Annotated in this window: 363 protein-coding genes, 5 tRNA genes, 1 rRNA gene, 8 pseudogenes and 1 riboswitch (2 of these 378 only partly in view); of the genes and pseudogenes, 207 read left to right on the forward strand and 170 right to left on the reverse strand. The window is 63.5% G+C overall.

The features are described from left to right. Window positions 1–421, forward strand: partial view of an AI-2E family transporter gene (locus ACMCNM_RS10855; RefSeq protein WP_027596563.1) — the end only. It extends 644 nt beyond the left edge of the window; only the last 421 of its 1065 coding nucleotides appear in the window; the start codon falls outside the window, past its left edge; it ends in the stop codon at window positions 419–421. A 128-nt stretch (window positions 422–549) separates the two neighbouring features. Here ACMCNM_RS10855 and ACMCNM_RS10860 read toward each other — a convergent pair whose 3' ends face one another. From ACMCNM_RS10860 to ACMCNM_RS10870, 3 genes are all read right to left on the reverse strand, one after another. Then, window positions 550–1005 (reverse strand): REP-associated tyrosine transposase, encoded by a 456-nt coding sequence (locus tag ACMCNM_RS10860; protein ID WP_412764329.1) that lies wholly within the window; start codon window positions 1003–1005, stop codon window positions 550–552. A 152-nt stretch (window positions 1006–1157) separates the two neighbouring features. Further along, window positions 1158–1985 (reverse strand): phosphonoacetaldehyde hydrolase, encoded by an 828-nt coding sequence (phnX, locus tag ACMCNM_RS10865; RefSeq protein ID WP_027596561.1) that lies wholly within the window; start codon window positions 1983–1985, stop codon window positions 1158–1160. 34 nt (window positions 1986–2019) lie between these two features. Beyond that, a complete protein-coding gene (locus ACMCNM_RS10870) occupies window positions 2020–3126 on the reverse strand; it encodes a 2-aminoethylphosphonate--pyruvate transaminase (protein ID WP_339551386.1) in 1107 nt (368 codons plus the stop codon). Between the two features lie 134 nt (window positions 3127–3260). Between ACMCNM_RS10870 and ACMCNM_RS10875 the strand changes: the two genes are divergently transcribed. The 9 genes from ACMCNM_RS10875 (at window position 3261) to ACMCNM_RS10915 (ending at window position 20082) form a co-directional block, all read left to right on the forward strand. Then, entirely contained in the window at window positions 3261–4124 is an 864-nt protein-coding gene (locus tag ACMCNM_RS10875) for a LysR substrate-binding domain-containing protein (RefSeq protein WP_412764330.1), read from the forward strand. 64 nt (window positions 4125–4188) lie between these two features. After that, window positions 4189–5223 (forward strand): AraC family transcriptional regulator, encoded by a 1035-nt coding sequence (locus tag ACMCNM_RS10880; protein WP_339551383.1) that lies wholly within the window; start codon window positions 4189–4191, stop codon window positions 5221–5223. A 72-nt stretch (window positions 5224–5295) separates the two neighbouring features. Then, window positions 5296–9768 (forward strand): NEL-type E3 ubiquitin ligase domain-containing protein, encoded by a 4473-nt coding sequence (locus ACMCNM_RS10885; RefSeq protein WP_412764331.1) that lies wholly within the window; start codon window positions 5296–5298, stop codon window positions 9766–9768. Between the two features lie 112 nt (window positions 9769–9880). Continuing rightward, window positions 9881–14437: an NEL-type E3 ubiquitin ligase domain-containing protein gene (locus tag ACMCNM_RS10890; RefSeq protein ID WP_412764332.1), complete on the forward strand. Its 4557-nt coding sequence runs from the start codon at window positions 9881–9883 to the stop codon at window positions 14435–14437. Between the two features lie 89 nt (window positions 14438–14526). After that, the gene (locus ACMCNM_RS10895; protein ID WP_412764333.1) at window positions 14527–16173 is read left to right on the forward strand and encodes an acyl-CoA synthetase; all 1647 of its coding nucleotides are present in this window, start codon (window positions 14527–14529) and stop codon (window positions 16171–16173) included. A 12-nt stretch (window positions 16174–16185) separates the two neighbouring features. Continuing rightward, a complete protein-coding gene (locus ACMCNM_RS10900) occupies window positions 16186–16953 on the forward strand; it encodes an SDR family NAD(P)-dependent oxidoreductase (protein WP_412764334.1) in 768 nt (255 codons plus the stop codon). 12 nt (window positions 16954–16965) lie between these two features. Next, window positions 16966–18159, forward strand: coding sequence for an acetyl-CoA C-acyltransferase (locus tag ACMCNM_RS10905; protein ID WP_412764335.1), 1194 nt, complete (start codon window positions 16966–16968; stop codon window positions 18157–18159). A gap of 8 nt (window positions 18160–18167) precedes the next feature. Then, window positions 18168–19295, forward strand: a complete 1128-nt coding sequence (locus tag ACMCNM_RS10910) for an acyl-CoA dehydrogenase (RefSeq protein WP_027596554.1) — start codon at window positions 18168–18170, stop codon at window positions 19293–19295. A gap of 13 nt (window positions 19296–19308) precedes the next feature. Further along, the gene (locus ACMCNM_RS10915) at window positions 19309–20082 is read left to right on the forward strand and encodes an enoyl-CoA hydratase (RefSeq protein ID WP_275750115.1); all 774 of its coding nucleotides are present in this window, start codon (window positions 19309–19311) and stop codon (window positions 20080–20082) included. Window positions 20083–20379: 297 nt separating this feature from the next. Here ACMCNM_RS10915 and ACMCNM_RS10920 read toward each other — a convergent pair whose 3' ends face one another. Continuing rightward, window positions 20380–20613, reverse strand: coding sequence for a hypothetical protein (locus ACMCNM_RS10920; protein ID WP_186703838.1), 234 nt, complete (start codon window positions 20611–20613; stop codon window positions 20380–20382). Between ACMCNM_RS10920 and ACMCNM_RS10925 the strand changes: the two genes are divergently transcribed. The 4 genes from ACMCNM_RS10925 (at window position 20606) to ACMCNM_RS10940 (ending at window position 22576) form a co-directional block, all read left to right on the forward strand. Then, complete coding sequence (locus ACMCNM_RS10925; protein WP_027596552.1) at window positions 20606–21010, forward strand: TraR/DksA family transcriptional regulator; 405 nt, start codon at window positions 20606–20608, stop codon at window positions 21008–21010. The two genes, ACMCNM_RS10920 and ACMCNM_RS10925, sit on opposite strands and share 8 nt — an antisense overlap. A gap of 181 nt (window positions 21011–21191) precedes the next feature. Continuing rightward, window positions 21192–21386, forward strand: a complete 195-nt coding sequence (locus ACMCNM_RS10930; RefSeq protein ID WP_186682183.1) for a hypothetical protein — start codon at window positions 21192–21194, stop codon at window positions 21384–21386. Window positions 21387–21896: 510 nt separating this feature from the next. Continuing rightward, a complete protein-coding gene (locus tag ACMCNM_RS10935; RefSeq protein WP_027596550.1) occupies window positions 21897–22367 on the forward strand; it encodes a hypothetical protein in 471 nt (156 codons plus the stop codon). Continuing rightward, window positions 22364–22576, forward strand: coding sequence for a hypothetical protein (locus ACMCNM_RS10940; protein ID WP_027596549.1), 213 nt, complete (start codon window positions 22364–22366; stop codon window positions 22574–22576). Before ACMCNM_RS10935 ends, ACMCNM_RS10940 begins: the two co-directional genes overlap by 4 nt. 12 nt (window positions 22577–22588) lie before the next feature. On the opposite strand, the gene ACMCNM_RS10945 is transcribed toward ACMCNM_RS10940, so the two are convergent. The 7 genes from ACMCNM_RS10945 to ACMCNM_RS10975 form a co-directional block, all read right to left on the reverse strand. Beyond that, window positions 22589–22954 (reverse strand): Na+/H+ antiporter subunit G, encoded by a 366-nt coding sequence (locus tag ACMCNM_RS10945; RefSeq protein WP_186682180.1) that lies wholly within the window; start codon window positions 22952–22954, stop codon window positions 22589–22591. Beyond that, entirely contained in the window at window positions 22951–23229 is a 279-nt protein-coding gene (locus ACMCNM_RS10950; protein WP_003259015.1) for a K+/H+ antiporter subunit F, read from the reverse strand. The genes ACMCNM_RS10945 and ACMCNM_RS10950 overlap by 4 nt, the downstream gene beginning before the upstream one ends. Beyond that, the gene (locus ACMCNM_RS10955) at window positions 23226–23714 is read right to left on the reverse strand and encodes a Na+/H+ antiporter subunit E (protein ID WP_027596547.1); all 489 of its coding nucleotides are present in this window, start codon (window positions 23712–23714) and stop codon (window positions 23226–23228) included. Before ACMCNM_RS10955 ends, ACMCNM_RS10950 begins: the two co-directional genes overlap by 4 nt. Next, window positions 23711–25390 carry a monovalent cation/H+ antiporter subunit D gene (locus ACMCNM_RS10960; RefSeq protein ID WP_412764336.1) on the reverse strand — a complete coding sequence of 560 codons (1680 nt, stop codon included), beginning with the start codon at window positions 25388–25390 and terminating at the stop codon, window positions 23711–23713. The genes ACMCNM_RS10955 and ACMCNM_RS10960 overlap by 4 nt, the downstream gene beginning before the upstream one ends. Further along, window positions 25387–25731 (reverse strand): Na+/H+ antiporter subunit C, encoded by a 345-nt coding sequence (locus tag ACMCNM_RS10965; protein ID WP_003250128.1) that lies wholly within the window; start codon window positions 25729–25731, stop codon window positions 25387–25389. The genes ACMCNM_RS10960 and ACMCNM_RS10965 overlap by 4 nt, the downstream gene beginning before the upstream one ends. After that, window positions 25731–28646 (reverse strand): monovalent cation/H+ antiporter subunit A, encoded by a 2916-nt coding sequence (locus ACMCNM_RS10970; RefSeq protein WP_027596545.1) that lies wholly within the window; start codon window positions 28644–28646, stop codon window positions 25731–25733. Before ACMCNM_RS10970 ends, ACMCNM_RS10965 begins: the two co-directional genes overlap by 1 nt. Window positions 28647–28796: 150 nt before the next feature. Then, a complete protein-coding gene (locus ACMCNM_RS10975; protein ID WP_412764337.1) occupies window positions 28797–29747 on the reverse strand; it encodes a DMT family transporter in 951 nt (316 codons plus the stop codon). An 83-nt stretch (window positions 29748–29830) separates the two neighbouring features. Here ACMCNM_RS10975 and ACMCNM_RS10980 point away from each other — a divergent pair, with 83 nt between their 5' ends. Further along, the gene (locus ACMCNM_RS10980) at window positions 29831–30394 is read left to right on the forward strand and encodes a helix-turn-helix domain-containing protein (RefSeq protein ID WP_412764338.1); all 564 of its coding nucleotides are present in this window, start codon (window positions 29831–29833) and stop codon (window positions 30392–30394) included. Window positions 30395–30419: 25 nt separating this feature from the next. On the opposite strand, the gene ACMCNM_RS10985 is transcribed toward ACMCNM_RS10980, so the two are convergent. Next, on the reverse strand, window positions 30420–30968 hold the full coding sequence (locus ACMCNM_RS10985; protein ID WP_186682175.1) for a cysteine hydrolase family protein: 549 nt from the start codon (window positions 30966–30968) through the stop codon (window positions 30420–30422). Window positions 30969–31050: 82 nt separating this feature from the next. Here ACMCNM_RS10985 and ACMCNM_RS10990 point away from each other — a divergent pair, with 82 nt between their 5' ends. Next, the gene (locus ACMCNM_RS10990; RefSeq protein WP_085274186.1) at window positions 31051–32034 is read left to right on the forward strand and encodes a GlxA family transcriptional regulator; all 984 of its coding nucleotides are present in this window, start codon (window positions 31051–31053) and stop codon (window positions 32032–32034) included. A gap of 107 nt (window positions 32035–32141) precedes the next feature. After that, on the forward strand, window positions 32142–32504 hold the full coding sequence (locus ACMCNM_RS10995; RefSeq protein WP_027596540.1) for an antibiotic biosynthesis monooxygenase: 363 nt from the start codon (window positions 32142–32144) through the stop codon (window positions 32502–32504). Here ACMCNM_RS10995 and ACMCNM_RS11000 read toward each other — a convergent pair. Both ACMCNM_RS11000 and ACMCNM_RS11005 read right to left on the reverse strand, forming a co-directional pair. Continuing rightward, window positions 32501–33271: an alpha/beta hydrolase family protein gene (locus tag ACMCNM_RS11000; protein WP_412764339.1), complete on the reverse strand. Its 771-nt coding sequence runs from the start codon at window positions 33269–33271 to the stop codon at window positions 32501–32503. The two genes, ACMCNM_RS10995 and ACMCNM_RS11000, sit on opposite strands and share 4 nt — an antisense overlap. Next, on the reverse strand, window positions 33255–34367 hold the full coding sequence (locus ACMCNM_RS11005; RefSeq protein WP_186703834.1) for a DUF3182 family protein: 1113 nt from the start codon (window positions 34365–34367) through the stop codon (window positions 33255–33257). Before ACMCNM_RS11005 ends, ACMCNM_RS11000 begins: the two co-directional genes overlap by 17 nt. Window positions 34368–34594: 227 nt before the next feature. Between ACMCNM_RS11005 and ACMCNM_RS11010 the strand changes: the two genes are divergently transcribed. Beyond that, complete coding sequence (locus ACMCNM_RS11010) at window positions 34595–36403, forward strand: aminopeptidase P family protein (protein ID WP_412764340.1); 1809 nt, start codon at window positions 34595–34597, stop codon at window positions 36401–36403. 59 nt (window positions 36404–36462) lie between these two features. Here the strand turns inward: ACMCNM_RS11010 and ACMCNM_RS11015 are convergent, their stop codons facing one another. Then, the gene (locus ACMCNM_RS11015; RefSeq protein ID WP_027596536.1) at window positions 36463–36744 is read right to left on the reverse strand and encodes a hypothetical protein; all 282 of its coding nucleotides are present in this window, start codon (window positions 36742–36744) and stop codon (window positions 36463–36465) included. 190 nt (window positions 36745–36934) lie between these two features. Then, window positions 36935–37822 (reverse strand): threonine/homoserine exporter RhtA, encoded by an 888-nt coding sequence (gene rhtA / locus ACMCNM_RS11020; RefSeq protein WP_412764341.1) that lies wholly within the window; start codon window positions 37820–37822, stop codon window positions 36935–36937. A 501-nt stretch (window positions 37823–38323) separates the two neighbouring features. Between rhtA and rrf the strand changes: the two genes are divergently transcribed. Together rrf and ACMCNM_RS11030 are read left to right on the forward strand one after the other, a co-directional pair. Continuing rightward, window positions 38324–38439 (forward strand): 5S ribosomal RNA (rrf, locus tag ACMCNM_RS11025). Between the two features lie 155 nt (window positions 38440–38594). Then, complete coding sequence (locus ACMCNM_RS11030; RefSeq protein WP_412764342.1) at window positions 38595–40409, forward strand: ABC transporter ATP-binding protein/permease; 1815 nt, start codon at window positions 38595–38597, stop codon at window positions 40407–40409. Window positions 40410–40441: 32 nt separating this feature from the next. Here ACMCNM_RS11030 and ACMCNM_RS11035 read toward each other — a convergent pair whose 3' ends face one another. Continuing rightward, a complete protein-coding gene (locus tag ACMCNM_RS11035) occupies window positions 40442–41146 on the reverse strand; it encodes an SOS response-associated peptidase family protein (RefSeq protein ID WP_412764343.1) in 705 nt (234 codons plus the stop codon). 100 nt (window positions 41147–41246) lie between these two features. Here ACMCNM_RS11035 and ACMCNM_RS11040 point away from each other — a divergent pair, with 100 nt between their 5' ends. Further along, window positions 41247–41675 carry a LexA family protein gene (locus tag ACMCNM_RS11040; protein WP_027593988.1) on the forward strand — a complete coding sequence of 143 codons (429 nt, stop codon included), beginning with the start codon at window positions 41247–41249 and terminating at the stop codon, window positions 41673–41675. Window positions 41676–41682: 7 nt separating this feature from the next. Here ACMCNM_RS11040 and ACMCNM_RS11045 read toward each other — a convergent pair whose 3' ends face one another. Then, the gene (locus tag ACMCNM_RS11045) at window positions 41683–42885 is read right to left on the reverse strand and encodes an MFS transporter (protein ID WP_186683136.1); all 1203 of its coding nucleotides are present in this window, start codon (window positions 42883–42885) and stop codon (window positions 41683–41685) included. Between the two features lie 135 nt (window positions 42886–43020). Here ACMCNM_RS11045 and umuC point away from each other — a divergent pair, with 135 nt between their 5' ends. Then, the gene (gene umuC / locus ACMCNM_RS11050; protein ID WP_027593986.1) at window positions 43021–44295 is read left to right on the forward strand and encodes a Y-family DNA polymerase; all 1275 of its coding nucleotides are present in this window, start codon (window positions 43021–43023) and stop codon (window positions 44293–44295) included. A gap of 113 nt (window positions 44296–44408) precedes the next feature. On the opposite strand, the gene ACMCNM_RS11055 is transcribed toward umuC, so the two are convergent. After that, entirely contained in the window at window positions 44409–45692 is a 1284-nt protein-coding gene (locus ACMCNM_RS11055) for an arsenic transporter (RefSeq protein ID WP_027593985.1), read from the reverse strand. Between the two features lie 240 nt (window positions 45693–45932). Between ACMCNM_RS11055 and ACMCNM_RS11060 the strand changes: the two genes are divergently transcribed. The 5 genes from ACMCNM_RS11060 (at window position 45933) to ACMCNM_RS11080 (ending at window position 51108) form a co-directional block, all read left to right on the forward strand. Next, window positions 45933–48173 carry a TonB-dependent siderophore receptor gene (locus ACMCNM_RS11060; protein WP_412764344.1) on the forward strand — a complete coding sequence of 747 codons (2241 nt, stop codon included), beginning with the start codon at window positions 45933–45935 and terminating at the stop codon, window positions 48171–48173. 174 nt (window positions 48174–48347) lie between these two features. Then, on the forward strand, window positions 48348–48635 hold the full coding sequence (locus ACMCNM_RS11065) for an iron transporter (RefSeq protein WP_412764345.1): 288 nt from the start codon (window positions 48348–48350) through the stop codon (window positions 48633–48635). Then, the gene (locus ACMCNM_RS11070; protein WP_412764346.1) at window positions 48632–50152 is read left to right on the forward strand and encodes a PepSY-associated TM helix domain-containing protein; all 1521 of its coding nucleotides are present in this window, start codon (window positions 48632–48634) and stop codon (window positions 50150–50152) included. Before ACMCNM_RS11065 ends, ACMCNM_RS11070 begins: the two co-directional genes overlap by 4 nt. Next, entirely contained in the window at window positions 50149–50481 is a 333-nt protein-coding gene (locus tag ACMCNM_RS11075; protein ID WP_186683130.1) for a DUF3325 domain-containing protein, read from the forward strand. Before ACMCNM_RS11070 ends, ACMCNM_RS11075 begins: the two co-directional genes overlap by 4 nt. An 87-nt stretch (window positions 50482–50568) precedes the next feature. Continuing rightward, window positions 50569–51108 carry a histidine phosphatase family protein gene (locus ACMCNM_RS11080; protein WP_085273221.1) on the forward strand — a complete coding sequence of 180 codons (540 nt, stop codon included), beginning with the start codon at window positions 50569–50571 and terminating at the stop codon, window positions 51106–51108. A gap of 12 nt (window positions 51109–51120) precedes the next feature. On the opposite strand, the gene ACMCNM_RS11085 is transcribed toward ACMCNM_RS11080, so the two are convergent. Together ACMCNM_RS11085 and ACMCNM_RS11090 are read right to left on the reverse strand one after the other, a co-directional pair. Beyond that, on the reverse strand, window positions 51121–51906 hold the full coding sequence (locus tag ACMCNM_RS11085) for a sulfite exporter TauE/SafE family protein (protein WP_027593979.1): 786 nt from the start codon (window positions 51904–51906) through the stop codon (window positions 51121–51123). A 121-nt stretch (window positions 51907–52027) separates the two neighbouring features. After that, window positions 52028–52633, reverse strand: coding sequence for a helix-turn-helix domain-containing protein (locus ACMCNM_RS11090; protein ID WP_033694146.1), 606 nt, complete (start codon window positions 52631–52633; stop codon window positions 52028–52030). A 115-nt stretch (window positions 52634–52748) separates the two neighbouring features. On the opposite strand from ACMCNM_RS11090, the gene ACMCNM_RS11095 reads away from it, so the two are divergent. The 3 genes from ACMCNM_RS11095 (at window position 52749) to ACMCNM_RS11105 (ending at window position 55507) form a co-directional block, all read left to right on the forward strand. Beyond that, the gene (locus ACMCNM_RS11095) at window positions 52749–53885 is read left to right on the forward strand and encodes an NAD(P)/FAD-dependent oxidoreductase (RefSeq protein ID WP_412764347.1); all 1137 of its coding nucleotides are present in this window, start codon (window positions 52749–52751) and stop codon (window positions 53883–53885) included. A gap of 12 nt (window positions 53886–53897) precedes the next feature. Beyond that, window positions 53898–54275, forward strand: coding sequence for a RidA family protein (locus tag ACMCNM_RS11100; RefSeq protein ID WP_027593976.1), 378 nt, complete (start codon window positions 53898–53900; stop codon window positions 54273–54275). A 167-nt stretch (window positions 54276–54442) separates the two neighbouring features. Next, window positions 54443–55507, forward strand: coding sequence for a hypothetical protein (locus ACMCNM_RS11105; protein ID WP_412764348.1), 1065 nt, complete (start codon window positions 54443–54445; stop codon window positions 55505–55507). Window positions 55508–55583: 76 nt separating this feature from the next. Here the strand turns inward: ACMCNM_RS11105 and mcpA are convergent, their stop codons facing one another. Together mcpA and ACMCNM_RS11115 are read right to left on the reverse strand one after the other, a co-directional pair. Continuing rightward, the gene (gene mcpA, locus ACMCNM_RS11110) at window positions 55584–57470 is read right to left on the reverse strand and encodes a methyl-accepting chemotaxis protein McpA (RefSeq protein WP_027593974.1); all 1887 of its coding nucleotides are present in this window, start codon (window positions 57468–57470) and stop codon (window positions 55584–55586) included. Window positions 57471–57611: 141 nt separating this feature from the next. Beyond that, on the reverse strand, window positions 57612–58490 hold the full coding sequence (locus ACMCNM_RS11115) for a LysR family transcriptional regulator (protein WP_099453457.1): 879 nt from the start codon (window positions 58488–58490) through the stop codon (window positions 57612–57614). A 102-nt stretch (window positions 58491–58592) separates the two neighbouring features. Between ACMCNM_RS11115 and ACMCNM_RS11120 the strand changes: the two genes are divergently transcribed. After that, the gene (locus ACMCNM_RS11120; protein ID WP_027593972.1) at window positions 58593–59021 is read left to right on the forward strand and encodes a PACE efflux transporter; all 429 of its coding nucleotides are present in this window, start codon (window positions 58593–58595) and stop codon (window positions 59019–59021) included. 63 nt (window positions 59022–59084) lie between these two features. Here the strand turns inward: ACMCNM_RS11120 and ACMCNM_RS11125 are convergent, their stop codons facing one another. The 5 genes from ACMCNM_RS11125 to ACMCNM_RS11145 all read right to left on the reverse strand — a co-directional run bounded on the left by ACMCNM_RS11125 (window position 59085) and on the right by ACMCNM_RS11145 (window position 63655). Continuing rightward, entirely contained in the window at window positions 59085–60149 is a 1065-nt protein-coding gene (locus tag ACMCNM_RS11125; RefSeq protein WP_412764349.1) for a hypothetical protein, read from the reverse strand. A gap of 188 nt (window positions 60150–60337) precedes the next feature. Beyond that, window positions 60338–61018, reverse strand: a complete 681-nt coding sequence (locus tag ACMCNM_RS11130) for a GntR family transcriptional regulator (protein ID WP_027593970.1) — start codon at window positions 61016–61018, stop codon at window positions 60338–60340. Window positions 61019–61033: 15 nt separating this feature from the next. Beyond that, window positions 61034–61738, reverse strand: coding sequence for a FadR/GntR family transcriptional regulator (locus tag ACMCNM_RS11135; protein WP_099453459.1), 705 nt, complete (start codon window positions 61736–61738; stop codon window positions 61034–61036). Window positions 61739–61782: 44 nt separating this feature from the next. After that, window positions 61783–63093, reverse strand: coding sequence for a C4-dicarboxylate transporter DctA (locus ACMCNM_RS11140; RefSeq protein ID WP_027593968.1), 1311 nt, complete (start codon window positions 63091–63093; stop codon window positions 61783–61785). A 247-nt stretch (window positions 63094–63340) separates the two neighbouring features. Continuing rightward, the gene (locus ACMCNM_RS11145; protein ID WP_186683120.1) at window positions 63341–63655 is read right to left on the reverse strand and encodes a helix-turn-helix domain-containing protein; all 315 of its coding nucleotides are present in this window, start codon (window positions 63653–63655) and stop codon (window positions 63341–63343) included. Window positions 63656–63819: 164 nt separating this feature from the next. Between ACMCNM_RS11145 and ACMCNM_RS11150 the strand changes: the two are divergent. The 3 genes and pseudogenes from ACMCNM_RS11150 to ACMCNM_RS11160 all read left to right on the forward strand — a co-directional run. Then, window positions 63820–64251: pseudogene (locus tag ACMCNM_RS11150) on the forward strand (PAS domain-containing protein); the annotation flags it as partial. 126 nt (window positions 64252–64377) lie between these two features. Beyond that, window positions 64378–65487 carry a methyl-accepting chemotaxis protein gene (locus ACMCNM_RS11155; RefSeq protein WP_371097562.1) on the forward strand — a complete coding sequence of 370 codons (1110 nt, stop codon included), beginning with the start codon at window positions 64378–64380 and terminating at the stop codon, window positions 65485–65487. A 12-nt stretch (window positions 65488–65499) separates the two neighbouring features. Continuing rightward, on the forward strand, window positions 65500–67194 hold the full coding sequence (locus ACMCNM_RS11160; RefSeq protein WP_186683118.1) for a putative bifunctional diguanylate cyclase/phosphodiesterase: 1695 nt from the start codon (window positions 65500–65502) through the stop codon (window positions 67192–67194). A 69-nt stretch (window positions 67195–67263) separates the two neighbouring features. On the opposite strand, the gene ACMCNM_RS11165 is transcribed toward ACMCNM_RS11160, so the two are convergent. Together ACMCNM_RS11165 and ACMCNM_RS11170 are read right to left on the reverse strand one after the other, a co-directional pair. Beyond that, entirely contained in the window at window positions 67264–72090 is a 4827-nt protein-coding gene (locus ACMCNM_RS11165; protein WP_412764350.1) for a dermonecrotic toxin domain-containing protein, read from the reverse strand. Window positions 72091–72165: 75 nt separating this feature from the next. Further along, the gene (locus ACMCNM_RS11170) at window positions 72166–73953 is read right to left on the reverse strand and encodes a sigma-54-dependent Fis family transcriptional regulator (protein ID WP_412764351.1); all 1788 of its coding nucleotides are present in this window, start codon (window positions 73951–73953) and stop codon (window positions 72166–72168) included. Window positions 73954–74176: 223 nt separating this feature from the next. On the opposite strand from ACMCNM_RS11170, the gene ACMCNM_RS11175 reads away from it, so the two are divergent. Genes ACMCNM_RS11175 through ACMCNM_RS11200 form a run of 6 tightly spaced genes read left to right on the forward strand, consistent with a single transcriptional unit; the run spans window position 74177 to window position 80094 of the window. Then, on the forward strand, window positions 74177–75271 hold the full coding sequence (locus tag ACMCNM_RS11175; RefSeq protein WP_412764352.1) for an ABC transporter ATP-binding protein: 1095 nt from the start codon (window positions 74177–74179) through the stop codon (window positions 75269–75271). Then, window positions 75271–76368, forward strand: a complete 1098-nt coding sequence (locus tag ACMCNM_RS11180; RefSeq protein ID WP_186683110.1) for an ABC transporter ATP-binding protein — start codon at window positions 75271–75273, stop codon at window positions 76366–76368. Before ACMCNM_RS11175 ends, ACMCNM_RS11180 begins: the two co-directional genes overlap by 1 nt. Continuing rightward, on the forward strand, window positions 76365–77228 hold the full coding sequence (locus ACMCNM_RS11185) for a carbohydrate ABC transporter permease (RefSeq protein ID WP_099453466.1): 864 nt from the start codon (window positions 76365–76367) through the stop codon (window positions 77226–77228). The genes ACMCNM_RS11180 and ACMCNM_RS11185 overlap by 4 nt, the downstream gene beginning before the upstream one ends. A 3-nt stretch (window positions 77229–77231) precedes the next feature. After that, complete coding sequence (locus ACMCNM_RS11190; protein ID WP_412764353.1) at window positions 77232–78032, forward strand: carbohydrate ABC transporter permease; 801 nt, start codon at window positions 77232–77234, stop codon at window positions 78030–78032. A gap of 12 nt (window positions 78033–78044) precedes the next feature. Continuing rightward, window positions 78045–78317, forward strand: a complete 273-nt coding sequence (locus ACMCNM_RS11195; protein WP_186704199.1) for a DUF2160 domain-containing protein — start codon at window positions 78045–78047, stop codon at window positions 78315–78317. A 37-nt stretch (window positions 78318–78354) separates the two neighbouring features. Continuing rightward, window positions 78355–80094: an ABC transporter substrate-binding protein gene (locus ACMCNM_RS11200; protein WP_027593958.1), complete on the forward strand. Its 1740-nt coding sequence runs from the start codon at window positions 78355–78357 to the stop codon at window positions 80092–80094. Window positions 80095–80202: 108 nt separating this feature from the next. Here ACMCNM_RS11200 and folD read toward each other — a convergent pair whose 3' ends face one another. Continuing rightward, on the reverse strand, window positions 80203–81057 hold the full coding sequence (gene folD / locus ACMCNM_RS11205; protein ID WP_027593957.1) for a bifunctional methylenetetrahydrofolate dehydrogenase/methenyltetrahydrofolate cyclohydrolase FolD: 855 nt from the start codon (window positions 81055–81057) through the stop codon (window positions 80203–80205). Window positions 81058–81327: 270 nt separating this feature from the next. Here folD and ACMCNM_RS11210 point away from each other — a divergent pair. The 11 genes from ACMCNM_RS11210 to ACMCNM_RS11260 all read left to right on the forward strand — a co-directional run bounded on the left by ACMCNM_RS11210 (window position 81328) and on the right by ACMCNM_RS11260 (window position 91004). Further along, window positions 81328–81404: transfer RNA gene (locus ACMCNM_RS11210), tRNA-Arg, on the forward strand. A gap of 40 nt (window positions 81405–81444) precedes the next feature. After that, window positions 81445–81520, forward strand: a tRNA-His gene (locus ACMCNM_RS11215). A gap of 52 nt (window positions 81521–81572) precedes the next feature. Then, a tRNA-Leu gene (locus ACMCNM_RS11220) sits at window positions 81573–81657 on the forward strand. A 36-nt stretch (window positions 81658–81693) separates the two neighbouring features. Beyond that, window positions 81694–81769, forward strand: a tRNA-His gene (locus ACMCNM_RS11225). 207 nt (window positions 81770–81976) lie between these two features. After that, window positions 81977–82276 carry a DUF6388 family protein gene (locus ACMCNM_RS11230; RefSeq protein WP_099453469.1) on the forward strand — a complete coding sequence of 100 codons (300 nt, stop codon included), beginning with the start codon at window positions 81977–81979 and terminating at the stop codon, window positions 82274–82276. Between the two features lie 247 nt (window positions 82277–82523). Next, window positions 82524–83837, forward strand: a complete 1314-nt coding sequence (gene tig / locus ACMCNM_RS11235) for a trigger factor (protein WP_085273229.1) — start codon at window positions 82524–82526, stop codon at window positions 83835–83837. Between the two features lie 91 nt (window positions 83838–83928). Continuing rightward, window positions 83929–84570, forward strand: a complete 642-nt coding sequence (gene clpP, locus ACMCNM_RS11240; protein ID WP_027593952.1) for an ATP-dependent Clp endopeptidase proteolytic subunit ClpP — start codon at window positions 83929–83931, stop codon at window positions 84568–84570. Window positions 84571–84678: 108 nt separating this feature from the next. Next, window positions 84679–85962: an ATP-dependent Clp protease ATP-binding subunit ClpX gene (clpX, locus tag ACMCNM_RS11245; RefSeq protein WP_033699106.1), complete on the forward strand. Its 1284-nt coding sequence runs from the start codon at window positions 84679–84681 to the stop codon at window positions 85960–85962. Window positions 85963–86128: 166 nt separating this feature from the next. Further along, window positions 86129–88525, forward strand: a complete 2397-nt coding sequence (gene lon / locus ACMCNM_RS11250; RefSeq protein WP_412764354.1) for an endopeptidase La — start codon at window positions 86129–86131, stop codon at window positions 88523–88525. Window positions 88526–88677: 152 nt separating this feature from the next. Beyond that, window positions 88678–88950 carry an HU family DNA-binding protein gene (locus ACMCNM_RS11255; RefSeq protein ID WP_027593949.1) on the forward strand — a complete coding sequence of 91 codons (273 nt, stop codon included), beginning with the start codon at window positions 88678–88680 and terminating at the stop codon, window positions 88948–88950. A gap of 182 nt (window positions 88951–89132) precedes the next feature. Further along, on the forward strand, window positions 89133–91004 hold the full coding sequence (locus ACMCNM_RS11260) for a SurA N-terminal domain-containing protein (protein ID WP_186679025.1): 1872 nt from the start codon (window positions 89133–89135) through the stop codon (window positions 91002–91004). A 189-nt stretch (window positions 91005–91193) separates the two neighbouring features. On the opposite strand, the gene ACMCNM_RS11265 is transcribed toward ACMCNM_RS11260, so the two are convergent. Next, the gene (locus ACMCNM_RS11265) at window positions 91194–92234 is read right to left on the reverse strand and encodes a patatin-like phospholipase family protein (protein ID WP_099453473.1); all 1041 of its coding nucleotides are present in this window, start codon (window positions 92232–92234) and stop codon (window positions 91194–91196) included. A gap of 162 nt (window positions 92235–92396) precedes the next feature. Between ACMCNM_RS11265 and ACMCNM_RS11270 the strand changes: the two genes are divergently transcribed. The 3 genes from ACMCNM_RS11270 to ACMCNM_RS11280 all read left to right on the forward strand — a co-directional run bounded on the left by ACMCNM_RS11270 (window position 92397) and on the right by ACMCNM_RS11280 (window position 94372). Next, window positions 92397–92675, forward strand: a complete 279-nt coding sequence (locus tag ACMCNM_RS11270) for a hypothetical protein (RefSeq protein WP_027593946.1) — start codon at window positions 92397–92399, stop codon at window positions 92673–92675. A 14-nt stretch (window positions 92676–92689) separates the two neighbouring features. Further along, window positions 92690–93457 (forward strand): CHAD domain-containing protein, encoded by a 768-nt coding sequence (locus ACMCNM_RS11275; RefSeq protein ID WP_412764355.1) that lies wholly within the window; start codon window positions 92690–92692, stop codon window positions 93455–93457. Window positions 93458–93574: 117 nt separating this feature from the next. Beyond that, window positions 93575–94372 carry an acyl-CoA thioesterase gene (locus ACMCNM_RS11280; RefSeq protein WP_412764356.1) on the forward strand — a complete coding sequence of 266 codons (798 nt, stop codon included), beginning with the start codon at window positions 93575–93577 and terminating at the stop codon, window positions 94370–94372. Between the two features lie 16 nt (window positions 94373–94388). Here the strand turns inward: ACMCNM_RS11280 and ACMCNM_RS11285 are convergent, their stop codons facing one another. The 3 genes from ACMCNM_RS11285 to ACMCNM_RS11295 form a co-directional block, all read right to left on the reverse strand. After that, window positions 94389–94757 carry an Mpo1-like protein gene (locus ACMCNM_RS11285; protein ID WP_027593943.1) on the reverse strand — a complete coding sequence of 123 codons (369 nt, stop codon included), beginning with the start codon at window positions 94755–94757 and terminating at the stop codon, window positions 94389–94391. Window positions 94758–94845: 88 nt separating this feature from the next. Next, window positions 94846–96324, reverse strand: coding sequence for a methyl-accepting chemotaxis protein (locus tag ACMCNM_RS11290; RefSeq protein ID WP_412764357.1), 1479 nt, complete (start codon window positions 96322–96324; stop codon window positions 94846–94848). 274 nt (window positions 96325–96598) lie between these two features. After that, entirely contained in the window at window positions 96599–97396 is a 798-nt protein-coding gene (locus tag ACMCNM_RS11295) for a TatD family hydrolase (protein WP_412764358.1), read from the reverse strand. A gap of 158 nt (window positions 97397–97554) precedes the next feature. Between ACMCNM_RS11295 and ACMCNM_RS11300 the strand changes: the two genes are divergently transcribed. From ACMCNM_RS11300 to greB, 4 genes are all read left to right on the forward strand, one after another. Next, on the forward strand, window positions 97555–98961 hold the full coding sequence (locus ACMCNM_RS11300) for a transglycosylase SLT domain-containing protein (protein WP_412764359.1): 1407 nt from the start codon (window positions 97555–97557) through the stop codon (window positions 98959–98961). Window positions 98962–99073: 112 nt separating this feature from the next. Then, a complete protein-coding gene (locus ACMCNM_RS11305; protein ID WP_027593939.1) occupies window positions 99074–99511 on the forward strand; it encodes a DoxX family protein in 438 nt (145 codons plus the stop codon). A gap of 208 nt (window positions 99512–99719) precedes the next feature. Further along, window positions 99720–100037, forward strand: a complete 318-nt coding sequence (locus tag ACMCNM_RS11310; protein WP_027593938.1) for a hypothetical protein — start codon at window positions 99720–99722, stop codon at window positions 100035–100037. A gap of 11 nt (window positions 100038–100048) precedes the next feature. Further along, window positions 100049–100519: a transcription elongation factor GreB gene (gene greB / locus ACMCNM_RS11315; protein ID WP_099429931.1), complete on the forward strand. Its 471-nt coding sequence runs from the start codon at window positions 100049–100051 to the stop codon at window positions 100517–100519. A gap of 115 nt (window positions 100520–100634) precedes the next feature. Here greB and ACMCNM_RS11320 read toward each other — a convergent pair whose 3' ends face one another. Together ACMCNM_RS11320 and ACMCNM_RS11325 are read right to left on the reverse strand one after the other, a co-directional pair. Then, entirely contained in the window at window positions 100635–103142 is a 2508-nt protein-coding gene (locus ACMCNM_RS11320; protein ID WP_339548706.1) for an ABC transporter permease, read from the reverse strand. Between the two features lie 4 nt (window positions 103143–103146). Next, window positions 103147–103830: an ABC transporter ATP-binding protein gene (locus tag ACMCNM_RS11325; RefSeq protein WP_412764360.1), complete on the reverse strand. Its 684-nt coding sequence runs from the start codon at window positions 103828–103830 to the stop codon at window positions 103147–103149. Between the two features lie 10 nt (window positions 103831–103840). On the opposite strand from ACMCNM_RS11325, the gene ACMCNM_RS11330 reads away from it, so the two are divergent. The 3 genes from ACMCNM_RS11330 to ACMCNM_RS11340 all read left to right on the forward strand — a co-directional run bounded on the left by ACMCNM_RS11330 (window position 103841) and on the right by ACMCNM_RS11340 (window position 105883). Next, a complete protein-coding gene (locus ACMCNM_RS11330; RefSeq protein ID WP_027593934.1) occupies window positions 103841–104446 on the forward strand; it encodes an arylesterase in 606 nt (201 codons plus the stop codon). 58 nt (window positions 104447–104504) lie between these two features. Beyond that, window positions 104505–104786 (forward strand): hypothetical protein, encoded by a 282-nt coding sequence (locus tag ACMCNM_RS11335; RefSeq protein ID WP_186678979.1) that lies wholly within the window; start codon window positions 104505–104507, stop codon window positions 104784–104786. Between the two features lie 119 nt (window positions 104787–104905). Then, window positions 104906–105883 (forward strand): L,D-transpeptidase family protein, encoded by a 978-nt coding sequence (locus ACMCNM_RS11340; protein WP_186678978.1) that lies wholly within the window; start codon window positions 104906–104908, stop codon window positions 105881–105883. 123 nt (window positions 105884–106006) lie between these two features. Here the strand turns inward: ACMCNM_RS11340 and oprI are convergent, their stop codons facing one another. Then, window positions 106007–106258 (reverse strand): outer membrane lipoprotei OprI, encoded by a 252-nt coding sequence (gene oprI / locus ACMCNM_RS11345; protein ID WP_003259780.1) that lies wholly within the window; start codon window positions 106256–106258, stop codon window positions 106007–106009. 505 nt (window positions 106259–106763) lie between these two features. On the opposite strand from oprI, the gene ACMCNM_RS11350 reads away from it, so the two are divergent. Then, window positions 106764–107045, forward strand: coding sequence for a GNAT family N-acetyltransferase (locus ACMCNM_RS11350; RefSeq protein ID WP_025338432.1), 282 nt, complete (start codon window positions 106764–106766; stop codon window positions 107043–107045). 38 nt (window positions 107046–107083) lie between these two features. Here ACMCNM_RS11350 and ACMCNM_RS11355 read toward each other — a convergent pair whose 3' ends face one another. Next, window positions 107084–108160: a 3-deoxy-7-phosphoheptulonate synthase gene (locus ACMCNM_RS11355; protein ID WP_027593931.1), complete on the reverse strand. Its 1077-nt coding sequence runs from the start codon at window positions 108158–108160 to the stop codon at window positions 107084–107086. 233 nt (window positions 108161–108393) lie between these two features. Between ACMCNM_RS11355 and ACMCNM_RS11360 the strand changes: the two genes are divergently transcribed. The 3 genes from ACMCNM_RS11360 to cysB all read left to right on the forward strand — a co-directional run bounded on the left by ACMCNM_RS11360 (window position 108394) and on the right by cysB (window position 111048). Continuing rightward, window positions 108394–109341 carry a putative 2-dehydropantoate 2-reductase gene (locus tag ACMCNM_RS11360; RefSeq protein WP_412764361.1) on the forward strand — a complete coding sequence of 316 codons (948 nt, stop codon included), beginning with the start codon at window positions 108394–108396 and terminating at the stop codon, window positions 109339–109341. Window positions 109342–109446: 105 nt separating this feature from the next. Further along, a complete protein-coding gene (locus ACMCNM_RS11365; RefSeq protein ID WP_027593929.1) occupies window positions 109447–109944 on the forward strand; it encodes a universal stress protein in 498 nt (165 codons plus the stop codon). 129 nt (window positions 109945–110073) lie between these two features. Then, window positions 110074–111048 (forward strand): HTH-type transcriptional regulator CysB, encoded by a 975-nt coding sequence (gene cysB / locus ACMCNM_RS11370; RefSeq protein ID WP_176507456.1) that lies wholly within the window; start codon window positions 110074–110076, stop codon window positions 111046–111048. A gap of 55 nt (window positions 111049–111103) precedes the next feature. Here the strand turns inward: cysB and ACMCNM_RS11375 are convergent, their stop codons facing one another. The 5 genes from ACMCNM_RS11375 to ACMCNM_RS11395 all read right to left on the reverse strand — a co-directional run bounded on the left by ACMCNM_RS11375 (window position 111104) and on the right by ACMCNM_RS11395 (window position 116565). Further along, entirely contained in the window at window positions 111104–111838 is a 735-nt protein-coding gene (locus tag ACMCNM_RS11375) for a phosphoadenylyl-sulfate reductase (RefSeq protein ID WP_186678962.1), read from the reverse strand. A 105-nt stretch (window positions 111839–111943) separates the two neighbouring features. Then, window positions 111944–113287: an aminodeoxychorismate synthase component I gene (gene pabB, locus ACMCNM_RS11380; RefSeq protein WP_412764362.1), complete on the reverse strand. Its 1344-nt coding sequence runs from the start codon at window positions 113285–113287 to the stop codon at window positions 111944–111946. 220 nt (window positions 113288–113507) lie between these two features. Continuing rightward, a complete protein-coding gene (locus ACMCNM_RS11385) occupies window positions 113508–114488 on the reverse strand; it encodes an alpha-L-glutamate ligase-like protein (protein ID WP_027593925.1) in 981 nt (326 codons plus the stop codon). Then, a complete protein-coding gene (locus ACMCNM_RS11390; RefSeq protein ID WP_027593924.1) occupies window positions 114488–116023 on the reverse strand; it encodes an inactive transglutaminase family protein in 1536 nt (511 codons plus the stop codon). The genes ACMCNM_RS11385 and ACMCNM_RS11390 overlap by 1 nt, the downstream gene beginning before the upstream one ends. Before the next feature lie 5 nt (window positions 116024–116028). Continuing rightward, complete coding sequence (locus ACMCNM_RS11395) at window positions 116029–116565, reverse strand: ATP-dependent zinc protease (protein WP_027593923.1); 537 nt, start codon at window positions 116563–116565, stop codon at window positions 116029–116031. Between the two features lie 293 nt (window positions 116566–116858). On the opposite strand from ACMCNM_RS11395, the gene ACMCNM_RS11400 reads away from it, so the two are divergent. From ACMCNM_RS11400 to prpD, 6 genes are all read left to right on the forward strand, one after another. Beyond that, complete coding sequence (locus tag ACMCNM_RS11400; protein WP_027593922.1) at window positions 116859–117575, forward strand: GntR family transcriptional regulator; 717 nt, start codon at window positions 116859–116861, stop codon at window positions 117573–117575. Further along, the gene (prpB, locus tag ACMCNM_RS11405; RefSeq protein ID WP_027593921.1) at window positions 117572–118462 is read left to right on the forward strand and encodes a methylisocitrate lyase; all 891 of its coding nucleotides are present in this window, start codon (window positions 117572–117574) and stop codon (window positions 118460–118462) included. The genes ACMCNM_RS11400 and prpB overlap by 4 nt, the downstream gene beginning before the upstream one ends. Window positions 118463–118636: 174 nt before the next feature. Then, window positions 118637–119764 carry a 2-methylcitrate synthase gene (prpC, locus tag ACMCNM_RS11410; protein ID WP_186678954.1) on the forward strand — a complete coding sequence of 376 codons (1128 nt, stop codon included), beginning with the start codon at window positions 118637–118639 and terminating at the stop codon, window positions 119762–119764. A 161-nt stretch (window positions 119765–119925) separates the two neighbouring features. Continuing rightward, complete coding sequence (gene acnD, locus ACMCNM_RS11415) at window positions 119926–122514, forward strand: Fe/S-dependent 2-methylisocitrate dehydratase AcnD (RefSeq protein WP_085273352.1); 2589 nt, start codon at window positions 119926–119928, stop codon at window positions 122512–122514. A gap of 149 nt (window positions 122515–122663) precedes the next feature. Beyond that, entirely contained in the window at window positions 122664–123854 is a 1191-nt protein-coding gene (gene prpF / locus ACMCNM_RS11420; RefSeq protein WP_412764363.1) for a 2-methylaconitate cis-trans isomerase PrpF, read from the forward strand. Between the two features lie 140 nt (window positions 123855–123994). Next, window positions 123995–125479: a 2-methylcitrate dehydratase gene (prpD, locus tag ACMCNM_RS11425; protein WP_186678940.1), complete on the forward strand. Its 1485-nt coding sequence runs from the start codon at window positions 123995–123997 to the stop codon at window positions 125477–125479. Between the two features lie 208 nt (window positions 125480–125687). Here prpD and acnB read toward each other — a convergent pair whose 3' ends face one another. After that, window positions 125688–128297: a bifunctional aconitate hydratase 2/2-methylisocitrate dehydratase gene (acnB, locus tag ACMCNM_RS11430; RefSeq protein ID WP_186679057.1), complete on the reverse strand. Its 2610-nt coding sequence runs from the start codon at window positions 128295–128297 to the stop codon at window positions 125688–125690. 404 nt (window positions 128298–128701) lie between these two features. On the opposite strand from acnB, the gene ACMCNM_RS11435 reads away from it, so the two are divergent. Further along, window positions 128702–129181: a DUF1289 domain-containing protein gene (locus tag ACMCNM_RS11435; protein WP_172960418.1), complete on the forward strand. Its 480-nt coding sequence runs from the start codon at window positions 128702–128704 to the stop codon at window positions 129179–129181. A 103-nt stretch (window positions 129182–129284) separates the two neighbouring features. Here ACMCNM_RS11435 and queD read toward each other — a convergent pair whose 3' ends face one another. Continuing rightward, window positions 129285–129641 carry a 6-carboxytetrahydropterin synthase QueD gene (gene queD, locus ACMCNM_RS11440; RefSeq protein WP_033699061.1) on the reverse strand — a complete coding sequence of 119 codons (357 nt, stop codon included), beginning with the start codon at window positions 129639–129641 and terminating at the stop codon, window positions 129285–129287. Window positions 129642–129775: 134 nt separating this feature from the next. On the opposite strand from queD, the gene ACMCNM_RS11445 reads away from it, so the two are divergent. From ACMCNM_RS11445 to ACMCNM_RS11465, 5 genes are all read left to right on the forward strand, one after another. After that, window positions 129776–130084, forward strand: a complete 309-nt coding sequence (locus ACMCNM_RS11445; RefSeq protein WP_099429918.1) for a PepSY domain-containing protein — start codon at window positions 129776–129778, stop codon at window positions 130082–130084. After that, window positions 130084–130398, forward strand: coding sequence for a PepSY domain-containing protein (locus ACMCNM_RS11450; RefSeq protein WP_186678922.1), 315 nt, complete (start codon window positions 130084–130086; stop codon window positions 130396–130398). The genes ACMCNM_RS11445 and ACMCNM_RS11450 overlap by 1 nt, the downstream gene beginning before the upstream one ends. After that, window positions 130399–131067, forward strand: coding sequence for a response regulator transcription factor (locus tag ACMCNM_RS11455; protein ID WP_027593911.1), 669 nt, complete (start codon window positions 130399–130401; stop codon window positions 131065–131067). It abuts the gene before it with no gap. Then, on the forward strand, window positions 131064–132383 hold the full coding sequence (locus tag ACMCNM_RS11460; RefSeq protein WP_186703370.1) for an ATP-binding protein: 1320 nt from the start codon (window positions 131064–131066) through the stop codon (window positions 132381–132383). Before ACMCNM_RS11455 ends, ACMCNM_RS11460 begins: the two co-directional genes overlap by 4 nt. Window positions 132384–132667: 284 nt before the next feature. Further along, window positions 132668–133825: an HPP family protein gene (locus tag ACMCNM_RS11465; RefSeq protein WP_412764364.1), complete on the forward strand. Its 1158-nt coding sequence runs from the start codon at window positions 132668–132670 to the stop codon at window positions 133823–133825. Here the strand turns inward: ACMCNM_RS11465 and ACMCNM_RS11470 are convergent. Next, on the reverse strand, window positions 133799–134665 hold the full coding sequence (locus tag ACMCNM_RS11470; RefSeq protein ID WP_085273236.1) for a LysR family transcriptional regulator: 867 nt from the start codon (window positions 134663–134665) through the stop codon (window positions 133799–133801). The genes ACMCNM_RS11465 and ACMCNM_RS11470 overlap by 27 nt on opposite strands. A 181-nt stretch (window positions 134666–134846) precedes the next feature. Between ACMCNM_RS11470 and ACMCNM_RS11475 the strand changes: the two genes are divergently transcribed. Then, complete coding sequence (locus ACMCNM_RS11475; protein ID WP_412764365.1) at window positions 134847–136736, forward strand: propionyl-CoA synthetase; 1890 nt, start codon at window positions 134847–134849, stop codon at window positions 136734–136736. Between the two features lie 109 nt (window positions 136737–136845). On the opposite strand, the gene zapE is transcribed toward ACMCNM_RS11475, so the two are convergent. Together zapE and ACMCNM_RS11485 are read right to left on the reverse strand one after the other, a co-directional pair. Beyond that, on the reverse strand, window positions 136846–137931 hold the full coding sequence (gene zapE / locus ACMCNM_RS11480) for a cell division protein ZapE (RefSeq protein WP_412764366.1): 1086 nt from the start codon (window positions 137929–137931) through the stop codon (window positions 136846–136848). Between the two features lie 117 nt (window positions 137932–138048). Beyond that, the gene (locus ACMCNM_RS11485) at window positions 138049–138291 is read right to left on the reverse strand and encodes a hypothetical protein (RefSeq protein ID WP_027593905.1); all 243 of its coding nucleotides are present in this window, start codon (window positions 138289–138291) and stop codon (window positions 138049–138051) included. Window positions 138292–138560: 269 nt separating this feature from the next. Between ACMCNM_RS11485 and ACMCNM_RS11490 the strand changes: the two genes are divergently transcribed. Beyond that, window positions 138561–138635, forward strand: a tRNA-Gln gene (locus ACMCNM_RS11490). A gap of 245 nt (window positions 138636–138880) precedes the next feature. On the opposite strand, the gene ACMCNM_RS11495 is transcribed toward ACMCNM_RS11490, so the two are convergent. The 3 genes from ACMCNM_RS11495 to ACMCNM_RS11505 are packed head-to-tail and all read right to left on the reverse strand — an operon-like array spanning window position 138881 to window position 144008. Further along, window positions 138881–141268: a hybrid sensor histidine kinase/response regulator gene (locus ACMCNM_RS11495; protein WP_099453496.1), complete on the reverse strand. Its 2388-nt coding sequence runs from the start codon at window positions 141266–141268 to the stop codon at window positions 138881–138883. A 13-nt stretch (window positions 141269–141281) separates the two neighbouring features. Then, complete coding sequence (locus ACMCNM_RS11500; protein ID WP_027593903.1) at window positions 141282–141743, reverse strand: response regulator; 462 nt, start codon at window positions 141741–141743, stop codon at window positions 141282–141284. Window positions 141744–141758: 15 nt separating this feature from the next. Next, entirely contained in the window at window positions 141759–144008 is a 2250-nt protein-coding gene (locus ACMCNM_RS11505; protein WP_027593902.1) for an ATP-binding protein, read from the reverse strand. A 307-nt stretch (window positions 144009–144315) separates the two neighbouring features. On the opposite strand from ACMCNM_RS11505, the gene ACMCNM_RS11510 reads away from it, so the two are divergent. The 7 genes from ACMCNM_RS11510 (at window position 144316) to ACMCNM_RS11540 (ending at window position 150655) form a co-directional block, all read left to right on the forward strand. After that, window positions 144316–144843: a spore coat U domain-containing protein gene (locus tag ACMCNM_RS11510; protein ID WP_027593901.1), complete on the forward strand. Its 528-nt coding sequence runs from the start codon at window positions 144316–144318 to the stop codon at window positions 144841–144843. Between the two features lie 29 nt (window positions 144844–144872). Then, window positions 144873–145409 carry a spore coat U domain-containing protein gene (locus ACMCNM_RS11515; protein WP_027593900.1) on the forward strand — a complete coding sequence of 179 codons (537 nt, stop codon included), beginning with the start codon at window positions 144873–144875 and terminating at the stop codon, window positions 145407–145409. An 18-nt stretch (window positions 145410–145427) separates the two neighbouring features. Next, window positions 145428–145961, forward strand: a complete 534-nt coding sequence (locus ACMCNM_RS11520) for a spore coat U domain-containing protein (protein ID WP_186678894.1) — start codon at window positions 145428–145430, stop codon at window positions 145959–145961. A gap of 3 nt (window positions 145962–145964) precedes the next feature. Then, window positions 145965–146468, forward strand: coding sequence for a spore coat U domain-containing protein (locus ACMCNM_RS11525; protein WP_027593898.1), 504 nt, complete (start codon window positions 145965–145967; stop codon window positions 146466–146468). Window positions 146469–146507: 39 nt separating this feature from the next. Next, window positions 146508–147284, forward strand: coding sequence for a molecular chaperone (locus tag ACMCNM_RS11530; RefSeq protein WP_099429910.1), 777 nt, complete (start codon window positions 146508–146510; stop codon window positions 147282–147284). A gap of 162 nt (window positions 147285–147446) precedes the next feature. After that, window positions 147447–149690, forward strand: a complete 2244-nt coding sequence (locus tag ACMCNM_RS11535; protein ID WP_412765915.1) for a fimbria/pilus outer membrane usher protein — start codon at window positions 147447–147449, stop codon at window positions 149688–149690. Then, window positions 149687–150655 carry a spore coat protein U domain-containing protein gene (locus ACMCNM_RS11540; RefSeq protein ID WP_412764367.1) on the forward strand — a complete coding sequence of 323 codons (969 nt, stop codon included), beginning with the start codon at window positions 149687–149689 and terminating at the stop codon, window positions 150653–150655. Before ACMCNM_RS11535 ends, ACMCNM_RS11540 begins: the two co-directional genes overlap by 4 nt. Window positions 150656–150708: 53 nt before the next feature. Here the strand turns inward: ACMCNM_RS11540 and ACMCNM_RS11545 are convergent, their stop codons facing one another. Further along, on the reverse strand, window positions 150709–151857 hold the full coding sequence (locus ACMCNM_RS11545; RefSeq protein WP_412764368.1) for a M14-type cytosolic carboxypeptidase: 1149 nt from the start codon (window positions 151855–151857) through the stop codon (window positions 150709–150711). A 209-nt stretch (window positions 151858–152066) separates the two neighbouring features. Here ACMCNM_RS11545 and ACMCNM_RS11550 point away from each other — a divergent pair, with 209 nt between their 5' ends. After that, window positions 152067–153032, forward strand: coding sequence for an ABC transporter substrate-binding protein (locus ACMCNM_RS11550; RefSeq protein ID WP_099429906.1), 966 nt, complete (start codon window positions 152067–152069; stop codon window positions 153030–153032). A gap of 133 nt (window positions 153033–153165) precedes the next feature. Here ACMCNM_RS11550 and ACMCNM_RS11555 read toward each other — a convergent pair whose 3' ends face one another. Both ACMCNM_RS11555 and ACMCNM_RS11560 read right to left on the reverse strand, forming a co-directional pair. Then, on the reverse strand, window positions 153166–153408 hold the full coding sequence (locus ACMCNM_RS11555) for a hypothetical protein (RefSeq protein WP_186703363.1): 243 nt from the start codon (window positions 153406–153408) through the stop codon (window positions 153166–153168). Then, a complete protein-coding gene (locus ACMCNM_RS11560) occupies window positions 153401–154183 on the reverse strand; it encodes a VacJ family lipoprotein (protein ID WP_412764369.1) in 783 nt (260 codons plus the stop codon). Before ACMCNM_RS11560 ends, ACMCNM_RS11555 begins: the two co-directional genes overlap by 8 nt. 168 nt (window positions 154184–154351) lie before the next feature. On the opposite strand from ACMCNM_RS11560, the gene ACMCNM_RS11565 reads away from it, so the two are divergent. Further along, window positions 154352–155065 (forward strand): response regulator, encoded by a 714-nt coding sequence (locus tag ACMCNM_RS11565; protein ID WP_186703362.1) that lies wholly within the window; start codon window positions 154352–154354, stop codon window positions 155063–155065. Further along, window positions 155062–156417 carry an ATP-binding protein gene (locus tag ACMCNM_RS11570; RefSeq protein ID WP_412764370.1) on the forward strand — a complete coding sequence of 452 codons (1356 nt, stop codon included), beginning with the start codon at window positions 155062–155064 and terminating at the stop codon, window positions 156415–156417. Before ACMCNM_RS11565 ends, ACMCNM_RS11570 begins: the two co-directional genes overlap by 4 nt. Window positions 156418–156431: 14 nt before the next feature. Here ACMCNM_RS11570 and ACMCNM_RS11575 read toward each other — a convergent pair whose 3' ends face one another. The 3 genes from ACMCNM_RS11575 to dkgB all read right to left on the reverse strand — a co-directional run bounded on the left by ACMCNM_RS11575 (window position 156432) and on the right by dkgB (window position 159360). Beyond that, window positions 156432–156896: a DUF1348 family protein gene (locus ACMCNM_RS11575; RefSeq protein WP_412764371.1), complete on the reverse strand. Its 465-nt coding sequence runs from the start codon at window positions 156894–156896 to the stop codon at window positions 156432–156434. Window positions 156897–157225: 329 nt separating this feature from the next. After that, a complete protein-coding gene (locus ACMCNM_RS11580; RefSeq protein WP_027593887.1) occupies window positions 157226–158407 on the reverse strand; it encodes an MFS transporter in 1182 nt (393 codons plus the stop codon). Between the two features lie 149 nt (window positions 158408–158556). Then, the gene (gene dkgB / locus ACMCNM_RS11585) at window positions 158557–159360 is read right to left on the reverse strand and encodes a 2,5-didehydrogluconate reductase DkgB (RefSeq protein ID WP_412764372.1); all 804 of its coding nucleotides are present in this window, start codon (window positions 159358–159360) and stop codon (window positions 158557–158559) included. Between the two features lie 288 nt (window positions 159361–159648). Between dkgB and ACMCNM_RS11590 the strand changes: the two genes are divergently transcribed. The 3 genes from ACMCNM_RS11590 (at window position 159649) to ACMCNM_RS11600 (ending at window position 174512) form a co-directional block, all read left to right on the forward strand. Next, entirely contained in the window at window positions 159649–165093 is a 5445-nt protein-coding gene (locus ACMCNM_RS11590; protein WP_412764373.1) for a dermonecrotic toxin domain-containing protein, read from the forward strand. Window positions 165094–165156: 63 nt separating this feature from the next. After that, a complete protein-coding gene (locus ACMCNM_RS11595; RefSeq protein WP_412764374.1) occupies window positions 165157–169206 on the forward strand; it encodes a dermonecrotic toxin domain-containing protein in 4050 nt (1349 codons plus the stop codon). Between the two features lie 89 nt (window positions 169207–169295). Continuing rightward, window positions 169296–174512, forward strand: a complete 5217-nt coding sequence (locus tag ACMCNM_RS11600) for an NEL-type E3 ubiquitin ligase domain-containing protein (RefSeq protein WP_412764375.1) — start codon at window positions 169296–169298, stop codon at window positions 174510–174512. A 58-nt stretch (window positions 174513–174570) separates the two neighbouring features. On the opposite strand, the gene ACMCNM_RS11605 is transcribed toward ACMCNM_RS11600, so the two are convergent. Both ACMCNM_RS11605 and ACMCNM_RS11610 read right to left on the reverse strand, forming a co-directional pair. Further along, window positions 174571–175065 (reverse strand): DUF934 domain-containing protein, encoded by a 495-nt coding sequence (locus ACMCNM_RS11605; RefSeq protein ID WP_099453512.1) that lies wholly within the window; start codon window positions 175063–175065, stop codon window positions 174571–174573. Next, a complete protein-coding gene (locus tag ACMCNM_RS11610) occupies window positions 175049–176701 on the reverse strand; it encodes a nitrite/sulfite reductase (RefSeq protein WP_186678856.1) in 1653 nt (550 codons plus the stop codon). The genes ACMCNM_RS11605 and ACMCNM_RS11610 overlap by 17 nt, the downstream gene beginning before the upstream one ends. Before the next feature lie 215 nt (window positions 176702–176916). Here ACMCNM_RS11610 and ACMCNM_RS11615 point away from each other — a divergent pair, with 215 nt between their 5' ends. Continuing rightward, entirely contained in the window at window positions 176917–177993 is a 1077-nt protein-coding gene (locus ACMCNM_RS11615; RefSeq protein WP_099429896.1) for an ABC transporter substrate-binding protein, read from the forward strand. A gap of 74 nt (window positions 177994–178067) precedes the next feature. After that, window positions 178068–182804 (forward strand): hypothetical protein, encoded by a 4737-nt coding sequence (locus tag ACMCNM_RS11620; RefSeq protein ID WP_412764376.1) that lies wholly within the window; start codon window positions 178068–178070, stop codon window positions 182802–182804. Between the two features lie 288 nt (window positions 182805–183092). Here the strand turns inward: ACMCNM_RS11620 and ACMCNM_RS11625 are convergent, their stop codons facing one another. After that, window positions 183093–183311 carry a DUF2970 domain-containing protein gene (locus ACMCNM_RS11625; protein WP_099453514.1) on the reverse strand — a complete coding sequence of 73 codons (219 nt, stop codon included), beginning with the start codon at window positions 183309–183311 and terminating at the stop codon, window positions 183093–183095. A gap of 164 nt (window positions 183312–183475) precedes the next feature. Further along, window positions 183476–187183 (reverse strand): methionine synthase, encoded by a 3708-nt coding sequence (gene metH / locus ACMCNM_RS11630; RefSeq protein ID WP_412764377.1) that lies wholly within the window; start codon window positions 187181–187183, stop codon window positions 183476–183478. Between the two features lie 136 nt (window positions 187184–187319). Here metH and ACMCNM_RS11635 point away from each other — a divergent pair, with 136 nt between their 5' ends. The 5 genes from ACMCNM_RS11635 to ACMCNM_RS11655 all read left to right on the forward strand — a co-directional run bounded on the left by ACMCNM_RS11635 (window position 187320) and on the right by ACMCNM_RS11655 (window position 192836). Further along, window positions 187320–189659 (forward strand): fatty acid cis/trans isomerase, encoded by a 2340-nt coding sequence (locus ACMCNM_RS11635; RefSeq protein WP_412764378.1) that lies wholly within the window; start codon window positions 187320–187322, stop codon window positions 189657–189659. Window positions 189660–189850: 191 nt separating this feature from the next. Beyond that, window positions 189851–190885 (forward strand): acyltransferase family protein, encoded by a 1035-nt coding sequence (locus ACMCNM_RS11640; protein WP_412764379.1) that lies wholly within the window; start codon window positions 189851–189853, stop codon window positions 190883–190885. Between the two features lie 58 nt (window positions 190886–190943). Next, window positions 190944–191528: a Fe-S biogenesis protein NfuA gene (gene nfuA / locus ACMCNM_RS11645; RefSeq protein ID WP_012271640.1), complete on the forward strand. Its 585-nt coding sequence runs from the start codon at window positions 190944–190946 to the stop codon at window positions 191526–191528. 214 nt (window positions 191529–191742) lie between these two features. Next, window positions 191743–192351: an SCO family protein gene (locus ACMCNM_RS11650; protein WP_027593876.1), complete on the forward strand. Its 609-nt coding sequence runs from the start codon at window positions 191743–191745 to the stop codon at window positions 192349–192351. Further along, window positions 192351–192836 (forward strand): copper chaperone PCu(A)C, encoded by a 486-nt coding sequence (locus ACMCNM_RS11655; protein ID WP_412764380.1) that lies wholly within the window; start codon window positions 192351–192353, stop codon window positions 192834–192836. The genes ACMCNM_RS11650 and ACMCNM_RS11655 overlap by 1 nt, the downstream gene beginning before the upstream one ends. 35 nt (window positions 192837–192871) lie before the next feature. Here the strand turns inward: ACMCNM_RS11655 and ACMCNM_RS11660 are convergent, their stop codons facing one another. The 8 genes from ACMCNM_RS11660 to ACMCNM_RS11695 form a co-directional block, all read right to left on the reverse strand. Next, entirely contained in the window at window positions 192872–193099 is a 228-nt protein-coding gene (locus ACMCNM_RS11660) for a hypothetical protein (protein WP_027593874.1), read from the reverse strand. A gap of 76 nt (window positions 193100–193175) precedes the next feature. Next, entirely contained in the window at window positions 193176–194009 is an 834-nt protein-coding gene (locus ACMCNM_RS11665; RefSeq protein WP_186678825.1) for an AraC family transcriptional regulator, read from the reverse strand. Then, window positions 194006–194320, reverse strand: a complete 315-nt coding sequence (locus tag ACMCNM_RS11670) for an AzlD domain-containing protein (protein WP_099429890.1) — start codon at window positions 194318–194320, stop codon at window positions 194006–194008. The genes ACMCNM_RS11665 and ACMCNM_RS11670 overlap by 4 nt, the downstream gene beginning before the upstream one ends. Beyond that, on the reverse strand, window positions 194317–195018 hold the full coding sequence (locus ACMCNM_RS11675) for an AzlC family ABC transporter permease (RefSeq protein ID WP_027593871.1): 702 nt from the start codon (window positions 195016–195018) through the stop codon (window positions 194317–194319). The genes ACMCNM_RS11670 and ACMCNM_RS11675 overlap by 4 nt, the downstream gene beginning before the upstream one ends. A 90-nt stretch (window positions 195019–195108) precedes the next feature. Continuing rightward, complete coding sequence (locus ACMCNM_RS11680) at window positions 195109–195804, reverse strand: sel1 repeat family protein (RefSeq protein WP_085273252.1); 696 nt, start codon at window positions 195802–195804, stop codon at window positions 195109–195111. A 156-nt stretch (window positions 195805–195960) separates the two neighbouring features. Continuing rightward, the gene (locus tag ACMCNM_RS11685) at window positions 195961–197055 is read right to left on the reverse strand and encodes a hypothetical protein (protein WP_027593869.1); all 1095 of its coding nucleotides are present in this window, start codon (window positions 197053–197055) and stop codon (window positions 195961–195963) included. Window positions 197056–197080: 25 nt separating this feature from the next. Next, complete coding sequence (locus ACMCNM_RS11690) at window positions 197081–197707, reverse strand: LysE family transporter (RefSeq protein WP_186678823.1); 627 nt, start codon at window positions 197705–197707, stop codon at window positions 197081–197083. A 2-nt stretch (window positions 197708–197709) separates the two neighbouring features. Then, window positions 197710–198486 carry a YqcI/YcgG family protein gene (locus ACMCNM_RS11695; RefSeq protein WP_412764381.1) on the reverse strand — a complete coding sequence of 259 codons (777 nt, stop codon included), beginning with the start codon at window positions 198484–198486 and terminating at the stop codon, window positions 197710–197712. 160 nt (window positions 198487–198646) lie between these two features. On the opposite strand from ACMCNM_RS11695, the gene ACMCNM_RS11700 reads away from it, so the two are divergent. After that, window positions 198647–199567, forward strand: coding sequence for a LysR substrate-binding domain-containing protein (locus ACMCNM_RS11700; protein WP_027593866.1), 921 nt, complete (start codon window positions 198647–198649; stop codon window positions 199565–199567). Here the strand turns inward: ACMCNM_RS11700 and ACMCNM_RS11705 are convergent. Then, window positions 199552–200457: a LysR family transcriptional regulator gene (locus ACMCNM_RS11705; protein ID WP_412764382.1), complete on the reverse strand. Its 906-nt coding sequence runs from the start codon at window positions 200455–200457 to the stop codon at window positions 199552–199554. The two genes, ACMCNM_RS11700 and ACMCNM_RS11705, sit on opposite strands and share 16 nt — an antisense overlap. A gap of 119 nt (window positions 200458–200576) precedes the next feature. On the opposite strand from ACMCNM_RS11705, the gene ACMCNM_RS11710 reads away from it, so the two are divergent. The 7 genes and pseudogenes from ACMCNM_RS11710 to ACMCNM_RS11740 all read left to right on the forward strand — a co-directional run bounded on the left by ACMCNM_RS11710 (window position 200577) and on the right by ACMCNM_RS11740 (window position 211818). Beyond that, window positions 200577–201767 carry an MFS transporter gene (locus tag ACMCNM_RS11710; RefSeq protein ID WP_412764383.1) on the forward strand — a complete coding sequence of 397 codons (1191 nt, stop codon included), beginning with the start codon at window positions 200577–200579 and terminating at the stop codon, window positions 201765–201767. A 223-nt stretch (window positions 201768–201990) separates the two neighbouring features. Beyond that, the gene (locus ACMCNM_RS11715; RefSeq protein ID WP_412764384.1) at window positions 201991–204351 is read left to right on the forward strand and encodes a DNA polymerase II; all 2361 of its coding nucleotides are present in this window, start codon (window positions 201991–201993) and stop codon (window positions 204349–204351) included. Between the two features lie 80 nt (window positions 204352–204431). Then, entirely contained in the window at window positions 204432–208964 is a 4533-nt protein-coding gene (locus tag ACMCNM_RS11720; RefSeq protein ID WP_412764385.1) for an NEL-type E3 ubiquitin ligase domain-containing protein, read from the forward strand. Window positions 208965–209192: 228 nt separating this feature from the next. Further along, window positions 209193–209753 (forward strand): DUF4174 domain-containing protein, encoded by a 561-nt coding sequence (locus ACMCNM_RS11725; RefSeq protein ID WP_186678798.1) that lies wholly within the window; start codon window positions 209193–209195, stop codon window positions 209751–209753. 33 nt (window positions 209754–209786) lie between these two features. After that, window positions 209787–210188, forward strand: a pseudogene (locus ACMCNM_RS11730) (calcium sensor EFh); the annotation flags it as partial. 114 nt (window positions 210189–210302) lie between these two features. Continuing rightward, complete coding sequence (locus ACMCNM_RS11735) at window positions 210303–211139, forward strand: DUF692 domain-containing protein (protein WP_412764386.1); 837 nt, start codon at window positions 210303–210305, stop codon at window positions 211137–211139. Next, window positions 211120–211818 (forward strand): DUF2063 domain-containing protein, encoded by a 699-nt coding sequence (locus ACMCNM_RS11740; protein WP_186678793.1) that lies wholly within the window; start codon window positions 211120–211122, stop codon window positions 211816–211818. Before ACMCNM_RS11735 ends, ACMCNM_RS11740 begins: the two co-directional genes overlap by 20 nt. 53 nt (window positions 211819–211871) lie before the next feature. Here ACMCNM_RS11740 and ACMCNM_RS11745 read toward each other — a convergent pair whose 3' ends face one another. From ACMCNM_RS11745 to ACMCNM_RS11755, 3 genes are all read right to left on the reverse strand, one after another. Then, a complete protein-coding gene (locus tag ACMCNM_RS11745; RefSeq protein ID WP_412764387.1) occupies window positions 211872–212381 on the reverse strand; it encodes a DoxX family protein in 510 nt (169 codons plus the stop codon). A gap of 166 nt (window positions 212382–212547) precedes the next feature. Then, window positions 212548–213834, reverse strand: coding sequence for a sensor histidine kinase (locus ACMCNM_RS11750; RefSeq protein ID WP_412764388.1), 1287 nt, complete (start codon window positions 213832–213834; stop codon window positions 212548–212550). Continuing rightward, window positions 213831–214571 (reverse strand): response regulator, encoded by a 741-nt coding sequence (locus tag ACMCNM_RS11755; protein ID WP_412764389.1) that lies wholly within the window; start codon window positions 214569–214571, stop codon window positions 213831–213833. Before ACMCNM_RS11755 ends, ACMCNM_RS11750 begins: the two co-directional genes overlap by 4 nt. A 219-nt stretch (window positions 214572–214790) precedes the next feature. On the opposite strand from ACMCNM_RS11755, the gene ACMCNM_RS11760 reads away from it, so the two are divergent. Beyond that, window positions 214791–215066, forward strand: coding sequence for a DUF2790 domain-containing protein (locus ACMCNM_RS11760; RefSeq protein ID WP_099453530.1), 276 nt, complete (start codon window positions 214791–214793; stop codon window positions 215064–215066). 10 nt (window positions 215067–215076) lie between these two features. Further along, window positions 215077–215592 carry a thioredoxin family protein gene (locus ACMCNM_RS11765; RefSeq protein ID WP_186679034.1) on the forward strand — a complete coding sequence of 172 codons (516 nt, stop codon included), beginning with the start codon at window positions 215077–215079 and terminating at the stop codon, window positions 215590–215592. Window positions 215593–215676: 84 nt separating this feature from the next. Here the strand turns inward: ACMCNM_RS11765 and ACMCNM_RS11770 are convergent, their stop codons facing one another. Then, a complete protein-coding gene (locus tag ACMCNM_RS11770; protein ID WP_412764390.1) occupies window positions 215677–216525 on the reverse strand; it encodes a shikimate dehydrogenase in 849 nt (282 codons plus the stop codon). Continuing rightward, on the reverse strand, window positions 216522–216971 hold the full coding sequence (aroQ, locus tag ACMCNM_RS11775; RefSeq protein WP_027593852.1) for a type II 3-dehydroquinate dehydratase: 450 nt from the start codon (window positions 216969–216971) through the stop codon (window positions 216522–216524). Before aroQ ends, ACMCNM_RS11770 begins: the two co-directional genes overlap by 4 nt. Window positions 216972–217195: 224 nt before the next feature. On the opposite strand from aroQ, the gene ACMCNM_RS11780 reads away from it, so the two are divergent. From ACMCNM_RS11780 to ACMCNM_RS11790, 3 genes are all read left to right on the forward strand, one after another. Further along, on the forward strand, window positions 217196–218443 hold the full coding sequence (locus ACMCNM_RS11780) for a TolC family protein (RefSeq protein ID WP_412764391.1): 1248 nt from the start codon (window positions 217196–217198) through the stop codon (window positions 218441–218443). Window positions 218444–218601: 158 nt separating this feature from the next. Then, the gene (locus ACMCNM_RS11785; protein ID WP_412764392.1) at window positions 218602–219801 is read left to right on the forward strand and encodes an efflux RND transporter periplasmic adaptor subunit; all 1200 of its coding nucleotides are present in this window, start codon (window positions 218602–218604) and stop codon (window positions 219799–219801) included. 16 nt (window positions 219802–219817) lie between these two features. After that, on the forward strand, window positions 219818–222964 hold the full coding sequence (locus tag ACMCNM_RS11790) for a CusA/CzcA family heavy metal efflux RND transporter (RefSeq protein ID WP_412764393.1): 3147 nt from the start codon (window positions 219818–219820) through the stop codon (window positions 222962–222964). Window positions 222965–223094: 130 nt separating this feature from the next. Here the strand turns inward: ACMCNM_RS11790 and ACMCNM_RS11795 are convergent, their stop codons facing one another. From ACMCNM_RS11795 to ACMCNM_RS11825, 7 genes are all read right to left on the reverse strand, one after another. Beyond that, window positions 223095–224432, reverse strand: coding sequence for an MFS transporter (locus ACMCNM_RS11795; RefSeq protein ID WP_412764394.1), 1338 nt, complete (start codon window positions 224430–224432; stop codon window positions 223095–223097). 148 nt (window positions 224433–224580) lie between these two features. Beyond that, on the reverse strand, window positions 224581–225351 hold the full coding sequence (locus ACMCNM_RS11800) for a hypothetical protein (protein WP_412764395.1): 771 nt from the start codon (window positions 225349–225351) through the stop codon (window positions 224581–224583). A gap of 117 nt (window positions 225352–225468) precedes the next feature. Further along, window positions 225469–227619 carry a TonB-dependent receptor gene (locus ACMCNM_RS11805; RefSeq protein WP_412764396.1) on the reverse strand — a complete coding sequence of 717 codons (2151 nt, stop codon included), beginning with the start codon at window positions 227617–227619 and terminating at the stop codon, window positions 225469–225471. A 66-nt stretch (window positions 227620–227685) separates the two neighbouring features. Further along, the gene (locus ACMCNM_RS11810) at window positions 227686–228093 is read right to left on the reverse strand and encodes a DUF2946 family protein (RefSeq protein WP_085273260.1); all 408 of its coding nucleotides are present in this window, start codon (window positions 228091–228093) and stop codon (window positions 227686–227688) included. Between the two features lie 81 nt (window positions 228094–228174). Beyond that, on the reverse strand, window positions 228175–228951 hold the full coding sequence (locus ACMCNM_RS11815) for a ParA family protein (protein WP_085273261.1): 777 nt from the start codon (window positions 228949–228951) through the stop codon (window positions 228175–228177). 128 nt (window positions 228952–229079) lie between these two features. Further along, window positions 229080–230663 carry a diguanylate cyclase gene (locus ACMCNM_RS11820; RefSeq protein WP_412764397.1) on the reverse strand — a complete coding sequence of 528 codons (1584 nt, stop codon included), beginning with the start codon at window positions 230661–230663 and terminating at the stop codon, window positions 229080–229082. 87 nt (window positions 230664–230750) lie between these two features. Continuing rightward, window positions 230751–231230 carry a hypothetical protein gene (locus ACMCNM_RS11825; RefSeq protein WP_412764398.1) on the reverse strand — a complete coding sequence of 160 codons (480 nt, stop codon included), beginning with the start codon at window positions 231228–231230 and terminating at the stop codon, window positions 230751–230753. Window positions 231231–231358: 128 nt separating this feature from the next. On the opposite strand from ACMCNM_RS11825, the gene ACMCNM_RS11830 reads away from it, so the two are divergent. Further along, the gene (locus tag ACMCNM_RS11830; protein WP_412764399.1) at window positions 231359–231856 is read left to right on the forward strand and encodes a GNAT family N-acetyltransferase; all 498 of its coding nucleotides are present in this window, start codon (window positions 231359–231361) and stop codon (window positions 231854–231856) included. Window positions 231857–231988: 132 nt separating this feature from the next. Beyond that, entirely contained in the window at window positions 231989–232312 is a 324-nt protein-coding gene (locus ACMCNM_RS11835; protein ID WP_412764400.1) for a hypothetical protein, read from the forward strand. A 65-nt stretch (window positions 232313–232377) separates the two neighbouring features. Here the strand turns inward: ACMCNM_RS11835 and ACMCNM_RS11840 are convergent, their stop codons facing one another. The 6 genes from ACMCNM_RS11840 to ACMCNM_RS11865 form a co-directional block, all read right to left on the reverse strand. Beyond that, window positions 232378–233715, reverse strand: a complete 1338-nt coding sequence (locus ACMCNM_RS11840; protein ID WP_186678771.1) for an OprD family porin — start codon at window positions 233713–233715, stop codon at window positions 232378–232380. After that, the gene (locus ACMCNM_RS11845; RefSeq protein WP_186678769.1) at window positions 233712–234146 is read right to left on the reverse strand and encodes a pseudoazurin; all 435 of its coding nucleotides are present in this window, start codon (window positions 234144–234146) and stop codon (window positions 233712–233714) included. The genes ACMCNM_RS11840 and ACMCNM_RS11845 overlap by 4 nt, the downstream gene beginning before the upstream one ends. Window positions 234147–234163: 17 nt before the next feature. Then, the gene (locus tag ACMCNM_RS11850) at window positions 234164–234943 is read right to left on the reverse strand and encodes an ABC transporter ATP-binding protein (protein ID WP_412765916.1); all 780 of its coding nucleotides are present in this window, start codon (window positions 234941–234943) and stop codon (window positions 234164–234166) included. Window positions 234944–234948: 5 nt separating this feature from the next. Then, entirely contained in the window at window positions 234949–235965 is a 1017-nt protein-coding gene (locus ACMCNM_RS11855) for a FecCD family ABC transporter permease (protein WP_027593836.1), read from the reverse strand. After that, a complete protein-coding gene (locus tag ACMCNM_RS11860; protein WP_275750403.1) occupies window positions 235965–236975 on the reverse strand; it encodes an ABC transporter substrate-binding protein in 1011 nt (336 codons plus the stop codon). The genes ACMCNM_RS11855 and ACMCNM_RS11860 overlap by 1 nt, the downstream gene beginning before the upstream one ends. 126 nt (window positions 236976–237101) lie before the next feature. Next, window positions 237102–237301, reverse strand: a riboswitch (cobalamin riboswitch). Window positions 237302–237329: 28 nt separating this feature from the next. Continuing rightward, window positions 237330–238496: a DUF1624 domain-containing protein gene (locus ACMCNM_RS11865; protein ID WP_186678765.1), complete on the reverse strand. Its 1167-nt coding sequence runs from the start codon at window positions 238494–238496 to the stop codon at window positions 237330–237332. 202 nt (window positions 238497–238698) lie between these two features. Here ACMCNM_RS11865 and ACMCNM_RS11870 point away from each other — a divergent pair, with 202 nt between their 5' ends. Next, a complete protein-coding gene (locus ACMCNM_RS11870; protein ID WP_099453547.1) occupies window positions 238699–239445 on the forward strand; it encodes an outer membrane beta-barrel protein in 747 nt (248 codons plus the stop codon). 127 nt (window positions 239446–239572) lie between these two features. On the opposite strand, the gene ACMCNM_RS11875 is transcribed toward ACMCNM_RS11870, so the two are convergent. The 3 genes from ACMCNM_RS11875 to lpxO form a co-directional block, all read right to left on the reverse strand. After that, complete coding sequence (locus ACMCNM_RS11875) at window positions 239573–240142, reverse strand: N-acetyltransferase family protein (RefSeq protein WP_412764401.1); 570 nt, start codon at window positions 240140–240142, stop codon at window positions 239573–239575. A 78-nt stretch (window positions 240143–240220) separates the two neighbouring features. Continuing rightward, a complete protein-coding gene (locus tag ACMCNM_RS11880) occupies window positions 240221–240565 on the reverse strand; it encodes a carboxymuconolactone decarboxylase family protein (RefSeq protein ID WP_013973174.1) in 345 nt (114 codons plus the stop codon). A gap of 97 nt (window positions 240566–240662) precedes the next feature. Then, window positions 240663–241562, reverse strand: coding sequence for a lipid A hydroxylase LpxO (gene lpxO / locus ACMCNM_RS11885; protein ID WP_027593830.1), 900 nt, complete (start codon window positions 241560–241562; stop codon window positions 240663–240665). Window positions 241563–241719: 157 nt separating this feature from the next. On the opposite strand from lpxO, the gene thpR reads away from it, so the two are divergent. Further along, window positions 241720–242265: an RNA 2',3'-cyclic phosphodiesterase gene (thpR, locus tag ACMCNM_RS11890; protein WP_085273273.1), complete on the forward strand. Its 546-nt coding sequence runs from the start codon at window positions 241720–241722 to the stop codon at window positions 242263–242265. A 13-nt stretch (window positions 242266–242278) separates the two neighbouring features. Here the strand turns inward: thpR and ACMCNM_RS11895 are convergent, their stop codons facing one another. The 4 genes from ACMCNM_RS11895 to ACMCNM_RS11910 all read right to left on the reverse strand — a co-directional run bounded on the left by ACMCNM_RS11895 (window position 242279) and on the right by ACMCNM_RS11910 (window position 247580). Next, window positions 242279–244714: a TonB-dependent siderophore receptor gene (locus ACMCNM_RS11895; protein WP_412764402.1), complete on the reverse strand. Its 2436-nt coding sequence runs from the start codon at window positions 244712–244714 to the stop codon at window positions 242279–242281. A 94-nt stretch (window positions 244715–244808) separates the two neighbouring features. Next, window positions 244809–245783, reverse strand: coding sequence for a FecR domain-containing protein (locus ACMCNM_RS11900; RefSeq protein ID WP_412764403.1), 975 nt, complete (start codon window positions 245781–245783; stop codon window positions 244809–244811). After that, complete coding sequence (locus tag ACMCNM_RS11905) at window positions 245780–246286, reverse strand: sigma-70 family RNA polymerase sigma factor (protein WP_027593826.1); 507 nt, start codon at window positions 246284–246286, stop codon at window positions 245780–245782. The genes ACMCNM_RS11900 and ACMCNM_RS11905 overlap by 4 nt, the downstream gene beginning before the upstream one ends. Before the next feature lie 388 nt (window positions 246287–246674). Next, window positions 246675–247580 (reverse strand): AraC family transcriptional regulator, encoded by a 906-nt coding sequence (locus ACMCNM_RS11910; protein ID WP_085273275.1) that lies wholly within the window; start codon window positions 247578–247580, stop codon window positions 246675–246677. Window positions 247581–247760: 180 nt separating this feature from the next. Here ACMCNM_RS11910 and calA point away from each other — a divergent pair, with 180 nt between their 5' ends. Beyond that, window positions 247761–248813, forward strand: a complete 1053-nt coding sequence (gene calA, locus ACMCNM_RS11915; RefSeq protein ID WP_186678760.1) for a vanillin reductase — start codon at window positions 247761–247763, stop codon at window positions 248811–248813. 64 nt (window positions 248814–248877) lie between these two features. On the opposite strand, the gene ACMCNM_RS11920 is transcribed toward calA, so the two are convergent. Then, a complete protein-coding gene (locus ACMCNM_RS11920; RefSeq protein ID WP_186678759.1) occupies window positions 248878–250194 on the reverse strand; it encodes a hypothetical protein in 1317 nt (438 codons plus the stop codon). Window positions 250195–250397: 203 nt separating this feature from the next. On the opposite strand from ACMCNM_RS11920, the gene ACMCNM_RS11925 reads away from it, so the two are divergent. Next, window positions 250398–251597, forward strand: coding sequence for a sugar transporter (locus tag ACMCNM_RS11925; protein WP_027593822.1), 1200 nt, complete (start codon window positions 250398–250400; stop codon window positions 251595–251597). A 125-nt stretch (window positions 251598–251722) separates the two neighbouring features. On the opposite strand, the gene ACMCNM_RS11930 is transcribed toward ACMCNM_RS11925, so the two are convergent. Genes ACMCNM_RS11930 through ACMCNM_RS11940 form a run of 3 tightly spaced genes read right to left on the reverse strand, consistent with a single transcriptional unit; the run spans window position 251723 to window position 254151 of the window. Next, window positions 251723–252298 (reverse strand): LysE family translocator, encoded by a 576-nt coding sequence (locus ACMCNM_RS11930; RefSeq protein WP_412764404.1) that lies wholly within the window; start codon window positions 252296–252298, stop codon window positions 251723–251725. Window positions 252299–252348: 50 nt separating this feature from the next. Continuing rightward, window positions 252349–253179, reverse strand: a complete 831-nt coding sequence (locus ACMCNM_RS11935; protein ID WP_412764405.1) for an AraC family ligand binding domain-containing protein — start codon at window positions 253177–253179, stop codon at window positions 252349–252351. A gap of 48 nt (window positions 253180–253227) precedes the next feature. Then, window positions 253228–254151, reverse strand: a complete 924-nt coding sequence (locus ACMCNM_RS11940; RefSeq protein ID WP_085273278.1) for a LysR family transcriptional regulator — start codon at window positions 254149–254151, stop codon at window positions 253228–253230. Between the two features lie 103 nt (window positions 254152–254254). Here ACMCNM_RS11940 and ACMCNM_RS11945 point away from each other — a divergent pair, with 103 nt between their 5' ends. Then, a complete protein-coding gene (locus ACMCNM_RS11945) occupies window positions 254255–254908 on the forward strand; it encodes an oxygen-insensitive NAD(P)H-dependent nitroreductase NfsB (RefSeq protein ID WP_027593818.1) in 654 nt (217 codons plus the stop codon). Window positions 254909–255047: 139 nt separating this feature from the next. Here ACMCNM_RS11945 and ACMCNM_RS11950 read toward each other — a convergent pair whose 3' ends face one another. Together ACMCNM_RS11950 and ACMCNM_RS11955 are read right to left on the reverse strand one after the other, a co-directional pair. After that, a complete protein-coding gene (locus ACMCNM_RS11950) occupies window positions 255048–256202 on the reverse strand; it encodes a cysteine desulfurase family protein (protein WP_412764406.1) in 1155 nt (384 codons plus the stop codon). A 185-nt stretch (window positions 256203–256387) separates the two neighbouring features. Continuing rightward, window positions 256388–257314, reverse strand: coding sequence for a LysR family transcriptional regulator (locus tag ACMCNM_RS11955; RefSeq protein WP_085273280.1), 927 nt, complete (start codon window positions 257312–257314; stop codon window positions 256388–256390). 140 nt (window positions 257315–257454) lie between these two features. Between ACMCNM_RS11955 and ACMCNM_RS11960 the strand changes: the two genes are divergently transcribed. The 3 genes from ACMCNM_RS11960 to ACMCNM_RS11970 all read left to right on the forward strand — a co-directional run bounded on the left by ACMCNM_RS11960 (window position 257455) and on the right by ACMCNM_RS11970 (window position 260590). Next, complete coding sequence (locus tag ACMCNM_RS11960; protein WP_085273281.1) at window positions 257455–258684, forward strand: acyl-CoA dehydrogenase; 1230 nt, start codon at window positions 257455–257457, stop codon at window positions 258682–258684. Window positions 258685–258801: 117 nt separating this feature from the next. Next, a complete protein-coding gene (locus tag ACMCNM_RS11965) occupies window positions 258802–260205 on the forward strand; it encodes a PAAR domain-containing protein (protein WP_412764407.1) in 1404 nt (467 codons plus the stop codon). Further along, on the forward strand, window positions 260195–260590 hold the full coding sequence (locus ACMCNM_RS11970; RefSeq protein ID WP_412764408.1) for a hypothetical protein: 396 nt from the start codon (window positions 260195–260197) through the stop codon (window positions 260588–260590). The genes ACMCNM_RS11965 and ACMCNM_RS11970 overlap by 11 nt, the downstream gene beginning before the upstream one ends. 75 nt (window positions 260591–260665) lie before the next feature. Here ACMCNM_RS11970 and ACMCNM_RS11975 read toward each other — a convergent pair whose 3' ends face one another. The 7 genes from ACMCNM_RS11975 to ribBA all read right to left on the reverse strand — a co-directional run bounded on the left by ACMCNM_RS11975 (window position 260666) and on the right by ribBA (window position 268698). Next, entirely contained in the window at window positions 260666–261730 is a 1065-nt protein-coding gene (locus tag ACMCNM_RS11975; protein WP_186703336.1) for a TerC family protein, read from the reverse strand. A 169-nt stretch (window positions 261731–261899) separates the two neighbouring features. Beyond that, on the reverse strand, window positions 261900–263207 hold the full coding sequence (locus ACMCNM_RS11980) for a substrate-binding domain-containing protein (RefSeq protein WP_412764409.1): 1308 nt from the start codon (window positions 263205–263207) through the stop codon (window positions 261900–261902). A 162-nt stretch (window positions 263208–263369) separates the two neighbouring features. Then, window positions 263370–264518 (reverse strand): ABC transporter ATP-binding protein, encoded by a 1149-nt coding sequence (locus tag ACMCNM_RS11985; RefSeq protein WP_412764410.1) that lies wholly within the window; start codon window positions 264516–264518, stop codon window positions 263370–263372. A gap of 19 nt (window positions 264519–264537) precedes the next feature. Next, window positions 264538–265347 carry an ABC transporter permease gene (locus tag ACMCNM_RS11990; protein WP_027593811.1) on the reverse strand — a complete coding sequence of 270 codons (810 nt, stop codon included), beginning with the start codon at window positions 265345–265347 and terminating at the stop codon, window positions 264538–264540. A 6-nt stretch (window positions 265348–265353) separates the two neighbouring features. After that, window positions 265354–266271 carry an ABC transporter permease gene (locus ACMCNM_RS11995; RefSeq protein ID WP_412764411.1) on the reverse strand — a complete coding sequence of 306 codons (918 nt, stop codon included), beginning with the start codon at window positions 266269–266271 and terminating at the stop codon, window positions 265354–265356. Beyond that, window positions 266268–267293, reverse strand: a complete 1026-nt coding sequence (locus ACMCNM_RS12000; RefSeq protein WP_099429850.1) for a polyamine ABC transporter substrate-binding protein — start codon at window positions 267291–267293, stop codon at window positions 266268–266270. Before ACMCNM_RS12000 ends, ACMCNM_RS11995 begins: the two co-directional genes overlap by 4 nt. Window positions 267294–267576: 283 nt before the next feature. Then, window positions 267577–268698 carry a bifunctional 3,4-dihydroxy-2-butanone-4-phosphate synthase/GTP cyclohydrolase II gene (gene ribBA, locus ACMCNM_RS12005; protein WP_085273282.1) on the reverse strand — a complete coding sequence of 374 codons (1122 nt, stop codon included), beginning with the start codon at window positions 268696–268698 and terminating at the stop codon, window positions 267577–267579. 78 nt (window positions 268699–268776) lie between these two features. Here ribBA and ACMCNM_RS12010 point away from each other — a divergent pair, with 78 nt between their 5' ends. Beyond that, window positions 268777–269070 carry a DUF1330 domain-containing protein gene (locus ACMCNM_RS12010; protein WP_099429848.1) on the forward strand — a complete coding sequence of 98 codons (294 nt, stop codon included), beginning with the start codon at window positions 268777–268779 and terminating at the stop codon, window positions 269068–269070. 22 nt (window positions 269071–269092) lie between these two features. On the opposite strand, the pseudogene ACMCNM_RS12015 reads toward ACMCNM_RS12010, so the two are convergent. Both ACMCNM_RS12015 and ACMCNM_RS12020 read right to left on the reverse strand, forming a co-directional pair. Next, a pseudogene (locus ACMCNM_RS12015) lies at window positions 269093–269209 on the reverse strand (quercetin 2,3-dioxygenase); the annotation flags it as partial. A gap of 82 nt (window positions 269210–269291) precedes the next feature. Next, window positions 269292–270311: an alpha/beta hydrolase gene (locus ACMCNM_RS12020; protein ID WP_412764412.1), complete on the reverse strand. Its 1020-nt coding sequence runs from the start codon at window positions 270309–270311 to the stop codon at window positions 269292–269294. A 146-nt stretch (window positions 270312–270457) separates the two neighbouring features. Between ACMCNM_RS12020 and ACMCNM_RS12025 the strand changes: the two genes are divergently transcribed. Together ACMCNM_RS12025 and ACMCNM_RS12030 are read left to right on the forward strand one after the other, a co-directional pair. Next, a complete protein-coding gene (locus tag ACMCNM_RS12025) occupies window positions 270458–271342 on the forward strand; it encodes a LysR family transcriptional regulator (RefSeq protein ID WP_027593802.1) in 885 nt (294 codons plus the stop codon). A 121-nt stretch (window positions 271343–271463) separates the two neighbouring features. Then, window positions 271464–272228 carry a hypothetical protein gene (locus ACMCNM_RS12030; RefSeq protein ID WP_412764413.1) on the forward strand — a complete coding sequence of 255 codons (765 nt, stop codon included), beginning with the start codon at window positions 271464–271466 and terminating at the stop codon, window positions 272226–272228. 32 nt (window positions 272229–272260) lie between these two features. Here ACMCNM_RS12030 and ACMCNM_RS12035 read toward each other — a convergent pair whose 3' ends face one another. Then, window positions 272261–272884, reverse strand: a complete 624-nt coding sequence (locus tag ACMCNM_RS12035; RefSeq protein WP_186703331.1) for a glutathione S-transferase family protein — start codon at window positions 272882–272884, stop codon at window positions 272261–272263. Window positions 272885–273061: 177 nt separating this feature from the next. On the opposite strand from ACMCNM_RS12035, the gene ACMCNM_RS12040 reads away from it, so the two are divergent. Next, window positions 273062–275488 (forward strand): TonB-dependent siderophore receptor, encoded by a 2427-nt coding sequence (locus tag ACMCNM_RS12040; protein WP_412764414.1) that lies wholly within the window; start codon window positions 273062–273064, stop codon window positions 275486–275488. A gap of 172 nt (window positions 275489–275660) precedes the next feature. Continuing rightward, window positions 275661–276395, forward strand: coding sequence for a hypothetical protein (locus ACMCNM_RS12045; RefSeq protein ID WP_412764415.1), 735 nt, complete (start codon window positions 275661–275663; stop codon window positions 276393–276395). Between the two features lie 108 nt (window positions 276396–276503). On the opposite strand, the gene ACMCNM_RS12050 is transcribed toward ACMCNM_RS12045, so the two are convergent. The 4 genes from ACMCNM_RS12050 to ACMCNM_RS12065 all read right to left on the reverse strand — a co-directional run bounded on the left by ACMCNM_RS12050 (window position 276504) and on the right by ACMCNM_RS12065 (window position 280696). After that, window positions 276504–276992, reverse strand: a complete 489-nt coding sequence (locus ACMCNM_RS12050) for an REP-associated tyrosine transposase (RefSeq protein ID WP_085273289.1) — start codon at window positions 276990–276992, stop codon at window positions 276504–276506. 216 nt (window positions 276993–277208) lie between these two features. Continuing rightward, window positions 277209–277751: a WYL domain-containing protein gene (locus ACMCNM_RS12055; RefSeq protein ID WP_412765917.1), complete on the reverse strand. Its 543-nt coding sequence runs from the start codon at window positions 277749–277751 to the stop codon at window positions 277209–277211. Between the two features lie 98 nt (window positions 277752–277849). Then, window positions 277850–278758 (reverse strand): LysR family transcriptional regulator, encoded by a 909-nt coding sequence (locus ACMCNM_RS12060; protein ID WP_412764416.1) that lies wholly within the window; start codon window positions 278756–278758, stop codon window positions 277850–277852. A 513-nt stretch (window positions 278759–279271) separates the two neighbouring features. Next, window positions 279272–280696 carry a PLP-dependent aminotransferase family protein gene (locus tag ACMCNM_RS12065; protein WP_412764417.1) on the reverse strand — a complete coding sequence of 475 codons (1425 nt, stop codon included), beginning with the start codon at window positions 280694–280696 and terminating at the stop codon, window positions 279272–279274. A 327-nt stretch (window positions 280697–281023) separates the two neighbouring features. Between ACMCNM_RS12065 and ACMCNM_RS12070 the strand changes: the two genes are divergently transcribed. Both ACMCNM_RS12070 and tam read left to right on the forward strand, forming a co-directional pair. After that, entirely contained in the window at window positions 281024–282433 is a 1410-nt protein-coding gene (locus tag ACMCNM_RS12070; RefSeq protein WP_027593792.1) for an amino acid permease, read from the forward strand. Window positions 282434–282722: 289 nt separating this feature from the next. Continuing rightward, window positions 282723–283499 carry a trans-aconitate 2-methyltransferase gene (gene tam, locus ACMCNM_RS12075; RefSeq protein WP_412764418.1) on the forward strand — a complete coding sequence of 259 codons (777 nt, stop codon included), beginning with the start codon at window positions 282723–282725 and terminating at the stop codon, window positions 283497–283499. On the opposite strand, the gene ACMCNM_RS12080 is transcribed toward tam, so the two are convergent. Both ACMCNM_RS12080 and ACMCNM_RS12085 read right to left on the reverse strand, forming a co-directional pair. Continuing rightward, a complete protein-coding gene (locus ACMCNM_RS12080) occupies window positions 283489–283860 on the reverse strand; it encodes a DUF2784 domain-containing protein (RefSeq protein WP_412764419.1) in 372 nt (123 codons plus the stop codon). The two genes, tam and ACMCNM_RS12080, sit on opposite strands and share 11 nt — an antisense overlap. 159 nt (window positions 283861–284019) lie before the next feature. Further along, the gene (locus ACMCNM_RS12085; RefSeq protein ID WP_085273296.1) at window positions 284020–284889 is read right to left on the reverse strand and encodes a LysR substrate-binding domain-containing protein; all 870 of its coding nucleotides are present in this window, start codon (window positions 284887–284889) and stop codon (window positions 284020–284022) included. A gap of 244 nt (window positions 284890–285133) precedes the next feature. Between ACMCNM_RS12085 and ACMCNM_RS12090 the strand changes: the two genes are divergently transcribed. The 5 genes from ACMCNM_RS12090 (at window position 285134) to ACMCNM_RS12110 (ending at window position 291356) form a co-directional block, all read left to right on the forward strand. After that, entirely contained in the window at window positions 285134–286450 is a 1317-nt protein-coding gene (locus ACMCNM_RS12090; RefSeq protein WP_412764420.1) for an MFS transporter, read from the forward strand. Between the two features lie 14 nt (window positions 286451–286464). Then, window positions 286465–287856 carry an FAD-dependent oxidoreductase gene (locus tag ACMCNM_RS12095; protein WP_412764421.1) on the forward strand — a complete coding sequence of 464 codons (1392 nt, stop codon included), beginning with the start codon at window positions 286465–286467 and terminating at the stop codon, window positions 287854–287856. 94 nt (window positions 287857–287950) lie between these two features. Further along, window positions 287951–288661: a YebC/PmpR family DNA-binding transcriptional regulator gene (locus ACMCNM_RS12100; protein ID WP_186678697.1), complete on the forward strand. Its 711-nt coding sequence runs from the start codon at window positions 287951–287953 to the stop codon at window positions 288659–288661. Window positions 288662–288799: 138 nt separating this feature from the next. Beyond that, a complete protein-coding gene (locus ACMCNM_RS12105) occupies window positions 288800–289744 on the forward strand; it encodes a LysR family transcriptional regulator (RefSeq protein ID WP_412764422.1) in 945 nt (314 codons plus the stop codon). Window positions 289745–289943: 199 nt separating this feature from the next. After that, entirely contained in the window at window positions 289944–291356 is a 1413-nt protein-coding gene (locus tag ACMCNM_RS12110) for a DOPA decarboxylase (RefSeq protein WP_412764423.1), read from the forward strand. Window positions 291357–291477: 121 nt separating this feature from the next. Here the strand turns inward: ACMCNM_RS12110 and ACMCNM_RS12115 are convergent, their stop codons facing one another. Next, window positions 291478–292851, reverse strand: a complete 1374-nt coding sequence (locus ACMCNM_RS12115) for an MFS transporter (protein WP_027593782.1) — start codon at window positions 292849–292851, stop codon at window positions 291478–291480. 466 nt (window positions 292852–293317) lie between these two features. On the opposite strand from ACMCNM_RS12115, the gene quiC reads away from it, so the two are divergent. Continuing rightward, window positions 293318–295225, forward strand: a complete 1908-nt coding sequence (quiC, locus tag ACMCNM_RS12120; protein WP_027593781.1) for a 3-dehydroshikimate dehydratase QuiC — start codon at window positions 293318–293320, stop codon at window positions 295223–295225. Window positions 295226–295388: 163 nt separating this feature from the next. Here the strand turns inward: quiC and ACMCNM_RS12125 are convergent, their stop codons facing one another. Continuing rightward, window positions 295389–296057, reverse strand: coding sequence for a class I SAM-dependent methyltransferase (locus ACMCNM_RS12125; protein WP_099429832.1), 669 nt, complete (start codon window positions 296055–296057; stop codon window positions 295389–295391). 148 nt (window positions 296058–296205) lie between these two features. Between ACMCNM_RS12125 and ACMCNM_RS12130 the strand changes: the two genes are divergently transcribed. The 3 genes from ACMCNM_RS12130 (at window position 296206) to ACMCNM_RS12140 (ending at window position 300214) form a co-directional block, all read left to right on the forward strand. Then, window positions 296206–296718 (forward strand): sigma-70 family RNA polymerase sigma factor, encoded by a 513-nt coding sequence (locus ACMCNM_RS12130; RefSeq protein WP_265967422.1) that lies wholly within the window; start codon window positions 296206–296208, stop codon window positions 296716–296718. After that, window positions 296719–297696, forward strand: coding sequence for a FecR domain-containing protein (locus tag ACMCNM_RS12135; RefSeq protein ID WP_274887336.1), 978 nt, complete (start codon window positions 296719–296721; stop codon window positions 297694–297696). Between the two features lie 100 nt (window positions 297697–297796). Continuing rightward, the gene (locus ACMCNM_RS12140) at window positions 297797–300214 is read left to right on the forward strand and encodes a TonB-dependent siderophore receptor (RefSeq protein WP_412764424.1); all 2418 of its coding nucleotides are present in this window, start codon (window positions 297797–297799) and stop codon (window positions 300212–300214) included. Between the two features lie 22 nt (window positions 300215–300236). On the opposite strand, the gene ACMCNM_RS12145 is transcribed toward ACMCNM_RS12140, so the two are convergent. Next, window positions 300237–301049, reverse strand: coding sequence for a helix-turn-helix domain-containing protein (locus ACMCNM_RS12145; RefSeq protein ID WP_412765918.1), 813 nt, complete (start codon window positions 301047–301049; stop codon window positions 300237–300239). 110 nt (window positions 301050–301159) lie between these two features. Between ACMCNM_RS12145 and ACMCNM_RS12150 the strand changes: the two genes are divergently transcribed. Together ACMCNM_RS12150 and ACMCNM_RS12155 are read left to right on the forward strand one after the other, a co-directional pair. Next, window positions 301160–301492, forward strand: a complete 333-nt coding sequence (locus ACMCNM_RS12150) for a DUF2834 domain-containing protein (RefSeq protein WP_412764425.1) — start codon at window positions 301160–301162, stop codon at window positions 301490–301492. Then, window positions 301492–301602: pseudogene (locus ACMCNM_RS12155) on the forward strand (MAPEG family protein); the annotation flags it as partial. The gene ACMCNM_RS12150 and the pseudogene ACMCNM_RS12155, both read left to right, overlap by 1 nt. A 39-nt stretch (window positions 301603–301641) precedes the next feature. Here the strand turns inward: ACMCNM_RS12155 and ACMCNM_RS12160 are convergent. The 3 genes from ACMCNM_RS12160 to ACMCNM_RS12170 are packed head-to-tail and all read right to left on the reverse strand — an operon-like array spanning window position 301642 to window position 306055. Next, entirely contained in the window at window positions 301642–302970 is a 1329-nt protein-coding gene (locus ACMCNM_RS12160; protein ID WP_027593774.1) for a TolC family outer membrane protein, read from the reverse strand. Between the two features lies 1 nt (window position 302971). Further along, window positions 302972–304312 (reverse strand): HlyD family type I secretion periplasmic adaptor subunit, encoded by a 1341-nt coding sequence (locus tag ACMCNM_RS12165; protein ID WP_085273305.1) that lies wholly within the window; start codon window positions 304310–304312, stop codon window positions 302972–302974. Window positions 304313–304318: 6 nt separating this feature from the next. After that, complete coding sequence (locus ACMCNM_RS12170) at window positions 304319–306055, reverse strand: type I secretion system permease/ATPase (protein WP_085273306.1); 1737 nt, start codon at window positions 306053–306055, stop codon at window positions 304319–304321. Window positions 306056–306510: 455 nt separating this feature from the next. Between ACMCNM_RS12170 and ACMCNM_RS12175 the strand changes: the two genes are divergently transcribed. After that, complete coding sequence (locus tag ACMCNM_RS12175; protein ID WP_412764426.1) at window positions 306511–317337, forward strand: peroxidase family protein; 10827 nt, start codon at window positions 306511–306513, stop codon at window positions 317335–317337. Between the two features lie 171 nt (window positions 317338–317508). Here ACMCNM_RS12175 and ACMCNM_RS12180 read toward each other — a convergent pair whose 3' ends face one another. From ACMCNM_RS12180 to ACMCNM_RS12235, 12 genes are all read right to left on the reverse strand, one after another. Continuing rightward, window positions 317509–317805: a chorismate mutase gene (locus ACMCNM_RS12180; protein WP_186678668.1), complete on the reverse strand. Its 297-nt coding sequence runs from the start codon at window positions 317803–317805 to the stop codon at window positions 317509–317511. 57 nt (window positions 317806–317862) lie between these two features. Continuing rightward, on the reverse strand, window positions 317863–318648 hold the full coding sequence (locus tag ACMCNM_RS12185) for an ABC transporter ATP-binding protein (protein ID WP_412764427.1): 786 nt from the start codon (window positions 318646–318648) through the stop codon (window positions 317863–317865). Window positions 318649–318659: 11 nt separating this feature from the next. After that, window positions 318660–319415: an ABC transporter permease gene (locus tag ACMCNM_RS12190; RefSeq protein ID WP_339548369.1), complete on the reverse strand. Its 756-nt coding sequence runs from the start codon at window positions 319413–319415 to the stop codon at window positions 318660–318662. Window positions 319416–319425: 10 nt separating this feature from the next. After that, complete coding sequence (locus tag ACMCNM_RS12195; RefSeq protein ID WP_186703323.1) at window positions 319426–320178, reverse strand: ABC transporter permease; 753 nt, start codon at window positions 320176–320178, stop codon at window positions 319426–319428. A 360-nt stretch (window positions 320179–320538) separates the two neighbouring features. Next, on the reverse strand, window positions 320539–322986 hold the full coding sequence (locus ACMCNM_RS12200; protein ID WP_412764428.1) for a TonB-dependent receptor plug domain-containing protein: 2448 nt from the start codon (window positions 322984–322986) through the stop codon (window positions 320539–320541). Between the two features lie 150 nt (window positions 322987–323136). Further along, the gene (locus ACMCNM_RS12205; protein ID WP_412764429.1) at window positions 323137–325380 is read right to left on the reverse strand and encodes a TonB-dependent receptor; all 2244 of its coding nucleotides are present in this window, start codon (window positions 325378–325380) and stop codon (window positions 323137–323139) included. A gap of 303 nt (window positions 325381–325683) precedes the next feature. Continuing rightward, window positions 325684–326742, reverse strand: a complete 1059-nt coding sequence (locus ACMCNM_RS12210) for an ABC transporter substrate-binding protein (protein WP_027593764.1) — start codon at window positions 326740–326742, stop codon at window positions 325684–325686. Then, a complete protein-coding gene (locus ACMCNM_RS12215; RefSeq protein ID WP_412764430.1) occupies window positions 326739–327803 on the reverse strand; it encodes an ABC transporter substrate-binding protein in 1065 nt (354 codons plus the stop codon). The genes ACMCNM_RS12210 and ACMCNM_RS12215 overlap by 4 nt, the downstream gene beginning before the upstream one ends. A gap of 18 nt (window positions 327804–327821) precedes the next feature. Next, window positions 327822–328973: an LLM class flavin-dependent oxidoreductase gene (locus tag ACMCNM_RS12220; RefSeq protein WP_274887359.1), complete on the reverse strand. Its 1152-nt coding sequence runs from the start codon at window positions 328971–328973 to the stop codon at window positions 327822–327824. A gap of 497 nt (window positions 328974–329470) precedes the next feature. After that, complete coding sequence (locus tag ACMCNM_RS12225; protein ID WP_412764431.1) at window positions 329471–331330, reverse strand: ABC transporter ATP-binding protein; 1860 nt, start codon at window positions 331328–331330, stop codon at window positions 329471–329473. Then, on the reverse strand, window positions 331323–333098 hold the full coding sequence (locus tag ACMCNM_RS12230) for an ABC transporter ATP-binding protein (RefSeq protein ID WP_412764432.1): 1776 nt from the start codon (window positions 333096–333098) through the stop codon (window positions 331323–331325). Before ACMCNM_RS12230 ends, ACMCNM_RS12225 begins: the two co-directional genes overlap by 8 nt. 133 nt (window positions 333099–333231) lie before the next feature. After that, the gene (locus ACMCNM_RS12235) at window positions 333232–334464 is read right to left on the reverse strand and encodes an acyl-CoA dehydrogenase family protein (protein ID WP_412764433.1); all 1233 of its coding nucleotides are present in this window, start codon (window positions 334462–334464) and stop codon (window positions 333232–333234) included. 378 nt (window positions 334465–334842) lie between these two features. On the opposite strand from ACMCNM_RS12235, the gene ACMCNM_RS12240 reads away from it, so the two are divergent. The 9 genes from ACMCNM_RS12240 (at window position 334843) to ACMCNM_RS12280 (ending at window position 344669) form a co-directional block, all read left to right on the forward strand. Beyond that, on the forward strand, window positions 334843–335898 hold the full coding sequence (locus ACMCNM_RS12240) for an ABC transporter substrate-binding protein (RefSeq protein WP_412764434.1): 1056 nt from the start codon (window positions 334843–334845) through the stop codon (window positions 335896–335898). A 27-nt stretch (window positions 335899–335925) separates the two neighbouring features. After that, on the forward strand, window positions 335926–336657 hold the full coding sequence (locus tag ACMCNM_RS12245; protein ID WP_412764435.1) for a class II aldolase/adducin family protein: 732 nt from the start codon (window positions 335926–335928) through the stop codon (window positions 336655–336657). Window positions 336658–336831: 174 nt separating this feature from the next. After that, window positions 336832–338019 carry an LLM class flavin-dependent oxidoreductase gene (locus ACMCNM_RS12250; RefSeq protein ID WP_412764436.1) on the forward strand — a complete coding sequence of 396 codons (1188 nt, stop codon included), beginning with the start codon at window positions 336832–336834 and terminating at the stop codon, window positions 338017–338019. 10 nt (window positions 338020–338029) lie between these two features. Further along, on the forward strand, window positions 338030–339604 hold the full coding sequence (locus ACMCNM_RS12255) for an ABC transporter substrate-binding protein (protein WP_412764437.1): 1575 nt from the start codon (window positions 338030–338032) through the stop codon (window positions 339602–339604). Next, window positions 339597–340676 (forward strand): ABC transporter permease, encoded by a 1080-nt coding sequence (locus ACMCNM_RS12260; RefSeq protein ID WP_412764438.1) that lies wholly within the window; start codon window positions 339597–339599, stop codon window positions 340674–340676. The genes ACMCNM_RS12255 and ACMCNM_RS12260 overlap by 8 nt, the downstream gene beginning before the upstream one ends. Further along, on the forward strand, window positions 340669–341496 hold the full coding sequence (locus tag ACMCNM_RS12265; protein WP_274887366.1) for an ABC transporter permease: 828 nt from the start codon (window positions 340669–340671) through the stop codon (window positions 341494–341496). Before ACMCNM_RS12260 ends, ACMCNM_RS12265 begins: the two co-directional genes overlap by 8 nt. Next, entirely contained in the window at window positions 341493–343277 is a 1785-nt protein-coding gene (locus ACMCNM_RS12270; protein ID WP_412764439.1) for a dipeptide ABC transporter ATP-binding protein, read from the forward strand. Before ACMCNM_RS12265 ends, ACMCNM_RS12270 begins: the two co-directional genes overlap by 4 nt. 307 nt (window positions 343278–343584) lie before the next feature. After that, entirely contained in the window at window positions 343585–343854 is a 270-nt protein-coding gene (locus ACMCNM_RS12275; RefSeq protein WP_412764440.1) for a DUF3077 domain-containing protein, read from the forward strand. A 395-nt stretch (window positions 343855–344249) separates the two neighbouring features. Next, on the forward strand, window positions 344250–344669 hold the full coding sequence (locus tag ACMCNM_RS12280) for a hypothetical protein (protein WP_412764441.1): 420 nt from the start codon (window positions 344250–344252) through the stop codon (window positions 344667–344669). Window positions 344670–344874: 205 nt separating this feature from the next. On the opposite strand, the gene ACMCNM_RS12285 is transcribed toward ACMCNM_RS12280, so the two are convergent. From ACMCNM_RS12285 to ACMCNM_RS12335, 11 genes are all read right to left on the reverse strand, one after another. After that, a complete protein-coding gene (locus tag ACMCNM_RS12285; RefSeq protein WP_050580787.1) occupies window positions 344875–345339 on the reverse strand; it encodes a MarR family winged helix-turn-helix transcriptional regulator in 465 nt (154 codons plus the stop codon). A 119-nt stretch (window positions 345340–345458) separates the two neighbouring features. Then, window positions 345459–347312, reverse strand: a complete 1854-nt coding sequence (locus tag ACMCNM_RS12290; RefSeq protein ID WP_265968264.1) for an ABC transporter ATP-binding protein — start codon at window positions 347310–347312, stop codon at window positions 345459–345461. A 127-nt stretch (window positions 347313–347439) separates the two neighbouring features. Further along, window positions 347440–348705, reverse strand: a complete 1266-nt coding sequence (locus ACMCNM_RS12295) for an MFS transporter (RefSeq protein WP_412764442.1) — start codon at window positions 348703–348705, stop codon at window positions 347440–347442. A gap of 33 nt (window positions 348706–348738) precedes the next feature. After that, window positions 348739–349800 (reverse strand): sugar phosphate isomerase/epimerase family protein, encoded by a 1062-nt coding sequence (locus tag ACMCNM_RS12300; RefSeq protein WP_027596376.1) that lies wholly within the window; start codon window positions 349798–349800, stop codon window positions 348739–348741. 113 nt (window positions 349801–349913) lie between these two features. Then, a complete protein-coding gene (locus ACMCNM_RS12305) occupies window positions 349914–351419 on the reverse strand; it encodes a PLP-dependent aminotransferase family protein (RefSeq protein WP_412764443.1) in 1506 nt (501 codons plus the stop codon). 83 nt (window positions 351420–351502) lie between these two features. Continuing rightward, on the reverse strand, window positions 351503–353092 hold the full coding sequence (locus ACMCNM_RS12310; protein ID WP_412764444.1) for a sigma 54-interacting transcriptional regulator: 1590 nt from the start codon (window positions 353090–353092) through the stop codon (window positions 351503–351505). Between the two features lie 12 nt (window positions 353093–353104). Next, window positions 353105–353878 (reverse strand): SDR family NAD(P)-dependent oxidoreductase, encoded by a 774-nt coding sequence (locus ACMCNM_RS12315; RefSeq protein ID WP_412764445.1) that lies wholly within the window; start codon window positions 353876–353878, stop codon window positions 353105–353107. 61 nt (window positions 353879–353939) lie between these two features. Then, entirely contained in the window at window positions 353940–355124 is a 1185-nt protein-coding gene (locus tag ACMCNM_RS12320; protein WP_412764446.1) for an acetyl-CoA C-acyltransferase, read from the reverse strand. Window positions 355125–355158: 34 nt separating this feature from the next. Further along, window positions 355159–357252 carry a 3-hydroxyacyl-CoA dehydrogenase NAD-binding domain-containing protein gene (locus tag ACMCNM_RS12325; RefSeq protein ID WP_412764447.1) on the reverse strand — a complete coding sequence of 698 codons (2094 nt, stop codon included), beginning with the start codon at window positions 357250–357252 and terminating at the stop codon, window positions 355159–355161. A gap of 113 nt (window positions 357253–357365) precedes the next feature. Next, window positions 357366–359153, reverse strand: a complete 1788-nt coding sequence (locus tag ACMCNM_RS12330; protein ID WP_412764448.1) for an acyl-CoA dehydrogenase C-terminal domain-containing protein — start codon at window positions 359151–359153, stop codon at window positions 357366–357368. 112 nt (window positions 359154–359265) lie between these two features. Further along, complete coding sequence (locus ACMCNM_RS12335; protein ID WP_412764449.1) at window positions 359266–361923, reverse strand: LuxR C-terminal-related transcriptional regulator; 2658 nt, start codon at window positions 361921–361923, stop codon at window positions 359266–359268. Window positions 361924–362238: 315 nt separating this feature from the next. Here ACMCNM_RS12335 and ACMCNM_RS12340 point away from each other — a divergent pair, with 315 nt between their 5' ends. The 12 genes and pseudogenes from ACMCNM_RS12340 to ACMCNM_RS12395 all read left to right on the forward strand — a co-directional run. Continuing rightward, window positions 362239–363288: a phosphotransferase family protein gene (locus ACMCNM_RS12340; RefSeq protein ID WP_412764450.1), complete on the forward strand. Its 1050-nt coding sequence runs from the start codon at window positions 362239–362241 to the stop codon at window positions 363286–363288. After that, window positions 363285–363650 (forward strand): DUF6285 domain-containing protein, encoded by a 366-nt coding sequence (locus ACMCNM_RS12345; RefSeq protein ID WP_027596385.1) that lies wholly within the window; start codon window positions 363285–363287, stop codon window positions 363648–363650. The genes ACMCNM_RS12340 and ACMCNM_RS12345 overlap by 4 nt, the downstream gene beginning before the upstream one ends. Further along, window positions 363643–364353 (forward strand): histidine phosphatase family protein, encoded by a 711-nt coding sequence (locus tag ACMCNM_RS12350; RefSeq protein ID WP_412764451.1) that lies wholly within the window; start codon window positions 363643–363645, stop codon window positions 364351–364353. The genes ACMCNM_RS12345 and ACMCNM_RS12350 overlap by 8 nt, the downstream gene beginning before the upstream one ends. 27 nt (window positions 364354–364380) lie before the next feature. After that, window positions 364381–365559 carry an acyl-CoA dehydrogenase family protein gene (locus ACMCNM_RS12355; RefSeq protein ID WP_412764452.1) on the forward strand — a complete coding sequence of 393 codons (1179 nt, stop codon included), beginning with the start codon at window positions 364381–364383 and terminating at the stop codon, window positions 365557–365559. A gap of 199 nt (window positions 365560–365758) precedes the next feature. Next, on the forward strand, window positions 365759–366739 hold the full coding sequence (locus ACMCNM_RS12360) for a quinone oxidoreductase family protein (RefSeq protein ID WP_099429635.1): 981 nt from the start codon (window positions 365759–365761) through the stop codon (window positions 366737–366739). A 10-nt stretch (window positions 366740–366749) separates the two neighbouring features. Beyond that, window positions 366750–367598: a TauD/TfdA dioxygenase family protein gene (locus ACMCNM_RS12365; RefSeq protein WP_412764453.1), complete on the forward strand. Its 849-nt coding sequence runs from the start codon at window positions 366750–366752 to the stop codon at window positions 367596–367598. Window positions 367599–367627: 29 nt separating this feature from the next. Next, window positions 367628–368680: a 3-keto-5-aminohexanoate cleavage protein gene (locus tag ACMCNM_RS12370; RefSeq protein WP_027596390.1), complete on the forward strand. Its 1053-nt coding sequence runs from the start codon at window positions 367628–367630 to the stop codon at window positions 368678–368680. A 221-nt stretch (window positions 368681–368901) separates the two neighbouring features. Continuing rightward, window positions 368902–370236 (forward strand): MFS transporter, encoded by a 1335-nt coding sequence (locus ACMCNM_RS12375; RefSeq protein ID WP_412764454.1) that lies wholly within the window; start codon window positions 368902–368904, stop codon window positions 370234–370236. Continuing rightward, window positions 370233–370895, forward strand: coding sequence for a DsbA family oxidoreductase (locus ACMCNM_RS12380; RefSeq protein ID WP_412764455.1), 663 nt, complete (start codon window positions 370233–370235; stop codon window positions 370893–370895). The genes ACMCNM_RS12375 and ACMCNM_RS12380 overlap by 4 nt, the downstream gene beginning before the upstream one ends. Further along, window positions 370892–371218 (forward strand): Rieske (2Fe-2S) protein, encoded by a 327-nt coding sequence (locus ACMCNM_RS12385; RefSeq protein ID WP_099429632.1) that lies wholly within the window; start codon window positions 370892–370894, stop codon window positions 371216–371218. The genes ACMCNM_RS12380 and ACMCNM_RS12385 overlap by 4 nt, the downstream gene beginning before the upstream one ends. After that, window positions 371215–371685, forward strand: a pseudogene (locus ACMCNM_RS12390) (putative sulfate exporter family transporter); the annotation flags it as partial. The gene ACMCNM_RS12385 and the pseudogene ACMCNM_RS12390, both read left to right, overlap by 4 nt. A 185-nt stretch (window positions 371686–371870) precedes the next feature. Continuing rightward, a pseudogene (locus ACMCNM_RS12395) lies at window positions 371871–372410 on the forward strand (YeiH family protein); the annotation flags it as partial. Between the two features lie 10 nt (window positions 372411–372420). Here ACMCNM_RS12395 and ACMCNM_RS12400 read toward each other — a convergent pair. After that, window positions 372421–373476, reverse strand: a complete 1056-nt coding sequence (locus ACMCNM_RS12400; RefSeq protein WP_412764456.1) for an AraC family transcriptional regulator — start codon at window positions 373474–373476, stop codon at window positions 372421–372423. 258 nt (window positions 373477–373734) lie between these two features. Between ACMCNM_RS12400 and ACMCNM_RS12405 the strand changes: the two genes are divergently transcribed. The 7 genes from ACMCNM_RS12405 (at window position 373735) to ACMCNM_RS12435 (ending at window position 383708) form a co-directional block, all read left to right on the forward strand. Next, on the forward strand, window positions 373735–374301 hold the full coding sequence (locus ACMCNM_RS12405; protein WP_412764457.1) for an RBBP9/YdeN family alpha/beta hydrolase: 567 nt from the start codon (window positions 373735–373737) through the stop codon (window positions 374299–374301). A gap of 31 nt (window positions 374302–374332) precedes the next feature. Next, window positions 374333–376198, forward strand: coding sequence for a DUF1302 domain-containing protein (locus ACMCNM_RS12410; RefSeq protein WP_412764458.1), 1866 nt, complete (start codon window positions 374333–374335; stop codon window positions 376196–376198). A 32-nt stretch (window positions 376199–376230) separates the two neighbouring features. Further along, a complete protein-coding gene (locus tag ACMCNM_RS12415; protein ID WP_099453819.1) occupies window positions 376231–377589 on the forward strand; it encodes a DUF1329 domain-containing protein in 1359 nt (452 codons plus the stop codon). Window positions 377590–377653: 64 nt separating this feature from the next. Beyond that, on the forward strand, window positions 377654–378730 hold the full coding sequence (locus ACMCNM_RS12420; protein WP_412764459.1) for a WD40/YVTN/BNR-like repeat-containing protein: 1077 nt from the start codon (window positions 377654–377656) through the stop codon (window positions 378728–378730). 29 nt (window positions 378731–378759) lie between these two features. Beyond that, complete coding sequence (locus ACMCNM_RS12425) at window positions 378760–381285, forward strand: efflux RND transporter permease subunit (protein WP_412764460.1); 2526 nt, start codon at window positions 378760–378762, stop codon at window positions 381283–381285. 45 nt (window positions 381286–381330) lie between these two features. Further along, on the forward strand, window positions 381331–382974 hold the full coding sequence (locus ACMCNM_RS12430) for a fatty acid--CoA ligase (RefSeq protein WP_412764461.1): 1644 nt from the start codon (window positions 381331–381333) through the stop codon (window positions 382972–382974). Between the two features lie 191 nt (window positions 382975–383165). Beyond that, window positions 383166–383708 carry an AAA family ATPase gene (locus tag ACMCNM_RS12435; RefSeq protein WP_186683095.1) on the forward strand — a complete coding sequence of 181 codons (543 nt, stop codon included), beginning with the start codon at window positions 383166–383168 and terminating at the stop codon, window positions 383706–383708. On the opposite strand, the gene ACMCNM_RS12440 is transcribed toward ACMCNM_RS12435, so the two are convergent. Continuing rightward, entirely contained in the window at window positions 383694–384281 is a 588-nt protein-coding gene (locus ACMCNM_RS12440; protein ID WP_225935660.1) for a hypothetical protein, read from the reverse strand. The genes ACMCNM_RS12435 and ACMCNM_RS12440 overlap by 15 nt on opposite strands. A 118-nt stretch (window positions 384282–384399) precedes the next feature. Here ACMCNM_RS12440 and ACMCNM_RS12445 point away from each other — a divergent pair, with 118 nt between their 5' ends. The 8 genes from ACMCNM_RS12445 to ACMCNM_RS12480 all read left to right on the forward strand — a co-directional run bounded on the left by ACMCNM_RS12445 (window position 384400) and on the right by ACMCNM_RS12480 (window position 392530). Beyond that, window positions 384400–384864 (forward strand): Lrp/AsnC family transcriptional regulator, encoded by a 465-nt coding sequence (locus ACMCNM_RS12445; RefSeq protein ID WP_081717555.1) that lies wholly within the window; start codon window positions 384400–384402, stop codon window positions 384862–384864. A 174-nt stretch (window positions 384865–385038) separates the two neighbouring features. Continuing rightward, window positions 385039–385890 (forward strand): STAS domain-containing protein, encoded by an 852-nt coding sequence (locus ACMCNM_RS12450; protein WP_186703388.1) that lies wholly within the window; start codon window positions 385039–385041, stop codon window positions 385888–385890. A 4-nt stretch (window positions 385891–385894) separates the two neighbouring features. Continuing rightward, complete coding sequence (locus ACMCNM_RS12455; RefSeq protein WP_027596405.1) at window positions 385895–386257, forward strand: STAS domain-containing protein; 363 nt, start codon at window positions 385895–385897, stop codon at window positions 386255–386257. Beyond that, window positions 386254–386658: an anti-sigma regulatory factor gene (locus ACMCNM_RS12460; protein WP_027596406.1), complete on the forward strand. Its 405-nt coding sequence runs from the start codon at window positions 386254–386256 to the stop codon at window positions 386656–386658. Before ACMCNM_RS12455 ends, ACMCNM_RS12460 begins: the two co-directional genes overlap by 4 nt. Continuing rightward, window positions 386649–387662 (forward strand): ATP-binding protein, encoded by a 1014-nt coding sequence (locus ACMCNM_RS12465; RefSeq protein ID WP_412764462.1) that lies wholly within the window; start codon window positions 386649–386651, stop codon window positions 387660–387662. Before ACMCNM_RS12460 ends, ACMCNM_RS12465 begins: the two co-directional genes overlap by 10 nt. Then, window positions 387655–388521 (forward strand): sensor histidine kinase, encoded by an 867-nt coding sequence (locus ACMCNM_RS12470; protein ID WP_275750972.1) that lies wholly within the window; start codon window positions 387655–387657, stop codon window positions 388519–388521. Before ACMCNM_RS12465 ends, ACMCNM_RS12470 begins: the two co-directional genes overlap by 8 nt. Further along, window positions 388511–390448, forward strand: a complete 1938-nt coding sequence (locus ACMCNM_RS12475) for a response regulator (RefSeq protein WP_412764463.1) — start codon at window positions 388511–388513, stop codon at window positions 390446–390448. The genes ACMCNM_RS12470 and ACMCNM_RS12475 overlap by 11 nt, the downstream gene beginning before the upstream one ends. A 531-nt stretch (window positions 390449–390979) precedes the next feature. Then, the gene (locus ACMCNM_RS12480) at window positions 390980–392530 is read left to right on the forward strand and encodes a sensor histidine kinase (protein ID WP_412764464.1); all 1551 of its coding nucleotides are present in this window, start codon (window positions 390980–390982) and stop codon (window positions 392528–392530) included. Between the two features lie 36 nt (window positions 392531–392566). Here ACMCNM_RS12480 and ACMCNM_RS12485 read toward each other — a convergent pair whose 3' ends face one another. Further along, a complete protein-coding gene (locus ACMCNM_RS12485) occupies window positions 392567–392872 on the reverse strand; it encodes a hypothetical protein (protein ID WP_186683089.1) in 306 nt (101 codons plus the stop codon). Between the two features lie 232 nt (window positions 392873–393104). On the opposite strand from ACMCNM_RS12485, the gene ACMCNM_RS12490 reads away from it, so the two are divergent. Then, window positions 393105–393338 carry a hypothetical protein gene (locus tag ACMCNM_RS12490; RefSeq protein WP_186703479.1) on the forward strand — a complete coding sequence of 78 codons (234 nt, stop codon included), beginning with the start codon at window positions 393105–393107 and terminating at the stop codon, window positions 393336–393338. Window positions 393339–393387: 49 nt separating this feature from the next. Here the strand turns inward: ACMCNM_RS12490 and ACMCNM_RS12495 are convergent, their stop codons facing one another. From ACMCNM_RS12495 to ACMCNM_RS12515, 5 genes are all read right to left on the reverse strand, one after another. Beyond that, a complete protein-coding gene (locus tag ACMCNM_RS12495; protein ID WP_412764465.1) occupies window positions 393388–394896 on the reverse strand; it encodes a TolC family protein in 1509 nt (502 codons plus the stop codon). Window positions 394897–394934: 38 nt separating this feature from the next. Further along, window positions 394935–409247, reverse strand: coding sequence for a VCBS domain-containing protein (locus tag ACMCNM_RS12500; RefSeq protein WP_412764466.1), 14313 nt, complete (start codon window positions 409245–409247; stop codon window positions 394935–394937). 95 nt (window positions 409248–409342) lie between these two features. Further along, complete coding sequence (locus ACMCNM_RS12505) at window positions 409343–411433, reverse strand: HlyD family efflux transporter periplasmic adaptor subunit (RefSeq protein WP_412765919.1); 2091 nt, start codon at window positions 411431–411433, stop codon at window positions 409343–409345. Beyond that, complete coding sequence (locus tag ACMCNM_RS12510; RefSeq protein ID WP_412764467.1) at window positions 411433–412779, reverse strand: efflux RND transporter periplasmic adaptor subunit; 1347 nt, start codon at window positions 412777–412779, stop codon at window positions 411433–411435. Before ACMCNM_RS12510 ends, ACMCNM_RS12505 begins: the two co-directional genes overlap by 1 nt. Then, the gene (locus ACMCNM_RS12515; protein ID WP_186704139.1) at window positions 412766–413527 is read right to left on the reverse strand and encodes an efflux RND transporter periplasmic adaptor subunit; all 762 of its coding nucleotides are present in this window, start codon (window positions 413525–413527) and stop codon (window positions 412766–412768) included. Before ACMCNM_RS12515 ends, ACMCNM_RS12510 begins: the two co-directional genes overlap by 14 nt. Window positions 413528–413918: 391 nt before the next feature. Between ACMCNM_RS12515 and ACMCNM_RS12520 the strand changes: the two are divergent. The 12 genes and pseudogenes from ACMCNM_RS12520 to ACMCNM_RS12575 all read left to right on the forward strand — a co-directional run. After that, window positions 413919–414821: pseudogene (locus ACMCNM_RS12520) on the forward strand (AI-2E family transporter); the annotation flags it as partial. A gap of 53 nt (window positions 414822–414874) precedes the next feature. Beyond that, window positions 414875–417190, forward strand: a complete 2316-nt coding sequence (locus ACMCNM_RS12525) for a tetratricopeptide repeat protein (protein ID WP_412764468.1) — start codon at window positions 414875–414877, stop codon at window positions 417188–417190. A gap of 116 nt (window positions 417191–417306) precedes the next feature. After that, on the forward strand, window positions 417307–418281 hold the full coding sequence (locus ACMCNM_RS12530; RefSeq protein WP_186704137.1) for an AAA family ATPase: 975 nt from the start codon (window positions 417307–417309) through the stop codon (window positions 418279–418281). Between the two features lie 11 nt (window positions 418282–418292). Further along, a complete protein-coding gene (locus tag ACMCNM_RS12535; RefSeq protein ID WP_412764469.1) occupies window positions 418293–419240 on the forward strand; it encodes a DUF58 domain-containing protein in 948 nt (315 codons plus the stop codon). Continuing rightward, on the forward strand, window positions 419237–419737 hold the full coding sequence (locus ACMCNM_RS12540; RefSeq protein WP_186704135.1) for a DUF4381 domain-containing protein: 501 nt from the start codon (window positions 419237–419239) through the stop codon (window positions 419735–419737). Before ACMCNM_RS12535 ends, ACMCNM_RS12540 begins: the two co-directional genes overlap by 4 nt. Further along, a complete protein-coding gene (locus tag ACMCNM_RS12545; protein WP_412764470.1) occupies window positions 419724–420725 on the forward strand; it encodes a vWA domain-containing protein in 1002 nt (333 codons plus the stop codon). The genes ACMCNM_RS12540 and ACMCNM_RS12545 overlap by 14 nt, the downstream gene beginning before the upstream one ends. Beyond that, window positions 420722–422263, forward strand: coding sequence for a VWA domain-containing protein (locus tag ACMCNM_RS12550; RefSeq protein WP_412764471.1), 1542 nt, complete (start codon window positions 420722–420724; stop codon window positions 422261–422263). The genes ACMCNM_RS12545 and ACMCNM_RS12550 overlap by 4 nt, the downstream gene beginning before the upstream one ends. Further along, window positions 422260–423558 (forward strand): hypothetical protein, encoded by a 1299-nt coding sequence (locus ACMCNM_RS12555; protein ID WP_412764472.1) that lies wholly within the window; start codon window positions 422260–422262, stop codon window positions 423556–423558. Before ACMCNM_RS12550 ends, ACMCNM_RS12555 begins: the two co-directional genes overlap by 4 nt. A 29-nt stretch (window positions 423559–423587) precedes the next feature. Further along, complete coding sequence (locus tag ACMCNM_RS12560) at window positions 423588–424592, forward strand: HAD family hydrolase (protein ID WP_412764473.1); 1005 nt, start codon at window positions 423588–423590, stop codon at window positions 424590–424592. 105 nt (window positions 424593–424697) lie between these two features. Further along, window positions 424698–426266, forward strand: coding sequence for an arylsulfatase (locus ACMCNM_RS12565; RefSeq protein WP_186704130.1), 1569 nt, complete (start codon window positions 424698–424700; stop codon window positions 426264–426266). A 93-nt stretch (window positions 426267–426359) separates the two neighbouring features. Beyond that, window positions 426360–428888, forward strand: a complete 2529-nt coding sequence (locus tag ACMCNM_RS12570; protein ID WP_412764474.1) for a fused MFS/spermidine synthase — start codon at window positions 426360–426362, stop codon at window positions 428886–428888. 54 nt (window positions 428889–428942) lie between these two features. Next, entirely contained in the window at window positions 428943–430571 is a 1629-nt protein-coding gene (locus ACMCNM_RS12575) for a mechanosensitive ion channel family protein (protein ID WP_412764475.1), read from the forward strand. A gap of 18 nt (window positions 430572–430589) precedes the next feature. Here the strand turns inward: ACMCNM_RS12575 and ACMCNM_RS12580 are convergent, their stop codons facing one another. The 4 genes and pseudogenes from ACMCNM_RS12580 to aspT all read right to left on the reverse strand — a co-directional run bounded on the left by ACMCNM_RS12580 (window position 430590) and on the right by aspT (window position 435596). After that, window positions 430590–431603 (reverse strand): AraC family transcriptional regulator ligand-binding domain-containing protein, encoded by a 1014-nt coding sequence (locus ACMCNM_RS12580; RefSeq protein ID WP_412764476.1) that lies wholly within the window; start codon window positions 431601–431603, stop codon window positions 430590–430592. 77 nt (window positions 431604–431680) lie between these two features. Continuing rightward, a complete protein-coding gene (locus ACMCNM_RS12585; protein WP_186704126.1) occupies window positions 431681–432349 on the reverse strand; it encodes a DUF3313 domain-containing protein in 669 nt (222 codons plus the stop codon). Between the two features lie 50 nt (window positions 432350–432399). Beyond that, window positions 432400–433653 (reverse strand): OmpP1/FadL family transporter, encoded by a 1254-nt coding sequence (locus ACMCNM_RS12590; RefSeq protein ID WP_186704143.1) that lies wholly within the window; start codon window positions 433651–433653, stop codon window positions 432400–432402. 261 nt (window positions 433654–433914) lie between these two features. After that, window positions 433915–435596, reverse strand: a pseudogene (aspT, locus tag ACMCNM_RS12595) (aspartate-alanine antiporter). Between the two features lie 206 nt (window positions 435597–435802). Between aspT and ACMCNM_RS12600 the strand changes: the two are divergent. Genes ACMCNM_RS12600 through ACMCNM_RS12615 form a run of 4 tightly spaced genes read left to right on the forward strand, consistent with a single transcriptional unit; the run spans window position 435803 to window position 439218 of the window. After that, window positions 435803–436399 (forward strand): paraquat-inducible protein A, encoded by a 597-nt coding sequence (locus ACMCNM_RS12600; RefSeq protein ID WP_186704124.1) that lies wholly within the window; start codon window positions 435803–435805, stop codon window positions 436397–436399. Further along, window positions 436396–437040 (forward strand): paraquat-inducible protein A, encoded by a 645-nt coding sequence (locus ACMCNM_RS12605; RefSeq protein ID WP_099453829.1) that lies wholly within the window; start codon window positions 436396–436398, stop codon window positions 437038–437040. The genes ACMCNM_RS12600 and ACMCNM_RS12605 overlap by 4 nt, the downstream gene beginning before the upstream one ends. Beyond that, complete coding sequence (locus ACMCNM_RS12610; RefSeq protein WP_412764477.1) at window positions 437024–438664, forward strand: intermembrane transport protein PqiB; 1641 nt, start codon at window positions 437024–437026, stop codon at window positions 438662–438664. The genes ACMCNM_RS12605 and ACMCNM_RS12610 overlap by 17 nt, the downstream gene beginning before the upstream one ends. Window positions 438665–438687: 23 nt before the next feature. Continuing rightward, on the forward strand, window positions 438688–439218 hold the full coding sequence (locus ACMCNM_RS12615) for a membrane integrity-associated transporter subunit PqiC (RefSeq protein ID WP_274887863.1): 531 nt from the start codon (window positions 438688–438690) through the stop codon (window positions 439216–439218). 148 nt (window positions 439219–439366) lie between these two features. On the opposite strand, the gene ACMCNM_RS12620 is transcribed toward ACMCNM_RS12615, so the two are convergent. The 4 genes from ACMCNM_RS12620 to ACMCNM_RS12635 are packed head-to-tail and all read right to left on the reverse strand — an operon-like array spanning window position 439367 to window position 441725. Then, a complete protein-coding gene (locus tag ACMCNM_RS12620) occupies window positions 439367–439834 on the reverse strand; it encodes a DoxX family protein (protein WP_412764478.1) in 468 nt (155 codons plus the stop codon). A 10-nt stretch (window positions 439835–439844) separates the two neighbouring features. Further along, on the reverse strand, window positions 439845–440600 hold the full coding sequence (locus tag ACMCNM_RS12625; protein ID WP_412764479.1) for a DNA-binding domain-containing protein: 756 nt from the start codon (window positions 440598–440600) through the stop codon (window positions 439845–439847). Further along, on the reverse strand, window positions 440597–441430 hold the full coding sequence (locus ACMCNM_RS12630; protein ID WP_412764480.1) for a DUF692 domain-containing protein: 834 nt from the start codon (window positions 441428–441430) through the stop codon (window positions 440597–440599). The genes ACMCNM_RS12625 and ACMCNM_RS12630 overlap by 4 nt, the downstream gene beginning before the upstream one ends. A gap of 16 nt (window positions 441431–441446) precedes the next feature. Next, entirely contained in the window at window positions 441447–441725 is a 279-nt protein-coding gene (locus ACMCNM_RS12635) for a DUF2282 domain-containing protein (protein WP_027596420.1), read from the reverse strand. Window positions 441726–441892: 167 nt separating this feature from the next. On the opposite strand from ACMCNM_RS12635, the gene ACMCNM_RS12640 reads away from it, so the two are divergent. Continuing rightward, window positions 441893–442480 carry a sigma-70 family RNA polymerase sigma factor gene (locus ACMCNM_RS12640; RefSeq protein ID WP_027596421.1) on the forward strand — a complete coding sequence of 196 codons (588 nt, stop codon included), beginning with the start codon at window positions 441893–441895 and terminating at the stop codon, window positions 442478–442480. Next, window positions 442467–443108 (forward strand): DUF1109 domain-containing protein, encoded by a 642-nt coding sequence (locus tag ACMCNM_RS12645; protein WP_412764481.1) that lies wholly within the window; start codon window positions 442467–442469, stop codon window positions 443106–443108. The genes ACMCNM_RS12640 and ACMCNM_RS12645 overlap by 14 nt, the downstream gene beginning before the upstream one ends. Window positions 443109–443273: 165 nt before the next feature. Here the strand turns inward: ACMCNM_RS12645 and ACMCNM_RS12650 are convergent, their stop codons facing one another. Beyond that, window positions 443274–443765: a DUF1543 domain-containing protein gene (locus ACMCNM_RS12650; protein WP_412764482.1), complete on the reverse strand. Its 492-nt coding sequence runs from the start codon at window positions 443763–443765 to the stop codon at window positions 443274–443276. A 135-nt stretch (window positions 443766–443900) separates the two neighbouring features. Here ACMCNM_RS12650 and ACMCNM_RS12655 point away from each other — a divergent pair, with 135 nt between their 5' ends. From ACMCNM_RS12655 to ACMCNM_RS12700, 10 genes are all read left to right on the forward strand, one after another. Then, entirely contained in the window at window positions 443901–444578 is a 678-nt protein-coding gene (locus ACMCNM_RS12655; protein WP_412764483.1) for a thermostable hemolysin, read from the forward strand. Continuing rightward, window positions 444568–446031: an AMP-binding protein gene (locus tag ACMCNM_RS12660; protein WP_412764484.1), complete on the forward strand. Its 1464-nt coding sequence runs from the start codon at window positions 444568–444570 to the stop codon at window positions 446029–446031. The genes ACMCNM_RS12655 and ACMCNM_RS12660 overlap by 11 nt, the downstream gene beginning before the upstream one ends. A gap of 8 nt (window positions 446032–446039) precedes the next feature. After that, complete coding sequence (locus tag ACMCNM_RS12665; RefSeq protein ID WP_412764485.1) at window positions 446040–446729, forward strand: TenA family transcriptional regulator; 690 nt, start codon at window positions 446040–446042, stop codon at window positions 446727–446729. Further along, window positions 446716–447522 carry an SDR family oxidoreductase gene (locus ACMCNM_RS12670; RefSeq protein ID WP_099453841.1) on the forward strand — a complete coding sequence of 269 codons (807 nt, stop codon included), beginning with the start codon at window positions 446716–446718 and terminating at the stop codon, window positions 447520–447522. Before ACMCNM_RS12665 ends, ACMCNM_RS12670 begins: the two co-directional genes overlap by 14 nt. Then, complete coding sequence (locus ACMCNM_RS12675) at window positions 447519–448160, forward strand: tetratricopeptide repeat protein (RefSeq protein ID WP_412764486.1); 642 nt, start codon at window positions 447519–447521, stop codon at window positions 448158–448160. The genes ACMCNM_RS12670 and ACMCNM_RS12675 overlap by 4 nt, the downstream gene beginning before the upstream one ends. Window positions 448161–448162: 2 nt before the next feature. Next, window positions 448163–448825, forward strand: coding sequence for a response regulator (locus ACMCNM_RS12680; protein ID WP_186704116.1), 663 nt, complete (start codon window positions 448163–448165; stop codon window positions 448823–448825). Further along, on the forward strand, window positions 448822–450186 hold the full coding sequence (locus tag ACMCNM_RS12685) for an ATP-binding protein (RefSeq protein ID WP_186683045.1): 1365 nt from the start codon (window positions 448822–448824) through the stop codon (window positions 450184–450186). Before ACMCNM_RS12680 ends, ACMCNM_RS12685 begins: the two co-directional genes overlap by 4 nt. A gap of 215 nt (window positions 450187–450401) precedes the next feature. Beyond that, window positions 450402–451589: a porin gene (locus tag ACMCNM_RS12690; protein WP_027596431.1), complete on the forward strand. Its 1188-nt coding sequence runs from the start codon at window positions 450402–450404 to the stop codon at window positions 451587–451589. Window positions 451590–452040: 451 nt separating this feature from the next. After that, window positions 452041–453204 (forward strand): nitric oxide-sensing protein NosP, encoded by a 1164-nt coding sequence (gene nosP, locus ACMCNM_RS12695; protein ID WP_412764487.1) that lies wholly within the window; start codon window positions 452041–452043, stop codon window positions 453202–453204. Beyond that, window positions 453134–455437, forward strand: coding sequence for a NahK/ErcS family hybrid sensor histidine kinase/response regulator (locus ACMCNM_RS12700; protein ID WP_412764488.1), 2304 nt, complete (start codon window positions 453134–453136; stop codon window positions 455435–455437). Before nosP ends, ACMCNM_RS12700 begins: the two co-directional genes overlap by 71 nt. Here ACMCNM_RS12700 and ACMCNM_RS12705 read toward each other — a convergent pair. The 6 genes from ACMCNM_RS12705 to ACMCNM_RS12730 form a co-directional block, all read right to left on the reverse strand. Next, window positions 455434–456099 (reverse strand): response regulator, encoded by a 666-nt coding sequence (locus tag ACMCNM_RS12705; protein ID WP_027596434.1) that lies wholly within the window; start codon window positions 456097–456099, stop codon window positions 455434–455436. The two genes, ACMCNM_RS12700 and ACMCNM_RS12705, sit on opposite strands and share 4 nt — an antisense overlap. A gap of 57 nt (window positions 456100–456156) precedes the next feature. Next, entirely contained in the window at window positions 456157–456717 is a 561-nt protein-coding gene (locus ACMCNM_RS12710; protein ID WP_412764489.1) for a PQQ-dependent catabolism-associated CXXCW motif protein, read from the reverse strand. A 240-nt stretch (window positions 456718–456957) separates the two neighbouring features. Further along, window positions 456958–457749: an ABC transporter permease gene (locus ACMCNM_RS12715; protein WP_412764490.1), complete on the reverse strand. Its 792-nt coding sequence runs from the start codon at window positions 457747–457749 to the stop codon at window positions 456958–456960. Further along, window positions 457749–458495, reverse strand: a complete 747-nt coding sequence (locus tag ACMCNM_RS12720; RefSeq protein WP_186683039.1) for an ABC transporter ATP-binding protein — start codon at window positions 458493–458495, stop codon at window positions 457749–457751. Before ACMCNM_RS12720 ends, ACMCNM_RS12715 begins: the two co-directional genes overlap by 1 nt. Next, window positions 458492–459481 carry a YVTN family beta-propeller repeat protein gene (locus tag ACMCNM_RS12725; protein ID WP_186683037.1) on the reverse strand — a complete coding sequence of 330 codons (990 nt, stop codon included), beginning with the start codon at window positions 459479–459481 and terminating at the stop codon, window positions 458492–458494. The genes ACMCNM_RS12720 and ACMCNM_RS12725 overlap by 4 nt, the downstream gene beginning before the upstream one ends. A 30-nt stretch (window positions 459482–459511) precedes the next feature. Then, a complete protein-coding gene (locus ACMCNM_RS12730) occupies window positions 459512–460699 on the reverse strand; it encodes an ABC transporter substrate-binding protein (RefSeq protein WP_085273804.1) in 1188 nt (395 codons plus the stop codon). A 164-nt stretch (window positions 460700–460863) separates the two neighbouring features. On the opposite strand from ACMCNM_RS12730, the gene ACMCNM_RS12735 reads away from it, so the two are divergent. Further along, window positions 460864–461373 carry the start of a histidine kinase gene (locus ACMCNM_RS12735; RefSeq protein ID WP_412764491.1) on the forward strand. It continues 765 nt past the right edge of the window, so the window shows 510 of its 1275 coding nt (coding positions 1–510); the start codon lies at window positions 460864–460866; the stop codon falls past the right edge of the window.

A 461373-nucleotide genomic window follows, 5' to 3' on the forward strand; every position in this document is an offset into this window, starting at 1 on the left:
CGTGTTGGTTGCCATTACCCAGGGCGCGCTTGGCGGCTTCATATTCTGGGTGCTGGATATCCCCAGTGCGTTGGTGTGGGCGGTGATGATGGCGTTTCTGTCGCTGCTGCCAGCGGTGGGGGCGGGGATCGTGTGGGCGCCGGTGGCGGCGTACTTTCTGTTGAGCGGGGCGATTCTGCCGGGGGTGATCCTCACGGCGTTCGGGGTGCTGGTGATCGGCCTGGTGGACAACGTGCTGCGCCCGATTCTGGTGGGCAAGGACACGCGCATGCCGGATTACCTGATTCTGGTGTCCACATTGGGTGGGTTGGCGGTGTTCGGGCTCAACGGGTTTGTGATCGGGCCATTGATCGCCGCATTGTTCGTGTCGAGCTGGGCCATTTTTGTCGCCACCAAGCCGCAGGTGCAGTTGCCGCAGTAGGGCTGCTTTGCAGCCCATCGCCGGCAAGCCGGCTCCCACAGGTGCGGCGCTAACCTTGGCGTCTGCACAGATCCTGTGGGAGGCGGCTTGCCGGCGATGAGGCCTGAACAGGCTGCAACTTGGGTTGATTACAGCCAGATCGCATCCCAGTGTGAGTAACCCCCAATTCGCTCTACCAAACCCGCCCGCTTAGGGTTCAAGACGATGTAACGTGCCACTGCCTGCACATTCTCCTCCCTTCGCAAGGCTCGATCATGAAAGCCTTTCTGCCAGAGCCGCCCACTGCGTCCTTGCAGTCTGTTGATCGCCAGCGTGCTACGAGACTTCACCCGGCGCATCAGGGTTTTCAGGCTCACCGGCCCCAGCTCAACCAGCCAATGAAAATGCTCAGGCATCACCACCCATGCCAGAGATTGAGCTGCGCCTTCGTCCTGCGCCTGGCGCAACTGAGCGACCAGCAAGCGGGCAGACTGAAGCTCATTCAGAAGCGGGGCTCTGTGTAGCGTTGTGCTGGTTAATAGGTATAACCGGTTGGGCTCTGAAAACCGACCGAGTCTCAATTGGCTAGAGCGAGGACTGTCCATGTTGCCTACTCCTGATGGTTTGCTCATCAGGCTAGTGACAGTGGGCTGTTGGTGCAGGCTGAATTGAGACCCAGTATTTCAAATTTAATGGACGCCGCTCCCATCGCCGGCAAGCCGGCGATGGGCTGCAAGGCAGCCCCGTCTGGGTCGGGTCAGGATGCCTGCGGCATCTCGCCCTTGGCCAGGCGCCGGTTGATGTCGGCAATCACTTCGGGCAGCTCATTGATGGTGTCGATCAGGTAGTGCGGGCGGGAGCTGGCGAACAGCGCGTGAATGCGCGTGCGCTCGCGCTCCAGTTTCTCGGCACTCAACGCGCGGTAGCCTTCCCAGGTCAGCCCCAGGGCGTTGCCGGAGCACACCAGTGCCACCGTCCACATGCCGGCACGGCGGCCTTCGAGGATGCCCGGTACGGTGTCATCGACCTTCACGCAGGCGGCCACGTCATCGATGCCCAGGGCAATCACGTTGGCCAGGGCCTGGGCCGGCCAGGGGCGGCCGTTCGGGGTTTCGTCGGTGGCCACCACATGGTCGGCGACATAGCCGTTTTGGGCGGCAAGTTCCACCACTTTATCCATCACCACCTTCGGGTAGCCCGAGCACGAGCCGATCTTCAGGCCGTCCTGGCGCAGGCCGGTGAGGGTGTCCAGGGCGCCGGGGATAAGCGCCGAGTGCACGGCGATCTTCTCGATCTGCAGCGGCATGAAGCGGTTGTAGATGGCCGTGACGTCATCGTCAGTGGGTGTGCGGCCGAACACCTTGCGGTAGCGTTCGGCGATTTCCGGCACGTTACACAGGGTGCGGATGTGGTCCCACTTGCCCATGCCCATCGGGCCTCGGGCTTCTTCGATGGACACCTGGACGTCGAACTCGGCAAAGGCTTCGACGAAGATCTGGGTGGGGGCGAACGAGCCGAAGTCGACCACGGTGCCGGCCCAGTCGAGGATGGCGGCTTGCAGCTGGGTAGGGTTGCTGTAGTTCATGTGCGCTATTTCCTGAATTGGGGTGGGCAAAGGGTCAGATGTCCAGCACTTCCATTTCCCGCAGCACCTCGGCCACGGCGTTGACCGCAGCCTGCATGCCCTCCGGCCCGACCACGCCGATGCAGCCGACGCGGAAGGTCTCGACCTGGGTCAGCTTGCCGGGGTAGAGGATGAAGCCCTTGGCCTTGACCCGCTCGTAGAAGTCTTTGAACTGGTAGCGGGCATCGTTTGGGGCATGGAAGGTGACGATGATCGGCGCCTGGATATCGGCCGGCAGGAAACTGCGCAGGCCGAGGGCGGCCATGCCGTCGAGCAGGGCCTTGCAGTTGTCGGCGTAGCGCTGGTGGCGCGCGGGCAGGCCGCCTTCTTCGTTGTACTGCTGCAGCGCTTCATGCAGCGCCGCGACCACGTGGGTAGGTGGGGTGAAGCGCCACTGGCCGGTCTTGGCCATGTAGGCGTGCTGGTCATGCAGGTCCATGGCCAGCGAGTGGGCATTGCCTTCGGCAGCGGCCAGGGCGGTTTTTTCGGCGAAGACGAAGCCCATCCCCGGCACGCCTTCCAGGCACTTGCCCGAGGCCGCGATCAGTGCGTCGAAGGGGACCTCGCGGGCATCGATCGGCAGTGCGCCGAACGAGCTCATGGCGTCGATTATCAGGCGCTTGCCGTGGCGTTTGATCACCTGGGCGATCTCGGCCAGTGGGTTGAGGATGCCGGTGCTGGTTTCGCAGTGGATCAACGCCACGTGGGTGACGGCTGGGTCGGCGGCCAGCAGGCGGTCGACATCGGCGGCGGTGGTCGGTTGGTCTTCGGCGGTTTCGAAGGTGCTGTAGGTGCGGCCCAGCACCTTGCAGATTTTCGCCAGGCGTTGCCCATAGGCGCCGTTGATCAGCACCAGCACCTTGCCATTGCGGGGTACCAAGGTGCCGATGGCGGCTTCCACGGCGAAGGTACCGCTGCCTTGCAGGGGGACGCAGTGGTGGCTGACGCTGCCGTCGATGATCGCCAGCAGTTGCTCGCAGACGCTGGCGGTGAGTTGGTTGAAGTCGTTGTCCCAGGAGCCCCAGTCCACCAGCATGGCTTGGCGGGTGCGCAGCGACGTGGTCAGGGGGCCGGGGGTCAGCAGGATGGGTGCGTTGCTCATTCCGTGGTTCCTCACAAGCGGCGGGTGGTCAGCCGAAAAATCTGGCGCTGAAACTACGGGGGCTAGGTTGCAATTGGCTAAGCTATCAATCAAATTGTTTGTTGTTATGCCAGCCATAAGTCAGGCCGATAGACATGAACCTGTTCCAGCTCCGCGCTTTCGATGCCGTCGCCCGTGAGGGCAGCTTCACCCGTGCCGCCGCGCGGCTGTTCATCAGCCAGCCGGCCGTGACTGGGCACGTCAAGGCGCTGGAGGAGCACTACCAGATCACCCTGCTCAGGCGCACGGCGCGGCGGGTGGAGCTGACCGAGGAGGGCACGCGGCTGGCGGCCATCACCCGGGCCATGTTCGGCCTGGCCGAAGAAGCCCAGGCGATGCTCGAAGCTAACCGGCAGTTGCTGACGGGGCGCCTGGAGGTGGCGGCGGACGGCCCGCACCGCGTGATGCCGATGCTCGCCCAATTGCGCGAGCGCTACCCGGGCATCACCGTCAACCTGCGCTTGGGCAATGCCCAGGAAACCTTGGCCGCGCTGTTGTCCGAGCACGCCGATGTCGCGGTGCTGACCGAAATCGAACCGCGCAAGGGCTTGTACCTGCAAAGCCTGTGCGAGTCGCGGCTGTGCGCGCTGCTACCGTTGGGCCATGCGTGGGCGAACGGTGAAGGCGACTTGCCGTTGACCGCGCTGAATCAGCAGATCATGGTGCTGCGCGAGCCCAGTTCGACCACCCGCCGTACGTTCGACAAGGCCTGTGCCGCTGCCGGGGTGCAGCCTCGTGTGCTGCTGGAGCTCGACAGCCGTGAAGCGGTGACCGAGGCGGTGGCGTCGGAACTGGGGGTTGGCGTGGTGTCGTCGACCGAGGTGGCCCATGACCCGCGCGTGGTGGCGCGGCCGCTGGCGGGAGACGGCCTGGTCAATCAACACATGATCGGCTGCCTGGAGCGGCGCCGCGAACTGCGGTTGATCCAGGCGTTTCTGGGGTTGGCGGCCAACCTGTGAGGCGACGCTGGCGTTTTTCCTGCCCCGGCCTAAGATGGCCGGCATAGACCCACCTGGATGGCCGATGAGCGATAAAGACACCATCTCCATGCAACTGGTGCGTGAAGCCCTGTTGCAGACCTGCCCGGCCGGGCAGCCCGATGTCGGCGTGCTGCAGCGTGCCGGCATCGACCCGACGCAGCTCGAGTTGCCCCAGGCACGCGTCTCTGCCGATGCCTATGCGCGGCTGTGGCGGCTGCTGGCGCGCCGCTGCAACGACGAGTTTTTCGCCATGGACCCACGCGGGCTGCCGGTGGGCAGCCTGGCGTTTCTGACGCGTGCGGCCATGGCGCAGCCTACGCTCGGGGCTGGCCTTGAAATTGCCATGGGGTTTCTGTCGCTGATGCTCGAAGACTTGCAGCCAAGCCTGGTGCGCCAGCAAAGCCTGGCCGAAATCGTCATCAACGAGCCGCGTGAGCAACCGCGCCGGGCCTTTACTTATTTTACCTTCTGGATGATCGTGCACGGCGTCGCGTGTTGGCTGGCGGGGCGGCGCATTCCGATCCTGGCCATCGACCTGCGCTGCGCCGAGCCGCCGTTTTGTGACGATTACCGGGTAATGTTCTCGGAGAACCTGCAGTTCGAACGCCCGCGATCGCGCATCATCATTGCGGCCGACTGCCTGGACCTGCCGCTTAAGCGCACACCGCAGGAATTGCAGCGTTTTCTGGCCGAGGCGCCGGGCAATATCCTGGTCAAGTACCGCGACCCGGCCAGCCTGGCCCGGCGCATCCGTGGCCAACTGCTGGCCCTTGACCCGGCGCAATGGCCGGATGCCGAAAGCCTTGCCCACGACTTGTGCCTGTCTGGCGCGACCCTGCGGCGTCGCTTGGCCGACGAGGGCCAGACTTATCAGCGGCTCAAGGACAGCGCCCGCCGTGAGTTGGCCATCGCCTGGCTGGCGCAAACGGAGCCGGCCCTGGGCGAGATCGCCGAGCGGCTGGGGTTTGCCGACAGCAGTTCGTTCTACAAGGCCTTTCGCAAATGGTTTGGTTGTAATCCGGGGCACTACCGGGCGCTGATCCAGGCAGAAGGCCTTGGCGGAGCGCGGGGCGATTGAAGCGTTTCCAGCTGATGGGAAGGGCATGCAGGCACAAGCATGTACGGCCCATCGCCTACCACTGGAACCGCCATGCCCACGCCAACTGCCACTCAGCAATTGCCTGCCGTGCAAGCGAAGCTGTCGACTGCAACGGATGACTTCATCAAGGGCCAGTTACCCGACTGGCTAAAGCGCGCCACACCCTCGCAGATCAATGCGCTGCGCAGCCTTTTCAGTGAGCACAAGAAAAGCCAGCAGTTACTGCACGACGCAATCGGTGGCTTGCCCCCGCTGCGGCAATTTGCCGAAACGCATTTTCAAACGCTGCTGCCGGACACCTTGCCCCCAGGTGTGCGATTGGCAGATTTGTTTTGGATCAAAGTGACCAACGCAGCCCAGCCGGATTTGAACAGGTTTGCCTACCCCCGCAAGTACACCTACGAACCCGCGTTGGCCCGCCTGATGCAGGGCTTGCAAACCGGCGCTGATTTTCTGTTGAGCAAGGGCCTTGGCTTTGAAGGGAGCACCTCCCTGCTGGTGGAGGCCGATGACGCGTTTATTGACCGCTGTCGGCAACTGGACGTGGGCAGGCGCTATCAGGATGAACTAGACCAGGTCTATAACCCGCAAAACCTGAACCTGCTGGCCGCGGACAAACGCAACGGCTTTAGCCTGGCTGTCGAGCTTGCTGCGCTAAAAGGGCACCTCACCGCGTGGGAGCATGCAGCCCTGCGTGATGTTGCGGCGTTTTCCCCGAATACCTATGGGCAGCCCAAACCTCACTTTGTCAGCACGCTCGAGATGCTCGGGCAGACACTTTCCAATACCTTGCTGATTGAGCTACGTACACCCGCCAACGTCAGCCAGGGCGTGCTGCTGTACCTGCCTGGCGATTCGCATAACGCCTTGCGCCGCTACGTGTCGATGGCCGAGATGCAGCAGACGCTTGCCGTCGAGTTGCAGCAAGCGGGCTTTCGACAGGCGTTGGCGCAGCAAGTGAGCCTGAAGCAGCGTCCTGGGTTTATGCAGACCCTCAGCTTGCGCTTGCAGGACACGCAGCCGGACCTGTCGCTGACACAGGGTGAAATGGTCGAGGACGCCTTTCTGACGTTGGCCAGGCTGCAGGTGCTACAGGCGAAGGCCGATGCCCGGTTGCTGCTGGTGCCCACCGTCGACGTCGACAAAGCGGCAACCGAGCATAGCTTGCAGATGTGGAAGGCGCTGGGCATCGGCGTGGTCAACTTGGCCGGGCTGTTCGTGCCAGCAGTGGGGGCGTTGCTGTTGGGGCAACTGGTGGTACAGACCTTGTCCGAGGTGTTCGAGGGCGTCAGGGATTGGTCGCGGGGCCATCAGCATGAGGCGCTGCAGCATTTTCTCAGCGTCGCCGAAGTGGTGGCGCTCACCGGCGCGACGGTCGCCGGGGTGGCGGTGGTGCGCAGTGTGTTCGTTGACAAGCTCGAACCCGTCGCCTTGGGCACGCAGCAGGTGCGGCTGTGGAACAACGACCTGGCCCCTTATGAAACAACCCCTGAAGACCGAGGCCTGCAGCCTGATGGCCTGTATGGCGCGGGCAAGCGCCGCTGGCTGCGTTTGCAGGCCCGTTATTACGAAGTGCATCGCCCTGTGGCCAACGGCTCTTGGCGCTTGCGCCATCCGCTGGACGACAGTGCCTATGGGCCGGCGCTGGTGCACAACGGCGAGCGCGGCTGGCGCTTGCAGCTCGACCAGCCACTGGCGTGGGACGACAGCGCCCGCATGCTCGATTGCCTGTGGCCACAGGATCCGCCCGTCGACAGGCAGACGGCCGAGCAGATCCTGAAGGTGGCCGGTATCGACCAGGATGAATTACGCGGTGTGCTGGTGGAGAACCGTGCGGCCCCCATCACCCTCGCCGACACGCTGCGCCGTTTTGCTGCGGACGCACGCATCGAGGCTTTCGTCCGCCACTTAGGCAACGAAACGCACCTGCCCCGCGATGAAGAGCTGCTGACTTGGCTAAGCGCGCAGCGTGAAGTCGCAGGCCCTTCGGCTGGCCTGCGCGACAGGTTGCTGCTACAGCTGCCGGCCATGCGCTGGCGGGCGTTCGAACATTTGGCCTACGCCCCGCGCTCCGCCGCCTCAGTGGCCGGCCTGGTGTTGCGCGAGTTCCCAGGATTGCCGAAGGGTTACATCCCTGAGGTGCTGAAAGATTGCAGTGCAGTCGAATACGCCATTGCCCGTCGCGAGCAGCGGTTACCACTGCCACTGGCCAGCAAAGCGCGAGCGCTGCTGCGCGCCGCACGCCTGACCCGAGCCATCGAAGGTTTCTACCTGGCCAGTGCCAGTTGCAGCGAAACCGATGAGCTTGCCGTCGCCTTGCTGCGCAAGCTGCCAGCGTGGCCCGCTGGCCTCGCGCTGGAGGTGCGCGAGGCGACGCCGCAGGGTCGGCTGGTGGCCAGCTTTGTTCCCGAGGGCCAGGGAACGGCGCGTGTTCAGTTGGTTCGCATCAATCGGTATTTCCAGCTGTACGATGCGCAAGGGCAAGCCCTGCCACAGCCCCACCCGGTGCCTGCCACGGTTTTCGAAGCCCTGGTCGCGGCCTTGTCGCCAGCCCAATTGCAAGCACTCGGCATTGAAGGGGATGACCCGGCCCTGGCCTTGAGAGAAAAGCTGCGAGCACAGTTGCCAGCCTCACACCAGGATTGTGTGGCACTGCTTGGATGGACGCCGCAACAGCGCTGGTTCAATCCGGGCCAGCGCCTGGCCGATGGCCGCGTGGGCTATTTGCTCAGCGGCCGGGGTGCGGTGGTACAGACACCGCGGCAAACCTTGCTCACCGGCTTGCGCCGGCTTTTCCCGGGCTTGGACGACAACCAGCTGAGCCAGGAACTGGAGCACCTGCTGCAGGGTGAGGACATGCCGTTTGCACGGCTGGCAGGTTTGCAGGATGACCATGAGCAATTGAATCGGGCGGTCAACCGTTGGGTATCCGCAGAGTTCAGCAACAGCAGGCGGGCCAGTCGGCAGTTGATCGCCGATCGGGTGCTCCGTGCCTGGCGTGGACAAGGGGAGCGCTTGTCACTGGGCTTCGGCGAACAGGCCAGCCTGCCGGCACTGCCGGGGCATGTGCAATTTCGCTTCGTGACGTCGCTGGTCATTAACGACACCGCCATCAGTAGTGTGCCGAGTGACTTTCTGCACAGCTTCACCCAGGTGAACTACCTGAACCTCAGTGGTAACCGGTTGTTGAGTATTCCGCCCGGGCTCAGCTACCTGCCCCAGTTACGCACACTGCGGCTGGCGCGCAATTTGATCCGCCTGAATGCATCGGCTGTCGAGACACTTGCCGGGCTGTCCGAACTGTCACGGCTGGACCTGAGCTACAACCCGCTGGGGGCGCTGCACTTGCGCTTCAATCGGCTGCAGCAACTGATGCACTTGAACCTGCGACATTGCCGGCTCGGCATCTGGCCGCAGTACATCGAGCTGTGCCAGAACCTGCAAGTGGTCGACCTGCGTGACAACCAGCTCAGCGCGGTGGCCGATGAAACACTGCAGATGCCGCAAGCCTTCCGGCAGGTGTTTCTGGTGGAGCGCAACCGCTTGAGCAACCGCCAAGTCATGGCCCTTTACGCCCCCGAAACGATACCCGAGGTGCTGGAGGCCACTGTGGACCCCGCGTACGTGCGCGACTTATGGCTTCAGGCCTCGCCTGAGCCACTGCAGGACGAGCGAGCCTTGGCATGGGCAGCCATGGCCATGCATCGCAACAGCGACGCTTTCGTTCAATTGCTGGGGCAATTGAAACATGCCTCTGATTATGAGCTGGCACGCCCGCACATAGCCGGGCAGGTGTGGGCGCTGCTGGAGGAGATGCGCCTCAATGACACGCTGCGCAATGCAGTATTCGAGCAGGCTGTCGACTCGCCGTCTGGCGAGAGACGGGCAGTGGATGTGTTCACACGGATGCAACTGCACAGCTTGCAGGTGCGCGCTCAGGCAAATGCCCATCGTCTCGAGCGGGTCAATGAGCATATCGGTTTGGGGCTCAGCCTGTTCCGTTTGGACTTCCTGAGCCTGTTTGCACGGCAGACGGCCGCTCAAGTGAATGAGGCACGGGAAAACGCCCGGCTGGCTGACCCTGCGTTAATGGGCTTGGCCGATGTCGATGTCCGGGACATCGACTTGCTCTATCGCGTCAGGCTGAGGGAGGCCCTGAGCCTGCCTGGCCAACCCCAAACCCTGCGTAATGCCGAGGCGCTGGGTGTCAGTGAGGCGTCGATAGAGGATGCCAGGCAACGTATCGAACGGGTGGGCGATATCGAGACGTTTGCCGAAGACTTGAGCCAACGCGGCTTCTGGCAGCGCTACTTGCGTAGCCAGCACGCGGAAGATTTTCTCGCCTTGGAGCATGCTCATGGTGAGCGGGTCCGCCGGTTTCATGCCGAGCAGCCAGACGCACCTGCGCCAGTGCGTGCGCAGGCCTTGGAGAACCTGGAGATCGAGCATGAGTCTGCCATGCAGCGTCACAGCGTGGCACTGACGCGCTTCGAGTTGAGGACCAGCCTGGCCCGCCAGGGCTGACGCGAGTTGCGCTATCAACCCTTGAACCTGCCTGCAGGGGCGGTTTTCCGGGTTCAGGCAGGCGGTGGTGGGCCGCAGAGTTAGCGGCTCATCCACCACTGTGATCGACACCATGACCGATACGACCCCAGACCTCCCACGGCAACAGGCAACCGACGCGTTCATCGCGCAAACGCTGCCTGATTGGCTGAAAAACGCTGATCACGAACAGTTGCTGGCCCTGCGCAGCAGCTTTGATGAGCACATGCAGAGCCAACAGAAGATTCAGCAGACGTTTGCCCGGCTGCGGCCGATCGACACGTTCGCCACCGCGTTGCTGGAAGAGCGGTTGCGCGTCGCCATGGCAGTGGATATCGCGCTGGCCAAGGCGCAATGGCGAGAGCAGCGTTTCAAGAAAGTCAACGATCTGCCAGCCCAGCAGTTCGAACCCTACTTCGTGCGCCTGCCGGCATTGCAGAGACTTATGCAGAACTTCAAGGCCGGTGAGTCGTTTTATCCAGATACTGGGCTGGTGTACCCATACGATTCTGCGACGGGCGAGGCGGAGGAAGTGTTGACCACCTCGGGTGAGATGCTGGTCGAGACCTGTCGAGCGCTGGATATTGGCAAGCAGTACCAGGAGCACCTCGACACGCTGCTTGATGGCGACTGTATGGCCCTGATTGCCGATGACAAGCGCTTGCAGCTAGTCCTGGCTATCGAAATCGCGACGTTGAAAGCGCAGTTGCCGGACGATGACTTGGCGATGCTGCGGCGGATCGTGCAAGGCAAGCCGCCGACTCATGCTCGCAGCAACCGCGCCTATGTAGGCGCGTTGACTGTGCTGGATTGCCGAGTAGAGGGTGCCATGGCATTCGAGCGGCTGGATGTGGCCCCGTTGTACGGCTCAAAGTCTTCCCGCGTCGTGACGGGTGTCATCTTGTATCTGCCAGACGATCATGAGCAGTCGCTGCGTGCCTATGGCACGTGGCGCGAGGCTAGCCTGGACCTTGGCAGGCGTTTGCGTGAGCCCGGCTATCAGCGGGCATTTAGCCAGCGCATCGCGTTAGCCGACCGCCCTGAATACCTCAATACCTTGGGCAAGCGTCTGGCCGATGCGCACACCGATGCCCAGTGTGCTTGCGAGGAGATCCATGAGGCGCTGTTCGCGACCTTGGCTGCACAGCAGGTGCAGCGGATCCGTGACAATGCACGGTTTATCGCGGTGCCCACTGCCCAGGTCGATGCCCGCGTCAGTGCACAACGCTTGCGAACGCTGGAGGCGATAGGCATGGGCCTGCTCAACCTGGCCGGCCTGTTCGTACCCGTGATCGGTGAGGTGCTGGCGGCCGACATGATTGGCCAAACGCTGAAGGATGTGTGTGAGGGGGTCGAGGACTGGCATCAAGGGCATCGCCATGAAGCCATCGAGCACCTGCTGGGCGTCGCCGAAACGGTGGTGGTCAGCGCTGCCTTGGTTGGCGGCACTGCCGTGGTCGCCCGAGGCTTCACCCGCAGCGCGCAGGTCGATCAATTGCTGCCGATACTCAACGATGGGGGAGCGCCGCGGCTATGGGACGGGGATATCAGCCATTATGAGGACAAGGCGCCGCCCACCGACCTGCTGGCGCTGGAGAACGGTTTGCTCGCCAAAGGGGAAGGGCGCTGGTGGCGTAACGGCGATACCTACTACCAGGTCAGGCCCGTGCTTGGCCGCAGTGGCTGGCAACTCTGTCACCCGCAACGCCAGGCAAGCTTCGGCCCTATACTCGAGTTTAACGGCGAGCGCAGCTGGCGCTTGCCGAGCGAGCGACCACTGACGTGGCAAGGGGAAGGCCTGCTGTTGGGTCGCCTTTGGCCGCCAGCGGCAGCGCTGAGCGAGCAACGTATCGGGCAGATCCTCAAGGTGGCCGATGTCGACCAGGAGCATCTGCGCGGGCTGTTGGTGGAGGCACGGCCGTTACCGGTGGCATTGCGTGACACGGTCGAACGGTTCGCCGTGGAGGCGAGAATCGAGGCGTTCTTCACGCAATTGGCCGAAGGTCAGCCGGCAGACGCCCCGCTGTGGCAGTGGTGCATGGACAGCTTGCGCATCGAGACGTTGTCATTGGAAGAGCAGCGCCTGGAACTGCTGGATAGAGCGGCAGAGCTCAGGGAGCAACTGCTGGAGCATCTCTCGCGCCAATACCTGGCGACAGACCCTTTGTTGCAGTTGATCCAGAGGGACTTCAGCGGTCTGCCCGACGCCTATGCGCTCGATGTGCTCAGGTCGGCAACTGACACCGAGCGCGCGTGGATGCTCAGGGAAGACCGCATCCCCTTACCTGTTGCCGAAAGGGCCCGTGAGCATTTGCAAATGGCGCGGCTGACGCGCATGCGTGAAGGCCTTTACCTCAAAGGCAGTTATCACCCCGATACGGTCAAACTGGTGTTTGCGCTGTTGCGCCAGCAGGCCAACCTGAGCGGGGCGGTCGACCTGGAATTGCGTGAAGGCTCAGATGTCGGTCGGTTGTTGGCGCAGTTGCACCCGGGCAAGAGCTCGGCATATGTCAGCACCGTGCTGGTGAAGCGCCCAGGTGGCTTCAAGTGCTATGACGCGCAGGGGCGTGAACGGGATATCCACCTGCGCGACCCTGTCGATATCGCCGACGTGTTGGCCAGGCACCTGGCCCCTCGTGATCTTGCTCGCCTGACCTGGGACGGCAGCCAGGCCCCTGAGCAAATCCGCAATGCGCTGCGTAGCTGGCTACCTCGCGAGCGTCAGGCGCAGGCCGAACTCATAGGGTTGCGCGACATCAAACCTGGGCGCAGTCCTTTGCGAAGGCTTGCCGATGGGCGCATCGGGTACCTGCTCAATGGGCGTGATGAACTGCCTGATTCGCTCCGGCAAGACCTGGTCGGCGCGGTGGGGGATTTGTTCCCGTCTTTCCGCACACTGGAAGTGGACCGCTACGTGTCGGTATTGCTCGAATCGCCGGAGACCGCCTATGCCGCGATGATCCGGCTATATAGGGAATATATGGGAATGGACCGGGCTCTGCATGCCTGGGTGTTGGACGTGCCGCCCGGCAACGTGCGTGGCGCGCGTCATCATGTGGCCAGCATGTTGCGCCGCAGTTGGCGTCTGGAAGGGCTGCGCATCGATGCCCAAGGCGCGAGTCGGGAGTATCGGCGCTTGAGCCTGGTCGGGATTGAGGTCGGGAGCTTGCCCACATTGCCTGTCGGCACGCAGTTCGGGCATGTCACCGACCTGAGTTTGATCGGCCTGCGCCTGCAGACGCTACCCCAAGGTTTTCTGCGCTGCTTCAGGGGGCTGCGATTACTCAACCTCAGCAACAATGCCCTGACTACGCTGCCAGCGGAGACCGCCGAGTTGAACCAGTTGACCAGCCTGCGTGTGTCACACAACCGCATCCGCATGACCGAGGCGTTAGCGACCAGCCTGAGCGAGTTGTCGCAGTTGGACACGCTGGACCTGAGCTTCAACCGCTTGGGCGGCGTCAGCCTGCAATTGGGTGATTTGGCACACCTCAGGGTGCTGAACGTGCGGCGGACCAACCTGCAGACCGTACCCGTCGGGCTTGAGCGTTGTGTACAGCTGGAGTCGGCCAACCTGCGTGACAACCACATCGCCCACGTGCGGCAAAGCCTGTTCGCCATGCCCTTGCAGCGTCGTCGCGCGGTATTGCTGGAGAACAACCCGCTGGCACTGGCCGAGCGTGAACGTTTTCATGCCGTCAACCCATTGCCGGCCCTACCACCTGAGCCTGCCGAGAACTTTGCGCAAGCCCGGGCGCAATGGCTGGAGCAGTTGGATGGGCCCGCCAGGGCTGGCCGTGAACTGCAATGGGATGCATTGCAGGCCCTCGATGAAAGCTCTGAGTTTTTCAGTTTGCTGAGGGCGTTGACCCTGACCAGCGACTTCCGGCGCGAACCACAGGACCTGGCGCGCCGGGTATGGACGGTGATCGCGGCGGCCAGCGAGGATGCTGCCCTGCGTGATGAACTGTTTGAAACGGCCTCTTCACGTGGCTGTGTGGACAGCGTGATCTCGTGTTTCAGTGCGCAGGAGGTGGGGGTGATGGTGGCGCAGGCGATGCGCGCCGAAGGGGAACCAGCACAGCAAAGCGCCTTGCTTGAACTGGCCACAGGCTTGTTCCGACTGGATCAAGTCGAGGCACAGGCACGCTTGGACATCGAGCGACGCGTGGCGCTGGAGGAGGACAGGTTGCGCAGCGCCGGGTTGGCCGAGGGTGATGCGGCACAGCGCGCCCGTGACAGCGTGGATGAGATTGAGGTCAGCTTGGCTTACCGCATTGGCCTGGCGCGTGTGTTGAACCTGCCGGGTCAGCCAAAAACCATGCAGTTCGAGGCACTGGGCGGCGTCAACCAGCAGCAGCTCGACAGTGCCGCGGCTTCAGTGCGCTGGGCGGAAAGTACCGATGCACTGGTGAATTACATCAGTGATCGGGATTTCTGGGTCAAATACCTGCGTGCACGCCATGACGATGAGTTCGTCCAGATCAGACAACCGTTCGATGAGCAAATGGAGGCAGAAAGCCCGCTGGACGAGGCGCGTGGGAGGCAGATTCAGCATGCATACGATGAGGCTGAACGGCGGCTGATCTTGCGCCTGACGCGCAAGGCCTTGAGCGAACAGCCCTCAGGCCAAACCGCTCATCACGATTGAGCAATTAGGCCATTGCCGAGCGGCAGGTGTAGCGACACCATCGTCAGATAACGGGTGCACTCCAACAATAAAAAGCCAGGAGTCTGATGATGCGTAACTACGCCGAGGCCGCTCGTGCTTTCGACCATGCCCAGGCCGCCGCTGATGCCCTGCAGGGCGATCTGTCTGCGCTCAACGCCTGCGTCGAATGCTGCGACCGCCATGTGGGCAGCGACAAGCTCGCCCTGCTGTGGGTGAACCGCGACGGCGAAAGCCAGCCGTTCACATTCGATACGCTGTGCGAGCAGGCCGCGCGTTTTGCCAACGTGCTCAAGGCGCAGGGTGTAAAAGCGGGAGACCGCGTTGCCGGCCTGATGCCGCGTACTCCACAGCTGCTGGTGACCATCCTTGCCACGTGGCGCCTGGGTGCTGTCTATCAGCCGCTGTTTACTGCGTTCGGGCCCAAGGCCATCGAGCATCGACTGGAGCAGTCCGGGGCCAAGGTGGTGGTCACCGACAGCCAGAACCGCGCCAAGCTGGATGAGGTGCACGGTTGCCCGACGATCATCAGTGTGCACGCCCGCGCCGGCGAGCTGGACTTCCAGCAGAGCCTGGACGGCGCCGCTGAGCACTGCCCGCCGGTCATGCGCACGGGCGATGACCCTTTCCTGTTGATGTTCACTTCCGGCACCACTGGCCCGGCTAAACCCCTCGAAGTGCCGCTGCGCGCGATCGTCGCCTTCCAGGGTTACATGCGCGACGCCATCGACCTGCGGCCGGAAGACAACTTCTGGAACCTGGCCGACCCGGGCTGGGCCTATGGGCTTTACTACGCCGTCACCGGCCCGCTGGCGCTGGGCCATGCCACGACGTTCTACGATGGCCCGTTCAGCGTGGAAAGCTGCGCGCGGATCATCGACCAGTTTGGCATCACCAACCTGGCCGGCTCGCCGACCGCGTACCGCCTGTTGATCGCGGCAGGCAGCGAATTTTCGGCACCGATCAAAGGCCGCCTGCGGGTGGTCAGCAGCGCCGGCGAGCCGCTCAACCCAGAGGTGATCCGCTGGTTCGCCGACGAGCTTGGGGTAACCATCCACGACCATTATGGGCAGACCGAACTGGGCATGGTGTTGTGCAATCACCATGGCCTGGAGCACCCGGTGCACCTGGGGTCTGCCGGCTTCGCCATCCCCGGGCACCGCATCGTGGTGCTGGACGAGCAGGGCGCGGAGCTGCCGCCTGGCCAGCCCGGCATCCTGGCCGTGGACCGCGAGCAGTCGCCGTTGTGCTGGTTTGGTGGCTACCACGGCGTGCCGACCAAAGCCTTCGTCGGCAAGTATTACCTCAGCGGCGACACGGTCGAACTCAATGCCGATGGCAGCATCAGCTTTGTGGGCCGCAGCGACGACGTGATCACCACCTCCGGCTACCGGGTTGGCCCTTTCGACGTGGAGAGCGCGCTGATCGAGCACCCGGCGGTGGTCGAGGCGGCGGTGGTCGGCAAGCCCGACCCTGAACGCACCGAGCTGATCAAAGCGTTCGTCGTCCTGGCCAAAGGCGTGGAGGGCACCCCCGAGCTGGAAGAAACCCTGCGCCAGCACGTGCGCAAGCGCTTGTACGCCCACGCCTACCCCCGCGAAATCGAATTCGTCAGCGAGCTGCCCAAGACCCCGAGCGGCAAGCTGCAACGCTTCATCCTGCGCAACCAGGAAATCGCCAAACAACAGGCCCAACTGGCCGCTCACGCCAGTGCCTAAAGGAACGACACCATGCAAATAGCCAACAAACACTTTATCGTCAGTGGCGCCGCATCCGGGCTGGGTGCCGCCACCGCACAGATGCTGATCGAGGCCGGTGCCAAGGTCATGCTGGTCGACCTCAATGCTCAGGCGGTCGAAGCCAAGGCGCGTGAACTGGGCGACAACGCCCGCTTTTCGGTCGCCGACATCAGCGACGAGCAGGCCGCCAAGGCTGCGGTCGACGCCGCCGTCAGCGCTTTTGGCAGCCTGCATGGGCTGGTCAACTGCGCCGGTATCGTCGGCGCCGAGAAAGTCCTGGGCAAACAAGGCCCGCATGGCCTGGCCAGTTTCGCCAAGGTCATCAACGTCAACCTGATTGGCAGCTTCAACCTGCTGCGCTTGACTGCAGCAGCGATGGCCGAGGGGCCGGCGGATGAGAGTGGCGAGCGCGGGGTGATCATCAATACCGCCTCTATCGCTGCTTATGACGGGCAGATCGGCCAAGCTGCGTACGCGGCATCCAAGGGTGCCATCGCCAGCCTCACCCTGCCAACGGCCCGTGAGCTGGCGCGTTTCGGCATCCGCGTGATGACCATCGCCCCGGGCATTTTCGAAACCCCGATGATGGCCGGCATGACCCAGGAAGTGCGTGACTCGCTGGCCGCCGGGGTGCCGTTCCCGCCGCGCCTGGGCCGCCCTCAGGAATACGCTGCACTGGCCCGCCACATCATCGAGAACAGCATGCTCAACGGCGAGGTGATCCGCCTCGACGGCGCGCTGCGCATGGCTGCCAAGTAAGGAGTAATGAACATGACCCTCGCCAACGACCCGATTGTCATCGTCAGCGCCGTGCGCACGCCCATGGGCGGCCTGCAGGGCGACCTCAAGAGCCTCACCGCACCGCAGCTGGGGGCCGTGGCGATCCGCGCCGCCGTCGAGCGCGCCGGCATCGAGGCCACCAGCGTCGAACAGGTACTGTTCGGTTGCGTGCTGCCGGCAGGCCTGGGCCAGGCCCCCGCGCGCCAGGCAGCGCTGGGCGCCGGCTTGGACAAACACACCACCTGCACCACCTTGAACAAGATGTGTGGTTCGGGCATGCAGGCCGCGATCATGGCCCATGACCTGCTGCTGGCCGGCAGCGCCGATGTGGTGGTGGCGGGTGGCATGGAGAGCATGACCAACGCGCCCTACCTGCTCGAAAAGGCCCGGGGTGGCTACCGCATGGGCCATGGCAAGATCATCGACCATATGTTCATGGATGGCCTCGAAGACGCCTACGACAAGGGCCGTTTGATGGGCACTTTCGCCGAGGATTGCGCCCAGGCTGGCGCTTTCAGCCGCGAAGCCCAGGATGCCTTTGCCATCAGCTCGCTGACCCGTGCTCAGGACGCGATCAAGCAGGGCCGTTTTAGCGCCGAGATCGTTCCAGTGGAAGTCACTGAGGGCAAGGAAAAACGCGTCATCAAGGATGACGAGCAGCCGCCCAAGGCGCGCCTGGACAAGATCCCGCAGCTTAAACCGGCCTTCCGTGAAGGCGGTACGGTGACGGCCGCCAACGCCAGCTCGATTTCCGACGGCGCTGCTGCGCTGGTGCTGATGCGCCGCAGCGAAGCCGAAAAGCGCGGTTTGAAACCTTTGGCCGTGATCCATGGCCACGCCGCTTTTGCCGATGCGCCCGCGCTGTTCCCCACCGCGCCGATCGGGGCCATCGACAAACTGATGAAGCGCACCGGCTGGAACCTGGCCGAGGTGGACCTGTTCGAGATCAACGAAGCGTTTGCCGTGGTGACCCTGGCGGCCATGAAACACCTCGACCTGCCACACGACAAGGTCAATATCCATGGCGGTGCCTGCGCCTTGGGCCACCCGATCGGCGCCTCAGGCGCGCGCATTCTGGTGACCTTGCTGTCGGCCCTGCGCCAGAACAACCTGCGCCGCGGCGTGGCGGCCATCTGCATCGGCGGTGGCGAGGCCACGGCCATGGCCGTCGAATGCCTGTATTGAGGTGAACCATGTTGGTAACTGACGAGCAACAACAGATCGCCGACGCCGTGCGTGACTTTGCCCAGGAGCGCCTGCGGCCGTTTGCTGAGCAATGGGATAAGGCCCACCGCTTCCCGCGGGAAGCCATCGACGAGATGGCCGCCCTGGGCCTGTTCGGCATGCTGGTGCCGGAGCAGTACGGCGGCAGTGACACAGGGTATGTGGCGTACGCCATGGCCCTGGAAGAAATCGCCGCAGGCGATGGTGCCTGTTCGACCATCATGAGCGTGCACAACTCGGTGGGTTGCGTGCCCATCCTGAAATTCGGCACCGAGCAGCAGAAGCAGCAGTTTCTGGCGCCGCTGGCCAGCGGCGCGATGATCGGCGCCTTCGCGCTCACCGAGCCCCAGGCCGGCTCCGATGCCAGCAGCCTGAAGACCCGCGCACGCCTGGACGGCGACCACTACGTGCTCAACGGCAGCAAGCAGTTCATCACCTCCGGGCAAAACGCCGGCGTGGTCATCGTTTTCGCGGTCACCGACCCAGAGGCGGGCAAGCGTGGCATCACGGCGTTTATCGTGCCGACCGATTCGCCGGGCTACCAGGTTGCCAGGGTCGAAGACAAACTCGGCCAGCATGCCTCGGACACCTGCCAGATTGTTTTCGACAATGTGCGGGTGCCGGTCGCCAATCGCCTGGGTGAAGAGGGGCAGGGCTACAAGATCGCCCTGGCCAACCTTGAAGGGGGCCGTATTGGCATTGCGTCGCAGTCGGTCGGCATGGCTCGGGCAGCGTTCGAGGTGGCCCGCGACTATGCCAAGGAGCGGCAGAGCTTCGGCAAGCCGTTGATCGAGCACCAGGCCGTGGCCTTCCGCCTGGCCGACATGGCAACGCGCATTGCCGTGGCCAGGCAGATGGTGCTGCACGCCGCGGCCTTGCGTGATGCCGGGCGGCCGGCTTTGACGGAGGCGTCGATGGCCAAGCTGTTTGCCTCGGAAATGGCCGAAAAGGTCTGCTCGGACGCCTTGCAGACCCTGGGCGGTTATGGCTATCTGAGTGACTTCCCGCTGGAGCGGATCTACCGCGACGTTCGGGTCTGCCAGATTTACGAAGGCACCAGCGACATTCAGCGCATGGTCATTGCGCGCAATCTTTGAAGGAGCAGTCTGCATGGCATTCGAAACCATCCTGTTGGACATCCACGGCAAGGTCGGCCTGATCACCCTCAACCGGCCGCAGGCGCTCAATGCGCTCAATGCGCAGATCGTCGGCGAGATCAACCAGGCCCTGGACCAGCTCGAGCGTGACCCGAACATCGGCTGCGTGGTGCTGACCGGCTCGGCCAAGGCCTTTGCCGCAGGTGCCGATATCAAGGAAATGGCCGACCTCCAATACCCTCAGATCTACGTCGACGACCTGTTCAGTGACGCAGACCGAATTGCCAATCGGCGCAAACCGATCATTGCGGCGGTGTCCGGGTTTGCCCTGGGCGGCGGGTGTGAGCTGGCGATGATGTGCGACTTCATTCTGGCAGCGGACAATGCCCGGTTCGGCCAGCCTGAGATCAACCTTGGGGTGTTGCCGGGCATGGGCGGCACCCAGCGGCTGACCCGCGCGGTGGGCAAGGCCAAGGCCATGGAACTGTGCCTGACAGGGCGCTTGATGGGCGCCGAGGAGGCTGAACGTGCGGGGCTGGTGGCGCGCGTGGTGCCGCAGGCTGAGCTGGTCGAAGAAGCCTTGAAGGTGGCGGCGACCATCGCCAGCAAGTCGATCCCGGTGAGCATGATGGTCAAGGAAAGTGTCAACCGGGCCTTTGAAGTGACCCTGAGTGAGGGGGTGCGTTTCGAGCGTCGGGTGTTCCATGCGGCCTTTGCCACGCAAGACCAGAAGGAAGGCATGAGCGCTTTTATCGCCAAGCGCGAGGCACAGTTCAAGGATCGTTGATCCCGCCTGTAGGGTATGGCGTGAGGTGGGTGGCGTCTGGGAGATCGAGCGCCGCCCGCGCGGCGCATCGCGAGCAACGCTCGCTCCTACGTTTGTTTAGGGCCAGTGACGCCTGTGCCAGCGCGCACGACCGCCTTGTTTGTACGGCTCAGTGTTGAGGCGTGCACCAAGGGGACGCGCGCCAATGCCCCAGAAATAATTGGCCCGAAACAAACGTAGGAGCGAGCGTTGCTCGCGATGCGCCGCGCGGGCGGCGCTCGATCTCATGGGCTATGCATAACCCAAGGCAGGCGCCCATCAGCCCAGACGCGCCTGTACCGCCTGCCACCCGAGCACCGACCAGCGGATTCTGGTCAATCGAATCAAATTCGCCTCCGATTGCAGTTGCTCCACGCGACGTGGCGCCTTAGACTGCCGCCCCCTGTAAAAGAGTGCCGGTTGGCGCTTGAAGAATTCCGCTGCTGATGCACTGGCGTCGGCGGCACCCGAATCGCCCAAATGCACATTTTTCATAGAGAAATCGATGACCAAGGAACAGTTGCTGGCCATGTCGGCCGATGACTACATGAACGCTGATCAGCTCGCCTTCTTCACTGGCCTGCTGCAGTCGATGAAAGTCGAAACCCATGAGCGCATCGAGTTGAGCCGTGCCACCATCGAGGGCCTGGACACTCCGTCGGACCCTGCTGACGTGGCTTCGGTAGAAGAAGAGCGTAGCTGGTTGGTCAATGCCATCGACCGCGACCAGCGTTTGCTGCCACAGCTTGAAATGGCGCTGGACCGTATCGCTGACGAGAGCTTCGGCTGGTGCGATGACAGTGGTGAGCCGATTGGCCTGAAGCGTTTGCTGATCAGCCCGACCACCAAGTACTGCATCGAAGCCCAGGAACGCCACGAGCAGCTCGACCGCCACCAGCGCCAGGTCTGATCGCGCGCAGTGCGTGAAGCCCCACGGAGCAATCCCTGGGGCTTTTTGCGTTTGTGCGTGATATGCCCGGATTTGTTGCCTGTGGCGTAACACTGCTGTACCGAGATGCGCTGTTTCCTCCGTGCAGGCAGGCGTATCATGGCTTTATCGTTAGGGTGCTAATTAAATTCCGGAGGGGATGATGAATAGCCGTGTCGATGTAGCCGTGATGATTGGCTCGGGGGTACCTGCCACCCTGCAGGCGCTGGGCAAGCGTATTTGTTGGGTGGTGCTGGTCAATGGCGAGCGCCGTGGTACGGCGTTCGCCACCCGTGACGAGGCGCTGGAATGCCAGTCGGCCTGGATGCAGCAACTCAAAAAAGGCCTGGCCGCCTGACGGCCGTCATTGTTCCAGATGGCGGGCCAGCTCACACGCGTCCTGATGCCGGCAGCGAAACCCCTTGACCCTGCCCGTGGCGCTTTCGGTGACATGAAAGAAGCGGACACCTGCGGGTATGACAACGTAGCGTGGCGCTGCATGAGTGCTGGCGATGTAAGAAATGTTCTTTGCCTCTCGACGGATTTCGGTGTTTTCGTGCATATTCCTTCCCCAGTAATGCGCTGATGGATTTCAGAGCCCGTTCTGTCGAGCGCTCTGCAACTACCTATCGCATCTTTTCTGGCGGGTTTGTTGTCAGGCATTACGCTTCCCACGTGGGGAATTTGCCGAAAACCTGCACTTAGGCCATATCTGGCAAGCCAGAGTAAAGATTCCTGCAGGCTACAGTGCCAGCGGATACAGACATCAGCGCATCGCTTTATTACTCTTTTCGCCTATCGATATGTAATGGCCGTGCCTCACTGAGCGTGTGTGGGGGCGGGATGTAACCGATTGAGGATCACTTCATTGGCAGTCAGCACACTTGATACTCACGCCTTGTTCGCCTTGGGCGATTTGCGCGGTAAATTGGCCCAGCTGTTCCAGGGCCGCTTTGTTTATGTCACCGAACAAAGTCCTGAAGGCCTGTACATGGCCGAAATCGACACCGAAAGCGCATTGGTGGTCGATGACAAACAGCGTCTGGAGCTGAAGGTTGGCGATCACTTCCGCGCTGCGGTATTGCCCAGCCGCGAGGGTGGCAAGCTGGAAATGCGCTTTCGAGACATCAAGTTCAACGTCTACGGTGTTGGCGACTACGCCTTTGTTTCCGTGCCTGAAGGCGAGGGCGTCGTGTTGCGCGAAGGCAATGGCGTGATGCTGGTCTTTGCCGCGCAACAGCAAGTGCAGGAAGGGCTGGGTAAGCTGCTCAAGGCAGTGACTGGCAAAGTCGCGAAGTGGCGCAAGGGTGAGCTGACCACATTCAAGGCCAGTGAATGACCGAGCGCGACAACGCGCCTGTGTCGCGTGCAGAGTTTCATCACCAGCACCAGGCGGATGCGCTGGCGCAAGCCGAACGGCTGTTGGCCCAGCGTGAAGCGCTGCAAGGCGCTTGGCTGAACTGGGTGGCAGGCGAGCTCTATCGACTCAGCCCGCCACCGTATGCCGCCATGGTACGGCGTGAGTTGCAGCGCCTCAGCCAGGGGTGAGGCTGCAACCGGTCAATGGCCACGGTCGCTGCCGCTACTGACTTCTTCAGGTACCGCCTCTTTGGACATCCGCTTGCGAAACAGCGCAGCCCTGGCCAGCAAGAGCGTGGTTACCGGCACCGTGATCGACAACAGGATCGGGATCAGCCAGGCGTGCAGAACGGGCCCTTCTTTAAGCCACGAAAAGTAGATGATCGAGGCCAGGGCAACACACCATGCGCCAATGGTGGAGGCTAGAGCGGGTGGGTGCATGCGCTGAAAGTAATCCTTCATGCGCACCAGGCCCACGGCACCGATCAGGGCGAACAGGCTGCCGATCAGCAGCAGCGCAGCGGTGACCAGTTCAAGCCAGAAGGGCAGTTGTAGCGCTTCGGTCATTCGATCACCTCACCACGTAGCAGGAACTTGGCCAGGGCGAACGAGCCGACAAAGCCGAACAGTGCAATCAGCAGGGCACCTTCGAAGTAGGTGTCGCTGGCATAACGGATCCCTAGCACCAGCATCGTCAGCATGGCCAGGATGTACAGGTAGTCCAGTGCCAGCACCCGGTCCTGGGCGGATGGGCCGCGGAACAACCGGATCAGTGCCAGGGCCATGGCCAGGGCAAAGATGAACAGGCTGGCGAGTACAGCGTTGGCGAGCAGGCCTGTCATTGGAAAATCTCCATCAGCGGGCGTTCGTAGGTGTGCTTGAAATGCTCGATGAAGGCGGCTTCATCCTCAAGGTCGAACACATGCAGCAACAGCACGCTGCGGTCCAGCGCCAGTTCGGACCAGACCGTGCCAGGTACCACCGTGGTGATCATTGACAGGGCAGCCAAGCCATGGGCATCGCGCAAGGCCAGCGGAATGTGCACGAATGCCGAGCGCGGCGGCTGCTTGCCCGCACGCAGAACGCCACGGGCCACCAGCAGGTTGGACACGATCACATCCAGGCCGACCCGGCCAATCAACTTGGCAATCACCCAAGGCCGCTGCACATGGGCGTGCTGAGGGCGTAGGGGGGCCATCAACAGTGGCGCAAAAATGCCGAGGATGGCACCCAGCAGCAGGTTGCCGGCGCTGACGGACAGGTTCAGCAGCAACCACAGGCCGAATAGCGAGACCGACAGCAGTGGGGCGGGAAACAGGCGTTTCATGGCAACACCTCCACGTCGAGGGAGGTCGGGCCGGGAATGGGCCGAGCGGCCATCACCGCTTTGATGTAGGTTTCGGGTGCCTGCAGGCTGGCCGCTGTGTCCTGGGTGTAGCGCAGCAGCGGCTCGGCCTTGAGGCTGAGGATGATGCACAGGCCCAGCAGGATGACGATCGGCAGGCATTCATAACGACGCAGCAGCGGCGAGGGGCGCTCTTCGGGCTTCCAGAAACGCTGGATGCCCACGCGGCCGAAGGCGATCAACGACGCCATGCCGGACAGCACCAGCAGTGCCACCAGGCCCCAACCTGCCGCTGTCAGCGGTTGCTCCGGCGCTATACCCAGCCCCAACGGGTTGAACAGCGCGTTGATCAGGTTGAGTTTGCCGACGAAGCCCGACAGTGGTGGCATGCCGATGATCAGCAGCGCGCAGGCGATGAAGCTTAGGCCGAGGAAGGCCATGGTCCAGGGGATGATCTGGCCGATCACCACCTTTTGTTCGTCATCGAGGTTGATGCCCTTGGGTGGGTGCAGCGACTCCAGGGGCGAAGGCATGGCATCTTCTTCGTCATCCAGCGGCGCTTCATTGGCTGAACGCGAGCGCTCGACCAGTTCGGCGAGCAGGAACAACGCGCACAACGCCAGGGTCGAGTTGACCAGGTAGAACAAGGCCGCACCCGTTAACGCCGGCTGAGCAAAGCCAACGGCCGCGAGCAGGGTGCCGGCGGACACCAGGATGCTTAGGGCAGCCATGCGTTCCAGGCGCTGTGCGGCCAGTATCGAGACCGCGGCCACAGCCAGTGTGACCAGCCCCCCGTACACCAGCCACTCGTCGCCAAACTGCGCGGAGGCGCCGGCCTGCCCGGAGAAGAGCAGCGTCCACAGGCGCAGCACGGCATACAGGCCGACCTTGGTCATGATCGCGAACAGCGCGGCAACCGGTGCGCTGGCCGAAGCGTAGGCCGGCACCAGCCAGAAATTCAGCGGCCAGATACCGGCCTTGGCCAGAAACGCCATGGCGAGGATTGCGGCGCCCGCATGCAGCAGGCCTCGGTCGGCCTCTGGCACCAGCGGGATCTTCAGCGCAAGGTCGGCCATGTTCAGGGTGCCTGTCACGCCATAGAGCATCGCCGCGCCCACCAGGAACAACGACGAAGCGAACAGGTTGATGGCGATATAGTGCAGGCCCGCCTTGACCCTGGCACGCCCCGAGCCATGCAGCAGCAAACCGTAGGATGCGGCCAGCAGCACCTCGAAGAACACGAACAGGTTGAACAGGTCGGCGGTCAGGAAGGCACCGTACAGCCCCATCAGCTGGATTTGGAACAGCGCGTGGAAGCTGGCGCCGGCACTGTCCCAACGGGCCCGGGCAAACAACAGGGCGCTGAAGCCGATGATGCCGGTCAGGGTCAGCAGCAAGGCAGACAGGTGGTCCACCACCAGCACGATGCCAAACGGTGCAGGCCAGTTGCCCGGCAGGTAGACACCGATCGATTCGGCTTGACCCTGGGTACGGACCCACAGCAGCAGGCTGACCGCGATGGCCAGGCCCGCGAAGGTCGACAGCAGGTTAAGCCGCGCCTTGATGCGCCGGTGTTTCTCGCCCAACAACAGCATGATCGCCGCCGTGATGAGGGGCAGCAGGATGGGCGCGACGATCAGTTGACTCATACCACTCATTCGTCACGCTCCCGGCCATCGACGTGGTCGGTACCGGTCAAGCCGCGCGAGGCCAGCAGCACGACCAGAAACAGCGCGGTCATGGCGAAGCTGATGACAATGGCAGTCAGCACCAACGCCTGCGGGAGCGGGTCGGTGTAGTGCAGCAAGTCTTGAGTGACGCCGTCCTTGATGATCGGTTCCTTGCCGATGAACAGGCTGCCCATGCTGAAGATGAACAGGTTGACCCCGTACGACAACAGGCACAGGCCCATGATCACCTGGTAGGTCCGTGGGCGCAGGATCAACCACACCCCGGAGGCGGCCAGTACACCGATGGCGACTGCAATGACTTCTTCCATCAGGCGGCTCCTGCTTGGCTGGATTTCGACGGGTTGCCCGGGCGGTAGGCGCGCACCGATTGGTGCGCCAGGGCAGTGAGGATCAGCAGGGTCGAGCCGACCACCACGGTGTACACGCCGACGTCGAAGAACAGCGCGCTGGCCACATGCACATCACCCAGCACAGGCAGGTGCAAGTGGGCGGTGTGCGTGGTCAGGAAGGGGTAGCCGAGCAGCATGGCGCCTACCCCGGTCAGGGTCGCGCAGAGCAGGCCGGTGCCCATCCAGCGCAGTGGGCGTAGGCTCATCTGCGCTTCGACCCACTGGGTACCGGCGACCATGTACTGCAGGATGAACGCCACCGACATCACCAGGCCTGCGACAAAGCCGCCGCCCGGCTGGTTGTGGCCGCGCATGAACAGGTACATCGATACCAGCAGGGCGATCGGCAGCAACAGCCGCACCAGCACCGCGGGCACCATCATGAAGCCCAGCGCGGTGTCCGTAGCGTGGCGCGGGTTGATCAGGTCAGTGACCACGTCGGGCGCCAGCTGGCGTTGCTGGGCGGGCAGCTGCATGCTCTCTTTGGGTGGGCGGAAGCGTCGCAGCAGGGCGAATACGGTCAGGGCCACGGCGACCAGCACGGTGATTTCACCGAGGGTGTCGAAGCCACGGAAATCGACCAGCATCACATTGACCACATTGGTGCCGCCGCCCTGGGGCAGGGCGCGGCTCAGGTAGAACGAAGAAATGTCGTTGGGGGTCGGCCGGGTCAGCATGGCATAGGACAGAACCGCCATGCCGCCGCCCACCAGCACTGCCAGCAACAGGTCGCGCAGGCGACGCATGCGGGCGCGCTCCAGGCTGCCGGGCAGCGGCGAAACGCCCTCGATACGGCGCGGCAGCCAGCGCAGGCCGAGCAGGATCAGCACGGTGGTGACCACTTCCACAACCAGTTGAGTCAGGGCCAGGTCGGGTGCCGAGAACCAGACGAAGGTGATGCAGGTCATCAGGCCGCAGACACTGACCATGATCAAGGCGGCCAGGCGGTGATACTTGGCTTGGTAGGCGGCGCCGATGGCGCAGGCGATGGCGATCAGCCAGAGTGCGACGAATACACCGGAGCCCGGGATTTTCGGGCGCTCGCCCCAGGTCAGGCCGCTGTAGAGCATGGGTGTGAGGCCGGCCAGAAACGCCGCCAGCACCAGCATGAACAGCTGCGATTGCAGACGGCGCGTGGTCAGCAGGTTTTCGATTCGCCGGGCCAACAGCATCAGGTGGACTTGGCCATGCTCGAACAGACGTTTGCCATTGAAGCGCTCGATCAGCGGTGGGTAAGGGAAGCGCCCCAGGCGCAACTGCTTGCGCAGCAGCAGGTACAGCACGATCCCGCCGCTCATGGCGATCAGGCTCATGATCAAGGGTGCATTCCAGCCGTGCCAGATGGCCAGGCTGTATTCCGGTAACGTACCGCCCACCACCGGCAGGGCTGCCGCCGCCAGCAGCGGGCCTACTGACTGCGCGGGAAAAATACCGACCACCAGGCAGGTGAGCACCAGCAACTCGACCGGCGCACGCATCCAGCGCGGCGGTTCGTGGGGGGTATGGGGCAGGTCTTGGGCGGGTGGCCCGAAGAACACATCGACCGTGAAGCGCAGGGCGTAGGCCACGCTGAATGTACCGGCCAGGGTGGCGATTACCGGCAGGGCGGTTTCGACCCAGGCGGTGGAGCTGATGAATACCGTTTCGGCGAAGAACATCTCTTTGGACAGGAAACCGTTCATCAGCGGCACGCCGGCCATCGAAGCGCTGGCTACCATGGCCAGGGTCGCAGTGTAGGGCACCAGGCGGATCAGGCCGCTAAGCCGTCGGATATCGCGTGTGCCGCTCTCGTGGTCGATGATGCCGGCGGCCATGAACAACGAGGCCTTGAAGGTGGCATGGTTGAGAATATGGAACACCGCGGCGACCGCTGCCAGCGGGCTGTTGAGGCCCAGCAACAGGGTGATCAGGCCCAGGTGGCTGATGGTGGAGTAGGCCAGCAGGCCCTTGAGGTCGTTCTGGAACATCGCGGCGAAGGCGCCGAGCAGCAACGTGATGGCGCCGGCGCCGCCGACGATCCAGAACCACTCCTCGCTGCCTGACAGCACAGGCCAAAGCCGCGCCAGCAGGAACACCCCGGCCTTGACCATGGTTGCCGAATGCAGATAGGCGGAGACCGGCGTAGGTGCTGCCATCGCGTGGGGCAGCCAGAACTGGAAGGGGAACTGCGCACTCTTGCTCAAGGCGCCAATCAGGATCAAAGGCAGCAGCACCGGGTACAGTGCGTGCTGGCGGATGAGGTCGCCGGCAGCCAGGACCTTGTCCAGGTCGTAGCTGCCGACCACATGGCCCAGTAGTAGCGCCCCGACCAGCAAGCACAGGCCGCCGGCACCGGTGACCATCAGCGCCATGTAGGCGCCGCGGCGGGCGTCGGCGCGGTGGTGCCAATAGCCGATCAGCAGGAACGAGAACAGGCTGGTCAGCTCCCAGAAGAACACCAGCTGGATCAGGTTACCGGAGATCACCAGGCCCAGCATGGCGCCCATGAACGCGAGGAAGAAGGCGAAGAAGCGCGGTACCGGATCCTGCGGCGACATGTAGTAGCGGGCGTACAGCGACACCAGTGTGCCGATGCCCAGTACCAGCAGCGAGAACAGCCAGGCGAAGCCGTCCATGCGCAATACAAGGTTCAACCCCAGGCTGGGCAGCCAGAGGAATTCCTCGCGAATCACGCCACCGTGGGCAACTTGAGGGTACAGCAGTGCTACCTGGACCGTACCGACCAAGGCGACAAGCCCGGCGAGTATGGACTCGGCGTTTCGTGCGTTGTGCGGCAGCACGGCTGCCAGGCAACTGCCCACGAACGGCAGAAGCAATAGCACTATCAAGGACATAGCGTTCTATTCTGGAGAGGTTTGCCAAGGATCATACGTGCCGAGCAGTTGATCACCAACACGCAAGCTGTCGCAGAATCGTACAAATACGGTGTTACAAGGTATTTTTTTATAACAGTTTTTTACAAAGCATAGCTGGAGTTGGCCGGTTTACAGGCCTGTTTGGTGCTCGGCTTCATCCTGCGCCTCGCGCGTTGTGGCGCTTTCGCGGGGGCGGCGCACCTTCAGTTCACTGAACACCACGGCGATCACGATCAGCAGCCCGCCAATCAACGCCACACCGGGCAGACGCTCGCCGGCGATGCGCCCAACGATCCCGGCCCACACAGGCTCGCCCGCATAGATCAGCGTGGCGCGGGTGGGTGAAACCGACTTTTGTGCCCAGTTCATGGCCAGCTGGATCACTGCGCTCATGGCGCCGAGCCCCACCGCACTCATCACCAACAGCCAGGAAAAGTCCGGTAGGCGCTCCTGGGTCGGCACGATCATCAGGAATGACAGCAACGACGCGGTGGCCAGCTGCACCACGGTCACGCGGCGCACATCGACCTGGCCGGCATAGCGGCTGATCAGGATGATCTCGCCGGCGATGGCGATGGCGCTTACCAGGGTCACCATCTCGCCTTCGCTGAAGTGCAAGCTGCCGCCTTCCGGCCCTGCCAGCAGCATCAGGCCAAGGAATGCCAGGCAGATGCCGAGGCTTGGCATCAGGCCGGGGCGACGGCCAAGCACCAGCCATTGCAACAACGGCACGAAGGGCACATACAGCGCGGTGATGAATGCGGACTGGCTGCTGCTGATGGTTTGCAGGCCCATGGTCTGCAAGCCGTAGCCGAGCATGATCGAGACGCCGATCAGTACGCCCGCCTTGAGTTCGGTAAAGGTCAGCCCCGACAGCGCGCGCGCCGAGATCGCGCCAACGAACAACGCCGCCGCAGCAAAGCGCAGGCCGACGAAGAACATCGGGCCGCTGACCGTCATCACGTTATGCACCAGCAAGAAGGTGCCACCCCACAGCATGGTGATGAATACCAGCATCAGTTCGGCTTTGCTCAGGCGCAAAGAAACGCGTGTATAGGGCTTGCAGGTGGGTTGGTTCATGGTCTTGCGCACTCGGAGGGGGCGGCGCACAATCTGCGCCAAGTGGGCAGTATACTGCGCAGTCACGATCAGCGAGCAATACAGTGCACAAAAATTCCACGCACCGGGCATCGGTGTTACAGCATGTTAGCCTCAACGTACGCAGCCTGCGTCACGCAGCGGGTATGAGCCAGTCTGCCTTGGCCGAGCGTTCTGGCGTCAGCCGACGAATGCTGGTGGCGATCGAGGCGGGTGAGAAGAATGTCAGCCTTACTACGCTCGATTTGATCGCCGAGGCCTTGGGGGTGGCGTTCAGTACGTTGATCCAGGCGCCCGAGCGGCGCGACCCCAGCCGCATCGACGAACTGGCCTGGGCCGGTGAGCATCCGCAAAGCAAGGCAGTGCTGCTGGGTAGCAGCATCGCCCGGCGTGAGGTCGAACTCTGGGAGTGGACCCTGGCACCGGGCGAGTGCTATGTCAGCGAGGCCGATGCCGATGGCTGGAGCGAGCAGATCTATGTGGCCGAAGGGCAGCTCACATTAGTCATCGAGCAGGCCGAGTATTGCCTGCAGGTTGGCCAGTTTCATGTCTTCCCCAGCAACTGCCGCTACGCCTACCGCAACGATGGCGCCGTGGCGGTGCGCTTTGTGCGAAATGTGGTGATCTGACACTCGCTTTAAAGGCAAGGCGCGATCATTTGCCGAGCAGCTCATCGGTCTTCACCACCTTGGCGTAGGCAAACGCCAGGGCCGCCATTGCCGAGTCGTGTACATGGGCCGCCGGCACCTGTTTGCCATCGAACTCCAGCGGCAAGGTGGCGCAGGCGTCGTGAGCCACAGTCACGTCATAGCCATAATCGGCGGCGGCGCGGGTCGCTGCATCGATGCACATGTGGCTCATGCTGCCGACGATGGTCAGTGCCTCGATCCCTTGCTGGTCCAGCGTGTGCTTGAGGTCGGTACCGAGAAACGCATTGACCTTGTGCTTGAGCACCACCGGCTCGCCCGCCTTGGGTTGCACCTTGGCGTGGATGGCCGCGCCGGGGGAGCCCGGTGCGAAGAACGGCGCATCGGCACTTTCGAACTCATGCCGCACATGCACCACCAGGTCGCCCCGCTCACGCGCGGCTGCCAACAGCCGGGCGGCGTTGTCGGCTGCCTGGTCTGCGCCGTCGAGGGCCCATTTGCCACCGGGGAAATAGTCGTTCTGGATGTCGATGATGATCAGTGCTTGCTTGCTCATGTTGCCTCCTGCGGCAGTGGTCGTTGGATGACGATAGTTATAGGCTGTGCGCTTCGACCTGAGGATTGGCACGACCGACACAATGAGGGCAAAAACTGACAACCCTGCGCGCCTGGACATCGGCCTGCTGCTTTATCCAGGGGCGCAGCGTGCGGCCGTGCATGGCCTGACCGACCTGTTCACGGTGGCCAACCGAGTTGCCGCCGAGTTGGGCGCTGTCGAGCTGCCGCAGATCCGCGTCAGCCACTGGCAGGTCGATGAAGCGGGGTTGTTGCAGTGGGTTGAGGATAGTGGCTCTGAGGCGGCCACGGCGCTGAGGGTGATGATCATTCCGCCAAGCCTGGACTCGGCGCCACACGCTGAGCTGCTTGCGCGCCATCGCCTGCCCTTGAATCAGCTCCATGGGCGCGGCACGGTGCTGGCGTCGGTGTGCATCGGCGTGTTTTTCATCGCGGCCAGTGGGCTGCTCGACGGGCGCCCGGCCTGTACCCATTGGAACTATGTGCAAGCGCTTGCACAGCGTTTTCCCCTGGTGCGGGTGGAGGCGAACCAGCCGCTGCTGGACGACGGTGACATCATGACGTCGGCCGGGCTGATGGCCTGGACCGAGCTGGGCTTGCGCCTGCTGGAGCGGTTTATGGGGGCGACGGTGGCGCGCGAGACGGCTCGCTACCTGGCTGTCGAGCCCGTGGCGGCGCCGTTGCCGGGGGCATTGTTCAACCCCCGCCTGGACCATGGCGATGAGGCAGTGCTCAAAGTGCAGCACTGGTTACAGGGCAATGGTGGACAGGATGCCGACCTGGCCGCCATGGCCGCTTGTGCAGGCCTTGAGGAGCGGACCTTTCTGCGGCGCTTTCGGGCTGCCACCGGTTTACGCCCGACCGAGTATTGCCAGCAAGTACGGGTTGGGCGCGCCTGTCGGTTGCTGGAATTTACCCGGCGCAATGTCGAACAAATCGCCTGGGGTGTGGGTTATCAGGACCCCGGCGCTTTTCGCAAAGTGTTTCAGCGCATCACCGGTTTGACGCCCAGTGAATATCGACGACGCTTTGCGGTTTCAGGTTGAACCAGCGACCGCTCGTGCGGCAGCAAAAAACACTTGACCTTGACTTAACTTGAGGTTTTACCCTGCTCACCATCACGCCATTGGCGTCCGGAGCAAGGAGACTTTTCATGACGGCAACGCCTCATTCTCTGTGGTTTACCCAGATGATCGAATACGAAGTGCCTGCGCTGCAGCAAGTGGCGTTGGCCCAGGCCCTGGTGGTGCGCAGCGAAGCGTTGGCCGCAGGTTGTGAGGGCTTGCAGGGCGTGAGCATCCAGGCCAGTGACGATGGCAGCCGGGTTCTCCAGTACCTGCAGTGGCAATCGCGCCAGGCATGGGCGGCGGCCGCCGACCATTTCGTTGAAGAACCCTTTCTCGACCTGCTGTGCCAGCATCAGGCGCGGGGCGTCAACTTCGCGGCCTACCAGACATTGCGCAGCCTGGTCCGCAATGCCGACGGTGGCCTGCACTGCCAGGTCGGTGAGCCTTAGGCATACCAGGGCGCGTAGTGTGGGTAGCGGTCCAGGCGTGCGCCAATGACCATCTCGCTGACCCATGACGTGAGGATCGAGCTGTAGGCTTTCTGGCTTGCTTCGCTGGACAAAGCGTGGTCGGCACCGTCGACGATGCGGTGGGTCAGCGAATGGGCGCTGATGAATGCCGAGCGGTAGCTCATCAGTGTGCTGTGGGGTACATAGTCATCATGCTCGGACTCCACCAGTAACACATCGCCGCCGAATTCGGCGCACGCGGCCAGTGCGCGATTGTCCGCCGGGCCAAGCTGGCGCTGGCGGTAGGCGTTCAGCCGCTGCCGATCAAGGGTTTGCTTGGGGGTGTCCCACTCATCGTCCCAGTACAGGGCAGGCACCCGCATTGCCAGCCACCGTACTGGGCGCAACCGCGTCAACAGGGTGGCCAGGTAACCGCCATAGCTGCTGCCAATGATGGCGATGGAATTGCTGTCCACGCTGGGGTGACTGACCAGGCGGTCGTAGGCTGCCAGCAGGTCGTTGAGGTTCTGTTCGCGGCTGACGGTCAGGCGTTGGCTTTCGGTCTTTTCGTGCCCGCGCAAGTCGAAGGTCATGCACACGCACCCCAGCCCGGTAATGTGTCGGGCGCGGGCCAGGTCGCGTTGCTGGCTACCGCCCCAGCCGTGGACGAAGAGTATGCCGGGCATCTTGCTGCCAGGGCTGACCAGGGTGCCGACGATGCTGTCATTCTCGACGTGCAGCTCAATGGTCTCACTCTGAATGCTCATGTTCGCGAATCCGCGCAAATTTGCTGAGTTGTCCGAGTTCACTGTCGATTCCTTGGTAGAAGAGCGTGGCGTCAGTGGGCAGGTCGGGCGTGCCGAACACTTCATGGGTCGAAGCACGCACCCGCTGCAGTGTCGGCTCAGCAGCGAAGGCCTGCAGGGCCAGCAGTTCTGCACTGCTGGCACCGCCCAGACGCCAGGATTGTTCAAGCACGCCGCTGCGTACATGGCCTTGGGCGTTGGTGCCGCGGGCAATGTCGTAGTTACGTCTTGACGCCACGAAGCCTGGGAAGTGCTGCTCCGCGGCACGTTCGTAGACCATGGCCTGGTTGATCGCCAGGCGCAGGTGGTCTTCCAACGGCAGCTGTAGCAACGCCTGGTAGTCACCGCGCACCACGAGTAGATCAGAGCCGCCATAGACCTCTGTGCCTTGGTGGTCGTGCGTCAGTTGCTGAGTGCCGTGGTAGCTACAGGTCAGGCCGGCGACACGCACTTGGCCAACACTGAAGGTCTGCACCTCGCTCAGGTCTTCTTCGAGCACTAACCCCCAGACGGCCAGGTCTTGGTCGTCCATGTCGGCCAGTAACGGCTCCAGCGCATCCAGTGTGTCGATGACCTGCTGCCCCCGCCCGGCACAGGCCAGTACTGGCTTGATCCGTAGCGGGCCATCAAGCAGGAGCAAGCGTGCGGCATTGCGAGCGTCGGCCTTGCTGAATACGGTATAGCCACGCAACAGCGCATCACTGGCCTGAAGGGCGAAGGCGTCGGTCCAGCCTGGGGGGAAGCTGGCGGCGGCCGGCAGCGGGTGGGAAATCGCCTTGGTCGCCATATAAGGAAAAGCGACCAGCCCGCCGAACAGGTCCTGTTCGGTGCGGATACCCAAGGCTGCCTGGCGCTGCGGGTCGATCAGCGTTTCGGTCGGCAGGTAGTAGTAGCGGTCGCTGGGCGTGGAGGGCGGGTCGAGATACACGTGTGCGCAACCCAACAGTTGCGCCAGGCCATCGGCAAGCTTGAGGTGTACAGCATGTTCATGGTCAGGCGTGTGCTGGCGGGTGTCGAGCAGCACAACGGCGGTTTTCGCGTCACCGGCAGCGGGCATAGGGGTTGGCCTGTCTGCAATGAATGTACTTGGTGTGAAGCCGGCGCTTTTGGGAAGTTCAGCAGGATGTGATCGGTGGTCCTGGTTCTGCTGTAGGAAATGTCCTGATTGCTGAGGGCGTGATGGGCAATGCATGCCGCAGGCCGGTCGCAGTGATTGCAGGGTAGGGGTGGCTGTACCATTATCGATGGTCTGAAATCAGTAGAGATGTTTTCGCAGGAGTGCGCATGAACGTTCAGACCACGATAGAGCAAGCTGTGCCGGAGCGCCTGGCGCGGGTGCGTCAGGCCATGGCCGCAGAGGGGGTCGATGCGCTGCTGGTGCCCTCGGCCGACCCTCATCTTTCCGAGTACCTGCCTGGTTTCTGGCAGGGGCGTCAATGGCTGTCCGGTTTCCAAGGGTCGGTCGGCACGCTGGTGGTCACGGCGGGGTTTGCCGGGCTCTGGGTTGACAGCCGCTATTGGGAGCAGGCCGAGCACGAGCTGGCAGGCAGCGGCATCGAGTTGATGAAGCTGCTGCCAGGCAAGCCGGGCGCGCTGGAATGGCTGGGTGAGCATGTCGAGCCACAGGGTGTCGTGGCAGTGGACGGTGCTGTCATGGCCTTGGCGTCGGCGCGTTTGCTGAGCGAGCGTCTGAAGGCCCGGGATGTGCGGCTGGTCACGGACAAGGACGTGCTTGGCAAGGTTTGGGAGGGGCGCCCGTCGCTGCCGAGCAACCCGGTCTACCAACACTTGCCGCCGCATGCCTCGCAGAACCGGGCAGACAAACTCGCTCAGTTGCGTGAGACCTTGAAGGCCAAGGGCGCTGACTGGCATTTCATCGCCACCCTGGATGATATCGCCTGGCTCTTCAATCTGCGTGGCAGCGATGTGTCCTACAACCCAGTCTTTGTTTCCTTTGCCCTGATCAGTCAGCAGCAGGCGACGGTGTTCGTGGGCCAGGACAAGGTCGATGAGCATCTGCGCCAAGTGTTGGCGGTTGATGGCATTGAGGTGCGTGACTATGCCGAAATCGGTAAGGCCCTGGGCGCCGTGCCTTCAGGCAGTCGCCTGTTGCTCGACCCGGCGCGGGTCACCTGCGGTTTGCTGGAAAACCTGGCCTCAGGCGTTGAGCTGGTCGAGGGGGTCAACCCCACCACGCTGAGCAAGTCGTGCAAGGGTGAGGATGATCTTGTGCATATTCGCCGGGCCATGGAGCAGGACGGCGCCGCCTTGTGCGAGTTTTTCGCCTGGTTCGAGGCGTCTCTGGGCCATGAGGTCATTACCGAGCTGACGGTCGATGAGCGATTGAGCGCCGCCCGTGCTCGCCGTCCAGACTTCGTGTCGTTGAGTTTCTCGACCATTGCCGCCTTTAATGGCAATGGTGCGATGCCTCATTACCGCGCCACCGAGCAATCGCATGCCATCATCGAAGGTGACGGTTTGCTGCTGATCGATTCCGGGGGGCAGTACCTGGGGGGGACTACCGACATTACCCGGATGGTGCCGGTGGGTAACCCTACGCTTGAGCAGAAGCAGGATTGCACGCGTGTGCTCAAGGGCATGATTGCGCTATCGCGCGCCACCTTCCCCCGCGGGATCCTCTCGCCGCTGCTCGATGCCATTGCCCGGGCACCGATCTGGGCCGATCAGGTGGACTATGGCCACGGTACCGGCCATGGCGTGGGTTACTTCATGAACGTCCACGAAGGGCCGCAGGTGATTGCCTATCAGGCGGCGCCTACGCCACAGACGGCCATGCAGGCGGGCATGATCAGTTCGATCGAGCCGGGTACTTACCGGCCGCGTGAGTGGGGCGTACGCATTGAGAACCTGGTGGTTAGCCGGGAAGCGGGCAAGAGTGTGTTCGGCGATTTCCTGAACTTCGAGACCTTGACGCTGTGCCCGATCGACACGCGCTGCCTGTTGCCCGAGCTGCTTGCCAAGGAAGAGTTGGCGTGGCTGAACCGTTACCACGCGACGGTGCATGAGCGTCTTGCGCCGCTGTTGAAGGGCGAGGCCCTGGCATGGCTGCAGGCGCGTACCGCGCCGCTGTGATGGCAAATAAACAAGGGGCAGCGCTCGCGCTGCCCTTTGAACTCAATGCCTGGTGGTCATCACTTGCAGATGACGATCATGCTGCGGCTGGTATAGCCAGCTGGATTGATACCGAACAGGTAATCGCCTTGCTCTTCGTCGGTATCGCCGGAGCGAGCAATGACTTTGTAACCGCGGGTGCTGCAGGAGGTGGCGGCCTTGCTGTAGCAGTTATCCCACGATGAGGAGAGGCCGGAGCAATTGATATGCAGGCCTTTCTTCCCCTTTTTGACCTCAGTCTTGGCCGTGGCGGCACATCCAGCAATAGCCAAAATGGCCAGAATGAGCAAAATACGTTTCATTCCCTTCCTTAAATGCAGGGCGGATCATTTGTCGGGCCCTGTCGTTGTCGCTGCTGTCTTCCTGAAAATCCCCAGCGTCCGTCTTCGGTCCACCAGATCGCGTAAAGTGATTGATTCTGTGTGACAGCTTAATCAGCGAGACGGGCCGCTACAATCACTAATCCCGTCTTAAATGAAAATAGTTCTCATATCAGTCGGCGGCGACGGGTGGGGTTGGCGTCTGGCGCATCGACAACGTGGTGCCTACCGACGCGACGATGATGGCGAGAATCGCGAGCCATTGGGTGGTGCTCAGCACCTCGCCGAGGAACAGAAGGCCTGAAAGTGTGCCAAACGCCGGCTCGATGCTCATCAAGGTGCCGAACGTTCGCGCAGGCATGCGGGTCAGGGCAACCATTTCCAGGCTATAGGGCAGGGCGGTGGACAGTATCGCGACACCCAGTGCCATCGGGATGACCGCTGGGGTGAGCAGTGCGCTGCCGGCATGAATTACCCCGATGGGGGCAACGAACAGGGCGGCGACCACGACGCCGAGGGCGGCGCTCTGGATGCCGTGCTCGGCACCGGCGCGTTGCCCGAACAGAATATAAAGCGCCCAGCACACCCCTGCACCCAAGGCATACGCAGCGCCTACCGGGTCCAAAGCCTGGCCGCCATCGCCTGCGGGCAGCAACAGTAGAAGCCCGGCGATCGCCATCGCGATCCAGAGAAAGTCGATAGGGCGGCGCGAGGAGAAGATCGCCACCGCCAGTGGCCCCGTGAACTCCAGTGCCACGGCGATACCGATAGGTACTGTTTGTAGCGCCATATAGAAGAGGAAGTTCATGCCCCCAAGTGCCATGCCATAGATGATGACATTGCGCAGAGTGGTGGCGGTCATGCGGACGCGCCATGGGCGTAATATGAGCAGCATGATGATGCTGGCGAAGATCAGGCGCAGGGCTGTGGTGCCTTGGGCGCCGATGATGGGGAACATGCTTTTGGCCAGTGAGGCACCGGACTGAATGGATGCCATGGCGATCAGCAGCAGGCCGATAGGGAAGAGAGTAGCGGCCAGGCTGCGGGGTTGGGTGTTCATCTCTGCGCGGCGATCCTTGGGCGGGTAGGGGTGTGCACTATAGTGCGCACTTACGTGGGCAGAGGGCAAGATGTCACGCTTTTGAAATTAAAGGTTGACGGGGTTTCGAATCCGCTTATAATGCGCCCCACTTCCAGCGTGATTGGTACGAGAAACTCCTTGAGTATCAACGAGTTAATCGATACAATCAGTGTTGTAAGGGCTTCGATCGAAAGATCGTCAGCGGTTGAAAAGGTGGTTGACAGCGCTTCTAAACGCTGTATGATTCGCCTCCCGCTACGAGAGATCGCAGCGAGCCAAGTGTTTGAAGCTAAACGAGTTTCTCGCAGGCGTTGAGCTAACCAATACTAATTGCCCGTGAGGCTTGACCATATAACACCCAAGCAATTTGCTAGCGCAGATTGCGGTGGTGAAGACGAAACAACCGAAAGTTCGTAACCACATATATCGCATATCCGAATTCGCTGGGCTGTCCATCTGGACATTCTGGCTACAGAATTTCTTGACGACCATAGAGCATTGGAACCACCTGATCCCATCCCGAACTCAGTAGTGAAACGATGCATCGCCGATGGTAGTGTGGGGTTTCCCCATGTGAGAGTAGGTCATCGTCAAGATTCATTTCGCAAAACCCCTATCTGCGCGAGCAGGTAGGGGTTTTGTCTTTTCCGGCCGTCAACACTGGCCGTGATGATGAAACATGCGTCATCCATGCCTGATAAAACCTGAGGTAATGCTACCCTCGCGGAAATACTCAGCATGGATACCCATCATGGAAATGAACTGGCACCAGGCCTTGCAAGAGAGCTTGAGCTGGCTGGCAATCGCCTCGTTCATCACCCTGGTCTGCTTCACCGCAGCGGCGACACTCGCAGTGCGCTTCACACGCTGGGGCAGCCAATTCTGGCAGCTCGCCGGGTCTTATTTCAGCTTCAGGCGCAGCTGGCGGCCGCTGTTGGTGTTTGCCCTGTTATTGGTGATGACACTGTTCTCGGTGCGCTTGAACGTGCTGTTTTCGTTCTGGTACAACGGTTTCTACAGCGCCCTGCAAGGCCTGGATCAGAGCGCCTTCTGGTACCTGCTAGGCGTATTTGCGGTGCTCGCCACCATCCACGTGCTGCGCTCGCTGTTCACGTTCTACGTGACCCAGGCCTTCAGCATTCACTGGCGAGTCTGGCTCACCAAGCGCCTGACGCGCGACTGGATGCACGGCGATGCTTACTACCGCGGCCAGTTCCTCGCCGAGCCCGTAGACAACCCCGACCAGCGTATCGAGCTGGACGTCAATGCTTTCGTCACCAACTCCGTGTCGCTTGCCCTGGGCGCAGTCAGTGCGCTGGTGTCGTTGGTGGCATTCACGGGCATCCTCTGGGGCTTGTCGGCACCGCTGGCAGTGGCCGGGTTCGAGGTCCCACGGGCGATGGTCTTTGCCGTGTACCTGTACGTGATCGTTGCCACTTGGATTGCCTTTCGCCTTGGGCGCCCGTTGATTCGTCTGAACTTCCTCAACGAGAAACTCACCGCTAACTTCCGTTACGCGCTGATGCGCCTGCGTGAAAATGCCGAGAACATCGCCTTCTATCAAGGCGCACAGGTAGAGCGGGGCACATTGTTGGGCCGCTTTGGCGCATTGATTGTCAACGCTTGGGCATTGGTCTTCCGAAACTTGAAGTTCAGCGGCTTCAACCTGGGTATCAGCCAGGTTGCCGTGGTGTTTCCCTTCATTCTTCAGGCGCCGCGTTTCTTCAGTGGCGCTATCAAGCTTGGCGACGTAATGCAGACCTCACAGGCCTTTGGCCAGGTGCAGGATTCGTTGTCGTTCTTCCGCGAATCCTACGACGCATTCGCCCAGTACCGCGCCACCCTCGATCGTTTGACAGGCTTTCTCGATGCCAATGAACAGGCCAGTTCGCTGCCGCGCGTCACTACCGAGGAACAGGCGCATGCCCTGGATATTGCCGGTTTGCAGGTATTGCGCCCCGATGGCCATCCCCTAATTGCCGGCCTCAATCTGAGTCTGCGCGCTGGCCAGGCGCTGTTGATCAAAGGGCCTTCAGGGAGTGGTAAAACCACCTTGTTGCGTGCACTGGCTGGGCTCTGGCCTTACGCTGAGGGTGAGGTCAGGCGCCCCGTGGGGCACCGGGCGTTGTTCCTGTCTCAGCGCCCGTACCTGCCGCTAGGCGACCTGCGCACCGTTATCGCCTACCCATCGGCCAGCGCAGCCGAGCATGAAGTGCGCATGCAGCAAGCCCTGCGCCAGGTCAACCTGGCCCACCTTGTCGAACGCCTGGACGTCAGTTGCGACTGGTCGCACATCCTCTCGGTGGGTGAGCAACAGCGCTTGGCGTTTGCCCGGGTGCTGTTCAACCAGCCCCAAGTAGTGTTTCTCGACGAGTCCACCTCGGCCATGGACGAAGGGCTGGAGCATACGTTGTATGGGCTACTGCGCAGCGAGATGCCGCAGGCCCTGTTGGTGAGTGTTGGCCACCGCAGTACGTTGGCGGCGTTCCACACACATCGGCTCGAGGTGGATGGGCATGGGGGCTGGTCGGTCATGGAGCAGCAACCGGCGCACGTTCCGGTTTAGCGGAGGGGTAGGAGGGTAATGACAGCGCAGCGTCAGGGTTGATGCTCGGCATCCTGCATCACGATCAACTCGGCCCCGTCGTTGCGCACATTTCCGACAGCCTTGCTCACCGGGAACCACTCGAACGCCTCGACCGGCAGGCACCGCTCTCGTGCCAGGCGCTCGGCCTCCTCGGCGGGTACGTCAGCGTCAATCCACATGCGCGCATCCGCCGGCTCAAGCACCAGAGGCCGGCGGTCATGGATGTCGACCATGCCCTCGTCACTGGCGGCGGTGATGATCACGAAGCCATCGCCTTCGTTAGGCGCCATCCCCGTGTGCACTTCGGCCAACGCGGCCATGAACATCGGTGCCTGGCTTTTCAGGCGGATGTAGTACGGCTGCTTGCGTTTGGCGTCATGCGGGTCGGCCACCCATTCGTACCAACCATCCGCCATCACCAACGCCCGCCCCTGCGGCCACAGGGCTTTGAAAAACTTGCCCGTGGTAACCGTCTCTACCCGGGCATTGATTGGGGCGGGGCGTTTGCCGGTGGCCCAGAACGGTGCCCAGCCCCAGTGGCAGGGGTCGACGCGCAGCCCGTCCTCGGCACGGTGCAGGATCAGCACCCGGCTGCCGGGGGCGACGTTGTAGCGACCGATCGGCAGGTTGTCATAGCCGCTGATCACGTCCTGTTCGGCGTTCAGTTCACGCAGGTAATCGGCCAAGCCTTGAGACTGGGCGAAGCGTCCACACATGGCATGTACCCCCACTTGTCGAAATGTCCTACGCCGAAATTGACCTGATGCTCGGTAGATCGATACTGTATCTATATACAGTTAAATTCAAGGCCGTGCCATGACTTCCATCCTGGGTCCCATCACCTGCGGTAGCGGTGCTGTTTCGCGTTATCTGTTCCGCATCCCCGCTGGCTTTCCGTCGCCGGCGGCGGACCACATGGAGCAGCCCATCTCGCTCGATGAACTGTTCAACCTGCGTGCCCCGCATATGTATCTGGTCAGGATAGACGGCGACAGCATGCAGGGCGCCGGGATCTTCGACGGCGACCTGGTGCTGGTCGACCGCTCTCTCGAAGCGCGGCATGGCCAGATCGTGATCGCAGCGGTCAATGGCGAACCGCTGTGCAAGCGGCTGCATAAGGTGGGTGGGCAGGTGGTGCTGCGCTCGGAGAACCCGCGTTACCCCCCACGTTACATCCTTGAAGGCGATGAGTTGACGATCTGGGGTGTAGTGACCTTCAGCGTGCGCAGCCACGATCCGAAATAGCGGCCGTTCAGCGCAGCAAGCCAACCCCAGTCAGGGTAATCCCAGCGAACACTGCGCCCAGCAGAAAGGTGGCCTGGAACCCGACCCCATCCCACATCAGCCCGGCCACCACGCTGGCGACCAGCAGCGCAACGCCGGTCAGCAGGTGGAACAGGCCGAACGCGGTACCGCGCAGGTTGGCCGGGGCGCTGTCGGCGATCAGCGCGGCAAAGACGCCTTGGGTGAAACCCAGGTGCAGCCCCCAGGCCACTACCCCCAGCGCCAGCCCGGCCCAGCCGGGCCAAAACGCCAGCATCACGTCAGCCAGCAGCAGTAGCCCCAGCCCTGCCATCAATACACCACGGCGGCCAAGCCTGTCCGACAGCACTCCGGCGGGGTAGGCCGACAGCGAATAGGCCAAGGCCATTACCACCAGAACCGCCGGTGCCCATAACGCGGCCAGGCCCATGTCCTGGGCGCGCAGCAACAAAAAGGCCTCACTGAAGCGTGCCAAGGTAAACACCATGGCCAATGCGATCAGTCGCCAGTAGCCGGCGCCAAGCCGCCTCAGTTGGTGCAGGGCCAGCGGCGAACGTACCGGTCGCGACGTGGCCGTGGCCTCGGGCTCGTGCACGAACACCACAAGCGTGCCGACCGCCACAAGCGCAGGGATCACCGCCACCCAGAACACCGTCTGGAAATGACTGGCCGTGAGCCACATCAGCAAGATCGCCAGCAACGGCCCAAGGAAGGCGCCGACAGTGTCCAGTGCCTGGCGCAGGCCGAAGGCGGCGCCGCGCAATTCGGGGGGCGTCACGTCGGCCACCAATGCATCCCGCGGCGCCCCGCGGATGCCCTTGCCGATACGGTCGACAAAGCGTGCCGCGATCAACCAGTCTAGGCCCGAAGCCAAGGGGAACACGGGCTTGGTCAGCGCGCCCAGGCCGTAGCCCACGACCGTAAGTAGCTTGCGCTTGCCCAGCCGGTCGCTCAGTGCGCCGGAAAACACCTTGGTGATCGATGCGGTCGCCTCGGCGATGCCTTCGATAAAGCCGACCGCCACCACCGAGGTGCCGAGCACGGTCACCATGTAAAGCGGCAGCAGGGCGTGGATCATCTCCGAGGAAATGTCCATGAACATCGACACGAAGCCCAGCGCCCAGACACTGCGCGGGATCTTTGGCAGGCCCTTGGCGGCAATCGTATGGCCGGTTTTTTCGGTGGTGCGCATTGGCCGTCTCGCGGGGGTTGCTACGTTCAGAACTGTAGGAGCCAGCGCGCAGGATGCAAATCGGATGAATGGAGGAGGCGATAGCGCGCTTATAAGGTGTACTGTATAAATATACAGTCAACGTAAGCCTTCCAGATGAACCCACAGCCCGTTTATGCCCTGATCGACTGCAACAGTTTCTACGCCAGCTGCGAGCGCGTGTTCCGCCCCGATCTGCTGCGCACGCCCATCGTCGTGCTCAGCAACAACGATGGGTGCATCATCGCCCGCAGTGCCGAGGCCAAGCAGTGGGTGAAGATGGGCCAGCCGTATTACCAGGTGAAGGACCTGTTGCGCCGCCATGGCGTGGTGGCTTTTTCATCCAACTATGCGTTGTACGGTGACATGAGCCAGCGGGTGATGGCGGTAATCGAAGGCATGGTCCCGGCACTGGAGGTGTATTCCATCGACGAAGCCTTCGCCGACCTGACCGGCGTACCCGGAGACCTCGACTACCTGGGCCGCTGCATACGCGAGCGGGTGCTCAAGCACACCGGCATCCCCGTCGGCGTCGGCATCGCGGGTACCAAGACCCTGGCCAAGCTGGCCAACCACGCGGCCAAACGCTGGGCCGTTCACAGCGGTGGGGTGGTCGACCTGCGCATCGGGTCGCAGGGTGAGTGGGTGCTGAAAAAGTGCGACGTGTCCGAGGTCTGGGGCATCGGCAAACGCCTCACCGCGCACCTGCAGGGCATGGGAATCCGCTCCGCCTGGGACTTGTCACGCGCCGATCCAGGCCTGCTGCGCAAGACCTTCAGCGTGGTGGTGGAAAAGACCGCCCGCGAACTGGCGGGCACGCCGTGCCTGCAACTGCAGGACATCGACCCGCCACGCCAGGAAATCTGTTGCAGCCGCATGTTCGGCAAGCGCCTGACCGAGCTGGCACCCATCAAGGAAGCCGTGGCCACCTACGTGATGCGCGCCTCGGAGAAGTTGCGTAGCCAGCGCTCCCTGGCGAGCAAGATGCGCGTCAGCATCCGTACCGGTATGTTCAACCCGGACGAGGCCAAGTACGCCAACGGCGTGGTGGTGCAGTTGCCGTATCCGACAGATGACGTGCGGCTGCTCACACGCATGGCCCTGGAGGCGGTGGGGCGTATCTATCGGCAGGGCTTTCGCTACAGCAAGGCAGAAGTGTTGTTGCTGGAGCTGTGCCAGCGTGGGCAATTCACCGGCGACTTGTTTGCCCCGTCGCAGACGGTACAGGCGGAGCGGGTAATGGGTGTGATCGACGGTGTCAACGCACGTTGGGGCAGGGGCACGCTACGCAGTGCAGCGGTACCGGCGGCAGCGGAATGGGCAATGCGGCGCGAGTTGATGAGCGCAGGCTTCACGACGCAGATGGCCGGGTTATGGCGGGTTAATCGCTGAGCACGGATTACAACGTACCTCCTGTAGGAGCGGGTTCACCCGCGAACCAGGGCGTAGCCCTGGCCAGGCACCCTGTCCAAATTATCGCAGGTCAACCCCATAGGCCTGGGCGCCTAGATACTCAACCGCACCGCCAAAGCCGCCAATGTCACCAGCAACACCGGCACCGTCAGCAACACCCCGACCTTGAAGTAATACCCCCAGCCGATGCTGACCCCTTTGCGCGCCAGCACATGCAGCCACAGCAGCGTGGCCAGGCTGCCAATCGGGGTGATCTTTGGCCCCAGGTCACAGCCAATGACGTTGGCGTAGATCATCGCTTCGCGCACCACGCCTTGGGCCTCGCTGGCATGGATCGACAGCGCACCGATCAGCACGCTGGGCAGGTTGTTCATCACCGACGACAACAGCGCGGCAATCAGCCCGGTACCGAGCGAAGCCGCCCATACCCCATGGCCGGCCAGCCAGTTCAGCACGCTGCCCAGCGAGTCGGTCAGGCCGGCATTGCGCAACCCGTAGACCACCAGGTACATCCCCAGCGAAAACACCACGATCTGCCACGGTGCTTCGCGCAGTACGCGGCGTGTGGAAATCACGTGACCACGGGCAGCGACCGCGAACAGTACGGCCGCGCAGGCCGCGGCCACGGCACTGACCGGAATACCCAACGGCTCGAGCACGAACAGGCTGGCCAGCAGCGCCAGCAGCACCACCCAACCGACACGAAACGTTGCGCGATCGCGGATGGCCATGGCTGGCAGCTTGAGCTCATCGGTGGCATAGCGCAGCGGGATGTCGCGGCCAAAGTAAACCCTCAGCACCAACAAGGTGGCTGCCACGGCCACCAGGTTCACCGGCACCATGACCGAGGCATAGGCGTTGAAACCCAGGCCGAAATAGTCCGCCGAGACAATGTTTACCAGGTTCGACACCACCAGTGGCAGGCTCGCAGTGTCGGCGATAAAGCCCGCACCCATTACGAAGGCCAGGGTGGCGGCTGGCGAGAAGCGCAGCGCCAGCAGCATCGACATGACGATGGGGGTAAGGATCAACGCCGCGCCGTCATTGGCGAACAGCGCCGAAACAGCGGCGCCCAGCAGCACCATGAAGGCGAACAGGCGGCGCCCGTCACCTCCCGCCCACCGCGCCACGTGCAGCGCCGCCCACTCGAAGAAGCCAGCTTCGTCCAGCAGCAGGCTGATGATGATGAGGGCGATGAACGTCGCCGTGGCGTTCCAGATGATGGCCCAGACCGTGGGGATGTCGTGCAGCGACACCACCCCGCACACCAGCGCGAGCACGGCGCCCAAGGTGGCGCTCCAGCCGACGCCCAGGCCTTTGGGCTGCCAGATAACCAGGGTCAGGGTGAACAGGAAAATCAACGCGGCTGGGAGCATGAACACAAGGTCTCGAAGGGCCAAAGAAGCCGCCACAGAGTAGGGCAAGCACGGGCGTTTCCGCAAAGTTCCGTTACAAACATGTAAGTTTCGTAAATAAGATTTAAACTCATTTGAGAATAACTATATTTACCACCCCTGTTGGCCTCCACTTTGTCGTTGCGAGGCCGGTGGGCGAGGGCTCGCCGGCTTCCTGGCAGGGATGTGCCTTTTCGCTCATGAATCGCAGGAGATGTACCGATGCAATCCAGACCTTCACCCAACAGCCTGGCCCTGGCGTTCGTTGCGTTGGCCTCGCCGGCCATGGTCGCGACTGCCGCCCAGGCCGACGAGCAGCGCGCCGGTGAAGTGCTGGAGGTGCCTGCTGCGCAAAGCGCGCTGGTCATTCAGGACACCCTGGTCACCGCCGAACGCGAAGCGCGGCAGGCACTGGGTTCGTCGATCATCACCGAAGAGGACATCAAGCGTCATCCCCCGGCCAATGACCTGTCCGAACTGATCCGCCGCGAACCTGGGGTCAACCTGACCGGCAACAGTGCCAGCGGTGCGCGCGGCAACAACCGGCAGATCGACCTGCGTGGCATGGGGCCGGAAAACACTTTGATCCTCATCGACGGCAAGCCTTCGAGCGCGCGCAATGCAGTGCGCTATGGCTGGAACGGCGACCGCGATACCCGTGGCGAAACCAACTGGGTGCCGGCCGAAGCGGTCGAGCGCATCGAGATCCTGCGGGGGCCGGCGGCGGCGCGTTACGGCTCTGGCGCCATGGGCGGGGTGGTCAACATCATCACCAAGCGCCCGACCGATGAGCTCAAAGGCAGCGTCAGCCTGTACACGCAGATGCCCGAAGACAGCGCCGAGGGGGCCAGCCGTCGTACCAACTTCAACTTGGGGGGCGGCCTCACCGAAAACTTGGGTTTCCGCCTATACGGTGGCCTGGCCAAGACCGACGCCGACGACCTGGACATCAACGCCAGCCATGCCAACAGTGCGCTGTCGGCCGGCCGCGAAGGCGTGCGCAACAAAGACATCAACGGGATGCTGAGCTGGAAACTCAACGACGAGCACCGCTTTGAAACCAGCGCCGGCTACAGCCGACAAGGCAACATTTATGCTGGCGACACCATGAACAGCAACGGCGGCAGCAATGTCGATCTGATCTCCAGCCTGTATGGCCACGAGACCAACGTGATGCAGCGCAACACCTACGACCTGACCCACCTGGGCGATTTCGCCTGGGGCACCAGCAAGACCACGCTGGCCTACGAGTACGTGCGCAACTGGCGCCTCAACGAAGGCCTGGCCGGGGGCCCGGAAGGCGCGATCAACGACAGCGGCGCCGCCATGTCGCGGCTGCGCAATACTCGTCTGAGCAGCGAAGTTAACCTGCCATTCGCCATGGGCAGCACCGAGCATGTACTGACCCTGGGTGGCGAATACCTGTACGAGTCGCTCAACGATCAGGGCTCGTTCCGCCCGCAGAGTTTTGACCCCAGTGGCGGTGGCGACGACGCGATCAGCGGCTTCGACCGCAGCAACTCGAAGATGACCGCCAAGAGCTACGCGCTGTTCGTCGAAGACAACATCATTGTCGGCGACACCACCGTCACCCCAGGCCTGCGCTTTGACCACCACGAGACCTTCGGCGATAACTTCAGCCCCAGCCTTAACCTGTCGCACAAGCTGACCGAGGCGCTGTCGGTCAAGGGCGGTATCGCCCGCGCCTACAAGGTGCCGAACCTGTACCAGTCCAACCCCAACTACCTGCTCTACAGCCGTGGTAACGGTTGCAGCGTGCAGCAGACCAACTCGGGTGGTTGCTACCTACAGGGCAACGCCGACCTCAAGCCTGAGATCAGCGTCAACAAAGAGATCGGCCTGTTGTACGACCGTGGCACTTGGCGCACCAGTGCGACCTACTTCCGCAACGATTACAAGAACAAGATCATCGGCGACACCGATGTGCTCTACACCATCAACAGCGGCCGCCGCGTGACGCAGTGGGAGAACGCCGGCGAAGCGCGCGTGGAAGGGATCGAGGGCAACTTCTTCATCGAGCTGAGCCCGACCCTGGACTGGAACACCAACCTGACCTGGATGCTCGACAATGACAACCGCGAGACGGGCGAGCCGCTGTCTGTGATCCCGGAGTACACGGTCAATACCACCCTCGATTGGCGCGCCACCGACAAACTGTCGTTCCAGGTGGCAGGCACTTACTTCGGCAAACAGAAGTCGCCGACCTACAACTACCGCACCCAGGAAAGCTACGACCAGGAGGCGCAGCAGGATGTCGAAGCCTACGGCCTGGTGGACGTGAGCACAGGGTACAAGTTCAACGCCAACTATGACGTGCGGGTGGGGGTGAACAACGTGTTCGATAAGCAGATCCTGCGCGGTGGCAATGCCAGCAGCTCGGGGGCCAACACATACAACCAGCCGGGTCGGGCGGTGTTTGCTTCGTTGAATATCACCTTCTGATCCCGGGGCCGCAGTGCGGCCCAATCCCCCTGTAGGAGCAGCCTTGTGCTGCGAAGAGGCCGGTATTAGCAGCGAAGACTCTCGGGCTATCACCGGCCTCTTCGCAGCACAAGGCTGCTCCTACAGGGCGATAGGGTTGCGCAGCACCCACCCAAGACCCTCGAGGAGCTTCCGATGATCCAAGCCCCCGCCTGGCTGCAGATCTTCTCCCGCAGCACCGCGGCGTTGCTGGGCGGTTACGCGTTCAGCTACGCCGCCAGTGCCTGCCTGGCCCGGTTGCTGCCGCTGTCGTCCGCCGACGCGGTCATTGTCGCGACCCTGCCAGCCTTCATCTTCTACACCGGCGCAATCCTCTGGGCCTTTGCCAGCCGTGATGCCCTGCGCGCCTGGGCGCCGCTGGTGCTTGCTGCACCGCTGGCACTGATCGGCTTCTGGCCGCAGGCACTGAGGTGGCTGGCATGAAGAATACCTTCACTCAATCGATGGCCTGGTTGCACACCTGGGCCGGGCTGATTTTCGGCTGGCTGCTGTTTGCCATCTTCGTCACCGGCACCCTGGCGGTGTTCGACAAGGAGCTCGATCACTGGATGCAGCCGGAGGTCCCGGCAACCGAGGTGTCCCAGGCCGACGCCGCGCGGCGGGCCGTTGCCTATCTGCAAGCCCACGAACCGAAGGCCGGCAACTGGGGCATCAGCCTGCCCACCGAGCGTTCGCCCGGGTTGCGGGTATCAACCGGCGAGCGTCGCCATGGCGGTGGCGTGCAGCTCGACCCGCGTACCGGCGAGGCCATCGAGGTGCGTGACAGTATTGGCGGCAACTTCTTTTTCCGCTTCCATTTCACCCTCGACTTGCCGCGCAACTGGGGCATCTTCGTGGTCGGTGCGCTGGCGTTGGTGATGCTGGCGGCACTGGTCACGGGCATCGTGATCCACAAGAAGATCTTCAAAGAGTTCTTCACCTTCCGGCCCAACAAGGGCCAGCGCTCATGGCTGGACTTTCACAATGCCAGCGCCGTGCTGTTGCTGCCGTTCCACCTGATGATCACCTACACCGGGTTGGTGATCTTCATGCTCATCTACATCCCGGCAGGGGTTGATGCATTGTTCGAAGGCAACAGTCGCGCGTATTTCCAGGCGCAGGGCAATGCCCGCCTGGAGCAGCCACGGCAACTGGCCAGGCAGCCGGGCGAGCTGGTCGATGTGGCGCCGTTGCTGGCCCAGGCTGAGGCGCGGCTGGGGCCGATTGGCGGTTTGAACATCCGCAACCCCAACACCGCAGGCGCGCGTATTGAAATCCGCCCTGAGCTAGGCAACCGGATCGCCCTCGCCAAAGGCCAGGCGATGGTCTTCGATGGCGTCAGCGGCGAGCTGCTTAGCGATGTGCCTGAGTGGCGTGCGGCCCCGCTGACCCAGCGGGTGATGGTCGGTTTGCACTTTGCCCAGTTCGGCGGCTACCCGATGCGTTGGCTGTACTTCATTTGCGGGGTGGTCAGTTGCGTAATGATCGCCAGTGGGCTGGTGCTGTTCTGCGTCAAGCGTGGGCGCAAATATACCAGCGCCACGGCGCAGCCTTCGGCGCGGCGCTGGTACCGGGTAGCCGAAGTGTGCAATGTCGGCTTCGTCAGCGGGTTGTTACTGGCCTGCGTGGCCCTGCTGTGGGCCAGCCGCTTGTTGCCGGTTGAGCTCGTGCAACGGGAAAGCTGGGAGGTGCGCGCGTTCTTTGGCACGTGGCTGCTGGCGCTGCTGCACGCGGGGGTGAGGCCGGCACGGCGCGCCTGGGTCGAGCAATTGCTGTTGGTGGCGCTGCTGTGCATCAGCTTGGCCGCGTTGGGTGGCATGGCTGATGCGATGCGCCTGGGTGTGGTGGCGTGTGCGATGGTGTTGGGCGTGTTGCTGGGGCTGGTGGCTTGGCGGGTACGTCAGGCTGCGTCGGCGCCGCAGAAGACCAGGGCAGGGCGAAGCGTGGAGGCGGGCGCATGATGATGTGGGTTACAGGCGGTATGTTGTTTGCCTACGTCGGGATGCTCGGGTTGTGCCAGGGCTTGGAGCGGCATTACAAGCATGTTTGGAATCGGCCCTGCCCACGTGGCCTACGCCTGGGGTTGCGAGGGGCAGGGTGGCTGGCGCTGCTGGTCAGCCTGCTGCTGTGCGCCCAGGCCTGGGGTTGGGCCATGGGGCCGGTGGCGTGGTTCGGGGCGCTGTCGCTGGCAGGGATGCTGCTGGTGATGCTATTGCCCTACTGGCCGCGGCTGGCCGTCGGCTTGTCGGCGGCAGTGCCGGTGTGGGGTGTGATGTTGCTGCTGGCTTGATCTGCACAGGCCAGGCGCATTTCGTCGCGCAAAAAAAGTGACGGCATGCTAAACCATCCGCTCCCGCCTGCCATGAAGAGAGCACCGGTGAAAGCCGTTCGCCTGACCCTCGTTTGCCATGCCCTGACCCACGCGCAGAAGACCGGCTGCCTGCCCCGGCCGGAGGACGGCATCCTGGCGCTTGAGCAACCGCCCGTGTCAGCTGGACCTGCCGTGCAGGTGCTGAGTGCGCCGGAGCGGCGGGCCTGCGAGACGGCGGCATTTTTATCGGCGCAAGCACGGGTCGAACCGGCATTGGCGGATTGCGACCTGGGGTGTTGGCAAGGCTTGTCGCTCAAGCAGTTGCAGGCAGCTCATCCACAGGCGTTGTCCGAATGGCTGGAAAACCCCGACAGCACACCGCATGGCGGCGAATCGTTCGCCCAGCTGTGCCAGCGCGTGGCGGTTTGGCTGGCGGCGTTCGACACGCCGGGTGAATGGCTGGCGGTGACTCACCCCATGGTCATCCGCGCCGTACTGGTCCAGCTATTGGGGTGTCCGATGAGCGCCCATCAGCGCATTGATGTGCTGCCGCTATCGCGCCTTGAACTCAGCTTCGCCGGGCAGTGGCGTCTGCGTCTGGGTTGATAGCGGTGGCAATCAGAAGGCCAGTTTGTAGCCGATCAGCAACAGCATCGCGGCCAGGCACGGGCGCAGCACGCGGTCGGAAATCCGCCCGGTAAGGTGGCTGCCCATGTAGATACCCGGCAACGAACCGAGCAGCAGGTAACCCAACAGCGACCAGTCCATGTTGCCCATGCCGGCGTGGCCCAGGCCCGCAACCAAGGTCAGCGGTACCGCGTGGGCGATTTCGGTGCCGACCAGGCGGCGGGTCACCAGGAACGGGTAAAGCAGGAACAAGGCCACGGTGCCCAATGCGCCAGCGCCGATGGAAGTCAGGGTGACCATGACGCCCAGCACGACGCCGGTGAGCACGGTCAGCGTGTTCAGGCTGCGGTCGCTGAGGTGATAGTGGTCACCGGCATGACGGCTGGCGAATGCCTGCAGGCGCGATTTGAACAGAATGGCCAGTGCGGTGAGGATCAACACCACGGCCAGGCCTTGTTTGATGATGGCGTTGAGCGCCGAGGTGTCGGTATGCAGGGTGCTGAGGAACCACAGGGTGAGTGCGGCGGCGGGCACGCTGCCCAGGCTCAGCAGGCCGGTGATTTTCCAGTCGATGTTCTTGTTGCGGGCATGCACCCAGACGCCACTGGCCTTGGTGATGGCGGCATAGAGCAGGTCGGTGCCGACAGCAGTGGCCGGGTTGATGCCAAACCACAAAAGAATAGGGGTCATCAGCGAGCCGCCACCTACGCCGGTCATACCGACGATGAAACCCACGACCAGCCCGGCAAGGGTGAAACCGAAAGAACCTACATCCATACGCTACTCGACTGCCCAACTTTGCCCGTTATCGGATGGAAGCCAGCATATAGAATTTTTAATAGCCAAATAGACTAGTTCGTTATTAGGTTATAACTGCGTGTTGCCTGTACGGCGCCGCTCAGCGGTCCGTCATGACCACCATCACCTGCGCATCACCGCCGTCTTCGCTTTCCGACAGGTAGATATGCCCCACCTGGCTATTGAAGTAGGCCGTCTCTTGCGGGCCGATGCTGACGGCTTCACCCGTCTCGAACTCGATGCGCACACGCCCGCTGAGCACCAGTGCGAACTCTTGGCCTGGGTGGCGGATAAAGTCGTCGAACTGCCCGCGCTCGCGGGCGATGATGCGGGCATAGGCGGGTGTCATGCGCCGCTCGGGGAATGCACCGGCGATCGGGTGGTAGTCGTAGGTACCCGTCGCGTAGCCTGCCACCGCGGCCAGTGAGTCCACCACCACGGTGACCGGCACCGGCGTATCGGCCGTGCCGCTGGCACGGAACAGCTGCGCGATATCGACATTCAGCGCGCGGGCAGCGGCGGCCAGTTTTTCGTAACTCACCGAGACCTGGGCAAGCTCCATTTTCGACAAGGTCGACACCGGCACGCCGCTGGCTTCGGACAATTGCTTTAGGGTCAACTGGCGCGCCTTGCGCACTTGGCGCAGGCGCCTGCCGACGGCGGCGCGGTCTAGCAAGGGCAGTGCATCGGGACGGTCATCGGGCATTCGGGGCACTCGGCATACGGCGTTGGTCGGGCATATTACCTTGGACACTTGCGCAGTTCTAAATTCTCATATATTAGAATTCTCATAAATGATAATTATCGAAGCAGGAGCGTGCATGACCCCGATCTACGACACCCTGATCATCGGCGCAGGCATTGCCGGCGCCTCCTTGGGTTATCGCCTGGCTGGCCAGCGACGGGTGCTGCTGCTCGAGCGCGAGTCACAGCCGGGCTATCACTCGACCGGGCGCTCGGCTGCCATGTTCATGGAGGCCTACGGCACGCCGCAGATTCAGGCGCTGACCCGTGCCAGCCGAGCGTTCTACGAAGCGCCGCCCGCAGGCTTCTGCGAACACCCTTTGCTTGAGCCGCGCGGCTGCCTCTATGTCGCCAGCCATGAACAACAGCAACTGCTCGAACAGACCCATGCGCAGAACCTGGCCAATGGCACCGAAGTCAGCCTGCTCGACCGCGACGCGGCGCTGGCGCTGGTGCCGAGCCTGCGGCCCGAGGTCGTGGCCGGCGCGGTGCTGGAGCCAGGCGCCATGGACTTGGACGTACACGCGCTGCACCAAGGGTTTTTGCGCGGCTATCGGGCTGCCGGGGGTGAACTGCGCTGCAACGCGGAATTGGCCAAGGCCCGCTTGCTCGATGGCGTGTGGCAGGTGGAATTGAGCGATGGCAGCTGTGTCCAGGCTCATCAACTGGTCAATGCGGCAGGTGCCTGGGCCGACCACGTCGCCGAGCAATGCGGCGTGGCGCCCATCGGCCTGCAGCCGTGCCGCCGCAGCGCGTTTACTTTCCCCGGCCCCGCCGAGCAGGACTTCGCCCGCTGGCCAGCGGTGATTGGCGTCGACGAGAGCTTCTATTTCAAGCCCGACGCCGGGCAACTGCTCGGCTCGCCCGCCAACGCCGACCCGGTCGAACCTCAAGATGCCGCGCCCGAAGAGCTCGATGTGGCGGTGGGCATCTACAACATCGAAGCCATGACCACGCTGACTATCCGCCGCCCAAGCCACAGTTGGGCCGGTTTGCGTTCGTTTGTTGCCGATGGCGACCTGGTGATTGGTTTCGATTCGCGCATGCCTGCGTTTTTCTGGCTGGCGGCGCAAGGTGGCTATGGCATCCAGTCGGCCGCAGGTGCTTCGCGCCTGGCAGCTGACCTGCTGCTCGGCCAGCCGCTGTGCCCTAGCCTTGTCAGCCAGGGGGTGGCGCCTGAACGCCTGTCCCCGGCACGTTTCCAGCAACCGTGAAAGGAGCTTTCCATGAGCAATGATATCCAGCGTTTTCCCAGCAGCCTGCCATTTCCGTTTTCCCGTGGGGTAAAAGCCGGCGGCTTTCTGTTTCTGTCTGGCCAAGTGCCGATGAGTGCCGGCGGCGAAGTGGTACGGGGTGACATCCAGACCCAGACCCGAGCGGCCTGCGAACGCATCGCCGAGAGCCTGGAGGCGTGCGGGGCACGCTTCGATCAAGTGGTGAAAGCCACGGTGTGGCTGTCGGACATGAGCCACTTCGCCGGCTTCAACGAGGTTTACAAGGAATTCTTCGGCGCCGCCTTGCCGGTTCGTTCGACGGTGGCCTCGGCGTTGGCGCTGGGGGTGGATGTAGAGATCGAGGTGCAGGCGTTTATCGGCCAAGCGTAACCGTTCACTGACCCAGCAGGAAATTGTAGGCGCAGCCTTGTGCTGCGTAAGGGGCCGGATGCCCATGGCATTGCTGTGGTGCTGCTGGCCTCTTCGCAGCACAAGGCTGCTCCTACAGGGGTTCTTTGCCGCAGTGACGCACAACAACAATAAAACCAGAGGTTCACATGCAAGAGCAGCTGAAAATCGCCGGGGCCTTCGTTGGCGTGATCGTGGGGGCGGGCTTTGCTTCGGGGCGGGAACTGTTGTTGTTCTTTGTCGATTTCGGGGTGTGGGGGCTGGTCGGCGCGCTGGTCAGTGCCGCCTTGTTCACCTTCCTCGGCATGGCCCTGGCGGGCTTGGGCAACCGGCTGCGGGCCACATCGCACAAGGATGTGATACAGGCCATCTGTGGCCGTCACCTGGGCCTGTTCGTCGACTGGCTGATCACCTTCTTCATGTTCGCCGTCACCGTGGTCATGCTGGCCGGTGGGGGTGCACTGCTGGAGCAGCAGTTCGGCATCCCGGCGTTGACCGGCAGCGTACTGATGACGGTCGTGGTGGTGGGCATCGTGTGCCTGGACGTGCGCAAGGTGATCCTGGCCATCGGCGCGATCACCCCGTTGTTGATCCTGGTGGCGTCGGCGATTGCACTGTACGCAGTGTTTACCCGCGAGCAGAGCTTTGCCGACCTCGATCACCTGGCGAGCCAGCAGCAGGCCGGTACCCGTCATTGGCTGTTGGGCGCGTTCTTGTATGTGTCCTACAACATCGTTGCCGGTGCGCCGATCCTGGCCATTCTGGGGGGCTCGGCCAAGGGCGAGAAGACTGCGGTGTGGGGCGGGTTGCTGGGCGGTGCAGCGCTCGGTGGCCTGATGTTGGTGATGAGCGCCGGGCTGTTGTCGCGCCTGGACAGCGTTGCCGATCTGCCGATGCCGATGCTGTCGATTGCCAATGAGGTGTCGCCGCTGTTGGGGCTGGTGATGTGCCTGATCATTTTCGGCATGATCGTGAACACGGCGGTGGGCACTATGTTCTCGTTCCTTTCGCGGCTGTTGCCGCCTGGCACGGCGACGTTTCGCTGGGGCTCGGTGGTGACCGGGGTGGTGGCGTTTGGCTGTAGCCTAGTGGGGTTCATCAGCCTGGTGGGCGAGGTGTATCCGCTGTTTGGCTACCTGGGGTTTGTGCTGATGGCGGCGGTGTTGCTGGCCTGGGTGCGGCGAGGCAAGGCGGTAAAAGCGGTGGTGGTGTAGCGGGGTTGCAGCGCAGCCCATTCGCGGGCAAGCCCGCTCCCACAGAGGGGAGAGGGCTTGCTGGCGAACGTGACACTTAGATTCTGAAGCTGCCCACCAGCTGCTTCAATCGGCCAGCCTGTTGGGCCAACTGATCGCAGTGCAGCAGTGTCTCGTTCAGGTTCTCGACGCCTTGCTGGTTGAGGGCGTTGATCTGGGTGATGTCCAGGTTGAGGCTCTCGACCACGGCAGTCTGCTCTTCAGTGGCAGTGGCCACCGACTGGTTCATGCCATCGATCTCGCCAATGCGCTGAGTCACGCTGGCCAGGCGCACACCGGCCTGGTTGGCCACCTGCACGGTCTGTTCGCTGGAGACCTGGCTGGTGTTCATGGTGTGCACCGCCTCGCGCGAGCCCACTTGCAGGCTGGTGATCATGCGATGGATCTCTTCGGCCGACTCCTGGGTGCGGTGCGCCAGGTTGCGCACCTCGTCGGCGACCACGGCGAAGCCACGGCCGGCTTCACCGGCACGCGCGGCTTCGATGGCGGCGTTGAGCGCCAGCAGGTTGGTCTGCTGGGAAATGCCTTTGATCACATCGAGAATCTTGCCGATTTCGTCGGTGCTGGCGTTGAGCGTTTCAATCTGCGCGCACGATTCGCTGATGCGCTGCGACAGGGCGGTCATGGCACTGATCGCTTCCTCGACCACTTCGCGGCCACCGTGGGCCTGCTCGCTGGCGCCGCTGGCATGCTGCGAGGCGTCGGCGGCGTTGCGCGCGATCTCTTGGGTAGCAGCGCCCAGCTCGTTGATGGCTGCCGCCACACTGTTGGTGCGCATGCTCTGCTCTTCGGAGCCGGTGATCGAGGCGTTGGAGGCGTTGACCACCTTTTCCGACAGGTCATGCACCAGTCGCGTGGCCGACGACACTTCACTGATCGAGGCATGGATGCGTTCAACGAACCGGTTGAACGACATCGCCAGTTCGCCGAACTCGTCCTTGTTCTGCACGGCCAGGCGGCGGGTGAGGTCACCTTCACCTTCAGCGATGTCGCGCATGGCACGGCCCATGGTGGTCAGCGGTTGCATCAGCACCGGGATCAACAAGCCCAGCAGGCCGGCGATGGCGGCCACGGCGATGAGCATGGCGATGATCGCCGAGGTGCGGAATTGGCTAAGGGCGGCGTAGGCCTTGTCCTTGTCGATCGACAGGCCGATGTACCACTGGGCCGACGGCAGGCCGTTGACCGGGGCAAAGGAGATCAGGCGGTCCTGGCCATTGAGGGTGACATCCTGCATGCCCGAGGCGACGCGCAGGCCACTGCCGGGGTAGATGTCCTTGAGGTTTTTCATCACCTGGTCTTTGTCCGGGCTGACGATGACCTGGCCATTGCTGTCAGCAAGGAAGGCATGGCCGATGCCGCCGAAATCGACCGAGTTGATGATTTCTACCAAGGTGTCGAGGGTCACGTCGCCGCCGACCACACCGATCAGTTCACCGTTGCCTTTGCCCTTCACGGGGGTGGCAATGGTGACCATCAAGCCGCCGACGGCGCCTTGGTAAGGTGCGGTCAAAACGGTCTGCCCGGCGCTTGCCGCGGTGCTGTACCACGGGCGTTGGCGGGGGTCGTAACCGGCGGGCATCTGCGCGTCTGGGCGCTGGGTGAATGCACCGTTGGCCTGGCCCAAGTAGGTGAACAGGAAATTACGCGTATAGGACGGTTGCTCGACCAGGCCGTTCAGGGTATCACCGGCGCCTTGCTGGCCAATGTCCTGGGCCAGGTTTTCCAGCACCAGGATGCGCCCGCTCATCCAGTTCTGCACGCTGCTGGCAGTCAGTGCGCCGGATTGCTGCACCGAGGACTCGATATTCTGGCGAATGGTGTTGCGTTGCAGGTAGTCGTTGTAGAGGGTGAACAGGGCAAAAGCCAGGACCACGACGCCGCACGCGCTGAGCAGGATCTTGTGGCGAAATTTCAGGTTCATGTTTCGAGACCTTGAGCCAATCAGGGGGGAGGGCACAGCGCACTCATGACGCGCTGCGCCCTGTCGTCTGGCTATCGGCTTGAGGGGTAAAAAATTGAAACACTTAGCGAAATTTCTTTAGGCCGTTTCGACGAACGGCATTCAGCGTTTACACAGCTGTTCGATCAACAGCCGCGCCGCCTGGCGCAGCGGGTGCTGCTTGCGCCACAGGATGTGCACGGGCAACTGCAGTTCATTACGGGTATTGCGAAAATCCAGCCGCACCAGCCGCCCGGCCGCCAGCAGCGGTGCAATGCGCGAAAGCGGCAAGTCACCCCAGCCCAGGCCGGCCTCGACCATCTGCAGGGCGACGTCGAAGCTGTCGGTGGACCAGTGCGTGGCACCGATCAGGGCGCGCGGGTCGGTCAGCGGCAAGTCGCGGCTGCGCACCAGGATCTGGCGCACATTGATCAGGTCTTCAAGGTAGTGAATGCGTGCGTCGAGCAGCGCCGGGTGGGTGGGTGACAGGGTAGCCACCAGCGACTCCATGCCGATGTACTGAAAGCCGCGACGGGCATCGACCTGCAGGCCGGCGAAGGCTACGCAGAGGTCGGCGCGGCCACTGTCGAGCAGGTGCAGGGCTTCTTCCTGGGGGGCGCTGAGCAGCGCGATGTCCAGCAGCGGGTAGCGCTCACCGAGCTGGGCGATGGCGCTTAACAGCGGGCGATGATCGACGTCGGGGACCACCGCGATGGTCAGGCTGCTCTCAAGCCCCTGGGATAACTCCAGGGCATGCACCTGCAGCAGCCCGAGTTGTTCGGCGATCAACCTGGCGTGGGGTTCCAGAGCCAAGGCCTGGGCCGTCGCCCGCACTTCGCGCGGGCCGCGTTCGAACAGGCTGTAGCCAAGCTCTGCCTCAAGGTTGCCGATGGCCATGCTCACGGCCGACGGCACCCGGTGCAGGGCGCGTGCGGCAGCGGAGAACGAACCGCGGTCGAGCACGGCGAGAAACAGTTGAATGTTGTCGCTGGAAAAGTTCATGGCAGCCTCCTGTCAGTTGATCTGACAGCTGCTGACTTTTACTGTCAAGAAGATTGAAGCATTCTCGCCACCATCGTTTTTTGACTTTGGAGGTAAACCCAGGTGCAGGGGCTCAAACGCAAACTGGTCTATGTGACTTTCTATGAACTGATCGGGTTGTGCATGTCCACCCTCGGGCTGGCGTATCTGTCAGACACCCAGGCTTCCCACACCGGGCCATTGGCCGTGATGATCACCACCATCGCGATGCTCTGGAACTTGATTTACAACACCCTGTTCGAGCGCTGGGAGGCCCGCCAGGCCAAACGCGGGCGCAGCGTGGCCCGGCGCGTGGCGCATGCCATCGGTTTTCAACTGACGTTGGTGGTGTACCTGATTCCGCTGATTGCCTGGTGGCTGGACATGAGCCTGGTCGAGGCGTTTCTGGTGGACCTGGCGTTCATCATCCTGGTGCCGTGCTACACCTTTGCCTACAACTGGGCATTCGACAGGCTCTTCGGCTTGCCCACCTCGGCGCTGGCCACTGCCTGACAGGTTGCTGAAACGCCCCTTGTGAGCAGCCTTGTGCTGCGAAGAGGCCTGCACAAGCAACCCCTAAGGTGGCAGGCGTATCAACAAAGGCGCCTGCCGCTGTTCCGCCTGCGGCGCTATCGGCTGCTCCACCGGCCGCGGCGCACTGGCCAGCAAACTGTCCTCGACCTGCCCCGACAGGTAATACACCCCCGCCATCGCCCCGCTCTGGCGGTTCTCCATCAACTCCTGCCATTCCTGGTTCAGCGCCACGTTGAGGATCACCCGCAACTGTTCGACCATCTGCGGTTGTTCACGGCCGTGGGTGATCATGCCGTACCCGGTTGCCGCCACCGAGATCATCGCCCCAGCCACCTTGCCCACCGCAGAGGCCACGGCACTGGCGATGCCGCGTGGGGCCAGGGTGGCGCCGAGCTTCTCGCTGGCGCGGGTGGCCACCGACGACAGGCCCACGTCGGTCTGCCCCGGGCCTTTGCTGGCTTGTTGGTGCAAATGCTCACGCATGGCTTGCCAGGCCGGTTGTTGGTCCAGCGACTTGGCCCGCAGCAGTTGGTAGAGGCTGGCATTGCGTGCAGCGGGCGGGCCCAGAGCGATGGCAGGTATCCGGTTGAGGCGCTGGCTGAATTGCTCAGCCGGTGCGTTGTAGCGGGCGATGATGCCAGGCAGTTGCTGGCCGAACAGTTGCACGTACAGTTCACAGGCGCGGTCGCGAATACCCTCGGGGTTGATCTGCTCGGCCACGGGCTCGATCACCCGTTCGTGGTACTGCTCCTGCAGGTATAGCGCCAGGCGTTTTTCTGCAGGCTCACGGCCCTCGCCACTGTCGAGCTTGTACCAGGCGACCTTGAGGGTCAGCCATTGTTGGGTCCAGTAGCCGGTGAACCAGGGGATGAAGTCGCTCTCGGTGCGTTGCTGCACCTGCTCCTTCCACACCCGCATCGAGCGGCGGGCGTAGTCGTTGGCCGACCCGGCGGCACCGACTGAGGCCTCGATCAGGTCCTGGTCGATGCGCTGCCAGGCAGCGGGGGTGAGCACGGCGGGCGGTGGCGGGGCAGGCGGGCGCTTGCTCGCACAGCCGCCGAGGGCCAGCAACAGGCACAGTAGCAGTAAGGGGATACGCGAGCTCACGCGGCCGCCTCCCTGGGTAGAGGCTGGGGTGGTTTCTCGAGTATAGAGAGAAGGCTGCCAGTAGGAGCGGCCTTGCGTCGCGAAAGGGCTGCGAAGCAGCCCCAGGATTTCAGCCTCACCGAAACATTGCAGGGGGCCGCTTTGCAGCCCATTCGCGACGCAAGGCCGCTCCTACAACGACAAAAAACTCAGCCCAGGTCGAGCTTGTCTTGCAGCCGGTCCAGGTGCTCGTGCATCAACGCCAACGCTGCGGGGGCATCACCTGCCTCGACCGCATCGATGATCGCCGCATGTTCTTCCCAGGCACAGTGGTCGCAGCAGGGCGACTCATAGCGGGCGATGATCAGCGAGGTCATCGGCACCAAACCGTTGAGAAACCGCGCCAGCGGGGCGTTGGCGGCAACCTGCGCGAGCTTCAGGTGAAACTCGCCGCCCAGGCGGATGGCCGCGCAGCGCTCACCGTTTTCGTGGTGTTGGCGCTCCCGCTCGACCAGCAGGCGCAGCTGGCGGATCTGCGCCGGCCGGGCGCGTTGCGCGGCGAGGGTGATCAAGGTGGTTTCGGCCAGGCGCCTGGCACTGAGCACCTGGCGCGCCTGGTCGGGGTCGGGTGCGGCCAGGTGCGCGGTGTGGCTGGGGCGCTGAACCACCACCTGTTGGTCCGACAGGCGGCCGAGCACCCGGCGTATCACCGTGCGGCTGACACCAAAGGCATGGCCCAAGGCCTGCTCGGGCAGCAGCGCACCTGGCGGCAAGCGCTGTTCAAGGATTGCGTCGAACAGCCGTGGGTAGATCTGGTCGGCCGACAGGCGAGTTTCGCCGGCGGCGAGCAAGGCAGGCAGGCGGGGGGCGGCGTGGGCGCAGGCGGTCATGGTCGCTCTCCTGGGTCAAGGGCGGGGGTGTTCGTCCGGGATGTTGAGTTGGATGCCCATGCGCTGGCCTTCGGCAAGGATGTGCTGGCGCATCTGGGCGCTGGCCTCGGCGCTGTTGCGTTCGCGGATGGCGCGCACCACGGCATCGTTTTCCTTCAGCCGTGCGGCCAGGTGTTCGGGCGAGTTGCGCAGCATGTCGGCGCTCTGCTTGAGGGCGTTGCTGGTCTGCTGCACCACGCTCTGGAAGATCGGATTGGTGGTCAGGGCGAACAGCGCCTCATGCAAGGCGATGTAAGCTTTGACCCCGGCTTCGCTGTCATCGGCCTCCAGCGCTTCGCGCATGTCCATCAGCGTCAGGCGCAATTGGCCGATGTCGTGGCTGTTGGCCGATTGCGCGACCAGGCCGACGATGAAGGGCTCGAGGGTGTAGCGCAGCTCCAGTACATCGGCCAGGCTGGCCGACGCGCTGGTGTCGATGCCCGGCTCCTGCAGGGCAGCATCGGCATCCAGCACCAGCACGCCTTTACCGGGCAGCGCGCGCACCAGGCCCAGGGTTTCCAGCACGGTGACGGCTTCGCGCAGGCTGGGGCGGCTGATGCCCAGTTGTTCGGCCAATTCGCGCTGGCCAGGCAGCATATCGCCGGAGCGCCACTGGCCTCGGGCCAGGGCTTGGCGGAGTTTTTCCACCACTGAGTTGACGACGGTCGATGAGCTGATCACGGTTCGCTCCTGGAAGGGCCGGCGTCATCGCCGGCCGCGTTCGATCAGAATTCCTGTTGATGGATGTTGGGCTGCTTGCGGGGCGTGTGGGCAAAACCGGGTTTGCCAGCGAGTACGTTCTGCGCGCGCTCCAGGTCGATGTCCTTCTCCCAGCGCGCGATGGCCACGGTGGCCACGCAGTTGCCGATCAGGTTGGTCAGTGCCCGGCCGATGCCCATGAACCAGTCCACCGCCAGCACCAGCACCAAGCCCACCACCGGAATCGCCGGCACGGCGGTCAAGGTGGCGGCGAGGATCACCAGCGCCGAGCCTGGGATGCCATGAGCGCCCTTGGAAGTCACCAGCGAGACCAGCAGGATGGTCAACAGGTCGGTCATCTCCAGTGGCGTGCCGGTGGCGTTGGCGATGAACACGATGGCCAGGGTCAGGTAGATGGAGAAACCGTCGAGGTTGAACGAGTAGCCGGTCGGGATCACCAGGCCGACGGTGGAGGTACCGATGCCCAGGTGCTCGAGCTTGCGCATGATCTGCGGCAGTACGGCGTCGGAAGAGGCGGTGCCGAGGACGATGGTCAGCTCTTCACGCAGGTATTTGATCAGGGGCAGCAGTTTCAGCCCCGACAGGCGCATGACGGTACCGAGGACAATCAGCACGAAGCCGGCGCAGGTCAGGTAGAACAGTGCCACCAGGCCACCCAGGTGCTGCAGCGACTCGAGGCCATATTTGCTGGTGGTGAAGGCGATTGCGCCGAACACACCAATGGGCGCCAGGCGCACGATCATGCCCATGATACGGAAGATCACGTGGCTAAGTTCGTTGATCAGACGCGAAATACCTGCCGCCGAGTCGCCCACCAGGTTCAGCGCGCTGCCGAACAGCACCGAGAACAGCAGCACCTGCAGGATGTTGTTGTCAGCAAAGGCGCCGATCACCGACGTCGGGATCAGGTCCATGAAGAAGGCGGTGGCACCATGGATGTGCTGGCCGCGCTCGGCCAAGCTGCTGGCGTCGGCGCTGGACAACTGGTCCAGGTGGATGTTGGCACCGCTGCCAATGCCGCTGGTGAAGGCGAACACCAGGCCGATCACTAAGGCGATGGTGGTCAGTACTTCGAAGTAGATGACTGATTTCAGGCCGATCCGCCCAACCTTTTTCAAGTCGCCAGCACCGGAGATACCGCTGACCACCACACAGAAGACGATCAAGCCGATGAGCATCTTGATCAGCTTGATAAAGCCGTCACCGAGGGGTTTGAGTTGCAGGGAGACTTCGGGGAAGCTGAGGCCGCAGGCAATGCCGAGGGCAAGGCCCAGCACGACTTGCAGGAAGATCGAACGCGAGCACCATTTGAGCATGGGAGTGATCTCTGGTCGGTGTCCTTGCTTCGATGCCGCGAGGGTCAAAGAGCGCAGGACTTAATTATTGTGGTCTTACCGGTTTGTTCAGCGCGAGGCCATAAAAGCGCGAAAAATCCTACATTGCAAGTGATTTTGGCCTTACCGGTCTGACCAGTTGTGGGGCAATTGGCCCTGCCAGGCTCTAATTCGGTGCATGCCATTTATCGGGGCTGAACAGCGCCCCCAGGTAAACCGATGAATCAGGTCAGGGCTTGGCCAACGCCTGGTCCACTGCTGCAATCAGCTTGCCAAGATCTTTGGGCGGGGCGTTGTGGATGACACCGAACAGATAGGCGCGCTGCTCCTCTTCGTCGTCCGGTTCGGCGAAGAAGTCCTTGGGTTTGATACCCAGTACGCCTGCGAAGGCCATGAGCGCGTCGACGCTGGGGGTATAGGCGCCGGTCTCGAAACGGCTGATGGTCTTGGGGTCGAAGCCGGTTCGCTCGGCGAATTGTGCCTGGGTCAGACCCGCCAGCTTGCGGTAGCGGCGCAGGGCAAAACCCAGAGCTGATCTCGTCATCACTTAATTCCCATTTAGAATCAAGAACTTAACGATATCTATCCGCATGGCGCAACGCCATGATCGATCACCTTTATTTGATTTATGTGATGAATTTCGTAGAATTCGCGGCTTGACCGGACAGTCATCGTCGAGTTTCCAGTGTCATTCGGCCTCATGCCGGTATGGCTGGAAGCGCATGTGCACATTGGAGCGGATCGCTGCGTATCGGTTCCGATGGTCGTCGATGGGCAGGGTGCCGGTTCGTCAGTGAATGGAGTCTCATCGTGCGTCTCAATCTCCCGGTAACCCCGGTCGAGCAACGTTTCCCCTCGGGTCAGCGGCTGATTTCCGCCACCGACACCGCCAGCCACATTACCTACTGCAACCCCGAATTTGCCGCCATCAGCGGTTACAGCGAGGCCGAGCTGATCGGCAGCCCGCACAACCTGGTGCGCCACCCCGACATGCCGCCAGCGGTGTACGCATTGATGTGGCGCTACCTCAAAGCCGGCAAAAGCTGGATGGGCATCGTCAAGAACCGCTGCCGCAATGGCGACTTCTACTGGGTCAATGCCTACGTCACGCCGATCCTGGAAGACGGCCGGGTGATCGGCTACGAATCGGTACGGGTCTGCCCGACTCGCGAACAAGTCAGCCGTGCCGAGGCCCTGTATGCGCGACTGCGCCAGGGCCAGGCGCCGCTGTCGTACGGCCGCCGCCTGGCGTTGCTGGGCCAGGCCATGGCCTTGCCGCTGCTGGGTGGGGTGTTGGCGGTGAGCGCCAACCAGTTCTGGCCAGGCTGGCCCGGGCAGGGCCTAACCCTTGCGTTGTTCGCGGCCTATGGCCTGTGGATGCGCAACGACTTGGGCCGCCAGTTGCGGCGGGTCATCCAGGGCGCCGAAGGCACCTTCGCCGACCCCACCGCGGCGTTGACCTACAGCGACCTGCCGGGCGCCGCCGGGCAACTGCAGCTAATTTTGATTGGTGAAGAGGCGCGCCTGAAAACCGCGTTGACCCGGCTCAGCGACCTGGCCACGCAGATGGCAGTAGCCGCGCACGATGCTGGGCGTCTGTCGCGCGGTACCGAAACGGCCCTGCTGGAGCAGCGCGCCGAAACCGACCTGAGCGCAACCGCGATGGCCGAGATGACCGCCTCGATCGGCGAGGTGGTCAACCATGTGCAACTCACCGCCGCCGAGGCGCATACCGCGCACCTGCTGGCCGAGCAGGGCAGCCGCGTGGCCGATGCCAGCGGCACGGCGATCCGCGCCCTGGCCGGCACCGTGGACCAGATCAACCAGGCGGTCACCCACCTGGCTGGTCAGACCGGCGCCATCGCCGAGGCGACGGGGATGATCCGGGGCATTGCCGAGCAAACCAACCTGCTGGCGCTCAATGCCGCTATCGAGGCCGCCCGTGCCGGTGAGCAGGGCCGTGGCTTTGCCGTGGTGGCCGACGAGGTGCGGGCGTTGGCCGACAAGACCCGGCAGTCGACGTTGCATATCCAGGCCATTATCGATGGCCTGCGCAGCGGTGCCGAAGAAGCCGTGGCCATTGCCAGCCAAGGCATTCAGGGCGCCGAGCAGGGCGTTGCCCAGGTGCAGGAGGCCCAACAGGCACTGCACGGTATTCGTGAAGCGGTGCAACGCATCAGCGGCATGAGCCAGCAGATGGCCACAGCCTCGCAGCAGCAGTCTGCCGTGGCTGAAGAGGTGTCGCGGCAGATCAACGGTGTGGCGGGCATTGCCCAGCACAGCGCCCATAGCGCCAACGCTGCCGCCTCGCGCGGTGCCGAGCTGGAAGAGGTGTGCGCCGGATTGCGCGCCCTCGTGGAGCGCTTCAACCGTTAGGGCAGGATGCTTATGGACGATAACTATCGCGCGGCCGTGGACGCGGCCGCGATCTTTTCCGAAACCGACCTGCGTGGCTGCATCACTTACGTCAACCAGCAGTTTTGCAGCATCTCCGGTTACAGCCGCGACGAACTGCTGGGCGCCAACCACCGCATTCTGAATTCCGGCCTGCACGAGCCGGAATTCTTCCTCGGCATGTGGCGGGCGCTAACGGCGGGCAAGGTGTGGAAGGGCGAGATCTGCAACCGCGCCAAGGACGGTTCGTTGTACTGGGTCGACAGCACCATGGTGCCACTGGTCGACCCGCTGACCGGCAAGGTGCGCAAGTATGTGTCGATCCGCTTCGACGTCACCGAGAAGCGCCAATTGCTGCACACCTTGCAATGGCGGGTGGGGCACGATGTGCTGACCGGGCTGCCCAACCGCGCCTACCTGTCCGACCTGCTCAACCAGGCACTGGCGTTCTCGCGCCGTGAAGACATCCCGCTGGCGGTGTGCATGCTCGACCTGGATGGCTTCAAGGCGGTCAACGATGGCTACGGGCATGCCACTGGCGACCTGTTGCTGGTCGAAGTGGCGCAGCGCTTGAAGGGCATCTTGCGCGGGGGGGATGCCGTGGCCCGGTTGTCGGGTGACGAGTTTGTGCTGATCCTGCGCAATGTCAGCGACGACCGCCAGTTGCATGCGGCCCTGTGCCGGGTGCTGCGGGCGCTGGCGGCCACCTATGTGGTGCGCGAGCACACCCTCTCGTTGAGCGCCAGTATTGGCGTCACGCTGTACCCGCTCGACGATGAGGACGCCGATACCCTGGTGCGTCACGCCGACCAGGCCATGTATGTGGCCAAGCAGCGTGGGCGCAACCGTTACCACGTGTTCGATGTGTCCCAGGAGCAGGAACTCAAGGCCACCCACCAGACCGTGACACGGGTGCGTCGGGCACTGCGCAATCGCGAGCTGTGCCTGTACTACCAGCCCAAGGTCAACCTGCGCAGCGGTGAGGTGCTGGGTTTCGAGGCGTTGCTGCGCTGGCAACGGCCGGGCCGTGGCCTGGTGCCGCCGGGCGAGTTCCTGCCGTTGGTGGAACAGACCGACCTGATCATCGAAATTGGCGAATGGGTGATCCACCAGGCGCTGAGCCAGTTGCAGACCTGGCAAGGGCAGGGGCAGCCGTGGTCGGTGAGTGTCAACATTGCTGCGCGGCATTTGCAGCGCAGTGATTTCGTCGAACGCCTGGAACAGTTGCTGGCGGAGCACCCCGGGGTTGACCCGGCCCGGCTGGACCTGGAAATCGTCGAGTCGGTGGCCATCGACAACCTGCAGCATGTCAGCCGTTGCCTGGATGCCTGCCGGGCCTTGGGCGTGCGCTTTTCGCTGGACGATTTCGGCACCGGCTATTCGTCGCTGAGCTACCTCAAGCGCTTGCCGACCCAGACCATCAAGATCGACAAGTCGTTCGTGCGTGACATCCTCCATGACCAGGATGACCTGGCCCTGACCGGGGCGGTGATCGGGCTGGCGCGTGCGTTTGGCCGCGAGGTAGTTGCCGAAGGCCTGGAGAGTGTCGAGCATGGGCGGGTGCTGATGGCACTGGGTTGCGAGCTGGCGCAGGGGTATTTCATCGCCAGGCCGATGCCCGCGAGTGAAGTGCTGGCCTGGGCGCAGGGGTATCGGCAGCCTGAGCAATGGCGCAGCGTTAAAGGCTGAAGTCCAAGCGCTTGCAGCCGAATCGGCTGCGGGCGACACGCCCTGCAGGGGCCTGCCACCCGCTGTACGTCAGGCGGCCTGGAACAGAGCCTGGGTCAACTGCCGGTAGAGCTGGTCTCGCGCCTGCTGGCGGGTGCTGAGCAGCAGGCGGCCAGCCAGCGCGTAAAGCTCATCCTCGCCACTGTAGCGCCCCGACACCAGGTCGATGCGCTGCAAGGTGCCCTCCACCCGCCATGCCAGCCCCGGTACGGTGTGGGTCTCGCGCTCCAGCGCGGTGATGAACGCCAATGGAACAGCGGGCCCGCGGTAGGCACCGGGCGCGGTGGTGGGTTCACTCAACTCGGTGTAGTACTCCGAAGCAGCCTCCCAGTCACGTGCGAGCGTTTCGAATGGCTCAGGCCGTAGCCGCCGAACCCAGGCGCGCCAGAAGGGTTGCTCACTCGCCCAGCGTGCCAGGAAGGCAGCATCCGCCTCATTTTCGACTGCCAGGGCCAGGCGTTGCAGGGTGGCCTCGCTCAGTTGCGCCAGGTAGCCAAAGGCGATCTGCCCAGGTTGTTCGGGCAGGCCCAGGCGTTCGCGCAGGGCGATGCGTGCGACCAGGGCGATTTCAATTTCGTCGGGCGGTGTTTGTGGGTCGCTCAGGTGTGCATCGCTCAAATCGTCTTCCGCCACCAGGGCTGGTGCGGCCTGGCGTTCGCTGTCGTTTTGCGCATCGCTCAAGGCCTGCCGGCGTGCCCGGCGAGCGTTGTACAGGGCGCCTATGCGTTCATCCAGGCGGCCCTGGCGGGCCAGGCCAGTGGCGACGGACACAGCGACCGCTTCGTCGGTGGCGCCGGGGTGCGCGGCAGCCACGCTACGCCACACCGACACCTGCGTTTCGACCCGCTGGAACAGCAGGCTGGCCTGGTCCACGCAGGCCTCGGCTGCGTCGTTGATCTCGGTGAGTACTTGCTCACGCAGCTCGGCGAGGCCCCAGCCCGCGTCACCGACGTCTTCGCGGGTGAGCGTGCGCAGTACATGCACGATGCGCTCACGCGTGCGCACCGGGTTAGCCAGGTACTCCGGCGTTTGCGCCATGCGTTCGGTCAGGCGGTACACGGGCGCCCACTCAGCGTCTTCGGCATTGGCCTCGCGGTGTGCCTCAAGCTCGGGGGGCAATTCGATCACCCAGGCCTCGTCCTCCAGGGCTTCCATGTCCGGGATGGCCGTCAGCCCTGCGCCGAACAGGCTGCGTTGGGCCTGCTCACTGAAGGGGTTGTCGTCGAAGTCGTAATAGGTGCCTTCATCCCCGCTACGTATCGCTTCAGCGAACGCCGTGTCGTGCAATTCGGGTGCATCGACCAACCGGTTGCCACTGAGGTCGAGCGAGCGCAGCACGAGTGGGCGTTGATTCATCAAGCCTGGCAGGCCTTCGGGCCATTGGGTGATACCGGCGCGGTCGAGGTCTAGGGTTTGCAGGTGCTGCCAGCCGGTCACGTCGGGTGCCAACTGCAGTGGGTTTTCCCCTAGGCGCAGCGAGTGCAGCTGGTTGAGGCGGCCCAGCGCCGCGCGGCTTTCTGCGGTGAGGGTGATTTCGCACGAGCCCAGGCTCAATTCGGCCAGCGCGGGCCAGCCTTGCAACGCCTCGAAGTGTTCGGTTTGCAGTGCGAGCCTGTTCAAGTCGGCCCTCAGCGCGTACAGGTGCTGCAACTGGCCGAGTCGCTGCAGAGCGGCGACCGGCAGGCTCTCCAGGCCGCCAGAGAGGTTGAGCCGCTGCAGGCGGGGCAGGCGCGTCAGTAGATCGATATTGTGTGCCTCCTGCAAAGCCACGACGTTGCACTGCAGGTCCAGGGTTTCCAGTTCCGCCATCTGGGCCAGGGCGCCGGGCAGCAAACGCAGCCTGTTGCTGGCCAGGTCCAGGTTACGCACGCCAGGGAAGGCCTGCAGGAAGCCATCGAGGTTGATCGCTTCGCCATGGGGTGAGTCGACGACCGTCAGCCACCGGACGTGCTCCAGGCGCGTGGGTAAGGTCGGCAATGCGCCCAGGTCCTGGGCTTCCAGTGCCAGTTCCAGCTGATCGGCCTCCACGCCTTCCCTGCGCCAGGCCTGGCGTATGCGCCGTGCGGCCTCCGTCCGCGCAGCGGTGCGTTGTTCGAGGGTGTCCATCGCCAGGCCTTCTGTGTCATTTACCCAGCCATCCAGTGTGGTGTTCAGGCGCTGGTACTCTTCGCGCAACTGTTCGAGCAGCCGGGTGAAGGCGCCTGGGCTTTCACCGGCCTCCAGGCGCAAGCGCTGGCGCAGCCACTCGCGGTCACCGGGGTGGCGGCTGGGGTACAGCGTGTCGAACAGCTCGTCGTCATTCAGCCAGCCCCGGCCACGGCCGCTGAGGGGGTAGCCGACACGGCCGCCCGGCGCGAGCCGTGTGGGCCGCCGATACAGGGTGCGCACAGGCGCCATACCTAATTGCTTGGCGGCGTACGTGCGGTTGCCGGAGGCCTGTTCGAACAGGGCGTCACGCAAGGGCTGCGGGTCATGTATCTGCAAGCCAAGGGCGATGCGCTCGCTGTCAGGCAGGGCGTTGAGAATGGCCTGGTAGAGCGTCGTGTGGCCGGCCAGCGGTTGGCCGTGTTCGTCGTAGGGTTGGTAGCCCCGATCATCGCGCACCACGGTTTTGCCGGCTCGTCCCTGGGCGTCAGTGCCCTGCAGTCGTGGGCCTTGCAGGTTGCCCTCTCGCAATTCGAGGTACACCTCGCCCGTCCAACCCGCTAGCCGTCGCAGAAAACCCACGGCCAGGGCATCACGGTCCTGCACCGGGCCGCTGTGCTGATAGAAGCGCAGCAGGGCGCGGTCGAGGCGTGCTTCGTGCTGGTAGGCGCGGGCTGTTTCGGCTACCGAGAGCGGCAATCGGCCCCTTCGTTGGCCAAGGGCCAAATCCTTGGTACGGGTGTTGGCAAGGATCTCGGCCTTGGCTCTGCGGCTAAGGGACGGGAAGTCCCGGCCAAGCAGCAAGGTGGCGGCGTCGGTGCTGGCTGCCGAGGGGGTATCGGTGGCGCCCAGTGCTTGCAAACAGTCGAGCAGCAGGGCGGGGGCGGCTTCCTGATCGACCACCACGCGGCGCACGGCTGCTTCGCTGAAACCACTGCAATGCAGTGCGCGCAGCAGGGTTTCATCACTCACCGCCGGGCCGCTGTTGGCGATGCGCCGCAGCAGTTTGGCCGCGTCCCACGCCAAGGGCTGTTCGTGCTCCAGCAACCACGGCACCTGGCCATTGCCGAGCAGGCGAGGGGCGCGTTGATGGCCTTTCGCGTGCGCCAGCTGCCAGCGACTGTCGGGGGCTTTTTCCAGCGGCATGGCCTTGCCCTCCAAGTTGATCCACGGTTGGCCCTGCCAGTGGTGCAAGCCATCCGCTCCAGGGGTGCCTGGCGGCCAGGGCGCCTCGCGGGTGAAGGGGCGCAGGTCGCCGTGCCACAGGCGCTGGCCTGTTCTGCCGGGGAGGCGTGTCCAGTTTTCAAGGGGGCCTGCCAGCTGGACCGCGCTGTGCACGGCACCCAGTGCCGCAACCTGCAGCAGGCTATTGAGCACACCGAACAGGTGGCTGATGGCGGCCTCGGTTTCGCCTTCGTTCAGCGCATGGACGCCTTCGAGGAACTCGCCCACGATTTGCGCCCCGCCGACCACCAGCATCACCTCGCCCAAGGCAGGTACGAAGAAGCTGGCCACATTCAGTACAGTCAGCCCCACACCCAGCCAACCGAGCAGCCGGGCAGTTTGCGCCGCCGCGTCGAACTGCGCCGTGGGCACAGCCAGTGTCACGGCATCTGCCAAGGTGGTTTGCACCTGGTTGCTGGCCCTGGCGGTGAAGCATTCGCCGGGCCACGGCGTGAAGTCCAGTGGTAGGCGGGCGTTCTTGTCCAGGGTTTCTTGCCACAGGTCGTGGGGCGAGGGGAACAGCCGGTTGATCCAGTTGAATGACTCACCTTTCTCCAGTGTAGGCGGGGTCGGGTACAGCGCTGCGTAGGGGTAGCGCGGGTAGAGTATGTGCCGCAAGCGGGCGGCGAAGGCGGGTTGCTGCGCGTGGCTGACAAAGCGTTTGAAATACACACGAAAAGGCTCCTCCCATAGCCGCTTCGTGAGTGCTGTGCCGACGGCCTGCAAGGACGAGTACTGGTGCAGGGCGCCTTGGGTGTCCCCGGGCAGGTAAAGCAGGCACGGTTCGGTCTGCCCGTGTGGCTCGAGTCGCAGCAGCAGGGCGCCACTCAGCGGGAAACCGAGCAGGCTCAGGTAGCCACATTGCAGGCGCCTCGCCCCGCCGAGCGTCTGTACCTCGCGCGCGCCAGCAAGCGCGGCCTCGCCCAAGGCTTCGCCGCGGCTGTCGATGTGCCCTTGCAGCTGCGCTGATAACAATTCGGCCGCGAAGGCGGCGCGGTCCTGCTCACCCAGCAACGCGCGAAAATCAGCAGTGTCGACGTGCTCGCGCAGGTGGTCCAGGTAGCGCTGGCCAAGGTCGAGGCGCCGTACGCCTTTCACGAATCGCACGGTGTCGAGCTGTTCCAGTTCAGGCGCATCCTGATTGGCATAGAGGCGTACCGGCGTGTCCGCTTGCAGGTTCTGCAGGGCGGCTTCCAGCCAGGATCGACTGCGCAGGTGGCCCGTGGTGCGCTCGGTCAACACGGTGGTATCGAGTGGAGGCAGCGACACGCCGGGGTACCAGTGTGCGAGCGCGTCCTTCAACAGCGGTCGGCAGAACGCCTCTACCGATTGCAGCGGGGCAAGGGCCTTCTGCAGTGCACGTGTGGCGCGGTGGCTGTGCAGCAAGTGGGTTTTCAGGGCCTCGCGCTGATGCGGGGAAGTCTGGCGAAGCCAGCCGGGCAGGCGCTGTTGAATCAGGCCTACGTGATGGGGGTGCAAATGGCTCATGGGCTGCTCCTGACAGGTTGGAGCAGCGAGGGTAATGACCCGCATTAGCCCGGCTTCAGTATGCTGATAGCACCTTCAGCGCCCACCCTGCAGGTGGGCGGGTTCGAGCCCCTGTTCACGCAAGCGTTTGTACAGGGTGGTGCGGCTGATGCCGAGCAGGCGTGCCAGCGATGAGATATTGCCGCCGCAGCTGTGCAGCAGGTTGGCCAGGTCCGTGGCAGGGGCGGGTGGCGGGCAAGCGCGAGGTGTGCCGGCCTGGGCAAGGAAACACGCTGAAAAGTGTTCGGTGCCGATGGGCTGGCTGCCAGCGAGGGCCAGCGCCACCTGCACTACGCTGTTGAGCTGGCGCAGGTTACCTGGCCAGGGGTGGTGCAACAGCAGGTCGAGTATGTGCGGGGGCAGTTGCCGGGGTTGCCCGGGGGCGAGGTGCCGGGCGTGCACCTGCTCAATCAGCGCGCGTCGATCACTGCGTTCGCGCAAGGCGGGCAACACCAGGGTCAACCCGGCCACGCGGTAGTAGAGGTCCTCGCGAAACTGCCCGTTGCGCACGGCTTCGGCCAGGTCGCGGTTGCTGGCCGAAACCACGCGGATGTCCACGGTCACCGGCTCACCGCTGCCCAATGGCTGAATGCTGCGCGATTGCAGCACACGCAGCAGCCGGGCTTGGGTCGGCAGCGGCATGTCGCCGATTTCGTCGAGAAACAAGATGCCGTGGTCGGCCTTGCGGATCAGCCCGGAGTTGCCCTTGTGGTGGGCGCCGGTAAAGGCCCCTTTGTCATAGCCGAACAGCTCCGACTCGACCAGCTCGGCGGGGATCGCCGCGCAGTTGACTGCAATCAGCGGCTGCCCGGCGCGGCGGCTGGCGCGGTGCAGGGCCTCGACGAAGACTTCCTTGCCAACCCCGGTTTCGCCTTGGATCAACACCGGAATGTCTTTTTCCAGTAACAGGCTGGCCTGGGCCAGGGCGTTGTCCATACGTGGGTCGACAGGGCCAGGGGCCGGGCGCTTGGGGCTGTGGCGCGGCGCTTGCCACTGGCAGTGAAAGCGGTGGCGCCCGGCGGCCTGCAAGGCGAAGGGTTGTTGCGGCGGCTGGGCTAGCAACTGCTGCAACGGGACTTGGAACAGTTGCTCGAGGTTTTGCCGCAGCGGGTTGTCGCCGAGCAGGCTGTCGGCCCGGTGATTGGCCGCAATGACCTGGCCGCGCTCATCGAACACCAACAAGCCCGCCCAGGGGCTGTCGAGGTTGTCGGAGGCGCTGTTGAACAGCAGTTGGGCGTGGTGGTCGGCATGCTGCGCCAGTATCAAACGGTTCTCCAGGCTCTGGCCCATCATCCGTACCAGGCCGAGCGTCTGGCTGGCGGGCAAGTATCCGTCGCTGGCCACATCGAGTGCGCCGACCAGTTGCCGCTCGCCATCGAACACCGGCGCCGCAGCGCTGCACAGGTAGCGGTTCTGGCGCAGGAAGTGTTCATCCTGGCCCACATGAATTGCCTCGGCGCAGACCAGCGCCGTGCCGAGTGCGTTGGTGCCCACACCGCGCTCGTGCCAGTGCGCGCCGGCACTGAAGCCGTGGCGCTGGCGCGGGTCGACGAAGCGCCGCGAACCCCAGCTGTCGAGCAGGCAGCCACCGGCGTCGGCCAGCATCACCAGGTAGCTGGCGTTGCCCAGCAGGTGTGCGTACTGCGGCAGCACCTCATCGCGTGTCAGGCGCAGCAGGGCCTGGCGGCGCTCCAGCAGGGCGCTCAGTTCGGCCGGCGGCAGGCAATTGAAATCGGGTGGGCTTTGCGGTTGCAGGCCGTGGTCGCGACAACGCGCCCAGGATGCCTGGATCAGTTGGGCATGCGGCGAAGCGGATGCGGCCATGGGCCTGTCCTGTGTGATTGTTGTTATCAGCCGACCGCTGTTCAGTGTTGTCCACCGTTGTTCATTGTCAAACCTTCGCGTGTTCAGTTGTGCAGCGAATGTGTTCAGCTGTGAACAGGCCATGGCTGACCTTGCGCGGTGAAGGCGCGAGGCAGAGCGTTCAGGCCGGGCTGGCACGAAACTCGCTCTGCCCAGCGGACAACAATCCTAAAAAGGCCACGCCATGTCCTTGGTGCTGGAGCAGGTCAGCCGCAGTGTCGATAACCAGGCCTGCATCGTCGATGCGTCCCTGCGTTTCGAGCCGGGTTCGTTCAACGTTTTGCTCGGCCGCACCCTGGCCGGCAAGACCAGCCTGATGCGCCTGATGGCCGGGCTCGACCGCCCGGACCTAGGCCGTGTGCTGCTGGACGGCAACGATGTCACCGGGGTGCCGGTGCGCCTGCGTAACGTATCGATGGTGTATCAGCAGTTCATCAACTACCCGACCTTGAGCGTGTACGAAAACATCGCCTCGCCCCTGCGCCAGGCGCGCCTGGCCGAAGCGGAAATTCGCCGGCGGGTGCAGGAAACCGCCGAGATGCTGCGCATCGAAGCCTACCTGCAGCGGTTGCCGCTGGAGCTGTCCGGCGGCCAGCAGCAACGCACGGCGATGGCCCGGGCGCTGGTCAAGGACGCCTCGCTGATCCTGTTCGATGAGCCCTTGGTCAACCTCGATTACAAGCTGCGTGAAGGCCTGCGCCAGGAGCTGCGGGCATTGTTTGCGGCGCGTAATTGCATTGCCGTGTACGCCACCACCGAACCCAACGAAGCGCTGGCGCTGGGCGGCACCACGACGATCCTGCATGAGGGGCGCATCGTGCAGAGCGGCCCGACCGCTGTGGTCTATCAGCAACCCAGCAGCGTGCTGGCCGCCGAGCTGTTTTCCGAGCCGCCGATCAACCTGGTGCCTGGGCGCATCGCCGGCAACGAGGTGAGCCTGGCGCAGGCGGTACACTTTGCCCGCAATGCCGACCTGCAGCGCCTGGACGATGGTAACTACCGCTTTGGCGTGCGGCCCAGCCACATCACCCTGGTGCCGACCCATGATGATGACCTGGAGCTGGCGGTGCTGGTGGAGCTGGCCGAGATCAGTGGCTCGGAAACCTTCCTCCACGTGCGCAATGAACACTGGCGGATGACCCTGCACCTGCCGGGTGTGCACGAGTACCAGGTGGACACCCCGATCCGCGTGTTCATCCCCACGCACAAGCTGTTTGTCTTCGACGCTGCCGGAGCCTTGGTGCAGGCTCCAGGCGTGCGTCAGGCGAGGAGTCGCTGATGGCCGAGATCCGCCTGCGCCAGCTGGCGCACAGTTACAGCCGTCAACCGACCTCGGAGGCGGACTACGCCCTGCACGCGCTGGAGCATGTGTGGGAGCAAGGCGGCGCCTATGCCTTGCTCGGGCCTTCCGGGTGCGGCAAGTCGACCTTGCTCAATATCATTTCGGGGCTGCTTACGCCCTCCCATGGCGACGTGCTGTTCGACGGCAAGCCCGTGAACGCGCTGTCGCCGCAGGCGCGCAACATCGCCCAGGTGTTTCAGTTTCCGGTGGTGTACGACACCATGACGGTGTTCGACAACCTGGCCTTCCCCCTGCGAAACCAGGGCGTGGACGAGGGCAGGGTGCGTGCCCGGGTCGAAGAGATCGCCGAGGTACTCGACCTGTCCGCTGTGCTGAAAAAGAAGGCGCGCAACCTCAGCGCCGACGAGAAGCAGAAGGTTTCGATGGGCCGTGGCCTGGTGCGCGATGACGTGTCTGCGATCCTCTTCGACGAGCCGTTGACGGTGATCGACCCGCACCTGAAGTGGAAGCTGCGGCGCAAGCTCAAACAGATCCATGAGCAGTTCAACATCACCATGATCTACGTCACCCACGACCAGTTGGAGGCTTCGACCTTCGCTGACAAGATCGCGGTGATGCACGGCGGGCGCATCGTCCAGTTCGGCACCCCGCGCGAGTTGTTCGAGCGCCCGCGGCACACCTTTGTCGGCTACTTCATTGGCAGCCCCGGCATGAACTTCATCGACGTGCGTGCCGAGGCCGATGGCGTCAGCTTTGATGGCTTGCACCTGACGCTGCCCGAGGGCCTGCGCGAACGCATGGCGGCAACCGCCGGCGGGCGCCTGCAAGTGGGCATCCGGCCGGAGTTCGTGCAGCTTTGGGACGGCCCGCTCGACAACGCGTTTGCCGTGCAGGTGCTGGATATCGAAGACCTGGGCACCTACCGCATCGTCACCTTCCAGCTCGGCAGCGCCACGCTCAAGGCGCGCCTGGGCGAGGATCGCCCGCTGCCGGCGGGGCAGGCCTGGGTCACCCTGCCGAGCCAGTGGCTGATGCTGTATGTCGACGATGTACTGCTGGAGGCCGGACCATGAACAAGGTGCGCAACAACAAGGCGTGGTGGCTGGTACTGCCGGTGTTCGTGCTGGTGGCGTTCAGCGCCGTGGTGCCGATGATGACCGTGGTCAACTATTCGGTGCAGGACATCTTCGACCAGTCCAACCGCTATTTCGTCGGTGCCGACTGGTACCGCCAGGTGTTGCGCGACCCGGCCTTGCACGATGCCTTGCTGCGCCAGTTCATCTATTCCGGTTGCGTGCTGTTGATCGAAATTCCACTGGGCATCGCCATCGCCCTGACAATGCCGACCAAGGGGCGCATGGCCTCGGTCTGCCTGATCGTGATGGCTATTCCGCTGCTCATTCCCTGGAACGTGGTCGGCACCATCTGGCAAATCTTCGGCCGCGCCGACATCGGCCTGCTCGGTGCCACGCTGGCCAAGCTTGGGGTCAACTATAACTATGCCGGCGACCCGTTCGATGCTTGGCTCACGGTGCTGGTGATGGACGTCTGGCACTGGACGTCGCTGGTGGCGCTGCTGTGTTATTCGGGCCTGCGCGCCATCCCGGATGTCTATTACCAGGCTGCCCGCATCGACCGAGCTTCGGCCTGGGCAGTGTTCCGCCATATCCAGCTGCCAAAGCTGAAGAACGTGCTGCTGATTGCAGTGATGCTGCGTTTCATGGACAGCTTCATGATCTACACCGAGCCGTTCGTGCTGACCGGTGGTGGGCCTGGCAACGCCACCACCTTCCTCAGCCAGACCCTCACGCGCATGGCGGTAGGGCAGTTCGACCTGGGGCCGGCCGCGGCGTTTTCGCTGGTGTACTTCCTGATCATCCTGCTGGTGTCGTGGCTGTTCTATACCGCCATGACGCACGCCGACAAGGACTAGGCCATGAGCGCGCGCAAAGCAGTGCCACTGTTGCTGTACTTCTTCTTCCTGCTGGTGCCGATCTACTGGCTGCTGAACATGTCGTTCAAGAGCAACACCGAAATCCTTGGCGGCCTGACCCTGTGGCCGCAGGCATTCACGCTGGACAACTACCGGGTGATCTTTACCGATGCGAGCTGGTACAGCGGCTATATCAACTCGCTGTACTACGTGTGCCTGAACACAATCATTTCGTTGGCGGTGGCGTTGCCGGCGGCCTATGCCTTCTCGCGCTATCGCTTCCTGGGTGACCGCCATCTGTTTTTCTGGTTGTTGACCAACCGCATGGCACCGCCGGCGGTGTTCCTGCTGCCGTTTTTCCAGCTGTATTCCTCGATTGGCCTGTTCGACACGCACATTGCCGTGGCGCTGGCCCACTGCCTGTTCAACGTGCCGCTGGCGGTGTGGATTCTTGAAGGCTTCATGTCGGGGGTGCCGATAGAGATCGACGAAACGGCCTACATCGACGGGTACAGCTTCCCGCGCTTCTTCGTGAAGATCTTCATCCCGCTGATCGGCTCCGGCATCGGTGTGACGGCGTTTTTCTGCTTCATGTTTTCCTGGGTCGAACTGCTGCTGGCGCGCACCCTGACTTCGGTGAACGCCAAACCTATCGCAGCGGTGATGACCCGAACCGTGTCCGCTTCGGGGATCGACTGGGGCGTGCTGGCGGCGGCCGGGGTGTTGACCATCCTGCCCGGCATGCTGGTGATCTGGTTTGTCCGTAACCATGTCGCCAAGGGCTTTGCCCTCGGCCGAGTGTGAGGAGGGGAGCACATGGAATGGATGGCCTGGACCCTGCCCACGGCGCTGTTCTTCGCGGCCGTCGGCGTGCTGCTGTTGTGCATGACCCTGCTTGAACTGCGCCGCCCCTGCGTGGAGCGGCGCGGCTTCCTGCCGATCGTCACCAGCCGTGGCGACCGGTTGTTCATCGGCCTGCTGGCCAGCGCCTACCTGCACTTGCTGGTAGTCGGGGTCAGCGACTGGCCTTTGTGGGTGGCCTCGCTGCTGTCGCTGGGCTGGCTCGTGGTGGTGTTGCGCTGGGGCTGAGCGACGGCTCCGGGAATAACTCAATCGGGAGATCACAATGTTCCACAACAATCACAAACGGCGACATTTGACCCTGGCCGCGTTGCTGGTGCTGGCCAGCGTGCACGGGATGGCGTGGGCCGACCAGTACGAGGACGCGGCGAACAAGTGGATCGGCAGTGAGTTCAAACCGTCGACCCTGACCCCAGAGCAGCAGTTGGCCGAACTCAAGTGGTTCATCAAGGCTGCCGAACCGTTTCGTGGGATGAAGATCAACGTGGTGTCGGAAACCATCACCACCCATGAATACGAGTCCAAGGTGCTGGCCAAGGCATTCAGCGAGATCACCGGCATCCAGCTGACCCACGACCTGCTGCAGGAAGGCGACGTGGTGGAGAAGCTGCAGACGCAGATGCAGTCGGACAAGAACATCTATGACGGCTGGGTCAACGATTCGGACCTGATCGGCACGCACTTTCGTTATGGCAAGGTCGAGTCGATCACCGACCTGATGGCCAACGAGGGCAAGGCCTACACCTCGCCGACGCTGGACTTGAAAGACTTCATCGGCATCTCCTTCACCACCGCCCCGGATGGCAAGGTCTACCAACTGCCTGACCAGCAGTTCGCCAACCTTTACTGGTTCCGTGCCGACTGGTTCGAGCGGCCTGAGCTAAAAGCCAAATTCAAGGAAAAGTACGGTTATGAACTGGGCGTACCGGTGAACTGGTCGGCCTACGAGGACATCGCCCAATTCTTCACCGAAGACGTCAAGGAAATCGACGGCAAGCGCGTGTACGGCCACATGGACTACGGCAAGAAAGACCCCTCGCTGGGGTGGCGCTTCACCGATGCCTGGTTCTCGATGGCCGGTGGTGGCGACAAAGGCCTGCCCAATGGTTTGCCAGTGGACGAGTGGGGGATTCGCGTCGAGGACTGCCACCCGGTGGGCTCGAGCGTTACCCGAGGCGGTGACACAAACGGCCCCGCGGCGGTCTATGCGACGCAGAAGTACGTGGACTGGATGCGTGCCTACGCGCCCAAGGAAGCCCAGGGCATGACCTTCTCTGAGGCGGGCCCGGTGCCGGCCCAAGGCAACATTGCCCAGCAGATCTTCTGGTACACGGCTTTTACCGCCGACATGACCAAACCCGGCTTGCCGGTGGTCAATGCCGACGGCACGCCGAAGTGGCGCATGGCGCCGTCGCCGAAAGGGCCGTATTGGGAGGAGGGGATGAAGTTGGGCTATCAGGACACGGGGTCGTGGACCTTCTTCAAATCCACCCCGGAGAAGCAACGCCTGGCCGCCTGGTTGTATGCGCAGTTCGTAACCTCCAAGACCGTTTCGCTGAAAAAGACCATCGTCGGCCTGACGCCGATTCGTGAGTCGGACATCAACTCCCAGGCCATGACGGACCTGGCGCCCAAGCTGGGTGGGTTGGTGGAGTTCTACCGCAGCCCGGCGCGGGTGCAATGGACGCCCACCGGCACCAACGTGCCTGACTACCCGCGGCTGGCGCAGTTGTGGTGGAGCCATATCGCCGAAGTGGCCAGTGGCGAAAAGACCCCGCAGGAGGCGCTGGATGGCCTGGCCCGCGATCAGGACCGCATGATGGAACGGCTGCAGCGTTCCAACGCACAGGCGACCTGTGCACCGAAGCTCAATCCGGAAAAGGATGCCCAGTATTGGTATGACCAGCCGGGTGCGCCGAAGCCGAAGCTGGCCAACGAGAAGCCCAAGGGCGAGACGGTGAGCTACACCGAGTTGCTGAAGTCGTGGGAGGCAGCGCGCAAGTAATCGGCTGATGACCGCGTTGCCCCGCGAAGAGGCCGGTGCAGCAAGCCGAAAACCTTCAGGCAAAAAAAACGGCACCTGCAGAAGGTGCCGTTTTTATTTCACGCCTTGTTACTTATGCAGCTCTTCTGCCGCATACAGCGTGTTTTCCAGCAAGCACGCCCGGGTCATCGGCCCGACACCACCGGGCACCGGGGTGATCCAGCCCGCGCGCGGCAGGGCGGTCTCGTAGACCACATCGCCGACCAGCTTGCCGTCTTCCTGGCGGTTGATGCCCACGTCGATGACGATGGCGCCTTCCTTGACCCACTCACCCTTGACCAGCCCCGGCTTGCCGGCGGCCACGACCACCAAGTCGGCACGGCCAACGTGGCCGGCCAGGTCCTTGGTGAAGCGGTGGCAGACAGTGACGGTGCAGCCTGCCAGCAGCAGTTCCATGGCCATGGGGCGGCCGACGATGTTGGACGCGCCGACGATCACTGCGTTCATGCCGTACAGGTCCTGACCGGTGCTTTCGAGCAGGGTCATGATACCTTTGGGCGTGCACGGGCGCAGCAGCGGGATGCGCTGGGCCAGGCGACCGATGTTGTAAGGGTGGAAGCCATCGACATCCTTGTCCGGACGAATACGCTCGAGCAGCAGCGAGGCGTCCAGGTGCGCGGGCAGCGGCAGCTGCAGCAGGATACCGTCGACAGCCGGGTCATCATTGAGGCGGTCGATCAGGTCGGTCAGGGTTTGCTGCGTGGTTTCGCTGGGCAGGTCGAACGCCTGGGAAATGAAGCCGACCTCTTCACAGTCCTTGCGTTTGTGCGAGACATAGACTTGGGAGGCGGGGTCGGTGCCGACCAGGATCACAGCCAGGCCTGGGGTGCGCAGGCCTTGCTGGCGACGCTCCACGACACGTTGAGCGATCTGCTGGCGCAGGCTGGCGGCGATCGCCTTGCCATCGATTAGGTGTGCAGTCATAGACGCGTGATTAACCATCGAGAAGGAAACAATAAAGAGGGCACATTCTCGCACGACACGGCCCGAGGGCAAAGGCGGGTGGTCGGGCAAATCCCCTAACCCCTTAAATAATTTAAATTTTTTTGAGAAAGATGTTGACGACCCTGCGCCTCGACTATAACATTCGCCGCACTTGTCGGGCACTGCCTAGCACTGGTTGGCAAAGTCGGGCAGAATGAATGGTTTAGCGGTTCTCTGCTAAAGCATCGTTCGGTTAGGCTGATCGCTTATGCGCCCGTAGCTCAGCTGGATAGAGCATCCGCCTTCTAAGCGGATGGTCGCAGGTTCGAGTCCTGCCGGGTGCGCCATCAGGCAGCTTAGGCAAGCAAGTAGATGTACCGCAATATGGTGGGCGTAGCTCAGTTGGTAGAGCGCCGGATTGTGATTCCGGTTGTCGTGGGTTCGATTCCCATCGTCCACCCCATATTTTACAAAGGCGCCTTGATAGTATCTGGCGCCTTTGTTTTAAGCGTTACGCGGACGTGGTGAAATTGGTAGACACACTGGATTTAGGTTCCAGCGGCGCAAGCTGTAAGAGTTCGAGTCTCTTCGTCCGCACCATGCTTCTGTAAGGTTGTACCGCAACACCGCAATATGGTGGGCGTAGCTCAGTTGGTAGAGCGCCGGATTGTGATTCCGGTTGTCGTGGGTTCGATTCCCATCGTCCACCCCATATTTTTTCAAAGGCGCCTTGATCGTAAGATCGGGCGCCTTTGTTTTTTTTGTGTTGCGAAAAAGCCGCTGATTGCGGCTTTTTTTGTGGGTTTTTGGGGTGAAGTGTTCAATTTGGGCCTTGCAATCCTCTGGTGACACCCCAATAAAAGCTGATAGATTTCAGCCGGTTGAAACACCGGCCAAGAGGTCGGCAGAGGATAACCCCATGATTGCAAAAGAAGCCCGTCAGGCCCTGGCGCTGCAGCGCTTCGCCGAAGCCAATCCGCAACTGCTCGAAGAAATCCGCGAGTTGGATGCGCGTGAGCAAGCTCAGCAGATTGAGTGGGCGTTCGAAGATGCGGCGCAGGAGCAGGGCATCGAGCCTTGGGAGCTGGCGCTGCAACTGATCGCCGAAAGCCCTGAGCAACTGCAGGCCATGCGCCTGGAGACCCATCGCGAGGTCGCTGAGGCGCTGGGCATGGCGTGGGAAGAGTACTGCCAGTTCAACGAGATCGACCCTCAATAAAGGAAGCGATTTCGTAGGCTGCAGTTGTTTGACAAGTTATTACGGTTGCGCGTCGCCAAAGGCGCTACGCAGCCTCAATTGAAAGGGGCTCGGCGGTAAGCCGTGCGGGCCTTGCAAGTTAATCGACCGGCGTGGTTTCCCGTCGTCCCGAGTGGGGTGACTTCTGCTGCGCGACTCACTAGAATGCTTGCCCTTGATTCTGGAGTCGGGCTAACGCCGGCTAACGTCTGTGCAACGAGGAATATCCATGCAAGTTTCTGTTGAAAACACTTCCGCTCTCGAGCGCCGCATGACCATCGCCGTCCCGGCCGAGCGCGTCGAGACCGAAGTCAACAAGCGTCTGCAACAGACTGCCCGTCGTGCCAAGGTTGCAGGCTTCCGTCCTGGCAAGGTACCGATGAGCGTGATTCGTCAGCGTTTCGAAGCTGACGCCCGTCAGGAAGTGTTCGGTGATCTGGTCCAGTCTTCGTTCTACGAAGCCGTGGTCGAGCAGAAGCTGAACCCGGCCGGCGCTCCAGCCGTCGAGCCGAAGTCCTTCGAAAAGGGCAAGGACCTGGAATTTGTCGCAATCTTCGAAGTGTTCCCAGAGTTCACCGTTGCTGGCCTGGAGTCGATCAACGTCGAGCGCCTGAGCGCCGAAGTGGCTGATGCCGACCTGGACAACATGCTGGAAGTCCTGCGCAAGCAGAACACCCGCTTCGAAGAAGTTGATCGCGCCGCGCAGAACGACGACCAGGTCAACATCGACTTCGTCGGCAAGGTCGACGGTGAAGTGTTCGCTGGCGGTTCGGCCAAGGGCACCCAACTGGTTCTGGGCTCCGGCCGCATGATCCCAGGCTTCGAAGAAGGCCTGGTTGGCGCCAAGGCTGGCGAAGAGCGCGTTGTCAACGTGACCTTCCCAGAGGACTATCAGAACCTGGACCTGGCCGGCAAGGCCGCTGAGTTCACCATCACTGTCAACAGCGTTTCGGCCCCTGCGCTGCCTGAGCTGAACGAAGCCTTCTTCGCTCAGTTCGGTATCAAGGAATCGACCCTGGAAGGCTTCCGCGCCGAAGTTCGCAAGAACATGGAGCGTGAACTGCGTCAGGCAATCAAGGCCAAGGTCAAGAACCAAGTCATGGACGGTCTGCTGGCTGCCAACCCGATCGAAGTGCCAAAAGCCCTGCTGGAAAACGAAGTCAACCGTCTGCGCGTGCAGGCTGTTCAGCAGTTCGGTGGCAACATCAAGCCTGAGCAACTGCCAGCTGAGCTGTTCGAAGAGCAAGCCAAGCGCCGTGTGGTCCTGGGCCTGATCGTCGCTGAAGTGGTCAAGCAGTTCGAACTGAAGCCAGACGAAGGCAAGGTTCGCGAAATGATCGAAGAAATGGCTTCGGCTTACCAAGAGCCTGAGCAGGTCATCTCCTGGTACTACAAGAACGACCAGCAACTGAACGAAGTCCGTTCGGTTGTGCTGGAAGAACAAGTTGTAGATACTGTTCTGCAGAAAGCGACTGTGACCGACAAGTCGGTCTCGTACGAAGAAGCCGTAAAACCAGCCCAGGCACCTGCCGAAGCCGAGTAATACGCTACTCTCGTAGGAAACCCCCACAAGCCAGCCTTCGCGCTGGCTTGTGCGTATTCAAGCCATGACTATTTGGGAGTGAGCGCAGGACATGTCCCGCAATTCTTATATTCAGCAGAGCTCTGACATCCAGGCCGCAGGCGGCCTGGTCCCGATGGTTATCGAGCAGTCCGCCCGTGGCGAACGCGCTTACGACATCTACTCGCGCCTGTTGAAGGAGCGTGTGATTTTCCTGGTTGGCCCGGTAGAGGATTACATGGCCAACCTCGTCGTTGCGCAGATGCTGTTCCTCGAAGCGGAAAACCCGGACAAGGATATCCATCTGTACATCAACTCGCCCGGTGGCTCGGTCACCGCTGGCATGTCGATCTACGACACCATGCAGTTCATCAAGCCGGATGTTTCGACCATCTGCATCGGCCAGGCCTGCAGCATGGGTGCGTTCCTGCTGACTGCCGGTGCCAAAGGCAAGCGTCACTGCCTGCCGAACTCGCGCGTGATGATTCACCAGCCGCTGGGCGGCTTCCAGGGCCAGGCTACCGATATCGAGATCCATGCCCAGGAAATCCTCAATATCAAGGCGCGTCTGAACGAGCTGCTGGCCTACCACACTGGCCAGGATCTGGAGACCATCAAGCGCGACACCGAGCGTGACAACTTCATGAGCGCCTCGCGCGCGGCCGAGTACGGCCTGATCGACTCGGTATACGACAAGCGGCAACTGGCCTCCTGATCCCAGGGGCCAGAGCAGGTGGGTGCCGAAAGCGCCTACCTGCGGACTTGAAAAAGCCCGCAATTGCCTTCATCTTGTGTTGCAAGCCTACCGGATTGGATCGATCGAATGACTGACACCCGTAACGGCGAGGACAGCGGCAAATTGCTCTATTGCTCCTTCTGCGGCAAAAGCCAGCACGAAGTGCGCAAATTGATTGCCGGGCCCTCGGTATTTATCTGCGACGAGTGCGTCGACCTGTGCAACGACATCATCCGTGAGGAGGTGCAGGAAGCCCAGGCCGAGAGCAGCGCGCACAAATTGCCTTCGCCGAAAGAAATCAGCGGCATCCTGGACCAGTACGTGATTGGTCAGGAGCGCGCTAAGAAGGTGCTGGCCGTAGCGGTATACAACCACTACAAGCGCCTTAACCAGCGTGACAAGAAGGGCGACGAAGTCGAACTCGGCAAGAGTAACATCCTGCTCATCGGGCCTACTGGCTCGGGCAAGACCCTGCTCGCCGAAACCCTTGCACGCCTGTTGAACGTACCGTTCACCATTGCCGATGCCACCACCCTGACCGAAGCCGGTTATGTGGGTGAGGACGTCGAGAACATCATTCAGAAACTGCTGCAGAAGTGCGACTACGACGTGGAAAAGGCCCAGATGGGCATTGTCTACATCGACGAAATCGACAAGATTTCGCGCAAGTCGGATAACCCGTCCATCACCCGTGACGTCTCGGGCGAAGGCGTGCAGCAGGCGCTGTTGAAGCTGATCGAAGGCACCGTTGCTTCGGTTCCACCGCAAGGTGGGCGCAAGCACCCGCAACAGGAATTCCTGCAGGTTGATACCCGCAACATCCTGTTCATTTGCGGTGGCGCGTTCTCTGGCCTGGAAAAGGTCATCCAGAACCGCTCCACCAAGGGTGGCATCGGCTTCAGTGCAGAAGTACGTAGCAAGGAAGAAGGCAAGAAAGTTGGCGAGTCCTTGCGTGAAGTCGAGCCGGACGATCTGGTCAAGTTTGGCCTGATCCCAGAGTTCGTTGGCCGTTTGCCAGTACTGGCGACGCTCGATGAGCTGGACGAGGCTGCGTTGATGCAGATCCTCACCGAGCCGAAAAACGCACTGACCAAGCAGTATGCCAAGCTGTTCGAGATGGAAAGCGTCGACCTCGAGTTCCGCAGCGATGCGCTCAAGGCCGTTGCTCGCAAGGCTCTGGAGCGCAAGACGGGCGCCCGTGGCCTGCGTTCCATCCTCGAAGGCGTGCTGCTCGACACCATGTACGAGATTCCTTCGCAGAAGGATGTCAGCAAGGTGGTGATCGATGAGAGCGTCATCGAAGGGACTTCGCAGCCGCTGATGATCTACGAGAACAGCGAGCCGCAAGCCAAGGCCGCACCCGACGCCTGATTCAGGTGATGCTTGGGTGATGGTTGCAAGCAAGAAAGGGGCCTACGGGCCCCTTTCTGCTTTTCCTGCGCAAGCGCTTGTAATTTCCCAAGCGTGCCCCCACATTAGGTCCAAGCATCATTTCCACCGGTTTCCGGCCATCAAGGCCGCTGTTAGAGGCGAAATCATGAAGACCACCCTCGACTTGCCTCTTTTGCCATTGCGCGATGTCGTTGTTTACCCGCACATGGTCATCCCGCTGTTTGTGGGGCGCGAAAAATCCATTGAAGCCCTAGAGGCCGCGATGACGGGCGAGAAGCAGATTCTGCTGCTGGCCCAGAAAAACCCAGCCGATGACGATCCAGGCGAAGATGCCTTGTACCGCGTCGGCACCGTTGCCACCGTACTGCAATTGCTGAAGCTGCCTGATGGCACCGTCAAGGTGCTGGTAGAGGGCGAGCAGCGTGGCGCGGTAGAGCGCTTCACGGACGTGGAAGGGCACATCCGTGCCGAAGTCTCCCTGATCGACGAAGTCGACGCCGCCGAGCGCGAGTCGGAGGTCTTCGTGCGCACGTTGCTGTCGCAGTTCGAGCAGTACGTGCAGCTGGGCAAAAAAGTCCCTGCTGAAGTGCTGTCCTCGTTGAACAGCATCGAAGAGCCTGGGCGCCTGGTCGATACCATGGCCGCGCACATGGCGCTGAAAATCGAGCAGAAGCAGGAAATCCTCGAGATTGTCGACCTGGCGACCCGCGTCGAGCACGTGTTGGCGTTGCTGGATGCCGAGATCGACCTGTTGCAGGTCGAGAAGCGCATCCGTGGTCGGGTCAAGAAGCAGATGGAGCGCAGCCAGCGCGAGTACTACCTGAATGAGCAGATGAAGGCCATTCAGAAAGAGCTCGGCGATGGCGACGAAGGCCACAACGAAGTCGAAGAGCTGAAAAAGCGCATCGAAGCCGCTGGCCTGCCCAAAGATGCCCTGACCAAGGCCCAGGCCGAGCTGAACAAGCTCAAGCAGATGTCGCCGATGTCGGCCGAGGCTACGGTGGTTCGCTCCTACCTTGACTGGCTCGTGCAGGTGCCGTGGAAGGCCCAGAGCAAGGTGCGCCTGGACCTGACCAAGGCCGAGGAAATCCTCGATGCCGACCACTATGGCCTGGAAGAGGTCAAGGAACGCATTCTCGAATACCTTGCCGTGCAAAAGCGCGTCAAGAAAATCCGCGGCCCGGTGCTGTGCCTGGTCGGCCCGCCTGGCGTCGGTAAAACCTCGCTGGCCGAGTCGATTGCCGCTGCTACCAACCGCAAGTTCGTGCGCATGGCCCTCGGCGGTGTGCGTGACGAGGCCGAGATTCGTGGCCACCGTCGTACCTACATTGGCTCCATGCCAGGTCGTCTGATCCAGAAGATGACCAAGGTTGGCGTGCGTAACCCGCTGTTCCTGCTCGACGAAATCGACAAGATGGGCAGTGACATGCGTGGCGACCCTGCCTCGGCGCTGCTCGAAGTGCTCGACCCTGAGCAGAACCACAACTTCAACGACCACTACCTGGAAGTCGACTACGACCTCTCGGACGTGATGTTCCTGTGCACCTCCAACTCGATGAACATCCCGCCAGCGCTGCTGGACCGGATGGAGGTCATCCGTCTGCCTGGCTATACCGAAGACGAGAAGATCAACATCGCAGTCAAGTACCTGGTGCCCAAGCAGGTCAAAGCCAACGGCTTGAAGAAGGAAGAGCTCGAGGTCGATATCTCGGCGATCCGCGACATTATCCGCTACTACACCCGCGAAGCCGGTGTGCGGGGCCTGGAGCGGCAAATTGCCAAGGTCTGCCGCAAGGTGGTCAAGGAACATACCGGCCAGAAGCAGGTCAAGGTCAAGGTGTCCAGCGAGCAGCTCGAGCACCTGCTGGGCGTGCGCAAGTTCCGCTACGGCCTCGCCGAGCAGCAGGACCAGATCGGCCAGGTGACCGGCCTGGCATGGACCCAAGTGGGCGGCGAGTTGCTGACCATCGAGGCCGTGGTCATCCCTGGCAAGGGCCAGCTGATCAAGACCGGTTCCCTGGGCGATGTCATGGTCGAGTCGATCACTGCCGCGCAGACCGTGGTACGCAGCCGCGCCCGCAGCCTGGGCATCGCAGCCGACTTCCACGAGAAGCACGATGTGCACATCCACATGCCTGAAGGTGCTACGCCGAAGGATGGCCCGAGTGCCGGTGTTGGCATGTGCACCGCGCTGGTGTCGGCGCTGACGCAGATTCCGGTGCGTGCCGATGTGGCCATGACCGGCGAGATCACCCTGCGTGGCCAGGTGCTGGCCATTGGTGGGTTGAAGGAAAAACTGCTGGCGGCACACCGTGGTGGTATCAAGACGGTGATCATTCCCGAGGAGAATGTTCGCGATTTGAAGGAGATTCCGGAAAATATCAAACAGGATCTTCAGATCAAACCGGTCAAATGGATTGACGAAGTCCTGCAAATTGCGCTGCAATACGCCCCGGAGCCCTTGCCAGATGTGGCTCCGGAGATTGTCGCGAAGGAAGAGAAGCGCGACAGCGACGCGAAGGAAAGAATCAGCACGCATTAGTAGTTTTTGGCTGGGGGGCTTTCCTTGACAGTTTTTTCGGGGCCTTGCTATAAAGCGGCACGCTATTGTTATCAGGCCACCCAGCACTCGTTTGATACGCTTTTCATTACATACTTAGAAACAAACTCAATAGAGAAATAAGGGGACTTAGAGTGAACAAGTCGGAACTGATTGACGCTATCGCTGCATCGGCTGACATTTCCAAAGCTACCGCAGGTAAGGCTCTGGACGCTGTGATCGACTCCGTAACGGGTGCCCTGAAAGCAGGCGACGACGTCGTTCTGGTTGGCTTCGGCACCTTCTCGGTCAAGGAGCGCGCCGAGCGCACCGGCCGCAACCCGCAAACCGGCAACGCCATCAAAATCGCTGCTGCCAAGGTTCCAGGTTTCAAGGCTGGCAAAGGCCTGAAAGACGCCGTCAACTAAGTCGTCTCTTTCAGCCGGGCCCGGCTTCGCCAGGTCCGAGCACGTTAAGGCGGGTCGCAAACGTTCCCGCCTGACACGTTTGCTAAGAAAAGGCGCATCCTCGGATGCGCCTTTCTTTTATCAGGATTCTACCCACGCTCCGCGGTTGTCGACGCAGTGGTACAGCCGTTTCTGGGGGACGCATGCTGCAAAATATCAGGGACAATTCACAAGGTTGGATTGCCAAGACCATCATCGGCCTAATCGTCGTGTTGATGGCGTTGACCGGCTTCGAGGCCATTTTCCAAGCTGCCAGCCATAGCCAGGACGCCGCCAAGGTGAACGGCCAGACCATCAGCCAGAACGAGCTGAGCCAAGCGGCCGACATGCAGCGCCGCCAGCTGATGCAACAGCTGGGCAAGGATTTCGACCCTGCACTGCTGGATGACAAGCTGCTGCGTGATGAGGCGCTCAAAGGCCTGATCACCCGCAAGCTGTTGTTGCAAGGTGCTGAAGATGCCAAGTTCGCCTTCTCCGAGGCCGCGCTGGATCAAGTGATCCTGCAAACCCCGGAATTCCAGGTTGACGGCAAGTTCAACGCCGATCGTTTCGACCAGGTCATTCGCCAGATGGGCTACGGCCGCCTGCAATTCCGCGACATGCTCGCCGAAGAAATGCTCATTGGCCAATTGCGTACCGGCCTTGCCGGCAGCAGTTTCGTCACTGACAAGCAGGTCGAGGCGTTTGCACGCCTTGAGAAGCAGACCCGTGATTTCGCCTCCCTGACCTTCAAGGCCGACCCGGCCGCGGTCAAGGTCAGCGAAGAAGAGGTCAAGGCGCACTACGAGAAGCACGCCAAGGAATTCATGTCGCCCGACCAGGTGGTCATCGATTACATCGAGCTGAAAAAGTCGGTGTTCTTCGACCAGGTCAAGGTCAGCGACGACGAACTCAAGGCCCAGTACGAGAAAGAAATCGCCAACCTCGCCGAGCAGCGCCATGCCGCGCACATTCTCATCGAGGTCAACGACAAGGTCACCGACGCCCAGGCCAAGGCCCGTGCCGAAGAGATCGAGCAGCGCCTGGCCAAGGGTGAAAACTTCGCCGCACTGGCCAAGGAGTTCTCCCAGGACCCAGGTTCGGCCAACAGCGGTGGTGACCTTGGCTTCGCCGGCCCGGGCGTGTACGACCCAGCCTTCGAAGATGCCTTGTACAAGCTGAAGGATGGCCAGGTATCGGCCCCGGTTCGCACCGAGTTCGGTTACCACCTGATCAAGCTGCTGGGTGTCGAGGCGCCGGAAGTACCGAGCTTTGCCAGCCTGAAAGACAAGCTCACCCGTGACCTGAAGATCCCGCTGGTGGAACAGCGCTACGTCGACGCCAGCAAGCAGTTGCAGGATGCCGCGTACGAGGCGTCTGACCTGGCTCAGCCGGCACAGGACCTGAACCTGAAGGTGCACACCTCCGCAGCCTTCGGCCGTGAGGGTGGCGAAGGTATCACCGCCAACCGTGCGGTAGTCCAGGCGGCGTTCTCGGAAGAAGTGCTGGAAGAGGGTGCCAACAGCACTGCCATCGAGCTCGATCCGGAAACCACCGTGGTGCTGCGCGTCAAGGAGCACCGCAAGCCAGAACAACTGCCGCTGGAAGCCGTGGCCAAGAACATCAGCGAACACCTGGCCAAGGAGAAGGCGACTGCCGAGCTTAAGACCAAGGCGGACAAGCTGATTGCCGGCCTGCGTGATGGTTCTGTTGCCGCTGGCAGCGTCCATGAAGGGCAGGGCTGGAAAGCCTACGAGGCGGTGACCCGCGGTGAGGAGGGTATCGACCCGGCCGAACTGCAGGCCGTGTTCCGCCTTGGCAAGCCGCAAGCCAAGGACAAGCCGGTATACAGCAGCGTGGTCCTGGGCGATGGTAGCCTGGTTGTCTTGCAGCTCAAAGGTGTCAACGAAGGCGCCGCCGCCACCGACGAAGAGAAACAGCAGATTCGCCGCTACCTCGCGTCACGTGCCGGCCAGCAAGACTTTGCGGCTTACCGCAAGCAGCTCGAAGCCAATGCTGATATCACCCGTTACTGAGTGATCACTGCATGACAAGACAGGCCGCGTAATGCGGCCTGTCTTGTTTCTGGCCTTTTGTAGGAGCGGCCTTGCGTCGCGAAAGGGTTGCGTAGCAGCCCCAGCAGTCTATGCGGCGACGCTGAGATCCAGGGGCTGCTGCGCAGCCCTTTCGCGACGCAAGGCCGCTCCTACACACACCACAGCCTCCTAGCGCTTCACCCCTTCGTAGTTGTCCAGCGTGTCCCGCGCAATCTCCCGCCCCAGGGCGATCAGCTCGGGTGCCTTGTAGAACTCGAAGAACCGGCACACCCGCTTCGGTACGTTGATCAACACATCTGGCGGGTAACCGGCGATCTTGTACTGCGCCAACGACGTCTGCATCACCTCGAAGCTCTGGTTGATCAGGTCCAGCAGCGAAGCCGGCCCCACGTTGTCGATGATGAACGAGCCGGTGGCCGACTTGGGTGCGCCTTCGTGCTCGGGCGCGGCCGCGGGCTGCTGGCCTTCCGGGTCGGCGACATCCGCCAGCCATGGGCTGGGTGGCGCCAGGCCTTCGGCAACGATTTCCTGTTCGATACGTATCAGTTCTTCCGCCGGCTTGCGCCGGAACGGCAGGCGCGAACCCAGTGAGCTAAGCAGCGAATCGAAGCGCATCTTGAAGGCTGCCGGGCGTTCGATCACCGGCAACTGGTACTGCTTCTGGTTGGTGGCGTTGAGGTTGACCGCAATGATCAGGTCGCAATGGCTGGACACCACCGGCACGATCGGCAGCGGGTTGAGAATGCCGCCATCGACCAGCATGCGGTTACCCTGCATCACGGGGGTGAACAGGCTGGGGATCGCCGCCGAAGCGCGCATGGCCTGGTGCAGGCAACCTTCCTGAAACCAGATCTCCTGCTGGTGGGTGAGGTCGGTGGCCACGGCGGTGTAGGGAATGCGCAACTGTTCGATGTTGATGTCGCCGACGATTTTGCGGATTTGTCCGAAAACCTTGTCACCGCGGATCGCACCGAGGCGAAAGCTGACGTCGACCAGGCGCAGTACATCCAGATAGTCGAGGCTTTCGATCCAGTTGCGATACTCATCGAGTTTGCCGGCGGCGTAGATGCCGCCAATTACCGCCCCCATGGAGCAGCCGGCAACGCAGGCAATGTCGTAGCCACGCCGCTCTATTTCCTCGATCACTCCGATGTGTGCATACCCTCGTGCACCCCCCGACCCCAACACCAGCGCCACGCGTTTACTCATGATTTTCCCTCAGCCTGTGCAACCATGGTTTAACAATGCACCCATTGCTGCCTGTGCTTCAATGTAGACCGCGCTGATCTACGCTAAGCAAAGCCCACCCGCGGGCACTTTTTGCTTGCCCATGCGTCGAACAGCCACTCTTTTGACTTTGAGGAATTACCGATGAAAGCCTGGATCTGCCTTCCACTGATTGCCCTGGCCCTTGCTGGCTGTGCGGGCAAGACGGCCTACCGTGACAGCTGCGCGACCCAGCTGGATGCCGCCTGGAAGGAGCTCGACCTGGCGAAGGCCGAAGGGTTTGCCGGTACTGTCAGTTATTCGAAGGCGTTGTCGCTGCTGACGGGGGCCAAGACCCAGCAGCAGTTCGAAGGTTTTGAAGGGTGCACCAAGAAGGCCGAGAAGGCGCGTTTCTACATTCGTGAGTCGCGCGCTGGCCGCTGACCGAGGAGCGTCCCATGTCTGCCATGCTCGATCATGTCATTTCACAAATCCTGGCCTTGCAAGTGCGCCTGCTGGCCTGCCGCGAGCGGCTTGCCGCGGATACCGACAGCGAGGCACTGCACGACCTGCGCATCGCTGTACGGCGCTTGCGCAGCCTGCTGCGGCCGCTGCGGGGGTTGCCGGGTGTCGAACAGCTGGAGGCCGCTGCCAAGTCCCTGGGCACATTGACGACGCCGTTGCGTGACCGTGAGGTGCTGGCGGCCGAGCTGGTCGGGCGAGGCTTGGTCGAGGTCGGGCAGCGGCGGCTGGCAGGGCGGGGCAAGGCCTTTGCCAGTGTCGCTGGCAGCCCGCAACTGACCCGTCTGCTGGCGATCGTGGATGCGTTTCCGTTGTTCCTGCGTGCGGCGGATCGCGAGGGCCTGACGGATGCGCTGGAAAAACGCGTCGACAAACGCTTGGTTCAGCAATGGCGCAAGCTGCGCAAGGCACTGGCAGACCCGGCCCACGATCGGCATCGGCTGCGGCTGTTGATCAAGCGTGCACGCTACGGTGATGAGGCCTATCCGCAACTCGAGCATGCCGGAAAAAAACTGCAGCGCCTACTGAAAAAGGCCCAGGGTGACCTGGGCACTTGGCATGACCGCCTGCAATGGTTGCTGCAAGCGCGCGAGCACGCCGACCTGGCGCCGTGCAAGATCGACTGGGAGCAAGAGCTGCATGAGGCGGAGCGTCAATCCGACCTCACGTTGGAGGCTTTGCAGGTGGCGTTGAAGCAGCGATAGCCCGGCATATGACCGATTTAGGGCCTGATCGGTGCAGGCGGGCTGGTTAGTATGTTTCGATGCAGGGCGCGTGCACTACGTGCCCCCAGATCGATACGCTGCAGGAGCCTACGTGCGATGAACTTCACTGAACTGCTCGACGCCGTGCGAGCGAATGCTGAATCGGTAACCGTCCCCCCGACCTGGGCCCAGGGCCGCGCGGCCTTCGGCGGGTTGATGGCCGCCATGGTCTATGAAGCAATGCGCCTGAAGCTGACCGATGACCGCCCTGTGCGTTCCTTGGCCATCAGCTTCGTGGCGCCCGCGGCGGCGGATGTACCGATTCGTTTCGAGGTCGACGTGCTGCGTGAAGGCAAGGCTGTCACTACCTTGCTTGGCCGAGCGGTGCAGGAAGGGCAGGTGGTGACGCTGGTACAGGGTAATTTCGGTGCAGGCCGCCCCTCGGTGGTCGACATCCCGGCGCAACCGGCGTTTGCCATGAACCCGCTGGAGCAAGCCGCCCCAGAACTCCCTTACATCAAAGGCGTGACCCCGGAATTCATGCGCCATGTAGCCCTTCGCTGGGCGGTGGGCGGGCTGCCATTCAGTGGCAACGATTCGCGGCAGATGGGCGGCTGGGTACGCTTGCGCGACATCGCCGACGAAGCGTTGAACGTGTCTCACCTGCTGGCTTTGGTAGATGCTTGGCCACCGAGCCTGTTGCCGCACCTGAAACAGCCGGCAGCCGGCAGTACGCTGACCTGGACCATCGAATTCATCCAGCCCACGCCGACGCTGTCGACACTGGACTGGTGCCGCTATTGCGTCGAGACCGAATACGCACGTGATGGTTATGGGCATGCCGCCGCCGCGCTCTGGTCGGCTGAGGGCGAGTTACTGGCGCTAAGCCGTCAAACGGTTACGGTTTTCGCCTAGAGGTCCGCTTCAGCCTTTAGTGGCGATGCTTGTGCCGTTCGCGCCAAGCCCGCCACCAGGCCCCGCTCAATACAAAGCGCGGAAAAGTGATGAACTGTTCGGTCAGCAGGCGCTGTACGGCGTCCTTGCGGTTGGCGAACGGCTCGGGTTGTTGGGCTTCCAGTCGATGCCCGTGACGTTGCAGGCCCAGGCCAGCGATCAGAGAAATGATGCCAACGGCAAGCTGACCCAAGTCCAGGGCAAAAAGGCCGGACAACACCAGCAGCACGCCGAGAATGAACAGAGGTACGGCAATCAGGTGCAGCGCCAGGTTGGTCGGGTGGCGATGATTGTGGTGATAGCCACGCCATTGCCAGGCGGGCAGATTGGGCAGGCGTTTGCTCATGGGTATTTCCTCTCGGTCATGCCCAAAGCTTAGTGCGGCCCCCGGGAGGGGGCCAATCGAGCCTGGCTATCGTGACACGCTAAGGTGACTATAGCTTGAGCTGGCCTATGGCCTTGTTCAGTTCGCCAGCCAAAGTCGCTAATTCGTTGCTGGTGGTGGCCGAGCCGACGGTCTGTTGCACGGTGTGTTCGGTGACATCACGGATGCTCACCACCGCCCGGTTCATTTCTTCGGCCACCTGGCTTTGCTCTTCGGCAGCTACGGCGATTTGGGTATTGCTTTCGCGCATCTGCGCCACTGCACCGGTAATCTCGGCCAGCGCTTCACCGGCTGCCTGGGCCTGTTTAACGCAATCGTCGGCCTTGTACGAGCTTTCCTGCATGAACTCCACCGCATCGCGGGTGCCGGACTGAAGCGCGGAGACCATGGTGGTGATCTCGTCGGTCGAGGTCTGCACGCGTTTGGCCAGGTTGCGTACTTCATCGGCGACCACCGCGAAGCCGCGGCCCAGGTCACCCGCGCGTGCTGCTTCGATGGCGGCGTTCAGTGCCAGCAGGTTGGTTTGCTCGGCAATGCTGTGGATCACCCCCACCACGCCGTTGATCTTCTGGCTGTCCTCGGCCAGTTGGCGGATCATCTCGGCGGTCTGCTGCACGCCGCTGGACAACCCTGCGATCGAATCCTGTACGCGGCTAACCACTTCCTGGCCGCTGCCGGCGAGCGTATCGGCCGTCTGCGACAGGTCGCGGGTAGCGCCGGCATGCTGGGCAATGTGGTGCACCGTGGCCGACATCTCGTTGATGGCCGTGGCGGCCTGGTCGGTTTCGCTTTGCTGGCCGAGCATGCCGTGGCGCACGTCGTTCATGCTAGACGCCAGGCGCGCTGCACCGGCGTCGAGTTGCGCGGCGGTGAGGGCCACGGTGCTGACCACACGGTGGTAGGTCGACTGCATGGCATTGAAAGCCCCCGCCATCTGGCCGACTTCGTCGCCACATGCCAGCGGCACCCGTGCCGACAGGTCGCCGGTCTTCTCCACGTGCAGCATGACGTCTTTGAGGGTGTTGAGTTGGCTGAGCAGGAAGCGGATAAGCAACTGCGAAGCACCGAGCATAGCCAGCATCAGGATCAGTACGCACACGGCGTAGTTGGTGAAGCGTTCGAAGAACACCTGGCGCACGCTTGGCGACTGGGCCAGTACGGCAACCTGCTGGTCGCCGTGTTGCAGCACCTGGGCGCCGCGCAGCGGGTTGTCGCCCAGCAGCCACGCGGCGGGCAGGTCGACCCAGCCCTGGGCGTTGCGCAGGGCTTCGATCGGTTCGCCAGCAAAACTTGGCGTCTGGCCCGGCAACCAGGTGATGACATTGGCTTGCCGGGGCAGCGCTTGCCCGGCAGGCCAGGCGGACAACAGCTGGGCTTGTGCCGCAGCTTGCGCCTGGGCCGCGTCGGCGCGGGCGCGTTGCTCCAGGTGCACGGCGTAGAGCACCAGCAACAAGGTCGTGACAAAGGCCACCGCGTTGACGGCCCAGAACTTGTACTTCAGGGAAACATTGCTAAGCCAGGCACCCATGGGCAGGTCTTCTCTGAGTTGAGCGAAAACAATATTGGCAAGGTGCCATCATTGTGCCTGCACCCGACAGAGGCATTCTTGATATGTATCAAGAAAAAACAGGGCAGGGCTAATACCAGTCAGTTAAGCTTCATCCGCCTTAATTGGGGCTGCTGTGCAGCCCATCGCAGGCAAGCCAGCTCCTACAGGTGAGCGAGATTCTCAAGAAATACGCTACATCTGTAGGAGCTGGCTTGCCTGCGATGGGCCGCGCAGCGGCCCCCCTGGGGCCAGCTTAGGCTAGCCGAAAGAATGCCCGTGCAGCCGCCGTCGTATGGGCTGCCGTGTGCTCCACGGGCTCGCCCCGGTGCAACGCCACTTCCCTCAGCACCTCCGGTAGAAACGCCGGTTCGTTACGGCCGTTTTTAGGCTTGGGCTTCAGGCTGCGCGGCAGCAGGTAGGGCGCATCGCTCTCGAGCATCAGGCGGCCTTCCGGGATGTTGCCGACCAGGGGATGCAGGTGCGTTCCGCGGCGTTCATCGCAGATCCAGCCGGTTATGCCGATGTGCAGGTCCATGTCCAGATAAGCGAACAATGCTTGACGCTCGCCGGTAAAACAGTGCACCACGGCACCGCTCAGGTGGTCGCGGTAGCCCTTGAGGATGGCCAGTAAGCGCTCGCTGGCATCACGTTCGTGCAGAAACACCGGCAAGCCCAGTTCGGCAGCCAGCGCCAGTTGAGCTTCCAAGGCCTTTTCCTGCAGCGGGCGAGGGGAGAAGTCGCGGTTGAAGTCCAAGCCGCATTCGCCCACTGCCCGTACCCGCTGCTCATTCAGCAATTGGCGCAGCTGACGCTCGCTGTTGGCATCCCAGGATTTGGCATCGTGAGGGTGCACGCCAGCGGTGGCGAACAGGTGTTCAGCGCTTGCATCCAGCTGCTGGCACAGCTCCAGCGCCTGCTCGCTGACCGCCAGGCTGGTGCCCGTCAGGACCATTTGCGCCACGCCTGCCTCGATGGCGCGCTCAACGATGGCCGCCTGTTGGTCGTGGAAACTGCTGTTGGTCAGGTTGACGCCGATATCGATCAGTTGCATGGTGCTCTCTCGTGCCGCGGGGCGGCCAGCATAGCAAAATCCGCGTTTCTCGGAAAAAACCAAGAACTTCATGCTGTTGCCGTGGTCTTCTGCCGTCATTTATCCCGAAGCGGCGATGCCACATGAACGCCGCCCACCGACCTCGGACACGCTTTCGCATGCTGCGATACATGCTGACCTTCTTGCTGATGCTTGGGCTGACCACTGCCGGTGCTGCCCACGCACGCCTGCCAGGGCCGCAGCAAAATATCCCGCCCAGCAAGCTGCGTGACCTGCAGCAGATCCGTAGCAGCAAGGTGCTGCGGGTGTTGGTTAATCAAAGCCGCAACAGCTCTGGCGAGGTCAAGGGCGAGCCGGTCGGCATCGAATACTATCGCCTGCGCGCGCTTGAGCATTACCTGAATGCCCGGGCTGGCGATGGGCAGCAGATTCAGTTGAAACTCATCCCCCGCGCCAAAGAGCAGTTGCTGGGCGCCCTGCAGCGCGGCGAAGGGGACCTGGCTGCCCCAGGCGAACTGCTCGACCCGGTGGTGGTACGGGGCGTCAGCAGTAGCGCGCCGGTGCTCGACCAAGTGCCGCTGTTGCTGGTCGGGCGCAAAGGCGAGCGCAGTTTCAGCCATGTCGAACAGTTGTCGGGGCGTACGGTCGCCTTGACCAGTGCCAGTGCCGCTGGGCCTTTGATCCAGCAGGTAAACCAGCAATTGGCCTTGCGCAAGCGTGCGCCGATCAAGGTGGAGTGGGTCGACTCGACCCTGGCGGTGGAAGACGTGCTGGAAATGGTCCAGGCCGGTATCTATCACCTGACGGTGGTCGAACGCCCGATTGCCCTGCGTTGGGCCAGGGTGATGCCGCGTCTGCGCCTGGACAGCCGTGTGCACCTGGGGGCGCCGCAAGCCATGCGCTGGTACGTGGGGCGCGACGCGCCACAGCTACTGGCCAGCGTCGATCGCTTTCTGCAGGGTTACCGCGCACCGGATAACCAGGATGCCGCGTTCGAGCGCATCTACCGTCGCCAGTACCGCGTACACAACCCCTTGGCGAGCAAGGATCGGCAGCGGCTGAGTGCAGTGCGTGCGGTGCTGCAGAAGCATGGCGAGGCGCAGCAGATCGACTGGCTCAACCTGGCCGCCCTGGCCTTCAAGGAATCGACACTCAACCCATCGGCCCGCGGCACGGGCGGCGCCCATGGCCTGATGCAGATTACCCCGTCGGCCGCGCAACGGGTCGGGGTGAGCAATACCGCCACGGTCGATGGCAACGTCCAAGCCAGTGCCCGCTACCTGGCGCTGATCCGGCGCAAGTTCTTTGCCAGTGCCCAGATCAACGAGCGAGAGCGCATGGCGTTTGTGCTGGCGGCCTATAACCTGGGGCCTGAACGGGTCCAGGCGATGCGTGCCGAAGCCCGCCGTCGCGGGCTCAACGGCAACCAGTGGTTCTTCCAGACCGAGCGCATTGCAATGGAGCAGGTGGGCATGGGGCCAGTCAACTTCGTCAACAGTGTCAACAAGTACTTCCTGGCGTTCAACCGTGAGCGTGCTGTTCTGGAGCGAGTAGCCAAGCGCTGACAAATCGATTTTGTCGATTGTTATGTTGGGGTTTTTGCGATTTTCATATTCATTGAATTGATTATGATGGCGCCATTCCAACACAACTTCCCGGATTCAAGGACGCCACAACATGAACACCACCTCCCTCAACGCAGTGATCGCAACCCGTGCAGGCGCTGGCCTCAGCGTGATCCGTATCCTGGTCGGCATCATCTTCATGGCGCATGGCGCGCAGAAGCTGTTCGGCCTGTTTGGCGGCTATGGCCTGGAGGGCACCGGCCAGTGGATGGAAAGCATCGGGCTGGCACCGGGTTACCTGATGGCCTTGCTGTCTGGCAGCGCCGAGTTCTTCGGCGGCCTGGCCCTGGTGATCGGCTTGTTGGCGCGGCCAGCGGCCCTGGCGCTGACGGTGACCCTGGTGGTGGCGATCTTCTCGGTGCACATCGGCAACGGCCTGTTCATGTCCAACAATGGTTATGAATTCGCCCTGGCGCTGCTGGCCGGCACCTTGGCGGTGATGATTGAAGGTGCAGGTCGCTTCTCCCTCGACCGCCTGATCGCCCGCTGACAGGCCCCGGGCCTCAAGCTGCATCGTGCAGCTTGAGGCTTGAATCTTTGCGCTTCTAGCTCTAGCATACCGCCTGCGCCGATTTAAACAGCTACTTGCGGGGCGCAGGAGAGGCCCCCTCCGGGTCATCCGAAATACCGCTAAAGCGCTGGTTCGGTGACGCCTCCCACCGCTGCCCAGCGGGATTCGCGAGGCGGAGAGAAGCACCATGAGTTGCCCACGTAGCCCACGTACCAGTGTCTGTTTGAGCCCGTTGCCTGCAAACGAGGCCTCCCGCACACCGCGCATCCTGCTCGGTGGCCAGCATCAGCCTACCCTTTTGCGTCATCTCGAAGGCCTTTCACGTCGCAAGGGCCAGGCGCGTGCCTTTCTTATCCAGTTCACCGAAACCTGCTGCCATCTCGCGCAGTACGGCAACGACCGTTTCGACTTGGCGGTCATTCAGGCCCCGGCCTCTGCCGAGGCCGCCGAAGTCATTGGCCATCTCACCCGCATCGCTCGTCAAGGCCTGATCACCCGCCGTTGAGGAGAACGCTGTTGAGCACCAACATCATCACCACCGAAGGCCATGAGGCCCTGAAAAAAGAGCTGGATCACCTGTGGCGTGTCTACCGTCCCGAGATCACCCAGAAGGTGACCTGGGCGGCATCGCTGGGTGATCGCAGCGAGAATGCCGATTACCAGTACAACAAGAAGCTGTTGCGCGAGATCGATCGCCGGGTCCGGTACCTGCGCAAGCGCCTTGAAGATGTAAAGGTTGTGGCGTATTCGCCAGAGCAGGAAGGGAAGGTGTTTTTTGGTGCCTGGGTCGAGATCGAGAACGACGAGGGCGAGACCAAGAAGTTTCGCATTGTCGGGTATGACGAGATCTATGGGCGTAACGACTACATCTCGATCGACTCACCCATGGCCCGTGCCTTGCTCAAAAAGGAGGAGGGCGACGAGGTGGTGGTGCAGACCCCGACCGGCGACGCGGCCTGGTACGTCAACAGCATCAGCTACGTGTAGGAACGGCCCTAGGGGTATAACGCGGTCGGTGTGGGAGCGGCCTTGTGCCGCGATGGGGCGCAGAGCGGCCCCAGCATTCTTGAGTGAACAGCATTACGCTCCTGTAGCGGTTTTTTCACCCCTCCCGCAACACCGTCAACGGGCTGGCATTGAGCGCCCGCCGCGTGCCGAGCACCCCAGCACCCCCCACCAGCACTGCCCCTGCCAGCGGTAGCACAAGCAGCCACGGGTGCGGGTTCCATTGCAGGTCGAAGGCATAGCGGTACAGCACCAGCGTGATCAACTCGCAACCCAGTGCAGCCAGCAACCCGCTGGCTGCGCCCAGCAGGCCAAACTCGATACGTCTTGCCTTGACCAGCAATGGGCGTGCCGCGCCCAGTGCCCGCAGCAGGGCGCCTTGGCGAATGCGTTCGTCCAGTGTTGCCTGCAAGCCGGCGAACAGCACCGCCAAGCCTGCCGCCAAGACGAACAGCAGCACGTACTCGACCGCCAGGGTGACCTGGGCAAGGATACTGCGCAGCTGATCCAGCAGCGCGTCAACCTGCAGGATGGTCACCGCCGGGAAAGCCCGTGACAGCGCGACCACATCCAGGTCATGGCCTGGGGCCAGATAGAAGCTGGTGAGGTAAGTCGTGGGCAACCCCTGCAGCGTGCCAGGCTGGAAGATCATGTAGAAGTTCGGCTGGAAGCTGTCCCAGTGCACGCTACGCAGGCTGCTGACCCGGGCCTGGCGTTGCTGGCCCCCGATGTCGAAGGTCAGCAGGTCACCCAGTTGCAGCTTCAGGCTCGTGGCCAGTTCGGCCTCCACCGATACGCCCGGTATCTCATCGCCCGACGGCAGTGCCTGCCACCATTCGCCTGCCGTCAGTGCATTGCCATTGGGCAATTCGGCGGCCCACGTCAGGCTGAGGTCGCGTTGCACGGCGCGCTCGCCTGCGGAGTCCTTGCTGACGATCTGCTGCACCGGTTGCTGGTTGATCTGGATCAGACGGCCGGGCGTTACCGGGTACAGCGGTGCCGAGGCTGCATTGACCTGCTGCAGCTGTTGAGCGAAGGGCTCACGATCATCCGGCAGGATGTTCAGGGCAAAGTGGTTGGGGGCATCCTTGGGCAATTGTGCCTGCCAGGTGTCGAGCAGCTCGGCACGCAGCAATGCGACCAGTGCCATGGCCAGCAGAATCAGGCCAAAAGCCAGGGCCTGGCCAGCGGCAGCCAACGGATGGCGCAACAATTGTCCGAGCCCAAGGCGCCAGGCCAGCGGGGCACCGACCAACAGTTGGCGCAAGCTGCGCAGGCCCAGTAGCAGCAGGCCGCCGAGCACCACCGCCGCGACCAGGCCACCGCCCAGCAGTGCGAAGGTCAGCAGCAGGTCTAGGCTCAGGCGCCACATGATCAGGCCCAGGGCCAATAAGGCGGCGCCATACACCAGCCAACTGCTGGGTGGCACTGGCAGCAGGTCACGGCGCAGCACGCGCAGCGGGGGGACCTGGCCGAGGGCGGCGATGGGCGGCAGGGCGAAGCCAGCCAGGGCGACCAGCCCGGTGCCGATGCCGGCCAGCGCGGGTACGACACCGCCAGGCGGAACCACGCTCGGCAGCAGGCCGTGCAGCAGCCGGAACAGGCCCAGTTGTGCCAGCCAGCCGAGCAGGGCGCCTGCCACGGCAGCTACCAGGCCAAGCATGGCCAGCTGCACACAGTACAGGCCCAGGGCCTGCCGACGGGAAAGGCCCAGGCAGCGAAGCAGCGCACTGGCATCCAGGCGCCGGGCGGCGTAGCGGCTGGCCGACATGGCCACGGCGACGCCGGCCAGCAATACCGCCACCAGGCTTGCCATGTTCAAGTAGCGCTCCGCTTTGCTCAGGGCGCCCCCGATCTGGCGGTTGCCATCGCGGGTGTCGAGCAGGCGCTGGTTGGCCGCGAGGTCTTTCTCCACGGCCTGGCGGTACTGGGCCAGCGCTTCGACGTCGCCGCGCCACAGGTCGCGGTAGGACACCCGGCTGCCCGGCTGGATCACCCCGGTCGCGGCCAGGTCCGCCAGGTTCATCATTACCCGCGGGGTCAGGCTATAGAAGTTGTTGGCGCGGTCCGGCTCGTAGGTCAGTACGCGGCTCATGCGCAGGGTTTTCATGCCCACGTCGATGCTGTCACCGATCGCGAGCCCCAGCGCGGCCAGCAGCCTTGGTTCGACCCATGCCTCCCCAGGCGCCGGGCCACCCCCGGGGGTTTCCTCGGCATAGGGGGCGGCGGCACTGCGGACTTGCCCGCGCAGGGGGTAGGCGCCGTCGGCGGCCTTGACGCTAGACAGCTGGATGCCGCTGTCACCGCCCACCACGCTGGTGAACTCGACCACTTGGGCGTGGCGCAAGCCGAGGGCCTTGCCTGCGCTGATCTGTTCGTCCCGGGCAGGTGCGCTGCCTTGCAGCACCAGGTCGGCACCGAGGAATTCGCTGGCACGTAATTGCATGGCGCCGTTGAGGCGGGCACCGAAGTAACCAATCGCCGTACTGGCCGCAACGGCCACCAGCAGGGCAAAGAACAGCACGCGCACTTCGCTGGCGCGGATGTCGCGTAGCAACTGGCGCAACGCCAGGCCGCACAATCGGGAGAAGGGCATGCTGGTCATGGGCTCAGACCTCTACCGGGGCCACCAGGCGGCCGGCGTCCAGGCGGATAAGGCGCCGGCAGCGTTTGGCCAGGCGTTCGTCATGGGTGACCAGTACCAAGGTGGTGCCGCGCTCCTTGTTCAATTCGAACAGCAGGTCGCTGATGCGCTCGCCGGTGTGGCTGTCGAGGTTGCCGGTGGGCTCGTCGGCGAACAGCACGGCAGGTTGTGCCGCGAAAGCGCGGGCAATTGCTACCCGTTGTTGCTCGCCACCGGACAGCTGGCGCGGCGTGTGGCTCAGGCGCTTGCCCAGGCCAACCCGTTCGAGCAAGGTGCGCGCGTGTTCGCGGGCATCACGGCGGCCGTCCAACTCCAGGGGTAGCATGACGTTCTCCAAGGCGTTGAGGCTGTCCAGCAACTGGAATGACTGGAATACGAAGCCGACATGCTCGGCGCGCACACGGGCGCGCTGGTCTTCGTCCAGTGGGCCCAGGTCATGGCCGGCGAGGATGACCTTGCCGGCGCTGGGCTGGTCGAGGCCGGCGAGCAAGCCGAGCAACGTCGACTTGCCAGAACCCGAAGCACCGACGATGGCCAGGCTGTCGCCTTGGGCGAGATCGAGGGAGAGGGCGTGGAGGATGGTCAGATCGCCTTCCGCGCTGGGGACCACTTTGCTAAGGTTCTGCGCAACGAGAATGCTGGGGCCCATGGAGAATCCAATGCGAATGTGGTGGTTGAGTGCCGGTCTGGCCTTGTGTTGCCTTGCCCAGAGCGCCACGGCGGGAACGGTGCTGGTGGTTGGCGATAGTATCAGCGCCGGTTTTGGCCTGGATAGCCGCCAGGGGTGGGTCTCTTTGTTGCAGACCCGGCTCAAGGACGAAGGTTTCGATGATCAGGTGGTCAACGCGTCGATCAGCGGCGACACCAGTGCAGGAGGCCAGGCGCGGCTGCCGGCGCTGCTTGCAGCGCACAAGCCGGCGGTGGTGGTGCTGGAGCTGGGTGGCAATGACGGGCTGCGCGGGCAGCCGCCGCAGCAATTGCAACAAAATCTTGCTTCGATGATCGAGAGCGCTCGGCAAGCAGGTGCCAAGGTGCTGCTGTTGGGGATGCGCCTGCCGCCCAACTATGGTGTGCGTTACACCACGGCGTTTGCCCAGGTGTATGAACAGTTGGCTGCGGAAAAACAGGTGCCGTTGGTGCCGTTTTTCCTGGAGGGTGTGGGCGGTGTGCCGGCGCTGATGCAAGCTGATGGCATCCATCCTGCGCAAGGTGCCCAGCAGCGCCTGCTGGAAAATGCCTGGCCGGCGATAAAACCCTTGCTGTGACGCTTTAAACGGGGCCGGCTTTCGGCTAAGGTTGCGCCCCCCGTTTCGAGAGCCCCCGATGCCGCGCCCTGCCTGGTCCCTTTATGCCTACCAACTGATCGAGCCTGACGAACAGCTCGACCTGTTTGCCTGCCAGGAAATCCGCGTCCACTTGGCGGCCCGCCAGCTTGAGCTGGGCGTGCCGGTCGACCGTACCTTGTGCGGCAGTTTGCTGCCCGCGCAGCCGCGCTGGTCCGGCGTGCAACGGTCGATCTACCGCGATGACCGCCTGTGCGCACTCTGCCGCGCCATTCTCGACGCCCAGCGGCGCGGCATGCGCCCGGTGTGGCCGCAGCTTTGATGCCAAACCTGACACACCTTTCATCATCTGAAACGCTTGCGTGACGCCAATGCCTCCCGCTTGCATCGGTGCGGGTGTACAATCGATTCTCTTGACCCACCTTTCGAAGGATTTACCGGATGTTGCCGCGCTTTCCTGCCGTCACCCGTAGCCTGTCCCTGGCCGCCCTGCTGGTAGCGGGCCCCGCTGCTGCGCTGGAGCTGCCATTGCCACCCCCCGGTGAAGACATTGTCGGCCAGGTGCAGGTGATCAAGGCAAAGTACGAAGACACCTTCGCCGACATCGGCACTGCCAACGACCTTGGCTACCTGGAAATGATCGCCGCCAACCCGGGCGTCGACCCTTGGTTGCCGGGTGCCGGTACCGAAATTATCCTGCCGACCCGCTATGTGCTGCCGCCGGGGCCGCGCGAAGGCGTCGTCATCAACCTGGCCGAGTACCGTCTGTACTACTACCCGAAAGGGCAGAGCGTGGTGTACACCTTCCCGCTGGGCATTGGTCGTGAAGGTTGGGGGTCGCCGATCGCCAACACCAAGATCACCGCCAAGACCCCGAACCCGACCTGGACCCCGCCCGCTTCGATTCGCGCCGAGCACGCCGCCGACGGCGACATCCTGCCGACCGTGGTGCCTGCCGGGCCGGACAATCCGCTGGGCCCGTTCAAGTTCACCCTGGGTGTACCGGGTTACCTGATTCATGGTTCGAACAAGAAGTTTGGCATCGGCATGCGCACCAGCCACGGTTGCTTCCGCATGCTCAACAACAACGTGGTCGAGCTGTCGAAGATGGTGCCGGTAGGTACTCCGGTGCGCATCATCAACGAGCCTTACAAGTTCGGTATCAGTGCTGGCAAGGTCTACCTCGAAGCGCACACTCCGCTGGACGATCAAGGTAATCCGTCGGTGGTGGATAAGCACACTGCGGTTATCAATGCATTGCTCAAGCGTGAAGACCTGGCGAACAACCTGCGGATGAACTGGGACATGGTGCGTGACGTGGTTGCCGCTGAAGATGGCATGCCCGTCGAAATTGCCGTGCCGGTCGATAATCAGGGCGCGGCGCCGATGGTTTCGAGCATCCCGCCTGAACTGCAGTAAGCGTTCGCGACCTGCCCAGGGCCTGCCTTAGTGCAGGCCTTTTCGTTTGTGCACTGCGTGTTGCGCGGCAATAAAAAAGCCGACCCACAAGTGGGTCGGCTTCATAACAATCCGTGAGGACTATTACTTGCGGCTGGCTTTGTCCAGCATACGCAGAGCGCGCTCATTGGCTTCGTCAGCGGTTTGCTGAGCCTTCTGAGCGGCTGCCAGTGCGTCGTCAGCCTTACGGTAGGCTTCGTCTGCACGAGCTTGAGCGCGAGCTGCTGCGTCTTCAGTCGCAGTCAGACGAGCTTCGGTTTCTTTGGATACGCTGCTGCAACCGGTAGCCAGAACTGCGGCCAGAGCCAGAGCAGAGAATTTCAGAACGTTGTTCATCGTGTTCCCCTTCAAGGACTTTCTATTAAAGAGCCATCTCTCGGAAAAGAGAAACTGGCCGGCGTACATAGTACCCATTACTTGTAGTAAGTAAACTGACTGAGCGCAAGAACTGCAAAAAAAATGTTGCTCCAGGTCACGCCGACAAGATTTGCGACGCGTTTGTGAAAAAAACGTACAGGGGCCGCAACCGTCTGTACTACGGGAACTTTTTTGTTGAACTAACGGTGACTTTGTCTGTCGTTCAGCGTCTTAAGCCCTACAACATCCGGCTGCTGTTGGCGTAACGGGAAGAGTCCATTAGCGACGTTTTTTGCCGTTTTTAACCATTGCCACCTTGAGCAATCCTGCTTGCCGCGCCTACTATCTTGTGAATGCCCGAGGGTAGAACGATTGCAATCGTCCTGTGGTCCAAGGGGCAACAGGTGGCGTAGAGGATTCTGTGCCGGATAAACCACCATCGGTTAAGGTATGGGTCTGCCGAGAAGACCTGCGAGGAGTAGTGATGAGCGAAGCGCTGACCATCCACCATGACCAGGCCGGTCATCAGTTCGAGACCAACGTGGACGGTCATCGTGCCTATCTGACGTACATGGATCTGGGCAAGCAGACGCTGGACATCTATCGCACCTTCGTGCCTAACGCCCTGCGCGGGCGTGGCATTGCCGCAGCGCTGACCGAGCGGGCCCTGGAGTATGCCGAGCAGATGGGGTACACGGTGATTCCGTCGTGCTCTTATGTAGAACGCTACATGGAACGCCAGCAGCGTCACTCGAGCAAAGTCTGAACCTATAAAAAAAGGGCCGCTTAGCGGCCCTTTTTTTGTCAGCCGCGCTGGCGCTGCGGCAGTACATCCTTGAGCTTGGCGTGCATGCTGCGCAAGGTCTTCTCAGTCGCAGCCCAGTCAATGCAGGCGTCGGTCACCGAAACACCGTATTGCAGTTCGTTCAGGTCTTTCGGAATCGACTGGCAGCCCCAGTTCAGGTGGCTCTCGACCATCAGGCCGATGATCGACTGGTTACCTTCGAGGATTTGGTTGGCGACGTTTTCCATCACCAGTGGCTGCAGGGCCGGGTCCTTGTTGGAGTTGGCGTGGCTGCAGTCGACCATGATGTTGGCCTTGATCTTGGCCTTGGCCAGGTCCTGTTCGCACAAGGCGACGCTGACCGAGTCATAATTGGGCTTGCCATTGCCGCCGCGCAGCACCACGTGACCGTAAGGGTTGCCCTTGGTGGTGACGATGGAGACGCCGCCTTCCTGGTTGATGCCAAGGAAGCGGTGCGGTTTGGACACTGACTGCAGGGCGTTGATCGCAACGGTCAGGCCGCCATCGGTGCCGTTCTTGAAGCCGACCGCCGAAGACAGGCCCGAGGCCATTTCGCGGTGGGTCTGGGATTCGGTGGTGCGGGCGCCGATGGCCGACCAGCTGATCAGGTCCTGCAGGTACTGCGGGGAGATCGGGTCGAGCGCTTCGGTAGCGGTCGGCAGGCCCATTTCAGCCAGGTCCAGCAGCAGTTGGCGGCCGATGTGCAGGCCGTCCTGGATCTTGAACGAGTCATCCAGGTACGGATCGTTGATCAGGCCTTTCCAGCCTACGGTGGTGCGCGGCTTCTCGAAGTACACGCGCATGACCAGATAGAGGGTGTCGGACACTTCCGCAGCCAATACCTTCAGGCGTTCGGCGTACTCGTGGGCAGCCTTGATGTCGTGGATGGAGCAGGGGCCGACCACGACGAACAGGCGATGGTCCTTGCCGTCGAGAATATCGCGCACCACTTGGCGGCCGGCAGTCACGGTCTGCAGGGCCGTGGCGCTGAGGGGGATTTCCTTCTTGAGCTGATCGGGCGTGATCAGGGTCTCGTTGGAGGCAACGTTTAAGTCGTCGATCGGTAAATCAGCCATCGTGTTACTCGTCAGGTCACGGGTGCCGGCCGCCAGCAATCCCCGTGCGGCCCAGCAGCAAGAATGTTCGCAGCGGGGAGCCGAACCTTAGCGCGTTACAGGTGGCGCGACAATGGGCTTTGGCCTGTCAGGGCAGGGATTTTCCCGTGCTGGCGGCGCTGTTGTGCGATTGGGGTGCCCAGCGGGCCGGAACGGGTGTAAAAAAGCGCACTGACATTTACCTGGAGATCGGCATGCATCCGCGCAAACCACGTATTGGGATCATCGGCAGTGGTGCCATTGGCGGCTTTTATGGGTTGATGCTGGCGCGGGCCGGTTTCGACGTGCACTTCCTGCTGCGCAGCGAATACCAGGTGGTGCGCGACCAGGGGCTGGTGCTTGAAAGTGCCGTGCATGGCCCGTTGCAGATGCAGGTTCAGGCGTATGCCAATGTTGCCGACATGCCGCAATGCGACTGGCTGCTGGTGGGTGCCAAGGCCACCAGCAACCACCAGCTGGCGCCGCTGATCGTGCAGGCCGCTGCACCTGACGCACGCGTGGTGCTGCTGCAGAATGGCCTGGGTGTGGAGGAGCAACTGCGCCCGGCATTGCGCGACGACATGCACCTGCTCGGCGGCCTGTGCTTCATTTGCGTCAATCGCCAGGCCCCGGGTGTGATCCGCCATCAGGCGCTGGGTGCGGTCAACCTGGGCTATCACAGTGGGCCGGCAAGCGAGGGTGGTGCTGCGCTGGTCAAGGAGGGGGCAGGGCTGTTCCAGGCGGCGGGTATCGATTCGCAGGCCATGGACAACCTGAGCCAGGCCCGTTGGCAGAAGCTGGTGTGGAACGTGCCGTATAACGGGCTTTCGGTGTTGCTCGGCGCCAGCACCACGCCGCTGATGGCCGACCCGCATAGCCGGGCGCTGATCCAGGCGTTGATGGACGAGGTGGTGCAAGGCGCTGCAGCGTGTGGCCATGAGCTGCCCGAGGGGTATGCCGAGCATCTGTTCCAGGTCACCGAACGGATGCCCGACTACTGGCCAAGCATGTACCACGACCATGCCCAGCAGCGCCCGCTGGAGCTTCAGGCCATTTATGGCGAGCCGCTGGCGCGCGCACGGGCGGCGGGCTGCAGCTTGCCGCGCATGGAGATGCTGTACCAGGCGCTGTCGTTCATCAGCCGCGATACACGCCCCATCTGACGCCTCCTGCGGCCCGCGCCAGCAGCACGCCGGACGGCAAAGCGTGCGTGCGGCGCGCTGCTAAGCTGAAACTTGCTCTGCCGCAGCGGCAGTCGAGGAGGTCGAATGATCCGCTCCATGCTGTACGCCACCGACCTCGGTGTCTACGCCCCTTTTGTCATGCAGCACGCCCTGGCATTGGCGCGCACGTTCAATGCGGAGTTGTATGTGATTCACGCCGTGGAGCCCATGGGCCAGTTCGCCGAGTCGCTGCTGCAAAGCTATCTCGATGAGCAGACGCTTGACCAGTTGCACAGCCAGGGCGTCAACACGGTCATGGCCAATATCGAACAGCGCGTGCTGGAAAATTTTCGCGATGAACTGGGCGAGGAGGCGGACCTTGCGGTCATCAAGGCGGTGCGTGTGCGCCAGGGTGACCCTGCCCAGGTCATACTCGACCAGGCGCAGCGCTTGAGCGTCGATTTGCTGATTTTCGGAAGCCACAGTGCCGGTGCGGGCGTTGATGTGCCGCTGGGGCGAACGGCGGTGCGGTTGCTGCAGTTGTCGCCTGTGCCGGTGTATATGGTGCCGCTTGCACAGCACCTGGGACGTAGGAAAACGTGAAGCTGGCTGTAGGCTATTACTGGGGCGCGTGTAACAAAATAGTTCTAGATTTATTTCCAGAACCACTAATATAGTTATATATCGTCGCTGCCTGCTGCCGCTGACTCACCGCTGAACCGAGGGAAACCTATGAAGCTTCAACAACTGCGCTACATCTGGGAAGTGGCGCACCACGACCTCAACGTCTCCGCGACGGCGCAGAGCCTGTATACCTCCCAGCCAGGTATCAGCAAGCAGATCCGTTTGCTCGAAGATGAGCTGGGCGTTGAAGTCTTTGCCCGCAGCGGCAAGCACCTGACCCGCGTCACGCCGGCAGGTGAGCGCATCATCAATACCGCTGGCGAAATCCTGCGCAAGGTCGAGAGCATCAAGCAGATCGCCCAGGAATTCTCCAACGAGAAGAAGGGCACCCTGTCCATCGCCACCACCCACACCCAGGCCCGCTACGCGCTGCCGCCGGTGATCAGCAGCTTCATCAAGCAGTACCCGGAAGTGGCCCTGCACATGCACCAGGGCTCGCCGATGCAAATTGCCGAGATGGCCGCTGATGGCACTGTCGACTTCGCCATCGCCACCGAGGCGCTGGAGTTGTTCGGCGACCTGATCATGATGCCGTGCTACAAGTGGAACCGCTGCGTGGTGGTTCCGCAGGGGCACCCGCTGGCCAAGCTGCCGAAGCTGACCCTGGAAGCCGTTGCCGAATACCCGATCGTCACTTACGTCTTCGGGTTTACCGGCCGTTCCAAGCTGGACGAAGCCTTTAACCATCGCGGCCTGACGCCGAAAGTGGTGTTCACCGCCGCCGACGCCGACGTGATCAAGACATACGTGCGCCTTGGGCTGGGTGTGGGCATCGTGGCCAAGATGGCCGTTGACACCAAGCTCGACAGCGACCTGGTGGCCCTGGATGCCAGCGAACTGTTCGAGGCCAGCATCACCAAGATCGGCTTCCGCCGTGGCACTTTCCTGCGCGGCTTCATGTGCGACTTCATCGAGAAGTTCGCCCCGCACCTGACCCGCGAAGTGATGGCCAAAGCCATCCAGTGCCATAACAAGCAAGAGCTTGAAGAGCTGTTCGAAGGCGTCGAGCTGCCGGTGCACTAAGCCGTTCGAGCATGAAAAAACCGGCCCAGTGGGCCGGTTTTTCTTTACCTGTCGATTAGCCCTTGCTGATCAGGTTGCCGGCGTGCAGGCCGCATTCCTTCTGGGTCGACTCTTCCCACCACCAGCGGCCCTCGCGCTCGTGCTGGTTCGGCAGCACCGGGCGTGTGCACGGTTCGCAGCCAATGCTGATGAAGCCGCGCTCGTGCAGGCTGTTGTAGGGCAGCTCGAGCATGCGGATGTAGCCCCACACTTCTTCGCTGCTCATCTGTGCCAGCGGGTTGAACTTGTACAGGGTGCGCTCGGGGGTAGAGAAGGCGCTGTCGATCTCCAGTGCCGCCACCTGGCTACGCGTGCCAGGGCTCTGGTCGCGTCGCTGGCCGGTGGCCCAGGCGCTTACCGTGGCCAGTTTGCGGCGCAGGGGTTCGATCTTGCGGATGCCGCAGCACTCGCCGTGGCCGTCCTTGTAGAAGCTGAACAGGCCCTTTTCCTTGACGAACGGATCGAGCTTGCTGCGATCCGGGCTGAGGATTTCGATCGGCAAGTCATAGTGCTCACGGACCTGGTCGATGAAGCGGTAGGTCTCCGGGTGCAGGCGGCCAGTGTCGAGGCTGAAGACCTTGACCTGTTTGTTCAGCTTCCAGGCCATGTCGACCAGCACCACATCCTCGGCGCCGCTGAAGGAGATCCACAAGTCGTCGCCGAAATGCTCGAAGGCGAGTTTCAGGATGTCTTGTGGTGACTTGTTGGCATAGGTCGCGGCGAGGGCGGCGACGTCGAAGGGTTGGCTCATCAGGCGGTTTCCATCTTGGCTGTGGCGCTGTGCGCTCGTAATGAGGTGATGGTAACAAAAAAATGCTGGGTTAGACGCCTGGCATAAAGGCCTTGTGGCACCGAATCAGAGCTGTTGCAAGGTCTCCATCAGCACCCGCACCTTGGCAATCGATTCTTCGTATTCCGACGCCCAGTCGGAGTCCGCCACCACTGCGCCGCCGCCCCAGCAACTGGCTTGGCCGTCCTTGATCAGCACACTGCGGATGGCGATGGAGCTGTCCATCTCGCCGCGCACATCCACGTACAGCAACGAGCCGCAATACAGTGCACGGCGGCTGGGCTCCAGTTCGTCGATGATCTGCATGGCGCGGATCTTCGGCGCCCCGGTGATCGAGCCGCCGGGGAAGCTGTCGCCGATCAGGTCGAGTGGGTCCTTGTCGGTGGCCAATTGCCCGGTGATGCTGCTGACCAGGTGGTGAACGTTGGGGTAGCTTTCCAGGCTGAACAACTCGGGCACCTTGACCGAGCCGATCTGGCAGGTACGGCCCAGGTCGTTGCGCAGCAGGTCGACGATCATCAGGTTTTCCGAGCGGTCTTTGGGGCTGTTCAGCAGCTCTTCGGCGTTGCGGGTGTCCTGGTCGGGGTTGCTAGAGCGTGGCCGGGTACCCTTGATCGGGCGAGTCTCGACCAGCCCTTGGCTGACGCAAATGAACCGCTCCGGCGAGAAGCTCAGCAGTGCGCTGCCATCGGCCAGTTGCTGGTAACCGGAGAATGGCGTCGGGCACGCTTTGCGCAGCGCCTGATAGGCGCGCCACGGGTCGCCCTGGCACGGTGCGCGGAAGCGTTGTGTCAGGTTGATCTGGTAGCAATCGCCGGCCTGAATGTAGCGTTGCACCTGGTCGAACGCTGCTTGGTAGTGCTCGGGCTTCAAGTCGCCGGTCATATTGGCCAGCAGGTGGAAATCGCCAGTTGCAGCACAATCGGGGGCTTCGAACAGGGCAATCAGGCGCTCGCGCTCAGCGCTTGCCAGGCTCGGGTGGAACACCAGCTGGCTGGTTGCCAGCGTGTGGTCGGTCACCAATGCCCAGCGGTAAAGGCCAAGTTGTGCATCGGGCAGGCCGAGATCATCGACGGCCAGGCTGGGCAGGTTTTCCAGGCGCCGGCCGAAGTCGTAGCTGAGGTAGCCGATCAGGCCGCCGGCAAACGGCAGTTCCACCCCAACCGGCAAGTCGGCGTGGCCCAGTTGCGCCAGCCCTGCGCGCAGCCGTTGCAGGAAGGCGCGGCCGTCCTCGTCTGCGTAGGCTTGTAGGTGTTGCACGGGCCAGGCGCTGAGCAAGTCGAAGCGGCCGCGTTCGGCACCGGGGCGGGCACTGTCGAGCAGAATCGCGCCGGGCGCCTGGCGCAGGCGGGCGAAATAGGCGGCAGGGTCAGGCTGGTAGGGCAGGGGGTGGAGCGTACAGGTCGGCATCAGTGTGGACGGCGATGTAAAAGCGAGGAGGGCGATTGTAGACCTGTGTAGGAAATGCGCCTAGCGCTGGAACGACATTCAAACGTTGTGTTGAAGCCGAGGGCTGCTTTGCAGCCCATTCGCGGGTCAAGCCCGCTCCCACAATACGGTGTTGCGCTCAAGCTGTGGGAGCGGGCTTGCCCCGCGAATGGCTCGCGAAGCGGGCCCCGTCGTTACTGACTCAGCGCGGATGCACGTGCCCGAACAGCCCTTGCGAGACACGAACGCGCTGTTCGGCATCCTCGGTCACACCGTCCTTGGCCAGCGCCTCGATGTGCGCCTCGATGGCGTGGGTGCGCTGGGTCAGCCCGCAGTCGTTGGCAATCTGGATGTTCAGGCCTGGGCGGGCGTTGAGTTCCAGAATCAGTGGGCCCTTTTCCTGGTCCAGCACCATGTCCACACCGATGTAGCCCAGGCCGCACAGCTCGTAGCAGCCAGCCGCAAGCTTCATGAAGCCGTCCCAGTTCGGCAGTTGCACGCCGTCCACGGCGTTGGTGGTGTCCGGGTGCTTGCTGATGATGTTGTTCAGCCAGGTGCCGCGCAGGGTCACCCCCGTGGCCAGGTCGACACCTACGCCGATGGCGCCCTGGTGCAGGTTGGCCTTGCCGCCGGACTGGCGGGTCGGCAGGCGCAGCATGGCCATGACCGGGTAGCCCATCAGCACGATGATGCGGATGTCCGGCACGCCTTCGTAGCTGATGCTCTTGAAGATCTGGTCCGGCGTGACCCGGTACTCGATCAGCGCCCGGTCGCGGTGACCACCCAGCGAGTACAGGCCGGTAAGGATGCTCGAGATCTGGTGCTCGATTTCCTCGTGGCTGATGATCTTGCCCGACACCGTGCGGTAGCGGTCCTCGAAGCGGTCGGCGATCACCAGGATGCCGTCACCGCCGGCGCCTTGCGCCGGTTTGATGACGAAGTCACTGCGCCCGCCGATGATTTCATCGAGCTTCTCGATCTCTTTCTCGGTCTCGATGACGCCGTACATTTCCGGCACATGAATGCCGGCCGCGAGCGCGCGCTCTTTGGTGATGATTTTGTCGTCGACGATCGGGTACAGGTGGCGCTTGTTGTACTTCAGGACATAGTCCGCGTTGCGCCGGTTGATACCCATGATGCCCCGGGCCTCCAGGGCTTTCCAGGTCTTGATCAGTCCGAACATCAGGCATCAGCCTTCTTCAGGAACGCCTTGAAGCGAACGAGCTCGGTCAGGCGGTAGCCGCGGTAGCGACCCATCGCCAGCATGAAGCCCACCAGAATCAGCAGCACCGCCGGGAAGGTGAAGACGAAGTACACCAGCTCCGGCACCATCATCAGCAGGTGCGCGACGGACGCTGCGAACAGGGTGCCGATGGCCACTTTCATGGCATGGCCACCGCCGCGCTCTTCCCAGGTGATCGACAGGCGTTCGATGGTCATGGTCAGGATCACCATCGGGAACAGCGCCACCGACAACCCGCGCTCCAGGCCCAGCTTGTGGCTGAACAGGCTGATGGCGGCGATCAGCACCACCACGAAGGTCAGCACCACCGACAGGCGTGGCAGCATCTGCAGCTTGAGGTGTTCGAGGTACGAGCGCAGTGACAGGCCCAGCGCCGTGATCACCGTGAACAACACGATCCCGAAGCCCAGTTGGGTTTCGCGGAAGGCCAGGGCGATCAGGACCGGGGTGAAGGTACCCAGGGTCTGCAGGCCGATCAGGTTGCGCAGCACCAGGATCACCAGCACGCCGATTGGGATCATCACCATGATCATGAAGGTCTGCTGGGTCTGCAGCGGCAGGCCGTACAGCGAGTACTCGAGGAAGTCGGCGTCGGTGTTCTCGTCGGTCAGCTTGGCCAGGCGGATGGCATTCATCTCGCTGTTGTTCATGCTGAAGGTGACGTTGGCTTTCTTGCCGCCATCGACGGTGATCAGGTTGTCATCACCGGTCCACCACAGCAGGCGGTCGTTGGGCAGGCCCTGCTCGCCGGTGTCCGGGTTAAAGTACAGCCAGTCGTTGCCGTTGAAGCTGCGCAGCCACAGCTCTGGGGTCTGCGGGGTGTCGGCGACCAGGCGGATGGTGTGGACCTTTTCCATCGGCACGTGGGCGATGGACAACAGCAGGTCGATGACCTGGGCCTTCTTCATGGCCGAGGTGTCGCCGGCCAGCAGCAGCTTGACGTTGTCGTCGTTGAGGTTGTTGACCCGCTTGATGGTCTCGCTGACGAAGGTTTCGACGTCGGCCGAATGCTGGCGGATAGGCGCCATCAGGGCTTCGGCAGCGATCTTCTCGGGGCCGTCGACTGCCAGGCTGTCACGGAAGGTCGGGCCCTTGATGGTGGTCTTTTCGTTGCTGTAGCGCTTGGTCAGCACCAGGCGGTAGTAGAGCGTCTGGTTGCCGCTGGCGCGGCGTGCCGACCAGGTCACCTTGCGGTTGCCGTCGGCACGGTTGACGCTCACCCCATAGTTGTTGGAGATGAAGCTCTCGTTGAGGCTGACGTAGTCGCGGTTCAGTGGCGGCACGAACATCTGCACCTTGACCGGGTCCTTGGTGCTGGCCACGAACTCGACCTTGGCGTCGATATTCCACAGGTCGTCGGTTTCGTCTTCGGTCACCGGGATGCCGAGGAAGAAGATCTGATAAGCGGTGACCGCCACGCCCAGCAGCACCAGGACGGTGATCAGGACTTTCAGATGGAGGGTAAGAGAGCGCATCGGGATTACTCTGCTTTAGGAGCGTCGGTGGCACAGGCAGGTTTGCCGGCCGCGTATTTAAGGCTTGGGTCGACCAGCGCGTCGAAGTGCTTGAGCGCCTCGGAGCCGATCAGCAGCGGGAACTGGAACGCGCTGCGGTCGGTGAGGTTGACTTCGATGGTGCGCAGGGCCTGGCCCATGCAGATTTCGAGTTCGATGACCGGGCGCGCGGTGTAGGCCTTGCCCGATTCGGCATCGTAGTCGCCTGCCCGTCGCTTGATCTTGCTGACGCGCGCGAGGGGGCGTTCGATCGGGTGCGAATGGGCGGCATCGATGGCCAGGTAGAAACGCACCCAGCTCTCGCCGTTGCGCTTGAAGCGCTTGATGTCGCGGGCGCTGAGCGAGGCGGTCTTGGCACCGGTGTCGAGCTTGGCGGCCACTTCCAGGTCCAGGTCGCCCAGCTTTGCGTATTCGTTGAGACCGTACACGGTCTTGCCCGCCGCTTGGCCGATGGCCGGCAGCAGGGTGAGGCATAGCAGCAATAAAACGGGTGTAAGTCTCATAATCCTGGCGCGGTACTGTGCAGGGTTCGGGGCAAGGCGACTGGCAACGACTGCGCAAGCTTCCTCGTTCATCTGTCAACAACATGAATAGATGACAGACACGCTATCCATACTCCGTCGGAGGCGCGGCATTCTATCACGCCGACGTCTTGACGCCAGCGCGTCGCGATCTGACAGCAGCGGGGCAGGGTTAGTTCGTTATTAGACGATTGTCGACAATGTTCATTTTGTCTTTGACTGATCGCGCTGAATTAGCTAATTTCTGGCCATGTGATTATCAGGGTGTCGACAATATGCTGGACCTATCCACTCCCAGCCCAGCGTTGGCGGACGAAACGGAAACCTTGTCCGAAAACGTCTTTCGGCGCATCCAAGCGGCCATCGTCAAGGGCGACATCGCCCCGGGCAGCAAAATTTCCGAGCCGGAGCTGGCGCGGACCTACGGTATCAGCCGCGGGCCGCTGCGCGAGGCCATCCACCGCCTCGAAGGCCAGCGCCTGCTGGTGCGCGTGCCGCATGTCGGGGCGCGGGTGGTGTCGCTCAACCATGCCGAGCTGATCGAGTTGTACGAAATCCGCGAATCGCTTGAGGGCATGGCCTGCCGCCTGGCCGCTGAGCGCATGAGCCAGGCCGATATCGACGAACTGCGCCGGGTGCTCGACACCCATGAGCGCGATGCGGCGTTCCAGGCGGGTGTCGGCTACTACCAGCAGGAAGGTGACTACGACTTCCACTACCGGATCATCCAGGGCAGCGGCAACCAGACCCTGGTCAAGATGCTGTGTGGCGAGCTGTACCAGCTGGTGCGCATGTACCGCATCCAGTTCTCCGCCACGCCCAATCGGCCACGCCAGGCGTTTGCCGAACACCACCGGATTCTCGATGCCATCGCCGACCGTGACGGTGAACTGGCCGAACTCCTGATGCGCCGCCACATCGGCGCGTCCAAACGCAACATCGAGCGTCACTACCTGGACGCCAACGACAATAGCCCACGAGGTGATTCATGACTGTGAAGAGCACGCCCGGCCAACGTTTCCGCGACGCGGTTGCCGCCGAACATCCCTTGCAGGTAGTCGGCGCCATCAACGCCAACCATGCCCTGCTGGCCAAGCGCGCCGGCTTCAAGGCCATCTACTTGTCCGGTGGCGGCGTGGCTGCAGGCTCCCTGGGCCTGCCGGACCTGGGTATCAGCGGCCTGGACGATGTGCTCACCGATGTGCGCCGCATCACCGACGTCTGCGACGTGCCGCTGCTGGTGGATGTCGACACCGGTTTCGGTGCCTCGGCGTTCAACGTGGCGCGTACCGTGCGCTCGATGAGCAAGTTCGGCGCAGCCGCCATCCACATCGAAGACCAGGTTGGCGCCAAGCGTTGTGGCCACCGCCCGAACAAGGAAATCGTCACCCAGCAGGAAATGGTCGACCGTATCAAGGCCGCCGTCGATGCCCGTACCGATGACAGCTTCGTGATCATGGCGCGCACCGATGCCCTGGCCGTCGAAGGCTTGAATGCTGCGTTGGACCGTGCCGCAGCCTGCGTCGAGGCCGGCGCCGACATGATCTTCCCGGAGGCCATTACCGAGCTTTCGATGTACAAAACCTTCGCTGACCGTGTGCAAGCGCCGATCCTGGCCAACATCACTGAATTCGGCGCCACCCCGCTGTACACCACCGAAGAGCTGGCGTCGGTCGACGTGTCGCTGGTGCTGTACCCGCTGTCGGCGTTCCGCGCCATGAACAAGGCGGCCGAGAATGTCTACACGGCGCTGCGTCGTGACGGCACCCAGAAGAATGTGGTCGACACCATGCAGACCCGCATGGAGCTCTACGATGCCATTGGTTACCACGCCTTCGAGCAGAGCCTCGATGCGTTGTTTGCCCAGAAGAAAGGTTGAGTGATTGCCTGTGCTGACCCTTTCGCGGGACAAGCCCGCTCCCACAGGGGTGGCACAGGTCCAAGGCATGGCGCTGTACCTGTAGGAGCGGGCTTGCCCCGCGAAGAGGCCGGTACAGGCAAACCGAATTAGCCAGCAAGAAATCCATAACAAATTCAAGAAAGGAGAAACACCATGGCCGAAGCAAAAGTACTCAGTGGCGCAGGCCTGCGTGGCCAGGTGGCCGGCCAGACCGCACTGTCGACCGTTGGCCAGGCCGGTGCCGGCCTGACCTACCGTGGCTACGACGTCCGTGACCTGGCGGCCGGTGCTGAATTCGAAGAAGTGGCCTACCTGTTGCTGTACGGCGAGCTGCCGACCCAGGCCGAGCTGGCTGACTACAAGCACAAGCTGAAGGGCCTGCGTGACCTGCCGCAAGCCCTCAAGGAAGTGCTCGAACGCATCCCGCGCGACGCCCACCCGATGGACGTGATGCGCACCGGCTGCTCAGTGTTGGGCACCCTAGAGCCCGAACTCACCTTCGAAGCCCAGCACGATAAGACCGACCGCCTACTGGCGCTGTTCCCGGCCGTAATGTGCTACTGGTACCGCTTCACCCACCATGGCGTGCGCATCGACTGCACCAGCGATGAAGACACCCTCGGCGGGCATTTCCTGCACCTGCTGCACGGCAAGAAGCCGAGCGAGTTGCATGTCAAGGTGATGAACGTGTCGCTGATCCTCTACGCGGAGCACGAATTCAACGCCTCGACCTTCACCGCACGCGTCTGCGCTTCGACCCTGTCCGACCTGTACTCCTGCGTCACCGCCGCCATCGGCTCGCTGCGTGGCCCGCTGCACGGCGGTGCCAACGAAGCGGCGATGGAGCTGATCGAACGCTTCCAGAGCCCGCAGGACGCCACGGCCGAGCTGCTCAAGATGCTGGAGCGCAAGGACAAGATCATGGGCTTTGGCCATGCCATCTACAAAGAGTCCGACCCACGCAACGAGGTGATCAAGGGCTGGTCGAAGCAACTGGCTGACGAGGTCGGTGACAAGGTCCTGTACCCAGTGTCCGAAGCCATCGACAAGACCATGTGGGAGCAGAAACGCCTGTTCCCTAACGCCGACTTCTACCATGCGTCGGCGTACCACTTCATGGGCATTCCGACCAAGCTGTTCACCCCGATCTTCGTCTGCTCGCGCCTGACCGGCTGGGCGGCGCACGTGTTCGAACAGCGTGCCAACAACCGCATCATCCGCCCGAGCGCCGAGTATGTCGGCGTCGAACAGCGCCAGTTCGTGCCGATCGAGCAGCGCTGAATAGATCTAGAGAGGCAACCCGTTCCCTTGTGGGAGCGGGCTTGCCCGCGAAGGCGTCAGACCGGGCAACCGATGTGCACCTGCTGACGCCTTCGCGGGCAAGCCCGCTCCCACAGGGACGGAGCAACCTTCCGAATCCTGTGACCGAGCCTGATTCCATGATGAACACCGCATTCCGCAAGCACCTGCCAGGCACCGACCTGGACTACTTCGATGCCCGCGCGGCAGTCGAGGCTATCAAGCCCGGCGCCTACGACGGGTTGCCCTACACCTCGCGCGTGCTCGCCGAAAACCTGGTGCGCCGCTGCGACCCCGCCACCCTCGACGCCTCGCTCAGCCAACTGATCGAGCGCAAGCGCGACCTCGACTTCCCGTGGTTCCCGGCGCGCGTGGTGTGCCACGACATCCTCGGCCAAACCGCTCTGGTCGACCTGGCCGGCCTGCGTGACGCCATTGCCGACAAGGGCGGCGACCCGGCCCAGGTCAACCCGGTGGTGCCGGTGCAGTTGATCGTCGACCACTCCCTGGCGGTCGAATGCGGTGGTTTCGACCCACAGGCGTTCGAGAAAAACCGTGCCATCGAAGACCGCCGTAACGAAGACCGTTTCCACTTCATCAACTGGACCAAGAAGGCGTTCAAGAACGTCGACGTGATCCAGCCGGGCAACGGCATCATGCACCAGATCAACCTGGAGAAGATGTCGCCGGTGATCCACAGTGACCGCGGCGTGGCCTACCCGGACACCTGCGTTGGCACCGACAGCCACACCCCGCATGTCGACGCCCTGGGCGTGATCGCCATTGGTGTCGGCGGCCTGGAAGCCGAGAACGTGATGCTTGGCCGTGCCTCGTGGATGCGCCTGCCGGAAATCGTCGGCGTCGAGCTGACCGGCAAGCTGGCGCCGAACATCACCGCCACCGACCTGGTGCTGGCCCTGACCGAGTTCCTGCGTAAACAGAAAGTCGTCGGCGCCTACCTGGAGTTCCATGGCGAGGGTGCCCGTGCCCTGACCCTGGGCGACCGCGCGACCATCTCCAACATGGCACCTGAATACGGCGCCACTGCGGCGATGTTCGCCATCGACCAGCAGACCATCGACTACCTCAAGCTGACCGGCCGCGAAGAGCAGCAGGTCAAGCTGGTGGAAACCTACGCCAAGGCCACCGGCCTGTGGGCCGACAGCCTGGCCGGCGCCGTCTACGAGCGTACCCTGAGCTTCGACCTGTCGAGCGTGGTGCGCAACATGGCCGGCCCGTCCAACCCGCATGCCCGCGTGGCCACCAGCGACCTGGCGGCCAAGGGCATCGCCGGGGCTTGGGAAGACGTCCCGGGGCAAATGCCGGACGGCGCGGTCATCATCGCCGCCATCACCAGTTGCACCAACACCAGCAACCCGCGCAACGTGATCGCTGCGGGCCTTTTAGCGCGCAATGCCAACAAGCTGGGCCTGGCGCGCAAGCCCTGGGTCAAATCCTCGCTGGCGCCAGGCTCCAAGGCTGTGCAGCTGTACCTGGAAGAAGCGGGGCTTGAGAAAGAGCTGGAGCACCTGGGCTTTGGCATCGTCGCTTTCGCCTGCACCACCTGCAACGGCATGTCCGGTGCGTTGGACCCGGTGATCCAGCAAGAGATCGTCGAGCGTGACCTGTATGCCACTGCGGTGTTGTCGGGTAACCGCAACTTTGACGGGCGCATCCACCCTTACGCCAAGCAGGCGTTCCTGGCCTCGCCGCCGCTGGTGGTGGCCTACGCCATCGCCGGGACCATCCGGTTCGACATCGAGAAGGACGTGCTGGGCGTGGTTGACGGCAAGGAAATCCGCCTCAAGGATATCTGGCCGAGCGATGAAGAAATCGACGCCGTGGTGCGTGCCTCGGTCAAGCCGGAGCAGTTCCGCAAGGTCTACATTCCGATGTTCGCCATTGAGGAAGACCGTGGGCCGAAGGTGGCGCCGCTGTACGCGTGGCGCCCGATGAGCACCTATATCCGCCGTCCGCCGTACTGGGAAGGTGCCCTGGCCGGTGAGCGCACCCTGCGTGGCATGCGCCCGCTGGCGGTGCTGCCGGACAACATCACCACCGATCACCTGTCACCGTCCAACGCCATCATGATGGACAGCGCGGCGGGTGAGTACTTGGCGAAAATGGGCCTGCCGGAGGAGGACTTCAACTCCTACGCCACCCACCGTGGCGACCACCTGACCGCCCAGCGCGCCACGTTCGCCAACCCCAAGCTGTTCAACGAAATGGTGCGTAAGGACGACGGCAGCGTGAAGCAGGGCTCGTTGGCGCGCATCGAGCCGGAAGGCAAGGTGACCCGCATGTGGGAAGCGATCGAGACCTACATGGAGCGCAAGCAGCCGCTGATCATCGTCGCCGGTGCCGACTATGGCCAGGGCTCGTCCCGTGACTGGGCGGCCAAGGGGGTGCGCCTGGCGGGTGTCGAGGCGATCGTGGCCGAAGGCTTTGAGCGCATTCACCGCACCAACCTGGTGGGCATGGGCGTGCTGCCGCTGGAGTTCAAGCCGGGTACGGACCGCAACACCCTGGGTCTGGATGGCAGTGAGACCTATGATGTGCTCGGTGAGCGCAAGCCGCGTGCAACGCTGACGCTGGTGGTTACCCGTCGCAATGGCGAGCGGGTCGAGGTGCCGGTGACCTGCCGGCTGGACACCGCCGAGGAAGTGTCGATCTACGAGGCCGGCGGGGTGCTGCAGCGCTTTGCCCAAGACTTCCTCGAAGCTTCTGCTTGAGTGTTTGGGGCTGCTTTGCAGCCCATCGCCGGCAAGCCGGCTCCTACAGGGATAGCGCTTTGCGCCGTAGCTGTAGGAGCTGGCTTGCCGGCGATGGGCCGCGCAGCGGACCTAAGGGTTATTGCATTTTCAGACAGGACAGCACAGCAATGGCACACGCACCACAAATCAAGATCCCCGCCACCTACATCCGTGGCGGTACCAGCAAAGGCGTATTCTTCCGCCTGGACGACCTCCCCGAGCAGGCGCAGATCCCAGGCCCAGCCCGCGATGCGCTGCTGTTACGGGTCATCGGCAGCCCCGACCCCTACGGCAAGCAGATCGATGGCATGGGCGGCGCCACCTCGAGCACCAGTAAAACGGTGATCCTCTCGCGCAGCATCAAGCCCGAACACGACGTCGACTATCTGTTTGGCCAGGTCAGCATCGACAAGGCCTTCGTCGACTGGAGCGGTAACTGCGGCAATCTGTCTGCCGCAGTCGGTTCCTTCGCCATCAGCAGCGGCCTGGTCGACCCGGTGCGGGTGCCGCGTGACGGCATCGCGACCGTGCGCATCTGGCAGGCCAATATCGGCAAGACCATCATCGCCCACGTGCCGATCACCGAAGGTGAAGTGCAGGAAACCGGGGATTTCGAACTCGATGGCGTGACCTTCCCGGCGGCCGAGGTTCAGCTGGAGTTCCTGGACCCAGCTGCCGACGAAGAGGGCGCAGGTGGGTCGATGTTCCCAACCGGCAACCTGATAGATGACCTGGAAGTGCCAGGGGTGGGCACGTTCAAGGCAACCCTGATCAATGCGGGTATCCCGACCATCTTCGTCAATGCCAGCGATATCGGCTACACCGGCACTGAGCTGCAGGACGCGATCAACGGTGACCCGCAAGCGCTGCTGCGCTTCGAGACAATCCGTGCCTATGGCGCCGTGCGCATGGGGCTGATCGAGCATGTCGACCAGGCGGCCGGGCGTCAGCACACGCCGAAAGTGGCCTTCGTCGCGCCACCGAGCACCTACACTGCGTCCAGTGGCAAGGTGGTTGCGGCGGCTGACATCGACCTGCTGGTGCGTGCGTTGTCCATGGGCAAGCTGCACCACGCGATGATGGGCACTGCTGCGGTCGCCATCGGTACCGCTGCCGCCATCCCAGGCACGCTGGTCAACCTCGCCGCCGGCGGGCGCGAGCGCAGTGCCGTACGGTTCGGTCACCCTTCCGGCACCCTGCGGGTTGGCGCCGAAGCGCGTCAGGTGAGGGGCGAATGGACGGTGACCAAGGCAATCATGAGCCGCAGTGCTCGCGTGCTGATGGAAGGCTGGGTGAGGGTGCCTGGCGATAGCTTCTGACGCACCACTGGCGCTCGGCGTTCGATGACTGGGGCCGCTTCGCGGCTCATCGCCGGCAAGCCGGCTCCCACTCCGAACCTGTGGGAGCCGGCTTGCCGGCGATGGGCTGCCAGGCAGCCCCACAATCACAGGAGCTGCAAATGAGCGCCAACGTGGACCTTAACCAGCGCCCGGACTACGACCGGGTGCTGCAAACCCTCGCCGATTACGTCCTCACCTACCGGGTCGAATCCCTGGAGGCACTGGACACTGCGCGCAACTGCCTGATGGACACCCTGGGCTGCGGCCTGCTGGCCCTGCGCTTCCCCGAGTGCACCAAACACCTCGGCCCGCTGGTGGAAGGCACGGTGGTGCCGAATGGCGCCCGTGTGCCCGGCACCGCCTACCGCCTCGATCCGGTCAAAGCCGCCTGGGACATTGGCTGCATCGTGCGCTGGCTGGACTACAACGACACCTGGCTGGCCGCCGAGTGGGCGCACCCTTCGGACAACCTCGGCGGCATTTTGGCCGTGGCCGATCACCTGTCGCAAAAACACGTAGCAAAGGGTGAAAGCCCACTGCTGATGCGCGAAGTGCTCGAAGCCATGGTCATGGCGCACGAGATCCAGGGCGTGTTGGCGCTGGAGAATTCGTTCAATCGTGTGGGCCTAGACCACGTGATCCTGGTCAAAGTGGCCTCCACGGCCGTCTGCGCCAAGCTGATGGGGGCCAACCGCGAGCAACTGCTGTCGGCGTTGTCGCATGCCTTTGTCGATGGCCAGGCGCTGCGTACCTACCGCCATGCACCCAACGCAGGCTCGCGCAAGTCCTGGGCTGCCGGCGATGCGTCCAGCCGGGGCGTGCGCCTGGCCGATATCGCGCTGCGTGGCGAGATGGGTGTGCCTGGCGTGCTCACGGCGCCGCAATGGGGTTTCTATGACGTCTCATTCAGTCATACCAACAAGGACCTGGCGCTCAAGCCCTCTGCTCAGCAGGAGTTGCGCCTTCCGCAGCCCTTGGCCAGCTATGTGATGGAGAACGTGCTGTTCAAAGTCAGTTTTCCGGCCGAGTTCCACGCCCAGACGGCCTGTGAAGCCGCCGTGCTGCTGCACCCGCAGGTGCGCAATCGCCTGCATGAGGTGGACCGTATTGTCATTACCACGCAGGAGTCGGCCATTCGCATCATCTCCAAGGTCGGCTCACTGGCCAATGCCGCTGACCGTGATCACTGCCTGCAGTACATGGTGGCGGTGCCGCTGATTTTTGGGCATCTGGTGGCCGAGCATTACGAGGATGTCTTCCACGCCGCCCACCCGAGTATCGACCGCCTGCGCGACAAGATGGAGGTGGTCGAGGACCCGCGCTTCACCCGTGAATACCTGGAGGCTGACAAGCGCTCGATCGCCAACGGCTTGCAGGTGTTTTTCAAGGATGGCAGCAGCACCGAGCAGGTCGTGGTGGAGTACCCGGTCGGGCACAGGCGTCGGCGCGGGGAGGGCATACCGTTGCTGGAGTCGAAGTTCAGGGAGAACCTGGCGACGCGGTTTGCGCGGCAGCGGTGTGAGGCGATTTTCGAGCTGTGCGAGGATCAGCAAAAGCTGGAGGCGACGGCGGTGCACAGGTTTGTGGATTTGTTCGTGATGTGAGGTTGCCAGTGCGCTCCTCTTCGCGGGGCAAGCCCGCTCCTACAGGGGCCGAGCAAACCTTGACTGCCCCCAGAAAATTGGATGGGTGTCCAACTTCTTGGGGACAGTCCAAACCCGTGGGAGCGGGCTTGCCCCGGGGAGAGGCCTGAAAGGGCAATAAAAAACCCCAGCATTTCTGCTGGGGTTTTTTCTTACAGCTTACTGCTGATTACGCCTGAACAACCGGGATTTTGGCGTTGGCCGCAGCCTCGCGGAACTCGGCGATCTGGTCGAAGCTCAGGTAGCGGTAGACGTCGGCAGCCATGCTGTCGATGTCTTTCGCGTACTGCATGTACTCTTCGACGGTCGGCAGTTTGCCGATGATCGAAGCGACAGCAGCCAGCTCGGCCGATGCCAGGTACACGTTGGTCGCGTCGCCCAGACGGTTCGGGAAGTTACGGGTCGAGGTGGAAACCACGGTCGAACCGGTCTGCACACGTGCCTGGTTACCCATGCACAGCGAGCAGCCTGGCATTTCCATGCGCGCACCGGCCTTGCCGTAGATGCCGTAGTAGCCTTCTTCGGTCAGCTGGTGAGCGTCCATCTTGGTTGGCGGGGCCAGCCACAGACGGGTCGGAATACCACCCTTGACCTTCTCCAGCAGCTTGCCGGCTGCGCGGAAGTGGCCGATGTTGGTCATGCACGAACCGATGAACACTTCGTCGATCTTCTCGCCCTGTACCGAAGACAGCAGGCGGGCATCGTCCGGGTCGTTCGGCGCGCAGAGCACAGGCTCTTTGACGTCGGCCAGGTCGATTTCGATGATTTCGGCGTATTCGGCATCGGCGTCGGCCGACAGCAGCTCAGGCTTGGCCAGCCAGGCTTCCATGGCCTGGGCGCGACGCTCCAGGGTGCGGGCATCGCCGTAGCCTTCGCCGATCATCCAGCGCAGCAGGGTGATGTTGGAAGTCAGGTACTCGGCGATGGCCTTTTCTGGCAGCTTGATGGTGCAACCGGCAGCCGAACGTTCAGCCGAGGCGTCGGACAGTTCGAACGCTTGCTCGACGGTCAGTTCGTCCAGGCCTTCGATTTCCAGGATGCGGCCGGAGAAGGCGTTTTTCTTGCCCTTCTTCTCGACGGTCAGCAGGCCCTTCTGGATGGCGTAGTAAGGGATGGCATGCACCAGGTCACGCAGGGTGATGCCAGGTTGCAGCTTGCCCTTGAAACGCACCAGGATCGACTCTGGCATGTCCAGCGGCATGACGCCGGTGGCGGCGGCGAAGGCCACCAGGCCGGAACCGGCCGGGAACGAGATGCCGATCGGGAAGCGGGTGTGCGAGTCACCACCGGTACCGACGGTGTCAGGCATCAGCATGCGGTTCAGCCAGCTGTGGATGATGCCGTCGCCAGGGCGCAGCGACACGCCGCCACGGGTGCGGATGAAGTCTGGCAGGGTGTGGTGGGTGGTGACGTCGATCGGCTTCGGATAGGCCGCAGTGTGGCAGAACGACTGCATGACCAGGTCAGCGGAGAAGCCCAGGCACGCCAGGTCTTTCAGCTCGTCGCGGGTCATCGGGCCAGTGGTGTCCTGGGAACCGACGGTGGTCATCTTCGGCTCGCAGTAGGCACCTGGGCGCACGCCCTGGCCTTCTGGCAGGCCGCACGCACGGCCGACCATCTTCTGCGCCAGGGTGAAGCCCTTGGTCGAAGCGGCAGGCTGCTCCGGTTTCTTGAACAGGTCGACAGGGCCCAGGCCCAGCTCGGCGCGGGCTTTATCGGTCAGGCCACGGCCTACGATCAGCGGGATACGGCCACCCGCGCGGACTTCGTCCAGCAGCACTTCGGTTTTCAGCTCGAAGTTGGTGACCAGTTCGTCGCTGCCGTGACGGCGCACTTCACCTTTGAACGGGTAGACGTCGATGACGTCGCCCATGGCCAGGTTGGTGCAGTCGAACTCGATTGGCAGGGCGCCGGCGTCTTCCATGGTGTTGTAGAAGATCGGGGCGATCTTGGTGCCGAAGCAGAAGCCACCGGCGCGCTTGTTCGGCACGTACGGAATGTCGTCACCGAAGAACCACAGCACCGAGTTGGTGGCGGATTTACGCGACGAACCGGTACCGACCACGTCACCCACGTAGGCAACTGGGAAGCCTTTGGCCTTGACCGCTTCGATCTGGGCCAGAGGGCCGACCGACCCTGGCTGCTGTGGCTCAATGCCGTCACGGGCCATTTTCAGCATGGCCAGGGCGTGCAGCGGGATGTCAGGGCGCGACCAGGCGTCCGGGGCAGGGGACAGGTCGTCGGTGTTGGTTTCGCCAGGCACCTTGAACACGGTCAGGGTGTACTTGTCGGCGATGGCCGGACGCGAGGTGAACCACTCGCCGGCAGCCCAGGACTCAAGCACGGCCTTGGCGTGGACGTTGCCCGCCTTGGCTTTTTCGGCCACGTCGTGGAAGGCATCGAACATCAGCAGGGTGTGCTTGAGCTTTTCGGCCGCGACGGCGCCCAGTTCGGCGTCATCCAGCAGCGCGACCAGCGTTTCGATGTTGTAGCCGCCCTGCATGGTGCCCAACAGCTCGGTCGCGAGCTTGCGGTCGACCAGCGGGGATTTTGCTTCGCCCTTGGCCACGGCGGACAGGAAAGCAGCCTTGACGTAGGCAGCTTCGTCTACCCCTGGCGGTACACGGTTGGTGAGCAGGTCTACGAGGAAGGCTTCTTCGCCGGCCGGCGGGTTTTTCAGCAGCTCGACCAGGCCTGCAGTTTGTTCGGCGTTCAGCGGCTGGGGCACGATACCCAGGGCGGCACGCTCTTCGATGTGTTTGCGGTAGGCTTCAAGCACAGTTATTACCCTCATCAGTGGTCCCTAAAGGGAGTCCGGGACGCTCATCCAGCATTCCCTGCACCCATGCGCAATGACGGCTTCTTGGGCCGCCCAGCCAGGGTCGCAGAGAATCCTTACAGAAGCTGCTTTCAAAGTTTTACGCCTGCAGAACGGGGAGCTGATGAGGGCTGGCACGGGCATGCGAGGGTGCATGGCCCGGGCCAACGCCGTTCTACCGGATTAACTGTGCTCGTGACGCTTTGAAAACAGCTTCCAACGGACATTGTTGCCTTGAAAAGGCCGGATGATTCTACGGCAAAAAAAGCCTGAAGGTAAGGCGGCGAAGATGACTTTAACGAGTGACCCTGGTTAGACAAAGGGCTAACATGGGCCCGTGTTCCACCGCCAAGCCGTTGTTTTTCATGTCCAACAAGTCCATCAAGACCCCTTGCGTCGGCCTGTGCTCCACGGTGTACGGAGACACCGTATGCCGTGGCTGCAAGCGTTTTCACCATGAAGTGATCAACTGGAACGGCTACGACGATGCGCAGAAGCGCGCCGTGTGGCTGCGTCTGGAGCAATTGCTGGTGCAGGTGATGATGGCCAAGCTGGAAGTCTTCGACAAAAGCCTGCTGCGCCTGCAATTGGAGCAGCGCTCCATCCGCTTTGTGGAGCAACAGTCGGAATACTGCTGGGCCTACCAGTTGATCGCCCGTGGGGCACGGATGATCCGAGACCTGGAGGCTTACGGCATGGTATTGCTGCCGGAGTTTCGAGGCTGGGAACTGCCGCAGTTGCGCGACGCCATCGACCGCGAGTTCTTTCTGCTGTCCGAGGCGCATTACCAGCGCTATATCGCACCGAGCTTCTTGCGCGATGCCCTGGAGAATGGGCAGGGCTGAAATTTCACTGGCCTCTTCGCGGGGCAAGCCCGCTCCCACAGGATGCTGCGTATTAACTGTGGGAGCGGGCTTGCCCCGCGAAGAGGCCGGAAAACTTCTCGGCTCAGTCGCCGGTATATTCACACCCGCTGGTGCAGGTCTCGTGAATGCGCACCTTCGACAGTTCTGGCAGCAATGGTTTGACCTGCTCCCAGATCCACTTGGCGATCACTTCGCTGGTGGGGTTTTCAAGGCCTGGAATGTCATTCAGGTAGTTGTGGTCCAGCTGTTCGTAGATCGGCTTGAAGATCGCCTTGATCTCGGAAAAATCACGAATCCACCCGGTGTGCGGGTCAAGCGGGCCGGTCAGGTGCAGGCCGACCTTGAACGAGTGACCATGCAGGCGACCACACTTGTGCCCGGCAGGGACGTGCGGCAGGCGGTGGGCCGATTCGAATGTGAACTCTTTGAAAATTTCCACGCTGTCAGAACTCTGTATGAATCAAGAATGCGCGCAGTTTATCATGGCGCCAGCTGTTTTCAGGTTGAATTAAGGACCGCTGGGTAATCTTAACCCCGTAGACAACTTGAACATCTCTCAGGAGAGAAGACACGATGAAAACCTTGACTGCCCTGTTCACCGCCGCCGCCCTTACCCTGGGCGCCAATGCCGCTTTCGCCAAGGACGTTCAGCCTGACGAAGTGGTCAAACTGGTCAACGCCAAGACCATCAAGTCGCTGGATGAGCTGAAAGCCACCGCCATGGCCAAGCACCCAGGCGCCACGGTCAAAGACTCGGAACTTGAAGACGAATACGGCCGCTACATCTACAAGGTCGAGCTGCGCGACGCACAGAACGTCGAGTGGGACGTCGACCTGGATGCCAAGACCGGTGAAGTACTCAAGGACGCGCGAGATAACTGATGATCCCCTTACCGCGGCCGGCGCGATACCTCGCGCTTTCGCTGCTGGCTGTCTGCTCCCTGGCGGCTGCCCGTGACCTGGATCAGGACGAGGCCCTGGCGCTGCGCCAGAAGGGCGTCATCCTGCCGCTCGAGCAGCTGCTGGAAACCGCCCTGGGGCGTCACCCCGGGGCGCGTTTGCTGGAGGCCGAGCTGGAAGAAGACGACGATCGCTACGAATACGAAGTCGAGTTGCTGACTGCCGAAGGTGTGGTCCGCGAAATCAAGCTAGACGCCAGTACCGGTGCCCTGCTCAAAGACGAGGAAGACGACTGAATGCGCCTGTTGCTTGTCGAGGACAATGTCCCGCTGGCCGATGAACTGATCGCCGGCCTGCAGCGCCAGGGCTACGCCGTGGACTGGCTGGCCGATGGCCGCGATGCGGTGTACCAGGGCCAGAGCGAACCCTACGACCTGATTATCCTGGACCTCGGCTTGCCAGGCTTGCCGGGGCTCGACGTGCTCGCCCAGTGGCGTGCCGCTGGCCTGGCCACGCCAGTGCTGGTGCTGACCGCCCGCGGCTCCTGGGCCGAGCGCATCGAAGGCCTCAAGGCCGGTGCCGACGACTACCTGAGCAAACCCTTCCACCCCGAAGAGTTGCAGTTGCGCATCCAGGCGTTACTGCGCCGTGCCCGTGGCCTGGCCAACCAGCCCACCTTGGAAGCCGCCGGCCTGCACCTGGATGAAAGCCGGCAGTGCGTGAGCCGTGACGGTGTCGATATCCAGCTGACCGCTGCCGAGTTTCGGCTGCTGCGTTATTTCATGCTGCATCCGCAGCAGATCCTGTCCAAGAGCCATCTGGCCGAGCACCTTTACGATGGCGAGACGGAGCGCGATTCCAACGTCCTTGAAGTGCACGTCAACCACCTGCGCCGCAAGTTGGGCCGCAGTGTGATCGAGACGCGCCGCGGGCAAGGCTATATCTACGCCGGGAGCGTTGCGTGAAGTCGATTCAGGCGCGGTTGAGCCTGGGTTTGGTGGCCGTGCTGGTGGTGGTGGGTGTGGTGCTGGCGCAACTCACCCTGTGGCTGTTCGAGGCGGGCCTGCAGCGCTACCTGGAAAACGGCTTGCGCAAGGAAAGCGAGAACCTGCTGGTGGCCCTGGTGCGGGGGCCTTCAGGTTTGCAGCTGGACGAGCGGCGCATTTCTGCGGCCTATCAGCGGCCGTTTTCCGGGTATTACTTTCGCATCGATTTTGACAACGGTACCTGGCGCTCGCGTTCGCTGTGGGACCTGGACATGCCCAAGCCCGCCGCTCCTGGGCTTTCCGATAGCCACGAGCTGGGCCCAGAGGGGCAGCAATTGCTGGCGCTGCGTGCTGACTATCGCCGCCTAGGCCAGGACATCTCGATCAGTGTGGCGCAGGATTACTCACCGGTGCGTGAAGGCTTCCGGCGCATGCAGCAGATCGGCCTGGGCATGGGGCTGGTGGCGTTGATACTGGTGCTGGTGCTCCAGCGCGTCACGGTTAAGCGCTCATTGCGCCCGCTGGAGCGTGCCCGCCAGCAGATCGCCCAGTTGCAACAAGGGCAGCGCTCGCAACTGGATGCCGAAGTGCCTGTCGAGCTGGCGCCGCTGGTGGGGCAGATCAACCACTTGCTGAGCCACACCGAAGACAGCCTGCGGCGCTCGCGCAATGCCTTGGGCAACCTTGGCCATGCGCTGAAGACGCCGTTGGCGGTCTTGCTGAGCCTGGCGTCCAGCGCGCGTTTGGAGGGCCTGCCGGACGTGCGCGAGCAAATGCGCGCGCAGCTTGAGCACATTCAGCAGCGCCTGGCACGCGAACTCAACCGCGCTCGCCTGGCGGGTGACGCCTTGCCCGGTGCCCAGTTCGATTGCGATGCCGAATTGCCGGGGTTGTTGAGCACCTTGGGCATGATCCACGGTGAAGGCCTGTTGCTTGAGCGGGACGTACCGCCTGGGCTGCTGTTGCCGTGGGACCGCGAGGACGTTCTGGAGTTATTAGGCAACCTGCTGGACAACGCTTGCAAATGGGCAGACTGCGAAGTACGCCTGGGCATTGCACCGAGCGACGGCGGTTACCGGCTGTGGGTCGACGATGATGGCCCAGGTATTCCAGAAAGCCAGCGCCTGCAGGTGCTGGAGCGGGGCTCGCGGCTGGATGAGCAGGTCGATGGGCATGGCCTTGGGCTGGGCATCGTGCGCGATATCGTCGAGGCTTGGGGCGGGCAACTGGCGTTGCTTCAGAGCCCGTTGGGCGGGTTGCGGGTGAGCATCGACTTGCCGCGCAGGGCTAGATAATGCCGGGGCCGCTTCGCGCCCCTTTCGCGACGCAAGGCCGCGCTCACAGCATTGCCGCAGCGGGCCTGTGAGCAGATCACCACTGCAAAAAAATTGCAGTACAGGCGCATTTTTTTGAATTGGCCCTCGCCAATCCCACCCGGCACAATCCCCGCACGAAACTTCCCAGTTTCCATCTCTCCACGGACGGAGCCCCTTGCGCTATTGCTCTGGCAATACAGGGCCCAGGCCAGCTTGGCTGGGCTTTCTTTTTAACCAGAAAAACTACGATTTCGATTATTCACATGCCTGCTTCGCGTTCCGAAAGTCGTCTGCAGCGGCTGTTGCCCGCACCCCTGAATATCCCCCCCAAAGAATGGCTGCGCGCTGCTATCGGCGCCTTGCTTGGCTTGTTCTTGGCCGGCTGGCTGACCAGCATGGCCTATGGCCCTGGCATCGCTTTGCACCTTCTGGGCCCTTTGGCCGCTTCGGCAGTGTTGGTATTTGCCGTGCATTCCGGCCCTTTGGCCCAGCCCTGGCCCGTGCTGGGCAGTTACGCCCTGGCGGGCGCCGTCGGCCTGGCCATGCGCCAGGGTTTCGGGCCTGAGCTTTGGGTGGCTGCTACTGCCCTGGCGCTCTCGGTACTGGTGATGTGCCTGTTGCGCTGCCTGCACCCACCGGGCGGCGGTGTGGCGGTCAGTGCGGTGCTGGCCGACCCGGGCCTGACCGCGTTAGGGGATCACCTGCTGGAGCCGGTGCTGCTCAATGCGCTGATTCTGGTGGCAGTGGCGGTGGTCTACAACCGCCTGACTGGCGTGCGTTACCCCAAAGGCACGGCCCCACGCAAAGAGCTGCATCACACCCACGACCCGCTGCCCAGCGAGCGTGTCGGGGTCAGCGGCGCCGACCTGGACCAGGCCCTTGAAGAGCTGGGCGAGTTCGTCGATGTCACCCGGGACGAACTGGAGCGCATCATCCTCGCCACCGAACAGCATGCCTTGCAGCGCAGCCTGGGCGGTATCACAGCAGCCTCCGTGATGTCGCGCGATGTGCAGTTCGCGTCACCGGACACCACCCTGGAGCAGGCGTGGAAGCTGCTGGCCAGCCACCACCTGAAAACCCTGCCGGTGCTCCAGCATGGCAAGCTGGTCGGCATCGTCAGCTTAAGTGACCTGGTAGGGCCGGCCATGCAGCGTGGGCGGTTCCGCTGGCGCGGCCTGTTCGGGCGCAAGGCAGTGCGCATGGAGCAGGTGATGAGCCGGCGGGTGGTCAGTGTCAGCAGCCAGCACCCGCTGGAGCGCCTGCTGCCTTTGCTGTGTGAACAAGGGCTGCACTGTCTGCCGGTGCTCGACAACGGCCAACTGGTCGGGGTGGTCACCCAGACCGACCTTATCGCCGGCCTCAAGCGCCAATTACTGAGCGCCGCCGGCAGTGCCTCAGATAACCGGGTCCCAGCGCTGTGACCAATCGCTGGCGCCGGCAGCCACCAGCTGGCGGAGTATCGCGAAGGCCTGTTGCAGCGCTTCGCTGTCGCGCTTGCGCGGGTACACCAGAAACGTCGGGTAGGTGAACTCTGGCGCCTGCGGCACGCGCTCGAACACGCCGCTGTCCAGGTAAGCCTGCACCACGCGGGTACGGAAGTAGCCACTGCCGCCCTGGTCGAGGATGAACTGCAGGGCCAGCGGCCCGAGGTTGAAACTCAGTGCCGGGCGCGCGCAGTCGGGCAGGGCGGCGTCGTGCTGGCGGCGGAACGCCTCGCCCCAGTCGATATAGATGTACGGGTCAGGCTGATCGACCCGGCGCACGCGGATCAGCTTCTCTTCCATCAACTGCTCAACTTGCAGGCCTGGCCCGTAGGTCGGCTGATAGACCAGCGCGGCGTCCAGCAGGCCCATTTCGACCTTGCGCAGCAGCGATTCGCCGTCGCTCACTTCGCTGCGGATGGCATGGCTGGGCAGTTCGCGGTGCAGCGCACTGACCCAGTCGAGCATCATCGGGTTGCCCAGGCTCACTTCGCCGCCCACATGCAGTACCTGCTGGCAACCTTCGGGCAGCGGCAGGTCGCGGCGCGCCGCTTCCCAGGTCTGCACCAGCTGGTTGGCATAGCTGACGAAGGCCTCACCATCGCTGGTCAGGCTGGCGCCGTTGCGGCTGCGCACGAACAACTGGCAGCCCAATTGCTGCTCAAGGCGCTGGACCCGCGCCGTGATCGCCGTTTGTGACACGAACAGGCGTTCGGCGGCGGCGACCAGGCTGCCGCAGCGCACGATTTCCAGAAAGGTACGGGCCTGATCGATGTCCATGGGCTGCTCGGTGGCTAAAAGGGGCGGCCTATTCTAGAGGCTTTGCACCGTTATGGGGCGTATTCGTGTTATCTGCAAATTTGCAGGTCGGTTGTGACTTTAGTCCCATGGCGCGCCCGGCGTGGCGGTCCATACTCAAGTTTCGCCCTTCTATAACAACAAGTACCGGGTTCCCTTCGACATGAGCTATCAGCACAGCTACGCCCACTCCATCGCCGACCCTGCCGCGTTCTGGGCCGAGCAAGCCGCGCACCTGGCCTGGCACCGCAAGCCTTCCCTGACCTTGCAGGAAAACCCTGACGGCACCCACCGCTGGTTTGCTGACGGCCGCCTGAACAGCTGCCACCTGGCACTCGACCATCAGATCGAACAAGGCCGTGGCGAGCAGTTGGCGCTGATCTACGACTCGCCGGTGACCGGTACTCAACAGACGTATACCTACCGACAGCTACGCGACGAGGTGGCACGCCTGGCCGGTTTGCTGCGCGAATTGGGGGTTGGCAAGGGCGATGGGGTGATCATCTACATGCCCATGGTGCCGCAGGCGGCCATGGCCATGCTGGCGTGCGCGCGGATAGGCGCGGTGCATTCGGTGGTGTTCGGCGGTTTTGCCGCCAACGAGCTGGCCTTGCGCATCGATGATGCCCGGCCCACGTTGCTGCTGACGGCGTCCTGTGGCCTGGAGTTCGACCGGGTAATCGAATACAAGCCGCTGGTCGATCGTGCCCTGCAATTGGCCCGTCACCAGCCGCGCAACGTGCTGGTCCTGCAACGCCCCCAGGCCACCGCCCAGTTGCAGCCAGGCCGCGACCTGGACTGGCAGCAGGCATTGGCAACGGCCGAGCCGGTGGCCCCTGTCGAGCTGGACGCCGGTGACCCGCTGTACATCATGTACACCTCCGGCACCACCGGAAAGCCCAAGGGCATCGTGCGTGAAAACGGCGGCAACGCGGTTGCGCTGTGCTATGCCATGCGCCACATCTACGGCATGCAGGCGGGCGATGTGTGGTGGGGTATTTCTGACGTGGGTTGGGTGGTGGGCCATTCGCTGATCGTCTACGGGCCGTTGATGAGTGGCTGCACCACGGTGTTCTACGAAGGCAAGCCGATCCGCACCCCGGACGCCTCCGCCTACTGGCGCGTGGTCGAGCAATACAAGGTCAACGCGTTATTTTGCGCGCCGACCGCCATGCGGGCCATCCGCAAGGAAGACCCAGACGGTGAGCTGATCAAAGGACACGACCTGAGCTCGCTGCGCCAGTTGTTCCTGGCGGGGGAAAAACTCGATTCAAGCACCCACGAATGGCTGGAGCGGGTCACTGGCAAACCTGTGCACGACCATTGGTGGCAAACCGAGACCGGCTGGCCGGTCACCGCGCCCTGCGTTGGGCTGGAGGGCAGCGCGGCGCGTGCAGGGTCGAGCAATCGCGCAGTGCCGGGTTACCACGTGCGTGTATTGGACGATGACGGCCATGTGCTGGGGCCGAACCACCAGGGGTCGATCGTAATCGCGCTGCCGTTGCCGCCTGGGTGCAGCCAGACGCTGTGGGGCGATCACGAGCGCTACCTGCAAGCGTACCTGCGCACCTACCCGGGCTACTACCACACGGGCGATGGCGGCTACTTGGACGATGACGGCTTCGTCTACATCATGGGGCGCACGGACGACGTGATCAACGTCTCTGGGCATCGCCTGTCCACCGGTGAAATGGAGGACCTGGTGGCGCGTCACCCGGCCGTGGCCGAGTGCGCGGTGATCGGCGTGCATGACGATATCAAGGGTCAGGTGCCGCTGGCGCTGGTGGTGCTGAAAGATGGCGAGGGCATTGCCGAATCGCAGTTGCTGGTGGACCTGGTCGGCAGTGTGCGCGAAGAAATCGGTGCGCTGGCGTGTTTCAACCGGGTGCGGTTGGTCAAGCGGCTGCCCAAGACCCGGTCGGGGAAAATTTTGCGCGCGGTGCTGCGCAAGATCGCCGATGGGCAGGACTATGTGCCGCCGTCGACCTTGGATGATCCGGCGGTGTTAGGGGAGATCGAGGCGGTGTTGGCGGACCTGCCACGGGCGGGTTGATTCGGTGGTATTGATGGCCCATTCGCGGGGCAAGCCCGCTCCCACAGGAAGCCCCCGGCTTTCAGGTTCGGTGACATGCCGGTGGGGCTTGCCCCGCGAATGCGCCAGTTCAGCCAATAAAGTACTCAGGTCCCACCTGATGCAACTGCCCCAAGCGGCTGCGGGTGCGCATCAGGTCGGCAATCGCTCCGCCCAGGCTTTCGTTCAGCGGCCGCCGCCCGATCACTGTCACCTGCTTGTCCTGGTCATACAGCACATCCACCAGGTTGACGAACCGCTGCTGTGCTGCCAGCGAACATTCAGACAGGTCGTCCAGCCCATCGATCACCCACGCATCGTACTGCGCCGCCAGTGCCAGGTAATCGATCACCGCGGTAGGCTGTTCGCACAGGTCGTCGAAGGCGAACATCACCTGCCGGTCGTTACTGGCCAGCACGCGCAGGCTGCGTTTATTGATGTCCAATGTGGCCGGCTGCGCGTCCGGTACGTTCACCGTCTGGCGTTGCTCGGCAGTGCCGGGCCACACATAGTGCCCCTGGGTAAAACGCTGATGCTCGCGGTTGGCCGGCAGGCTGCGAAAGTCGGTGTCGCCACCGACTTCCAGCACCTGCATGCGCCCGTTGATCAGGCGGATCACCGGCAGGAAGCGTTCGTGGTATAGCGGATTGGGCAGCAGGCCTTCAGGTGCATAGTTCGACGTTACCAACAGGAAAACCCCACGCTCGAACAGCGCGGTGAACAGCCGAGTGAGCAGCATGGCATCGCCGATGTCATGCACATGGAACTCGTCGAAGCACAACACCCGGCACTGGCCAATCAGCTCGTCCAAGGTAGCGCCCAGTGCATCGTCCAGCGCGCGGTGGCGGTGCATGCCCTGGTGCAGGCGGGCAAAAAAATCATGGAAGTGCAGGCGTCGTTTGGCCTCTACCGGCACAGCCTGGAAAAACCCGTCGAGCAGCCAGCTTTTGCCGCGGCCGACCGAGCCATGCAGGTACAGGCTGCACGGTTGCCCGTGTTCCAGCTGCGCCAGTTGCTCGGCCATGCTGTGGATGACCCGGCGTTGGCCGTCACTGAGCTGGTAGCCACGGCTGCACGCCTTGTCTTCGAACCAGGCCAGCAATTCGCTTTCAGGGGCAGTGTTGGCGCGCAGGCGCTGGCCGAGCTGACGCAGCGGGGTAGGGATCCAGGCAGGCAAATCGATAGCTCCTTGGTCGATGGCAGTGCAGGGCGCAGCTTGCGCGACGGTCGCCATTTTGACCAATAGAGAAAGCAGTGGGCAATGATCGCCTGACGAGATAGGTCGAGCGCCCGCTTAGGCTTTGCGCTCCAGCTGGCGCTCGATCATGTACTTCACCGTCAAGCGACGCTCCTTGAGGTGGCGCAGGTCCTCGTCGACGAAGTTGCCGGCCGAGATCGATTCGGCGGCCAGCACCTGGTTGTCGATGTCCATGTACTCGTCCAGCAGGCGGTCGAGGGCTTTGTCTTGCTGGCGACGTTGCTGGACGATTTCCCGCGGGTAGTGCAGGTCTTGGTAAAGGTCGTGTGAGACAGGCATGGATACCTCCTTGGTCAATGAATGCGCCTATCTGATTGGAAAGGTGAAATGCGAATGTGTTGAAGCCATGCAGGCGGAAAGCGACGGATGGTTGCCGGGATGGGGTATTGGCAGAGGGAAGGAACTAACTTGCTGTTTTAAAGCATTTTTTTTACATCAGGGGGTTCACAGGCCGAAAGAATGTTGTTAAAGTGCCGCGCATTCCAAGACAACAACCCAGTTGTCACTCAGTTGGAATTGTCAGAGCAGCGTTTGCTGCATCTCGATACAGGGGCGTCGCCAAGCGGTAAGGCAGCAGGTTTTGATCCTGCCATGCGTTGGTTCGAATCCAGCCGCCCCTGCCATTTTCTGATTCAACTTATTATGTCTTCCCGGTGCTTAGCCAGATAAGCGCTGGGTTTTGTCGTTTCTGTTCTTAAGTCCCGCCATGCCCGCCAAACTGTAGGAGCAGCCTTGTGCTGCGAAGAGGCCGGCAGCCGCAGCGGACATTCCCTGACGGTCACTGGCCTCTTCGCAGCACAAGGCTGCTCCTACAGTTGGCGTGCGTACAGCAGGTACAGCTGGCGAGCATACAACAGGTGCTGTAAAGCTACGCCGAGACCCGCAGCAATTCACTCAGCACCCGCGCCAATTCTTCGGCCTGCACTGGCTTTTGAATCACCAGGCTACCGGGCAGCTCCAACCCTTCCAGCTCCGCATACCCCGTCAGAAACACCACCGGTAAACGCGGGTGTCGCTCGCGCGCTGCCAGGGCCAACTGCGCGCCATTGAATTCGGGCATGGCGAAATCGGTCAGCAGCAGGTCGATGCCGTCGTCGAGCAATGCCAGTGCCTGTTCGCCGCTGTGTGCCTGGCGCACCTGATAGCCGTACTGGCGCAGCACATCGCCGAGCATGTCGCGTACCAGGTGGTCGTCATCCACCAGCAAGACAGTGTGGTTTTGGCCACTGTCACCGATCGGCTGGGAAACCTCTGGCACCACAGGCTCGCTCTGCGCTTCACCCTTGACCGCCGGCAGGTACACCGCTACTTGGGTGCCGCGCCCGGGCACGGTGTCAATGCGCACGCCGCCACCCGACTGCTTGGCGAAGCCAAACACCTGGGCCAGGCCAAGCCCCGAACCCTTGCCGATGTCCTTGGTGGTGAAAAACGGCTCGAACACTTTGGCCAGCACATCTTCGCTCATGCCGCAGCCGGTATCGCGGATGCTCAGCATCACGTACTCGCCAGGGTCCGGGTCTTCCGGGCGCTGGGGGCGGGCCTCGATGTGTGTGTTGCGGGTGTAGAGGGTCAGTTGGCCGCCGTCGGGCATGGCGTCGCGGGCATTGATCGCCAGGTTGAGGATGATCATCTCGGTCTGGGTCGGGTCGGTCAGTGCTTGCCACAGGTGCGGGTCCAGGTCCAGGCGCACCGACACGTTACCGCCCAGGGTTCGGCGCAGCAGTTCTTCAAGGCCGGCCAGTGTCCGGTTCAGGTTCAGCGGCACGGGCTCCAGGCGCTGGCGCCGGGAGAAGGCCAGCAACTGCGAGGTCAGCTTGGCACCGCGTTCGCCTGCTTCACGGATGTGTGTGAGGCGGGTACGTGCTTTGTCCAGGTCGGCCTTGTTGAGGTCCCGTTCAAGGAAGCTGGCACCGGTGAGGATCACCGTCAGCAGGTTGTTGAAGTCGTGCGCCACACCCGCGGTCAACTGGCCGACCGCTTCCAGACGCTGCATCTGTTGCAGCGCAGCCTCGATACGCTCGCGTTCGGTGATTTGTTCACGCAGGCGGGTGTTGGCCTCGGCCAGCCCCAGGGCGGACTCGCGCTCGCTGGTGATGTCGCGGGCCACCACGTACAGCAGGGTGTCTTCGGGTACCACCACCCAAGACAGCCAGCGTTGCTGGCCGCCGGCATGCAGGATGCGGCCGACAAAGCGCGCGCTGGTGCGGCCGTGGGCGAGGGCGGCCAGCTCCGTGAGGAAAAGCTCCTGATCGGACTCGGGCAGCAGGTGCAACAGTGACGTTTGGCTCAGGCGTTCGCGCGAAAGGCCCAGGCTGGCTTCCCAGGCTGGGTTGAGGGCGACCGGAGTGAGGTCTTTGTTCAGCACCGCCAACAAGTCTTGCGACAGCTCCCAGGCGCGGTCGCGTTCACGGGTACGGCGCTCGACCCGTTCGCCAAGCATCTCGTTCAGTTGCTTGAGGGCGAGGGTGGCCTGGCGTTGGGTGTGAATGTCCTGCAGCACGCCAGAAAAGCGCACGCACTGGTCATCGACGAACTGGCTCTGGCCGCTGCTGAGCAGCCAGCGGGGTTCCAGGCCGTGGGGTTGCGCGATGCGGAACTCGACCCGGTAGTGGCCGCCGCTCTCGGGGCGCATGGCATGCTCCACGGCGTCGCGGACCATGGCCAGGTCTTCGGGGTAGATACCCGCGAAGAACACGTCCAGGGTCATTTCGGTACTGGTGGGCAGCCCGAACAAGGTCTTGCAGCGGTCGTCCCACAGCAGCAGGCCTTCCTGTGGGCGCAGGTCCCAGGTGCCCATGCCGGCGGCGTCGATGGCGATGCGGGCGCGCGCCTCGACATCCGCCAGCGCTTCTTCGGCGCGGCGCCGACGCTGGCGTTCCTGCACTTCGGTCAATGCCCGGCGCACGGCCTTTGGCAGCAGCGGCAGGTTTTTTTTCAGTACATAGTCGGTGGCACCCAGGCGGATCATCTCCACCGCGTGCTCTTCGCCGTAGATGCCGGAGAGGAAGATGAACGGGGTGTCTGGCGCCAGGCGCTGGGCGATGGCCAGCACGTCGGTACCGGACGAGCCGGGCAGCACACAGTCGCAAAGGATCAGGTCGTAGTGGCTCTCACGCAGGGCGTGTTCGACGCCGACATGATCGAACACCAACTGCGACTGAACGTGCAGCCCGCTGCGCTCCAGGCGCAGCAGGGTCAGCTCGGCGTCCATCGAGCTGTCTTCGACCATCAAGAGTTTCAGCGGCGTTGGCAGCATGTTCGCGTTGGCCTCAGTTGCTGCCGCGGCGGTTTAGGCGCAGCGAGCCGGGTGGCGGTTCGTTGAGCACGGCCCAGAACACCCCGAGGTCGGAGATGGCGGCGACGAATTCCTTGAATTCCACGGGCTTGACCACGTAGGCATTGACCCCCAGTTCGTAGGCGCGCAACAGGTCGGGCTCCTCCCGCGACGACGTTAGCATCACGGTCGGGATGCTGCGCAGGTCAGGGGTGGTGCGAACTTCCTTGAGCACTTCCAGGCCATCGACTTTGGGCAGTTTCAGGTCCAGCAGCAGCACGGCGGGGTTGCCACCGTCGCGTTCGGCATAGGCATTGCGGCGCAACAGGTAGTCGAGCGCATCGGCGCCGTCACGCAGCACGATGACTTCGTTGGCCAACTGGCTGCGCTCCAACGCCAGCAGCGTCAGCTCCAGGTCCCGGGGGTTGTCTTCTACCAGCAGGATAGGTTTGAGCATGATGGTACAGGGGCCTCATGTAGTCGCGGCGGGGCGCGGGAGGGTGAAATGGAAACTGGCGCCCTGGTCGATCTGGCCTTCGGCCCAGACACGGCCGTCATGGCGCTCAATGATGCGGCGTACGCTTGCCAGGCCTATCCCGGTGCCTTCGAAGTCTTCCATGCGGTGCAGGCGCTGGAACACGCCGAACAGCTTGTTGGCGTAGGCCATGTCGAAGCCTACGCCGTTATCGCGGATGCACACCTCGACCTCGTCTGGGTGCTCCTGGGCGCGGATCTCGATGCGCGCAGGGTCGCGACCGCGGGTGTATTTGATGGCGTTGCCAATCAGGTTTTGCAGCGCCAGGTTGATGAACGCCGGGTCAGCGATCACCTTGGGCAGGGGAGCGATGTCCCAGACAATTTCGCGGCCCTGGTAGTCCGGTGCCAGCTCGGCGCGTATGGCGTCGACCAGGGCATTGAGGTCGACATCCGACAGGCGCAGGGCCGAGCGGCCCATTTGCGAGAAATTCAGTAGGTTGTCTACCAGGCTGCCAGCGAATTGCGCGGCTTCGCCAATGTGCTGCAGAAAACGCCGGCCACGCTCGCTAAGGCCCTGGCCTTCGATTTCGCCGAGCAACTCGGTGTACCCCGCAATGTGCCGCAAGGGCGCACGCAGGTCGTGGGACACGCTGTAGGAAAAGGCTTCGAGTTCTTTGTTCGAGCGGCGCAGTTCGCCGGCCAGTTGTGCCAGCTCTTCGGCCTTGCGCAGGACGATGCCCAGCACGGCAGTACGCAGCTCCACCACGCCTTCGACGATCAACGGGTCCCAGGCTTGGCAAAAGCCGCGTACTTCTTCCTGCCAGCGTTCAAAGCTGTGGCGTGGGTCAAGCTGGCCTTGCGGCCCGACCTGTTTGCTTGGCTGCCCGGCCCAGTTGACCGTGCGCACCTGCTCGGGGCGGAACCACAGCAGGTAGTGCGAGTGGATTTGAGAGATGGCCACTGCCAGCACACCGCCGACATGGTCTGCCAGTTCAGGCAGCTCGTCGATGTCGCGGCGTACGTTGTCGCTGTGGAAGACCGTGTCTTCACCGCGCTGGGCCAACCAGTGCACCAGCGCCGTGACTTGCGCCTGCGGTGGCGTCTTGCCGATCAGGTCGCAACGGTCGGCGGAGATCACTGCGGCGCCGCTGGCACCGGCAAACTCCAGCAGCACATCGGGCAGGTCGCGCAGGCCCTCACTGACGCTGTCGTGATCGGCCATCGACGAGATCATCCGCACGATGTGCTGGCGCAGGTCGAGCAGGGTACGCGTGCTGGCGTGGGATTCACGCGACTCGATCTGCAGCGACAACACGCTGGCCAGCAGCTCACAGGCGGTACGGGTACGCAGGTCCACCGGGCGTGGCTGGTCATGGTGGCAGGACACCAGCCCCCACAGTTGCCCGTCGACCACGATCGACAGCGACATCGAGGCCAGCGTGCCCATGTTGCGCATGTACTGCAGGTGCACCGGCGACACGCTGCGCAGCGCGGCGAAACTCATGTCCAGCGCCTTGCCGGTGCGCGGGTTGGCGGCGGGTACCAGTTTGGAGGGCTGGTAGTTGGCGTCTTCGATCACGCGGATGCGGTTGACCCGATACAGTTCGCGCGCCTGGCGCGGGATGTCCGAGGCGGGGAAGCACAGGCCCAGGTAGCTGGGGTAGCCGGGGTCGGCCACCTCGGCCAGCACCTGGCCGTTGCCTTCGCTGTCGAACCGGTACGCCTTGACCCGGCCGAACCCGGTGATGCGCTTGAGCTGTTCCACCGACTGCTGCAGCAGGTCTTCAAGGCTGGCGGCCATGTGCAGGTTGCCGACGAAGCTGCGCACCAGTGGGTAGTAATCACCTTGCTCAGCCAGGTCGGCCGGCAAGCGCACGGGCTCGAACTCGACGATCAGCACCTGGTCGTGACGGTGGGCCAGCACGCGCAGCTTGTCGCGCCAGGGTGCACCCGGGCGCAGGCACACGTCGCCGATATGAAACGGAAAGGCCTCGTCGTCGGGCAGGCGTGCAAGGTGCGCGCGCATATCGAAGCCGTCACCGACCAGCTCGGCCAAGGCGCAGCCCAGCAGCTCCCTGGCGGGCAGGCCTAGCCAGTGCTCGGCGTTTTCGCTGGCCTGGAGGATGTGCAGGTCGGCCTCGTCCAGCACCAGCAGAAACCCGTGGGGCTGGATGCTGCCCGGCACCTGGATCGGCTCCTGGGCACAGCGCTCTACGGCCTCGGCGAGGGGGTTGTCTGCAGTTATCAATGAAAACGCTCCTGTCATGCCCGCCCATGCAGCGGTCACGTGTCTGGTGCAGGACGATGGTTGACATGCACCGTACCAGAATGTCGGCTGATTTGCCGGCTCATGGCCATTGGAGGCACTGTGCGACGAGGGGTTCGGTGGCATTGAAGATTTTTTCGCGGTGGCCGCGAACGCCCGCTATCGCTTTATCGCTAATACAAAAAAATGGCTTGAAGCCATCACTGCTATTCCACCCCGCTGCTACGCTCCAATGGGTACACAGCTTCAATGCAAAGCGTCAGCACACAGCGATAAGGATTATAAAGTGACGGAACGCTTTTTGGCCGCGTTGTTTGGCCTGTTGTTGAGCGGCAGTGCCGTAGCGACGGACTTTCTCGTTGAAGTGCGGGTCCTGGTGCAGCGGGGCTGCATGCTGGTCAACCAGACGCGAGATGCCGGGGCACAAGCGTTGGGCCTGATCGACCTGGGCAGTGCCGCGCGGCTCGATGGCCCAGGCGCGCCCTTGAGCGGTGTACTGCACAGCCAGCGGCCGCCACGCTTGGAATGCAACCCCGACACGCCCTATCAGGTGCGGGTCGATGGCGGCCAGCACGGTGGCGCAGGTGAGCTGCGCTTTCTGGCCAACGACGACGGCAAGGCCCGGCCTATTCCTTATCGCTTGTATCGCGACCCCGCCTGGCGCGAGCCGTTGGCGGTCGATGTCGCGCACTCGGCGCGGGTGCCGAGCAGCGGTTCGATCGAACTCCCGCTCTATGCCCGCATCGACAAACTGGCCTGGGTACCACAGGCAGGCCTGTATGGCGACCTGCTCAAGATCACGGTCACCTGGTAAGGATGCCCCCTGCACAAGGACGCGACGCCATGAACCGCACCTCGATCCTGCTGCTTACCCTCGGCCCGCTGCTGTTGCCCGGTGGCGCGGCCCATGGCACCACCACCGGGTTCATCCAGGCGCGGCTGGTGATCAGTGCGGCCTGCCAGATCAGCAGCGGCACCGACCAGCCTGCAACCCTGGGCAACCCAGGCCTGATGGACTTCGGTGAACGTGGCCCGAACTGGGACCAGCCACTGCGCAGCCGGGTCGACGAAGTGGCCGGCGAGGGCCGCTTGCAGATCAGTTGCACGCCCGAGGTCAGGGCCTTCAACGTGCGGATCAACGGCGGCCTGAATGGCAATGACGGCGTACGGCGCCTGAGCAACGGCCGTGAACTGATCCCTTATCAACTGGCGGTGGACCCGGGTGGCAACAGCCGCTACGGCATCGGCCAGGCCCGCGCCTTCACCATCAGCAGCACCCAGCAGATACCGATTCCGATCTACGGCGTGGTAGTGGCGCAACCGCGCGCCCTGCCTGCCGGGCTGTACCGCGACACCCTGAGAGTGACCCTGGACTGGTAACCACGCAAGGAGACTCCGATGCGCACGAACCTCACCCACTGCATCCTCGCCGGCCTCGGTTTGGCCTTGGCTTCCCAGGCCCAGGCCGCCACGGTGACCGGTAACATCACCTCGACGCTGACACTGATCGCGGCCTGCCAGGTCAATGGCAGTTCCGCGAGCTCAGGGTTGAACTTCGGTACCCTCAACTTCGGCACCCAGGATGCCCTGTTCGGTACTGCCAACGCCCAGGTGCTTGGCGGCACGGGTAGCGCCTTGAGCATCCTGTGTTCGGCGGGCAGCATCCCGGCGATCCGCGTGCGCGCCGGTAGCCACGATGGCCAGTCCAGCGGCGGCACGCGTGCGCTCGCCGATGGCGCCGGCAACTTCGTGCCCTACGACTTCTACACCGATACCGGGCGCACCCAGATACTGGCCATTGACGGCACCATCACCTTGCCGACCAGTACCGGCGTGGCCCAGACCGTCAACCTGTATGGTCAGGCACGCGGCAAGGCAGGCCTGCCAGCGGGGGTGTACACCGACACGGTGGCCGTCGAGCTGACCTTCTGAGCCATGCGCGGTTGGCTGGCAAGTGGCATCACGGGTATCGGTGTGCTGCTGGCCACGCCCCTGGGGGCGGTGCCCACCAGCACGTTCCAGGTGAATGCGCAGATCGTCGCCGGTTGCCTGGTGGTCGGTGGCGTGAGCAACTACGGGACGCTCGACTTCGGCACCCAGTCGGCGCTGGCCAGCGGCACCCTGAGCACCTCACTGGGGGGCGCCAGCGTGACGTTTCAGTGCACACCCGGGGTAACCCTGAACATGAGCCTGGACGGCGGCCAGAACAACGCCAGTGGCACACGCAACCTCAAGCGTACGGGCGGCACGCAGGTGTTGGCCTACCAGTTGTACCGCGACGCGGCGTACAGCCAAGCCTTCGGCATTGGCCAGAGCGTGGCGGTCAGTTACACCGACCCCACGTCAATCAAATTGCCGGTGTACGGCAGAACCCAGTTGACCGGCACGCTGCCGGCAGGGACCTACACCGATGTAGTGCAAGTGACGGTGACCTGGTGAAACGGCCAGCACCCATGACAGCAGTCTAAGGAGAGTGGCATGTGGGCAGGCGCGAAGTGGGCGCGTGGTTTGATCGGGTTATCGCTGCTGGCAAGCCTGCCGGCGGGGGCAGCCACCTCGGTGCTGATCTGGCCGATTGACCCGGTGCTGGAGGCTGACCAGAAGGCCGGCGCACTGTGGCTGGAAAACCGCGGCACTGCGCCGGCGAACCTGCAGGTGCGGGTGTTCGCCTGGCGCCAGGGTGATTACCAAGAGCAGTTTCAGGCACAGCGCGACATCATTGGCAGCCCGCCCGTGGCCAATATCGCCCCGGGGCAAAAGCAGTTGATCCGCCTGACCCGCACCGGCAGTTCGCCCGCCGGCCAAGAGCAGGCCTATCGCATCATCATCGACGAAATCCCCCCAGCAGTCCCGGCAGACAACGCCAGTCAGGGCGCTACGGCCGCGATCCGCCTGCAGATGCGTTATTCGGTGCCGCTGTTCGTCTACGGCGAAGGGTTGTGGGGCAAGGCCGACCCTGAAGGCAAACGTAATGCCGAAGGGGTGGGCAAGCCGCAACTGAGCTGGCACGCAGTGACCGTGCAGGGCAAACCCTACGTCGAGCTGCGCAACACCGGCCCGGTGCATGCGCGCCTGACCGATGTGGTGGTGCAGCAAGGCAGCCAGAGCAAACCGCTGGCCGAAGGCCTGCTGGGCTATGTATTGCCCGGTGCCAGCATGCGTTGGCCGGCGCCGCTGGCGCCGAGCGCCGGCAGTGTGCTGAAAGGGCGGGTCAATGGCCAGAACGTGGCGGATGCCATCCGCCAAGGTCAATGAGCCAGCGGCTGAATGAAGGGCAGGGGCCAGGGAGGACCCGGCAATGGTCGGAAACCGTGTGTGAAATGGCTGTCGGCGACGCCGCGCCACTGGTGCCTGGGGCTGGCCCTGTTCGGCCCCTGCCTGGCACTGGCCGACGACCTGCCGCCACCGCCCACGGAGATGTCCGCCATCGCCGACGCCACGCTGTACCTCGACCTGCTGGTGAACCAGATGCCCAGGGCTGAACTGGTGCCCGTGCAGCAACGGGCCGGGCAACTGTTCCTGGGCAGTGATGTGCTGCGCACGGCCGGTATCAGCCTGCCAGGCGACCCCCAGGGCGAAGTGGCACTGGATGCTGTGCCAGGTCTGCACGCCGACTACGACAGCCAGAGCCAGCGCCTGCTACTGCAGGTGCCGCCGGCCTGGCTGCCGGACCAACAGGTAGGCGATCGCAACCTGTACCCGGCCAGCGATGCGCGCAGCAGTTTCGGCGCCTTGTTCAACTACGACCTGTACCTGAATGACACCGATGAGGGTGGCACCTACCTGGCAGCCTGGAACGAACTGCGCCTGTTCGACAGCTGGGGGACGTTCTCCAGTACCGGCCAGTGGCGCCAGTCATTCAATGGCGCCCAGGCCGACCAGTCGCGCCAGGGCTTCCTGCGTTACGACAGCACCTGGCGCTTCACCGATGAACAACGGCTGCTCAGCTACGAAGCCGGTGATTTCGTCACCGGTGCCTTGCCTTGGACCAGCGCGGTGCGGGTCGGCGGCCTGCAACTGTCGCGCGATTTCGCGGCTCGTCCGGACTTGGTGACCTACCCGCTGCCCGCATTCGCCGGAGAGGCGGCGGTACCGACTTCGCTGGACCTGTTCATCAACGGCTACAAGTCCAGCACCACCGAGCTGCAGCCCGGCCCGTACACCCTGACCAACGTGCCGTTCATCAACGGTGCAGGTGAGGCGGTGGTGGTAACCACCGACGCCCTCGGCCGGCAGGTGTCGACCACGCTGCCGTTCTATGTCACCAGCAGCCTGCTGCAAAAGGGCCTGTCGGACTTCTCGGTAGCTGCCGGTAGCCTGCGCCGCGATTATGCCGTGCGCGATTTCAGTTACGGCCCAGGGGTCGCCTCGGGGAGCTTGCGCTACGGCCTTAGCGACAGCTTTAACCTGGAGAGCCACCTCGAAACCGCCGAGTCACTGGTGCTGGGCGGCTTGGGTGGCAACATGCGCCTGGGCAACTTCGGGGTGCTGAATGCGGCCTTGGCACAGAGCCAGTTCGACGGCGAGAAAGGCCATCAGGTCGCCCTCGGTTACCAGTACAACAGCCAGCGCATCGGCTTCAGCTACCAGCGCCTGCAGCGCCATGGCGACTACGCCGACCTGTCGCGGGTCGACAGCCCGGACATGCAGTTGAGCCAACGTAGCGAGCAGGTCACCGTCAGCCTCAACCTCAATGAATATGGCAGCCTCGGCGCTGGCTATTTCGACGTACGCGCCGCAGACGCTTCGCGCACGCGCCTGATCAACCTGAGCTGGAGCAAGCCGCTGTGGGGCAACAGCAGCATCTACCTGTCGGCCAACCGCGAAATCGGTGACAGCCAGTGGGCTGTGCAGGCGCAATTGGTCATGCCGTTCGACCTTAACGGTACCCTGGCGTTAAGCGCAGAACGCAGCAAGGAAGGCGAGGACTTGCAGCGGGTCAACTACAGCCGGGCGGTGCCGGTGGGCGGCGGCGTCGGGTACAACCTGGGGTATGCCACCGGTGGCAACCGCGATGCCTATCGCCAGGCCGATGTCACCTGGCGCCTGCAGTCGGTGCAGTTGCAGGCCGGTGTATACGGCAGCAGTGGCGAGATGACCCGATGGGCAGACGCCAGCGGCTCGTTGGTTTGGATGGACGCCGGGGTGTTCGCCGCCAACCGCATCGACGACGCCTTCGTGGTGGTCAGCACCAACGGCTACGCCGATGTGCCGGTGCGCTACGAGAACCAGCAGATCGGCCGCACCGACAGCAGCGGCCATTTGCTGGTGCCGTACAGCAGCGGTTACTACCGGGGCAAATATGAGATCGACCCGATGGACCTGCCGCCCGACATCCTGGCACCCGAAGTGGAGCAGCGTGTGGCGGTGCGTCGTGGCAGCGGCTACTTGCTGGAGTTCCCGCTCAGGCGCGTGCTGGCGGCGAGTATCGAGTTGGTGGACGCTAACCAGCAGGTGATCAAGCTCGGCAGCCGAGTGACCCACGAGGAAAGCGGCAGCCAGGCGGTGGTTGGCTGGGATGGGTTGGTCTACCTGGAAAACCTCTCGCCGCACAATCGCCTGCAGGTGGCGCTGGAGGGCGGAGGGCAGTGCCAAGTCGAATTCGACCTGCCTGAAGGCGCAGGTTCTGTTCCCTTGATCGGCCCATTGGTGTGCCGATGAAGGCCTGGCAGCGAGGGTTGTGGGCGTGCGCGTTGCTGCTGCCGGCAGGTGCGGCGTGGGCCAAGTGCGCGTCGGTGCCAACCTCGCCCGCAGCGTTTGGCACCGTCAGTTCGACCCTGGTACGCAGCACGGTACAGACCGTCTTCAGCAGCAATTCGGGGTTGCAGTGCAACGGCTCGGTGCTCAGTGTGCTCGGCAGTGGCGATACCTTCAAAGCGACCATTCTGCCGGCTACCGGAGGTTTGGTCGGCCCCACCGGTGACGTCATCCCCTACACGCTGTATGCCGACAGCAGCACCAACTACCCGATCACCCGTGGTGTGGCCTTCGATTTTGCCCGCAACGGCATTCTTGACCTGCTCGGGTTGCTCAACGGTACACCCAAGGCGGTGCCGATCTACATGCGCACGCAGCTCAACAGTAACGTCGCGGCGGGGCTTTACCAGGAGACGCTGAGCGTCAACTGGGCCTGGAACTACTGCGATGGGATTGGCATTGGCGGTTTGTGCATCGGCCGAGATAACAGTTCCGGCACTCAGTTTCTCACGGTCAGCCTGACGGTGAGCAACGACTGCCAGATCACCACACCCACCATCAGTTTCGGCAGTGCGCCGGTGGTGTCGGGGTTTGCCACGGTGAACCAAGGCGTGAGCCTGTCATGTACCAAAGGCACCAGCTACACGGTGGGGCTGGATGACGGGCAGAACGTGTCGGGTGGGCGGCGCAGGATGAAGTCGGCGGCAAACAACTACCTGGCCTACGATATCTTCAAGAGCGGCAGTACAGTGCGCTGGGGCTCGGTCACCGGTGCCCGGCGTTCGAGCAGTGATGCCGATATCAACCCAGGTGTGGGTACGGGGACAGGCAGCCAGGTGTTCAACTATAACGCCAAGGTGTACACCGACCAGGCCACACCGCCGGCGGCGAGCTACACCGACAGTGTGACGCTGGACGTGCAGTTTTAGCGTTCTACTGAACCTGCCTCTTCGCGGGCAAGCCCGCGAAGGCGCCTTGAAGGTCAACGCAGATCGTCAGCCATCTTCAGCAATGTCTCCAACACTGCCCCTGCCAGTGCCTTCGACCGCGCCCCTGACCACCCGGTAACGGCATTGGGTGCATCGTCATGGTCCTTGAAGGGCATCTCCAGCGTCAGTGACAGGCAGTCATGAGCCATGCCCACCGCATTGCACGCCAGCGTGGTATTGGCTTGCCCAGGCTCATCACGTGTATAGCCATGCACGGTCTGGAAGTCCGGGGTCACGCTGCACAGCGTGCTCCGGAACTGCTCCTCCAGCTTAGCCAGGCGTGGTGTGTAACCGGGGTTGCCCTCGCACGCCGCAGTGAACACATGGGGGATTTCTTCATCCCCGTGCACATCGATGAACGCATCCACCCCGTACTGCTTCATCTGCGCCTGGGCAAAGAACACCTCAGGGCTGAACTCGACACTGGCGTCCTGCCAAGCACGGTTGAGGTCCTTGCCCTTGAAGTTGGTGCGCAGATGCCCGAGGAAGGCGCCGTCCGGGTTCATGTTGGGGATCAGGTACAGGTCGGCTTTTGCCAGCAGTTGCTGCACCTGGCCATCGTTGGCTTGCAGGCGGTCGATCACGCCCTCCATGAACCACTCGGCCATGTGCTCGCCCGGGTGTTGCTGGGCAATCAACCACAGCTTGCGCTTGCCGGCTGCGCCGTCGCCCGCACGCAGCAAGGGGATATCGCGCCCTTGCACACTGCGGCCGCTGGCCAGCAGTTCGACACCGGGGATCTGCTTGGCGCGCTCGATCAGTTGGTTGTGGCGCGCGCGCGGGTAGGGCTCGAAGTAGGCGAACCAGATCTGTTCCTGCTCGGCAGTCACTTCGAATGACAATGCCTTGCCATCGAACTGGCTGGGTACGCGAAACCAGGTCTGCTGGTCGTAGGAGGCCACGGCGTTGTACCCGGCCCAGGCATTCTTGTAGGAGGATTCGGAGGCGTTATCCAGGCTGAAGCGATGGACCTGGCCCGGCGTCAACCCGCTGACCTTGAAGTGGAACCACTGGAAGTGGCCGCTGTGGGTGTCCGGCCGGATGGCCAGGTGGACCTTGGCAGGGTTGCTGGCATCCAGTACCTGGATGTTGCCGGAATCGAAATCGCAGTCGATCTGCAGGGGGGACAGCGTCACGGTCATCGCCGGGCTCCTTGACGGGCTTTGTTGTGGGGTTACTGTACACCGGTTGCGCGCTTGAGTGATGCAGGTGGCCTGTTGCTTCAGGTGTCGAGGGCTCGACAGTCACTGGTTTGTGCTTTGTTTTGCATATTAGGTTATCGCTAAAATCACTTTCATTTATTAATTGGCTGCCGTTAGAGTCCAGGTTCCCTACCTGCAAGGAGCCGCGGATGTCCATCCGATCCCACCTTCTGATGATTGCCGCCAGCGCATTGCTGGCGACCCAAGCCTTCGCAACCGAACGCCTGACCCTGCGCATTGGTGACCAGAAAGGCAACATGCGTGCACAGCTGGAAGCCGCCGGTGCCTTGCGCGACCTGCCCTACGACATTCAGTGGGCCGAGTTTCCCGCCGCTGCGCCCTTGGCCGAGGCGCTGAATGCTGGGGCGATCGATGCCGGCATCATCGGCGATGCACCGTTGCTGTTCGTGCTCGCCTCCGGGGCGCCGGTGAAGGCGATCGCCGTCGACAAGTCCGACCCTTACGGCACGGCATTGTTGGTGAACCCCGACGCGCCCTTCAACAGCGCCGCCGACCTCAAGGGCAAGCGCATCGCCACGGGCCGCGGGTCGATTGGCCATCACCTGGCGCTCAAGGCGCTGGACCAGGCTGGCCTGTCGGAAAAGGACGTCGAGTTTCGCTTTCTCGGCCCGGTCGATGCCAAGATTGCCTTGGCCAATGGCGCGGTGGACGCCTGGTCGACCTGGGAGCCCTACACCGCGCTGTCCGAGTTGAGCGGGCAGGGCAGGGTGCTGGTCAATGGCCGTGGCCTGTCCAGCGGCAACAGCTTCCTCGCAGCCACCGACAGCGCGCTGGAGGATGCGCCACGCCGGGCCGCACTGCAGGACTACCTGGCACGCCTGGCCGGCGCCCAGGTCTGGGCGTATCAGCACCTGGACAGCTATTCGAAAACCCTCGCGGCGATCATCGGCTTCCCTGAAGAGGCCGCGCGTCTGCAGTTTGAGCGCCGCCAATTGCGCTGGCAGGCCATCGACGCCACCACCATTGCCGAACAACAGGAAACCGCCGACTTCTATAAAGCCCACGGCCTGATGAGCCAACGGCTGGATGTGGCACCGACCTTCGCCAGCGGCTTCAGCGTGCCCGCAGCCGATGCACTGGCGGCTCAACGCTAACCCTGTGGCGGGCTTGCCTGCGAGAGGCCACGGCAGTTACAGGGTTTCTCCTTAGTCGAAGGCGATGACCGACGAACAGATGGCGCCTTTGCTGCTTGCCGCAGTCAGCAAGATGACGCTCTGAATCGCCTCATCAGGATGGCTCGCGCTCCAGGCTTTGCCGGGCCACCCACTTCAGCAGCGTTGCGATGGGCACGCGGCGGTGCACTTCGTGACGCTGCTGTGCAGCAGTGCCGTCGCCCGTGCGCTCGCGATAACGGCTCAGAATCAGATGCTGGCCATCCTCGGAGACCCGCGCCTCGAGCTCGTGCAGCACCTGCTGGCGAGTGTCGCGCTGCAGGCGCCTGAACAACACCACCGGTTGGGGATCATTCATCGGTGGGTACCCCCGTACAGCTCGCCGGCCGTTTGCCAGGCGCGCCTGCCTTGCCTTCGGCTACCCGCTCGGCACGCTGTTGGGCGGTGTAGTCACGCACGGCCAGGTAGTAATCAGGCAGGATGCGCAACGTGTCGGTAACCGGCAGCGCTTCGGCGCGGCCATCCACCACACTGCCTGCCATGGCCACATCGCCCAGGGTGTCGACCGTGTCGCTGTTGTCGCCGAACGGGTCGACCGCCAAGCTCAGCACGCTGCCGGTCGCATCGCGCAGGTTGTGGGTGCCCAGCAGCGGTAGCTCTACGATCGGGCCATCGGCGATGCTCCACACGCCGAAGGTTTGGCCAAAGTCCGACGTGTGTCGGGGTAGCCCCATCTTTCCGGACACATCGATCAAGCCGGCGACGCCCAGGGTCGTGTTGAACATGAAGCGCGTGAGGCTGGTCATCGCCCGTTCGCCGTTGCCTTGTAACAGGTCGTTGACCAAGACCTTGGGTTCGCCGAAGTTGGCGGCGAAGTTGTGCACGCCCTGCCGGGTGAAATCAGGCAATGCGCTATAGCCACGGGCGACCGGTGCCAGCAGGTAATCGTCGACACTGCGGTTGAAGGCGAACACGGCGCGGTTGGCGGGCTCGGCGGGGTCGCTGAGCTGATAGGCCACTGGGCCACAGGCACTGGCAGGTGGCCGCTGGCTGCAGCCGCCGGCAGCGAGCAATGACAAGGCCAATAGCGCATGGCGGGCTGAAAACCAGGCAGTGGGGGTAGCGGTGGGCATGGGCACATTCCTGACAAGAACTGGCGCCGATGGTGTGGCCGGTTGATTGCCTGGGAATGTCTGGATTATTGCCCGGCTGACACTTTGTTTCCGGGTTGAAATATATGACGGCAGCCCTGGGATGGCCGTAAAGTAAGTCTTTACTCCCTCTGTTCGCGGTGCCCCGGTGTGAGCCATTTGCTGATTGTCGACGATGATGTCGAAGTACTCGACCTGCTGCAGAAGTTTCTCCGCCAGCACGGCTACGAGGTCGATGTGGCCAGTGATGGCCAAGGCCTTTGGCAGGTACTCGAACGGCGCGTGCCGGACTTGGTCATTCTGGATGTCATGCTGCCGGGCGACAGTGGCCTGGTGCTGTGCCAGCGCTTGCAGGCTGAGTACAAGGTAGCGGTGATCATGCTCACCGCCATGGGCGAACTGAGCGACCGTGTGGTGGGCTTGGAGCTGGGCGCGGACGACTACCTGACCAAGCCGTTCGCCGCTCGCGAGTTGCTGGCCCGGGTGCGGGCGGTACTGCGCCGGGCAGGCGAGAGTCCGGGCAGTCCAGTGCCTGCCTCGTCGCGTGCCGTACTCGAATTCTCTGGCTGGCAGCTGGACGTGCTGCGACGTGAGTTGCGCTCGCCGGAGGGGGTCATGATCCCCTTGTCCAACGGCGAATTCGAGCTGCTGCTGGTATTCGCCGAGCACCCCAGGCGCGTGCTCAGCCGCCAGCAACTGCTGGACCTGGCGCGTGGCGAAGCGCACGAGGCCTATGACCGCAGCATCGACGTGCAGGTGAGCCGGCTGCGGCGCAAGCTTGAGAGCGACGGCGACAGCGAACCGTTGATCCGCACCTTGCGCAACGTTGGCTACCTGTTCACCGCCAGCGTGACCAAGCGATGAGGATGCTGGCCTGGGCGCGCAGGGCCCTGCCACGGCCACGCGTCACCATTGCCCGCTGGATCGCGCTCACTACCCTGGCGGCCATGCTCAGCCTGCTGCTGCTCAAGTGGCTGTTCGGTGTACTGCTCAGCGTGTGGGCGCAGCCGCCGTTGCTGGAAAGCGGCTTGATCGAGAAGGTTGCTACCGTCGCCCGCATGGTCGACGCCGCGCCTGTGGCGCAGCGGCCGACCTTGGCCAGCGCCGCAGGTGATGTGTCGTACAGCGTGCAATGGCTACTGCAGCGTGACGAGGCCGGTTTGCCAGCCCTGGTAGATAACGAATTTCACCAAGGTGCGCCGACATTGCGCGCACTCCTGGCGCGCCCGGACGCGCAGATCGAGGTTTACGGGCCGTCCGACTTGCCCGAGCAGGCGCAACCGCGTGGCTATGCGCTTCTGATTGAGCTGTCAGACAAGTCCTGGCTGCTCTATCGCGCCACCGACCGCAGCTGGGGGCTGGATGAACTGCCGCGCAACCTGATCATTGTGGCGCTGATGATCGTCTCCAGCCTGGCGCTCGCGCTATTTGCCACACGCTACCTGGCCCGCCCTCTGGAGCGCTTCGCCGAGGGTGCGCGGCGCTTTGGCAAGGACTTCAACGCCCCACCGATCCCAGTGGTCGGCCCTTACGACCTGCGCCAGGCCATTTTGGCTTTCAACGCCACCCAGGCCCAGCTCAAGCATTTTCTCGACGACCGCACGCAGATGCTCGCGGCGATTTCCCATGACCTGCGCGCCCCGTTGACACGCATGCGCCTGCGCGCCGAGTTCATCGAAGAGGGCGAACTGCAGGCCAAGTTGTTCAAGGACGTGGACGAGATGCAGGCGATGGTCGACGCCGCGCTGCAGTTTTTCCGCGATGATGCACGGCTGGAACCGGCCACGGCGTTCGACCTGGGCGAGCTGTTGTCGACCGTGGTCGACGACTTCAAGGATGCGGGGGTGGACATCGACCTCAGCGGGCCGCGCCGGTGGGTCTATGTGGGCCGCCCGATTGGTATCAAGCGGGTGATGGTCAACCTGATCGAAAATGCGGTGAAGTACGGCACCGAGCCGACGGTGCAGTTGGCGATCACTGACGAGCAGATCATCATCCGCGTTCTTGACCGAGGCCCGGGCATCCCAGAGCACTTGCAAGCATGCGTTTTCGAGCCCTTCTACCGCATCGAAGGCTCACGCAACAAGGACACCGGCGGGGTCGGACTGGGCTTGCCGGCGGCGCGCGCCATCGTCCTCGAACAGGGCGGTAGCGTGACCCTGAGCAACCGCCAGGGCGGTGGGCTCGAGGTCAGGGTCACGCTGCCTGTCGGCTGACCCACCGGTGGCGATCAGAGGCCCAGGTCACTGAGCCCGGGGTGATCGTCCGGGCGCCGCCCCAGGGACCAATGGAACTTGCGATCCGCCTCGGCAATAGGGTGCTCGTTGATACTCGAATGGCGGTTCTGCATCAGGCCATCCTCGGCAAATTCCCAGTTCTCATTGCCATAGGCACGGAACCACTGGCCGCTGTCATCGTGGTACTCGTAGGCGTAGCGCACGGCAATGCGGTTGCCGGTGAAGGCCCACAGCTCCTTGATCAGGCGATACTCCAGTTCATGGTTCCACTTGCGTGTAAGAAAGGCCTCCACCTCGGCCCGACCACGAGGGAACTCGACACGGTTACGCCACACGGTATCGGGCGTGTAGGCCAACGCCACCTTGGCGGCGTCGCGGCTGTTCCACCCGTCTTCGGCAAGACGGACCTTTTCGATGGCGGTTTCGCGGGTGAAAGGGGGCAGCGGTGGGCGGGGCATCGTAGGCACTCCTCGGGTGGTTTATAGCTAGGAGCGTAGTCATCGAGGGCGGTACAGGGAATCGGCGTGCCCGGCACTTCATAATTGCGGGCGGCGGAATAATGTTGGGATGCGGAGGTCGCAAGTGAGTCCCTGACTCTGTGGGAGCAGCTGTCTTGTGGTGCTTGTTCCGGCCTCTTCGCGGGCAAGTCGGACCGCCGCACCGCCGGACCGCCGCTCCCACCCGAACTGTGTAGCCTCCAAGTCTAGCGCCGCACCTGTGGGAGCCGGCTCCCACGGGGCCCTGCTAAATCAATGAAACATCCTCTCTAGGGGAGGTTCTCAGGCGTTCAGGCTGCGCCGTCCAACGCTGTGCCCGTCGCCTTCGCGCGCCCGCCGAGCCATACCAAAAGCAGCCCCGCAGCCGCCAGCAGCCCACCAGCCATCGGTACCGCCGCGTAGCCCAGGTTCAGGCTGATCACCCCACCTCCCAGCGCAGCGCCCACGGCATTGCCAAGGTTGAACGCGCCGACGTTGATCGAAGAGGCCAGCCCTGGGGCCTCGGCGGCGGCGGTCATGACTCGCATCTGCAGTGGCGGCACCACGGCGAAGGTGAACACACCCCACACCAGCAGCGCGAGGGCGGCGCCCAGGTGGCTGCCCAGCACCAGTGGCATCAGCAGCATGATCACCGCCAACGCACCCAGGAAGATCCGTGCCGCGCCATCCAGTGACCAATCGGCCAGTCGTCCGCCGAGGCTGTTGCCCAAGGTGAAGCCCACGCCGATCAGGACCAGCCCGAGGGTGACGAAGCTGTCCGAGGCACCGGTCAGTTCGGCCAGTACCGGCGCCACGTAGGTGTACAGGGTGAACATGGCGCCGGCACCCAGCACGGTGGTGGCCATGGCCAGCAGCACGCTGGGGCGGGCAATCACGGCCAGTTCCTTGCGCACATGGGGCACGCTGCCGCGTTCGCCCTTGGGCAGGGCGTACCACAGCGCGGCCATGGCCAGCAGGCCGAGTACCGCCGTGCCGGCAAACGCCATGCGCCAGCCGACCTGCTGGCCGACCCAAGTGGCGGCAGGCACGCCGCCGATGTTGGCGATGGTCAGGCCCATGAACATGGTCGCCACGGCGCTGGCCTGTTTGTCTTTGGGCACCACGCTGGCAGCAACCACGGCGCCCAGGCCGAAGAAGGCCCCGTGGTTGAGGCTGGTGACCAGTCGGGAGGCCAGCAGCGTGTAGTAGTCCGGCGAAAGTGCCGACAACAGGTTGCCCAGGGTGAAGATGGCCATCAGCGACATCAGCGCGGCGCGCTTGCCGAAGCGGCTGAACAGCAAGGTCATGATCGGTGCGCCGACCATCACGCCGATGGCGTAGGCGGTGATCAGCATGCCCGCGCTGGGGATGCTTGCATCGACGCCTTGGGCGATCACGGGCAACAGGCCCATGGGGGTGAATTCGGTGGTGCCGATGCCGAAAGCGCCGATGGCCAGGGCGAACAGGACCCGTTTGGGAGAAAGCGTGCTCATCGAGCGCTCCGGATGGGATGAAGGGGGGGGGTAGGAGCAGCCTTGTGCTGCGAAGAGGCCCGTAAACACAGCGAAGATTCATGCTGTGTTCACCGGCCTCTTCGCAGCACAAGGCTGCTCCTACAGTGCAAGCTGCAGCGGCGGGGTGATCAGTCCCAGGCTGGCGCCAGGCTATCTGGGCTGACTTCACGCCCGTTGCGTTCGAGCGTGGCGATGCGCGCCATGTCGTCGGCGTCCAGGCGCAGTTCGCGGGCGAGCAGGTTGCTGGCCAGGTTTTCGCGTTTGGTCGACGACGGGATCACCGCATAGCCCAATTGCAGGGCCCAGGCCAGGGCCACTTGCGCGACGGTGGCTTTGTGCTTGGCAGCGATCTCAGCCAGCACTGGGTCTTTCAGGACCTTGCCATAGGCCAGGGTCATGTAGGAGGTGACGGTGATGCCCTGATCCTGCAGGAACGCGGCCAGCTTGGCATTTTGCAGGTAAGGGCTGAGCTCGATCTGGTTGGTGACGATTTCGCCCTCGCCAACCACCGCAATGGCCTGCTGGGTCAGGTCGATGTTGAAGTTGGACACACCGATCTGGCGGGTCAGGCCCTGCGCCTTGGCCTCAGCCAGGGCTGCCATGTACTCGGGCAGCTCGACGCCATTGCCCGGTGCCGGCCAGTGGATCAGCAACAGGTCGACATGGTCGGTGCGCAGCTTGGTCAGGCTCTCGCGCAGGCTGGGGACCAGCTTGTCGGCGGCGTAGTTGTCGACCCAGATCTTGGTGGTGATGAACAGCTCGCTGCGCGGCACGCCGCTTTCGGCGATGGCTTGGCCCACCTCGGCTTCGTTCTTGTAGATCTGTGCGGTGTCGATGACGCGGTAGCCCAGCGCCAGGGCCGACTTGACCGAGTCGATGACGGCCTGGCCGGTGAGGCGGAAGGTGCCCAGGCCGAAAGAGGGAATGCTCATGATCTTGCTCCTGATGAGGCTACGTGAACCGAACGGTGCTTGCGTTGGTTGTTCAGGTGAGGGAGCAGTGTGCGGCTTCTCCAGAAGGTGATAAAGCCGTCGTCACTCCAAAGTACTTTGCGTCTGGAGCAAGAATTGGCGCTTGTGGATAAACGCACCGAGAGGTAATGACGCTGCGATGCGCGCTCTGCGCAATCGCTTTTCAATGGCAAGCAGGTAGTCATCTACCACCGCCGCCTGCCGCGCAGCTGATGTGATCGAGCCCCAATTCAAGTGGAGCGCTCGATCATGCCGATGGCAACCCATAGCGACGACCTGCTGGACGAGTTGATCGCCAGCCGCCTTCCCAACTGGCTGGCCAGTGCCACACCGGAGCGTCTGAGGGCACTGAACCTGTGCCTGAGCCAGCAAATGGACGTTCAGCAGCAGCTACAGGGTCTTTACCAAGGGACTACTGGGCTCGATGATTTTGCCGCCCCCTTGTTGCAGCAGGCCCTGCACGACCAGCAGTTGCAGCTGGACGTGAGCAAGGCGCAGATTCAGTTGAAAGTCGTGCTCCCTGCACCCTTGGCAAAACTGCTGGGCAAGCCGCAAGTGCGGTTTTTCAAGCATTCGTTGCTTGAGGCCGCACTGCACAACTTCAGTGCGGGTGAGGCAGCTTCTCAGGACGGCGCGACATTGCTCGATGAAAACGCCAGCCCGCTTGCGTTTGCGCCCGTGGCATTCGCTGAGCTTTGTCGCACGCTCGATGTGGGCAAGCAGTACCAGGACTACCTCAAGGCCCGCTATCAAGCCCCGTTAGAGGAGGGGCGCCGTGTTAACCGAATAGTCGAAGAGGGCCACCGGGCAGCGTTGGAGGCGGCAGTGCGGCTGTCGGCCTTGAAGGGGGAGATCAATGAGCGAGGCTATCAGCTGTTTCTACCGCTCATGTCATCTGTGCCCTCCGAGGGCAGTGATTCAGCGGTGTTGATCCCCAAGGCCCTGCGGCTGCTCGGCAAGCAGATTCGTGGGGCCATGGCCTTCGAAGTGCGGCAAGGCGGGCGGGCAACTGCCCCCCTGGAGGGCGTAATTTGCTGGATCCCAGGTGACGAGCAGGGGGCACTTACCTGGTATGGCAACTGGGACACGTTGTTCAGTAGCCTGGGTGAGCTGTTCCGGCTACCCGGCTATGAGCCGTTTTTCCAGCGGTTCATTGGCCAGCGCGACCGAATGGCATTCACCCAGGCGTTGAGCAAAGCAAAAGCAGCGCGTGCTGCCCACCTGCCTGCCAAACTCGACGGCCGTTATGAAGCTATCGAGCTGCCGCTGTTCGAGCACATGCGTAAGGTGCAGCTCGACACGCTGCTCGATGATGCCAGGGTCTTGGCGGTACCCACGGCAGATCAGGACAGCAACGAGCGCAACGCGCGCCTGCACTTCTACCTTGATGCAGGCTTGTCCGTGCTTGGGCTAGCGAGCCTGTTCGTGCCTTGGTTGGGCTTGCCCTTGCTGGCCATTGCGGCGGTCGAGGTGGTCTCGGGGGTGTACGAGGGCTATGTCGATTGGCAACTGGGTGACCGGCAGGGAGCGCTGGAGCACCTGTTGGGCGTTGCCGAAAATATCGCCTTGGTTGGGGTAGGGGTAGGCGTCGGCGTGATTGCTGGGCGTGTGCTCAAAAGCGCCGGCCTGGTGCGCCGGTTGGTGCCCGTGCGGTTGACTGAGGGGCAGGTAAGCCTGGTACACCCCGAACTGCCGGGTTACGAAGTGCTGGACGACACGTTGGCGGTGGGTGAGCGAGGCGGCGAGGCAGGGCAAGAGCGACTTCGCACCCACACTGGCACCTACAGGGTCGCTGAGGATCCGTTGACACGGCAGCTGTGCATCTTGCACCCCACGCGCCTGCACGCCTACGCGCCGTTGCTGGAGCACAATGGTGCCGGCGGCTGGCGCCATGCGCTTGAAGCTGTGCAACAGTGGCAGGATGCAGCGCAGATGTTCAGGCGTTTGGGTAGCGCGTTGAGTGATGTATCCGATGCCACGGCAAACGATGTGCTGCACATCACCGGTTTTGATCAAGCACGCATGCGCCGTCTGCATGCGCAGAATGCGCCAGCCCCCGCACAACTGCTCGATGCCCTGCAACGCTACCAACTGCATCAACGTGAGCCAGGGCTGCATGGCGCAGCATTCGAGCAAAGGTGGCAGGCGGAGCAGCCTTTGGCGTCCCCGGAGGCACGTATGCTTCGGGGGGCTTTCCCTGGGCTAAGCGTGCGGGGTGCGCAGGAGATCGTCGCCAATGCCGAGCCAAGCCTGGTGCAGCGCATGGTCACTCAGCGGAAGGTGCCCATGGCGCTGGCTGGCACTGCCCGCTGGTACCTGCGCGATGCGCGAGTGGACCGCGCCTGCGCGGGCTTGTGGCAAGCATCGGCTATTAACGCCGATACCGAGCGGTTGGCCCTTGGGCTGATCGAAGGCTGGGCGCCTTGGCCTGAGGGCGAAAGGGTGGAGATACGCCATGCGACTCAAGAGGGTGAGTTGATCGCCTGGGCAGGGGCGAATAAAGCAGGTCAGGCTCGTATCATTGTCCGAGATAGCGACCGCTACCAAGCTTACGCCAACGATGGGACACAGCTGACCAACGGTGTACAGGGTGAGAGCCTGTTCGAAGCGTTGCTGAAACAGTTGGATACGGGGCAGCGAAGTGTGCTGGGCCAGGCTGGGCAATCGGCCGCACAGTTGACTGATGGCCTGAGGCAACGCGCAAACGCTCGCCATGGCCAGGCTGCACAATTGATTGGCCTGACGCCACCGCCATCGAGCTTGAGGCCACTTATGCGACTTAGCGGCGGGCGCTTGGGGTATCCGTTGAGTGGCAACCCGGGTGTCCGTCTGCCAGAAGAGCACCCTTTGCTGGTGATCGACGAAGCGCAGGTTCGGCCCCTTCTCGAAGGCCTACGACGGCTGTTCCCGGCCCGTGAAGAAACTACCCTGCGCCAGTACGCGCAAGCTATTGCCAGCTCGCCAAGGCGCGATGTCTGGAATCATTATGCTGACTTGGCCCGGCAGGTCAGTACGTTGCGCACCCGCCTGGATACCTGGAGCCTGGCGGGGGATGCGGCGCAACGCGCTGCAGGTGCGGACCGTGGTGTGCGACTGCATTGGAGTGCGTCGCGAGCGATTATGGCGCAAGAGATTCTGCAGGCTTGGCATCCACAATTGCCAGGTGAAACGCCAACCTTCCAACTTGATCTTGACGGCGCGCTGACCGGCGGGGTGCCACCGTTCCCGCACACCGTTGGCTGGGGCCGGCTTAGCGGCTTGACCTTGCGCAACATCAGCGCAACGGAGCTGCCGCCCTTCACTGCGCAACACTTTGCCGGACTACGTAGTTTGAGATTGATTAATACGGCCTTGGAGGCACTGCCTCAGTGGCTGTTAAACCTTGAGCACCTCACCCACGTGAGCTTGCGAAGCAACCGCTTGACGGCACTGCCGGCTCAACTTTCGCGCATGGCGCGTTTGTCGAGTCTGGACTTGGGGCACAATCGTTTGACGGCAATCCCGCAGGTGCTTGGGCAATTGGGCGAACTGCGTACCTTGAATCTGGAAAGCAACGGTATCGTCATCGATGCCCACAACAGTGCTCGTCTGGAAGGCATGCAACAGCTGGAGGTGCTGATACTCGACGGTAACCCGCTGGCGAGCATGCCTTCGTTGGTCAGAAGCATCGAGTTGAGACGGGTTACGCTGCGCAACACTCAACTGCAGGCGTTTCCAACCGAGCTGCTTGGCCAGCATCCGGGTATGAGCCTAGCGCTCGAGGGCAACCGGATCGTTGAGCTGGATGATGAGTCTTTGCGATTGATCGCTCGCGACAGGGCGCGTATCTGCCTTGATTACAACCCCTTGTCCCAGGCGTCTGTTCAGCGACTGGACGCCAATGATCGCTTGGAACCGGTGGATCCGTTTACACCTCAAGAGGGTGATCTGATAATTGCAGATGATCCTCAGCGCGTGCAGGCACTTCGCGCCATCTTGGTAAGGATTGGCAACCAGGTGACCAATGCCAGTGCGCGTCTGCCACAGCATGAGGTGCTGGCTGCACATCTCAATGTGCTTGAGCAGGCCACTACGTTGCGAGAAAGCCTGGAAGAGTGGTGCGGCGACGACCCTGGCCGGCTGGCCTTTGCACGTCGTCTGCTTGCAAGCTGGCTGCCGGAGGTGCCGGGAAGCGTATCGCCTCCACACGAGCGACATTTTTCGCTGCGCATTGACGGTGCGCAAATCGGCTCACTGCCGCAATTCCCAGACACGATAAGCTGGGGGCGGCTGCGATGGCTGCGGCTGGTAAATATCGATTTTTCCAGCGTCTCGCCCAACTATTTCAGCCGCTTCACTAATCTGATTCAGTTGCGGATCAACAACTGCCACCTCAGCGAAGTGCCGGCATGGGTCTGTGACCTGCGCAGGCTGGATGATCTGTCATTGTCCAACAACCAGTTGGTGTCGCTGCCTGAAGGCTTGGAGCGATTGACTGAACTGACGACCCTTTTTCTGAATGACAACCACCTCACCCAAGTGCCCGACGCCTTGCGCGGGCTTGGTCGGCTTCAGCAGTTGGGCCTGGCGAACAACCAGATTGTCGTGAATGTCGCGGGCGCCGCTCGGCTGAACGCATTGTCAGCGCTGAGGATGCTGGACCTGAACAATAACCCGCTCGGGAGCCTACCGACGCTACCGCAAAGCCCTTCACTGGAGAGAGTGGCCGTCGCCAATTGCCAACTGAACGAGTTCCCTTTGGCGCTTATGCGTGAGCACCCTAACGTGGCGCTCAGGCTCGATGGCAATCGCATCAGTGAGTTGAGTGAGGAAGCGGTCCGCTTGATCCGAGCGAACCCTCAGGGCGTCAATCTCCAGCTCAATCCACTGTCTGAAGTCAGCGCGCGTCGGTTGGCGGCTGTCCAGCCAGCGTTGGAACCCGCGCAACCGTCTCAGCCGGAACTACAGCCGGAACCACAGTTGCAAGCTCAGGCTGCACGTGCGCCGGAGCGGGTATTGGTGAGGGTGGCGAACCCGCAGGCTCAGCAACATGGCGTCGAAGCCTCGCGTAATCGGTGGCTGCAAGGCCTGCCCTCGCCACTTCAGCAGCAACGGCAAGCCCAATGGGCACGGCTCACGGCAGAGCCAGGTGTAGAAGATTGGTTGGCGTTCCTGGATGGTTTGAGTCGAACCGCAGATTTTCAACAGGATGTTGAAGCCATACAGGCGCGAGTGTGGAGCCTGATCGACGCCTGTGAATTGAATGAGCGTGTGCGAGGGGCCATTTTTGATGAAGCGCAACGAGACGGGATGGCCGAGAGCTATCTGGCCCAGCTCGATCGGCTTGAGTTCGCCCGGGTTCGCGCGCTGCGCACTGAAGGCCTGCAGGGTGATGATCTTGAGCGTGCCTATGTGCAGTTGGCTCGCGAACAGTTGTCCCTTGTACAAGAAGGCAGGCCTGAAGCACTTATCGAAGCGCTTGCAGCCAGCAGGTACTGGCAGAACTATCTCCAACAGCGTTTTGCTGAGCGGTTGGATTCGCGGCTCTCAGGTTTCCATGCGCGTTTGGATGCGTTGGATGCCATGGCAATCAGTCCAAATGACTTCATGCAACGCGCCGCAGTGCTGGCGGCCGAGCGTAACGCTGTGTTCCATGCGTTGATTCGTGAACTCACCGTTGAAGCGTGCATGCGTCATCCTGCGCAGGAGCGTTAAGTACCGCAGTGGTGAGGGGGAATGCTGGTTATCTCGGGCTTTGACCAACCAGAGAAGCCGCCAATGCCCTCACCACAGCCTCAACCCAACGCAGTGGATACCCTGATCGCCAGTCGCTTGCCGGCCTGGCTTGCCAGCGCATCCGAGGATCACTTGGGCAAACTGCGGGTTAGTCTTCAGCGCCAGCAACGCAGCCAGCACCGCTTGGCTGAGCTGTTTTCCCGTGTAACGCCACTGGACGCTTTTGCCAAGACATTGCTAGACCAGGCACTGAGTGATCGCCAGTTGCCAGCGCTGGAGGTGCGCCAGGTAACGTTTCGCACCACCACCACCGTACCGATTGCATCGGTGGGCCCTGGCGGGCTGGGTAAGTCGGTGAGCGAGATCGCTGAGGTGAGTTTGCTGACGGCCGCGCTGCACAATTTCAGCGAGCATGAGACACCGCCCTCTGGTGCTTTTCAAACCAGCGTCATCGTTGATGCGCAAGGTCAACCGCAGTCACTGAGCCCGCAGGCCTATGTAGCGCTTTGCCGAAGTGTGGACGTGGGAGGGCGCTACCAGCGCCACCTTGAATCAATTCTGTTGGGGCCGGGGGATAAGGGCAAGCAGGTGGAGACCCTGCTTGAAGACAGCGCGCGTGCCAACCTGGAGGCTGATGTACGTCTGGCTGTGCTCAAGGGCGAAATTGATGAGCGCCTGTACCTGCAGTTCCTCCCTGTGCTTTCAACGGTGGCCGTGGTGGACTCCGACACTACGCGCCTGTTGCCATTCGATCTGCGTGTGCTGGGCAAGCAGCTGCGCGGTGTGTTGGCTTTCGAAGCGCGGCGAGGGGGGCTGACGAGTGCGCCTCTGGAGGGTGTGGTGCTGTGGGTTCCCGATGACCCCCACGGTCCGCTGCAGCGTTTTGCGACGTGGGATGAGCTGTGGCTCGGCCTGGGCCGACGCTGCCAGGCGAAGGGCTACCCAGCCTTCATCCAGCGGTTCATCGGCGAGCGTGACCGCTGTGCCTTCAGCCGCACACTGCGTCGCTTGCTGCAGGCCAGAGCGGGCGCGCTGCCGGTTCAGCTAGACGGTCGTAGCCAAGCGATTGATCGGCCGTTGTTCCCGCATCTGCGAAAAGTCCGCCTCGATACGCTGCTGGACGATGCGCGTGTACTGGCCACGCCAACTGCCGAGGCGGACCAGGCTGAGCGGGAACGACGCATGGGCGACTATGCCAGCGCAGGGTTCGATCTCTTGGGGTTGGCCAGCCTGTTTGTCCCTGTTCTTGGCCTGCCGCTGTTGGGCATCGCTGCCTTGCAGATCGCTGACGAAGTCTATGAAGGTTATGCAGATTGGAAGCTAGGTGACCGTGAAGGGGCGTTGAACCACTTGTGGGGCGTTGCCGAAAACCTGGTTGCCGGCATTGCTGTGGCATCGATTGGGCTCGTGGCGGGACGATTGATCGAGCGTTCGGCGTACGTTGATGGGTTGGTGCCGGTGTTGAAGGCAAACGACGAGGTTCGCCTGATCGATGCCGAATTACCCGGCTACGCGGTGCCGCAGTTGGGGCTGGCCGTTGGCGAGCGTACACGTTTGGCCGGGCAGATACGGCTGCGCACCCATCTGGCGACCTACCAGGTAGTCGAAGATGCGCAAGGCACGGGCTTGCGTATTCAGCACCCCAGCAGACCGAACGCCTACTCGCCCTGGCTCGACAGCAACGGTGAGGGCGGTTGGCGTCATCAGCTGGAAACCCCGCAGCACTGGCAAGGGGCGACGCCGTTGATGCAGCGCTTGAACAGCGCGTGGGCCGCGCTCGACCCCCTGACGGCCGAGCATGTCATGCACACGACCGGATTTGATGAGGCGCGCCTGCGGCGTCTGCACCTTGAGCATGCACCAGCACCGGCGCGGCTGCATGATGCCTTGCAGCGCTACCAGTTGCATGCGCAGTACCCTGAATTGCACGGCGATGCGTTCGAGCTGCACTTGAGTGGCCTGCAGCGCCCCTTGGAGGCGGCAGAGCAGCTGTTGAAGCGTGACTTCCCCGGGCTTACCCCGCGCTGTGCGCGGGAGATCACCCAGCGCGTCGGGCCTGAAGAGGTGGAGCGCATGATCGGCACCCAGCGCGTGCCGCTTGCGCTGGCCAGCGAAGCGCGCTGGCTGTTGCGTGACAGTCGCCTGGACCGTGCCTGCGCAGGCTTCTATCAAGCGGCTGCGGTGAATGCGGACACCGAGCGGTTAGCATTGGGCCTGCTGGCTGATGCGGCGCCATGGGCACAAACTGTCCGGGTCGAGCTGCGCAACGACAGCCTGAGTGGGGACTTGCTCGCCCATATCGGTGCAGAAGGGGCCACTGACGTACGTTACGTCCTCAGGCGTGGCCAGGGTTACCAGGCGTTGCCTGCATTAGGCGGCGCGCTGCCCTTGGGCAGCGAAAATGACAGCCTGTTCCAGGCACTGTGGTGGCACCTCGATGAGGCGCAAAAGCAGGTGCTGGGCGAGGGGGACCTCACTGGCGAGCAGCTTGGGCATGCCTTGGCCGTGCGGGCCGCGGAGCAACGCGAGCGCGCGGCATCATTGCTAGGCATGGTGAAGAAAGCGGGTGTGATACGTCCGCCTGTGCGCTTGGGTGATGGTCGACTGGGCTACCCGCTGAGTGGCGGCGATGCCCTGCGCTTACCGCGCGGTCAGGTCCTGACCACCGCTGACATACAGGCTCGCCAGTCCATTCGTGCCGGGCTGCACCAGTTGTTTCCGCATCGCCCTGCTCAGGATGTGATGTGGCTGGCGCTGCAACTGTCGCAAAGGCCAGGGCGCACGGTCTGGGCAGCCTTCAGTGAACTGGCCAGGCAGGTCGAACGGCTCGACCTGAGCTTGCGTGCCTGGCGGGGGCAGGCCACAGCCGTGAATTACCATCGCCGTCAGCGCGTTGGGCAAATGATTCGCGAAGCCTGGGAGCCGCATTTCTATGGCCCTGGCGGGGTTGATGAGTTGATCGTACGGAACGAGCCTGTGGGCAACCTGCCCGTGCTGCCAGCAGATCTTCACTTTGGGCACCTGCACAGACTGTGCCTGAGCAATATCGGGCTGAGTGCGCTGGAGGGGGATTTCCTCGGCCGCTTCCCTCAGTTGCGAAGCTTGCAACTGAGTGGCAACCGATTGACTGAGGTGCCCGGGCTAGGCAGCCTGCATCGCTTGATCAGCCTGGATGCGCAGCACAACCGGTTGACCACCCTTGAGGGGGTGCAGCACCTGTCGTCGTTGACCCAACTGATCGTGAACGACAACGCGCTCACAGAGGTGCCCGGTTTGGCAACCCTGACCCGGCTCACGCGCCTGGACCTGCGGCGCAACCAGCTGGCCGCGCTTGACGGTGTGCAGGGCCTGACGCTGCTGACCCAACTGGACCTCAGTGACAACCTGCTGTCAGCACTTCCCGAGCACATTCACCGGTTGATCCGGCTGCAGTACCTTAACCTGAGCAACAACCAGTTCACGTTGCTGCCGGCAGGTATCGATCGCATGGTCGGTCTGACCCAGCTGGAGCTTTCCGGCAATCGCCTTAGCGAGCTGCCGGGCACATTGAGCGGGCTGAGTAGGCTGCTGCAGTTGAACCTGGCTGAGAACAGCATCAGCAGCGTACCTGCGGTGATTGGCAACATGCCTGGCTTGAGGGTCCTCAATTTGCGTGGCAACCAGCTAGATGCGATACCCGAGGGCCTGGAGCGGTTGCGGCAACTCACCGAGCTGTACCTGGCGGACAACCAGATCGTCATCGACGTGGCAGGCGGCCAACGCCTGGAAGCGTTCAGCGAACTGCGAACGTTGAGTTTGAAGGGCAACCCGATAGGCATGATTCCGCCACTGCGCAACCTCGACCACCTGCGCCATCTGTCGCTGCGCTCGACCGGCCTGAGTGAATTCCCCTTGGCGTTTCTGCAGCGTCATACACAGGTGTACGTCGACCTTGCCGACAACCTGATCGTCGAGCTGAGCGAGCGGGCATTGGGGTGGATGCGGCAACACCCCAACCGACTCAACCTGAACAACAACCCCCTGGATGAGCAGGACCTGGCGCGTTGGCGTGCTGCGTGGGCACAGTTTGACACGCTGAGCCAACGCGGCTGACGCCGCTGCGGGCGGGGTGCTTTGCATAGTTACCGCAAGCGCCTCGCTCTACCCTGATGCAATCGCAGCTCCGGCCCAAGGAGCCTGCGATGCCAGATCTACCCTTTGCCAACGACTCCACCGACGCCCTGATCGCCAGCCGCTTGCCCGCCTGGCTGACGACGGCCTCGCTGGAGACCCTCTACGCCCTGCACGAAAGCCAGCGCTGGCAGCAGCAGGTACAGCATGAGCTGCACGGCTTGTTGGCACGGATCACGCCATTGGATGCGTTTGCCGCGCCTTTGCTGCAACACGCATTGCAGGAGCAACACCAGCTGACACTCGATGTACGCCAGGCCACCCTGCGGCGCAGAACCTTACAGCGTTTTCCTTCATACATTGCCCACATCCCGGATGGGGTCAAAGCGCAGGTCTACCAGCACAGCCTGCTGCAGTCGGCACTGCACAACTTCACCGAGGGCGAAACCCTCGCCACTGGGCTCATGCAGGGGAGTGCGGTGTTGGACAGCGGGGGGCAAGCCCTCGGCCTGTCGCCCAACGCGTTCACCGTATTGTGCCGCTCGCTCGACCTGGGTGGCCAATACCAAGCTTACCTGCGGGGACAGTTGACTCCAGGCGGGGAGGCTGGCCGGCACATCGAAGCGTTGATGGAGGAGGGCTTTCGCGCAAGCCTGGAGGCCGCTCTGCGACAGTCGCTGGTCAATGGAGAGATCGTGGCGCATGCCTGTGAGCAATGTGCGCCGCTGCTGGCCGTGGTCGCGACCAAGTCAGCGATCGCCGGGTTCGAGCCGCGGCAGATCAGGGTGTTTGGCCTGCGGGTGCGAGGGGCCGTGGCCTTTCAGGTTCGTCATGCTGACCAGGAGGGTGTGCTGTGTTGGATCCCCGATGACCCTCACGGCCCATTGACCTGGTTCGCCTCCTGGGACTTGCTATTCCTGACCTTGGGCAAACAGTTCCGCTTGCCGAAGTACGTCGAGTTCTTCCAACGATTCATCGGTGAGCGAGACCGAGAAGCCTACACGCGAGCCCTGGACCATGCGTTGAAGCGTGCGGGCCAGAATGCCCCCGTTCAGCTCGACGGCCGCCACGAGGCGATCGAGCTGCCGTTGTTCGAGCACTTGCGCAAGCAACAGATCGATACCCTGCTGGACAACGCCAAGGTGCATGCCGTGCCCACGGCCGCCGTGGATGCCCAGGCGCGGGACCGACGTTTGCATTTCTGCCAGAGCTTTGCTCTGGATGCACTGGGCTTGGCGAGTTTCGCCTTGCCGGTGCTAGCGTTGCCGTTGTTGGGCATCACAGCGCTGCAGGTGGCGGACGAGGTGTACGAGGGGTATGCCGATTGGCAGCTCGGTGACCGCCAGGGCGCACTGGAGCATGCCTATGCCGTGGCCGAGACGCTGATCATGACAGCAGCCAATGTCGGCGCGGGTACTGCCTCGCATCGCTTGGCCCGTGCAGCCGTGGTCGATGAATGGGTCCCCGTACAGACCAGTCAGCACGGGTTGAAACTGTGCGACCCCGAGCTCCCCGGGTATGCCGTCGAGGGGCCAGGCGCTCTGGGGCAACTTACCGTGGCAGAGGGGCGAGAGTACCTGCGTACACCGCTAGCAAGGCACTTGACCGAGCTGGACGCTGAATCGCAGCAACGGCACATCCGCCACCCTGTCCGCGCCGATGCCTATGCGCCCTTGCTTGAGGGCAATGATGCCGGTGGCTGGCAGCATGAACTCGAACACCCCCACGAGTGGCAGGGGAGCGCTCAGTTGTTGCGCGACCTGGGCCATGACCTGGCGCACCTTGATGACCAGGTGGCCCATGAAGTGTTGCGCGCAACCGGGCTCGATGAGGGCCGACTGCGCCGGCTGCATGTAGAACATGCACCGCCCCCCGCGCGGCTGCTGGATGCCGTGCAGCGTCATCAACTGCATGACCAGTTGCCCTGGTTGCGGGACGAAGGCTTCGAGCTTCATCTGCAGGCGCAGCAAGCGCCCCCCACGGCGGACGAAGCCCTGTTGCAGCGTGACTTTCCCGGGCTCACTGTGAACGTGGCCAGGGAGATCATCGAGCACGCTACCGAGGCGCAGGTCGAGCACCTGCAAGCACGCCAGCGCGTCCCGCTGGCCTTGGCCGAGCAGGCGCGCTGGTACCTACGGGATACGCGCCTGGACCGCGCCTGTGCAGGCCTGCTGCAGGCGGCAGCGCTCAATCGCGACAGCGAGCAACTGGCCTTGGCCTTGATTGCCGATCGTGCGCCGTGGCGAGGCGTGCGCATAGAGCTGCGCAGCGGCACGCTGACCGGCGAACGGACCGCCTGGGCGGGTGCACAGGCAGCCACTGAGGTGCGCAGCGTGCTCAGAACGGCCAAGGGCTATCAGGCCCTGGATGCCTACGGGCGCGCCTTGCCCGCGGCCAATGCCGAGGACAGCCTGTTCCAGGCGCTGTTGCTGCAGCTCGACCCGTGGCAGCGGCGGGCCCTGGGTGAAGCCAGCGAGTCCCCGCAGACACTGGCCGATGCCTTGTCGAAGTGGGCCAGCGAGCAGCGCGACAAGGTCGCCACGCTGCTGGGCATGGCGCCCGTCGGGCTAGGCTTCCGGCCACCGGTGCGGCTGGGCGATGGTCGCCTGGGCTACCCCCTGAGCGGCCGTGGCGAAAGCAGCAATCGCGCACTGCGCCGGGGTATTCAGCGGTTGTTTCCCGACTATGACGACAGCGCCCTCGAAGCCTTCAACAATACCGCCCGCGAGCAGGGGCTCACCCCGTGGAACTACTACCTGCGCCTGTGCGAAGAGCAGCGTGCACTGGATCAGGCGCTAGGGCGCTGGCGCCGGCAATCGTCCGGGCCGATCCAATTGATCAGACGCGCACGCATGGCACGGCGGATTCGGCATGCCTGGCAGCGGCGTGTACGTGATGCCAGTGGCAACCCCATACTGGTCCTTGAAGGCACACGGTTGGGCAGCCTGCCCGACCTTCCGCCCGCAGTGAATTTCGATCATGTGACCACGTTGACGCTGCGCAACCTGGAGCTGACTGAGGTCAACGCCGACTTCCTCGCTCGTTTCCCGCGCGTAAACCAACTGGACCTGTCGCGAAACCGGCTGACAGCCATGCCCGACACCTCGCACATGGCGAACCTTGAATGGGTCGATCTCAGTCACAATCGCATCGTTGACGTCAGTGAGGCGCAGGCCCCCTTGCTGCGGGCCAACCCCGACAGCGTGCGTTTACACGGCAACCCGTTGTCTGCGGTTGCGCTTGAGCGTTTAAATGTTGCTCCGCCCCCGCCGGTCGTGGAAAGGGTAAATGAGCATGAACAATGGTTCGAGGGGCTGAGCGAGGCGGAAGCCGCCCGTCGTCGCGGGCAGTGGGAGGCGTTAAGGGCTGAAGCCGACAGCGATGCGTTCTTTGGGTACCTCGCAGAACTGCTGCACGCCGAAGACTTTACTCGGCAAGCGCAGGGTATGCGGCGTCGCGTCGGTGAATTGCTCAATGCCATGTTTCACCATACCCATGTGCGGCGTGCAGTGTTCGAGCAGGCCGCCATTCCGCGCGGGCGGGCCGACCTCGATGTGTTGGTCATCAGGCTGCAAGTTGCCTTGCGCACCGATGGCATGCGTGGTCGGCGAGTTGAGCGTGAGTTGCGCAACCTCGGCCGTGAGCTGTTCAGGCTCGATCAGGTCGACCGCTTTGCCGCACAGCACATCGAGCGCTTGCAAGGGCGGCCAGGCCAACGCGATCTGGACGACATTTACTTGGCATTCCGGGTGGGGCTTGCAGAGCCGTTGAGCCTCTATGGCCAGCCGACCTACCTGGACCTTCAGCACGTCGATACAGTAACGCTGGGCGACCTGGCCGAGGCCGAGGCTGCCGTGCACCGGGCCGAGACGCCAGAAGCGCTCAGCCAGTTCCTGGTGCAGCAGACGTTCTGGCAGGACCACGTGCGGGTCGAATACAGCGCGCAGTTTGCAGCCATTCGCCGCAGGTACGGTGCGCGTCTGGCCGCGCTGGTGCCAGAGCCGGGCCAGGACCATGCGCCAAGTGGGCCGGTCAATGCGATCGTCGCCCAGCGCAGGGAAGAGGAGCAGGTACTCACGTTGACCCTTGCGCGTGGCAACCCGTGGAGCTGGTATCGGCTTGAACCCCCGCATGGGCCCGGTACCCTTGCCTATGCACATTTGTCGCGGCAGCTTGAACACAGCCTCGAGGCCTGGCGCGGGCAGCCAAGTGAACCGGAGTATGCGGCGCGGTCGTACGTCGCCGGTGTGCTGCGCGAAGCCTGGCAGTCGAATTACCGTGATGAACTGCCGTCTCTGGGCTCATCCTCCGATGGGTTGGCGGTCAGTTCGCTTCCCGAGCTGCCGGCCGGCATCCAGTTCGAACGCCTGCGCGCATTGTCGCTACGCAACCAGCAGCTTGCCACGCTCAGCGGCGACTTCCTGCACCGCTTCCCCAACCTGGAGGACGTCGACCTCTCAGGCAATCAGCTCTCGACCTTCGAGGGGCTTGAGCATCTGCCACGCCTGCGCAGGTTGTACCTGGGCGGTAATCTGCTCGAGACCTTGGACGGTTTGGGCAATGCCAGGCAACTGACGGACCTGGACCTCAGTGGCAATCAGTTTGTCGAATTGCCGGCCGGTATCGAGCAGTTGGAGCACCTGGCCAGCCTCGACCTTTCCTTCAATCAAATCGCTGTGCTGGATGACCGCGCAGGGCAACTGCCGAACCTTGAAAACCTGCAGCTGGGTGGCAACCTGCTGAACGATGTGCCACGCAGCCTTGGCAACCTTGCCCGGCTAAGCATCCTCAACCTCAGTGCTAATCGGCTGACCCGCGTACCGGAACAACTGAATGGCCTCGGCCGCTTGACCCGTCTGGATCTGCGCGACAACGCGATTGTTTTGGACGCCCAAAGCGAGTTGCGACTGGAATGGTTCTCCCGGTTGCAAGTCCTGAGCCTGGAGGGTAACCCGTTGGGTATGGCGCCGAGGCTGCACTACAACGTGCAACTGCGCTACCTGTCATTACGCGCAACCGGCTTGCGCAGTATGCCCCTGGCGTTGCTGCAGCGTCATCCCGACATGGTCGTGGACTTGCGTGGCAACCGTATCGCGGCACTGAGCGAGGAGGCGCTCGGCTGGATAGAGGCCCATCCGGAGACCGTAAATCTTGAGCAGAACCACTTAAGCGAGGCGGTCATGGCGCGGGTGCGCAATGCGCTGGCGCGTCTGCAAGCAGAGTGGGCGCGGGCGGCAGAAGCGGGGGAGGTGAGCGTGACCAGGAAGCCACCGGGGCGCAGGGGCTGACGGGCGGTGTGCAACAACGCCCCTGACCCGCCAGAGCGCGGGCCAGGGGTGATGAAGATCAGCGGCGGCGGAACAGCGGCAGCGGCTGGTCGGCGGCGGCCTGGTAGGTCACCGAGAAGTCCTTCAGGCTTTGCAGTGCGTCTTCCGGGTCCTTGTCGGCACGGATGGCAAACGCATCGAAGCCACAACGGGCCATGAAGAACAGCTGGTCGCGCAGCACGTCGCCTATGGCGCGCAGCTCACCGGTGAACTTGTAGCGGTCACGCAGCAGGCGCGCGTTGGAGTAACTGCGCCCGTCGGTGAACGCCGGGAAGTTCAAGGCGATGACCTGGAAGTGCTGCACGTCTTCGCCGATCTCTTCCGCTTCTTCGTCGCTGTCCAGCCAGATGCCCAGGCCGCCGTCGCGGGCCTTGAGCACGTGGGCATGGTCGCGCCACAGTTGCAGCGGGACGATGTAGTCGTCGCAGTTGGTCAACTCGTCGAACGACGTTTCCTTGGGCAGCAGGTGCCAGGTTTCGTCGACGATCTGGTTGTTTTTAATGATTCGCTGCATAGACGCGTTCCTTGAAGGGGTCGATGCCGATACGCTGGTAGGTGTCGATGAAACGCTCTTCCTCGGTACGCTGTTCTACGTACACGGCGATCAGCTTTTCAATCACATCGGCCATGGCGTCCTGGGCGAAGGATGGGCCGAGGATCTTGCCCAGGCTCGCGTCACGCGCAGCGTTGCCGCCCAAGGACACCTGGTAGAACTCCTCGCCTTTCTTGTCCACGCCGAGGATGCCGATGTGGCCCACGTGGTGGTGGCCGCAGGCGTTCATGCAACCGGAGATGTTCAGGTCGATCTCGCCGATGTCGAACAGGTAATCCAGGTCGTCGAAACGGCGCTGGATGGATTCGGCGATCGGGATCGACTTGGCGTTGGCCAGCGAGCAGTAGTCACCGCCCGGGCAGCAGATGATGTCGGTCAGCAGGCCGATGTTCGGCGTGGCAAAGCCACCTTCGCGCAGCTCCAGCCACAGGGCGTGCAGCTGGCGTTGCTCAACGTCGGCGAGGATGATGTTCTGCTCGTGCGAGGTGCGCAGGAAGCCGAAGCTGTAGCGCTCGGCGAGGTCCGCCACGGCGTCCAGTTGCTTGTCGGTCAGGTCGCCAGGGGCAACGCCGGTAGGCTTGAGTGACAAGGTCACGGCCACATAGCCAGGGCGCTTGTGGGCGCGGGTGTTGCGCGAGCGCCAGCGGGCGAAACCTGGGGCTTCGGCGTCTTGGGCGCTGTAGTCGACGTTGTCCAGGGCCAGGTAGTCCGGGTCGACGAAGTGGCGCGAAACACGCTGTACTTCCTCTTCGGTCAGGGTGCTGTTGCCGCCGCGCAGGTGGACCATTTCGGCCTCGACCTTTTCGGCGAACACTTCAGGCGTCAGCGCCTTGACCAGGATCTTGATCCGCGCCTTGTACTTGTTGTCACGGCGACCGTAACGGTTGTACACGCGCAGGATGGCGTCCAGGTAGCTGATCAGGTCCTGCCAAGGCAGGAACTCGTTGATGAACGAGCCGACCACCGGGGTACGCCCCAGGCCGCCGCCAACCAGCACACGGAAGCCCAGCTCGCCCGCTTCGTTGCGCACCGGCTCCAGGCCGATATCGTGCACTTCGATGGCCGCGCGGTCTTCTTTCGAGCCGTTGATGGCGATCTTGAACTTGCGCGGCAGGTAGGCGAATTCCGGGTGGAAGGTGGTCCACTGGCGGACGATCTCGCACCAAGGGCGCGGGTCGATGATTTCATCTGCGGCAACACCGGCGAACTGGTCGGTGGTGGTGTTGCGCAGGCAGTTGCCGCTGGTCTGGATCGCGTGCATCTGCACGGTGGCCAGCTCGGCGAGGATGTCTGGGATGTCTTCCAGCGCCGGCCAGTTGAACTGCACGTTCTGGCGGGTGGAAATGTGGGCGTAGCCCTTGTCGTAGTCGCGAGCGATCTTGGCCAGTGTGCGGACCTGGCGCGCGTTCAGCTGGCCATAAGGCACGGCGACACGCAGCATCGGGGCGAAACGTTGGATATAAAGGCCGTTCTGCAGGCGCAGAGGGCGGAATTCTTCTTCGCTCAGCTCCCCGGCCAGGTAGCGGCGGGTCTGATCACGGAACTGCTTGACGCGGTCCTCGATGATCCGCTGATCGTACTCGTCGTATACGTACATAAAAGTCCTGTCTCAGGCTGCATGCAGCTATTCGCGCGCACGGCCGCGCACTCCGGTTCGGAGCTGGGGAACGATATCAGAGTGTGTTTATGCGCTAAAGTGATGTTTTTGCATATGAAAAGAACCAAACGAACTAAGTGAGACTGACTGGCATTTGTTCGTCCGCCTGTGCCGTGGGGTTATACTCGCGGGTTTGTTGCAAGGGGTGTAACCGCATGCTCAAGGCGCTTTGCCAAAGCTTGTGCCTGAGCCTGCCGTTGGCAGCCAATGCGCAGGCTGCTTCCGTCGTGTTCCTTAACCCAGGCTTGTCCACCGAGACATTTTGGGTCAGCTATGCGCGCTTCATGCAGGCAGCGGCTGACGACTTGGGCATGACGCTGCGGGTCGAATACAGCGAGCGCAATGCCGAGCGAACCCTGAGCCAGGCACGGGCGCTGCTCAAGGGCCCGCAGCGGCCGGACTATCTGGTGCTGGTCAACGAACAGTATGTGGCGCCGGAAATCATCCGCCTGTCGAAGGGGACCGGGGTCAAGCTGTTTCTGGTCAACAACGGGCTGACGGCCAGCCAGGCACAAAGCATCGAGGCGCAGCCCGAGAAGTATCCCCAGGTGCTGGGCACGCTGACCACCAACGACGAGCAGGCCGGTTACCAGATGCTGCACCAGATGGTTGCCTTGCTCCCACGCACTGACGGGCCGGTGGACCTGGTGGCCTTCGCCGGGGTCAAGACCACGCCAGCCTCGCAACGGCGCGAAGCGGGCATGCGCCGCGCCTTGGCCGACTTCCCTCAGGTGCGTCTGCGCCAGGTGGTGTATGGCGGCTGGAGCCGTGAGCGCGCCTTCGAGCAGGCGCGTGTGTTGCTGCAGCGTTACCCGGACACCACGCTTGTGTGGTCGGCCAACGATGAGATGGCCTTCGGCGCCATGCAGGCATTCGAGGCGGCTGGGCGCATGCCAGGGCGCGATGCGGTGTTCAGCGCCGTCAACAGTTCGCCCGAGGCGTTGCGGGCGCGGGTCGACGGGCGCCTTGGGGTGTTGATGGGTGGGCACTTCACCTTGGGTGGCTGGGCCATGGTCATGCTGCACGACGATGCGCGCGGGCTGGTGGTCAATCGCGATGGCCTGCGTGAGCACAGCGTGCCCGCGTTGCAGTCGATTGACCAGGCAAAGGCGCGGCGTTGGCTCAAGTTGCTCGAGCAGGCTGATCATGGTGTCGATTTCCAGCCCTACAGCGCTGAAGGGCGCCCGGCTGACTACACGTACCCGTTTCTGACCGCACCGATGGATTACTGAATGGCATAGGTAAGTACCGCTGCAGGGCATTGGTGCCTTGTTCAGATGACAGCCTCTAATTAAAGGAGCCTGTCATGCCCAACTTGCCTGCCGCCGACAGCGTTAGCTCGGCTCACGTCGATACCCACATCACGCTATACCCCAGTGGTCATGAACCCATTCTGCTGACCGCAGATCAAAGCAATGCTGCAGCTCTGATGGCCAAGGCCCTCGGTGCAATGGAAGCGTTCTACGGGACGTTGAACAAGGCACAGCGCGCACGGCTGGACGCCTTGTATGGCACGCCCCGGGTGGGCGCCGATGCACTCATGAAGGTCGTGCAGGGCGCCAAGGCACAGGTCAGCCGCCAGCTCGCCGCGTTGTGTGGGCACGAGGTGAAGGTGGACGCTGTGCGTATTCACACGGCCCGCTCCGAAAAGCCCGATGTCAGCGAGCCACTGTGGGCTTGGCTCGCTCGCGGTACACCTGTCCAGCTTGCCCAGCCCCGGCTGACCCGGGATGCCAACAATTTTGTCGACAACAGTTGGCTGACGCTCGATGGCGATGCCTTGGTCAAGCAGGACGGCAGCCAGGTAACGGTTGATGAAGTTGTCAGCATTGGCCGTGAGCTGGACATCGGGGCCTCGATCGCCACCCAGTGTGATGCCTGGCTTGCGCAAGCGGAGGTGGCCTCGACGATCAGGCGCGAGTCGAATGCCAACCTCGAGATAGCACTGCTCAATGCCCTGAAAGTGGGGCAGATTACGCCTGCGCAGCTCTTGCAACTGCAGGCGAGCGCCGGCGTGTCGCTGGCGGGGATAGTGAGCTATGGCTTGCCAATCGCGGGGCTGACACTGCACAGAGGCAACTTCATGTTACGCGTGGAGGGGCATGACCTGCCGGTGTACGCCCTGAGTACAGCCAGCGGCGTTTACGTCTATGCGGGCCTGTTCCCCGAGGGCCGGTTGTTCGTTGCCAACGCCGCGCAAGGTTTCAGCGCCATGCAGGTATTCACCGAGGCGTTTCGCCGCGACCTTTGGGGCACTCGGCGTGAGCGTTCGGGGTGGTCATGGTCGCTGCTGACGCCATCGGCACAGCGGACGGTGAGCGCTAAGCTGCCGCAGCCGTTGGCAACTAGCACGGCCTACCCAGCAAGCGCCTATTGGGCCCATGGCGCCGGTGTTTACGCGAGCAAGGCGGACTATGATCGAGGCGCAAGCGGCGTGCGCTTCACTGCACCGTATCCGTTGTCGCGGGACACGGTCACCGGCCGATTGGCAAGCGCTTATGGCGCCTTGCTGGTGGGGCGGGTCAAAGAGCATTTCACGCCCAATCAGAGCAGCAGCCTGGAGCATGCCCAGCGCATCGGCGCCGAGGTGCTCGCCTTCGTGCTGGACGTCATCTTGATTGCGGTCCCTGGCGATGTGAAGTTCCCAGGCCGGGCGCTACTGTTCAAGGCCATGTTCGCCAAGCAGCTGGCCATTGACCTGCCGCAGAACCTGGTGCAATCGAAGTGGGATGAGGCGGCCGAAACGCTGGTGGATTTTTTCGAGACCGTGCTGGAAATGCAGCTCCTGCGCAAGGCGGGCACGCTGGTCAGGTCGCGGCTCGACAAGCTCAACCGAACGCTTTTGCCAGGTCGCACGGTGTCTACTGCCGATACAGGCGGTGTCGGCGTCACCCCGGTCACGGCCGTGCAGCGTTTGCGCAGCATGTTGCCATCGACGCTTCACGGCTTGAGCGATGATGCTGTGGCCACAGTGCTGCGTCATGCAGGGGTCAGCAAGCAGGCCTTGAATGCCATGTGGCGGGGGAAGGCCCCGATGGACATGGCACTTGCTGCAGCCGCCAGCGCAGCGATGAGCCGTGAGCTAATCGGGCAAACGGCATTGCTGATGGCGACTCCGCGCTACACGCAGCTGCCGGAAGCTGTGGAATGGCCGGTGGTGGGCTGGCTGGCCCACAGCCTGAATGTTCGCATCAGCGTCGAGGATGCCCACGGCCGCTCGCTCAGGGTATTCGAGCCTGAGCGCGGGACAGCAGAGGGTGAAGGCGCAGCGAGGCGTGAAGTCGTGCTGACTCGGCATGACCGATGGCATTACGGGACCGGTCAGGAAAATGGCAACGGCGAGACAGCCGATTCGCTGTTTTTCTACGTGCAGGCGCCCACCCGGCCTGGGCAGGTCGTTGACAATCGCGACGAGGTGGCAACGCGCTTGAAGCATGATGCCGCAAGCCAGTTCGAGCGACCGGAGCAGGCGTACCTGCTGCAGCGCGCCATCCACCACCACAACCGACCCCGTGCCAGCGTACCCAAGGGTGAAGGTGCACTGCTGGCCGTGTCGGTGGAGGGCAATGTCAAGCTCCCCGAGGAACGGCTGCAGGGCAGCGAGGCCCGTGCGGTCAGCGCGCACAGTGAACGTTGCGTCGCACAACCGCGAAGCCCAGCAAACCTGGCCAAGGCCAGGTACCAAGCGGACCTTGCCGCGCTGGCCGGTGCGCCAGGGCCCGCCGGCCCGCAATCCTTGACCTTCAGCGCAGAGTCGATGTACTTGAGCGCGCTGCTGCGTGTGTTCAGTGCGCACGACCTGCAGCAGCGTATCGCGGTCAGGGTGGTGGCTGGCGGTAGAAGCGTCGCGGCCTGGGGTAGCGAGCAGGCTGAGCAGGTGCTGGTCCTGCAGCGTCGAGGTGAGGAGGGTGCCTATGTCTATAGGGGGCAACTGGACGGCGCCGACACCGTGGCACCGGCCAAGGACAGTTCGGCACCTGTGAGTGATGTGCTTCTACGGGGCATGGACGACGCTGCCCGCGAACGTCTAGGGATCAACATCAGCGATGCGCAGGCGCTGAATAGAGCGGTGATGGGCAAGCTGCTGGCCGATGCCGGAAGCGCTCCAATGCCAGGTGGCCTGAAAGGGCTGGACTTACGCGTCGACCCTGAGTTGGACGCCTACCTGCAAGCTGTGACGCTGCACGAAGTGCCTGGCGCCGACGGCCTGATCTTGCAGGACGACAAAGCATGGATACAGCGGGGGGCGGGCGCACTGGAAGTGCATCAGGAGGGGCCGTCGTGGCGGGTGCAGGGGCCAGGCGCGGCGCGTGGGCCGCTGTTGCACCGAAGTTACGGCGAATGGCGCCGTTTGCAGGAACCTGTGGAGGCTGTCGCCCAATTGGTTGACGGCCCCGTACTCGGCGCAGCGGTGCAGGCCAGATTGGCGGCGCTGCACGCCCGAGACCCGCTGGCACGCCTTTACCATGACACGGCCGCCAACGCAGGCGGCGGCGCGAGCTACATTGCCTTCCGTGGCCTGAGCAGCACCTTCTACCGGGTCAAGCCCGCTGAGCCGGGGGCGGTGGAGGTGGAAGTGGTCCGGCCCGCAGGCACCGGTGGCGGTGTATGGCTGCATCGGTTGCAGTCTGGCATCTGGCAACTTGCGCGTACCTTGCCAGGGGGCATGTACCACAATGCTGACCCTGCGCCGTGGCGGCCATGGCGCAGGCCCGGCGCGCAGCAACTCCCCCATACGTTGGGTTTGTCAGGTTCCACGCATGAAGGCACGTTCAGCCTTGCGGGCGGCACGCACAAAGCGTCCAATCGCTTCTTTCCATTTGTACGCCCCACGAACCGTCGTGCCGAATTCAACAGGCTGTTTGCCAATGCTCCGGAAAACGTACAGCGCAGCAGCGACAATGCCAACATCGCCGCGAAGGTTGAGCTGTTTCATCACCAATGGCGTTTGCCCGTGGATATCACGGCGCTGCGTTTCTTTCGCATGCCAGGCGAAATTACATCAGAAGCCAAGCACATCAACGGGGCCTTGATTGCTGACCTGGTGACAGCCCAACAGGCAGGGCAGCCGCTGATCAGGCGTGTGCTGGAGCCCATGTCAGGGTCGGGCTTCTATGGCAATTTCGTCAGGGCCGCCGGGTTTCGTGGCGAAATGAGGATCAACGACATCAGCCCCCTGGTCACGCTGACGCAAACTGAAATCGTTCGGCAGCCCGATCGGGTAAAACACCATATTAATAACATCAAGCAGGCCTTGGTCGAGCTTTGGCAGGTCAATAATCATGACGTCGCTTTCGATCCGCAGACCTTGAGAATCGACCTCCCTGATGGCAACGCTTCCCGCACTTTCGTGAACTCTCCCCAGGTCGTACGTTATCGAGTCGACGTGAGACACTATTTTTACACGACGGTGGAAACGCAATACAGATTGCGCGATGGGGATATTGTGGTGTCTCCCGATTCGTCGTTCCTGGCAGACCCTGTAAACGGCGAGACCGAGGCAAGGGCCTACATTGCCGCCGCGTTCTATATCATGCAGACCAATTCGGTCCGGCACCGGGCACCTGTGGAGATCAATGAAATGGGCCGGCTCGACCTGCCGATGTCGATCGTCGTCACGGATGGCAATGCGGGCTCGGTGCTGTTGCTGGCCAATGGGCTGTCGAATCTCGACGGTCTGAATTACCTGAGCTATCTGCACAGTCATGAGCAAGGGCAAACGACCTTTTCCAGGGCCGACGGTTGGGAAATGCTTCGGGTGACCGACGGTGTAAGCAACCTGGGGGACCTGGCTATCCTCAGTGGTCACTTCAGCAATTTCTACCTTAACGAGGTGCAGTTCATGGACAGGGTCAGGGACCATGTCATGCCCTTTGTCCACAACCGTGGCCGGGTCATCATCACCAATGCTTACTCCCCGTACAAAGAGCGTGCCTACCTGGCGTTGGGGTTGCGGGTGTTCGTGCTGGAAAACGCAGCCGCGAGTTACCTGTTGGTGATGAACGATGCGGTGGCGAGGGATGCAGGCCTTGCCAATTCCTGAGCGTCGCCCGTCGCCGGACAAAAGACCTTGCTTGAGGAAAGGGCATTGCTCGTCTTAACTGCTGTGGGTGAAGTGCATTCCCATAACCACAACAAGAGGCAATGCAATGGGAAACTCAACCAAGGTCCGCAAAGCTGACAGCAGTGTCGATGCCTGGGCGATTCTTTGCTTGATCGTCCTGGTGGTGGTCACCGCCGTGTATTGGGTCAGCCACCAGTAGACTTCCATTTAGACCGTGATCCAGCCAAGACGCCTGCGGGAGGGATTCCCGCAGGCGTTTTCATGGGCTCAACGCGCGGTCATGTGCATGGCCAATTGCACCAGGCCGATCAGTATCAGAATGAACAGCAGGGTGAACACGGTACCCATCGCAATGAAATGGCTGGCCTTGCCGTGGGTGAAATCGCGTGCGCGGTTCTTGCCGCTCTGCACACCGAAGGCGGCGGCGAGGATGCTGTGCAGCATTTGCCAGAAGGTGGGGGGCTTGCCTTGGCTTGAGTCGTCCATGGGGGCTCCTGGGTATTCGGAGGCAATCAGGGACAGTGTAGGCAATGGAAGGGGTGTTGGCTTTGCTGGCCTCTTCGCGGGCAAGCCCGCTCCCACAGGAAGGGCGCGCAAATCCCTGTAGGCGCGGGCTTGCCCGCGAAGAGGCCAGTCAGGCTAGAACGGTCTTAGCTGTCGTACCCAAGGTTCGGCGCCAACCAACGCTCACTCACGCTCACCTCCTGGCCTTTACGCGCGCTGTAGCTGTCGATCTGGTCCTTGTCGACCTTGCCCACGGCAAAGTACTGCGCCTGCGGGTGGGCAAAGTACCAGCCGCTGACCGCCGCCGCCGGGAACATCGCAAAGTGTTCGGTCAGGAACACGCCGCTTGGGCCTGTCTCGCCAATGGCCGTGCCATCGAGCAGGCGGAACAGGGTTTCTTTCTCGGTGTGGTCCGGGCAGGCCGGGTAGCCGGGGGCAGGGCGGATGCCGCTGTACTGCTCCTTGATCAACGCTTCGTTATCCAGGTGCTCGTCGCGGGCATAACCCCAGTGCTCTTTACGCACCTGCTCGTGCAGCCATTCGGCGCAGGCTTCGGCCAGGCGGTCGGCCAAGGCCTTGACCATGATCGAGCTGTAGTCATCGCCCTTGTCCTGGTAGGCCTTGGCCACTTCCTCGGCGCCGATGCCTGCGGTGGTGATGAAGCCGCCGACGTAGTCGGTGACGCCGCTGTCTTTGGGTGCGACGAAGTCGGCCAGCGACCAGTTTGGCTTGTTGTCAGGCTTGATGGTCTGCTGGCGCAGGTGGTGCAAGGTGGCCAGGGGCTGGCCGTCATCGCCATAGACCTCGATGTCGTCATCGGCGACCTGGTTGGCCGGCCAGAAACCGAACACGGCGCGGGCACTGATCAGCTTCTCGTCGATCAGTTTGTCGAGCATCTCGCGGGCGTCCTTGTACAGCGACGTCGCGGCTTCGCCGACCACTTCGTCGGTGAGGATGCGCGGGAATTTGCCGGCCAGGTCCCAGGAGATGAAGAACGGTGTCCAGTCGATGTACTCGGCCAGGGTGCGCAGGTTGATGTCTTCCAGCACCTTGACGCCGGTGAAGGTAGGCACGGCTGGCTGGTAGCTTGCCCAATCATACTGCGGCTTGGCCGCGATGGCCTTGGCGTAGCTCAGGCGCTCGGTGCGGGCACTGCGGTTGGCGGTGCGCTCGCGCACGTCGACGTAATCCTGGCGGGTTTTCTCGACGAAGCCGGGCTTGAGCTCCTTGGACAACAATTGGGTCGCCACGCCGACGGCGCGCGAAGCGTCGGTGACGTAGATCACCGCGTCGTTGCTGTACTTGGGTTCGATCTTCACCGCCGTGTGCGCCTTGGAGGTAGTCGCGCCACCGATCATCAGCGGCAGGTTGAAACCCTGACGCTGCATTTCGCGGGCAACGTGGACCATCTCGTCCAGCGACGGGGTGATCAGGCCAGACAGGCCGATGATGTCGCATTTCTCGTCGCGTGCGGTCTGCAGGATTTTCTCGGCCGGCACCATCACGCCCAGGTCGACGATGTCGTAGCCGTTACAGCCCAGCACCACGCCGACGATGTTCTTGCCGATGTCGTGCACGTCGCCCTTGACCGTGGCCATCAGGATCTTGCCCTTGGCTTCGGGCTTGTCGCCTTTTTCGGCTTCGATGAACGGGATCAGGTGCGCTACGGCCTGCTTCATCACGCGCGCCGACTTGACCACCTGCGGCAAGAACATCTTGCCGGCACCGAACAGGTCGCCGACCACGTTCATGCCGCTCATCAGCGGGCCTTCGATGACTTCGATCGGGCGCGCGCACTGCTGGCGGCACTCCTCGGTGTCTTCGACGATGTGCGCGGTGATGCCTTTGACCAGGGCATGTTCCAGGCGTTTGCCGACCGGCAGCGAGCGCCAGGCTTCGTTTTCGACTTCCTTGGTGGCGCCGCCGCCTTTGTAGTCGTCGGCGATGGCCAGCAGGGCATCGGTGCCTTCCGGGGTGCGGTTGAGCACCACGTCCTCGACCTTGTTGCGCAGGTCGGCCGGGATTTCGTCGTAGATTTCCAGCTGGCCGGCGTTGACGATACCCATGGTCAGGCCATTGCGGATGGCGTGGAACAGGAACACCGAGTGGATCGCTTCACGCACCGGGTTGTTGCCGCGGAACGAGAACGACACGTTGGACACACCACCCGAGCTCAAGGCGTGGGGCAGGTGGTCGCGGATGTAGGCGCAGGCTTCGATGAAGTCGACAGCGTAGTTGTTGTGCTCTTCGATGCCGGTGGCGACGGCGAAGATGTTCGGGTCGAAGATGATGTCTTCCGGCGGGAAGCCGACTTCGTTGACCAGGATGTCGTAGCTGCGCTTGCAGATTTCCTTCTTGCGCGCGGCGGTGTCGGCCTGGCCGACCTCGTCGAAGGCCATCACCACCACGGCGGCGCCGTAGCGCTTGCACAGGCGGGCGTGGTGCTTGAACTGCTCGACGCCTTCCTTCATGGAAATCGAGTTGACGATGCCCTTGCCCTGGATGCACTTGAGGCCCGCCTCGATCACTTCCCACTTGGAGGAGTCGATCATGATCGGCACGCGGGAGATGTCCGGCTCGCCAGCGATCATGTTGAGGAAGCGGACCATGGCGGCCTGGGAGTCGAGCATCCCTTCGTCCATGTTGATGTCGATTACCTGGGCACCGGCTTCGACCTGTTGCAGGGCCACTTCCAGGGCTTCGGTGTAGTTCTCTTCGCGGATCAGCCGGGCGAACTTGGCGGAACCGGTGATGTTGGTGCGCTCGCCCACGTTGACGAACAGCGACTGGCGGTCGATGGTGAACGGCTCCAGACCCGACAGGCGGCAGGCCTTGGCGATCTCCGGGATCTCACGTGGCTTGTACTTGGCAACCGCCTCGGCGATGGCCTGGATGTGGCCTGGGGTGGTGCCGCAGCAGCCGCCGATGATGTTGAGGAAGCCGCTGGCAGCGAACTCCTCGACCACCGCGGCCATTTCGGCCGGGGTTTCGTCGTACTCACCAAAGGCGTTGGGCAGGCCGGCGTTGGGGTGCGCCGAGACGTGGGTGTCGGCCTTGGTCGACAGCTCTTCCAGGTACGGGCGCAGGTCCTTGGCGCCGAGGGCGCAGTTGAGGCCGACGGAAATCGGCTTGGCGTGGCGCACCGAGTTCCAGAAGGCTTCGGTGGTCTGGCCCGACAGGGTGCGGCCCGAGGCGTCGGTGATGGTGCCGGAGATCATGATCGGCAGTTCGACGTTGTCATCCTCGAACACCTGTTGCACGGCGAAGATCGCGGCCTTGGCGTTGAGGGTGTCGAAGATGGTTTCGATCAGGATCAGGTCGGCGCCGCCCTCGATCAGGCCGCGGGTGGCCTCGATGTAGTTTTCTACCAGTTCGTCGAAGGTGACGTTGCGGTAGCCGGGGTCGTTGACGTCCGGGGAAATCGAGCAGGTGCGGCTGGTCGGGCCCAGTACGCCGGCGACGAAGCGCGGTTTGTCCGGCGTCTCCAGGGTCTTGGCGTCGGCCACCTGGCGGGCGATGCGCGCGCCTTCGACGTTCAGCTCGTAGACCAGCGATTCCATGCCGTAGTCGGCCTGGGAAATCTGCGTGGCGTTGAAGGTGTTGGTTTCGAGAATATCGGCGCCAGCGTCCAGGTAGGCTTTCTCGATCGCGGCGATGACATCGGGGCGGCTGAGCAGCAACAAGTCGTTGTTACCTTTCACATCGCTTGGCCAATCAGCAAAGCGCGTGCCACGATAGTCGTGTTCCTCGAGGCGATAACTTTGGATCATAGTACCCATGCCGCCGTCGAGGATCAGGATGCGCTCTTTGAGTGCGTGCTGGAGTGCTTGGAGACGAGCGCTGCGGTCGGACATAGGAACTACCTGGTCGGGCGAATATCAGAAGGTGCCGAATCATAACAAAGCTGCGCGGTTTTTAGGCGCACTGCCCATTTGCATGAATTTAGCTCATGTTGGCACACAAGCACCCAAGGACGACCAGGCAATCGTGATGGCTTTCAAGAACCAGGACTTTCCGCACATGGTGCATCGTTGTATTCGTGCTTGGGCGGGCGTTTTCGCCTTGCTCATCAGTGGCGCGACCTTCGGGCAGGCTGCCCAATCGAGCCCGGCTATTTCCTACACCCGGGATATCCAGCCGATTTTCACCGAGAAGTGCGTGGCCTGCCATGCCTGCAACGACGCGGCCTGCCAGCTCAAGCTGGAAAGCCCTGAGGGCGCGGTGCGGGGAGCGACCAAGGTGCCGGTGTACCAAGGTGACCGCAGCGCGGCGGTGCCGACCACGCGGCTGTTCTACGACGCCCACAGCGAGGGCGAGTGGCGCAAGAAGGGCTTCTACTCGGTGCTCGACGGCCAGGGCAGCCAGGCCGCGCTGATGGCGCGCATGCTCGAGCTGGGGCACAAGACGCCGCTTACGCCCAATGCCAAGCTGCCCGAGGACATCGTCCTGGGCATCAACCGCAACAACATGTGCCCTTTGCCCCATGAGTTCGACGCCTACGCCGGCGCGCACCCTAAAGAAGGCATGCCACTGGCGGTCACCGGCCTGACCGACCAGGAGTACACCACCCTGCAACGCTGGCTGGCGGCTGGCGCGCCGGTGGAGTACCAGCCGATTCAGCCGAGTGCGGTCGAGGCCAAGCAGATCGCCGACTGGGAAGAGCTGCTCAACCGCCCGGGTTCGACCGAGGCGCTGGTTGGCCGCTGGCTTTACGAGCACCTGTTCCTTGCGCACATCTACTTCGTCGGCGGCGAGCAGGGCCACTTCTTCCAGTGGGTGCGTTCCCGCACGCCCAGTGGCCAGCCGGTCGACGTGATCGCGACCCGACGCCCCAACGACCCGCCAGGTACCGACTTTTACTACCGGCTGATGCCGGTGCAGGGTGTGATCGTGCACAAGACGCACATCACTTACCCAATGGGGCCGCAGAAGCTCAAGCGGGTCAAGCAACTGTTCTACGCGGGGGACTGGCATGCCTCGGCGCTGCCAGGCTATGGCCCGCGCCACCGGGCCAACCCGTTCGAGACCTTCGAGGCGATCCCGGCGGTGGCGCGTTACCAGTTCATGCTGGATAACGCCGAATACTTCGTGCGCACCTTCATCCGTGGCCCGGTGTGCCGTGGGCAGATTGCAACCGACGTGATCCGCGATAACTTCTGGGCGCTGTTCCAGGAGCCGGCCCACGACCGCTACATCATCGATGCCCAGTACCGTGGCGAGGCCACGCCGCTGCTGGCCATGCCGGGGCAGATCGACGACGTGGGCAGTGTGCTGGGCCTCTGGCATGCCTACCGCGACAAGCGCAACGAATACGAAAAACTGCGCCGCGAAGCCTATGCCGAAATGCCGGCGCCGGGTTGGTCGACACTGTGGGCCGGTAACGACAATGCTCTACTGAGTATCTTCCGCCACTTCGACAGCGCCTCGGTGACCAAGGGCCTGATCGGGGATGTGCCGCTCACCGTGTGGCTGTTCGACTACCCCTTGTTCGAGCGCACTTACTACCAGTTGGCCGTCAACTTCGATGTATTCGGCAACGTTTCGCACCAGTTGCAGACCCGCCTGTACTTCGACCTGATCCGCAATGGCGCGGAGGTCAACTTCCTGCGCCTGATGCCGGCCGACCAGCGTGGCGCGATCCTCAGTGACTGGTATCAGAACAGCGGCAAGGTGAAGATGTGGCTCGATTACGAGGACATCGACACTGACACCCCAAGCGGTATCAAGCTGGACCCGGCGAACCCAAAACGCGACTTCGGGCTCAAGCTGGTGCAGCGTACCGGCAGCCTGAATGCGGCACCTGACCCGATCAACCGCTGCCAGGGGGCGTACTGCTCGCGGCCGCAGATGAACGAAGCGTTCCGCAATGTCGAGCAGTCGCTCAGCCGCCTGGTGTCGCGCCCGGCTGCCGGGCTCAAGGTCATCAATCAACTGCCTGAGGCGACGATGCTGCGTATCGAGGGGCCTGGCGGCCAGCGCCAGGTGTACAGCCTGCTGCGCAACCGTGCGCACAGCAACGTTGCCTTCCTGCTGGGCGAGGCCTACCGCTATCAGCCTGGGCTGGACACCCTGACCTTGTACCCGGGCGTGCTCAGCAGCTACCCGAACTTCATCTTCAACATTCCGGCCGAGGACGTGCCCGAGTTTGTCGAGGACATGGAGTATGCGCGTGATGATGCTGGCAAATTCGAGCGAATCGTCATGCGCTGGGGCGTACGCCGCAGCCATCCGCAGTTCTGGCAGTACTTCCATGACCTCAATAGCTACATCAAGGAGACCCAGCCGGTGGAAGCGGGTGTGCTGGACATGAACCGCTACGAGAACCTCTGATCGGTCAACCTGACCTTTCCGAAACAACTGCGGTCGGAAAGGTTGGGTGGTCCGGGGGCTGCTTTGCAGCCCAATCGCGGGCAAGCCCACTCCTACAGGTTTTGCGTGGTCCCTGTGGGAGCGGGCTTGCCTGCGAACGAGTGCGAAGCGCTCGCCGAGGCCTCAATGCACCGGCAATCGCAGGGTATTTCATGCTGTATTCGCTTCAGGCACTGCGGGCGTTCGCCGCCTGGGTGGTGGTCTGCCACCATTTCATGCAGATCTTCTTCGACTTCAAGGCCAGCGGGCCCATCGGCCAACTGCTTACCGACCGGGGCGCTGTCGGCGTCGACATCTTTTTCGTCATCAGCGGCCTGGTTATTTACCTCTCCACCCGCGACAAAACCATCGAACCCCGCCAGTTCTTGCTCAACCGGGTGCTGCGTATCGTCCCGGCGTACTGGTTTTACACCTTGGTCATGGCGGGCCTGCTGCTGGCGGCCAGCCGCTGGATGCCGCACCAGGAATTCGACTGGCACCACCTGCTGTTATCGCTGCTGTTCGTGCCTGCGGAAAACCCCGGCGGGTATGGCCTTTATCCGACCTTGAACGTGGGCTGGACGCTGAACTTCGAGATGTTCTTCTACCTGCTGTTCGGCCTGGCATTCCTGGTCCGCCAGCGCCATCAGTTGCTGCTGGTCACTGTCGCGCTGCTGCTGGTGAGTGAAGTGCTGGGGCGCCTGGGTGTGCTCAGCCGCTTCTACAACAACGACATCATCTATGAGTTCCTGCTCGGCATCGGCCTGGGTGTGCTGTATCGGCGAGGCCTGATCCGCCAGGGCACCTGGATGCCCCTGGCGTTGCTCGCGGTGGCGGGGTATGCCATCTATCACCTCGACGCCTCCCAGCGCCTGCTGCATTGGGGTCTGCCGAGCGCGCTGGTGGTGCTGGCCTTTGTCTCCCTGGAGCCGGTGTTTGCGGGTAATCGGCTGCTCAAGGCGCTGGGTGACTGTTCGTATTCGGTCTACCTGATTCACGTGCTGGTGCTGTATGCCGGCTGGTTCGCCAGCCAGCGGCTGCACCTGAACCCGTACCTGGTGTTTGCCCTGTGCGTGCCGTCCATTGGACTAATGTCGTGGTTCAGCTACCAGTGGCTGGAGCGCGGCCTGTACCGGCGAATGCAGGCCTGGCTGGCGGCGCCACGGGGGCAGGCGCCGGCGTATGCGCTTTCCCGAGTCAAATACTAGGACTTTGTACAAGGGCCAGGTTGGCGTACACTTGGCCGCAAGTCTGTGAGGAACTTCCATGAGCGCTATAACCATTACCGACGCCGCCCATGATTACCTGGCCGATCTGCTCTCCAAGCAGAATACGCCCGGCATCGGCATCCGCATTTTCATCACCCAGCCAGGCACCCAGTACGCAGAGACGTGCATTGCCTACTGCAAGCCGGGCGAAGAGAAGCCTGACGACACCGCCGTGGGTCTGAAGAGCTTCACCGCTTACCTCGATGCAGTCAGCGTACCTTTCCTGGAAGACGCCCTGGTCGATTACGCCACCGACCGCATGGGCGGCCAGCTGACCATCAAGGCGCCGAACGCCAAGGTGCCGATGGTCAACGAGGACAGCCCGATCAACGAGCGTATCAATTACTACCTGCAGACCGAGATCAACCCGGGCCTGGCCAGCCATGGCGGCCAGGTAAGCTTGGTGGACGTGGTCGACGACGGCATCGCTGTGCTGCAGTTCGGCGGCGGTTGCCAGGGCTGCGGCCAGGCCGACGTGACCCTGAAGGAAGGCATCGAGCGCACCCTGCTCGAGCGTATTCCGGAGCTCAAAGGAGTGCGCGACGTGACCGACCACACCCAGAAGGAAAACGCGTACTACTGATACCAGGGTTCGCCGCTTCCTTAGCAACAAACTGTTACGAGTTCAACCCCTGCGACAACAGGCCGCAGCCCGTATTCAAAGGGCTGCAGGCCATCTGCGCCTTCGTCGGGTAGAAGCACTTGGGGTGTCATGTAAGAATGCCCCGGTTTTTCGGCTGGCCCGTCCCAAGGGCCGGTACCTTTCCTGTAAAGGATGGCCTGTAAAGGATAGTTCCATGAATGATCTGTATACCCGGCGCGCGGTTGTCGCCGGGATGGGCGTTCTCGGGCTTGGCCTGCTGGCTGGCTGCAGCCCGGCCCGGGGTCTTGAGTTCAAGTACGGCAAGAACATGAGCAACGAAATCCTTGGGCGCAAGTTCAACCTCAAGGACCCCCAAGGCAACCCGCGTACCCTGTCGAGCTTCTACGGCAGCATGCCAATGATTTTCTTCGGCTTCACCCAGTGCCCGGCGGTCTGCCCGACCACGCTGGCGCGGGCGGCGCAAATCAGGCAGTTGCTCAGGGGTCGCGACCGTGACTTGTTCCAGGTGGTGTTCATTACCCTGGACCCGGAGCGCGACACCCCCGAAGTGCTCGACGCCTATGTCAAAGCGTTCGACCCCTCGTTCACCGCGCTGACGGGCACCCCCGAAGAAATCGCCGAGGTGGCTAAAGAGTTCAAGGTGTTCTACGAGAAGGTCCCGGCCGGTGATACCTACACCATCTCTCATTCGTCCACCAGCTACGTCTACGATACGCGTGGCACCCTGCGCCTGAGCCTGGGTCATTCCCTGAATGCCAAGGAATGTGCTGAAGACCTGGTCACCCTGATGGAGATTTGCTAATGGCTGTTTCACTGCAACCGATCAAACGCGGCCTGGCCGCCATCGCCCTGCTGGGCTTTGCCCTGCCAGCCCTGGCCCAGACCACCGTGAGTGATGCCTGGGTCCGCGCCAGCGTGCCGCACCAACAGTCCACCGGTGCCTTCATGACCCTCACGGCCAGTAGCGACAGCAAGCTGGTGGGCGTTGAATCGCCTGTGGCCAAGACCGTGCAAGTGCATGAAATGACCATGAACGGCGACGTGATGGGCATGCGTGAGGTCAAGGCCGTCGAGTTGCCGGCTGGCAAAGCAGTCACCCTGGACCCGAACGGCCTGCACGTGATGCTGATGGGGTTGAACCAGCAGGTGAAAGAAGGCGAGCAGGTGCCGCTGACCCTGGTCATCGAAGATGCCAAGGGCGGCAAGGAAAGGCTTCCGGTGCAAGCGCCAGTGCGTCCGCTCACCGAGGCAGGCGGTGGGCATGACCACATGCACATGAAACACTGATTCATCTGGGGCCGCGCATAGCGGCCCCAGTTCATTCAGCTACGAAAACGCGGCAATGGCCTGTCGAGGGTCAGCGAGGTCAAGGTCTTGCGTACCTGGGCTTCGTCGGCCTCCAGGGCCTTTAGGCTCGCGCGGATCTTGCCGGCGGCGGGCACATCGCCCTGCCGGTCGATCCAGTCGGCAATCTCCTTGCAGGCACTGCTCAGGCAGGCCTGACGCTGGTTCATCAGCGATATGAGGGTGGTGAGCTCTCTTTCGGACATGGCAGGATCCTCCAATTCAGCCCTGTCAGTGTAGCAGTGGCCAGCAAGCTTGCCTGGGGCCGGGTGTCGCACGGGGTCAGCCTGGCAGGCAGGCGCTGCGGTATGCCCCTGGGGTTACCCCATATGCCTGCTTGAACTGCCGGCTCAAGTGGCTCTGGTCGGCAAACCCAAGCGCAAACGCCACCTCCGAAGCCGCCTGGCCATGTTTCAAAAACTCACGGGCACGGGCCAGGCGCCGTTGTTTGAGCCAGGCATGGGGCGGCAGGCCGGTGGCCTGGCGAAACACCCGGGCGAAGTGGAAGGGCGACAGGTTGACCGCCGCGGCCAGGGCTTCAAGCGATGGCGGGTCGGCCAACTGGCTCTCCAGCAGTTCACGGGCGCGAGCCACCGCCTGTGGCTCATGGCCGGGTGCAGCGGGTTCGGCGCATTGCCCATGGCGTTGCACCAGGGCCAGCACGGCATGGCGCCAGGCGGTCTGCTGTTCCAGGGCACTGGCTGCTGCTTCGGATAATTGGTGCAGCTGGCTGAAGGCGAGCGCCAGGGCCGGATCCTGGATCACACTGTCCTTGAAGGTGGGCATGCCGTGGCGGCCCAGTTCCAGCTCCTCCAGCACGCCCGTTACCCGCTCATGTTCTGGGTAGAAACCGCGGTAGCGCCAGCCGGCTTCGTGGGCCGTGGCGCCGGTGTGCAGTTCGTCGGGGTTGATCAACACCATGCTGCCCACCGGGGCCAGGTGTTCGCTGCCGCGATGCCAGAAGCGCTGGGCGCCCGACTCGATCACGGTGAACACGTAGCCTTCATGCACGTGCGGGGCGAAGCGCTGCTGGAAATACCGCGCGTGCAGCATTTCGACGTCGCCCAGCGCCGGCGCCTGCCACAGGTGCGTCTGCTCGCGCAGGGGCGTGGTCATGCCAGCCAGCTGCGCAGGAGGAAGAAGATCAACATGCTCACCAGCATGCTCAGCAACACACTGCGGGTCAACAGCACCAAGATGACGGCCACCACCGAGCCCAGCAGATAAGGGTTGAGCAGGCTCAGGTTCAGCTGGTGGTCAGGCATGAAAATGATCGGCCCGCAGATGGCGGTGAGCATGCCCGGCACCGCGAAGCCCAGAAACTGCCGGGCATTGGAACTCAGGCGCAAGGGCAGGCGTGGTTCAAGAAACGCATAGCGATTGAGAAACACGATGGCGCCCATGGCGAAAATCAGTAACCAGGTCATGCGCGGCCTCCAAAGCACTTCTGGCAAATGAAGCCGGCGCCCATGCCGAGCAGGCCAGCGGCCACCAGGGCGGTTTCCCAGTGCCAGGCACTGAACAGGACCGAGCAGAACAGCGACACGGCCACGCACACCACCGTGGCCAGGTTGCGCACCAGTGGCGCGATCAGGGCGACGAAGGTGGCGACAATCGAGAAGTCCAGGCCCAACTGGTCGAGGTGCGGAATGTTCTGGCCAAGGACGATGCCTGCCAAGGTAAACAGGTTCCAGGCGATGTAGAAGGTCAGGCCCACACCCAGCGCATACCAGCGATTGAACTGCTGCTGGTCATAATGGCTGGTCAGGGCGAAGAACTCGTCGGTCAGCAAAAAGCCCAGGCCCAATCGCCAGCGCAGCGGCTGGTTCGACAACACCGGGCGCATGGACAGGCCGTACAGCAGGTGCTGCGATGTCAGCAGCAAGGTGGTGAGCAGGATCGACGCCAGGTTGGCGCCGCCCTTGAGCATGCCGATTGCCACCAGTTGTGCGGCACCGGCAAAGACGATGGCCGACAGCCCCTGGCCTTGCCAGGCGCTGAGGTTGGCCTCGATGGCCATGGAGCCGGCCAGCAGGCCCCAGGGGGCGACGGCCAGGGAAAGCGGGAGGATGGCGATGGCGCCATGAACAAAGGCTTGGCGAGCGATGTGTGGGCTGTGGGGCATGGTGGCTGCAACGCGTGTACTCGGTTGGGCAGCATGCCAGAGTGAAGCGGGCCATGGCTTGAACGATCTTGCTGGTTTGTCGACTGGCCGCTATCGATGGCTGGTCAACCAGCGCTGCGCAGTCGAGCATCCGTTGATGTCCACGGCCTTCTGCAGCAAGGCCTGGCGATGCCCTGGGTCAAGGTCGGCCAACACTCGGTACACCTCGGCCTGGTAGTCACGCTGGCGCCCCCACTGCATGTTCAGGCCTTGCGGTTGGCTGCGGTTGCAGGCCAGTCGTGGGGTGGGCTGTGGGTAGTAGGGGGCGTATTGGGGGGCCATGCTTGGGATCGCCTCTAGCGCAGCGCGATAGTCTGCGCTGGCGTTGTAGGGCGGGCACCAGGTGGCAATGGCCGGCGCCGGGGGGGCGAAGCCTTGCTTGAGGCTCGCCTCCAGCAAAGGGCAGGCAGCGTCCGGGATCTGGGCCACCGGCAGGTAGGTCATGTAGTACAACGCCAGCCGGTACTGGGCCACGGGGTGGCCAAGCTCCACCGACTTTTTCAGCAGTGCCACGGCGGTGGGCAAGGTGTGCGCCAGGGCCTGGCCCTGGCGGGTGAGCTCCGGGTCGCTGCCCACTGCAGTGCGCAGCGAGCTGGCGCCGTCGTCCTGGCTGTCGGCCTGCTCGAGCAAGGGCAGGGCCTGGCGGTAGAGCAAGTCGGCATGAGGGTCGATGCGCACGTCGAGCGCTTGCGCGGCCAGTGGCATCAAGGCGATCACCAGCGGCGACAGGGTTGCCACACGACTCACAGGCAGGCCTCGTGGGACGGGCAGTCACGCCAGGCGGCCAGTGGTTGATGCACGGCTTGGATGTTCATCACAGGTACAGGTACGCCTCGGGCGAGTCGGAACGACGACGTATTCTAGCCACCCAAGGGGCCTCGCCGGAAGACCGGCGGGCAACTGTCAGACGAGCTTGATAGGCGTGACCTTGCGCTGAGCGTGTTTTTCCTGGGCCAGGCCAAGCTTGGCGGTAATGACTTTGGCCAGTGCGTTGTTGCCCAGGTCGTTGAGGTGCAGGCGGTCGACGAACAGGTCGGCGCCAAACACGGGGGAGCTGCTGAGCATGCTGTTCATGTCATAGCAGGCTACCGGGTCGGCCTGGTCTTTGATGCGGCGAAAGAAGGCTGTGTGCAAGTGACTGTCGAAGACCCCGTCCAGCAGGCGCTCGAAGTTCGCGGGCTGCCGCGCCAGCGCCGCCAGCATGGCTTGCTCGCCCGCTGGCAAGGTTTCTCGGCACCAGGGCAGCAGCGGCTGAAGAATGAAGGTGAGGGTGGCGTGGCTGTCTGCCAGCAGCCGCTCCCACTGGCGCAGGGTACGGCCGATGCTGTCGGCCGCGCGGGCCAGGCGTTTTTCTGGGGGCGACAGCGGTTGGGCGGCTGGAGGCGCGGGAGGGGGCGCGGCCAAGGCTTGGCCGATGCGCCGCCAAAGCGATTGTCGGCGGGGGGCTGCGGCAGGCGGCATGCCGTCGCTGAAACTGTTCAAGGCTTCCTGAAAACCTGTGACGTGATGCGCCTCGCGGGGGCTGGCGAGGATTTCGTAGAGGGCCTCATGGGCCAAGGTATTGAGGCCGCTGAGCACCACCACGTGGCCGAGCTGGCCGAGGCGGTGCTGGTGAGTCAGGAACATCAGCAGCTCTTGGCCGGCATTGAGCCCGCAGCCTGCCAGGCTCAGCCAGACCTCGCCGGTCAGCATCGACAGGTGCGAAGCCACCGTGTGCTCATCGCTGCTGGCGCCGACGCCCAAGGCGGTGGAGCCCCCGACCAACAGGTTGATGCGCGGCGCCGTGCCGCGCTCGGCGGCCGAGAAGCGCTTACCGGCGCAGTGGCTGTAGCGCAGGCCGAGCGCATCGGTGTTGATGGTGCCCGAGCGGTAGCCGCTCTCGTGGATGTGCAACGCGTGTGGCGCACGGCGGCTGCCCAGTTGCAGAAAGCGCTGGTAGTCCTGTTGCAGCGGCGAAGGAAGGCCCAAAACATCTGTGCTCGTGTCGGTCGATCTCATGGGCACTCCTTGCGAGGCATCCGGCTCAGGCCGCCAGTTCCTTGAGGTTGTACAGCAGGCCGCCGGCCGCGATCAGCAGCAGGGCGACGCCCGAGGCCAGGCTGATGACCCGATTGCTGCGCTGCGAAGCGATCTTGCCGATGGCGAAGATGTACAGGCTGAGCACGGCAAAATCGATGGCCACCCACAACAGCGACAGCACCACCATGCTCTTGCCGAACGACTCGGTGATCTGGATGAACTGAGGGAAGAAGGCGATGAAGAAGATGATGTCCTTGGGGTTGGAAATACCCACCATGAACCCTTGCAGCAGGCCGCCACGGCCAGGCCCAGGCGCTTCGTTCGCCGACGCTGGGGTGGGCGCCTGCAGGGCTTCCTTGAGGGTGCCCACGGCGATGTAGCCGATGAACAGGCAGCCCAGCAGGCTCATGCCGCTGAGCCAGGCCTTGTCGATGGCCGCGCTGGTCAGGATGATCCAGGCCGCCGCGCCAATCAGTACCAAGGACGCCCAGTTGGTCCCCACGGCAGTGAACATGGCTTTGCGCGAGCCGGAGGCGGCAGCGGTGTTGACGATCAGTGCCACCACTGGGCCAGGGGTGGCGATCAGCAGCAGGACAGTCAGGGCATAGGTGGCGGTGAGTGCGGTATTCACGGTCAATTCTCGATCAGTGTGTCGGCTGTTACATGGGCGTGGAACGGGCAGCGTGACGGGTTGAGCGAACCCGCCTCCTGTAGCTGGTACTGCTTCCACTCGTAGTTGTCGGCATCGCCGAACGCGCCAAGGGTGTCGGGCATGATGCCGTTGTTGTAATGCAGTACCCGCTCGCGGATGCGGGCACGGATACGCTTGCCACTTTCGGTGCTGGCGTTGGCCACTTCGTCGAAGTTTTCCCGCGGGTTGATGACGAAGGTGATGTGCGGCCCCAGGTTGCGGCTTTTCATCTGTTGGTGGCCGGGGAAGTTCATGTTGATGAACAGCGGCATGCCGGCGTAGCAGAACGACCAGCCCGTGTCGTGAGGGTCGGTCGGCATCGCCTGGGGCCAAGGATGCGGGTCGCGCGCGTGCACGCCCTGCAAAACTTTCCAGGCCAGCGCCTGTTGCTCGGCAAGGGTGTATTCGCTGGCGGTTTCGAGAAACACCACCAATGGGCTGCCGATGCGCTGCTTGAGCGGGATCGGAGTGATGGTGCGCACGTAGTCAGCCAGGCCTTGGGCGATGTCGTCGGCCAGTTGTTCGGCGCGGGCGAAGAGGATGTGGCAGGTCTCGCTGGCGACTGCCTTGCGGCCAAACAGGCAGGGGAATTCGGGGTTGGCGAGAATGCTGCGAAAATGTTGTATGGTTTTGTACGTCCAATGTTGCGTGTTCCGCACATGTTCAGCGGCCAGCTCTAGCGCATCCAGGCGATAGCAGTTTCCATAACCCGTAAACATGATTTCCCCAGGCATCTAATTAAGTAACGTTCCAGTCATATGCAGGCAGAATCGTTGGTAATCTTTATTATTTACCCGCATTTTCTGAGACAGACTTAACGTTGTAAAACGCGTGGAACTATGACCTACTATTAGTCTCACTCATGCTTCGGACGTCGCCATGTCGGAACGGATTCAGGCCTTGCACGCCCTGCGTGCTTTCGAGGTGGCCTCTCGTTATGGCTCCTTTACCCGTGCGGCGGAGGAGCTGGCGCTGACCCAAGGGGCGGTCAGCCACCACATCAAGACCCTCGAGGCCATGTTCGGCTGCGACCTGTTCGAGCGTCGTGGTCCAAAACTGAGCCTGACCGAGCACGGGCGCCTGCTGTCACAAGAGCTCAAGGTCGGCTTCAAGATCATCGAGAACGCCTGCGCGTTGCTGCGTCAGGACCGCTATGGCGTGCGTCTGAAGGCGCCCTCCACGCTTACCATGCGCTGGTTGCTCAGGGCCCTGGACGGCTTCAAGAAGCTCGATGACAGCAGCAGCGTGCAACTGTCGAGCGTGTGGATGGACATTGACAGCGTGGACTTCTATTCGGAGCCCTACGACTGCGCCATCCTGCTGGCCAACGGCCGTTTCCCCGCCGATGTCGAGAGCTTCAAGCTCTTCGATGAGTGGCTGATCCCGGTGTGTCACCCCGATTACATGGCGCAAGCCCAGCCCGACCTTGCCGACCTGCGCCAATGCGAGTTCTTGCACCCGTCGCCGGACCGGCGCGACTGGCGACGCTGGCTGGCGCGGATGGACGCGCTGGATATCAGCATCGACCAGGGACAGGTTTTCGATACCCTTGACCAGGGGATCTCGGCGGCCCAGCAAGGTCTGGGCATCTCGGTGGTGGACTTGGTGCTGGCCAGCTCCGACCTGTCGGCAGGGCGGCTGGTGACGCCGTTCAAGCACGCGGTGGCCACCGGTGACGGTTATTACATGACCTGGCTGAAATCCAGCCCCAAGGCCCGGCAGATGCACAAACTGCGTGACTTTCTGATCAGCCAGGTGCCGCCGTTGGCCTACAAGGACATCAACTATTTGTACGGTTGAGGGCTGCCGGGGAACACCCGCTCAAGCATGAAATCGATGAACACCCGCAGCTTGGGCGGCACCTGGCGCCCCGACGGCCACAACAGGTAGAAACTGCCACGCCGCTCCATGAAACTGTCTAGTACCGTTACCAGCGTGCCAGCGGCCAGTTCGCGGCGCACGCTGAAGTCTGGCAGGCAGGTGATGCCGCGGTGGTTGAGGGCGAAGCAGATGCGTGTCTCAACATGGTTGCACACCATCGAAATGGGGATGTCATAGCCCTGGTCGGGGTGCTCCTGACGCAGCGGCCAGGTCTCCAGCTTGCCGTTGCTGGGGAAGCGGTAGTGCAGGCAGGTGTGTGCACTCAGGTCGCGGGGGTGGGTGGGCGTGCCGCGTTCGTGCAGGTACTCGGGCGATGCCACCAGGCGATGCTGGAAGTGGCCGAGGAACTTGGCATTGAGGCGCGAATCCACGGGTTGACCGCCGCGCATCACCACATCGAACCCTTCACCGACGATATCCACCATGCGGTCGGTAAACTCCAGGTCCAGTTCAACCTCAGGGTACAACGCCATGAAGTCGGCCAGCGCCGGCATGACCAGCCCGGTGACCTGGGGCAGGCTCACGCGTAGGCGACCGCGAGGGGTTTCGCTGGCCTGTGACAGGGCCTGCTCGGTGGCCTCGATCTCAGCCAGGATACGGCGGCTGCGTTCAAGAAACAGTGTGCCTTCGGCGGTCAGCGTGATGCTGCGTGTGCTGCGGTGGAACAGGCGCACACCCAGGCGGCTTTCCAGCCGTGCCACGCGCTTGCCCACAGCCGAAGCACTGATGCCCAACGACTGGCCTGCAGCTACGAAACTGCGGGTTTCGGCTACCCGGTTGAAGACCACGAAGCCGCTGAGGCTGTCCATTGCGCACTCCTGATTGCGGACATTAATGTCCGGGGTGAACGGCATTGTACCCATCTTTTTCCGCAATACCCCCGGCATGCACACTGCCGGCCTCGATCACCACTTCAAGGCATCCTGCAATGTCCCAGACTTCTTCCGCACCGCTACTGGGTGACAGCGCCGAGCGCTTACCCTTGAGCGGCCTGCTGGCCCTGGCGATGACCGGCTTCATTGCCATCCTCAGCGAAACCCTGCCTGCCGGCCTGCTGGACCAGATCGCCGGCGGCATGGCGATCAGTCAGGCCATGGCCGGGCAGTGGGTCACGGCGTATGCATTGGGCTCGCTGCTGACGGCCATCCCACTGGTGACCCTGACCCAAGGCTGGTATCGCCGCCGTGCACTGCTGCTGGCGATTGGTGGCTTCGTGCTGTTCAACGGGTTGACGGCCTTGTCGTCGTCCAATGCCCTTACCCTGGTGCTGCGCTTTTTGACCGGTGCCGCAGCCGGCCTGGCTTGGGGATTGATTGCCGGCCATGCCCGGCGCATGGTGCCGGTGGCCTTGCAGGGGCGGGCGATGGCGGTGGCCATGCTCGGCCAGCCGATAGCCTTGTCCCTCGGCTTGCCCATCGGCACCTGGTTGGGAGCACTGCTGGGGTGGCGGGCCACCTTTGTCGTGGTCACTGTGGTGGCGCTGCTGCTGGTCGTCTGGGTGTTGCGCGCTGTGCCGGACTACCCGGGGCAGGCAGCCGGCAAGCGACCGGCGGCGCTGCAGGTGTTGCGCACACCTGGCGTGGCGTTGGTGCTGTTGGTGATCATGACCTGGATCCTCGGCCACAACATTCTCTATACCTACATCGTGCCGCTGCTGGCGGTGGCGGGGATGGCCGCCGAAATCGGCCAGGTGTTGATGGTGTTCGGCTTGTCGGCGCTGGCGGGCATCGGCCTGGTCGGGCTATTGGTCGATCGGCACCTGCGCACGCTGGTGCTGCTCAGCCTGGCCGGTTTTGCCGTGGCCACGCTGATGCTGGGGCAGGCGTCCTCGTGGGCCCTGTACCTGAGCATCGCGCTGTGGGGTGTGACCTACGGCGGCGCGCCAACACTGTTGCAGACGGCCTGCGCAGATGCAGCGGGCGAGGGCGGTGACGTGGCGCAGTCGATGCTGGTGACGGTATGGAACAGCGCCATTGCCTTGGGCGGGATTATCGGCGGGTTGCTGCTGACCGGGGCGGGCGTCGCCTGGTTTGGCCCCGTGGCGCTGGTATTGATTGGCCTGGCGTGGCTGCTGGCCTGGGCAGGGCGCCGTGGCGGGTTCAAGGCCGGCTCCCGATAGTTTCCCAGGCCTGCGCGGTCGTTGTAGGAGCAGCCTTGTGCTGCGAAGAGGCCAGTACTGACCATGCAACTCTGCCAGGTTTACCGGCCTCTTCGCAGCACAAGGCTGCTCCTACAGAGGCCAAGTCGGATCTGAGGGCAAAGCCGGATATGGCAGCCCTGAATTGCCCTGCACAGGGTAGAATCGTCACTTACAGCACAACAGACGATCAGAGGTCCACGCGGTGGAATTGCAGCAGGGCTTTGTCCTGACCCGGCATTGGCATGACACACCCGAAGGCACGTGCGTGGAGTTCTGGCTGGCGACGGACCAGGGCCCGCGCCAGCTGCGCCTGGCGCCGCAAGTCTCGGTGGCGTTCATCGCGCAGGCGCAGGCTGAACATGCGCGCGTGCTGCTGGCCAACGAGCCGGGTGTCGAGCTTAAGCCCTTGCAACTGCGCGACTTCGATCAGCGCCCGGTGCTGGGCTTGTACTGCCGCCAGCATCGCCAGTTGATGCAACTGGAGCAACGTCTGCGCAACGCCGGCGTCGAGGTGTACGAAGCCGATATCCGCCCCCCCGAGCGCTACCTGATGGAGCGCTTCATCACGGCCCCGGTGCAGTTCACTGGCCAGCCAGACGCCCACGGCGTGCTCTGCGACGCACAGCTCAAGCCACTGCCAGACTACCGACCGCCGCTGCGCCTGGTGTCGCTGGATATCGAAACCAGCGAGCGCGGCGAGCTTTACAGCATCGCCCTCGAAGGCTGCGGCCAGCGCCAGGTGTACATGGTCGGCCCGGCCAATGGCGACAGCAGCGTGGTGGACTTCGACCTGCAGTACTGCGACGACCCTGCCGCGCTGCTCGATTGCCTCAACCAATGGATGGCCCGCCACGACCCAGATGCGATCATCGGCTGGAACCTGGTGCAGTTCGACCTGCGCCTGTTGCACGAACACGCCAAGCACCTGCAGGTGCCTTTGGCCCTAGGCCGCAACGGCGCGCTCATGACCTTGCGCCCTCACGCCAGCGGCGGCCACGTGTTCGCCGATGCCCCTGGGCGCTTGCTGATCGACGGCATCGAAGCCTTGCGTTCGGCAACCTGGAGCTTCCCATCGTTCAGCCTGGAGAGCGTTGCCCAAACGCTGCTGGGTGAGGGCAAGGCGATCAGCACGCCCTACCAGCGCATGGATGAAATCAACCGCATGTTCGCCGAGGACAAACCGTCGTTGGCGCGCTACAACCTTAAGGACTGCGAACTGGTCACGCGCATCTTCGCCCACACCCGGCTGCTCGAGTTCCTGCTCGAACGCGCCTCGGTCACCGGCTTGGCCGTGGACCGAAGCGGCGGTTCGGTGGCCGCGTTCTGCCATTTGTACATACCGCAGATGCACCGTTTGGGCTTTGTCGCGCCCAACCTCGGCAGCCGCCCGGACGAAGCCAGCCCCGGCGGTTTTGTCATGGATTCGCGCCCTGGCCTCTACGATTCGGTGCTGGTGCTGGACTACAAGAGCCTCTACCCCTCGATCATCCGTACCTTCCTGATCGACCCGGTGGGCCTCGTCGAAGGCTTGCGTCAGCCCGACCCGCAACATGCGGTCGAAGGTTTTCGCGGGGGGCGCTTTTCGCGCAGCCAGCACTGCCTGCCGGCCATTGTCGAGCGGGTATGGCAGGGCAGGGAGGCGGCCAAGCGCGCGGGCAACGCGCCGCTGTCGCAAGCCCTCAAAATCATCATGAATGCCTTCTACGGCGTACTGGGCTCCAGTGGCTGCCGCTTCTTCGACCCGCGCCTGGCATCGTCGATCACAATGCGCGGGCACCAGATCATGCGCCAGACCCGCGAACTGATCGAAGCCCGCGGTTTCGATGTGATCTATGGCGATACTGATTCCACCTTCGTCTGGCTCAAAGGCGCCCATGACGAGGATGCTGCAGCACGCATCGGCCGCGAGCTGGTGGCCGAGGTCAACCACTGGTGGCGCCGGCACTTGAGTGATTCGATGGGCCTGGAGAGTGCCCTGGAGTTGCAGTTCGAAACCCATTACCGACGCTTTCTGATGCCGACCATCCGCGGTACCGAAGAAGGCAGCAAGAAGCGCTACGCGGGGCTGGTGCAGCGCGCCGACGGCAGCGAGGAGATGGTCTACAAAGGCCTGGAGTCGGTACGCACCGACTGGTCGCCGCTGGCCCGGGAATTTCAGCAGGCGCTTTACGGGCGGATCTTCCGTGGTCAACCGTACCGCGACTATGTGCGCCAGTACGTGCAGCAGACCTTGGCCGGCGAATTCGATGAGCTGATGGTGTACCGCAAGCGCTTGCGTCGTCCGCTGGCCGATTACCAGCGTAACGTGCCGCCGCATGTGCGCGCCGCGCGCCTGGCCGATGAGTACAACAGCCGCCTCGGCCGCCCCCGGCAGTACCAGAACGGCGGCTGGATCAGCTACCTGATGACCACCGCCGGCCCTGAACCCTTGGAGAGCCTGCAGGCACCCATCGATTACGAGCATTACCTGAGCCGCCAACTGCAACCGGTGGCCGACGCCATCCTGCCCTTCGTCGGGGATGATTTCGCGGCGTTGACCGGCCGCCAGCTACAGCTGTTCTGAGCACAGGCATTACCTATCTAGCGCCTCGACAAACCGCGGCTGCCTAGGCTTGGCCTCTTTACCCACAAGAGGCTTTACGCATGGGCACTACACACTCGCCAGAGGATCAGGCTGCGGGCAATGCCGTCGTCCGCCCCGACACGCTGCAGCACGACAGCGACGCGTTTCAGGATGATTTCATCGGCAAGCGCCTGCCCCGTTGGTTGCGACAGGCGCCCATTGACCAACTGCCTGCGATCAGCCACGCCTTGGCCAAGAGCCTTGAAAGCCGTCAGCACCTGGGCGCGTTGCTGATGCGCATCGAAAACATCGATGGCTTCGTCGCCTCCCGGCTGGAGAAGGCGCTCAGCGAGCGTTACGGGGTTACCTACAACCTGCACCGGTTGAAGTTTCTCGAAGGGCGCCGTGAACCGGTGATCAACGCCCAGCCGGTGGGGGCTCACCTCACAGAAGTGGTGTACGACGAAAAACCACTGCTTGAGGTGGCACTGCGCAACTTTACCGCCGCACAGGCCAGTGCAGGTGGCCAGCCGGCGGGCAACCGGTTGCTGGTACCGCGCTCGGGCGCGCGCAAACCGCCCACCGCCGTAGCCTTTGCTGCGCTGTGCCGCGAGCTCGACCTGGGGCAGGGCTATCAGCAGCATCTGGACAGCATTCTGAAACCGGCCAATGACGAAAAACGCGTCGAGACGTTGCTGGTCGATGCCATGCGCTACGCCATGCTGGTGGACGGCTACAAGGCCCGGCAAGACAACCTGCTGGATGCCAGCGAGTTGAGATTGCTGGTGGGCATGTGCCTCGAGGGCAAGCTGCTGCGCCTGGCAGGTGACCTGGTGGTGGCCAAGCAGCTGAAGCTGCTCGGGTATGCCCTTGAGCAGGTGGTGGTGTTGGAGGTGATCGATCAAGGCCCCTTGTTCAACACCACTCGGCGTTTGCTGATGTATGTGCCGGGAGACCCGGTGGCGCCTTGGAGTGCATTCGACAGCCTCAGTGACCTGAACCGTGAACTGGGCCATCGCTTGCGCGTCAAGACGTATCAGCGATTCTTCAGCCGCTTCGTGCTCAGGCGCGATAGCCAGGCATTCTTCGCCACGGTAACGCCCATTTTTGACGACCTGCCGGCCTGGGCAAGTTATGACCTCGCCCCCCGTTTGCAGGCCTACCCATCACCGCTGTTCAACAGCCTCGCACAGTCGCGTATCCGCCAGATCAAAGAGGATGCGGCAATGATCGCGGTGCCGGTGGCGCGGCTCGACCGCGATGTCCAGCGTGCCCATGACGAGCGACTGGCTGCCGAAGGCTGGCTGCTGTTGAACCTGGCGTCGTTTTTTGTCCCGGGCCTGGGCCTGGTCATGCTTGCGGTGACTGTCTGGGAGTTGCTGGGCGAGGTTTACCATGGCATCGAGGCCTTGCAGGCGGGTGATGCCCAGGAGGCACTCGACCATTTGACCCACGTCGCCACTGACCTTGCGGTTATTGCAGCGACGGTGGCGGGCGTTACGGTGGCGCGGCGGTTGTGGGCGCGTTCTGCCGTGGTCGATGCGATGGTGCCTGCACAGCTGGAGGACGGTGGCAGCAAGCTTTGGCAGCAGGACTTGGCACCTTACCGCAGCGTCGCGCCGGGGCCTGCGGCTACGCAGGATGCCTTGGGGATTCGACGCCACGCCGGGCAGGCCTGGGTCGAAATGGACGGCCACCACTACCCTGTGGTCGGCCCCGGCAGCGATGGCCAATGGCAGCTTCGCCCGCGCAGCGGCAATGGGCCTGCGCTGCGTCACAACGGTGCCGGCGCCTGGCGGGTCTGGAGCGAGCAACCTGCGCAATGGGATGACATCCACCGCATGTTCCGCCGCCTTGGTACACCGTTAAACAGCATGACTGACGAGCAGATCGACCAAGTGCTGGGGTTTCATGACCTCGGTGCGGATCACCTGCGGGCCCTGCATGTGTATGGGCGTGCGCCCGAGGCCGGCATGCTCGACAGCGCCGAGCGTTGCAGGATCGATCAACGGATTCGCCAGATGATCAGTTGCTTGCGTGCGGGCGAGCCGGTCGAGGACGCCACCGTGCTGCAGCATGCCCAGCGCTTGCCGGGGGCAGCCGGTGCGTCGGACCCGCTGCTGGCCGAGCTCGTCTGGGCCCAGCGGCGCCTTTTATTGGGGCATGTGTATGACGCTGTGCAGGTCAGCGACAGCCCGGGCAGTGCTTTGCTGCGTAATGTGTTTCCGGGGTTGCACCCGCGGGCCGCGCAGGCGCTGCTGACGGCGGCCAATGGGGATGACCGACGGCGGTTGCTGCAAACTGGCCGCGTGCCATTGAACCTGGCCGAAGCGGCCAGGCGCGCTGTGGCGACCATTCGCAAGGTCAGGGTACTTGAAGCGTTGAGCCTGGATACCCCACAGAATGCCGACTTGGCGCGTGTCGCACTGGGGCTGCTCAAGCACTTGCCTGGCACTGGCCAAGGCGTGCGTTGGCGCTTGTTCGAAGGCCATCGCGGTGGGCCGCTGCTGGCGTCGACCGAGGACGGCGCGCAGGCATTCGATTTGCTGCACCACGCGGGCATGTTCCAATTGCTGGATGCTCACGCGGTGCCGCAAGGCGAGGCGGGCGAGTTGTTCGAGGTGATGGCCGCAGCCTATTCACCGTCCCAGCGGGGGGCGATGCAGGTAGCGGAGCCCTTCGCCCATAACCTTAGGGTTGTGCTGGCGCGTGAGGCGGTGCGGCGTCGTAGCGAGCTTGAAGGGTTGCTGGGTGTGCAGCCTAGGGGAATGTTCCGCCCACCCCAGCGTTTGGCCGACGGCCGTCTGGGTTACCCCTTGGGTGGCCGTAACTCGGGTGGCCCAGGCCGGCCAGAGCGGGCGCTGGCAGCGTCGGTGCGTGACCTGTTTCCTTCGTTCAGTGACGAACAGGTGGCTACATGGACCGACAATGTACGGCGTTCGGGGCGTCAGGTGGAAGCTGTATTGGCCACGCTGCGGGCAGAGTACAGGGTGCTGCGCAACAGCTTGGAAGGGTGGGTTGGGGACGCTGAAGGTGCTGTGAGGGAAGACCGTATCTGCATGCGTAACACGCTGCTAGATTGCTGGCGGCGCACCACCGACGCAGGGCAAACCCACCTCGACACCGACCACAACTACCGCATGGTCTTGTACAACATGCGGCCTGGGGAGCTGCCGGAAATGCCAGCACAGGTCAGCTTTGCTCATGTTTCCGATGTATCACTGCTGCGTATGGAATTGCAGGATGTACCAGCGAGCTTTCTGCTCGCCTTCCCGCGTGCACGGTTACTTGACCTGGGGGGGAATTTGCTGACTCGCTTGCCGCAGCCTTTGCTGGAAATGCGGCACTTGCGTCAGTTGACCCTGACCAACAACCAGATCGTGTTGACTACCAGCCAGGCTGCCACCCTGGCAAGCTCCACAACCCTGGAGTACATCGATCTGTCCCATAACCCACTGGGGCGCACTTTCACCTTGGATGGGCTCACCGCTCTTCGCTGGCTGAACTTGCGCAATACTGGGCTAACGCATTTTCCGCACGGCGTGCAGAGCCGCTTAAGCCTGGTTTACATGGATATGCGCGAAAACCGCCTCACGCGGATTCCAGAGTGGTTCTATCAACTGGCACCGGGCTTTCGGCGGCGCATCAGGTTGGCCGGCAACCCATTGGAGAACGCCGAACTGATTCGCCTCCAGGCGGCGCTAATGGGGCCGGTCATGCCGACGGACGAGGTGTTGCTTTACGAACAACTCGAGCGTGCCCGAGTCGTTTGGGGGGATGCTGTCGGGCCGCGCTATCGGGGCCTGCTGATGGCGGCGTGGGAGTCGGTAGACATAGGGGAGCCGGCAGATCGCTTCTTCCGCGTCCTTCAGCAGTTGCTGCAGTCCGCCGATTTTCACATCAATGCCGAAGCGCTCGCCCTGCGGGTATTGGCCGTGCTGCAGGCAATGGCCCGGGAGCCGGCCCTGCGCGAAGCCTTGATAGACATCGCCAACGATGAGTGGGGTTGCCAGGACGGCGCGACATGGTGCCTCAGCAACCTTGAGTTGAACGTGTTGGTGTGGCGCGCCCGGACCGATGACCCAGGCAATACCGAGCAGGCCTTGCTTGCGTTGGGGCGGCGGTTGTGGCGCCTGGATGAAGTCGACCGACTGGCTGTGCTGGACATCCTGGCACGCGGCGGCAACCCGGACGAAAGCGAAGTGGGGCTCGCCTATCGACTCGGGTTGCGGGACCGCCTGAACTTGCCCATTGCAGTGGGCGACATGAGTTTTCGCCCCCTGGCAGGTGTCACGGAAGAGCATCTTGCGCGGGCGCAGGCGCAAGTGCTCGAGGCCGAGACGCAAGAGGAAATCGCACGTTCGCTGGTGGACCGAACGTTCTGGCAAGGGCACCTGGAGCGTGCTCACCCTGAACGCTTCGCGCAAGTGGACAGGCCGTTCCGGCGCCGCCTGGATCGCGTGCTTGACGATGAGGCGTTGACGGACGAGGCCAGGCAGGCGGAGTCAGATGCGATTCTTGCGGCACAGCGCGCTGCCCGGCGCGGGTTGATGCTCGACATGACACTGGCGGCATTGGAGGCCGGGCCTCCGGGCGCTGCCATCGACGTATAACAACACCGCGTGTGAGGCGTAGCGCAGCCTTGCCAGCAGTGGCTTTGGGCTATGCTCAGTCAGGAGGCGGCCTTTTCGGCAAAGTCCGTCATCCTGATCTGATACATGGCTGGAAATTGTCAGTTACTTTTCCTTCGCCACGCAGCTTTTGAAGTGGTTTAGGCTCCAGGTCGGATTTTTCTCCGTGATCTGTAGTCATTGGTTTATCGAGACATTAAGGAGATGTGTATGCTCGTCCGGTCACTGACCCTCGCTACCTTGCTCGCCGTCACCGGCCCACTGTTCGCCGCCGACAGCGACGCTCCATTGGCCAAGGAGCTGGGCAAGGCACGGCCTCTGGTGATCATTGCTCCCAGTTCTGCCGACCCGACATTGCGTGGGTTGAACAAAGCCTTGGAAGACCCGGAAATTCAGAAAGCCTTCAAAGAGCGCAGCCTGGTGCTGTATAGCGTTGCCAAGATGGTCGGCAAGCGCGAGGACAAAAACCTCGAGCAGCAGACCACCATGGCCCTGATCCGCGAACTCAAGCTTGGCGCGAGCGCGGGCACCAAGGTGATCCTGGTGGGCAAGGACGGAGAACGGCACATGCTCAAGGACGACGCCACGGGTGAGCCAATCGACCCGCAGGCCATCCTCAAGGCGGTCGATGAACTGCCGGCGAGCGAGAAGGCCGTGACTGCGCCAGAGCCTGTCGCGGTGGCACCTGAAACCAAGGGCAAGGACAGCAAGCCGGCCAAACCCGTCAAACCTGCCAAGCCCGCAGCGCCGCCCAAGCCGCTGGAAGACTGACAGCCTTCACCCGCCACTGGCCGCAGGGGGCGGGTGCTCTGTATCACACTGTATCCTGCAGGCCTACAGACCGATTCATGTACAAAATGCCGATTTCGGCGATACAACCCCGACACACCCACCCGGCCTAATGGCTCCACTTTCCAACCACAGTGGAGCTACACCATGACTCATGCACGCAATACCCTCGGCTTGCTTGGCGCCGCCCTGATCGGCAGCATGGCCTTGGGCAGCAGCGCGTTCGCTGTCGAGCCGATGTCCCAGGGGTATCAGCTGGCGTCGGCAAAGGTGCCTGGCGAAGGCAAATGCGGTGAAGGCAAGTGCGGTGGCAGCGGCAAGGCCACCCAGGGTGAGGGCAAGTGCGGCGGCGACAAGAAAACCAGCCATGGCGAAGGCAAGTGCGGTGAAGGTAAATGTGGCGGTGCTGGCAAGGCAGGAGAAGCCTCGTCCAGCAAAGTGACCGGTAAGTCCTGAGTTAAACCCTTGGAATGACACAACGCCCCTCCTGCTGGTCAGGCGGGGCGTTTTGCGTGTTGTGGAGACTTATCGATGACGACCACACCCTTGCTTGTCGGCCTTGGCCTGCGCCGTGGCCTTATGCATGAATTGCTTGCGTTGGAAGACGGTGCCGTGGATTTTCTGGAGTGCGCGCCAGAAAACTGGATTGGGGTCGGAGGCGCCTATGGCCAAGGCCTGGCGCAATTGACCGAACGGTTTGCGCTGGCCTGCCATGGGCTGTCTTTGTCCTTGGGCGGCAGCCTGCCGCTGGACCGGGGTTTGCTGGACCAGACCCGGCGCTTTCTCGATCGCCATCAGGTACGCCTGTACAGCGAACACCTGAGCTATTGCAGTGATGACGGCCACCTCTACGACCTGATGCCGATCCCCTTCACGCAAGAGGCTGTGTATCACGTTGCCGCCAGGATTCGCCAGGCCCAGGACCATTTGCAAAGGCGTATCGCCGTGGAAAACATCAGCTATTACGCGGCGCCCTACCAGGCGATGAGCGAGTTGGACTTCATTCGCGCCGTGCTCGACGAGGCCGACTGCGACCTGCTTCTGGACGTCAACAACGTGTTCGTCAACGCCTGCAACCATGGCTACGATGCGCAGGCCTTCCTTCAGGGGCTGCCGCCAGCACGCGTTGTCGGCATGCATGTGGCGGGGCACTACGACGAGGCCCCGGACCTCAAGGTGGATACCCACGGCGCCCCCGTGAAGGAGGATGTCTGGTCGTTGTTCGCGATGGCCTGCAAGCATTTTGGCGCACAGCCGACAACGCTTGAGCGAGACTTCAATTACCCGCCCTTGGCCGAACTGCTCGAAGAGACTGACCGCATTCGCACGCTGCAGCGGGAGGTGTCGCATGAGCGAATTGTTGCGTGAACAGCAGTTCTCGCTGGCGCGGCATCTGCGAGATCCGCAGCGGCATACCCCACCGCCTGGCATCGAGGCACGCCGGCTGAAGGTTTACCGTGAGCTGTTCTATGGCGCCATCGAAGGCCTGCTGGCCGGCAGCTTTCCGGTGCTGCGGCAAACCTTGGGCGAGCCGCGCTGGCATGCCCGCGTGCGGGATTTTTATGCCAACTACCGCAGCCAGACACCCTTGTTCACCGAAATTGCCGAAGCGTTCATCGACTACCTCCAGGGCGTCGAACTGGATGCCCCGTGGCAGTTGGAACTCGCCCACTACGAGTGGATCGAGGCCCAGCTGTACCTCAGCGATGCCGAAGACCCGGCTCATGACCCGCAGGGTGACCTGCTGCAGGGGGAGCCGCTGCTGTCGTGCACGGCCAGGGTATTGGCCTACCGTTGGCCAGTTGACCGTATCAGCCTGGATTATCAACCGCAGGAGGCACCTGAACTGCCCACCTTGCTGCTGGTCTACCGCGACGCCGGGCTGCAGGTACGCTTCGCTCGCCTGGCACCCATGGCTTATCGCTTGCTCACAGAGGTGAGGGGTACTGGGCTGGCGCGTCTGCACGCATTGGGTGGGGATCAGGAGCAAGGCTTGGCATTGCTGGAAAGCCTGCGCGCGCAAGGCATTGTCATCGGTACAGCCTGAGACAAAAAACGGGCTCGGCGCCGACTGGCCCCGAGCCCGTTGCTATTTACGCGTCATGCCCTGGCTGCGAACCGCGCGTTGAGCCAGTGGTCAAGGCTCAAGCGCCCGGCCCCCTTGAGCAGCAGTGGCAGCAGTGCCACCAGGTAGATCAGCGGCAACTTGAAGTTGCCGAAACCCTGGTCGGTGATGGCATAACCCTGTGCCAGCTCCGCCAGGCTCGACCACTGTGCCGGCCAATGCACCGCAGCAATGGCCACCACAGTGATGACCATAAGCCCAGCCGAGGCCAGCCGTGTGCCCAGGCCAAGCAACAGCAGTAAAGGCAGCACCAGCTCGGCCCACATCGACAGTTGCCAGTTCAGCGCTGCGGGCAGTGCACTGAACGGGAAGGGGAAGCTGGACTGCAGGTCGCCGAACCAGTTGGTGCCGTTGTATTTTTCCAGACCAGACTCGAAAAACTCCCAGGCCAGAAACAGCCGCAGCGGCAAGTCGGCGCTCCAGCTTCCGAACCGGTCAATGTGGCTGAAGGTGTGGGTAAATGCCGTCATGTTGGGGCGTGTCATCGGTTTAACTCCTGGCGTGCCAATGTGTGGCCGGGAGTGTGTAGCGGTGGCGTATCGGCAGTGTGTCGGCGCAGGCGACAGTGTGTATCAGACTGTAGCGATCGGTTGCGTAAGGCGGCATCCCTATCACGCATAGACCTTGAGGGGGGCGAGATGCAGGCGGCACTCACTTCAACTCGATCTGTGCACACAACCCGCCACCTTGGCGATTGCTCAGGGTCAAGCGCCCACCCATGGCCTGGGTCAATTGCTGCGCGATCGCCAGCCCCAAGCCGGTGCCTCCGGTACTGCGGTTACGCGAGCTTTCTACCCGGTAGAACGGCTTGAGCACCTCATTGAGCTCATCTTCCGGAATCCCCGGCCCGTCATCGAGTATTCGAATCCGGGTGCATCCTTGTTCACGGCTGACCTCCAGCTGTGCTTTACCTGCGAACTTCAAGGCGTTGTCCACCAGGTTGACCAACACCCTGCGCAGCGCATGCGGGCGGGTTTCCAGCAGGCCGTCGGCGTTGCCGTGGCGTTCGACCTGGGCGCCGCTGTCCTGGTAGTCGAACACCAGGCTGTCGAGGAAGGCATCCAGGTTGATCCGGCACGGGGCTTCGGTGTTGATGTCCATGCTGCGGGCATAGGCCACACCTTCACGTACCAGGTGCTCCATGGCATCCAGGTCGTGCCACAGCTTGTCTTTCTCGACCCCCTCGTCCATCACTTCGACCCGCAACTTCATGCGGGTGATGGGGGTTTGCAGGTCGTGGGAGATCGCCGCCAGCAACTGCATGCGCTCCTTGAGGTAGGCCGCGATACGCGCCTGTAAGGCATTGAAGGCAACGGCGGCGTACTTCACCTCGCGCGGGCCGCTTTCGTCCAGTTGCACACCGGGTTTGTCTGGGTCGAGGTTATCCACCGCCTGCGACAGGCGGGTGAGCGGGCCGATGGCCAGCCGCACTGCCAGCCAGGTGCACAGCAACAGCACGGCCAGTTGGATCAGCAGAACCACCGGCAGCCAGCGGGCGATTGGTACGGGGGTCGGGGTAACGTCGATGGTCAGGGGCGCGTCATCGGCCAGGTTCAAGTGCACCTGAAAATGCGCATTGGGGCCGGGGATCTCTTGGAAGGTCAAGCGGTAGTCGTTGCCGATGGCTTTGACGATCGACTCGGCGGCCATGGGCGGGTCGCTGGTCGGCATCGCCTGGCCATCCTGGCCCTGGTCAAGGTGGTAGCGGTAGGTGCGCCGCTCCAGGCGCGGCAGCCAGGCGGCACGTTCGGCGGCGGGCAGGCGGTCGAGGATGGCCACCGAAGTGGCGACGTCCTGCTCCAGGTTGCTGAGCATCATCGTGCGGCTGCTGATGTAGCGCTCGTAGGCTTGCAGGCCGAACGACAACCCATAGGCCAGGACCAGCCCTGTGAAGAAGATCAATGCCAGGCGCGAGGCCAGGGTACGGGGCCATTTCATGAGGGCGACCCAAGCAATTGCACCGGCAGCGAGAACACGTAGCCTTCGCTGCGCACAGTCTTGATGCAGCTGGGTTCGCGGGCGTCATCACCCAGGCGCTGGCGCAGGCGGCTGACCAGCAGGTCGATGGAACGGTCGAAGATGTCCGCCTCACGACCCTGGGTGAGGTTGAGCAGTTGCTCGCGGCTGAGCACCCGCTGCGGGTGGTCGAGAAATACCCGCAGCAGTCGGTACTCGGCGCCGCTCAGGGCCACCAGGGTGTCTTCACTGTCGAGCAGGTGGCGTGCAGTGGTGTCCAGACGCCATGGGCCGAAGGCCAGCAGGCGGCTGCTTTCGCTGATGGTCAGGTTCGGCGGCAGCATGCGCGTACGGCGTAGCACGGCATTGATGCGGGCCAGCAGTTCGCGGGCGGAGAACGGTTTGGTCAGGTAGTCGTCGGCGCCCATCTCTAGGCCGATGATGCGGTCGGTCTCGTCGTTGCGTGCGGTCAGCATCAGCACGGGCGTGTTGCGGTGTTTGCCGGCACGCAATTCACGGCACAGCAATAGGCCATCGTCGCCGGGCATCATGATGTCGAGGACGATCAGGTCGACGCTGTTGGCTTCGAGAAAGGCGCGCATCTGCCGGCCATCGGCAACGATGCTGGTCCGCAGGCCGTTCTTCTTCAGGTAGTTGCCGACCAGTTCGCGGATCTCGCGGTCGTCGTCGACGATCAGGATGTGATCGACGTGTTCCATGCGCAGCGTTCCTGTATGGGGTGGGGTTGGCGCAGTGTACCGAGCGTTATCGCGCTTGCCTGCGGGGTTTTGTATTGCAGTGTATCTGGCGTTGACAGAGATACAGGAGGAAGCAGATCACAGGCTCGGGTGACACATACGGGATACCTGGCGGCCGTGTAATGGCTCTCGACCGGGGAGCAACCCTCCCCACCTAAAGCGTTACACAGGAGAGTTGCCATGAACCTCAAAGCCTTCGCCAGCGTCAGCCTGTTTGCCGTGTTCAGTTTCGGCGCCATTGCCGCTCAGGCCGCCACCACCGCGATGAACGATGCCAGTGTGATGCAGTACCGCTACGGTGATCATCTAGATGTGAAGAAAGTCCTCTCGGTGCAGGATGATCAGGGCAACACCTGCGGCCTGGTCAACACCCGCATGGACTACCTCGATTCCAAAGGTCAGCACCAGCGCGTGGAATACCGCTCGTACGCCACCGGCGGTTGCCATGACAATTGATCGCCGCCTGATGTTAAAGGTGGGCGGCATTGCGCTGGCCCTGACAGGCCTCGGCCTGGCGGGCTATCTGGAGGCCCGCGACAGTTACGGCGCCATGCCGTCGCTGGCGGGGGCCAGCCAGTGGTTGAATTCGCCGCCACTGGATGCGCCGGCGCTCAAAGGCAAGGTGGTGCTGGTGGACTTCTGGACTTGGGACTGCATCAACTGCCAGCGTAGCCTGCCGCATGTGAATGACTGGGCACGGCGTTACGCCGACCAAGGGCTGGTGGTGGTGGGCGTGCATACGCCTGAGTATGACTACGAGCATGACGTCGCGACCTTGCGCGACAAGGTGGCGACGCTGGGGATCGGGTACCCGGTGGCGGTGGACAATGATCACCGGGTGTGGAATGCCTGGGGTAACCAGTTCTGGCCGGCGCATTATTTTGTCGACCGCACAGGGCAGGTACGCCACGTGCATTTTGGCGAGGGGGATTATACCGGGCAGGAACAGGTGTTGAAGGCCTTGCTGGACGAAAAGGGTTGATGCGCCTGGGCCGGCCCTTTCGCGGGCAAGCCCGCTCCCACAGCCTGTGGGAGCGGGTTTGCCCGCGAAAGGGCAGCTGCCGACTCAGCTAAAACTGGAAAAATGCGCCTGCATCCGCGCCGCATCGGCCTCGCGCCCACTGAACAGCTCGAACGCCTTGACCGCCTGGAACACGGCCATGTTGCTGCCATCGAGCGTGCGGCAACCCAATGCCCGCGCGGCGCGCAACAGTTCGGTCTCCAGCGGGAAGTAGATGATCTCTGCCACCCACAACCGTTCATGCAGCAGCTCCACCGGCAGCGGGGTACCCGGCAGCTTGGCCATGCCCACGGGCGTGGTGTTGACCAGCCCGTCCGCCTCGGCCAATGCTGCGCGCAGGTCAGTGCCGAGCACCGCACGGCCGGCACCGAAATGCCCGTTGAGGTTATCGACCAGCGCTTGTGCCCGCGCCGCGTCGACTTCGAACAGCACCAGCCGTTCGACCCCTTCGCCCAGCAGCGCATGGGCCACGGCCGAGCCTGCGCCACCAGCGCCCATTTGCACCACTTGCCGGCGTGCCACATCCGGCAGGCCGCGGCGCAGGCCTTCGGCGAAGCCCAGGCAGTCAGTATTGTGGCCAACCCGCTTGCCGTCCTTGAGCACCACGGTGTTCACCGCGCCGATCCCTCGGGCTTCATCCGACAGCTCGTCGAGCAGCGGCAGAATCGCCTGTTTGAACGGGTAGGTGATGTTGAGCCCGGTGAACCCGGTGTGCTGTGCAGCATCGAGCAGGCCGGGCAGGGCGCTGTCGTCTAGCTGCAATTGATCGGCATCAATCAGGCGATACAGGTAACGCAGGGATTGCGCGTCACCTTCATGCTCATGCAGCGCAGGGGTGCGCGACAGCTGGATGCCGCGGCCGATGAGGCCGGCGAGGATGGCCTGTTGGCTCATGCGGTCTGCTCCTGGAACATTTCCGCGAAGTGGCTCAGGGCCAGGCGGTAGCCATGGCTGCCCAGCCCGCAGATCACGCCAACGGCAATCGACGAGACGAACGACAGATGGCGGAAGGGCTCGCGTTTGTGCACGTTGGACAGGTGCACCTCGATGACGGGCAGTTCACTGGCCACCAGGGCGTCGCGGATGGCCACGGAGGTGTGGGTCCAGGCGCCCGGGTTGATCAGGATGCCAGCACAGCGGCCACGGGCGGCATGGATCCAGTCGATCAGTTCGCCTTCGTGGTTGGTCTGGCGGAATTCGATTTCCAGGCCTTTGGCAAGGGCACTGTCGGCGCAGCCTTGGGCCAGGTCAGCAAGGGTTTCATGGCCATACTGAGTGGGCTCGCGGGTGCCCAGCATGTTCAGGTTAGGGCCGTTCAGCACAAGAATAAGGGGCTTCATGAAAGGCATCGCTTTGTTGTTTTTGGATGCGCTTATCTTTGTACCACCTGGTTAGTTTCGTCAATTGCATGAACGGACTCGGATGGGAAAGTGGGCGATAACCGGACGTTTTGCGCCAGTGCCGCCCCCCCGCTGATTACAGCATTGTAATGTTCACGCCACCGCCCCGATAAGCACGCCGCCCTACAGTCCCTCGCCAACGCTCGCCGACGAGGACCTGTTTCGTGCCCTGCACCCGTGCCATCCCCCGCAAGATCGCCTTGCTTTGCCTGTTACTGGCTGCCACTGCCACTGCCACTGCCAGTGCCCAGGCCAGTGGCAGCCTGAGCCTGCCCGAAGCGCTTAGCGCTGCCTTTGCGCAAAACCCGGAACTTGCTGCCGCGGGCCGTGAAATCGGCATTGCCGAAGGCGAGCGGCGCCAAGCGGGGTTGATACCTAACCCGCAGCTGTCCTGGGAAGTCGAGGACACCCGCCGCGAGACGCGCACCACCACGGTCACCCTGAGCCAGCCACTGGAGCTGGGCGGCAAGCGGGGAGCGCGCATCGCCGTCGCCGGTGCCGGCCAGACCATCGCCCAGCTTGACTTGGAACGCCAGCGCAATGGCTTGCGCGCCGATGTGGTGCAGGCCTTCCACGCGGCCCTGCGTGCGCAAACGGCGCTGGAGCTGGCGCAACAGTCCCAGGCACTGACGGAGCGCGGGCTGCGGGTGGTACAGGGCCGCGTCACGGCCGGCCAGTCTTCGCCGGTGGAGGCGACGCGGGCCCAGGTGCAACTGGCCCAGGCGCAGGCGCAAGTACGCCGCGCCGCCTCACAGCGCAGTGTGGCTTATCAGGCGTTGGCGCGGTTGACGGGCAGCCCGGTGGCACGCTTCGACCGCCTGCTGGCCACTGATTTGTCGCCGGGTGCCGCGCCTGCGGCCGAGGCCCTGCTGGCCAGGGTTGAACAGACCGCCGAGTGGCGCTTGGCGGCGGCGCAGGTCGAGCGCGGCGAAGCGTCGTTGGGCTCTGAAAAGGCTCAGCGCATACCCGACCTCACCGTCAGCCTCGGCAGCCAATACAGCCGCGAGGACCGCGAGCGAGTCAACGTGGTCGGGCTGTCGATGCCGCTGCCGTTGTTCGACCGTAACCAAGGCAACGTGCTGGTGGCTGCGCGACGTGCCGACCAGGCCCGTGACCTGCGCAATGCCGTTGAGTTGCGCTTGCGCAGCGAGACCCGCAGTGCCCTCAGCCAATGGGCCACGGCCATGCAGGAAGTGCAGGCCTACGACCGCACCATCCTGCCCTCGGCGCAGCAAGCGGTAGACACCGCCACCCGTGGCTTCGAGATGGGTAAGTTCGCGTTTCTCGATGTGCTCGATGCCCAGCGCACGCTGATCGAGGCGCGGGGCTTGTACCTGCAAGCCTTGGCCTCGGCGACTGATGCGCGGGCCCAGGTCGAGCGCCTGTATGGCGACCTTGAGGGCGGCTTGTGATTCAGGGGCCGCTGCGCGGCCATCGCCGGCAAGCCAGCTCCCACAAATGAAGCGCCACATTGATGCACGGTGCCGTCCCTGTGGGAGCTGGCTTGCCGGCGATGGGTCGCGCAGCGGGCCCATTGGCTTGAGCAAAAACACGAACAGCAGGAGCAACAATGGATAACCCACGCAAGATCGCCCTCCTGGCGGTCGCTCTGGCCGTGCTTGGCCTCGGTGGCCTGGCCTGGACCGGCAACCTCGGCCAGGCCTCGAGCGACGAAGCCCAGCACGACGCGCATGGCGAAGACGGCCACGGCCACGATGACGAGCAGGCCGAAGAAGGCCACGCCGACGACGAAGGCAAATTGCACCTTTCCACCGCCCAGATCGAGGCGGCTGGCGTGCAGTTGGTAGCGGCCGGCCCCCGCGAGCTGGGCACCGCCATCAGCTACCCGGGTGAAATCCGTTTCGATGAGGACCGCACGGCGCATGTCGTGCCGCGTGTACCGGGCGTGGTCGAGTCGGTGCAGGCCGACCTCGGGCAGGCGGTAAAGCGCGGCCAGGTGCTGGCGGTAATCGCCAGCCAGCAGATTTCTGACCTGCGCAGCGAACAACAGGCAGCCCAGCGCCGCCTGGAACTGGCGCGTCTGACCTTCCAGCGCGAACAGCAGCTGTGGCAGGAACGCATCAGCGCCGAACAAGACTACCAGCAGGCTCGCCAAGTGTTGCAGGAGGCCGAGATCGCGCTGGCCAATGCTCGGCAAAAGGTCGCGGCAGTCGGCCCCGCCGGCGCCGGCAATCGCTATGAGTTACGCGCACCCTTCGATGCGGTGGTGGTGGAAAAACACATGAGCGTGGGCGAGGTGGTCGACGCCTCCAGCAACGCCTTCACACTGTCCGACCTGAGCCGGGTCTGGGCCACTTTCGCCGTCGCCCCCCGCGACTTGAACCGGGTCGTCACCGGGCGCAGCGTCACGGTCAGTGCGCCGGACCTGGGCGTCGAGGTCGAGGGCACGGTCAATTACGTCGGCAGCCTGCTGGGTGAACAAAACCGCGCCGCCACCGTGCGCGCCACCTTGGCCAACCCCAACGGCGCCTGGCGCCCTGGGCTGTTCGTGAACATTGCGGTCAGCGTCGAGCGGTTGACCGCCGCCGTGGTGGTACCGGAAAGCGCGTTGCAGACCTGGGAGGAGCAGACCGTGGTGTTCGTGCGTACCGAGCAAGGCTTCGAGGCACGCCCGGTGACGACAGGGCGCCGCGACGCCGGCCAGGTAGAAGTGGTCGCCGGGCTGGATGCAGGCATTCAGGTCGCTGCCGCTGGTAGCTTCGTCCTCAAGTCGGAGCTTGGCAAAGGCTCCGCCGAGCACAGCCATTGAAACCGGGGACGACGCCATGTTCGAACGCCTGATCCAATTCGCCATCGAGCAGCGCCTGGTGGTGATGCTTGCCGTGCTGCTGATGGCTGCGGTGGGTATCCACAGCTACCAGAAACTGCCCATCGATGCCGTGCCGGACATCACCAACGTCCAGGTGCAAATCAACACCGCCGCACCCGGTTACTCGCCATTGGAGACCGAGCAGCGCATCACCTTCGCCATCGAAACGGCCATGGCCGGCCTGCCAGGCCTCAAGCAGACCCGTTCGCTGTCCCGCTCGGGCTTGTCCCAGGTCACGGTGATCTTCGATGACGGCACCGACCTGTTCTTCGCCCGTCAATTGGTCAACGAGCGCCTGCAGGTGGCCCGTGAACAGTTGCCCGACGGCATCGAGGCGGGCATGGGGCCGATTTCCACAGGGCTGGGCGAGATCTTCTTGTGGACCGTCGAGGCCGAGGAGGGCGCGCTCAAGGAGGACGGTACGCCCTACACCCAGACCGACCTGCGGGTGATCCAGGACTGGATCATCAAGCCGCAGTTGCGCAATGTGCCGGGGGTGGCCGAGGTCAACAGCATTGGCGGCCATGCCAAGCAGTACTTGATCGCACCGGAGCCCAAGCGCCTGGCGGCCTACAAGCTCACCCTCAATGATTTGATTGCGGCACTGGAGCGCAACAACGCCAACGTGGGGGCCGGCTACATCGAGCGCAATGGCGAGCAGTTGCTGATCCGCGCACCGGGCCAGTTGGACTCCGCCGAGGACATCGCCAACATCGTCATCGCCAGCGTCGACGGCACGCCGATACGCGTCAGCCATGTCGCCCAGGTTGGCCTGGGCCAAGAGCTGCGCTCTGGGGCTGCGACTGAGAATGGCCGTGAGGTAGTGCTGGGCACTGTGTTCATGCTGATCGGCGAGAACAGCCGCACGGTCTCCCAGGCGGTGGCGGCCAAGCTGGTCGAGATCAACCGCAACCTGCCCAAGGGCGTAGTCGCGGTGACGGTGTATGACCGTACCAACCTGGTCGAAAAAGCCATCGCCACGGTGAAGAAAAACCTGATCGAAGGCGCGATCCTGGTCATCGCCGTGTTGTTCCTGTTCCTGGGCAACATCCGCGCTGCGGTCATTACCGCCATGGTCATCCCGTTGTCGATGCTGTTCACCTTTACCGGCATGTTCAGCAACAAGGTCAGTGCCAACCTCATGAGCCTCGGCGCGCTGGACTTCGGCATCATTGTCGATGGCGCGGTGGTGATCGTCGAGAACGCCATTCGCCGCCTGGCTCACGCCCAGCAACGCCATGGCCGCATGCTGACCCGCGCCGAGCGCTTCCATGAAGTGTTTGCCGCCGCCCGTGAAGCACGGCGCCCGCTGATCTACGGGCAGTTGATCATCATGGTGGTGTACCTGCCGATCTTTGCCCTGACCGGGGTCGAGGGCAAGATGTTCCACCCCATGGCCTTCACCGTCGTGATCGCCCTGTTGGGTGCCATGATCCTCTCGGTGACCTTCGTGCCGGCGGCGCTGGCGCTGTTCGTGACCGGCAAGGTCAAGGAAGAAGAAGGCTTGGTCATGCGCACCGCGCGCCAGCGCTATGCGCCGGTGCTGGGCTGGGTATTGGGCCGGCGCAAGCTGGCGTTCGCCGGGGCGGCAGCGCTGGTGGTGTTGTCCGGGGTGATGGCCAGCCGCATGGGCAGCGAGTTCATCCCCAGCCTCAGCGAGGGCGACTTTGCCCTGCAGGCGCTGCGCGTGCCAGGCACTAGTCTGTCTCAGTCGGTAGACATGCAGCAGCGCCTGGAGCGGGCGATCATTGCCCAGGTGCCGGAAGTGGAGCGCGTGTTCGCCCGCACCGGTACTGCCGAAATCGCCTCGGACCCGATGCCGCCGAACATCTCTGACGCCTACGTGATGCTGCGTCCGCCCGCGCAATGGGCCGACCCGAGCAAGCCACGTGAGGCGCTGATTGCCGAAGTGCAGCGCGCCGCGGCCAGTGTACCGGGCAGCAATTACGAGCTGTCGCAACCGATCCAGTTGCGCTTCAACGAACTGATTTCGGGTGTGCGCAGTGATGTGGCGGTCAAAGTGTTTGGGGACGACATGGACGTGCTCAACCAGACCGCTGCGCAAATCGCCAGCAGCCTACAGCGTGTGCCGGGCGCCTCGGAGGTCAAGGTCGAGCAGACCACAGGCCTGCCGGTGCTGACCATTGATATCGACCGCGACAAGGCTGCCCGCTATGGCCTCAATGTCGGCGACGTGCAAGACGCCATCGCCATTGCTGTGGGGGGGCGTACGGCAGGCACGCTGTATGAGGGCGACCGACGTTTCGACATGGTAGTGCGCCTGCCAGAGACTATGCGCACCGATGTCGACGGGCTTTCCAGCCTGCTGATACCGGTACCGGCGAGCAGTGCAGCCGGCGCTGCCCAGATCGGTTTCATCCCGCTGTCCCAGGTCGCGACATTGAACCTGCAACTGGGGCCTAACCAAGTCAGCCGTGAGGATGGCAAGCGCGTGGTGGTGGTCAGTGCCAACGTGCGTGGCCGCGACCTTGGCTCGTTCGTGCAGCAGGCCGAGCAGGCCCTGATCGAGCAGGTGCAGATACCGCCCGGTTACTGGACGCGCTGGGGCGGCCAGTTCGAGCAGTTGCAGTCGGCCGCCGAGCGTCTGCAGGTGGTAGTGCCGGTGGCCTTGCTGTTGGTGCTGGCCTTGCTGCTGATGATGTTCAACAACCTCAAGGATGGCTTGCTGGTGTTCACCGGTATTCCGTTTGCCTTGACCGGTGGGGTACTGGCGCTGTGGTTGCGGGATATTCCATTGTCTATTTCCGCAGGGGTGGGCTTCATCGCGCTGTCGGGGGTGGCGGTGCTCAATGGTCTGGTGATGATTGCCTTTATCCGCAGCCTGCGCGAGGAAGGGCGCACGTTGCGGGTGGCGGTCGAGGAGGGTGCGTTGACGCGCTTGCGGCCAGTGCTGATGACCGCGTTGGTGGCCTCGCTGGGGTTCATCCCGATGGCATTGGCGACCGGCACCGGGGCCGAAGTGCAACGGCCGCTGGCGACCGTGGTGATTGGCGGGATCCTGTCGTCCACGGCGTTGACGTTGCTGGTGTTGCCGGCGTTGTACCAATGGGCGTATCGGCGCGAAGAGGGGGAAGAAGGCTGATAATGCCGGGCCCGCTGTGCGGCCCATCGCCGGCAAGCCAGCTCCTACAGGTACCGCGCCTTTTCTGGCTGGCGCACTACCCGTAGGAGCTGGCTTGCCGGCGATGGGCTGCAAAGCAGCCCCAAAAATCTCAAACGCTGCTTCGTACCCCAGGCCGCACGCTATCGACGCCGGCCTCATCATGCAACGAAATCCGCGACGTCTCCGGCAATGCCAACCCTCCGACCAGCGCCACCAGCGCAATCACCACCAGGTAAAACGCCGGTGCCAGGCTGCTACCCGTCTGCCCGATCAACCAGGTCGCCACCAACGGCGCAGTGCCACCGAACAGCGTATAGGCCACGTTGTAGGTAATCGCCGACGCGGTATAGCGGGTCCGTGTGGGGAAGCTTTCCGACAGCAATGCCGCAGTCACCACCCCGCTGCACAGCGCGCCCACGGCCAGCAGAATCACCCCCAGCAGCGCCCCGGACAGTGAGCCGGAACTGGCCAGCCAATACGCCGGGAACACACAGACCATCACCCACAGGCAGGTGAAACCAATGGTCTTGCGCCGCCCCACCCGGTCAGAAAACGCCCCGGCCAGCGGGCAGCCGACGGCAGCGAACAACAACGCCACTGTGGTTACCAGCAGCGATTGCGCACGGGTGAGGTTGCCGACCAGTTGCAGGTAGGTGGCAAAGTAGGTGGTGAACATATAGAACGACAGCGCCGTCAGCGAGATAAACGCCCCTAGGTTGCGGATGGCCCGGCCATGGTTGCGCAGGGTCTCCTTGAGCGGCGAGTGCTCGTGTTCTTTGCCTTGGGCCACAGCTTCGCGGAACGCCGGGGTTTCTTCCATGCGCCAGCGCAGGTACAGGCCTACCAGGCCCAACGGGGCGGCGATCAGGAAAGGCACGCGCCAGCCCCAGGCGTTCATCGCCTCGGCCGTCAGGTTGGCTTCCAGGCCGTAGGCGATCACCGCCGCGCAGGCAAAGGCTGAAAAGGTCGAGACCGGCACGAAGCTGCCGTAGAACGCGCGCTTGTCGTTGGGCGCATGCTCCATCAGGTAGGCGCAGGCGCCGGCGTACTCGCCACCCGCCGAGAAGCCTTGCAGGCAACGGGCCAGGGTCAACAGCACGGGTGCCGCCAGGCCAATGCTGGCATAGGTCGGCAGCAAGCCGATCAAGGTGGTGGAGCCGGCCATCAGCAAGATGGTCAGCGACAGGATGCGCTTGCGCCCCAGGCGGTCACCCAGTGCGCCGAACACGATACCGCCGAGCGGGCGCAGGGCAAATGCCACGGCAAACACGGCGAAGGTCTTGAGCAAAGCCACGCTGGCATCTTCACTGGCGAAGAACTGGCTGGCGATCAGCGTGGCGACAAAGCCATAGACGGCAAAGTCGAACCACTCGACGAAGTTGCCGATGGCAGAGGCGGCGATCACCCGGCGCAGGGTGGCGGGGGATACCTCATGAGGTGCGGACATGTGGGAGCTCTCCGGTTTCCATTGGCAGCCTGAATGAACGTGACGCGGTCGGGCCGCGTCATCATTGTTGTGCTTGCCAGTAGATCGGTGAGCGCCTGCGGGGGCTTCGTCGAGGGCGACACTGGGATGCCTGTTTCAACCAGGCAGGCTACTGCCGGCCAACCTTCCACGGGGCGTAGTCGAGTTCGCTGTAGCCTTCGGCTGTGCCTTGCTCATTGGTGCTGAAGCCCGGCATCGTGCTCAGGTCGAGCTTCATGCAACGGCTGTTGAGCTGCACCTGCAGGTTGCCGTCCAGGCGGAAGGCCGCTTCACGCAGGCGGGTTGGGGAAAGCTGCACCAGGCAACCCTCGACCTTGCCTTGGGCATTGGCCTGGTAGAACACCGTCGCCTTGCCGATGCTGGTGACCGGCTGATCGCGCAGCAGCTGTTGCCAGAAGTACTCGCGCTGGGCGTTGGCGCGTTGGCGCGCACTGCCGGGGGCCTGGATAGACGCGGGCAGCTGAACGATGATCGGTGCGCGTACGTCGAGCGTTGCCTCGCCGCCGAACAGCGACGCAGGCACGACCGGGTAAATGGTCTTCCAGCACAGTGCCTCGACCAGGTTGGCCAACGCCTGATGGTCGGAGGGCATGACGTCGGCGGGCAGCAGCGCGCCGTATTTGAACGGGGCCTTGCTGGCCTTGCAGGCGACTGGGGCGCTGTGCCGGTCGAAGGTGACCTGCAGGGTGACGGCGCCCAGCTGCTCGCCGGTTGGGGCCAGGGCAATGCTGCGCTCCAAGGCGCGCTGCATCTCGACAGTGAAGGTTTTGAACGCCTGCGCATCGGCGGCTGCCTGAGTGTCCGTGGACGCGGACGCTTGGCAGCCAGCCAGGGCAATCAGAGCCGCGCTCAGGAGCGCGGGGGGCAGAGTTTTGAACACGTGAACTTCCTTGCTGAAACGGTAGCCGGGTGTCTTCGTGAGCCGGCGGGTCATGAACGTGGCAGCTTATCACTGGCAGCGCTGCCACGGGATAACCCCCGTGGCAGCGCTGTTCGATCAGAAGCGCATGTCCAGCGCCACCTCGAAGGTACGCGGAGCACCCATGTAGTACTGGGAGCTGTAGGCCTGCTTGGCATACACCTCGTCGGTCAGGTTGCGCACTCGCCCGGTCACTGTGGTGTGCTCATCCAGCCGGTAGCGGGCGAAGGCACCGAACAGCGTGTAGGCCGGTGCCTTGAGGGTGTTGGCATTGTCGGCATACACCGAGCCCACGTAGCGCCCATCGACCCCCGCCGACCACGCGGACGTGAAGCTGTAGGTCAACCACAGGTTAGCGACGCTGGCCGGTACGTTGACCGGTGTATTGCCCTTGCGTGACACCGATACCCCGTTGACCGCTTCGTTGAACGTGTCGTACTGCGCGTCGACGTAGGCGTAGTTGGCCTCGGCCAGCAGTTTCGGCGTGACCTGCAGCCGCCCGGACAGCTCGACGCCGCGCGAGGTCTGCTGCCCGGCCTGCACCGTCTGGTTGGCATCGTTGGAATCACGCACGGCAAAGTCTTTGCGCACGATCTGGTACAGCGCCAGCGTGGCGGCGCCGCGGCCGTCGAGGAAGTCGAACTTGCTGCCGACCTCCCATTGCTCGCCCTTGGACAGGTCGAACAGGCCGACGTTGGAGTAGGTCGCCGCCGCCAGTGAACCGGCTGGCAGATCGGCCGAGCTGCTGTACTGCGCGTACACACTGGCACTGGGCGTCAGCGCGTAGGTCAGGCCGATGCGCCCGGAAAGCGGCTCCCAGCGGCGCTCGAAAAACGCCGGCGAGGTGGGCGAGACCGTTCCGTAGTTGGTCACTTGCATGTCGAGGTAGTCATAGCGCAGGGCCGTCAGCAAGGCCAGGCGATCGGTCAGTTGCAGGCGGTTTTCGGCAAACACCGCGCGGTTGGTGACTTCGTGACGACGCTGCTTGGTCAGGCCGGCATTCACCCCGGGGATGTCGTCGAAACTGCCAGGGTCGAAATGGTCGGGGTCGACGACGTCGCTCCAGCTGCTCGACGTCGGGTAAAGGGTCTGGCGCATGCGCGAGTATTCCAGCCCTAGCGACCATTGGCTGGCGAAGCCGAACAGGGTGTTGTCATGGCGTAACTCGATGCGGTCGCCCAACAGATTCTGGTCGTGGCTTTGCAGGTAGGGGCTGCTGCGCTGCACATTGCCATTGGCGGTGTAGCTGTAGCGTTCAACGTTGCGGTAGTCGCGCTGGGCGTTGTAGTGGTACAGCGTGTTCTGCACGCTGGTGCTGTCGCTGAGCTGGTAGTCGAGGATCGAACGCAGCCAGCGTACCCGCTGCTCGTAGCGGCCGTCCGCGACGTTGTAGTTTTCGAAGCGGCGGCTTTTGTCGATCTTCATCGTGCTGCGGCCCGGCAGGATCGGCGAACCCCAGTACGGGCTGTCTTCGCGGTCTTCCTGGTACTCCAGCGCCAGGGTGTGGGTGAGGTTGGGCGCCAGGTCGCTGAGTACCGAAAACACGAGGCTGTCGGTGTTGCGCTGGTTACGGTCGATGTAGCCGTTGCCCTGGCCCCGGCTGAAGTCCAGGCGCATGAAGTGGCGGGCGTCGGCGGGGTTGCTGGCCAGCGCCTGATTGATGCCGAAGGCCACTTCTGAGTCGTCGAAACTGCCGTAGCGCAGGCGGCCGTCGATGATCTGCTGATCGCGGCTGGCAAGCTTGGTGATGTAGTTGATCGAGCCGCCCACGGCGCCTGCGCCATGCAGGAAAGAGGACGGCCCGCCGATCAGTTCGACCCGGTCGAGTACCCAGGCATCCACTGGCCGTGTGGCACTGCTATAGCCCAGGTTGATGCCGTTGTAGAGCTGGGTGACCTGGTTCTGGGTGAAGCCCCGGTAGGCGACGAAGCCGCCATAACCGGGGTTGGCCGAGGCGTTGACGCCGGTCATGGCGTTGATCACGTCCTGGCTGTCCTTGGCGCCGTGCGCCTCGATCAGGCGGCGGTCCGAGACACTGACCGACGCCGGGGTTTCCCGTGCGGTGAGGCCCAAGCGCGAACCGGTTTGGATCGGCTCGTCCAGTTGCACACCGGAGGGGGCGTCGCGTTCGCCATCGATGGTGGTGGCGTTGAGTTCAACCGGGGCAGTGTCGGCCCAGGCGAAGGTGCAAGTGCCCATGAGGAGCACCAGGGAGGTCTTGCGGATCATGTTGTCGTGTCTTCCACGCAAAAGTCATGGCTGACCGCGAGCGCGCACAGGCGCACCCGCTTGAGGTCAGGCGAACAGAAGGGCTGCGGGAAGCGCGGCGGGGGAGGCGCGGGGGTTGAGGGCAGGGCGCAAGTAGCGCGGCGGCGGTTGTGCCCAGCTGCGCACGACAATGGGCGAGGTGGCCCCGGACTGGGGGGGCAGGAACGCCCAGCCGGTGTGGGCAAGCGGCACTGCCAGGCCGAACGAGGAGCACACGGGGCAGTCGAGCTGAGCCATGTGCTGGTCGCCACCGGCGTTGTCCAGGTTGATGGCCGGGCCGTGGTCACTGCTGATCGAACAGAAACCACCCTCGAGGCCCGCCAGGCGCAGGCCACTCATCTGGCCGTGATGCAGGCCGCACAGCAATAGGCTGAACAGGACGCTGGCATAGAGCGTCCAGGCGGTCAGCGTGCGGGTCTGCCGGGTGGTTTTCATGGCGGCGAATCTATCACCCGAATGCGTGATCGGGTAGCCCTGGTGACGCAAAATGCTGGGGTGCAAAGCACCCCGCTTGGCTCAGGCCGCGCGCTCCAGCACGTCCAGCAGGTCGGCAAACTCCAACGCCAGCTTGTGCCGCGGTGCCATGTGCACCAGCGGCACCGACGCCTGGTGTGATTCGCGCATCTTGATCGAGCTGCTCAGGTACACCGGCAGCACCGGAACCCCTTCACCGCGCAACTGATCGACCAGTGTCTGGTGCAGTGCCGTGCGCCCGGCGAACTGGTTGACGACCACGCCCTCCACCTGCAGCGCTGGGTTGTGGTCCTGGCGCAGCTCTTCCACTTCGGCCATGACGCTGTGCAGCGCATGGCGCGAGAAGCTGTCGCAGTCGAACGGGATCAACAGGCGTTCGGCGGCCACCAGGGCGCTGAAAGTGTAGAAGTTCAGGGCCGGCGGCGTGTCGATGTAGATCCGCTCGTAGTCTTCGGCCAATTCCACCAGCAGCTTGCGCAGCTTGTTGATCTTGAACTTGCTCTCCAGCTTGCTTTGCAGGTCGCTGAGGTCGGGGCTGGCGGTGATCAGGTGCAGGTTGCTGTAGCGGGTTTCGGTAATCGCCACACGGGGCTTTTTGCCGTGCGCGGTGACGGATGACAAGGTCTGGCGGAAGAAGTCGGCAATGCCCGAGGGGATGGCGTCATTGACCAGGCCGGTCAGATAGTAGGTGGCATTGGCCTGTGGGTCGAGGTCGACGAGCAAGGTCCGATAGCCTTCAGCGGCACTGGCGGCAGCCAGGTTGCAGGCGATGCTCGACTTGCCGACGCCACCTTTCTGATTGAAAACCACACGACGCATGAGACGCTCATCCATGAAGAGTGAAAATGTCAGGTTGGGGTCAATCCTATGACTGAAACACGACAGTTTTATGACAAGGCTTGTAACAACTTTTGCGAAGGGCCTGGCAGTGAAGGTTTGCGCGGGTCTCAGGGCTGAACTCGCGCGACACACACACGATTGCGCCCATTCTGTTTGGCCGCGTACAGCGCCCGGTCCGCCTCGCTCAATGCATCGCCAGGCTCGCTGCCTGCGCCGCCCGGCCAATGCGCCACCCCCAGCGAGATCGTCACCGCGCCCACGGGTTCCACCGGCGTATCCTGCACCGTTACCCGTAGCCGTTCTGCCACTGCTGCCGCAACCGCCAGGCTTGCCCCCGGCAGCAGCATGAGAAACTCCTCGCCACCGGTGCGGCAAAGCAGGTCGCCCTCTCGGCAACAGCGGCGCATCAGCTCGGCCAGCCGCTGCAGTACCTGATCGCCCACCTCATGCCCATGGCCGTCGTTTACCCGTTTGAAGTGGTCGATATCGAGCACGATGGCCGAAAAAGCCCGCCCTTCGGCTTCCAACAACGACAGGCTGAATTCCAGGTTGCGGCGGTTGCCCAGCCCGGTCAGTGGGTCGGTCTGGGCATCGCGGTTAAGCCGGCCGATGCGCTCTTGCAGCAGGTTGAGCCCGAACAGCAGCGCACGCTTGAGCTCAGCCGCCTCGAAGTACCAGGCCGGCACCCGATGCAGGCGCTCGGCGGTGCCTGAGCGGTCCATCGACCTGGCCCCGGCCGCCAATTGCCAGAGTGGCCGAGCGATGGTCATCGCCAGCCACCACAGCACCAGGCTGCCCACCAGCGCCAGCGGCGCCGAGGTGCCGATAACGTTGAGCACAAGGTGGCTCAAGGGCGCCACGGTCTGCGCCAACGGTTGCTGCGCCACTACACCCCAGCCAGCGCTCGGCACCGTGGCAAACCCTGCCAGCATTTCCACGCCCTGGCTGTTGGTCAGCTGGCGGGTGCCGCTGTCCAGGGTCGCCAGTTGATCGATCAGCGGGTTGCCTTCCACCACCGTGCCCACTCGCTGGTTGTCCGGGTGATAGAGCAGGCGGCGGTTGCGGTCGACCACATAGAGATACGAGCCGTCCTTGTAGAAGTGCTCGCCCAGCAGGCTGTTGAGGATGTTGCGCTCGCGCAGGTACAGGCTGCCACCGACGTAGCCCAGGTAACGCCCATTGGCATCGAAGATCGGCTGCGACAGTGCCACCACCAGGTTGTTGGCGGCGGACAGGTAGGGCGTCGACACCAGCGCCTTGCGCCCTTGCAAGGCCTCCTGAACCCCGGGCGACTGCACCTTGGTATTGAGGTAGTGGCGCAATGAGGCAGGGGAGATTGCCCGCAGGATCCCGTCGGCATCGACTACGAACGTCGAGTTGAAGGCCAGGCCCTGGTGCAGCACGCGGTCGGTCTCCGCCTGCAGCGCGGCGGCATCAGCCAACTGGTGGGCTTGTACGCCGGCACTGAACGACAACTGCTGCAAGGCACTGGCGATGAAGGTCTCGGTGATCGACGCCAGCTTCGCCGCGTACACCCGGTTGGCCTCCAGGGCGTGGTCGATCAGCAACTGACGCTGAACCCGGTAGCTGGCGAAATAACTGGCGCACAGCATCAGCAGCGCGGTGAGGGCACAGAGAATCAGAATGAGCGAGCGTAAATCCAGGCGCAATCCGTGCTTGGGGTGTGGCAATCCTGACCTCACTGGTACGAAAAGGGAGTAACCCTGCTGCTTGTAGGTGTAGTGCGTTATTGTCGCCGCGGCGGTGTGTTACGTCGATCAGGAACCTGCTTTTTCCAGTTCAGCCAGCTCATCTTCGACCTGCTGCATGCGCTGCTCGGCCAATGCCTGCACCTGGGTGTCGCGGGCGGTTTCGCGCATCAGCGCGGTCAGTTTTTCGCTCAGGCGCTTGCCGGCCGCTGTCTCTTCAAGTGCGCGGGCCTTGGCCGGGTCTTGCATGGCGTCGACGATGCTGGCGAATTCAGCGTCGCTGAAATTCTTTTCGCTGTAGAGCTTGAACAAATCCTGGCGCTGGTCTTCGACCGTCAGGTGTTTGCGCAGCACCTCACGGATGCGCGCCTCGGGCACCTGCGGGTGGGCTGGGGCCAGCAACGACGCCATGCGGTCGATGTTGTGCTCATAGGCGTCCTGCAGCGGCAGCTTGGCCAGGATCTGCGCTTCGCGGGAGGGATGCTGGTCGCAGGCGGCGAGGGCGGTGATCAGTAGCAGGGGCAGTAGCAACGTCTGGAGGCGGGGCATGGGGTGGCCTGGTTGGGCGGTCTAGGCCTGCGATTATACCGGTGTCTTGATCGCGATGAGCCCAGAATTTGCCAGGGGCGGCGCGCTGGGGTAGAACCTTTGCCCTCGACTCATTGCCTGTAGCCCACATGCCGAATTGGATCATCCAACCCGTCCCGCGTGACGCCATCGACGAGGTGGTCGTTTTTGTCGACGGCGCCCGCCGCGAACTTTTCCCGCAGCTTGCCGACGCACCGTTGCCCCCTGACTTGGCTCGCTTCGCCGAGACTTACCTGGACGGCGAAGGCGTGTTTCTCGAAGCCCGCGATCAGGGCCGTTTGGTGGCCGTGATCGGCTATGTGCCCTATGACCATCGCTTCGCACAACTCGACTATCAGCGGGTGTGCGTGGTCGAGGTAGTGCGCTTGTTCGTGTTGCCGGCCTATCGACGCCATGGCCTCGCCGCCGCCTTGTTCGCCGCCTTGCGCGGTGCGGCTGAACAGGCGGGTGTCGAATGCCTGTACCTGCACACCCACCCGTTCCTGCCGGGCGCGATTGCCTTCTGGGAGCGACAGGGGTTCGTGGTGATCGATGTGGAGCAGGACCCCGTCTGGCAGACCACCCATATGCAGCTGACGCTGGCATGACGTCGCCGTAATCGGTCAGAAACCCCCTACAGCTGTTGTTGTGAAGTGTTCAACGCGTTCATTTCCATAACGTACCTGCTTGCTTACCGTCTCCCTCAAGGCTTACCCAACGCCCCCAAGGGAGACTCACCGATGCCACACATGGCCCTGTACAAGCTCAAACTGCTGGACGAATTCGAAGACCGCAGAGACCCGTGGTCGTTCGGCCACTTCGAAAACAGGCTGATGGATTTGTGGCGGGGTGCCACGCGCCACGACGCCAAGGGCATCATCAATGCGGCGCACAAGGAAGGGCGTTGGCCCAATACGGTGAAGCGCTACCTGCTGACCAACTACAAGGCGTTTGGCAATGTCAGCTCAGAAATGGAGCAGACGTTTATGGAAGTGCTTGCTGCGATGACCTCGCAGGAAAAAGCCGAATGGGGCTTGCAGCCGCCATCCGCGGCAGCGTCTTGAACCGGGGGGCTGCTGCGCAGCCCGTCACCGGCACGTTGGCGCGAAGCTTGGTCTCTGAACGATGATCAGAACCCGCCGCCCAGCGGCCACTCGACTGCCAGGCGGATCTGGTCACCATCCAGTTCCGCCTGCGCCGTGTTACCCCGGTGCGCGTTATGCCGTACCGAGAACGTGGTGCCCTTGGCCTTGCCACTCTGCACCACATAGCGCGCTTCCAGGTCGCGCTCCCAGTGCTTGCCACCCTTGCCATACCCCAGGTACGCGTAGCCGCCGGTGGGGTCGACATGCGTGCCATCGATATCGAACCCGCGCACGTACAGCGCCGTCAGGTTCAACCCGGGCACACCGTAGGCGCCCATGTTCAGGTCATAGCGCGCCTGCCATGACTTCTCGTTCGGTGCGTTGAAGTCCGACATCTGCACAGCGTTGGCGATATAGATCGCGCCCCGCGTCACATAGTCGAACGGTGTATTGCCGTCTACCTGCTGCCAGCCCAGGCTGAACCCGTGCGGCCCCTGGTTGTAACGCGACACCAGGCTCCAGGTGGTGTTGTCGATGCGCCCGGACAGCGCCTTGCCGGTGTCGGTGGTGCGGTACAGGTTGAGGTCCAGGCTCAAGCTGCGCCGGTCATCCAGTGCGTGGGTCAGGGTGCTGCCCAGGTAGTGCTGGTTCCAGCTGTCCTCGTAGCGCGAGGTATACAGGCTGCCGCTGAAGGCCGCGCCGGGGTTCCAGGCCACGCCGGCCAGATCGAAGGCATTGCCCTGGCGGCCATTGGAATAGTTCACCACGAACCCTTGATCGTGGCTTGAAGCGTTGCGATCCGCGTTTTCATTGAAGTGGCCGGCTACCAGCCGAAGCGTGTCGATCTCGTTGCTGGTGAGGAAAAACCCCGTCGCGGTCTCGGGCAGCAAGCGGCTGTCGGACGAACTGAATACCGGGGTTTTCACCCGCTGCTCGCCGTAGGACAGCACCGTGTTCGACACCCGCATCTTCAAGGCTGCGCCTGCTCGGCTGTATTCGTTTTTCGGGTGCCCGTCGTTGTCGATGCCCAGCAAGCGCGCCTTGCCGGCACGGCCACCGCCGCTGTCGAGCTGTACGCCCAGATAAGCGTGGGCATCGACACCGACGCCGATCAGGCCTTGGGTAAAGCCAGACTGCAAGGTGCCCATCAAACCGTAGGCCCATTCTTCAGCTTTGCCGCTACGTTCGTCGCGCGGCTTGTAGGCATTGCGCGCACTGCTGTTGCGCCCGCCATGCTTGTAGTCGCGCTGGTCGAACACGCTGCGGTTGAGGATGCTCCAGCTGGCGTCTTCTACCAAACCGTTGCTCTGGGACTGAGCGGAGTCAGCCAATGCGAGCGGGGAAAGCCCGAGCAGAGGCAGGGCCAGCAACAGCCGGCTCATTGCCCGGCCCCCAGCTTCTGCAGTTGCGCTTCGAAGCGGGTTTTCGCCCGTGCAGGCAGGCTGGCAGGCACTGTGGCCGGCGCCGCGTCACCCACCTGGATCACCATCACCATGCCCATCGCCAGGTGCGGAATGCACTGGATACCGTACATGCCGGGTACGTTGAAGGTGTGCTCGTAGGGCTGGTTGAGCTTGCTCTTGAACGCCTCAGCGCCCTGCGGCAGCAGCCCCGGCACACTGGCTGCGTTGTGCCCACTCATGGTCGGCACAAAGCGCACGGTATCGCCGGGTGCGATGCGCAAGTGGTCCGGCTCGTAGACCATCGCGCCCTGCGTACCGCGGTTGAGCATCTTCACTTCATGCACGTCTGCCAGCGCGGCAGGGGCAAACAGGGTGCTGGCGAGCAGCAGGGCGACAGGGCGCAACAGCATGGTGGGAACTTCCTGGTTCAGGGGGCGCGAAAACGCAGAATGCGTGCGCCGTCGAAGGGGTCGGTAAGGTAGTGGGCGTGTACGCCGAAGGTGCTCAGCAGGCGCTCTGGGGTGAGGACGTCGAGCGGCTTGCCGAGGGCGACAAGGCAGCCTTTGTCGAGCACCGCGAGGCGGTCGCAGGTCAGCGCCTGGTTGAGATCATGCAGGGCCACCAGCGTGGTAACCGGCAGCCCCTGCACCTGTTGCAACAGGCTCAGCTGGTGCTGGATGTCCAGGTGGTTGGTCGGCTCGTCGAGCAACAGCACCTGGGGGCGTTGCGCCAGGGCGCGGGCAATGTGCACGCGTTGGCGTTCGCCACCTGAAAGCGAATGCCAAAGCCGCTTGCGCAGGTGCAGGGCATCCAGGTCGGCCAAGGCCTGTTCGACGATGGCGCGGTCTGCTTTGCTGAACGGCGCCAGGGCCGACAGCCAGGGCGTGCGGCCCAGGGCAACGGCGTCGTACACGCTGATGGCGTCAGCGGTATCCGCTTGCTGCTCGACCAGCGCCAGAGCCTGGGCAATGCGCCGGCGTGGCAGTTGCGTGAGCGGCTCGCCCAGCAGCTCGACACAGCCACTGTCAGGCTTGCGCAGGCCCGCCAGCAGTTTGAGCAAAGTCGACTTGCCCGAGCCGTTAGGGCCGACGATGCCCAGCGTTTCGCCGGGGATAACGGTTAGCTCGATGTCGCGCAGTACAGGGTTGCCGCCCAACTGCAGCCCTAAGCCCTGGCAGGCTAGGGGGGCAATCTTCACGTTGGCCATGACGGTCATGGGCGCCCCCTTCTGCTGACCAGAATCAGCGCGAACACTGGCGCGCCGATCAGCGCGGTCACCACGCCCACCGGGATCACCTGGCCTGGGATCAGCGTGCGCGACAAGATATCGGCGCTGATCAGGAACAGCGCGCCGCCCAGCGCACTGGCCGGCAGCAGGCGGCTATGCCCGGGCCCCAGCAGCAGGCGCAGGGCGTGGGGGATGACCAGCCCGACAAAACCGATGGCGCCGACGATGGACACCATCACCGCCGTCACCAGCGCGGCACAACTGATCAGCAACAACTGGGTGCGCCGCACCGGGATCCCCAGCGACGCGGCCGAGTCGGCGCCGAAGGTAAAGGCATCCAGCGCGCGGCGATGCCACAGGCACACCACCAGCCCGAACAGTGCCACGGGCAGGGCCAGCCACACGGACGGCCAGCGCACGCCACTGAGGTTGCCCAGCAGCCAGAACAGAATGCCGCGCGCCTGCTCGGCGGTGGCCGACTTGGTGATGAGGAACGCGGTCAGCGCAGTGAACAGTTGCGAGCCAGCGATGCCGGCGAGTATCACCTGGGCGTTGTTGCTGCTCGGCCCGGCGGCGCGGGCCAGCACCAGCACCAGCGCAAACGCCGCCAACGCGCCGATGAAGGCGCCCCCGGACATGCTCAGGGCGACGCTGCCCAGCCCCAGCAGGCCTACCATCACCGCGCCGGTCGAGGCACCGGCCGACAACCCCAACAGGTAGGGCTCGGCCAGCGGGTTGCGCAGCAGCGCCTGCAGGATCACGCCACACGTGGCCAGCCCGGCGCCACAGGCGGCGGCGACCAGGGTGCGGGTCAGGCGGTAGTTCCAGACGATACCGGCATCGATGGGGTCGACCGGGTAACCGGCCTGCCACAGGTGATTGGCCAGCACTTGGTAGACCACGTTCGGCGCCAGGTTGCTCTCGCCGATCGCCGTGCCGGCCACCAGCGCGACACACAGGGCTGCCAGGGCCAGGGCGCTGTAGGGCAACAGGCGGCTCATCACTGGGCTGCTTTACCGCTGGCGAACGCCGTCGACAGCGTCTGCAGGCCGCGGAACAGGCGGATGCCGGCCTGCATCGCATCGGCGTCGAGGACGATGATGCGGTCGTTCTTCACCGCGTCCATGTTGCGGGTAACCGGGTCGTTGCGCAGGAATTCGAGTTTTTTCTGGTAGTCGTCTGCCGGGAAGCGGCGGCGGTCCATACGGGCGATGATCAACCAGGTCGGGTTGGCCTTGGCCAGGGTTTCCCAACCCACGGTCGGCCATTCTTCGGTGGACTCGACCACATTGCGCACCCCCAGCGTACGCAGCATGAAGTCAGCCACCCCTTGGCGGCCGGCGACGTAGGGGTCGATATCCAAGTCGGCGCTAGAGAACCAGAACAGTGCCGAGGTGTTCGACAAATCCTTGCCAGCCAAGTGCGCCTTGGCGCTGTCCAGGCGGCCCTTGAGGTCGGCGTTCAACGCGGCGCCGCGGTCTTGCACATCGAAGATTTCGGCCAGCTGGTTGACGCTCTTGTAGATGCTCTCGACCTGGAACGCCTGCAGGCGGGTGCCGTCGGCGCCCACCAGGTTGTCCTTGCCTTCGCAGTCCGACGGCAGCAAGTAGGTCGGGATCTTCAGCTCGTCGAACTGCTCGCGGGTGCCGACCACCCCTTGAGCGCCGACCATCCATTCAAACTGTACGGCCACCAGTTGCGGACGCTTGCCGACCACCGCCTCGAAACTGGGGTCGTTGTCGGCCAGGCGCTCGACCTTGTCGTTCAGCGCCTTGTACTCGGGCAGTACGTTGTTGAACCACAGCGAGGTGCCGGCCAGTTTGTCGCCCAGCCCCAGTGCGTAGAGCATCTCGGTGCCGGCCTGGCCAATGGTCACTGCACGCTCGGGCGCGTGGGCGAAGGTCTGCGGCATGCCGCAGTTGTCGACCGTGAGCGGGTAGTGGGTGGCGGCAGCCTGGGCCAGGCTGGTGAGGCCGAGGCCGGCGATCAAAGCGGCAAGACGAGGCAGCATGAGGGGACGATCTCCTATCGAAGGGTTCACGGAATGAACGCATGGACAGGCATCGCCGAGCCTCGTGCACGCGGCAGGGGGCAGCACCCAGAAAAGGGTGGAGATGGCCATCCCGGACACCCCGCCGGTTGGTGTTTTTGCGCCGGCAGGTCTCCTGACTGGTGCGTCATGGCCCAGCTCCAGCCTTCCCGGACAAGGTTATCCAGTGGCATCGATGGAGCAGGCTCGGCACCTACAGTTGCGGGGGCAGTTCCGTTTGGCCCGCGTTAGCGGGCTTGGGATTCCCTATTAATTCCGTGGTGGAAACCGGCGGCCGGCATGGTAGACCATCAGGCAGCCGGGTGAAAACGCTTTTCAGAAGTACTTGAGCCAGGTGATGTCACGCCGACGCGCCTTCAGCCGGGCGAAGCTACGTACCGGCAGGTACAGAGACACGGCGAGCAAGGCGGCGCCCAGCCACACGGCGCCGATGCCGTCGAAGCCAAAGTAATCCCCCTGGTTGTGGCCGAACAGCGCGACGCAGGCCAGGTAAAGCAGCTTCAGCACATACAGGTGCAGCAGGTAGAAAAACATCGGTGCTGCGCCGTAAACCGCCAGGGCGTTGATCCAGCGGGCCTGGCCGGCACGCTCGAAGGCGCGCAACAGCAGCAGGCCACAGCCCAGGGTGAGGGCCAGGAACAGCAAGGACGGCGGATACTTGGTGATGTTGAAGAAGCTCATCAGCGTTTGCGTCAACGTCGGGTACCCGCTCCAGGGTGCCTCGCCGTAGCCGTTGAGCATGCGCAGCACGACAAAACCAAGCAGTGCGATCACCCCGGCCAGCAGCAGGCGGTGCTGGCGTTGGCCTGCGTCGCTGCCACGGGCGAACCAGGGGCCAAGGCCGTAGCCCAAGGCGATGACGCCTATCCAGGGCAGCACGGGGTACGACGTGCGCAGGCGCAGGTGGTCGGAGAATGCCAGCCAGCCACGGTCGTGCAGGATTGCCCACGGCACGTGCAGGGCCGACTCAGCGCCGAAGTGCAGGCTGTCGAGCAGGTTGTGCCCGGCGACGATGATTGCACCCAGGGCGATCAGCGCTGCCCGTGGCAACCACACCAGCAGCGACAGGGCGATCATGCTCACGCCGATGGCCCAGATCACTTGCAGGTAGATCACGCTGGGGGGTAGTTGGAAGGTCCAGGCGAAGTTGACCAGGGTGAACTCCAGTGCCACGAGGAACAGCCCACGTTTGAACAGAAAGGCCGAGACATCGCTACGGCCCTGGTACTTCTCGCCATACAGCCAGGCCGAAAGGCCAGTCAACAGGACAAACACCGGCGCGCATAGGTGGGCCAGGGTACGGCTGAAGAACAACGACGGGTCGGTGACGTCGATGGCCATCGGGTCGCTGACCTGGCGGTGCAGAAAGAAGGTCTCGCGGACGTGGTCCAGGAGCATGAACAGGATGACCAGGCCGCGCAGGGCATCGATGCTCTGCAGGCGCTGGGTAAGCAGGGTGGGGGTGGCGCTGGCGCTAGTCATGGAAGGTCGCTGGTAGGAATGGGTGTCAAATGAAACGTTATCTTATAACTTAAATTGGGTGGCCAGCAATGGGGATTTGGAGGGGTGTATGGCGCTGCATAGCCCAAGGCATTCGCTCTCAATGAATTTTTTCGAACTTTCTCCAAAGCGTGTCTCTCGAACCGCTCGTTATCACTGTTTTCACGTCATGGAGACTTCACGCATGTCCGCTCGTCACCTGTTGCGTCACACTTGCCTGCTCGCCTTGATCGCTTCGCCTTTAGCCGCCACCGCCGCGCCCAGTACCGACCCGCTGTTCACCCTCGGCCTGCTGGGTGCCTATAACGACTTCAAATTCGAAGGCGGCAGCGAAACCGACAAGGAACACTTGGGGCAGGGCGGTGTATTCGCCACCTTCGGCAACAAGATGACCGCCGAATCCGGCTTCATCTACCAGATCGGTGCCGAGGCCAAGTACGGCAAGAAGAATGACAACAAACTCAAGGAAGCCCAGGCCGATCTCGACCTCGGCTGGCGTGCGGCGCTGGACGCGCGCAACTTTGTCGATGTGACCGTGGGCGGCGGCTACAGCTGGTCGCGCTTCGAGCCCGAGATCAACGACCTGGACACTAAACTCACGGTCAAGTCGCCCTTCGCCAAGGCGGCCTTGGGTTACAACCACCAGTTCGATGCGTCGACCCTGCGCGTGGAGGTGGGCGCGCGCCACACCCTCGATGGCCGTGCGCGCCTGAAGGTGGATGATTTCGGCAGTGACACCGTGGACCTGAAGGACCGCACCAACCCCTATGCCGAGGTCACCTTGCTGATGAACCAGCAGGGCGGCATGCCGGTACAGGCGGGGGTGTACTACACGCGCACCGAGTACAAGCTGGATGGCGATTCGCCCGTGGCGGACAACACCAAACTCAAGCGTGATGAGTTTGGCTTCAAGGTCGGCTTGGCGTTCTAAGCAGCGATTTGCCAACACCGCGGTTTGTGTAGGAGCAGCCTTGCGCTGCGAAGGGGCCAGTTCAGGCGATGACCAGCATGATGCAGGCGCTGGCCTCTTCGCAGCGCAAGGCTGCTCCTACCGTCGGCTAACGCCCCCGGCGGCGCGACACGCGAGCCTCGATGTTCTTGCGCCCGATCAGCAGTGGCGGTTTTTCCACCACTGGCTCATCCGCCAGCCACTTGTACATCACCAGGCAATCCACCAAGCCCAGCCGGGCATGCCGGAAAGCCTTGGGCAGGCGGCCGACCGTTTCGAAACCGAGCTTGTGCCACAGCGCCACGGCCACTTCGTTGCTGGCCACGACCGAATTGAACTGCAGCGCCAGAAACCCCTCCTGGCGCGCCAGCTTTTGCGAATGCTCGCACATCATCCGGGCCACACCACGGCCACGCGCGGCCTCGCAGACCATGTAACCGCAGTTGCCTACGTGGGCCCCGGGGCCGGCAGCATTGGCTTTGAGGTAGTAGGAACCCAACAGCTCACCGTCGCGCTCTGCTACCCAGGTGCGAAGGGGCATCTCCAGCCACAACTGGCGGGCCTGGTCGAAGTTCAGGGCAGGGTCGAAGGCGTAGGTTTCACGGGCCTGGACAATGGCCTGGAAGGTGGGCCAGAAACGCTCGAAGTCCTCGGGCGTCATGGGGCGGATGTGGATCATGGTGGTTCCTGCAATGGCTGGACCGCCAAGTCTGGGTGGCGCGGCGCCGTCGCGCAAGGGCGGCGACGCCACGCGGGGTCAGCCGTTGGCCTTGCCCACTGCGTCCATGGCGCGTGCCGAGTACACCAATGCGGCGCCGGCGTTCATCGCCACCGCTACGCCAAGGGCCTCGGCAATCTCTTCGCGGCTGGCGCCGTGTTTCACTGCCTGCTGCGAATGCACGGCGATGCAGCCGTCACAACGGGTGGTTACGGCCACCGCGAGGGAGATCAGTTCGCGGGTCTTGGCGTCCAGGTGGTTGGTCTTGGCGCCCGCACCGCTGGCGGTCATGTAGCCGGCCACGGTGTCGGGAGACAACTGCTTGAGATCGCCGATGCCGGCCATCAACTGCTTACGGTAGGCGTCCCAGTCCATCATGCTCATCGTCTTCACCTTGGGGTGGTTGCGAGTGGAGCTTTCAGGCTAGTCGAAAAAGGCGAGGGCATCTGCTGCCTGTACCGACGGCACAGGCAGCGCTGAATCAGATGTAGATGAACACCAGCACCAGTGCCGCCACCACTGCCCATTTTTCCAGGTAGTAGCGCATGCGATTGCGCTTTTTCAGCGCCTTGCCGCGTTCGCGGATCTTGTAGATGCGGGTGAATAGCCGGTTGATGCCACCGGTCTTGTCGTTGGCATCGTTGGGCGCGGCGGCGGCTGCCATCACGTTGCGGCTGAACCAGCGGTTGAACGCCGTTGCCCAGCGGTACTTGAGCGGGCGCTCGACATCGCAGAACAGGATGATGCGGTTGTGGTCGGTGGTGTTGGCCGCGTAATGGATGTAGGTTTCGTCGAAGATCACGCCCTCACCGTCGCGCCACGAGTACTTCTCGCCGTCCACGTCGATATAGCAACCGTCATCGTTCGGCGTGTCCAGGCCCAGGTGGTAGCGGTAGGAGCCGGCGTACGGGTCGCGGTGGCGCACCAGCTTGGCGCCCGGTGGCAAGGTGGCGAACATCGCAGCCTTGACCGTGCCGATGCCTTGCAGCAGTTCGGTGGTGCGTGGGCACAGGGTCATGGCCGAAGGGTGGCTTTCGCCGTACCACTTCAGGTAGAAGCGCTTCCAACCGGTCTTGAAGAATGAGTTGAAACCGACGTCATCGTAGTTCTCGGATTTCTTGATTTCACCGACGTGGAGCAACTGCTGCGCCTCGGCACGGATTTCCTGCCAGTGGTCCTGCAGCGGTTGCAGTTCGGGGAAGGCCTCGACCGGCAAGTAGGGCTTGGCCGGGTGCTTGGAAAACAGGTAGAGGAAACTGTTGACCGGGGCCAGGAAGCTGGAGTGGTCGCCCAGCTGACGAGTCAGCTTGTGGCGAACGCGACCGCGTAGGTGAACATAGGCGATCGACAGAACAAAGAGGAGTACGAGTGCAATTTTCATGGACGTTTACTTGTCGAAAAATGGCCATGCGCCATGGCATAAGCTGGCCAGCATAAACAATCATGGGAGCAGTTTGTACTTATTGTTACGTGACTACCGCGCGACTTAGGTGTAATGGCCTAGCGCTTGCGCAAACGTTTCATGTCAAGGAGATCACATGGTTCAGGACGTTCGCCCCAGTGGCGCCCCCTTCAAACGGCTGTTTTTCGCGTTGCCGGTCAGCGATGCCCAGCGCCGTGCCCTGGCCCAGTGGCGGCGTGGCTTGAACTTGCGCACTGGCAAGCCGGTACCCGCCGACAACTTCCATGTGACGCTGCTGTTTCTCGGTGATGTAGACACCGCCTTGCTGCCCTCGATCTGCGCTGCGGTCGATGCGCTCAAGCGCCCAGCTGCGGCGCCGCGCCTGTTGCTCGACCGTTTGCAGGTGTGGCCGCGCGCCAGTGCGCTGGTGCTTGAGCCGCAGCAAACGCCGCCGGCCTTGCTGCAACTGGTGTATGGCCTGCAGCAGGCGCTGCTGCCATTGGGAGTGGAGGCGGCGAGCCGTGAGTACCGCCCGCACCTGACCTTGTCCAGGGACTACCGCGGCCAGCCGCCGGAGGCCGCCACGGCGCCGGAGTTCTTCCTGGCCGCGCGGCACTTCGCCCTGTATGAATCGCGCAAGGGCGTGTATTGGCCGCTTGCGCAATGGCCGTTGACCGAGTGATGCGTGCTGCGTTTTAAAACTCAGGCGTGTACTTGACCGTCAACATGAAGTTGCGGGGCTCGCCGTAGTTGTTGCTGCCATTGAGCTGGTTGAAGCCGGCAACCCAGTACTTCTTGTCGAACAGGTTGTTGGCGTTGACCGCAAGGTTCACTTCCGGCGTCAGCTGATACGCCAGGCGCGCGCTCCACACGGTGTAGCCAGGCACGGTGTAGGTGCGTTCGTAGCCCAGGGTATGGCTTTGGCTGGTGAAGCCCAGGCCGGTGCTCCAGCGTTGGCCGTCCAGTGGCAGGGTGTAGTCGCCCCAAGCGCGCAACATGTGCTTGGGCGTCCACTGGCTGAACACGCGGCCTTCTTCGTCCGGGTCGTCGAGGAACTTGGTGGTGTTGTAGGTGTAGCCAGCAAACAGCTGCAGGCCGCTGAGCACTTCGCCGCTGATCTCGGCCTCGATGCCCTGGCTACGCACCTTGCCCGCCGCAGTGGAGCAGTACCAGTCATCACAGGCAAAGCCCGAAGCCACGTCGGTCACCGCACGGTTTTCTTGGTCGTAGCGGAACACCGCCAGCGAGGCGTTGACCCGGCCGTCCAGCAATTCGCCCTTAAGGCCCGTTTCGTAGTTGCTGCCGATTACAGGCTTGAGTGGTACGTTGTTGACGGCCCGCTCGGTCTGCGGCACGAACACGTCGGTGTAGCTGGCGTACCAGGCCCATTCACGGGTCAGGTCGTAGACGAAGCCGGCATACGGGGTGACTTCGCCCGACTCGGTCATGCGGCTGGTGGGGGTGCGGCTGCCGGGGTCGGTGCGGCTGTTGAAGTCGATCGAGTCCCAGCTGTAGTCGAACCAGCTGACCCGCGAGCCGAGGATCAGGGTCAGGTCATCGGTCGGCTTGACCCGCCACACGCCGTATAGGCCTTTTTGGCGGATGTCATAGCTGGCCTTGTTGGAGCGCGCGAGTTTGCCGTCGAACACACTGTCACGGCTAGGCTCGGGGCGGTTGTGGTCGATGTCGAAGAGGGTGTCGCCAGACGCGGCGAAGTTGCGCCAATAGGCGTCGTCCGACGTCAGCTTGGAGTAGTTGCCGCCGACGGTGATTTCATGGGCCAGCGGCCCGGTGTTGAAGTGGCCCACCACGTTCATGTCCAGGCCCAGCTTGGTGTTGTGGAAGTCGGTGAGCCAGTCGGCATAGGTGATGCCGCTGCCGTCCGGCGCCACGCCCTGGCCGGTCGACTGCACGCGCTGGTGCGTGGAAGTGTTGATTTCGTCCATGCGCACGGCGGCGGCCTTGAACGCCCAGTCGTCGTTGAAGCGGTGTTCGAGGTCCGCGTAATAGGTGGTCACGTCGGTTTCGGCACGGTTCCAACGGGCGCCGGTGAAGGTCGAGCGGGGCAGGTCGACCGGCTTGCCGTCGGTGTAGCGGGGGATGCCACGCAGCATTGGCCGCGACTGCTGGCGGTTGTAGCTGATGCCGGCACCTACGGTGGTGGCGTCGTTCAGGTCAATGTCCAGCGCGCCATACAGGGAGTGGGACTTGCTCCATTGGTAGTCGATGAAGCTGTCGCTCTGGTCCTCGTCGGCCACCATCCGGCCGCGCACGCGGCCGTCGGCGGTCAGCGGGCCGCCAGCGTCCAGTTGCAGGCCGTAGTGGTCCCAGGAGCCAGCCTTGCCGGTGACGGTGACGGTCGGGGTGGCCTGCCCGCGTTTGCGCACCAGGTTGATCGCGCCGCCGGGGCTGCCGGTGCCTTGCAGCAAGCCCGAGGCGCCGCGCAGGACCTCGATGCGGTCGAAGAACACCAGGTCCTGGGTCGCCCAGTTGCCCAGCGAATAATTGTTACGCGGGATAGGCACGCCGTCGTACTGCCAGTCGTCGATCTGGAACCCGCGCGATGTCACCACCACGCCTGGGCCGATGCCTTGCGCGCCGACGATCCCGGTGGTGTGGTTGAGCGCCTCCTGCAGGTCGGTGATGCCTTGGTCATCCAGCTGTTTACGGGTAATCACCGTCACCGATTGAGGGATTTCCTTGAGGGTGTGCGTGCCTTTGCCAAGGGTCACCGCGCGGGCGGCGTACGAGCCGCTGCCTTCGCTGGTGGCATCCAGGTAATTGTCGGTGATGCTGGTACTGCCAAGCTCCAGCACGTCGCTCTCTGGGGTTGCCGGGGCGACGCTGAAGTGGCCGCTGCTGGTCAGCCGCAATTGCAGGCCGCTGCCGACCAGCGCGGTTTGCATGGCTTGCTCGGCACTCATCTGGCCGACGACTGCCGGCGCCTGCTTGCCGCGTACCAGCTGGGGTTCGAGCGCGATGATGTAGCCGCTCTGGCTGGCAATCCGGTTAAGGGTGGCGGCCAGGCTGGCAGGCGGCAGGTCGAACGCCAGGGTCTGCACCTGGGCATGGGCATTGAGGCTGCTCAGGGCAACGACGAGGGGCAAGGCGCGGGGCCAGAGGTTGAGCACAGAATTCTCCCGAATGAAGTGACTTGTCAGGAGATAGGTGGGACGAGAAACGAAAACCGGACACGCCCGCGAATGATTTTCACAAATATTTTCATTAGCCTTGGCTGGGGTCGATCAACGTCACCCAGGGGCCGAACGGTTCGACCTTGATCGGCAGGGCTTCCGCCAGGGCAGCCAGCGCCTCCTGCGGCTGGTCCAGCGGGAACACGCCTTGCACGCGCATCCCGCGCACCGCCGGCGCCAGCCGTATGTAGCCGCGCTGGTAGGGGCGCAGGGCATCGATGACCGCGTGCAGGGGTTCGTCGAGCACTTCTAGGCGCCCATACAGCCAGGCGCAGCGTTGTTGCTGCTCGCCGCCCAGTTGCTGGATGCCATCGCTGCGCAGCAGGGCTGCCTGCCCCTGTTGCACGTCTTGCCAGCGGCCATCGCGCAGGCTGGCGCGCACGCTGTGCTCCAGCACCACGACGCGGGTAGCGGCTTGCTCTTGGCTTACCAGAAAGCGGGTGCCCAGCGCCTGCACTTGCCCTTGGGGCGTGCGCACGCGCAGGGGCCGCTGAGGGTCGGCCGCAACCTGAATCACTATTTCGCCACGGCGCAGTATCAGCAGGCGTTGGCTGGCATCGAACTGCAGGTCGACGGCACTGGCGCTGTTGAGGCTCAGGCGGCTGCCGTCTGCCAGGGTAAAGCTGCGCCGCTCGCCGCTGGCGGTGTGCAGGTCAGCCAGCCAGTTTTGCGCGCTGTCGCTGCGCCAACCGCTCCACAAGGCGCCTGCGACGACACCCATGCCTGCCAGCGCGCCCAGCACTTCGCGGCGAGAGTGGGTGGGCGTGAGCAGCAGTTGGCGGGCTTCGGCGGCTTGCCCTGGGGCACGTTGGTCCAGCGCGTGCAGCGCCGCAAACGGGCTGCCCAGGCGTTGTTGCAGGCGGTCCCAGGCGCGTTGGTGTGCGGGGTCCTGGCGCAGCCAGTGCGCCAGGCGTTGCAGCAGCGCCTGGTCAGGCGTGCCGGCCTTGAGTGCGACCATCCAGTCGATGGCCTGCTCGCTGATCGGGTCCAGGTGTGTTGCGCTCATGCGTGCACCTCACACAGGTAGCACTGGCGCAGGGCCTGCTTCATGTGGCGGCTGACGGTGCGTTCGCTGATCTGCAAACGGGCGGCGATGTCGACGTAGCTCATGCCATCGAGCTGGCTGTAGAGGAAGGCGGCCTTGACCATGGCGGGCAAGCCGTCCAGCACCTTGTCGATGGTCACCAGTGCCTCGATCAGCAGCAGTTGCTCTTCGGCAGAAGGGGCGATGGGTTCGGGCAGCAGCGCCAAGCGCTCGAGGTACGCCTGCTCGAGTTGGCGACGGCGGTACCGATCGAAGATCAGCCGACGGGCGATGGTCGAGAGGTAGGCACGCGGTTGCTCGATGCTGTCCGGGTCGACGCGTGCGCCCAGCATCTGGCAGAACGCCTCGGCTGCCGTGTCCTCGGCATCGGCGCGATTACGCAGGCGTTTGAAGACATGTTGGAGCAGCCAGCGGTGATGGTCGCTGAAGAAGAAGCCCAGCTTGCGGGTCGATGTGCTGTCCAACGCCTGGTATCCAGTTGTGAGTGCGAATCTTTCTCAATATTAGCTGGGTCGGTTGGTGGGTAGCAATGGGGGGGTGAGATGTTGGGTGTGTATGGCTGGGGTTTGATGGTGTGGCGGAAACCGAGCGCCGCCCGCGCGGCGCATCGCGAGCAACGCTCGCTCCTACGTCTGTTTCGGGCCAGTAAAGCCTGTGATAGTTGCGCGCGACCGCCTTGTTTGATCTATCCGATATCGTGTCAGGCACCAGGGGACCGCGCGCCTATGCCCCAGAAATAATTGGCCCGAAACAGACGTAGGAGCGAGCGTTGCTCGCGATGCGCCGCGCGGGCGGCGCTCGGTTTCTGCCACACCACAACGCCCCAGCCAGACACCTGACGGCCACCACCAATCAAACCGGCAAACTCTGGTACGCCACTTCATCCCCCGGGCTGCGGTCAAACTGGCGTTTGTACTCGCGGCTGAACTGCGAGGTGCTCTGGTAGCCCACCCGGTGCGCCGTCTGCGCCACTCCCAGGCCCTCGCCGATCAGCATCTGCTGCGCCTTGAGCAGCCGCAGGCGCTTGAGGTATTGCATGGGGGCCATGTCGGTGCAGCGTTTGAAATGCTCATGGAAGGTCGACACGCTCATGTTGGCGCGTGCCGCCAGCGCCTCGACGCTCAAGGGTTCGGTGTAGTGTTCACGCAAGTGGGCGAGGGCGGCGCCGATGCGGGCGAAATGCCCCTGCTGTTCGACCAACGCCCGCAACACGCCGGCTTGCGGGCCGCGTAGCGCGGTATAGAGCACTTCGCGCACCCGCGCCGGGCCGAGCACCTTGGCATCCAGCGGGTCTTGCAGGCAGCTCAGCAGCCGTTCGACGCTCTCGCGCATGGGCGCATCCAGCGCCGCAGAGGTCATGGACTGCGGGGTCTGGGCCTGGACGGCGGCATCCGGTGCCAGGTCCATGCTTTGCACCAATTCACCGAGCACGCTGCGGTCAATGTCCACTGCCACGCCCAACAGCGGCGCCTCGCGGGTGGCGAAGGTTTCGCACATGAACGGCACCGACAACGCCTGCACCAAGTAGTGGCCCGCACCGTACTCCAGGGTGCGCGGCCCCAGCCGCGCGAGTTTGCTGCCCTGGGCCAGGATCATCAGGCTTGGCTCGTAGATTTGCGGGCTGCTGGCGACATAGTGGTCCCAGCTCAGCACCTGCACTTGGGGCAGGTGAGTGGGCACGAAACCCGGGCGCGTGGCGAGGCGGCGGATCAGCGCGCAGAGGGGGGCGTTAGCGTCGACATGGCGGGTGAGCTGCATGGTGAACCTGGGCAGAGAATCAGACAGTTGCATCATCGCAGATTGAAGCTCTAGCGTCAGATGCTTGCGGGAAACTCCGGAGAATCAGGCATGCATGCCGGAGAATCTGCGGTGGGCGAGGCGAGGCAGGGCGCGCAAAATTCGCCGCCTGAATCGTTTCACTTCTCTGCGAGGTCCCGCATGTACACCGCCATCGGTTATGCCGCCCAAACCCCGACCAGCCCTCTGGCTCCCATGACCTTCGAACGCCGCAGCCCGCGCCCGGACGATGTTGCCATCGAGATTCTCTACTGCGGTGTGTGCCACTCCGACATCCACCAGGCACGCAACGAATGGGGCATCGCCGTGTACCCGTTGATGCCGGGCCACGAGATCATCGGCCGGGTCACCGCGGTGGGCGACAAGGTGTCCGCGCACAAGGTCGGCGACCTGGTAGGCGTCGGTTGCATGGTCGATTCCTGCCGCCACTGTGAGGCGTGTGCCAAGGACCTGGAGCAATACTGCGTGGAAGGCCCGACCATGACCTACGCCACCCCTGACCGGGTCGATGGCAGCAACACCATGGGTGGCTATTCCAGCAGCATCGTCGTCAGCGAGCACTTTGTGGTGCGTATCCCTGCCGGCATGGACCTGCCAAGCGCCGCGCCGATCTTGTGCGCCGGTATCACCACCTATTCGCCGCTCAAGCACCACGGCGTTGGCCCTGGCCACAAGGTAGGCATCCTGGGCATGGGCGGCCTCGGCCACATGGGTATCAAACTGGCCAAGGCGCTGGGCGCGGAAGTGACCTTGTTCACCCGTTCGCCAGCCAAGGCCGAGGAAGCGCGCCGCCAGGGTGCCGACCATGTGATCGTGTCCACCGATGACGAGCAGATGCGCGCCGCGGCAGGTCGCTTCGACTTCCTGCTCGACACCATTCCGGTGCAGCACGACCTCAATCCGTACCTGGAAACCCTCACCTTCGATGGTGTGCATATTCTGGTCGGCCTGATCGAACCGATTGAACCGGCGCTGCACGCGGCCAACCTGGTGCTCAAGCGTCGGGTACTGGCCGGCTCGCTGATCGGCGGCATCGCCGAGACTCAGGAAGTGCTGGATTTCTGTGCGGAGCACGACATCCGTTGCGATATCGAGATGCTCGATATTCGTAATATCAACCAGGCTTACGAGCGGATGATTGCTGGGGATGTGAAGTACCGCTTTGTGATCGACATGGCCACGCTTCAGGGCTGATCGAGTAGTCGTCTGTACTGGCCTCTTCGCGGTCCGACTTGCCCGCGAAGAAGCCAGTGCAGATCTACCAGACCAGCGCCTTGTCCCACCCCTTCCAGAACAACCAGCGCCGCACTTCACCATGCTCGCCGGTACCGATCTGCCACTCAGGCCGCCCACTGCCCAGCGCAATCACCGAGATGAACCCGGCATGGCTCGCCGCAACCAGCGTGCGTCCATCGGCGCTGATGTCCATGGCGCTGATGGTCGACCCCAGGAAGTGCTGCCAATGTTCCGTGCCCTCTTCGCCAAAGGCCCGCAGGTAGCCGTAGGCATCGCCGACGATGTACTCGCCATCGCCTGCGACCCCGGCATACACCCGCGCTCCGTCTTGCAGCAGTGGGGTGCGTGGGTCTTCGCTGTAATAGTCGGTGTCCAGGCCCGCAAGGTCTGCCACGCGTACCCCCAGTGTGCCGCCGTTGTAGAAGTGGCAGGCATTGACGATCAACTGGTCGCCGCTGCGGTTGAACAGGGCGAAGTGCGGGTATTCGCCGCCGGGGCCGATCTGCGCCACTTCCTCCAACTGGTCATTCAGCACCAGGTGGCGGCTGCATTGTTCACCCACCACGATCAGGCGCCCGTCCGGCGACACTGCACCGTGCTCCATGGCCAGGCCCAGGGCGATATCGTCCGGGTCGGTGCCTTCGGCCAGTTCCTCGAGTATCTGCGACTGGCGTGGCAGCAGCCGGGTGGCACCTTCAGCGGCCAGCAGGTAAATACCCTCGGCGCTCACCAGCAGCACCCGCTGGCCACCGGCGAAGGGCACCAGGCTGGTGGGTGTGGGTGGCAGGTCGAGCGGCTCGAACGGGTAACCCGCTGGCAGGCCTTCGAGCCCGCTAGGCCAGGCCAGGCGAGCGACCTGCGGGCCGCCCCAGCCATCGGTCACGCGCACGCCCTCGGCGTTGGCCAGGGCAAAGTAGCGGCGCTGTGGGCAACGCCCGAAGTGCTCGATACCGATGACGGGCGTCACGCCTTGTTGATCGATGCGCACCACTTGGCCCTTTTCATAGGGCATGCCAATGCGCGCGAGCAGGCTGCCGTCGTCCAGCACCAGGACGCTGCTGATGCCTTGGCCATGCGCGTCGAGCAGCGGCACCAGCGGCAGGTGGGCAGGCGGCCAGGCGGCGCGGAAGGCTTGGCGTTGCTGTTCGTCCACCCCCGGCCGGTTGATCGCTTCCAAGGCGGCCTGCCAGGCGTCGAGCAGGTGCTCGGTGGCCGCAGGCTGTGGTTCTTCGAGGTTGTCCCAGCCCTGTGCGCAGCCTTGCGCGACGTAGCGGTTGATGGCTTGGGCGTAGGTGGTGACCGCCTGCTGCCACTGCTGCTGGGGTTGTTGCTTGTCCATGGGCGGATCGGGCTCCTTGTTCCGCTTGCAATTCACATTAAGCGGGCATGTTACTCGCAATGTGCCGCTGGTTGTGAGGCCCGGTATTGACGCGTACCATGCCGGCATTCCTTCCAATAACAAACCCGTGCCCCAGCGCGGCCGATACTTGGCCCCTGAAGCGCGTCTTTTCGCCATGCCTGCGGAGATATAGAACCCCACCCATGAACGGACCCCTACCCACCGATGTGCCGCCGACCACCGGTAACGGCAGCTGGCTGAGCGTGATCGCCCTGGCCCTCGCGGCCTTCATCTTCAACACCACCGAGTTTGTCCCGGTAGCGTTGCTCAGCGACATTGGCCGCAGCTTCGACATGAGCACTGCCCAAGTCGGCCTGATGCTGACCATCTATGCCTGGGTCGTGGCCCTGGCTTCGCTGCCGATGATGCTGCTGACCCGCAACATCGAGCGCCGGCGCCTGCTGCTGTTCGTGTTTCTCGTGTTCATCGTCAGCCACCTGTTGTCGTGGCTGTCGCAGAGCTTTGCCATGTTGCTGGTGAGCCGCATCGGCATCGCCTTGGCCCACGCCGTGTTCTGGGCGATTACCGCGTCGCTGGCCGTGCGTGTGGCCCCGCCTGGCCAGCAGGCCAAGGCGCTGGGCCTGCTGGCCACCGGCACGACCTTGGCGATGGTGTTGGGTATCCCGCTGGGCCGTGTGGTGGGTGAAGCCCTGGGCTGGCGCGTGACGTTCCTCAGCATTGCCGGGGTGGCATTGGCCACCATGCTGTGCTTGATGAAGTCGTTGCCGCTGCTGCCCAGCCAGAACTCCGGTTCGCTGCGCAGTTTGCCGATCCTGTTCAAGCGCCCGGCCCTGGTGATCACCTACCTGTTGGTGACGCTGGTGATCACTGCGCAGTTCACCGCCTACAGCTACATCGAACCGTTTGCCCTGCATGTGGCGCAGATCAGCGGTGAGCGCACCACGTTGCTGCTGCTGTTGTTTGGTGGCGCCGGCGTGTTCGGCTCTGTGCTGTTCAGCCGTTACAGCGACCGCTTCCCGCAGGGTTTTCTGGTGGGCTCGATTGGCCTGCTGGCGGCCTGCCTGCTGTTGATGTTGCCCTTGTCGGGCAACTTCTATGCGTTTGCTGTGTTGAGCATGTTCTGGGGCGTGGCGATTTTGAGCTTCAGCCTGTCGCTGCAGTCCAAGACACTGAAGTTGGCGTCCGATGCCACGGACGTGGCCATGGCCTTGTTCTCGGGCATTTACAACATCGGTATTGGTGGAGGGGCATTGCTGGGCAGTATCGTCAGCAGCCAGATGGACGTGGCCGACATCGGCCTGGTCGGAGGCTGTGTCGCGGTTGTCGGGTTGCTGCTGGCGGCGGCCAGTACCCGGCGGTTCCGTGATGCCTTAGGTGGCTGATTTGCCTGTACTGGCCTCTTCGCGGGCAAGCCCGCTCCCACAGGATCTTCACCGGCCTTGAAAGCAGTGGAATACCGGTGGGAGCGGGCTTGCCCGCGAAGAGGCCGGCAAAGCCAACATCACAATCAACCCAGCAGCGTCGCCCAAGCCGACACCAGCAACACCACCGCCAACCCCCACAGCAACCGCGCAGGCACCTGCAACCAGCGTGCACTTCCTACCCCCAGCAGTGCCCAGGCCGTCATGCACGGCAGGGCAATCAGCAGAAACACCAGCGCCAACTGCCACACCGGCAGTGCTGGCGCGGCAAATACCCCGATCACGGCCACGGCCATCATCCACACTTTTGGGTTCACCACTTGCAGCGACGCCGCGCTGAGCGCATCCAAAGGCTTGTCTGCGTTGATGTCCAAGGGCTGCCCAGCGCTGCGCAGAATGCGCCACGCCAGCCAACTCAACCACAGCGCGCCGGCCCAGCTCATCAGCCGCTGGGCCAGTGGATGGCGCACTAACAGCTCGCCCAGCCCCAGCCCGACCAGCAGCACCACGGCCGCGGCTGCGCCACAGCCGGCGAGGATGGGCGCCACACTCGCCCGCAAACCTTGCCGTGCGCCATGTGCCAGGATCAACAGGTTGGTCGGCCCCGGGCTGATGCTGGCCACCAGGGCGAAGAGGATGAAGGGCAACAACGTCTGCGACATGGCACAAGGCTCCGAGGGTTCGAAGCGCCATGTTCGCTGCCTGGCTGCAGTCAGTCTGGAAGGTTTGAGCAGCGCCTGCGGTAGTCGGCTGGGGTCAATCGATACGCCCGGCGGAACCAGCGCCCCAAGTGACTCTGGTCGGCAAAGCCCAGCGCCATGGCCACTTCAGCAGGTGTCTGGCCTTGGCTGAGCAGGCGCCGCGCGCGGGCCAGGCGCAACTGGATCAGGTAGGCGTGCGGGGCCAGGCCGAAGGCGGCTTTGAACGCCCGGGTCAGGCGAAAACGGTCGACGCCGCAGGCCTGGGCCAGGTCTTCCAGGCCGATGTCGCGGTCCAGGTGAGCATGCAGGTAGTCACGCGCCCGCTGCGCGGTCAGCGGCAGGCGCGGGTCGGGATTGACGCGTTTGCGCCAGTGCAGGTGGCGGGTCAGGCAGGCCAGCAGGTCGTCCATGGCGGTCTGGCGGACAATGCGCAGGTCCTGGTAGTGCACGCTGTTAAAGGCCAGCGCGGTGGCGCGGGCCAGGCGCTCATCGTGGCACAAGGTATCGGCAAAGCTGGGCAGGCCGGCGCTGGGTGCGTGTTCGAACAAGGCCCGCAATTGATCGTCCAGCCAGGCAGGCTCCAGGTAAAGCGTCGAGTAGGTGAAGCCTTCCTCGGTCGGTGCAAGGCCGTCGTGGATGTCGCCGGGCTCGAGCATAAACACCTGGCCCGGCGTGCTGCGATGGCGTACCCGCCGGCAGTTGAACTGCTGCACACCTTGCTCGGTGACGCCGACCAGGAAACTGTCGTGCCAGTGCGGGTCGTAGGCATGCCCGACAAAATGCGCGCGGACCGACTCGATGCCGGTGTCGGCGTCTTGTTTGAGGTCGATCCAGTTGCTCATGGGGGCAGGCCGTGGGGGTAAAACGCTACCTTAGCGCACGCGTGCGGTTCAGTCTGGAACGATTGTGCAGCCCTTGTTCAGCAGCCGCGGCCGCAGGGCCTCGAAGCGTTCGCGCAGCCACAGGTGCAGCTGTGTCACCGCCGGCGTCAGCTGTTTGCGGTGCGGGCAGACCAAGGTGACCGGCGTTGGCTCGCCCAGGTATTCGGGCAGCAGAATCTCCAGTGCGCCCGCCTCGATGTCGGCGCTGACATCCAGCCACGATTTGTAGACGATCCCTTCACCGAGCAGCGCCAGGCGGCGGATCACGTCGGCGTCGTCGCTGACCAGCGGCCCACGCACCTGCACGGTGCGGTTACCCACCCGCCATTTGTCATAGACCCGGTTCTGTTGCATGTACAACAGGCAGGCATGTTGCTGCAGGGCCTCCGGCGTCAGTGGCCGGCCGTGGCGCGCGAGGTAGTCGGGGGAGGCGACCAGTACCCGGCGGTTCCAGCTGGCCAGGGGCAGGGCGATGTAGTTGGCATCCTGGTTGAGGCCGTAGCGGATGGCGATGTCCACCGGGTCACGATTGAGGTCGGCCATCTGGTCTGACAGAAAGAAGCGCAGGTGCAGCGCCGGGTGCTCGCGGCGAAAGGCACTCAACCAGGGCAGCAGCATGTTGCGGCCCATGTCCGAAGGGGCTGAAACCTGCAGGGTGCCGCGCAAGGTACTGGCATTACCGTGCAGGTCCTCGCGGCCCTGGCGCAGGCTTTCCAGCACGTTCTGCGCGGTCGGCAAGTACAACTCGCCCGCAGCGGTCAGGCGCAGGCTGCGGGTGGTCCGCGCAAACAGGCGCACGTCCAGCTCGCGTTCCAGGCGTTTGATGGCGGCGGCCACCTGGCCCGGCAGCAGTTCTGCCTCATGGGCGGCGGCGGTGAAGCTGCCCAGCACGCTGCTGCGTACGAACAGTTCAAGGTCAGTGATGCGCAGCATTTTCACTCACAGGATGAAAGTGTTGCTGTAGTTTGCCGGTTTTTCTTATTTGCAGGAAAGATAAGATGCGCGACAAATCCCATTTCACTGCAGGAGTTGTTGCATGGATACCGTTTCCCTGGCCAAGCGCCGCTACACCACCAAGGCTTACGACGCCTCGCGTCGCATTCCCCAGGCCACCCTCGATGCGTTGCTCGAGCAACTGCGCCATAGCCCATCGTCGGTCAACTCACAGCCTTGGCACTTCATCGTCGCTGACAGCGCCGAAGGCAAGGCCCGGTTGGCCAAGAGCACCCAAGAGCGCTTCGCCTACAATACGCCGAAGATTCTCGATGCGTCCCATGTGATCGTGTTCTGCACCCGTACTGAGATGACCGAGGCCCATTTGGATGCGGTGCTCGCGCAGGAAGCCGCTGATGGCCGTTTTCGCGACGAACAGGCCCGCGCCGGGCAGAACCAGAGCCGTCGTCACTACGTCGACCTGCACCGCTTCGACCAGAAAGACGTGCAGCACTGGATGGAAAAGCAGACCTACCTGGCCTTGGGCACCGCACTGCTTGGCGCTGCGGCACATGGCCTGGATGCGACGCCGATCGAGGGCTTCGACAGCAAGGTGCTGGATGCCGAGCTGGGGCTGCGCGAGCAGGGCTACACCAGTGTGGTGATCATGAGCCTAGGCTATCGGAGCGAGGCTGACTTCAATGCGGGGCTGAGCAAGTCGCGGTTGCCGGCTTCGAAGGTCTTCACTTTCCTGTGATATCGCTGGGGGCCGCTTCGCGCCCCATCGCGGGCAAGCCAGCTCCCACCGGAATTGCGCCGTCTTCAGGACAGTGATGGCCCTGTAGGAGCTGGCTTGCCGGCGATGGGGCGCGAAGCGGCCCCTGACAAGCTCGGCCTCACCACAATGCCATTGAAGCCTGCGCTGTCACCTTGGCAAACACCTCGATGGCCTTGTCCACTTCAGCCTCGGTGCTGAACCGCCCAATGCTCAACCGCACGCTGTTACGTGCCTGGCTTTCATTCAGTCCCAGCGCCAGCAGCACATGCGATGGCGCATTGCTCGCCGAATTACACGCTGACGTGGTCGACAATGCCAGCTCACTGGCCAACGCCGCACTGTTGAAGCCTCGGCTCTCAATACACAGGTTCAAGGTATGCGCGATGCGCTGTGTGTCGCAGCCGTTGAGGCTGACCGCTGGCAAGGCCAGCAACCCATCGCGCAGTCGCCGGGACAGGTGCTCGATGCGCTGGTGCTCGCTGTCCCCCGGCTGGCCGGCGAGGTCAAAAGCGCTGCCCATGCCGACAATCTGGTGGGTCGCCAAGGTGCCGGAACGCAGCCCGTGTTCATGCCCGCCACCGTGCATCTGCGCACGCATCAGTTCGCGCGCGCGCGGCCCGACGTAGAGCGCGCCGATGCCTTTGGGGCCGTAGGCTTTGTGGGCCGAGAACGACATCAGGTCTACCGCCATTGCTGCCAGGTCGATGGCCAGTTTGCCCACCGCCTGCGCGGCGTCCACATGCAACAGCGCACCGTGGGCACGCACACGCTCGCCAATCGCCGCAAAATCGGTCACGGTGCCCAGTTCGTTATTGACCGCCATCAGCGAGACCAGGCGGGTATCGGCCTGCAGTGCCGCCTGCACGGCTTCAGGCTGAATGAGGCCCGAAGCATCCACAGCCAGGCGGGTAACGGCCCAACCTTGGCGCTCCAGTTCAGCGACCGTGTCAAGCACGGCTTTGTGTTCCAGCTGGCTGGTGATCAGGTGGCCGGGCTCGCCAATGCCTTGGGCGATACCCTTCAGCGCAAGGTTGTTGGACTCGGTAGCGCCTGATGTCCACACCAGCTCATCGGCGCGGGCGCCGACGCGTTCGGCGACCTGCTGGCGCGCCTGCTCCACGGCATTGCGGGCCGCCTGGCCATAGGCGTGGCCACTGGATGCGGGGTTACCGAAGTTGGCTTGGCGGCCAAGGCAGGCGAGCATCGTTTCGATGACGCGGTCGTCAACGGGCGTGGTAGCGGCGTAGTCGAAGTAGAGCGGGGCGCTGGGCATGGGGCAGGTCCGTGTCTGTCACGTTGAATTCAGTGATCGTTGCAGTAAGCGTACCCGGCCCTTGGCCAAACATTTTTGCCTTCTGTTTGGCTGATTCGCACCTTTTTGGTAAATAATTCTATGTATGAAGGCTGGTAGAGAAAATAATTCTCCACCAGGCTGGCATCTGTACCATGGTAGGAACGTCAGGCAGGTTCAAGCGTGCGTTCTTCCTCCGCCACCACCCGTTCGCACAACTCGATGATCTGCTCGCGCATCCAGCGGTTGGCGGGGTCCTGATCCGTGCTTTCATGCCAGTACAGGTGGGTTTCCAGCGCCGGTACATCCACAGGCAATGCCTGGTAGCGCAATTGATGGCGGCGGGCGAAACGCTCGGGGACGGTCATCACCATGTCGGTCTGCTGCAGCACCTGCGAAGCCATCAGGTAGTGCTGTGAGCGCAAGGCCACTTTGCGTTGCACGCCCATCTTGCCCAGGGCCAGGTCGACATAGCCGAGGCCATTGCGGCGGCTGGAGATATGGATATGGGTCATGCCCAGGTAGCTGTCGAGGGTCAGTTTGCTGTCGGCGAGCGGGTGGCCCTGGCGCAGGGCGCAGACATAGCGGTCTTGCATCAGTTTGACGTGGCGTACCTGTGGGTCGGTGTTCAGCGGGGCGTCGACGGCAAAGTCCAGCCGCCCGGCTGCCAGTTCCTTGGTGGTTTCACGACGTTTGCACAGGAAGCTCTCGATCAGCACCGAAGGTGCCAGGCGGCGCAGGCGCTGGAACAGCGGCGGAAGGATCACCGCCTCGGTCAGGTCGGTCATGCTGATGCGGAAGGTCTTGTTGGCCTGCTGCGGGTTGAAGATGCGGCTTTCCTGCACCGAGGTGCGCAGCAGGGCAAGGGCGTTGCGCACTGGGCCGATGATGTTCTGCGCCATCGGCGTGGGCACCATGCCTTGTGCGGTGCGCACGAACAGCGGGTCGTTGAAGGTTTCGCGCAGCCGCGACAGGGCATTGGACACCGCCGGTTGGGTGATGCCGACAATTTGCCCGGCGCGGGTCAGGTTGGCTTCGGTGTAGATCGCGTCGAAGACGATGAACAGGTTGAGGTCGACCTTGCTGAGGTTCATGTGCGCCGCTCATTGTTGGAATTATTGCCCGATCATATATCGGTTATGAATGTTTATACACGCGGAAAATAGACTAGGTGGATGGGCGTGTGCTGCTCTAGGCTGTGGCCCATGTCCTACGAACCGTGAAGGTAGCCCCGATGGATTTCGCCTATTCGCCCAAGGTCCAGGCACTGCGTGAGCGCGTCACCGCGTTCATGGATGCCTATGTCTATCCCGCCGAGGCGGTGTTCGAGCGCCAGGTCGCCGAGGGGGATCGCTGGCAGCCCACCGCGATCATGGAAGAGCTCAAGGCCAAGGCCCGCGCCGAGGGGCTGTGGAACCTGTTCTTGCCCGAGTCAGAGTACGGCGCCGGGCTGAGCAACCTGGAGTATGCCCCGCTGGCCGAAATCATGGGCCGCTCGCTGCTCGGGCCAGAGCCGTTCAACTGCTCGGCACCGGACACCGGCAACATGGAAGTGCTGGTGCGTTATGGCAGCGAGGCGCAGAAACGCCAGTGGCTTGAGCCCCTGCTGCGCGGGGAGATCCGCTCGGCCTTCGCCATGACCGAGCCGGACGTGGCCTCCTCGGACGCCACCAACATGGCCGCCACCGCTGTGCGTGATGGCGATGAGTGGGTGATCAATGGCCGCAAGTGGTGGACCTCTGGGGCCTGTGACCCGCGCTGCAAGGTCATGATCTTCATGGGCCTGTCCGACCCCGAAGGGCCGCGACATCAGCAGCACTCGATGGTGCTGGTGCCAACCGACGCGCCTGGCGTGAAGATCGTCCGGCCGCTGCCGGTGTTCGGTTACGACGACGCGCCGCATGGCCATGCCGAGGTGTTGTTCGAGAACGTGCGGGTGCCTTACGAGAACGTGATTCTGGGTGAGGGCCGTGGCTTCGAAATCGCCCAGGGCCGCCTCGGCCCAGGCCGCATCCACCACTGCATGCGCTCGGTCGGCATGGCCGAACGGGCGCTGGAATTGATGTGCAAACGCTCCGTGGAGCGCACAGCTTTCGGCCGCCCGCTGGCCCGCCTGGGCGGCAACGTCGACAAGATCGCCGACTCGCGCATGGAAATCGACATGGCCCGCCTGTTGACGCTGAAAGCGGCCTACATGATGGACACGGTCGGCAACAAAGTGGCCCGCAGCGAAATCGCACAGATCAAAGTAGTGGCGCCGAATGTGGCCTTGAAGGTGATCGACCGGGCGATCCAGATGCATGGTGGCGCTGGGGTGAGCGGTGATTTCCCGCTGGCGTATATGTACGCCATGCAGCGCACCTTGCGCCTGGCCGACGGGCCGGATGAAGTGCATCGCGCGGCGATTGGCAAGTATGAGATTGGCAAGTATGTGCCGGTGGAGATGTTGCGTAGTTCCAAGTGATTTGTAAGCAGATTTCGTAATTGCTGTAGGAAGTGTCTGGTTTTCACGTTCAGGCACTAAAAGCGCTGTTGCAGCTGTTAGGTTTCGACACCTCACCTATGCACAGAGAGCGTGTCGATGCGTGTCAACCTGGGAGGAAAAGGTCAGGCGGTAGACGGTGACGTCACCACGACGGGCGCTGTTTGCATCGCGACTGATCCCTGCTATTTGAGCGACGGGCGTAGGGTGCTCAGGGAGGGCGACAGGACAACACCCTGTCCCCTCTGCGGCGATGAAGGGACCGTCGCTGAAGGCGTTAGGCATTTCATCTCTGGTGGCCATGCCGTGGCCATGGATGGGGCGCTGGTGAACTGTGGTTGCCCGCCCGGTAGTAACCGAGTCGTAGCACCGCTGGATGTGGCACCGCCACCTCTCCAGGCTTTGGCGACTCACCGCGTAATGTCTATTGTGCCAACCGCCGGTGCTCAAGCAAGCAACTGCTCGCGAGGATCAGTCACAGCATTGCCGGGGACAATGGAGCCGGGCTTTTATGTGGTTCCCAGAAGCATGTCGTTCTCTCAGGTTCTGCTGCGGTTGGCCGAGCAGGACGCCACGTTACCCATTTCCCGTTTGCAGCGGCTTAATCCTACCTACGATCAAGGATTCAAGGCTGGGGAAATTTTCGTCATTGGTGACCCAGATAATGGCGATGCCTGTACCCGTGAGGAAGCCAAGCTGATGGCTGCCGCTCAGGACGCCCGGCACGCGTTGGCGGCGCTGGATTTTGCCGAATCGGATTTCATGATGAAGCACCAGGCTGATATTGCCGGCTTGCTCAGCAATGCCAGCCAATCGATGGGCGTGGGCAAGGACATGCTGGATCAAGGGTTGAAACAGGTCCGCAACACCTTGACCCAGATCGAGCAATTGCATCAGCGGGAGTTTTTGCGGCATGGGCATTTGAACAGTCGCGAATTTTTCGTCTCGCGGCGTCAACTGTTGCAGCAACTGGATGGACAGTTGAAGGCGGCATTACTTAACAAACAGCTGAACTTGGGGAGTTATGAGCGTCTTAGGAAGAATCTGAATATTTCGACCAAGAGCCTGGTGCACCATTGGTCGAAAGCGGGTGGGGCGGGGCAGATACCGGGGTATGCGACGCATCTCGATAAAGTGGCGAAACTCTCCAATTACCTCAAACACGGCGGGAATGCTGCAATTGGACTGAGCGGGGCTTCGTCGTACTTGAATGTGAGAGAGGTTTGCCAGGCAGGGAGCACAGAGGAGTGCAGGAAAGCCCGCTTCGTAGAAACAGGAAAATTCAGCGGGAGCGTGGGTGGTGGAATGGCAGGGTCGTTGGTAGCCGGTGCAGCGGCTGGTACGGTGTGTGCTGCGTTTACTGTGGGTACTGCGGGTTTAGCAATTCCATTATGCGGAATTTTATTAGTTGGCGGCGGTAGCTTCGCGGGCGGTAAGTTAGGTGAGATCATGGGGGAGGGGACAGGGGAATTCATCTATGAGGTATCAAATTATGGATATTAATACATGGCCTATAGCTGTAAAGCTGTCGTTTGTAATTATGCCATTTGTTATTTCCATGTCAGGCTTTGCAATAAGTGCGTACATAACGTTGACTCGTCATTATCAGGTTGTTTGCTCTTCGATTACAAGTAATTCGTATATAGAGTGTTTGAAAGTAACCTGGGGTGGATCTTATTTTAAATGGCGGCTAATGTTGGTTTGTGCTATTGGTGGCCTAGTCACGTTCCCCTGGTTTGTATTGCGCCGCGGTCAAGTGGATGCTGAAGAACTAAAAAAATTTCCGCCAAAGCTGAAGCGATGGTTGGCAGCGTCTACTTGGCTAGCTATCATCGGTTTTGCCTGGATGATGTTTGCGGGTTTAGTTATCAAGATTTCCAAGGTGTAGTAATTCTAGTTTTTGTATTTTTGATGAATAGTTGCGTCTAAGAATCGCTGAGTTTGCACGTATTAAGCGCGTTAGTCAGACCCGCAATTGCGGGTCTTTCTCTTTTTTATCGCCCTCAGCTTTCCCCGCCGGAAGCGGCTCCATGCTGGCCTCATCCACCGCTACCTTACCCCCCCGCGTCTTGACCAACGACACCACCACCCCACCCAGCAACAACCCAAACGTCACCCCCAGCGACAGCAACGCCGGTACCTTGCCGACCATCCCGTGGTAGAAGATCTTGCAACCAATGAAGATCAACACCAACGCCAGCGCGTACTTGAGGTAGATAAACCGGTGCATCAACGCCGACAAGGCGAAGTACAGCGAGCGCAAGCCGAGGATGGCAAAGATGTTCGAGGTATAGACAATGAACGGGTCTTGGGTAATGGCGAAGATCGCCGGCACGCTGTCGACCGCAAACACCAGGTCGGCCAGTTCGATCAGTACCAGGGCCAGAAACAGCGGCGTGGCATACCGCAGCGCCTTGCTTTGCCCTGGCGGGGTCTGGCGCACGAAGAAGTGCGAGCCGTGGATCTGGTCGGTAACCCGCATGTGCCGGCGCACGAATTTCAAGATTGGGTTGTTGGCCAGGTCCGGATGGCTGTCCTCCTTCGACAGTGCCATCTTCACCCCGGTAAACAGCAGGAAGGCGCCGAAGATGTACAGTACCCATTCGAAGTTCTGCACCAGTGTCGCACCCACGCCGATCATGATCGCCCGCAGGAACACCACGCCCAGGATGCCCCAGAACAGCACGCGGTGCTGATAGCGGCGGGGGATGGCGAAGAAGCCGAAGATCATCGCCATGACGAACACGTTGTCCATCGACAGCGACTGCTCGACCAGGAACCCGGTGTAGAACTCCAGCGCCGACTGCGCGCCCAGCTCATACCAGACCCAGGCGCCGAACAGCACGCCGACACTGAAATAGCCTGAGTACAGCAGCAGGCTTTCGCGCATTTCGATCTCGCGGTCCTGGCGGTGCAGCACGCCCAGGTCGAGTACCAGCAAACCGATGACGATGGCCATGAACACCAGCCACAACCACGTGCTGGTACCGAGAAACGGAGTGGTGAGGAATGTCTGCAGAGCCGTCATGAGCCCCTCCTTTATTGTCGACGTTGCAAGGCAACAGTGATCCGACATGGCGGCTTGGCAGCCGTCAGAGGGGCCCGGTATCACATGGTCTTGAGCCTAGTCCCGTTTGACGAGGATGCCGAATGCAGACCTGTTACATTTCTTTGCCTGGCGCTCGGCGGGTGACGCCTTAATACACCCACACTTCTACCCGCCGATTGCGCAAGCGGCCTTGCTCCTGGTCGTTCCCTGCCACGGGCAGTTCGTCGCCCATGCCGGTCACTTCCAGCACGTCCACGCCATCGCGTGCCAGCTCGCGACGAACCGCCAGCGCCCGCAAGCGCGAAAGCAGCGCCGCGCGCCCGGGAGTCTCCTTGGGGTCACCAAAGCCCACCAGCACCGCCTTGCTCTGCAACTTGCCGGCCTGGCGCAGGTACTCGGCTACCCGCTGCACATCGCGCAACGCTTTGTTGTCGAGGCTGGCGCTGCCCTCCTGAAAGCGAAAATTCACGCTCAACCGCTGCGCTTGCTGGGCCAGTGTGCGGTAGCGTGGCGGCATGTCGGCCTGTGGGGGTACCGGTTGGGCCTTGACCTGCTGCGAAACGAAACCCAGTTGGGCGACGATGGCCTGGCCGGCTGGGCTCTGGGCAAAGTCGGCCAGGGCCTTGGCCTGAGGCTTGGGGTTGGCTGGCAGGTAGAAATACAGTCGCCGCGACAGCGGGTAGTCCTCGCTGGCCACGAGCGATCGCTGCGGCAGCATGGCCGGTGCATCGCCCTGGGCGACGGCCAGCACCTTGGCCCCGTGTACTGCCGCCAGGCTGCTGAAGCCGATGGCCTGGCGGTCGGCGGTGACGCGCTCGGCCAGCGTGTCGCTGGATTCAAAGCGCTGGGCCTTGGCAGACAGCTCGCCTTGATTAGGGTCGAGCACCAGTGCCTTGAAGGTTTCGAAGGTGCCGGAACGGTCGTCGCGGGCATAAAGGTGAATCTTCCCACCCGCAATGCCCACCTGGTCCCAGCGCTGGATGTGCCCGGAGAAGATCTGCGCCAGTTGCTGCGTGGTCAGTTGTGGCAGTGGGTTGTCGGGGTGGACGATCACCGCCACGCCATCGAGGCCGATGACCTGTTCGGCGCTGGGCGCGCGCAGGTCACCCAGGGCATGCAGTTGCTGAACTTCTGTTTCGTTGATCGGCCGCGAGGCGGCAGCCAGGTCGGCCTCGCCGCGGCCCAACGCTGCAAAGCCGGTGCTGGAACCATGCGCGGCGATGTCGACACGCAGCGGTTGCCCGCGAACGTCGCGGGCGGTGATGACGGTTTCGTTGATGTGTGTGCCGGGGGCCTGTTCAATCGCCGTTGCACCTTGAGCCCGCAATTGCCCTTGCACCAAAGCCGGCAGCAGGGCCGCGCCGATGGTGTTGGAGCCCTGCACGCGCAAATGCGCAAAATCGGCCAGGGCCGACAGCGGAAGCAGGGCAAGAAGAATGAGCAGCAGGCGGGGCATGCCGGGCAACCTATGGCACAGAGTTGCCCGGCAGATTACGACGATGGCGTGATAGAAATATGACAGGCAGTCGGAGGGCGTTAATGCTGTGGGAGCTGGTTTGCCCGCGAAGAGGCCGGTACAAGCACCACAAGACAGTTGCTCCCACAGGTTGCTGCTAAATCAGTGCGCGCCTGCCGACTTGCTCAGGTCACTCTCCGCCCACTCGGTATAGATGCAGGCATCCGCCACGGCCCAGCGCACGTTCACGGTATCCCCTGGCTGCATCGGCATGCCTGCCGCAGACAGCGACTTCACGGTCATTTCGGTACCGCCGGCAGTGACCACATGGCAGGTCTGGCTTTCACCCAGGAACAACACTTCGGCGACCTTGGCCCGCACCTCGTTCCAGCCTGCTGGCAGGGGTTGCGCGGCGGCCTGGGCAGCGGTCAGTGCCAGGGCTTTTTCCGGGCGTACCATGATCAGTGCCTGCTGGTCGGCAGCCAACCCGGCGGTCAGGCGAATGGCCACCGGCTGGCCCTCGAAACTGCCCGCGCCATTGCTGCTGGCCGTGATCCGCAGGAAGTTTGAGTTGCCCAGGAACGAGGCGACGAACGCGTTAGGCGGGTTCTGGTAAAGGTCATAACCACTGCCCAACCCAACGATCTTGCCATGGCTGAAGATGGCGATGCGCTGGGACAGGCGCATGGCTTCTTCCTGGTCGTGGGTGACGTAGACGATGGTGATGCCTAACCGGCGGTGCAACTGGCGCAGTTCGTCTTGCAGGTCTTCACGCAGCTTTTTGTCCAGTGCGCCGAGCGGCTCGTCCATCAGCAGGATGCGGGGCTCGTAGACCAGCGCACGGGCGATCGCCACCCGTTGCTGTTGGCCGCCCGACATTTGCGAGGGCTTGCGGTGAGCGAACTTTTCCAGCTGCACCAGCTTGAGCATGGCATCGACCCGCTTGTTGATCTCGGCGGCGCCGAGCTTGCGGATGGCCAGGGGGAAGGCGATGTTGTCGCGCACGTTCAGGTGCGGGAACAGCGAATAACGCTGGAACACCATGCCGATATCACGCTTGTGCGGCGGTACATTCACCAGCGACTGGCCTTCGACCAGAATCTCGCCGCTGCTGGGGGTTTCGAAACCGGCCAGCATTGACAGGGTGGTGGACTTGCCCGAGCCGCTGGAGCCGAGGAAGGTGAGGAACTCACCGTCCTGGATTTCGAGGTCCAGGTTGTCCACGGCGGTGAAGTCGCCGTAGTGCTTGTTCAGGCCGCGCAGGCTGACCAGGGTCTTGTTGTGCGCGTTGTCTTTGATCACTGCACTCATTGTTGTTTTCTCCGGGCGCTCAGGCGTTGACTTCGGTGCGCCGGCGCAAAGCGGCGGCAATGACCATCACAAGCAGGGACAGGCCGATCAGCAGCGTCGAGGCGACGGCGATCACCGGGCTCAGGTCCTGGCGCAGGGTGGTCCACATCTTCACCGGCAGGGTCTGCAGGTCGGGGCTGGCCATCATCACGCTGAGCACCACTTCATCCCACGAGACGAGGAAGGCGAACAGGCCGCCGGCGATCATGCCTGGGCGAATGGCCGGGAAGGTCACCTTGAAGATTGCCTGCAGGCGCGAGGCGCCGCAGATGACTGCGGCATCTTCGATCGACTGGTCGAACAGCTTCAGCGAGTTGATGATCGAGATAATGGTGAAGGGCAGGGCGACGATCACGTGGCTGACCACGAACGCGAACAGCGTGCCGGTGTAGCCCAGTTTGAGAAACAGCGCATACACTGCGACGGCGATGATCACCAGCGGCACGATCATCGGCATGGTGAACAGGCCGTAGAGCATCTCACGGCCGGGGAAGCGGCCGCGCACCAGGGCAAACGCCGTCGGCAGGCCCAGCAGCACTGCGGCAACAGTGGTCAGCACGGCGACCTTGAGGCTGGCCAGGGCGGCATCCATCCACTCTGGGTTGGAGAAGAACTGGCCGTACCACTTGAAGGTCCAGCCCGGCGGTGGGAACACCAGCCACTGCGAAGAGCCGAACGACAGCAGCACGATGAACACCACCGGCAGCAGCAGGAAGGCGGCGATGACCCCGGTGGTCAGGTACAGGCCCGTACGCAGCGGGCGGCCCATGGCATTGGGTGACAGGAGCATGGCGGATTACCTCGCGTTGCCGACCGGGGATTCCGGCTGCAGCTTCAGGTACAGGTAGAAGAGCACCAGGGTGATCACCACCAGCAGTGCAGCGGCGGCGCTGGCCAGGCCCCAGTTGAGGAACGACTGCACCTGTTGAATGATGAATTCGGGCAGCATCATGTTCTGCGCACCACCGAGCAGGGCCGGCGTGACGTAGTAACCGAGCGACATGACGAACACCATCAACGCCCCCGAGAACAGCCCCGAGCGGCACAGCGGCAGGAACACCTTCCAGAAGTTGGTCCACGGGCTGGCCCCGCAAATCGACCCGGCTTGCAGCACCATCGGGTCGATGGCGTGCATGGTCGCCTGCAGCGGCAGCACGATGAACGGGATCATGATGTAGCTCATGCCGATCACCACGCCGGTGAGGTTGTGCACCATCTCCAGCGGGGTATCGATGATGCCCATGGCCATCAACGCCTTGTTGATCACACCCGAGCTTTGCAGCAGCACCAGCCACGAGTAGGTGCGCGCCAGCAGGCTGGTCCACATCGACAGCAGCACGATGTTCAGCAACCAGCGGCCCCAGCCGTTGGGTACCAGGGTGATCGCCCAGGCCAGCGGGAAGCCCAGCAGCACGCTGATCAGGGTCACCATACCGGCCACCGAGAAGGTGTTGAACAGCACCCGCGCATAAGCCGAGTTGGCGAACAATTGCTCGTAGTTACCCAGGCCTGGCACTGGCTCCAGCACGCCGCGCAGCAACAGGCCGATCAGCGGGGCGAAGAAGAACAGGCCAAGGAACAGCAGGGCAGGCAACAGGTTGCGGCTGCCTTTCCAGCGCTGGCCCAGGCTCACACGACGGGGGGCCGTTCCCGGGGCGCCGGCGCCCGTGGGGGCACCTTGCGCGTTGTGCAGGGCGTTGATGGCGACTTTCATTTGACCAACCACTCATTCCAGCGTGCGGCGATGGCCTGGCCGTTTTTCGCCCAGTAAGCAAAGTCCAGTGTCACCTGGTCCTGGGCGTAGGCGGTCGGCAGGTTAGGCGCAAGATCGGCTTTGAGCTTGGGCACGCTGTCCAGGTTGACCGGCGCGTAAGCGGTCAGGTTGGCGAACTCGGCCTGGCCTTCGGGGCTGCTGGCGTTGGCCAGGAACTTCATGGCCGCGTCCTTGTTCTTGGCACCCTTGGGGATGACCAGGAAGTCGGCCATGACCAGGTTCTGCTTCCAGCTCACGCCCACCGGTGCACCGTCTTGCTGCAAGGCATACACGCGGCCGTTCCAGAACTGGCCGAGCGAGGCTTCACCAGAGGCCAGCAGTTGCTGCGACTGCGCGCCGCCGCCCCACCAGACGATGTCTTTCTTGATGGTGTCGAGCTTTTTGAAAGCGCGGTCCAGGTCCAGCGGGTAGAGCTTGTCGGCGGGCACGCCGTCGGCCAGCAGCGCCAGTTCCAGCACGCCAGGGCTCGGCCATTTGTACAGGGCGCGCTTGCCGGGGTAGGTCTTGGTGTCGAACAACGAGGTCCAGTCTACCGGCTTGTTGGCACCCAGCTTGCCTTCGTTGTAGCCGAGCACGAACGAGAAGAAGAACGAGCCGACGCCATGGTCGGACACGAAGCGCGGGTCGATGCGGTCTTTTTTGACGGTGTTGAAATCCAGCGGCTCGAGCAGGCCTTCACTGGCGGCGCGCAGGGCGAAGTCGGCTTCGACGTCGACCACGTCCCACTGCACGTTGCCGCTTTCGACCATGGCCTTGAGCTTGCCGTAGTCGGTAGGGCCGTCTTGGACGACTTTGATGTTGGTCGCTTTGGAGAAGGGTACGGCCCATGCTTCTTTCTGGGCGTCCTGGGTGGTACCGCCCCAACTGACGAAGTTCAGGCTGTCAGCGGCCTGCGTGGCCTGACACGCCAGGGTCAGCAGGCTGGCGGACAGCACTGCGGTTACACGTTTGCTCAACAGCATGGTTACGCCCTCGTTGCTTTTGTTATTCGAGGCGGGGCTTTTTTGGTGCGCCCGCCAACAGTATTCGGGGAGCAGCTAAAACAAAGTGTCGGTGGCCGATTGTGAGTGTAGGTGCCGGCCTGCACATTCAAGGTCTACGGGATATCATATTATGGTATTCCAAACTTTTGGCAAGAGGCGGAGGCGACCGGCCATCACTCCAACCTTTCCAACCATCGCCTCCACGTGCTGTAGGCGCAGCACAAGGCTGCTCCTACACGGCGTGGGCGCTATGGCAGCGGTGTCAGCTAGCCAACACTGGCTCGAACGGAATGCTCTGCACCACCTCCAGCTCATACCCTGCCAACCCTGCATACTTGAGCGGCGGCCCAAGGTGGCGCAGCTTGCCTACGCCCAGGTCCTGCAGAATCTGTGCACCGGTGCCGACTTCCGAATACACCTTCGACTGCCCGCGCTGGTAAGGCCGCACTGGCTGGGTCAGCTGCGGAACGCGTTCGAGCAACGCCTGCGAAGACTCATGGTTGGCCAGGATCACCACCACGCCGGTGCCTTCTTCGGCGACCTTCTGTAGCGCCGCCCACAATGTCCAGTTGGCCGGGCCGGCGTATTCGGCGCCGACCAGGTCGCGCAGCGGGTCGATCACATGCACGCGCACCAGCGTCGGTTGCTCGCGGCGGATGTCGCCCATGACCATGGCCATGTGCACGCCACCTTCGATGCGGTCTTCATAGGTGACCAGGCGGAAGGTGCCGTGCACGGTGGGCAATTCGCGCTCGCCGATGCGCTTGATGGTCTGCTCGGTGCTCAGGCGGTAGTGGATCAAATCGGCAATGGTGCCGATCTTGATGCCGTGCCTGGCGGCGAACACTTCCAGGTCCGGGCGGCGCGCCATGGTGCCGTCGTCATTGAGCACTTCGACGATCACCGAGGCGGCTGTGAAACCGGCCAGGCGCGCCAGGTCGCAGCCCGCTTCGGTGTGGCCGGCGCGGGTCAGCACGCCGCCTTCGCGGGCGCGCAAGGGGAAGATATGCCCAGGCTGCACCAGGTCTTCCGGGCGCGCGTTCGGCGCCATGGCCGCTGCCACGGTGCGCGCACGATCGGCGGCGGAAATACCGGTAGTGACGCCAGTGGCGGCCTCGATCGACACGGTGAAAGCGGTGCTGAACACGCTGCCGTTGGCCGGTACCATTTGCTCCAGGCCCAGGCGCTGGCAATGATCGTCGGTCAGCGTCAGGCAGATCAGGCCACGCGCTTCGCGGGCCATGAAGTTGATGGCCTGGGCGTCACAGCGCTCGGCGGCGATCAGCAGGTCGCCTTCGTTTTCCCGGTCCTCATCGTCCACCAGCAGGACCATCTTGCCTTGCCGGTAGTCCTCGAGAAGTTCTTCGATGCTGTTGAAAGCCATGCTGCACGCTCGCTGTGGTGGGGTGATTTTTATGGTATACCATCATACACAAATACTTTTGCAACAGGAGAGCAGCGGATGAAAGCGTATTGGATCGCCCACGTGGATGTGACCGACCCCGAGCAATACCAGCAATACACCCAGCGCGCGCCCGCTGCCTTCGCCGCATTCGGTGGGCGGTTTCTGGCGCGGGGCGGGCGTAGCGAGGCGATGGAAGGGCGGCCGACGCCGCAGCGCAGCGTGGTGATCGAGTTCGACTCGTACGAGCAGGCGGTGGCCTGTTATCGGTCGGCGCTTTATCAGGAGGCCTGCAGCCACCGCCAAGGTGTGGCGAAGGCTGAAGTGATCATCGTCGAAGGGTTCGAGCCCTGAGGTGATCAGGGCCGGCATCGTTTTACGGCATGCCTGGCAACTCATGGGGGCGCAAGTCGAACACCAGGACCTCTGCATCCTGGCCATTGCCAAGTTGCAGCAACTGCTCCTGGCGCACCCGAACGCCATCGCCCTCTCGTTGTAAGTGGGTTTCGGAAGAACAGGTAGCAATGGCACGCGCAACCACAAAGACCCGATCGCTCGGGCCTTTGTGTCTGGATTTATTGAAGGTGCACCTTCAGCTCCCCAGCCGCCTGGCGCATCGCCGCTTTCACTTCAGGCACCTGGCTCAGTGGGTTCAGCAACCCATAGTCATGAATCATCCCGTTGTACCGCACCGCAGTCACCGCCACCCCCGCCGCATCCAGCTTGCGTGCATAGGCCTCGCCCTCATCACGCAACACATCGAACTCTGCGGTCTGCACCAGCGCTGGCGGCAGGCCTTTGAGCTGCTCGCTGCTGGCCCGCAGCGGCGAGGCGTAGATTTGCTCACGTGCCTTGGCGTCAGTGGTGTAGCTATTCCAGAACCACTTCATCATGCCCGTCGTGAGGAAGTGCCCCTCAGCGAACTGCTTGTACGAGCCGGTTTCGAAGCTGGCATCGGTCACCGGCCACAGCAGCAACTGGAAGCGCAGCTTAGGCGTACCGGCCTCCTTGGCCTTGAGCGCGACCACTGCGGCCATGTTGCCGCCGACGCTGTTGCCGGCCACGGCCAGGCGCTTGCCATCCACGCCGATCGCTTTGCCATGCTCGGCCACCCAGCGGGTGGCGGCATAAGCCTGGTTGATGGCGGTGGGGTAGTGCGCTTCAGGTGAAGGCGTGTAGTCCACGTACACCGCTACGGCGCCGGAACCGACCACCAGGTCGCGAATCAGCCGCTGGTGAGTCGGGAAATCGCCCAGTACCCAGCCGCCGCCATGGAAGAACATGAACACCGGCAACTCACCTTTCACATTGGCCGGGCGGACAACCTGCAGCGTGATCGCCTCGCCGTTGGCCTGGATCGTGTGTGCTTTGACTTCGATGCCGGACAGGTCAACCTTGACCGACGATTGAGCACCGGTCAGCACTGCACGGGCGTCCTTCGGCGCGAGCTGTTCCAGGGGCTTGCCGCCACCCTTTTCCAGGGCTTCGAGGAAGGCCTGGGTGTGCTGCTCGACGCCTGGGCTGCCTGCTGCAAACGCAGTGGAAACGGAGAGGGCAAGGAGGCTGGTGGTGAGTACCTTGTGGACAATGTTCATGTGCGAATCCTTTTCTATGCAAGTGTTTGAGAGGGGCGAATTGCCTGGCCTTAAGGGCCATCGCTGTGACTTGCGAGTAGATTAAGGAGATGCCTTCGTGGGAAAAAGCGGCTATAAAGCGTTTGACTGTCACCAGGAACGAGACAATGAATCCTTACGAAGACATGCGGATCTTCGCCCAGGTCATGGAAGCCGGTAGTTTCACCGCTGCGGCGGACCGTCTGGGTATGTCCAAGCAATCGGTCAGCCGGCGCCTGATGCAACTTGAAGAACGCCTCGGCGTGCGCCTGCTCAACCGCTCGACACGGCGCCTGGACGCCACTCCGCTGGGGCAGCACTATTACCAGTCGGCGTTGCGCTTGCTGGGCGAAGTGCAGCAGGTGGAGCATGACATCAGCGGCCAGGCCCAGGCCTTGCGCGGCACCTTGCGCCTGAGTGCGCCGCTGTCGTTCGCCATGGCCCACCTGGGGTGCCTGCTGACCGAATTTCTGCAGTTGCACCCGCAGGTGGATGTAGAAGTGGACCTCAGCGACCGGGCCGTGGACCTGATCGGCGAAGGCTATGACCTGGCCTTGCGCATTGGCGCGCTGGAGGACTCCAGCCTCATCGCGCGGCGTATTGCCGGTGTTGAACGGGTGTACTGCGCAAGCCCGGCCTATCTTGAGGCGCATGGGGTGCCCGCATTCCCCGAGCAGTTGGCCGGGCATGACTGCCTGCCTTATGGGCATTCACGGCAGGTGCAGTGGCAGTTCAAACAGGGCGGCAAGACGCAGGCGATTGCGGTGGCGGGGCGGATGCGCGCCAACAATGGCGAAATGCTCAGGGATGCGGCGATAGCGGGGATGGGCGTGACGTACCTGCCCACGTTCATCGTTGGCCAAGCGCTGACGGATGGCCGCTTGGTGACGTTGCTGGAAGACTGGACGCCGCCGGCGTTGCAGTTGTCGGCGGTGTATCCGCAGCATCGCCAGGTGGCGCGGGCGGTGCAAACCTTTGTCGGGTTCTTGCGGGAGCGGCTGGCGCAGTTGTGACGGGGCCAGCGCGTTCGCCGCTGGTGGGCTGAAGTGCAATTCGGCTAGCATGAGGCTCTGCCAAGCAACCCGCGCGCGACTGCGCAAGGCTTGATCCCTCCCTTCTGATCCGAACCTCTGCATGACTGCCTTCTACCTCAAACTACTCATGACACCCACCCTCATGCTGGCCATCTCGCTGGCGGGCAAACGTTGGGGTACGCAAATTGGCGGGCTGCTCTCGGGGCTGCCTGTCACCTCGGCGCTGGTGATGCTGTTTCTCAGCCTTGAACAGGGTGAGGTGTTCGCGTCGCAGGCCGTACCTGGGGCATTGGCGGGGGTGGCCGCCGTGCAAGCGACCTGTTTGTTCTACTACTGGGTGACCCAGCGCGTCAGTGTGTTTGTCGGCTGCATCGTAGCGCTGCTGTTCTTTGCTGTGGCCGCCTTGGCGACCAGCCACCTGGGCTGGGTGGCGCTGTCTGTCGTTGCCACGCTGTTACTGGTCGTCGCCATCGTCGTCGCTACCTCGCAACCGGCCCAGGCCTGTTCAGTGCGTTACGTGCCGATGCCGCGCTGGGTCATCCCGATGCGCATGATGACCGCCACCTTGTTGCTGTTGGTGATCACGGCCAGTGCAACGATGCTCGGGCCGGTGGTCAGTGGGATGCTGGCGCCGGTCCCGGTAATCGCCTGGCCGCTTGCAGTATTTGCCCACGTCCAGGGCGGGCGCCATGAGTTGGGCGCGATCGTGCGTGGCAATGCCATTGGCGCGGTGGGCGTGGTGGGCTTCTACCTGGCCCTGCAAAGTACGCTGTTGCAGTGGGGCGCAGTCCTGTCGATTTCGCTTGCGGTGTTGCTGGCCGTGGTTGTGACGTTCGTCTTGGCGAAGCTCTTGCAGTCACGCTAGCGCGCGCTGCAAGGCTCCTGTGCATCAAGCGCTCAGGGGGTGCCGTTCCTGCCATGCAGGCAAAACGCCCGGCGCTTGCTCAAGCGTTCGTAATACGCCCTGACGGCTGGCAAATGAGGATGCTCGAAAGGCGTCTCGAACCACCGGTTGACCGAAAGGCCGATGGGGATGTCAGCCAGGGTGAACATGTCGCCGGCCACATACGCACCGGTTGCGGCGAGCTGGCGGTCGAGGATCTGCATGTAGCGAGACCATTCGGCACGGCCGGCGGCCAGCGCCTGTGGGTCCTGATGGGCGGGTGAATGCCTGACCAGCGACATGAAGGTGTAGCTCCAGGACCTGTTGAGGTCCGAAGCCTGCCAGTCGATCCATTGATCGATACCTGCCCGGGCTTTTGCCTCGGTCGGGTACACCGAGGCGTGGCCATAGCGCGTCGCCAGGTAACGGATGATGGAGTTGGATTCCCACAGGGTGAAGTCGCCATCCTGGATGACCGGGATCATGGCGTTGGGGTTAAGTGCCAAGAATTCGGGGGTGTCGGTGGCGGTGAAGCCCGCGCCCCAGTCTTCCCGTTCGAAGGGAATATCAAACTCGGCACAGGCCCAGAGGACTTTACGCACGTTGATCGAAGACGCTCTGCCCAATATCCGTAACATGGTATTCGTCCTTGCTTGTGGAAGGCTGATCGTCCTTCACGGCATGACCTCGGTCAAGGATTAACCGTGGACGGTGGGCAGGGTTTTTCGTTCGTTAAAAATAATGCTGCAAGGCTGTCCCTTTTCTTCAGGCCGCCTGTCATTAGCGGTAGTAGAGAATAAAGGGAGCCTGTTTCAATGCCTGCCGTATTGCCTTGCCGCCCGCGTGCGGCGTCACTTCGTTCGCGTCCGTTGATGTACCTGGGTTTTGCCATCAGCCTGAGTGCCAACCTGTTGTCTTCGTCAGCCTGGGCCGACGACCTCGCGCGGCGTACCTACACCGTGCCCGCCGGCACCTTGGGCGCCGCACTGACCCGTTTCGCCCACCTCGCCGGGGTCAGCCTTTCACTCGACCCGGCGCTGGTCACTGGCCGGCAAAGCAGGGGGTTGTCAGGCAGTTACAGCGTTGACGAGGGCTTCATGCAGCTGCTTCAAGGCAGCGGCCTGCAGCTGCAACCAGTGGGTAACGGGGCGTTTACCCTGGTGCCTGTGGCGCAAGCGTCGGATGCGCTGGAGATCGCCCCGACCAGCATCGTCGGTGGCCATGTGGGTGGCAGCGACGCGCTACTTTATGCCGGTGGCCAGGTCGCCCGCCAAGGGTCGCAAGGCCTGCTTGGCTCGCGCGACTTCATGGACACCCCGTTCAGCATGACCACCTACACCAGCGACCTGGTGAAGAACCAGCAGGCACGTACCCTGGGTGACCTGATCGCCAGCGACCCCTCGGTGCGTGCGACCAACCCGGCCGGTGGACGCTTCGAGCAGTTCACCATCCGCGGGTTCAGCTTGTTCAACAGCGATGTTTCCTACAATGGCCTGTTCGGCATCCTGCCGACCTACTCGATCGATATGGAGATGGCCGACCGGGTCGACATCATCAAGGGGCCGAGCCAGTTGCTCAATGGTATTTCGCCGCGTGGCAGCGTGGGCGGCGGTATCAATGTGGTGCCAAAGCGGGCAGGCGATACGCCCATTACTGAGTTCACCGGCAGTTTTGCCTCGGGCAGCCAGGCCGGCGGTGCGGTGGATGTCGGCCGCCGCTTTGGCGAGGGTGGGCAGTTTGGTATCCGCTTCAACGGCGTCAAGCAGGCCGGCGACACCGAGTGGGATCACCAGCGTGTCGAGCGGGACATGGCGGTGCTGGGCCTGGATTTTCGCGGCGAGCGGCTGCGCTTATCGACCGACATCGGCCACACCGAGCGTGATACCGATGCCCCCCAGGAGCGTGTGCTGATTGGTGCCAATGCCAAGGTGCCGAGCGCCAATGACGTACACCACAACTACGCACAGGCCTGGAGCAAGGCGCGCACTAATGACACCTTCGGTGCCGTCAATGCCGAGTACGACATCAGCGACTCGCTGATGGCTTATGGCGCAGTCGGTGCGCGCAAGAGCAACCATGACTTCTTGCGCCACAACGTTTCGATCATCAACGATGCCGGGGACTTTACTGTTCAGCCGCGCGATTTCACCCGCGATGAAAGCGTGCGTACCGCCACGGCCGGTGTGCGCAACTGGTTCCATACCGGGCCGGTCAGCCACGAAGTGAACCTGGCCGCCACGTACTTCTACATGGACTTCACCAACGGCGGCGCGCGCTATGCCTCCGCGCCCAGCAACCTCTACAACCCGGTGGCCACGCCGACACCCGGCACCCCGACCCGGCTCGACCCCAAGGTTTACACCGAGAACCGGTTCAGCGGCGTCGCGCTGGCCGATACCCTTGGCTTTTTCGATGACCGCCTGCTGCTGACCTTGGGCGCCCGCTGGCAGCGGGTGCAGGTCGATGACTGGAGCGACGGCGTCAAAGGCGACACGGCCTACGATGAAGAAAAGGTTTCGCCATCGGCGGGCGTTCTGCTGAAGGTCAGCGAGCAGCTGTCGCTGTACGCCAACTACATGGAAGGCTTGAGCCAAGGCAAGATCGCGCCGTCGACGTCGGTCAACGAAGACCAGATTTTCCCGCCCTTCACCAGCCGGCAGGTGGAAGTCGGGGCGAAGTATGACTTGGGTAAGGTCGGCTTCACCGCCAGCGTGTTTCGCATACGCCAGCCCGCCTACGAAACCAATGCCACCACGCGGGTGTTCGGGCCCAATGGCAAGCGCGACAACCGAGGTGTGGAACTCAGTGTGTTTGGCGAGCCGCTGGAGGGCGTCCGTCTGCTGGGCGGGGTGATGTACATCGACAGTGAACTGACCGATACCGTCGGCGGCGCCTTCGACGGCAACCGCGCACCGGCAACGCCCGAGTACAACGTCAATGTGGGGGCCGAATGGGATGTGCCGAGGGTAAACGGGCTGACCTTGACCGCACGGGGCATTCACTCGAGTTCGCAGTACCTGGACCAGAACAACAGCAAGCAGATCGACGGCTGGGAGCGTTTCGACCTGGGCGCCCGCTATACCTTCAAGGTTGACGCTACCCAGGTCACGCTGCGGGCCAGTGTCGAGAACGTGCTGGACGACCGCTACTGGGCGTCGGCAGGGGCTTCGGACGACAGTGAGCCAGGGCTGACGCTGTCTACCCCTAGGACCTACCTGCTGTCGGCGACGCTGGGCTTCTGAGCCCAGTGTCAGAACTTCAACCTGTCGATGCTGAGGGTGGCTATGCTCTGCTATCAGGGTACCGGTGTGGTCGCTTTCGGCTCCCAGGGCGTTGAACGCTTGCCTGGGTGCCACGAAATTGGCACCCTTGGGCGCCTTGAACCGTCAGTATCACGACAGAAGGAAGTTTGCGTTGAGCTGGGACAAAGTCGGCAAAGTCCTCGTAGCCCTGCTGATCGGCCTGATGGTCATGGTAGTGGCCTATGTGGTTATCAAAGGCAACCCTCGCCTGGAGGCCTCCCTGACCTACGCCTACCTCACTTACCCGAGCCAGTTCAGCGAACGCATCACCAAGGCCAGCGAGCAGCTTAAGTACGAGCAGTTGCAGGGCCGTATCAACACCATCAGCGAAGGGCAGTTGCACCAGGACCAGGTCGACAGGTTGATCGAGCTGGCCCAGGCGCCTTACGCCCAGTTGTTCGCCAAACCGTTCGAGGCGGGGCTGGTGGACCATCGCACCGGTCTGCTCATCGACCTGCGCAACACCGGGAATGCGCCGGTTCGCCTGGTGAAGATTCGCCTGCCGGCCAAGGGCCTGGTGCAGGTGCGCGATGCGGCTGGCAACGACACCATTATCGAAGCCGCCACGCCCCTGGTCGAAATACCCTCCATCGAACCGGGTGGGGCGTGCAAGGTGTGGGTGTACTTCGATGCCGACTACTCGCAGATCCGCCAGGGCGGCGTCAGCATCCGTCATGCCGACGGCGTGGCCGATGTGCAGGTGTACCGCGAGTTCACCGGCTTCCCCGCGCAAGTGGCGCGCTACAGCCGCGAATTGATGGTGTTATTGGGGATATTGGGGTTCAGCGTGCTGGGGTTGGCGTACGCCTGCCTGTCACGCCGACGCGTGCCGGTGTTGCCGTCCTGAACCTGTCAATGGGTCACTGTAGGAGCAGCCTTGTGCTGCGAAGAGGCCCGTAGCACCAGCGAAGATTCCCGGTGTTGTCGCGGGCCTCTTCGCAGCACAAGGCTGCTCCTACAGTGAGTTAAGTGGGTCGGTCACGTCCGCAGTGAGCCACACTGCGTCCCAGTGGGGATAGTCACCTATGTGTTCAACCAAACCCGCACGCAATGGGTTGGCAACAATGTATCTGGCTGTCTTGCGCACGTCATCGTCCTTGCGTAAGGCACGGTCGTGATAACCACGTTGCCAGACTTGGCCACGACTTACCCCGGCTTTGCACAATGCAGTGCCAGAACGCGACTTGAACTGCCGCATCAGGCTGCACAGCGTATTGGTGTGAAGTTCTATCAGCCAATGTAAGTGATCAGGCATCACCACCCAGGCAAGTGACTGGCAGGCGTCTTCTCGTTCCGAATGGCGCATTTGCCCAATAACCAAACGCGCAGCAAGCAGGCTTGCAAACAGCGGCTTGCGCTGGTGAGTGACGGTGGTGAGCAGGTATAGCCTGCCGGGTTCCGAGAACCGTCCCCGCCGTAGTAGCTTTGCTTCGGCCCACTCCATGGTGTGTTCCTCGTTTAACGATCCTTGTCGTTAAAACAATAGGAGACGCAGCAATCCAGCACTCGACAGATCGTTACCGAATATCACAACCCCATACTGAACAGGGGTGGTGTAGGAGCAGCCTTGTGCTGCGAAGAGGCCCGTAGCACCAGCGAAGATTTCCCGGTGTTGTCGCGGACCTCTTCGCAGCGCAAGGCTGCTCCTACACGCTCGTGCTTAGCTGCATTCTTCGTGCAGCGCCAAGCTCTGGCGCTGCTGCTCCAGCAGGGCGGCGCGCAGTGATGCGGGAGCTAGGACACGAATCGACCCTGCCTGGGACAGTAACCAGCCCATCAGTGCACGGCTGTCGTCGACGGTAGCGGCCAGCGCGGCGCCGCCGTCTTGCTGAGGTGCCAGCTGCATGTCTGTGGACAGTGGCTGCTGTTCCAGGCGCCGTGCGAGTGCGTCGTCGACCCAGGCGCGTAGCGCGATCTGGCGAACCGGTGCGAGGGCATCCGGTTGCAGTTGCTGCGCCTCGTCCAGGCTCAGCCCAGGTTGCCAGTACCAGCCATAAGGCATGCCTTTACTGTTGCAGTGCAGCGGAAACAACGCCGACAGTTCCACCAGGTCGCGCTCCACGGTGCGCTTGCTGGTGGTGTGGCCCACCTTCGCCAGCGCTGCCTGCAACTGCGTAGAACTCATGCCTGGGTGGCGCCCCGGCAGCAGCTTGAGCAGCTGCCATTGGCGGGCGATGGTGTGGCGGGTAGGGTGGCTGGGCAAAGGAGGCTCGTCCGTGAATGCCAGGCACTGGGTGCGCCCGGATGGTGGCATTTGGCTATCCTGCAAGCATACCCTGCCCGGGGATGGGATCCAAACTTTTACGGGGCCATAGCTTGCAGCGCCTGGATAAACGTCTCTTCCGCCCGGCTCAGCCGTTGCTCCCTGTTCCACAGCAGGTGGATATCCACATCCGCAATCCCCTCCTGCGGTGGCAGCTTCCATAACAACCCCGCCGCCACATCCGCCGCCACCACGTGTTCCGGTAGGCAGCCGATGCCAAAGCCCGCGATCACCAGCCGGCGTACCTCTTCAAGGCTGGGCGAGGACGCCACGATCCGCCCGGAGAACCCTTGCTGGTCCCGGAAGATGGTCAGCGGCGAGAGCATCCCGCCGATCTGGTCGCTGGTAAAACTGACGAAGTTCTCACGCTGCAGGTCGCCCTCCAGCTGGCCGAACAAGGCATGGTGCTTGCCGCAGAAAAACGCATAGCGTTGGCGCAGGAACAGCCGCTGCTCCAAACGCGGTTGCGGCCGTCGATTGAGGCTCAAGCCCGCCGTGGCAGTCTTCTCCTGCAAGGCGGCGACGATGTCGGAGCTGCGCATCACCTCGATTTCCAGCTCTACACGTGGGTGCTGGCGGTGAAAATGGGCAAGAAAATCGTCGAACTGCTCGCTTTCGATGCGGCTGATCATCAGCAATCGCACCTTGCCCACCAGTTCGTCCGCCGGTTGTTCCAGCAGGCCGCCGATCTGCGACATTTGCCCATACACCTCGCCGGCCAGCACAAACAGCTGCTCGCCCATTTCAGTCAGCACAAAGCGTGGCCCACGGCGGGCGATGAGTTGCCGGCCGAGCTGATCTTCGAGGCGTTTGAGCGCTTGGCTCACCGCCGGTTGGGTAAGGTGCAGGCGTGCGGCCGCGCGGCTGATGGACAGCTCCTGGCCGATGACCCGGAAGGTGCGCAGCAGGTTCCAGTCGAGACGGTCGTTGAGCAGGCGGTCGGACATGGTCAGGCTCGATAATAAGCAGGGCTAATAGTGCAAATAATAAATAGAAAATTGACTAATCATAGCCCTGGGACGATGAATCGCCTGCCTTGAATGCTTCAGCGCCTATGAGATCGAGCGCCGCCCGCGCGGCGCATCGCGAGCAACGCTCGCTTGTATGGTAGGACTTGAAGGGAGGAGGAGGGACACCGCTCGCTTCTGCAGATGCGTCGGCTTGCGCCTTGATATTGAGGGGGACGGCGGAGGAAGCGCCTACTTGATGCTTCCCTCGCACCATAGAATCTCCTACGTTTGTCTCGGGCCAGTGAGGCCTGTGGCATTTGCGCGCGAACGCCTTGTGGGTCCGACGCAATATCGCGCCATGCACCGAGACGGTCGCGCGCGTTTGCCCCAGGAATAATTGGCGTGAAACAAACGTAGGAGCGAGCGTTGCTCGCGATGCGCCGCGCGGGCGGCGCTCGATTTCGCAGGCGCTGAAGATGTCAAGGCGAACACCCCGCCACACCACCGTCCCTACACCCCGCCCCGCCGCACATGCTTCACCAGCACCTTCTCCAGCAACTCCCACATCGCCGGGTCCGTACTGAACGCCACATTGAAGCGCATCCACCCGGTCGGCTTGGCATCGACCATGAACAGCTGCCCCGGCCCAAGCATGATGCCTTTCTCCAGCGCATCATCCAGCAGCTCCGCGCTGTCGGGGATGGCGGGGTGGCGGGTCCAGATGTACATGCCTTCATCCGATTCGGTGAACAACTCGAAGCCCAGCCGGTGCAGGTGCCGGCCCACTTCCTGGTGCGCCTCGGCCAGGCGCTGGCGCAGGCGCTTGAGATGCTTGCGCCAGCGGCCGTCGATGATCGCGGCATACACCACGCGCTCCATCACCTGCGAGGTGGTGAGGCCTGAGCGCATTTTCAGGTGCACCAGTTTCTGCATCAGCTCCGGGTTGGCCATCATGTAGCCAACCCGTACGTTGGGCGAGATGCTCTTCGAATAGCTGCCGACGTACACCACCTGCTGCAGGTGGTCGAGGCTGGCCAGGCATGGTTGCGGTTCGGCGACCATGTCGGCGTACAGGTTGTTCTCGACCAGGCGGAAGCCATGTTGGCTGGCCAGTTGCAACAGCCGATGCAACTGCGGCAGCGGGGTGCGCGAGCAGGTCGGGCTGTGCAGGTGCGGCTGGGTGAAGAACGCGGTCGGGCGGTGATGCGCCAGCAACTGCTCCAGCTTGTTCAGGTCGTAACCGGCAGGGGTGCGGGGTACGCCGACCAACGTCGCGCCCTGGGTGCGCAGGATGCTCATCAGGTTGGGGTAGCCGGGGTCGTCGACCAGCACCACGTCACCTGGGCGCACCAGGGTGCGCGCGGCCAGGTCCAGGGCCTGGCTGGCGCCATGGGTGAGCATCAGCTGCGCCGGGTTGGCGACGATCGACAGCTCCTGCTGCAGGTTCTGTGCAGTCAGCGTGCGCAGTTCGGCCAGGCCCATGGGGTCGCCGTAGCCGGACAGCTCCAGCGGGCTGCCAGCGACCTGGCGCAGGCCGCGGCGCAGGCCTTCCTCATACATCCAGTCATTGGGCAGCCAGCCGCAGCCGGGCTTGAAGGGCAGCTGGCGGATCTCGAAGATCTGCTGCAGGTACCACTCGGAGTTGAACGTTGGTCGACTGGTGTCGGCCTCGACATTATGTTTGTCCAGCAACTCGCCGGCCGCGCGGTTGATGAAAAACCCGGCATTGCCGCGGCTGACCAGCAGGCCCTGGGCGACCAGGCGGTCGTAGGCCTCGACCACGGTGAAGGTACTCACCGAGTAGGTCGCGGCAAAGGCGCGGATAGACGGGACCTTGGCCCCAGGCTTGAGCGTCTGGTTGTCGATCAGCTCGCGCAAGCCGTCGATGATCTGGTTGACCAACGGAGTGGGGGCGTCTGGGTGTAATTCGAACATTCGAGGGCCTTTCAGGGTGCGTAGCGTCAGGTGCCTGCAGGGTGTACTGCATTGGCAACCTGTACAGTGCAGTGCGAGATTCATGCCACTGTGCATGGCTCTCTGCGTCGGACATTTTTACATTAGGTGTCGGATATCGCCACATAAAGCATGTTCAGTTCGCTCGAAGGGCAAACCTTCGGGCGCGTCAGCAGGCCGCCATGGATGGCCTGCGTGTGTTTGCTCACACCATCCTGCCCGCATTAGCACTGATGTACAGGTGAGGCCGCTAGCCATCGGGGTCTCACAGTTTTCCTTGGATAAAAAGAAGCACGGGGTACACAACTGATGGACGCAACATCCACAACCACCACCGCGAAAGGCGGGCACGAGAGCAAGCTCAGTGCCTCCCTCAAGTCGCGCCACCTGACGATGATGTCGATCGCCGGGGTTATCGGCGGCGCCTTGTTCGTCGGTTCCGGCAGCGTGATTCACAGCGCCGGCCCGGCCGCTGTCCTGGCCTACTTGGCAGGGGGCATCCTGGTGGTGCTGATCATGCGCATGCTCGGCGAAATGGCGACGTCCTCGCCTGACACCGGCTCGTTCTCCACCTACGCCGACCGCGCCATTGGCCGTTGGGCAGGTTTCACCATCGGCTGGCTGTACTGGTGGTACTGGGTCATCCTCATGGCGTGGGAAGCCTATGTGGCGGGCAAGATCCTGCATGGCTTCTTCCCTGACGTCAGTGTCAACGTGTTCGTGCTGGCCACGACCCTGCTGCTGATCACCGTCAACTTCTTCAACGTCAAGCATTACGGCGAGTTCGAGTTCTGGTTTGCCTTGATCAAGGTGATCGCCATCGTCTGCTTCCTGGTGGTGTGCACCGCAGCGGTGATGAACGTCTGGCAGTTCGGTGAAGTGCGCGGCATCAGCCACCTGACCGCAGAAGGCTTCATGCCCAACGGCATCACCACGGTGATTGGTGCGTTGCTCGGGGTGATGTTCGCCTTCCTCGGCGCAGAGATCGTCACCATCGCCGCGTCCGAAGCCAAAGACCCGGCCGCGCAGATCGTCAAGGCCACCAACTCGGTGGTGTGGCGTGTGTGCTTGTTCTACGTTGGCTCGATCTTCCTGATCGTCTGCCTGGTACCGTGGAACGACCCGCACCTGGGCGTCTCGGGCTATGGCGCCTACCGCCGTACCCTGGAGCTGCTGGGCGTGCCGTATGCCGAGTTGCTGATGAACTTCGTGGTCCTGACCTCGGTGAGCAGCTGCCTGATCTCCGGTCACTACACCGCTTCGCGCATGCTGTTCTCGCTGTCCCAGCGTGGCGACGCGCCGTCGTTCTTCAAGATCACCCGTGCCGGCACCGGCGTACCGGTGTACGCGATCATGGGCTCGTGCGCCGTGGCGGTGGTGTGTGCGCTGATCAACTTCAGCGAAACCCTGCGCCCGAAAGACGTGCTGGACACCCTGATGAACACCACCGGCATGATCGCGCTGCTGGTGTACCTGGTGATCGCCTTCTCGCAACTGCGCATGCGCCGCAAGCTGATTGCCGAAGGCAAGGAAGTGCGCCTGAAGATGTGGCTGTTCCCGTGGCTGACCTACCTGGTAATCGCGTTCATCGTGGCTGCCCTGGTGACCATGGCGTTCATGCCTGACTACCAGATCCTGGTGATCTCCACCGGTATTGCTGCCGCAGTCGTGGTAGCCATGGGTGTGGTGCATCAGATCCGCAGCGCCAAACGCCACTAAGCTTCAGTTGTGGTTAGAGACGGCCGGCTCCCTTGGGACCCGGCCGTTTCGCGTTGTTGGGCCGGGTGTTTGTCCGGCGGCATGTGGAAACGCTGGCTCATCCACGGCGAGCCGAGCAGGGCGGCGGCGGCGATCAGGGCCAGTATGGCGAGGGCCAGGAATGTTTTCATGGGCAGGCGCATATAAGGACTGACTTCAAGGATAGACGCTCGGTTCCGGCCCGCGAATAGACCCTAAGTGCCACTACTTGGCTTATGCTGGGCACATTGCCCGCCCAAAGGAGCCGCACATGGCCTGGTCCGCCACCCAGTATTCCCTGTTCGAAAACGAGCGCACCCGCGCCGTACGCGACCTGCTGACCGCCGTGCCACAGCGCCCGGTCCGCCATGCAACCGACCTGGGCTGCGGCCCAGGCAACTCGACCGAGGTGCTGCTGCAGCGCTACCCCGATGCCCAGGTGACGGCGTTGGACAGCGACCCGGACATGGTCGAAAAGGCGCGGGAGCGCAAAAGGCTCTGTGTACCACGCGTGCGCTGCGCCATTGCCGACATCGCCCAGTGGGCGGCGCCAGAGCCGCAAGACCTGATCCTAGCCAATGCCTCGCTGCAATGGGTGCCGGACCACGCTTCGCTGTATCCGCACCTGGTCAGCCAGCTGAGCGAGGGCGGCAGCCTGGCGGTGCAAACCCCTGACAACCTTGACGAGCCAGCGCACCGGCAACTGCGCGAAATCGCCAGCAAAGGCCCTTGGGCCGCCAAATTCGCCGACTTCCAGCTACCGCCCAGGCACAACGCCGCGTTCTATTACGACCTGCTCAGCCCGCGGAGCGCGCGGGTGGATGTGTGGCGTACTACGTACCATCATGCGTTGGAGGGTGGCGCCGAAGCGGTGGTTGAGTGGTTCAAGGGCTCGGCTTTGCGGCCTTACCTGGCCAGGTTGGACGAACAAGAGCAAGCCGCCTTCCTGCAGATGTACCTGCAGGCGATGCAGCACGATTACCCACCGGCCACCGACGGTAAGGTGCTGTTGCCGTTCCCGCGCTTGTTCGTGATCGCTACGCGGTAGGGCGGCGCCAGCGCCCGAGCACGTAGCCGTAGATGGCCAGGTTGACCAGTAGGACGATGGCGCCCAGCAGCCATTGGATCTGCGGCGTCAGCCCGGCCGGATAGATCAGCGGCCAGATGTAATGTTCGACGAAACCGCCGTGGTAGCCCGCGTCGCCAGCGGCGAAGCGCATGCGGTTTTCCCCGTCGGTCAGCGGGCATTCCAGGTGCAACCCTTCTACCGCCAAGCCCCAGGCCAGGGCGGGCAGGTGGACGAGCAGGGCGGGGCGCCACTTGAGTACCAGCAGGCCACCGAACAGCACCCACAAGATGAAGGCCAGGTGCAACAGCACCAGCGCGTCGGCGGCAAATCGAAAGAGCATGGGGCGTGATCCTCGCGACCTCCGTGATCCTCGCGATCCTTGTAGGAGCAGCCTTGTGCTGCGAAGAGGCCGGTACAGGCACCATACATCAATGCTGCCTGCACCGGCCTCTTCGCAGCACAAGGCTGCTGCTACCAGGCAAACATTGGGGATGCAGCTTTACAGCCCTTCCTCAACCATTTGCAAGAACGTCGCCACCACCCGCCGCGTACGTTGCTCGCTGAGGCACACCAGCGTCTCGGTCAAATGCCGCTGACAGTCGACAATCGGCAACGCACACACCCGCGCATCCGCGCCAAACTCCGCCGCCGACACAACCCCCACGCCAATCCCCACCACCACCGCTTCGCGCGCCGCCTCCCGGCCTTCCACCTGGATCGCCGGCCGAATCCGCAGCCCGGCGCGCTGCATTTCTTCTTCCAGCGTCTGCCGCGTCACCGACCCAGGCTCCCTCAGCACCAGCGGGGTGTCATCCAGGTCCGCCAGGCTGATCGAGCCCCGGCTGGCCCAAGGGTGATGGTGGCTGACGAAGGCAACCATTGGGTCGCGGCGCAGCGGCAGGCAGTGCAGGCGCTCATCGTCGACGTCCCGTCCCAGCAGTGCCAGGTCCGCCTGGTAGCTGAACAGCCGGGCCAACGATTCATCGGTGTTGCCGGTTTCGATCTTCACCTGGATGCCCGGGTAACGCTGGCAGAACCGCGCAATCTGCGGCAGCACGTGCACCGGCGCGTCCACCGCCAACACCAGGCTGCCGGTGTGCAGGGCGCGTGAGTCCTGCAGCAACTCGTGGGCTTCGGCTTCGCAGGCGAACAGGCGTTGGCTGATGCCCAGCAGGCGCTCGCCCAGGTCGGTCAGTTGCACCGAACGCTTGTTGCGGTGGAACAGCAGCACGCCAAAGCGCTCTTCCAACTTGCGCACCTGGTCGGAGACCGCCGGCTGGGTCAGAAACAGTTTTTGCGCGGCACGGGTGAAGCTGCCGTGCACCGCCACCGCGTGAAAGGCCTTGAGTTGAGCGTGGGACACCGACATGACGATTCCAGTAACAAGCTGGGCTTATGAGTGAAATACGATAAATCGATTTTATTTATCAGTCACCAGCTGTTTCCATACCTCCCAGCCCCGCCGCAGCCACAAGCGCCGGTCGGGGCCATGGCGCTGATACAGCGCCATCTGACCCGATGACGGCCCCCCGTCATCGCTGTGCGTAACACAAGAACAAGACAGGCGTTTCTTCACATTCTGCCGGCACACTTGAGCAAGAGGTCAGACTCACATGAACCATTCCCTAGCCACGTTCAAACGCTGGCGTATGCAGATTTTCGCAATCACCTGGCTGGCCTACGCCGCCTTCTACTTCACCCGCAAGGCGTTCTCGGTCGCCAAGCTGGGCATCGCCGAAGACCCAAGCTTCATGCTCGACAAGGCGGCCATGGCCAACCTTGACGCGATCTACCTGGCCGCCTATGCCGTGGGCCAGTTCACCTGGGGCATGCTTGCCGACCGCTTCGGCCCACGTGTGGTGGTGCTTGGCGGCTTGCTGATCTCGGCTGCGGCGGCGGTGGTGATGGGTAGCTACGCCACCTTCCCGATCTTCGCCACCTGCATGTTGATCCAAGGCCTGGCACAGTCCACCGGCTGGGCCGGTTTGTGCAAGAACATCGGCAGTTTCTTCCCTGCCGCGCAGCGCGGGCGGGTACTGGGGTTGTGGAGCTCGTGCTATGCCTTTGGCGGCCTGGTGGCCTCGCCGTTTGCCGGCTGGTGGGCTTACACCCTGGTCGGCACCTGGCACGCCGCGTTTTTCTCCAGTGCCGTGGTGGTCGCCCTGGTGGCTGTGCTGTTTTTCTTCCTGCAGCGCAACAAGCCAGAAGACGTCGGCTTGCCTGCCGTAGAGCCCGAGCCGCAGAGCATGGCACCGGGCGCGAACCTGTGCAGCGTCTGGGCGCCGTTGCGCGAGATCCTGCGTAACCGCACGGTGTTGACCCTGGGCCTGGCCTACTTCCTGCTCAAGCCGGCGCGCTACGCCATTCTGCTGTGGGGGCCAGTGATCGTCTTCGAGCAAATGCCGTCGGTGGGCAAGGTCGGCGCGGCGATCATCCCCACGGCCTTCGAACTGGCCGGGCTGCTGGGGCCGATCATGATCGGCCTGGCCTCCGACAAACTGTTCGGCGCGCGGCGCATGCCGGCGTGCGTGATCAGCTTGGTGCTGTTGACGGTGACGCTAGCCGCGTTCATGGCGGCCATGCACACCGGCAGCGTGATGCTGGTGGTGGGCCTGCTGTTCGTCATGGGCCTGACTTTGTATGGCCCTGACTCGATGATCAGCGGCGCGGCGGCCATCGACTTCGGCACCGCCAAGGCAGGTGCCACCGCAGCAGGCTTCGTCAACGGCTGCGGCTCGGTGGGCGCCGTGCTTGGCGGGCTGCTGCCGGGTTATTTCGACGGCGTCACGGTGTTCATCGTGTTCGCCGGTTGCGCACTGTTCTCGGCGCTGGTGCTGCTGCCGCACTGGAACAGCCGCCCGGCTACCGCGGTGCAGCGCAACGACGTGGCACCAAACACCAGCATGGCAATCAAGCCACTGCGTACCTAAAGGAAAGCGAGCGAATGAGACCCTTCTGGCTGCAACAGGCCCTGGATTCGGCGCAGGAAGCGGCGTGCCCGCCGCTGCAAGGCGACAGCCGTTGCGATGTGTGCATTGTCGGCGGCGGCTACACCGGCCTGTGGACCGCGTTGATGCTCAAGGAGGCGGTGCCGGCACTGGATGTCGTGCTGATCGAGGCCGACATCTGCGGCGCTGGCGCCAGTGGTCGCAATGGCGGTTGTGTGCTGTCGTGGTCGGCCAAGTACTTCACCCTCGAGCGCCTGTTCGGGGCGGCTGAAGCGGTGCGCCTGGTGCGCGAGTCGGAACGCAGCATCGGTGCCATCGGCGCGTTTTGCGCCGCCAATGGCGTTGACTGTGACTACCGCCTGGACGGCACGCTGTACACCGCCACCAACTCGGCCCAGGTCGGTGCCACCGATGCGGTGATCGCCGCGCTGGAGCAGCAGGGGGTGAATTCGTTCCAGCGGCTGCCGCTGGACCAGGTGCAACGCCTGGCGGGGTCGGCGCGACACCTGGAAGGCTGGTTCTCCCCGGCCGCCGCCACCGTGCAGCCCGGGCAGTTGGTGCGCGGCCTGCGGCGGGTGGCGTTGCAGCGTGGCGTGCGCATTCACGAAGGCACGGCCATGACGGGCCTGGCGCACGGTGCGCCGGTACAGGTGCGCACGGCCCACGGCACGGTGCACGCCGACCGTGTAGTGTTGGGCCTCAATGCCTGGATGGCGCGGGCGTTCCCGCAGTTCGAGCGCAGTGTAGCGATTGTGTCCAGCGACATGATTATCACCGAGCCGTGCCCTGAGCTGTTGCGCGAAATCGGCCTGGACAGCGGCGTCAGCGTGCTCGATTCGCGCATTTTCGTGCATTACTACCACAACACCTCCGATGGCCGGCTGATGCTCGGCAAGGGCGGCAATACCTTCGCCTATGGCGGGCGCATGCTGCCGGTATTCGACCAGCCCTCGCCATACCGGCCGCTGCTGCGTGAAAGCCTGGGCGAGTTTTTCCCGGCGTTGGCGGACGTGCCCTTGGCGGCCAGCTGGAATGGGCCGTCGGACCGCTCCGTCACGGGCTTGCCGTTCTTTGGCCGGTTAGACGGGCAGGGCAACGTGTTCTATGGCTTTGGCTATTCCGGCAGCGGCGTCGGGCCGTGCCACATGGGGGGGCAAATCCTGTCGTCGCTGGCGCTGGGGCTGGACAACCCCTGGACCCGCTCGCCATTGGTCCAGGGGCCGCTGGGGCTGTTTCCGCCAGAGCCGATTCGCTACCTGGGGGCGCTGATGGTGCGCAATGCCATTCGCCGCAAGGAGCGCGCCGAGGACCGCGGGCTGCGGCCACGGCACCTCGATGTACGCCTGGCACGTTTTGCGGCGGCGGCGGGGAAGGCCGACAAAGCATGAGATTTCTTGTCGATCACACGCCCGAGGGCGTATAAACTGCACCCACTTTTGGCCGGTCGCTTCCTGAACTGGCCGTTGAAACAAGAGAGTCGACATGGGCGCACAGTGGAAAGCCAAACATAGAGAAACAGCGGCCAATGCCAAAGGCAAGATCATGGGCAAGCTGTCCAAAGAGATCCAGATCGCTGCCAAATCGGGCGCCGATCCCGACATGAACCCGCGCCTGCGCCTGGCGATCGTGCAGGCCAAAAAGGCCTCGATGACCCGCGAGACCCTGGACCGGGCAATCCGTAAAGGTGCTGGCCTGGACGGTGATGCCGTGCAGTACCACGCGGTCAGCTACGAAGGTTTTGCGCCGCACCAGGTGCCGCTGATCGTCGAGTGCCTGACAGACAACATCAACCGTACCGTCGCGCAGATCCGCGTGCTGTTCCGCAAGGGCCAGTTGGGTGCGAGCGGTTCGGTAGCCTGGGACTTCAACCATGTCGGCCTGATCGAAGCCACCCCGACCGAAGGTGCCGACCCGGAAATGGCCGCCATCGAAGCCGGTGCCCAGGACTTCGAGGAAGGGGAAGAAGAGGGTTCGACCCTGTTCATCACCGACACCACCGACCTGGACGCGGTGCAAAAGGCCCTGCCGGAGCATGGCTTTACCGTGACATCGGCAAAGATCGGCTACACCCCGAAGAACCCGGTAAGTGCTGCCAGCCTGAGCGCTGAGGCATTGGCCGAGGTCGAGGCGTTCCTCGAGGCGATCGATGAGAACGATGACGTGCAGAACGTCTATGTCGGCCTGACCGACTAAAAGCCGGGGCCGCTTTGCGGCCCATTCGCGGGGCAAGCCCGCTCCCACAGGCCTCCGCTAACCTCAAACACGGCGGGGCTCTGTGGGAGCGGGCTTGTCCCGCGAATGGGCCGGTGAATTTGATAAAGGGGAGCCTGCATGAACCCAACTTTTGCCTCCCTGAGCCTCGCCCATCTACGCACCCTCGACTGCCTCCTGCAGCTCAAGAACCTCAGCCACGCCGCCGAGCGCCTGGGTGTCAGCCAATCTGCCCTGAGCCGTCAACTGGCCCACCTGCGCGAAGCATTCGACGACCCGCTGCTGGTGCGCCAAGGCCGTGGTTACGTGCTCAGCGAGCATGCCGAAGCCCTGGTCGAGCCACTGCGCCAGGTCCTAGAAGAGCTGCACGCCCTGCGCCAACCGGCGGTGTTCGACCCCGCTCGCTGCGAGCGCCGTTTCTGCCTGGCGGCCTCGGACTACGTCGCCGAGCATATGCTGCCGCTGCTGGTGGCGGCGCTGGAGCACGAAGCGCCCGGCGTGTCCCTCGAATACCGCACCTGGCAGGCTGGCCAGTACGCGTTGCTGGCCAGTGGCGAGATCGACCTGGCCACCACCTTGTTCGACGAGTCGCCGCCCAACCTGCATGGTCGTCTGCTCGGCGAGGACCGCGCGGTGTGCCTGATGCGCCGCGACCACCCGTTGACCGCCCATGAAACGCTCAGCCAGGCAGCGTATCTGGCGCACAAGCATGTGCGCATTTCCGGGGGTGGCGACAAGGACAGCTTCATCGACCGCCACCTGCGCGCCCAGGGCCTGCAGCGGCGGGTCAGCCTGGAAGTGCCGTTTTTTTCGGCCACCGTGCAGGTGATCGGCAATAGCCAGGCGGTGGCCACGGTCCCGGAGCACATCGCCCGGCAACTGTGCCGTTTGCATGACCTGGCCTGGCGACCGTTGGGCTTCATCGATCACAGCCAGCGTTACTGGGTGGTCTGGCACCAGCGCCTGCAGGCCTCGGCCGAGCACCGCTGGTTGCGCAACCGGGTATTCGAGCTCTGGCGCCAGTCCCAGTTCGGCGTGCAAGGGGGGCATGCGCCAACGCCATAGGAGGTATGCACGAAGCGGGGTTCTTTGCAGGGCGGGTGGCACCTAGACTGATGGGCCTGTATTGCCAGTGCCGGCCTCTTCGCGGGCAAGCCCGCTCCCACAGGATCCGCACAGTGCTCAAGCTGTGATTCACCTGTGGGAGCGGGCTTGCCCGCGAAGAGGCCGGCCCAGGCAGCAAACTGCCCAATGGAGACCGCCCGTGACCCCAGAACAATTCCGCCAGTACGGCCACCAATTGATCGACCTGATCGCCGACTACCGCCAAACCGTGGGCGAACGCCCGGTCATGGCCCAAGTCGAACCGGGCTACCTGAAAGCGGCCCTGCCGGCAGGCGCCCCGCAGCAGGGCGAACCCTTCGAGGCGATTCTCGACGACGTCAACAACCTGGTCATGCCAGGCCTGTCGCACTGGCAGCACCCGGATTTCTACGGTTACTTCCCGTCCAACGGCACCTTGTCATCGGTGCTGGGCGACTTTCTCAGTACCGGCCTGGGTGTATTGGGCCTGTCCTGGCAGTCCAGCCCAGCCTTGAGCGAGCTGGAAGAAACCACCCTGGACTGGCTGCGCCAGTTGCTCGGCCTTTCAGGGCAATGGAGCGGGGTGATCCAGGACACCGCCTCGACCAGCACCCTGGTGGCGCTGATCTGCGCCCGCGAACGGGCCAGCGATTACGCGTTGGTCCGCGGTGGCCTGCAGGCCCAGGCCAAGCCGCTGATCGTCTACGTCAGCGCCCACGCCCACAGCTCGGTGGACAAGGCCGCACTGCTGGCCGGTTTTGGCCGTGACAACATTCGCCTGATCCCCACCGACGCGCAGTTCGCCCTGCAGCCAGACGCGCTGCGGGCAGCCATCGAGCAGGACCTGGCGGCAGGTAATCAGCCTTGTGCGGTTGTCGCGACCACCGGCACCACCGCCACCACGGCACTCGACCCACTGCGCCCGATTGGTGAAATCACCCAGGCCCATGGCCTGTGGCTGCACGTTGACTCGGCCATGGCGGGGTCGGCGATGATTCTGCCCGAGTGCCGCTGGATGTGGGACGGCATCGAGCTGGCCGACTCGGTGGTGGTCAACGCGCACAAATGGCTGGGTGTGGCCTTTGATTGTTCGATCTACTACGTGCGCGACCCGCAGCACCTGATCCGGGTGATGAGCACCAACCCCAGCTACCTGCAGTCGGCGGTGGATGGTGAGGTCAAGAACCTGCGTGATTGGGGTATTCCACTGGGCCGGCGGTTCCGCGCTTTGAAACTGTGGTTCATGTTGCGCAGTGAAGGCGTCGAAGCGCTGCAGGCGCGTTTGCGCCGTGATTTGGATAATGCTCAGTGGCTTGCTGGGCAGGTCGAGGCGACACCGGGTTGGACGCTATTGGCGCCCGTGCAGTTGCAGACGCTGTGCATCCAGCATCGGCCGGTGGGGCTGGAAGGGGAGGCGCTGGATGCGCATACCAAGGCCTGGGCCGAGCGGCTCAATGGTTCTGGGGAGGCGTATGTAACGCCGGCTACCCTTGATGGGCGGTGGATGGTGCGGGTGTCGATTGGCGCATTGCCGACCGAGCGGGAGCATGTTGAACAACTGTGGCAGCGGCTGCAGGAAGTGATTAAGGGCTGAAAACGCTGGGGCCGCTTTGCGGCCCGTTCGCGACGCAAGGCCGCTCCTACAGGGATTTGCGCACACCTGTGGGAGCGGCCTTGCGCCGCGAATGGGCTGCGCAGCAGCCCCCTGCGATCGATCAGTGGCTTGCAGTCTGCAAGCTGCCTTTACGGCTGGCTTCGTACGCGGCCTTCTCCATCGGCTTGGCCTGCGGGTTACCGAGGTCTTCCATCGACAGGCGATGGGTTTCCGGTGCGATGTACGCCGCCAGGGCGCAGATGCAGGTGATGAAGAACGCCATGCCACCCACGACCAGTGGAATGTTGTCCGAGCCCGGTGGCGCCACCAGGGCGAACAGCGCCGGCAGCATGGCCGTCAGCATGGTGCCGATGTTCTGCGCAATGGCCATGGCCGAAACACGGTAGCGGGTCTGGAACAGCTCAGGGTAGAAGCTTGGGAACACCGCGTTGTAGCCCTGGTAGACCATGCCCCACATCACGATCGAGGCAGCGAAGGCCAGCGGTACGTTCTGGATGCTGATCGCATACAGGTAGACGAAGGCCAGCAGGCCCGAACCCAGGCACCCGGCGATCATGGTCGGGCGACGGCCGATCTTGTCGGAAAGGTTGCCGACGAATGGAATCACCAACACCGCGACGATGTTGCCGACCACCGGAATCCACAGGTACACGCTCTTGTCGAAGCCGATGCCATAGGCCGGCTGCACCGCGTAGGCCGCACCGAAAATGGTCGCGACGACCGGGATCACGTTCATCAGGGCCATGAACATCACCAGCACCATGTGTTTCCAGCTGTGGCGGAAGGCCTCGCTGACTGGCGATTTGGCAACTTTATCCTGCTTCTCTTCCTTCACGAAGGCAGGCGTTTCGTGCACTTCTTTACGGATGATGAAACCGGCGATCAGCACCACGGCGCTCATCAGGAACGGAATCCTCCAGCCCCAATCGTTGAAGGCTTCACTCGGCATGAAGTAGGCCAGTGGCAGGAACACCGCCGCCGCCAAGACCTGGCCGGCTTGTACGCCCTGCAGGGTAAAGCTCGCGTAGTAGCCTCGTCGGCCGAACGGCGCGTGCTCCATGATCATCGAACTGGCACCGGAGATCTCGCCGGCTACCGCGAAGCCCTGGACCAGGCGCAGCAGCACCAGCAAGGCGGGGGCGAGGATACCGATGTCGTGGTACGTCGGCAGCAGGCCGACGGCCATGGTCGACACACCCATCAGGAACATGCACAGCAGCAGTACGTTCTTGCGCCCGCGGGTATCACCCCAGTGGCCGAGCACGATGGCGCCGACCGGGCGGGCCAGGTAGCCGACACCGTAAGTGGCCAGCGAGGCGATGATCGCCATTTTCGGGTCGGTGTTAGGGAAGAAGATTTGCGGGAAAATCAGGGCCGCAGCCTGTGCATAGATGAAAAAGTCGTAGTACTCGAGTGCCGAGCCTATCCATCCACTGGCGGTCGCTTTCTTGGCTTGAGAGCTGGAGTGAGCCATCGGTGTCTCCGTTGTTCTTGTTGGTTCCCGCACGGCGCAAGGCGAGCGTGGGGTTATCTCGGGAGTGGGGTCAAACGTGAAGTGCGGGCGTATTCCGCGCCAAGGCCGTGACAGGCAGCCAGGAGACAGGTGCGGATCGCAAGGCGAGAGCAGTGTTCATAGGTCGGTACCCGGTTTTATTGAACTTATTATGTTGTGGCGTTGGGCTTGTTAGCGCAGGTTCTGCCGAATGACCGTCTGGCAAGAAGGCGGCAGTCGGTGTGCCTGCGTCTGGTTTCATGTTGACCACGGGGTGGCGGTCTAGCAATTCGCGAAATCCGGTTTTGTTCGGTAATCGAACACAAAACTAACCATTCCGTACAAAGAGATTGATGAGGCGACTTTACCTGCGAATAATCCATGATGCCAGGCACCGTTACCGTGGTTTTCCTGCGCCGTCGTCCCCTAACAACAAGGAACTCCCGCCATGCAGCGTTCGATTGCCACCGTGTCCTTGAGCGGCACTCTGCCGGAAAAGCTCGAAGCCATCGCCGCCGCCGGTTTCGACGGCGTCGAGATTTTCGAAAACGACTTGCTCTATTATGCCGGCAGCCCGCGTCAGGTTCGCCAGATGTGCGCGGACCTGGGCATCGCCATTACCCTGTTCCAGCCGTTCCGCGACTTTGAAGGCTGCCGCCGCGACCGGCTGCAGCGCAACGTCGACCGCGCCGAGCGCAAGTTCGACCTGATGCAAGAGCTGGGCACCGACCTGGTGCTGGTGTGCAGCAACGTCCAGGCCGATGCCCTGGGCGACGAGCAACTGCTGGTGGACGACCTGCGCCTGCTGGCCGAGCATGCCGGCAAGCGTGGCCTGCGCATCGGTTATGAAGCGTTGGCCTGGGGGCGTCACGTCAATACCTACCAGCAGGTCTGGAACCTGGTGCGCCAGGCCGACCATCCGTCGCTTGGGGTGATCCTCGACAGTTTCCATACCTTGTCGCTCAAGGGTGACCCGAGCGCGATCCGTGACATCCCGGGCGACAAGATTTTCTTCGTGCAGATGGCCGACGCACCGATCCTGGCCATGGACGTGCTGGAGTGGAGCCGGCATTTCCGCTGCTTCCCGGGGCAGGGCGAAATGGACCTGGCCGGCTTCCTCGCGCCGATCCTCGCCACCGGCTACCGCGGCCCGCTGTCCCTGGAAATCTTCAACGACGGCTTCCGCGCCGCGCCACCTCGGCAGAATGCCGCCGACGGCTTGCGCTCGCTGCTGTACCTCGAAGAGCAGACCCGCCTGCGCCTGGAGCAGGAGGCCGTGGCGGTGGAGCCGGGCGTGCTGTTCAACCCGCCGGCGGCGAGTGCCTATGATGGCGTGGAGTTCCTCGAATTCGCCGTCGACGAGGCGGTGGGTGCGCGCTTGAGCAACTGGCTGAAACGCCTGGGCTTCGCCGATGCCGGCAAGCACCGCAGCAAGGACGTGCAACTGTTGCGTCAGGGCGACATCAACATCGTCCTCAATGCCGAACCCTATTCGTTTGGCCACAACTTCTTCGAGGCGCATGGCCCGTCGTTGTGCGCCACGGCGTTGCGCGTCAAGGACCAGCAAGCTGCCTTGAAGCGCGCTACGGCCTTCCGTGGCCAGCCGTTCCGTGGCCTGGTCGGCCCCAACGAGTGCGAAGTACCCGCCGTGCGCGCGCCCGATGGCAGCCTGTTGTACCTGGTAGAACAGGGCACTGCTGGCCAGACCCTGTACGACACCGACTTCAGCCTGGACAAAACCGCCACTGCCAGCGGTGGCCTGCGCCGTATCGACCACATGGCCCTGGCGCTGCCGGCCGAGTCGCTGGACAGCTGGGTGCTGTTCTACAAGAGCCTGTTCGACTTCGCCGCCGACGACGAAGTGGTGCTGCCCGACCCGTACGGCCTGGTCAAGAGCCGTGCACTGCGCAGCCAGTGCGGCACCTTGCGCCTGCCGCTGAACATTTCCGAGAACCGCAACACCGCCATTGCCCACGCATTGTCCAGTTACCGCGGCTCGGGTGTGCATCACATCGCCTTCGATTGTGATGACATCTTCCGTGAAGTGGCACGTGCCAAGTTGGCTGGCGTGCCGCTGCTGGAAATCCCGCTCAACTATTACGACGACCTGGCGGCGCGCTTCGACTTCGACGACGAATTCCTCAGTGAACTGGCGTATTACAACGTGTTGTATGACCGCGATGCCCAAGGCGGCGAACTGTTCCACGTGTACACCGAGCCGTTCGAGGAGCGCTTCTTCTTCGAGATCATCCAGCGCAAGGGCGGCTATGCCGGGTATGGCGCAGCGAACGTTGCAGTGCGCCTGGCAGCAATGGCCAAGGCCCGCAGCGGGGCAGCGCGCAAGCCGGTGCTGTAAGCGTCTCAAGTGGCAGTCGCGTTCTGTGATTGTCACAACCCTGTGGGAGCGGGCTTGTCCCGCGAATGGGGCTACGCGGTGTATGGCACCGGCTTTGCCGGTGTTCGCGGGGCGAGCCCGCTCCCACAAGGGGCGGCAACTCGCTTGCAATGCCACACAGGGTTCACCGCCCTTCGGCCACCATCAACAACGCCTGCGGCACCGCACTTTGCGGGTGCTGCGGCTCCTGCAGGCTGACCAGGCGCAGCCCGGCCATGTCCAATGCATTCAGCCAACTGGCCAAAGTGCGGAAGTACCAAGGCATCGGCCGCCAGTCCCCGGCAAACCCTGCGAATGACTCTTCCCGCCAGCCATCCTGATAATCCCCCGCAGCCACACTCCAGGGGTGCAACGTCTGGATCACCACTGCACCACCCGGAGCCAGCAGCCCATTCATCGCCGCCAACAAGGGGATGACGTCCTGCTGCAACAACGCAAAATTGGCACAAACCAAATCGTAGTCACGGCCAACGCTGACGTCGCCCTCGGCCAGCTGTGCGTAACTGGCAAGGTGCACCTCGGCGGAGCCTGCCGCACGGGCCGCCTCCACCAGGGTGTTGTCGCCATCCACGCCGACCGCCTCGATGCCGCGATCGGCCAGCGCCCGCAGCAACCAGCCTTCACCACACCCAAGGTCGAGCACGCGCTCGGGTTGCCGGCTGAGAATGGCCAGCAGGATAGCCTGGTCGGTTACCTGCCGACGGCTCTCGATGGCGCCACTGCGCACCGCGTCGATCCAGGCTTGGGCGTTGTGCTGCCAGCTGTGCAGCAGGTTGTCTTCGGGGTTGTGCATGAGGGTTTCCGCCGCCTTGAGTGAGTTGAAGCATAGGCCGCGAGCGCGCGCCTTTGCGGCTGAATGCTGGCCCATATTGAACTTGCTTTGCGCGCCAGCGCTAACTTACCATTGAAAATAGTTCTCACTTGCGTAGACAAGACCGCCCATGAGCGACGTGCTGCCCAGCCCTGACAATCACATACGCAATGTCGAAGCGCTTTACACCGGCCACCAGGGCTGGTTACACGCGAAATTGCGCAGGCGCCTGGGCAACGCGGTGGATGCGGCCGACCTGGTTCAGGACACGTTCACCCGTATCCTCGCCTCCAAAGCCGTCGTATTCGATGAGCCCCGCGCTTATCTGAGTTGCGTCGCCGGCGGCATTCTCGCCAACTGGTGCAAACGTAAATCGCTGGAGCGTGCGTACTTGGCGGCGCTTGAGCACCTGCCTGCCCCTGAAGTGCCTTCGCCAGAGACGCGCTTGCTGATCCTGGAAACCCTGCACGAGATCGATGCCATGCTCGATACCTTGCCGCCACTGGTCCGGCGGGCGTTTCTGCTGTCGCAGTTGGCTGGCATGAAGTACGAGGCGATTGCCGAGCAGCTCGGTGTATCGCTGATTACCGTCAAACGCTACATGAAGCAGGCATTCGTTCAGTGCTTGAGGCTGGTCGACTAGATGGCCGATGCACAGCGCGCCGAGCCGGTAGACGCCGAAGCGCTCGAAGAAGCCGCCGAGTGGTTGATGTGCATGAGCGCAGGCGACGTGACCGATGCGCAGCAGGCCGACTGGCTGGCCTGGCGCAACAGCAGCCCGGCCCGAGCAAGCGCTTGGCAGCGCGCGGAGCGGTTGATGGGCAAGTTGGGTGGCCTGCCACCGGCACTGTCGATGCCTGCACTGGACCGCCCGGCCGACCCTGGCCGTCGTGCACTGGTCAGCCGGCTGGCCCTGCTGCTGGCCCTGGCCCCGGCCAGCTGGGCAGGTTGGCGGCTGACCGAGCAACAAGGTTGGGCAGCTGATTACCGCTCCGGCATTGGCGAACGCCTTGACCTTACCCTGGCCGATGGCACGCAGGTTGTGCTCAATACCGACTCCGCGATCGATGTACGTTTCAATGCCGGCGAGCGGTTCATTCGTTTGCTCCGTGGCGAAATCCTGGTGCAGACGGCCCCCGACATCGTGGTCCCTGCTCGCCCGCTGTGGGTAGGGACGCGGGAGGGGCGCATGCAAGCCTTGGGCACCCGGTTCACCGTGCGGGAGTTCGGCGGGCGTACCTACCTGGCGGTCATCGAAGGTGCGATTCGCATCGAACCTGGCAATGCCGATCACCTTGCCCGCCGCGTCGTGCAAGCCGGCCAACGCGCTGACTTCGACGCCCGAACGATCGCTGCACCAAGGCCGGCAGACGAGGCTGTCACGGCCTGGACCCAGGGCATGCTGCTGGCGGACAAGATGAGGCTGGACGCTTTCGTTGCCGAGCTGGCGCGTTACCAACGGGGGTTCATTCGTTGTGATCCAGGCATTGCCGACCTTCGCGTATCAGGGGCATTTCCCATCAGCGACCCGCGTCGAACGTTGAGCATGCTGGAGTCGACTTATGCCCTGCGGGTGGAGGCGCACATGGGGGGCTACTGGACGATGCTTGCGCCGCGCTGACCGCACTGCAAAAAAAGTCGTGCCCAGGTGATACTTTTTTCCGCCTCGGCTGGCAATAGGAGTGAACACCTCCATTCCCGGTCAGAAGGACCCTCCTGTCATGCCTGTTGCAAGTCGTCCCCAGCTCGCCATTGCAATCCGTCGCGCCCTGTTCAGCTGTGTGCTGGTAGCAGGTGCCAGCCATTCATGGGCGGCGCTCGCACAACCACTGGAGGCGACGGCTACCAGGCCGTACGACATCGCCCCAGGGCCGCTCGGCCGGGTCATGGCCAGCTTCGCGCTGACCTCGGGTGTGGCCCTGTCGTTCGAGCCTGCATTGACGGAAGGCCTGTACAGCCCAGGCCTCAACGGTCGCTACTCCCCGCGTGATGGCATGGCGCAACTGCTCGCCGGCAGTGGGCTCGAACTGGTCGAGCTGGGCGACGGCAGCTTCAAGCTGATCAGGCAAGTGGCCAGTGGCGACGGCCTGACCCTGGCCGCGACCACCATCGACGCCAACAGCATGCGCCACGAAACCCTGCCAGAGGCTTATGCCGGCGGGCAAGTTGCCCGTGGCGGGCGGTTGGGCATGCTGGGCAACAAGGATGTGATGGACACGCCCTTCAACGTCACCAGCTATACCGCCAAAACCCTGGCGGACCTGCAGACGGTCACCGTCGCCGATGCCCTGGAGCGTGACCCTTCGGTGCGCTCCACGGGGCAAACCGGCGGCATCGTCGATTCGTTTTTCATTCGTGGCTTCCCTGTCGGTGAGGGCAACCTAGGGGAGCTTGCTTTCGACGGCGTGTATGGCGTGGCGCCCAACTACCGTGTGTTTACCGAGTATGCCGAGCGCGTCGAGGTGCTCAAAGGGCCAGGCGCGCTGATGTACGGGATTTCGCCTAACAGCGGGGTCGGCGGCGTGATCAACATCGTCCCCAAGCGCGCCCTGGCCGAGGACCTGACCCGTTTCACTGCCAGCTACAGCTCTGACACACAGACCGGTGGCCACCTCGACATCAGCCGCCGCTTTGGTGATCAGCGGCAATGGGGCGTGCGTTTCAACGGCAGCCTCGCCCAGGGCGACACGGCCATTGATGACCAGCAACGGGCCTTGGATATCGGTGCCATCGCCCTGGATTACCAAGGTGAGCGCCTGCGCCTGAACCTGGACTTCATCAGCCAGCGGGAGCGCTGGGATGCCGCGTCGCGGCCCTTCACCGTGGCGCCGGGTGTCGACGTGCCTTCAGCCGCCAATGGCCGCACCAACCTGCCACAGGACTGGGGCTGGTCGGACACCCGCGAGCAATCCGCGCTGCTGGGTGGGGAATACGACCTGAGCGATTCGTTGACTGTGTTTGCCCATGCGGGTGGCGGCAGGGCGGATGTCGCGCGGATGTCCGACCAGGTGCCGAAAATCCTCAATGACGCGGGCGATACCAGCAATACTCCGGGCTACTACAAGTTCAATGTCGACCGCTCCACCGCCGACGTGGGCGTACGCGGGCTGTTCGAAACCGGGCCGATCAACCATACCGTCACGCTCATGGCGACCCGTTACCAGGATGAGCTGTCGCGGGGCATCAACAATGGCACGGAAATAATCTCGAACATCTATCACCCCGTAGCGGTGCCCAAGCAGTACATCAGTGCGCCAAACGTGAATCGGGTGTCTGAAGCCGAGTTGTCCGGCGTAGCGATGACCGACACCTTGGCGGTGTTCGATGACCGCGTGCAACTGACCCTGGGCGTGCGCAGGCAAGCGATCGAGTCGCGTAACTACAGCACCGCAGGCGCGATGACTGCCCGCTACAAAGACAGTGCGACAACGCCCGTTGTCGGGGTGGTGGTGAAACCCTGGGAGAACGTCTCGCTGTACTACAACTACGTCGAAGGCCTGAGCAAAGGCGATGTGGCACCGGCCACGGCGGGCAATGCCGGTGAAGCCTTTGCCCCCTATGAAACCAAGCAGCACGAACTGGGGGTGAAGTTCGAACGGGACACCTTCATGACCACCTTGGCGCTGTTCCAGATCGAAAAACCCAGTGGTGAACTGGGCGCTGGCAACCTGTTTTCGGTGCAGGCGCAGCAGCGCAACCGTGGCATCGAGTTGAGCATGTTCGGTGAAGTCGCGCCCGGTACCCGACTGCTGGGCGGCGTGACCCTGCTGGACGGCGAACTGACCGATTCGGCCACGGCGGCCAACAAGGGCAATGAGCCTGTGGGCGTGCCCGATGTGCAGGCCAACCTCTGGGCCGAGTGGGACACGCCTTGGGTCGAAGGTGTCACCTTGACCGGTGGCGCGATCTACACCGGCAGCCAGTACATCAACCAGGCCAACACCCAGGAGCTCGATGCCTGGACACGTTTCGATGTGGGGGCGCGCTACATCACCCACATCGAAGGCCGTCCTACCACCTTCCGGGCCACGGTGCAGAACGTCTTCGACCGTGAGTACTGGTCGGGGGTCGCTTCGTATGGCGCGATATCGCCTGGCTACCCACGCGCCCTGCAGCTGTCGGCCACGGTCGATTTCTGAGGCCGGTTTGGCCTGGGCGCACTCAGGGGTTTGCGGTCACTTGTTCATACGCCAGGGTCATGGTGTGCCAGGTATGCGTGTCTGCAGGTATCAGGTGTTCTATGCGCAGCGAGGCCACGGTCACGTCCAGCGGCATGCCAAAGGTGGTGAAGGTGGACAGGAACTTCAGCTCACCGTGTGCCGAGCGCAGGCGGGTCAACACGACCGGCGAAGGCGATGGGGCGATCGCCAGCGCGGCGGGGCAGGGCAGGTCTTGCAGAAGCTGCGCCAGCTCAGGGTTGCCCGCCGCTTCCCGCGAGGCCCTGTGCCACGCGGTGGCGCGGATTTCATCGGCATTGATCAACTGGTCGCCCAGGCCCTCGGGGCGCAGCAGCGTTTCCAGCAGGTTGAGCGGCGCATCATCACGGGGCTGTACCCCCGCCATCTGCAACAGCAGCCCGGCGCTGGTGTTGGCGGCGGTGGTGTACCACATGCTATCCAGGACGATCGCAGGGGCAGGGTTGTTGGCCTGCAAAATATGCGCAATTGCCTCGTGCACCATTGCCATGGCGGGCGCATTCAGCGGCGACGCGGTGTAGCGGGGCGCATAACCTGCCGCGAGGAAAACCGCGTTGCACTCCTCCAACGGTACGTCCAGCGCAGAAAGCAGGGCATGCAACGTGCCTGGGCTTGGTTTGGCGCGACCGGTCTCCACACAGCTCAGGTGGCGCTGGGATACGTTGGCGCGCAGCGCCAGCTCAAGCTGGCTTAAACCTGCCTGTTGACGATGCCGGCGCAAGTGGTTGCCTGCCGGGTTACCGGCTGAGGCGGTCGGGTGGAAAGGGCGGTTACTAATGGGGCAACTCTGACGGGGCGTGAGCGGGGGCGTCGATGACCTGTGAGGTCATTGAGCAGGCTGCAACCATAGCACTACCTTGGCGCGGTATTGGTTAAGGAGCGTTGCAGATGAAAAGCACTTGGATCGCGCTGGCTACCCTGATGTCGTTTTCGCTATACACCGGCTGGACGATGTTCATTGCAGAGCAGTCATTGCTCGCATTTGGCCTTGAACTGATGGCCCGGCCTGACACCGCGCAGGTTGTAATCGACTTGTACGTGATGGCTGGGCTTGCATGCGCCTGGATGATCAGGGATGCCCGTTCGAAAGGACGATCGTGGTTACGGGTTGCCCCTTTTTTGCTGCTCACGGCTGTGTTTGTGTCCGTGGGGCCGCTTCTGTACATCGTGTTTGAAGGCTTTGGCAGGCGCTCGGCACATCATGCTCACGAGGGGGCGTGATGCACGATGCCCTGTCTGTCTATGCGGTCTGTGTGGTCGTGCTGTTCCTGAAGATGCTGGCGATCTCATGCTACCAAGGCTATTACCGCCTGCGTTACAAGGCCTTAAGCGCCACCAACAATCTCAAGCTTAAACAAAGCCAGAGCAGGTCAGTTACTCACCATCAACTCCGGCCCAAGGTAATTGTTGACCAGCTCGATATCGTCGTCCCCCAGGCTGCCCACCGATGACGCCAGGCGCAGGCGTGACATCAGGTAGTTCAACTTGGCCTCGAACAGGTCATGCCGTGCGTCGAACAGCAATTCCTCCGCATTAAGCACATCCGAGTTGGTACTGGTACCGCCCTCCTTGAAGCCTTTGCGTGTTGAAGTCAGCGAACGTTCGTTGGACGCGACGGCCTTTTCCAGCGCATGGATACGCATGGCGCCACTCTGCACACCTCGGTACTCACGGGTGGTACCGGAGATGACTTCCTGGCGGGTGGCGTCGAGCTCGTCCAGCGCTTTCGAACTGTTGGCGCTGGCCTGGCGGGTCAGCGCGCTGGTGCTGCCGCCGCTGTACAACGGGATGTTCAGTTCCAAGCCGATCGAGCTGTACTGGTTGCGCTGGTTCAGCTCTGAAATCGATTGGCTGCTGCCCGCGGTGTAACCGGCAACGAAGTCCAGGGTCGGCCAGTGCCCGGCCTTGGCCCGGTTCACCTCTTCTTCTGCCAGTTCGTAGCTGTGCCGGCGGGCGTGAATCAGCGGGCTGTCGGTTTGTGCTTTGACCAGCCAGTCCTGCAGGTTGCCCGGTAGCAGCGGCGGGGTGGTGAAGCCTGGCTGCAAGGTGGTCAGCGATGCCGGGGTTTCACCGATGTACTCCTCGAGCTTGCGACGGGCGTTGACCAGGTTGTCCTGCGCCTCGATCAGGTCGGCTTCTGCCAGGTCGCGGCGAGCGACCGATTCGTCGATGTCGGTCACCGTGCCGGCGCCCAGCTCCATGCGCCGTTTCGCTGACGCAAGCTGCTCCTCGAAAGCGTTCAGCTTGGCCCTGGCCAGGGTGATGGTTTCGCTGGCCAACAGCACATCGAAATAACTGTCTGCCAGGCGCACCGCGGCATCCTGGCTCTTGGCATCGAACACCGCGACGCTGTAGTCGGCACGCTGCTGGCCCTGGCGGTATTCGGCCATCTTCTGCTTGTTGAACAGCGGTTGGCGCAGGCGCACGCTGGCGCCTTTGGAGTCGTAGTCCAGGTCGTTGTCCTGGCCGCTCTGGCGCTGCGAGCCATTGACCTTGTTGTAATAGGCCGTGGCATTGATCTGCGGCAGCAGGCCGGCTTGGCCGATGGCCCGGTTTTCCAGGCCGGCTTGTTTCTCATGCTCGGCGGCATGGTAGATGGGCCCTTGGTACTGCAGCAGGTCCCAGGCTTGCTTCAGGTCCATGGCACTGGCTGGCAAGGACAACCCCAACAGGCACAACATCAGGCAGTGACGGTTCATCTCATTGCTCCTTGAAAGCGCTGTCGACGCGTTCGAGCATGGGTTTGAGCAGGTAGCTGAGCAGATTGCGCTCGCCGGTCTTGATGGTGACGGTGGCCGGCATGCCGGGGCGTATGTGGTTGCTGCCCAGCAAGCTCATGCCGGCGGGTGAAACGTCCACCTGCGCCAGGTAGAACGGCTGCTTGCTCTCTTCATCGAGCAGGCGGTCGGCAGAGATGGTTTTCACACGGCCGGGGATGTTTGGGGTCTGAGCGTGGTTGAAGGCCGGGAAGGCGATGTCCACGGCAAGCCCTGGGACCATTTTGTCGATGGCCTGCACCGGGATCATCGCGTCGACCTGCAACGGCTCGTCGAGCGGGACGATTTCCATCAGCTTGGCGCCAGGCTGGATAACCCCGCCGACCGTGGCGATGCCCAGCGCCTGGACCATGCCATCGATGGGTGAGCGGATCACCGTGTGGGTCACTTCGTAGTCCAATGCACGCAAGCGGTCGGCCAGGGTGGTGTTTTCCTTGGCGGTGTCGGTCAGTTGCGATTCGACCTCTTTCAAGTAATCGTGCTGGCGCTGAAGCATGCGCAGCTTGATCTCGGTGGCCTGGCTGCGCACCCGGGCGATGTTGTTGAGGTTCTCGGCCTGGCCGGCGGAGAGGTCGGCGTTGCTGCGCTCCAGTTCCAGCAGGCGGTTGCGCGGCACATAACCTTCGGCGGCCAGCACGCGGGTCCCTTGCAGCTCCTGGCCGAGGAAGTTGATCTGCGAGGCGCGGGCGCCGTACACCTGCTGCAGGCCTTTGAGCTGCACGGCCGATGCCGCCAGGTTCTCTTCGAGGATGCTGAGCTCGCCCGCCAGGCCGGCGCGGCGGGTGTCCAGCAAGCGCTGCTGCAAGTCCATGGCAGCCAGCAGGCGTGGGTCTGCGCTGAAGCGCTTGAGCAGCGCGGGGTCGAAGGTTACCGAGTCGCGGTTGTCGCGCTCGGCTTCGAGGCGGTTTTCCACGGTCTTGCTGACAATGTACTGGGCGCTGACTGCGCCCTGTTCGGCCACGGCTCGCAGGGCATCGAGGCGAACCAGTTCCTGGTCCTTTTTCACCACGTCGCCTTCGCGCACCAGGATCGCCTCCACGGTGCCGCCGCTCAAGTGCTGCACGGCCTTGCGATTGCTGGTGACCTTGACCGTGCCGGTGGCCACCACGCCGGCATCCAGCGGCGCCAGCCAGGCCCACAGCAAAAAGCCGCCGAAGCCGGCCAGCACCAGCCACAGGCCCCAGCGCACCGGCTTGCCGGCATCCAGGTCGATCAGGCGCTTGGCCTCGGCAGGGATCAACTCGGTCGGTTGGCTCATGTGCATGATCGGTTACTCCCGTACTTTTACCGAAGCCAGCGGCGCTGCTGCGGCCGCCGGTATCACACTTGCCTTGCGCAGGGCGGCAAAGACTTCGTCGCGCGTGCCCAGCATCTGCACGCCGCCGTCACGCAGCATCAGCACCTTGTCGACGGCGCACAGCACGTTGGGCCGGTGAGAAACCAGCACCACCGTGGCGCCACGGCCTTTGAGTTCGCCCAGGGCATCGACCAGGGCCTTTTCCCCGACATCGTCGAGGTTGGCGTTGGGCTCATCCAGCACCACCAGGTTAGGTTCGCCATACAGCGCACGGGCCAGGGCAATGCGCTGTTTCTGGCCACCGGAAAGCGGGCTGCCATCGGTGCCCAGGCGGGTGTCGTAGCCCTGCGGGAAGCGCAGGATCATCTCGTGCACGCCGGTGCTCTTGGCTGCGCGGATGACCGCATCGCTGTCCACCTCGGCAAACCGCGCGATGTTGTCGGCGATGGTCCCTTCGAACAGTTCGACGTCTTGCGGCAGGTAGCCGAGCCACGGGCCCAGTTCGCCTTTGTTCCAGGTGAAGATGTCGGCGCCGTCCAGGCGCACCTTGCCGGCCTGGGTCGGCCAGACGCCAACCAGCAGGCGGGCGAGGGTGGACTTGCCCGAGGCGGAGGGGCCGATGATGCCGAGGCTTTCGCCCGGCGCCAGGCTGAAGCTCACCCCGCGCAGAATGGTGGTGTTGGTGCCGGGGGCGCCAGCAAACACGTTCTCCACGGCGAGCATGCCCAGGGGCCGTTGCAGCGACATGCTCGGTGGGCGGCGCGGGTAGTCCTGCAGCAGTTCGGTCAGCCGCCCCCAGGCTGAGCGGCAGCCAAGCAGTTGCTTCCACGAGGCGATGACTTGTTCCACCGGCCCCAGTGCGCGACCGGTGAGGATCGAGCAGGCGATCATCATGCCCGGGGTGATCTTGCCTTCGATCGCCAGCAGCGCACCGGTGCCGAGGATCAGCGATTGCAGGGTGATGCGCACGAAGCGCCCGGTGCTGCTGATCAAGGCCGCACGGTCGGACGCCAGCGTCTGCATCTGCAGGATGCGCAGATGGCTCTGGTACCAACGCTTGCTGATCGACGGCAGCATGCCCATGGCCTCGATGACTTCGGCATTGCGCAGGTTGTTGTTGGCGTAGTTGGCAGACGACAGCGCCGCGTGGTTGGCCTCGGCCAACGGCTTGTGGGTGGCCTTTTCGGTGAGGTACGCCAGGCCGGCGAGGATCATCGAGCCGATCATCGTAACCAGCCCCAGCAGCGGGTGGATCAGGTAGCACACCAGCAGGTAGATGGGCGTCCACGGTGCATCGAAGAAGGCGAACAGGCCATTGCCGGTCAAGAACTGGCGGACTTGTGCCAGGTCTTGCAGGGCCTGGGCCGGGTTGCCACCGGCGCGGTTCAGATTGCGCTCGAAGGCGGCGCTGAAGATGCGCCGGTTGAGGTCCATGTCCAGGCAGTTGCCGACCCGGATCAACACGCGGGTGCGGATCATTTCCAGGGCGGACATCAGCAGGAACAGCCCGACCACCAGCACGGTGAGCATCGTCAATGTGGTGACGTTACGGCTGACCAGGGCGCGGTCGTAGACCTGGAGCATGTAGACAGCTGGCGTCAACATCATGACGTTTATCACGCCGCTGAAGCCTGCCAGTGAGTAGAAGCTGCGGCGCAGGCGAAAGAGCGCCTCGGCCAGCTCGGAACGGGTGCGCGGCTGCTTGTGCATCTGGGGCCTCCCTCTGTACCAAACCGGAGGCCGTTGCGGCGCTCTGGACTGCTCTAGATGTGGCTTCTGGACGGCACGCAGGCGGGTCGCTCTGTAGGCGAATCATCCGAAAACGCTGCGGTGCCCCACAAGCACGAGCGTAGGTTGCAACGAAATATCTTGTAATATCATTTCGCTCTATAAATTCTTTGAACTTTTTATAAGTCACGTAAAAACAGCGAGTTGCAACGCATTATCATCGAGAGTCATTTTTTCGACGGCTTATTGACAAGGTTTGAACCTACGACTTTAGTCTTGATTATTCGGGCCGCTCCAACGGGCCGCGCTTGACCAGAAGTCATCGCACCACCGATCCCGGAAAACCGAACCACGAACTGCGCACGTCAGCACTGACTGGGCGCGGGATGGACCCTGTTGCCCTGTGTCTTTCTCCCGATAGATCGAGGGCAATCTAAATGGCCAATTTCAGCAAGTCGGACCTGGAGTTCATCCTCAAGCAGATCTTCATCGCCGAAGCCCACGCCAAGGGCGCCAATCTCATCGATCTGCTGCCCAACAGCCAGGTGCCGTTTGGCTTGCGCACCGTGGACGGCAGCTACAACAACCTGGTGGCCGGGCAAAGTGAGTTCGGTGCCGCCGACAATTCCTTCCTGCGTTTGCTTGATGCGTCCTACCGCGCGGCCTATGCCGGCACCGGCACGGTGGTCGACGGGCAGCCGCGCACCATCAGCAACCTGATCGTCGACCAGACGCCGAACAACCCCGCCGCCGTAGAAGCCAATGGCGGCGCGGCGCCGGTGATGAGCCCTGGCCTCGATGGGGTGTTCGGCACGGCTGACGACAAGCCCGTGTTCTTCATCCCCAACCAGTCTGCAGACGCGGGCCTGACGGCCGGTTTCAACGCCTGGATGACTTTCTTCGGCCAGTTCTTCGATCACGGCCTGGACTTGGTGACCAAGAGCACCACCGACATCGTGTTCATCCCGTTGCAGCCGGACGACCCGTTGTACGTGCCCAACAGCCCGACCAACTTCATGGTGCTGCCACGTGCCGTGCGCACGGCCGGCGCGGACGGTGTGCTGGGCACGGCCGACGATGGCCAGCCCAACACCACCTCGCCGTTCGTGGACCAGAGCCAGACCTACAGCTCGCACCCCTCGCACCAGGTGTTCCTGCGCGAATACATGCTCAACGCCGCGGGCGACCCGATTGCCACTGGGCGGCTGATCACCAACCGCGATCTCGGCGCCGACGGCAAGTTCGGCACGGCCGACGATGGCAATGGCGAAAATGGCGGCATGGCCACCTGGGCCGTGGTCAAAGCCCAGGCCCGCGACCTGCTCGGTATCAACCTGACCGATGCCGACGTACACAGCGTGCCGCTGCTGGCGACCGATGCCTATGGCAACTTCCTGCGCGGGCCCAATGGCATGCCGCAGGTGGTGATGCGCGTCAGCAATGGCGCTGATGGGGTTGCCGGCACGGCCGATGACGTAACCCAACTGGTCGAGGGCAATCGCGCCGCGCCGATCAGCCTGGCCAATGCCGTCAGCACCGGGCACGGCTTCCTCGACGATATCGCCCACAACGCCGCGCCCGTCGTGGTCGGCGGCGTGCTGCAGGCCGACGGCGACACCGCGGTGGGCAACGCGCAGCTGGTGGGCCCAGGTGGCAACAACCTGACCTACGATAACGAACTGCTCGACGCCCACTACATCGCCGGCGACGGCCGGGTGAACGAGAACATCGGCCTGACCGCCGTGCACCACGTGTTCCACTCCGAGCACAACCGCTTGGTCCAGCAATCCAAGGACACCATCCTCGCCGCAGGCGACCTGGCCTTCCTCAACGAATGGCTGGTGGATGACGTTGCCGTGCTGCCGACCACACCTGCCGCCATCGCCGCGCTGGTGTGGGATGGCGAACGCCTGTTCCAGGCCGCCAAGTTCGGCACCGAGATGCAGTACCAGCACCTGGTGTTCGAGGAGTTCGCCCGCACCATCCAGCCGCAGATCGACGAGTTTCTGGCGCCTAACGGTTATGACACCTCGATCAACCCGGCCATCCTCGCCGAGTTCGCCCACGTGGTGTACCGCTTCGGCCACTCGATGCTGACCGAGACCGTCGATCGCTTCGACCCCGAGTTCAACCCCGTCCTTACCGACCCCAACAACCCCGACCAGCAGCTTGGCCTGATCGCTGCCTTCCTCAACCCGCTGGCATTCGCTGGCAGCGGGGCGACGGCCGATGAAGCGGCAGGGGCAATCATTCGCGGCGTGACGCGCCAGGTCGGCAACGAGATCGATGAGTTCGTTACCGAAGCCCTGCGCAACAACCTGCTGGGCCTGCCGCTCGACCTGCCGGCGCTGAACCTTGCCCGTGGGCGCGACACCGGTATCCCCTCGCTGAACGAGGCGCGCCGTGAGTTCTATGCCGCGACCGGCGACAGCCAACTCAAGGCCTACATCAGTTGGGTCGACTTTGCCGACCACCTCAAGCACCCGGCATCGCTGGTCAACTTCATCGCCGCCTATGGCACCCATGCGACGATCACCGGGGCGACCACGCTGGCCGACAAACGTGCCGCCGCTGTGGCCTTGGTGTTCGGGGGCGATGACGCGCCGCTCGACCGCCTGGACTTCCTCAACGGCACCGGCGCCTGGGCCAACGTGACCCGGGCCGGCAAAGACGGTGTGCTGGGCACTGCGGACGACGTGAGCGGGGTGACCATCACCGGCGTCGACACCATCGACTTCTGGGTCGGTGGCCTGGCCGAGCAGAAGATGCCGTTCGGCGGCATGCTGGGTTCGAGCTTCAACTTCGTCTTCGAAACCCAGTTGGAGGCGCTGCAGAACGGCGACCGCTTCTACTACTTGTCGCGTACAGCGGGCCTGAACTTCGGCACGGAGCTTGAAAACAACTCCTTTGCCAAGCTGATCATGCTCAACTCCGACGTCACGCACCTGTCCAACACGGTGTTCCTGACGCCGACGTTCACCCTCGAAGTGAACCAGGCCAACCAGTTCACCGGGCTGAGTGCCGACGGCAAGGCCGACCCTACCGGCGGCATCATGATCTACGGCCAGGAAATCGTCCCGCTGGTGATCCGCGACAACCCGGATACCGTGGGCCCCGACAGCAACTACCTGCATTACACCGGCCTGGACCATGTGGTTCTGGGGGGCACTGCGGGCAATGACATCATCATCTCCAGCGAGGGTGACGACACGCTCTACGGCGACGGCGGCGATGACCGCCTCGAAGGGGGCGCCGGCAATGATGCGGTGCTGGGTGGCGCGGGCGATGACATCATCACCGATTCGTTCGGCGACAACCGCCTGGAAGGCAACGCCGGCAACGATGTCATCGTCGCCGGCAGCATGGGCGTTGCCGGCAACCTGATCCTGGGCGGCGATGGCCAAGACTTCATCATCACCACCGAAGACATCAGCACCACGTTCGGCGGCCTGGGCGACGACTTCATCCTCGGCGCCAAGACCAACCTGCCGCCCACCGGCAACGAAGGCGATGACTGGATCGAGAAGGGCACCCAGGACGGTGCGCCCGGCGACAACTTCGCGCCGCTGCTGGGTGACGAAGTGGTCGGCAACGACATCTTCGTCGGGGGTGGTGGCTTCGACGAGATGATCGGCGAAGGTGGCGATGACATCTTTGTCGGCAGCGATGCCCAGGACAAGATGGACGGCATGTCCGGTTTCGACTGGGTCACCTACAAGAATGACCAGGTCGGCGTCACCGTCGACCTGAGCCTGGCCGCGCTGGCGCAGCCCCATGGCAACGCGCCGAACCAGAACGCCGGCGTGTTCAACCCGGTCGGCGCCTCGCCGGCCTCGATCCTCGACCGCTTTGCCGAAGTCGAAGGGTTGTCCGGTTCCAAGTTTGGCGATGTGCTCAAGGGTGACGACGTCGATGCAGTCACCATTCTCAACCACGGCGGTGCCACTGGCAGTGCGCTGACCAACGTGGCGCTGATCCACGCGCTGCAGCAGTTCCTGGCTGACGCGGGTTTGCCCACCACCGGCTTTGCCACCGGCAACATCATCCTCGGTGGCAATGGCAGCGACCTGATCGAGGGCCGCGGCGGCGATGACCTGATCGACGGCGACAAGTGGATCAACGTGCGCATCGCGGTGTATGCCGCCGGCGACGTCAACCATACCGGGCCGGAAATCGCCAGCTTCGACAGCATGGTCGACATGATCCCGTTCATGCTCGACCGCACCTATAACCCAGGCCAGCTCAAGGCCGTGCGGGAAATCCTGCCGGGCACTTCGACGGGCGGCTCGGCGTTCGATACCGCTGTGTTCTCCGGTGTTCAGGCCGACTACGTGGTTACCCAGAACAACCGTGGCACGGCCGATGTGTCGGACGATGTGTGGACGGTGACCGACACCGTTGCCGGGCGTGACGGCGTCGACACCCTGCTGCATATCGAGCGCCTGCAATTTGCCGATGGCCAGCGCGTGCTGGTGACCGGGGTGAATGCGCAGCCAACCGGCAGCCCGACTGTCACCGACAACAACGCTGGCGCGATCACCGTGGGCGACATGCTGACCGTGAGCATGGCCGGGGTGCGCGATGGCGACAATGTGTCGCTGACCAATCCGCAAGGCGTGCTCAACAACACCTCGGTGTCCTACTACTGGCAGTTCGAAGCGGACCCGGGCAGCGGTGTGTTCGAGGACATCATCCTGCTGCCGGCCGGCGACCTGGCGTTCCAGAGCGCCGATGGCACGGCGTTCAAGATCTCGCCAGACCTTGCCGGGCTGTCACTGCGGGTGAAGGCGATCTACCAGGATGCGCACGGCACCACTGAAGTGCTGTTCTCGCAACCCACGGCCGTGGTGGAGGCGGGCGCCCCCGTGGTGCCGACCGCGCCGACGCCGGTGGTTGACGCCAGCGAAGGTGGCGCGGGCCTGCACATGGTCCGTTCCGACCTCAACTTCATCCTCGCGCAAATCAAGATCGCCGAGGCTGATGCCGCCGGGCAGGACATCCTCTCGCTGATACCGAACATCCGAGCACCCCTGGGGCTGCGAGCAGTCGACGGTTCGAACAACAACCTGATGAACCTCAACGGCATCAACAACACCCAGTTCGGGGCGGCCGATAATGTCTTCCCACGCCTCACCGACCCGGTGTTCAACCCCGCTGAAGGCGCGCCAGCCGGCTTCTTCGGCCCAGGCTCGCCGGCCATTCCAGGGTCGTCCTACCAACAAACCAGCGGCGCAGTGTTCGACTCGCAGCCGCGCACCATCAGCAACCTGATCGTCGACCAGACCTCGAACAACCCGGCCGCCTATGCCACGGCCTATGACCCTGGCGCCGACGGCGTGCTCAACTTCGGCACGCCGGGTAACGATGATGTGCTCAAGGATGGCGTGCGGGTCGTCGCCAGCCCCGGCCTGGACGGGCAGTTCGGCACCAATGACGACCACGACGTGTACCTGTTCGAGAACACCACGGCGGATGCCGGGCTGTCTGCGCCGTTCAACGCCTGGATGACCTTCTTTGGCCAGTTCTTCGACCATGGCCTGGACCTGGTCACCAAGGGCGGTTCGGGTACCGTGTACATTCCGCTGCAACCGGATGACCCGCTGTATGTGCCGGGTGGCCACACCAACTTCATGGTGCTGACCCGTGCCACCAATCAGCCAGGGCCGGATGGCATTCTCGGCAACGCCGACGATATCCATGAGCACAGCAACACCACCACGCCGTTCGTGGACCAGAACCAGACCTACAGCTCACACCCGTCGCACCAGGTGTTCCTGCGTGGCTATCAGATGACAGACCATGGCCCCGTCGCCACGGGCCGGTTGATCACCAACCGCGACCTGGGCGCCGATGGCAAGTTCGGCAGTGCCGACGACAGCGAAATCGGCGGCATGGCGACCTGGAAAGTGGTCAAGGCGCAGGCCAATGACCTGCTCGGCATTCACCTCACCGATGCTGACGTCAACAACGTTCCGCTGCTGGCGACCGATGCCTACGGCAACTTCATCAAAGGGCCCAAGGGCTACCCGATGGTGGTCATGAAGGGCGCCGATGGCCTGGGCGGCACGGCGGACGACGTGCTGGTCGAAGGCAACCCGTTGGCGCCGATCGACCTGACCAACGCCGTGCGCACGGGGCACGAGTTCCTCGCCGACATCGCCCACAATGCAGTGCCCGTGTTCAACGGCGGTGTGTTGGCACCCGATGCCGGTACCCAGGTCGGCAACGCCGTCCCGGTCAACCCGCAGACCGGCGCCAACCTGGCCTACGACAACGAGTTGCTGGATGCGCACTACATCGCGGGCGACGGCCGGGTTAACGAAAACATCGGCCTGACCGCCGTGCACGCGATCTTCCACGCCGAGCACAACCGGCTGGTGGCGCAGACCAAGGACACCGTGCTCGATTCGGGCGACGTGGCCTTCCTCAACGAGTGGCTGCTCAACCCTGTCAACGCACTGCCGGCCAGCCAGGCCGAGATCGATGCACTGGTGTGGAATGGCGAGCGGTTGTTCCAGGCAGCCAAGTTCGGTACCGAGATGCAGTACCAGCACCTGGTGTTCGAGGAGTTTGCCCGCACCATCCAACCGCGTGTCGACCTGTTCTTCGCCCCGACCCAGGTGTACGACGTCGACCTCGACGCCTCGATCGTCGCCGAGTTCGCGCACACCGTGTACCGCTTCGGCCACTCGATGCTGACCGAGACCGTCGACCGTTTCGACATCGACTTCAACGTGGTCAAAGACCCCTCCAGCGCCGACTCCGACCAGCAGTTGGGCCTGATCGCCGCGTTCCTCAACCCGCTGGCGTACGCCGCCAGTGGCGTCACCCCCGAGGATGCGACCAGTGCCATCGTGCGCGGGGTTACCCGCCAGGCCGGTAACGAAATCGACGAGTTCGTCACCGAGGCGCTGCGCAACAACCTGCTCGGGCTGCCGCTCGACCTGCCGGCGATCAACATCGCCCGTGGCCGCGATGTCGGTATCCCTTCGCTCAACGCCGTACGCCGCGACATCTATGGGCAAACCGGCGATACCCAACTCAAGCCATACACCAGTTGGGTCGACCTGGTGCAACACCTCAAGCATCCGGAGTCGTTGATCAACTTCATCGCCGCCTATGGCACGCACAGCACCATCACCGGGGCAACCACCCTGGTGGACAAGCGTGCGGCGGCGATGGCGCTGGTGTTCGGTGGCGACGGTTCGCCGCTTGACCGGCTCGACTTCCTTAACGGCACCGGGGCCTGGGCCAACGTGACACGGCCCGGCAAGGACGGCGTGCTGGGCACGGCCGATGACCTGAAGGGCGTCACGGTGACCGGTGTCGACGCCATCGACCTGTGGATCGGCGGCCTGGCCGAGGCAAAAACCCCGTTCGGCGGCATGCTCGGTTCAACGTTCAACTTTGTGTTCGAGAACCAGCTGGAAAAACTCCAGGACGGCGACCGCTTCTACTACCTGGAGCGCACCGCTGGCCTGTCGATGAACGCGGAACTGGAAAGCAACTCGTTCGCCAAGCTGATCATGGCCAACACCTCGGCCACCCACTTACCAGGCCTGGTGTTCTCGGACCCGGCGTTCTACCTCGAAGTGGACCGCAGCAAGCAGTACAACGATGGCCTGGGCAATGCCGACCCGCTGGGCGAGAACGGCCAGCAGGTGGTGTTCCGCGACAGCCCGCTGACCGCAGGGCCGGACAGCAACTACATCCGCTATGCCGGTGACGAGCACATTGTGCTGGGTGGCACCAACGGCGCCGATGTGCTCGTCTCCGGCGGGGGGGACGACACGGTCTGGGGCGATGCCGGCAATGACCGCATCGAAGGCGGCAACGGCAACGACCAACTGCGCGGCGGTGCTGGCGACGACATCATCAGCGACATGGGCGGTGACGACAATATCCAGGGCGGCGACGGCAACGACGTGCTGCACGGCGGTAATGGCATCAACCTGATCATTGGCGGTTTCGGCAACGACTTCATCGTCACCGGTGAAGACGCCTCCGAGGCCATCGGCGGCCAGGGCAATGACTTTATCCTGGGCAGCAAGGCCAACGAACAGGACATGGGCAACGAAGGGGACGACTGGATCGAGAAGGGCACCTCGGACGGTGCCCCTGGCGACAACTTCGACCCGCTCGGCAACGACCCGATCATCGGCAACGATGTGTTTGTCGGTGGTAACGAGAACGACAAGTTCAACGGCGAAGGGGGCGACGACATCATGGTCGGCAGCCTCGGCTTCGGTGACCGCTATATCGGCGGCTCCGGCTACGATTGGGCGACCTTCAAGGGGCTCGCCCAAGGCGTGACCATCGACTACAGCGACCGCTTCTTCGATGTGCCGCCAGTACCGGGTTCGGGGGCATCGGCGCTGGTGCGTTTCGACATCATGGAGGGCCTGTCAGGCTCGGCGCACGGTGACTTCCTGCGCGGCGACAACGAAGATGCCGCCTCGCTGCCCACCGCCGGTGCCAATGGCAGCGTGCTGACCAACATCAGCCTGATCAACGGCCTGGCCGATCTGCTGGCCGCTGGCGCGACGTTCTACGACGGCGGCAACATCATCCTCGGCGGCAGCGGCAGCGACCTGATCGAAGGCCGCGGCGGTGACGATATCCTCGACGGTGACAAGTGGCTCAACGTGCGCATCAGCGTACGCGCCAACAGCGATGGCACCGGCCCGGAAATCGCCTCGTTCGACAGCATGGAACCGATGGTGCCGTTCATGCTCAACGGCACCTACAACCCTGGGCAACTGGTGATCACGCGGGAGATCCTGAAAGGCACTGACAACTTCGACACTGCGCTGTTCTCAGGCGTGGCGACGGACTACAACGTCGTGGTCGACGGCAATACCGTGATTGTCACTGACCTGGTAGCAGGGCGTGACGGCGTCGATCGGCTGACCGGCATCGAGCGGCTGCAGTTCTCCGACCGGGCCATCGCCTCCGGTGTCGGCACGGCCGCCAACGCAGGCCCGTCGGGCCACTTGGTGATCCTCGACGATGCCACCGGCGTACGCGATGACACACCGGTGGCTGGCCAGCTGCTGCGGGTCACTGACCTGGCCGTGCACGATGCGGACAACGCCAGTGCAAGCAACCCGACCGGCGCGGTCAACGGCCCAGTGGCTTACTACTGGCAGGTCGAGCAATTGCCGGGTTCTGGGGTGTATGAGGACATCACCTTCGTCGCGGCCGGCGAAGTGTCGCGGGCCATCGGCAGCACCTACCGGGTGACCGACGATGTGGCGGGGCTGAGCATTCGGGTGCGGGCGGTGTATCAGGATGCCAAGGGCACCCTGGAAATCGTCGACTCGGCGCCCAACAGCGCGCCGAGCGCCGGGCCGGCCGTGACCGGCTTGCTGATACAGAACCAGACGCTGACGGCCAACCCGGCCACCATTGTCGATGCCGACGGCCTGAGCAACCCGCAGTTCACCTTCCAGTGGCAGTCGAACCGGGGCGTTGGCTGGGTCAACATTGCCGGTGCCATCAACAGCACCTTCGTCCTGACCCAGGCGCAGGTGGGGCAGAACATGCGGGTGGTGGTCAGCTACGTGGATGACTTCGGCGTGCACGAAAGTGTTGCTTCCGACATCCTCGACCCGGTGGCCAACGTCAACGATGCACCGACAGGCGCGGTGCTGATCAGCGACACCACACCCGACCGCGGCCAGGTGCTGACCGCGCTTACCGCTGGCATTGCCGACCTCGACGGGCTGGGTGCGTTCAGCTTCCAGTGGCAGCAAGGCAGCGGCAGCAGCTTCAGCAACATCGTCGGCGCAACGGCGGCCACCTTCACCCCGGGCTTTGCCCAGGGTAACCAGCAACTGCGGGTGATCGTGCGCTACACCGACGGCTTCGGCACGCTGGAGACGCTGACGTCGGCAGCAACCGCGCCCGTCGTGGTGCCGCCCGGTGTGACCCTGGTCGGTACCAACGCGGCCAACACGCTGACCGGTGCGGCGGGTAACGACGTGATCTCGGGCCTGGGCGGTAACGATACCCTCAACGGATTGGGCGGCGCGGACCAGCTGTTCGGCGGCCTGGGTAACGACGTGCTCAACGGCGGTGACGACCCCGACATCCTCAACGGCGACGATGGCAACGACACCCTCAACGGCGGGCTTGGCGCGGACGCCATGAACGGTGGTGCCGGCAACGACACGTTCGTGGTCGACAACGCCGGTGACACGGTGACCGAAGCGCTGAACGGCGGGACCGACCTGGTGCAGACCAGCCTGGCAAGCTACACGCTGACGGCGAATGTCGAGAACCTGACCTACACCGGCAGCAGCAGCTTCACCGGCACCGGCAACGCCTTGGCCAACACCCTCACTGGGGGGGCCGCCAACGATGTGCTCAATGGCGGTGCGGGGGCCGACCGCCTGGTCGGTGGCGTCGGCAATGACACCTACGTGGTCGACAATGCCAACGATGTGGTGGTCGAAGCGTCGGGTGCCGGTACCGATACCGTGCAGACCTCGCTGGCTACCTACACCCTGGCCGGCAACGTCGAGAACCTGACCTTCACCGGGGTGGGCAACTTCACTGCCACGGGCAATGGGCTGGCCAACCTCATCAACGGCGGGGCAGGTAATGACACGCTCAATGGTGACGGCGGCAACGACATCCTCAATGGCAACGCGGGCAACGACACGCTCAACGGTGATGCCGGCAACGACCAGCTGTTTGGTGGGCTGGGCATCGATACCTTGAACGGCGGGGGTGGCGATGACAGCCTCGATGGCGGTGATGGCAATGACTCACTGCTGGGGGGCGCTGGCAACGACACGCTGCTGGGCGGCCTGGGCAACGACACCCTGGACGGTGGCGTCGGCGTCGATTTGCTGCAGGGTGGCGATGGCAACGACACGCTGTTTGGTGACGTCGGCAACGACACCTTGCTGGGAGGGGCCGGCAACGACTTCATCAACGGTGCCGCTGGCAACGATACGGTCACAGGTGGGGCGGGCAACGACACGATGATTGCCACTGACGGCAATGATGTCTTCCAGTTCGCTGCAGGCTTTGGCAACGACCTGATCATCAACTTCGATGCCATCGCGTCGGGCGGCCAGGACCGGCTGGACATCACCGCGCTCAACATCACGGCTGCCACCTTCGCTGCCAGCGTCACCATCGCCGACGTCGGCGCTGATACGCTGGTCAGCATCGGCGCTGCCGACTCGATCCGCCTGGTGGGGGTGGCCGACGCCACGACGGTGACGGCGGCAGACTTCATACTGGCGGGGTGAGTGGCTGAGCGTTCGTGCTCTCAGGATTGACGCGTTCCCGTGTAGGAGCAGCCTTGTGCTGCGAAGAGGCCGGTAACAGCACAGCGTATTTTTGCTGCTGTCACCGGCCTCTTCGCAGCTCAAGGCTGCTCCTACCGAGTTCGCGTAGGGCAGTGTCGAACCCGTCCAGGTTCACTCACGGCTCAATGCGGCATGCAGTTTCAGCTCTTCATCGATAAAGGCCGCAATCATCGCCCGGTACACCCGTTCCACCACGTCGGGCGACGCCCCGGTATCGCTGGCAATTGCACGCACCTTGGCAATCACCTGCTCGACCCGCGCCGGTGCGCGCACATCGTCGCTGGTCTTCTTGAAGGTGGCTGCCTGGGCGACCAGTTGGCCGCGTTGGGCGAGCAGCGCGACCAGGTTCTGGTCGATGTGGTCGATGCGCGAGCGAACGTCCTCGATCGATGTGCAACGTACGTCCATGTAGGGGGCTCCATGTTGATGGGCAAGCAAGTCGACCGACATTAGCACAGGCGCAGCTCAATGCCCCACCAGCTCACCCAGCAACCGCTGTTTGTACGCGTGCAGCACCGCACTGTCGCGCTCACGCGGGTGCGGCAGGTCGATGTGCAGGTCCTCTCGGATTCTGCCAGGGTGGGCATCCATCACGATCACCCGGTCACCCAGGTACAGCGCCTCCTCGATGTCATGGGTGACCATGATCACGGTGCACCGCTCCTGCACCCAGATGCGCTGCAGCTCTTGCTGCAGCCTCACCCGGGTCAGGGCATCGAGGGCGCCGAGCGGCTCGTCGAGCAGCAGCACCTTGGGTTTGTTCACCAGCGCCCGGGCAATGGCCGCGCGCTGGGCCATGCCGCCGGAGAGCTGATGCGGGTAGGCGTGTTCGTAACCGCTCAGGCCCACCAGCTCGATGTGCTCAGCCACCAGGCGGCCCTTGTGCGTGGCTGGCATGGTGTGGTTCTTCAGGGCCAGGGCGATGTTCTGCTGCAAGGTCATCCATGGGAACAGGCGGTGGTCTTGGAACACGATGCCGCGTTCCAGGCCCGGCCCGCGCACGGGTTGCTGGTCGAGCAGGATCTGCCCGTGATAGTCCTGGTCGAGGCCGACGATCAGCCGCAGCAGCGTGGACTTGCCACAGCCGCTGGCGCCGACAATGCTGACGAATTCGCCAGGTTGGATGTTCAGCTCGATGTCCTTGAGCACTTGCATCGGCTTGCCCTTGAGGGCGTAGGTCTTGCTCAGGCCGCGAAGGGTCAGTGCGCCGTGGGTGGCGGTGGTGGGTAGAGCATGGGCGATGGCGTTCATGGTCGGGCCTTTCAACGGGTCGGGCGCCAGCGCAGCAGGCGGCGGGAGAGGAGGGTGCAGAGCCAGGACATCAGGTAGCCGCACAGGCCGATGCACAGCACGCAGACCACGATGATCTCCATGCGCGCGCCGGCTTCGGCGGTCATCATCAGGCTGCCGAGGCCGGCACCGGAAGACAGGAACAGCTCGCTGCCGACCGAGGTCACCCAGGCGAATGCCAGTGCCTGCAGCACGCCAGCGGCGATGCCCGGCAAGGCGGCAGGCAGCAGGATCAGGCGCAGCTGCTGGGCGCGGCTGAGCATCAGCACGCGGGCGGCTTCACGGTGCTGGCCCTCGACCTGGCGCAGGCTTTCGAAGGTGTTGAGCACCATGGGGTACAAAGCCGCAAGGCTTACGATCAGCAGCTTGGCGCTTTCGCCGTTGCCCAGCCACAGGGCGATCAACGGGATCCAGCCCAGCATCGGCACCTGGCGCAGGGCATGGAACAGCGGCGCGATCAGGCGGTTGGCAGGGGCGGACAGGGCCATCAGCGCGCCCAGCCCGATGCCACCGACAATGCCCACCGCCAGGCCGGTGCAGGTGCGCACCAGGCTTGCCCACAGGTTGATCAGCAGCTCGCCGCTGCCCAGCAGTTCGACCCATGCCGACCCTACCTGCGCCAGTGGCACGAAGGCGTAGGCGCCGGCGGCGTCCTGGCGCGAGGCGTATTCCCAGGCGCCGAGCAGCAGCAACGGCAGCAACAGGCCACGGATATTGTGTCGTTTCATCACGGCTTCCTCAGCGGCTTTGCCAGCCAGACAAGCGCCGCTCCACGCGGCGCAGGGCAAAATCCAGGGTGAAGCCGATCACACCGGTGATCACCACCCCGACCATCACGACATCGATGCGCAGCATCTGCCGGCCCATTTCGATCATCTGCCCCAGCCCGCTGTCGGCGGCCAGCAGCTCGCAGGCCACCAGTACCACCCAGGCGCGGGTCAACGCCACGCGCAGGCCGGTGACGATCGCGGGCACGGCAGCGGGCAGGGCAATACGGCCGACCAAGGTGGTCCAGCGCAGGCGGTACACCGCTGCGACCTCGAAGTGACTGCGCGGGATCGCGCGTACCCCTTCACAGGTGGCCAAGGCCACGGGGAAGAACGCGGTCTTGGCGACGATGACGATCTTGAAGGTTTCATCGACGCCAAACAGCAACACGAACATCGGGATCAAGGCGATGCTGGGCACTTGGCGAAGCGTGTGAAACAGCGGTGCGCAGTAGGCCTCCACGGTGTATGACAAGGCCAGTGCCGTGCCGAATGCCAGGCCGCCGAGCGCGCCGCCGACAAAGCCCAGGGCCAGACGCGAAAGGCTGCCGGATAGGTGCTCCTGCAGCTCGCCGGTGGCCAGCAGTTCGGTGAAGCTGTGCCAGACCTCCAGCGGTGGCACCAGCAGGTTGACAGGGAACAGCCCAGCGTTGGCCAGCACGGCCCAGAGTGCGAGCAGGGCTGCAGGTGAGATCAACCAGGAGAGGGGCGAGAGCAAGCGCATGGCGGGCCTTGGGGGAGCAGACGATAGAAAGGGCCATCGCAAGAGCTGTGCCAGGCGCTGAAGGCCCGGAAATACGGGGGATGAAAAGGAGGTGATGCTGGAGCAGCACAGGGCTGCTGCTCCAGCAGCAGGTCGTCAGCACTACGTTCTGGCTTCTTCGCGGGCAAGCCCGCTCCCACAAGTACGCAGAGTACAAAGATCGCAAGCGAGTTGCTGACCCTGTGAGAGCAACTGTCTTGTGTTGCTTGTTCTGGCCTCATCGCTGGCAAGCCAGCTCCCACAGGTGCGGCGCTAGCTTTGGAGGCTACACAGTTCGGGTGGGAGCGGGCTTGCCCGCGAAGATGCCAGCGCGGTCGCTGATCAGAAATCGTAACTGACGCTGGTGTAGTAGAACGCCCCCTGCGCTCCCTCGGGGCTGGTGATGGAATACTTCGGCACCCCATACAGCTGCGCGCCTTCGAGCTTGTCTGGGTGGCTGTCGAACAGGTTGATCGCGCCCGCCGACAAGGTCAGGCCCAGGTCGAAGCGGTACGACACATCCAGGTCGGTCACCCACTGCGCCGCAAACGTCTGGTCCAGCGCCGGGTTGGCGGCGTTGCGGCTCTGCCATTCGCCATAACGGCGTTGGGCCACGGTGACGCTCCAGCCGTCATACAGCCAGTTGGCGCTCAAGGTCAGTTTGTCCTTGGGCGTACCGTCCTCGATCAGGCCTTGGGTGTTGCGGCCGATGATCTGGTTGCCGGGGATGCTGCCCACGTCGTCCAGCCCAGTGATACGGGTGTTGTTGCGCGCATAGCCGCCGTTGAAGTCCAGCCGGCCCCAACCGCCCAGCTCTAGCTGGTAGTGGCCGGCCAGCTCGAAGCCATCGGTGCGGGTGTCGGCGATGTTGGTGTAGAACGCCGCACTCTGGATATTGGCGTAGGGCGTGCCGGCAAAAATCGGCGTGACCACTGACGACGGCAACTGGTCGGACAAGGTGATGCGGTTGTCGATGTCGATGCGGTAGGCATCCAGCGTCACCGAAGCGTTGGGCAGCGGGCGCCAGACCAGGCCCACGGAGAAGTTGGTCGACTCTTCGGGCTTGAGCGACTTGCCACCCAACAGCGCCGCTTCCGGGCTGTCGGCTCGCAGGGTGCGCTGTTGCACCTCGACCCAGTTGCCACTGCCCGGCGGTTGCTCCACCACCTGCACGCTGAACGAGGACAACCCGCTCTGCACCAGTGAAGGCGCGCGGTAGCCGGTGCTGGCGCTGGCCCGGGCGGCGATTTCGGGTGTGAAGTCATAGCGCAGCGACAGTTTGCCGTTGGTGGTGTCGCCAAAGTCCGAGTAGTGCTCGCTACGTACCGCCACGCCGGCCTGGAATTTCTCGGTGAGCTGGGCTTCGACATCCAAGTAGGCGCCGATCACCCGGCGGTCGAGCGAGACGGCATCGACCTGGGTGATGCCTGAGTAATAACCGGGAATACGCCGGCCAGAAACCGGGTCGACGGTGTTGAACAGCGGCCCATTGGACCAGCCGGCGGCGTCACCTTCGGTCAGGTCGAAGTTCTCCTGGCGCCAGGCCAGCCCTGCTGAAACGGTCAGAGGCTTGAACAGCCAGTCGTTGGCGAAGTCGCGTGTCCAGTCCAGGGTCAGGTTGGTCTGGTCGGCTTCGCGCCGGCCGGTGTAGAGGGTCGAGGGGCTGGCGGTGCCCCAGCTGGGGTTGATGGCGTCGCGGTCGGTGGAGTCGACGCGGTTGTTGCCGTAGTTCAGCGCCAAGTCGAAATTGCCCAGTGCTTCATTCTCCAGGCGCAGGCCACTGGTGACGGCGAAGTCTTCCAGGCCATAGCGGGTGACTGGCAAGCGGCCGTCGGGGTAGCGCGCCAGCGCCACGCTGCCGTAGTTGTTGCGCAGGGTGGTGGGCGGATCGAAAAAGTTCTCGGCGTCGGTGTTCTTGTGCGCGTAGGTGGCGAAGCCATAAGCGCTAAGGCCCTCGCTCAGGGCCATCTCGGCGTTGGCGGTGAAGTTGTACTGGTCCGAGACGTTGCCCGAGCCCCAGCGCCAGTTGCGGTAGCGGTTGTTCTGTTCACGCGGGGTGTCGATACTGGCGGAACCGGGATAGAACAGGCGGTTGTCGTCGCGCGTGTCGCTGGCCGGGTCCTGGCTGCCAGCGTCGAAGGCCAGGGTAAGGAAGCCGTCGTTGGGCAGGGCAAAGCCTTTCCAGCCGCTGAGCTTGCGTTGCAGGCCATCGCCTTTCTTGTAGCCGCCGAAGCGGTAGCCGGCGTTGCCGCCGTCATCGCGTTCCTTGAGGACGATGTTGATCACCCCGGCGATGGCGTCCGAACCGTATTGGGCGGCGGCGCCATCGCGCAGGATCTCTACCCGCTCGATGGCCGACAGTGGGATCAGGCTGAGGTCCACTGCCGCCGCGCCGCGGGCGTTGACCAGGCCTTGGCGGGTAACGTTGGCGCTGGTGTGGCGGCGTTTGCCGTTGACCAGCACCAGCACCTGGTCGGAAGCCAGGCCGCGCAGCGAGGCGCCCTGGGCGATGGAGCCGGCAAAGGCGCCTTGTGGCGATTGCGGGAAGCTGAACGACGGTGACAAGGCCGTGAGCGCGGCGGACAGGTCGCTGGCGCCGGTTTCCTGCAGTTTTTCGCCACTCAGGACGTCGACGGGCGCAGCGCTTTGCAGGGCGGTGACGTCGCTGCGGTGGGTGCCGACCACGACCACGGTGTCGAGGTTGGTGGCGGGTTCGGCGGCGAATGCGGGCACGGCAAGGCTGCCGATGGCCAGGGCGATGGCGCTGGCCAAGGGGGTGTGGTGGGGCATGGGGATGTCCTTTTAGAAGGCGTGGGTGCCTTGGGGCTGCTGTGCAGCCCATCGCGACGCAAGGCCGCTCCTACACACAGCGGTCGCGCGCTCTTGTAGGAGCGGCCTTGCGTCGCGATGGGCCGCGCAGCGGCCCCAAAGGCAGAAAAATCAGAAGCGGCTGGTGACACTCAGCCCGACCGTGCGTGGGTCGCCATAGGTGATCACGTACTGCCCGGCAGTCCCGTTAGGCCGGCCATGCACCTGGTAGCGGCGGTCGGTGAGGTTGTTGACGAAGCCGGTCACGCTCAGCTTGTCGTCGGGGCTGAACCAGGTCAGGCGGGCGTTGGCCAGGGTGTAGTGGGGCTGGCTGAGGGTTTCGTCAGCGCTGCTCTGGCGGTCGGCAAGGAAGTATTCCTTGTCGCGGAAACTCACGTCGCCGCCGGCCACCAGCTTGCCGCCGACCTGCAACGGAAAGGTGTAGTCGGCACCCAGCGACACCACGTTGCGCGGCGAGCGCACGAAGCTGTTGCCGCTGTAGTCGCCGGTCACCGCGCCAGTGGTGGGGTTGGTGTTCTTGAAGTCGGTGTATTCGGTGTCGAGGAACGACACCGCCGCTCGTACGTGCAGACGGTCGGTCGGCTGGCCTTCGATCTCCAGCTCCGCCCCTTTTACCTTGCCCTTGGCGCCGTTGGTCAAGGCGGTGGTGAGCACGCCGTTGTTGACCGTCAGCAGGTTCACCTGAATGTCCTTGTAGTCGTAGTAGAAGACGTTGGCGTTAACCGTCAGGCGGCGGTCGAACCACTCGGATTTCAGGCCCAACTCGTAGGCATCCAGCTCTTCCGGGTCCACTGTGGTCAGCTGTGCAAGGCTGGTCGATAGCCCGGTGTTGAAGCCGCCGGAGCGGAAGCCATGGGCATAGCGGAAGAACACCCGCAGATTGTCGTTGATGCGGTACTCGGGGGTCAGGTCGTAAGTCCAGGCTTCCCAAGTCTTGTCTTCCTGGCGATTGCCGTTGGTGCCCACGCCTGCCAGCGGGATCAGCGGGCCGTTGGCGGTGGTGCGGGTCAACTGGGTCAGGTCTAGGTCGATGTCTTTTTTCTCCTGTGTCCAGCGCAGGCCACCCGTCACGCTGAAGTCATCGGTGAAGTCGTAGGTGAGGTTGCCAAACAGCGCGTAGCTGTCGGTGCGGTGGTCATAGCCCAGGTCGCGGAACGCGGTGGTGCCGACCTGGTTCGAACCGGTGCCGTTGGGTGTCGGGCCCGGGGTGACGATGCGCTGGGCCGCGCTGTCGAGGTCTTCATGGAAGTAGTGCGCGCCTGCCAGCCAGTGCAGCGGGCGGTCTTCCGGCGATGCCAGGCGCAGCTCCTGCGACCACTGGCGGTAGCTGTTGTCGGTGATCGACGCGCCGTTGACCTCGTACGGGGTGTAGTCGGCGTCGCTGGTCGAGCGGTTGCGGATGTAGTCGTAGGCGCTGATCGAGGTCAGGGTGTAGTCGCCCAGGTACCAGTTGAAGGTCAGCGACGCGCCGTCGTGGTCGAGGCGGTAGTCCTCGTTGACGTTGAGCGAAATGTCGCGGCCATTGGGGCGCTCGTAACCGACGTTGTAGTAGCGGCCCACCGGCAGTGCGCCGTTGCTGCCATCGCCCTTGAACTGGCGGCTGTGCAGCTTCAGCAAGGCGTCCAGGTCGGGGTTGAGCTGGGCGAGGAACTGCAGGCGGATGGCTTTTTTGTTGACGTCGCCATAGGTGTTGCCGTCGAAGTCGTTGTGCTGGAAGCCATCGCGTTCTTCGGAGTACAGCGACACCCGGCCGGCCAGTTTTTCGTCTACCAGCGCGCCGCCGATGGCACCGGTGAGGATCCGTTCGTTCTTGCTGCCGACGCCGACCGTGCCGTAGCCGTCGGTGTCGAAGGTCGGCTTCTTCGAGATCACGTTGACCGCGCCCGCCGTGGTGTTCTTGCCATACAGGGTGCCCTGCGGCCCGCGCAGGATCTCGATGCGTTCGAGGTCGAACAGCGGGCCGCCGCCGGCGATCGGTGCATTGAGGTAGACGTCGTCGGCGTAGATGCCCACTGGGTAGACCGTCGCGGCGCCGGTGTCACCGGTGCCCAGGCCACGGATGTACCACCGCGGCCGGCCATCGCCGTCGGGGTTCTTGGCCGAGGCGTTGGGCACGAAGGTGGTGATGTCGCCCATCGAGCGCACGCCGTCGGCAGTGATGCTGGTGCCCTTGATCGCCGACACGGCGACCGGGACTTCCTGCAGGGTCTGCTCGCGGTGCTGGGCCGTGACGGTGACGGTTTCCAGGGCGGGCTCGGTCTTGGCGTCTTCGTTGGCGGCGACGGCCTGGCCGCCGGTGCCGGCCAGCAGCAGCGCGAGGCTGATATGGCGGGCCAGTGGGTGGAGCTGGTGCATGGTGAATCTCCCCGTATGTAAAGCGTTGTTGGGGAGAGCTAGAGCAGGGACTGTGCCATGTTTGTAAGTTGTTGAATTATATTAATTTAATTGGTTTTTTAGGGGGCTGTTGCCGGTAGGGCAGCAGTGGGGTGCTTGGCGGGTGCTGCTGGGGCAGCAGCGTTTGGTTGAGCGTGTTGGGGCCGCGTTGCGGCCCTATCGCCGGCAAGCCGGCTCCCACCCGAACTGTGTAGCCTCCAAGGCTAGCGCCGCACCTGTGGGAGCGGGCTGGTCCCGCGAATGGGGCGCATAGCGCCCCCAGGGTCACACAGCCAACCGCGAAGTCGAGCCGATCACACGCTCCAGCACGCTGAAGTCGATCCACTCCCGCACATCGAACCGGCGCGGTATGAACCCCCACCTGAACAGGAACTCGGTAAAGTCCTGCAGCGCATCGATCGAGCGGCTGTCCAGGGTCGTGCGCAAGCGCCGGTGGGCATCGTCGCCATAAGCCGCCGCCACCCAGTACTCGCTGGTGTTCAGCTCACGGGCAAGAAAGCGCCGGGTCTCTTCCGGGTTGGCCCACGCCCACTGCTCGGTGCGCAACACCGTGTCGACCAGTGTACGGCTGGCATCGAAGTGCTCTTCCAGCAAATGCCGGTCCACGGTCAATGTGCGCGGTGTGCCGTTGTTGCTGCGGATCAGCGGGTCGGGGTGGCTGCCGGTATCGACGACTACACGCAGGCCAAACTCGTGGGCCAGGTGCACCGCATGGGCGCCCTTGAGGAAGATCGCGTCGATGTCGCCGCGCAGCAGGCCGATCAGTTCGTTGTTGCGGCGGCTGAAACGGCTGGTGTCCAGGCTCACTTCGGCGCCATACAGGTGCTGCTTGGCGTCGTCGCTGTAGGTACCGCCGTAGGGGTAGTCGACCAGTTCGACATCCGCCACGCTCAAGCCTTCGAGCTTCAGCGCGTTTTCCAGCCCGCGCAGGGCCTGGGCGCGGGTGAAGTCGATCTGCACATTGGCCCACTTGGGCAAGCCGAAGCGGCGGTTTTTCAGGTCGCGGATACTGCGCACACCGCTTTCTTCGGTGGTCAGGATCAGTTGCACTTCATCGCTCCACGACAACCCCAGCACGCGGGTCTCGACACCACTGGCGTAGGCCCAGATTGCCGGGATGTTGCCGCCGTGGCGCACTGAGTTCTGCAGGTGGTGGTCGTAGTGGGCTTCGCGCACTTCCCGTTCGCTGGATTCGCGCAACGACTGGATGTTGGTGCCGAACGGCGCAAAGGCCTCGGCCAGGCGCCCGGATTGCACGGCAATGCCGAGGCCGGTGGGCACGGGGCTGTGGGTGTACCAGAGCGTTTCCAATGGCTTGGTCATGGGGTAACGGGCTTCCTGTCCAGGGGAGTGGGGGCCAGCAAGTGGTCCAGGGGTTGGCGGGCGATCCAGTCACGTACCTCGAACCGGTTGGGGATGAAGCGCCAGCGTTTGAGAAATTCGACAAAATCCTGCAGGGCGTCGATGGCCTGGTCATCCAGGCGGGTGTTTAGGCGCAGGTGGGCATCGGCGCCGTACGCGACCGTGACCCAGTATTCGCTGCTGTTGGTTTCACGGGCCAGGTAGCGGCGGGTTTCGTCCGGGTGCTGGTGGGCCCAGCGTTCGGCGCGCAGTACGGACGAAAGCAGGGTGCGCACCACCTGCGGGTGTTGCGCCAACAGGTGGCTGTCCACGGCGAGGGTGCGCGGCGTGCCGTTGTTGCTGCGGATCAACGGGTCGGGGTGGCTGCCGGTGTCTATGACCGTGTGCAGGGCAAAGGCATGGGCCAGTTGCACGGCGCTCGCGCCCTTGAGAAAGATCGCATCGACCTCGCCGCGCAACAGCCCGGCCAACTCCAGGTTGCGGCCTTCGCTTTGCGTGCTGGACACCGGTGTACCCGCCACATTGCGCACTGGGCGGTCGCTGAAGGTGCCGTCGTAGCGGTAGTTGACCAGCGCGACGTCGCCCACTTGCAGGCCTTCGAGTTTCAGGGCGTTTTCCAGCCCGCGCAGGGCTTGTGCGCGGGTGAAGTCGATCTGCGCCGAGGCCCAGTCGGGCAGGCCGAAGCGCCGGCCCTTGAGGTCCTTGACCGTGTGGATGCCGCTGTCCGGGCGGGTCAGGATCAACTGCGCTTCATCGGCCCAAGACAGGCCGATCACACGGGTTTCGCGGCCTTGCGCGCGGGCCCAGATGGCCGGGATGCTGCCGCCGTGGCGGACCGAGTTGAGCAGGCTGTGGTCAAAATGCGATTCGCGCACGGCCTGCTGGTCGGCTTCGCGCAGGGATTGTACCTGGGTGCCAAGGCTGGCCAGGTCATCCTGCAGCCAGCCTTGCTGCACGGCGATGCCCAGGCCGGTGGGGACTGGACAGCGGGTGTACCAAAGGGTATCGAGGGGTGTGCTCATGTTCCGGCTCCGTCGGGTTCAGGCGCTGGCCTTCAAGGGGGTGGTGGCGGCAGCCTGTTGCACCAAGGGCAGCACTTCCTGGCCGATGCGCAAGGCTTCTTCCAGGTGCGGGTTGCTGGCCAGAATGAACGTGCTGAAACCCGCATCACGGTACTCGGCCAGACGCTCGGCGATGTTCTGATGACTGCCCACCAGGCCCACGGTCGGGCCGGGCTTGGCCTTGGCGAAGCCGGCCCACAGGTTGCGCGCCAGGATCAGTTCGTCGAAGCCTTGCAAGCCTTGGTGATAGGCCGCCTGGCGAGCGCCGCCGACCGAGTCGGAGCCGGTCACGAAGCCCTTGGCCGAGGCGCTGGCCTTGCCTTCCAGGCGCTCGAACTGCTGGCGCAATTCCCGCCAGGCCTGCTCCTCGGTCTCACGGGCGAACAGGTCGACGCGCAGGCCGAAGCGCACGGTGCGCCCTTGTTTGTCGGCCAGTTCCCTGACCCGCTCGATGTGCGGTTTGAGCGTGTCGATCGGCTCGGCCCAGTTGAGGTACACATCGGCGTGGCGCGCCGCCACGTCCAGCGCTGCATCGGAAAACCCGGAGAAGTACACGCCCGGTTTGCGCTCGTGTTGCAGGCCGGGTGGCAGGCTGCCGTTTTCCAGGCGATAGATGTCGCCGTCGTAGGAAAATTTGTCCTGCGCCCACAGGCCCTGGATCACGTCGAGGAACTCACCGGTGCGCTTGTAGCGCAGGTCATGTTCGAGGAAGTCGCCGTTGGCCCGCTGGCTGGCCGGGTTGCCGCCGGTGATGATGTTCCAGTCCAGCCTGCCACCGCTGAGGTTCTGCAGGATCGCAGCCTGCTGTGCGGCATAGGCGGGCAAGGTCCAGGTGGCCTGGAACGCGATCAGAAAGCGTATGCGGCGGGTTTCGCGGGCCAGCGCTGCGGCAGCGATCCACGGCTCGGGGCCGGTGGGCAGCAAGGCACCCTCGAAACCTGCCAGCTCGGCGGCCTTGGCCACCTGGGCGATGTAGTCGATGTAGGTAAAGCCGTCGCTTTCGCCGTTGGGCAGGCGACCGGGGGCGATGTTGCCGGGGCGGTGCTGCGGGTTGCCACGGTTGTGGCGGTCGGTGGACAACTGCGGGCCATCGGTGCCCAAGGGCAGGCGCCAGAAAAATTCGGTGGTCATGGGGGCTCCTGAAGGGGAGGTTGTGCGGATGGGGAGGGTGGTGCAACGGCTGTGCCATGCGTGGCGTTGGGCTTGTGCGGCGGGGGCTTGCGGTGCAGGAGAGGGGCGGGGTGCTGCTGTGGCAGCAACCGGGAAGCAGTGGATGCTGGGAGAGCAGCATGGGGGCTGCGGGGGCAGGGCTTGAGTTTTGCGGTGCCTGGGAGATCGAGCGCCGCCCGCGCGGCGCATCGCGAGCAACGCTCGCTCCTACGTTTGTTTCGGGCCAATCATTCCTGGGGCAAACGCGCGCGACCGCCTTGGCGCATGGCTCGGTATCGCGTCGAAAAAACAAGGCGTTCGCGCGCGCCTGTCACAGGCGTTATTGGCCGAAAACAAACGTAGGAGCGAGCGTTGCTCGCGATGCGCCGCGCGGGCGGCGCTCGATCTCCCAGGCGCTGCACCTCCCAAACCTTACACCTGGCGGCGCTCGATCTATCAGGCGCCGCACCTCACAAGCCTTACACCTGGCACGACTCGCCCCTCTCGGCCACAACCTCCCCGGCACTGCGCAGGTAGGCCTCATACAACGCCGCATAAGCCCCACCCCGGTCAATCAGCTCGGCATGCGCCCCTTGCTCCACCACCTGCCCATGGCGGACCACGGCGATGCGGTCGGCATCGCGGATGGTCGCCAGGCGGTGGGCGATGATGATCGCCGTGCGCCCTTGGCACAGCCGCCGCAAGGCCTGCTGGATACGCCGCTCGGTGTGCACATCCACCGCCGAGGTGGCCTCGTCGAGCACCAGTACCGCCGGGTCGGCCAGGTAGGCGCGCACCAGGCACACCAGTTGCCGTTGGCCATGGCTCAGGTGCGCGCCCAGGGGCCCGACTTCGGTGTGGTAGCGCTGCGGCAGGCGTTCGAGCACTTCGTCTGCACCCAGTTCGCGGGCGGCTGCCACCAGGCGTGCATCGTCGGCACCAGGTGCTGCCAGGCGCAGGTTGTCGAGGATGCTGCCGCTGAACAGCACGTTGTCCTGCAGCACCACGCCGACGTTGCGCCGCAGGTCATGCTGGGCCAGTTCGCGCAGGTCGATGCCGTCCAGTTTCACGGCGCCGCGTTGCACTTCGTAGAAACGCGTCAGCAACTGCACCAAGGTACTTTTGCCATGCCCGGACGGGCCGACGATGGCCAACACTTCACCGGCGCGGATGTGCAGGTCGAGGCCATCGATCACCGGGCGCGGGCCGTTTGGGGTGTAGGCGAAGCCCACCTGCTCGAAGTCCACCTGGCCACTTGCCCTGGCCAGCGGGCGGGGTGATGGCGGGTCGAGTACCTGTGAGCGGGTGTCGAGCAGCAGGAAGATCCGCTGCGCCGACGCACTGCCGGTGGCATAGCGCTCGAACAGGTCCGACAGCTCCTGCAGTGGCCCCAGGAACAGGAACACGTAGAACAGGCTCTCGGCCACCTGGCCGACTGTCACCTTGCCTTCGGCCAGGCCGTGGGCGCCTACCAGCAGCAATACGGCCATGCCTGCCGTGCTCAACAGTGCCGTGAACGGCGCGAACCAGCCGGCACGCAGGCTGCCGCGGATGAGGGCCTGGTTGAAGTCCTCGAGCAGGCGCCGGTAGCGCGCCTGGTTTTTTTGTTCCTGGCCACATTGCTGAATCAAGCGCACGCCGCTGACGCTCTCGACCAGGTGCGCGGTGAAGCGGCTGCGCTGTTCGGCGACCTTGGCCCAGTTGCGTTGCGACACCCGTTTGAAGCGCCAGGTGGCCAACGCCAGCAGTGGCACCGTGGCGGCCAGGCTGTAGAAGAAGCTCGGCTCGATGCGCCACAGCATCACCGCCGCCAGGCCGCAGCGCAGCAGGGCGCCGAGCAGCTCTGGCGGGCCTTGCACCAACAACGGTTCGAGCGCATCGACATCACGGTCAACGCGAGAAATGATGCGCCCGGCGCGGGTCTGGTCGAAGTAGCTCACCGACAGCGCCTGCACGTGGGCAAACACCTTCACCCGCAGGTCGTTGAGCACGCGGATCGCCGCCCGCCCGGCAATGAACTGCGACACGCCTGCCAGCAGGAAGCGCCCCAGCCAGCTGGCCGCCAGGCCCAGGCCGAGCCACAGCACCAGGCGTTCGTCCAGCAACCAGTGATCGGCGCTGGCCACCAACCCCTTGTCGAGCAGCTCGCGGACGAACCAGGGCCGCAGGAACACGGTGAACACCAGCAGCAGTTCGATGCCGATCACCGCCAGGATCTGCCGGCGAATGGGCCGCAGCAGCGGCAACAGGCGGTGGAACATGCCACGGTCCAGGGCCTGGCGCGCCAGGTGCTGCTCGATCTCGATATCGCTGGGGGCCTTGTTGGGTGCATTACTCATGGTCGATCCCCAGCAGGTCGCGGTAGTGGGCATTGTTCGCGCTCAGCTCGGCATGGCTGCCACTGGCGCTGATGCGGCCGTTTTCCAGCATCAGTACCCGGTCGGCCAACAGCAGGGTCGAAAGGCGGCTGGTGATCAGCAGCAAAGTCGGCCCCTGGCCCGTGTCGCCGCGCAGGCGGCGGATGTTGTGCAGCACCTGGCGCTCACCCAGGGCATCCAGGGCGCTGGTGGCGTCGTCCAGGCACAGGATGTCCGGCGCGCCGAGCAGTGCGCGGGCCAGGCACAGGCGTTGGCGCTGGCCGCCGGAGAGGGTCACGCCACGGTCGCCCAGCGGCGTGTCGAGGCCATGGGGCAAGCGTTCGAGTACATCGTCTGCCGCCGCCAGGCGCAGCCCTTCGCGCAACTCAGCGGCGCTGGCATTGGCTGCCGCCAGGCGCAGGTTGGCCGCCAGGCTGTCAGAGAACAGGAAGCTTTCTTGCGGCAACACCTGGACGCGTCGGCGCAGGTCGGCCAGGTCGAGCGCGCGCACATCCTGCCAGCCCATTGCGTCACTGCCGACCAGCACGGCGCCGCCTTGCACGTCGGCCAGGCGCGGCAGCAGGCTGGCCAGCAGGCTCTTGCCGGTGCCCGTGGCGCCGACCAGTGCCACCACCTCGCCGGGCTGCAGGGTCAGCGAGCAGTCCTGCAGGATGGCGCGCTCGCCCGTAGGGGCGCTGACGCGCACCTGGGCCAGTTTCAGGCCCAATGGCCCAGGGGGCAGGGTGGCCTGGCCGCCAAGGATCGCCGGTTGCTCGTCCAGCAGTTGCCAGATGCGCTCGGCGCTGGCGCGGGCATCGGCGAAGGTCTGCATGACCCGGCCGATGCCTTCGATACGGAACACCAGCGTGGTGGCCACCAGCAGCGAAGTGACCAGCTCGCCGATGCCCAGCGCGCCCGCCGCCACGCGGTGGGCGCCGTACACCAGGACCCACACATGCCCCAGCGCTACCACCGCCTGTGGCAGCGGGATGCGTGAGCTGGCATAGGCCAGGGCCGCGCGCGCGTGGCCGGTGAACACGCCAACCTGGTGGGCGAACCGCTCGATGCGCTGGCCCTCCAGGCCGAACGCCTTGATCACGCGCACGCCACCGATGCCTTCTGCCAGGTCCTGGCTGACCTGGTCGTAGGCAGCGCCCACGGCGCGATCGAGCGTGACCAGGCGATCGGTCTGCACGACGAACAGCCACAGCCCGGCCCCGGTCAACAGCAGCGGCACCAGGCCGAGCAGTGGGTCATACCAGCTCAGCAGCCCCACGGCGGCCATTACCACCAAGGGGGTTTCGATGATCTGTCGCCAGAAGGTGATCAGCGCATCGCGCACCTTGTCGGCGTCGCGGGTGGTGCGGGTCACCAGTTCACCCATGCCGTGGCGCCAGTGGTAGCCCAGGTGCAGGCGCTGGACCTGCGTGAGGATGCGCTCGCGCAGGCGCGTCAGCAGCGCCTGGCTAAGCACCAGCGACAGCACCGCGGCGGCGTATTGCAGCACACCACGGCCCAGGGCGATGGCCAGCAGCAGCCACAGCCAGTGCCAGGCCACGGCGGCATCCAGGCTGCCGTCGGGCAGGCGTACCACAGCGCGGCCAGCGCTGACATCGTCGACCGCGTGGCCGATCAGCCATTGCTGCCAGACCAGGCCAAGGTTGCCGGCGATGTACAAGGCGGTCACGAGGCCGAAGCGCCAGGGCATTTCACGGTAGATGGCCAGGGCGCGAAGAAGAGGGTGGTTCATGTAGAGGCTCGGTACTGGGGCTGCTACGCAGCCCATCGCAGGCAAGCCAGCTCCCACAGTGACGGTGGCGTGGCTTGGTGTGTGGGCGCTGGCTTGCCTGCGATGGGCCGCGCAGCGGCCCCCAGGGTTAGGTTCAACGGCGCGTTGCGCCCTGGGTTTCCTTGGCATTGAGCACGGCGGTGTACTCCCCTGGGTCGGCGCCATTGAGGTAGTAGTTGCCGACGTTGTGCAGCCGCCAGCGAATGGGGTCATGGGTGGTATGCACCCGGGCGTTGCGCCAGAAGCGGTCGAGGTTCCACTTGCTCAACGAGGCACTGGCCCCGAGCAGGGAAAACAGGTCGCTGGAGATCTTAAGTGACGCCGCATCGGAGTGGGCGCGGGCAGTGGCCACCGAGAGAATCAGTTCATCCTGCAGGGCTTTGTCCTCCGGGTCGCGCTCATGCGCGTCGAACACCCGTGCGGCATCGCGCAGTACCGACTCGGCACCGCGCAGCGCCACGGCGTACTCGCCAATCTGGCGAATCACGTGCGGCTCGTCACTGGCGCGGTCCACGCCACTTTCCACCCAGGCCCGGGCATGCTCGCGCAGGTAGTCGACGCCTGCCTGCAGCGCGCCGGCGGCGATACCGGTGTCGATGGCGGCATGAAGAATCTGCGGGAAGGTCAGCCCTGTGCGCTTCATCGGGCCGGTTCGCCGCGACAGGTAACGCTCGTCGAGCACGATCTCGTCGAAGTTGACCGTGCCGCTCACCGAGTTCTGCTGGCCGAAGGCCTGCCAGTCATCGACCAGGGTCAGCCCAGGGGTGTCGCGGTGCAGCAGCACACCGACGCCGCCGTCTTCGCTGGCGGCCGTCAGCGAGATCCAGTCGGCCAGGTAAGAGCCGGTGGAGTAGAACTTGCTGCCATTGAGCACCAGCTTGCCATCGGCGCGGCGCTCGACCCAGGTTTTCAGGGCGAACTTGTTCTTGCCGCCCACCTCGGCCAAGGCATTGCCGAAACGCTTGCCGGCCAATACGTCGGCGATCAGGCGGTCGCGCACGTCGTCGGCGTAGCTGGTGAAGATGCCGCGCAGCATCACGTTGTGGATCTGCAGCAGTTGGCCGACACCGCCGTCTGCGGTGGAGATCAGGCGCACGGTTTCGACGATGGTTTGCACCGAAGCGCCAAGGCCGCCGAATTCGGCCGGTACGGCGATGGCGGTGAGACCGCTGCTGGACAGCAGGTCGGCCTGGCGGCGCGGCAGCTGGCCGTTGTTGCTGGGGTCGGCGGCGAGCACGGCGATTTGCGCGGCGACCTCGCGGGCGGCGGCGATGGCTTCGGCTTCGCTGGTCAGGCGGTGGATAGGGCTGGGTTCGATGGCGCTCATGGGTCGTCTCGCAAGGGTCTTCAAGGGCCAGTGCGCCTGCTTCGCGGGCAAGCCCGCTCCTACAGGTGAAGTGCCGGTTTCAAGGGCAATGAAGGTCCTGTGGGAGCGGGCTTGCCCGCGAATGGCCGCACCGCGGTCCCATAGCCTTGAGCAAGTTCTTTGCCATGACTCACCAGGCCCCGTGTTGCTTGGCTTCGGGCCGCGCCTGCTGCCCCAGCAACAGCTCGCCTGCTGATCTGGCAGCACCCCGCCCGCAATCCTGCTCCGTGCCCAGCACCCAACGCCTGTAAATGACACTCAAGTCCCCGTAAATCAAGGCCTCCAGCGGTTGGCACGCACGCTGCAATAGCGCTTTCACGACGCCCAAGGAGCCACCCCATGACACTCGCTACTGCCGCAACGCAAACCGACGACCCCACTGCCCTGGACCGCATCTGGTTTACCCGCTGCCCGGTGCCCACCGCTTCGGGCATCGCCTACAAGCTGGGCTGGCTGGACGAAGAATTCGCCCCCGACGGCCTGCCGGTCTCGACCCTGCAGGAAACCCGTCAGCTTGGCCATCACCACTACGATCACCAGCTCCCGGGGCTGTTTCGCGAAGGCGGCAACGTGCCGGCCTTGGCCGCCCGTGCAGCGGGCTCACCGAGCCGGCTGATCGGCCTGACCTGGATCGAGGAATGGCAGACCATCCTGGTCCGCCCGGACTCAGGCATCCGCAACGCCGCCGACCTGCGCGGCAAGCGCCTGGCCCTGCCGGCCTGGGCTGACAGCCGCCCCGGCAGCATCGCCCGGGCCATGAGCCTGCACGGCTACAAAGGCGCCCTGGCCTCGGCCGGCCTGCACCTGGACGACGTGCAACTGGTGGAAGTGGCGCTGCTCGACCAGGCCAGCGCCGCCACCCCGCAGCTGGGCCTGCAGCGCCTGTGGTCGGGCCTGGATTACCTGGCGCGCGGCGAGGTCGATGCCGTCTACGTCAAGGGCGCGGCCGCTGCCGATGCGGCGCGTCGCCTGGGCCTGGTGGTGGGCGTCGATCTCGACCTGCTAGCCGACCCGCGCCACCGCATCAACAACGGCACGCCAAGGCCGATCACCGTGCACCAGAGCCTGATCGACAACCACTTCGAGCTGGTCGCGCGCTTCTTGGCCCAGACCCTGCGCGCTGCCGAATGGGCGGCCGGCAACCGCGATGCGCTCAACAGCTTCCTTGAGGACGAGACCCGCGCCGGCAGCCAGGGTGTTGCCGAAGCCTATCGCGGCGCGTTCCACACCACCTTGGCACCGGACCTGTCCGAGCAACGCCTGGCGTTTCTGGGCACGCAAAAGGACTTTCTCTACCTGCATGGCTTCCTCGAAGCCGACTTCAGCATCGCCGACTGGGTCGACCCACGGCCCCTGCAGGCTGCCCATGAACTGCTGGCCCAGCGCCGCGCCTGACCTTGCATCCGCCCCCGGAGATTGAACATGACCGTACTGATCAACGAACGCCCCGTCACTGCCGAACTGCAAGCTTTCATCGACCAGGTGGTCGCCGAAGCCGAAGCGGCGTTTACCGTATTCCGCGAGACCAACACCATCACCGCCAATGGCACTGTCGGCTTCATCGAGCGTGTGCCCGGTGAAGACCTGCTGGTGTCCGTCAACTACGGCGGCCCGTGGAACCACCGCAAACCGCTGCAGGCGACCGTGACCGACTTCTCCGGCAACGTGATCGTCGGCAAGGGTAAAGGCGGGCTGGGGCGCTACACCAAACTGTTCCAGACCCACGCTGACATCACCACGATCTCGCATGTGCACAGCCCGTACCTCGGCGCCTGGGCCCAGACCCACCGTACCTTGCCGTTCCACTACGTGCCGGTGCAGCGCTATCAGCTGGCGCGGGAGCTGCCGGTGTACATCGACCGGCGCCAGGCCGAGGTGGACTTCATCCTCGACAAGATCGCCGAAAACCCCTTCAACCTGGCCATTCTCGAAGCCAATGGCGGCTCCACGGTGTGGGGTAAGCAGGGGCTGCGTGCGACGGCTGAGTTCATCCTGCTGTTGGAAGAAGGCGCGCAGATTCAGCTGCTGGCCGATGCGCTGGGCGGTTCGCGGCCCTATGGGCCAGGGGTGCTGACGCAGCAGTGGAAGATGAGTGGGTTATACGAGCACGCTACCGAGCTGGGGCTGGTGCCGGGTATCGATCGACGCAGCTGATTCGCAGTTCCAAGCCCACCACGCCCTCCTTTGTAGGAGCAGCCTTGTGCTGCGAAGAGGCCGGCCCGCCAGATGCAGTTGCTGCGCCTGGACTGGCCTCTTCGCAGCACAAGGCTGCTCCTACAGGGGGACGAGTGACAGTTTGGTATTTCACTCCAAGCAAGGACCACTCCCATGGCAGTAAAAATCCTCTGGTACCTCACCACCCCCGACGGCCCCTATCCCTGGGAGCCCGAAGGCCGCTGGAAAACCGACTTCGAGCACCTCAAGCAACTGGCCATCGCCGCCGATCGCCTGGGCTTCTACGGCTCGCTGCTCGGCTCCAGCCCCAACGAAAGCCTTGCGGTATCGGCCGCGCTGATCGACGCCACGTCACGCCTGCGCTTTCTGGTCGCACAACACCCAGGCGAGCTGTCGCCTGCGGTGTTGGCCAAGTGGGCACTGACCTTCGACCAGTTTTCCAACGGCCGCTTGCTGTTCAATGTGGTCAACGGCAACGACGTCGGCCTGGCCACGCTGGGCGTGCATTACCCACACGATGAACGTTACGACTTCAGCCTGGAATACTGGCGCGCGTTCCAGGGCTTTTACGCCGGTGAAACGGCAGGCTACGACGGCCGTTACGTCAAGCTCTCGCCACGCTCACCTGCGGCTGCCAGCCACCCCTTGGGCGGTTGGCACCCACCCAAGCAAAAGCCTGGCATCCCGCTCTGGGGCGCGGGCACATCGGCGCCAGGCGTGGCCCATTCGGTGCAGTTACTTGACGTCTACTTGAGCTTTGCCGATACCCCGCAAAAGCTAGGCGACAAGTTCCGCAGGGTGGCCGCCGAGGCAGCAAAAATCGGCCGCGAGCTGACCTACGGCACACGCCTGCAAGTCATCGTGCGCGAGACCGAAGAAGAAGCCTGGGCGCATGCCGAACGCCTGCTGCAGCGCACTTCGCTGGCCACCGCCCGCGCGGCCATCGAGCGTCAATTGCCGGCAGGGCAGACCCTGGACACCTACGTCAGCGACGACCCGCGCATTCAGCGCAACCTCGACAGCATTCGCGCCGGGCGCCTGCCCACTGCCCGCGAGCTGGAGATCTACCCCAACGTCTGGCTGGGCCCCAGCCTGTTCGGCTTCAACATCCTTGGTCCGGCTGCGGGCACCTACCTGGTCGGCAGCGCCGAACAGGTGGCCGAGCGCATCCGCGAGTACGAAGCCCAAGGCACGTCGGCGTTCATCCTGTCGGGCTTCCCGCTGATCGATGAGGCCCACCGGGTGGCCGACCTGCTGTTCCCGCTGCTCGACCTGGACCACGGGTTCGAGGTGCCGCGCCTGAGCGCCCGCACTAAGCCGACCGTGGCCCAACCGGCGTAAGGAGAAGGTGATGAGTGAGTTTTCGCGCCGGGTGTTTCTCGGCAACAGCCTGGCCGTCGGGGGCGGCCTGCTGCTCGGTGGCGGGCTGCTCAGCGGCTGCGATGGCGGCGCACCCGCTGCCACGGCTGACGGTATCGCATTACCCGCCACGCCGGTACAGGGTGGGCGGTTGCGCGTGGGCATCATCGACGGTGACCAGGCGGGCAACCTCGATGCGCACAAGCCGGTGGGCGGCGGCATCATCCGCGGCTGGGCGCTGTACGCCAAGTTCTGGGAATGGAACCCGGATGTCAGCACGCGCCTGGCCCTGGCCGAGTTCGCCGAGCCGAATGCCGATGCCAGTGCCTGGACCATCCGCCTCAAGCCAGGGCTGGAATTTCACCATGGCAAAAGCATCACCGCCGACGACATGCTGTTCTCGATCCTGCGTTTGACCGACCCGCAGTTGGCCTCGCCGTTTGCCGGGCTGGTCGGCGCCATCGACCGCCAGGCGCTGCGCAAGCTGGATGCGCGTACGATCGAGATCCGCTTCAAGCAGGGGCAAAGCTTCTATCCCTTGGATGAAACGCTAATCAGTTTCGGCGGCATCGTGCCGACCGATTATCATCCGTTGACCAACCCGGTCGGCGCCGGGCCCTACAAGCTCAAAAGCTTCATCCCTGGCCAACGCTCGCTCTACACCCGCTTCGAAAACTACTACAAACCCAACCGCCCTTATGCGGATGAGCTGGAGATCATCGAATTCAAAGACCAGGTCTCGCGTGCGGCGGCCTTGCGCGCAGGGCAGATCGACGTGGCCAGCGGGGTGCAGGCCGAGCACAGTGCCTTGCTCAAGGCTGACCCGCGCCTGCGCCTGTACGCTTCGCCCAGCACCTCGTTTACCGGTTTCAACCTGAACCTGGCCAAGGCGCCATTCCAGGACGTACGTGTGCGCCAGGCGTTCCGCCTGCTCGCCGACCGGCAAGAGCTGGTGGCGCGTGGGCTCAATGGTTTCGGCCGTATCGCCAACGACCTGTATTCGCCACACGACCCGACTTACAACCACACGATCGCCCAGCGCCCGTACGACCTTGATCAGGCCCGTTCACTGCTGCGCCAGGCCGGGCAGGACGACTTGCGTGTCGAGCTGACCACTACACCAGGGCCAGGGGTAAACGCGGCGTTGGTGTTTGCCCAGCAGGCGCAGAAGGCGGGGGTGCAGGTCAAGGTCAACCAGGTCGACGGCTCGGTGTTCAATGGCCCACAGCGCGAGCAGTGGCAGCTGTCCCCGGGTTCGACGCCGGCCCGCGGTTTCCTCGCCTCGGCGCTGCACAACGATGCGCCGCAAGCCATCTACAACCGCAGCAATTTTCACGACCCACGGTTTACCGAACTGTACGGCCAGGCGCTGGCGCAGCCCGACCTGGAGCGGCGCAAGGCCTTGGTACATGAGGCCCAGGTAATCCAACACGAACGTGGCGGGCTGTTGATCTGGGGCTTCTCGGACGTGCTCGATGCAGCGTCCGCCAAGGTCGGCGGGCTCGCCCCCGAACAGACCACCTTCGCCTCCTGGCGCTTCGACGAACTCTGGTTGAACCATGCCTGATCACGCTCACCGTTCCCCACGTACGCCGGCCTGGCTGGCCTGGTTCATTGGCCGTCTGGGCTACGGCCTGCTAACCGCCTGGGTCATCAGCCTGGTGGTGTTCATCGCCACCCAGGCGCTGCCCTCGGACCCGGCGCGGGTCATCCTTGGCCCCGATGCGCCACTGGACAGCATCGTGACCTTGCAGCGCCAGCTGGGCCTCGACCAGCCGATCCTGGTGCAGTACCTGCGTTGGCTGGGGGCGGCATTGCGCGGTGACCTGGGCATCTCGCTGGACTCGCAGGTGCCGGTGGCACAGCTGCTGTTCGGGCGGCTCGGCCACACCCTGGCCTTGCTGGCCGGCGTGCTGGCGCTGGTGGTGCCACTGGCGCTGACCCTGGGCGTGAGCCTGGCGCTGCGCCGTGACCGGCCGCTGGACCGCTGGGGGTTGTCGGCCTTGATCCTGTTGAAGGCTACGCCTAGCTTTCTGTTGGCCATTGGCCTGGTGCTGTTGTTTTCCATGCCCGGCATGGGCTGGCTGCCGGCGGTGTCGATCCTCGACCCGCAATTGCCCTTGTGGCGGCAGTTGCCATCGTTGGTGCTGCCGGTGGTTACCCTGAGCCTGTCGGCGCTGCCGTACCTGACACGGATGGTCCGCGCCTCGATGATCGAGGCGCTGGAGTCCGACTACGTGGTGGCCGCACGCTTGCGCGGTATACCGGAGCGGCGCATCGTCTGGCGCCATACCTTGCCCAACGCCCTGACCCCGGCCATCCAGGGCGTGGCGCTGACCCTGCGCACGCTGGTCGGCGGCGCACTGTTGGCCGAAGTGATCTTCAGCTACCCCGGCATCGGCACGGCCCTCAATGCGGCGATCCAAATGCGCGACCTGCTAATGATCCAGGGCGTGGTGCTGGTCATCACCCTGGCCGTGGTGCTGATCAACCTGCTGGCCGACCTGCTGACTGTCCTGCTCACCCCCAAGCTGCGCACCGCGCGCCGGGTCAAGATGATCCGCCGCAACCGGCGCGGCATTCGCCCGTGGTGGCGACGCGCACGCCGTACACCTGCCCAGGAGGCAACCCATGACTGAGACCCGCTGGCTGGCCGACCCGCAGGTGCGGCGCGGCGCCGTGATTACCGCGCTGGTGATGTTGCTGGCGCTGCTGGGCCCTTGGCTTGCGCCGCATGCGCCGACGGCCATGGTCGGGCCGGTGTATGGGCCGCCGAATGCCGATGCGCCGCTGGGGCATGATTTTCTTGGCCACGACCTGTTGTCTCGCTTGCTCAGCGGGGGCGTGTCGGTGCTGTGGATGTCGGTGGCGGCGGCCACCCTCGCGCTGGTGGTCGGCGGCAGCCTTGGGTTGTTGGCCGGTTTTTCGCGCCGCCGCCTGGACCAGGCGATCAGTTGGGCGGCGGATGTCTCGCTGGCTTTTCCGGACCTGATCCTGGTGCTGCTGATCGTTTCGATGCTCGGCCGTGCGCCGTGGTTGATCGTGTTGACCGTGGCCATCGCGTTTACCCCAGGGGTCGTGCGCCTGGCGCGTGGCAGCGCTGTGGCGGTGGCGGGCCAGGAGTTCGTCGAGGCGGCGCAGATGATGGGCTACTCACGTTGGCGCATCCTGTTCAGCGAAATCCTGCCGAACATCCTGACGCCGCTGCTGGTGCATTTCGGCAACATGCTGACCTGGGCGGTGGGCATGCTCTCGGGCTTGAGCTTCCTGGGTTATGGCGTAGCGCCGCCGGCGGCGGACTGGGGGCTGATGATCAACGAAAACCAGGCCGGCCTGCTGGTGCAGCCCTGGGCAGTATTGGCACCGGCGCTGCTGATTGCCGTGTTCGCCTATGGCACCAACATTCTGGCGGAAGGTATCGGCCGGGTCAGTGCACGTATTGGGGAGAAGCAACCATGACGGCGGCGTTGAAAGTCGACAGCGACGTGTTGCGAGTCAGCGACCTGCGGGTGGAACTGGCGGGGCAGGTCGATGTGCTGGCCGATGTCTCGTTCAGCCTGTCGGCGGGAGAGATCGTGGGGTTGGTGGGCGAGTCCGGTTCGGGCAAGACCACCCTGGCCACGGCCTTGCTGTGCCATGCGCGGCAAGGTGCGCGGATTACCGGCGGGCGCATTGCGGTGGCGGGGCAGGCGGTGCTGGAGCTTGAGGGCGAAGCCTTGCGCCTGGCGCGGGGCGGGTTGGTGGGCTACGTCGCCCAAGACCCGGCCACAGCGCTGAACCCGGCTCTGCGCATAGGCGCCTTGTTGCGTGAAACCGTGTTGGCGCATCAGCCCAAGCTGACTGCAGATGCATTGCAGCAACGCATCAATGAGACCCTGGTGGATGTCGGCCTGCCAGACGACCCAGCCTTTCTGCGGCGTTTTCCTCATCAGTTGTCCGGGGGGCAGCAACAGCGGGTGATGCTGGCACTGGCGTTTGTTCTGCGGCCGAAACTGATCGTGCTCGACGAGCCGACCACGGCGCTCGATGTGACCACCCAGGCGCATGTGCTGGAAACCCTCAAGCGCCTGTGCCGGGGGCACGGTGTGGCGGCGTTGTACGTGACGCACGACCTGGCCGTGGTGCGCGACCTGGTTGACCGGGTGATGGTGATGTATGCCGGGCGGCTGGTGGAAGTGGCGGGGCGCGAAACCTTGTTCAAAGCACCGGCACACCCTTACACCCGTGCCTTGCTCGCGGCCATTCCTGATATTGCCCGACGCCAGCCGCTGCAAGCCATCGCCGGCCATGCGCCAGCGCCGGGGCAGCGGCCTGCGGGCTGCGCGTTTGCCCCTCGTTGTGCCAGGCGACGTGCCGAATGTGCGGTGATCGAGCCTTCGCTGCTGGCGTTCGAGGGCGGTCAGCAAGTCGCTTGCCTGGCGCCCTACCGTGAGCCGCTGCCCCTCGGCGAGCAGGGTGTCGAGGTAGCAGCGTCGCCTAGTGCAGAGGTGTTGCTGGAGGTGCAGGGGCTGGATGTGGCTTACGACCGCCAAGTGCTGTTCGATGTTTCACTGCAGGTAGCGCAAGGCGAATGCCTGGCGCTGGTGGGCGAGTCCGGTTCGGGCAAGACCAGCCTGGCCAGGGCCATCGCGGGGTTAGGCGAGAACGTTCAGGGGCAACTGCGTTACGGCGGCGAGCCGCTGGCGTTCACCGCGCGTCAACGGGATGCGCGGCTGCGTCACCAGATCCAGTACGTGTTCCAGAACCCCTACCGGGCGTTGAACCCTCGGCAGACGATCGCGCAGACCCTCAGCGCGCCCCTGGCGCATTTCTTCGCTGTACGTGGCGATGAGGCGCGTCATCGGGTCGAAGCGGTACTGGCGCGGGTGTCGCTGCCGGCGCGTGTGGCCGATCTGTATCCGCACAGCCTGTCAGGGGGAGAACGGCAGCGCGTGGCGATTGCCCGGGCGTTGATCTGTGAGCCACGGCTGTTGGTTTGCGACGAGATTACCTCGGCGCTGGATGTGTCGGTGCAGGCGTCGATCCTGGCATTGCTGCGGCGTTTGCAGCGTGAAGGGCTGACCGTGTTGTTCGTCACCCATGACTTGGGCGTGGTGCGGGCGATAGCCGACCGGGTGTTGGTGTTGCGCCAGGGCAGGGTGGTGGAAGAGGGGGAGGCTGAGCAGGTGCTTGGGCGGCCGGTTGATGGCTATACCCGGACCTTGGTGGCGCATTCGCCTAGGTTGCAGGCGGGCGTCTAGGTGCACGGCTTTGGGTGGGGCGGCGCCTGTGAGATCGAGCGCCGCCCGCGCGGCGCATCGCGAGCAACGCTCGCTTGTATGGTAGGACTTGAAGGGAGGAGGAGGGACACCGCTCGACCGCATCAAGCTAAGGCTTAACGGCCTGAGCCCTGTTGATTACAGGGCTCAGGCTGCTAGCTGAAACTGTCCAACTTTCTGGGGGCAGTCCAGGTACACCGCAGGTCTCAAGGCCTGTGTATACCTGTGGGAGCGGGCTTGCCCCGCGAAGAGGCCCGAACAGGCGGTGAAATTTCAGGGAGACCGAACAATGACCACAGACGCCAACAAAGCCCCAACCACGGTCGGCAAGACCAAGTTCTACCAGGGCGAAAAAAAGACCCAGCCGCTGTTCTGCATCGAGCCCGGCATCCCTTGCCAAGACGCCCGTGAGCAAGCCTCAGAACTGATGGGCGTTGTGCGAGACCTGACCATCGCCGGCGTAATGGACGACAACCCCCAACTGATCTGGGCCTCACATTATCTAAGCGCCTTGGCCAAGGCGCTGATGGATGATGCCGAACTGGGGATGACGCGCTAACGGTGAGGTTGCCGAGGCTCGATTCATTGTCCTACCGTTAAGTCGGGGCCGGTAGTTTGGGCAACCCATTACGCCTGTATGGACTTAGGTTTCATTTTAGACAGCGCGATTCTCCTGGTCCTCATTCGGTATTTGAAGGTCTGGACCCTAGACTGAGTACGTTCCCATCATTCAAAAAGTATGCCGCCATGGATGTGTATGGCTTTCCAGCGACGCCAGGTAATGTGTCCGCCTAGAAGGTGCGTTTCGGTAGCTCAGCATTGTCATTCGGTCAAATCGTGAGCACTATCATTTTTGCTAGTTGCAATCAATAAGCCGTTTTTGGATAATTGGTGTGGGAGATGTTTTCGGTTACGCTTAAAGCGCTGATTTTTTATTTTGTGTGGAGGTGTGTGATGGCGGCGGAAATCAAGAAATACTATGTTGAAGATGGGAAAATGGCTTTATGGATTAACCTAATCGGTAATGTGGTAGTGGCAAGGACGTTCTATCCAAAAAGTTATTGCTATGCAGCAGATGGCGATAATCTAGGTGATGAGCACGATGGAGGAAGTCTTGGGTTCAATGGGCTGACGTTGGCTGAACTTTTGGACTTATTGGGTGAGCTTGTTGAAGCCTCCGCAGAGCATCAATCGGATAGTTCTGTGGATGAAAGCTTGGAATATTTCACAATTAATCAACTCCTTCTGGAGATGACAATTAGCTATGTTTTACTGACCGTCGAGAACCGGCAAATCATTGAGATCGCGCTACTGGAGCGTGAAGATCCGAAGAATGTTTTGGCTTCGGTTAAACTTGTGAAGAAAAGCGTTTGACGCTTATTTGAAGTGCTCTCTTCGTGATCAATAGGCGCGGTGGAATACACGAATTATGTCACTTACTCCGCTTCGCTCCACCACCAACCTGACTACCATCAGAAGTCGGATCTGTATGATGGCTTCCATCCGTGGAGGGCTGGATGCTTTATTGAATTTTAAGTTCTGCTGAAGTGGAAGTTAATATCCACATGCTTTTAGATACTCAATAGACCTTGCGCAGCAGTGCAAGCAACTGCCGCCGCTCGTCATCATCCAAATTGGCAGTAGCGGCACGGTCACTCTCTTCAGCTACCCCATACAGCGTTTTCAGCAGCTTCTCACCCGCCTTGCTCAGGTACAGGCCATAAGAGCGCTTGTCTGCCTTGCTGCGCACGCGCAGGGCCAGGCCCGCTTCTTCAAGCTTGTTGAGCAGCGGCACCACTTGGGGCGGCTCAATGTTCAACGCCTTGGCCAGCTCGGCCTGCGTAGGGCCTGGGTTTTGCGCGATGATGGCCAACGCAGAAAACTGTGCAGGCCGCAGGTCGTAGGGCGTCAGGCACTCGACAAGGTGCTGAAACACCTTCATCTGCACGCGGCGCAAGGCGTAGCCAACCAGATCATTCAGGTCGGTCGGCGCAGTGGCCTCGCTGCTGTCGGCGCCCGGTTGCAGTGCAGGGGATGTGTTCATGCGATCTCGTGTGTCAGCGACGGTAAGGGTAAAAAATGATTAAGAAGTATAACCGATGCTGACCCGATGCAAACAGCGCAGGGCAGGCGGCAGCCGCAACCGGCTGCCACCCCGCAGGCTCACTCCATGGCCTCTGCCACGCCTTGGTCTTCACCCAAGAAGCCGCCACTCTGGTGCTGCCAAAGCCGTGCATAGGTGCCGTTGCGGGCCAGCAGTTCGGCGTGGGTGCCTTGTTCGATGATGCGCCCTTCATCCATGACGATCAGGCGGTCCATGGCAGCGATTGTCGACAGCCGATGGGCGATGGCGATGACGGTCTTGCCGTGCATCATCTCATTGAGGCTTTCTTGGATGGCGACTTCGACCTCGGAGTCCAGCGCGCTGGTCGCCTCGTCGAGCAGCAGGATCGGGGCGTTCTTGAGCATCACCCGGGCGATGGCAATGCGCTGACGTTGGCCACCGGACAGCTTGATGCCGCGCTCACCCACCAGCGTGTCGTAGCCGCTGTGGCCTTGGCGGTCGCTCAGCTGGTTGATGAACCCGTCAGCCTGGGCATTGGCGGCGGCCTCGCGGATTTGCGCGTCGCTCGCGTCGGGGCGGCCGTAGGCGATGTTGTCGCGAATCGAGCGGTGCAGCAGCGAGGTGTCCTGCGTGACCATGCCGATGGCGCTGCGCAGGCTGTCCTGGGTCACCTGGGCAATGTTTTGCCCATCAATGCGAATGGCGCCGTGGTCAACGTCGTAAAAGCGCAGCAGCAGGTTGATCAGCGTCGACTTGCCCGCACCGGACCGCCCGACCAAGCCGACTTTCTCACCGGCGCGAATGTTCAGGCTCAGGCCATCGAGCACCTGCCGCTCACCGTTGTAGTTGAAGCTGACATTGTCGAAGCTCACCGCGCCGCCTGACGTCACCAACACCCCGGCATTCGGCGCGTCCTGTACTTTGGGGCCGCGGGTCAAGGTGGCCATGCCGTCCTGCACGGTGCCGATGTTCTCGAACAGGGAGGTCATCTGCCACATGATCCAGTGCGACATGCCGTTGATGCGCAAGGCCATGGCGGTAATCGCCGCCACCGCACCGGTGCCGACTTCGCCTTGGTGCCACAACCACAGGGCATAGCCGCCAGCGCCGATGATCAACCCGACCACCAAGGCCTGATTGACGATTTCGAACTGGCTGACCAGGCGCATCTGGCGAAAGCCGGTCTGTTTGAAATCCTCCATCGCCGCCCGCGCAAAGTGCGCTTCGCGTTTGGAATGCGAAAACAGCTTCACGGTGGTGATGTTGGTGTAGGCGTCCGAGATGCGCCCGGTCATTGATGAGCGCGCATGGGCCTGTTCCTGGCCGACTTTGCCCAGGCGCGGCACGAAGTACAGCAAGGCCAGCCCAAACAGCGCGACCCAGGCAATGAACGGCAGCATCAGCTTCAAGGCAAAACCGCCCGCTAGGGCGATAATGGCGATGAAGTACACGCCGATGCCGGGGGCGATTTCGATCAGGGTGAACAGCACTTCGCGCACGGCCAGTGCGGTCTGCATCACCTTGGTGGTGACACGGCCGGAAAACTCGTCAGAAAAGAAAGAAAGGCTTTGCCGCAGCATCAGCCGATGGAAGTCCCAGCGCAGCCGCAGCGGCAAATTGATCGCCAGTACCTGGTGCTGCACCATCGTGCGCAGCGCCACCAGCCCGATGCTGGTCAGCAATACGATGCCAATGCCCCACAGCACGCGGCTTTCCTGAGCCGCTTCAGCGCCGCCCGTTTGCCAGGTCGAGAGTAAATCGACAACCTGGCCGAGAAAGGAAAACAGCCAGGCTTCGTAGATCGATACACCGGCGCTGAGCAGCGCCAGCGCCAGTACGTAACCACGCGCGCCGCGCGTGCAGGCCCACAGAAAACGCAGCAGGCCGACCGGTGGCGGCGGGGCCTCGTCGGGTGGGAAGGGGTCTAGCCGTCGTTCAAACACACGGAGCATGGTGGCCTCCTAAAAGGTCCAGTTGTACCCCGTGCTGGCGTCAGGCGCCAGACCGACATGCAAACCTTACCCCTAGGGAACCCTAGGCCAGCCTCCACCGTCGAAGCTGGCCGAGGGTGTTCATGCTTCATGCTTGCGCCGCACTCATCCCGCCTGCAGCCAGGGCATTCTTTCTAACGGCCCGGTACAGCAGGCTGGACACCATGAACCCTGCAACGGCCAGGATACTCATCAAGGTGAAGACCCAGTTGTACCCCTGCTGGCCGGGGAAGTGGTCGAGGATTGCACCGTAGATGACGTAGGCAAACATGCCCGGCGCGTAACCGATCAGGCAGCCGATACCGAAGGCGGAACCGGTGATGTGCTGGGGAATACCGACTTCGCCCATCGGCGCCCAGAACACGCCGCGCATGGAGAACACGATCAGCGCAAAGGACAGGGTGGCGGCCATGCCGGCATAGATGAAGGTCGGGCTTTTCGGAATCAACATGATCACCGCCATCAGCGGCAACAGTGCCAGAAAGGCCCACTTCAGGTAGCGGCTGGTGCTCTTGAACTGCTTGTCGGCAATGAACCCACCGGCAGGCCCGCCCAGAATCTTCAGGAAATACTGGTTGATGATGCCGTAGGCACCCACCAGCGCCACCGGCAAGCCGTACATCTCCTTGAGGTAGGGGATGAAGTAGGTCAGGCCGCAATAGACGATGTAGACCATGAACACGTTCAGGCTGACCAGCCAGATACCCGGCACCTTGATCGCCTCCATCAGGTTGGCCAGGCCATTTTTCGGCTTGGCCAGCGACGGCGCGCTGTCGCCCTTGAGCAAGAACCAGGTGAGGGTGCCGGCCAGCAGGTCGATGACCGAGTAGAACAGGATCGCTGATTTCAAGCCGCTTTCGCCCGAGCCCATGGCCACGAACACCCCCAGTGCGGCAAACGCGACCAGCGTATCGACCACGCCACGCCCGCCTTCGAGCAGGCCGAACAGGCGCCCTTGTTCCTGGTCGTTACCCAGGTTGCGGATGGCCTTGAGCAGCGATGGCCAGAACAGGCAGTCGGCACACACGGCCAGCAAGCTGAAAACGATCAGCAAGCTGCTGAACGGCGGGAAGGTGGCCAGGTACACACCCAGGCAGCCGGTGCCGATCAGGCCCAGGGGGATGAGCCTGCGCGTCTCGAAGCGGTCGGCGAGCATGCCGCCGACCACGAACAGTGCGGTGGCGATGATCGCGTTGGCGCTAAGTAGCAGGCCGATTTCAGTGTGGCTCAGGCCCATGAATGCCTGCATGGGGACGTAGAAGGCATCCTTGAGGTTCGCCAGCTTGTAGACGGTACCGCCGCCAAGGACCAGGATCAGGAATCGGAGCCATTTGGCTTTGTTCTGGGCTGTCATTGTTGTTCTCCGCAGGTAGTCGGGTCGCCAGGTTCAAGCGTTGGCCAAGGTCAGCTCGGCCAGGGTGCGAAACTCGTTCAGCAGGCCGCGCACGTAGGCCACCTGGTTGTTCGCCCAACGGTGTTCGTCAGCCAGCATGCGCTCCAGGGTGAAGCCGGCCGGCAGGGGGGTGTCGCTCATTTCCCGATACGCGATGAAGGGGTCGGCCGCTTCCTGCTGTTGGCGGAAGGCCGGGGCCACGTAGTGGTTTTCCTGCTCGAGGATGAAGGCGATCACCTGCGGGGCGGTGTCGCCCAGCATCAGCAGCTCGAACAGCATGCGGGCACTGGGCAGGTCGTCATCGGCGCTGCCTTGCAGCACGCCGTAATGGCCGAAGCCGTTGTGTTCGGCCACGATGCGCACACCCTTGAGGTGGCTTTGGCGGATGTGTGGCGCCAGGTTGCGCAGGGCCTGCAGGGGCTGTTCGCAGGCATTGATCATGTTGCCAAAGTCGAACAGGGCATGCAGGCGAGGGTGGTCGAGGCGCTTGAGCAACTGGGCGATCTCGTCGCTCTTGAGCTCTTCGTGTTGCTCGAAGTCAAAGTACAGATCGTGGGCGTCGGCCTGTTGCGCCAGGTAGTGCAGGTCGCTCTCGATGATGTCCATGACCCGCGACAGTGTGCCCTCGTAACGCGAGTAGACGCGGATGTTGCGCACCCCCAGGGCCTTGGCGATGGCGATCACCTGGTCGACGTCTTTTTTCAGCGTGCTGCTGATTTCCACATGCACGTCCAGCCCCAGCGCCTTGGCCTTGTCGGCAAATGCCTGAAGCTGGGCGGGTGTCATCTGGCTCAGGCTGTTCTGCTCGCCGTCGAGCACGTGCAGGCTCAGGCCTTGCAACTCATGGCGATAGGCGAAGTCGAGCAGGTCGGCGGGGGTGACCCGGCCGTGGGTGAGGTTGGTCAGCAGCGGGTAGGCATGGGCAAAAAGGCGCAGTTGCCCGAGGCGTTCGAGCAAGCGCTGGGCCAGTGCCTGGGTCAGCACGGGGGCTGGCGCCTGTTCCACCACGTTGTGGCTCAGCAAGGCGTTGAAACGTTCCTGGATCTTATTGTTCATTAGCGTCGTTCCTGGTTCAGACGCCGGGGTCTACCGGCGCAACCTTTATCGCGCCAGTGAGGAACGTTCGATAGATCCATTATCCGCCAATCGATAGGACCACTTGCCTGGCCTCAGGTGTTTGCGGGCAGGTACCCCAGTGTGCGCAAGGCCTGGGCGAGTGCCTGGACGCGTGCCGCGGCCTGGTTTTCCGGCGTGCCGGCAAAGCCGATCAGCAGCGCAGGCGGTTGCGCATGCTGGATGCTGTAGTCGCTCAAGGGGTAGGTGTGGATGCCGTGCTCAGCCAGTTGCCGGGCGACGTCGGCATCGTTGAGCTCAGGAGGCAGCCAGGCGATCAGGTGCATGCCCGCATCGGCCGGGGTGAGGGTGAAGAAGCCGCCCATGTGCTGTTCGAGCTGTGCGATCAAGGCCTGCTGGCGTGCCTTGTACAACGCGCGCATGCGGCGGATGTGGCCAATGAAATGGCCTTGCGCCATGAAGTCAGCGGTGGTGGCCTGCAGCAGTGTGGGCGGGCTGCGGTCCATGACCGCACGCAGGGTGCAGAAGGGTTCGACCAACGCCGGCGGCAGGATCACGTAACCCAGCCGGAGTGACGGAAACAGCACTTTGCTGAAGGTGCCGACATAGATCACCCGGGCCATCTGGTCCAGGGCATACAGGGCGGGCAGCAGACGGCCACTGTAGCGGAACTCGCTGTCGCAATCGTCTTCGATGATCCAGCTTTGTTGTTGCGCGGCCCAGTCGATCAAGGCCTGGCGCCGCGCGTAACTCAAGGTGACGCCCAGCGGGTGCTGGCGCGAGGGGGTGCAGAACACCAACCGGGCCTCAGGGCATTCGCGCAGGCCTTGCTCCACGTCGATCCCGTGTTCATCGACACGCAACGCGGTCACCCGCGCCCCTTGCGCCTGCAAGGCAATGCGCGCGGCGATATGCCCCGGGTCTTCCATCCATACACTGTCCTGGGGGTTGAGCAGCAACATGCCCAGCAAGTTGAACGCTTGCTGGGCGCCAGACACGATCACCACCTGCCCGGCATCGCAGTCGATGCCACGGGCATCGAACACATACTCGGCAATGGCGCTGCGCAAGGCCTGCAAACCTTGCAGCTCGCCGTAGCCCAGCAGCGCCTTGGTGGGCTTCAGCAGGTGCTGGTTCATCAGCCGCCGCCATATCGCCTGGGGGAAGGCTTCGTAGGTGCTGTGGCTGGGCAGGAACGAGGTCGGGGTGGCCGGGTCCCAGTCGGTGTACGAGACGCCGCGAAAATGATCGCTGCGCAGCGACAGCATCGACTGGCTCAGGTCGGACAGGCGCGGCGGCGGCTGGGGCTGCTCGGGCTCGCTGCCGCGGCTTTCCCATTCCGTGCCGACATAGGTGCCGGCGCCGGTGCGCGAGGCCAGGAAGCCTTCGGCAATCAATTGATCGAACGCATTGAGAATGGTGATCCGCGACAACCCCAACTCGTTGCTCAAGGTGCGGGTCGAGGGCAGGCGCACGCCACCTTGGATCCTGCCATTGAGTATCTGCTTGCGAATCTGCAGGTACAGCTGGCGGTACAGGGGGATGGCACTGGCACGGTCCAGCTCGATGGCCGACAGCAGCAAACCTGCGGCGGTTTTCATGACATGCTCGTCTGCGCAAAAAGGATTGGGCCCGAAACCGTCAGGCCACCAGAGGCCAAGGGTATCGGGCGCCTCGCGATAAGTCATCCGCAGGATGCGCGCAAACGCCGCCACAGGGTGCTGCGGCTGACACCCAGGCAACGCGCAGCCTGGTCCATGTTGCCGTCGCAGCTGTCCAGCATGCGCCGGGCGTGCGCCGCCTCGGCGGCCTTGCCCAGGCTGCGCAGGTTCTCGCTAGCGGGTAGCGGCTGTGCGGCGGCCTGCACATGCTCGAAAAATTCCGGGAAGAGCGTGGCCAGGCCGATGCCATCGGCGCCCACCAAGGCTTGGGCGCACAGCGCGGCGCGCTCGGCGATGTTGTCGAGCTCGCGAATGTTCCCTGGCCAGCGGTGGCGCAGCAGCAGGGGCAGCAGGGGTTGCAACTGCGGTGTGACGAGCGGTGTTGCACCGTGCCGTGCGAGCAGTGCCTCGAACAGGGGCAGGATGTCTTGGGGCCGATCGCGCAGGGGCGGCACGGCAAGGCGCAGGGTGTTCAGGCGGTAGAACAGGTCGGCCCGAAACTGCCCGTTGGCGATGCGCGCTGGCAAGTCGCAATGGGTGGCGGCAATTACGCGGATGTCCACCGGTGTTGGCGCGCAGCCACCCAGGCGCAGCACCTCGCGCTCCTGCAACACACGCAGTAAACGGGTTTGCAGCGGCGCGGGCATGTCGCCGACTTCGTCGAGGAACAACGTGCCACCGTGCGCCAGCTCGATCAGGCCGGGTTTGCCCCCTTTGCGCGAGCCGGTGAACGCGCCGTCTTCAAAGCCAAACAGCTCGCTCTCGAGCAGCGACTCCGGCAGGGCCGCGCAGTTGATCGCCACGAACGGCCCCTGCTGGCGGGCGCTGGCGTGGTGCAGGCTTTGTGCGAGCAACTCCTTGCCCGTGCCGCTTTCGCCGGTGATCAGTACCGTCGTGTCGGTCGCGGCGTAGCGCTGCGCCAGCTGCACGGTCGCGCGGAACGCCGGGGCATCACCCAGCAACTGATCGAAACGATAGCGCGTCGTGAACGGCTGCGCGGCAGGCGGCTTGCGGCTGCGCCGGGGCTGAATGCGCAGGTTGTCGAACGCATGGCGCAGGCTGTCGCTGTCCAGGGCCAGCACGCCCTGAGCACCGGCCGCGTCGGCCAGCTGGCACACCGTCGGCGACCCGATGATGACCTGGACGCCGTCCGCGACCAGCTGCGCGACCTGCGCCCGGGCCTGTTCCAGGCGGGTATAGGTGTGCTCGTGCACCTTGAGGTTGAGCAACGCTTGCATCGCCGCCAGCCCGGGGTGGGGCTGGCCAAAGCTGAGCACGCCGACGCGCCGGGTGCGCGTGTGGGCCAGGGCGAGGGCGCGGATCAGGTCGTGCTCGCCCAGGTGCAGGGCCTGCACCGAGGTCGACAGGTGCTGGCGCAAGTAGTCGGCGGCGGCCCCGGAACACAGGATGACGTCAGCTTGCTGGCGCCTCTCCAGCTCGCGCGCCAGCGGTAGCAGCTTGCCGAGGGTGGTTTCAATCACCTCGACATGGGCCTGCTGCCGGTAGTCGGTGCTGACCTGCTCGATCAGCCGGGCCATGGGGCTGGGTGCTCCAGGGCAACGCAAGTGGGTGACCAGCGCGACCACGCGGGGCCGGTAAGCGGCGGTGGGCATGCAGGCTCCTTGTTACAACGGGTTGACCAAGTGCCCGCCATCCACGGCGAGGACGCTGCCGGTCATGAACGCACCGGCGTCACTGGCCAGCAACAGCAAGGGGCCGTCGAGCTCGCTCAATTGGCCCAGGCGGCGCATCGGCACGTGGTCCTTGATGTAACCCTGGCCGGCCTCGCTGTCGAAGTAGGCCTCGTTCATCTCGGTCTTGAAGTAACCGGGGGCGATGGCATTGACGCGGATCCGGTAGCGGGCCAGCTCCAGCGCCATGGCCTCGGTCAACTGCACCACACCGGCCTTGGCCGTGCAGTAGTGGCTCAGCCCGGCCCCTACGCGCAGGCCCAGGATCGAGGCGATGTTGACGATGCTCCCCGCGCGGCCGGCCTTGACCAGGCGCTGACCAGCACATTGGGCGACATGGAATACGCCATCGAGGTTGGTCGAGAGCATGCGCTGCCAGTCCTGCCCGCTCAGTTCGAGAAAGCGCCCAGGGTCGCCGATGCCGGCGTTGTTGATGACCACATCGACCACACCGAAGCGGGCCTCGGCCTGGTCGAAGGCCTGCTCGACACTGTCGCGTTGAGTGACGTCGAGCGCCACGGCCAACGCTTCGCCGCCCTGGGTTTCAAGTTGCTCGACCAGCGCCTGCAAGCGCTCGACCCGCCGCGCCGCCAGCACCACACGGGCGCCAGCGGCCTGGGCCAAGGGTGCGAAGTGGGCACCCAGGCCGCTGGAGGCGCCGGTTACCAAAACGGTCTTGCCGGCCAGGGAAAAAGGGGTTGCTAGCATGGAGCGTTCCTCATCTTTCAGTGAGTGGGCAGGGGTGAGAGCCCTTGCGGTCCGGTTGTGTTCACAGCACTTCAAACAGGCCCGCCGCCCCCATGCCACCGCCCACGCACATGGTCACCACCACATACCGCACCCGGCGCCGTTTACCTTCGAGCAGCGCATGCCCAACCATCCGCGCGCCGCTCATGCCATAGGGGTGGCCAATGGCGATAGCGCCGCCGTTGACGTTCAGGCGCTCAGGGTCGATGCCCAGGGTGTCGCGGCAATACAACACCTGGCAGGCGAACGCTTCGTTCAGCTCCCACAGGCCGATATCGTCGACGTTCAGCCCATGCTGCCTGAGCAGGCGCGGCACCGCGTACACCGGGCCGATGCCCATCTCTTCCGGCGCCAGGCCGGCCACGGCGATGCCCCGGTACAGGCCCAGCGGCCTGAGGTTGCGCTGCTCGGCCAGGCGCGCGTCCATCAACACGCAAGCGCTGGCGCCGTCGGACAGCTGGCTGGCGTTGCCGGCGGTGATGCAGCCACCGTCGAGCACCGGCTGCAAGCGCGCCAGGTCGTCCAGGCGGGTCTGCGGGCGGTTGCCCTCGTCCTGCGCCAGGGTTACCTGGCGGTAGCTGATCTCGCCGGTGTGCTTGTCCTTGACCCTTTGCTGCGCGGTTACCGGCACGATCTCGGCCTCAAACAACCCAGCCTGCTGGGCGGCGGCAGTGCGCAGCTGCGATTGCAGTGCATAGGCATCTTGCGCGTCACGGCTGATGCCGTAGCGCCGGGCGACGTGCTCGGCGGTGTGCAGCATCGGCATGTAGGCGTGCGGCACCTGCTGGATAACCGCGTTGTCCTGCTCGCCCAGCGCCCATTCGAGGTTGCGCACTTGTACCGCGCTGATGTTTTCGTGGCCGGCGCCAACGGTGACGTGCATGCCATCGACGATGATCTGCTTGGCGGCGGTGGCGATCGCCATCAGCCCGGAGGCGCACTGGCGGTCGAGGGTCTGGCCGCTGACCGACACGGGCAGCCCGGCCGCCAGTGCGCTCATACGCCCCAGGTTCCAGCCGGCGGTGCCAGAGGGCATGGCGGTGCCCATCACCAGGTCTTCAATTTCGTCGGCAGCGATGCCGGCCCGTGCAACGGCCGCCTGGATGGCATGGGCGGCCAGGATGGGCGAGCGCAGGTTGTTGAGGGCACCGCGAAAGGCCTTGCCGATCGGGGTGCGGGCGGTAGAGAGAATGACGGCGTCTTTCATGAACGGGGTTCCTTGATGGCCAGAAGAGGGCAGTTCAACGGTGTTGCGCGCGCAGCTTGCCGGTGCTGCTCGCCAGGCGCCGCAGCAAGGGGGCTGGCTGCAACCACAGGTGGCCGTAGGCACCCAGGCGATCGCGCAATTGCTCGATGCCAGCCAGCACGGTGTCCAGGCCGATGTCGCGGGCGTAATGCAGCGGCCCACCACGCCAGCCCGGGAAGCCGTAGCCGTTGACCCACACCAGGTCGATGTCCCCACTGCGCAGGGCGATGCCTTCGTCGAGCAATTGCAGGCCTTCGTTGATCAGCATGAACAGGCAGCGGTCGTGGATTTCCGCGTCGCTGATGGTGCGCCGGGTGATGCCCAGCTTGGCGGCCAGTTGCGCTGCGAGCTGCACCACCTCGGGGTCTTCGATGCGTTCGCGGCCCTCGTAGCGGTAGAAGCCGCGCCCGCTCTTCTGCCCGTGGCGGCCCAGCGTGTAGAGTTCGTCGGCCAGGCGGAAGTAGCTCGGGTCGTGGGCGATCTCGCTACGCCGCGCCTGGCGCACCAGGTAGCCGACGTCGATGCCGGCCAGGTCGTACATGGCGAAGACGCCCATGGCCAGCCCGAGGTCGGTCAGCACCTTGTCCACCTGGGCCGGCGAGGCGCCTTCGAGGACCAGGCGGTGGGCCTCGCGGGCATAAGGTTCGAGCATGCGGTTGCCGATGAAGCCGAAGCACACGCCAGACACCACCGGCAGCTTGCCGATGCGCTTGGCGATTTTCAGCGTAGTGGCCAGTACATCTGGCGCCGTGGCCCGGCCGCGCACCACTTCGAGCAGGCGCATGACATGGGCCGGGCTGAAGAAGTGCAGGCCGACCACGTCCTGCGGGCGGCGGGTGCAGGCGGCGATGCGGTCGACATCCAGGGTCGAGGTGTTGCTGGCCAGGATCGCGCCGGGCTTACACACCCGGTCGAGGGTGCGGAACACCGACTGTTTGATCGACAGGTCTTCGAATACTGCTTCGATCACCAGGTCAGTGTCAGCCAGGTCGGCGTAGTCGAGGGTGCCTTGCAGCAGGCTCATGCGCTGTTCGAGTTGCTCGGCGGTGAGCTTGCCGCGCTTGATGGCGCTTTCGTAATGTTTGCGGATCTGCGCCAGGCCTCGGTCCAGGGCCTCGGGCTTGAGCTCCAGCAAGCGCACGGGGAGGCCGGCGTTGATGAAATTCATGGCGATGCCGGCGCCCATGGTGCCGGCGCCGATCACGGCAACCTGGGCGATGTGGCGCAGCGCGGTGGCCGCGTCGATACCGGGAATGCGCAGCGCCTCGCGCTCAGCAAAAAACAGATGACGCAGCGCAGTGGCCTGGGGGTCTTGCAGCGCTTCGCGGAACAGCGCCTGTTCGCGGGCCAGGCCTTCGGCCAACGGCAGTTCGCAGGCCGCGCGCACGGCCGCCAGTACCCGCAGTGGCGCCCGTTGGCCAGGTTTGCGGGCTGCCAGCTGGGCCTCGTGCGTGGCGAACAGGTCCTCGGCTGGGAGCGCGGGTGTAACCCTTGGCGGGGCGGGGTTGGCGAGATTCTCGCGGGCAAAGGCGCAGGCTTGGTCGAGCAAGTCCTGGCCGGGCTCGACCAGGCGGTCTACCAGCCCCAGTGCCAGGCCTTGGCGGGCATCGATCGGTTCGCCGCCGAGCATCAGCTCCAGCGCGGGCGCCACGCCGATCAGCCGTGGCAGGCGCTGGGTACCGCCGGCACCGGGCAGCAGGCCCAGGCGTACCTCCGGCAGGCCCAGGCGGGCAGTGGCGCTGGCAACGCGATGGCTGCAGGCCAGGGCCAGTTCCAGCCCGCCGCCCAGCGCCACGCCATCGATGGCGGCGATCAGTGGCTTGGCAATGCTGGTCAGCGTTTCGAGCAATTCGGGCAGGGCGGGTGCCTGCCAGGTGCGTGGGCTGCCGAACTCGCTGATGTCGGCGCCGGCACTGAACGGCAGTGAGCGCCCATGCAGGATGACTGCCTTTACCTCAGGGTCGTTGGCGGCCTGGGTGCAGGCCTCTAGCAGTGCCTGGCGCAGGTCGTGGCCCAGGGCATTGACGGGGGCGTGGCACAGGCCGATCAAGGCCAGTTGGTTATCGCGGCGATAGTCGATCAGCGGCATGGGAACCTTCCTGTTGGTGTCCTGAAAAAAACGAGGCGGCGGCCCGGAGCGTTTGCCACCGCCGAAAAACCCGCTGCCCTGGGGGACTCGGCAGCGGAGCCTGCCAGGCAGGGTCAGCGGGCGAAGGCGGCGTCGCTGATGTTCATCAGGTTGTCACTGCCCGTGCGGATCAGCGTCTCGTGCAGGCTGGCCCGCGGCAGCAGGCGTTGCAGGTAGAAACGCGCGGTCTCGCGCTTGCCCTGGTAGAACGCGACGTCGTCGCTGCCGGCCGCCAGTGCCTGTTCAGCGACGCAGGCGGCGCGCAGCCACAGGTAGCCGATCAGGGTGTAGCCGCAGAGCATCAGGTAGTCGAAGGCGCTGGCGCCGATCAGGTTGGCGTCGGTGCTGCTGGCGTCGCGCAGCCATTCGCTGACGTCGCGCCAGGCGCTGACGCGCTGTTGCAAGGCCTGGGCGAGGTCGGCCGAGGCCGAGGTTTTTTGAATGAAGGCTTCGATTTCGCTGAGCAGTTCGTCCAGGGCTTCACCGCCATCGGCCAGTACTTTGCGGGTCAGCAAGTCGATACCCTGGATGGTGTTGGTGCCTTCGTAGATCGCGGTGATGCGTACATCGCGGGCGATCTGCTCCATGCCCCATTCGTGGATGAAACCGTGGCCGCCGAAGACCTGGATGCCCAACTGCGCAGCTTCGTTGCCGGTTTCGGTCAAAAAGCCCTTGGCAATCGGCGTGAGCAAGGCCAGCCGGCGTGCCGCGGCCTGGCGCACACCTGGGGTGGCGCCGTGGTGCAGCAGGTCGACGCCCTTGGCGCAGGTGTAGGCCAGCATGCGACCGCCTTCGGCATAGGCCTTTTGGGTCAGCAGCATGCGCCGGACATCGGCATGGCCGATGATCGGGTCGGCGGGCTGGTCGGCGCGCAGGCGCGGTGTGGCACGCATCTGCACGCGGTCGCGGGCATAGGCCAAGGCCCCCTGGTACGAGGCTTCGGCGTGGGCCTGGGCCTGCTGAGAAACTGCCAGGCGCGATTCGTTGATGTAGGTGAACATGGCGTTCAGGCCACGGTTGGCTTCGCCCAGCAGGTAGCCTGTGGCGCCGTCGAAGTTGAGCACGCAGGTGGCGTTGCCGTGGATGCCCATCTTGTGTTCGATAGACCCGCAACTGACGCCGTTGGGGGCGCCCAGGCTGCCATCGGCATCGACCTGGACCTTTGGCACGGCAAACAGCGAAATGCCCTTGACCCCGGCCGGTGCGCCTTCGATGCGCGCCAGCACCAGGTGCACGATGTTTTCCGTCAGGTCGTGCTCACCGGCCGAGATGAAGATCTTGCTGCCGTTGATGCGGTAGCTGCCGTCGGCCTGGGGCCGAGCGCTGGTGCGCAGCAGGCCGAGGTCCGAGCCGCAATGGGCCTCGGTCAGGCACATGGTGCCGCTCCAGCGGCCGGCGATCATTGGCGGCAGAAAACGCTGGCGTAGGGCCTCGTCGGCATGCTCGCTGAGGGTGCTGATGGCGCCGCCGGTGAGGTTGCCGTACATGCCCCAGGCGTGGTTGGCGCTGCAGATCATCTCGTGGTTGACGAAGCCCAGCGAGGGCGGCAAGCCCTGGCCGCCGTAGGCCGGGTCTTTGTCCAGGCCCAGCCAGCCGTTGGCGGCAAAGCGCTTGAAGGCCTCGGCGAAGCCCGGCGGGGTGCTGACCTTGCCATCCTGCCATTGGCAACCGTGCTGGTCGCCCACGGCGTTGAGCGGTGCCAGTTCCTGCTCGGCGAACTTGGCGCCTTCCTCGACGATGGCGGCGAAGGTGTCCGCGTCGGGGGCTTCGCAGCCAGACAGCTGTTGATAGTGGCCGCTCAGGTCGAGCAGCTCCTGGGCAACGAAGGTGATATCGCGCAACGGGGCGGTGTAGCTGGGCATGCCGGACTCCTGGGTGGGTGGATTCGGCATGTTGTAGCAGGCAGGCCCCGCGCGCCGCGTCCACCCCCCCGGTGGAATGGGGGGTGGAATCGACGTGGCGTGCGGGTGGAGATCAGTTCAGCAATTGCAATTCGCGCGCTGAGCACAAGGCGCTGTCGCGGTCGGCCACGTCGAGTTTGCGGAACAGGTTGTTGATGTGGGTCTTGACCGTGCTCAGGCTGATGAACATCGCCTCGGCAATCTGCCCGTTGCTTTGCCCGCGTGCCATGCGTTGCAGCACCTCCAGTTCACGGCGCGACAGCGGCACGATCAACGCGCTGTCGGTGCTGTCTCGCCCCGCCAGCAGGGGGCGGAACAGGGCATTGAGGCGCTCGCGTGACGGTGGCGGGACCGCCAAGGCCAGGCGCTCGCGAACCTGTGGCAGCAGCAACTCGCGCAAGGCTTCAAGGCACGCTTCGCCTTCGTACTGCAACAATTGCCCGAAGCCGTATTCACACGCCAGTTGCAAGGCCTGTTCGAGGCTGTGCAGGGCCTGGTCGTGGGCGCCACGGTCCTGGTGCAGGGCTGCGTCGAGTAACAGGGTGTCGAGCAACAGGCGGCGGTTGGTGTTCGCTTCGGCCTGGGTGTGCAGTGCCGCCTGGATCTGCCGCGCCTTGTCGCGCTGCCCCAGGTGGCGCTGCACCCAGGCATAGGCCAGCCACTCTTCAGGCAGCAACTGCTGGTCATACTGGCGGCTGCACCAGTGCCACTGGTCAAGCCACTCGGGCAGGTAGTCGGTGTCGTTGTCACGCAGCGCCAGGCGCGCCAGCCAGGCCCCGGCCTGGCGGTACAGGGTGAACAGGCGGAACTGCAAGGCCAGCCGGCGCACTTCTTGCCAGCGCGCCTTGGCCTGGGCGGTCTCGCCCAGCGCCCAGTGCAGGCAGGCCTGGTGGTGGAACACCCAGGGCAGCGCGGCGCTGTGCGGGAAGCCCAGCGCCAGTACTTCGGCCTGGGCCAGGGCGTGGCGCGCCTGGCTTAGCTGGTTGGCTTGCAGCAGGGCCAGGCCTTTGCCCAAGTGGCGGAACAGCTCATAGAAACGCCCCGAACTGCCGGCAGCGGGCTGCTCGGCCATGCCTTGCAGGCGTTCCCAGGCCGCTTCGCTGGCGCCTTGGGCCAGTTCGATCTGGCCCAGCAGCAGTTGCAGCAAGTTGGTGTAGCCGCTCAGCCCGAAGCCTTGCAGTTCGACCAGGGCGCGGCTGGCTTCGGCGTGGGCCGGTTGCAGTTCACCCAAGGCCGCCAGGCAGTTGGCCCGGTCGAAATACAGCACCGAGCGCGCAGCATTGTGCTGCCCAAATTGCTGCAATGCCCGTGCAGCCAAGGCCAGGCCGTGCGCCAGGTTGCCGCCCAGGTAGGCCAGGCGGCTACGCAGGAACATCACCGTCTGCTGCACCCGCTCGGGGTGGCGCGGCACAGCGTGGCGGCGCTGCAGGGCGTACAGCTGGTGCAGGCACTGGCAGGCCTGGGTAATGTCGTTGGTGACCATCACCGTGGAGGCTTCGGTCACGGCCAGGGTGAAGCTGTCGTTGCCGGCATGGCCGGCTACCTCGTCGAGCACATCGACCAGGGTGTTGACCTTGCCCTCGCGTAACAGCTCGAAGCCATGCCGGTCGACGATGCCGAGCACGGCGTCCAGGTCCCTGGCCCGGCCGTACTGGTAGATTGCCTCGGTGAAGCGGCGCTGCGCCAGCAGCCAGTTCGCGGCCTGGCGGTGCAGTTGCCGCAGATGTTGTGGGTCGCGTTGTTCGAGGCGTTGGTAAAGGCTGTTGCGCAGGGCAGGGTGGTAGCGGTATTCGGCGTGGCTGGCCTGGGGCATTTCGATGATCAGGTCCAGCCGCTGCAATTGGCGCAGCGCCGCCGCCACATCGGTATCGGCGGCCAGTTCACCGGCCAGCCCCGCATCGAACACCTGGGCTACGGCGGTGTGTTCAAGAAAGCCGCGCAAGGCGGTGGGCAAGCGCTGCAGGCGTTCTTCTTCCAGAAACTGCCGGGCATGGGCGTAGGCCAGCCGCGTGATCGGGCGCAGGTCGCCGGGCGGCTGGCCGGTGCTCTGCAGCGCTTCGCGGTAGGCCTCGAACCAGAACAGCACGCCGCTGGGCCAGCCCTCGCTGCCGGCGCGCAGTTGGTACAGCGCGTCGCTGCCCAGGCGGACGTCACGGGCCAGTGCCAGCTGGCGGGTCTCTTCGCTGTCCAGGGCCAGTTCACGCGCGCTTAGCACGGCCAGCCGGCCGTCGCGGCGCAGGTGGGCCAGGGGTAACGCCGGCGGGCCTTCGCTGGCGGCGAGCAGGCGCAGTGCTGGCGGCGGGTCGTGCAGCAGGGTGTCGAGGTACTGCCAGGCCTGGGCGGCGTTGAGCAGGTGCAGGTCGTCGAGCAGTAACGTTACCGGGGCCTGGCGGGCTTCAAGGTCGGCGAGGATGTGGCTCCACAGCTGTTCGGCCTGGGGGGACTCGCGGTGTGACGCCGGCAATTGAAGGGCGGCGTGCAGGTGCAGCAGCAGGGCCACGGGCTGGTTTTCGGCGCGGGTCAGGCGCAGCCATGCAAAGGGGCCGGTGAGGCGGCGGGCGAACTGGGCGAGCAGGGTGCTTTTGCCGTAGCCCAAGGGCGCTTGCAGGAGGATGACAGCGCCGTCGTCCAGCGCGCTGGCCAGGTAGTCGAGCAACCGGGTGCGCTGTAAGGCCCTGGGTGGTTCGGCGGGTGGGCGCAGCTGGTTGGGTTTGAGCGCGGGAAGGTGCATGGCGAGCAGTGCTCCGTCGGGTCAGCCAGGTATCGTAGGGGGTGGTGGGTGTTTGTCACAACATTTTTGGCGCCTGGCAGATCGAGCGCCGCCCGCGCGGCGCTCGATCTGCCAGGCGCTGCAAATGTTGTGGCGAACACATCAGCCCTGAACAACCCGTTCAAATTTGAAACCGCCCCGTTCAAATCCACCATCAAATCAAACCCAAAAATCGCTATAAATCATTGATTAATAAAAAATAATAAAACCAATAAACGACCTGGCAATCATCTTGCAATCGGCTAGTCCACGAACGACCAGCCAATTGGACCCACCATGCCCATCACCCATCCCGCGCTCCCCCCCAGCGCTCGCATCGACATCCCAGACGCCCATTCACGGCTCTCTACCTACCTACAAAACCAACTCGACAGTCACCCCGTGACCCTCACCCGCAGCGAGCGATTGTCAGGCGGTGCCATCCAGGAAAACTGGCTGCTCGAGGCCGAAGTCGCAGGCCAACCACAGCGTTGGGTACTGCGCACCGACGCTGCTTCCGCAGTAGCCGCCAGCATGACCCGCGAGCAGGAGTTCGCAGTGCTCGACGTGGTCCACCAAGCCGGTGTCAACGTACCCAAGCCCCTTTGGTTGTGCCAGGACCCGCAGGTCATCGGCCGCGGCTTTTTCATCATGCAGGCGCTGGCCGGCACTGCCAGTGGCCACCGCCTGACGTCCGCCCAAGGCGCGCCCCAGGGCAACCCGGCACTGTGCCGGCAGTTGGGCGCCAACCTGGCGCGCCTGCATCAGGTACGCCCGCCGCAGCAGGCGCTGGCGTTTCTGCCCGCCGCTGCACCCGACACGGTGCAAGCCAGCGTCGACCAGTACCGCCAGTTTCTGGATGCCTTGCCAGGCAACCACCCGGTGCTGGAGTGGGGCTTGCGCTGGTGTGAGCTGAACAAGCCTGCGCCCTTGCCCACGTGCCTGCTGCACCGCGACTACCGCACCGGCAACTACATGGTCGAGGCCGGTGCACTTAGCGGCGTACTGGACTGGGAGTTCGCTGGCTGGGGTGACCCGCGTGAAGACCTGGGCTGGTTCACCGCGCGCTGCTGGCGCTTCGGCCGGCCGGACCTGGAGGCGGGCGGCATCGGCCATCTGCAGGACTTGCTCGCCGGATACCGCAGCGTGTCGGCGCTGGAACTGGACAGCCAGGCGCTGCGCTTCTGGCAGGTCATGGCCCACCTGCGCTGGGCGGTAATCGCCCTGCAGCAGGCCGAACGCCATGTGTCTGGCCAGCAACGCTCGCTGGAGCTGGCGCTGACCGGGCGGATGGTCAGCGAACTCGAACAGGAAATCCTCTTGCTCACCCGTGGAGGCCACGCATGAACCAGCCCGATGCCCGCGACCTGCTTGTGACGGCGCGCGACACCCTGCTCACCCATCTACTGCCGGCGTTGCCGAAAGGGTTGCACTATCAAGGCCGGATGGTCGCCAGCGCCATGTTGATCGCCAGCCGCGAACTGGCGCAGGCGGCGGACTGTGCCGAGGTCGAGCGCCAGGCCCTGGAGGCCTTGCTGGCGCAGCACGGCCAGGCAGCGACGGGGCTTGAACAGGCCCGTGCGTTGCTGGCACGGCGCATTCGCCAAGGCGCCTACGATCAGGACCCAACACGTTTACTGGCGGCGCTGCGGGCGATCAACCGGGCGCAGTTGAGCATCAGCAACCCGAAGGTGCTGGCCCATGACTGACCAGCCCGCACAGCGTCGCCGCTGCTACCTGGTTCGGCATGGCCATGTCGATTACTTCGACGCCGATGGCCGGCCCCTCGACCCGCGCCATGTGCCGCTGTCCGCGCAAGGCGTGGCCCAGGCCCAGGCGTTGGGCCAGGTGCTGGCGCACACCCGGTTCGACCGGGCGGTGTGTTCGGACTACCCGCGCACCCGCCAGACCCTCGACCAACTGCTGGGCCCGCGCACCTTGGCGGTGGAGCAGCGCGCCGCCTTGCGCGAGATACGTGCCGGCCGCCTGCGGGAAATCCCCCCTGGCTGCCTGCACCGCGAAGTGGCCCAGGCCTATCACCTGGCCGACCGCCCCGGCGGCGCCTTTTTGCGCGGCGAGCCTTGGGTGGCGTTCCAGCAACGGGTGCTGGACAGCTTCCAGCAATTGCTGGCCGAGCCCGGCTGGACATCGTTGCTGCTGGTCAGCCACGACGCCGTCAACCGCATCCTCCTGGCCTGGGCCAGCGGCGCCGGGCTAGGCGGGCTGGCCGCCTTCGAACAAGACCCTGCTTGCCTGAACATCGTCGATATCGACATGGCCGGCACGCAAGCACAGCACGCGTTCATCCGCACCCTCAACTACACCCCGTACGACCCCGGCAAGGCCTCGATCGACAAAACCGTGATGGAGCACCTGCATGCCGCCATCCACCCGCGCCGCCTGCACGCCTGAGCCTTTCCCTCTACAAGGAACCCCACCATGCATTTCGCCCTTTCAGCCGAGCTGCTCGCCCTGCAAGCCAAGACCCGGCAGTTCATTGCCGAAAGCGTCATCCCCCTGGAGCACGACCGCCGCCAGACCGCCCACGGCCCCTCGCCCGAACTGCGCCAGGTGCTGCTCGATCGGGCCCGCGAGCACGGCCTGCTGACCCCGCATGCCGCGCGTGAAATGGGTGGCCTGGGCTTGAGCCATGTCGAGAAGGCGATCATTTTCGAAGAAGCGGGCTATTCGCCACTCGGCCCGGTGGCCCTGAACATCCACGCCCCGGACGAGGGCAATATCCACCTGTTGGAGCAGGTGGCCACGCCGGCGCAAAAAGACCGCTGGCTGCGGCCACTGGTGCAGGGCCATATCCGCTCGTGCTTCGCCATGACCGAGCCCAGCCCTGGCGCCGGTTCCGACCCCTCGATGCTGACCACCTTGGCCGTGCGTGACGGTGACGACTACGTTATCAATGGCCAGAAATGGTTAATCACCGGGGCCGAAGGCGCGCAGCTGGCGATCATCATGGCGCGCATGGAAGACGGCAGCGCGACGATGTTCCTGACCGACACCGACCGCCCGGGCTTCATTCTGGAGCGCATGATGGACTCGCTGGACAGCTGCTTTGCCGGCGGCCATGCGGTGTTGCGTTTCGAAAACCTGCGGGTGCCGGCCAACGATGTGCTCGGCGAAGTGGGCAAAGGCTTCCGTTACGCCCAGGTGCGCCTGGCGCCAGCGCGCCTGACCCACTGCATGCGCTGGCTGGGCCAGGCCCGCCGCGCCCATGACGAGGCCTGTGCCTACGCCAACCGCCGGGTCTCGTTCGGCAAGTCCCTGGGCGAGCACCAAGGGGTGGGTTTCATGCTCGCCGACAACGAGATGGACCTGCATGCCACGCGCCTGGCGATCTGGCATTGCGCCTGGGTGTTGGACCAGGGCGAGCGGGGTAACGTCGAGTCGAGCATGGCCAAGGTGCTCAGCTCGGAGGCGATCTGGCGGGTGATCGACCGCAGTGTGCAGGTGCTGGGCGGGCAGGGCGTTACCGGCGAGTCAATCGTCGAGCGGATCTTTCGCGATGCCCGCAGCTTCCGCATCTATGACGGCCCCAACGAAGTGCACCGCATGAGCCTGGCGAAAAAGATCCTCGCCCGCGCGGCCACGGGGGCCGCCAAATGAAGCACGACAGCTATCAGAATCAGGTGGCCATCGCCGTCGACGGCGGCCTTTCGGCGTTCTGAGCCCCTGCGCCAGGCGCGCTGTCATCAACTGTAAAACCGTTGTCGTCCGATGATAAGCGGCGCTTGGCGCAACGGCCTAAATTGCCCCTCAAGACGCACTTTGTGTGCTCAACAACAATGACAAGAGGGAGATTGGCATGGCCAAAGCGGTACGTTTCTACGAAACCGGAGGGCCTGAGGTCCTGCGTTACGAAGACGTCGACGTCGGCGAGCCCGGCCCTGGGCAGGTGCGCCTGCGCCACGTGGCGGTTGGCCTGAACTACGCCGACACTTATTTTCGCAATGGCACCTACCCGATCCCGCTGGCCAACGGCATGGGCGTGGAAGCGTCGGGTGTGGTGCAGGCGGTAGGCGAGGGCGTCAGCCATGTGGTGGTCGGCGACCGAGTGACCTACACCGGCTTCCTCAACACCCTCGGCGCCTACAGCACCGAGCGCCTGATCCCCGCCGCGCCGTTGATCAAACTGCCGGAAACCATCTCCTTCGAGACGGCGGCCGCCATGACCATGCGCGGCCTGACGGCCTCGTACCTGATGCGCCGCCTGTACGACTTCAAGCCCGGTGACAGCATCCTGCTGCACGCGGCGGCCGGTGGCGTCGGCCTGATCGTTTCGCAGTGGGCCAAGCTGCTCGGCCTGACCGTGATCGGCACCGTCTCCACTGACGCCAAGGCGGCAGTGGCCCGCGCCCATGGCTGCGACCACACCATCAACTACAGCCACGAAGACGTCGCCCAGCGCGTGCGCGAGCTGACCGATGGCGTAGGCGTCAACGTGGTGTTCGACAGTGTCGGGCGCAACACCTTCATGGGCTCGCTGGACTCGCTCAAGCGCCGTGGCCTGATGGTGTGCGTGGGCACCGCGTCCGGCAAGATCGAACCGTTCGACCCGCAGTTGCTGGCGATCAAAGGCTCGTTGTTCATGACCCGGCCGGCCCTGGCCGACTACATCGCCGACCCGGCAGAGAAGACCCGCCTGGCCAGCGAGCTGTTCGACCATGTCAGCAGCGGCCGCATCCGCATCGAGATCAACCAGCACTACGCCTTGCAGGATGCGGTGCAGGCGCACCGTGACCTGGAGTCGCGCAAGACCACCGGCTCGTCGATCTTCGTCATCTGAGGGCACTGCCATGCAAGTCGAACAACTGACCTGCGCCATCGGTGCCGAACTGGTCGGCGTCAGGCTGGCCGATGCCATTCACGATGACGGCCTGTTCGCCGAGATTCGCGCCCAGCTGCTCAAGCACCGGGTGCTGTTTTTGCGCGACCAGGCCATCAGCCGCGCCGAGCACGTGGCGTTCGCCCGTCGCTTCGGTGAGCTGGAGGATCACCCCGTCGCTGGCAGCGACCCGGAGCACCCGGGCCTGGTGCAAATCTACAAACGCCCCGACCAGCCGGCCGACCGCTACGAAAACGCCTGGCACACCGACGCCACCTGGCGCGAAGCCCCGCCAATGGGCTGCGTGCTGCGCTGCGTGGAGTGCCCGCCGGTGGGCGGCGACACCATGTGGGCGAACATGGTGCTGGCCTACGCCAACCTGCCGGCCGAGGTCAAGGCCCGCATCGAGGGCTTGCGCGCCCGCCACAGCATCGAAGCCAGCTTCGGCGCCGCCATGCCGACCGACAAGCGCCTGGCGCTCAAGGCCCGCTACCCGGATGCCGAGCACCCGGTGGTGCGCACCCACCCGGAAACCGGCGAGAAGGTGCTGTTTGTCAATGCCTTCGCCACCCACTTCACCAACTACCACACCCCCGAGCGCGTGCGCTTCGGCCAGGACGCCAACCCCGGCGCCGCCGACTTGCTGCGCTACCTGGTGAGCCAGGTGTACATCCCCGAGTACCAGGTGCGCTGGCGCTGGACACCCAACAGCATCGCCATCTGGGACAACCGCAGCACCCAGCACTACGCCGTCATGGACTACCCGGCCTGCCACCGCAAGATGGAGCGAGCCGGGATCATGGGCGACAGCACTTTCTGAACAGACAAGAACAAGACTGAGGATCAGACATGCAATTCTTCGACGACTCGCTGCACCCGGAAAACATGGAAAAGGTAGTCATCACCGTGGCCCCCTATGGCCCCGAGTGGATGCCCGACGATTTCCCCCAGGACATTCCGGTGACCATGGACGAGCAGGTGCAAAAGGCAGTCGATTGCTACGAAGCCGGCGCCACTGTACTGCACCTGCACGTGCGTGAACTCGATGGTACCGGCTCCAAGCGCCTGTCTAAGTTCAACGAGCTGATCGCCGGGGTGCGTGAAGCGGTGCCGGACATGATCATCCAGGTCGGCGGCTCGATTTCGTTCGCACCCGAAGGCGAGGGTGAAGCGGCCAAGTGGCTGAGCGACGACACCCGCCACATGCTGGCCGAGCTGACCCCAAAGCCTGACCAGGTGACGGTGGCGATCAACACCACCCAGATGAACATCATGGAGCTGCTGTACCCCGAATATCTGGAAGGTACATCGCTGGCCAACCCTGGGATCCAGGCCGCCTATAGTGAAATGACCGTGCCCGCCGGGCCGGCCTGGGTCGAGGAGCACCTGCGTCGGCTGCAGGCCAGCAATATCCAGCCGCATTTCCAGCTGACCGGCATGCATGCCCTGGAAACCCTCGAGCGCCTGGTGCGCAAAGGCGTTTACAAAGGCCCGCTGAACCTGACCTGGATCGGCATTGGTGGCGGTTTCGATGGCCCGAACCCGTTCAACTTCTTCAATTTTGTGCACCGTGCGCCGGATGGCTGCACCCTGACCGCAGAGTCGCTGCTCAAGAACGTGCTGCCGTTCAACACCATGGCCCTGGCCATGGGCTTGCACCCGCGCTGTGGTATCGAAGACACCATCATCGACCAGCACGGCAAGCCGTTCACCTCGGTGCAGCAGATTCAGCAGACCGTGCGCGTGGCGCATGAGCTGGGGCGTGAAGTGGCCAATGGCAAGGAAGCCCGGGCGATCTACCGGATCGGCGAGCAGTACGCATCCGTCGAGGAAACCTTGCTGGCCAACGGCATGGCGCCGAACCGCCGGCCAGGCCAGAAGGGCGTGCCACAGCGCGCCTAAGGCACAGGTCTCACTCCCTGTAGGAGCAGCCTTGTGCTGCGAAGAGGCCCGTGATTACTGCGAAAATTTGCGGTTCTTTCACTGGCCTCTTCGCAGCGCAAGGCTGCTCCTACAAGGGGCGCGCGTCTGACGCGAGGCATGAGGCCAGTACCCGCAGCACAGATTTTGGCATTTGTTCATAACAACAAAAACAACCCAAGCCAGATACCCGAGGAGGCAGCATGGCCACCTATCACACCGGTGCGACGGACCCAGGCACGGATACATCACTGGGCATCCCCCGGCGCTATGCCTGGATCGTCTTTGCCCTGACCTTCGGCCTGTTGATCTCCGACTACATGTCGCGGCAGGTGCTCAACGCCGTGTTCCCCCTGTTGAAGCAGGAATGGCAGCTCAGCGACAGCCAGCTCGGCCTGCTCAGCGGCATCGTCGCCCTGATGGTCGGGCTGCTGACCTTTCCGCTGTCATTACTCGCCGACCGCATCGGCCGCATCAAAAGCCTGACCTTCATGGCGGTGATGTGGAGCCTGGCCACGCTGGGCTGCGCAGTCGCCGAAAACTACCAGCAGATGTTCATCGCGCGCTTTCTGGTCGGTGTCGGCGAAGCTGCCTATGGCAGCGTCGGTATTGCCGTGGTGGTAGCGGTGTTCCCGCGTGAGATGCGTGCCACCTTGGCCGGGTCGTTCATGGCCGGTGGCATGTTCGGCTCGGTGCTGGGCATGGCCCTGGGCGGCGTGATGGCCCAGCACCTGGGTTGGCGCTGGGCGTTCGCCGGCATGGCGTTTTTCGGCCTGGCCCTGGCGCTGCTCTACCCGCTGATCGTACGCGAGGCGCGCATTGCCCCGAAAAATCAGGCAAGCGCCAGCGACAAGGCCGCCTTGAAGGCTTTGCGCCCGCTGCGCACGCTCTATTCAAGCCGCTCGGTGATCAGCGCCTATGTCGGCAGCGGCTTGCAGCTGTTCGTCGGCGGCACGGTGATCGTCTGGATCCCCAGCTACCTGAACCGCTACTACGCCATGAGCACCGACCGGGCCGGCGCCGTGGCAGCAATCATCGTGCTGTGCAGCGGCGTCGGCATCGTGCTGTGCGGCATGTTGTGCGACCGCATGGGGCGCGATCGCCCTGATCGCAAGATCAGCCTGGCCATCGCCTACTGCCTGGGCAGCTGTGTGCTGCTGTCGGTGGCCTTCGCCATGCCGGCGGGCCTGCCGCAACTGGTCCTGATCTGCCTAGGCATGATGATTGCCGCAGGCACCAATGGCCCGTCCAGTGCCATGGTCGCCAACCTGACCCACTACGCGGTGCATGGCACGGCATTCGCCACCCTGACGCTGAGCAACAACCTGCTCGGCCTGGCCACAGGCCCGTTGATCACCGGCAAGGTGTCCGACCTGATCGGCCTGCAAGCCGCCTTTCAACTGGTGCCGTTGATCAGCATCGCCGCCGCCGCGGTGTTTTTCTACGCCAAGCGCCACTACCACCCTGACATGGCGCGCCTGGCCTGTGGCAATAGCCCGCAAGCGCCTGTCGAGCCTGTACTGGAGGCCCGTACGTGAAGCATTCGCTGTCGATTGACGTGTATTTCGATTTCATCTGCCCGTGGTGCCTGATCGGCAAGCGGCAACTGCAAACCGCGCTGGCTCAGTTGCGCGAAGCCCGGCCCGAGGTCGAGGTCACCCTGGCCTGGCACGGCGTGCAGCTGTTGCCCGACCTGCCCGCAACCGGCCAGCCGTTCGCCGACTTCTACCGCCGCCGCCTGGGCAGCGACGAGGCGGTGCGGCAACGCCAGGGGCAAGTGCAGGAGGCTGCGCGTGCCGTGGGCGAGCTGATCGACTTCAGCCGGATCGCGCGCATGCCCAATACTGCCGACGCCCATCGCCTGCTGCTGCATGCGGTCGAGCTGGGCAGCGAGCAACAGGTCGAGGCGCTGTTGGAGCGGCTGTTTGCCGCGTATTTCCGCGAGGGCGAAGACTTGGGCGATCGCGACACCCTGTTGCGCATCGCCGACCAGTGCGGCTTTACACCTGCCGCGCTGGCCGGGAGCCTGAGCGCTGATGGCCGGCCGTTCATCAGTGCCAGCGCCGACATCGCCAGCAGGGGCGTGCCGTGTTTCGTCTTCGACGACCACCTGCGCGTGTTCGGTGCCCAACCGGCAGAACAACTGCTCGACGCCATGCACCTGGCGCTGTCGCGTTCGGCGGGGGTGCAGGCGTGAACGGGCGTATCGAGGTACCGGCCCAGCGCGTGCCCGGCGTCGGCGAGCGTGTGCTGTTCGAACACGGGGGCAAAAGCCTGGCGTTGTTTAATGTCGACGGGCGTTTGCTGGCCATCGACGACAGCTGCCCGCACCAGGGTTCATCGTTGTGCGCCGGGCAACTGGACGGCGCTGTGATCCAGTGCCGCGCCCATGGCCTGCGCTTTGACCTTGCCAGCGGCTACCTGCTCAATTCCAAGGCACTCAAAGTGGCCAGCTACCCGGTGGAGGTGGAGGGCAACCAGGTCTTTATCATCATCACCGGCCAGGAGGTGGTGTCATGAGCACCCTTGCGCTTGCCCAGGTCAACCACCGCGCGCGGGAGTTGGCGCCGGGGCTTAGCGTCAGCCTGATTGCCGCTGGGGCGGCAAGCTTTCTGGCGGAGCATTATGGCGCGCCGGTCATGCTGTTCGCCCTGCTACTAGGCCTGGCACTGAATTTTCTGGCCAGCGATGGCAAATGCAAAGCCGGCATTGAATTCACCGCACGCACGGTGTTGCGCCTGGGCGTGGCATTGCTGGGCATGCGCATCACCCTGGAGCAGATGGCAGGCCTGGGCTGGAAGGCCGTCGCACTGGTGGTGATCCTGGTGGTGGTGACCATCGGCGTGTCGATGGTGGCGGCCAAGGCCCTGGGGTTCCAGCGCCTGTTCGGCATGCTCACCGGTGGCGCCACGGCGATCTGCGGCGCCTCGGCGGCGTTGGCGCTGGCCGCTGCGCTGCCCAGCCACCCGCAAAAAGAGCGGGCGACGCTGGGCGGATTCAACTGGTCGTCGCAACACCTTGATCGAGGTGTTTATGGGGCGACCCGCAGGATGGATGCAAAAATTAACGGGGCGAGGAGCGACACTCGGCTGGAAAACACCCGCTGAAGCTCTGAATGAGTATCTAAAATCTGTTCAACAATCTTGTGTTGCGACGATCGATTGAATCCGCCCTGTTCACCGTGATCGGTGTGTCGGCGTTGTCGACCCTGGCGATGATCCTCTACCCAATGATCGCCAACGCGCTCGGCCTGTCGCCACAGGCTGCCGGGGTCTTTCTTGGCGCGACGATCCATGACGTCGCCCAGGTAGTGGGGGCGGGCTACAGCATGTCGCCCGAAACCGGCGACACCGCCACGGTGGTCAAGCTGATGCGCGTCGCCATGTTGGTGCCGGTGATTGTTGTCGCGGCCATGATCTCGCGCCGCCAGGGTACCGACACCGCAGGCAAGCGCCCGCCATTGCTGCCCTGGTTCGCGGTGGGGTTTCTGGCGCTGGCCTGCATCAACAGCACCGGGTGGGTGCCGTTGGCCGTGCAGGGTGGGGTCAACGAGCTGTCGCGCTGGTGCCTGGTGGTGTCGATCAGTGCCCTGGGCATGAAGACTCAGCTCAAGGAGCTGGCCGCCGTGGGCATCAAGCCGATTTTGCTGATGGTCGGCGAGACGGTGTTCTTGGTGGCGCTGGTGCTGGTGCTGTTGCGCTTCGGCTTGTAACACCACGCGCTCAGCGCGTGGTGACGGGCCCCTGGGCCGCGCTGCGGGCGCGTTTGAGTGGCGTGGGCAGGTCATGCTGAACACGCCAGGTGGCCGGTGGCTGGCCGAACTGGCTGATGAACCAGCGGGTGAACGAACTGTGCATGGAATAGCCGAGCATGTCGGCGATACGCCCCAGCGAATAGCCGGGGCTTTCCAGGTAGCGCAGCACCAGGTCGCGGCGCACGCCATTGACCAGCTCGCTGAAGGTGGCGCCTTCTTCTTCCAGCCGGCGCTGCAAGGTGCGCACGTTCATGCCTTGGGTCTGGGCGATGTGTTCGATGGTGGCGCGGCCCATGGGCATCAGCAAAAAAATCGACTTGCGCACCTCGTGCACCAGGGAGGGGTTGCCGTCATCCTGCAGCGTACACACGTAGCGCTGGGCGAGCCGCGCCATGGCTTCGTTGGCCTGCGGGTTGGCCGTGTCCAGGTCGGAGGCCGAGCAGACGATGCCGTTGAAGTCGCTGTTGAACTCCAGCTTGCAGCCAAAAATGCGCCGGTGAATGGCCACGTCGGCAGGGGCGGCATGGGTGAAATTGACGCTGATCGGGTGCCAGTGGGCGCCTAGCAGCGCTGAGCAGAAGCGGTGCATCACACCGATGGCCAGCTCGATGGCCTGGCGGCTGTGTATCGGCTGCTCGGTGATGACCTCCTGGCGGATGATCACCGTCTTGCCGGTTTCTTCGATGTGGATCGCCAGCGCATTATTGAGCACATGGCGGTACTGCACGATCACCTGCAGCGCATCGCGCAGCGAATGCTGGTGGCTGATCAGCAGGCTGACCTCGCCAAAATCCGACAACTGGCGCAGTTCGGCCATGCGCAGGCCGAAGGCTTCGCAGCCGCTCAGCCGCGCCGATTCTTCAAGTACGCTGACGGCGGCAGCCACCGGGATGCGCTGGTCAGGCGCTTCGAGCAAGGACGCACTGAGGCCAGCCTGGGCCAGCAGGCCATGGCCGTTAAGGCCCAAGTGGCGGGAAACTTCCAGGTAGTTGGTGAGCGAAGCCGCTCGGGCGAGCACGGTCATATTGTTGTTTTCCACGTGTTCTTGATGGGCATCCCGCTGCGCTGGCGGATAGTCACTTATAGCGCCTGTGTCATCAGATGCAAAGCCATTTTCCTGCCGTTGGTCGCCCGTGGCGAGGGGGCTGCGGGAGGTCGCGACGGCCGTGTCATCAACTGAAAAATCCGTGACGCGCAATGTAAAGCGTGTGCCGGACCGACTCATTACTCTGGCCCTCAAGCAGTCGGCAATCGACCGAGTGAACAGAGCAAGGGCCCTGACATGGAAAAACTGCAAACCGCCGCCACCGTGCTGATCGTTCCTGGTCTGCGCGACCATGTACCTGAACATTGGCAGACCCTGTTGCAGGCGCGCCTGGCCAAGGTGCGTGCGGTGCCGCCACTGGAAACCGACAAGCTCAACTGCACGGCACGGGGCGAAGCGATCGAGCGTGAGCTGGCGCAAATCGAGGGCCCGGTGATCCTGGTCGCGCACAGCGCCGGCGTGCTGATGGTGGCGCACTGGGCGGCGCGCTATCAGCGGCCGATCAAGGGCGCCTTGCTGGCCGCACCGCCAGACCTGCACAGCGATTGGCCACAAGGCTATCCCACCCCGGATTCCCTGCGCGCCCAGGGTTGGGCGCCATTGCCAGGCGGCCCGCTGCCGTTCCCCAGCCTGGTAGCCGCCAGCAGCAACGACCACCTGGCCAGCCTGACCGCAGTCGCCGGCCTGGCCACGCAGTGGGGCAGCGCGCTGGTCGAACTCGGTGCCGTTGGCCACCTCAACCCTGCCTCGGGCTACGGCCCGTGGCCCCAAGCCGAGGCCCTGATACAGCAACTCGATCGCTGAGCCGCGCCTAACCCCCACGCAGAGACATCGCATGAACAACAATAAAAACGTTCTCTTCTGCCTTCCCCGCCGTAACGTGATGGCTACGTTGCTGCTGGTCGCCGGTGCGCCGGCTGCCCAGGCATTCCAGCTGGACATCGCCAACCCTGACTGGAGCGTGCGCTTCGACAACACCGCCAAGCTCAGCTATGGCCAGCGGGTCGAAGGCGAAAACGCCAAGATCGCCCGCACCGCCAACCTCAATGACGGCGACAAGAATTTCAGCGTCGGTAGCGCGGTCACCCAGCGCCTCGACCTGCTCACCGAGCTGGATGTGGTCTATCAGAACACCCTGGGCATGCGTGTCAGCGCGGCCAGCTGGTACGACCATGCCTATGACGACGTGGGGTCCAATTCCAACCCGTTCCCCGGCCAAGCCGGTAACGCTGGCAACCTGGTGCTGGCACGCCCGGCCGGTGGCTTGCCGGCGGGTACCGTGCTGGCCGGTGGCCCGGCACGCCACCATGGCCTGAGCCGTTACAGCGACCGTTACTACAACGGCCCGTCGGGCGAGTTTCTGGATGCCTTCGTGTTCTACAACACCGAAATCGGCGACGAGTCGATGCTGAGCGGCAAGCTGGGCTGGCACTCGGTGTACTGGGGCGAGACCCTGTTCAACGCCGCCAACGGCATCAACTATGGCCAGTCGGCCCTGGACCTGGCCAAGCTGTACAACGTGCCGGGTACCGAAACCAAAGAACTGTTCCTGCCGCGCAAGCAGTTGTCGCTGAGCTACACGGTCAACCCTGAACTGACCCTGGCCGCGCAGTACTTCCTCGAGTTCGAGAACTCGCGCCTGCCCGAAGGCGGTACCTACATGGGTGCCTATGACATGCTGGGCGACGGCGGTGAGATTTTCTGGCTGCCGGTGCCCAATGCCGTCGGCGGTGCCGGTGCCTTCTACGGCGCGCCACGCGGGCATGACATTCGCCCCCACAACACGGGTGACTTCGGCCTGATGGCCAAGTGGAGCCCAGAATGGCTCGACGGCACCCTGGGCTTCTACTACCGCAACACCTCCGACCCGACCCCGGCCGTGCTGATCAACGCCCCCAACCTGCACACCGGCAGCCTGGCCGGCAGCAGCTACATGGCCGCTTACGCCGACGATATCGACATCTACGGCATCAGCCTGGCGAAGAGCGTCGGCCCGGTCAGCGTGGGGTTGGACGTCAACTACCGCGAGAACATGCCGCTGATCAGCAACTTCAGCACCATCAACGGGCCGCTGTACGAGGCCTTGGCCGGCACCGCCGGCGGCACCAACCTGATCGGCGAGGTGCCAGGCCACGGTGAAACCGGGCTGGCCCGCGGCAAGACCTTCCATGTGGTGCTCAATGGCCTGGTGTCGTTTGGTGCCACGCCGCTGTGGAATGCATCGTCGTTGGCCGTGGAGGGCGCGATGACCCACCTGGTCAGCGTCGACAAGGGTGAGCAGACCTTCAAGGGCGACTCCACCTACCACGGCGTCGACAAGGTCACCACCAACGCCTACACCCTGGCGGTCAACTTCACCCCGACCTGGTTCCAGGCGCTGCCGGGGGTCGATGTGTCGATGCCGCTGTCCTACAACGTCGGCCTCAAGGGTAACTCGGCCATCCAGCTGGGCGGTAACGAGGACTCTGGCAGCTATTCGGTGGGGATCGCCGCCGATGTCTACCAAAAATACAAATTCGACCTGAAGTACGTCGACTCCTTCGGCAAGTTCGATACCTGCTCGAGCGGTACCGACAACAACACCCCAGGCACCAACGGGCGCTACCAGTGCATCCCCGGGCAGATCACGTCGCAGGCCGGCCTGGCGCCGCTGCTCAAGGACCGCGGCATGGTCACTGCCTCGTTCAAGACCACCTTCTGAAACTCCATTACAACAACAAGCGGAGAAACCTGATGAAGTATCTCAATAGCCTGCTGTCGGCCTCGCTTGCGGTCGTTATCGCCGGGGGCGCCCAAGCGGCCGCCCCGGCCCAGGATGTCGCCCGGCTGGGCAAGGACCTGACCGCGGTGGGTGCTGACAAGGCGGGCAACGCCGACGGTTCGATCCCGGCCTACCAGGGCGGCCTGAACACCCCGCCCGCTGGCTTCAAGCAAGGCGATACCCTGCGCCCCGACCCCTTTGCCACTGAAAAGCCGCTGCTGGTGATCGACGGCAAGAACGTCGACCAGTACAAGGACGCGCTGACCGCCACCACCGTGGAGCTGGCCAAGCGCTTCCCCACTTTCCACATCGACGTCTACCCCAGCCACCGCACTGCCGCGTTGCCCAAGGCACTGCTGGACAACACCCTGAAGAACGCTGCCAATGCCAAGTCCCTGCAGGATGGCATGGCCATCGAAAATGTCCTGCCCGGCGTGCCGTTCCCGGTGCCGCAATCGGGTGCCGAGGCCATGTGGAACCACCTGCTGCGCTACCAAGGCGTGGCGCAGAAGGCCAAGTACGACTCCTGGAACGTCGACGCTGCCGGCGTTGCGGCCCTAGCGACCACGGGCCTGGCCTACAACGCCTACCCGATCTACGAAGACCTGAACAAGGTCATCGAAGCCAAGGACATCTACTTCCAGACCAAGCTGTACTTCGAAGGCCCGGCGCGCCGTGCCGGTGAGTCGATGATGCTCAAGGACGCCGCCAACCCGCTGGTGCAGGAACGTCGCGCTTGGCAGTACCTGCCCGGGCAGCGCCGTGTGAAGCTGGCGCCGAACCTGGCCTACGACACCCCCAACCCGGGCACCGCCGGCTCGGGTACGTTCGATGACGTGTACGTGTTCAACGGCGCGCTGGACCGCTACGACTGGCACCTGGTAGGCAAGCGCGAGATGTACGTGCCGTACAACACCTACCGGCTGACCTACATCCACGACCCGAAAACCCTGACCACGCCGAACCACCTGGCGCCTGACCAGGTGCGTTGGGAGAAGCACCGCGTGTGGGTAGTGGAAGGCACGCTCAAGGGCAATGCGCGGCACATCTATGCCAAGCGCCGCTTCTACCTCGACGAGGACAGCTGGTTCGCCCTGGCCTCCGACCAGTACGACGCTCGTGGCCAGCTGTATCGCGGCTCGTTCAGCTTCTTCACGCAGAGCTACGACGTGCAGATCCCCAACAACAACCCGCATGTGGTCTACGACCTGGTGGGTGGCAGCTACAACGTCAATGGCCTGATTGGCCCGCACGGCGGTATCGAGTACATCGCCCCTCTGTCCAAGGCGCAGTGGTCGCCGGAAGCCCTGGCCGGCGCCGGTATTCGCTGACCCCGACGATCAGCCTGCCGGCTGCCCACAGGTGGCCGCCGGCAGGGTTTGCAGAGGATGTGGCATGGCTACTTTGAACACGTTTACGCCGTGGGCGCTGGCCGTCGCGCTCACCTTGGGCGGCGCTTGCGGTGGGGCCCAGGCGGCCTATGTCGATGTATTGGACTTGCCGGCCAAAACCAGTGCGTTGGTGGTGCACAGTGCGCTGCGCGATGTAGCACTGGCCGGTGAGCGGCTGGTCGCGGCAGGGCCGCGTGGCCATATCGTGTATTCCGACAACCAGGGCCAGGATTGGCACCAGGCCAGCGTGCCGGTCAGTGCCGACCTTAATGCCCTGGCGTTCCCCACTGCCCTGGAAGGTTGGGCGGTGGGCAACGATGGGGTGATCCTGCACAGCCGTGACGGCGGCGCCAATTGGGCGGTGCAGCTCGATGGGCGGCAGATTGGCGCTTTGGTGGCGGCCCATTACCAGGCCTTGGCCAAGGCGTACCCCGAGGACGCGCAATGGGCGCAGTTTGCCGCCGAGGGCCAGCGCCTGGAGCAGGAGGGCGCCGACAAGCCGTTGCTCGGTGTGTGGTTCGCCGACGCCCGCCACGGCTACGCGGTGGGGGTGTTCAACCTGATCCTGCGCACTGACGACGGCGGCAGCACCTGGGTGCCGATGCAAGACCGCACCGACAACCCGCAAGGTTTTCACCTGAATGCGATCCGGGCCGTCGGCGATGCGCTGTACCTGGTTGGCGAACAGGGCCTGCTGCTGAAGTGGGATGCCGGCCAGCAGCGTTTCGTCGCCTTGCCCAGCCCTTACCCAGGTACCTGGTTTGGCGTGTTCGGCAAGCCTGGCGAGGTGCTCGCCTACGGCCTGCGCGGCCATGTGGCACGCAGCCTCGATGGCGGCCAGAGCTGGGCCAAGGTGGACACCGGGGTGACCCAGAGCATCACCGCCGCCAGCCTCGACAGCCACGGTGACTACTGGCTGTTCAGCCAGGGCGGTCAGGTGCTGCGCAGCCGCGACGGCGGCCTGAGCTTTGCCGTGCAACCGCAGGTGCCGCCGGCACCGGTGGCCGGCGCCCTGCAGACCGGCGCAAATGCCACCGTGCTGGTAGGCGAGCGCGGTGTACGCGTGCTGCCCGCCCGATAAGCCTCCAAGCATTCCAAGAGAACCCAGTGATGGCCAACATCAAGCAAGACACCCTGCCGGTCATCCGCGACCTGCGGGATTTCGACCCGCGTTCCGGCAACGTGCTGGAGCGCATGGTCTTCAATTACCGCCCGCTGTTCATGCTGTTCATGGTGCTGGTCACGGGGGTGTTGGGGTACCTGGCGCTGACCCGCCTTGAGCTGCGTCCCAGCTTCGAAAAAATGATCCCGCAGAGCCAGCCCTACATCCAGAACTACCTCGACAACCGCAAGTCGCTGCGCGGCCTGGGCAACGCGGTGCGGGTGGTGGTAGAGAACACCCAGGGCGATATCTACGACCCGGAGTACCTGGACGTGCTCAAGCAGGTCAACGACGAGCTGTTTCTGGCCCAGGGCGTGGACCGCGCCTGGATGAAGTCGTTGTGGAGCCCAGGGGTGCGCTGGACCGAAGTCACCGAGGAAGGCTTCCAGGGTGGCCCGGTGATGCCCGACGATTACCAGGGCAAGCCCGCCGATATCGATCAACTGCGCCAGAACATCAACCGCGCTGGCATTGTCGGTAGCCTGGTGGCGACCGATTTCAAATCGAGCATGCTGGTGGTGCCACTGCTCGACCACGACCTGGCCACCGGCCGCGGCATCGATTACCGGCAGTTCTCGCAGATGCTCGAGCAGCAGCTGCGCGACAAGTACGAGTACGCGCGGGACAGCACGGCGCGCAAGGCCGGCGAAGAGGGCCATGGCAAGTACAAGGTGCGGGTCATCGGGTTTGCCAAGTTGATGGGCGACCTGAGCGACGGGCTGGTCCAGGTGATGATGTTCTTTGCTCTGGCGGTGCTCACGTCGCTGGTGATCATCTTCCTGTACACCCGCTGTGTGCGCAGTACCTTGCTGGTGGTGTTCTGTTCGCTCACGGCGGTGGTGTGGCAACTGGGTATCGTCGGCTGGCTGGGCTATGCCATCGACCCTTATTCGATCCTGGTGCCGTTCCTGATTTTCGCCATCGGCGTGTCCCATGCGGCGCAGAAGATGAACGGCATCATGCAGGACATTGGCCGTGGCACGCACCGGCAGGTCGCGGCGCGTTACACCTTCCGCCGCCTGTTCGTGGCCGGGGTCACTGCGTTGCTGGCCGACGCCGTGGGCTTTGCCGTGCTGATGCTGATCGACATCCCGGTGATCAAGGACCTGGCAATCACCGCCAGTATTGGTGTCGCGGTGCTGATCTTCACCTCGTTGCTGTTGATACCGGTGGCGTTGTCCTACGTCGGCGTGGGCCGCAAGGCCGCCGCACGGGCGCTGCGCATCGACCAGCGCGCTGCCGAGCACCGCGGCTTCGGCAAACTGTGGGATGCGCTCGACCGTTTCACCACGCGCAAGTGGGCCACGGGCGCCGTGCTGGTGGCCACGCTGATGGGCGTGGGTGGGTTCTGGGTGAGCCTGCAGTTGAAGATCGGTGACCTCGACAGCGGGGCGCCAGAGTTGCGCGCCGATTCCCGCTACAACCGCGACAACGCTTACATCACCCAGCATTACGCGCTGTCCAGCGACCTGTTCGCGGTGATGATCAAGACCCCGCCGGAAGGCTGCCTCAGCTACCAGACGCTGATGCTTGCCGACCGCCTGGCCTGGGAGCTGCAGCAGTACCCGGGCGTGCAGACCACGGTGTCGCTGGTGAATGCCGTGCGCCAGATTACGGCGGGTTCATTCGAGGGCAACCCGAAGATGAGCAGCCTGCAACGCAACCAGGACATGCTCAACTACGCCGCCCAGCAAGCGTCGGTCAATGCGCCGGAGCTGTTCAACACCGACTGCTCGATGATGCCGGTGATCGCCTACCTCAAAGACCACAAGGCCCAGACCCTGGACGACGTGGTGGCCATCGCCGACCGCTTTGCCCGCGATAACAGCAGCCCCGACCGCCAGTTCATGCTCGCGGCCGGCAGTGCCGGCATCGAGGCGGCAACCAACATTGTGGTCCGTGAAGCCAACCGCACCATGTTGCTGTTCGTTTACCTGGCGGTGACGTTGTTCTGCCTGATCACTTTCCGCAGCTGGCGGGCGACGCTGGTGGCGCTGTTGCCGCTGGTGCTGACCTCGGTGCTGTGCGAGGCCTTGATGGTGGTGATGGGGATTGGCGTGAAAGTGGCCACGTTGCCGGTTATCGCCCTGGGCGTCGGCATTGGTGTGGATTACGCCTTGTACCTGCTCAGCGTGCAGCTGCAGTACCAGCGCCAAGGTCGTTCGCTGGGTGAGGCCTACCAGAACGCCGTGGCCTTCACCGGCCGGGTGGTGGGGCTGGTCGGCATCACGCTGGCGGCGGGGGTGGTCGGCTGGGCGTGGTCGCCGATCAAGTTCCAGGCCGACATGGGCATCCTGCTGACCTTCATGTTCCTGTGGAACATGCTCGGCGCCCTGGTGCTGATCCCCGCGCTGTCGTACTTCCTGCTGCCGGACAAACGCTTTGTCGCCGCTGCTCCCCAACCCTGCGCGCCTACCGCGCCGCCGGGTGAGCAGGTGAGCGAACCCCGGGCGCACACACGGATGAGCGCTTGAGCGCCCTATTAGTTGAAACGAACACGGAAACTGGAATCTACCTTCATGGCCAAGACAAAAATAATGCCGCCGGCAGCCGGTGCCTATGCCTACCCCTTGCTGATCAAGCGCCTGCTGATGTCGGGGGTACGGCAGCATCCTGAGCAGGAGATCGTCTACGCCGACAGGCTGCGCTACACCTACCGCGACCTCGACCAGCGGGTTCGGCGCCTGGCCAATGTGTTGCGTGCTGCCGGGGTGCAGGCGGGCGACACCGTGGCGCTGCTGGACTGGGACAGCCACCGCTCGCTGGAGTGCTTTTTTGCCGTGCCGATGCTAGGCGCTGTGCTGCACACAGTGAACGTGCGGCTATCGCCGGAGCAGGTCGCCTACACCATGAACCATGCGCAAGACCACCTGGTGCTGGTACACGACGATTTCGTGCCGCTGCTGGAGCAGATTCAGGGCCAGCTGGGCACGGTGCGCGGTTACCTGCAACTGACCGACGAACAGGCCACGGCCACCACGCTGCCAGTGCTGGGCGAGTACGAAACGCTGCTGGCCAGCGCCAGTTGCCAGGCCGAGTTCGACGACTTCGACGAGCACTCGGTGGCCACCTTGTTCTACACCACCGGCACCACGGGCAACCCCAAGGGGGTGTACTTCTCCCACCGTCAGTTGGTGCTGCACACCCTCAACGAACTGGGCACCTTTGCCGCTTACGACGGCCAGCCGCTGTTGCGGTCGAGCGACGTGTACATGCCGATCACGCCGATGTTCCATGTGCACGCCTGGGGTGTGCCGTACGTGGCCACGGTGCTGGGGGTCAAGCAGGTGTACCCGGGGCGCTACGAGCCGAACACGCTGGTACGGCTGTACCGCGACGAGGGGGTGACGTTCTCGCACTGTGTGCCGACCCTGTTGCAGATGATGCTGGACTGCGAGCAAGGCTGGCACACCGATTTCAGCCGCTGGAAGATTCTGCTCGGTGGCAGCGCGCTGACCCACGGCCTGGCCCGTCAGGCCAGCGAGCGCGGCATGCTGATCTACAGTGGCTACGGCATGTCGGAGACCTGCCCGCTGCTGACCCTGACCCACTTGCGCGAACAAGACCTGGCCTTGCCCATGGGCGAGCAGGTCGCGCAGCGCATCAGGACCGGCGCCCCGGTGGCGATGGTCGACTTGCGTATCGTCGATGCTCAGGGCAACGACATGCCACACGACGGTGAGTCGCTGGGGGAAATCGTGGTGCGCTCGCCCTGGTTGACCCAGGGCTACCTGCACGAGCCGCAGAAAGGCGCCGAGCTGTGGCAGGACGGCTGGCTGCACACCGGTGACATGGGCTCGATCGACCGCCACGGCGTGCTGGAGATCAAGGACCGCATCAAGGACGTGATCAAGACCGGCGGTGAATGGATCAGCTCGCTGACCCTGGAAAACCTGATCAGCCAGCACCAGGCAGTCAGCGCCGTGGCGGTGGTCGGCATTCCCGATGAACAGTGGGGTGAGCGGCCGATTGCCCTGGTGGTCCGCGCGCCCGGTGACAGCCTTGACCAGCCGATGCTCGAGGCGCACCTCAAGCAGTTCGTCGACCGGGGCCAGATCAACAAGTGGGCGATCCCCCGGCAGGTGCACTTCGTCACCGACATCCCCAAGACCAGCATCGGCAAGATCAACAAGAAGCTGATTCGCGAGATGCACATGGTGTAAGGACCAGTCATGGCACCGGCTTCGCCGGTGATCGCTGGCAAGCCAGCTCCCACAGGTCCCTGCTAAACCCATAAGTTATGTGCTGTCCTATGGAAGCCGGCTAAACCAATGAAGTCTATTTTTGTGTAGGGATTGGACTGCCCCTCCATAACCTGCACAATTGCCGGCTTTTTTCGCGACAGGAAGCCGCCATGCAACGGATTGTGATTCTGGGAAATGCCGGCAGTGGTAAATCCACCCTTGCTCGTGCCGTGGGCAAGCGGCTCGGCGTGCCGGTGGTTCACCTGGATACCCTGTTCTGGGAGCCCGGCTGGGTCGAACCGGACGCCGAGCTGTTCCGCCAGCGGGTCGGCGAGGCGACAGCAGGGGACAGCTGGGTGTGTGAAGGCAACTACGCCCGGCGCACATTCGACCTGCGCCTGCCCCGTGCCGACCTGGTCATCTGGCTCGATACGCCCCGGCTTACCTGTTTCACCCGGGTGATCCTGCGCAGCGTCATGAACCGGCCCCGTCCAGACCTACCCGCCGGTTGCACAGAGAAACTCGACCGGGCGTTCCTGACTTTCCTGAACTTCGTGTGGAACTTCGATCGCGGCTACCGCCCAGGCATCGAGGCGCAGCGCCTGGCGAAAGGGCCGCAGGTGCCTGTCGTGCACGTGCGTGGCAGCCAACAGATTGCCGCATTTCTCGACAGCTTGCCGGCTGCCGGCAAGCTGGCGTCAGCCGGGCAGTAGCGTACGCAGCGCAGCGGTCACGGCGAGGGCGAACAGCATCACTGGCAAGATTGAAAACCGTGAAGCGGCATAAGCGGTAAGTGCCAGGGCGATGAGGTCTGCGGGATGGCCAGAAACGAAGGCGGGCGTGATCACGGCAACCAGCACGCAGCCAGGGGCGGCGTTCAGCACCCGGCTGAATGGCTTGGCCCACAGGTACGCGCTGACCAGGCCGGCCAGCGTGCCCGCCAGCACGTACCCGCCACCGGGAATCAGCAGGTAGAACAGCCCTGCAGTCACCAGGCTGAACAGCCAGGGCAGGGCGGCATGCACCCCTTTCCACAGGCCCTTGAGCAGTACCAGCAAGACGGCGGCAAATGCCATGTCCAAGCCGTAGGGGTGCAGGTCACCCAGCAGCGGCCCGATCAGCGCGCCGAGCGTGATGAAGCTGACCCAGGCCACCCACTGACACCCCCTCGAAGTGGAGCCGGTGCGCGGGCTCGATTGGGGTGGCGATTCGGTGGTCGCGGCAGCGGGGCATTCGCGGTCTGGCGTTGCAGGGGGGTCTTCAACTACGGATTCAAGGGCATTCATGGTCACCTCCAGTGGGGGAAAATTATTCCAATGAATCGCTGAAATCGGGTTGCGTAGTGGCTCTACTGGCGTGAGTATTTGGCATCTGCTGCCGAAATATTCCAATCAAAGGTTTTCAATGCCAATCAAGCTCGACGCCATCGATCGACGTATCCTGCGGGCGCTGCAACGCGACGGCCGCCTACAGAACCAGGAGCTGGCCAAACAGGTGGGGTTATCGCCCTCACCGTGCCTGCGGCGGGTGCGCCTGCTGGAAGAAGCCGGCGTTATCGAGCGCTATGTGGCGCTGGTGGACCCGGCCAAGGTAGCGCTGGGCCTGACCTTGTTTGTGCGGGTGTGGCTCAAGCGCCAGGACCAGGACACCACCGATGAGTTCGTCGAAGCAGTGCGGCTTTTGCCCGAAGTGGTGGAGTGCCACGTCATGGCGGGTGACTGCGACTTGCTGTTGCGGGTGGTAGCCGCGGACCTTGAGGCCTATCGCCGCTTCCAGATCGCTCACTTGACCAGCCTGAGTGTGGTGCAAAACGTCAAAACCGAAGTGCCCATGGAGAAAATCAAGCTCACCACCGAGTTGCCGGTGTAGGCGGCTTCGATTCGCAACGCGCCAGGCAATCTTGGCCTAGAGTTAGCGGCACGTGCGATGGCGCAATGCAATTAATTGCCAGTCGCCACAACTATTTCCCTCGGCAAATGTCACTTCTCGGAGCCGGTACGAATTATGGGGCACCGGCCACGTATTTTACGGAGCTAACTCGACATGGCAGCACTGCAGAACAGTACGTTGGAAGCGATTGGCAGCAATCAGGCGCAGCTGCTGAGTGAGTGGCACGCCTCACTCGAGGCCAACGGGGCGACGCGTAATATCCGCGAACAGGACCTGCGCCAGGAAACCCGTGAATTCCTCCAGTTGGTGGTCGATGGCTTGCGCAATGAAAGCGGCACCAACATTGCTGCCGAAGGCTGGGAAGAGACACGCCGCTTCCTCGAGAAGCTGTCTGCCAGCCGCGCCCAGGTGGGCCAAGAGTCCCATCAGACGGCATTCTTCATCTTTGCGCTGAAGGGCCCGCTGTTCAACTTGCTGCAAACCCATTACCGCGAGCAGCCCGCGCTGCTGGCCGAGCAGCTGTGGGAGATTTCGTCGCTGTTCGATGCCTTCGGCCTGCACACCATCCGCACTTACCAGAAGAATCGCGAAGCCGTGATCAAGCGTCAGCAGGAAGAGTTGCTGGAGCTGTCGACCCCCGTGGTCAAGTTGTGGGAAGGCGTCCTGGCGTTGCCACTGATTGGCACCCTGGACTCCCATCGCAGCCAGACCGTGATGGAGTCGCTGTTGCAACGCATCGTCGACACAGGCTCCGAGATCGCCATTATCGACATCACGGGCGTGCCAACAGTCGATACCTTGGTGGCCCAGCACCTGCTCAAGACCGTGACCGCCATCCGCCTCATGGGCGCCGACTGCATTATCAGCGGCGTGCGCCCGCAAATTGCGCAAACCATCGTGCACCTGGGCCTGGACCTGGGCACGCTGACCACCAAGTCCAACCTCGCCGATGCCCTGAAGCTGGCGCTGGCGCGCCTGGGTACCGCTGCTGGCGAGCGGGGCTGAGCCCATGGAACGAATCCCCATCTTGCAAATGGGCGAGTTCCTGCTGGTGACCATCCAGGTCGATATGCATGACCAGCTGGCGCTGCGCCTGCAGGACGACCTGACCGATCGCATCGAACACACCTCGGCCCGTGGCGTGCTGATCGACATCTCGGCACTGGACATGGTCGACTCGTTCATCGGCCGCATGATTGCCACTATCTCGGGGCTGTCGCGCATCATGGATGCCGAGACCGTGCTGGTCGGCATGCAGCCAGCGGTGGCGATCACCCTGGTGGAGTTAGGGCTGACCCTACCGGGTGTCAGCACTGCGCTCAATGTCGACCGCGGCATGCACCTGTTGCGCAAGCGGGTAGGCCACTCATGAGCCTTCGTGAGCGTGGCAGCCAGCCGGTACGCATCGAGCAGGACGTGGTGCTGGCCCGCCAATTGACGCGAAAAATCGCCAGCGATTGCGGCATGCGCCTGGTCGACTTGACCAAACTGGTCACCGCCGTCAGTGAACTGGCCCGCAACACGGTGGTGTACGGCGGGGGCGGTGACATGGACTGGGAGGTCATCGAAGAGGCCGGCCGCGTCGGCGTACGCCTTGTGTTCCGTGACGAAGGGCCGGGCATTGCCGACATCAAACTGGCCCTGACCGATGGCTGGACCTCGGGCGGCGGCCTGGGCCTTGGCCTGACCGGCGCACGACGCCTGGTCGACGAATTCGAGCTGGACACCGCGCCCGGGCAAGGTACCCGGGTAATGATCACCCGATGGATATGAGCCTGAGCGCAAGCCTGACCCAGGTGCTGCGCCTGGACGATGCCAGCCAGGTCGGGCACGCCCGACGTGTGGTGCAGAAACTTGCCGAACAGCAGGGCTTCGACGCCGCTGATGCAGGCCGGGCAGCCCTCGTCGCCACCGAGCTTGCCAGCAATGTGCTCAAGCATGCCGCATGCGGCGAGCTGCACCTGCGCGTGCTTGCCCATGGCGGCCAGCCTGGCATCGAGTTACTGACTGTGGACCGCGGGCACGGCTTTGACCTGGCCAACTGCCTGATCGATGGGTACTCCACAGGTGGCACTCAGGGTATCGGCCTGGGGGCTGTCAGCCGTCTGGCTCAAGTGTTCGATGTGCACACCGATGCACATGGCGCGGTAGTACTGGCGCGGGTCTACAAAGGAGGCACGGCCAATGACATTCGCCTGGGCGTCAGCCAGCATTCATTGCATGACGACCCAGCCTGTGGCGATACGTGGCACGTGACCCTCGGCGAGCAGCGCGTGAGTGCCTTGTTGATCGACGGCCTGGGCCATGGCGAAGAAGCGGAACGCGCCGCCAAAGCAGGCGCGCAGGCCTTTGCCCAGAGCCCGTTCAGCGCGCCCCAGTACTTACTGGGCGAGCTGCATCAAGCGATGAACGGCACGCGCGGCGGGGCCGTCGCGATTGCCCAGTACGAGGGCGCGCGTGACAGTATCGCTTTCATCGGTATCGGCAACATCGGCGCCACCCTGGTCGGCGGCGAACGCCCGCGGGGCCTGGCCTCGCACCCCGGCATCGTTGGAGGGCAGTACCGCAAGGGGCAAGTGTTCGACTACGCTCACGTGAGGGGAAACCTGTTGATCATGTTCAGTGACGGCCTACAGTCCCGTTGGAACCTTCAAGCTTACCCGGGCCTCGTGCTTCGCCACCCGGCCGTGATCGCGGCGGTATTGCACCGCGACTTCTGCCGTGGGCGGGACGATGTGACCGTGCTGGTCCTCGATCTGGAGACGGTGCATGCCTGACGACAACCGGGCCGAGCAGGCTGCCTGCATGGCACACCTGCAAGCCGAAAACCAAGCCCTGCGCGCTGAGCTGGAAGAAACCAACCAGGGTGTGCTGGCGCTGTATGCCGAGCTCGATACCCAGGCCGAACAGTTGCGCCAGGCGTCGGACCTTAAAAGCCGCTTCCTGTCCTACATGAGCCACGAGTTCCGCACGCCGCTGGGCTCGATCCTGAGCATCACTAGCCTGTTGGCCGACGAAGTGGACGGGCCGCTGAGCAAGGAGCAGCAATTGCAGGTGGCCTTCGTCAGCAACGCCACGCGCGAACTCAGCGACATGGTCGACGACTTGCTCGACCTGGCCAAGATCGAGGCCGGTCGCATCACCATCTCGCCGGCCTGGTTCGACATGCTCGACCTGTTCGCTGCCTTGCGCGGGATGTTCCGCCCGATCGTCGACATGGGCTCGGTGGACCTCATCTTTGAGGAGCCACACGGGCTGCCGAAGATGTATACCGATGACAAGAAGCTGGCGCAGATCCTGCGCAATTTCATCTCCAACGCGCTGAAGTTCACCACCCGTGGCGAAGTGCGGGTGTCGGCGCACTTGCAGGGCAACGACCAGATCCGCTTCGCGGTCAGCGACACAGGCATCGGTATCGCACCTGAACTGCTGGGCGGGCTGTTCGAAGACTTCGCCCAAATCGACTCGCCGCTACAGAAACGCCTGCGCGGCACCGGCCTCGGCTTGTCACTGTGCAAGCGCTTCGCGGCCTTGCTGGGCGGTGAAGTAGGGGTGGACAGTGTGCCGGGCGAAGGGTCGTCGTTCTTTGTCATCATCCCGCTGGCGCTGGCCCAGGAGAGCGCTGATGAACCCTGACATTCGCCTGCTGATCGTCGACGACAACGTCGCCACGCGTTATGCGCTGCGTCGCCGCCTGGCCCTGCATGGCTACCAGGTGCTGGAGGCGGGCACCGGTGGTGAGGGGCTGGCCATGATCGGCAGCGAGCAGATCGACGGGCTGATCCTCGACGTCAACCTGCCGGACATGAGCGGTTTTGATATCGTCCGGTTGCTGCGCGCGGACCCTGAGACTGCATTGTTGCCGGTGATTCACGTGTCGGCGGCGTCGATCCAGACCGGCGACATCATTACCGGGCTCGATGCCGGTGCCGACGCTTACCTGGTGCATCCAGTGGACCCGGATGTGCTGGTGGCGACCCTGCGGACCCTGATGCGGGTGCGCGATACCGAGCGGGCGCTGCGTGCAAGCGAGGCCAACTTTCGGGAAATCTTCACCAATGTCTCAGCACCCATCGCAGTGCTCGATGCCGAGCTCAAGGTGCATGAGTGCAACCATGCATTCGCCCAGCTGACCCAAGACAACCGTAACCCCAAGGCGCTGCAGGAGTGTTTTGTCGACGGTCAGCAAACCGCCATCGCGGCCTTGCGCCAGCACCTGGCCGCTGGCCAGCGCTGGCGTGGCACGCTGGGCATGAGCGTGCACGGCCAGCCACGGGACACCGAGTGGCAGCTTTCGCCCTACCGAGCGCCAGGGTTCTGCCTGGTGTTCGTCGAGGACGTCACCGAACACCGCCACCGCGAACGCTCGCACCTGGCACGCCTGGATGACGCCAACACCCAGCTGGCGCGAGAAATGGCCCAGCGGGCGCAGACCGAGGCGCAACTGCTGCAGTTACAAAAGATGGACGCTTTGGGCAGCCTGACAGGAGGGATCGCCCACGATTTCAACAACCTGCTGACCGGCATCATCACCAGCCTGGAGCTGATCCGCAAACGGGTGGCGCAGAACCGTCTGGAAAAGATCCCGAGTTACGCAGACGCCGCGCTCAGTTCCGCCATGAGCGCCGCTTCGCTGACCCACCGGCTGCTGGCATTTGCCCGTCAGCAGCCGCTGGACACCCGCCCGGTGGACATCAACGAGCGCGTGCGCTCGCTGGAAGAGCTGATCACCCGCACCATCGGCGAACGGATCGTGCTTGTACTGGAGCTTTCCAGCGAGCCGACCATCGCCCTGGTCGACCCGATCCAGCTAGAGAGTGCGGTGCTCAACCTGGTGATCAACGCCCGCGATGCCCTGGCCAAAGGCGGGCATATCTGGGTCAACACCGCGGCGAGCTGGTCGCATGGCAACCCTTACCTGCAGGACGGCCCCTATGTGGCGGTGAGCGTGCGCGATGATGGCGGCGGCATCGAACCGGAGGTGCTGGAGCGGGTGTTCGACCCGTTCTTCACCACCAAGCCGGTAGGCCAAGGGACCGGGCTTGGGCTATCGACCATCTATGGCTTCGCCCGCCAGTCGGGTGGGCATGTGTCGATCTGCAGCGTGCCAGGGCAGGGGACCGAGGTGACGTTGATGTTGCCGGCCAGCAGCCACCAGGTCACCTGTGAGGCACAGGTGCCACAATTGGACCAGCGCGGCGCTGGCGAGCATGTGCTGGTGGTCGAAGACATGGCCTCTGTGCGCCTGTCGGTGGCAGAAGTGCTTGCTGACGCGGGTTATCGCTGCACCCTGGCCGAAACCATCGAGCAAGCGCTGGACCACCTGCGCGAGGATGCCGACATCGAGTTGTTGCTGACCGATGTCGGGCTGCCGGGCATGAGTGGCCGCGAACTGGCCGACATGGCGCGTACTTACCGCCCAGGGCTGCCGGTTTTGTTCATGACCGGTTATGCCGAGACCGCGCTGGATCGGCAGGCGTTTCTGGACACTGGGATGGACCTGTTGATCAAACCGTTCCAGATCGGTGATCTGCTCGACAAGGTGCGGCTTAACCTTGGCTAGCACAAGTCGAACAACTCGATGCGCGGTCATGACATAAAGGGAATTTAAAGTTGGCATGAAAATCTCATGCTTAACCGTTATGCGACGCATCCTGTCGACCTGTAAACAACTTCCCACGCCAAAAAGAGCATAAGGGGGCTTCATGAGTTGTCTGATTTGCGCTGGACATGCTGATTCCGTCGAATGCCCGCTCGGGTGGGAAGAGCGACGCTGCTCGCAATGCGGGTGTTACAGAATGTCTCAATCACTCATTCTAGTGATGATGGAGGAGGGTCAGATTTTCGATACCGAGCGCATGCGGGCGTGGCTTGCCGCCCGGCGAGAGGAGGTATCCATACCCTCTATCGAACACCATCAGGCCATCTTGGTGAGTTGAACAGATGAACTGCCATGTGTTCGGCGTGCATGAGCGGCGGGGTTAGACTGATTTCGTTGTTGCATCAGGGCAATGCGCGGTGTAAACCACAGTGCTGACGCACTGGCGAAAGCGCTTCAGCGTGCATCTTTATCTCGTTACTGGAAATAGTCCCCATGCAGCATCAATCTCCCGACGAAACCATTCGCGCCGCGCTGCAGAAGTCGCATGCCAGGCTGCGGCGGCAGCACGAACTGGTCGTCGAGTACGGCGTCATGTCACTGAAGTCGTCTAACCTGGATGCGCTGCTGACACTGGCGTGCGATGTCGTGGCCAAGGGCATGGAGACGCCATTCGCCAAGGTGCTCACGCCCATAGCGGACAGCGACGAGTTTTTGCTGTCCCATGGTGTGGGTTGGGATGAAGCTGACATCGGGCATGCCACGGTGGGCGGGGACATCGCCAGCCCCGCAGGCTATGCCATTTCCACCTACCGGCCGGTGCTGTCCAACCACCTGGGCCAGGAGCAACGCTTCAGAACCCCCTCACTGCTTAAAAAATACGGCATCGAGCGTGCGATCAACGTACCCATTCGCGGGCCATCCGCCCCGTTCGGCGTGCTCGAAGCCGACAGCAGCAATGGCGAAGACTTCATCGAAAGCGACCTGGTGTTCCTGGAGGGCATCTCCAACGTCATCTCCATGGCGGTCGAGCGGATTTCTGCAAGCTCGGAGATGCATTCGTCCGACCCTTATTCGGAGAGCGTGCTCAACGCCAGCCCCGATTGCGTGAAGATCCTGTCCGCGAGCGGCGACATAGAATTCATGAACGATGCCGGCATGTGCCTGATGCACATCGGCGACCTGGCCCAGGTTCGCGGTGTGGCGTGGTCGCAGCTCTGGCCTGACGAATCCCGAAACCTGGTGCTGGAAGCGATCAGTAAAGTCACAGGCGGCGAGTCGACCCGGTTTGAGGCCTTTTGCCCAACCCAGCATCAGGAGCCGAAATGGTGGGACGTGACGGTAGCGCCCATTTTTGGCGAGCAAGGGGACTTTCAAAAGATGATCGCTGTTTCACGCGACATCACCGAGCGACGTCATCATGAAGCCCAGTTGCTGTCGTTGATCGACGCGCAGAACATCAAGCTGAGCAAAAGCGACCTGTACCTGGAAGAAATCCATCACCGGGTCAAAAACAGCCTGCACCTGGTCAACACGTTGCTGTTGCTGCAGGCAAACATGGCCCAGGATGAAGCGGTAAAGCTGCAGCTTGAGACGGCGGCGACTCGGGTGTTGACTATCGCCAGCGTGCATGAACGCCTTTATCAGAACGCCGAGGCCCAAGCCGTGCGGGCCTGTGACTACCTTGCGGCGTTATTGGGGGATTTGGGCAAAGCCTTGGCCGAGCGCAGAATCTTGCTCAACGCGGACACGTTCGTCTTGCCCGCCGAACGGATGGCGCCTCTGGGTTTGGTGATTTCCGAACTCATCACCAACGCCTTGAAGTATGGCAAAGGCACGGTGGAAGTCAGCGTGAGTGGCCAAGGGGATCATGCGCTGATCACCGTAACCGACGAAGGCGATGGTTTTCCGGAGTCTTACCCAAAACCAACGGGTACCGGCCTGGGTATGCGTTTGGTCAAAAGCTATTCGGGTTATGGCAACCAGGCGATCACAGTTGACCGTGCGCAAGCAAAAAGCACGATCCATGTGCGTTTCAAACTTTAGCCCCAGGGCAGTAGTGCAACCCCGGGGCCAAAGGCATCAGCGGTCTTCATCCCGTTGCTGAGTATCCCCGTGGTCGGCCTGGCCACCCATACGGCCCTTGTCGGCGGGGTCTTGGCGGTTGGCTTGGTCAGTGCCGGGCTGCCCACCTTGGCGCCCTGTGTCAGTTGAGCGATCCCAGTCCTTGTTCATCTTGTCTTCAGGTTTCTGTCCTGGCTGCTGGCCGCCTTTCTGTTTGTCGGGCATGTCGCCCCCGGCACCCTGGCCGCCTTTCTGACCGGCATCGCCGGCACCGGTATTGGCGTTGCCGCCTTGGTTTGCACCCCAGTCTTGATTGTTCGCCATGACTGCATACCTCTGTTCACACACAGGAAGGTCTGTGTTCAGTTGTGACTTCGAGGCAATCTTGGCTGGTGCATTTATTGTTGGGGATTCTGACAAAACGCCTGAACAACCGCCGGCCCGGTATTTATGGCTCCAATAATCCTAAGCTTTTTGGGTTTAACCACATTCTTTGCATGAGCCAGCTTGAGTCTTTCCCATATGCAGACTAATACTAAAGAACTGCCGGAGAGGGCTGATCATGCACATGCGCTTCGTTGTGGTTCCCGCGGTACCTCGCCATAAAGAGATCTTTCCTCGGCGCATTGGTTTTCCCAGTGCCTTGGGGGAGGGCTATGACCTTTACGACACGCAAGAAAAAGTCCGCCTCAGCCTGAGCTTTTCGACGCGCGCCGAAGCCGAGTTTGAATGTGCGTGCCGCAATGAGTTCCAGGGTAACGATGACGCGAACTTCGTCGGGATTGGGTGAGCGCATGCAGAAACAGGCAGGTCTGCCTGTTTCTGCATCAATGTAGGCCTTATTGGCCGGCGGCCAGCAGGTTGTCGCGGGTCTGTTGCTCAACGGTGTTCTGGATCTCACGTGCCAGGGCCTTTACATCATGCTGGGAAATTTCCTTGGGCATGACCTGGAACCCGATCGAGTTGTACAGCCGGCCCCAGGCAGCTTGGGCGTCGGAGTAGGCCGCTTCGCGCTGGTAACGTGACAGCAGCAGGCGGCCTTCGGCGCGGATCAGTTCCAATTCGCTGCCCAGCGCGGCACTGCGCGACGACTGCGCGTAGTTGAGCAGGCTCTGGTCCACCCGCAGGCTCTCATCAGCAAACTCCACCTCCTGGCGCGCCAACTGGTAGCGCAGCAGGCCAACGCGGACCTGGGTGAGGATCGCCATCGACAGGGCCGTGCGGCGCATGTCGTCGGTTTTCTCCTGGCTTTTCTCCGCCGCGGTGATGTCCGGGTACTGCAGCAGGCGCAGCAGGTTCATCGAGACGTTGATACCGGTCTGGTTCCAGTCGCTGTTGTACAGGTACTTGTTGGAGTCGTACTCGTAGCCATAGTTGAAGCTCACGTTAGGCCACAGTTGAGCCTTGGCGATCTTTAGGTCGTTCATGCTCACGCGTTTGCGGTACCACTCTTCCATGATTTCCGGGCGGCGTTCCAGCGACAGGCGCTCCAGTTGCTCGACGTTGCTTTTCAGCAGCGGCAGCGGCGGTTCGCTGGTATCGGCCAGGACCATGCGGGTGTTGGGCGGCAGCGACATCAGCGCAGCCAGTTCGGCGCGGGCGAACTCCAGGTCCTGGCGACGCACGGTGAGCATGTACACCGAATCGAGCAGGGCGCGCTGGTAGGCGAGGATGTCCTGGCGTGGCAGCAGGCCTTTGCCCTCGGCTTCACGGGCTGACGTCAGGGCGCGGTGGGTGCGCATCAGCAGGCCGTCCACTTCGGGCAGCAGGCGCTGCGCGCCAAGGGCGCGCCAGTAGGCGTTGCGCACGTCCTGCAACACATTCTGCGCGACCTTTTCACGGCGCTCTTCGGCCATCAGAATCTGGTCATTCTTCTGTTGCGTGCGGAAATAGGCGACGCCGAAGTCCAGCAGGCTCCACGACAGCCCCAGGCTGTAGAGGGTGCGGTAGCGCTCTTCGGAGGTGGACGGGCGCAAGCTGACCTGGCGGTCCTCGATGCCGATCGACGTGCCACCGGAATCGTTGTTACGCCCGGCGTAACCGGCCGAAGCGACCAGGCGCGGCAGCATCTCGTGGCTGGAGACATCGCGCAGGTCCGACGCCAGCGCGCTTTCCAGCAGCTTCAGGCGGTAGTCGAGGTTGTACTTCAACGCCCGTGCCGAGGCTTCGTAGAAGGTGATCGGCCCGTTCACCGGCTCCTGTTCCTTGTACATCCGCGCCTGGTCTTCGATCACCCGCTGGCGCATTTCGTCCTCGGTGAAGGGTTTGGGTTCGAAGGCCGAGCAGGCGCTGAGCAGGATGCTGACAGCGGTGAAGGTGCTCAGGCTTTTCAATGTTGATACTGACATAGGCAGTCCTTGATCCTTCCGTGAAATAGGCATCAGCTTCATGGGGCATTGCTGCCGCGGCGTTGGGCGGCTTCGCGCAATTGCGCACGGAAGCCGCGCGCAGGCTGTGGCGGTTGCTCCGGTGGCGCGACCATGTCAGTGGGCACCGGTGCCCACAGCGAAGGGTCCGGCAGCAGGCCATCGGCGGTCAGGCTGATGACGCCGTGGCGGCCGTCGACCCAGTTCTGGTCCTGCGCGCTGCCGCGCCGGCTCTCGGCCACTGCGCGGGCAACGAACTGGCCATGGACCTGGCCAAGTTGGCTGCCAAGCGACTGGCTTTCGATTTCGGGCGTAGCGAACAGGCGCACATCGCTGCCGTCGGCGCCCCAGGCGGACAGCGTCAAGGTTTCTTCGACCCGCTCCACTACCGGTGCGACGAAAATCGCTGGGGTCACGTCTGGCAGTGGCTGCGACGACAGCCCGGCGCGGCTGTCGCGGTCCACGTATGGCCCTGGCGGGATGTAAGGGGTGGAGATATCCAGGGTGATGGTCAACTGGGCCTGGTCGGTGGCTCCTGCCAGGTCGCTGAGCGTGTAGGTGAAGTAGTCCTTGAGTACCTGCCCCAGGCCGGCCGCCGCCAGCACGTCGCGGTTGCTCAGGTCGATGGTGTAGGTGTAGCTGCCATCGGCGTTCAGCACCAGGGTGCCGTACTGGCCTTTGATGGGCTGGTCGATGACGCCGACAGTGCCGCTACCGGCCTCTTGGCCGCTGCGGATGCCGGTCACGCTCAGCCCGTCGCCGCCGTCTACATCGCTGTCATTGGGCAGCACGTTGCCGCTGGTGTGCGGTGCCGGCACTTGATCGCTGGCGGTGTTGCTGTCGTCCCGGGCCACCGGGTTGTCGTTGGCGCCCTGGATGGTCACGGTCAGGCGGGCATCCGCAGTGATGCCTGCAGTGTCGCGCATGCGGTAGGTGAACACCTCCCGCAGCGATTCGCCGGCGCTGCGCATGGCCTGCACGGTGGGGTTGGTGTTGTCGACGACATACTGGTAGCTGCCGTCGGCAGTGATCAGCAGCGTGCCATAGAGACCCTGCAGCACCTGCCCGGCAGACGCGGTCTGGCCATTTTCGCCGGTGTATTGCAGTACCATCTTGGTCTCGCCGTACTGCACGCCGTCGACATCGGTGTCGTTATCCAGCACGTTGCCGCGGGGGTCGACGCCAGCCGTGCCGTTGTTCACGCCGCCGGCCTCCACTGCGATAGCGGTGTCGTCGTTGGCCACGGGGTAATCGTTGCGGCCGTCAATGGTGATGGTCAGCAGGCCGTTGGCAGTGCCGCCCCAGAAGTCGGCCAGCAGGTAGGTGAAGTTGTCTACCAGGGTCTGGCCGCTGACGCGCAGTTGCTGAATGGCCTGCAGGCTGTTGTCGAGCACGTAGTTCCAGGTGCCGTCGCCATTGAGCGTGAGGTCGCCGTACTGGCCGCGTAGGGTTTGCCCGACCAGGCTGGCATTGCCCGGCAGCGGGCCGTCGCCACTCCAGAACGCCAGTACTTCGAGGGTTTCTGGGAACAGGATGTTGACGGTGTCCGGGTCGCTGTCATTGTCCATCACGTTGCCGCTAGGGTTGCTGCCCGGGAGGGTGTTGTCGACGCCGCCGGCCTCGACGGCCAAGCCCTGGTCGGGGCCGGCAATCGGCGGCTGGTTTTCGCCGCGGATGAAGACGGTTAAGGTCGCGGTATCACTCAGCCCGCCGCCGTCGGTGACTTGGTAGGTATAGCGCTGGATGACGAAGCCCAGCGGGCCGAGGGCAATGATGTCGGGGTCGTTGGAGTTGACCACGAAGCGGTAGCTGCCGTCGGCGTTGAGGGTGAGGGTGCCGTAGTTTGTGGTGACGGTGGCGCTGCCGGTCAACGGGTCGAGGGACGGGTTGCTGCTTTCTTCGCCCAGGCCGACGGCGGTGACCACTTTGCTGTCGTTGGCATCGACATCGGTGTCGTTGTTCAGCACATTGCCGGTGGGGTTGCGCCCGCCGCTGCCATCGTCGTCCACCGCCACGGCGTAGGCGAAGTCGTCGTGGGCCACTGGGGTGTCGTAGCGGCCTTCGAGGGTGATGTTGATCTGCGCTTGGGCGGCGGCGCCGTCGGTGTCGTGCATGCGGTAGGTGAACGTTTCGCGCAGTTGCTCGCCGGCCTTGAGCGCCTGCACGGTGGCCAGGCTGTCGTTGACGGTGTAGACGTAGTTGCCGTTGGCATCGATGCTCAGGGTGCCGTAGGTGCCGGCTACCAGGGTCGGGCCCGCAGACACCTCAATGAACGTGCCGCCCGCGGCGAGGGTGCCCAAGTAGATGCCATCGACTGTCTTGCTGTCGCCAGCATCGACGTCGCTGTCGTTGCTCAACGCGTTGCCGCTGCCCTGCTGGCCAGGCGTTGTGTTATTGGTGCCGCCCGCTTCGATGGCAATGGCGTTGTCATCGGCTGCGACGGGGGTGTCGTTGCGGCCATGTATGACCACGGTGAAGGTGGCCGTGACGACTTTGCCGTTGCCATCGCTGACGCTGTACTGGAACACCTCGGTCAGTTGGTCGGCATCGGTGCGCAGGGCCTGGACCGCAGCGTTGCTGTTGTCCACCACGTAGCGGTAGTTGCCTTGGGCATCCAACACCAGGCTGCCGTAGTTGCCGGCCAGTGCTTGGCCCGGTGTGCCATTGATGCCATTTGGGTTGACCACGGCGCTGACGATCAGGGTGTCGCCATCGGGGTCGGTATACGCGCTGCGGATGCTGCCGCTTGGGTCGAGCCCCGGCTGGCCGTTGTTCACCCCACCGGCCTCGATGGCGTCGACCGTGACCGGGTTGACCACGGGTGGGTCGTTGACGCCGGTGATGGTGATCACCAGTTGCGCCTGATCGGTCAGGCCACCGCTGTCGTGAATCTGATAGGTAAAGATCACGTCCAGGCTCTGCCCAGCCGTCAAAGCGAGGAGGGTTGGGTCGGCGCTGTTGACTTCGAAGGTGTAGCTGCCGTCCTCATTGAGGATCAACTGCCCGAAGTTGCCACTGATCAAGCTGTTATCCGCCAGGCGGCTAACCGTACCGGTGATAGTGGCCGGCGCGCCGTTGGCCACTGGGGTAAGCGTGCCACCAGTGACTTCCAGGCCGCTGCGCACGCCATCGACCTTGAGCTGGGTCGCGGTGGGTTGGTCAAGGTTATCGACGTCCGTGTCGGCACCGACGCCGCCATCGCCAGTGATCACGTTACCGCTGGCGTTTACTGGCGCCGGGCTGCCATCGGTAGCCCCCGCGCTGGCCGTACCATGGTCGTCCACGGCCACCGGCGCATCGTTGGCGCCCTGAATGGTGATCACCAGCACGGTGACAGCGGTCAGGCCGTCGGTATCGACCACCTGATAGGTGAACTGCTCGACCAGCTTTTGGCCTGGGGAAAGCGCCTGCACGGTGGCGTTGCTGTTGTCGATGACGTAGCGGTAGCTGCCGTCGGCGTTGATGGTCAAACTGCCGAAGCTGGCTGGCACGCTGGTCGCTTGGCCGCTGGCCACCGGTACCAGTTGGCCACCCCCGGCGCCATCGAAGCGGATCGCGTTCACCTGCTTGGTTTCGCCCAGGGCCACGGCGTCGACGTCGGTGTCGTTATCCAGCACGTTGCCAGTGGCATCCTGCCCGGGGGTGCCGTTGTTGGTGCCACCGGCTTCGATGGCGGTGGCGGCGTCACTGGTCGCAACAGGGGTGTCGTTGCGGCCGTGGATGATGACGGTGAAGGTGGCCGTGACGACTTTGCCGTTGCCATCGCTGACGCTGTACTGGAACACCTCGGTCAGTTGGTCGGCATCGGTGCGCAGGGCCTGGACCGTAGCGTTGCTGTTGTCCACCACGTAGCGGTAGTTGCCTTGGGCATCGAGTACCAAGCTGCCGTAGTTGCCGGCCAGGGCTTGGCCTGGCGTGCCGTTGACACCGTTGGGGTTGACCACGGCGCTGACGATCAGGGTGTCGCCGTCCGGGTCGGTATACGCGCCGCGGATGCTGCCGCTTGGGTCCAGGCCCGGCTGGCCGTTGTTCACTCCACCGGCCTCGATGGCGTCGACCGTGACCGGGTTTACCACGGGTGGGTCATTGACGCCGGTGACGGTGATCACCAGTTGCGCCTGATCGGTCAGGCCACCGCTGTCGTGGATCTGATAGGTAAAGATCACGTCCAGGCTCTGCCCAGCCGTCAAAGCAAGGAGGGTTGGGTCGGCGCTGTTGACCTCGAAGGTGTAGCTGCCGTCCTCATTGAGAATCAACTGCCCGAAGTTGCCACTGATCAGGCTGTTATCCGCCAGGCGGCCAACCGTACCGGTGATAGTGGCCGGCGCGCCGTTGGCCACTGGGGTGAGGGTACCGCCAGTGACTTCCAGGCCGCTGCGCACGCCATCGACTTTGAGCTGGGTCGCGGTGGGTTGGTCAAGGTTATCGACGTCCGTGTCGGCGCCCACGCCGCCATCGCCAGTGATCACGTTACCGCTGGCGTTTACTGGCGCCGGGCTGCCATCGGTAGCGCCCGCGCTGGCGGTACCATGGTCATCGACGGCCACCGGCGCATCGTTGGCGCCCTGGATAGTGATCACCAGCACGGTGACAGCGGTCAGGCCGTCGGTATCGACCACCTGGTAGGTGAACTGCTCGACCAGCGTCTGGCCTGGGGAAAGCGCCTGCACGGTGGCGTTGCTGTTGTCGATGACGTAGCGGTAGCTGCCGTCGGCGTTGATGGTCAAGCTGCCGAAGCTGGCCGGCACGCTGGTCGCTTGGCCGTTGGCCACCGGTACCAGTTGGCCGCCCCCGGCGCCATCGAAGCGGATCGCGTTGACTTGCTTGGTTTCGCCTAGGGCCACGGCGTCGACGTCGGTGTCGTTGTCCAGCACGTTGCCGGTGGCATCCTGCCCGGGGGTGCCGTTGTTGGTGCCACCGGCTTCGATGGCGGTGGCGGTGTCACTGGTCGCGACAGGGGTGTCGTTGCGGCCGTGGATGATGACGGTGAAGGTGGCCGTAACGACTTTGCCGTTGCCATCGCTGACGCTGTACTGGAACACCTCGGTCAGTTGGTCGGCATCGGTGCGCAGGGCCTGGACCGCAGCGTTGCTGTTGTCCACCACGTAGCGGTAGTTGCCTTGGGCATCGAGTACCAGGCTGCCGTAGTTGCCAGGCAGGGCTTGGCCTGGCGTGCCGTTGACACCGTTGGGGTTGACCACGGTGCTGACGATCAGGGTGTCGCCATCGGGGTCGCTATACGCGCTGCGGATGCTGCCGCTCGGGTCCAGCCCCGGCTGGCCGTTGTTCACTCCACCGGCCTCGATGGCGTCGACCGTGACCGGGTTGACCACGGGCGGGTCGTTGACGCCGGTGACAGTGATCACCAGTTGCGCCTGATCGGTCAGGCCACCGCTGTCGTGGATCTGGTAGGTAAAGATCACGTCCAGGGTTTGCCCGGCCGCTAGCGCTCGGATGGCCGGGTCGGCGCTGTTGACCTCGAAGGTGTAGCTGCCGTCTTCGTTCAGAATCAGCTGGCCGAAGTCGCCGCTGATCAGGCTACTGTCAGCCAGGCGGGCGACTGTGCCAGTGAGGGTTACAGGTGCGCCGTTGGCGATCGGCGTAAGGGTACCGCCCGTGACTTCCAGGCCGCTGCGCACGCCATCGACCTTGAGCTGGGTCGCGGTGGGCTGGTCGAAGTTATCGACGTCCGTGTCGGCGCCCACGCCGCCATCGCCGGTGATCACGTTACCGCTGGCGTTGACCGGCGCCGGGCTGCCATCGGTAGCCCCCGCGCTGGCGGTACCATGGTCATCGACGGCCACCGGCGCATCGTTGGCGCCCTGGATAGTGATCACCAGCACGGTGACAGCGGTCAGGCCGTCGGTATCGACCACCTGATAGGTGAACTGCTCGACCAGCGTTTGGCCTGGGGAAAGCGCCTGCACGGTGGCGTTGCTGTTGTCGATGACGTAGCGGTAGTTGCCGTCGGCGTTGATGGTCAAACTGCCGAAGCTGGCTGGCACGCTGGTCGCTTGGCCGCTGGCCACTGGTACCAGTTGTCCGCCCCCGGTGCCATCGAAGCGGATCGCGTTCACCTGCTTGGTTTCGCCCAGGGCCACGGCGTCGACGTCGGTGTCGTTGTCCAGCACGTTGCCGGTGGCATCCTGCCCGGGCGTGCCATTGTTGGTGCCACCGGCTTCGATGGCGGTGGCGGCGTCACTGGTCGCAACAGGGGTGTCGTTGCGGCCGTGGATGATGACGGTGAAGGTGGCAGTGACGATTTTGCCGTTGCCATCGCTGACGCTGTACTGGAACACCTCGGTCAGTTGGTCGGTATCGGTGCGCAGGGCCTGAACCGCAGCGTTGCTGTTGTCCACCACGTAGCGGTAGTTGCCTTGGGCATCCAACACCAGGCTGCCGTAGTTGCCGGCCAGTGCTTGGCCCGGTGTGCCATTGATGCCATTTGGGCTGACCACGGTGCTGACGGTCAGGGTATCGCCGTCCGGATCGCTATATGCGCTGCGGATGCTGCCGCTCGGGTCGAGCCCCGGCTGGGCGTTGTTCACTCCACCGGCCTCGATGGCATCGACCGTGACCGGGTTGACCACGGGTGGGTCGTTGACGCCGGTGACAGTGATCACCAGTTGCGCCTGGTCGGTCAGGCCGCCGCTGTCGTGGATCTGGTAGGTAAAGATCACGTCTAGGGTTTGCCCGGCCGCTAGCGCTCGGATGGCCGGGTCGGCGCTGTTGACCTCGAAGGTGTAGCTGCCGTCTTCGTTCAGAAGCAGCTGGCCGAAGTCGCCGCTGATCAGGCTACTGTCAGCCAGGCGGGCGACTGTGCCAGTGAGGGTTGCAGGTGCGCCGTTGGCGATCGGCGTAAGGGTACCGCCCGTGACTTCCAGGCCGCTGCGCACGCCATCGACCTTGAGCTGGGTCGCGGTTGGTTGGTCGAAGTTGTCGACGTCCGTGTCGGCGCCCACGCCGCCATCGCCGGTGATCACGTTACCGCTGGCGTTGACCGGCACGGTGCTGCCGTCGCTGGCACCCGCGCTGGCGGTGCCGTGGTCGTCCACGGCCACCGGCGCATCGTTGGCGCCCTGAATGGTGATCACCAGCACGGTCACCGAACTCAGGCCCCCAGCATCGACCATCTGGTAGGTGAACTGCTCGACAAGAGTCTGCCCTGGGGATAGTGCCTGCACCGCGGCGTTGCTGTTGTCGATGACGTAGCGGTAGCTGCCGTCGGCGTTGATGGTCAAGCTGCCGAAGTCGGCCAGCACGCTGCTCGATTGGCCGCTGACCACCGGAATGATCCGGCCGCCGCCCAGCCCATCGAAGCGCACCGCGCTGACCTGCTTGGTCTCGCCCAAAGCCACTGAGTCGACGTCGGTGTCGTTGTCCAGCACATTGCCCGTGGCATCCTGCCCCGGGGTGCCGTTGTTAGTGCCTCCGGCTTCGATGGCGGTGCCAACATCGCCATGGGCCACCGGGGTGTCGTTGGCGCCATGGATATTGATCTGCAGCACCGAGCTGCTGGTCAAACCGCCGATGTCGACGATGTCATAGCCGAAGAAATCACTGATGAAGTTGCCGGCGGTGCGCAGTGCCTGCACCTCAGGGTTGTCGTTGTCGACGATGTACTGGAAACCGCCGCTGGCGGTGATCGACAAGGTGCCGTACAGCCCTTGCAAGGTCGTGACCCCATTGGCGGCCACTGCGACTCCACCGGGGGTGGTGTTGTTGGCGATGCGGGTGACGGTAAGCACGTCATTGTTGGTCTGAATATCGACATCGGTGTCGTTGGCCAGCACGTTGCCGGTGGGGTTCACGCCCGGGTCGGCGTTGTTGAAGCCACCGGCTTCCACGGCGATGGCCAGGTCGGCGTTGGCGATCGGGGCATCGTTGACCGGGTCGATGATGATGTTCATCACGTCGGTGTCGGTCAGCGCATCGACCGGGTTCTGCCCGGGCACGCCGTCGCCGTTGACCGGTGCGTCGCCGAAATTGCCCTGGTCATTGGTGACCATGGTCAGGGTTTCCGAGTCGCGGAAGGTGTTGAAGTCCTGGTCGCCTTTGTAATACAGCTGGCTCAGCAACACGTTCAGTTCGGCCAAGGTGCCGGTAAGGACCAGGCTGCGTCCAACGCCGGCAGGAGGTGTAGCTGTGGCCTCCGGCGGGGTGGCGGTTTGCCAGATGACCCCGTGTACCACGGTCAGGGTAATGGTCATGACGCCGTCGGCAGTGCCGGCGTTGACGTCCACGTCACTGATGGCCAGGCCACCGATGTGCAATACCGTGTCTTCCTGGCCGTGCTGGTCGGACACCGTATTGACCGGCGCCTCGTTCACATGCACGTAGCCGGCGTCGGCGGTGCCGGTTGTGCCTTCGCCGAGTGCCAGGTTGATGCTGCCCAGGCCTGTAGCCGCAGCGCCCGTGTCGGTGTCGATACGCACCCGGAAGGTGTTGTTGGTGCTGACTTGGTGGTCTTGTGCCACCGCGATCAGGTAGCTGCCGGAGGGCAGCAGGGCGAACTGGTAGAGGCCGCCATTGGCGGTAACGGTGTTGAACGTGCGGTCGTCCGCGGTGCCGAACTGACCGTCGTCACCGGCCCAGGTCAGGGTGACGCCGATGCCGTCCAGCCCGGGCCCGTCCGGGCTGACGTTGTCCGTAGCGCTGCGGGTATCGTCCCACAACGTGCCCTGGATAACGCCCATGCCGGCGCCATCGCTGAGGATGTAGTTGTTCAGGCCGGTTGCGCCGTCCTGGCCGGTGCGCTCGCCGTCGGCAGCGCCAGCGCCCGCTGGCAGCGAACCGCCCCAGCCGTTGGTTTCGAAGTCGGTGGGCAGGCTGGTCCAGGTAAGCACGGCGGAACTGGCGGTGTCGTCGGCGATGGTCACATTGGGCAGGGTGACGGTGTAGATCACCTGGATCGCGTCGTTGGGCGCGAGCCGTGCGAAGTCCATGACGATACCGCTGCCATCGCTGAAGCTGATGCCGCTGGGCAGGTTGCCCAGGTCCAGCGCCACGCCATTGAGCAGGATGCTTTGCACCTGGTAGTTGCTGCCATTGGGGAACTGGTCGGTCAGGTGGGTGTTGTAGGCGGGCGCGCCGCCATCCTGGGTGAAGCTCACCGAGACAGTGGCCGTGGTGGTGCCGGCGCCCGGGGCGACGTCGATGACCGACTTCTCCATGCTGGTGAAGCTGGGCTCCACCACGCGCTCGAACACCGTATCGCTGCGGCCGCGGTCAACGCCATCGCCCGGGCCCACGTGTTCGAACACGGTCATGCCCAGCTGGGTGTTGGCCTGGTTGCCGGTCACGTTGTTGACGCGCACGTTGAACTCGAGGATCACGCCTTCGATATCGCTGTCATTGGCCTCGCCATTGGTCACGTTGCCAAGATTGAAGGTGATGGTCTGGCTGCCGTCTTGGTTGGTCGTGATCTGCAGCCGGCCATTGTCACCATCGAAAACACCCGAGGGCACCACGCCGCCCAGATCGGGGTGGATCGGCAAGGCCACATCGCTGTTCTGGTTGCCGGTCATATACAGCGAATTGCCGTCGCCGAGCACCAGGTCGGTGGCGTCGGTGGTCAAGCCGCCTAGCTGGCTCGACACCATGGCGATCAGGATGTTGTTGAGGTCGGCGGTGATGAACTCCAGGCCGGCGGCCAGCTCGATGCGGATCTGGTAATTGGGGTTGTCGCCGGTCGGTACCAGCACGGCCACGCGGTAACGGACGATTTCGCCGACTACCACGGTCTCCAGCAGGCCGCTGGTGTCGGTGGCGCCGCTGCTGTTGGTGGCCGGGGGCGTGTCGTTGACGCCACCGACGCGGGACACCTGGATGCCGTTGGTGACCGGGATCAGCAAGGCACTCAGTACCCGGTAATCGTTGAGCACGCCCGAATTGAGCAGTCCATCGTCGCCGCTGCGCTCGCCATTGACGGTATCGGTGCTGTTGCTGCTGCCGTCCAAGCTGCTCCAGCGCACCACGACGTTGTTGGCGATCGCTGCCTCGCCTGCGGCCGTGGCATTGACCACGCCGGTCAGGGTGATGACGATGCTCCCGCCGTTAGCGATGTCGATGTTGGCGCCATTGGCTGTCACCAACTGGCCGTTGAGGATGACGAAATCAACGCCGCCGTTGTTGGTGGCGCCGCCGCTGTACTGGATGGAGCCACTGATCACCAGGTTGTCTATTTCAGTCGGCAGCACGTCCAGCAGGCTGATGTCGAACGCGTCGGTGCCCGAATTGTTGGCCACGGTGATGGTGAAGGTGACGGTATCGCCTTGGTCGAAGCCACCAAACGAGGGGGTCGAGGTAATCTGCTGGGTGACGCTGAGGGTCGGCTCGACGATGGTCACGCCGGGCTGTTCGGCACTGTTGATGTTGCGGTCCACGGCGGTGGTGCCGTTGGGGGTGTCGCCATCCGGATCGCTGTACACCAGCTGCGCGCCGTTGTTCAGCGTGGTGCCTTGCTGGTTACCGGTCACGTTGCTGGCCACCAGCACCAGGCGGATGACGAAGCTGTTGTTGCCGGTAATGTTGTCGGCCGTGGCCCCGGCGCTGGCGAACACCAGCATCAGGTCGGCGCCGTCGCTGCCGTCCAGGGTCATCGGGTTGACGTTGAGCACACCGTTGAAATCGGCCGTGAGGGTAGCACTGCCTGTGGTGCTGGTGATGATTTCATAGCCCAGGTTGCCATTGAACCGTGGGTCCAGGCGCAGGCCCAGGGGGATCAAGTCATTGATGCGCAGGCTGCCCGTCGAACCCTCGGGCAGGGTGACGACGATGTCGTAGGTGATGCTTTCGCCAATCACCAGGTTGCTGCCCGTGGTGTGCCCGGCGCTGGAGTCGTCCTCGGTCAGGCTGCCGTCCTTGTAGGTCTTGCTGATGGACGGCGCGGCGACTTGCTGGTTGGCGACCTCGGTCAAGTCGGTGGGGGTGAAGTCCTGGCCGCCATCGACGCTGGCGTAGTAAGTCAGCGCGGCAGTGCTCTGCAGCGTGCTGGAGGCGAGGATGGCATTGTCCACGTTGACGTCGTAGGTGATCACCACTACGTTGGCCCCGGACAGGTCGCTGGCGGTGCCGGCGCGGCCTGCCAGCAGGGTGGCCTGGCCGTTGGCGTCGAGGAAGGTAATGGCGTTGCCGTCGACGCGGTAGTCGGTGCCCTGCACCAGCACGCTGCCGTCCCCGCGGTAGATCTGCAGGTTGGCCGCGTCCAGGCTGCCGCCGACGAACGACAGGCCTGCGGGCAAGGTGATGCTGGTGCTGACATCGTAGGCACCGCCGCCGCCGGTGTTTTTCAGGGCGGTGGCCAGGCGCAGGTTGTCGGCCCCGTCGATGCCGCTGACATTGCCGTCCACCGCCGCCAGGCTGGTCACGCTGCCGCTGAACGGCACACCGCTGCTGCCGGGGGCGGCCCAGCTGCCGGTGGTGCCGGTGACTGTGCCGTTGCTGCTGGACACCACGCCGTGCTTGATGTCCAGCACCGGCTCAGCGACCGACTGGATCACCGCCACATCCGATGAGGTGAGCACAGTCTTGTCGACCGTGGTGGTCTGGCTCGACTGCGCCAGCACGTCGAGTTCACGCTGATCGGCAAATGGCTGGTCGCCCACCACCATGGTGAAGCGCACCTGCACGGTACCGCCATTGAGCCCATCGGAGACGAAGTTGCCGAAGTCGAACACGATCGAGTTGCCGGGGCCGGTGGTGACGCTGTCGGGTACGTCGAGAATGGTATTACCGCTGCCAAACGTCCACTGGCCAATCCCGCTGCCGACACTCCAGCTGATGCCGCTGGCATTGAGCAAGGGCAAGGGCAGGTACGCCGTGAGTTTGAAGTTCTCGTAATCGGCCACCAGCAAGTCGTAGCTGATGGTGAAGGTCACCACATCGCCCGGGCGCAGCTCGCCGTTGCTCGGCGGGTTGCCGCCGTTGACCTGAGTGAGTTCGATATCGACCGAGGAGCTTGCGATGGTGCTGGTGGTACTGGACCCGTCTGTCTGGGTCCCGCCCAGGTTGACCGCATCGCGCAGCACCGTGGCATCCACCGTGGCGTTGTTACCAACGCTGTCACCTTCGTTGAGTTGGTCGTGGGGTGGGTGGTCACTGGTGTAGGTGGTGTCGATCAGTGCGTCGTAGACGATGCTCAGGCGTGTGGCACCTTCCTGTAGGGTGTCGTCGTAAAGGTCGCCGAACAGCGCCGCCACGCCAGGGCCGGCAACCGCCTGGCGAATGGACTCGGCAATGTCGAAGACCAGCGTCGTGCTGCCGTCGGCATTCACCGTCTGGGTGTAGACCAAGGCAATGGCCTGGGACCCACCATGCTGCTGGATGATCAGCGTAGGTGGGTTGCTCGGGTCGAACGTTTGGCCGTCGCCGAGCTGGTCGGTCAGGGTGAACTGGCCCTGTTCGAGGATGTTTTCGCCAAAGGCGAAGAAGTCGGAAATGGCCACATCCAAGGTGTAGCGCAAAGTGTCGCCGGGTGTGAGGCCGGGCGTGCCCACGTCATTTTGCAGGTCCACCTGCTTGAGCAGCGTGATCGACTTGGCGACGAAGGTCACGCCTTGGCCATTGCCGGTCTCGGTGAACGGATAACCCTCCGGGTCGGTGGGGCGGTCGCGTGGGTCGAGCGGGTTCCAGCCACCGGTCACGCTGGCGGTGCCGAAGTTGATGGTGGTCGGATTACCGGTGGTCGGGTCGATCACTGGCCGGCCGTTGGCGTCGATCTCCGGCACATAGAAGCTGACTTGGGTTTCGCTGGCCGCGCTCAGGGTGTCGTAATGGATCTCATAGCTGGCCACGAAGGCGTTGGGGTTGGCCAATGCCGCAGCGATAAGCAGGGGGTTGGTCAGCACCGTGCCGTCGTGAAGGGTGACCGACGTCAGGGTGCCACCGGCCCCCGGCGTGATGGCGCTGACGTGCACCTGGTCGGGCACGGTCTGGGTGACGGTGACATTGCTTAGCGTTTGCCCGGGGGCCGGGGTTACGGTCACGGTCTGGGTACGGGTGAAGTTCGGCCCGGTTACCGTTTCGCCTTCTGGCAGGTTGACCGTTTGCGTGACCTTGAGCAGGGTCGGGGTGACGATGAAGCTGTGCAGCGCGCTTTCTACCCGGCTTGGGTCCTGCGCCGGATTGTTCAGCGAATCGTTACCGTACTCGAAACCAGCGCGGGCATTGATGGTGAGGTTAGGCGCGCCGTCGGAGTAGCTGGTGTCGGCCAGGTTGCTCAACTGTGCGGTAATCTGCACATCGATCGTGGGCTGGCCGTTGGTGACGCTGGCGTAGGGCAGTTGCAGCACCACCATCTGGTCGCCGGGCTTCATGCCGACGCTGGCGGCATTGATCACCAGGGCATTGCCGCTGGCGTCCTTGGCCAACGGGTGGGTGGCATTGCCGTTGGCATCGAAGGTGATCACGAAGCTGTTCACCGCCTGGCCCAAGTAGGTGGCGGAGACGAAGGTGGCACCATCGTCGCCGTCGCGCCCGGTGGCCGGCATGAAAACATCGAGGAACGGCGCATAGCCTTCCTGGGTCGACGGGTTGCTGAAACTGACGGTGAAGTTGAATTGCTCGCCCAGTTGCACCTCGACACCGCCGCTGCTCAGGCTGGCGGTCGGGCTGGCATCGGCCAGCAGGCCTTGGAAGCCGTTCAGGGTGGCTGCTGCCAGGGCAATGGTCTTGTCAACATCGCCATTGCTGACCTCAAGGCGCCAGTCGCCGCCGGCCAGTTGGCTGCCGGTGGCGTTGCTGGAGGCGCCGACGTCAGCGCCGCTCCAGCGCGCCAGTTCGTTCACCAGCGCCTGGCCTGCACTGCTGGCACCTACATCGCAGCCATACAACTGGATGTCCGCGCCCGCGTTGAGTTCACCGCGCCAGGCGCTCAGGCGGTCGCCCAGCTGCTCGACGGTTTGGCTGGTGAATACCTGGTTGCCCAGGGTGAACTGGCCAGACGCGCCGTGCGAGAACACTTGGATCGAGTCGACCTTGCCCAACTGCGCCAGGGCATTGCTGATGGCTGCGATGGCATCCTGGCCAGGGTCCACCACCAGCGCGGTGGTACCGGTTGGCAGGTTGGCTGCCAGCTGGTCGCGGTTTTCCACCCGGGCATCGATGACCACCAGGTTGCGGGGGGCGGGCGCCGCTGTGGTGGTTTGTGCCTCGCTGGCAGTAGGGGCCGGGTGGCGGGTGTCCTTGGCCTCTGCTGTACCTGCATCACTGTGATGCTGCTGGTCGACAGCCGCTGCGCCAGCGCCGTCGAAGAGGATGCGTTGCTCAAGGGCAACTGTCTGCGACCGAGGGCGCGAAACCATGGCGAAGCCGGCTCTGCTCTTGATGTCCATTTCCAATCCTGCCCAGAAGTTACGATGCCATTTCCGAAACTAAATCAATCCTAGTCCGGTTTTTTCGGGGTGCCGGCTGAGGCGCCGGAAGGTCTTCAGAAGCCGCTTTCGCGCAGCCCGACTCCCAGAATCCATTTACCCAGCTCACCGAGGAGGCTGCGTTTTTCCCCTTCGATCTGCAGCTTGCCGCGGGTTTCGCGCACGCTGGCCAACGGCTCATCCAACGCGACCAGTACCTGGAACAGCGCGTTGCTGGGCACCAGCGACTGGCCGCTGGTCGGCACCGGGCCGCCGAAATGCGAAGACAACATGCGGTGGGCCAACTGCCCGGCGCGGGTGCTGCCAATGGCCAGCACTTTGCCGCGCAGCGCGGTGGCCTGGCCTTCGGGGTAAAATTTCACGGCATTGCCCACAGCCAGGTGGTGCACCTGGTCCTGGGCGACGTAGGCATCGACCTGCCAGTGACTGGGGTCGATCAGCATGCCCAGCGGTTCCTGGCGGTTGAGCCACTGGCCAGGGCGCCAGTCCGGGTCCAGGTCCAGCCAGGTGCCGGCGAATGGCGCCTGCAGGTTGAGGCGGGCGATTTCGATGCGTGCCGCGCGGGCTTCTTCGTTCTGCACCTTCAGGCGTTGCTGGGTGGCAGCGTCCTCGGTCAGCCCGGCGGGGTCGGCCAGCAGCCCATAAAGGCGCGCCTGATAGCTGCGGGCGCTGGCCTGGCTGCTGCGCATGCGCGAATCCAGGTCTGGCTCTTCGAGCACTGCCAGCACGTCGCCAGCCTTGACGTGGCCTTGCGAATGCAAGCTTTTCAGCCGCGCAGGGTAGGGCGTGTACACGCGCAACTGGTGTTCGGCCCGGGCTACGCCAACGGCGTCGACCTGGCTGTGCCAAGGCACCGCCAGCGCCAGTACAACAAGGCCTGCGCCTAGGTAGAACAGCCGTTTGCGCTGACCCGGGATGCGTGCCCGCTGTTGCCACCAGTGGCTCAGCTCACGTTTCACCGGCAGCGCGATAAACCACGCCAACTCGACCATGAACAGCACGATCCCTAACAGTTTGAAGAAGAACAGGTACACCGCCACGGCAATGCCGAGGAACAGCACCAGGCGGTACAGCCAAGTGGCAAAAGCGAACGCCACCAGCAGGCGGCGTTGCCCTACCGGGAATGGCTCGGGCCATGGCTCGTTGAGCCCAAGCAGGTTGCGCCGCAGGGCAACCCGCGCCAGCGCCGAGGCGCGCTCGTGCAGGTTGGGGAAGTCGAGCAGGTCGCTGAGGATGAAGTAGCCGTCGAAGCGCATGAACGGACTGGCGTTGAGGGCCAGCGACAGCACCCAGCTGGTGGTCGCCAGGTACAGCAGCGCGTTGCGCAGGGCGCCGTCGTCGCACAGCGCCCAGCCGAGGGTGGCCAGGCCTGCCAGGGATAATTCGGTGACGATGCCGGCCGAGGCGATGGCCAGGCGCTGGTGGGCGCGCTTGAGTTTCCAGCTTTCGCCGGTGTCGGTGTAGAGCATCGGCCACAGCACCAGAAACGCCACGCCCATGTGCCCCACGCGCAAGCCCAGGCGTGTGGCGACCAGCGCGTGGCCAAGCTCGTGCAGGGTTTTTGCGACCACCAGAGCCAGGGCAAAACTGAACAGGCCTTCGGTGGAGAACGACTCGACCACTGCATGGGTGAAGGCGTCCCACTGCTGCATCACCAGGATGATCCCGAGCAGGGTCAGGCCGATCACCAGCACGCCGGTAAGCGGATGGAACAGCCAGCCTAGCGCTACCGCCAGGCGCTGCAGGCCGGCTTGCGGGCGCAGCAGCGGCACGCGGAAGAACAGGTAGTGGTGCAACCACCAACGCCAGCTCGACCAGGTGCGCGCCTCGCTCGCGGCCTGCAGTTTTGCCAATTGCTCGGGGCCGGGGCGCAGCAGGTGGTGGTGTTCGAGGAACGTGCGCAGCGCCAGCACCTGCTCGACATCGGGGTTGAGCGCGCTGTCCCGCGATACTTGTTCGCTGATCTGGCGCGGCGTCTGGCCCCAGCGCAGCAGGCACTCGAACTCCAACCAGCCAATCCGGTAGAAACGGTTGACCACGGTGTCGTGGATCATCCATGCCGGTTCCCCTTCACGGCTGTCGGCGGCCTCGCACAGGCGCAGGTCCTCGCGCAGCGGGGGCAGCGGCAGGTCGGACAGGTCGAGCATCACCAGCCACTCCATGCACGCACCGTGGCCAGCGGCCGGCGCAGCAGGTAATAACCGAGCATTACCCGGCCGCCGTACAGTTTGGCGGTGCCGTGCAGGCCCAGGCGGGCATGCTCGGAGCGTTCGTCGATACTGGCCAGCAGGCGGTAGGCGACCACGCCGTCATCACTGGGCTTGGCCTGGTAGCTAGTTTCGAGGATTTTGCCCTTGAGCGGGCTGAGCGGATAGGCGGTGAGGAACAGCGTGACCTCGGCGCCCGGCTCCAGGGCGATGGCATCGGCCACGGCCAGCTGGATCTGCATGGCCGGTTGTGCCGGGTCGGCCACGTGCATGATGCGCTCGCCGGTCGATACCGGCTTGCCGAGCCAGTCGTTGGGGTCGCTGAACACAGCAACCCCGGCCCGTGGTGCCAGCACCTGGGTACGCCGTAACTGCGCTTGCACCGCGGCCAGCTCGGCGCGACGTTGCTGGGCACGGCCTTGCAGCAAGGTCAGCTCGTTCTTGCTTTGCGGGTTGTCGAATGCACGCTGGCTGGCGGCTAGCAGCTCGGCGTCGGCCACCGCGACTTCCTTGCCGAGTACCTCGGCGCGGCTGCGCAGGGTGGTTTCGTCGAGGGTGAACAGCGGGGTGTCGGCTTCCACCGGCTGGTTGGGGCGCACCAGTACCTGGGCGATCACGCCATCGATCGGTGAACTGACGATCTGTGCCTGGCGCGACACGATCTGTGCCGGTGCCAACGCCGTTTGCCGCACTGGGAGCAGCAACAGTCCGGCGGCCACCAGCAGGGTGATCAGCACCTGGCGGCGGCTGGGGCGCCAGCGGCCGATTCGCCGGCGCCGGGTCAGCGCATGCCAGCAATAGGCCCAGGTGCGCGTCAAACCATCCAGCTGCTGGTGCACCACCGCCGGCGGTGCTTCTTCCAGCAGCAATACCAGCAGGCCAAGGCGATGGCCGGTCGGGGCATGCAAGGGGATGCACCACAGGCCGGTAGGCCACCACTCGGCCCAGCCCTCGGCGATGTCTTCAGGTGGCGCGGCGTCGGCCTGGGTCAACCAGGCGGGCTGCGGCTCGACCAAGCGCTCGGCCAACCAACGGCTGGCGCGTCTGAGCCAGACCAGGTAGGGCGAGTCTTCGCTGGGGCGCGCCAGGCCCGACACGCACAGCAGCTCCAAGCCGCTGTTGCCTTGCTCGAACACCAGCGCCTGGTGGAAAGGCAGTAGCGGGTACAGGTCGTTGGCCATGCTGAATGCCAGCGCGCCCAGCGTTTCGGCGGCCATGGCTTTATCGCGCAGGGCGTCCAGTTGCAGCAACAGCTGCGGGTGGGGCAGTGGTCTATTCACGGTCATGGTCGAACCGCGCCGTGCCGCTCATACCGGCGATCAGTTCGGGGTAGCGCTGGTCGAAGCGCGCTTCAAGTTCCACTGTCTGCGCCACGGCATCGACCCTTGAGTTGATCACACTGACCTTGGCCGGGTAGGTTTTGCCCGTCTCATGCACGCTGACCTGCAGCGGCTGGCCGGGGCTTAGGCTTTTCAGCTGGCTGGAGGGCACATTCAGGCGCACCTTCAATGCGCCGTCGCTGACCAGGTCGAACAGTGGCGTACCCGCGCTGACGGTCTGGTATGGCTTGACGTAAACCTTGGCCACATGGCCCGAGAAGGGGGCCAGTACCTGGCAGTAGCTCATTTGCGCTTCGCCCATGGCACGGGCGCCATCAGCCTTCTGCACTTCGGTATTGGCTGCGGCCACTTCGATATCGCCGACGGCGTCGAGTTTGCGCAGTTGCTTTTTGGCTTCCAGGTTCTGCCGGGCCATGGCCAGCTCGGCCACGGCGACCTTGCCGCGGGCTTGGGCCTCGTTGCAATTGAAGCGCGCCAAGGTCGCGCCTTTGGTCACGTGCTCGCCGAAGCTGGTTTTCAGCTCCCCCAGTGTGCCGCTCATCTGGCTGGAGAGGGTGGTTTCCAGCTCTGCTGCCAGCAGGATGCGGATCAACTGCGGGTCTTCGGCGGTCGGCTCTTGCTCGGCGTGGGCGCAAACGCTGGCCAAGGCCAACAAAAACGGTAGGTAGCGGTGTCCAACAACAGGCAAAAGCATGCTCGACTCCTTGGTCCAAAACACGTAAAGGCGAACTAGCCGCTTGTGGCCTTCCTCTCTGACTGGGGCTGAAACCTTCGCTTGACGCTTTTTTCGCTTGCATAAACCAGGCTGTTCTCAGCCTCATCTCATTAAAGAGCCGAAAACGGCGTTCCGGTATGTTCAATTGGCGACATCGCGCTGGTGTAAGGCAGGAACGGCTGAACGCTGGTTGATGTGCGCAAAGGTACCGCCGTCGAGAGCGTTTCATGACGCTTTGCAGCCATGAGCCGTATGGGCAAGCGTCCTACTTTGGGCATCACGAGATGCACAGTAGAGCTGTTTCTCGGTGGGCAAAAAATGGTGGGGGTTATCGACATCTCATGCAGGGCCTCATGGGCAAACGCGATCGAGTTGTACTACGGTGAACCTGCCCGCGATTGCCATCATTCAAGTACCGATTGCGATCATGGCCGAACCGCAATTGTCTGGAGGGAGCCCGATGGAGTCGTTGCCGGTCAAGCGGGATCTGTCCCGTGCACTGTTGGATGAACTCATTCGCGCAGGGCTGATGTTGTTTGAAAACGGTGCCTGGCACATTCCTCCCGCCAACCCTGACGTCCAATCCTGGCCATTAGTCGGGTCGCAACTGTTCACCCTGTGGCAGCAGGGCGCCACAGATGCGACCAGCCTGATGCAGCAAGTGGTGCCTCACCTCAAAGGCATTGGCATGGTGGTGCTGGGCAAGCTTGCAGGGGTGGGTACGGGCTTTCTGATGTTCATCGGTGCGCTGATCCTGTCGGGTATCGACATGGCCTATGGCGAGAGCGGGCAGCGTAACGCGCTGCGCATCGCCACCATTCGCGCCGTGGCTCAGGGTGTTGTTGGCATCGCCTTTGTGCAGATGGTGCTGGTAGGCGTCGGTTTCGTGGTCATGGGTATCCCAGGTGCAGGGCTGCTGGCGTTACTGGTGCTGTTGCTGGGGATCATGCAATTGCCGGTGCTGCTGATTACCCTGCCGGTGGTGGGCTTCGTGTTCTTCACCGAGGGTGCCACGGTCGGTAGTGTGGTGTTTGCCGTATACAGCGTGCTCGCGGGCATGGCCGACAACGTGCTCAAACCATTGCTGCTCGGGCGAGGGGTGAATGTACCGATGCCGGTGATCCTGATCGGTGCTCTGGGCGGCATGGTGGCCGGGGGGATCATCGGCCTGTTCATCGGGCCGGTGATCCTGGCCGTTGGGTACATGCTGTTCTGGCAGTGGGTGGATGACGCCTCAGGCGGGGAACAGGTAGCCCGCGTCGAAATTGATTGATCAACGAAAACAGCCCGCTGCAGGGCGAACAGCGCAGACCGTGGAGCTAAAGCATGGGGTGTATTGCACAGGCAGTGCAGAGGGTGAGGGCGGTTATCGGAATAGGTGTCTTGCTACTGCCACTGTGCACCGTTGGGCTGAGTCAGGCAGCCACCGAGCAGGGGCAGTTGCCGGCCCAGGCCAAGGAACGTGAGGGCTATGCGGAAGCGACCAGTTGCCAGGCGTGCCATACCGAGCAGGCCAAACAATGGCAGCAGTCCGACCATTCCTGGGCGTTGCGCGATGTCAGCCCGGCCAACGTGCTGGGCAACTTCAATGACGTGCGCTATGACGAAGACGGGGTGAAGGCCCACTTTTACCGCAAGGGTGACAGTTTTTTCGTCAACATCGAGGGCGAAGATGGCAAACCGGCTGACTTCAAGGTGCTCTATACCTTTGGCTTCGAGCCGCTGCAGCAGTACCTGGTGGCGCTGTCGCGCGGCCGCTTGCAGGCCTTGACCCTCGCCTGGGACAGCCGGCCGGCGGCGCTTGGCGGTCAACGCTGGTTCTCGTTGTACCCTGGGCAACGCTTCGCTCCTGACGACCCGCTGCACTGGACGGGCCGTTACCAGAACTGGAACGGTATGTGCGCTGACTGTCACTCGACCCGGCTGGTCAAGCATTACGATGATACCCACGACAGTTTTGCCAGTACCTGGCAGGAAAAGACTGTGGGTTGCCAGGGCTGCCACGGCCCTGGCCAGGCCCATGTTGACTGGGCCAGCCAACACCCCGGCGTTTCGCCTGCCCAAGGGCTTGCGGTGGATTACAAAGCGCTGGGCAGCAAGGGCTTGGTAGAGCAATGCGCCTATTGCCACAGCCGCCGACAAAGCCTGGGCACTGGCCAGATGCCGGGCCACCCTCCGCTGGACCAAAGCTTGCCCGCCACGCTGCGCACGGGCCTGTACCATGACGATGGGCAGATCGACGGCGAAGTCTATGAGTACGGCTCATTTACCCAGAGCAAGATGTTCGCCGCCGGTGTCGGTTGTACCGATTGCCATAACCCGCATACCACCAAGGTGCGCATAGAAGGTAACGGGCTTTGCCTGCAATGCCATAACACCCAGCCCAATGCTGCACGTTTCGCTGGCTTGCAGGCCAAGGACTATGACAGCCCCGCGCACCATCACCACGCGGCCGGCTCGCCGGGTTCGCAGTGCGTCAATTGCCACATGCCCAGCAAAAATTACATGGTGATCGACCCCAGGCGCGATCACAGCCTGCGTATACCCCGGCCGGACCTTGCCGCAGAGGGCAACGGCCCGGATGCCTGTACCACCTGCCACCAAGACCGCAAGCCCGAGTGGGCGGCCAAGGCCATTGAAGGTTGGTTCGGGTCACCGAAGCGCCCCGCTCATTACGGCCAGAACTTCCACGCCGTGCGCGAGGACCCGAGCACTACCCTGAGCCGCCTGGGTTATCTGCTTGCGGACAAGAGCAACCCGGCCATCGTCCGCGCCACCGCCGCCGACCAGTTGGCAGACTTGGGCCCCGCAGCGGCCAGCAACTTGCAATGGGCACTGCAGGACAAAGACCCGCTAGTGCGCGCCTACGCTGTGGCCGGATTCACCAGCCTGCCCCCCGAGCAGCGTTTGAAACCGTTGCTGCCCCTGCTCGAAGACCCCACCTTGGCCGTGCGCGACGAAGCCGTGCGGGCCTTGGCCGATGTCCCGGCAGCACAGTTACCTGAAGCCAGCCGCGAGTCGTTCAAAACGTTGCTTGACGATTACGAGCAGCGCTTGCGCAGTAACGCGGACCTGCCAGGGGGGCGGCTCAACCTGGCGGTGCTTATGCAGCGCCAGGGCCGCGACGAGCAGGCTGTGGAGCAGTATCGCCAAGCCTTGCGCATGGACCCGTATTTCGTCCCGGCGCGAGTCAACCTGGTGACCCTGGCCAGCAGCGCGCAACGCCTGGATGATGCCGAAAGCCTGCTGCGCGAGGGGGTGGCGCTGGACAAGATGCCCGCTGCCGATCGTGGCAACCTGGCCTACATGCTGGCTTTGCTGCTGGTCGAGCGCGGCAATCCCGACGAGGCGCTGGGCTGGATGGAGCGGGCCGCCGTGGCGCTGCCGGGCAATACGCGCATTCGCTACAACCAGGGCCTGCTGCTGTCTCGCATGAACCGCCGTGACGAAGCCCTGCAAGCGTTGCGTAGCGGCTTGGAGCAAGCACCAGAAAACGTCGACCTGCTGTATTCGTTGATCTACCTGCATGCATTGGCTGGCGAGCGCGAGCAGGCTTACGGCTATGTCGAGCGGATGCGCGCGGTGGCACCAGACGACCCGCGGCTGCAGGCCATCGAGCCGTATTACCAGAAGGGGCGGTGAGGGGGGAGGAACGTGAGGCCGGAAGTTCGCCATGTTCTCTTCACGACACCCCATTGCACCCTGGCCTGGCACTACTAGATTTACCCCATTGCCAACCGCTGACAGGGACCGGGCCAGTGAACACCCATGAACACGTCAAAGCGCTGGAAGCGTCGGTCGCCGAGAAGGTCCTCGGCCAGGCCGAGACCATTCGCCATGTACTGCTGGGGCTGCTTGCCAACGGCCATGTGCTGCTCGAAAGCCTACCGGGCCTGGCCAAGACGCGCACAGTCAAGGCCCTGGCCACGCACCTGGAAGCGCAGATGCGGCGCATCCAGTTCACCCCCGATCTGCTGCCCTCGGACATCACGGGCGGCGAAATCCTGCAGCAGTCGGCCGAGGGCAACAAGATCAGCTTTCAACCTGGGCCGCTGTTCGGCAACGTGATACTCGCCGACGAAATCAACCGTGCCCCGGCCAAGGTCCAGGCGGCCTTGCTCGAGGCCATGGAAGAGCGCCAGATCACCGTGGCCGGGCAAAGTTATCCGATGCCGGGGCTGTTCATGGTGCTGGCCACCCAGAACCCCATCGAGCAGGAAGGCACTTACCCGTTGCCCGAGGCGCAGATGGACCGGTTCTTGATGAAGCTGCACCTGGATTACCCGCACTCTGACGACGAAACCCAGGTGCTGCGCCTGGTGCGTGCCGAGGACCAGGCCACCCACGCAGGCGCCGCGCAACCTGTACGCCTGGCCCAGCAAGTGATCTTCGATGCCCGCAGCGAGGTGGCGCGGGTGCATGTTGCCGAGGCGATTGACCGTTACCTTATCGACCTGATCAACGCGACCCGTCACCCAGGCGACTACGATGCCGAGCTGGCGCGCTGGATCAACATCGGTGCCAGCCCGCGCGGTGGCATCAGCCTTGACCGGGTGGCACGCGCACATGCCTGGCTCAACGGCCAGGACTTTGTTTCACCGGACAACGTGCGCGCGGTGGTGCACCCGGTTTTGCGCCACCGGCTGCAACTGTCGTACGACGCGGTCAGCGACGGCGTGGCGGCAGACCAGGTTATCGACAGGTTGTTGGACAAGGTGGCCATTCCGGCCTGACGGACACGCTCATGCCCGCTAATAGCGTTACGCCTGACGGTTTTGTCTACGCCTCGCTCAGTGAACTGGTGGGGCTGGAGGCGCGCGCGCGGGGGCTGAGTTTCGTCGCCCGGCAGCCGCTGTCGAGCATCCTTTCCGGTAACCATGCCTCGCGCCTGCGTGGGCGCGGCTTGAGCTTCGACGAGCTGCGTCACTACATCCCCGGCGACGACTTGCGCCACTTGGACTGGCGCGCCTCGTTGCGTTACGGCAAGCCCTTCGTGCGCACCTTCACCGAAGAGCGCGACCGGCCTACGCTGGTGCTGGTGGACCAGCGCATGAGCATGTATTTCGGCTCCCAACGCTACTTCAAGTCGGTCACTGCGGCGCAGTTGGCGGCGTTGTGTGCATGGATGGCGTTTCACGCCGGTGACAGGGTCGGTGGCCTGGTGTTCGGCAATCAGCGGGTGGAGCGCGTGCGGCCGTTGCGTAGTCGCGCGCGGGTCGAGGCCCTGTGCAGTGCAGTGGTCAGGGCCAACCACGCGCTGACGGCGTTCGCCAGCGAAGACGCAGATGGCCAATTGGACAAGGTGTTGCGCACCTGCGTTGCCTCGGCAGGCCATGATCACTTGATCTGCATCATCAGCGACTTCGCGGGTATCAGCGAGCAAACCTTGCCGCTGCTGCGCCAGTTACGCCAGCACAACGATGTGATCGCCCTGCAGGTGTACGACCCCATCGCATTGCAAGTGCCGGACAGGGGGCGGGTGAACGTGACCCAGGGTGCGCAGCAGGTGGAGTTGGAAGTGGGCAGGCGTCGGGTTAGCAAACCGCTGGGTGATTTTCTCGCCGGGCGCCTGCGCGATGTAGAAGCGCTGCTGCGCCGCAGCCAGGTACCGCTGATGCTGATCAATACCGCCGAGGACAGCCTTGAACAACTGCGCAGGGAGCTGGGCCGCCTGGCCCAGGTACCGCGATGAGCACTGCCGTCATACCGTCAATCGACCAGTTGCGCGAGCTGGCACCTGGCACGCCGCCGTTCAGTTACCTGCCGCACACCTGGGCGTGGTTGGTGATGGGGCTGGTGATGCTGGCCTTGCTCCTGGTCTGGGTGGCCCTGCGCTGGCGGCGTTGGTCGCGCGAGCGTTATCGCCGCCAAGCCTTGCAGTATCTTGATCTGCTGGCCAAGGCCGAGGGTGATCAGCGCCTGGCCGCTCTGCGGGAAGTGCCCGTGCTGCTAAAACGGGTGGCGCTGTCGCTGCCAGATCCGCCGCCTGTGGCCAGCCTGGCCGGCGCGCAATGGCAGGCTTTTCTTGAACAGCGCGCCGGTCAGCCGTTACCTGCCGGTTTTGTGCAAACCCTGCAAACGGTCGCGTATGCGCCCGATGCCCAACTGCTCGCGCTCGATGCGCAGCAGGTCGCTGCGTTGTACAGCACCAGCCGATGCTGGATCGAGGGGCACCATGTGGCAGTTTGATTACCCGTGGGTGTTCTTGCTGTTGCCAGCTGCTTGGCTGGCCTATCGTCTGTCGCAGCCCTATAGCGAAAGCCGCAGTGCATTGCGGGTGCCGTTTTTTGCGGCGATGAGCCGCGCCACCGGGCAGCAGCCGGGGCAGGTGAGTGCAGCGGGTGGGCGCTGGCAATTGTGGCTGAACCTGCTGGTGTGGGGGCTTCTGGTAGCGGCCTGCGCACGGCCGGTATGGGTGGAGCGGCCGATTGAACGGGAGCGACCGATCCGCGACATCATGCTGGCCATTGATATTTCCCAGTCCATGCAGGCCAACGACTACACCAACGCCAACGGCGAGCGAACCGATCGGTTGACTGCGGTGAAGTTGGTGGTGCGCGACTTCATCATGCGCCGCAAGGACGACCGCATCGGCCTCATCGTGTTCGGCACCGGCGCTTACCCTCAAGCGCCCTTGACCCTCGACCACGCCAGCCTGCTGATGCTGCTGGATGAAGTTGGCATCGGCATGGCCGGGCCGAACACCGCACTGGGCGATGCCATCGGGCTCACCATCAAGGCGTTGACCAACACACCCGAGCAGGAAAAGGTGCTGATCCTGCTGACTGACGGCAACGACACTGGCAGCGCAATCACCCCCGAACACGCGGCTCGCCTGGCCCATGAAAAACGTATCGTGGTACATACCATTGGTATCGGTGACCCAGCCGCGACCGGCGATGACAAGGTCGACCTGGCGGCCCTACAAGGCATTGCGCGTACTACTGGCGGGCAATTCTTTCGCGCCGATGATCGCCAGGCGTTGCAGCAGGTCTACGCGACCCTGGACCGGTTGACCCCGCATCAGGTCAAGACCTTCAGCCACCAACCCAAGCGTGACTTGTTCGTTTGGCCGTTGGGCCTGGCGCTAGGATTGCTGCTGGTGGCCCACCTGCTGGCCTTGGCGCACGCCCGCCTGGTCGGCCGCCGGCCAGTGCCCGGAGCACCGCCGGCATGACCTTCGACCCCTCTGCGTTCCATTTCCTGCGGCCGCTGTGGTTGCTGCTGATCGTGCCGGGCCTGCTGTTGCCTCTGCTGTGGCTGCGCCGGCATGATCTGTGCCGACAATTGGAGGGCATCATCGCGCCTCACCTGGTCGAGCACTTGATGATTACGCCAAAGGAACAGCGGCGTTTGCGCCCGGTGCACCTGTTGGGGGCCAGTCTGGTACTTGGAGGTCTGGCCACTGCCGGGCCGACCTGGGTGCAGGACACCCCCGACTTTCTCGATGACCGCGCCCCTTTGATCATCGCCGTGGACCTGTCGCCGTCGATGGATGCCGACGATGTGCCGCCCACTCGGCTGGCGGCTGCTAAACACACCCTGCACGACTTGGTCCTGCGCCGTGCGGGCGCCCGTACCGCACTCATCGCCTATGCCGGCAATGCCCACTTGGTGCTTCCTGTCACCGAGGATCCGGCGTTGCTCGATACCTTCATCCAGGCACTGGCCACGGACCTGATGAGCACCCCGGGCAAGGATGCCTTGGGCGCGATAGACCTGGCCTTGAAGCTGCTGGCGGCTGAGCAGACGCCGGGCACTTTGGTGCTGCTGACCGATGGCGGTGATGCCAGCCAATTTCCAGCGATTGCTAAACGCGTCTCAGGCTCGCCCTTGCAAGTATTGGTGTTGGCGGTTGGCAGTCAGTCGGCTGCGGCAGGCTTCGATGAGCAGGGCCTGAAGGGGCTCGCCAAGGCGGCCAATGCGCCTCTGGGCAGCCTGTCGCTGAACGATGACGACCTGGACTGGGTCGAGCTGCATGCTCAACGTCACTTCAAGGCTGCCCAGGGCGACGATGCCCAGTTGCACTGGAAGGACGCCGGTTATTGGCTGTGCTGGCCGTTGCTGCTGGTAGTGCTGGCAACCCTGCGGCGCGGCTGGCGGGTGAACTGGCTGCCCGGGATGTTGCTGGCCCTGCTGTTGGGCGGCAGTGCTGAGCCGGCAAGGGCCGGTGCGCTGGCCGATGCGTTTTTCACGGCCGACCAGCAAGGGCGCTGGGCGTTCGAGCAGGGCCACTATCCGCAGGCGGCAACGCGGTTTCACGACCCTTTCTGGAAAGGCGTGGCGGCATACCAGGCGGCTGATTTTGAGGCAGCGCTGGTCAGCTTGGGCAAGGTCGATAGTGCCCCTGCCTGGTTCTACCAGGGCAACAGCTATGTACGCTTGTTCAAGTTCCCACAGGCGATTGCCGCCTACCAGCAGGCCCTGCGCCTGCAGCCGTCGTTTACAGAAGCCAAGGCCAACCTGGCGTTGGCCGAGGCCTTGCTCAAGGATTTTGAGGATCAACAGGAACAAGGCCCGCCCACTGAAAAGCCCGACAAGGTCGTCGAAGACCAGACGCCCTCGGGCGGCAAAACGCAGCAACAGACCACCCCGCAGGCTGCATCGGACCAGCTGTGGCTGGATAACCTGACCACGTCACCGGCGCAGTTTCTCAAACGCAAGTTTTCCATTCAGGACGCCGCCCGCCAACAGGCGGCGAAGGAGGCGCCATGAGGCGCTGGGCCTTGCTGTTGTGCTGCCTGGCGGGTTGGGCGGTAGCGGATGACCCACAGGTGCGGGTGGAAACGCGCCTGGTGCCAAGCACCACGGTCATGACCGGCGCCACACTCAGCCTGGAGGTCGACCTGCTGGTCGACACCTGGTTCACCGATGCCCCCGTATTGCCCGCGCTGCAACTGCCGGGTGCGGTCGTCAGCCCACCGAGTGGCGAAGCCCAGCACCTCAACGAAAAACGCGAGGGCAAGGCCTTCTTCGGCCTGCGCTACCGCTACGCGATCACCCCGACCCAGGGGCAGCGCTTCGACATCCCGGCGCTGACCTTTCGCGTGCAGCCTGGCCCCAGTGGCGGGCCGCAGGCGGTCACCAGCCAGCCACTGTCGTTCGAGGCCAAGGCCCTGGCGGGCAGCAGTGGCGGCCAACACCTGGTGGCGCGTAGCGTGCACCTGAGCCAGGAGGTCCAGTATTCCCACCAGCCGCTGCGTGTGGGGGACAGCGTGACCCGGCACGTGCATGTCGACGCTGAAGGCACGCAGGCGATGCTGCTGCCGGCACCGGTCTTAGCCGAGGTCGACGGACTCAAGCGTTACCTGCAGACGCCTAGCGTCAAGCCGCTCAGTGATGGGCGTGGCGGCACGTTGGGCGGTCAGCGCGATGACAGCGCCAGCTACGTAGCCACGGCAGCCGGCCGTTATCGCTTACCCGCCATCAACCTGCAATGGTGGGACGCGGCCACGGGTGAGCAGCACAGTGTTTCGGTACCAGCGGTGGAGCTGGTGGCAGAGGAGGGCGTGTACCAGGCGCCGTTCTCGCTTGCTGAAGACCTGCGCGCCTTGGGCCAGAACGCCCGGGTCAGCATTGCCAGCCATGGGCTGCTGTTGACGCTGGCGCTGCTGTTACTGGGTGGGTTGGCCTGGGCCGGGCGTGCCTATGGCCAGGCTGGCTGGCAATGGCTGCGCGCCTGGCGGCTGCGGCGGCGGCAGGCCTGGCTGGCGTCTGAAGGCTATGCCTGGCGCCAGGCGTGGCGGCAATGCGGCCATGAGCCTGCTCGCCTCGATGGCCTCTACCTGTGGTTTCGGCGGGCCAGCGGGCAGCGCACCTTGTCGTCAAGTGAACATCCTCCTGGCGGGGCGGATTTGCTAGCCTTTTTCGAGGCTGCCTATGGTCCGCACCGCGGCCAGGGGCTTACCACCAATGCCCGACGGCGTCTGTTGTCGGCCCTGCGCCAGCAACTCGGTACGCACCCGCAGTCACGCCCCGATAAAAATGGGCTGCGTGACCTTAATCCCTGAAATGTGGAATACAGCTCAAGGAGGGCCAGATGCGTCACTTCAAGCGTGATCTGCGTTTCATGCGCAGTGTGTGGTTTGTGCTCTGCCTGCTGCCCCTGCTTGCCCAGGCAGCCGATCCGTTGCCCGCCTGGCGCGAGGGCCCGTCACGCACGGCCATCCTGGCCTTTGTCAAGGACGTCACCACTGAAGGGGGCCCGCGCTATGTCGCGCCTGCCGAGCGCATCGCCGTGTTCGACAACGATGGGACGTTGTGGAGCGAGCAGCCGATGTATTTCGAACTGCTGTTTGCCTTGGACGAGGTCAAGCGCCTTGCCCCTCAGCACCCGCAATGGCGCAACGAGCAGCCGTTCAAGGCGGTATTGGAGAACGATCAACAGGCACTCGCCGCCCAGGGCATGGACGGCTTGCTGAAAATCGTCGCCGCCACCCATTCGGGCATGAGCACGCAACAGTTCACCGCGGTTACCCGTAAATGGCTGGCCAGCGCCCGCCATCCGCGCTCGGGCAGGCCCTACACAGAGATGGTGTTCCAGCCGATGCTCGAACTGCTGGGCTACCTGCGCGCTAATGGCTTCAAGACCTACATCGTTTCGGGCGGTGAGGTGGCTTTCATGCGGGCCTTCTCCGAAGAGGTCTACGGCATACCGCCCGAGCAGGTCATCGGTACCACATTGGGCGCCAAGTTCGAGGACCAGGTAGGTACCTTGAGTATCCAGCGCCTGCCCAATATTCAGCACAACGATGACGGCCCTGGTAAGCCGGTCAGCATCGATACCGTCATTGGCCGCCGGCCGATCCTGGCGTTCGGCAACTCAGACGGTGACCTGCAGATGTTGCAATGGACCATGGCCGGCCAAGGCGCGCGTTTTGCCGGCCTGGTGCACCATACGGACCAGCGCCGCGAGTGGGCCTACGACCGCAAGAGCCATTTCGGCCGGTTGGACAAGGCGCTCGACCAGGCGCAAACCCAGGGTTGGACCGTGGTGGACATGGCGCGGGAATGGCGCCGAGTCTATCCCTTCGATTCGCAGTGACCATTCCAATGGGTAAACAAAGCCGCAGGAGCACAGCAAGCCGGCCGCAACCGGTGTGCCCGAAGTCGTGGACTACAGCAGTGATTGCATACGGAGAGCATAACTATGAAGTCCAGTACAACCTGGTTGTCGGCGGTCGCCCTGGCGGCCACGGCGACCCTTGGCGCTGGCATTGCCAGCGCGGCGGACAAGCCGAATATCCTGGTGATTTTCGGCGATGATATCGGCCAGACCAACATTAGCGCCTATGGCAAAGGGGTGGTGGGCTACCAGACGCCCAACATCGACCGAATCGCCAAGGAAGGCATGATGTTCACCGATTACTACGCCGAAAACAGCTGCACGGCGGGGCGCTCGACGTTCATCACAGGCCAGGCCACGCTGCGCACAGGGCTGTCCAAAGTTGGCATGCCGGGCGTGCCAGTGGGCCTGCAGGCGCGTGACGTGACCATCGCCCAGGCGCTCAAGGCCAAGGGTTATGCCACCGGGCAGTTTGGCAAGAACCACCTAGGCGACCGTGACGAATACCTGCCCACCAACCACGGCTTCGATGAGTTCTTCGGCAACCTGTATCACCTCAATGCAGAAGAAGAGCCGGAACGGGCGTTCTGGCCCAAGGAAGATCAGGAGTTCGTCAAGGCTGCATCGCCACGCGGTGTCATCAAGTCGAGTGCCGACGGCAAGATCGAAGACACCGGGGCGCTGACCAAGAAGCGCATGGAGACCATCGATGACGAGACCACCCAGGCCGCGATCAACTTCATCGACAAGCAAGTGAAGGCAGACAAACCGTTCTTCGTCTGGATGAACACCACGCGCATGCACGCGTTCACCCACGTGCGCGAGGCCATGCAGGGGCAGAGTGGCATGGTTGGCAATGACTACGCCGACGGCATGCTGGAGCACGATGGTGATGTGGGCAAGCTGCTCAAGACGCTGGATGACCTGAAGGTCGCCGACAACACCATCGTCGTCTACACCACCGACAACGGCCCCAACCAGTGGTCCTGGCCGGATGCCGCGACCACGCCCTTCCGCAATGAGAAAAACTCCAACTGGGAAGGCGCGTTCCGCGTACCTGCCATGATTCGCTGGCCAGGCAAGATCAAGCCAGACTCCGTCAACACCCAGATGATATCGGGCCTGGACTGGTTCCCGACCTTGCTCGCGGCCGTGGGTGACACCGACATCAAAGACCGCTTGCTCAAAGGCGCCGACGTGGGTGGCAAGACCTTCAAGGTGCACCTGGACGGCTACAACCAGCTGGACATGCTGACTGGCAAGACCGAAAAGAGCGCGCGCAACGAGTTCTACTACTTCAGCGACGACGGCGACCTGGTCGGCATGCGCTACGACAACTGGAAGATCGTGTTCTGCGAGCAGCGTGCGCCAGGCGGCCTGAAAGTGTGGAGCGAGCCGTTCGTGTGCCTGCGTGTTCCAAAAATGTTCAACCTTCGCATGGACCCTTACGAGCGGGCTGATGTGGTGTCGGATCAGTACTATGATTGGCTCACCAAGAACGATTTCTTGATTTTCAATGGCGTGAGAAAAGCGGCAGCGTTCCTGCAGACCTTCGTGGAGTACCCACCGAGCCAGCGACCAGCCAGCTTCAGCATCGACCAGATCCGTGCTGACGTAGACAAAAAGATCGAAGAAAAGATGAAGAGCCAGTAACACCGATGCGGCCGGCTCCCTATAGGAGCCGGCTTGCCGGCGATGGGCTGCAAGGCAGCCTCGGCATCTCTCTACCCGACAAGGCATCCCTGCATGGCATCATCCGCAGCAACCCGCGCTGTTATCGATAAAGACCATTCCAAGGCGCGCATGCTGTGGGCCTTGCCGGCCACGCTGCTGTTCTTCTCTGGCGCTGCCGGCCTTGTCTATCAGGTACTTTGGATCAAACAACTGTCGCTGGTGGTCGGCGTCGAAGTGCACGCCGTGGCCACTGGCATCAGTGCCTTCTTCGCCGGCCTGGCGCTGGGCGGCCTGCTGTTCGGGCGCTGGGCCGACCGGTTGCGGCGCCCGGTGCGGCTTTATGTGTGCCTAGAGTTGGCCGTGGCCCTGCTCGGCATTGCCGCAACCCTTGGCCTAGCCCAAGCCGCTGGCCCGTTCGCCCGCCTGGAGGCCAGCGTGGGCCTGCTGGCCTGGGGTTTACCGTTCATGATGGTCGGCTTACCCGCGTTTTTGATGGGCGGCACGTTGCCGGTGCTGGTGCGTGCATTGGCACCGGCCACGGGGCAACTGGCAGAGGCGGGCGGGCGCCTGTATGCCGCGAATACCGCCGGTGCCATTGCGGGTACCTTGCTGGCCGCCTTCGTGTTGCTGCCGCGCCTGGGCGTTACCGGCAGCGCCTGTGCCGCCGCCACGCTGAACCTGCTGGCTGCCTTAGGCGCGTGGCTGGCACGCCATCGCGATACGGCGTTGCCAGCGCCTGGCAACCTGGCTTCAGCGCCCCGTACCGCACAAGCACGGCTTGCCATCGGCCTGTACTGCATTGCCGGGGGCGTGGCGCTGGGCTACGAATTGGTCTGGAGCCAATCGATCGTGCCGTTCATGAGTACTCGCGCCTTTGCCTTCGCAGTGGTGTTGGCGACTTATCTCGGTGGCTTGCTCGCGGGCAGTGCGGTGTATGCGCGGCGTGCCGATCGCATCCGTGACCCATGGGGCCTGTTTGGCCTGTTGATAGCCGTCGCCGGTTTGCTGGCATTGCTGCAGATCGCTGGGCTTGGGCGCTGGCTGGTGCTGCTGCAGACCCAAGCCGAAGGCGTTGCCCTGCAACTGTTCGGCAGCGAATTGGCGGGCATGTGCGCGCGCTTCGCCATGGCCGCGGTTTGCATGGTGCTGCTGCCGACGACCTTGCTCGGCGCCGCGTTTCCGCTAGCCCTGCGACTGGCGGTGGACAGCGGCCATGTCGGCCGTGACGTGGGGGCCGTGGTGGCGCTCAATACCTTGGGTGGCATCGCTGGCGTATTGCTCACCGGCTTCGTACTCGTGCCGCAGGTTGGCTTGGTGCGCGCCTTGGGCGTACTGGCCGGCGTCGCTGCGCTGGTAGCTCTGGTTGCTGTCTGGCGTGGGCCTGGCGTGCGGCGCCCAACAGTCATTGTTGTGGGGGTGGTGGCAGTGGCGACCCTGCTGGTAGCCGTTCTCACGCCTCCACAGCGCCTGGCCGAGCTGTTGCCTGGCGCGCGTAACGGCCAGCTCACTTTTTACCACGAAGGTAAGGGCGGCACCGTGGCGGTGGTTACTCAAGGGCGTCCAGGCAAGACGTTCAGCCGCCTTTACATCCAGGGCGTATCGAACACGGGCGATGCCATGCCGTCGCTGCGCTACATGCGCCTGCAAGCCTTGCTGCCGCTGTTGATCCACAGCGGTGAACCACGCTCGGCGCTGGTGATCGGGTTTGGTACCGGCATTACCGCAGGTGCAATGCTGCGCTATGCGGGGCTGGAGCGCCCGGTGGTCGCCGAACTGCTGCCTGAAGTCCTGCAGGCGGCGCCCTTGTTCAAAGGCAACTACGCAGCGGTCGTCGATCCGCGGCTGGATATCCGCTTGCGCGATGGCCGCCGCGAATTGCTGCGCAGCGAGCAGCGCTACGACCTGGTGACGCTGGAGCCGCCACCCCCTTCGGCGGCCGGGGTGGTCAACCTGTATTCGCGTGATTTCTACCAACTGGCCGCCTCGCGCCTGCAGCCTGGCGGGCTGGTGGCCCAATGGCTGCCCCTGCCGACCCAGAACGATGAGGACAGCCGCGCGCTGGTACGCAGCTTCATCGACGTGTTTCCGCATGCCTCACTGTGGACCACTGAGTTTCACGAGATGCTATTGATCGGCTCGCTGCAGCCGCTGCAACTGAACGTATCGCGCATTCGCCAGCGCCTTGCGCAACCCGCCGTCGCGGCAGCCCTGGCCGAGGTTGGCATCGACTCGGCGCAGGCCCTGTTGGCCACCTGGATCACCGACCGTGCCGGCCTTGAGCGTTACGCTGCGAACGCGTTGCCGGTCACCGATGACCAGCCCCGTATCGAGTACGCCAACTGGGTGCGACCGCGGGAGATCACCCGCGTGCTGCCGGCCTTGCTGGCCCTGCGCAGCGCACCGCCCTTGCAAGGTGACGAGCCCGCCTTCGCCAGTGCGGTGAACGACCAATGGGACACGCTGGCGCGCTTCTACAGCCTTAGCCTGCATGCCTACAACGGCAATCGCCAAGCCTGGGCCCGCGAGGCGCGTGAGCTGGCCCGCAGTGACGGCGACAATCCTTACTTTCACTGGTTTCTAGGGGCAGCAGGCGGTCAGTGACAGCTGTGCTATCACTACAAGGATGCCGTGCGTCCGCAGGCCAGGGAGTGAGCGATGAATCACCTGTTTCGCGTGTTGCTGGTGCTGTTGGCCTTCTTGCCCATGGTGGGGCAGGGTAATGACGCCGCCACCATCGCCACCGAAGGCATCCCTGCCGAGCCGGCCGAGCTGACGATCGCCAACCGCAGCGTTTTCACCTTCCACGCGACCTTGCTGGGGGAGACCCCGGCTGCCCGAGCGCAGCGGGCTGCGGCAGTGATCGAAGAGGCCCTGCGCGGCACCGACGAGTTAAAGGTCAGCGTCGACCCGATCCTCAGCAGCCACCTGGTGCTGCTGGGGGGCCGGCGTGCGTTCATCGTTGCGCCCCAGGACCTTGAAATCAGCGGCGCTGACACCCGCGAAGCAGCCGAACAGGCCGCGGCGGTGTTGCGCCAGGTGGTCGAGGAGTCGGGCGAGGCACGCAACCTGCATTTTCTGCTCAAGGCCTTGGGCTTGTCGGCCTTGGCCACGCTGATCTACCTGGCCTTGATCAAGGGCGCCCACCTGGCCCGACACAAGCTGCGGGGGCGGCTGCCGCAACTGATGCGCGAACGCGCCCGGCAGATTCGCGTTGGGCAGATGCCGCTGTTCGACATGCAGTACGTGTATCGGCTGATCGACAGCCTGTTGCGGCTGCTGTACCTCGCGGTTGTGCTGTTGCTGAGTTACCAGGAGTTGAGCTTTGTGCTGTCGCAGTTCCCCTATACCCGGCCGTGGGGTGAAAGCCTCAACGTGCACCTGCTCGACCTGCTGCGCTACTTGCTTGACGGCATTTTGCAGGCCATCCCCGGGATTGCCGTGGCCATCACGATCTTCTTCATCGCCCGCGGCATCAGCAGCTTCAGCCGGCGCGTGCTGGAGCGCATGGCACGCCCAGGCACACTCAAATGGCTGACCGAAGAGACGCTGAAGCCCACCATGCGCCTGATCTCGCTGGCCATTTGGCTGTTTGCTCTGGTCATGGCCTACCCATACCTGCCGGGTTCGGGCACCGATGCCTTCAAAGGCCTGTCAGTGCTGCTCGGGCTGATGATTTCACTGGGTGCCTCCAGTGTCGTGGGCCAGGCGGCGGCGGGGCTGATTCTGACCTATTCGCGCACGTTGAAGGCTGGCGAGTATGTGCGGGTCGGTGACAACGAAGGCACGGTAACCGAAGTCGGCATGTTCAACACCACGATCCGCAACGGGCTGGGCGAGGTGCTGACCTTGCCCAACTCGATGATCACCGGCGCCGTGACGCGCAACTATTCCCGTGCGGTACAGGGCCATGGCTATATCATCGATACCGTGGTGACCATCGGTTATGACACACCCTGGCGACAGGTGGAGGCGATGTTAGTGGCGGCTGCTGAGCGCACCGAAGGCATCCTCGAAAAACCCAAGCCGCAAGTGTTTCAGACCGGGCTGTCGGACTTTTACCCCGAATACCGCCTGGTGGCCCAGGCTGTGCCAAGCGAACCGCGGCCACGGGCGGAGTTGCTGAGCCTGCTGCATGCCAACATCCAGGATGTGTTCAACGAGCACGGCGTACAGATCATGTCGCCGCACTACCTGGGTGACCCGCAGCAAGAGAAGTGGGTGCCGCGCGAGAAGTGGTTCACAGCACCGGCGCGCAGGCCAGATGGGGATGCCGATGGCATCTGAGGGGGTGGGTAGCGTCGGTTAAAGCGCAGCAATCACCGGGTCGCCGTGCAGGCGACGGTGTTCCAGTGGGGTCATGTCGAACCAGCGCAGGTGAGCACGGCAGAAGGAGGTGGTGCGGCGATAGCCCAATTCGCTGGAAATCTGCCCCACCGACAACGTGGTGCTGCGCAACATCTGCTGGGCCTGATGGCGGCGCAGGCCATCCAAGTAGTCCTCAAAGTCGATACCCTCGCTGGCCAGGCGGCGTTGCAAGGTGCGGGGGTTGAGGCCCAACGCCAGGGCTACCTGGTCCAGGGTGCAGCGTTGGCTGGGCAGCAACATCTGGATCTTGCGCTCCACTTGCGCGCGCAGGCTGTCGCAATGCACCGCCTGGTTTTCCAGGTAGTGACGGACGATGGCGTGCAAGGTCGGGTCATGGCTGACAGACCCTTCCAGCAAGATATCCGCTGACAGCACTAGGCAGTTGTGGTGCTGACCAAACAGAACCGGGCAATTGAAATAGCGCCGGTAACCGTCGGCGTCGCCCAGCGCCTTGTGGCGGAAGGCCACGGCTTTGGGGCGCAGCGGCGCGCCGCGCAGCTCAGCGATCAGCAGCTGTGCACCCATCACCGATTTTTCGACGATCTGTGGCATCTGTTCAGCCCCTGGCAGGCCATTGTCGAAGTACAGCAATGCCTGCCCTGCACGGTGCTCCAGGCGGTAATGGATGGCAGCGCTGTAGTGGCGCATGTAGCGGATCACCGCTATCAGCGCATGGCCCACTGTGGGCGCTGACCGCGCCAGGTGCTGCAAAGGCCCCACTAAGGTGGAGCCCTGGCGCAGGGCCAGTTCAAGGCCGAAGCGGGGCAGGCTCAAGGCATGCGCGCTGCCCTCGAACAAGCGCACCAGGCTGAGGTAAGGCAAGGTCTTGCCGTAGCTGCCAACCACGTCCAGGCCAATCTGCAACGGTGCCAGGAAATCCCGTTGCACGGCACCGTGCTCGGCCAGCAACTGGTCGAATTGAAGTAGCGCGCTGCCGCGAATGCTTTCCATAGAATCGCGCCTCCGTTGTTACGGGATCGGTTCCACACACCCCGCTGCAGGCTCCGCCCCGCAGCGGGGTGAACGGCTCACTTTCTCAAGGTTTGGAATGAGCCGACCATGTCTTTTGCCCATCCATCGAGTACAGCCTTGGCATCCTTGGCCTGCATCACTTGTGAGGAATTATCAAGTTCGGTCCCTGCACCTTTACGCACCACCTCAGCCACCACCTGATTGGTTTCACCATCGAGGAACGCGGCTTCGGTGGCAATACTGGTGTCCTGGTCACGGATACCGGTTGCGGTGCTGATGCCAGCGGCGATCAGCGCGATAGGGATCACTTCATACGGTCGCAGGCTTTTAGTCTGGGCGCTGACGGCGGTGATCGCCGGGCGTACTACCAGCACACCCTGTCCGGGGCTGGTGGCCAATGGTAGTACCTGGGAGAAGTGGTTCTTCAGGGTTTGGTCGTAGTACTGAGTGATGCCTTGCAAAGTCGACTGTGGAACCTTTTCGGTCGGTTGCGGCTTGGGATAGAGCTGGCTAGGTTCGATGTAAACGCTGGTGTAGCGCTTGGCGTCGACGCCAGGCTTGATCCAGCGCATGACCGGGGCCCCCGAGGGCGACTTGTCTTCCTTGAGTACGCTGTAGTCCTTGAGAAACCCCGAGTACTGGTCGGATTCCACGTACTTGCTGGCACAGCCTTGCAGCATGAGCGTTGCCAGGCACAGCGATGCAGCCAACGTTTTGGTGTTCATGCAGCTTCTCCTTCTCACTAGGTTCGGTGCCCTGCGGCCGTGCGGTTACCTCAGAAACGCCAGGTCGCGCCGCCACCGACGATGTGCAGCGCGCTGTTGTCATAACTGCCGGACAACGTATTGCCGGAACGGGCCTTGGTCTGCTCGACATCCATGTTGCCGAGCCACACCAAGGTATAGGCCAGGTGCAGATCGAGGCCTTCGTCGACCTGGTAGTTGACCCCCGCCGCCAACCGCCAGGCTTCGCCCATGGGGTTGTCGACGGTGCGGTCCTTGTCATCCACAGCAGAGCTGTCGTAACCCAGGCCTACACTCCAGCGCCATTGCTGGGTGGCCTGGTATTGCGCGCCTACAGAGGCGTGCCAGGTGTCCTTGTATTGGCGGTCGACAGTACGGCTGGTGCCGCCAGCGTTGCTGTCGACGTCCACCCCGACATCGCCGAAATCACTCCAGTCCTGCCAGTTCAGGCTGCCTAGCAAGGTCCATTGATCGTCGAGCTGATGGGCAATGCTGAAGGTCACCGTCTGGGGCACGTTAAGGTCCAGTTCCAACGAATCCACTTCGAGCCGGCGTAGCGCAGCATTGAGCAGTGGGTTGTTGATATCGCTGAGGTGCGGTTTATCCTCGAACTCGAGTTTGACTTTGCTGGTGTAGGCTAGGCCGACGCGGGTCCGGGCATCAATTTGGTACATCAGGCCGAGGTTGACGCCAACCCCTACATCGGTGTCCTTGTATTCCAGCTGGCCGTCTGGCCGGTCGGCCAGGCCCAGCAAGTTGTTATTGATGGCCATTTCGGTACGGTAGTAACCGACCATGATGCGTGGGCCGATGCCAATAGACAGATCGTCGGTGAACTTGTAGGCCCAAGTGGGTTGCAGCGACATCCCTATCACGGCGGCTTCCTGAGTGAAATAGCGGCCTGCCCAGTCATCGTCATAGTCCAAGGCCAGACCGAAATTGCCGTACATGCCAAAACCGATAGCCGAGCGTTCGTCCAGTTGGTGGCTGATGAACAGGCTTGCACCGGGCAGGTATTGCAGGGCATCGCCGCCCTCATTGCCGTCGAACTGGTTATTGCTGTCGCGTGAAAAACGCAGGTCGCCGAGAATCACCTGGGCATTGGCGCTGATCTGCGTGCCCTTGAGCTGGGTAATACCGGCCGGGTTGCTCATCAATACGCTGGGATCGTTTGCCAGCGCTGCAGAACCGGCGTTGGCCAGGCCATTGCCTTCCTGGCCGGCTTCGTAGATGAGGATGCCGCCGGCGCTTGCATCGTTACCGTACAACAGCACTGCGCAGGCCATTGCGAGTGTCTGCTTGCCGAGCAGACGAGTGCGGTAGCTCATATCACCAGCTCCTTTTTCGATATGACGCGCTGTATCGGGTTTACGGTAAAGACCAGCGAACTATGTGCAAGATAAGCAGGGTAGTTGTATTGAATGAAGAGGCTCCAGACTAGGCCTCTCATTTCATGACATCGACGCCGATTAGAACGAGAAGCAACGGCGTTGGTCCGCGTTAATACATTAGACGACAGATATTCCCGCGCAACTCTTAAAGCCCATTCAGGCGAGCGCGATGATGATCGGGCCGCACACCGCCAGCAATACATTGGAAACGGCATAGCAGACGGTAAACCCTATGACAGGGGTGTTGCTGCCTGACTGTTCGATGATCTTGTTCATCGAGGCTGCCTCAGTCTGCGCACCCGCCAATGCACCGAACAGGATCATCGGGTGCAAGCGCAGTACATAACGGCCAAAAAATAGGGTGACCAAAGGCGGAATGAGGGTAACGAGCGCCCCTGCAACCAACAGGGCAAAACCTTGTTCTTTGATCGCCAAGAGCGCCGCAGGGCCCGCCAGCAGACCCACTACGGCACCAAACGCCGTCAGACCGAACTCGGAAAATGCCCATTGTGCCGCTGCAGGCATCGCACCCAGTTCCGGGTGTCGCGAGTTGTACCAACCGATCAGCAAACCCGCCAACAGTACTCCGCCGCCAATACCCAACTCCACCGGGATCATTCCGATGTGGGTGGACAGCAGGCCAACCAGCGAGCCAGCCACCAGCCCTAGCGCATGCAGGGCGATATCACTGCGGTAGCTAAGCTCGCGAATCCGCCCCAGTTGTGCGGCCAGCGCTTCCACGCTGGCTGCGCGCCCCGTGAGGCTGATGAGATCGCCGCGGCGCAGGACCGTTTCTGGCAGCAGCGGTAAGTTCAGGCCTTGGCGGGTGATGCCGGTGAGGAAGCAGCCCATGCGTTCGGTATCGGTCAGCGCCGCCTTGATCTGGTGCAGTGTATGGCCAACCAGCTTGGGGTTGGTCAGTACGATGTCGGCACTGCGGGTGGGGAATGACAGGCTCTCAGGGTTATCCACCTCCGGGGCGATCCAGTCATGCAGATCACTGACTGCATCACGCAGGGCGTAGATGCCAAGGATATCGCCGTTTGCCAGCACCAGCGCGGGGGCACGCGGCAGATGCTACCGGCACGGGTAACACGCTTGATGGTCAGCGAGGGGTGGCGCGCCTCGATGTCAGCAATGCTCAGGCCTGGGGCCAATGAGGCGGTAAAGCGATGTGCGCGTACGACGATACGGGTATAGGGGATGCTGATGGCCTCTTCGTTGCGCTCGATGCCCAGTTCGCGCTCAAGCGCTTGCGCACTTGCCCGCAGGTCGACGCCGAGCAAGCGCGGGGCCAGGCTGCCGACGAAGACGATCAGCCCGACAGTGCCAAACACATAGGTGATGGCGTAGGCAACGGCCATGTGGCTGTTCAGTTCGGCCTTGGCTGCGGCGTCCAGGGGCAACTGGGCAATGGCACTGCCGGCAGTGCCCATGATCGCAGTATCGGTGAGGGCACCAGCCCCCAGGCCTGCGGTAAACCCTGCGTCGAAGTCATACAGTACGTTCATCGCCAGAATGACTGCCAGCGCTGTTGCGCAAAGAATCACAGACATCAACACCAGCTTTAGTGTGCCGCGATTAAGGCTGCCGAAGAATTCAGGGCCGCTCTTGAACCCCACGGCATAGATGAACAGGGCGAAGAACACCGACTTGAGATCATGCGGCACTTGCAGCCCGATCTGCCCGATTAGCAGCCCCATGAGCAAAGCGCCTGCCACCGAGCCTAGATGAAAACTGCCAATCCTCACACGCCCTAGCAATATGCCGGACGCAATGGCGAGGAACACGGCGATTTCTGGATTGGCACGCAAAGCATTCACGATAAAGTCGAACATTGACGACTCCCTGCAAGGCTGCGTAATCCGTTGGACTTGCCTGAGTATGTTGAAAAATGACTAGCGAGCCACGGATGTCGTCAAATGCGTACAGCTGAAATAAGCAGTTCGCCAGGCCTTTGGCTAATCTTGGCTGGCATGCAAGCGCCATTTCGGTTCAATGTCCGTACGTGACCGCTGCCAACGCGTTGTTATTGGGGATATGCATGGCCCGAGCGGATGATGTGATCATTTGCGAGTACTGCGACGCCGTGTACCGGCGCACGCCATTGCACCGTCATCAAAGTGCCTGCTGCCAGCGCTGCGGCGGCGTGCTTTATCGCCACAACCCACTGAATGTGCAGCAGCGTCTGGCGTTGTGCATCACCGGCGGGGTACTGCTGGTCTTCGCCAACGCCTACCCGGTAATGACGATCAGCATGAGCGGCTTGAGCAATTCGGCCACCTTGTGGGATTCGGTGCAGATCCTCAGCCACGGCAGCATCACCTTCATCGCCCTGGTATTGGCGTTGGCGATCATCTTCGCCCCGGTGCTACAGATCGCCCTGTTGTGCTGGGTGCTGGGGTTTGCCCTAGGCAACCGCCGCGCGCCGGGTTTTGCCGCCTGCATGCGGGCGCTGGAGGGGTTGCGGCCCTGGAGCATGCTGGAGGTGTGCTTGCTGGGCGCCATGGTGGCGGTGATCAAGCTGGCGGGTCTACTCGAGGTGATCCCGGGGATTGGGCTGATCGCGCTGGCGGCGTTGAGCGTGTTGATGATCTTCATTGCCGGCCGCGATATTCGCGACTTGTGGGTGCAGGTATGAGCGCCCCGGCGCTGGCCGAGCAACTGCACCTGTGCCTGTGCCACGGCTGCGGCCAGGCCTGCGACCTGCGCCAAGGCCAGCACCAGTGCGACCGCTGTGGCGCGCCGCTGCACCGGCGCAAGGCCAACCCGATCGCCCGGGGCTGGGCATTTCTGTTTGCCGCGCTGATCTTCTACGTGCCGGCCAATGCGCTGCCTGTGATGCGCACCGAGATGCTCGGCCAGGGCAGCGACAGCACCATCGTTGGCGGGGTGCTTGAGTTCTGGGAGGCCGGCGCCTGGGACATCGCGCTGATCATCTTTATCGCCAGTATCGGTGTGCCGGGCATCAAGTTCGTGTCCCTTGGCCTGCTGCTGTTCACTGCCCAGCGCCGCAGCCAGTGGGCGCGTCGCCAACGTTCGCAACTGTTTCGCTTCGTCGAGCTGATCGGCTACTGGTCGATGCTCGACGTCATGGTAGTGGCGTTGGTAGCCGCGCTGGTGCAACTGCGCGGGCTGGGCACCATCGAGCCGCGGCCTGGCATCCTGTTCTTCGGCCTGGTGGTGGTACTGACCATGCTCTCGGCCATGAGCTTCGACCCACGCCTGATCTGGGACGATCATCCACACGACGGGGAGCACCACGATGGCGCTGGAGACTGAGAACCCTGCTGGGCCCGGCCAGGCGCAGGTACGCACACGCCGCTTCAGTGTCTCGCTGGTGTGGATCGTGCCGATTTTGGCACTGCTGGTGGGCGCCTCGCTGGTGGTGCGCAATTGGATGGAACAGGGGCCAGTGATCTCGATTTCCTTTCGCAGCGGCGAAGGGCTGGTGGCGCACAAGACCCAGGTGCGCTACCGCAGCGTGGTGATCGGCGAAGTCACCTCGGTGGAGCTGGCGGCGGACCACAAAAGCGTGGTGGCCAAGGTGGAGCTGTCGAAAGAGGCGGAGTCGTTTGCCACCGAAAGCGCCCGCTACTGGGTGGTGCGCCCGCGTATCGGCGCCGGTGGCATATCTGGGGTCGACACCTTGCTGTCGGGCAGTTTCATCGGCGCCGATGCCGGCGAGTCGAAAAAGCCCGCGAAAACCTTCGTCGGCCTGGAATCACCGCCGGCCATCACCTATGGCGAGAAGGGCAAGCGCTTCGTGCTCAGCGCCAATGACCTCGGCTCGCTGGATATCGGCTCATCGATCTATTTTCGCCGGATCCAGGTGGGCGAGGTGGTGTCCTACGCACTGCAGCCCGATGGCAGGGGCGTGGACATCGATGTTTTCGTGCAGGCCCCCTACGACGCCTTCGTCACCCTCGATACGCGGTTCTGGAACGCCAGCGGCATCGACATGCAGATTGGCGCCAACGGGCTGAAGGTCGAGACGCAGTCGTTGTCGTCGATCCTTATGGGCGGCTTGGCCTTCGGCACGCCCGAATATGCCGCCGCCGCCGAGGCCGCCGCCGACCAGCAGGCGTTCGAGCTGTTCGTCGACCGCGACGCGGCCCTCGCACCGCCAACGGGCAGCCCGCAGTACTTGCGCCTACGCTTCGACCAGTCGATGCGTGGGCTGACGGTGGGAGCGCCGGTGGAGTTCAAAGGGGTTGAATTTGGCAGGGTGACGTCGATCACGCTGGATTACGACCCTCAGAAACAGATATTCCCTGTGGTGGTCGATGCGGCGATCTACCCGAAACGCTTGGGGCCGGTGCACCAGAAAATGCTCAAGGTGTTCAACCATGCAGAAGGCGACGCCGCCGGTGCCCGGCGCCTGATAGGCACCTTCGTCGAACACGGCCTGCGTGCCCAGGCGCGCAGTGGCAACCTGATCACCGGGCAGATGTACATCTCGCTGGACTTCTATCCGGACGCCCCGAAAGTGGCCTTCGACATGAGCGCCGAGCCCATCGTCATCCCCACCGTGCCCGGCAGCCTGGAAAAACTCCAGGAGCAGTTGCAGGGTGTGGTCGAGCGTATTGGCAAGCTGCCGCTCGAAAGCATTGCCGGAAATCTGGACGGCACGCTGCGCGAACTGCGCAGCGCGGCCAAGCGCGTCGATGGGCAAACCCTGCCTGGGCTGACGACCACACTGGATGAACTGCAGAAAACCCTGCGCACGGCCAATTCAGCGATCTCCGAGAACTCGCCGCAGCGGGAGAAACTCGGTGACACGCTGCAGGAGCTGGAGCGTATGTCCCGTTCGCTGAGGGACCTGGCGGATTACCTCGGCCGTCATCCCGAATCGCTCATTCGCGGCCGGCCAAAAGCGGCAGGCGCGGACGACGTGCAACCCTGACCACGCCCAAGGAGTGAGAGCCGATGCGCACGTTGCCTACCCTGTTGCTGGCCACGCTGGTGGTGCTGACCGCGGGCTGTCGCAGCGCGCCCAACAACTACCACACGTTGGTCGCTGCGCAGCCCAGCCACGCGGCGGGCGAGAAGATCCTGGTCGAGCGGGTCAGCATGCCGCCGCAGGTGGACCGCCCGCAGTTGGTGATCCGCCAGGGCACGAGCAGCCTGGTGATTCTCGAAACTGAGTGGTGGGGCGCCAACCTGGTCGATGAGTTCCGTAGTGCCTTGCAGGACCAGCTGGGCGGGCCGGTCGGCGGCACGCCCAGCACACTGCTGCGGGTGGATGTGCAGCGCTTCGACTCAGTCCCTGGCCAGTACGCACTGCTGGAGGCGGTGTGGCGGCTGAAGCGCCCCGGGCAGGACGAGATCACCTGCCGCACCTCCGTGCAGACCCCCGCGCAAAACAGCGTCGGCAGCTTGGTCGGCGCCCAGCAGGCCAACCTGCAGAAGCTCGCCAGCGCCGTGCGTGCCAGCGCGTCGGGTTGCCCTAGGTCTTAGGCTTTGTTGCGCAATTTCTAAAAATTGACGCACGTGGGGGCTTGCCCCGCGAACACCGGCGAAGCCGGTGCCATGCACCGCGTAGCCCCATTCGCGGGGCAAGCCCGCTCCCACAAAACGTTTCGTACAGAGCCTAAATAGGCGGCGTTCAGCGCAGCCGCAATACGCGGTCCAGTGACAGCGCGCCAGCGCCCTTGGCCACCAGCAACAGCAGCAGGCCCGCCCAGGACAGGTGGGTAGGCCAGGCGTCCGGGTAGACGAACACCTCGATCACCGTGGTCATGCCCAGCAGGGCCAGCGCCGAAAGCCGCGTAAACAGGCCAAGCACCAGCAGCAGCGGGAACAGGTGCTCGGCATAGGTCGCCAGGTGGGCCGCGAGCCAGGGTGAAACCAGTGGCAGCGCATACTCGCTCTTGAACAACTCATAGGTACTGGGCGTGATGCTCAGAAGGCCCTCGACCTTGGTTCGGCCAGACATGAAAAACACCGAGGCGATACCCAGGCGCGCGACCAGGCACAGCACGGTGTCATTGAGCAGCCATTGCAGGCGTTCGGCTAGGCTGTTCCAGCGTTGGCGCAGGCTGATTGCCGGGGCAGTGGGGCGCAGGGTGTCCATGGCCATTCCTTCATGCGAATGAGAGTGGGCGAAAGACCCGGGCTTGCATCAGGCGGCCGAGCAGGTCGCTGAAGTCCAGGTCGGGCTGGCGTTGCTGGGCGCATTGCGACGCGGTTTCCAGCGTATGGCCTGCCGCGCAGGCATCGAGAAAGGCGCAACCCCCGGCTTCCAGCGGCTGATAGCTGACGCCGTCGAGGCCGCCGCAGAGCAGCACGCCTTCGGCCACCCACGGTTGCGCGCCCGACCACGGCAGGCCTTCACGGCTGCATCGCCACAGGCTGAGCACCGGGTGCGGATCGAACCACTGCCAGCGTACGCTCTGGCGTGGGGCCAGGTAGCTGTGCATCAAGTCGCTGGCGGTCATGCCAGCCAAGTCGGTGAGCGCCAGGCAAGGGTCTTCGCTAGCGCTGAACGCTTCACACCAGTAGAAGTCCAGGCGTGCCACATCGGCCAGGTAGGGCAGCCCATGGCTAGCCTGCAACTGTTCCAGAAACGCCGCAAAGCCCGCACCGTAGTGGATCAGCCGGGCATCGTCCGGGGGAAACTGCTGGGCGTAGGCGGTCGCGGCCTCCTGCATCCAGTCGGCGCCGACCAAGGTCTCGATGCTGGGGAAGTTGGCCCGCAGCGCGTCGACGCAACCGGCCAGCACGGTATTGCGGTAGACCGCGAACGCCGCTTGCCCGGTCAGGCTTTGCAGCGCCGGGGCAGGGCGCTGGTAGAGCGCGTCGATGAAGGCGTCCTGGAACTGGCCGAGGGGCATGTTCATGGCAAGGCTCCCGAAGACGTGAGGGTGGTTTGGGCGATGCCGCGTTCGCCAAGCAAGTCATCGAACGCCGGCAGGTTGCCGTCGCGCTCAATCAGCGTCGGGCGTGGGCCGATACGCGCAATCAAGCGGCGAAACAGCGCCCATACAGGTTCGGCAATCGCGGCATCGTGCGAGTCGATCAGCAGCGCGCCCTGCGTGTCGTGGCTGTGCCCGGCCAGGTGCACTTCGCTGATGGCCTGGGCAGGGAAGCGGTCGAGATAGGCTGCGGCGTCGAAACCCAGGTTGTGTGCGCTGACATGCACGTTGTTGACGTCCAGCAGTAGGGTGCACCCAGTGCGGCGCACCAGCTCGTCGAGAAAATCGATCTCGTCCCAGTCATGCCCTTGCACCTGCAGGTAGTGGCTGGGGTTTTCCAGGGCGATTGACCGTCCCAGTGCCTCCTGGGTGCGCAGGATATTGTCGCTGATGCGCGTTAGCGCTTCGCGGCTGCGGGGAAACGGCAACAGGTCGGGGTGGTACTGGCCGCGCCAGGTGGACCAGGCCAGGTGCTCGGACACCAGCGCCGGCTTTACCTGGTCGATCAGCGTGCGCAAGCGGCGCAGGTGGGCGGCATCCGGCTCGGCGTCCGCTGCCAGTGACAGTGCCACGCCATGCAGCGACAGCGGATGGCGCTCGGCCATGCGCTGCAGCCAGGCCAGGCGTGGGCCGCCGACCATGTAGTTTTCCGGATGGACCTCGTACCACAGGCCTTCGGCGTTGCACGCCAGGGCCTGGGCATAGTGCTCGGTCTTGAGCCCTACCCCAGCGCCCAGGGGTAAGTTCCGGTTCATGGTCGGCGGCCTCTGCTCAGGACTTGATCGGGGTCAGCGACCCCATGCCGTTGGGGGTCTTGATCGACGTGCAGGTACCGGCCGGGACGTTCTTCCAGTGCATGCCGTCGTAGTCCTTTTTCGCGCTGCCGGCGCAGGTGGTGCCAGCGCCGGCCTTGCAATCGTTTTTGCCGGCCATGGCGACGCCGTAGCATTTTTCCATGGCGGTACCCGTGCCGGCGGTGGTGCCGGCGAAGGCGACACTGGCCATTGAAGCGAGGGCCAGGGCGGCGGTGGCGAGGGCGAGGGTTTTCATGAGAGTGTCTCCAGAGGATAGGGCCAGGGTGTTGTACCGAAGGCTCATTGAGTAGTTCGCGGCGATCGCTGCCCGGGTTACAGGCCGACGAAAATTTTTTTCCAGTGGCTGTGGCTCATCTAAGGTTCGATAAAAGAAACCTTCCGACGGTGTAACCCTGGCGCCCAATGCAACGAACTAACCCACAGGACCTCCTCGCCGCTCGCGAGACGCAGTTGCAGGGTTTGCTGCTGCGCGGGCTGGCGGGTGATGCGCAGGCCTACCGCGAATTTCTCGCGGCACTGGCGCTGCACGTGCGGGGTTTTCTCAAGCGGCGCCTGCAACAGCGCCCTGCCGAGGTCGAAGACCTGTTGCAGGAAGTGTTGCTGGCCGTGCATAACGCGCGGCAAACCTATCAGCCGCAACAGCCGCTGACGGCCTGGGTGCAGGCGATTGCCCGCTACAAGCTGGCGGATTACCTGCGCCGCTACGCGCATCACGATGCGCTGCACGACCTGCTGGACGACGACAGTGACCTGTTCGCCGCCAGCGACGAAGCGCCAGCCCAGGCCAGCCGAGACCTGGGTAAACTGCTGGGGCAGTTGCCGGAGCGCCAGCGCTTGCCGATCGTCCACGTCAAGCTTGAGGGCCTGTCGGTGGAGGAAACCGCGCGTATCACCGGGCTCTCCAGTTCGGCGGTCAAGGTAGGCATACACCGTGGGCTCAAGGCCTTGGCCAGGCTGATTCGAGGCAGTGAAGACGATGAAAACCGATGAACTGATTACCCTGCTGGCCGCTGGCGAAGGGCCGGTGGACCGCCATGCCCTGGCGCGGCGCCTGGCCCAGGCGTTGCTCGCGGGCCTGCTCGCCGCAGTACTGATGACAGTGGCCCTCTATGGCGTGCGCAGCGACCTTGCCGACGTGGCGCGCACGCCGTTGTTCTGGGCCAAGCTGGCCTTGCCTGGCAGCCTCGCGCTGCTTGCGCTATGGCTCACGCAACGTTTGGCCCGGCCGGGTGTGAAGGGTGGGCTGGCCTGGGGGCTGTTGGGGCTGCCGTTGCTGCTTGTCTGGCTGGGGGCGGCGATCAGCCTGGCAGGCGCCCCGGTCGAGGCCCGTGCCGAGTTGATCTTCGGCCGTACCTGGCGTACCTGCGCGTTGAATATCTCGCTGCTGAGCGTGCCGGTGTTCATCGCCGTGCTCTGGGCAGTGCGCGGCCTGGCCCCAACACGGTTGCGCCAGGCCGGTGGCGCCGCAGGGCTGCTAGCCGGTTCGACTGCAACCTTGGCGTATTGCCTGCACTGCCCGGAAATGCAGGTGCCGTTCTGGGGGGCTTGGTACCTGTTGGGCATGCTGGTCCCCACGTTGGTGGGGGCGTTGGCGGGGCCCCGGTTGTTGCGCTGGTGAGAACAGGCGAAAACGCTAAAACCCGCGCGAATGTGTTAACAAATCGGCGGTTCTTCGCGAAAACGATAACGGTCAAAACAATCAAAGAGACTATGTGATCCCCCTGTTGCGAGATTTAGTCGCGTGTCATCTGCAGGGAACGTACAGGCGTTGATGACCTGTCACTCAAATCAGAATGTAATCGCTCCGTTGCACAATGCCGTAATGCTCCCCCTCAACCAGGTGCACATAGCGCCCTTCCAGCAGGTCAATCGGTAAGCAATCGTCGACATCGAGCACCGCGTCGGTATGGGGTTTCAACCAACCCGCCGCCATACGCTGCTTTCCCAGTTGCTTGGCTGCGGCTTTATCAGTAGCAGCCACTAGCAGGTAACGGTGAGCTTCACCAAACACCTGCCGCTCGTAACCCCCCAGGTTCAGGAAGAACAGGCGCATGGCCCCTGGCGGTGGTGCTGCCTGGCTGAATTCGATGCGGTAACCCTCCACCCCATGCACTTCCAGCCAGGAGTCGATGTGCAACCCTTTGGGGCTGCCGAACCAGGCGTTGCGCAAGAGGGGGTAGGTTTGCTCCAGCGAGTCGGCCTGGGCAAATACCACATCGTGAACTTCAATGCTGGCGCGAGGATGGCGTCCGCCGAGCATGACAACGTAGAGCATGGAATAACCTGTGGTTTGACAGTGACAATCACCAGCATGCGTGGCGTCTGCCCGATCAGCAAGTCCATCTGACTTCAGATTCCTTTCAGATTCACGCCGGATACTCCCCTCATCGAATCCCACGGGGGGCGTTTCATGAACCCGCATCAATGGAGCAGCCTGCTGCCGCTACGTATCGGCAGCCACGCCGACCACCATGCCCAACTGTCCCTGCACCTGGAGCCTGATGCAGGGCGTCGTGACCTTGAGCACTTCATTCACCAGTGTTTTCAGAGCGTGCATCACGCCGATGTGCACCATTACCTGCCTGAACTCCTGGCGTTGCATGACAGCCATGGGCGGATGATTGCCGCCGCAGGCATGCGCCCGGCCAGCAGTGGTGCGCTGTTTCTCGAGCGATACCTGGACGAGCCATTGGAGGCGTCGGTTTCCCGCGTGGCCGGCTACCCGCTAGCGCGGGAGAGCATGGTCGAGGTGGGCAACCTGGCCTCGCTGAGCGCTGGCAGTGCACGCATCATGATCATTGCCGTGACCTGGCTGCTGGCCACGCGTGGTTTGCAATGGGTGGCATTCACGGGGGCGGCCACGCTGATCAACAGCTTCCAGCGCCTGGGGCTGATGCCTACGGTGCTGGCTGCGGCCGACCCTGAGCGGTTGGGCGAGCAGATGGACCATTGGGGAACCTATTACGACCAGCATCCGCAGGTGTTCGCCGGCAACATCGGGCTCGGTTTCGAGGCGCTGAGCAAGGCTGGCGTGTTTGAGCGCCTGGGTCTGCCATCGATCATCGAGGAGACCGGCCATGCCGCATGAGCTGGAGTACTTCCGTCAGTTGCTGTTCAAGTATGCAAGTGAACAGGAGCGGGCCGTAGCCGTGCAAGGTGTAGCAGGGCGCTTCACCTTCCGGCAACTGCTGGCTGAAGTCGAAGCACGGGCCCATACCTTGCGTGCGCAATCGGGAGGCCCCTTGGTATTGGCCCTGGATAACGGCCCCGAACTGCTGTTCTGGGACTTGGCGGCGTTGTTTGCCGAGCGCCCTTGCGTGATCGTCCCTGGGTTCTTCAGTGCTGCACAATTCAGGCATTGTATCGAGCAAAGCGGCGCCGGCCATGTGCTGTGCGAGGCGCAGTGGATAGATACGCTCGTCGAGTTGGGGTTTGTCCAGCAGGACGCGTTTTGGGCCCGGCCTGTCGGTGGGGAGGTGGCGCTGCCCAGCGGTACCGCCAAGATCACCTACACCTCTGGCAGCACGGGCCAGCCCAAAGGCGTTTGCCTGGGTGCCGATGCCATGCTGCGCGTGGCCCGGGAACTTGAAGCCGCCAGCCGGCCGAGCGCCCCCCAGCGCTATCTGGCGGTGCTGCCGTTTGGCGTGCTGCTGGAAAACCTTGGCGTGTACGCCGCGCTGATCGCAGGGGCATGCGTGCAACTCTATCCCCAGGTGCAATTGGGCATGGGGGGCGCGAGCCAGGTCGACTTCAAGCGCTTGCTGAGTGCCATTGCGTTGAGTGGCGCCCAAAGCCTGATTCTGGTGCCGCAGCTGTTAATGGGGCTGATTACCGCGATCGAGCGCGGCCTGATGCGGGTGGGGCCGCTGCGCTTCGTCGCCGTCGGGGGCGCGCGGGTTTCGCCCAGCCTGCTGGCGAGGGCCGAAGCGATCGGCTTACCGGTGTTCGAGGGCTATGGCCTGTCCGAGTGTGCTTCGGTGGTGGCGTTGAACCGCCCCGGCGCCCAGCGCCTCGGCAGTGTCGGCAAGCCACTGCCCCATGTGCAGGTGCGCATCGCCGACGACGGTGAGGTGCTGGTGGCAGGTTCGCTCCTGCTCGGCTATCTGGGCGAAGCCCCTGTGTCCACGCCATGGTGGGCCACCGGTGACCTCGGCTATGTCGATCAGGACGGCTACCTGTACCTGAACGGGCGCAAGAAGCACCAGTTCATCACCAGTTTCGGGCGCAACGTCAACCCTGAGTGGGTGGAGGCCGAACTGACCCAAAGTGGCGTCATCGCCCAGGCGTTCGTGCACGGCGAGGGCATGCCGCGCAATGTGGCACTGCTCTGGCCACTGGATCCCAGTACCCCTGATGCCACGATCGAACAGGCCGTGCAGCACAGCAATGCGTCACTGCCGGACTACGCCCGGGTTCTTGCCTGGCGACGCTTACCCAGCCCCCTCAGCTGCGCTGATGGCACCCTGACCGCCAATGGCCGCCCACGGCGCGAGGCCATTTTGCAGCACTACCAAGGCTTGTTATCCGACATCCCATTGTGAGGTTCGCCATGTCCTTTTTCGACACGCTGCAATTGCAAACCACCGACGAGCGCCAGGCACTGTTCAGTGTGCCGGTGATCCGTGAAGCCTTGGCCGGCCAGGTCAGCCTGGACAGCTACGTCGCCTTCCTGACCCAGGCGTATCACCATGTGCGTCACACCGTGCCACTGATGATGGCGTGCGGCGCACGCTTGCCATCACGCCTGGAGTGGCTGCGCGGCGCCGTGTGCGAGTACATCGAGGAGGAGTACGGCCACGAGCAGTGGATTCTCAACGATATCGATGCCTGTGGGGGTAACTGGCAAGCGGTGCGTGACGGCCGACCGGCAATGGCGATCGAATTGATGGTCGCCTACCTCTACGACCTGATCGCCCGCGGCAACCCGGTCGGGTTGTTTGGCATGGTCAATGTGCTTGAAGGCACCAGCATTGCCTTGGCGACTCATGCCGCTGGCAGCATCCAGCGTACCCTGGCGCTGCCGGACAAGGCGTTCAGCTACCTCAGCTCGCACGGTGCGCTGGACCAGGACCATATGGTGACCTACAAGCGCCTGATGGACCGCCTGGACACTGCTGACGATCAGCAGGCGGTGGTCCACGCCGCCAAGGTGGTGTACCGCCTGTACACCGAGATGTTCCAGGGGTTGCCGGGTGGCAGCCAGCTGGGCCAGCAAGAGGTGCGCCATGCGCTTGTCTGAATCCGTGGTAGTGCTGACCGGCGCCAGCGGCGGCATTGGCCTGCAATTGGCCGAGCAGTTGTGCGCAGCCGGTGCCCGGGTACTGGCGGTCAGCCGGCAGATGGGCAAGCTCGCCAGCCTGATGAACCGCTACCCTGACAGGCTGCGCTGGCAGTCGGCCGACTTGCGTACCCCTGACGGCCGTGAGCAGGTGCTCGCCCGTGCCCGGGACATGGGCGGTGTCAACGTGCTGATCAACGCTGCCGGCGTCAATCGCTTTGCCTTGCTCGACCAACTCGACGAGCAGGCCCTCGACGAACTGCTGGACATCAACATCAAGGCGGCCTTGCAGCTCACGCGTGTCTGCCTGCCACTGCTGCGTGCGCAACCCAAGGCGCTGGTGGTCAATGTCGGCTCGACCTACGGTTCTATCGGCTACCCGGGTTATGCCACTTACTGCGCCAGCAAGTTTGCCCTGCGCGGGTTCTCCGAGGCGCTGCGCCGCGAACTTGCCGATACCTCGGTGAACGTGCTGTACGCGGCCCCCAGGGCGACCCGTACGGCGATGAACAGCAGTGCAGCCACGGCGCTCAACGAAGCGCTGAAGGTCGGCATGGACGACCCCGCCGACGTGGCCCGCGCCGTCCTGCAGGCGGTTCAGTCCGAACGCAGCGAGCTCTACCTCGGCTGGCCAGAAAAGCTCTTCGTGCGCATCAACGGCATGCTGCCCGGCGTGGTGGACCGCGCTCTGCGCAAGCAACTGCCGGTTATTCGTCGCTACATCGGTAGCCATTCCAAGGAGTCGCTCAAATGAAACGTCTGTTCGTTGTCGGGCTGCTGGCCTTCACACCCCTGACCTGGGCGCTGGACCAGGCGGGCACGCAGCAGTTGGCCGCGCTGCAGCAACGCTGGGCGCAGATCCAGTATCAGACGCCCAAGGACAAGCGCGCCGATGCCTTCGAAAAACTCTCGGCCGACGCCTCGGCCTTGGTCCACCAGCACCCAGGGTCGGCCGAACCCTTGATCTGGGACGGCATCATCAACAGCAGTTGGGCCGGGGCCATCGGCGGCCTCAGTGCGCTGGGCAAGGTCAAGGCCGCCAAGGCGAGCCTGGAGCAGGCGATTGAAATGGAGCCCACCGCCTTGCAAGGGTCCGCTTACACCAGCCTGGGGACCTTGTACGACCAGGTACCCGGCTGGCCCATCGGCTTCGGCGACAGTGACAAGGCTGATGCCTTGCTGCGCAAGGCGCTGCAGATCAACCCCAACGGTATCGACAGCAATTACTTCTGGGCCGATCATCTTTACCGGCAAAAACGCTATGCCGAAGCCACCGCGGCCCTTCAGAAAGCGCGGCAGGCCCCGCCTCGGCCAGGGCGTGAACTGGCCGACCAGGGCCGGCGTGGCGATATCGATGCTTTACTCAAAGCCATCAAGGACAAACAGGACTGAACATGCGGCTGCTGCTGGTTGAGGACGACACCGCACTGGGCGAGGGGATTTGCGACGGCTTGCGCCAAGAGGGCTACACCCTCGACTGGTTGCGCGATGGCGTGAGCGGGCTGCATGCCCTGCAGCACGAGGCATTTGACCTGGCCATCCTCGACCTGGGCCTGCCGCGCTTGGACGGCATCGAGTTGCTGCGCCGGCTCAGGGCGGGGGGCGACAGCCTGCCGGTGCTGGTGCTCACCGCCCGTGATGCCACCGATGACCGCGTCGTCGGGCTGGATGCTGGCGCCGACGACTACCTGGTCAAGCCGTTCGACCTCAACGAACTCAAGGCCCGCCTGCGCGCGCTGCTCAGGCGCAGCGCCGGGCGGGCCAAAGTGCTCATCGAACACGCCGGAGTGACCCTTGACCCCAGCACTCAGCAGGTCCATTACAACGGCCTGCCCGTGGTCTTGACGCCCAAGGAGTACCGGTTGCTGCACGAGTTGCTGGCGCAGCCGGGCAAGGTGTTCACCCGTGAGCGCCTGACCCAGTTGCTGTACGGCTGGGACGAGGAACCGGAGAGCAATACCCTGGAGGTGAACATCTACCAACTGCGCAAAAAACTGTTCAACGGCCTGATCCGCACCGTTCGCGGCATCGGCTATTTGGTCGAGGGCAAGGTATGAGCTCACTGCGTCAACGCACGCTGTGGCGGGTGATGGTGCTGATGTTGCTCGGTACAGGGCTGCTGGCGCTGTACAACTACCATGACAGCCGGCGCGAGATCAACGAGGTCTACGATGCCCACCTGGCGCAGAATGCACGGCTGCTACAGGGGGTGATGAGCTTGCCGGTGCAGGAGGGCAACCGCGAGCAACTGTATCGCGCGTTCAACGAGGCACTGAGCAAGGCCGGGCGCCACCGGGTTGGGCACCCTTATGAAAGCAAACTGGCGTTCCAGGTCTGGGGGGACGGGGCAGGGCTGCTGGTGCACACGCCCAGTGCACCGACACTCGACCCACCGCCCACGGCGCCGGGTTTTTATGATTTTTCCAGTGAGGGCGAGCAATGGCGCGGTTTCGTTCTGCCAGTGCCGGAAAAGCACTGGATGATCTGGGTGGGCGAGCGCGATGATGTGCGCTTCGACCTGATCGACCGCATCGTGCGCCATACGTTGTTCCCGTTCCTGTTGGGCAGCCTGGGCTTGGCGTTGTTGGTCTGGGCTGCCATTGGCTGGGGACTGCGCCCGTTGCAGAACATGGCCAATGTCATTCGCGCACGGCATGCCGACTCGCTCGAACCCCTGCAACTGGTGCCGCTGCCGTCGGAGCTGGAACCCATGCAGGCCGCCATCAACCGCCTGTTGGCGCACATCGAGGACCTGCTGCGCCGTGAACACCGGTTCATTGCCGATGCGGCCCATGAAATGCGCACGCCGCTGGCCATCCTGCGCCTGCATGCGCAGAACGCACAGGCCGCCAATACCGATGCCGAGCGGCAGAAAGCCTTGGGCTACCTGATTGGCGGCGTCGACCGCCTGACCCGGGTGGTCAACCAGTTGCTGACCCTGGCCCGGGTCGAACCGCGCCTCGGTCAGCGTGCCACCACCGAAGTCGATCTGGGCGAGGTCGTCACCGATATCTTGGCAGAGCTCACCCCCTGGATACTGGACCGCGGCCTTGAGCCATCGCTGGAGATTGGCGAGGGTGATCTTCACCTGGCGATCGATGCCGGCGCGTTGGGTATCGCATTGCAGAACCTGGTCTCCAACGCGGTCGAGCACTCGCCACCCGGTGGGCGTATCACGGTTTCACTCAAGCGCTTGGGCAGTCGTTTCGAGCTGACTGTCGAAGACGATGGGCCGGGCATCGACAAGGCCAGCCTCACCCGTGTGTTCGAGCGTTTCTACAGCCGCAACAGCCCGAATGGGGCAGGGCTCGGGCTCTCGATCGTGGCCACCATCATCGAGCGGATGGGCGGGCAGGTACGCCTGGACAATCGCGCCAACGGCGGGTTGGCCGCAACGTTGTCACTGCCCTTGCGGTGAGCGGGCGCTTCAGCCTGGGGTATTGATCCTTCGCTGATCATCAGGCGTACACCCTTGGTGTTGCCCCCTGGCCTAAGCCGGTCTCGGGCCTTAATCATCGCGCCACGCGCGCCGGCCCAAAGCAGCCTGCAACCCCCTCCAAGGCAGCGTACCGAGCGGTGTGCCTGCTTCTGATAATCGCCTCCAACACCGAGCCCACGTTTTTGGAGCGCGTCATGCACAACAACAATAAGAAACTATCGCCTCGTATCCTGACGGCTGTCATCGCCAGCCTTTCAACTCTGGGCCTGAGCGGCGTCGCCGAGGCCGAGATCATGCTGTACGACAAGGACCAGACCACGTTTTCCACCGACGGCTACATCAATGCCTTTTACGTCAACAGTGATGTCGACCGGGCGGGCGATCAATTCGACCGCCGCCAGTCACGGGTGAAGATGGGTTTTTTGCCCAACTACCTGGGCTTCAACATGGGTAAACAGGTGGATGACCTGAAGCTCGGGGCGCGTGCCTCGTTCTGGGTGACCATCAACGACAGCGAAACCAACGGCACTGACACCGCCATCGACGTGCGTCAGTTCTACGGCACCGTGGCCAACCCCGAGTGGGGCGAGGTGCTGATCGGCAAGGACTTCGGGTTGTTTGCGCGTTCCAACATTCTGCTGGACGAGCTGCTTGCCGGTTACGGCCAGGTCAGTGACAGCCTGGGGCTGGTGGACGGCGGCGGGGTATCGTTCGGCAACATCGGCAGCGGTTACCCGTACCCGTTCCCCACCTCGCAGATCACCTACCGCACACCGGTGATGGAGGGCCTGCGCGTGGCGGTGGGCATCATGGACCCGGTGGACACCAACGACAGTAGCCCGACCGGCAAGGCTTATCAGGAAAACCCCCGCACCGAGAGCGAGATCACCTACCAGTTCGACCTGGCCGGCGCCAAGATCTACAGCTGGATCAATGGCAGCTACCAGACCTCGGACAACACCGACTCGACGGTCAAGTCGATTACCTCCAAAGGTGTCGGCTATGGCGTGCAGGCGAAGATGGGTGGGCTGTCTCTCACCGGCTCCGGCTTCCAGGCCAAGGGTATCAACCCGTTCTTCACTAACAACGCCGGCGAGCCGACCCTGCGCAATGTCGACAGCGACGGTTACCTGCTGCAAGGGTCGTACAAAGTTGGCAAAAACCGCCTGGCGTTGTCCTACGGCAAGACCAAGGACGATGGCAACGGCGTGGTGGGCAGCGGCGCGGATTACGAGACGCGCGGTGTGGCGCTGTTTCATGACGTGAACGACAACCTCACGTTGGTGGCCGAGTACAACCAGTTTTCCATTGATGGGCATGACACCAGCGACCAGAACGAAGACACCGATACCCTTGCATTGGGGGCGGTGCTGACCTGGTAGCGTTTTGGCGGGCGAGGTGTTCGCCTCGGCATTTTCTGCGCCCATGAGATCGAGCGCCGCCCGCGCGGCGCATCGCGAGCAACGCTCGCTCCTACGTTTGTTTCGGGCCAGTGAGGCCTGTGCCATTTGCGCGCGACCGCCTTGATTGTCAGACGCAATATCGCGCCATGCGCAAGACAGTCGCGCGCATTTCTCCCAGGAATAATTGGCCCGAAACAAACGTAGGAGCGAGCGTTGCTCGCGATGCGCCGCGCGGGCGGCGCTCGATCTGCGCCCCACCACAACCCCCAAGGCAGGCCCCCACAAGCCCTAACCCCATCGCCCGCCAGAAAAGGCCCCTACAACCAACGCCTACACCCATGGAACCGCCTACCCGCTACCCAAGTAGCATTCGCCCTCCGGGACGTCCTCCGTACACTCAACCTTCAGACAACCCGCGCCGGAGACCACGATGCAGCAGGCCCAGAACGATGGTGTGGTCAGCGCCATGTCCCAGGCAACCGATGCGCGGCTTGCAGCCCAGGACCTGGCGCGGCAGCTGCTGCACCCGCACCTGGGGTTCGTGCTGTTCTTCTGTTCTGCCGAATACGACCTGCAGGAACTGGGCGAGGCCTTGGAACAGGGTTTCGGCGGCATTCGCCTGGTGGGCTGCACCAGTGCCGGCGAAATCACCCCGCTAGGCTACGGCCGTAACTGCGTGACGGCGCTGGGGTTCGATCATCGGCAGTTTTCCATCGCCACCGAACTGATCGATGAAATGGAACGCTTCAGCCTGATCGACGCCCAGCAGATGGTCGAACGGCTGGTCGGCACCTGCCGCAGCAATACCCTCGCGCCGATCAAAGGCCACAGCTTTGCCCTGACCCTGCTCGACGGCTTGTCCAGCCGTGAGGAGATGTTCCTTGGCGCCCTGAGCGCGGCATTGGGGGACATTCCGCATTTCGGCGGGTCGGCCGGCGACGACAACTACCTGACCCGTACCCATGTGTACTTCGGCGGGGCGTTCCACAGCGGCGCGGCGGTAGTGGTGCTGGTCAATACCTGGCTCGACTTTGAAGTGTTCACCACGCACCACATCCTGCCGCGTGATGAAAAGCTGGTGGTGACCGGCGCCGACAGCGCTCAGCGGCGGGTCTTCGAACTCAATGCCGAACCCGCTGCCGAGGAATACGCCCGGCACATCGGCGTGCCGGTGGCCGAGCTCGATCACCGGGTATTCGCTGCCCACCCGTTGGCGGTGCGAATTCACGATCAGTATTACGTCCGGGCAATCCAGCAGGTACACCCGGACCTGAGCCTGAGTTTCTACTGTGCGGTGGAAAACGGCATCGTGCTCACGGCCATGACACCGGGCCCGCTGTTGCCAAAGCTGCACACCCTGTTCGACGGGCTGCACCAGCGCCTGGGCCCCTTGCTGCTGACCATTGGCTGCGACTGTTTCCTGCGGCGCCTGGAACTGGAAGCCCGCGACGGCCTGGAGCAGGTCGGCGCGTTCTTGCGCGAGCAGCGGGTGATGGGCTTCAACACCTATGGAGAACAGTTCAATGGCATGCATATCAACCAGACTTTCACCGGGGTCGCCATTGCCCGCAACCGGCCACCCGTCAGCCGCTGAACTGCAGGCCGAGGTCGCTCGGCTGCAGCACGAGAACCGCAAGCTGCAGCGCATCAACACTGCGCTGATCGAACGCGTCGAGTCGGGCGTGACCCGCGGCAACGACCCCTACGCGGCATTCCAGCACTCGGTGGTGCTGGCTGAGCAGGTCCGCGAACGCACCGACGCCCTCAACCAGGCCATGGCCGAGCTCAAGGCTGGTAACCACCTGCTCAGCGACGCGCGGCTGCGGGCCGAGACCGCCCACCAACACTTGATCGACGCCATCGAAAGCATCTCCGACGCCTTCGTGCTGTTCGACCAGAACCAGCGCATCGTGCTGTGCAACAGCCGTTTCAAGGCGTTCTGGGCCAACAGCCGGGTGCGGATCATCGCCGGCATGCGCTTGGCCGAGGTCAAGCAACTGATGACCGCCAGCGGGGTGTTCACCGAAGAGCCCCGCGGGCCGGCCGATGAGCACCTGCTGTACCGCCTGCAGAACGGGCGCTGGCTACAAGTCAGCGAACGGCCTACTTGCGAAGGCGGGCGGGTGTTCCTGTTCACCGACATCACCGAGGTCAAGCTCAGCGAGACCTTGCGCCGCGAGCAGGCGGTGGCGCAGAAATCGCAACTGATTCGCCTGATCACCGACCATGTTCCAGCGCTGATTGCTTACCTGAATGCCGACCTGGTCTACGAGTTCACCAACAAGGTGTACGAGGAGTGGTACTGCTGGCCCCGCGGCGTGATGTTGGGCCAAAGCCTGCGCGAGGCCCACAGCGAATCGCATTACCAACGCCTGGAGGCCTACGTGGCGCGCGCGTTGGCGGGCGAGAGCGTGACCTTCGAGTTTGCCGAAAACAACATCAACGGCCAGGAGCGCTACATGCTGCGCTCCTACGTCCCCAACCGCCTGGCCAATGGCGAAGTGGTGGGGATTTTCGTGTTGATCCGCGACATTACCGAGCGGCGCAAGAGCGCCGAGGCGCTGCACCAGGCATACCAGAATCTTGAACAACGGGTGCGCGAGCGCACCGCCGAGCTGACCAGCCTCAACGACCAGTTGCTGCGCGAGATCGATGAGCGCAGCCGGGCCGAATCACGGTTGCGCGAGGCCAAGCGAGAGGCCGAACAGGCCAACCTGTCGAAAACCAAATTTCTCGCTGCGGTCAGCCATGACCTGCTGCAACCCCTGAACGCGGCGCGGCTGTTCACCAGCGCGTTGCTCGAACGCCGCGAGCCGCACCAGAGCGTTCAACTGGTGCGCAACGTCAGTAATTCCCTGGAGGACGTGGAAAACCTGTTAGGCACCCTGGTGGATATTTCCAAGCTTGACGCCGGGGTGATCAAGGCCGATATCGCCCCCTTCGCCCTTAGCGAACTGATGGACAATTTGGCCGCCGAATACGCCCAGGTGGCGCGCAGCGAAGGGCTGGAACTGCACTTCGTGGGCTGTTCGGCCTTGGTGCACAGTGACATCCAGCTGTTGGCGCGGATCCTGCGCAACCTGCTCAGCAATGCCATCCGCTACACCCGCAGCGGCCGCGTGGTGCTGGGCTGTCGGCGCCAGCGCCGGGGCCTGTGGATCGAAGTCTGGGACAGCGGGATCGGCATCGCCGAAGAGCGCCTGGACGAAATGTTCCAGGAGTTCAAACGGGGCGATGTACAGCGCCCGGACCAAGACCGTGGCTTGGGCCTGGGCCTGGCGATCGTGGAAAAGATCGCGGGCATCCTCGGCCATCGGATTCGGGTGCGTTCCTGGCTCGGCAAAGGCTCGGTGTTCGCCGTCGAAGTGCCGCTGAGCGCAACGGCGCCCAAGGCCCCGCCGAGCCTGGCCATCAGCGAGCCGATGCTCGAACGCCTGCGCGGTGCGCGGGTGTGGGTGCTGGATAACGATGCGGCGATTTGCGCCGGCATGCGCACCCTGCTGGAAGGGTGGGGTTGCCGGGTGGTCACTGCGCTGTCGGAGGAAGACCTGGCGCGGCAGGTGGACAACTACCACGCCGAAGCCGACCTGTTGATCGCCGACTACCACCTGGACAACGACTGCAATGGTGTCGATGCCGTGGCCAGGATCAGTGCCCGCCGCGCCGTGCCGATTCCGGCATTGATGATCACCGCCAACTACAGCAACGAACTTAAGCAACAGATCCGCGAGCGGGGCCACACCCTGATGCACAAGCCGGTGCGGCCAATGAAACTCAAGGCTGCGATGAGCCATTTGTTGGCCAACAGCCCCGTTCAGCCACTTTAACGGCGCAGGTAGTCGCCGAAGTCGATATCGCCAGCACTGAGGATGGCCTGCACCCGGTTGTGCACGTTGAGTTTGCGCAAGATCGCCGAAACGTGGGCCTTGACCGTGGTTTCAGCGATGTCCAGGGTGTAGGCGATCTGCTTGTTCGACTCGCCTTTGGTCATGCGCTCGAGCACCAGCAACTGCTTGCGGGTCAGGGCCTGGAGCATCTCGGGTGGGAAGCTTGGGGTATCGCTCTGGCGCCGGCTGGTGCTGCTTTTGTTGGCGCGAATGATGTCGGGTGGCAGGTAGACATTGCCGGTGAGGATCTGCTCGATTGCTTCGATCATCTGCGAACGTGGCGAGGACTTGGTGATGAAACCCACGGCGCCATAGGTGATGGCCTGCAGCACGATTTGTTTTTCCTGCTCGGCCGAGACAATCACCACCGGTGTGGTCGGTGCCTCGTTGCGCAGGGTGATCAGGCCATTGAGGCCGTGCATGCCGGGCATGTTCAGGTCGAGCAGGATCAGGTCGAGGTCGTCATGTTCCAGGGTCAGCGCCAGGGCGCTGTCCAGGTCGGCAGTCTCCATGACTTCGCTGCCTGGGAAGCCATCGCTGATGACGTTGTGGATGGCTTCGCGAAACAGTGGGTGATCGTCGGCAATCAGAATTTTGTACATGGCCTTTTCACCTCGTTTTTATTGGATGGGGCGCGCACGCGTTTACCGGTAGTGAGTTCAGGGAAAGGGCTCTGGCTGGGCCGGCTGCAATGGCAGGTTGGCAGCTTCCCAGGCGTCCAGGCCGTCGCGGTACCAATACAACGTCTTATAGCCCAGGGATGCTGCGCGTTTTACCGCGTTCCAGCTTAACCAGCAATCAGAGCGGCAGTAAAAGACCAGCGGTTGCTCCAGGCGGCCGGCGGTGGCTTTTTGCAGGTGGCGCACGAAGTAGTCTTGCCAAGCCGGGCTTAGCTCGCCGTCGCCGGTGTTGGCCAACCAGTGGCTGCCGGGGAGGTTGGCGTGGGGTTCGTCTTCGATGAAGCGGCCTTGCAGCCATTGCCGGCGGTACACATCGACCAGCACCGGCTTGGGGTGCTGGCCCAGCAGGCTTTGCAAGGTGGCGGTGTCGATGACCTGGGCGCCCTCGACCTGGTGCGGTGTCGGGCTGCGGTAGAGGGTGGTGCGATACCCCTCGGCAGAAAACAGCGGCGTGGTGCCGGCCTGGGCGACGCCCAGCAGCAGATTCAGCGAAAGGGCTGCCAGCAAAGCACGTGGCAGCCTGGGCAGGGCACGAGGCATGGGGTTTATCCTTTTTGTTATAGGCCCATTACATGCCAGCGGCGGTGCTTTGTGAATGCGACGATAGACAGTAAAGCCAGTACTAAAGTAGTAGGTGGTCAAGCGCTTGATGAGTACCTTGTGGGAGCGGGCTTGCCCCGCGAACACCGGCGAAGCCGGTGCCATGCTCCGCGTGGCCTCATTCGCGGGGCAAGCCCGCTCCCACAATGACCCTTGTTCTCTGCGTGACAGCGCAAGCTGTCAGCGCGGCTTACGCAGCGCTGCGTGCTGGGGGTTGAAGGTCAGTATCGCGAGCAGGGTGAACAGCACGGTCAGGCCCAGGCAAACCGCCAGCGCCAGCGGATTGAAGCGTTCGTACAGCGCGAAACGCACCAGTTCCACGGCGTGGGTGAAGGGGTTCAGGGCGCACAGCCAATACAGCCACTGGCTGGCCTCGCGCATCTTCCACAGCGGGTACAGCGCCGAGGACAGGAAAAATAACGGGAAGATCACGAAATTCATCACCCCGGCAAAGTTCTCCAACTGGCGAATCGCATTCGACAGCAACAGCCCCAGAGCGCTGAGCATCAAGGCCACCAGCAACAAGGCCGGCAGCGCCAGCAACAACCCCGCAGCCGGGGGTCGCACGCCATACAGCCAGGCGATGGCGAGAAACGCATAAACCTGTAGCAGGGAAATCAACGAGGTCGCCAGCAGTTTGCTGCCGAGCAGAAACGCCCGCGGCAAGGGGCTGGTCAGCAGCACGCGCATACTGCCCATCTCGCGGTCATAGACCATCGACAGCGAGCCCTGCATGCCGTTGAACAGCAGAATCATGCAGGCAAGGCCGGGGATGATGTACACCTCGTAGGGGATGTAGGTGTCGTAGGGCTCGATGATCGCTATGCCCAGGGCCGCACGAAACCCGGCGGCAAAGACCAGCAACCACAGCAGAGGGCGTACCAGGGCGCTGAGAAACCTCGTGCGCTGCAACACGAACCGCAGGCATTCGCGCAGCAGGATGCCGTTGAAACATTGCCAGTAGGCGTTCATCAGGCCTTCACTCCTGGGGTGGCGCCGGGCGCGCGGGTCAGGCGCGCGAAGGCGTTGTCGAGGTTGCCGCCGTGCGCTTGGGTCAGGGCATCGGCGGTGCCACTGGCCACCAGGCGCCCCTGGTGCAGGATCAGCAGGTCATCACTGGGCTGCACCTCATCCAGCAGGTGTGTTGTCCAGAGCACACTCAGCCCCTGCTCGCGGCACAGGTGCCGAAGGTGCTGGTTGAGCGCCAGGCGGCTGGCCGGGTCGAGGCCGACGCTGGCTTCGTCGAGCAACAGCAAGCGCGGTTGGTGGAGCAGGGCGCGGGCAATTTCCACCCGGCGCCGGTGCCCGATATTCAGCGCACGAACGGGCTCGCGCCGACGCTCGTCAAGGCCCTGGCGGGCCAGTTCGGCCTCGACCCGCAGGTTGCCTTGGCGCCGCGACAGGCCATGCAACGAGGCATGGTAGCGCAGGTTCTGTTCGACACTCAGGTCCAGGTCCAGGGTGCTTTGCTGAAACACCACGCCCAGTTGTCGCAACGCCGGGCGCGCCGCGTTGCGCAACGAGCAGCCGCAGACGCGGATGTCGCCCTGTTGCACGTCGTAAAGCCGGGTGAGCAGTGCGATCAAGGTCGACTTGCCGGCGCCATTGGGGCCCAGCAACGCAGCAAAACGCCCAGGCGCCACACTGAACCCCACGTGCTTGAGCGCCTCGCGCTGGCCGTAGGCGAAACTCACGTCACTGACGTCGAGGGTATTCATGGCGTGACCACCACGCCCCAGGGGTAGCGCCCGACCTTTACCGATTTGAGCACCTTGAGGGTTTTCGTATCGATCACCGAGACGTCGCCGCTGACCCCGTTGGTGGCCAGCAATTGGCTTTGGTCTGGGGTGAACGCCAGCTGCCAAACGCGCCGCCCAACCAGCAGGTAGTCCAGCACTTCGTAAGTCTTGGCATCGATCACCGCCACATGGTTAGCCGGGCCCAGGGCGACGAACGCGTACTGGCCATCGGCGCTGAGCTTGATGCCCACCGGCTGGACTTTGTCCGGGTGCACGCCCTTGATCTGGAAGTTCAGGGTTTTCAGCACCTGGCGCGTGGCCACGTCGAGAATGGTCACCGTACCGCCGATTTCCGCCGAGGCCCAGAGCCGCGAGCCATCCTGGTTGAACTCGACGAAGCGCGGCCGTTGATCCACCAGGGTGCTGTCGGCCAGGGTCTGGGTGCTGGTGTCGATCCAGTGCAGCATGTTGGTGGTTTCGCTGGTATTGACCGCCCACTTGCCATCGGGGCTTACCGCCATGCCCTCGGGCTCGATGCCGACGTTGATCTGGCCGAGCACTTTGTCGGTTTCGGTGTCGATCACCGTTACCAGTGCGTCGTCTTCGTTTGACACATACAGCCAGCGGTCATTGGGGTGCAGGGCGAACTGCTCGGGGTCTTTGCCGGAGGGCAGCTCCTTGATGATCTTGCGGGTGGCCACGTCCATCACCTGCACGCGGTCCGAATCGCTGGCGCAGATGTACAGCCGCTTGTTGTCGTGGGACAGCAGCAGGCCACGTGGGCGCTGGCCCACGGGCAGGGTCTCGGTAACTTCCAGGCTTTGCAGGTCGATCAGGCTAAGGCTGTTGTCCTTCTCGTTCGAGACCCAGGCGGTGGCGGCGCTGGCGTGCCCGCTGGCAAGCGCCAGCGCGCCGGCCAGCAGGGTGGGGAAAAGCACAGGCCGGTAGCAAAGGGGGCGACGCATGGCGGAATCCTTTTTTTGTGATTATCGGTTTCAGGGGTAGCCGCAGGTCACTTCGGGCTTGTCGAAGCCCAGGCTGTCCATTTCGTTGAAAGGGTGCAGGAAGCCCTCCTGGGGCGAAGTGCTGACCAGCGCGCGTGGCTGAACCAGCGGGATGGGTTGGCGCAGCTCGCCGTTCCAAGGGCGGTAGCTGAGCTTGCGGCCCTTGAAGCCATCCAGCGGCAGCTGGTCGCTGAGCAGCAGTTGCTGCAGGGCGCGTGGCTCGGCCTGGCGCAGTTTGCTGACGGCGCTGGCGATGCTGCGCACGGCCATCCAGGCGGCGAAGTCGCGGTCGTTCATCCAGCGTCCGGCCTGGGCTTCGAAGCGTTTTTGCAACTGCGCCGCGCCGAAGGTTTCTACCGTCTTGTGCCAACCGGTGGGGGTCAGGCCCTGGGTGCCGGCCACGGGGCGGGGGTACCAGGTCTGGTAGGGCAGGTATTCGCCGAAGTCACCGCGTTCGTCGGCCACCAGCACTACGTCGTACTCGGCAGTTTGGGTGAACAGTGGCATGTCGGCTTGGGCGCTGCGGCGCTGGTCGTTGTCGAAGCGCCAGGTTTTTTCCGCCACCAGCTGCACGCCGAAGCGCTTCACCGCCCGGCGCAGGGCCGCGGCGTAGGCCTGGTCGTCTTCGGTCTGGCCGACCACGAGCAACGCCCGTTGCCATTTACGCAGTACCAGAAACTGCGCCAAGGCATCGGCCAGCATGGCGCGGCTGGGCAGGCTATGCAGCACATTGCCCAGGCACTGGCTGCTGCGCAGGCTGTCGTCGGGGCTGCCGGCGTTGAACAGCAGGCTGTCGGGCAGGGCGGCAGACAGCGCGCGCAGGCTGGCGGCCGGCGCGTTCACCACAAACAGCCGCAGGCCCTGGTCATGCTGGGCCTTGGCGGCTTGCAGCAGGGCCTCGGGGCTGTCTACGTGGGTGCTGGCAAGGGTGAACGCCTGCTTGAGAAAACGCCCCGTACTGTTGCTGTCGACAATCGCCAGCTCGGCGCCCTGCAGCCCCGCGTCGGCGGGCTCGGGGATGATGTTGGACAGCAGCGGGCCGGGGTCGGGGCGATAGCCCAGGTAGCCGATGCGCACCTGCAATTGCTGCTCTGGCGGGGCGGCCGATGCGAAGGCCGAACACAGTGCCGTGGCCAGGGCCAGCAGGCAGGTCAGGGCAAGAGGGGCAGGCTGGCGCATAAACGCACTCCACGGCAGATGGCGCCAGCATAGGAAGCCGGCCGGGAGGGGGAAATATGCAGAAAGTAGCGCTCGGCCAGTACCAAGGTAGTAAATCACCGCTAAGGCCTCGGTTTTACGATGGGTCGCAGCCCTGGCCGCGTTCACCCGGAGGAAACTGCCCAATGCGCCTCATCAACCTGTCGGCCCAGTGGCGGATCAACCTGTGGGTCACGTTCTTTTTCGCCTTGGTCACCTTGGCCTGTGGCGGGTTGCTGCTGCACCAGGCGGTGGCCGATGTCGAGCGCGAATTGCAGTCTGCCGAAGCTGTGGTGGCGTACCTCGCCGACACGGCCGAACGCGACCCGGCGAGCCTGCAACCGCGGCTGACTCAGCGCCTGCGCCACGTGCGGGTGCACTGGCTGGCGGCGGGCGAAACCGCGCAGATGCCGCGGGAGGCCGGCCTGGATGCCTGGCTGGGGCGCCAGCTGTTCGGTGATCGCCGCCACAGCACCCGCTTGTTGGACTTGAGCGAGGGGCGCCGGGTACTCATCGCCGTGGATGCGCGGGATGAAATCGACGAAGTCCGGGATTCCCTGCAGCAGTTGCTGGGCTTGTGTGGCCTGGCCTTGCTCGTGAGCCTGTTGACCATACGCTGGGCCGTGCGGCGCGGCATGAGCCTGCTGGATGAACTG

Source organism: Pseudomonas sp. NGC7, from assembly GCF_047159675.1.
Taxonomy (GTDB): Bacteria; Pseudomonadota; Gammaproteobacteria; order Pseudomonadales; family Pseudomonadaceae; genus Aquipseudomonas; species Aquipseudomonas kermanshahensis.

What these genes read in the sequence shown, in the direction of transcription:
- ACMCNM_RS12475 (WP_412764463.1), top strand. Translation starts at nt 388,511, where the DNA reads ATGAACCCTGACATTCGCCTGCTGATCGTCGACGACAACGTCGCCACG.
- ACMCNM_RS10915 (WP_275750115.1), top strand. Translation starts at nt 19,309, where the DNA reads ATGGCATTCGAAACCATCCTGTTGGACATCCACGGCAAGGTCGGCCTG.
- ACMCNM_RS12700 (WP_412764488.1), top strand. Translation starts at nt 453,134, where the DNA reads ATGGCATGCATATCAACCAGACTTTCACCGGGGTCGCCATTGCCCGCA.
- ACMCNM_RS12240 (WP_412764434.1), top strand. Translation starts at nt 334,843, where the DNA reads ATGACACTCGCTACTGCCGCAACGCAAACCGACGACCCCACTGCCCTG.
- ACMCNM_RS12115 (WP_027593782.1), bottom strand. Translation starts at nt 292,851, where the DNA reads ATGGCTCACTCCAGCTCTCAAGCCAAGAAAGCGACCGCCAGTGGATGG.
- ACMCNM_RS11310 (WP_027593938.1), top strand. Translation starts at nt 99,720, where the DNA reads ATGAGTTGCCCACGTAGCCCACGTACCAGTGTCTGTTTGAGCCCGTTG.
- ACMCNM_RS12515 (WP_186704139.1), bottom strand. Translation starts at nt 413,527, where the DNA reads ATGCTTTTGCCTGTTGTTGGACACCGCTACCTACCGTTTTTGTTGGCC.
- ACMCNM_RS11860 (WP_275750403.1), bottom strand. Translation starts at nt 236,975, where the DNA reads ATGCTGCCTCGTCTTGCCGCTTTGATCGCCGGCCTCGGCCTCACCAGC.
- ACMCNM_RS12020 (WP_412764412.1), bottom strand. Translation starts at nt 270,311, where the DNA reads ATGAACATTGTCCACAAGGTACTCACCACCAGCCTCCTTGCCCTCTCC.
- ACMCNM_RS12310 (WP_412764444.1), bottom strand. Translation starts at nt 353,092, where the DNA reads ATGCCCACCGCCGCTTACCGGCCCCGCGTGGTCGCGCTGGTCACCCAC.
- ACMCNM_RS12640 (WP_027596421.1), top strand. Translation starts at nt 441,893, where the DNA reads ATGCAACGAACTAACCCACAGGACCTCCTCGCCGCTCGCGAGACGCAG.
- ACMCNM_RS12605 (WP_099453829.1), top strand. Translation starts at nt 436,396, where the DNA reads ATGAGCGCCCCGGCGCTGGCCGAGCAACTGCACCTGTGCCTGTGCCAC.
- ACMCNM_RS11580 (WP_027593887.1), bottom strand. Translation starts at nt 158,407, where the DNA reads ATGAGCACGCTTTCTCCCAAACGGGTCCTGTTCGCCCTGGCCATCGGC.
- ACMCNM_RS12485 (WP_186683089.1), bottom strand. Translation starts at nt 392,872, where the DNA reads ATGGCGAACAATCAAGACTGGGGTGCAAACCAAGGCGGCAACGCCAAT.
- ACMCNM_RS11305 (WP_027593939.1), top strand. Translation starts at nt 99,074, where the DNA reads ATGAACACCACCTCCCTCAACGCAGTGATCGCAACCCGTGCAGGCGCT.
- ACMCNM_RS12290 (WP_265968264.1), bottom strand. Translation starts at nt 347,312, where the DNA reads ATGCTCCGTGTGTTTGAACGACGGCTAGACCCCTTCCCACCCGACGAG.
- ACMCNM_RS12550 (WP_412764471.1), top strand. Translation starts at nt 420,722, where the DNA reads ATGACCTTCGACCCCTCTGCGTTCCATTTCCTGCGGCCGCTGTGGTTG.
- ACMCNM_RS11170 (WP_412764351.1), bottom strand. Translation starts at nt 73,953, where the DNA reads ATGGCCGCATCCGCTTCGCCGCATGCCCAACTGATCCAGGCATCCTGG.
- ACMCNM_RS11495 (WP_099453496.1), bottom strand. Translation starts at nt 141,268, where the DNA reads ATGCTGCCAACGCCGCTGAAACTCTTGATGGTCGAAGACAGCTCGATG.
- ACMCNM_RS11095 (WP_412764347.1), top strand. Translation starts at nt 52,749, where the DNA reads ATGACCCCGATCTACGACACCCTGATCATCGGCGCAGGCATTGCCGGC.
- ACMCNM_RS11355 (WP_027593931.1), bottom strand. Translation starts at nt 108,160, where the DNA reads ATGGCTGATTTACCGATCGACGACTTAAACGTTGCCTCCAACGAGACC.
- ACMCNM_RS11625 (WP_099453514.1), bottom strand. Translation starts at nt 183,311, where the DNA reads ATGGACGACTCAAGCCAAGGCAAGCCCCCCACCTTCTGGCAAATGCTG.
- ACMCNM_RS12440 (WP_225935660.1), bottom strand. Translation starts at nt 384,281, where the DNA reads ATGAATGCCCTTGAATCCGTAGTTGAAGACCCCCCTGCAACGCCAGAC.
- ACMCNM_RS12355 (WP_412764452.1), top strand. Translation starts at nt 364,381, where the DNA reads ATGCATTTCGCCCTTTCAGCCGAGCTGCTCGCCCTGCAAGCCAAGACC.
- ACMCNM_RS11350 (WP_025338432.1), top strand. Translation starts at nt 106,764, where the DNA reads ATGAGCGAAGCGCTGACCATCCACCATGACCAGGCCGGTCATCAGTTC.
- ACMCNM_RS12635 (WP_027596420.1), bottom strand. Translation starts at nt 441,725, where the DNA reads ATGAAAACCCTCGCCCTCGCCACCGCCGCCCTGGCCCTCGCTTCAATG.
- clpP (WP_027593952.1), top strand. Translation starts at nt 83,929, where the DNA reads ATGTCCCGCAATTCTTATATTCAGCAGAGCTCTGACATCCAGGCCGCA.
- ACMCNM_RS12205 (WP_412764429.1), bottom strand. Translation starts at nt 325,380, where the DNA reads ATGCACCAGCTCCACCCACTGGCCCGCCATATCAGCCTCGCGCTGCTG.
- ACMCNM_RS11260 (WP_186679025.1), top strand. Translation starts at nt 89,133, where the DNA reads ATGCTGCAAAATATCAGGGACAATTCACAAGGTTGGATTGCCAAGACC.
- ACMCNM_RS11175 (WP_412764352.1), top strand. Translation starts at nt 74,177, where the DNA reads ATGTCCTTGGTGCTGGAGCAGGTCAGCCGCAGTGTCGATAACCAGGCC.
- ACMCNM_RS11970 (WP_412764408.1), top strand. Translation starts at nt 260,195, where the DNA reads ATGGATATTAATACATGGCCTATAGCTGTAAAGCTGTCGTTTGTAATT.
- ACMCNM_RS10900 (WP_412764334.1), top strand. Translation starts at nt 16,186, where the DNA reads ATGCAAATAGCCAACAAACACTTTATCGTCAGTGGCGCCGCATCCGGG.
- ACMCNM_RS11385 (WP_027593925.1), bottom strand. Translation starts at nt 114,488, where the DNA reads ATGTTCGGACTGATCAAGACCTGGAAAGCCCTGGAGGCCCGGGGCATC.
- ACMCNM_RS11280 (WP_412764356.1), top strand. Translation starts at nt 93,575, where the DNA reads ATGAACTTCACTGAACTGCTCGACGCCGTGCGAGCGAATGCTGAATCG.
- ACMCNM_RS12040 (WP_412764414.1), top strand. Translation starts at nt 273,062, where the DNA reads ATGCCTGCCGTATTGCCTTGCCGCCCGCGTGCGGCGTCACTTCGTTCG.
- ACMCNM_RS11165 (WP_412764350.1), bottom strand. Translation starts at nt 72,090, where the DNA reads ATGAGCCATTTGCACCCCCATCACGTAGGCCTGATTCAACAGCGCCTG.
- clpX (WP_033699106.1), top strand. Translation starts at nt 84,679, where the DNA reads ATGACTGACACCCGTAACGGCGAGGACAGCGGCAAATTGCTCTATTGC.
- ACMCNM_RS12680 (WP_186704116.1), top strand. Translation starts at nt 448,163, where the DNA reads ATGCGGCTGCTGCTGGTTGAGGACGACACCGCACTGGGCGAGGGGATT.
- ACMCNM_RS12350 (WP_412764451.1), top strand. Translation starts at nt 363,643, where the DNA reads ATGACTGACCAGCCCGCACAGCGTCGCCGCTGCTACCTGGTTCGGCAT.
- ACMCNM_RS10895 (WP_412764333.1), top strand. Translation starts at nt 14,527, where the DNA reads ATGCGTAACTACGCCGAGGCCGCTCGTGCTTTCGACCATGCCCAGGCC.
- ACMCNM_RS11815 (WP_085273261.1), bottom strand. Translation starts at nt 228,951, where the DNA reads ATGCGTCGTGTGGTTTTCAATCAGAAAGGTGGCGTCGGCAAGTCGAGC.
- ACMCNM_RS10930 (WP_186682183.1), top strand. Translation starts at nt 21,192, where the DNA reads ATGAATAGCCGTGTCGATGTAGCCGTGATGATTGGCTCGGGGGTACCT.
- ACMCNM_RS11390 (WP_027593924.1), bottom strand. Translation starts at nt 116,023, where the DNA reads ATGCGCTCTCTTACCCTCCATCTGAAAGTCCTGATCACCGTCCTGGTG.
- ACMCNM_RS12000 (WP_099429850.1), bottom strand. Translation starts at nt 267,293, where the DNA reads ATGCTGTTGAGCAAACGTGTAACCGCAGTGCTGTCCGCCAGCCTGCTG.
- ACMCNM_RS12730 (WP_085273804.1), bottom strand. Translation starts at nt 460,699, where the DNA reads ATGCGCCAGCCTGCCCCTCTTGCCCTGACCTGCCTGCTGGCCCTGGCC.
- ACMCNM_RS12250 (WP_412764436.1), top strand. Translation starts at nt 336,832, where the DNA reads ATGGCAGTAAAAATCCTCTGGTACCTCACCACCCCCGACGGCCCCTAT.
- ACMCNM_RS11070 (WP_412764346.1), top strand. Translation starts at nt 48,632, where the DNA reads ATGAAGAATACCTTCACTCAATCGATGGCCTGGTTGCACACCTGGGCC.
- ACMCNM_RS11130 (WP_027593970.1), bottom strand. Translation starts at nt 61,018, where the DNA reads ATGACCGCCTGCGCCCACGCCGCCCCCCGCCTGCCTGCCTTGCTCGCC.
- ACMCNM_RS10925 (WP_027596552.1), top strand. Translation starts at nt 20,606, where the DNA reads ATGACCAAGGAACAGTTGCTGGCCATGTCGGCCGATGACTACATGAAC.
- ACMCNM_RS12420 (WP_412764459.1), top strand. Translation starts at nt 377,654, where the DNA reads ATGGCTACTTTGAACACGTTTACGCCGTGGGCGCTGGCCGTCGCGCTC.
- ACMCNM_RS12410 (WP_412764458.1), top strand. Translation starts at nt 374,333, where the DNA reads ATGAACAACAATAAAAACGTTCTCTTCTGCCTTCCCCGCCGTAACGTG.
- ACMCNM_RS10985 (WP_186682175.1), bottom strand. Translation starts at nt 30,968, where the DNA reads ATGAGCAAGCAAGCACTGATCATCATCGACATCCAGAACGACTATTTC.
- ACMCNM_RS11830 (WP_412764399.1), top strand. Translation starts at nt 231,359, where the DNA reads ATGCCGAATTGGATCATCCAACCCGTCCCGCGTGACGCCATCGACGAG.
- ACMCNM_RS11660 (WP_027593874.1), bottom strand. Translation starts at nt 193,099, where the DNA reads ATGTCCGAAAGAGAGCTCACCACCCTCATATCGCTGATGAACCAGCGT.
- ACMCNM_RS11270 (WP_027593946.1), top strand. Translation starts at nt 92,397, where the DNA reads ATGAAAGCCTGGATCTGCCTTCCACTGATTGCCCTGGCCCTTGCTGGC.
- ACMCNM_RS11475 (WP_412764365.1), top strand. Translation starts at nt 134,847, where the DNA reads ATGAGCTATCAGCACAGCTACGCCCACTCCATCGCCGACCCTGCCGCG.
- ACMCNM_RS11765 (WP_186679034.1), top strand. Translation starts at nt 215,077, where the DNA reads ATGTTAAAGGTGGGCGGCATTGCGCTGGCCCTGACAGGCCTCGGCCTG.
- ACMCNM_RS11855 (WP_027593836.1), bottom strand. Translation starts at nt 235,965, where the DNA reads ATGAGCCGCCTGTTGCCCTACAGCGCCCTGGCCCTGGCAGCCCTGTGT.
- lpxO (WP_027593830.1), bottom strand. Translation starts at nt 241,562, where the DNA reads ATGAAAATTGCACTCGTACTCCTCTTTGTTCTGTCGATCGCCTATGTT.
- ACMCNM_RS11100 (WP_027593976.1), top strand. Translation starts at nt 53,898, where the DNA reads ATGAGCAATGATATCCAGCGTTTTCCCAGCAGCCTGCCATTTCCGTTT.
- ACMCNM_RS11980 (WP_412764409.1), bottom strand. Translation starts at nt 263,207, where the DNA reads ATGCCCCGCCTGCTGCTCATTCTTCTTGCCCTGCTTCCGCTGTCGGCC.
- ACMCNM_RS11550 (WP_099429906.1), top strand. Translation starts at nt 152,067, where the DNA reads ATGTCCATCCGATCCCACCTTCTGATGATTGCCGCCAGCGCATTGCTG.
- ACMCNM_RS12265 (WP_274887366.1), top strand. Translation starts at nt 340,669, where the DNA reads ATGACTGAGACCCGCTGGCTGGCCGACCCGCAGGTGCGGCGCGGCGCC.
- ACMCNM_RS12295 (WP_412764442.1), bottom strand. Translation starts at nt 348,705, where the DNA reads ATGACAGCCCAGAACAAAGCCAAATGGCTCCGATTCCTGATCCTGGTC.
- ACMCNM_RS11485 (WP_027593905.1), bottom strand. Translation starts at nt 138,291, where the DNA reads ATGCCTGTCTCACACGACCTTTACCAAGACCTGCACTACCCGCGGGAA.
- ACMCNM_RS12580 (WP_412764476.1), bottom strand. Translation starts at nt 431,603, where the DNA reads ATGGAAAGCATTCGCGGCAGCGCGCTACTTCAATTCGACCAGTTGCTG.
- acnD (WP_085273352.1), top strand. Translation starts at nt 119,926, where the DNA reads ATGAACACCGCATTCCGCAAGCACCTGCCAGGCACCGACCTGGACTAC.
- ACMCNM_RS10995 (WP_027596540.1), top strand. Translation starts at nt 32,142, where the DNA reads ATGACGGCAACGCCTCATTCTCTGTGGTTTACCCAGATGATCGAATAC.
- ACMCNM_RS11835 (WP_412764400.1), top strand. Translation starts at nt 231,989, where the DNA reads ATGCCACACATGGCCCTGTACAAGCTCAAACTGCTGGACGAATTCGAA.
- ACMCNM_RS11995 (WP_412764411.1), bottom strand. Translation starts at nt 266,271, where the DNA reads ATGAAAGTCGCCATCAACGCCCTGCACAACGCGCAAGGTGCCCCCACG.
- ACMCNM_RS11155 (WP_371097562.1), top strand. Translation starts at nt 64,378, where the DNA reads ATGGCCTTGCCGCTGCTGGGTGGGGTGTTGGCGGTGAGCGCCAACCAG.
- ACMCNM_RS12315 (WP_412764445.1), bottom strand. Translation starts at nt 353,878, where the DNA reads ATGCTAGCAACCCCTTTTTCCCTGGCCGGCAAGACCGTTTTGGTAACC.
- ACMCNM_RS11620 (WP_412764376.1), top strand. Translation starts at nt 178,068, where the DNA reads ATGCCCAACTTGCCTGCCGCCGACAGCGTTAGCTCGGCTCACGTCGAT.
- ACMCNM_RS11465 (WP_412764364.1), top strand. Translation starts at nt 132,668, where the DNA reads ATGCCTGCTTCGCGTTCCGAAAGTCGTCTGCAGCGGCTGTTGCCCGCA.
- ACMCNM_RS11745 (WP_412764387.1), bottom strand. Translation starts at nt 212,381, where the DNA reads ATGACACGCCCCAACATGACGGCATTTACCCACACCTTCAGCCACATT.
- ACMCNM_RS12140 (WP_412764424.1), top strand. Translation starts at nt 297,797, where the DNA reads ATGCCTGTTGCAAGTCGTCCCCAGCTCGCCATTGCAATCCGTCGCGCC.
- ACMCNM_RS10905 (WP_412764335.1), top strand. Translation starts at nt 16,966, where the DNA reads ATGACCCTCGCCAACGACCCGATTGTCATCGTCAGCGCCGTGCGCACG.
- ACMCNM_RS12065 (WP_412764417.1), bottom strand. Translation starts at nt 280,696, where the DNA reads ATGTTCGAATTACACCCAGACGCCCCCACTCCGTTGGTCAACCAGATC.
- ACMCNM_RS11595 (WP_412764374.1), top strand. Translation starts at nt 165,157, where the DNA reads ATGCCCTCACCACAGCCTCAACCCAACGCAGTGGATACCCTGATCGCC.
- ACMCNM_RS11750 (WP_412764388.1), bottom strand. Translation starts at nt 213,834, where the DNA reads ATGAAATGGCCCCGTACCCTGGCCTCGCGCCTGGCATTGATCTTCTTC.
- ACMCNM_RS12090 (WP_412764420.1), top strand. Translation starts at nt 285,134, where the DNA reads ATGAACCATTCCCTAGCCACGTTCAAACGCTGGCGTATGCAGATTTTC.
- ACMCNM_RS12565 (WP_186704130.1), top strand. Translation starts at nt 424,698, where the DNA reads ATGAAGTCCAGTACAACCTGGTTGTCGGCGGTCGCCCTGGCGGCCACG.
- ACMCNM_RS12455 (WP_027596405.1), top strand. Translation starts at nt 385,895, where the DNA reads ATGGAACGAATCCCCATCTTGCAAATGGGCGAGTTCCTGCTGGTGACC.
- ACMCNM_RS12025 (WP_027593802.1), top strand. Translation starts at nt 270,458, where the DNA reads ATGAATCCTTACGAAGACATGCGGATCTTCGCCCAGGTCATGGAAGCC.
- quiC (WP_027593781.1), top strand. Translation starts at nt 293,318, where the DNA reads ATGCAGCGTTCGATTGCCACCGTGTCCTTGAGCGGCACTCTGCCGGAA.
- ACMCNM_RS12035 (WP_186703331.1), bottom strand. Translation starts at nt 272,884, where the DNA reads ATGTTACGGATATTGGGCAGAGCGTCTTCGATCAACGTGCGTAAAGTC.
- ACMCNM_RS11720 (WP_412764385.1), top strand. Translation starts at nt 204,432, where the DNA reads ATGGGCACTACACACTCGCCAGAGGATCAGGCTGCGGGCAATGCCGTC.
- ACMCNM_RS12415 (WP_099453819.1), top strand. Translation starts at nt 376,231, where the DNA reads ATGAAGTATCTCAATAGCCTGCTGTCGGCCTCGCTTGCGGTCGTTATC.
- ACMCNM_RS11030 (WP_412764342.1), top strand. Translation starts at nt 38,595, where the DNA reads ATGGAAATGAACTGGCACCAGGCCTTGCAAGAGAGCTTGAGCTGGCTG.
- ACMCNM_RS12445 (WP_081717555.1), top strand. Translation starts at nt 384,400, where the DNA reads ATGCCAATCAAGCTCGACGCCATCGATCGACGTATCCTGCGGGCGCTG.
- ACMCNM_RS11705 (WP_412764382.1), bottom strand. Translation starts at nt 200,457, where the DNA reads ATGGACAGCCTCAGCGGCTTCGTGGTCTTCAACCGGGTAGCCGAAACC.
- ACMCNM_RS11180 (WP_186683110.1), top strand. Translation starts at nt 75,271, where the DNA reads ATGGCCGAGATCCGCCTGCGCCAGCTGGCGCACAGTTACAGCCGTCAA.
- ACMCNM_RS12070 (WP_027593792.1), top strand. Translation starts at nt 281,024, where the DNA reads ATGGACGCAACATCCACAACCACCACCGCGAAAGGCGGGCACGAGAGC.
- ACMCNM_RS12100 (WP_186678697.1), top strand. Translation starts at nt 287,951, where the DNA reads ATGGGCGCACAGTGGAAAGCCAAACATAGAGAAACAGCGGCCAATGCC.
- ACMCNM_RS11650 (WP_027593876.1), top strand. Translation starts at nt 191,743, where the DNA reads ATGAATGATCTGTATACCCGGCGCGCGGTTGTCGCCGGGATGGGCGTT.
- ACMCNM_RS12425 (WP_412764460.1), top strand. Translation starts at nt 378,760, where the DNA reads ATGGCCAACATCAAGCAAGACACCCTGCCGGTCATCCGCGACCTGCGG.
- ACMCNM_RS10960 (WP_412764336.1), bottom strand. Translation starts at nt 25,390, where the DNA reads ATGAGTGGTATGAGTCAACTGATCGTCGCGCCCATCCTGCTGCCCCTC.
- ACMCNM_RS10880 (WP_339551383.1), top strand. Translation starts at nt 4,189, where the DNA reads ATGAGCGATAAAGACACCATCTCCATGCAACTGGTGCGTGAAGCCCTG.
- ACMCNM_RS11935 (WP_412764405.1), bottom strand. Translation starts at nt 253,179, where the DNA reads ATGAGCAACTGGATCGACCTCAAACAAGACGCCGACACCGGCATCGAG.
- ACMCNM_RS11955 (WP_085273280.1), bottom strand. Translation starts at nt 257,314, where the DNA reads ATGAACCTCAGCAAGGTCGACCTCAACCTGTTCATCGTCTTCGACGCG.
- ACMCNM_RS11515 (WP_027593900.1), top strand. Translation starts at nt 144,873, where the DNA reads ATGAACCGCACCTCGATCCTGCTGCTTACCCTCGGCCCGCTGCTGTTG.
- folD (WP_027593957.1), bottom strand. Translation starts at nt 81,057, where the DNA reads ATGACTGCACACCTAATCGATGGCAAGGCGATCGCCGCCAGCCTGCGC.
- ACMCNM_RS12555 (WP_412764472.1), top strand. Translation starts at nt 422,260, where the DNA reads ATGAGGCGCTGGGCCTTGCTGTTGTGCTGCCTGGCGGGTTGGGCGGTA.
- ACMCNM_RS11445 (WP_099429918.1), top strand. Translation starts at nt 129,776, where the DNA reads ATGAAAACCTTGACTGCCCTGTTCACCGCCGCCGCCCTTACCCTGGGC.
- ACMCNM_RS12400 (WP_412764456.1), bottom strand. Translation starts at nt 373,476, where the DNA reads ATGACCGTGCTCGCCCGAGCGGCTTCGCTCACCAACTACCTGGAAGTT.
- ACMCNM_RS12460 (WP_027596406.1), top strand. Translation starts at nt 386,254, where the DNA reads ATGAGCCTTCGTGAGCGTGGCAGCCAGCCGGTACGCATCGAGCAGGAC.
- ACMCNM_RS12160 (WP_027593774.1), bottom strand. Translation starts at nt 302,970, where the DNA reads ATGAACCGTCACTGCCTGATGTTGTGCCTGTTGGGGTTGTCCTTGCCA.
- ACMCNM_RS12235 (WP_412764433.1), bottom strand. Translation starts at nt 334,464, where the DNA reads ATGAGCGCCATCGAACCCAGCCCTATCCACCGCCTGACCAGCGAAGCC.
- ACMCNM_RS12575 (WP_412764475.1), top strand. Translation starts at nt 428,943, where the DNA reads ATGAATCACCTGTTTCGCGTGTTGCTGGTGCTGTTGGCCTTCTTGCCC.
- ACMCNM_RS11640 (WP_412764379.1), top strand. Translation starts at nt 189,851, where the DNA reads ATGCTGTATTCGCTTCAGGCACTGCGGGCGTTCGCCGCCTGGGTGGTG.
- ACMCNM_RS11340 (WP_186678978.1), top strand. Translation starts at nt 104,906, where the DNA reads ATGTTGCCGCGCTTTCCTGCCGTCACCCGTAGCCTGTCCCTGGCCGCC.
- ACMCNM_RS12675 (WP_412764486.1), top strand. Translation starts at nt 447,519, where the DNA reads ATGAAACGTCTGTTCGTTGTCGGGCTGCTGGCCTTCACACCCCTGACC.
- ACMCNM_RS11675 (WP_027593871.1), bottom strand. Translation starts at nt 195,018, where the DNA reads ATGCCCCACAGCCCACACATCGCTCGCCAAGCCTTTGTTCATGGCGCC.
- ACMCNM_RS12510 (WP_412764467.1), bottom strand. Translation starts at nt 412,779, where the DNA reads ATGACCGTGAATAGACCACTGCCCCACCCGCAGCTGTTGCTGCAACTG.
- ACMCNM_RS12340 (WP_412764450.1), top strand. Translation starts at nt 362,239, where the DNA reads ATGCCCATCACCCATCCCGCGCTCCCCCCCAGCGCTCGCATCGACATC.
- ACMCNM_RS12095 (WP_412764421.1), top strand. Translation starts at nt 286,465, where the DNA reads ATGAGACCCTTCTGGCTGCAACAGGCCCTGGATTCGGCGCAGGAAGCG.
- ACMCNM_RS11610 (WP_186678856.1), bottom strand. Translation starts at nt 176,701, where the DNA reads ATGTACGTATACGACGAGTACGATCAGCGGATCATCGAGGACCGCGTC.
- ACMCNM_RS11975 (WP_186703336.1), bottom strand. Translation starts at nt 261,730, where the DNA reads ATGACGGCTCTGCAGACATTCCTCACCACTCCGTTTCTCGGTACCAGC.
- ACMCNM_RS11880 (WP_013973174.1), bottom strand. Translation starts at nt 240,565, where the DNA reads ATGAGCATGATGGACTGGGACGCCTACCGTAAGCAGTTGATGGCCGGC.
- ACMCNM_RS11985 (WP_412764410.1), bottom strand. Translation starts at nt 264,518, where the DNA reads ATGAGTGCAGTGATCAAAGACAACGCGCACAACAAGACCCTGGTCAGC.
- ACMCNM_RS12330 (WP_412764448.1), bottom strand. Translation starts at nt 359,153, where the DNA reads ATGCCCAGCTACACCGCCCCGTTGCGCGATATCACCTTCGTTGCCCAG.
- ACMCNM_RS12345 (WP_027596385.1), top strand. Translation starts at nt 363,285, where the DNA reads ATGAACCAGCCCGATGCCCGCGACCTGCTTGTGACGGCGCGCGACACC.
- ACMCNM_RS12320 (WP_412764446.1), bottom strand. Translation starts at nt 355,124, where the DNA reads ATGAAAGACGCCGTCATTCTCTCTACCGCCCGCACCCCGATCGGCAAG.
- ACMCNM_RS10910 (WP_027596554.1), top strand. Translation starts at nt 18,168, where the DNA reads ATGTTGGTAACTGACGAGCAACAACAGATCGCCGACGCCGTGCGTGAC.
- ACMCNM_RS11375 (WP_186678962.1), bottom strand. Translation starts at nt 111,838, where the DNA reads ATGAGCCAACCCTTCGACGTCGCCGCCCTCGCCGCGACCTATGCCAAC.
- ACMCNM_RS12655 (WP_412764483.1), top strand. Translation starts at nt 443,901, where the DNA reads ATGAACCCGCATCAATGGAGCAGCCTGCTGCCGCTACGTATCGGCAGC.
- ACMCNM_RS10965 (WP_003250128.1), bottom strand. Translation starts at nt 25,731, where the DNA reads ATGGAAGAAGTCATTGCAGTCGCCATCGGTGTACTGGCCGCCTCCGGG.
- ACMCNM_RS11900 (WP_412764403.1), bottom strand. Translation starts at nt 245,783, where the DNA reads ATGAGCGCAACACACCTGGACCCGATCAGCGAGCAGGCCATCGACTGG.
- ACMCNM_RS12435 (WP_186683095.1), top strand. Translation starts at nt 383,166, where the DNA reads ATGCAACGGATTGTGATTCTGGGAAATGCCGGCAGTGGTAAATCCACC.
- ACMCNM_RS11400 (WP_027593922.1), top strand. Translation starts at nt 116,859, where the DNA reads ATGCTGGACCTATCCACTCCCAGCCCAGCGTTGGCGGACGAAACGGAA.
- ACMCNM_RS12130 (WP_265967422.1), top strand. Translation starts at nt 296,206, where the DNA reads ATGAGCGACGTGCTGCCCAGCCCTGACAATCACATACGCAATGTCGAA.
- ACMCNM_RS12590 (WP_186704143.1), bottom strand. Translation starts at nt 433,653, where the DNA reads ATGGCCTGCGCAGTGCTGTTGTACGGTAACGATGCAAGCGCCGGCGGC.
- ACMCNM_RS11275 (WP_412764355.1), top strand. Translation starts at nt 92,690, where the DNA reads ATGTCTGCCATGCTCGATCATGTCATTTCACAAATCCTGGCCTTGCAA.
- ACMCNM_RS11290 (WP_412764357.1), bottom strand. Translation starts at nt 96,324, where the DNA reads ATGGGTGCCTGGCTTAGCAATGTTTCCCTGAAGTACAAGTTCTGGGCC.
- nosP (WP_412764487.1), top strand. Translation starts at nt 452,041, where the DNA reads ATGCAGCAGGCCCAGAACGATGGTGTGGTCAGCGCCATGTCCCAGGCA.
- pabB (WP_412764362.1), bottom strand. Translation starts at nt 113,287, where the DNA reads ATGCCGACCTGTACGCTCCACCCCCTGCCCTACCAGCCTGACCCTGCC.
- ACMCNM_RS11950 (WP_412764406.1), bottom strand. Translation starts at nt 256,202, where the DNA reads ATGCCCAGCGCCCCGCTCTACTTCGACTACGCCGCTACCACGCCCGTT.
- ACMCNM_RS12105 (WP_412764422.1), top strand. Translation starts at nt 288,800, where the DNA reads ATGAACCCAACTTTTGCCTCCCTGAGCCTCGCCCATCTACGCACCCTC.
- thpR (WP_085273273.1), top strand. Translation starts at nt 241,720, where the DNA reads ATGGTTCAGGACGTTCGCCCCAGTGGCGCCCCCTTCAAACGGCTGTTT.
- ACMCNM_RS12050 (WP_085273289.1), bottom strand. Translation starts at nt 276,992, where the DNA reads ATGGAGTGGGCCGAAGCAAAGCTACTACGGCGGGGACGGTTCTCGGAA.
- ACMCNM_RS11960 (WP_085273281.1), top strand. Translation starts at nt 257,455, where the DNA reads ATGGATTTCGCCTATTCGCCCAAGGTCCAGGCACTGCGTGAGCGCGTC.
- ACMCNM_RS11295 (WP_412764358.1), bottom strand. Translation starts at nt 97,396, where the DNA reads ATGCAACTGATCGATATCGGCGTCAACCTGACCAACAGCAGTTTCCAC.
- ACMCNM_RS12720 (WP_186683039.1), bottom strand. Translation starts at nt 458,495, where the DNA reads ATGAATACCCTCGACGTCAGTGACGTGAGTTTCGCCTACGGCCAGCGC.
- ACMCNM_RS11545 (WP_412764368.1), bottom strand. Translation starts at nt 151,857, where the DNA reads ATGACCGTGACGCTGTCCCCCCTGCAGATCGACTGCGATTTCGATTCC.
- ACMCNM_RS11810 (WP_085273260.1), bottom strand. Translation starts at nt 228,093, where the DNA reads ATGAAAACCACCCGGCAGACCCGCACGCTGACCGCCTGGACGCTCTAT.
- ACMCNM_RS11990 (WP_027593811.1), bottom strand. Translation starts at nt 265,347, where the DNA reads ATGCTCCTGTCACCCAATGCCATGGGCCGCCCGCTGCGTACGGGCCTG.
- prpB (WP_027593921.1), top strand. Translation starts at nt 117,572, where the DNA reads ATGACTGTGAAGAGCACGCCCGGCCAACGTTTCCGCGACGCGGTTGCC.
- ACMCNM_RS12210 (WP_027593764.1), bottom strand. Translation starts at nt 326,742, where the DNA reads ATGACCAAGCCATTGGAAACGCTCTGGTACACCCACAGCCCCGTGCCC.
- ACMCNM_RS12335 (WP_412764449.1), bottom strand. Translation starts at nt 361,923, where the DNA reads ATGCACCTTCCCGCGCTCAAACCCAACCAGCTGCGCCCACCCGCCGAA.
- ACMCNM_RS12195 (WP_186703323.1), bottom strand. Translation starts at nt 320,178, where the DNA reads ATGCGCTTGCTCTCGCCCCTCTCCTGGTTGATCTCACCTGCAGCCCTG.
- ACMCNM_RS12150 (WP_412764425.1), top strand. Translation starts at nt 301,160, where the DNA reads ATGAAAAGCACTTGGATCGCGCTGGCTACCCTGATGTCGTTTTCGCTA.
- ACMCNM_RS11940 (WP_085273278.1), bottom strand. Translation starts at nt 254,151, where the DNA reads ATGCTGCGCATCACTGACCTTGAACTGTTCGTACGCAGCAGCGTGCTG.
- ACMCNM_RS12600 (WP_186704124.1), top strand. Translation starts at nt 435,803, where the DNA reads ATGGCCCGAGCGGATGATGTGATCATTTGCGAGTACTGCGACGCCGTG.
- ACMCNM_RS11450 (WP_186678922.1), top strand. Translation starts at nt 130,084, where the DNA reads ATGATCCCCTTACCGCGGCCGGCGCGATACCTCGCGCTTTCGCTGCTG.
- ACMCNM_RS11265 (WP_099453473.1), bottom strand. Translation starts at nt 92,234, where the DNA reads ATGAGTAAACGCGTGGCGCTGGTGTTGGGGTCGGGGGGTGCACGAGGG.
- ACMCNM_RS11930 (WP_412764404.1), bottom strand. Translation starts at nt 252,298, where the DNA reads ATGTCGCAGACGTTGTTGCCCTTCATCCTCTTCGCCCTGGTGGCCAGC.
- ribBA (WP_085273282.1), bottom strand. Translation starts at nt 268,698, where the DNA reads ATGGCTTTCAACAGCATCGAAGAACTTCTCGAGGACTACCGGCAAGGC.
- prpD (WP_186678940.1), top strand. Translation starts at nt 123,995, where the DNA reads ATGAGCGCCAACGTGGACCTTAACCAGCGCCCGGACTACGACCGGGTG.
- ACMCNM_RS12125 (WP_099429832.1), bottom strand. Translation starts at nt 296,057, where the DNA reads ATGCACAACCCCGAAGACAACCTGCTGCACAGCTGGCAGCACAACGCC.
- ACMCNM_RS12085 (WP_085273296.1), bottom strand. Translation starts at nt 284,889, where the DNA reads ATGTCGGTGTCCCACGCTCAACTCAAGGCCTTTCACGCGGTGGCGGTG.
- ACMCNM_RS12465 (WP_412764462.1), top strand. Translation starts at nt 386,649, where the DNA reads ATGGATATGAGCCTGAGCGCAAGCCTGACCCAGGTGCTGCGCCTGGAC.
- ACMCNM_RS11140 (WP_027593968.1), bottom strand. Translation starts at nt 63,093, where the DNA reads ATGCTCAAATGGTGCTCGCGTTCGATCTTCCTGCAAGTCGTGCTGGGC.
- ACMCNM_RS11770 (WP_412764390.1), bottom strand. Translation starts at nt 216,525, where the DNA reads ATGAGCCAACAGGCCATCCTCGCCGGCCTCATCGGCCGCGGCATCCAG.
- ACMCNM_RS11015 (WP_027596536.1), bottom strand. Translation starts at nt 36,744, where the DNA reads ATGAAACGTATTTTGCTCATTCTGGCCATTTTGGCTATTGCTGGATGT.
- ACMCNM_RS11850 (WP_412765916.1), bottom strand. Translation starts at nt 234,943, where the DNA reads ATGGCCAACGTGAAGATTGCCCCCCTAGCCTGCCAGGGCTTAGGGCTG.
- ACMCNM_RS12030 (WP_412764413.1), top strand. Translation starts at nt 271,464, where the DNA reads ATGACTGCCTTCTACCTCAAACTACTCATGACACCCACCCTCATGCTG.
- ACMCNM_RS12370 (WP_027596390.1), top strand. Translation starts at nt 367,628, where the DNA reads ATGCAATTCTTCGACGACTCGCTGCACCCGGAAAACATGGAAAAGGTA.
- ACMCNM_RS12645 (WP_412764481.1), top strand. Translation starts at nt 442,467, where the DNA reads ATGAAAACCGATGAACTGATTACCCTGCTGGCCGCTGGCGAAGGGCCG.
- ACMCNM_RS11605 (WP_099453512.1), bottom strand. Translation starts at nt 175,065, where the DNA reads ATGCAGCGAATCATTAAAAACAACCAGATCGTCGACGAAACCTGGCAC.
- ACMCNM_RS12300 (WP_027596376.1), bottom strand. Translation starts at nt 349,800, where the DNA reads ATGAACAATAAGATCCAGGAACGTTTCAACGCCTTGCTGAGCCACAAC.
- ACMCNM_RS12685 (WP_186683045.1), top strand. Translation starts at nt 448,822, where the DNA reads ATGAGCTCACTGCGTCAACGCACGCTGTGGCGGGTGATGGTGCTGATG.
- ACMCNM_RS12360 (WP_099429635.1), top strand. Translation starts at nt 365,759, where the DNA reads ATGGCCAAAGCGGTACGTTTCTACGAAACCGGAGGGCCTGAGGTCCTG.
- ACMCNM_RS11920 (WP_186678759.1), bottom strand. Translation starts at nt 250,194, where the DNA reads ATGGACAAGCAACAACCCCAGCAGCAGTGGCAGCAGGCGGTCACCACC.
- ACMCNM_RS11910 (WP_085273275.1), bottom strand. Translation starts at nt 247,580, where the DNA reads ATGCAGCTCACCCGCCATGTCGACGCTAACGCCCCCCTCTGCGCGCTG.
- ACMCNM_RS11185 (WP_099453466.1), top strand. Translation starts at nt 76,365, where the DNA reads ATGAACAAGGTGCGCAACAACAAGGCGTGGTGGCTGGTACTGCCGGTG.
- ACMCNM_RS12190 (WP_339548369.1), bottom strand. Translation starts at nt 319,415, where the DNA reads ATGAAACGACACAATATCCGTGGCCTGTTGCTGCCGTTGCTGCTGCTC.
- ACMCNM_RS11785 (WP_412764392.1), top strand. Translation starts at nt 218,602, where the DNA reads ATGGATAACCCACGCAAGATCGCCCTCCTGGCGGTCGCTCTGGCCGTG.
- ACMCNM_RS12325 (WP_412764447.1), bottom strand. Translation starts at nt 357,252, where the DNA reads ATGCCGCTGATCGACTATCGCCGCGATAACCAACTGGCCTTGATCGGC.
- ACMCNM_RS12495 (WP_412764465.1), bottom strand. Translation starts at nt 394,896, where the DNA reads ATGTCAGTATCAACATTGAAAAGCCTGAGCACCTTCACCGCTGTCAGC.
- ACMCNM_RS11230 (WP_099453469.1), top strand. Translation starts at nt 81,977, where the DNA reads ATGATTGCAAAAGAAGCCCGTCAGGCCCTGGCGCTGCAGCGCTTCGCC.
- ACMCNM_RS11360 (WP_412764361.1), top strand. Translation starts at nt 108,394, where the DNA reads ATGCATCCGCGCAAACCACGTATTGGGATCATCGGCAGTGGTGCCATT.
- ACMCNM_RS12670 (WP_099453841.1), top strand. Translation starts at nt 446,716, where the DNA reads ATGCGCTTGTCTGAATCCGTGGTAGTGCTGACCGGCGCCAGCGGCGGC.
- ACMCNM_RS11575 (WP_412764371.1), bottom strand. Translation starts at nt 156,896, where the DNA reads ATGCCCCGCCCACCGCTGCCCCCTTTCACCCGCGAAACCGCCATCGAA.
- ACMCNM_RS11055 (WP_027593985.1), bottom strand. Translation starts at nt 45,692, where the DNA reads ATGCTCCCAGCCGCGTTGATTTTCCTGTTCACCCTGACCCTGGTTATC.
- ACMCNM_RS12450 (WP_186703388.1), top strand. Translation starts at nt 385,039, where the DNA reads ATGGCAGCACTGCAGAACAGTACGTTGGAAGCGATTGGCAGCAATCAG.
- ACMCNM_RS11965 (WP_412764407.1), top strand. Translation starts at nt 258,802, where the DNA reads ATGCGTGTCAACCTGGGAGGAAAAGGTCAGGCGGTAGACGGTGACGTC.
- ACMCNM_RS11195 (WP_186704199.1), top strand. Translation starts at nt 78,045, where the DNA reads ATGGAATGGATGGCCTGGACCCTGCCCACGGCGCTGTTCTTCGCGGCC.
- ACMCNM_RS11285 (WP_027593943.1), bottom strand. Translation starts at nt 94,757, where the DNA reads ATGAGCAAACGCCTGCCCAATCTGCCCGCCTGGCAATGGCGTGGCTAT.
- ACMCNM_RS11925 (WP_027593822.1), top strand. Translation starts at nt 250,398, where the DNA reads ATGAACGGACCCCTACCCACCGATGTGCCGCCGACCACCGGTAACGGC.
- ACMCNM_RS12500 (WP_412764466.1), bottom strand. Translation starts at nt 409,247, where the DNA reads ATGGACATCAAGAGCAGAGCCGGCTTCGCCATGGTTTCGCGCCCTCGG.
- ACMCNM_RS12375 (WP_412764454.1), top strand. Translation starts at nt 368,902, where the DNA reads ATGGCCACCTATCACACCGGTGCGACGGACCCAGGCACGGATACATCA.
- ACMCNM_RS11700 (WP_027593866.1), top strand. Translation starts at nt 198,647, where the DNA reads ATGTCGGAACGGATTCAGGCCTTGCACGCCCTGCGTGCTTTCGAGGTG.
- ACMCNM_RS11655 (WP_412764380.1), top strand. Translation starts at nt 192,351, where the DNA reads ATGGCTGTTTCACTGCAACCGATCAAACGCGGCCTGGCCGCCATCGCC.
- ACMCNM_RS11040 (WP_027593988.1), top strand. Translation starts at nt 41,247, where the DNA reads ATGACTTCCATCCTGGGTCCCATCACCTGCGGTAGCGGTGCTGTTTCG.
- ACMCNM_RS12540 (WP_186704135.1), top strand. Translation starts at nt 419,237, where the DNA reads ATGAGCACTGCCGTCATACCGTCAATCGACCAGTTGCGCGAGCTGGCA.
- ACMCNM_RS11200 (WP_027593958.1), top strand. Translation starts at nt 78,355, where the DNA reads ATGTTCCACAACAATCACAAACGGCGACATTTGACCCTGGCCGCGTTG.
- ACMCNM_RS11035 (WP_412764343.1), bottom strand. Translation starts at nt 41,146, where the DNA reads ATGTGTGGACGCTTCGCCCAGTCTCAAGGCTTGGCCGATTACCTGCGT.
- ACMCNM_RS12430 (WP_412764461.1), top strand. Translation starts at nt 381,331, where the DNA reads ATGGCCAAGACAAAAATAATGCCGCCGGCAGCCGGTGCCTATGCCTAC.
- ACMCNM_RS12650 (WP_412764482.1), bottom strand. Translation starts at nt 443,765, where the DNA reads ATGCTCTACGTTGTCATGCTCGGCGGACGCCATCCTCGCGCCAGCATT.
- ACMCNM_RS11085 (WP_027593979.1), bottom strand. Translation starts at nt 51,906, where the DNA reads ATGGATGTAGGTTCTTTCGGTTTCACCCTTGCCGGGCTGGTCGTGGGT.
- ACMCNM_RS11455 (WP_027593911.1), top strand. Translation starts at nt 130,399, where the DNA reads ATGCGCCTGTTGCTTGTCGAGGACAATGTCCCGCTGGCCGATGAACTG.
- ACMCNM_RS12060 (WP_412764416.1), bottom strand. Translation starts at nt 278,758, where the DNA reads ATGTCCGACCGCCTGCTCAACGACCGTCTCGACTGGAACCTGCTGCGC.
- ACMCNM_RS11045 (WP_186683136.1), bottom strand. Translation starts at nt 42,885, where the DNA reads ATGCGCACCACCGAAAAAACCGGCCATACGATTGCCGCCAAGGGCCTG.
- tig (WP_085273229.1), top strand. Translation starts at nt 82,524, where the DNA reads ATGCAAGTTTCTGTTGAAAACACTTCCGCTCTCGAGCGCCGCATGACC.
- ACMCNM_RS11530 (WP_099429910.1), top strand. Translation starts at nt 146,508, where the DNA reads ATGTGGGCAGGCGCGAAGTGGGCGCGTGGTTTGATCGGGTTATCGCTG.
- ACMCNM_RS11000 (WP_412764339.1), bottom strand. Translation starts at nt 33,271, where the DNA reads ATGAGCATTCAGAGTGAGACCATTGAGCTGCACGTCGAGAATGACAGC.
- ACMCNM_RS12710 (WP_412764489.1), bottom strand. Translation starts at nt 456,717, where the DNA reads ATGCCTCGTGCCCTGCCCAGGCTGCCACGTGCTTTGCTGGCAGCCCTT.
- ACMCNM_RS12625 (WP_412764479.1), bottom strand. Translation starts at nt 440,600, where the DNA reads ATGAACATGCCCCTCGGCCAGTTCCAGGACGCCTTCATCGACGCGCTC.
- ACMCNM_RS12535 (WP_412764469.1), top strand. Translation starts at nt 418,293, where the DNA reads ATGCCCGCTAATAGCGTTACGCCTGACGGTTTTGTCTACGCCTCGCTC.
- ACMCNM_RS11395 (WP_027593923.1), bottom strand. Translation starts at nt 116,565, where the DNA reads ATGAGACTTACACCCGTTTTATTGCTGCTATGCCTCACCCTGCTGCCG.
- ACMCNM_RS11725 (WP_186678798.1), top strand. Translation starts at nt 209,193, where the DNA reads ATGCTCGTCCGGTCACTGACCCTCGCTACCTTGCTCGCCGTCACCGGC.
- rhtA (WP_412764341.1), bottom strand. Translation starts at nt 37,822, where the DNA reads ATGAACACCCAACCCCGCAGCCTGGCCGCTACTCTCTTCCCTATCGGC.
- umuC (WP_027593986.1), top strand. Translation starts at nt 43,021, where the DNA reads ATGAACCCACAGCCCGTTTATGCCCTGATCGACTGCAACAGTTTCTAC.
- ACMCNM_RS11735 (WP_412764386.1), top strand. Translation starts at nt 210,303, where the DNA reads ATGACGACCACACCCTTGCTTGTCGGCCTTGGCCTGCGCCGTGGCCTT.
- calA (WP_186678760.1), top strand. Translation starts at nt 247,761, where the DNA reads ATGTACACCGCCATCGGTTATGCCGCCCAAACCCCGACCAGCCCTCTG.
- ACMCNM_RS11325 (WP_412764360.1), bottom strand. Translation starts at nt 103,830, where the DNA reads ATGGGCCCCAGCATTCTCGTTGCGCAGAACCTTAGCAAAGTGGTCCCC.
- ACMCNM_RS11590 (WP_412764373.1), top strand. Translation starts at nt 159,649, where the DNA reads ATGCCGATGGCAACCCATAGCGACGACCTGCTGGACGAGTTGATCGCC.
- phnX (WP_027596561.1), bottom strand. Translation starts at nt 1,985, where the DNA reads ATGAACTACAGCAACCCTACCCAGCTGCAAGCCGCCATCCTCGACTGG.
- ACMCNM_RS12570 (WP_412764474.1), top strand. Translation starts at nt 426,360, where the DNA reads ATGGCATCATCCGCAGCAACCCGCGCTGTTATCGATAAAGACCATTCC.
- ACMCNM_RS12270 (WP_412764439.1), top strand. Translation starts at nt 341,493, where the DNA reads ATGACGGCGGCGTTGAAAGTCGACAGCGACGTGTTGCGAGTCAGCGAC.
- ACMCNM_RS11535 (WP_412765915.1), top strand. Translation starts at nt 147,447, where the DNA reads ATGTCCGCCATCGCCGACGCCACGCTGTACCTCGACCTGCTGGTGAAC.
- ACMCNM_RS11470 (WP_085273236.1), bottom strand. Translation starts at nt 134,665, where the DNA reads ATGGACATCGATCAGGCCCGTACCTTTCTGGAAATCGTGCGCTGCGGC.
- ACMCNM_RS11790 (WP_412764393.1), top strand. Translation starts at nt 219,818, where the DNA reads ATGTTCGAACGCCTGATCCAATTCGCCATCGAGCAGCGCCTGGTGGTG.
- oprI (WP_003259780.1), bottom strand. Translation starts at nt 106,258, where the DNA reads ATGAACAACGTTCTGAAATTCTCTGCTCTGGCTCTGGCCGCAGTTCTG.
- ACMCNM_RS11825 (WP_412764398.1), bottom strand. Translation starts at nt 231,230, where the DNA reads ATGCCCCGCCTCCAGACGTTGCTACTGCCCCTGCTACTGATCACCGCC.
- ACMCNM_RS10975 (WP_412764337.1), bottom strand. Translation starts at nt 29,747, where the DNA reads ATGAACCAACCCACCTGCAAGCCCTATACACGCGTTTCTTTGCGCCTG.
- dkgB (WP_412764372.1), bottom strand. Translation starts at nt 159,360, where the DNA reads ATGAGCATTCCCTCTTTCGGCCTGGGCACCTTCCGCCTCACCGGCCAG.
- ACMCNM_RS11840 (WP_186678771.1), bottom strand. Translation starts at nt 233,715, where the DNA reads ATGAGCCGGCTGTTGCTGGCCCTGCCTCTGCTCGGGCTTTCCCCGCTC.
- ACMCNM_RS11320 (WP_339548706.1), bottom strand. Translation starts at nt 103,142, where the DNA reads ATGACCAGCATGCCCTTCTCCCGATTGTGCGGCCTGGCGTTGCGCCAG.
- ACMCNM_RS12715 (WP_412764490.1), bottom strand. Translation starts at nt 457,749, where the DNA reads ATGAACGCCTACTGGCAATGTTTCAACGGCATCCTGCTGCGCGAATGC.
- ACMCNM_RS10990 (WP_085274186.1), top strand. Translation starts at nt 31,051, where the DNA reads ATGAGGGCAAAAACTGACAACCCTGCGCGCCTGGACATCGGCCTGCTG.
- ACMCNM_RS11570 (WP_412764370.1), top strand. Translation starts at nt 155,062, where the DNA reads ATGAGGATGCTGGCCTGGGCGCGCAGGGCCCTGCCACGGCCACGCGTC.
- ACMCNM_RS12225 (WP_412764431.1), bottom strand. Translation starts at nt 331,330, where the DNA reads ATGAGTAATGCACCCAACAAGGCCCCCAGCGATATCGAGATCGAGCAG.
- ACMCNM_RS11540 (WP_412764367.1), top strand. Translation starts at nt 149,687, where the DNA reads ATGAAGGCCTGGCAGCGAGGGTTGTGGGCGTGCGCGTTGCTGCTGCCG.
- ACMCNM_RS12665 (WP_412764485.1), top strand. Translation starts at nt 446,040, where the DNA reads ATGTCCTTTTTCGACACGCTGCAATTGCAAACCACCGACGAGCGCCAG.
- ACMCNM_RS12470 (WP_275750972.1), top strand. Translation starts at nt 387,655, where the DNA reads ATGCCTGACGACAACCGGGCCGAGCAGGCTGCCTGCATGGCACACCTG.
- ACMCNM_RS11065 (WP_412764345.1), top strand. Translation starts at nt 48,348, where the DNA reads ATGATCCAAGCCCCCGCCTGGCTGCAGATCTTCTCCCGCAGCACCGCG.
- ACMCNM_RS12170 (WP_085273306.1), bottom strand. Translation starts at nt 306,055, where the DNA reads ATGCACAAGCAGCCGCGCACCCGTTCCGAGCTGGCCGAGGCGCTCTTT.
- ACMCNM_RS12690 (WP_027596431.1), top strand. Translation starts at nt 450,402, where the DNA reads ATGCACAACAACAATAAGAAACTATCGCCTCGTATCCTGACGGCTGTC.
- ACMCNM_RS11525 (WP_027593898.1), top strand. Translation starts at nt 145,965, where the DNA reads ATGCGCGGTTGGCTGGCAAGTGGCATCACGGGTATCGGTGTGCTGCTG.
- ACMCNM_RS12165 (WP_085273305.1), bottom strand. Translation starts at nt 304,312, where the DNA reads ATGCACATGAGCCAACCGACCGAGTTGATCCCTGCCGAGGCCAAGCGC.
- ACMCNM_RS11870 (WP_099453547.1), top strand. Translation starts at nt 238,699, where the DNA reads ATGTCCGCTCGTCACCTGTTGCGTCACACTTGCCTGCTCGCCTTGATC.
- ACMCNM_RS12545 (WP_412764470.1), top strand. Translation starts at nt 419,724, where the DNA reads ATGTGGCAGTTTGATTACCCGTGGGTGTTCTTGCTGTTGCCAGCTGCT.
- ACMCNM_RS12285 (WP_050580787.1), bottom strand. Translation starts at nt 345,339, where the DNA reads ATGAACACATCCCCTGCACTGCAACCGGGCGCCGACAGCAGCGAGGCC.
- ACMCNM_RS10860 (WP_412764329.1), bottom strand. Translation starts at nt 1,005, where the DNA reads ATGGACAGTCCTCGCTCTAGCCAATTGAGACTCGGTCGGTTTTCAGAG.
- ACMCNM_RS12200 (WP_412764428.1), bottom strand. Translation starts at nt 322,986, where the DNA reads ATGCCCCACCACACCCCCTTGGCCAGCGCCATCGCCCTGGCCATCGGC.
- ACMCNM_RS11090 (WP_033694146.1), bottom strand. Translation starts at nt 52,633, where the DNA reads ATGCCCGATGACCGTCCCGATGCACTGCCCTTGCTAGACCGCGCCGCC.
- ACMCNM_RS12660 (WP_412764484.1), top strand. Translation starts at nt 444,568, where the DNA reads ATGCCGCATGAGCTGGAGTACTTCCGTCAGTTGCTGTTCAAGTATGCA.
- ACMCNM_RS11740 (WP_186678793.1), top strand. Translation starts at nt 211,120, where the DNA reads ATGAGCGAATTGTTGCGTGAACAGCAGTTCTCGCTGGCGCGGCATCTG.
- ACMCNM_RS11190 (WP_412764353.1), top strand. Translation starts at nt 77,232, where the DNA reads ATGAGCGCGCGCAAAGCAGTGCCACTGTTGCTGTACTTCTTCTTCCTG.
- ACMCNM_RS12220 (WP_274887359.1), bottom strand. Translation starts at nt 328,973, where the DNA reads ATGACCACCGAATTTTTCTGGCGCCTGCCCTTGGGCACCGATGGCCCG.
- ACMCNM_RS10875 (WP_412764330.1), top strand. Translation starts at nt 3,261, where the DNA reads ATGAACCTGTTCCAGCTCCGCGCTTTCGATGCCGTCGCCCGTGAGGGC.
- ACMCNM_RS10970 (WP_027596545.1), bottom strand. Translation starts at nt 28,646, where the DNA reads ATGTCCTTGATAGTGCTATTGCTTCTGCCGTTCGTGGGCAGTTGCCTG.
- ACMCNM_RS12185 (WP_412764427.1), bottom strand. Translation starts at nt 318,648, where the DNA reads ATGAACGCCATCGCCCATGCTCTACCCACCACCGCCACCCACGGCGCA.
- ACMCNM_RS11945 (WP_027593818.1), top strand. Translation starts at nt 254,255, where the DNA reads ATGGATACCGTTTCCCTGGCCAAGCGCCGCTACACCACCAAGGCTTAC.
- ACMCNM_RS12010 (WP_099429848.1), top strand. Translation starts at nt 268,777, where the DNA reads ATGAAAGCGTATTGGATCGCCCACGTGGATGTGACCGACCCCGAGCAA.
- ACMCNM_RS10890 (WP_412764332.1), top strand. Translation starts at nt 9,881, where the DNA reads ATGACCGATACGACCCCAGACCTCCCACGGCAACAGGCAACCGACGCG.
- ACMCNM_RS12175 (WP_412764426.1), top strand. Translation starts at nt 306,511, where the DNA reads ATGGCCAATTTCAGCAAGTCGGACCTGGAGTTCATCCTCAAGCAGATC.
- ACMCNM_RS12630 (WP_412764480.1), bottom strand. Translation starts at nt 441,430, where the DNA reads ATGAACCGGAACTTACCCCTGGGCGCTGGGGTAGGGCTCAAGACCGAG.
- ACMCNM_RS12560 (WP_412764473.1), top strand. Translation starts at nt 423,588, where the DNA reads ATGCGTCACTTCAAGCGTGATCTGCGTTTCATGCGCAGTGTGTGGTTT.
- ACMCNM_RS11160 (WP_186683118.1), top strand. Translation starts at nt 65,500, where the DNA reads ATGGACGATAACTATCGCGCGGCCGTGGACGCGGCCGCGATCTTTTCC.
- ACMCNM_RS12525 (WP_412764468.1), top strand. Translation starts at nt 414,875, where the DNA reads ATGGGGTGTATTGCACAGGCAGTGCAGAGGGTGAGGGCGGTTATCGGA.
- ACMCNM_RS11300 (WP_412764359.1), top strand. Translation starts at nt 97,555, where the DNA reads ATGCTGCGATACATGCTGACCTTCTTGCTGATGCTTGGGCTGACCACT.
- ACMCNM_RS11615 (WP_099429896.1), top strand. Translation starts at nt 176,917, where the DNA reads ATGCTCAAGGCGCTTTGCCAAAGCTTGTGCCTGAGCCTGCCGTTGGCA.
- ACMCNM_RS11875 (WP_412764401.1), bottom strand. Translation starts at nt 240,142, where the DNA reads ATGATCCACATCCGCCCCATGACGCCCGAGGACTTCGAGCGTTTCTGG.
- ACMCNM_RS11685 (WP_027593869.1), bottom strand. Translation starts at nt 197,055, where the DNA reads ATGAGATCGACCGACACGAGCACAGATGTTTTGGGCCTTCCTTCGCCG.
- ACMCNM_RS11795 (WP_412764394.1), bottom strand. Translation starts at nt 224,432, where the DNA reads ATGTCCGCACCTCATGAGGTATCCCCCGCCACCCTGCGCCGGGTGATC.
- ACMCNM_RS11555 (WP_186703363.1), bottom strand. Translation starts at nt 153,408, where the DNA reads ATGAATGATCCCCAACCGGTGGTGTTGTTCAGGCGCCTGCAGCGCGAC.
- ACMCNM_RS12365 (WP_412764453.1), top strand. Translation starts at nt 366,750, where the DNA reads ATGCAAGTCGAACAACTGACCTGCGCCATCGGTGCCGAACTGGTCGGC.
- ACMCNM_RS10870 (WP_339551386.1), bottom strand. Translation starts at nt 3,126, where the DNA reads ATGAGCAACGCACCCATCCTGCTGACCCCCGGCCCCCTGACCACGTCG.
- tam (WP_412764418.1), top strand. Translation starts at nt 282,723, where the DNA reads ATGGCCTGGTCCGCCACCCAGTATTCCCTGTTCGAAAACGAGCGCACC.
- ACMCNM_RS11520 (WP_186678894.1), top strand. Translation starts at nt 145,428, where the DNA reads ATGCGCACGAACCTCACCCACTGCATCCTCGCCGGCCTCGGTTTGGCC.
- ACMCNM_RS12080 (WP_412764419.1), bottom strand. Translation starts at nt 283,860, where the DNA reads ATGCTCTTTCGATTTGCCGCCGACGCGCTGGTGCTGTTGCACCTGGCC.
- ACMCNM_RS10955 (WP_027596547.1), bottom strand. Translation starts at nt 23,714, where the DNA reads ATGAAACGCCTGTTTCCCGCCCCACTGCTGTCGGTCTCGCTATTCGGC.
- ACMCNM_RS12255 (WP_412764437.1), top strand. Translation starts at nt 338,030, where the DNA reads ATGAGTGAGTTTTCGCGCCGGGTGTTTCTCGGCAACAGCCTGGCCGTC.
- ACMCNM_RS11435 (WP_172960418.1), top strand. Translation starts at nt 128,702, where the DNA reads ATGTCCAACAAGTCCATCAAGACCCCTTGCGTCGGCCTGTGCTCCACG.
- lon (WP_412764354.1), top strand. Translation starts at nt 86,129, where the DNA reads ATGAAGACCACCCTCGACTTGCCTCTTTTGCCATTGCGCGATGTCGTT.
- ACMCNM_RS11145 (WP_186683120.1), bottom strand. Translation starts at nt 63,655, where the DNA reads ATGACGAGATCAGCTCTGGGTTTTGCCCTGCGCCGCTACCGCAAGCTG.
- ACMCNM_RS12305 (WP_412764443.1), bottom strand. Translation starts at nt 351,419, where the DNA reads ATGAAAACCGCCGCAGGTTTGCTGCTGTCGGCCATCGAGCTGGACCGT.
- ACMCNM_RS11335 (WP_186678979.1), top strand. Translation starts at nt 104,505, where the DNA reads ATGCCGCGCCCTGCCTGGTCCCTTTATGCCTACCAACTGATCGAGCCT.
- ACMCNM_RS12405 (WP_412764457.1), top strand. Translation starts at nt 373,735, where the DNA reads ATGGAAAAACTGCAAACCGCCGCCACCGTGCTGATCGTTCCTGGTCTG.
- ACMCNM_RS11845 (WP_186678769.1), bottom strand. Translation starts at nt 234,146, where the DNA reads ATGCTGTTGCGCCCTGTCGCCCTGCTGCTCGCCAGCACCCTGTTTGCC.
- ACMCNM_RS12230 (WP_412764432.1), bottom strand. Translation starts at nt 333,098, where the DNA reads ATGAACCACCCTCTTCTTCGCGCCCTGGCCATCTACCGTGAAATGCCC.
- ACMCNM_RS11600 (WP_412764375.1), top strand. Translation starts at nt 169,296, where the DNA reads ATGCCAGATCTACCCTTTGCCAACGACTCCACCGACGCCCTGATCGCC.
- ACMCNM_RS12615 (WP_274887863.1), top strand. Translation starts at nt 438,688, where the DNA reads ATGCGCACGTTGCCTACCCTGTTGCTGGCCACGCTGGTGGTGCTGACC.
- ACMCNM_RS12215 (WP_412764430.1), bottom strand. Translation starts at nt 327,803, where the DNA reads ATGAGCACACCCCTCGATACCCTTTGGTACACCCGCTGTCCAGTCCCC.
- ACMCNM_RS11665 (WP_186678825.1), bottom strand. Translation starts at nt 194,009, where the DNA reads ATGACCACGCCCCTGCGCGAGCAGACGCACCTGTGGCAGGCGCCGGCG.
- ACMCNM_RS11075 (WP_186683130.1), top strand. Translation starts at nt 50,149, where the DNA reads ATGATGATGTGGGTTACAGGCGGTATGTTGTTTGCCTACGTCGGGATG.
- aroQ (WP_027593852.1), bottom strand. Translation starts at nt 216,971, where the DNA reads ATGAAGCCCCTTATTCTTGTGCTGAACGGCCCTAACCTGAACATGCTG.
- ACMCNM_RS12705 (WP_027596434.1), bottom strand. Translation starts at nt 456,099, where the DNA reads ATGTACAAAATTCTGATTGCCGACGATCACCCACTGTTTCGCGAAGCC.
- ACMCNM_RS11560 (WP_412764369.1), bottom strand. Translation starts at nt 154,183, where the DNA reads ATGCCCACCGCTACCCCCACTGCCTGGTTTTCAGCCCGCCATGCGCTA.
- ACMCNM_RS12280 (WP_412764441.1), top strand. Translation starts at nt 344,250, where the DNA reads ATGGCGGCGGAAATCAAGAAATACTATGTTGAAGATGGGAAAATGGCT.
- ACMCNM_RS11330 (WP_027593934.1), top strand. Translation starts at nt 103,841, where the DNA reads ATGCGAATGTGGTGGTTGAGTGCCGGTCTGGCCTTGTGTTGCCTTGCC.
- ACMCNM_RS11365 (WP_027593929.1), top strand. Translation starts at nt 109,447, where the DNA reads ATGATCCGCTCCATGCTGTACGCCACCGACCTCGGTGTCTACGCCCCT.
- ACMCNM_RS10950 (WP_003259015.1), bottom strand. Translation starts at nt 23,229, where the DNA reads ATGACAGGCCTGCTCGCCAACGCTGTACTCGCCAGCCTGTTCATCTTT.
- ACMCNM_RS12180 (WP_186678668.1), bottom strand. Translation starts at nt 317,805, where the DNA reads ATGGACGTACGTTGCACATCGATCGAGGACGTTCGCTCGCGCATCGAC.
- ACMCNM_RS11760 (WP_099453530.1), top strand. Translation starts at nt 214,791, where the DNA reads ATGAACCTCAAAGCCTTCGCCAGCGTCAGCCTGTTTGCCGTGTTCAGT.
- nfuA (WP_012271640.1), top strand. Translation starts at nt 190,944, where the DNA reads ATGAGCGCTATAACCATTACCGACGCCGCCCATGATTACCTGGCCGAT.
- ACMCNM_RS12135 (WP_274887336.1), top strand. Translation starts at nt 296,719, where the DNA reads ATGGCCGATGCACAGCGCGCCGAGCCGGTAGACGCCGAAGCGCTCGAA.
- ACMCNM_RS12245 (WP_412764435.1), top strand. Translation starts at nt 335,926, where the DNA reads ATGACCGTACTGATCAACGAACGCCCCGTCACTGCCGAACTGCAAGCT.
- ACMCNM_RS11635 (WP_412764378.1), top strand. Translation starts at nt 187,320, where the DNA reads ATGGCTTTCAAGAACCAGGACTTTCCGCACATGGTGCATCGTTGTATT.
- ACMCNM_RS12505 (WP_412765919.1), bottom strand. Translation starts at nt 411,433, where the DNA reads ATGCTCGACCTGTCCGACCTGCCGCTGCCCCCGCTGCGCGAGGACCTG.
- ACMCNM_RS11695 (WP_412764381.1), bottom strand. Translation starts at nt 198,486, where the DNA reads ATGTTTACGGGTTATGGAAACTGCTATCGCCTGGATGCGCTAGAGCTG.
- ACMCNM_RS12480 (WP_412764464.1), top strand. Translation starts at nt 390,980, where the DNA reads ATGCAGCATCAATCTCCCGACGAAACCATTCGCGCCGCGCTGCAGAAG.
- ACMCNM_RS11755 (WP_412764389.1), bottom strand. Translation starts at nt 214,571, where the DNA reads ATGGAACACGTCGATCACATCCTGATCGTCGACGACGACCGCGAGATC.
- ACMCNM_RS11865 (WP_186678765.1), bottom strand. Translation starts at nt 238,496, where the DNA reads ATGACTAGCGCCAGCGCCACCCCCACCCTGCTTACCCAGCGCCTGCAG.
- ACMCNM_RS10885 (WP_412764331.1), top strand. Translation starts at nt 5,296, where the DNA reads ATGCCCACGCCAACTGCCACTCAGCAATTGCCTGCCGTGCAAGCGAAG.
- metH (WP_412764377.1), bottom strand. Translation starts at nt 187,183, where the DNA reads ATGTCCGACCGCAGCGCTCGTCTCCAAGCACTCCAGCACGCACTCAAA.
- ACMCNM_RS11010 (WP_412764340.1), top strand. Translation starts at nt 34,595, where the DNA reads ATGAACGTTCAGACCACGATAGAGCAAGCTGTGCCGGAGCGCCTGGCG.
- ACMCNM_RS11710 (WP_412764383.1), top strand. Translation starts at nt 200,577, where the DNA reads ATGTCCCAGACTTCTTCCGCACCGCTACTGGGTGACAGCGCCGAGCGC.
- prpF (WP_412764363.1), top strand. Translation starts at nt 122,664, where the DNA reads ATGGCACACGCACCACAAATCAAGATCCCCGCCACCTACATCCGTGGC.
- ACMCNM_RS10945 (WP_186682180.1), bottom strand. Translation starts at nt 22,954, where the DNA reads ATGACCGAAGCGCTACAACTGCCCTTCTGGCTTGAACTGGTCACCGCT.
- ACMCNM_RS12275 (WP_412764440.1), top strand. Translation starts at nt 343,585, where the DNA reads ATGACCACAGACGCCAACAAAGCCCCAACCACGGTCGGCAAGACCAAG.
- ACMCNM_RS11115 (WP_099453457.1), bottom strand. Translation starts at nt 58,490, where the DNA reads ATGAACTTTTCCAGCGACAACATTCAACTGTTTCTCGCCGTGCTCGAC.
- ACMCNM_RS12620 (WP_412764478.1), bottom strand. Translation starts at nt 439,834, where the DNA reads ATGGACACCCTGCGCCCCACTGCCCCGGCAATCAGCCTGCGCCAACGC.
- ACMCNM_RS11005 (WP_186703834.1), bottom strand. Translation starts at nt 34,367, where the DNA reads ATGCCCGCTGCCGGTGACGCGAAAACCGCCGTTGTGCTGCTCGACACC.
- ACMCNM_RS10940 (WP_027596549.1), top strand. Translation starts at nt 22,364, where the DNA reads ATGACCGAGCGCGACAACGCGCCTGTGTCGCGTGCAGAGTTTCATCAC.
- ACMCNM_RS11500 (WP_027593903.1), bottom strand. Translation starts at nt 141,743, where the DNA reads ATGCTCAAACCTATCCTGCTGGTAGAAGACAACCCCCGGGACCTGGAG.
- ACMCNM_RS12260 (WP_412764438.1), top strand. Translation starts at nt 339,597, where the DNA reads ATGCCTGATCACGCTCACCGTTCCCCACGTACGCCGGCCTGGCTGGCC.
- prpC (WP_186678954.1), top strand. Translation starts at nt 118,637, where the DNA reads ATGGCCGAAGCAAAAGTACTCAGTGGCGCAGGCCTGCGTGGCCAGGTG.
- ACMCNM_RS12585 (WP_186704126.1), bottom strand. Translation starts at nt 432,349, where the DNA reads ATGAACACCAAAACGTTGGCTGCATCGCTGTGCCTGGCAACGCTCATG.
- ACMCNM_RS11060 (WP_412764344.1), top strand. Translation starts at nt 45,933, where the DNA reads ATGCAATCCAGACCTTCACCCAACAGCCTGGCCCTGGCGTTCGTTGCG.
- cysB (WP_176507456.1), top strand. Translation starts at nt 110,074, where the DNA reads ATGAAGCTTCAACAACTGCGCTACATCTGGGAAGTGGCGCACCACGAC.
- ACMCNM_RS11805 (WP_412764396.1), bottom strand. Translation starts at nt 227,619, where the DNA reads ATGATCCGCAAGACCTCCCTGGTGCTCCTCATGGGCACTTGCACCTTC.
- ACMCNM_RS11105 (WP_412764348.1), top strand. Translation starts at nt 54,443, where the DNA reads ATGCAAGAGCAGCTGAAAATCGCCGGGGCCTTCGTTGGCGTGATCGTG.
- ACMCNM_RS12610 (WP_412764477.1), top strand. Translation starts at nt 437,024, where the DNA reads ATGGCGCTGGAGACTGAGAACCCTGCTGGGCCCGGCCAGGCGCAGGTA.
- ACMCNM_RS12725 (WP_186683037.1), bottom strand. Translation starts at nt 459,481, where the DNA reads ATGCGTCGCCCCCTTTGCTACCGGCCTGTGCTTTTCCCCACCCTGCTG.
- ACMCNM_RS11670 (WP_099429890.1), bottom strand. Translation starts at nt 194,320, where the DNA reads ATGACCTGGTTACTGATTTTCGCCATGGGCGCCATCGTGTTTCTCAAT.
- mcpA (WP_027593974.1), bottom strand. Translation starts at nt 57,470, where the DNA reads ATGAACCTGAAATTTCGCCACAAGATCCTGCTCAGCGCGTGCGGCGTC.